Here is a 360743-nt window from a genome sequence, read left to right on the forward strand (position 1 = left end):
ACTCTGCCTGTACTTGCTCGCGATTCTTGAGAGTACTCAAGTCGACATTCAGCCCATCCCACGTCACATAGACGCGGCGCTCACTGATGAACTTATCCTCAAACTCCCCTGCAGACCCTGCCCGGACCAGCCATACGGCCATTGGTGTTTCTCCTTGTTTGTTGTTCAGAGCCACTATCGAGCTGGTTCTTGCTAGCGCAACTAACCGATACGTATGTGCTCTTTCAGTCATCTAACTCGGCGGATGACCTTTGGTGCGTAGAGCTGATACCCGACGATTGGACCAAGTGCAAGGATTGGATGGCGTTTCGTTGTCGCTCAATGGCGATTCCTCGGTTTGACTCAACTCGACTGGCACAAGGTCATTGCCCAATGCACAACTCCTTGTAAGGCTAACCCCTTCCATCCCCCCCGAACACGATATCGACACCCAGCGCATTTGTTTGGCCTTGGCCGCGCATAGCGCTGAAACATCGATCCTCAATAGCCTGAAAGACACCGTGCCTACATCCGTAGGTCATCACTCCATGTTCAGTGTCCGCCCCGGCATCAATGCCGAAGAAGCGTTGGTGCATGTGTCGTTGCTGCTGGACTGTGCGGTACAGGTCAGCGATGAAATCACCGAGCACGCCAGCAGTGTGGAGCGTGGTTTGATTTGGTCGATGATTCATTCGGTGGAGATGGCTAGAGCGGTGGTGGATTCGTTGCTGGATGCCAATAGACCGGCAGAAAACATTCAGCAAATCTGAGGAAGGAGAAAACGGGGTAAGACATGACTTACCCCGTTGCCATCTGACTGAAGCGCTAAACAGCTTGCGACTAAAACTCAGTAACCGGCTTCTTTCTGGTGCCGAAAGGCAAGTAGGTAAACAGCATCATCCGCACGCTCATGCCGATAAAGTGCGACATAACCCGAATCACCGAACTCGATGATCAGCTCGCGCAGCTCCGGCAGTTCTGGAAAGGGATGATCGATTTCTGGGTCTTCCTCCAGTCGAGCGATTTGACGCTCAATCACTTGGGCAGCTCGTTGAGCGATCAGCGGGCCTTTCTCGACTAGAAACTGGCGACAACGCTCCAACCCTTGCGCAGCACCTTCGGTGAGAATCAATCGTGGCACTTAGGCAGCTCCGCCTCAGCCTCGGTACCCCAGGTATTGAGCCAGGCCCGAGTTTCTTCGCCGGTCAGATGCCGACCCGTTTCCTGATACGCCGCCCACGACGCCAAGGCTTCTTGTTTGAAGCCCTCACGGGCTTCCTCGCGCTCGACGTACTGCGCTATTGCTTCGCGCATAATCCAGTGGGACGAACGTTGACGCAGTCCCGCCAGATGCTGAATGCGTTTTTTCAGCTCGTCATCAATCTTGATAGAAGTGGCCATAGCCGAACCCTTGTTATCTAAAGGTATTACCTTTCGATAAGGTATCAGGCACGCAACGCAGCTGTCCATGCGCCGAAGGCGCGGATAATGTCACGCAGCACTGGCCTGGGAGGACACGTGGGGAGACAGATATGGACTTTAAAATAAGCCTGATTTACCCCGTCCCCCTCTAACTTCTGCTGCTCGCAAGAACAGGCTGTTCGATGATCAGGCGCTTGATAAAGCGCTCAATCGCCTAACCACCAGCAGCTTCAGCCTTGAACTGGTTACCTATTAAATAGAGCTCAGGCGGTCTTGCGGCCGCCTTCGCTGGCAAGCCAGCTCCTACACGGGCTGGCGTCAACCGATGACTGTGCGGTGTCACCGCACATTCCGATAAAGCATCAACCGCGCCCCCTCATGCATCCCCCGGGTCAACTCCAGCAACCGTTCAAACTCCTGCGGATGCTCCTGCGCCACGTCCTCTCGCGGGGTGCTCGACGCTAAATCATGCAAAGTCGCGCCACTGCCGTCGTGTTGCATCTGCAACAAAAAGTCCTTGGTCACGCCGCCAATCACCGGAAAGGTCCCTTCCCTCAATACCAGCGGCACCACCCGCTCCCCCTCTGGCGCAGGCTGTTGAATGTCCCGCCCCATGGCGCCATTGGTGAAGGGCATCCCAGCCATGCCGGCTACGGTGGGCAGCAGATCGGCGAGGCCGACGGCTTCTTCGATCACTCTGGGCTGCAACATCCCCGGGGCATGGATCAGCAGCGGTACGTTGTTGCTTTCCAGCCCTAGCTGTTCAAACGCGGGGGCCATGTGGGGGATCTGGCTGATGCGGGTGTTGTGGTCGCCGAAGAATACGAAAATCGTGTTGTCGTAATAGCCCCCCGCTTTGGCGATCTCCATTAGGCGGCCGATGTTGAAGTCCAGCAGGCGCACGGCGTTGTATTGCTCCAGGCTGCGGGAACCGGCGGCCTGGACCTGTTCCAGGGGCAGGTCCTGGGCTTGAAAGCCGTCGTTGTCCTTGGGAATGGTGAACGGGCGGTGGTTGCCGGAGGTTTGCAGGTAGGCGAAGAACGGTTGGTCCTGGGGGATGGCGCGCAGCAGGCGGTCGCTTTCCTTGAACAGGTCGAGGTCGGAGATGCCCCAGACGTCCACCTGGGGCGATTGCCAGTGGCTTTCGTCGTACAGGCGCACGTTGTCGATGCTCTGGCGGATCAGGCCGTTGATGTTGGCCCAGCCGGCGTTGCCGCCGATCAGGTAGAGCTTGTGGTAGTCGCTGAAGGCGTTGATCAGGCTGTGTTGGCGGGTGATCAGGGGCTGGCGGGTGGCGGTCTCTTGGCGGGTGACGTCGGGCACGCCGGTGATGCTGGCCCACACGGTCTTGGCGGTGCCGGTGACCGGGACGTAGAAGTGTTTGAAGAACCAGCTCTGGCGGGCCAGGCGGTCGAGGTTGGGGGTGGGGTTGAGCGGGTTGCCGTAGGCGCCCACGGCGCTGGTGCCGAGGGATTCGAGCATGACGAAGATGACGTTGGGCGGCCGGGGGCGGTCGATGCGGTACGGCTGCACGCCTTGCTGGCGGGTGAAGTTCAGGCGCTGCGGGTCGGGGTTGTCGACGCCGAGATAGCGGGCCAGGGCCGGGTAGTGTTGGCGCACTTGGGCTTCGTCGTACTGGGCCTCGCCGGCCTTGAGGGTGTCGTAGAAGAACAGCACGGGGTTCAGGCCCAGGGCGGCGATCTGGCTGTTGCCGGAGAAGTAGGCATCGCTCCAGCGCAAGGGCACGGGGTTTTCCAGGTTGAGGTTTTCTACCCGGCCCAGCAGGGCGAGGAACACGGCGGCGATGCCCAGGGCGCTGACGCAGGCCAAGGACCAGCGGCCCAGGGGTTGCGCCGGGCGGTCGAGGGTCCGGCGTTCCAGGCGCAGCAAGGCGTAGCACCACAGGGCCAGGGCGCAGCCCCAGGCGAGGACGATCCACAGCACCGGGTAGCTTTCCCAGAGCATTTGCCGGGAGATCTGTGCGTCGTCCAGGTAGCGCAGCACCGTGGCGTTGATGCGCACGCCGAGGTAGGCGTAGTGGCCGAAGTCGATGATGTACAGCAGCCCTACCCCGCCCAGCACCAGCAGCAGGTAGGCCCGGGCCAGCCAGCGCAGGGCTGGCAGGCGCAGCAGGTTCCAGCGCGGCAGCCAGGCCAGCAGGGCCAGGGGCAGCAGTAGCAGCAGGGTCAGGCGCAGGTCGAAGCGCAGACCGATGCCGAGGGTCTGCAGAATGGCCTCGCGCTGGTCGGCGGCGCTCAGGTCCACCCCGGAAAAACCCACGGCGAACAGCAGCCGCAGCAGTGCCAGCAAGCCGAATACCAGCCCGATTGCGCCCACGCCGTAGCGCAGGCGGCGTGATTGCAACCCGCCCATCATTGACCTCTGTGTGGTGTTGTCGAAGGCCGCGGCGCGGCCTGTTGGTTTACCCGGCAAGGGGCTGCCCGCGGCTGCGCTGGGCAAAGCGGCGCCACAGCCACAGCAGCAGACCGCCGCTGCCGGCGATCAGGCAGTAGCCCGCCAGCAGCGGGTCCAGCAGGTAGTCCCAGTAGTTTTCCGAAGGCTTCAGACGCAAGGCAAAGGCCAGGGTCCCGGCTGCCAGCATCAGTACCCCCAGCAGGTTGCGCTGCCACAGCAGCACCAGCGCCGCCAGGCCCATCAGCACGATCATCGGCCGTGGGTTGTAGCCCCAGCGGTAGGGGTCGAGGTAAGTCAGGCCCAGGGTCGCGGGGTACAGGCTCAGGGTCAGGCCGATAAACAGCAGCAGGACCTGCACCCGGTGTTTGGCTGGCAAGGGCGCAATCACCCCCAAGTGCCGCAGGCTGACCCAGCCCAGCAGCACCAGAGTGCTGATGGCCAGATCATCGGTGAAGCTGCGCACATAGGCCGCCAGCGGCAGCTGGTTCAGTGGAATAAAGCTGACCAGCGCCAGCACGGGCAGCAGCCAGGGCCGCCAGGGCGCGGTCAGGCGCAGGCTGCCAAGCAGCACAAAGCCCAGGAGGATAAAACTCAGATGGGCTTGCCATAGCGACATCATCACAAGCGCTCCGCCAGCCACGCCGCGTTGAAGCTGACGTGCTTGATAAAGGTGTTGTTCCAGGAATAGACCAGGTGGTACAGGCCGTCCGTCCCGCGGCTGAAGTAGGGGTATTCGTATTCGAAGTCGCAGCCCTGAGGCTTGCACACCCGGTAGTCGAGGTTGCTCAGAAAGCGCTGTTCCAGGGGCAGGCGCCGGGCGCCGCTGGAGGCGCGGAAGCCTTCACCGATGATGTCCTTGTAGGCCTCGTGGGAAAACGGCTGGCCCAGGGGATCGGGGGACTGGTCCAGTTCCACCAGCGGGCGCCATTGGCTGAGGCCGGCGTCGGTGCCGTACAGGCTGAGTTTGAAGCGCCCGTCCTGCAGGTCGTTGAGTGCCACCAGCAGGCCCTGGTCGTCGGTGCCCACCGCCGCCAGCGATGAGTTGGGGTTGGACGGTTGCAACGGATAGGGCTCGCTCCAGGTCTGCCCGGCGTCTTCGGTGCGGCTGGCCAGGACCTTGTGGTGGGTGTCGCCGGCGTAGCGCAGCATGGCCACGGCGCGGCGTTCGTCCAGGGGCACGATGGTCGGTTGCAGGGAGTGCTTGCCACGGCTGATGCGAAATTTGTCGATCACCGCGCCGTCGGCGCTCAGGTACAGGTACTCGGCGAACTTGCCCATGAACTCGTGGTACACCGGCAGGCCGATCGCGCCATCGGCATGGAACACCGGCGCGGCGCGCACCAGGGTGCTGATGTTGAAGAACGGCGAGGTCACCAGTTGTCGCGGCGCCGACCAGCTGCGCCCGAGGTCGTCGGAGACCATCAGGTTGATGGCGCTGGTGGCCCAGCCGCCCACCGACACCGAAACGTAAAACATCCACAGGCGCTGGTCCGGGCCCAGGGCGATCACCGGGTTGCCGAGCTTGCGGATATAGCGCCCGGTGCCGACGCGGGTCGATTCCCGGGTGGCCAGCACCTGCTCGGCGCCCCACTCGCCGCTCTGGGCGTCAAAGCGTGCGCTGCGCACCTGGACGTCGGCGGCGCCTTCCCGGGAGCCGGCGAACCACACGGCCATCAGGTCGCCGCCGGGCAAGGCGGTCACCGAGGAGGAATGCACGAAGTCATCCAGGTCCGAGGAGACGAAGCGGCTGCTGTATTGCGGCGTGCTGTTGGCTTTAGCCGCATCGCTGCCGACAACGGCCTGGGCGAACGGCGCCAGTTGGTGAGGCGGATGGCTGCGCCAGGCGGCGATAAAGACGACGGCCAACAGCAGGCTGCCGCAGAGGAAGATCAGGCGAAAGGACAGCGCACGCATACAGGAGCCCGTGGCAAATACAGGGTGGGAACAAGGGAAAAACCATTAGCGCTTAGTACTGCCCGGCAAGGGCCGACGGCGGCCGGTGAGCATCGACAACGGCAGGTTGTCGCGCACCTGCAGGCTTTCAAAAATCGCCGCACACAGGTGCAACAGCACCAGCCCCAGCAGCACATCGGCGCTGGTCTCATGCACTTGCAGCGGCCAGTCGGCGCCCCACAGGGCATCGATCTCTTCCATCAGGAAACCGCTGATGCCGATCAGCAACAGGGCCAGCAGCATCAGCAGCATCACCAAAGCCCCGAGGGGCGAATGCCCCAGGCGATGCTCGGGACGCCCGGCCAGCAACGAGCGCAGGTGCCGCGCCAGCCGGGCCCGGGTCGGCCAGAAGTCGGACCAGCGCGCACTGCGCGGCCCGACAAATCCCCAGGCTGTGCGCAACAGCAGCCAGGCCATGGCGTAGTAGCCGAGCCAGACGTGCCAGTCATCACCGGCTTCATTGAAGAAGTAGTTGCCGATAAAGACCCCGGCGATGGACAGGTGAAACAGTCGCACCAGCGGGTCCCAGAGCCGCAGGGAAGCCTCTGGCATCAGCCTTTGATCTCGGTCTTCACCGCTTTGCCGGTGACCGGGTCGTGGTAGATCTCGACCTTGCGCTTGTCCTTGTCGAAGCCGTAGATCTCGTAGCAGTTGCCGTCGGTGACCTTGAACTTGCTGATCTGGTAGCCCTGGGCCTTGAGCTGTTCCTGGAAGGCCTTCTGATCCTGCCATTGCGAGCGTTCGGCGGTGGTGCATTGCGGGCCGGCGAGGGCCAGGGGGCTGGCGAGAACCAGGGACAGCAGGAGGATCTTGCGCATGGAAAACGCTCCGGTGATGGGGGAGATTCCACTGTGCAAAACCAAGCTTAGTGAAAGCTTAGTTGGCAACGCGCGGTAACATTTTCCCCGCTAAAAACCCCTGCCGACGGACCCTGGCCGGCGTCATCATGCGCCCCTTCCCTGCCCCCTCGCCCTACCGAGAACCGCCCATGCGCCTGCTGCTTGTCGAAGATGATCGTGCCCTCGGCCAGGGCATTCGCGTGGCGCTGAGCGCCGAAGGCTACACCCTGGACTGGCTGCAGGACGGCGCCAGCGCCCTGCACGCTCTGCGCACCGAAAGCTTCGACCTGTTGCTGCTGGACCTGGGCCTGCCGCGGCTCGATGGCCTGGAACTGCTGCAGCAATTGCGCGCCGCCCAGCAGGACCTGCCGGTGCTGATTCTCACCGCCCGCGACGGCACCGCCGAGCGCATCGCCGGGCTGGATGCCGGGGCCGACGACTACCTGGTCAAGCCCTTCGACGTCGAGGAATTCAAGGCCCGGGTCCGCGCCCTGCTGCGCCGCAGCCAGGGTCGTGCCCAGCCGCTGCTGGAACACGCCGGCATCCGCCTCGACCCGGCCAACCAGCAGGTGCATTACCAAGACAACGAAGTGGTGCTGACGCCCATGGAATACCAGTTGCTGCACCAGCTGATGGTGCGCCCGGGCAAGGTGGTGACCCGCGAGCGCCTGTCCCGGGCGCTGTACGGCTGGCAGGACCGGGTCGAGAGCAACACCCTGGAAGTACTGATCCATAACCTGCGCAAGAAGCTCTGCAGCGAGCTGATCCGCACCGTGCGCGGCGTCGGTTACGTGCTGGCGCTCAAGCCATGAACTCGGTGCGCACGCGGATTCTGCTGCCGGTCCTGGTGCTGGTGCTGCTGGGGGACCTGCTGATCAGCTGGCTGGTGCTGCGCGACAGCCACCACGAAATCGAAGAGGTCTACGACGCCCAGCTGGCCCAGAGCGCGCGGCTGTTGCAAGGGGTGCTGCGCCAGCGCGACCCGGCTCAAAAGCCGGACGCGGCGGACTGGGAGCGCCTGCACCAGGCCTTCGACCAGGCCATGAGCCGGGTCGGCGTGGCAGGCGCGGCCCACCCTTATGAAACCCGCCTGACCTTCCAGGTCTGGCGCGATGACGGCCAGTTGCTGATGCGCTCCGCCGAGGCCCCGCTGCTGGAGGCGCCGCCCACCACCCTGGGGGCCCACGACATCCTGGAAAACGGCAAGGACTGGTGCGCCTTTCTTCTGGCCGACCCGCAGCAGGGCTTGCTGATCTGGGTCGGCGAGCGCGATGACATCCGCCAGGACCTGATCCAGCGCATCGTGCGCCATACCCTGTGGCCGACCCTGATCGGCGTGCCGCTGCTGGCGTTGCTGATCTGGCTGACCATCGGCTGGGGCCTGGCGCCGCTGCGGGCCATGGCCCGGGCCATTCGCGGGCGCAGCAGCGACACCTTGCAGCCGCTCGGGCTCAAGCCCCTGCCCCAGGACCTGGAGCCGATGCAGACCGCCCTCAACCAGTTGTTGGCCCAGATCGACAGCCTGCTGGAGCGCGAGCGACGCTTTATCGCCGACGCCGCCCATGAACTGCGCACGCCCCTGGCGATCCTGCGGATTCATGCGCAGAACGCCCAGAGTGCCGGCAACCCGGAGCAGCGCCGGGAAGCCCTGGATTTTCTGGTGAGCGGCGTCGACCGCGCCACCCGCATCGGCAGCCAGTTGCTGACCATGGCCCGCATCGAACCGCAGCTGAACAGCCCGCGCCTGAGCCGCATCGACCTCAGCGCCCTGGTGCGCGAAGAGCTGGCGGAACTGACGCCCCTGGCCCTGGAGAAAGACGTCGAACTGGTGCTGGAAGGCGACGAAGGCTGCCTGATCGCTACCGACCCGGTGGCCCTGGCCATCGCCCTGCAGAACCTGGTGACCAATGCCCTGAACTTTGCCCCAGCGGGCAGCGAGGTACGGGTCGGCCTGCGGCCCCAGGCGGACGGCGCGATGCACCTGTGTGTGGAAGATGCGGGGCCGGGTATCGACGAGCAGCAGCGCGAGCGTTTGCTGGAGCGCTTCTACAGCCAGGGCAACGCCAATGGCGCCGGGCTGGGGCTGGCGATTGTGCAGATGATCGTCAGCAAGATCGGCGGTCGCCTGGAGTTGCGCAATCGGCCTGAGGGCGGGCTGTGTGCATTGTTGTTGCTGGGGCCGGCGCTTTAGTCGGCGGCGCGAAGGGCCTATCCTGTGCGCCGCTCGGGAATGGGGGCGGCCTTGCGGGCGTATTCGCTGGCAAGCCAGCTTCTACACAAGCACGCCCCCGTAGGAGTCGGCTTGCCGGTGAAAGCGTCCGTAAGATCGCCTTCGTCGGCAGCCGACTCCTACAAACGAAATGACAATCAGGGAGACACCCATGGCCATGCCGGAACGGCTGAAACCAACACCCGCGACGCCAAAAATACGGGCGTTGATGAAGGCCTTGCTCAAGCAGATCCTCGATCAGATCTGGGACAACCAGGAACGGGAAAGCCCCGAGATCAGTGCGCTGATCCAGCAGTGGAACAGCCACGCCGGCCGACCTTTCGAGTTCCACGAATTTCGCGATATGCACAGCCATACCAGCGCGGCGAACTTTCTGCGCACGGCCTTTCATCAGGAACGCTACGTTGACGACCTGAGCTTCGCCGAGGCCTGCGCCGTGGCGGATTTCATCTGCCAGTGCGAAGGCACGGAGTCTGATACGGACTACGCCCTGAACCTGCTGGAAACCAACTTCCCCGAGGCCAATGCCTCGGACCTGATCTTCTGGCCCAACGAGTGGTTTGGCGATCAAGACCTGTTGCATATCGAGCTGAGCTCGGCGCAGATCATCGGTTATCTGATGGCGCAGTCTTCGCGGCAACTGCAGGATGCACCGCCGATCACCTTGCCCTACCCCATTCCACCGCAGCCATAGAGGCCCTCGGGCTGGCCAGCTGCATAAGCACCGCCGTGGCCAGCCACGGGTAAGGGCGTCCAGTTCGCCCCTCGTTCAGCCCTGATCGCCGCCGCCCACCGGCAGCACCGTGCCGGTGATGTAGGAGGCTTCGTCGGAGGCCAGGAACAGGATCGCCGCTGCCTGCTCGTCAACGCTGCCGTAGCGGTGCATCAGGCTGCTATCCAGGGTCTGGTCGACGATCTGCTGGTACCAGGCCTGCTCTTCGGTACTGGGCTCGGCGCTGTTGCGCGGAATGCGCCGCGGCGGGGCTTCGGTGCCGCCGGGAGCGGTGGCGTTGACCCGCACGCCGCGGCCGGCGGTTTCAAAGGCCAGGCACGCAGTGAGTGCGTTGATGCCGCCCTTGGCCGCACCGTAAGGCACGCGATTGAGGCTGCGGGTGGCGATGGACGAGACGTTGACGATGGCCCCGCTGCCCTGCTCCAGCATCTGCGGCAAGGCGGCGTGGCAGCACCACAGGGTGGGGAACAATGAGCGACGGACTTCGGCTTCGATCTGCGCGGGCTCGTAGTGTTCGAAGGGCTTGGCCCAGATGGTGCCGCCGACGTTGTTGATGAGGATGTCGAGACGGCCGAAGTGGGCGATGGCCGCCGCCATGATCCGGCTGCATTCGCTGTACTGCTCCAGGTCGGCGGTGAGGGCCAGGATCGGGTAGCGGGGGGTGAGTTCGGCGGCCAGTTCGAAGACCAGTTCGGAGCGGTCCACCAGCACCACGCGGGCGCCCTCCTCGGCCAGGCGTTCGGCAACGCGACGGCCGATGCCCTGGGCGGCGCCGGTGACCAGGGCGACTTGGTTGTGGAAACGGTTCATGCAGACCTCGTGAATGCAAAAAGATGGGGAGAACGCCACCCGACGCAGGAGCCGGCTTGCCGGCGAAGAGGCCCTCGAGCCTTGCAGCACCCTGGTGGACGCCTTCGCTGGCAAGCCAGCGCCTACAGCGGCGAGGCGCTCTTCAGGCGGCGCTGGCGGCGAACTTCTCGTAGTAGAAATTCGCCGGGGCGATGCCCTGTTCGCGGATGAACTGGCTTACCGCCTCCACCATCGGCGGCGGCCCGCACAGGTAAATGTCCACATCGCCCTGGTTGAGGTGCGCCGGTTCGATGTGCTGGGTCACGTAGCCCTTGCGCGGGTACTGGCTCTCGGGGTTGGCCACGCAGGCGCTGAAGCTGAACTGCGGGATACGCGCGGCAAAGTCTTCCAGGCGCTCCAGTTCCACCAGGTCGAAATCGTTGGTCACGCCGTAGATCAGATGCAACGGGTGCTCGCTGCCCTGCTCGGCGATTTTCTCCAGCATGGCGGTGAACGGCGCCAGCCCGGTGCCACCGGCCAGCAACAGCAAGGGCCGGCGGATGTCCCGCAGGTAGAAGCTGCCCAGGGGCCCGGCCAGGGTCATGCTGTCGCCGGCTTTGGCGAGACTGGTGAGGAAGCTGCTCATCAGGCCGCCGGGCACATTGCGGATCAGGAAACTGACTTCGCCATCGCGCTGCAGGGAGCTGAAGGAATAGGCGCGGGTCTGCTCGCTGCCAGGCACGCCAAGGTTGACGTACTGCCCCGGCAGGAACGCCAGCTGGTTCAGGGCCTCGCCCTTGATCGACAGGGCGATGGTGCTGGCGGACAACTGGCGCACCGCGCTGATGCTGGCCTGGAAGGTGGCCTGCCCGGCCCGGCAGACCCGGGACGAGGCCGGCACCCGTACCACGCAATCACCGAGGGCGCGCATCTGGCAGGTGAGGACAAAACCCTGCTCGGCCTCGTCGGCGCTCAGGGCGTCTTCGATGTAGTCCTCCCCCAGCTCGTAGAGCCCCGCCTCGGCAAAACACTTGCAGGTGCCGCAGGCGCCGTCGCGGCAGTCCAGGGGAATATTGATGCCCTGGCGGTAGGCGGCGTCAGCCACGGTTTCGCCCGGGTTGGCGTTGACGAAACGGGTCACGCCGTCTTCGAAATTGAGTGCGATTTGATGGCTCATGGCAGTCGCCTCAGAGGTGGTAGATATCGACGACCTGGCGAACGTAGTCGTTCTTCAGGATGACTTTCTTGGCCAGGATCAGCGGGTTTTCGCCGCGCAGGTCGAGGGTGTAGAAGCTGCAACCGAAGTAGCTGTCCACGGTCTTGTAGCGAAAGCTCAGGGTGTGCCAGTTGAAGCGCAGCTTGCACTGGCCGTCGCCCTGCTCCAGCAGCTCGATATTGCTCAGGTTGTGGGAGGTGCGGGTGTCGGGAATGCTGGCGCTGGAGCGCTCGGTCTTGATGCGGAACACCCGGTCTTCCAGGCCGCTGCGGTTGCCGTACCAGATCAGCGAGATTTCCCGCTGCGGGTCTTCGGTCAACTGGTCGCTGTCGTCCCAGGAGGGCATCCAGAAGGTCGCGTCCGGGGCGTAGAGTTCCAGCCAGCTGTCCCAGTCCTTGTCGTCCAGGTAGCGGGCTTCGCGATACAGGAAATCGCGCACGGCATCGTAGGAAATGGTCATTGCACGGCCTCCACGTCGATCTGGCGCGAGGCTTCAAGCTCCAGGGCCGCGAGCATGGTTTGCTGCCAGTACTTGTGCTGCATCACGAACAAGCCTTCGTCCTCGGTGCGCACCCCGCTGAGGATCGGTTGCAGGTCGATTTCTTTCGCTGCGTCGTCCGCCCCCTGGACCCAATGCTCGGCGCCGCGGGACATGTCGTTCCAGGCCGTGGTGCTGCCCTGGTAGCCGAGCTGGCAGGAGCGGAATTCCTCCAGGTCGTCGGGGGTGGCCATGCCGCTGACGTTGAAGAAGTCTTCGTACTGGCGGATGCGTCGGGCCCGGGCTTCGTCGCTCTCGCCCTTGGGGGCGATGCAGTAGATGGTGATTTCGGTGCGGTCCACGGAGATCGGCCGGGCGATGCGGATCTGCGAGCTGAACTGGTCCATCAGGTAGAGGTTCGGATACAGGCACAGGTTGCGCGAGTTCTCGATCATCCAGTCGGCGCGGGCCTGGCCAAAGTCCCGGGCCAGTTCGTCGCGGCGCTCGTAGAGCGGGCGGTCCTCGGGGTTGGACCAGCGGGTCCAGAGCAGCATGTGGCCCTTGTCGAACGAGTAGAAACCGCCGCCCTGCTTGGCCCAGGTGCCGGCGCTCATGGTGCGGATGTCTTCCCCGGCCTCGCGCTGCTTGCGCTGGTTCTGGGTGGCGGCGTAGTTCCAGTGCACCGAGCTGACGTGGTAGCCGTCGGCGCCGTTCTCGGCGGTGAGCTTCCAGTTGCCTTCGTAGATATAGCTGGAAGAGCCGCGCAGCACTTCCAGGCCGTCGGCGGACTGGTCGACGATCATGTCGATGATCTTCGCCGACTCCCCCAGGTGTTCCACCAGGGGCAGCACGTCGGGGTTGAGGCTGCCGAACAGGAAGCCACGGTAGGACTCGAAGCGCGCGACGCGGGTCAGGTCGTGGGAGCCTTCGCAGTTGAAGCTGGCCGGGTAGCCGGCGGCGGCCGGGTCCTTGACCTTGAGCAGCTTGCCGGTGTTGTTGAAGGTCCAGCCGTGGAACGGGCAGGTGAAGGAGGCCTTGTTGCCGGTCTTGTGCCGGCAGAGCATGGCGCCGCGATGGCTGCAGGCGTTGATAAAGGCATTGAGCTCGCCGTTCTTGTTGCGCGCGATGAACACCGGCTGCCGGCCCATGGTGGTGCTGTAGTAGTCGTTGGGGTTGGGGATCTGGCTTTCGTGGGCCAGGTACAGCCAGTTGCCTTCGAAGATGTGCTGCATCTCCAGGTCGAACAGCCGGGGGTCGGTGAACATCTCCCGCTTGCAGCGGTAGACGCCCTGGTCGGGGTCTTCTTCAAGCAGGGAATGCAGGTATTCGGGTCGCAGGGACATGGCCGCCGCCTCCATTGTTTTTATTCAGGCAGGGCCATGCTAGGGCGGGCTTGGAACGGGCAATAGCCAATGCGTGCACACCTGTATCCGTTTTCTGCAAAAGCGCCGACGTGGCCTGTGTAGGAGCCGGCTTGCCGGCGAAAAGGCCCTTGGATGGGGTGCTGAGCCTGCAGGCCTCTTCGCTGGCAAGCCAGCTCCTACAAGAGGCCGATGCCAGAGGATCAGTGCCGACGCTTGAGGGTGTCGGAGGGCAGTTCGCCGTATTGCTGGCGGTAGCTTTGGGCAAAACGCCCAAGGTGCAGGAAGCCGAAATCCAGGGCCAGTTCGGTGACGTTGCGCACCGGGCTGTGCGGGTCGCTGAGGCAGGCGTGCACCCGTTGCAGTTTCTGCTGGCGGATGTAGTTCTTCGGCGTGGTGCGGGCGTTGCGCTCGAACAGCGCGTACAGCGAGCGCAGGCTCATGCGCGCCTGTTGCGCCAGTTCTTCGCAGCCGATGTCGTGCTTGAGGTTGCGTTCGATGTAGTCGGCAATCCGTTCGAAGGTCGCCGCCGAGGCGCCCAGGGCACCGCGCTGCACGTTGGTCTGCATCAGCCCCAGCAGTTTGCCCACCAGGATGTGCGCGTAGTGCTCCTGGACCTTGGGCATGCTTTCCAGGGCTTCGGCTTCCTGGCACAGCAGGCTCAGCAAGGGCACGAAGCCTTCCAGTTCCTGCAGTTGGTAGCGCTGGCGCAGAAAGCGCACGCCCTGCCCCGGGTACTGCCAGCGCTGTTCCTGGCAGGCGTTTTCCAGCAGGCGGGTGGGAATCTTGATGATGAATTTTTCGCAGTCGTCGGAATAGGTCAGGTCCACCGGGTCGTCGGGGTTGATCAGCAGCAGTTCCCCCGGGGCGAAGTAGTGCTCCTGGCCCGGGCCACGCCACCGGCAGTGGCCCCGCAGCAGTACTTGCAAGTGGTAGATGCTTTCCAGGGCCGGCGAGGTGACGCGCACACTGGCGCCGTAGCTGATGCTGCACAAATCCAGGCTGGCCAGGGCCCGGTGCTGCAGGCTGGCCTGGGGATGGCCGGCCCGGGGCAGGCGGATGCAGTGGCTGCCCACGTGCTGATTGACGTAACCGGATACGGCATAGGGATCGGCTTGAACAAACACGCTGCTGCGCTCACTCAACAGATGCATCTGCATGATCGGGTCACTCTGATGGTTCTTATTGGGTCTGCGCTTCAGGCACGCAGCGCAGTCTCGTCAGGCCCGGCATAACGGCAAAAGCCACGGGCACCTGGGTCGGTGCTCCGTGGCCGGGCCAGGCACGGTCGGCGCTTCAGTCCTCCAGGGCGCGGACCCGCTCGTGGCGCTGCTGCTCTTGCGGCTGGGCCGAAGACTGCAGGGTGAAGTCGAACTCGATCTCGGCAAAGCGCCCGCTGACCCCCAGGGCCTTGGCCCGGGCCTGGTCTTCGCTGAAGGTGATCTGGGCGATCAGCTCGTCGCGGGTGGCGTAGGCGAAGTCGTCGTGCAGGTACTGGTCGCCATCCAGGTTGATCTGGGTGGTCAGGTGGCGATGGTCATCGGCCGAGATGAAGAAGTGGATGTGCGCCGGGCGCTGGCCGTGACGCCCCAGTTGATCCAGCAGTTGCTGGGTCGGGCCATCCGGTGGGCAGCCGTAGCCGGACGGCACGATGCTGCGAAAACGGTAGCGACCCTCGGCGTCGGTGACGATGCGCCGGCGCAGGTTGAATTCCGACTGGCTGCCGTCGAAGTAGGAATAGGTGCCGCCGGTGTTGGCGTGCCAGACATCGACGATGGCCCCGGCCAGTGGCTCGCCGGCGGTGTTGCGAACCTGCCCCTGCATAAACAGCACCACCCCCGGGTCGACACCGTCGTCCAGGCGCGCTTCGCCCTGGCTCAGCGGTGCACCGGCCACGTACAGCGGGCCTTCGATGGTGCGCGGGGTGCCGCCGGTCTTGCCCACCTGTTCGTCGGCGGCGTCCATCAGCAGGTCCAGGTAATGCTCCAGGCCCAGGCCCGCGGCCAGTAGCCCGGCTTCCTGGCGGGCGCCGAGAACGTTGAGGTAGTTGACGGCCTTCCAGAACTCTTCCGGGGTGATCTCCAGGTCTTCGATGATGTTCACCGAATCCCGCAGGATGCGGTAGATGATGGCCTTGGCCCGGGGGTTGCCGCCCTCGGTGAACTGGCCGCTGGCTTCTTCAAGAAACTGCTGGGCGCTGGCAGTGTGGGAAATTCTGACGTTCATGATTAATCCTCATCTTGTATTTATTAGAGTGGTGAACGGGCTGGCACGGGCTCAGCGGTCATCCTCATGAATGGACGAAGGATGCCTGCACATGGCGTCAACTTCGATGGCCATATAGGGGTACAGCGGCAATTGCATCAGGGTGTCGTGCAATTCCTGCACGCTGTCGACGTCGAACACGCTGTAGTTGGCGTACAGCCCGGCGATGCGCCACAGGTGGCGCCACTTGCCTTCGGCCTGCAGGCGTTGGGCCAGGGCCTTTTCGTCGGCTTTCAGCTGCGCGGCGCGCTCGGGGTTCATGTCGACCGGCAGGTTCACGGTCATTTTCACGTGGAATAGCATGCAGCCCTCCTCAGGTGTGATTCAGCACGGGGGTGGTTTTGTCGCGACGGAAGAACGCCAGGCGCTCTTCGTCCAGGCTCAGGCCAAGGCCCGGTGCCTTTGAGACATGCAGGTGGAAATCCCGGTACACCGGCGGCTCGGCGAGGATGTCCTCGGTCAGCAGCAGCGGGCCGAACAGTTCGGTGTCCCAGCTCAGTTTGTTCAGGGTCAGGAAGGCGTGGGCCGAGGCCAGGGTGCCGATGCCGCCCTCGAGCATGGTGCCGCCGTACAGGCCGATGCCCGCCGCCTCGGCAATCGCCGCGGTGCGCAGGGTGGCGCGAGGGCCGCCGTTCTTGGCGATCTTCAGGGCGAACACCGAAGCCGCCCCTTCCCGGGCCAGGTTGAAGGCGTCTTCCACGCACTCGATGGATTCGTCGGCCATGATCGGCGCCGGGCTGCTGGCATTCAGGCGCACCATGCCGGCGCGGTTGTTGCGCGAAATCGGTTGTTCGATCAGGTCGATGCCATTGCCGCCGAGGATGCGGCAGGCGCGCAGGGCCACGGCTTCGTCCCAGGCCTGGTTGACGTCGACCCGCACGCTGGCGCTGTCGCCCAGGGCCTTCTTGATGGCGATCACGTGGGCCAGGTCGCGGTCCACTTCACCGGCGCCGATCTTCAGCTTGAAGATGCGGTGGCGGCGCAGGTCGAGCATCTTCTGCGCTTCGGCGATGTCCTTGGCGGTGTCGCCGCTGGCCAGGGTCCAGGCCACCGGCAGCGCATCGCGCACCCGGCCGCCCAGCAGTTCGCTGACCGGCAGCCCGAGGCGCTTGCCCTGGGCGTCGAGCAAGGCGCTTTCGATACCGGATTTGGCGAAGGTGTTGCCGCGGATGCTCTGCTCCAGGCGCAGCATGGCGGCGTTGATGTTGCTGGCGTCCTGGCCGATCAGCAGCGGCGCGACGAAACGGTCGATATTGGTCTTGATGCTGTCCGGGCTTTCATTGCCATAGGCCAGGCCACCGATGGTGGTGGATTCCCCCAGGCCTTCGATGCCGTCGGCGCAGCGCAGGCGGATCAGCACCAGGGTCTGGTTCTGCATGGTGTGCATGGCCAGCTTGTGGGGGCGGATGGTCGGCAGATCGACGATGATCGTCTCGATCGATTCAATGGCAAAAGCGTGCATTTCCATACCCATCAGGTTCTTGAAGTTCTGCCAGCGATTCTGTCCCGGCTTTTTCCGGGGTTCCAATATAGAATTGGTCTGGCTTGATACCTTTAAGGTATGCACTTCACCACTGGGGAGCTGTCATGGAACTGCGTCATCTGCGCTATTTCCAGGTGCTGGGGGAAACCCTCAATTTCACCCGCGCCGCCGAGCGCCTGCACATCGCCCAGCCGCCGTTGAGCCGGCAGATCCAGCAACTGGAAGACGAGTTAGGGGTGCTGCTGCTGGAGCGTGGCCGACCGCTGCGCCTGACCGCCGCCGGGCGGTTTTTCTACGAGCACTCCAACCGGGTACTGGAGCAGTTGGGCAAGGTCTGCGACAACACCCGGCGCATCGGCCTGGGGCACAAGACCTGGCTGGGCATCGGCTTTGCCCCCTCGACCCTGTACGGCGTGCTGCCGCAACTGATCCGCCGCCTGCGCAGCAACGGCACCCTGGAACTGGAACTGGGCCTGTCGGAGATGACTACCCTGCAGCAGGTGGAAGCCTTGAAGGCCGGGCGCATCGACATCGGCTTCGGGCGTATCCATATCGACGACCCGGCCATCGTGCAGAAGGTGCTGACCGAAGACCGCCTGGTGGTCGCCCTGCCCGCCGGCCACCCGCTGCTGGGGCAACCGGTGAGCCTGGCGCAACTGGCGGACGAGCCTTTCGTGCTGTACCCGGCCAACCCGCGCCCGAGCTACGCCGACCATGTGATCGCGCTGTTCAACGCCCGCGGCCTGAACCTGAAGATCGCCCAGTGGACCAACGAATTGCAGACCGCCATCGGCCTGGTGGGCGCCGGCATCGGCATTACCCTGGTACCGGCCTCGGTGCAGGTGCTGCACCGTGACGACATCGGCTTCTGCCCGCTACTGGAGGCCGAGGCCACCTCGCCGATCATCCTCAGCCGCCGCATCGGCGAGCCCTCGCCGGGCCTCACCCACTGCCTGCACCTGATCGCCCAGTTGCGCAGCGAGATCGGCCGCGAACACCCCATCGTCAGTTGAAAGCACAACCGCCGGCCCCATCGAAAGACGGGCACCGGCGGCTCTCATGCAGCTTGAAACGGGCGGCTGCCCTTAGAAGGTCAGGCCCACCTTGAAGCCATACTCGTTACGCTTGAGCTTGGTGTTGTCAGCCACAGGCGTATCTTCGTCCAGCTTGTACTCGGTGCGGGTGTAATAGACCCCGGCCATGACCGGCAGCGAGCCGTTCTGGTTCATCAAGAAATTCACCTCGGCGTAAGGGTTGGTGCGGTCCTTGAGGTCCACGGTGTCGCTGCCGACGTCATCCACCTTGAGCCGCGCCTTGCCGTTGATGGTGTGGCGCGCACCCAGCTCGACGCGCATGGTCAGGTCGTCGAACTGGTGGTTGTAGCCCAGGGCAGCCTTGGCGAAGGGCGACTTGTTGGTGAGCTTCATGTCGTAGTCGCCAGTGTCCGGCTCGTAGCGGGTCCAGGTGTAGCCACCCCCCACCAGCACATCGACAAAGTTGCGTGCATCCAGGGCGGCGCGCCAGCCCAGGTCGAGGTCGGCCTGGCCTTCCTTGAGCTTGTTGTCGTGCTTCTTGCCGAACTTGGCCTCGACCCCGGCCTGGTAGATCAGGCCCGATTCGGCGGTCATCTTGTTGCCGAAGTTGTAGAACACACCCCCTTCACCCAGGTGCTCCTTGTCGCTTTCACTACCGCCTTCGAGCTTGAAGTCGTTGTAGCTACCGAGGATACCCAGGGTGGAAATCGGCCCGGTGGCCGGGGCGGCCATGGCGCTGCTGGAAAGGGCCAGCAAGGTGGCTGCAGAGGTGCTGGCCAGAAGGGTTGCGAATACCTTTGACATCGTGTGTAGATCTCCCTGTTTGAATAAGGCAAATGCTGCAGGAGCCTTTTCGAGGGAAGTCGAAAGCAAAAGGTTCTAATTATTTTTCACGTTTTTTTCACATCCCTGTGAAGCCTCGCCCCCGCAGGGGCTTTAGGCCTTACAATAGCGCGCTCAATACAGGGCGTAGTCTTTGGGGCAGTGCATGGAAGTATCGAGAGCCGGCCTGATCATCCGGCGCATTCTGGCTTATCTGGTCGACGGCCTGCTGGTACTGCTGCTGTGGTTTGTCCTGTGCCGACTGGCCGAACGCCTCCAATACCCGGATATGGAGCAATTTTCCACCTGGTGCCTGCTGGCCACCTGGTGCCTGTATTTTCCCCTCAACGAATACCTGTGGCGTGGCTACACCGCCGGCAAGGCCCTTTGCGGCCTGCAAGTGATCAATGGCATCGGCCAGCCCCCCTCGCTGTTGCAGATATTGATCCGCTCGGCGACCCGTCCCTTCGAAGCGGCCATCAGCCCGGTGACCCTGCTGATCTGCTGCGAATCAAGCCGCGGCCAGCGCATCGGCGACCGGCTGGCGCGCACCTATGTCATCCCGTGCAAGGATCTGGCGCGGCTGCGTGGCTTGATGACCGCTCAGCCGAACCTGCCTTGAGCATCCGGCCGTAACCCATTCAGTCTTGCGCCCTGGCGTGGCGCTTTTTCCGGGAGTCTTCATGGCAATCGATCAACACCCGCATGAACAGGCCTTGGTCACGTTCCTCGAACAGCGCCCCGAGCTGCGCGAACAGCTGGACAACCTCAACCCCCTGGAAGCCCGGGCCCGGGGCGAAACCCCGGCGCAGTATCGCGCCGAGCGCCTGCATGAAGCCTTCGAGGCCGAAGCCGAACGCCTTGGGCTGTTCGCCTGGGAACTGAGCCTGCAACTGACCGCTGCCAGCCCCGAGGAATTCCACGTCCAGCGCCTTGAGGTGCACCGGGAAGTGGCGGAGATGGCCGGCATGCCGTGGGACGAGTACTGCACCCTGCACCACCTTGACCCTCGGCCTTGACCCGCACGCGCCCCTCGCAGTCCCTGTTCAGGAGAACCGACGATGTTGCCTTCGACTTCCACGCAATCGGCCAGCGCAGCCCTGCAGCACACGCAGAAATGGCGCGGACGGGTCGGCCTCGGGCTGGCGGCCTGCCTTTCGGTGCTGGCGGGGATGACCGACGCAATCGGCTTCATGGCCACCGGGGATTTCGTTTCCTTCATGAGCGGCAACACCACGCGCATGGCCGTAGCCATCAGCGATGGCGAACCGGGCCTGGTGCTGCGCCTGCTGCTCCTGGTGGCCACCTTTATCGTCGGTAACGCCCTGGGCGTGGTGGTCAGCCGCCTTGCCGGGCACCGTGCCCTGCCCTTGCTGCTGAGCATCGGCGCGTTGCTCTGCGCCTCTGCCGCCTGGCCTTTCGAGCAGCAACTGCCGGCCCTGCTGGCGGCCATCATTGCCATGGGCATGCTCAACGCCGCGGTGGAGGAAGTGAACGGCCTGCCCATCGGCCTGACCTACGTCACCGGCGCCCTCTCACGCTTTGGCCGCGGCCTGGGGCGCTGGATGCTCGGCGACCGGCGCAACGGCTGGCGGGTGCAACTGGTGCCCTGGAGCGGCATGTTCGCCGGGGCGGTGCTGGGCGCCTTGCTGGAACAGCACCTGGGGCTCAAGGCACTGTATGTCAGCGGGTTGTTTGCCGTGCTGCTGGGTGTGGCGTCATTGAAGATCCCCCGCCGCTGGCAACTGGGCTACAAGAACCGCTGACATTGAGCACGGCTATCAGCTGAACAGGCCGCCGCTGTCGGTATCGATCACGATCGACGACAGGCTGATATGCCGCGGCCGGGTCAGGGCGAAGATCACGGCCTCCACCACATCACGGTTGGTGCCCTGCTCGCCCTTCTGCCGCGCCGGAATCTGCTGCCAGGCCTCATCCAGCGGCGAGACATCTTCCAGGTACGGCGGGTGCACGCACAGCGAGCGCACCGGCGTGCCCCGGAGCATTTGCCGCAAGCCATCGGCCAGGGCCAGTTGCCCGTGCTTGGCTGCGTAGAACGGCAGCGACACGCTATGCAGCGGAGCATTGGGCAAGCCGCTGATGGAGCCGATGGTGACGATGTCCGGGCGCTTGGAAGCCTTGAGCACCGGCAGCAGGCCCTGGGTCAGGAGGAAGGTGCCGCTCAGTGCGGCGTCGATCACCCCGGTGACTTCAGCGGCGCTGTGGGGCTGCTCGCTGGCCTCCAGCCACATGGCGCCGTTGTTGATCAGGATGTCCACTTGCGGGTGGCGGACGTGGATCTCAGCCAGGGCGGCCTTGACGCTGTCGCTGCTGGCCAGGTCCACCACCACCTGATCGGCGGGGCTGCCGGTACGCGACTCGATGGCCGCGCTGACCTGCGCCAGGGCCTCGGGGTTGCGCCCACAGAGAATCAGCTTGCAGCCCTGGTCCGCCAGGCTGATGGCCAGCGCGGCTCCCAAGCCCCTTCCGGCCCCCGTGACCACTACCACCGCCGAATTCAGATCCATTATCCCTTGCTCCTTGTCCCCGGTTGAATGAAGGCGCGAGTCTATCCCTCGCTTCGCGGTTTGGGGCCGGGCAAAGCTTTACCCGATATGTCCTGCATGCCTGGAACCAGAGCCCCAGGGGCGAAACGGGTTTAGCCGATGTTCGGAGAAAGCTTTATCATGGCCGCAGTTTTATCCATCGAGTCCGTCATGAAGTTCGCCATCGCCCTGTTCTCTGCCGCCCACACGCCTTCCTCGCGCCGCGCCCTGCTGTTCGCCCAGGCGGCGCTGGCGGGCGGGCATGAAATTGTCCGGCTGTTTTTCTACCAGGACGGCGTCTACAACGCCGCCAACAGCATCGTCACGCCCCAGGACGAACAGGACCTGCCTCGGGAATGGCGCGAGTTTGTCGGCCAGCATCAACTGGACAGCGTGGTGTGCATCGCCGCAGCCCTGCGCCGGGGTGTGTTGAATGCTGACGAAGCCCAGCGCTATCAGCGCACGTCGGTGAGCGTCGAAGCCCCCTGGGAGCTCTCGGGGCTCGGGCAATTGCATGACGCGGTACAGGCCGCCGACCGCCTGATCTGTTTTGGAGGGGCGTGACATGGCCAAATCCCTGTTGTTGATCAGCCGTCAGGCGCCGTGGTCCGGCCCTGGCGCCCGGGAAGCGCTGGATATCGTCCTGGCCGGCGGCGCCTTCGACCTGCCCATCGGCCTGCTGTTTCTCGATGATGGCGTGCTGCAACTGGCGCCCGGGCAACAGGCCTCGCTGCTGCGCCAGAAAGACCTGAGCGCCAACCTGCAGGCGCTGTCGCTGTTCGGCGTCGACGAACTGTTTGCCTGCAATGCCAGCATCGCTGCTCGCGGCCTCGACCCGGCGGCTTTGAGCCTTGACGCTGTACAGCTGCTGGACGCCCCGGAGCTGGCCGGGATCATCGACCGTTTTGACCAGGTGATTACCCTCTGATGTCGACCTTGCATGTGTTGTCCCACTCGCCCTTCACCGACACCCGCCTGAGCAGTTGCCTGCGCCTGCTGGGCAGCGCCGACAGCCTGCTGCTGTGCGGCGACGCCGCCTATGCCCTGCAACCGGGCAGCGCCATTTGCAGCGAACTGAGCACCCGTAGCGGCTTGAATCTGTACGTGCTGGAAGAAGACCTGAACGCCCGCGGCCTGGCCCTGCCGGCCTGGGCCCGCGCGGTGGATTACCCGGGCTTCGTCGAGCTGTCCCTTCAGCATGACAAGGTCAACACCTGGCTATGAGTACCTTGACCGTGGGCGTTCGCGCCATCGAACTGGACAAGGACGGCTACCTGGTCAACCTCGACGACTGGTCCGCCGACGTGGCGCAAGCCCTGGCCGCCAACGAAGAGCTTGAGCTGAGCGCGGAACACTGGGAAATCCTCGAACTGCTCCAGAGCTTCTACAGGGAATTCCAGCTGTCCCCGGCCACCCGCCCGCTGATCAAGTACACCGCCCTCAAGCTGGGCCCGGACAAGGGCAACAGCCTGCACCTGAACCGTCTGTTCAAAGGCACTCCCGCCAAACTTGCCGCCAAGCTGGCGGGCCTGCCCAAGCCGACCAATTGCCTATGAACGATTTCGCCCCCCTGCTCACCCAAACCCCGGAAGAACACCCTTTCGCCCAATTCGTGCGGATTCTCGGCAAGGGCAAGCGCGGCGCGCGCAACCTGACTCGCGAGGAAGCCCGGGAAGCCATGGGCATGCTGCTGGACGGCAAGGTCGAGGACACCCAACTGGGCGCCTTCCTCATGCTGCTGCGGCACAAGGAGGAAAGCCCGCAAGAGCTGGCGGGCTTCACCGAAGCCTTGCGCGAACGCCTGAACGCCCCGGCGATTGCCCTGGACCTCGACTGGCCGACCTACGCCGGCAAGAAGCGCCACCTGCCCTGGTACCTGCTGGCGGCCAAGTGCCTGGCACAGAACGGCGTGCGCATCCTGCTCCACGGTGGCGGCGCCCACACCGCCGGGCGCTTGTACACCGAACAATTGCTGGAACCCCTGGGGATTCCCCTGTGCCGTGACTGGCAGGCGGTCGGCCAGGCACTGGACCAGGGCAACCTGGCCTTCATGCCCCTGGGGGACTGGGCGCCGCAACTGCAGCGCATGATCGACTTGCGCAACATCCTCGGCCTGCGCTCACCGATCCATTCCCTGGCGCGAATCCTCAACCCCCTGGGCGCCCGCTGCGGCCTGCAGAGCATCTTCCACCCCGGCTACCAGGCAGTGCACCGCGATGCCAGCGGCCTGCTGGGGGACAACGTCATCGTGATCAAGGGCGATGGCGGCGAGATCGAGATCAACCCGGACAGCGCCAGCCATCTGTACGGCAGCACCGGTGGCGTCAGTTGGGACGAGGAATGGCCGGCACTGTCGGCACAACGCCATGTGAAACCTGCGAGCCTGGAACCCGAGCACCTCAAGGCGCTGTGGCGCGGCGATGTAGAAGACAGCTACCCGCAACTGGCCCTGCTGGCCACCATGGCCCTGGCCTTGCGTGGCCTGGGCACGCCCCGGGAGCAAGCCTTCGCCCTGGCCCAGCAGTACTGGGATGCCCGGGACAGATCGATTTAATCGATCAAAACCGCCCATGCTTTGCGCTTTTTGTTCGAACCCAGGGGCATAGACTGCACTCCAACGCAAAACAGCCGAGGAGCATTTCATGGGTCTGCTGATCGAAGGGCGCTGGCATGACCAGTGGTACGAAAGCGGCAAGGACGGCGCCTTCCAACGGGAACAGGCGCAACGTCGCAACTGGGTCACTGCCGATGGCCGCCCCGGCCCCAGCGGTGAAGGCGGCTTCGCCGCCGAGGCCGGGCGCTACTACCTCTATGTCTCCCTGGCCTGCCCCTGGGCCCACCGCACGCTGATCCTGCGCAAGCTCAAGGGTCTGGAAAAGCTGATCGACGTCTCGGTGGTCAGCTGGCTGATGCGCGAGAACGGCTGGACCTTCGACACCGCCTACGGCTCCAGCGGCGACCCCCTGGACCACTTCGACTTCATGCACCAGCGCTACACTGCCGACACCGCGGACTACACCGGCCGCGTCACCGTACCGGTGCTGTGGGACAAACAGCGCCAATGCATCGTCAGCAACGAATCGGCGGAAATCATCCGCATGTTCAACAGCGCCTTCGACGGTTTGACGGGCAATACCCTGGACTTCTATCCGCAACCCTTGCGCAGCAGGGTCGATGAGCTCAACGGGCGCATCTATCCGGCACTGAACAACGGCGTGTACCGCGCCGGGTTCGCCACCTCGCAAAAGGCTTATGAGACGGCGTTCGATGATGTCTTCGCCGAACTGGATGCGCTGGAGGCCCTGCTCGACACGCAGCGCTACCTGGCCGGCGAGTACCTGACCGAAGCCGACGTGCGGCTGTTCACCACCCTGATCCGCTTCGATGCGGTGTACTACAGCCACTTCAAGTGCAACCTGCGGCGGATTGCCGATTACCCGAACCTGTCCAACTGGCTGCGGGAGCTGTACCAGTGGCCGGGGATTGCCCAGACCGTGGACTTTACCCACATCAAGGGGCACTACTACGCCAGCCACACCACCATCAATCCGACAGGCATTGTGCCCAAGGGGCCGTTACAGGACTTCAGCCGCGCACATGATCGGCAGCGGTTGAGTGGGCAAGGGGTTTGGTGCAGGGGTTGAGGACGCTTTCGCCGGCAAGCCGGCTCCTACAACAGCGGGATGTGTAGGAGCCGGCTTGCCGGCGAAGCTTTTCAGACCTCGGACTGAGCGCCTTCGAACCAGGCCAGCTTCTCGCGTAGCTGGACCACTTCGCCGACGATCACCAGGGTTGGCGCGTGCACTTCGTGCTCGGCCACCAGCGCAGGCAGGTTGCCCAGGGTGCCGGTGAAGACACGCTGGTTGCTGGTGGTGCCCTGCTGAACCAGGGCCGCCGGGGTGTCGGCGCCGCGACCGTGCTTGATCAGTTGCTCGCAGATGGTCGGCAAGCCCACCAGGCCCATGTAGAACACCAGGGTCTGGGCCGGCGCCACCAGGTCGCTCCAGGGCAGGTTGCTGGTGCCGTCCTTGAGATGGCCGGTGACGAAGCGCACCGACTGGGCGTAGTCACGGTGAGTCAGGGGAATCCCGGCATAGGCCGAGCAACCACTGGCCGCGGTAATCCCCGGCACCACCTGGAACGGAATGCCGTGGGCCGCCAGCTCTTCGATCTCTTCGCCACCCCGTCCAAAGATGAACGGATCACCACCCTTCAGGCGCACCACCCGCTTGCCTTGCTGGGCCAGGGTCACCAGTTGCTGGTTGATCTGTTCCTGGGGCACGGCGTGATCGGCGCGACGCTTGCCGACGTAGATGCGTTCGGCGTCGCGGCGGCACAGCTCGAGAATCGCCGGCGCCACCAGGCGGTCGTAGAGCACCACATCGGCCTGCTGCATCAGGCGCAGGGCGCGGAAGGTCAGCAGGTCCGGATCACCCGGGCCTGCGCCCACCAGATACACCTCGCCCGGCGCATGAGGCGCCTTGCCCGCAATCTTGGCCTGCAACAGACGTTCGGCTTCCGCCCCCTGCCCCGCCAGCTGACGATCGGCAATGGGCCCTTGGAACACGTCCTCCCAGAACGCCCGGCGTTGCTGCACATCCGGAAACAGGCCTTTGACCTGGGCCCGGAAACGCGCCGCCAACCCGGCCAGTTGGCCGTAGGTGGAAGGAATCCAGGTTTCCAGCTTGGCCCGGATCAGCCGCGCCAGCACTGGCGCATCGCCGCCACTGGAGACTGCGATGACCAGCGGCGAACGGTCGACGATGGCCGGGAAGATCACGCTGCACAGGGCCGGCGCGTCCACCACATTGACCGGCACGCAACGCCGATGGGCATCGGCGGAGACCTGGGCATTCAGGGATTCGTCGTCGGTGGCGGCGATGATCAGGGTGCAGCCGTCGAGGTCGGCCTCGACATACCCGCGCAACAGGGACTCACCGCCGCTGGCGACGATCAGTTCCTGCAATTGCGCTTCTATTTCAGGTGCGACCACTCGCAGCTGCGCACCGGCATCGGCCAGCAGACGGGATTTGCGCAAGGCAATCTCCCCTCCGCCGACCACCAACACACGACTGCCGCGAAGGTTGTGAAACAGCGGCAGATATTCCATTTAGCCGATGACCTCAAGGCCACCCATGTACGGCTTCAGCACATCCGGCACACGGATCGAACCGTCGGCCTGCTGGTAGTTCTCCAGCACCGCCACCAGGGTGCGGCCCACGGCCAGGCCGGAACCGTTGAGGGTGTGCACCAGCTCAGGCTTGCCGGTTTCCGGGTTGCGAAAGCGCGCCTGCATGCGGCGGGCCTGGAAGTCGCCACAGTTGGAGCACGAGGAGATCTCGCGGTACTTGTCCTGGCTCGGTACCCAGACTTCCAGGTCGTAGGTCTTGACCGCACTGAAGCCCATGTCGCCGGTGCACAGGGCCAGTACGCGGTACGGCAGTTGCAGCAGTTGCAGGACTTTCTCGGCGTTGGCGGTCAGGCCTTCCAGGGCTTCCATGGAGGTCGACGGCTCGACCACCTGGACCATCTCGACCTTGTCGAACTGGTGCTGGCGGATCATGCCGCGGGTATCGCGACCCGAAGCACCGGCTTCACTACGGAAGCACGGCGTGTGGGCGACGAACTTCAGCGGCAGTTGCTTGGCGTCGAGAATCTCGCCAGCGACGATGTTGGTCAGCGACACTTCAGCGGTCGGGATCAGGTACAGATCGGCTTCGCCTTCGCGAGTGATCTTGAACAGGTCTTCCTCGAACTTCGGCAACTGGCTGGTGCCCACCAGCGCCGGAGCCTGCACCAGGTACGGGGTGTAGGCCTCTTCGTAGCCGTGCTCGCCGGTGTGCAGGTTGATCATGAACTGCGCCAGGGCGCGGTGCAGACGGGCGATCGGGCCGCGCAACAGGGCAAAACGCGCGCCGGACAGCTTGGCCGCGGTTTCAAAGTCCAGCCAGCCGTGGGTTTCGCCCAGGGCCACGTGGTCCTTGATCGGGAAATCGAAGGCGGTCGGGGTGCCCCAGCGGCGCACTTCGACGTTGCCGTCTTCATCTTCGCCCACCGGCACCGACTCGTGGGGCAGGTTGGGAATGCCGAACAGGATCGAATCCAGTTCGCTCTGGATGTTTTCCAGCTCCGCCTTGCCGGAGCTCAGCTCGTTCCCCATGCGCTCAACGTCGGCCATCAGCGGGGCGATGTCTTCGCCGCGTTGCTTGGCCTGGCCGATGGACTTGGAGCGCGCGTTACGTTCAGCCTGCAGTTGCTCGGTGCGGGTCTGCACGGTCTTGCGCTGTTCTTCCAGCGCTTCGATGCGTGCCACATCCAGGGCAAAGCCGCGGGATGCCAGACGATCCGCTACGTCCTGGAGGTTGCTACGTAACAGTTTGGAATCGAGCATGTCGTTCTCTCGTTTATCAAAGTTTGGTCAAGGACAGGCCGGCCCAGGTAGCAAGCAGCCCGCCGAATACACTCAGTGCCGCATAGCCCAGGGCCAGCGCCACTTGTCCGCTTTCCAGCAGACGCACGGTATCCAGTGAAAAGGATGAAAAAGTCGTCAGGCCACCGAGGAAGCCCACTATCAATCCGGCACGCACTTCGATCGGCACTTCCGGACGGACCAGGAACAGCCCGTACAACACGCCGATCAGCAGGCAGCCCACGATATTAACGGCCAGCGTCGCGGTATAGAAGTGCCGCGGCCAATTGGCGTTGATCCAGTTGCCCGTGGTGAAACGCAACAGGGTACCGGCCACGCCACCGGCGGAGACTGCGAGGATCAGGGGGATCACGGTTTTCTCCGCTGCAAGGGGCTGGCCCGGTCCAGGGCGGCCAGGTGCTTGAGCTTCTCGCCGATCTTCAGTTCCAGGCCACGGGGCACCGGTTGATAGAGCGGCAAGGGTTCGAGTTCTTCGGGGAAATAGTCTTCACCGGCGGCGTAGGCATCCGGCTCGTCATGGGCGTAGCGGTATTCGTCGCCGTAGCCCAGCTGCTTCATCAGCTTGGTCGGGGCATTGCGCAAGTGGATCGGCACTTCCAGCGAGCCGTGCTCGGCAGCAGCGCGCATGGCGGCCTTGAAACCCATGTACACGGCGTTGCTCTTCGGCGCACAGGCCAGGTAGGTGATGGCCTGGGCCACTGCCAGCTCGCCTTCGGGGCTGCCCAGGCGCTCCTGCACATCCCAGGCCGCCAGGCACAGGCTCAGGGCCCGCGGGTCGGCGTTGCCAATGTCTTCGCTGGCCATGCGCACCACGCGCCGGGCCAGGTACAGCGGGTCGCAGCCACCATCGAGCATGCGCGCGAACCAGTACAGGGCCCCGTCGGGATTGGAGCCGCGCACCGATTTGTGCAACGCGGAAATCTGGTCGTAGAAGGCTTCGCCGCCCTTGTCGAAACGCCGGCGGGTGTCACCCAGCAGGCTTTGCAACAGATCGACACTGATCTCGCCACCGTCTTCCGCCAGGTCCGAGGCGTTTTCCAGCAGGTTGAGCATGCGCCGGCCATCGCCATCGGCGGCCGACAGCAGCATCTGGAAGCCTTCATCGCTGAGGCTCAGCTGGCGCTTGCCCAGCCCCCGCTCCTCGGTCAGGGCGCGCTGTACCAGGGTGCCCAGGGCCGCTTCATCCAGGCTCTTGAGCACATAGACCCGCGCTCGGGAGAGCAAGGCGTTGTTGAGCTCGAAGGAGGGGTTTTCCGTGGTGGCGCCGATAAAGATCAGCGTGCCGTCTTCCACGTAAGGCAGGAAGGCATCCTGCTGCGATTTGTTGAAGCGGTGCACTTCGTCGACAAACAGAATGGTTCGCCGACCGTATTGCCCGGCCTGCTGCTTGGCGACTTCCACCGCCTGGCGGATCTCCTTGACCCCGGCCAGCACCGCCGAGACGGTTTCGAAGTGGGCATCCGAGACTTCCGCCAACAGCCGCGCCAGGGTGGTCTTGCCGACCCCGGGCGGGCCCCAGAAGATCATCGAATGCAGCGCGCCCTGCTCCAGGGCCTCGCGCAGCGGCTTGCCCCGGGCCAACAGGTGCTGCTGGCCAACGTACTCGTCCAGGTTGGTCGCACGCAGGCGTGCGGCCAGTGGCTGGGCAATCGGGGCACTACGAAACAGGTCCATGGACTACCTTCGAAACCTTGCGGTTGCGGCTGCTTACTCTTGGATCACATCGGCACCCTTGGGGATGTCGAACTTGAACTTGGACGCCGGGATGGCTTCGTTGGCCTTGACCCCGGTGAACAGGATATTGGTGCGCTGGCCAACGCTGTCGATCAACTGCATGTCGTTGATCATGCCGTTGCGAAACGACAGGCGCAGGCTGTCGAACAGGGTGTCGCGGGTTTTCGGCTTGAGGGTGAAGTCCATCACGCCGCCGGCTTCCTTGGAGGTGATGTCGAAGCTTTCGCTGATTTTCGACACGTCACCGGAGAGCAACAGGGCCGGGGTCTGGGTCAGGCGCTGGTCAAGCTTCTTGATGGTCACCTGCTCCAGGTCCGGGTCCCACAGGGAGACTTTCTGGCCGTCGGAGACCATCAGCTGTTCTTGTGGCGCATCGGTGTGCCAGTAGAACAGGCCCGGGCGCTGCAGGGACATCTCGCCGGCGGTTTCCTGCAACTGGGTGCCGCTGCCGTCCAGGGTCAGTTGGGAGAAACGCGCGGTCAGGGTCTGGGACTTTTCCAGCAACTGGGTCAGGCGCGCCACGTCTTTCGGGTCGGCGTGGGCCGATAAGGTGGTCACAGCCAATACCGGCAGCAGCAACATGCGAATCAGGCGCATGGAATTCCTCATTAATTGGATGGGTATACGAGCGGCGTGATTTCACGCCGCTGCAAGCGAAACAAGGATCAGTCGCGCGTCGGGCCCGGCGCCAGCACTTCGCGGGAGCCGTTGGTGTTCATCGCCGTCACCACCCCGGCCATTTCCATGGCTTCGATCATCCGGGCGGCGCGGTTGTAGCCAATCTTCAGCTTGCGCTGTACCGCCGAGATCGAGGCCCGGCGGCTTTCCAGGACGAACTGCACGGCTTCGTCGTAGAGCGCGTCGGCTTCCGGATCATCGCCGTCCCCCCCGCCGCTGCTGCCTTCGAAACCACTGCCCGCCTCTTCGACACCGTTGAGGATGTCGTCGTTGTATTCCGGCGCACCGCGCAGCTTCCAGGCCTCCACCACGCGGTGCACTTCATCATCGGAAACGAAGGCGCCGTGGACGCGGATCGGCAGGCTGGTGCCCGGCGGCATATAGAGCATGTCACCGTGGCCCAGCAATTGTTCGGCACCGCCCTGGTCGATGATGGTCCGCGAGTCGATCTTGCTCGACACCTGGAACGCCATGCGGGTCGGGATGTTGGCCTTGATCAGGCCGGTGATCACGTCCACCGATGGGCGCTGGGTGGCGAGGATCAGGTGGATACCGGCGGCACGGGCTTTCTGGGCGATACGGGCGATCAGTTCTTCAACCTTCTTGCCGACGATCATCATCATGTCGGCGAATTCGTCCACCACCACCACGATGGTCGGCAGCTTGGTCAGCAGCGGCGCTTCGTCGTGGATGCTTTCGCGGTTGTACAGCGGGTCGGCCAGCGGGGTACCTGCTTCAATCGCTTCCTTGACCTTGGCGTTGAAGCCCGAGAGGTTGCGCACGCCCATCTTGGCCATGAGCTTGTAGCGCCGCTCCATCTCCGCCACGCTCCAGCGCAGGGCGTTGGCCGCGTCCTTCATGTCGGTCACCACCGGGCACAGCAGATGCGGAATGCCCTCGTAGATCGACAGTTCGAGCATCTTCGGGTCGATCATGATCAGCTTGGCGTCTTCCGGGCCGGACTTGAACAGGATCGACAGGATCATCGCGTTGACCCCCACCGACTTACCGGAACCGGTGGTACCGGCCACCAGCAGGTGAGGCATTTTTGCAAGGTCGGTGATGATCGGCTTGCCGCCGATATCGTGGCCCAGGGCCAGGGTGACCGGGGATTTGAAGTTGTCGTATTCCGGGGTCGAGAGCACTTCGGAGAAGCGCACGATCTGCCGGTCTTCGTTGGGAATCTCGATGCCCACGGTGGTCTTGCCGGGAATCACTTCCACTACGCGAACACTGGTCACGGCCAGGGAACGCGCCAGGTCCTTGGCCAGGTTGGCGATCCGGCTGACTTTCACCCCTGCCGCCGGCTGGATTTCGTAACGGGTAATCACCGGCCCCGGGTGGATCGAATCCACCGAGACTTCGACGCCGAACTCCTTGAGCTTGATTTCCAGCAGGTGGCCAACCGCCGCCAGGGATTCGGGGGAATAGTTCAGCTGTTTCTTTTCTGCCGGGTCGAGGATCGAGATCGGTGGCAAGGTGCCTTCCACCGCGCTGTCGACGAACAGCGGCACCTGTTTCTCTTTCTGCACGCGCTTGCTGGGCTCCGGCGCCTTGGTGGCGATCGGTGTGATCACTGGCGGCACCTGCTTTTCGCGCTCGGACATGTGCTTGCTCAGGGCCTGCTCGCGCTCGATAAGGCGCTCCTTGACCTTGGCCTGCTCGCGCTTGTCGGCCACGTTCGGGGCCACGACTTCATCGACCCGGGCATCCACTTCGCGCAATTGCGCCACCAGTTGCTTGCGCTCCACGCGCGCATCCCACCAGCGGTTGGCGGCGCCCTGGAACAGTTCGAACAGGTCGAGGGTGATCTTGCCGGTCACGTCCATCACCTTGAACCACGACAGGTCGGTGAACACCGTCAGGCCGAACAGGAACAGGGCAATGAACATCAGGGTGCTGCCCTGCACGTTCAGGGCGTTCTTGGCCAGGTCGCCCAGGCTTTCGCCCAGGGCGCCACCGGCACCGGCCGGCAGGCCCGTGGCGGCATGGAAATGGATATGGGCCAGCGCGGCGCCCGACAGCACCAGGAACACCAGGCCGATCAGCCGCCAGGAAAACAGCCAGCCGCTCCACTGCCAGGGCTCATGGCGCTGGCGGAAGATCTGGTAGGTCTTGATCGCCAACAGCAGCGGGAAGATATAGGCGAAGTAACCCAACACCATAAACAGGATATCGGCGCTGTAGGAACCGGCCGGGCCACCGAAGTTCTGCACGTCTTCAATCTTGCTGTTATGACTCCAGCCCGGATCATCTTTCCCATAGGTCAGAAGTGCCATCATCAAGAACAGGCACAGGGCGCCAATGGCGATCAACGCACCTTCCTTGAGCCGGTAGTGCAATTGTTGACGCCAGAGCGGAACAACAGGTTTAGGTGCTGCGGTGGATTTCTTCAAAACGCGTCTTTTCCTGCGCCAAGGGCGCGTCCAACGGGTGATTGACTACAAGATACTGCTCAATCCGAGCAGGTAAATAAAGTTGACCGGCGTAACTGGGGCTACTTTTAACACTCTGCCCCTTGCTTCTGAAACAGTGCAATTCTGAATAAACCCGGTACAGCGTCGTATTGTACGGGTTTGTTCACGCCATGCCACGTCGGAACCCTCCGACCAGCATAGTCAACGGCCTGTTACGCACTGTTCAATTGGAGCATGCATTCTCTTTTGTGACAAAGGCTTATGAGGTGTTTTTATGAACGATGCGAAGCATTCACGCCTGATCATTCTGGGCTCTGGCCCTGCCGGTTACAGCGCTGCCGTCTATGCCGCTCGGGCCAACCTCAAACCGACGGTGATCACCGGTTTGCAAGCCGGCGGCCAACTGACCACCACCACCGAAGTCGACAACTGGCCCGGCGATGTCGAAGGCTTGACCGGCCCGGTGCTGATGGAGCGGATGCAGAGACACGCCGAACGCTTCGACACCGAGATCGTCTATGACCACATCCACACCGCACAGTTGCAGCAGCGGCCGTTTATCCTCATCGGCGACAGCGGCACCTACAGTTGCGACGCGCTGATCATCGCCACTGGCGCCTCGGCGCAATACCTGGGCCTACCCTCCGAAGAGGCCTTTGCCGGCAAGGGGGTTTCCGCCTGCGCCACCTGCGATGGCTTCTTCTACCGCAATCAGGTGGTGGCCGTGGTGGGCGGCGGCAACACCGCCGTGGAGGAAGCACTGTACCTGTCGAACATCGCCAAAGAAGTGCACCTGGTGCATCGCCGCGACAAGCTGCGGGCCGAGAAGATTCTCCAGGACAAGCTGTTCGACAAGGCCGCCAATGGCAATATCCGCCTGCACTGGAACCAGCACCTGGAGGAAGTGCTGGGCGATGCCAGCGGCGTGACCGGCGCCCGCCTCAAGGACAGCCACAGCGGAGAAACCAAGGATCTGGCACTGGCCGGGGTGTTTATCGCCATCGGCCACAAGCCCAATACCGATCTGTTCCAGGGCCAGCTGGAGATGCGCGACGGCTACCTGCTGGTGCGTGGCGGCAGCGAAGGCAATGCCACGGCCACCGGCATCCAGGGGGTATTTGCCGCCGGCGACGTGGCCGACCACGTCTATCGCCAGGCCATCACTTCGGCCGGCGCCGGCTGCATGGCAGCGCTGGATGCGGAAAAATTCCTCGACGACAACTAAGCCCTCGCCCTACGCTTGTGGCGGGCCCGCAATGGCTCGCCACCGCCCTCCCCTGCCGCAAGTCTGGATACCATGCTGACCTGGTTACAACGCAACACACTCGACTTCCCGCCGCTGGAAAAGGCCATGCGCGAGCCCAATGGCTTGCTGGCCGCGGGCGGAGACTTGTCTGCCGACCGCCTGATCCAGGCCTATCGTCACGGCTGCTTTCCCTGGTTTTCCGAGGGCCAGCCGATTCTCTGGTGGTCCCCCGATCCGCGCACGGTGTTATTCCCGGACGAACTGCATGTCTCCCGCAGCCTGGGCAAACTGTTGCGCAAACAACGCTATCAGGTGACCTTCGATCAGGACTTTGCCGCAGTCATCAGCGCCTGTGCAGCGCCTCGCGCCTATGCCGACGGCACCTGGATCAGCGAAGCGATGCAACGCGCCTACCTGCAACTGCATCAACGCGGCTACGCCCATTCGGTGGAAGTCTGGGATCAGGGAGTGCTGGTGGGCGGCTTGTATGGGCTGGCCATGGGGCAGCTGTTTTTCGGCGAGTCGATGTTCAGCCGCGCCGACAATGCCTCGAAATTCGGCTTTGCCACTCTGGTGGAACGCTTGAAGGCGTGGGGATTTGTGCTGATCGACTGCCAGATGCCCACCGAACACCTGCACAGCCTCGGCGCCCGATCCATTTCCCGGCCAGAGTTCGCGAATTACCTGAAACACCACCTGGACCTGCCGAGCCGCGCCATATGGGTTTCCTAGGCGGGTTTGCCGGGGGTGGCTTACACTTAATTGCAAAGCTTATTCCGAGGGTTGACTCATGACCGAGTTGGCGCGCCTGAAGTTCTATGCCACCCAACCCCACTCTTGCAGCTACCTGCCCGACGAACAGGCGACCACTCTGTTCCTCGATCCCAGCCAGCCCATGGACGTGCATGTCTACGCGGATCTGTCGGAAATGGGCTTTCGGCGCAGCGGCGATCATCTGTATCGCCCCCACTGCCAGAACTGCAACGCCTGCGTGCCGGCGCGCATTCCTGCTACACAGTTCCTGCCCAGCCGCCAGCAAAAGCGCATTCTCAAACGCAACAGCGACCTGACCGTACACGCGGCCAAACCCTGCTTCAGCGAAGAGTATTTCGACCTCTACCAGCGCTACATCGAGCAACGCCACGCCGATGGCGACATGTTCCCCCCCAGCCGCGACCAGTTCTCGACCTTTCTGGTTCGAGACCTGCCCTTCTCGCGCTTCTACGAGTTCCGCCTGGACGGCCGCCTGCTGGCCGTGGCGGTCACCGACCTGCTGCCCAATGGCCTGTCAGCGGTCTACACCTTCTATGAACCCGACGAAGAGCGCCGCAGCCTCGGGCGCTTTGCGATCCTTTGGCAAATCGGCGAAACCCTGCGCCTGGGGCTGGATGCGGTGTACCTCGGCTACTGGATCAAGAACTGCAAAAAGATGAACTACAAGACCCAATATCGCCCCATAGAGCTGCTGGTTAACCAGAGATGGGTGATCCTCAACTAGAAGGTCTTGGCTTAAACCCCACTTTTCGGGCACAATGCACGCCGCTTTTGCCTGGCGCAGTTGCACCGGGCCATTCATTGGACACCGAGGGCTTTACTGCATGTCGAAAGAAGACAGCTTCGAAATGGAAGGCACTGTCGTCGACACCCTGCCCAACACCATGTTTCGTGTGGAGTTGGAAAATGGGCACGTCGTAACCGCGCATATTTCCGGCAAGATGCGCAAGAACTACATTCGTATTCTTACCGGTGACAAAGTGCGCGTCGAGCTGACGCCCTATGACTTGAGCAAAGGGCGCATCACTTACCGCGCTCGCTAAGCAAGTCAATACAAGACGCCCGGTTATGCCGGGCGTTTTTGTTCGTCTGCAAAAAACGTTTCAAACGCCAGATAGCACAAAGGCACCTCCCGGTGCCTTTGGCTGTACTGCTGCGTTATGCGGCGATCAAGCCATTTCCGCCGTGGTCTCGAAATCGAAGGTCAGCTCGCCATCCTTGATGTCGATGTGGACCACACCGCCATGGTCGGACAACTCGCCAAACAGGATCTCCTCGGCCAGGGGACGCTTGATCTTGTCCTGGATCAAGCGCGCCATCGGACGGGCGCCCATGGTCACGTCGTAACCACCGGCGGCCAGCCAGCTGCGAGCGGCATCGGTCACTTCCAGCTGCACGCGCTTGTCTTCCAGCTGCGCCTGAAGCTCGGTAAGGAACTTGTCCACCACGCTCTTGATCACTTCGTGGCTCAGGCGACCGAACTGGATAATGGTGTCCAGACGGTTGCGGAACTCCGGCGTGAAGCTCTTCTTGATCACTTCCATGGCATCGGAAGAGTGATCCTGATGCGTGAAGCCGATGGAGGCTCGCGCCGCGGTTTCAGCACCGGCGTTGGTGGTCATGATGACGATCACATTGCGGAAATCGGCCTTGCGCCCGTTGTTGTCGGTCAGGGTCCCGTGATCCATCACCTGCAGCAGCAGGTTGAAGACTTCCGGGTGGGCCTTCTCGATTTCATCGAGCAGCAATACGCAATGCGGCTGCTTGGTGATGGCCTCGGTCAGCAAGCCGCCCTGGTCGAAACCGACATAACCGGGAGGCGCACCAATCAAGCGCGAGACGGTGTGCCGCTCCATGTACTCGGACATGTCGAAGCGTACCAGCTCGATCCCCATGGCCTTGGCCAACTGCCGCGCCGCTTCGGTCTTGCCGACACCGGTAGGACCGGCGAACAGGAAGGAACCGACCGGTTTGTCCGGCGATTTCAGGCCTGCACGGGACAGCTTGATCGCGGTGGACAGCGAATCGATCGCCGCATCCTGGCCAAACACCGTCAGCTTGAGATCGCGCTCAAGATTGCGCAGCAGCTCTTTATCGGAACTGGTGACGTGTTTTGGTGGAATCCGCGCGATTTTCGCCACGATGTCTTCGACCTGGGCCACTTCGATGCGCTTCACGCGCTTCTCCGCCGGCTGCAGGCGCTGATAGGCACCTGCCTCGTCGATGACGTCGATGGCCTTGTCCGGCATATGCCGGTCATTGATATAGCGCGAGGCCAATTCTGCAGCGGCACGCAGGGCTTCATCACTGTATTCGATACTGTGATGCTGCTCGAAACGCCCCTTGAGGCCGCGCAGGATGCCAATGGTGTCTTCAACCGAGGGCTCGGACACATCGACCTTCTGGAAGCGCCGCGCCAAGGCCCGGTCCTTCTCGAAAATGCCACGGAACTCCTGGAAGGTAGTCGAGCCGATGCAACGGATATCACCCGAGGACAGCAGCGGCTTGAGCAGGTTCGAGGCGTCCATCACCCCACCGGAGGCCGCACCGGCACCGATGATGGTGTGGATTTCGTCGATGAACAGGATCGCCTGAGGGCGTTTTTTCAGTTCGCCCAGCAGCGCCTTGAAGCGCTTCTCGAAATCGCCGCGGTATTTGGTACCGGCCAGCAACGCCCCGAGATCCAGCGAGTAGACGACGCTGTTGACCAGCAGGTCCGGCACTTGATTGTCGACGATGCGCTTGGCCAGGCCCTCGGCAATCGCGGTCTTGCCCACGCCTGCCTCACCCACCAGCAGCGGGTTGTTCTTGCGCCGGCGCGCCAGGATCTGCGCTACGCGCTCGACTTCCTGCTCGCGCCCCACCAACGGATCAATGCGCCCCTGACGGGCCAGTTCATTGAGGTTGCTGGCATAGGCATCCAGAGGATTGCCCGAAGAAGACGACTCACCACCCTCTTCGTCCTGCATATCCTGTTCACCTTCAGAATGATCGCCATGCCCGGGCACCTTGGAGATGCCATGGGCGATGTAGTTGACCACGTCGATACGGGCAACGCTCTGCTGTTTCAGCAGGAACACCGCCTGGCTCTCTTGCTCACTGAAGATTGCCACCAGCACATTGGCACCGGTGACTTCACGCTTGCCCGAGCTCTGTACGTGAAAGACAGCACGTTGCAATACACGCTGGAAACCCAGGGTTGGCTGAGTTTCGCGATCCTCGTCGTGCACGGGAATCAGCGGCGTGGTGGAGTCGATGAACTCCTGCAGGTCGTGCTTGAGTTTGTCGAGGTTTGCTCCGCAGGCACGTAAAACGGTGGCGGCGGCCTCATTATCCAAAAGAGCCAACAGGAGATGCTCGACGGTCATGAACTCATGACGCTTCGAACGGGCCTCCTTGAAGGCGAGATTGAGGGTGACTTCGAGCTCGCGGTTTAACATAGCTTCACCTCATACCCAAGTGGTCGGCGTTAACCGTCCTTCTCGATTTCACAGAGTAGCGGATGCTGGCTTTCCCGGGCGTACTGGTTGACCTGCATGGCCTTGGTCTCGGCGATGTCGCGGGTAAACAATCCACACACTGCCCGCCCTTCGGTATGGACGGCCAGCATGACCTTGGTCGCCAGCTCGCGATTCAGGTTAAAAAACATCTCGAGCACTTCGACGACGAAATCCATCGGCGTGTAGTCATCGTTGAACAAAACCACCTTGTACATCGGCGGCGCCTGGAGAGCAGGCTTAGCCTCCTGTACTGCCAAGCCAGCGGAATCGTCGTCGTGCAAGTCCGGGCGATCCTGATTGAATGTTAGTCGAATCTGGCTGATTGCATGCATGGAAAGAAAGGTTCGTCAGTTATGCAAATACAGTGGTGGGGGCGCCCTGGAAGGATTTCAACTCCGACCGCCGGGTCAACTTGACTATCGGCAAAACGGTGTTACAACCAATAGGGCCCACATTGGGTAATAAACGTCCGCGGCGTCAACCTTTTTACCAAGCTTGGCGGCGGATGAACTGGATGATACTCCAGTGATGGAGTCTGTTGCAGAGGGATATGAGTATGGCTAGCGGTAAGGTCAAGTGGTTCAACAACGCCAAGGGTTATGGCTTTATTAATGAGGAGGGCAAGACTGACGATCTGTTTGCCCATTACTCGGCCATCGATATGGATGGCTACAAGACCTTGAAAGCCGGACAGGCTGTGAGCTTCGAGATCATCCAAGGGCCCAAGGGCCTGCATGCGATCAAAATCAGCGCGTTGAAGGTGCCCGGCGAAATCGTCACCGCCGAGGCCCAGCCCGAAAGTGCCCTGAGCTGATCCAACCAACATCCAGTCATGAAAAAACCGGCCGACTCAAGGGATTGAGTCGGCCGGTTTGCTTTGGGCGCCGTACAGCTTACATGTGCGAGATCAGCGCATCGCCGAAGGCCGAGGAAGACAGGAGGGTTGCACCGTCCATCAGGCGTTCGAAGTCATAGGTCACGGTCTTGGCCGAGATTGCGCCATTGGTGCCCTTGATGATCAGGTCGGCCGCTTCGGTCCAGCCCATGTGGCGCAACATCATCTCTGCGGAGAGGATCAGCGAACCCGGGTTGACCTGGTCCTTGCCGGCATACTTGGGCGCGGTACCGTGGGTGGCTTCGAACATGGCCACGGTATCGGACAGGTTGGCGCCTGGTGCAATGCCGATGCCGCCCACTTCCGCCGCCAGGGCGTCGGACAGGTAGTCACCGTTGAGGTTGAGGGTCGCGATCACATCGTATTCGGCCGGGCGCAGCAGGATCTGCTGGAGCATGGCGTCGGCGATGGCATCCTTGACGATGACGTTCTTGCCGGTTTTCGGGTTCTTGAACTGCATCCAGGGGCCACCGTCCAGCAGGGTCGCGCCGAACTCTTCGGCCGCCACTTCATAGGCCCATTCCTTGAAGGCACCTTCGGTGAACTTCATGATGTTGCCTTTGTGCACGATGGTCAGCGAGTCGCGGTCGTTATCCACTACATATTGCAGCGCCTTGCGCGCCAGACGCTTGGTGCCCTGCAGGGAAACCGGCTTGACGCCGATGCCGCAGTTTTCGTCGAAACGGATCTTGGTGACACCCATTTCCTCCTTGAGGAACTTGATGACCTTGGTGGCTTCTGCCGAGCCGGCTTTCCACTCGATGCCGGCATAAATGTCTTCGGAGTTTTCACGGAAGATGGTCATGTCCACGTCACCCGGCTTTTTCACCGGGCTGGGCACGCCTTCGAACCAGCGCACAGGGCGCAGGCATACATAAAGATCGAGTTGCTGACGCAGGGCCACGTTCAGGGAACGGATGCCACCACCGACCGGAGTGGTCAGCGGGCCCTTGATGGAAACCACGTAATCCTTCACTGCGTCCAGGGTTTCCTGAGGAAGCCAGGTGTCCTGGTCGTACACTTGAGTCGCTTTTTCCCCGGCATACACTTCCATCCAGGAAATCTTGCGTTCGCCGCCGTAAGCCTTCTTAACCGCAGCATCGACAACCTTGATCATGACCGGGCTGATATCAACACCAATACCGTCGCCTTCGATGAAAGGAATAATCGGGTTGTTAGGAACATTGAGAGAATGGTCTGCGTTGACGGTGATTTTGTCGCCGACTGCTGGAACCTGAATCTTCTTGTATCCCATGCTGAACTCCGTTGTGTGGATTGAACATCTGGCTGCGTTCGAGCGTACCCCAGTTGAATCTGGACGGGAACCTCATGTTCCACCCATATGCCGTGAAAGCTGCACAGTTCGCGGCCTACAAGCCTGAAAGCAAAGGGAAAAGTGCCAAAGTAAAGCACCCCGAGCGACTCTACGCCTGCACCCTGCCTGCGACCTTTAGACCAATGGACGAGAACGGGCGCCTATGAAGCATCGGCGTTTTGCTAGCTACCTATGTATAATGCCGCCGCTGACCACAGAGTCACGACGGCCGAACGCTCTGCTACCGACAAAACAAGCCGAGAATGGCCGCCCAAAGCCGGGTTGTTACCGCAGCCCACCCGCTTGACGCTCGACTGATGCACCCAACATCACCGCGAAGAAACCTCGACATTCGGCTCATGGATGACCTTTGAACGAAAGCGCTTACCCGGCGCACCTCGAGTTTCTGCGCACGCTTTAGCAAAGAAGAGAGTTAATCCGAATATGCCCACCCGCTCGAAGATCATCTACACCTTCACCGACGAAGCCCCGGCCCTCGCCACCTATTCCCTGCTGCCTATCGTAGAAGCCTTCACCGCTTCGGCTGATATCGCCGTGGAAACCCGCGACATCTCCCTGGCCGGCCGCATCCTCGCCAGCTTCCCTGAGCAGTTGGGTGCCAAAGCGGTACCGGACCACCTCGCCGAACTGGGCGAACTGGCGGTCACCCCGGAAGCCAACATCATCAAGCTGCCGAACATCAGCGCCTCGGTACCGCAACTGCAAGCCGCGATCAAAGAGCTGCAGGCCCTGGGCTATGCCCTGCCGGACTATCCCGAGACCGTCACCAGCGACGCCGACAAAGACGCCAAGGCCCGTTACGACAAGGTCAAGGGCAGCGCCGTGAACCCGGTCCTGCGTGAAGGCAACTCCGACCGCCGCGCTCCGCTGTCGGTGAAGAACTATGCGCGCAAGCACCCGCACAAGATGGGCGCCTGGGCCAAGGACTCCAAGTCCCACGTCGCCCACATGAGCAACGGCGACTTCTATGGCAGCGAAAAAGCGGCCCTGATCGAAGCAGCCGACAGCGTCAAGATCGAACTGATCGCCCAGGACGGCACTGCCACCGTCCTGAAGGAAAAGACCGCCGTGCAAGCCGGCGAGATCCTCGACTGCGCCGTAATGAGCAAAAAGGCCCTGCGCGCCTTCATCGCCGCTGAAATCGAAGACGCCAAGAAGCAAGGCGTACTGCTCTCGGTACACCTCAAGGCCACCATGATGAAGGTCTCCGACCCGATCATGTTCGGCCAGATCGTTGCCGAGTTCTATCAGGATGCCCTGAGCAAGCACGCCACCGTGCTGCAGGAAATCGGCTTCAACCTGAACAACGGCATCGGCGACCTGTACGCCCGCATCAAGGCGCTGCCTGCCGATCAGCAAGCCGCCATCGAAGCCGACATTCAGGCCGTCTACGCTGCCCGCCCTGCCCTGGCCATGGTCAACTCCGACAAAGGCATCACCAACCTGCACGTGCCGAGCGACGTGATCGTCGACGCCTCGATGCCTGCCATGATCCGTGACTCCGGCAAGATGTGGGGCACCGACGGCCAGCTGCACGACACCAAGGCCGTGATCCCGGACCGTTGCTACGCCACCATCTACCAGGCCGTGATCGAAGACTGCAAAGCCAATGGCGCGTTCGATCCGACCACCATGGGCAGCGTGCCGAACGTTGGCCTGATGGCGAAAAAAGCCGAAGAATACGGTTCCCACGACAAGACTTTCGAAATCAAGGCTGACGGCGTGGTTCGCGTCACCGACAGCAAAGGCAGCCTGCTGCTGGAGCAGAAAGTCGAAGCCGGCGACATCTTCCGCATGTGCCAGACCAAAGACGCGCCGATCCAGGACTGGGTCAAACTGGCGGTCAACCGTGCTCGTGCCAGCAGCACTCCGGCCATTTTCTGGCTGGACCCGATGCGTGCCCACGACGGCGTGATGATCGAGAAAGTTCAGGCCTACCTGAAGGATCACGACACCAGCGACCTGGACATCCGCATCATGTCCCCGGTCGAAGCCATGAAGTTCACCCTGGCACGCACCCGCGACGGCAAGGACACCATCTCGGTAACCGGCAACGTACTGCGCGACTACCTGACCGACCTGTTCCCGATCATGGAACTGGGCACCAGCGCGAAGATGCTGTCGATCGTGCCGCTGATGAACGGTGGCGGCCTGTTCGAAACCGGCGCCGGCGGTTCGGCTCCCAAGCACGTACAGCAGCTGCTGGAAGAGAACTTCCTGCGCTGGGACTCCCTGGGTGAGTTCCTGGCCCTGGCCGCCTCCCTGGAGCACCTGGGCAACACCTACAACAACCCGAAAGCCCTGGTGCTGGCCAAGACCCTGGACCAGGCGACCGGCCAGTTCCTCGACAACAACAAGTCGCCATCGCGCAAGGTCGGCAACATCGACAACCGCGGCAGCCACTTCTACCTGGCGCTGTACTGGGCTCAAGCCCTGGCCGCCCAGACCGAGGACGCTGCCCTGCAAGCGCAATTCAGCACCCTGGCCAAGACCCTGACCGAGAACGAAGCGACCATCGTCGCCGAGCTCAACGCCGTACAGGGCAAGCCCGTGGACATCGGTGGCTACTACAGCGCCAACCCCGAGCTGGTGAGCCAGGCCATGCGCCCGAGCGCCACCCTCAACGCAGCCATCGCTGCGCTGGTGTAAGCACGAGCGAACACACAAACCCCGGCCCCGCGCCGGGGTTTGTGCTTCTGGCGCCCGCAGCAACCGGCCTGTCGGCGAAACAGCCAGCGCTCGCTTCGCCGGCGAGCCGGCTCCTACAATGCTCACCCTTTATAAAGGAGTGCCTTTATGGAATGGCAACCGCATATTACTGTCGCCACCATCGTCGAGGACCAGGGCCGCTTCCTGTTCGTCGAGGAGTACCAGGGCGAACAAGCCGTGCTCAACCAGCCCGCCGGGCACCTGGATGCCAATGAAAGCCTGCTCCAGGCGGCCGTACGCGAAACCCTGGAGGAAACCGGCTGGGATGTGGAGTTGACCGGCGTGGTCGGCATCTACCTCTACACCGCCCCCAGCAACGGCGTGACCTACCAGCGCGTGTGCTTTGCCGCCAAGCCACTGCGCCATCATCCGGACTATCAGTTGGATGACGGCATCATCGGCCCGCGCTGGCTGAGCCGCGAGCAACTGCTGGAGCAACGGGCCAACTGGCGCAGCGAGCTGATCCTGCAGTGCCTGGACGATTACCTGGATGGCCAGTCGCACAGCCTGGCACTGATCCGACCAATGCTTTAACCGCAGTTTTAGCCTTGCAGGCCTCAGCCTGTTAGAATCGCGTCCTTTTTCAAGACACCCGTTGAATTCCTATGCGTGATCCAGCCCCTTCTGATAACCAAAAGAAGCGCGTCATTGTCGGCATGTCCGGCGGCGTGGATTCTTCCGTTTCCGCCCTCCTGCTGATGGAGCAGGGTTACCAGGTGGAAGGCCTGTTCATGAAGAACTGGGAGGAAGACGACGGAACCGAATACTGCACCGCCATGGACGACCTGGCCGACGCCCAGGCCGTGTGCGACAAGATTGGCATCAAGCTGCACACTGCCAACTTCGCCGCCGAATACTGGGACAACGTGTTCGAGCACTTCCTGGCCGAATACAAGGCCGGCCGCACGCCGAACCCGGATATCCTCTGCAACCGCGAAATCAAGTTCAAGGCCTTCCTCGACTACGCCATGATGCTCGGCGCCGACCTGATCGCCACCGGCCACTATGTGCGCCGCCGCGACATCGATGGCCGCACCGAACTGCTCAAGGGCCTGGACCCGAACAAGGACCAGAGCTACTTCCTCCACGCCGTTGGCGGCGAGCAGATCGCCAAGACCCTGTTCCCGGTAGGCGAGCTGGAAAAGCCCGAAGTGCGCGCCATTGCCGAAAAACACGACCTGGCCACGGCGAAGAAGAAAGACTCCACCGGCATCTGCTTTATCGGTGAGCGGCGCTTCAGCGACTTCCTCAAGCAATACCTGCCGGCCCAGCCCGGCGAGATCAAGACCACCGAAGGTGAAGTCATCGGCCGCCATCACGGCTTGATGTACCACACCATCGGCCAGCGTCAGGGCCTGGGCATCGGCGGCCTGAAAGACGCCGGCGAAGAGCCGTGGTACGTGCTGATCAAGGACCTGGAGCACAACGAGCTGATCGTGGGCCAGGGCAATGATCACCCCTGGCTGTTCTCCCGCGCCCTGCTGGCCTCCGACATCTATTGGGTCAACCCCATCGACCTGAGCCAGCCGCGACGCCTGACCGCCAAGGTGCGCTACCGCCAGAGCGACCAGCCCTGCACCCTGGAAAAGACCGCCAACGGCTACCGCGCCACCTTCAACGACCCACAGCGCGCCGTCACTCCCGGCCAGTCCGTGGTGTTCTACGACGGCGAGATCTGCCTCGGTGGCGGCGTGATCGAAGTGGCCGAACCCTGGAGCAGCAAGGACGCCCGTCCATGAGCCCGATTCAGGAACAACTGACGGCGCTGGGCGGTGTATTCCTGGCCGCCGTACTGGTGGACCGGATCGCCAAGACCGGCCAGGTCAGCGAGGCGGCCTTGAGCTGCATGCTCGGCAGCCTGCTGATCCGCGACCCGAAAGACACCCTGGAAGTCTACGGCGGCGACGACATCAACCTGCGCGAGGGTTACCGGGCCCTGATTGGCGCCCTGGAGCGCGACCCCAGCACCCTGCAGCGCGAACCGCTGCGCTACGCTTTGTCGATGCTCGGCCTGGAGCGCCAGCTGGCCAAGCGCGACGACCTGCTGGAGACCATCGGCAAACGCCTGCCGCAGATCCAGTCCCAGGTAGAACATTTCGGTCCAGCCCACGAAAACGTCATCGCCGCGTGCGGCGGGCTGTACCAGGACACCCTGAGCACCCTGCGCCAGCGCATTCAGGTGCACGGCGACATGCGCAACCTGCAGCAGCCCAGCAATGCCTCGAAGATCCGCGCCCTGCTGCTGGCCGGCATCCGCTCGGCACGCCTGTGGCGACAGCTGGGCGGCCATCGCTGGCAACTGGTGATCAGCCGGCGCAAATTGCTCAAAGAGCTTTATCCGTTGATGCGCAGCAGCTGAGCTGCGCCTGATTTTTCAAGAGCTGCGCGTAAGACGCTGGTCAGTTGGCAACGGACCGGCGGATATTTTCATGTATGATACGCGCCCCATTTCGTTGCCCGACTGTCCGAGAACACCCCATGCAGCTCTCTTCGCTCACTGCGGTTTCCCCTGTTGACGGCCGCTACGCCGGCAAAACCCAGGCCCTGCGCCCCATTTTCAGCGAATACGGCCTGATCCGTGCTCGCGTCCTCGTTGAAGTGCGCTGGCTCCAGCGCCTGGCCGCCCATAGCGCCATCAGCGAAGTGCCGGCGTTCTCCGCCGAAGCCAACGCCGTCCTCAATGCCCTGGCAGAGAACTTCTCGCTGGAGCACGCCGAGCGCGTCAAAGAGATCGAGCGCACCACCAACCACGACGTCAAGGCCATCGAGTACCTGCTCAAGGAGCAAGCTGCCAAGCTGCCTGAACTGGCCAACGTCAGTGAGTTCATCCACTTCGCCTGCACCAGCGAGGACATCAACAACCTGTCCCACGCCCTGATGCTGCGCGAAGGCCGTGATGAAGTGATGCTGCCGCTGATGCGCCAGACCGCCAACGCCATCCGCGAGCTGGCGATCCGTTTCGCCGAAGTGCCGATGCTCTCGCGCACCCACGGCCAGCCGGCCTCGCCGACCACCCTGGGCAAGGAGCTGGCCAACGTCGTTTACCGCCTGGAACGCCAGATCGCCCAGGTCGCTACCGTGCCGCTGCTGGGCAAGATCAACGGCGCCGTGGGCAACTACAACGCCCACCTCTCGGCCTACCCGGACATCGACTGGGAAGCCAACGCCCGCGCCTTCATCGAAGACGAACTGGGCCTGGCCTTCAACCCCTACACCACGCAGATCGAGCCGCACGACTACATCGCCGAGCTGTTCGACGCTATTGCGCGCTTCAACACCATCCTGATCGACTTCGATCGCGATATCTGGGGCTACATCTCCCTGGGCTACTTCAAGCAGCGCACCATTGCCGGCGAAATCGGTTCCTCGACCATGCCGCACAAGGTCAACCCGATCGACTTCGAAAACTCCGAAGGCAACCTGGGCATCGCCAACGCCCTGTTCCAGCACCTGGCGAGCAAGCTGCCGATCTCCCGCTGGCAGCGCGACCTGACTGACTCCACCGTATTGCGCAACCTGGGCGTGGGCTTTGCTCACAGCGTGATTGCCTACGAGGCCAGCCTCAAGGGCATCAGCAAACTGGAGCTCAACGCCCAGAAAATCGCCGAAGACCTGGACGCCTGCTGGGAAGTCCTGGCCGAGCCGATCCAGACCGTGATGCGCCGCTACAACATCGAAAACCCCTACGAAAAGCTCAAGGAACTGACGCGCGGCAAGGGCATCAGCCCAGAAGCGCTGCAGACTTTCATCGACGGGCTGGACATGCCCGCCGCGGCCAAGGCCGAGCTGAAACAGCTCACCCCGGCCAGCTACATCGGTAATGCCGCAGCCCAGGCCAAGCGCATCTGACCGATTGCTCGACCTTTTGACGCCCGGCCGCGCCGGGCGTTTTTATTCCTGCTAGAAAAGTACACTTTTTCAATAGGTTACACATGAATCCTGATATTCCTCTTCAACTTCTGGGCGGCATCACTGCACGGGAATTTCTGCGTGACTACTGGCAGAAGAAACCCCTGCTGATCCGTCAGGCCCTGCCTGACTTCGAAAGCCCGATCGAACCTGACGAACTGGCCGGCCTGGCCCTGGAAGAAGAAGTCGAATCGCGCCTGGTGATCGAAAACGGCGAGCGCCCATGGGAACTGCGCCGCGGGCCCTTCGCCGAAGACGAGTTCAGCAAGCTGCCGGAACGCGACTGGACCCTGCTGGTCCAGGCCGTGGACCAGTTCGTCCCGGAAGTCGCCGAGCTGCTGGAGCACTTCCGCTTCCTGCCGAGCTGGCGCATCGATGACGTGATGATCAGCTTCGCCGCACCTGGCGGTAACGTCGGCCCGCACTTCGACAACTACGACGTGTTCCTGCTGCAAGGCTTTGGTAAGCGCAACTGGAAGATCGGCCAGATGTGCGACTCCGAAAGCCCGCTGCTGCAGCACGCGGACCTGCGCATCCTCGCCGAGTTCGAAGAAACCGAAAGCTGGGTCCTGGAGCCCGGCGACATGCTCTATCTGCCACCGCGCCTGGCCCACTATGGCGTTGCGGTGAACGATTGCATGACCTATTCGGTCGGTTTCCGCGCCCCGAGCGCCGCCGAAGTCCTGACCCACTTCACCGACTTCCTCGGCCAGTTCCTGCCGGACGAAGACCGCTACACCGACGCCGACGTGCAGCCGGCCAGCGACCCGCACCAGATCCAGCAGGACGCCCTCGACCGGCTCAAGGGCCTGCTGGCCGAGCACATGAGCGACGAGCGCCTGCTGCTGACCTGGTTCGGCCAGTTCATGACCGAACCACGCTACCCGGAACTGGTGACCGGACCCGAACTGGAAGAAGAAGACCTGCTGGGCAGCCTGGAACAGGGCGCGATCCTGATCCGCAACCCGAGCGCGCGCCTGGCCTGGTCGGAAGTGGATGAAGACCTGCTACTGTTCGCCAGCGGCCAAAGCCGCCTGCTTCCCGGTAAGCTGCGCGAACTGCTGAAAATGATTTGCGCCGCCGATGCCTTGCATATCGACAACCTCGGCCAGTGGCTGGCGGATGACGATGGGCGCGGCCTGTTGTGTGAACTGGTCAAGCAAGGGAGCCTGGGGTTTGCCGATGAATAAGATTCACGTACGTGTCGCAGACTGGCAAAAGGACAACGCCGAGATCCGGCGCATCCGTGAAGCCGTATTCATTGCCGAGCAATCGGTGCCGCCCGAACTGGAGTGGGATGCCGACGACGACAGCGCCGTGCACTTCCTGGCCTTCGAGGGCGACTTCCCCATCGGCACCGCGCGCCTGCTGCCCGACGGCCATGTGGGCCGGGTTTCGGTGCTCAAGGACTGGCGCGGCCTGAAGGTTGGCGACGCGCTGATGCGCGCGGTGATCGATGAAGCCGAAAAGCGCGGCCTGAAGCAACAGATGCTCAGCGCCCAGGTCCAGGCCACGGCATTCTATGAGCGCCTGGGCTTCTCCATCGTCAGCGAGGAATTCCTCGAAGCGGGCATTCCCCACGTCGACATGGTTCGCGGCGCCTGACCGACACGCCGCTCGCGGCAACGGCCAGCCAAAACGCCCCGCCATCCCTCCTCCGGCAACTAAGCTGGAGACCAGGATGCCGGGGCGTTTTGCCGTGCGCGATTCAACTTGCCCCACCCAAAGCCGACAAAGTGTCAAACTCAAGGCTTTACGCCAGCTACTCGCGGAGATAACGGATATGTCCCTACGCACCCTGCTCACGACGCTGCTGCTGACCTTCAGCTGTTCGGTCATGGCCGCCACCGAGATCGTGCCCCTCAACAACCGCACCAGTGCCGACCTGCTGCCGGTGGCGCAGAACTTCCTCGGCAAGGACGGCAAGGTCAGCGCCTATGGCAACCAGCTGATCGTCAACGCCGAGCCGGACAAGATTGCCGAACTGCGAGCCTTTATCGCCCAACTGGACACCGCGGCCAAACGCCTGCTGATCACCGTCGATACCAATGAAAACAACTTCCAGGACAATCAGGGCTATTCGGTCAACGGCGCGCCCCAGACCCGAATCATCAACCGCAGCACCGAGAGCCGCGACGGCGGTATCCAGCAGATCCAGGCCAGCGAAGGCGTGCCAGCACTGATCCAGGTCGGCCAGAGCGTGCCGTTGACCACCACCCAGACCGACCCCTACGGGCGCCTGCAGAACCAGACCCAGTACCGCAACGTCACTCAGGGCTTCTATGTCACCGCCAGCGTTACCGGTGAAACCGTGCACCTGAGCATCAGCACCAACCGTGACCGCATGAGCCAGGAACGTCCCGATGTAGTGAACGTGCAAAGCACCGACACAACTGTCAGTGGGCGCCTGGGCGAATGGATCACCCTGGCCGGAGTCAATCGCCAGACCCAGGCCGATAAACAGGGCCCGGGCCGCAGCTACTCGACTCAAGGCCGGGACGACATGACCTTGCGGGTCAAGGTCGATGCCTTGGACTAAAGCACCAAAAACTGACTGATTAGTCGTATTAGACCAAAGATGTAGTGCCACAAAAAAAGCACTACAAAACATTTGACGAGCCAAAAAACCGCGGGCATGATGGCCTCGCTCCCGCTAATCAGGGGCCCTGGCAAGGGCCTTCGGATCGCCGCTCTAACCTACCCACCTGAGCCGATTCGTGTCTGTACCGCCCACAAGGTGTGTTTGACGAGATTGCGACTGGAACGAAGTTGTCCCGAGGGACGGAAGCGTAATTAGGTAGATCGGCAACACACTGATGGAACGCACCAAGGCCCACGACGCCGGCATGCGCCCCGCAGCTCGCCTTCACCTGCTCACTTTCCCCTCGAGCCCATCGTTCACCCGTCGCCATCCCCGCCAGACCCGACTTGACCGCCATAAGCTTCCTGGTCAGCGAGCAGCCTTTTACGCAGCGTTATGACGCGTGATCGGCGGAGCCGGAACTCTCCAACCAAGAACGACTTTTTACACAAGACGCGACGAGGTTTATCTCCATGGCACTGACACGCGAACAGCAAATTGCAGCCCTTGAAAAAGACTGGGCTGAAAACCCGCGCTGGAAAGGCGTGACTCGCACCTACTCCGCTGCCGACGTGGTCCGTCTGCGTGGCTCGGTTCAACCCGAGCACACCCTGGCACGCATGGGCGCCGAGAAGCTCTGGAACCTGGTCACCCAAGGTGCCAAGCCGTCCTTCCGTCCTGATAAAGATTTCGTCAACTGCATGGGCGCCCTGACCGGCGGCCAGGCTGTACAACAGGTTAAAGCCGGTATCCAGGCGATCTACCTGTCGGGCTGGCAAGTGGCTGCGGACAACAACTCCGCCGAATCCATGTACCCCGACCAGTCGCTGTACCCGGTGGACTCGGTTCCAACCGTGGTCAAGCGCATCAACAACTCGTTCCGTCGCGCCGACCAGATCCAGTGGAAAGCCGGCAAGAACCCGGGCGACGACGGCTACATCGACTACTTCGCACCGATCGTGGCCGACGCCGAAGCCGGTTTCGGCGGCGTACTGAACGCCTACGAGCTGATGAAGAGCATGATCGAAGCAGGCGCCGCCGGCGTTCACTTCGAAGACCAGCTGGCTTCCGTGAAGAAGTGCGGCCACATGGGCGGCAAGGTACTGGTGCCAACCCAGGAAGCCGTACAGAAGCTGACCGCTGCCCGTCTGGCGGCCGACGTTGCCGGTGTACCGACCATCATCCTGGCCCGTACCGACGCCAACGCTGCCGACCTGTTGACTTCCGACTGCGACCCGTACGACCAGCCATTCGTGACTGGCACCCGCACCCAGGAAGGCTTCTACAAAGTGAAAGCCGGCCTGGACCAGGCAATCGCCCGCGGCCTGGCTTACGCTCCGTACGCCGACCTGATCTGGTGCGAAACCGCCAAGCCGGACCTGGACGAAGCCCGTCGCTTCGCCGAGGCGATCAAGAAGGAATACCCGGACCAGATCCTGTCGTACAACTGCTCGCCTTCCTTCAACTGGAAGAAGAACCTGGACGACGCGACCATCGCCAAGTTCCAGCGCGAACTGTCCGCCATGGGCTACAAGCACCAGTTCATCACCCTGGCCGGCATCCACAACATGTGGCACAGCATGTTCAACCTGGCGCACGACTACGCCCGCAACGACATGACCGCCTACGTGAAACTGCAAGAGCAAGAGTTCGCTGACGCCGCCAAGGGCTACACCTTCGTGGCTCACCAGCAGGAAGTGGGCACCGGCTACTTCGACGACATGACCACCGTGATCCAGGGTGGCTCGTCCTCGGTAACCGCGCTGACCGGCTCCACCGAAGAAGAACAGTTCCACTGATTTAGGCCTCACGGCTTGATCGAGCGGCCAATGCAGACCCGGTAAAAACAACTGCATTGCTGTACAGCTGACGCCCCGACTGGTTCGGGGCGTTTTTTTTGCCCCCCCCCTCCTGTAGGAGCTGGCTTGCCGGCGAACCTCTACCCTGCGCGCCCTCCTCAAAAGCCTCGCCATGCCCACCCCTGCAAAAAAGCTGGCCAAACATTGATCCAGGGCGGTGTTAGCAAGGGCGAAAGAGGTTAAAAGGTGCGCCCCTGCTACTTGCAGTAACAGGGATATAACAAGCAACTTTCCCACTCCCCGAAGGAAAGCAGATTAAAACAGCCTACAAACAATATTGATTATCATTTAGCAGTTGTAACTTTCGTTACAGCAGCTACAAAACATAATTAACAAAACCTCCCCTAATGCCCGCAGGCCGCGGCTTACGGGGCTACCGGGGTGAGCTATGTCCTTATTACGATAAACAATTTCGCTTTAGAAATTTTACTTGCCCGGTGTTTAGCCATAAAATCAGCGCGATTGATTGCGCTGCGACATATCGTCACTGCTTTATTTCTTTATCAAGCTCAGAGACTCTTGCTCTCTGTTAAGGATTACCAGCATGCCCGAAGCGACAGGACTCATGGCCCACAACTGGGGCTTTGCCATTTTCCTTCTGGGCGTTGTCGGCCTTTGCGCCTTCATGCTCGGCGTCTCCAGCCTCCTCGGGTCAAAAGCCTGGGGCCGCAGCAAAAACGAACCGTTCGAGTCCGGCATGCTACCTACCGGTGGCGCCCGCTTGCGGCTCTCAGCCAAATTCTATCTGGTCGCGATGCTCTTCGTGATCTTCGATATCGAAGCCCTCTTTCTCTTTGCCTGGTCTGTGTCCGTCCGCGAAAGCGGCTGGACCGGATTCGTCGAAGCTCTCGTTTTCATAGCAATTCTGTTGGCAGGTCTTGTCTACCTTTGGCGGGTGGGGGCTCTTGACTGGGCTCCGGAAGGTCGTCGTAAGCGGCAGGCGAAGCTAAAACAATGAGGCTTTGGCGATGCAATACAATCTCACCCGGATCGACCCCGATGCTCCTAACGATCAGTATCCGATCGGCGAACGGGAAACCGTTTCCGATCCGTTAGAGGATCAGGTCCACAAAAACATCTTCATGGGCAAGCTCGAAGACGTGCTGAGCGGCGCGGTCAACTGGGGGCGTAAGAACTCCCTGTGGCCGTACAACTTCGGCCTTTCCTGCTGCTACGTGGAAATGACCACCGCCTTCACGGCGCCCCACGACATCGCGCGCTTTGGCGCCGAGGTTATCCGGGCATCGCCGCGTCAGGCGGACTTCATGGTTATCGCCGGGACCTGCTTCATCAAGATGGCGCCGATCATCCAGCGTCTCTATGAGCAAATGCTCGAGCCGAAATGGGTTATCTCCATGGGTTCGTGCGCCAACTCCGGCGGCATGTACGACATCTACTCGGTAGTCCAGGGGGTGGACAAGTTCCTGCCCGTGGACGTCTACGTACCTGGCTGCCCGCCCCGCCCCGAAGCGTTCCTGCAAGGCCTGATGCTCTTGCAGGAATCCATTGGCCAGGAGCGTCGCCCACTTTCCTGGGTCGTCGGCGACCAAGGCGTGTATCGCGCCGAGATGCCGTCGCAAAAGGAACAGCGCCGCGAACAGCGTATACAGGTCACCAACCTGCGCAGCCCTGACGAAGTCTGATCCAGTTCTGTTCTTACAAAGAAACGAACCTGGCTTCACTCTTTACGTTGACCGAAAGCGATAAAAAACCATGACTACAGGCAGTGCTCTGTACATCCCGCCTTATAAGGCTGACGACCAGGATGTGGTCGTCGAACTCAATAACCGTTTTGGCCCTGAGGCATTCACCGCCCAGGCCACCCGCACCGGCATGCCGGTGCTGTGGGTTACCCGCTCCAAGCTCGTTGAAGTCCTGACCTTCCTGCGCAACCTGCCCAAGCCGTACGTCATGCTGTATGACCTGCACGGCGTGGACGAGCGCCTGCGCACCAAGCGCCAGGGCCTGCCAGGTGCCGACTTCAGCGTGTTCTACCACTTGCTGTCGATCGAACGTAACAGCGACGTGATGATCAAGGTCGCCCTGTCCGAAAGCGACCTCAGCGTACCGACCGTGACCGGTATCTGGCCGAACGCCAACTGGTACGAGCGTGAAGTCTGGGACATGTTCGGCATTGATTTCCCGGGCCACCCGCACCTGTCGCGGATCATGATGCCGCCGACCTGGGAAGGTCACCCGCTGCGCAAGGACTTCCCGGCCCGCGCCACCGAATTCGACCCGTTCAGCCTGAGCCTGGCCAAGCAGCAACTGGAAGAGGAAGCCGCACGCTTCCGTCCGGAAGACTGGGGCATGAAGCGTTCCGGGGCCAACGAGGACTACATGTTCCTCAACCTCGGCCCGAACCACCCTTCGGCCCACGGTGCCTTCCGCATCATCCTGCAACTGGACGGTGAAGAGATCGTCGACTGCGTTCCGGACATCGGCTACCACCACCGTGGTGCCGAGAAGATGGCCGAACGTCAGTCCTGGCACAGCTTCATCCCGTACACCGACCGTATCGACTACCTCGGCGGGGTGATGAACAACCTGCCGTACGTGCTCTCGGTCGAGAAGCTGGCCGGCATCAAGGTGCCAGAGAAGGTCGACGTCATCCGCATCATGATGGCCGAGTTCTTCCGCATCACCAGCCACCTGCTGTTCCTGGGCACCTACATCCAGGACGTGGGCGCGATGACCCCGGTGTTCTTCACCTTCACCGACCGCCAGAAGGCCTACACGGTGATCGAAGCCATCACCGGTTTCCGTCTGCACCCGGCCTGGTACCGCATCGGTGGTGTTGCCCACGACCTGCCCCGCGGCTGGGAAAAGCTGGTCAAGGACTTCGTCGAATGGTTGCCCAAGCGCCTGGACGAATACACCAAGGCCGCCCTGCAGAACAGCATCCTCAAAGGCCGGACCATCGGTGTCGCCGCCTACAACACCAAGGAAGCCCTGGAATGGGGCGTCACCGGTGCCGGCCTGCGTTCCACCGGTTGCGATTTCGACCTGCGTAAAGCGCGCCCTTACTCCGGCTACGAGAACTTCGAGTTCGAAGTCCCGCTGGCCGCCAACGGCGACGCCTATGACCGCTGCATGGTTCGCGTCGAGGAAATGCGCCAGAGCATCAAGATCATCGACCAGTGCCTGCGCAACATGCCGGAAGGCCCGTACAAAGCGGATCACCCGCTGACCACGCCGCCGCCGAAAGAGCGCACCCTGCAGCACATCGAAACCTTGATCACGCACTTCCTGCAAGTTTCGTGGGGCCCGGTGATGCCGGCCAACGAATCCTTCCAGATGATCGAAGCGACCAAGGGCATCAACAGTTATTACCTGACGAGCGATGGCGGCACCATGAGCTACCGCACCCGGATTCGCACCCCAAGCTACCCGCACCTGCAGCAGATCCCTTCGGTGATCCGCGGCAGCATGGTCGCGGACTTGATCGCGTACCTGGGTAGTATCGACTTCGTTATGGCCGACGTGGACCGCTAAGCATGAACAGCACGCTTATCCAGACAGACCGTTTCGCCCTGAGCGAAACCGAGCGCTCGGCCATCGAGCACGAGATGCATCACTACGAGGACCCGCGCGCGGCGTCCATCGAAGCCCTGAAGATCGTCCAGGAGGAACGTGGCTGGGTGCCTGACGGCGCGGTCTACGCCATCGGCGAGATCCTCGGCATTCCTGCCAGCGACGTTGAAGGCGTGGCGACGTTCTACAGCCAGATCTTCCGCCAGCCAGTGGGCCGCCACATCATTCGCGTCTGCGACAGCATGGTCTGCTACATCGGCGGCCACGAGTCCGTGGTCAGCCAGATCCAGAGCGAGCTGGGCATCGGCCTCGGCCAGACCACCGCCGACGGCCGCTTCACCCTGCTGCCGGTGTGCTGCCTGGGCAACTGCGACAAGGCACCGGCGCTGATGATCGACGACGACACTTTCGGCGACGTGCAGCCTGCTGGCGTGGCCAAACTGTTGGAGGGCTACGTATGACCCTGACCTCTTTCGGTCCTGCGAACCGCATTGCGCGCACCGCAGAAACCCATCCCCTGACCTGGCGCCTGCGCGACGACGGCGAGCCGGTCTGGTTCGACGAGTACCAGGCCAAGAACGGTTACGCGGCGGCCCGCAAGGCCTTCGCCGACCTGTCCCAGGACGACATCGTGCAGACCGTCAAGGATGCCGGCCTCAAGGGTCGCGGCGGTGCGGGCTTCCCCACCGGCGTGAAGTGGGGCCTGATGCCCAAAGACGAATCCATGAACATCCGCTACCTGCTGTGCAACGCGGACGAAATGGAGCCCAACACCTGGAAAGACCGCATGCTGATGGAGCAACTGCCCCATCTGCTGATCGAAGGCATGCTGATCAGTGCTCGCGCACTCAAGACCTACCGCGGCTACATCTTCCTGCGCGGCGAGTACACCACCGCCGCCAAGCACCTGCGTCGTGCCGTGGAAGAAGCCAAGGCCGCAGGCCTTCTGGGCAAGAACATCCTGGGCAGCGGTTTCGATTTCGAGCTGTTCGTCCACACCGGCGCCGGGCGTTACATCTGCGGTGAAGAAACCGCACTGATCAACTCCCTGGAAGGCCGTCGCGCCAACCCGCGCTCCAAGCCGCCCTTCCCTGCCGCCGTGGGCGTGTGGGGCAAGCCGACCTGCGTGAACAACGTCGAGACCCTGTGCAACGTGCCGGCGATCATCGGCGACGGCGTGGAATGGTACAAATCCCTGGCCCGCGAAGGCAGCGAAGACCACGGCACCAAGCTGATGGGCTTTTCCGGCAAAGTGAAGAACCCCGGCCTGTGGGAGCTGCCCTTCGGCGTGACCGCCCGCGAGCTGTTCGAAGACTACGCCGGCGGCATGCGCGACGGCTTCAAGCTCAAATGCTGGCAGCCAGGCGGCGCCGGTACCGGCTTCCTGTTGCCCGAGCACCTGGACGCCCAGATGTATGCCGGCGGCATCGCCAAAGTGGGCACCCGCATGGGTACCGGCCTGGCCATGGCGGTGGACGACAGCATCAACATGGTGTCCCTGCTGCGCAACATGGAGCAGTTCTTCGCCCGCGAGTCCTGCGGCTTCTGCACACCGTGCCGCGACGGCCTGCCCTGGAGCGTCAAGCTGCTGATGGCCCTGGAAAAAGGCCAGGGCCAGCAAGGGGACATCGAGACCCTGCTGGGCCTGGTGGGTTTCCTCGGCCCGGGCAAGACCTTCTGTGCTCACGCACCGGGTGCCGTGGAGCCTTTGGGCAGCGCCATCAAGTATTTCCGTCCAGAGTTCGAAGCCGGCATCGCGCCCACCAGCGCCGCCGTCCCGCCTCTGGCCCGACCGATCGTAGTCGGCGCGTAACGCTTAAATGAGGGCGCCGGGTCCGTGCCCTGCGCTCGACGTGCGATGACGCCGTGAACGGCTGTGTTGATTCGCACGCATAACAAGATTCCATTAGCCACGCCCGCTGACACCGGGCCAACGAAGAACTTTGAACCATGGCCACTATCCACGTAGACGGCAAAGCGCTCGAAGTCGATGGGGCGGACAACCTGTTACAGGCTTGTCTGTCACTAGGCCTCGACATCCCTTATTTCTGCTGGCACCCCGCTCTCGGTAGCGTCGGTGCCTGTCGCCAGTGCGCGGTCAAGCAGTACACCGACGAGAACGACACCCGTGGTCGTATCGTCATGTCCTGCATGACCCCGGCCACCGACAACACCTGGATCTCCATCGACGATGAAGAATCCAAGGCGTTCCGCGCCAGTGTCGTCGAGTGGCTGATGACCAACCATCCCCACGACTGCCCGGTCTGTGAGGAAGGCGGTCACTGCCACCTGCAGGACATGACGGTGATGACCGGCCACAACGAGCGCCGTTATCGCTTCACCAAGCGTACCCACCAGAACCAGGACCTCGGCCCGTTCATTTCCCACGAGATGAACCGCTGCATCGCCTGCTATCGCTGCGTGCGCTTCTACAAGGACTACGCCGGCGGCACCGACCTGGGCGTCTACGGCGCCCACGACAACGTGTACTTCGGTCGCGTTGAAGACGGCACCCTGGAAAGCGAGTTCTCCGGCAACCTCACCGAGGTCTGCCCGACCGGTGTGTTCACCGACAAGACTCACTCCGAGCGCTACAACCGCAAGTGGGACATGCAGTTCTCGCCGAGCATCTGCCATGGCTGCTCCAGCGGTTGCAACATCTCCCCGGGCGAGCGCTACGGCGAGCTGCGCCGCATCGAGAACCGCTACAACGGTTCGGTGAACCAGTACTTCCTCTGCGACCGTGGCCGCTTCGGCTATGGCTACGTCAACCGCAAGGACCGTCCACGCCAGCCACGCCTGGCCGATGGCACCAAGCTGACCCTGGACCAGGCACTGGATCAGGCCGCAGACCTGCTGCGCGGCCGTAACATCGTCGGTATCGGTTCGCCCCGCGCCAGCCTGGAAAGCAACTACGCGTTGCAGGAACTGGTCGGTGCCGAGCACTTCTACTCCGGTATCGAAGCCTCCGAGCTGGAGCGCATCCGCCTGGTTCTGCAGGTCCTGAACGACAGCCCGCTGCCGGTTCCGAACATGCGCGACATCGAAGACCACGACGCCGTCTTCGTCCTCGGTGAAGACCTGACCCAGACCGCCGCACGCATGGCCCTGGCCCTGCGCCAGTCGGTCAAGGGCAAGGCCGAGGAAATGGCCGATGCCATGCGCGTCCAGCCTTGGCTCGACGCGGCAGTGAAGAACATCGGCCAGCACGCGCTGAACCCGCTGTTCATCGCCAGCCTGGCTGAAACCAAGCTCGACGACGTGGCCGAGGAGTGTGTACACGCCGCTCCAGACGACCTGGCGCGCATCGGTTTTGCCGTGGCCCATGCCATCGACGCCAGCGCCCCTGCCGTGGAAGGCCTGGACAGCGAAGCCCTGGAACTGGCCAAGCGCATCGCCGATGCCCTGCTGGCAGCCAAGCGTCCACTGATCATTTCCGGTACATCCCTGGGTTCCAAGGCACTGATCGAAGCGGCGGCGAACATCGCCAAAGCCTTGAAGCTGCGCGAGAAAGCCGGCTCCATCAGTCTGATCGTGCCAGAGGCCAACAGCCTCGGCCTGGCCATGCTTGGTGGCGAATCCGTGGACGCGGCCCTGCAGGCGGTGATCGACGGTAAGGCCGACGCTATCGTGGTGCTGGAAAACGACCTGTACACCCGCACCGATGCAGCCAAGGTGGATGCCGCACTGAACGCAGCGAAGGTGGTGATCGTTGCCGATCATCAACAAACCGCGACCGTCGAGCGCGCGCACCTGGTGCTGTCGGCGGCGAGCTTTGCCGAAGGCGACGGTACCCTGGTCAGCCAGGAAGGTCGCGCCCAGCGCTTCTTCCAGGTCTTCGATCCGACCTACCTGGACGCCAGCATCATGGTCCACGAAGGCTGGCGCTGGTTGCACGCCCTGCGCAGCACCCTGCTGAACAAGCCGGTGGACTGGACCCAACTGGACCACGTGACCGCCGCCTGCGCCGCGAGCACGGCGCAACTGGCCAGCATCGTCGATGCCGCACCTTCCGCGGCGTTCCGCATCAAGGGCCTGAAACTGGCGCGCGAACCGCTGCGCTATAGTGGCCGTACCGCCATGCGCGCCAACCAGAGCGTGCACGAGCCACGTACCCCGCAAGATCCGGATACCGCCTTCGCCTACTCCATGGAAGGTTACTCGGGCTCCGCCGAACCGCGCTCGCAAGTGCCGTTCGCCTGGTCGCCGGGCTGGAACTCGCCACAAGCCTGGAACAAGTTCCAGGACGAAGTCGGCGGCCACCTGCGCGCCGGTGACCCGGGCACTCGCCTGATCGAAACCCAGGGCGACCGCCTCAACTGGTTCGCCAGCGTGCCGCGAGCCTTCTCCCCGGCCCCGGGCACCTGGCAGGCCGTGCCGTTCTACCACCTGTTCGGCAGCGAGGAAAACTCTTCGAAAGCCGCTCCGGTGCAGGAGCGCATCCCGGCTCCGTACGTTGCTCTGGCCAAATCCGAAGCGGATCGCCTGGGTGTCAACGACGGTGCCCTGCTCGCGGTGAACGTGGCTGGCCAGACCCTGCGTCTGCCGCTGCGCATCAACGAAGAGCTGGGTGCTGGCCTGGTGGGTCTGCCTGCCGGCCTGGCGGGTATTCCTCCGGCAATCGCTGGCATTTCCGTTGATGGTCTGCAGGAGGCGGCACAATGAGTTGGTTTACCCCTGAAGTGATCGACGTGATCCTGACGGTCGTCAAGGCCATCGTCATCCTGCTGGCCGTAGTGATCGCCGGGGCGCTGCTGAGCTTTGTCGAACGTCGCCTGCTGGGCTGGTGGCAGGACCGTTACGGTCCGAACCGTGTTGGCCCGTTCGGCATGTTCCAGATCGCAGCCGACATGCTGAAGATGTTCTTCAAGGAAGACTGGACTCCGCCGTTTGCCGACAAGGTGATCTTCACCCTGGCACCGGTGGTGGCCATGTCCGCCCTGCTGATCGCCTTCGCGATCATCCCGATCACCCCGACCTGGGGCGTGGCGGATCTGAACATCGGCCTGCTGTTCTTCTTCGCCATGGCCGGTCTGTCGGTCTACGCGGTACTGTTCGCCGGCTGGTCGAGCAACAACAAGTTCGCCCTGCTCGGCAGCTTGCGTGCCTCGGCGCAGACCGTGTCCTACGAAGTGTTCATGGGCCTGGCCCTGATGGGCATCGTGGTACAGGTCGGCTCGTTCAACATGCGCGACATCGTCGAGTACCAGGCGCAGAACCTGTGGTTCATCATTCCGCAGTTCTTCGGCTTCTGTACCTTCTTCATCGCTGGCGTGGCCGTGACTCACCGTCACCCCTTCGACCAGCCGGAAGCGGAGCAGGAACTGGCCGACGGCTACCACATCGAATACGCCGGTATGAAATGGGGCATGTTCTTCGTCGGTGAATACATCGGCATCATCCTGATCTCGGCGCTGCTGGTCACCCTGTTCTTCGGTGGCTGGCACGGTCCGTTCGGCATCCTGCCGCAACTGTCCTTCGTCTGGTTCGCACTGAAGACCGCGTTCTTCATCATGCTGTTCATCCTGCTGCGCGCTTCCATCCCGCGTCCGCGTTATGACCAGGTGATGGACTTCAGCTGGAAATTCTGCCTGCCACTGACCCTGATCAATTTGCTGATAACCGCTGCGGTTGTGTTGTGGAACACACCTGCGGTTGCGGTTCAGTGAGGATTTGACCCATGTTCAAATATATTGGCGACATCGTTAAGGGTACTGGTACCCAGTTGCGCAGCCTGGTCATGGTCTTCGGCCATGGCTTTCGCAAGCGCGACACCTTGCAATACCCGGAAGAGCCGGTCTACCTGCCTCCACGCTACCGTGGCCGCATCGTGCTGACTCGCGACCCCGACGGCGAAGAGCGTTGCGTAGCCTGCAACCTGTGCGCCGTGGCCTGCCCCGTGGGTTGCATCTCGCTGCAGAAAGCTGAAACCGAAGACGGTCGCTGGTACCCGGACTTCTTCCGCATCAACTTCTCGCGCTGCATTTTCTGTGGCCTCTGCGAGGAAGCCTGCCCGACCACCGCGATCCAGCTGACACCGGATTTCGAGATGGCCGAGTTCAAACGTCAGGACCTGGTTTACGAGAAAGAAGATCTGCTGATCTCCGGTCCCGGAAAGAACCCTGATTACAACTTCTATCGTGTTGCAGGTATGGCCATTGCCGGTAAGCCAAAAGGCTCCGCGCAGAATGAAGCCGAGCCGATCAACGTGAAGAGCTTGCTGCCTTAAGGAAGAAAGATGGAATTCGCTTTCTATTTCGCGTCAGGTGTTGCGGTTGTCTCCACACTCCGTGTGGTCACCAATACCAACCCTGTGCACGCCCTGCTCTACCTGATCATTTCGCTGATCGCCGTGGCCATGACCTTCTTCAGCCTTGGCGCGCCGTTCGCCGGTGCCCTGGAAGTGATCGCCTACGCCGGTGCCATCATGGTGCTGTTCGTGTTCGTGGTGATGATGCTGAACCTCGGCCCGGCCGCGGCTCAGCAAGAGCGCATCTGGCTCACGCCCGGCATCTGGATCGGCCCGGTCATCCTGGCCGCGCTGCTGCTGGCTGAACTGCTGTACGTACTGTTCAGCCATCAGAGCGGTGCCGGTATCGGTCAAACCACCGTCAGCGCCAAGGCCGTGGGCATCAGCCTGTTCGGCCCTTACCTGCTGGTGGTCGAACTCGCCTCGATGCTGCTGCTTGCCGCGGCCGTCACGGCGTTCCACTTGGGCCGCAACGAGGCGAAGGAGTAATACGATGCCTACTATCTCTCTCGGTACTATCCCGATGGAACATGGCCTGGCGGTTGCCGGCATCCTGTTCTGCCTCGGTCTGGTCGGCCTGATGGTCCGCCGTAACATCCTCTTCGTGTTGATGAGCCTGGAAGTGATGATGAACGCCTCTGCACTGGCCTTCATCGTTGCGGGCGCCCGCTGGGCGCAGCCGGATGGACAAGTGATGTTCATCCTGGTGATCAGCCTGGCAGCCGCCGAGGCCAGTATCGGCCTGGCGATCCTGCTGCAGCTGTACCGCCGCTTCCACACTCTCGATATCGATGCAGCCAGCGAGATGCGCGGATGAACCTTCTCTTTCTGACTTTCGTATTCCCCCTGATCGGTTTCCTGCTGCTGTCGTTCTCCCGTGGACGCCTCTCGGAAAACCTCTCGGCCCTGATCGGTGTCGGCTCCATTGGCCTGTCGGCCATCGTTGCTGCCTACGTGATCTGGCAATTCAACGTCGCACCGCCCGAGGGTGGCCACTACACCCAGGTGCTGTGGCAATGGATGTCGGTGGACGGTTTCGCGCCGAACTTCGCCCTGTACCTGGATGGTCTGTCCGTGACCATGCTGGGCGTGGTGGTGGGCGTGGGCTTTTTGATCCACTTGTTCGCGTCCTGGTACATGCGTGGTGAAGCCGGCTACTCGCGCTTCTTCGCCTACACCAACCTGTTTATCGCCAGCATGCTGTTCCTGGTACTGGGCGATAACCTGCTGTTCCTGTACTTCGGCTGGGAAGGCGTGGGCCTGTGCTCCTACCTGTTGATCGGTTTCTACTACAGCAACCGCAACAACGGTAACGCCGCACTCAAGGCCTTCATCGTCACCCGTATCGGCGACGTGTTCATGGCCATCGGCCTGTTCATCCTGTTCCAACAGGTGGGCACGCTGAACGTCCAGGAACTGCTGGTGCTGGCCCCGCAGAAATTCCAGGCCGGCGACTTCTGGATCACCCTGGCAACCCTGATGCTGCTGGGTGGCGCCGTGGGTAAATCTGCCCAGTTGCCACTGCAGACCTGGCTGGCGGACGCGATGGCCGGCCCGACCCCGGTTTCGGCACTGATCCACGCCGCAACCATGGTCACCGCCGGCGTCTACCTGATCGCCCGTACCCACGGCCTGTTCACCCTGGCGCCGGAAATCCTGCACCTGGTGGGCCTGGTCGGCGGCGTGACCCTGGTACTGGCCGGTTTCGCCGCGCTGGTGCAGACCGACATCAAGCGGATCCTCGCCTACTCCACCATGAGCCAGATCGGCTACATGTTCCTGGCCCTGGGCGTTGGCGCCTGGGACGGCGCGATCTTCCACCTGATGACCCACGCCTTCTTCAAGGCCCTGCTGTTCCTTGCTTCCGGTGCGGTGATCGTTGCCTGCCACCACGAGCAGAACATCTTCAAGATGGGCGGCCTGTGGAAGAAACTGCCTCTGGCCTACGCCAGCTTCATCGTCGGCGGCGCGGCCCTGGCGGCCCTGCCTCTGGTGACCGCAGGCTTCTACTCCAAGGACGAGATCCTCTGGGAAGCCTTCGCCAGCGGCAACCATGGCCTGCTGTACGCCGGCCTGGTGGGTGCGTTCATGACCTCGCTGTACACCTTCCGCCTGATCTTCATCACCTTCCACGGTGAAGCCAAGACCGAAGCCCACGCCGGCCACGGGATCTCCCACTGGCTGCCGCTGGTGGTACTGATCGTGCTGTCCACTGCGATCGGCGCGATGATCACCCCGCCCCTGCATGGCGTGCTGCCGCAAAGCGTCGGCCATGCCGGTGGCGAAGCCAAGCACAGCCTGGAAATCGCCTCGGGCGCCATCGCCCTGGCCGGTATCCTGCTGGCCGCCCTGTTGTTCCTTGGCAAGCGTCGCGTTGTGACCGCCATCGCCAACAGCGGCATCGGGCGTCTGCTCTCGGCCTGGTGGTTCGCCGCCTGGGGCTTCGACTGGATCTACGACAAACTGTTCGTCAAGCCATACCTGGCCATCAGCCACGTACTGCGCAAGGACCCGCTCGATCAGACCATCGGTTTGATACCGCGTATGGCCAAAGGGGGTCACACCTCCCTGAGCCGTACCGAGACCGGTCAACTGCGTTGGTACGCCGCCTCGATGGCAGCCGGTGCCGTGCTGGTCATCGGCGCCATTGTGCTGGTAGCGGTCTGATATGAACCTTGCGAACTTGCGAAAGGAATTGAGCCCGTCATGATTCTGCCTTGGCTAATCCTGATCCCCTTCATCGGCGGCCTGCTGTGCTGGCTGGGTGAGCGCTTCGGCGCCACCCTCCCCCGCTGGATTGCGCTGTTGACCATGACCCTGGAACTCGCCCTCGGCCTCTGGCTGTGGGCCCACGGTAACTATTCATTTGCTCCGGCGCCTGGCGCCGATCCAACTTGGGCCATCGAGTTCAAGCATGTCTGGATCGAGCGCTTCGGCATCAACGTGCACCTGGCGCTGGACGGCCTGTCGCTGTTGATGATCCTGCTGACCGGCCTGCTGGGTATCCTCTCGGTACTCTGCTCCTGGAAAGAGATCCAGCGCCACGTGGGCTTCTTCCACCTGAACCTGATGTGGATCCTGGGCGGTGTGGTCGGCGTGTTCCTGGCGCTGGACCTGTTCATGTTCTTCTTCTTCTGGGAAATGATGCTGGTGCCGATGTACTTCCTCATCGCGCTCTGGGGTCACAGCTCGGCAGACGGCAAGAAAACCCGGATCTACGCAGCGACCAAGTTCTTCATCTTCACTCAGGCTTCCGGCCTGATCATGCTGGTGGCGATCCTGGGCCTGGTGCTGGTGAACTTCAACAACACCGGGGTCATCACCTTCGATTACGCCCAGTTGCTGAAGACCAAGATGTCCACCGCCACCGAGTACATCCTGATGCTCGGCTTCTTCATCGCCTTCGCGGTGAAGCTGCCCGTGGTGCCATTCCACTCCTGGCTGCCTGACGCTCACGCCCAGGCACCGACCGCCGGTTCCGTGGACCTGGCGGGCATCCTGCTGAAGACGGCGGCCTACGGCCTGCTGCGTTTCGCCCTGCCACTGTTCCCCAACGCCTCGGCAGAGTTCGCACCGATCGCCATGACCCTGGGTCTGGTCGGGATCTTCTACGGTGCCTTCCTGGCCTTCGCCCAGACCGACATCAAGCGCCTGATCGCCTTCTCCAGCGTTTCCCACATGGGCTTCGTGCTGATCGGGATCTACTCCGGCAGCCAGCAGGCCCTGCAGGGCGCGGTGATCCAGATGCTGGCCCACGGTGTTTCGGCAGCCGCGCTGTTTATCCTCAGCGGCCAGCTGTACGAGCGCACCCATACCCGCGACATGCGTGAAATGGGCGGCCTGTGGTCGCGTATCGCCTACCTGCCGGCCATCAGCCTGTTCTTCGCAGCCGCCTCCCTGGGCCTGCCGGGCACCGGCAACTTCGTCGGCGAGTTCCTGATCCTGATCGGCACCTTCGTCAGCGCTCCATGGATCACCGCGATCGCGACTTCGGGCCTGGTGTTCGGCTCGGTCTACTCGCTGATCATGATCCACCGTGCCTACTTCGGCCCGTCCAAGTCGGACGCGGTGCTGCACGGCATGGATGCTCGCGAACTGATCATGGTGCTGGGGCTGGCGGTACTGCTGATCTACATCGGCGTGTACCCGCAACCGTTCCTCGATACCTCTGCCGCCACCATGCATGGCGTGCAGCAATGGCTCAGCACCGCCTTCACTCAACTCGCTTCGGCCCGGTAAGAGCGCTATGGACTTTACGATTCAACACTTTATAGCCCTGGCGCCGCTGCTGATCACCAGCGCCACCCTTGTGGTGGTGATGCTGGCGATCGCCTGGCGGCGCAACCACGCCCAGACCTTCCTGCTGTCGGTGGCCGGTCTGAACCTGGCATTGCTGTCGATCTTCCCGGTGCTGAAAGTGGCACCGCTGGCGGTCACCCCGCTGTTGCAGATCGACCAGTTCGCCTGCCTCTACATGGCCCTGATCCTGGTGGCCACCCTGGCCTGCGTCACCCTGGCCCACGCCTACCTGGGCGATGGCAGTAGCGGTTACCCGGGCAACCGTGAAGAGCTGTACCTGCTGATCCTGCTGGCCGCCGCTGGTGGCCTGGTATTGGTCAGCGCGCAGAACCTGGCCGGCCTGTTCATCGGCCTGGAACTGCTCTCGGTACCGGTCTACGGCCTGGTGGCCTATGCCTTCTTCAACAAGCGCTCCCTGGAAGCCGGCATCAAGTACATGGTGCTGTCGGCCGCCGGTTCGGGCTTCCTGTTGTTCGGCATGGCCTTGCTCTACGCAGAAGCCGGCAGCCTGAGCTTCAGCGGTATCGGTCAAGCCCTGGCCGCCACTGGGCTGCCAAGCCCGCTGGCGCAACTGGGCCTGGGCATGATGCTGATCGGCCTGGCCTTCAAACTGTCGCTGGTGCCTTTCCACCTGTGGACTCCGGACGTCTACGAAGGCGCCCCGGCCCCGGTCGCCGCCTTCCTGGCCACCGCCAGCAAGGTGGCGGTGTTCGCGGTACTGGTGCGTCTGTTCCAGCTCTCGCCAGTGGCCAGCAGCGGTGTCCTGAGCAACGTGCTGACCGTGATCGCCATCGCCTCGATCCTGGTGGGCAACCTGTTGGCGCTGACCCAGAGCAACCTCAAGCGTCTGCTGGGTTACTCGTCCATCGCCCACTTCGGTTACCTGCTGATCGCCCTGGTGGCGAGCAAGGGCCTGGCCATGGAAGCCATCGGCGTGTACCTGGTCACCTACGTGATCACCAGCCTTGGCGCCTTCGGTGTGATCACCCTGATGTCTTCGCCGTACAAAGGCCGTGATGCCGACGCCCTGTACGAGTACCGCGGCCTGTTCTGGCGCCGTCCGTACCTGACCGCCGTCCTCACCGTGATGATGCTGTCCCTGGCCGGTATCCCGCTGACCGCAGGCTTCATCGGCAAGTTCTACATCATCGCTACCGGTGTCGAAGCGCACCAATGGTGGCTGGTCGGTTCCCTGGTCATGGGCAGCGCCATCGGCGTCTTCTACTACCTGCGAGTGATGGTCACCCTGTATCTGATCGAGCCGAACCTGCGTCGCGTCGATGCCCAACTGCACTGGGAACAGAAAGCCGGTGGCGTCATGCTGCTGGCCATCGCGGTCCTGGCGTTCTTCCTCGGCGTATACCCACAGCCGCTGCTGACCCTGGTCCAGCACTCCGGCCTGGCGGGTTGATCGCTTAGGTTTCAACGCAACAAACAGAACGGCACCTTCGGGTGCCGTTTTGCATTTCAGGGCCCTGCCCTCCCCTCTTCCCAGCGAAACTCGGAATCGCCCTTCCTGTCACGTCGGCCCGGTCCGACATTCAGCCCACTGCCGCAGACATAGACTGTTGCCAGATCAAACGCGGCGCTCAGCGGGCCTTGACCAAAGCTCCAGCGTCATCCAGTCTATACGCAGGAAGCGTATGAAATGAATGCTCTGTTTATTGAACTACCGGCATTTGCGCGATACCGAAAGGACTTCCTTGACGACGAGTTGTTCTGCGAACTGCAGATCGAGTTGCTGCGTCACCCGCACGCGGGTGTTCTGATTCAGGGCACTGGCGGCTTGCGCAAGATGCGTTTCATCGATGAGCGACGCAACAAGGGCAGGCGTGGCGGGCTGAGGGTGATTTATTACTGGTGGTCCGGAGGAGCACAGTTCTGGCTCTTCACCCTGTTCGACAAGGAGCAGATGGACGACCTGCTACCGCAGCAGCGACAACAGCTCAAACAACTGCTGGAACGTGAAATCGAGGCCAGAAGACATGACCAAACGTGACATCTTTTCCGAACTGGTTGAAGGCATCGACGCCCTCACCCAGGAACGCCAGGGCAAGATCACCCTGCGCAGCCATAAAGTGAAACTCGACAAGCTGCCCCCCATCACCGCCGCCGAGGTGATGAACATCCGCCAGCAACTCAACCTCTCGCGCTCGGTATTCGCCATGTACCTGCGCACCAACACCCGCACCCTGGAGAACTGGGAACAGGGCCGCGCCATACCCAACGCCCAGGCCACGACCTTGATACGCCTGGTGGAACGCTACCCCGATACAGTGGAGCGCCTCGCCTCGCTGGCCTGATCCGGCACTGTTCGAAGGGCAACAAAAAACCCGCACCAGGCGGGTTTCTTGTTGCAGCGAACGCAGGCTCAGTCAGCCAGGCGCCAGGTCGTACCGCCCTTGCCGTCTTCCAGGATCACGCCCATGGCGGTGATCTGGTCGCGGATCCGATCGGACTCTGCCCAATCCTTGTTGGCACGGGCCGCCAGGCGGGCCTGGATCAGCGCCTCGACTTCTGCCGCATCGACCCGACCTTCGGCACCGGCCTGCAGGAAGTCGTCGGCCTCCAGTTGCAGCACGCCCAGCACACTGGCCAGCTCCTTCAAGCGGGCTGCCAGACCGGCCGCCGCATCGATATCGCTCTCACGCAGGCGGTTGATCTCGCGCACCATCTCGAACAGCACGGCACAGGCTTCCGGAGTACCGAAGTCGTCGTTCATCACCTGGGTGAAACGCTCGACGAAGGCTTCGCCACCGGCCGGCGCCACTTTCGGCAGGCCCTTGAGTGCATGGTAGAAACGCTCCAGGGCGCCCTTGGCGTCCTTGAGGTTGTCTTCCGAGTAGTTGATGGCGCTGCGGTAGTGGCTGGCCACCAGCAGGTAACGCACCACTTCCGGATGGTACTTGTCGAGCACGTCGCGAATGGTGAAGAAGTTGTTCAAGGACTTGGACATCTTCTCGCCATTGATGCGGATCATGCCGCAGTGCATCCAGGCGTTGGCGTAGGTCTTGCCGGTAGCCGCCTCGCTCTGGGCGATCTCGTTCTCGTGGTGCGGGAACTCCAAGTCGCTGCCGCCGCCATGAATGTCGAAGGTCTCGCCCAGGCAGCAGGTGGACATCACCGAGCACTCGATGTGCCAGCCCGGACGACCGTCACCCCAAGGCGATGGCCAGCTCGGCTCACCCGGCTTGGCGGCTTTCCACAAGACGAAGTCCAGCGGGTCCTGTTTCGACTCGTCGACTTCGATCCGCGCGCCGATGCGCAGGTCTTCGATCTTCTTGCGCGACAGCTTGCCGTAGCCCATGAACTTGCCGACGCGGTAGTACACGTCGCCATTGCCCGGAGCGTAGGCGTAGCCCTTGTCGATCAGGGTCTGGATCATCGCGTGCATGCCGGGGATATGGTCGGTGGCGCGCGGTTCCATGTCCGGCTTCTTGATGTTCAGCCGCGCCTCGTCCTCGTGCATCGCCGCGATCATGCGCTCGGTCAGGGCCTCGAAGGCCTCGCCGTTCTCATTGGCACGATTGATGATTTTGTCGTCGATATCGGTGATGTTGCGCACATAGGTCAAGTCATACCCGCTGAAACGCAGCCAGCGGGTAATCAGGTCGAAGGCCACCATGCTGCGGCCATGGCCCAGGTGGCAGTAGTCGTACACGGTCATGCCGCACACGTACATGCGCACCTTGTTGCCGTCCAGGGGCTTGAAGACTTCTTTGCTCTTGGTGAGCGTGTTGTAGATCGTTAGCACGTTAGTTCCTTGACTGAATCACTGACCCCAGGAGTCGCGCAGGGTCACGGTACGGTTGAATACCGGAGCACCTGGTTTCGAGTCCTTGATATCCGCGCAGAAGTAGCCTTCGCGCTCGAACTGGAAACGGTCTTCCGGCTGTGCGTTGCCCAACGAGGGTTCAGCACGACAACCAGTGAGCACTTGCAGGGAGTCAGGGTTGATGTTGTCCAGGAAACTCGCGCTGTCTTCGGCCTTCTCCGGGTTCGGAGAGCGGAACAGGCGATCGTACAGGCGCACTTCGCACTCGACGCTGGCGGCAGCCGGCACCCAGTGAACCACGCCCTTGACCTTGCGGCCTTCAGGGTTCTTGCCCAGGGTGTCCGGATCGTAGGAGCAACGCAGCTCGACGATGTTGCCCTCGGCGTCCTTGATCGCTTCATCGGCACGGATCACGTAGCTGCCACGCAGGCGCACTTCGCCGTTAGGCTCCAGGCGCTTGTAGCCTTTGGGCGGCTCTTCCATGAAGTCGTCATGGTCGATGTAGATTTCACGGGCGAACGGCAGCTGGCGCATGCCGAGTTCTTCTTTCTGCGGATGACGCGGCAGTTCGAGGTTCTCGACCTGGTCTTCCGGGTAGTTGGTAATCACGACTTTCAACGGACGCAGCACGCACATGGCGCGGGGTGCGTTCTGGTCCAGATCCTGACGGATGCTGAATTCCAGCATGCCGTAATCAACCACGCCGTCGGAGCGGTTGGTGCCAACCATCTCGCAGAAATTGCGGATCGACGCCGGGGTGTAGCCGCGGCGGCGGAAGCCCGACAGGGTCGACATGCGCGGGTCGTCCCAACCATTCACGTGCTTCTCGTCCACCAGTTGCTTGAGCTTGCGCTTGCTGGTGATGGTGTAGTTCAGGTTCAGGCGGCTGAACTCGTACTGGCGCGGGTGCGCGGGCACCGGCAGGTGCTCGAGGAACCACTCGTACAGCGGACGGTGGCTTTCGAACTCCAGGGTGCAGATCGAGTGGGTGATGCCTTCGATGGCGTCCGACTGGCCGTGGGTGAAGTCGTAGTTGGGGTAGATGCACCACTTGTCACCAGTCTGATGGTGATGGGCGTGGCGAATGCGATACATGATCGGGTCGCGCAGGTTCATGTTCGGCGAGGCCATGTCGATCTTGGCCCGCAGTACCCGTGCACCATCCGGGAACTCACCGGCGCGCATGCGAGCGAACCAGTCCAGGTTCTCTTCTACCGAACGCTCGCGGAACGGGCTGTTCTTGCCTGGCTCGGTGAGGCTGCCGCGGTATTCCTTGGCCTGGTCAGGGGTCAGGTCGCAGACATAGGCCTTGCCCGCCTTGATCAGTTCCACGGCCCAGTCGTGCAACTGGTCGAAGTACTGCGAGGCATAACGCACTTCGCCGGACCACTCAAAGCCCAGCCACTTGACGTCGCTTTCAATGGCGTCGATGTATTCCTGGTCTTCCTTGGCCGGGTTGGTGTCGTCGAAACGCAGGTGCGTGACGCCACCGAATTCCTGGGCCAGACCGAAGTTCACGCAGATCGACTTGGCGTGACCGATGTGCAGGTAACCATTGGGCTCCGGAGGGAAGCGGGTCACGATCTGTGTGTGCTTACCCGAGTCCAGGTCCGCCTGGATGATCGGGCGCAGGAAGTTGACCGGTACGGCCGGTCCAGTCTTGGAATTCGAGGTAGGGTCGACAGTGGGCTTGCTCATAGGATCCTTGAACGTACAAGTGCGCGGCCAGGTGCGGCCTGATAAATCAAAACGGATATCATAGCCGATGCTGTCAAGTGCCTGACAGAGCGCAGCTTTAAAACTGCGGCTATTAATGGCACCCAAGTGAAAAAACAGCCTCGAAATTCGTGGCGGTCACGCTAAACTGCGCTCCTTGGCTGCAGGATGGCCAAATCGGTGCGGACCCCATGCGTGCCCCGCCACCCAGGATTTTCTTGAAAACGCTTCTCCTTATAAAGAGTACCGACCATGACCCAAGTCAAACTGACCACCAACCACGGCGAGATCGTGCTGGAACTGAACGCCGAGAAAGCCCCGTTGACCGTGGCCAACTTCGTCGAATACGTGAAAGCCGGTCACTATGAAAACACCGTTTTTCACCGCGTCATCGGTAACTTCATGATCCAGGGCGGCGGCTTCGAACCTGGCATGAAAGAAAAGAAAGACAAGCGTCCAAGCATCCAGAACGAAGCTGACAACGGCCTTTCCAACGACAAGTACACCGTGGCCATGGCCCGCACCATGGAGCCGCATTCGGCTTCCGCGCAGTTCTTCATCAACGTTGCCGACAACAGCTTCCTCAACCACAGCGGCAAGACCGTGCAGGGCTGGGGCTACGCCGTATTCGGCAAAGTGATCGCCGGCACCGAAGTGGTCGACAAGATCAAGGGCGTGGCTACCACCATGAAGTCCGGCCACCAGGACGTACCCGCAGACGACGTGATCATCGAGAAAGCCGAGATCATTGAGTGATACTGCTGATTTCAGATCTGCATCTGGAAGAGGAGCGCCCGGACATCACCCGGGCGTTTCTGGATTTACTCGGTGGACGCGCCCGCGCCGCCGAGGCGCTGTACATCCTCGGGGACTTTTTCGAGGTATGGATCGGCGACGATGCCATGACCCCCTACCAGCTTTCCATTTGCCAGGCATTGCGCGAGCTCAGCGACAGCGGCACGCAGATTTTCCTGATGCACGGCAATCGCGACTTCATGCTCGGCAAGGCCTTCTGCAAGGCGGCCGGCGCCACCCTGCTCAAGGATCCCAGCGTCGTCGACTTCTACGGCGAGCCTGTATTGCTGATGCACGGTGACAGCCTGTGCACCCGTGACGAAGCCTACATGCGTATGCGCCGCTACCTGCGCAACCCGCTGAGCCTGTGGATTCTGCGCCACCTGCCCCTGGGCACCCGGCGCAAGCTGGCGCGTAAGCTGCGCAACGAAAGCCGAGCCCAGACCCGCATGAAGGCCAACGACATTGTCGATGTGACCCCGGACCAGGTACCGCAGGTCATGCAGGAACACGGGGTGCGCACCCTGGTTCACGGCCACACCCATCGCCCGGCGATCCACAAGCTGCAGATCGGCGAACAAGCCGCCAAGCGCATTGTGTTGGGGGACTGGGACCGTCAGGGCTGGGCGCTGCAGGTGGATGAGCAGGGTTTCCAACTGGCGGCGTTCGATTTCGTACCGACGCAACTGGCGCTGCCCGGTTCGACCTGAACGGACGCCCTCGCTGCCGTAGGAGCCGGCTTGCCGGCGAAGGGAACAGCAAGCCTTGCATGGCCCTGTCGGGCGCCTTCCCTGTCAAGCCCGCTCCTACAACAGATGCCCTACCGTAGGAGCCGGCTTGCCGGCGAAGGGGCCAGCAAGCCTTGCATGACCCTTTCGGACGCCAGCGCCTGCGACGAAAGGCATCAATGCCCCGCCGCGGCTGGGCCGGCCTTGGCAGCGAATGGCGGCTTGGCCAGCCAGACCAGCAGAATCAGGCCCATGAAGCCCCAGCCCAGCAAGGTGAAGTAGTCCACGGTCGAGAGCATGTATGCCTGGCTGGTCAGGACTTGATCCAGCTGCGCGTAAGCCTTGGTGCTCGCGCCTCCGAGATTGCTCAGCGCATCCCGGGTGACCGGGTCGAAGATGCTCATGCTTTCGCTCATGTAAGCGTGATGCTGGTCTGCCCGGCGAATCCAGATCCAGGTGGTCAGCGACGCCGCAAAACTGCCCCCCAGAGTCCGCAGGAAGGTTGCCAGGCCAGCGCCGTCGGCGATCTGGTGCGGGGGCAGGTCGGACATCAGGATGCTCAGGGTCGGCATGAAGAACAGCGCCACGCCGATGCCCATGAACAGTTGCACCAGGGCGATGTGCTGGAAGTCCACTTCATTGGTGAAACCGGCACGCATGAAGCAGCTCAGGCCAATGGCCAGGAATGCCAGCCCAGCCAGCAGGCGCAGGTCGAACTTGTTCGCGTACTTGCCGACAAAGGGTGACAACAGCACCGGCAGGATGCCGATCGGTGCCACCGCCAGCCCCGCCCATGTCGCGGTGTAGCCCATCTGGGTCTGCAACCATTGCGGCAGGATCAGGTTAATACCGAAGAATCCGGCGTAGCCCAGCACCAGCACTATCGTGCCAATGCGGAAGTTGCGGTGCGCGAACAGCCGCAGGTTGACCACCGGATGCTGGTCGGTCATTTCCCAGATGATGAACACCGCCAGCGCGATCACCGAAATCGCCGCACCGATGATGATGAAGTTCGACTCGAACCAGTCCAGGTCATTGCCCTTGTCGAGGATCACCTGCAACGCGCCGACGCCAATGACCAGCGAAATCAGCCCCACGTAGTCCATCGGCTGACGGCTGGTGACCACCGGGCGCTTGGCCAGCTGCGAACGCACCACCATCACCGCAAAAATGCCGATCGGAACGTTGATGAAGAAAATCCACGGCCAGCTGTAACTGTCGGTGATCCAGCCGCCAAGAATGGGACCAGCAATCGGCGCCACCACCGTGACCATTGCCAGCAATGCCAGGGCCATGCCGCGCCTGGCGGGTGGATAAACGGCGATCAACAGGGTTTGCGTCATCGGGTACAACGGCCCGGCCACCAGGCCTTGCAGCACACGAAAGCCGATCAGCTCAGGCATCGAGGTCGAGATGCCGCAGAGAAACGAGGCCAGCACAAACAGCATCGTCGCCCAGAGAAACAGTTTCACCTCGCCAAAGCGCCGGCTGAGCCAGCCGGTCAGCGGCAACGCGATCGCGTTGCTCACGGCGAACGAGGTAATCACCCACGTGCCCTGCTCCGAACTCACACCAAGGTTGCCGGAAATCGTCGGCAACGCCACGTTGGCGATGGTGGTGTCGAGCACCTGCATGAAGGTCGCCAGCGACAGGCCGATGGTGCTGAGCAACAGGCTGGGCGGCGTGAAAGAAGCGTTATTGCTCATCGCGAATCCTTTGGAACCGGGGTGGCGCTGCGCCCCTTTGGGGCGAGCATGCTCGCACCCACAGGGTCAGTGGCGAATCAGCGTTGCGCGGTTTTGCTGACCACAGCGCTGTTGTCATGGATCAGCTGAGCGATCATCGCATCGGCTTCGGCCAACTGCCGGTCGTAGACGTTGGTGCTGAACGAGGCCTTTTGCTGCGGTTGCTGCGCCAGTACCGGGCCGCTCTGGTCATGCAGGTTCACTTCAACATTGGTCGACAGCCCAACCCGCAGTGGGTGCTTGGCCAGCTCTTCGGCATTGATGTGAATCCGTACCGGCACACGCTGCACGATCTTGATCCAGTTGCCGGTGGCGTTCTGAGCGGGCAACAGAGCAAACGCGCTGCCGGTGCCGGCGCCGAGGCTGTCGACGGTGCCACTGTATTTCACGCTGCTGCCGTAGATGTCGGACTCGATGTCCACGGGCTGGCCGATGCGCATATCACGCAGTTGGGTTTCCTTGAAGTTGGCATCGATCCACAGTTGATCCAGCGGGATCACCGCCATCAACGCCGTACCCGGTTGCACTCGCTGGCCGAGCTGCACGGTGCGTTTGGCAACGTAACCGGTGACCGGCGCGATCAGGGTGCTGCGCGCATTGGTCAGGTAGGCCTGGCGCAGATCCGCAGCCGCCGACATCACGTCCGGGTGCGACGAGACCACGGTGTCATCGACCAGCGCACTGGTGGTTTTCAACTGCTGCTTGGCGTTGGCCAGGGCGTTTTGCGCCGAGGTCAGGTCGTCGCGGGCGTGGGACAGTTCTTCCTGGGAAATCGCGCCGCCAGCGGCAAGGTTTTTCCGGCGGTTGAAGTTGTCCTGAGCCTTCTGCACTTCGGCCTGTTGCGCGTTGACCTGGGCTTTCATGCCGTCGACATTGCTGTACAAGCCGCGAACCTGACGCACGGTACGCGCCAGTTTCGCCTGGGCACTTTGCAGACCGACTTCGGCATCGTTGGGGTCGAAGTTGATCAGCACCTGACCTTCGTGGACCAGGTCACCATCGTCGGCGCCGATGCTGACCACGGTACCGGTCACCAGCGGAGTGATTTCAACGACGTTGCCGTTGACGTAGGCGTCATCGGTGCTCTCATTCCAGCGCCCGATGAATTCGTGATAAGCCCAGACACCGGCAGCGGTGAGGGCTACAACGATGGCCAGCACCAGCAGCATCACTTTGCGCTTGCGCGGATTGCCGGTGTCTTGCGAGTTGTCTTGAGCTTGGGTGTTTTCGGCAGTGGCCATGACAAATACCTGAATTAGTTGTGCGGCGTGGCTGGAATGGCGTTGGCTGCGCTCAGGGTCTCGCCCTGAAAGCCCCCGCCCAGCGCTTGCATCAGTTGAATCGACAGATCGATCTGCTCGGCATTGAGGTTGGCCAACTGACGTTGGGCCTGCAGCAGTTGCTGCTCGATGCTGAGCACGTCCAGGTAGTTGCCGATGCCGGAACCGTAACGCTGGACCACGGTGTTATAGGAATCCTGAGCAATATCGGTGGCGTGCTGTTGCGCGCCGATTTGCCGGCCGATGTCACGCAACTGGTTGATCGTGTCGCTGACATCACCCAGCGCTTTCACCAGGCTTTTGTTGTACTGCGCCACCGCCAGATCGTAATCGGCGTCACGTGAATCGAGGTTGGCGCGCAGGCGCCCGCCATCGAAGATCGGCAGCGAAATGGTCGGGGCGATGCTGAAGAAGCGACTGGCCGAACCAAACATTGCGTCACCCAACAAGGATTCGGCACCGGCGGAAGCCGTAAGGTTCAGGTTGGGATAGAAGCGGGTTTTCGCCGAATCGATGTCTTTGCTCGCGGCCTCTACACGCCAGCGGGCGGCGACCAGGTCCGGGCGGCGGCCAAGCAGCTCTGCCGGAAGAACCGAGGGCACAGCCACGGCGCTGGCTTGCAATACTTTGGGCCGGGCGATTTCACTGCCGCGATCCGGGCCTTTGCCGAGCAGCACGGCCAGGGCGATTTTCGCACTGCTCAGGCGTTTTTCGGCGTCGATCAGGCTGGCTTCGGAACTGGCTTCCAGACTCTGGGTTTGCTGGAGCTGGTACTGGCTGTCGATCCCGGCGCTCAAGCGACGCTGGCTCAGATCGAGCATTTGCCTGGTGCGCTTGAGGTCATCGCTGGCCAGGTCATAGACGATGTGCGCCTGCCCCAGATCGCTGTAGGCCCGGGCCACATCGGCGGCGAGGGTCAATTGCGCGGCCTGACGGTCGACTTCAGCAGCACGAGCCTGGCCGAGTGCGGCTTCCCAGGCATCACGCTGGCCGCCCCACAGGTCGAAGTTGTAATTGAAGCCGGCGCTGATGTTACGCACGGTGGCGTAGGCATCGCCCTGCCCCAGCGGATCCTGATCCTTGGCCAGGCGCGAACGGCTGATGCCGGCGCTGGCGTCGAGGGTCGGATAGCGTTCGGCATCGGCGGCATACGCGGCGGCGCTGGCTTGATGGGCGCGGGCGGCGGCGATCTGCATGTCCGGGCTGTCGCGCAGGGCTTCGCGGATCAGACCGTCGAGCTGTGGATCGCCAAGGCTGGTCCACCAGTCGCTTTTCGGCCATGCCGCAGGCGACAGGGTCACACCGTTGAGGGATTGGCCGGCCTTCAGGCTTTTCGCGTCGAGATTTTTGCCTTGGGTATCGAGGCCGCTGTAATTGGCGCATCCGGCAAGGATCATCGCCGACAGCACCAGCGTCAGGCTGCTGCGCAAGGTTTTACTGCTCATTGTGTTCACCTAAGCGCTGGATGGTGATCGGGTCACCGGCGGCCAGCAGGATTTTCTTGAGGATGTATTCCAGGGTCTTCAACTCGTCCGGGGAGATCGCGCCAGCCAGTTCATTCATCGCGTCGGCGCCGATCTGCGGCAGCCGATCCGTCAGCTGCTGGCCCTGTTCGGTCAGGGTCAGTTGCACTTGGCGGCGATCACCTTCGCTGCGTTGGCGAGCCAGGAAGCCCTTCTGCTCCAGACGATCGAGCATGCGTGTCATCGAACCGCTGTCCAGCGACAGGTGCCGGCACAGCTCGGCCGGGGTATCGACGCCGAACTGGGCCATGATGATCAACACTTTGAACTGCGCGGCAGTGATGCCGTGGGGTTCCATGTGGGTGTCGATGATCCGGTCCTTGAGCAATGCGGCGCGGCCCAGCAACAGGCCGAGATGGCAGGTTTTGAATTCGTCCGGGGTGAAATGCTTCATGTGCTCACCTAATAACTGCCTAGGCAGTGAATATATGTCGAGATGTTACTGCCTAGGCAGCGAATGTCAACGCAATAGTTAGGTTGCTTTGCAATTAGTTGACCAATGGACTGGGTCTTTATGCTGAACAGGCGGGCGTCATCACCAACCCGCTGACGATTAGTAGTCTTCATGCCTCTGCCTGCCGCCTGTGAATCAACGGGATTGCCCTATTCCACGATGACTTCAACAAAGGCCATGGCTCGCACGTGCACCCGGCATCCCCCCCTTCAGCGAGTTGAAGATCGACCGCATACAGGTGCACGACTGCAGCGCCAACGAGGAACTGACGCAGGCGCCGACCTGCATTGCCAGGCTCGGTCCCCCGTTGGTCTAACGGTGGTGACGGGAAGCTTGGAGACCGCGCAAGAACTTGATCTGTTGCGTAAAATCGACTGCACTCAGATTCAGGGTTTCCTGATCTTTCACGCCATATCTTCGGATCAATTCCAGCCGTTGCTGTCCCATGACGGGCCGACAAACGCGTATGGATTGGCAAGCGGGTGTCGAGGCCCGTCACTTGCCATCGAAGTCACTGTGTCCAACGGCTCTCTCATCACTGCTACCCAGGTCCTCTAATGCCACATCCCAATGCCCTTCTGGAGAAACTCGCCAGCAGTTCCTCGCGCCTGAACAAGAGCCTGCTGGTGCTCGGAGCCCTGTTGTTGCTGTTGCTGGGCATCAGCTATGTGGGGGTGACGCGCATGATCGAAGAGCGGCGCGAAACCTTGCAGTTTCACTTCGCCCGGCTGATGGAGAATGTCCACGAACAGGAAGTGTTCCTGCAGGATATCGCCCGGGAAAGCGTCAAGAGCGAACGGCTGCCCAGTCTCATGTTGCCACCCTACTCACAAAAACCCCTGCCCGATGAAGGGCCGAATATTTACGAGGGCCGCGGCCTGCCGTTTTCGCTGCCCTATAGCTTGAAGATCAATACGGACAGGATTGCCCCCAGCCAATACCCGAAGATCTTTGCGCTAGGTACCCATTTGGCGGCCTATTACAGTGCATTCTGGTCGGCCTCGCACTATCAGTCGCCCCAAGTCGCCCTGATCAATGGCCCCGACAATTTTGACCTTGCCGTACCCTCCACCGGGCGTTTGCGCGGTCCGGGACGGGTACCAATGCCTATGGGCGATCTGATCAATGCGATGACCCGCTTGAACAAGCGCCTGCGCGGGCAGAACTCGCCATTGCCAGATTTTCAGGTGCACTGGGAACCCTATGTCTCTTCCAATGACGACAAGAGCGCCCCCACCCTGCTGGCGTACGTGAGTATCAACCTGGCGAAAACCGCATTGACCGTCGAGGGCGCCGATACCTGGGTGGTGCTGGGCTCGCTGATGAACCTGTCTCAGGTCAACAACATCGAGCGGTTGATGCAGTGGTCGATCTACGATGACTTCACCTTGATCACCCCTCGTGGCGTGGTATTGACCGGAGCTCTGAAACCCGGCGAGGTGCTGGATGAAGGGGTGAACTTCAACCGCGACGGCCTGGTGTTCAAACTGAGCAGCCCCGGGGAGCATCACTGGACGGCGATCTACTTCATCAGCCTGCGCAGCTTCCTCGATTACGCGCTGTGGCCATTGCTTGGCCTGGTCGCGCTGGTGCTTGCGCTGCTCGGTTGCAGTCGGGCGATCAATCGCTGGTACCAGGCCCGGGTCATCCTGCCCGCGCAGAGCGCCCACGCCAGCATCGCTGAAAGCGAGGCGTTCAGCCGCACGGTGATCGATACGGCGCCGACCGGCCTGTGCGTGATTCGCCGCAGCGATCACCAGGTGCTGCTGGAAAACCAGCGCGCCCAGCAATGGCACCACAACGGCCAACTGATGAGCTTGCTCACGCCCCTTACGGGCCCCGGTCACGCCGATCTTGAAATCAATGGGCGCCACCTGCACGTCGCCTTTGTGCCCACCCGCTATCAGGGCCAGGACGCCTGGTTATGTGCGTTGCATGACGTGACCCGGCATGTCGAAGATGCAGCGGCGCTGGAAGAAGCGCGCCAGGCCGCCGACTCGGCAAACCAGGCCAAAAGCCGTTTCCTCGCCACCATGAGCCACGAGATCCGTACTCCCCTGTACGGCGTGCTGGGAACTCTGGAGCTGCTTGGCCTGACCTCGCTCGCCCCGCGCCAGCAGGATTACCTGCACACCATCCAGCGCTCCTCCGCCACGTTGTTCCAACTGGTCAGCGATGTACTGGATGTGTCGAAAATCGAAGCCGGACAGATGACCCTCGAACTTGAGGATTTCTGCCCGCTGGAGCTGACCGAAGACACCGTGCGCACCTACAGCGCCTTCGCCCGATCCAAGGGCCTGCTGCTCTATGCCTGCATCGACCCGGCGCTGCCGGACCGGTTGCGCGGTGACCCGATACGGATTCGCCAGATCCTCAACAACTTGCTGAGCAACGCCATCAAGTTCACCGATAACGGTCGCGTGGTGCTGCGGGTTCAGTTGCTGGAAAGCGACGACGGCCGTGCCCATGTGCAATGGCAAGTCAGCGATTCGGGAAAGGGGATTACCCAGGCGCAACAACAGCAACTGTTCGACCCTTTCTATCAGGTCAACGACGCCAACGCGCAAGCCGGTGCCGGATTGGGACTGGCCATTTGCAAATGGCTGTGCGAGTTGATGGCGGGCCAGTTGAACGTGGTCAGCGAGCCCGGGCTCGGCAGCAGTTTCATCCTTCAACTCTCGCTGGAACACGCACCCGGTGAGCTGGCCGATTGCCCTGTGTTCGGCCCCGGCAGCGCCGCCGTCTATGTGCGTGCAAAGGTCGCTGAACAGGCCCAACACCTGATGGCCTGGCTCAAGCGTTTTGGCCTCGACTGCCACCCGCTGACGGCCGGTACACCAGTGTCATCGGCACTGCTGGTAGAGCTTTGCTCGCTGGCCAATACCGCGGCCTGGCCGGGTCCGAAGGTCGTCGCCACGGCGGATGGCCCCAACCCTTCGCAATTACGCGGTACCGTCCGAGAAGTCGACGCCCATGATGTCCGCGCGATCGCCTGGGCGATTTACCAGGCCCAGCACGGCGCCAGCACCGACAGCCAACCTTCGTCGCCGGATACCCCCCGGCAGTTGAATCTGCAAGTGCTGGTGGCGGAAGACAATGTGATCAACTCGGCGATCATCAAGGAGCAACTGGAAGTGCTGGGCTGCTCGGTGGTCGTCGCGGCCAATGGCGAGCTTGCCCTGGCGCAGTGGTCGCCCGGACGCTTCGATCTGCTGCTGACCGACGTCAATATGCCGGTCATGAACGGCTACCAATTGACCACGGCGTTGCGACAACTGGATCAGGCCTTGCCGATTATCGGCGTCACCGCCAACGCCTTGCGCGAAGAAGGCGAGCGCTGCACTAGCGTCGGCATGAACGCCTGGATGGTCAAGCCACTGAACCTCGCCACCCTGCGCGCGCACCTGGAAAGACATTGCAAAATCGCCCTACCAGCGACCAGCGTTGCGCCTCTAAAGCTGTCACCGAACATGCGCGAACTCTTTGTCACGACGCTACGCCAGGACATGCAGGTCACGCTGACGGCACTGGACAACGCCGATGCCAATCGCGTGGCGCAACAGCTGCACAGCATGGCCGGTGCATTGGGTGCGGTACAGCTCGAGGAACTGGCCACAACCTTCGTCGAGCTGGAGTGTCGCTTGAACGGCATGAGCGTGACCAGCGCCCTGGACCTGGAGGTGCGCCAGAATCTGGCTCGATTGAAAGACCTGCTGGACACCCTTGAATAATTTCAATGCGGATAATCAGCCATGGAAACCCTCAAGGTTGCCATTGCCAATGACCACCCCATCGTCCTGGGGGGGGTACGAGAGCTGGTTGAGCGTGGCCAATGCTTGCGCGCTGATGGAATACCTGACGCGGCACTTCCCCAACGTGCTGGTGCTGACGATGATTTCCAACCCGCTGATCCTGACGCGCCTGCAAGAGATCGTGGCAAGCCGGTGCGCAGCAGTGCCGAGCGTTTTACTCACATGTTGCTAAAGGAACATAAAATAGTGCGTTGATTTGTTCCGGGAGTGGGAGTCAGCAACGATTGACTTAAGAGCGCAAAGATAACAAGCATTCAAAAAAATTCTCGCCACGAGCAAACTTGACGCCAACAGCAACCATACACTTCTGGATTACTAACATAACTAGAAAAACTCAAACTAACAGACAACTACATTCCAGCTGCAATTAACTTCTAGGAATCGTCTGATGTACCACCAAAAAATCGCGTTATATCGTGTTGTTGTTTTAAACCTAACCACTGGAAAACAACATGAAAAAGCTAACTCGCGCACTTCTCGCCCTTTCAATCATCGCCGCCGCTGGCAACGCCCTGGCAGATGACCCCGTCCAGGCCGGTAGTGGCACTATCAACTTCACCGGCACCATCAACAACGATGCCTGCTCCGTTGAAGGCGCTGGCAAGGGTAAAACCATAGCGGTCGACATGGGCGAAGTGTCGATCAAAGACATGGGCACTCCCAGCGCGCCTAAAGGCAACGGCACCCTGAACGTCGAAAACTTCAGCATGAAGATCAACTGCAACGCCGGTACTAAGGTCGCAATGATCTTCCGACCAACCTCGGGCGCAGGTTCGGGTCTTGTGCCCGGTACCAACGTGCTTCGTCTGATCGACGGCCTGGGGGCTGCGAAAGGTATCGGCATTGCGCTGCTTGATTCCAATGGCGCCGTGATCGACCTCAGCTCGCCTAGCACCGCAAAGATCGAAAACACTCTGCAAGACAGCAACACCACCCTCAAATTCTCCGCAGCCTACGTAACCACCGTCGCTCCGGCACAGGCTGTTGCCGGTCGTGGCGACGCCACCCTACCGTTCACGCTGCAATACGAATAATCCGCGCGAACACACAAGCCCGGTGCGGGGCCGGTCGGCCCCGCATCCTCATTCACTTGCGCGGTAGCCCTCATGTTTTATCGTCACTCACTATCCTTTTGTGCAGGCCTGCTGAGCCTGTTCGTGGTCAATCAGGCCATGGCCGGAATTTCCTTGAGCAGCACCCGGCTGATTTTCGACGGCCAGCACAAGGAGGCCGGAATCACCGTGCGCAACAGCGGTGAAGACGTGTTGATCCAGTCGTGGATCGACACCGACTCCAGCGAAACCGCAGCCGTACCCTTTGCTGTGACGCCGCCCCTGGTGCGCGTCAGCGGCGACGAACAGCAAATATTGCGGGTGATCTACGAAGGCGCGGGCATGCCGACCGACCGCGAGTCGGTGGTGTGGCTCAATGTGCAAGAGATCCCTCGAGCGGCGAAATCCGAGAACACGTTGCAACTGGCCGTGCGCCAGCGCATCAAGGTGTTCTTCCGCCCGGCAGGCCTGAAAAACAACGCCTATCTGGCACCGAGCGAACTGACTTGGCGGCTGACAGAACAAGCCGGCAAGAGCTTGTTGGTGGTGAATAACCCAGGCCGGTATCACGTGTCGATTGCAGATATCACACTTCAATCCGGCACCATCAGTGAACACCCCTTTGATTCGATGATGATTGCCCCCGGCGAACAAAAAAGCTTCACCCTTAAACAACTTCACAACGCCAATACAGCCCGTCTTTTATTCAAAAGCATTAATGATTATGGCGCACAAGATCGTTATGGAGCACAAATTTCGAACAGTGCCGATACCCGAGCCAGTTTGAATAAACAAACCCCATAACTTAAGCGCCGCTGTGACGGCTGAACTTCCACTGTATTTCTCTTCGCTCCGTTAGTTCGTATCGGAGGTGATATGGGGTTCCTGCATGTTTTTACTCAAGCGCGACAGATGGGCGCCATTTTCGATTGTTCTGTTATTCAGCACCACCTGCGTGGCCGATGACGATGAACAGTTCAATACCTCGTTTCTCCTAGGCGCACCATCTTCTGTGGATCTGCAACCATTGCTCGCCAGCAGTCGTGTGCTGCCCGGCATCTATCGGGTGGACCTGTACGGCAACGAAACGCTGGTCGGCCGCCGCGACATCGATTTTCGTCGCCCTCCCGGCACGAGCAAGGTCGAGGCCTGTCTGACTCTGGAAATAGTGCAGCAACTGGGGGTCGACATCGGCAAGCTGCAAGCCAGCGGCAAACTGAGCAGCGATGATCCCGATGCCTGCCTGGACTTGCCCGCCTTGATCGATCACGCCAGCGTGCGTTACGACGTACCCCGTCTGCGCTTGATCGTCAGTGTTCCGCAACGCGCCATGGTGCGTGGCCGACGTGGTTATGTCGACTCGGCCCTATGGGACGAAGGCGTTCCCGCCGCATTCATCAACTATCAGTTGAGCAGCAGCCGCAACGGCACTCGGGGTGAAAATACCCTGTCCAACAACATCGGCCTGCGCAACGGCATCAACCTCGGCGCCTGGCGCTTGCGTAACGAATCGAACTTTAGCAGCAGCACCGGCCGCCCCAGCACATTCAAAAGTAACCGCAGCTATCTGCAACATGACGTGACTGCCCTGAAGGGCCAGTTCAGCGCCGGGGATATTTTTTCAGATGCCGACCTGTTCGACAGCGTGCGCTATCGCGGCCTGAAACTGGCGTCCGACGACGGCATGCGTGCCGACAGCGAGCGCGGTTATGCGCCAATCATTCGCGGCATTGCGCAGTCCAGCGCCACCGTGGAGATTCGCCAGGACAGCTACCTCCTCTACACCGCCAACGTGCCGCCGGGGCCATTCGAGATCAGCGATATCTACCCCAGCGGCTCCAACGGCGACCTGGAAGTGACGATTATCGAAGCCGATGGCCGCCGCCGGGTGACGGTGCACGCATTTTCCAGCCTGCCGATCATGGTCCGTGAGGGCCAGTTGAAGTACAGCGTCTCGGCCGGCCGGTACAACAGCAACAGCGTTGACCAGAAGTCACCGCAATTTGTCAGCAGCACCCTGGCATACGGCATCAGCAGTAACTTGTCCGGGATCGTCGGGGTGCAGGCCTCGGAAAACTTCAAGGCGCTGTCCGTGGGAGCTGGCCGCAATACAACTATCGGTGCCGTCTCGCTGGACTTGACCCACTCCATGAGCAGCACTTTCGGCAAAACCATCACCGGCAACAGCCTGCGCGCGCTGTATGCGAAGACGTTCACCGGCACCGACACCAACTTCACCCTCGCCGCCTATCGCTACTCGACCGAGGGCTATCGCACCCTCACCGAGCACGTCGAGGAACTGAGCAACGACGGTCAGAAGCGTATCGGCAACTCGAAAACCCGTACCGACCTGACCGTCAACCAGAGCCTGGGCCGAAACCAGCGATACGGCAGCGCCTACATCAACGCCAGCGACCAGCGTTACTGGGGACGCGGGGGCTCGCAAAGCCTGTCGGCGGGTTACAGCAACTATTGGGGCGATGTGAGCTACAACCTCGGCGCCACCTACTCCAAGGATGTCGGCAACTACGGGCCGGCGAACAATGACACACTGGTGAACCTGTCCATATCGTTCCCGCTGGGCTCCAAGCCTCGTGCACCCCGCGCCTTCGTCTCGGCCAGCACGCAGAAATCCAGCGATACCACGCAAATGGGCATCAACGGCTATCTGGCGCAAGACAGCGACACCTATTACTCAGTGCAAGCCGGCAACAGCAGCAACGGCGGCAGCTCCGGCTCAGTCAACCTCAGCACCCGCACCTCATTTATGGATATCAGCGCCGGTTACAGCCAGGGGCGCGGTTACAACGCGCAAAACCTTAACCTGTCGGGTTCGATCGTCGGCCATGCCGGCGGAATCAACCTGGGACAAACCGTGGGCGAAACGTTCGCGCTGGCGCAAGTCGAAGGCGCAGAAGGGGTGAAAGGGGTGAAAATCGGCAGCTTCTCCGGAGCCAGGACCGGCAGCAACGGCTTCGCCGTGATCCCCAATGCGCAGCCCTATCGCGTGAACTGGATCAACCTCGACACTCGAGACCTGGGCGCCGATATCGAGATCGACAGTGGGACCCGGCAAGTGGTGCCACGTCGTGGTGCCGTGGTGCTGGCGCGTTACACCAGCAAGACCGGACGGCGGGTGCAGTTTGCGCTGTTCGACGCCAAGCACCAGCCGATTCCGTTTGGCGCGTCGCTCGAGGACAGCACTGGCAAACAGTTGGCGATCTCTGACCCTGGTGGCAAGGCTCTGGCACTGGTTGAAGCCGACACCGGTACCCTGACTATCCACTGGCAGGGCCAGAGGTGTGAAGCGCCTTATGCCTTGCCCGAACGCGACAAGGCGCTGAACTATGAGCGGGCGAACCTGGTGTGCCGCCCCTGATTCCTCAGAAATCGCGCTTGTAAAAGATATCCAGGGAGCTGGCGAAACCGCTCGCCGCTTCCAGATAGACCTTCTTGCTCAGCTTGTAACGCAGAGCGATGGTACTGGCTGGCTCAAAGACCCCGACGCCATAGCGCAGGCTGAGCCTTTCGGAAATGGCGCCGCTGGCCACCACGCTGGTGTTGTTGCCGCTGCCCTGGGTATCGAGTTGGAAGTCCTGAATGCCCAGGTTCTTGGCAATGCCGCCGGTCAGTTCCGAGCTGCCCATCAGCCCCAGCCCGAGAGCCGCCTGGGCCAGCATGTTGTTGTCTTCACCGGTGGACGTCAGCGGGCGCCCCAGGACCAGATAGGACAGCGCCTGTTCCTGGCTCATGGCCGGCTCCGAGAAGATCTGCGTCGCCGGTTGCTCGGCGCTGCCACTCAGGCGGATGCCGGCAATCACGTCGTCAGTCTGGCGCACGGCCTCAATGTCCAGGTAAGGCTGGTCGATGGGGCCGGCAAACAGCAGCCGCGCACGACGCACGGTCAAGCGCTGGCCGTAGGCCCGATAGCGGCCGTCGTTGAGCCACAGCTCACCGCGGGTATCCATGTTGTCACCAATGTGCACGTGCCCCTGCAGGTTGGCAGTCAGGCCGAAACCGCTGAAGGCCAGCTTGTCCTGGCCCACCTCCACATCGATGTTCATGGCCATGGCCATGGGCTTTTTGCCGTCGTCGGTCTGCTGGCCGACGATCACCGTGTCGTCGGAGACCTTGACCGTCGAGGGCGGCAATTCGCGCACGGTGATCTGGCCCTTGGGGATCAGCACCTTGCCAGCAATCGCCAGCTTTTCCTCCTGCAGCGAGATCTTCAGGTCCGGCGCCACCTCCAGCGCTGCATAGGGCTCCACCGTCACCGGCAGTTGGGTGCCCTTGAGGCTCAGGTCCACCAATAGCGCCCGGCCCCAAGTGATGTTGCCATTGAGGCTGCCCTGCCCGGCCTTGCCGCTTTTCCAGCCGCCGTTGAGCTGCACGCTCTCGCCAGCGATCTGCGCGCTCAGTTGCAGGTCTTCAAGGCTGATGGGCAACTCGGAGCCGGACACCTCGCCCCCGGACAACTGCACGTTGCCGTTGACCTGAGGCGCCAGCAGGCCGCCAGACAAACGACCGCTGCCATTGAGGCTGCCGCTGAGCTTTTCCACCATGGGCACGAACGGCCGCGCCACGGACAGATCCAGCCCACTGAGGCGGAAATCACCGGACAGCGGTTTGCTTTTCGGCAACGGATTGATCTGCGCCTGGAGCATCAGCTCACCCAGTTTGCCGCCGTCGAACTGCAACTGCGTGTCGATGCGCCGCGGGGTGAGTCGGGTATTGAGCTTCAACGCCTGATAGGGGAAATCCAGCCACTGGTCCTTTTCCTTGACCCGCAAGGTGCCGCCGCTGGCGTCCAGCATGATCTGGCCCTGGGGCCCGCTGGCCGGCAAGTCCAGTTGCACATCGGCATTGAGCATGCCCTTCCAGGCGAAATCCTTGGGCAGCCACTGCGCCAGGCTGTCGAGGGGAAAACGCTTGAGGTGATAACGCAGTTTCGGGTCCGGCATCAGCCGCTGGTCTTCACCGCACAGGCTGGCATCGCCGCTGGCCCAGCAGTGGGCAGCGAAGTTCAGCGTGCCGTTGGCCAGCCGCTCAAGCCGGGCCGGGTTCTGCAGCTTCCAATCCTGGCCGCCGGTCTGTACATCGCCGCTGGCCAGGCGCCCGCGCCAGTTGCCCTGGTCCAGGGCGCCATCCAGGCCCAGGGCCAGTTTCAACAGCGGCCCTTGCAGGTCCAGTTGCAGTTTCTGTTTCTTGATGTCGCCCTGGCCGGCCAGGGTCAGGGTCCCCAACTGCGTGTCGCCCAGCTGAATCCCGCTGCCCTTGAGGTCCACCTGGGCCTTTTGCGCACCATCCAGAGTGGCGTCCAACTTGAGGTTCTGCAGGCGGTTTTCGGCAAAGGCCAGTTGCTGCCCGGCCAGGTCCAGCTTGCCCTGTGGCGCCTTGAGGGTGCCGGCCAGGTCCAGCCGACCGTTGAGCTGCCCACGCAACTCGGGCCAGAGCTGACCCAGGCGCGGCATCTTGATCTCCAGCTGGCCGGCGATCTTCTGTTGCAGGCTGCCGGAGCCGTTGATCCGGTTGTCTCCCAGGCGGATGTCCAGCGCGCCCAGGGTCCATTGCTCGCCCGCTCCGTCGGCCTTGGCCTGGAGAACCGCCGGCTGTCCGCGCAAGCGTCCCTTGAGGTCGAGGTTGGCATTGAGCTTGAGTTGCTGGTTCTTCATTTCGCCCTGGCTGCGCAGGGGGCCGGCCAGGGTTCCGGGCAGCTCCGCCACCCAGTACGCGGGGTTGATGGCCGACAGATCCAGGGCGGTATCCCAGGCAATGCCGTCGGCGAACTGCAGGTTCAGGTGGCCCTCGGCCTTGCCCTGGCCCGCCGCCAGCTTGAACTGCGGCAGATAGATTTTCGTCAGGTCGCCGCTGAACGGGCTGCTCAGGCTGAACGCGCCTGCCGGGCCGTCCAGGTCGCCCTTGAAGTTGCCCAGGTAGTTACCGTCACGGTAAGCCACTTCGGCATCAAAACTGCGGACCCGCACCGCCGGCTCGTCAATCAGCGGATACAGGCGGTGCCAGGGGAAGTCCAGCCAGGCCAGCTTGGCCTCGGCGGCGAAACCTTCGCTCCAGTCCAGTTGCCCACTGAGCTTGAGGTGTTGCTTGTCGTTGGCGCTCAGGTCCAGGGCGGCAATCTGTGCGCCCTTGGCGTCGACCTTGCCTTGCAGCAACAGGGCCACCGGGCCCTGCTCCGCCGGCAGGCTGGCCTTGCCGGCGAGCTGGTAGCCGCTTTTCAGGTCGCCCTGGCCAGTCAGCTCCAGCTGATCCAGTTGCAGGGTGTCCGGCAGATCGGCGCTGGCCTTGAACCCATCGGCAGTGATGCGCACCTGGGCCGGCAGGTTCTCCACCAGGGGCTGCACCTGGCCGCTCAATTGCCCTTGCAGGTAGCCACGGCTGTCGGCATTGAGCCGCAGAGTCTTGAGCAGGTCGCCTTCAACCTTCAACGCCAGGGACCAGGGGCCACCACCGGGAGCGGGCAAGCCGAGGTTGCCCTGGGCGGTCAGGGGCCAGTCGCCACTGGGTTGCAGCAGCCCGGAAAGGTCCAGACTCAGTTCATCGCGCTTTAGGTGCAAAGAGTCGATCTGCAGGCCTTGGGCAGTCCAGTGCGCCGCCAGTTGCAGAGTCTTGAGTTCTTCACTGCCATTGAACAGCAGGCTGCCCACACGCACTTGCCCCAACTCGATGGCCAACGGCAGCTTCAATTCCGGCAGGCTGATGGGCTCCGAACTGGTTTCGGTTTCGCCGCTCGGAGGGAACAGCAGGCTGACCTGATCGGCTTCCAACTGCTCGATGCACAGGGTCATGCGCAGCAGGCAGCCGGGCGACCAGGTGAACTGCACGGCGTTGAGCTCGACCCGGTTGCCCTCCTGTTGCCAGAGCAAATGATCGGCGCTCCAGTGCCCGCCAAGGCGGCCCTCGAAATTGTCCAGGGTCAGCCCCGGCACTCGCGCCAGGGCCCAGCGGCTGCCAGCCTGGGTTCCGAGTACGCTGGCCACGGCCAGAATGATCAGGATCACCAGCGCAAGAATCGCCAGCAGCGTTATCTTCAAACCACGCTTCAAAGCTCTGGCCCCATGGAAAAGTGCAAACGAATATCGCCGTCGTCATTCATCGCGTGGGCCAGGTCGACCCGAATCGGTCCCACTGGCGAAACCCAGCGTACGCCGACGCCCACCCCGGTCTTGAGGTTAGGCAGCTCCAGCTTGTTGAAAGAGTTGCCCTGGTCGACAAAGGTCGCGATCCGCCATTTCTCGGCGATCGAATACTGGTACTCGACGCTACCGGCCACCATGTAGCGGCCGCCGATGCGATCGCCTTCGGAGTTTTCCGGTGACAGGGTCTGATAGTCGTAGCCCCGAACGCTCTGGTCGCCACCGGCAAAGAAGCGCAAGGACGGCGGAATCGACTTGTAGCCATTGGTGGCACTGCCACCGAACTGCACTCGCCCGAGAAAGCGGTGGTTGTCCCAGACCGTGGTCAGGCCCTTGAGCAGCACCGTGCCATACAGCAGGTTGGTGTCGGAACCGACCCCTTCCTTGGCCAGCTTGGTGTCGAACTGAATGCGATAGCCGTTATGCGGGTCGATGCGATTGTCGCTGCGCAGGTAGGAATAAGTCAGGCCAGGCATCAGCAGATTACTCAGGCCCGAGTCGTCCCCGAGGCGATATTCCTCTCGCTGATACTTCAGCGACAGCACCCGCTGCCAGCCGCTGGGCAACTTGCTGTGCCACTCGGGACCGATGGTGAGCAACTTACTCAGGGTATCGGTGCCGGCAATCTCTTCATTCTGGTAACCACCGGCGAACCGCAGCTTGTCGGTCAGAGGCGGGTCCAGGGGAATGTCGTACCACAGGCCGACGTTCTGCCGCGGGGCAGAAACTTCCGCCTCCCAGCCGTAACTGTGGCCCTGGGGGTTGACCCAGTGCCGGGTCCAGTTGGCCTTGACCCGCGGCCCTACGTCGGTGGAATAGCCGAGGCCGAGGCCCATGGTCCGGGGCTTGCGGGTTTCCAGCTGGACCGCCACCGGAATCACCTCGTGCTCGGCGGCAGTAGGCGCGGCGTCCACCCGCACGCCCTCGAAGTAGCCGCTCGACTGCAGGGCCTGGTTGAGTTCGGCAATCAATTCGGAGTCATAGGGCGCGCCGGCCTTGAACGGCACCATGCGCCGCAACAGGTCTTCATCGAACAGGGAGTCGCCGCTAAAGCTGACCTTGCCCAGCGCGTAGCGCGGGCCGCTGTCATAGACCAGGTCGATGTCCGCGACACCTGCCTGGGGGTCCACCGACAGTTTCTGCTGGGTAAAGCGCCCGCTGAAAAAGCCATAGCGCGAAGCCTGGTTCTGGATCAGGCGCTTGGCGTCTTCGTAATGGCCATGATTGAGCACGGCTCCAGGCTTGAGCTGGTCGCCGTCGGGAAGGCGAAACGACTTGAGGGAGGCCGCCGGGCCTTCGACCCGGACTGTCACGTTGCGCAGGTGCACCGGTTCGCCGGGGTCGATCCGCAACGTCAGGCGCGGTTTGTCACCGCCACGCACCTCACTCTGGATATGCGGTTGGTAGTAGCCCAGGGCCTGGGCGGCTTTCTTCGCCTGCTCCTCGGCGCCCCGGCTGAACCGCAGCAAGGCTTCTTCATCGCGATCGCCGACACTGCCAATGTAACCCTCCACATTGGCCTTCAACTCGTCATTGGCGGGCTTGACCCTGACATCCAATTCGCTCTGCGCCAGCGCCGCACAGCTTGTGAACAACAGCAAAAAGCCGCTGGTAAATCTTCCTGGAAACTTCATAGGCGCGGATGCTATCACGAGCTTGGGAGGGCGATAGAGCGCTCAGGTGCACGGAAAGTTCTATATCAGGCTGTTGCTCTTTGTAAGTGCTGCGGGTTGGGGTGAAAAAATACGTGCTCACGCACCGGCCCCACCGCAATCTCACCGATCTCTTCATAGCCCTGACGCTTGTAGAACTCCAGGTAACGCGGATTGCCGGTGTCCAGCACCACACCCTGGGAATGTTCGTCCACGGCGCACCAGTTGTGCACCGCCGCCAGCAATTGCTCGCCGAAATGCTGGCCCTGAAACTGCGGATGTACCCCCAGCAGCGGCAGCACATGCACTGCATCATTGGGCAGGCAGGCCTGCACCGCCTGGTGATACTCCAGATAGCGCTGGGTGCAGCGAAACCCGGTGCTGAGCACCATACGCAGGCGCCAGGCCCAACTTTCGGTGATGCCCAGGCGCCGTTGCGGCGGCGCGATCAGGGCGATACCGATCAGCCGGTCATTGACCAGCAGGCCGATGGCCGGCAGGTCCTGAAGAAAATGCTGCTTCACCAATTCGCGCACTGTGGCTCGTACCCGCTGTTCGTAGCCGGGGCGATCGGCTTCGAAAATGAAGCCGAAGGTCGGCTCATGGCGGTAGGCCTGGTACAGCAGCGACCGCGCTTCGCGGGAATAGCCGCTGTCGAGCTGGTGAATATCGGCGATGACATTGGAGGAATCAGGCATGACGGTCACTCTCCCCTGGACCCGGCTCAAATGGCCGCGTTCTTGTTAGTACGAGCCCTGCGCGCCGCTGATCGTTCCCGCGCCCCTGGGACATTAGCAGCGCATCCGCCACGCCGCCACGCTGGCCGGCCCGGGCGTTGTCAGCTAGCATCGCTGTTTTGCCAGGACCGCCGACCATGAAAATCGTCTCGTTCAATATCAACGGGCTGCGTGCCCGCCCCCATCAGCTGGCGGCGCTGATCGACAAACACCAGCCGGACGTGATCGGCCTGCAGGAAACCAAGGTCGCCGACGAACAGTTCCCCCTTGCCGACATCCAGGCCCTGGGCTACCACGTGCATTACCACGGCCAGAAAGGCCATTACGGCGTAGCCCTGCTCTCGCGCCAGGCACCGTTGGCCCTGCATAAAGGCTTTGAAGGTGACGACGAAGACGCCCAGCGGCGCTTTATCTGGGGCACCTTCGCCGATGCCAACGGCACCCCGGTAACCATCATGAACGGCTACTTCCCCCAGGGCGAAAGCCGCGACCACCCCACCAAATTCCCGGCCAAAGAGCGCTTCTACCAGGATCTGCAGCACCTGCTGGAAAGCCGTTTCAGCAATGACCAGCCCCTGGTGGTGATGGGCGATGTGAACATTTCCCCGGAAGATTGCGACATTGGCATCGGCGCCGAGAACGCCAAGCGCTGGCTGAAGACCGGCAAGTGCAGCTTCCTGCCGGAAGAGCGCGAGTGGATGGCCCGCCTGAAGAACTGGGGCCTGGTGGACAGCTTTCGTCACCTGAACCCCGAGGTGAACGACCGCTTCAGCTGGTTCGACTACCGCAGCCGCGGCTTCGAGGATGAACCCAAGCGCGGCCTGCGCATCGACCTGATCATGGCCTCCCAGGGGTTGTTGCCACGGGTCAAGGACGCTGGGGTCGACTATGAACTGCGGGGCATGGAAAAACCTTCGGACCATGCGCCGATCTGGCTCGAACTGGGCTGATCGACAGGCACAAAAAAGCCCATCTGCCGATGGGCTTTTTTTTTGCGGTTACAGCTGTATGTGCTCGACCCGCTCCGTGGTACCGGCACTGGCGATAGCGCTGATGGCGCTCTCGAGGGTGGCTTCCGAATCGTACAAGTGGCTGACCAGAATCACTTCCTTACCGGACTTGAGCTTGAAAAAAGGTTTGCCGCCCGACGAAATTTTCTTGACGTAGCGTTCCGGGGAAGCGCAGTGTGCGCGGAACAGGCCGAGAGCCGCCTCGGCACTGTCCCGGCAAGGGTAGCGGTCGCTTTGAAGCATGGTCTGCGCCTCCTTTGTCTTCAGCAAGAATCTGCATGCACCACTGCCATACTGCTTCAGCTCGAACCAGGCACTCATTTGTAACTCCTTTGCACACTACGAAATAGCAGCTCAACACTGCCGAGGCATCCGCGGGGGATGACGCGTTGGCAGTCGCCCCAATCCCCGCCAGACAAAGTTGCCCACTCTACGCACCGTTCCGGGGTTGGTCTTTAGGACAAATCTCAAAAAATCTAGAGAAAACAGCTATTTATGATGTAAGACTTTCGCCATTTCTTCGCAAATAGCCCCGTCCGTCACATCCCTGTCACCTCCCTGACTTAATGTCCCCAGCACTTACCTCCTCCCTCTATATAGAAGGCCAGTGCCGCCATGCCCCGCGCTTCCACCGTCAGTGAACGAGATATCTGGTGCCGGACCATCAGCCTGTTTCTGATCGGTTTCGTTTGCTACGCCCTGCCCTGGTCGGTATTCGCCGCCCTGCCCCCAGCCCCGGACAATGCGCCCGTCCTGCGCATCCAAGGCTCCAATACCATCGGCGCCCGGCTGGGCCCGGCCCTGGTCAAGGGCCTGATGGAAGAACAGGGCCTGCGCGATATCAGGATCACCGCCAGTGGCAAAGACAATGAACAACAGGTGGTGGGGCAAACCGCCCAGGGCCGAGCGGTGCGGGTGGAAGTGGCCGCCCACGGTTCGAGTACCGGCTTTGCCGCTCTGAAAACCGCTCGGGCCGACCTGGCCGCCGCTTCACGGCCGATCAAGGACAGCGAGCTGGTGGACCTTGAAAGCCTGGGAGACCTGAAAAGCCCCAGCGCCGAACAGGTGATCGCCATCGACGGGCTGGCAATCATCCTGCATCCGCACAACCCGCTGAACCAACTGAACACCGAGCAACTGGCCCGGCTGTTCAGCGGCGAAGCCAAGACCTGGGAAGAACTGGGTGGCATTGGCGGCGCGGTACATCTCTATGCCCGGGATGACCAGTCCGGCACCTACGACACCTTCAAGGAACTGGTACTCAGCCGTCGCGGCAAGGCCCTGAGCCCCGGCGCAAAACGTTTTGAATCCAGCGAGCAGTTGTCCGACGCAGTCAGCCATGACCCCCAGGGCATAGGTTTCATCGGTCTGCCCTATGTGCGCCAGGCCAAGGCGGTGGCCATTATCGACGGCGACTCACAGCCGATGCTGCCGCTCAACAGCCTGATCGCCACCGAGGATTACCCGCTGTCACGGCGCCTGTACCTGTACCTGCCGCCCAATGGGCAGAACCCCTGGGCCGATGCCCTGGTGAGCTTTGCCCAGGGCAGCAAGGGCCAGGCCATCGTCGCCGCCAACGGCTTTATCGCCCAGACCGTGCAGGCCATGCGCGTCGCTCCCGGCCCGCAGATGCCGGAGGCTTATCAGGCGCTCACCCGCCAGGCACAGCGCCTGACGGTCAACTTTCGTTTTGAGGAAGGCAGCGCCAGCCTGGACAACAAGGCCCGCCAGGACCTCAATCGGGTACTGGATTACCTGCGCCAGCACGGCAAGATGAACCGCCAGGTGACCCTGGCCGGCTTCGGTGACGCCAAGAACGATCCGGCCCGCGCGGCCCTGCTGTCCAAACTGCGGGCCATGGCTGTGCGTCGGGAACTGGTGAAGAGCGGCGTGGTGTTTCGCGAGATTCGCGGCTTTGGCGCCGAGCTGCCGGTAGCGGCCAACAGTGCCGACGAAGGACGGATCAAGAACCGCCGCGTGGAGGTCTGGGTGTACTGAACTCACAGCGACCGGCCTTTCGACAGGCCGGACGCATCGCCCTCAATGCCCGCTGCGCATCAGCTCTTTGGGTACATACTTGCCGATTTCATACTTGCCGATCGCCGCGCGGTGCACCTCATCCGGGCCGTCGGCCAGGCGCAAGGTGCGCTGCATCGCATACATGTAGGCCAGCGGGAAGTCGTTGGAGACCCCGGCCCCGCCGTGGATCTGGATCGCCCGGTCGATCACCCGCAGGGCCACGTTCGGCGCCACGACCTTGATCTGGGCAATCTCGCTCTTGGCCACCTTGTTGCCCACGGTGTCCATCATGTACGCGGCCTTCAGCGTCAGCAGCCGGGCCATGTCGATCTCCATTCGCGAGTCGGCGATCTTGTCGATGTTGCCTCCCAGGCGCGCCAGCGGCTTGCCAAAGGCAGTACGGTTCACCGAACGCTTGCACATCAGTTCCAGCGCCCGCTCCGCCATGCCGATGGAACGCATGCAGTGGTGGATCCGGCCCGGGCCAAGGCGGCCCTGGGCAATCTCGAAACCACGGCCCTCACCCAGCAGCACGTTCTCGTAAGGCACCCGGACATTGTCGAACAGCACTTCGGCGTGGCCATGGGGCGCGTCGTCGTAGCCGAACACCGGCAACGGGCGAACAATCTTCACCCCGGGGGTATCCACCGGCACCAGGATCATCGAGTGCTGTTGATGGCGCGGCGCATCCGGGTTGCTCAGGCCCATGAACACCAGGATCTTGCAGCGTGGGTCGCAGGCGCCCGAGGTCCACCATTTCTTGCCGTTGATCAGCCACTGGTCGCCGTCGCGTACCGCACGGGCCGCCATGTTGGTGGCATCGGAGGACGCCACGTCCGGCTCGGTCATGGCGAACGCGGAACGGATCTCGCCGCGCAGCAATGGCTCCAGCCAGCGCTGTTTCTGCTCTTCGTTGGCGTAGCGCACCAGCACTTCCATGTTGCCGGTATCCGGTGCCGAGCAGTTGAAGGGTTCCGGGCCCAACAACGACCGCCCCATGATTTCCGCCAGCGGCGCGTACTCAAGGTTGGTCAGGCCTGCCCCCAACTCCGACTCAGGCAGAAACAAATTCCATAGCCCGGCCTCCTTGGCCTTGAGTTTCAGCTCTTCCATGATGGCGGTCGGCTGCCAGCGATCGCCTTCGGCAACCTGACGCTCGAAGACCGCTTCAGCCGGATAAACATAGGCATCCATGAACGCGGTGACACGCTCACGCAGTTCCTGAACCTTGGGGGAATAGGCGAATTCCATGGGCAGCTCTACCTTTGTGACGATCGGGTGTTGGAGGACTGAAATCGATGCTAGATCAGCTACGAAAATTTACCTAGCCTATTCTCGGCGTGTATTAACATTCATCACCGATATATGATCGGCTGATCCGACAGGCTTCCGAGCCCTCCCACAGGCCCTAACAATAAGAGTGCAGCGCAATGAATCTGAGCAAGGTCGATCTCAACCTCTTCATCGTTTTCGATGCGATCTACACCGAAGCCAACCTGACCCGCGCAGGGCAGATCGTCGGCATCACCCAACCGGCGGTATCCAACGCCCTGGCACGCCTGCGCGAGACCTTCAACGACCCGCTCTTCGTGCGTTCCGCCCAGGGCATGGTGCCCACGCCCATGGCGCAGAACATCATCGGGCCGGTGCGCAATGCCCTGTCGCTGCTGCGGGTTTCGGTCCAGGAAAGTCGCATTTTCAACCCCCTGCAAGCGGTCAAGACCTACCGCATCAGCATGACCGACCTCACTGAAGCGGTGATCCTGCCACCGCTGTTCCAGCGCCTGCGGCGCCTGGCGCCGGCGGTGATCATCGAAAGCTTTCTCTCCAAGCGCCGGGAAACCACCAAGGAGCTGGCAGCCGGGCGCCTGGACTTTGCCGTTGACGCACCGCTCAATACCGACCCCCAGGTGCGTCACGTCAAGCTGATGGAAGACCGCTATGTGTGCGCCATGCGCAAGGGCCACCCGCTGGCGGGCAAGGAAAAATTCAGCCTGGACGATTACCTGTCCCTGACCCACATCCATATCTCCAGCCGCCGCAGCGGCCTCGGACATGTCGACCTGGCCCTGGGCAAGATGGGTATCCAGCGCAAGATCGCCCTGCGCTCCCAGCACTACCTGATGGCTTCCCAGGTGCTGCAGCAGACCGACATGGTGATGACCGTACCGGAGCGCTTTGCCCGTCGCCATGAACTGCATGCGTTCAACCTGCCGGTCAATGATGTCCCGCCGGTGGAAACCCACCTGTACTGGCACGAGAGCACCGACCAGGACCCGGCCAACCGCTGGATGCGCGAGCAGATGATCGAGCTCTGCCAGCAGGTCACGGCCTACGAAAAGAAGCTCGACCAGCAGACCGCCTGAGCCCTTTCGCCGGCAAGCCCTCACTGCAGGAGCCGGCTTGCCGGCGAACGGGATCGGCTCGGACTGCTTGACGTATACGTCAACCTGCCTTTAGCTTAGCGCCAAGCCCCCTCTTGAGCGCCTCCATGAGCAGCCAGACCTACAGCATTTCCGACCTCGCCCGCGAGCTCGACATCACCACCCGGGCCATCCGCTTCTATGAAGAGCAGGGCCTGCTGGCTCCCGAACGCCGTGGCCAGGAGCGCATCTATTCGCCCCGGGACAAGGTCAGCCTGAAACTTATCCTGCGGGGCAAGCGCATCGGCTTTTCCCTGGCCGAGTGCCGCGAACTGATCGAGCTCTACGACCCGAGCAGCGGCAACCTGAAGCAGCTGCACAGCATGCTGGCGAAAATCGCCGAGCGTCGCGAACAGCTCGAACAGCAATTGCTCGACATCGAACAGATGAAGCTGGAACTGGACACCGCCGAAGAGCGCTGCACCCAGGCGCTGGAGCAGACCATCCTGAACCAGAAAAGCACCGCCCGATAATCATCGGCACACCTGCGCCCGGGCGCCGGTATCCGCCACTCCCTATAAGAAGGTGAACCTGAATGTCACTCCCCAGCCATGTACGCCTGATCGAAGTCGGCCCCCGCGACGGCCTGCAGAACGAAGCCCAGCCCATCAGCGTCGAAGACAAGGTGCAATTGGTCGATGCCCTCACCGCCGCCGGCCTGGGCTACATAGAAGTCGGTAGTTTCGTGTCACCCAAATGGGTGCCGCAGATGGCCGGTTCAGCCGAGGTCTTCGCCCGTATCCAGCGCAAGCCCGGGGTTGTCTATGGCGCACTGGCGCCCAACCTGCGGGGTTTCGAAGATGCCCTGGCGGCGGGGGTCAAGGAAGTGGCGGTGTTCGCCGCGGCCTCGCAAGCCTTCTCCCAGCGCAACATCAACTGCTCCATCAGCGAAAGCCTGGAGCGTTTCGTGCCGATCATGGACGCCGCCAAGCAGCACGGCATCAGCGTACGCGGTTACGTGTCGTGCGTGCTGGGCTGCCCTTATGAAGGTGAAGTGGCCCCGGAACAGGTGGCCATGGTCGCCCGCGAGCTGCATGACATGGGCTGCTACGAGGTCTCTCTGGGCGACACCATTGGTACCGGCACCGCCGGTGCCACCCGGCGCATGTTCGAGGTGGTGGGCGCTCAGGTACCACGGGAAAAACTCGCCGGGCACTTCCACGACACCTACGGCCAGGCCCTGGCCAATGTCTACGCCAGCCTGCTGGAAGGCATCGCGGTGTTCGACAGCTCCATCGCCGGCCTCGGCGGCTGCCCCTATGCCAAGGGCGCCAGCGGAAACGTCGCCACCGAAGACGTGCTCTACCTGCTCAATGGCCTGGGCATCCATACCGGTATCGACATGGACCGCCTGATCGACGCCGGCCGGCAAATCTGTAACGTGCTGGGGCGCCCCACTGGCTCCCGCGTGGCCAAGGCGCGTAACCCCAGCTGAGGCATTGTGCGGCCGGGTGTTACCGGCCACTCCGATCTGGGGCCGGAACGAGTAACACGGAAACAGTTTGTCGAATTTGTTGCGGTACAGATTGTCCTACAAAATTGTCAAACCATTGATTTTAAAGGACTTTAAAAAGTTGGCACGGCTTCTGCTATCTCTATGGCATAACAAGAATAAAAAGCAGCAAACCTAATAAAAATAAGACGTAACGACTCTGAGATAACAAAAACAACACGGCAGAGACGCAGCTAACAGATTTTTTTGGAGAGGATGCACTGTGCAGGAGGGCTTGCAAGAGCCACCCGCAACCGGTCAGAGAACAATAAAACTACCCTGAGGTAGCTCCCAAACTGGTTGGATCGCCCTGGCGACACATTGAATCAGCGCTCAAAAAAATACGTTTGCTCTTGATCCCGGATGGGGATCGCCAAAAACAGCAGTAAAGGGCAACGGTTGCCAAAAACAACAATAGACCGCCCCTCAATAATAAAAAAAGAGCACGCAACGACAAAATTAAAGGGGAGCTTCGGCTCCCCTTTGTGCTTTCTGCGATCCCTCTTTGCTGCCCATAAAGCGTGCACCGGCGCCGATGCACGCTCCATCCGGGTTCACCCCTTGTTCATGCGCTCACGCAGCTCCTCGATGCTGATTTCGCGCATGCGGAACTTCTGGATCTTACCGGTCACGGTCATGGGAAACTCTTCAACGAACTTGAAGTAACGCGGCGTCTTGAAGTGCGCGATACGCTCCTTGCACCAGGTCTGCAGCTCCAGCTCATTGGCCGAATGGCCGGGGTGGAACTTGATCCAGGCGACGATCTCCTCGCCGTACCTGTCGCAGGGGATGCCGATTACCTGCACATCGGCCACCGCAGGATGGGTGAAGAAGAACTCTTCCAGCTCTCGCGGATAAATGTTCTCGCCACCGCGAATGATCATGTCCTTGTTGCGCCCGGCAATGCACACATAACCCTGCTGGTTCATGGTGGCCAGGTCACCGGTGTGCATCCAGCCGGCCTGATCGATGGACTCGCGGGTGCCCTCAGGGTTGTTCCAGTAACCGAGCATGACGCTGTAGCCCCGGGTGCACAGCTCACCGATGGTGCCGCGGGGCACCACATTGCCGGCCTCGTCGATGATCTTGCTCTCCAGGTGCGGCTGGGTCCGGCCCACGGTGGTCACCCGCAGTTCCAGGTCGTCGTCCGGCCCGGTCTGCAGCGACACCGGGCTGGTTTCGGTCATGCCGTAGGCGATCTGCACTTCGTTCATGTGCATTTCGCTGATCACCCGGCGCATCACCTCGATCGGGCAGGTGGCCCCGGCCATGATCCCGGTCCGCAGGCTCGACAGGTCGAACTCGCTGCGTCGGGGCTGATCGAGCACAGCGATAAACATCGTGGGTACGCCGTACAGGCCGGTGGCGCGCTCTTCGGCCACCGCGGTCAAGGTCAGCAGCGGGTCAAAGGCGTCATTGGGATAGATCATGGTGGTGCCGTGGGTGATGCACCCCAGGTTGCCCATGACCATGCCGAAGCAGTGGTACAGCGGCACCGGGATCACCAGCCGGTCGGCAGCAGTCAGGCCCAGGCTCTCCCCCACCATGTAACCGTTGTTGAGGATGTTGTAGTGGCTCAGGGTCGCGCCCTTGGGGAAACCGGTGGTGCCGGAGGTGTACTGGATATTCACCGGCTGGTCGAAATCCAGGCTGTCCTGGCGCGCCTGCAACTGCTCGGCCGTGGCCCCCGCCCCCAGCGCCGATAGCTGCGACCAGGGCAGGAAACCCGACGGCGGCTGCGCATCCAGGCTGATCACCCCGCGCAGCTCGGGTAACCGCTCGCTGTGCAATTGGCCGATGGACTGTTGCGCCAGCTCGGGCACCAGGCCCTGGAGCATGCCGTGGTAATCGGACGTCTTGAAGGCTCCGGCGCAGATCAGCCACTGGCAGCCGGACTGCCTGAGCACATACTCCAGCTCGGAACTGCGGTAGGCCGGATTGATGTTCACCAGAATCGCGCCGATCTTGGCGCTGGCGAACTGGGCGATGCACCACTGGGCGCAGTTGGGGGCCCAGATCCCCAGGCGATCGCCGGTCTTGAGCCCCAGGGCCAGCAGCGCCCGGGCATGCAGGTCGACCGCTTCGCGCAGTTGCTGCCAGGTGTAGCGCAGCTGCTGGTGGCGCACTACCAGAGCCTCGCCCTGGGGATAGGCGGCGACGGTGTTATCGAAAGCCTGGCCGATGGTCAACGCCAGCAGCGGCTGGTCTTGCGTACCACGGGTGTAACTGCGATCCGGCTGGAAACCCGAGTGTTCCATGACGACCCCTATTGTCTTTATTAGTGGGTGTGCAGGAGCCAGGCGAAAGGTGCAAAACAGCCTGGCTCCAATCGAAAGCCTCGCTACTCTGGCGCAAGTTGACGTTTACGTAAAGGGCGATTGACAGCCACCGGTCGCAGGTTTACGTTAACGTAAAGGTGAGAGCCAGGCTGCGCCGCTCTCGACATCCTGTTCCCTCAATAAAAACAAGTTTGAAGGTGCCCCGCCATGAGTTACCCGACCCTGAACTTCGCCCTCGGTGAAACCATCGACATGCTGCGCCAACAGGTCCAGGCCTTCGTCAAGGCGGAGCTGGCACCCCGGGCAGCGCAGATCGATGTCGACAACCTGTTCCCCGCCGACATGTGGCGCAAATTCGGCGACATGGGCCTCTTGGGCATCACCGTAGCGGAAGAATACGGTGGCGCCGGCCTGGGTTACCTGGCGCATGTGGTGGCCATGGAGGAGATCAGCCGCGGCTCGGCCTCGGTGGCGCTGTCCTACGGCGCGCACTCCAACCTCTGCGTGAACCAGATCAACCGCAACGGCAACCACGAACAGAAGAGCAAATACCTGCCCAAGCTGATCAGCGGCGAACACATCGGCGCCCTGGCCATGAGCGAACCCAATGCCGGCTCCGACGTGGTGTCGATGAAGCTGCGGGCCGACAAACGCGGCGACCATTTCGTGCTCAACGGCAGCAAGACCTGGATCACCAACGGCCCCGACGCCAACACCTATGTGATCTACGCCAAGACCGACCTGGAGAAAGGCCCCCACGGCATCACCGCCTTCATCGTCGAGCGCGACTGGAAAGGCTTCAGCCGCAGCAACAAGTTCGACAAGCTGGGCATGCGCGGCTCCAACACCTGCGAGCTGTTCTTCGATGACGTGGAAGTGCCGGAGGAAAACATCCTCGGCGTGCTCAATGGTGGCGTCAAAGTGCTGATGAGCGGCCTCGACTACGAGCGCGTGGTGCTCTCCGGCGGCCCCACCGGGATCATGCAGGCCTGCATGGACCTCGTGGTGCCCTACATCCACGACCGCAAGCAGTTCGGCCAGAGCATCGGCGAATTCCAGCTGATCCAGGGCAAGATCGCCGACATGTACACCCAGCTCAACGCCAGCCGCGCCTACCTGTATGCGGTGGCCCAAGCCTGCGAGCGCGGCGAAACCACCCGCAAGGATGCCGCCGGAGTGATCCTCTACAGCGCCGAGCGCGCGACCCAGATGGCCCTCGACGCAATCCAGATCCTCGGCGGCAACGGCTACATCAATGAATTCCCCGCCGGCCGCCTGCTGCGCGACGCCAAGCTCTACGAGATCGGCGCCGGCACCAGCGAGATCCGCCGCATGCTGATCGGTCGCGAACTGTTCAACGAAACCCGCTAACGGAGCTGTCCATGGCTATCTTGCATACCCAGCTCAACCCGCGCTCGGCGGAGTTCGTGGCCAACAGCGAGGCGATGCTGGCCCAGGTCGACGCCTTGCACAGCCTGCTCGCCCAGGTCCAGCAAGGCGGCGGCGCCAAGGCCCAGGAGCGCCACACTTCGCGGGGCAAGCTGCTGCCCCGCGAGCGCATCAACCGCCTGCTCGACCCCGGCTCGCCGTTCCTGGAAATCAGCGCCCTGGCCGCCTATGAGGTCTACGGCGAAGACGTACCCGCCGCAGGCGTGATTGCCGGTATCGGCCGGGTGGAAGGCGTCGAATGCATGATCGTGGCCAACGACGCCACGGTGAAAGGCGGTTCCTATTACCCGCTGACGGTGAAAAAGCACCTGCGGGCGCAGACCATCGCCCAGCAGAACCGCCTGCCGTGCATCTACCTGGTGGACTCCGGCGGCGCCAACCTGCCGCGCCAGGATGAAGTGTTCCCGGACCGCGAGCACTTCGGGCGGATCTTCTTCAACCAGGCCAACATGAGCGCCCAGGGCATCCCGCAGATCGCCGTGGTGATGGGCTCCTGCACCGCCGGGGGTGCCTATGTTCCGGCCATGGCCGACGAAGCCATCATGGTCCGTGAACAAGCCACTATCTTTCTCGCCGGCCCACCCCTGGTGAAAGCCGCTACCGGCGAAGTGGTAAGTGCCGAGGACCTGGGCGGCGCCGATGTGCATTGCAAGATTTCCGGGGTCGCCGACCACTATGCCGAGAGCGACGAACACGCCCTGGCCCTGGCCCGGCGCAGCGTGGCCAACCTCAACTGGCATAAACAGGGCCAATTGCAACAACGCACGCCGATCGCTCCGCTGTATGCCCGCGACGAACTCTATGGCGTGGTCCCGGCCGATCCCAAGCAGCCGTTCGATGTACGTGAAGTCATCGCCCGGCTGGTGGACGGTTCGGTATTCGATGAGTTCAAGGCCCTGTTCGGCACCACCCTGGTCTGCGGCTTCGCCCACCTGCACGGCTACCCGGTGGCCATCCTCGCCAACAACGGCATCCTCTTCGCCGAAGCCGCGCAAAAAGGCGCGCACTTCATCGAACTGGCCTGCCAGCGCGGGATTCCGCTGCTGTTCCTGCAGAACATCACCGGTTTCATGGTGGGGCAGAAATATGAGGCTGGCGGCATCGCCAAGCACGGCGCCAAGCTGGTGACCGCAGTGGCCTGCGCCCAGGTACCGAAGTTCACGGTGATCATCGGCGGCAGTTTCGGTGCCGGCAACTACGGCATGTGCGGCCGGGCCTATGACCCGCGCTTCCTGTGGATGTGGCCCAACGCGCGCATCGGCGTGATGGGGGCCGAGCAGGCCGCCGGAGTACTGGTGCAGGTCAAGCGCGAACAGGCCGAGCGCGGCGGGCAAAGCTTCGACGCCGCCCAGGAAGCCCAGATCAAGCAGCCGATCCTCGACCAGTACGAGCATCAGGGGCACCCCTACTACTCCAGCGCACGGCTCTGGGATGACGGCGTCATCGACCCGGCGCAAACCCGTGACGTACTGGCCCTGGCCCTGTCTGCGGCCCTCAACGCCCCCATCGAACAGAGCCGCTTCGGCGTGTTCCGCATGTAATCCTGCGCGAGAAGAACATGAGCGACTTCAATACCCTGGAACTGCTGCGTGACCCTCGAGGCTTCGCCACCCTGTGGCTCAGCCGCGAAGACAAGAACAACGCCTTCAACGCCGAAATGATCCGTGAACTGATCCTCGCCCTGGATCAGGTGCAGGGCGACCCGAGCCTGCGCTTCCTGCTGCTGCGCGGGCGCGGCCGGCATTTCAGCGCCGGCGCCGACCTGGCCTGGATGCAGCAATCGGCCGAGCTCGACTACCACACCAACCTCGACGACGCCCGGGAACTGGCGGAGCTGATGTACAACCTGGCCAAGCTGAAGATCCCGACCCTGGCGGTGGTGCAAGGCGCGGCCTTTGGCGGGGCCCTGGGCCTGATCAGTTGCTGCGACATGGCCATTGGCAGTGACGAGGCGCAATTCTGCCTCTCCGAAGTGCGCATCGGCCTGGCACCAGCGGTCATCAGCCCGTTCGTGGTCCAGGCCATCGGCGAACGCGCTGCCCGCCGCTATGCCCTCACCGCCGAACGCTTTGGCGGCCAGCGGGCGCGGGAAATCGGTCTCCTGGCAGAAAGCTATCCCGCCGCAGAGCTGGATCAACAGGTCCAGCAGTGGGTCGACAATCTGCTGCTCAACAGTCCCCAGGCGATGCGCGCCAGCAAGGACCTGCTGCGGGAAGTGGGCAACGGCGCGTTGACCACCGCCCTGCGTCGCTATTGCGAAAACGCCATCGCCCGCATCCGGGTCAGCGCCGAAGGCCAGGAAGGCCTGCGGGCATTCCTGGAAAAACGCCCGCCCAGCTGGCAGTCCGAGACCACGTCCAAGGAGTCCCGTTGATGAGCGCCCCTGTTCTAGACACCCTGCTGGTGGCCAACCGCGGCGAGATCGCCTGCCGGGTGATGCGCACCGCCAAGGCCCTGGGCCTGACCACCGTGGCCGTGCACAGCGCTACCGACCGCGACGCCCGGCACAGCCGTGAAGCGGATATCCGCGTGGACCTGGGCGGCAGCAAGGCTGCCGACAGCTACCTGCAGATCGACAAGCTGATTGCCGCCGCCCGGGCCAGCGGCGCCCAGGCCATCCATCCCGGGTATGGGTTTCTCTCGGAGAACGCCGGTTTTGCCCGAGCCATCGAAGCCGCCGGGCTGATTTTCCTCGGCCCGCCTGCCGCGGCCATCGACGCCATGGGCAGCAAGTCGGCAGCCAAGGCGCTGATGGAAACCGCCGGGGTGCCCCTGGTTCCGGGTTACCACGGTGAAGCCCAGGACCTGGAAACCTTCCGCAATGCCGCCGAACGCATCGGCTACCCGGTGCTGCTCAAGGCCACCGCGGGCGGTGGCGGCAAGGGCATGAAAGTCGTCGAGGACGTCAGCCAACTGTCCGAAGCCCTGGCCTCGGCCCAGCGCGAAGCCCAGTCGTCCTTCGGCGATTCGCGGATGCTGGTGGAAAAGTACCTACTCAAGCCACGGCACGTGGAGATCCAGGTGTTTGCCGACCAGCACGGCAACTGCCTGTACCTCAACGAACGCGACTGTTCGATCCAGCGCCGCCACCAGAAAGTGGTCGAGGAAGCTCCGGCCCCGGGCCTCAGCCCCGAACTGCGCAAGGCCATGGGCCAAGCCGCGGTGCGCGCGGCCCAGGCCATTGGCTATGTGGGCGCCGGCACCGTGGAGTTTCTCCTGGATGCCCGTGGCGAGTTCTTCTTCATGGAGATGAACACCCGATTGCAGGTGGAACACCCGGTCACCGAGGCCATCACTGGCCTGGACCTGGTGGCCTGGCAGATCCGCGTGGCCCGCGGCGAAACCCTGCCCATCAGCCAGGAGCAGGTGCCACTGCGCGGGCATGCGATCGAAGTACGGCTGTATGCCGAAGACCCGGCCAACGACTTTCTTCCGGCCACCGGGCGCCTGGAGCTGTACCGCGAATCGGTTGCAGGCCCCGGTCGGCGGGTGGACAGCGGTGTCGAGGAAGGCGACAGCGTTTCGCCCTTCTACGACCCGATGCTGGGCAAGCTCATTGCCTGGGGCGAAGACCGCGAGCAGGCGCGCCTGCGGTTGCTGAGCATGCTCGACGAGTTCGTCATCGGTGGCCTGAAGACCAACCTGGCGTTTCTGCGGCGCATCATTGCCCACCCGGCCTTTGCCGAAGCGCAGCTGGATACCGGCTTTATCCCTCGCTATCAGGAGCAGTTGCTGCCAGCCGCAGGCGAGCTGAGTGCAGACTTCTGGCAAGCGGCCGCCCACGCCTTCAGCCAGAGCCAGCCGCCACGCACACGAAGCGATGATCCCGACTCGCCATGGTCCGCCATCAACGGCTGGCGCAACGGCCTGCCAGCGCAAACCAGCCTGCACCTGAGCTGCGCCGGCCAGGATCAGGCCATCAGCCTTGGCGCTCGCACTGCGGCCTTTGAGCTGCAGGGCGAGCACCTATGGACAGAGCAACAGGGACTGCGCCGCGAGCACCGGGCCATCCGTCGCGGCGACACCCTGTACCTGAACTGGCAGGGCGAAACACATGCCGTCAGCGCCTATGACCCGATTGCCGCGGCCGAAGCCAGCCATAGCCAGCAAGGCGGGCTGACTGCGCCGATGAATGGCAGCATCGTTCGGATATTGGTCAGCCCGGGGCAAAGCGTCGAGGCCGGTGCACAACTGGTAGTGCTGGAAGCCATGAAGATGGAACACAGCATTCGTGCCCCCCAGGCCGGGGTCATCAAGGCGCTGTATTGCCAGGAAGGCGAAATGGTCAGCGAAGGCAGTGCATTGGTGGAGTTGGAATAACTCCCAAGTAAGAAAGCCCCTTCCTGTTTGCAGGAAGGGGCTTCTAGGGAAAGTTAAAACTTCGCAGTAGCTTGTACGACTACACCAATAATCCGGCACTTGTCGCTGTAGAGCATCTTCGGATAAGTAGGATTGAGCGGAACCAGGTAACGCAAACCACCCTCTTGCACCAACTTGCGGAAGATCGCCTCGTCACTACCAGGACACTGTACAACCACCAACTTCCCGGGTTCGGCGCCAATCGCCGGGTCCACCAGGATCAGCATGTCCTGGCTGATGCTCAGACCGCTGGGAGCGATCATCGCGTCGCCGACCACCACCAGCCAGAATGCCGCGCCCCGGGCCTGATAGTCGGAAAGCTCGTAGCGCTCCGGCACGTAAGCAGGCTGCCCGTCTTCGCGAACCTCGCCGGCCACCCGCCAATCGCTCACCGGGTAACGGAAGTACGGGTTGTACTTGTTGAGCAGCGCAGGCCCGTCTGCCAGGGGCTCGCCATCGTCTCCTAGCAAGGGTTTCTCGCGGACCACCAGGGCCACTTCGAGAAAGCCCATGCCGATCTCTTCCAGCACCCGGTTCATGTCTTCGATCTTCGGTTGGCGGCGCTTGCTCAACCAGTGACCGATACCCCCTTGAGACATGCCCAGGCGCTCGGCGAGCTTTTCCTGTGTGACCTTGCGGCCTTTCATGTTGGCTTTGACCAACTCGATCCATTTGTCCATGGGCCGAACAATACGTTGTGTATTTCCAGCCTCAACACACAACTTGTAGTATTTGAAATCCCGTCACAATTACAATGTGTATTAACATCGACCTACCCCTATTTCCTTTCTCAGACAGGGCAGAACACTTCATGAACACAAGCAGCAAGGACGTGCCGGAACTCGATACAGAGACCACATTAAGCTCACTCAAGGACAGCCAGGCTGCCCGACGCGCAATGGACTATTACTTGAAGCCGGCCATTACCGAGTCAGACAAGGAAGAGAAGTTCTTCGAAATCAGGCGCAGCCTGAGCAGCGAGGAAGCCATGATCCACGCTTCCGACCTGCTGCGCTGTGCAGCGGCCACCGCCTACGATGCAGCGGACAATCTGCGGGGAGCCAATCGCGACCTGGCGTTTTCAGTGGTGCACATGATCGATCTGGCCAAGGCCCTGGTGGACAAATCACTGGAAAGCCAGCGCGTTGAATCGAACTGAAGCCCTGCGTACGGCTGGACGTGAAGCCAGCGACGGGAAAAAATGGAAGTGGAAAAATATTTTCCGGAAGGCGGGGAAAAACATTTGACTTGCAAATGATAATGATTATTATTGCAAGCAACTGGTCGCGAGATCAGTCGATAGCCCAAAGGACCTTAGGTCGGACCTTTGGATTATCTCCTCATCAGGCTAATCACGGTTTTTGACCCGGCTTTTTGCCGGGTCTTTTTTTTTGCCAGTTTTTCTGGCTTGGCTTCAGGCTAATGAAGACTGTAGGTGTCGCAAAAAATAATGGCGGCGATGATAGCAAAAGAATGTCCTTTTGCAAGCAAACGCCCGTCGTAAAAGCCTCGCAAATCAAAAAGTAGCGCTTGAGAATCAATCGCATAGCCACTAAGCTTCGTCTGCGTCAAGGACGACGCCCCCCTTCTTTTACCCCCCCTTCTGTGTAGAGTAGCGCTCATAACAATCCTGATAAGGAATCGATTATGACCGTGGGCAATCACACTTCTTTTGATATTTGCGCTGATTTCGACAGTGGCAACATCGACGTACTGGATATCAGCAACCCGTTGCAGGCACTGCTGGCCATCCGCCCGGATACCCGCAGCCCGCACTTCCAGTGGTTTCATTTCAAGGTCAGCGGCCTGCATGTCGGCCAGGAACACTGGTTTCGCCTGACCAACGCCAGCCAGTCCTCCTACAACAAAGCCTGGACCGGCTACCAGGCAGTGGCCTCCTACGACCATGTGAACTGGTTTCGCGTACCGACGATCTTCGAAGGCGACGCCTTGCGCTTCAACCTGGAAGCCACCCAGACCCATGCCTGGTTCGCCTACTTCGAACCCTACAGCCGTGGCCGCCACGACTGGCTGATCGACCAGGCCCTGACCAAGGCCGGCACCGAGTTGCTGGCCGTGGGTAAAAGCGTCGAAGGCCGGGACATCCAGTTGCTGCGCAAAGGCAGCGGCGCGCAAGGCCAACGCAAGATCTGGATCATCGCCCAGCAGCATCCCGGTGAGCACATGGCCGAATGGTTCATGGAGGGCGTGATCGAGCGCCTGTTCCGTCACGATGATGCGGAGCTCAACGCGCTACTGGCCAAGGCCGACCTGTACCTGGTGCCGAACATGAACCCCGACGGCGCATTCCACGGCCACTTGCGCACCAACGCCCAGGGCCAGGACCTGAACCGTGCCTGGCAGACCGCCAGCCAGGAACTCAGCCCGGAAGTGCTGTTCGTCCAGCAGCAGATGGAACAATACGGCGTCGACCTGTTTCTCGATGTGCACGGCGATGAAGAGATTCCCCACGTGTTCACCGCCGGCTGCGAAGGCAACCCGGGCTATACCCCGCGACTGGAGAAGCTCGAGGAGCATTTCCGCAGCCACCTGAAACGCCAGACCCGGGACTTCCAGACCACCCACGGCTACACCCGGGACAAACCCGGCCAGGCCAACATGGCCCTGGCCTGCAATGCCGTCGGGGAAAAGTACGACTGCCTGGCCCTGACCCTGGAAATGCCCTTCAAGGACCACGATGACAACCCCAACCCGCTCACCGGCTGGTCGGGCAAACGCTCCATGCAACTGGGCAAGGATGTGTTGAGCACCCTGGCCGACCTGGTGGATCACCTGCGCTGAACCCGACTCAGGGCTGCGCCCCCCGTTGCGCAGCCCTCAGTCACCCTCCCCGACCGGCACCCGCCGGCAATCCTCCGGCCCCAGCAAGCGCCCGTCCGCCGAGCGCAGTTCCAGCGCGCGCAACGGCTGCCCGGTCTGCCGGTCGACCATCCGTGAATGCGCTTCCCCTTCCTGGTAGAAAAACGCTTCGCCCCATTGGCGCAAGCCGATGATCAGGGGAAACAGCCCCCTGCCCTTTTCCGTCAGCACGTACTCCTGGTAGGCACTGCCATCGGACGCCGGGACAACCTCGAACACCCCATGTTCCACCAGGGTCCGCAGGCGTGTGGCCAGGATGTTCTTGGCCATGCCGAGGTTGCGCTGGAACTCGCCAAAACGGCGGATTCCGTCAAAGGCATCCCGCACGATCAGCAGCGACCACCAGTCGCCAATGGCGTCCAGTGAGCGGGCAACCGGGCACTCGGCATCTTGCAGGCTGGTGCGCTTGACCATGTAGGGCATTCTCCGATCAGGCCAAAGGAAAGTGGTTGCAATATAAAACCACGATCTTTACCGTACAACTGGTTTCATTATGAAACCAAAACTCGGAGCCCAACATGTCAGCCAATTCTTCCCCTCATGCCTCGCCTGCTCTTTCCACCAAAGTGGTGCTGCTGTTCGCCATCGCCTGCGGTCTGGCGGTGGGTAACGTCTACTACGCCCAGCCACTGCTGGATGCCATGGCTCATACCTTCGACCTGGCGCCGGCCACCGTGGGCATCGTCATCACCCTGACCCAGGTCGGCTATGGCCTGGGCCTGCTGTTGCTGGTGCCCCTGGGGGACCTGTACAACCGGCGACGGCTGATCGTGACCCAGACCCTGCTCTCGGTGCTGGCCCTGCTCACCGTGGCCCTGGCCCCGAGCAGCGCCTGGCTGCTGCTGGGCATGGCCTGCATCGGCCTGCTGGCGGTGGTAACCCAGGTACTGGTGGCCTACGCCGCCAACCTGGCCCCGGCAGAGCAACGCGGCCGAACCGTGGGCATGGTCACCAGCGGCGTGGTGGTTGGCATCCTGCTGGCCCGTACCGTGGCCGGGACCATGGCCGACCTGGCGGGCTGGCGTTCGGTCTATCTGTTATCCGCCGGGCTGACCCTGGTGGTGGCCCTGGCCCTGTGGAAAACCCTGCCTACCCGCGAGCAACCCAAGGCCACCCAGGGTTACGGGCAATTGCTCGGTTCGCTGCTGCAACTGTTCAGGGAGGAAAAAGTGCTGCGGGACCGGGCGGTGCTGGCGATGCTGATCTTCGCCGCCGGCACCGTGCTGTGGACGCCATTGGTGTTGCCATTGAGTGCCCCGCCACTGTCCTTGTCCCACACCGAGATCGGCCTGTTCGGCCTCGCTGGCGCGGCAGGCGCCCTGGGCGCGGCACGGGCCGGGCACCTGGCCGACCGCGGCCTGGCGCAGTGGACCAGCGGCCTGGCACTGGGCCTGATGCTGCTGTCCTGGCTGCCCATTGCCTTCACTCAATCGTCCCTGTGGGCCCTGCTGTTCGGGGTAATCAGCTTCGACCTGGGCCTGCAGGCCGTGCACGTCACCAGCCAGAGCCTGATCTACAGCGTGCGCCCCGAGGCGCAGAGCCGACTGGCCGCCGGCTACATGCTGTTCTATTCCCTGGGCAGCGCCGCAGGCTCCATCGCCGCCACCGCCACCTATGCCTGGGCCGGCTGGACCGGGGTCTGCCTGCTGGGGGCCGGGATCAACGGCGTGGCGCTGATCTACTGGCTGTGGAGCCTGGCCCCGGGCAAAGCCGCGGCCAGGGTTCGTTGCGCCACTTGAGCCCGGCGCCGCCGGGTTCAATCAACCGCGGCCGCGCAACATGCTCTGCAGCACACCATCGCGACGTACCCAGCCATGGAACAGCGCCGCGGCCAGATGCAGCAGCACGGTGAAAAACAGCAGGTACGCCAGATAACCATGGGCCTTGCGCAACACCGCAAACAGCTGGGCATTGGCCGGCAGGATCGCCGGCAGTTGCAGCGAACTGCCGAGCATCACCGGGTCGCCGGCCGCCGAGATCATGCCCCAGCCCAGCAGCGGCAGGCTCAGCATCAAGGCGTACAGCAGCACATGGGAGGCCTTGGCCGCCAGCACCTGCCAGCCCGGCAGGTCTGCCGGCAACGGCGGTTGTCGGGTGTAGAAACGCACCCATAGGCGCACCAGCACCAACAGCAGGATGGCGATCCCCAGGGGCTTGTGCAGGTGGATCAGCCATTCATGACGCGCGGAAACCGAGGCCACCATGCCGGCGCCGATGAACAGCATGGCGATGATCAGCAACGCCATCAGCCAGTGCAGCAGGCGCGCCAGGGGAGCGAAATGTCGAGGTTGGCTATTCATGGACGTGGCTCCTGGGCGCCGGGCAATTGGCTGACTTCGCTGGTGCGACGCAGGTAGGAACTGGCGTAGGCCGCAGAGCGCGCTGCCAGCAGGGGGTCGTCGGACGCCTGGATGCCGCTGGGCAGGATCAGCGGGTCGTAATTGATGTCCCGACACTCGCCGCTGTTCTGCGACTGGGTGCTTTGCAGCACCAGGGTCCCGGCGTTGATTACCGGCCGCTGCGCCGGCCAGGCCTTGCTGGCGTCATCCGTGGGGTCACCGGGCGCCGCCAGGGTGATCTGCAAGCGCCAGCGCAGCGGCCCTTGGGCCAGGCGCCGAACCAGGTCCTGCTCCAGGTAGTCGGCGCCTTGCGGGGCACTGCCTGCATCAGGCCCATCCCGGGTCTCGGGCACTACCCCCCAGCGCACTGCCTGGCGCTTGCCGCTGCCATCCACCAGGTAGAAGGCATTGATCCCGTTGTAGCTTTCACTGGCATAGCTGGCCGAAGGTTTGGCGCCCTTGACCCATTGCAGGAACGGCGTCGCCTCGGGATGGCTGGCGAAGAATGCCGGCACTTTGCTCGGGTCCGGCTTGCCCGTGGCCGGATCGGGGGAGCCGGCCTGTTGCAACTGATAGAAGGCTTCGGGAGTGCCCACCGGGAACACCGGCATGCTGTTCATCCCGGTCCGCCACTGCTGGCCGTTGGCCTGGAGGAAACGCAGCGCCAGGCTGCGGATCGGCACGCTGCTGTCCGGCGCATAGGGGTTGCCACTGGGCAGGGCAAAGCGCCCCACCACCGGCGTGCGTGCCTCATTGAACACCTGCGCCGTGGAGTAGGCCCGGGCCTCGCCGCTGCTTTCGAAGTAGCCGATGACGCACACCCCTTTGGCGTGATTGCGGCGATACCCCGGGTGCACGCCATTGTTGGTTTCCAGCACATCCACCAGGGCCTTGGGGGTCAGGCGACCGGGATCGAGGCTGCCATGCACATAGGCCAGAGCCGCCGCAGCGACGGCCACCACCAGGGCGATTGCCCCCAGGCGCAGGGTCAGGCTGACGGGCCCCAGGGGTGGGCGGTCGGGCTTTGATGAAGGATCAACCATGGGACATCTCCAATACGCATAGCCATGAGGGCAAGGACCTGTCAGACGCAGCTCGCCCAGGGTTATTCCACGACCGGTATTTATTTTCCTGCGGCTGGAATAACCTGCTGTGCGGCGCGTCTTCCTAGCCTCAAGCCTAGTGACTGGCCCAGCATCCGCAGGATTTCATGAACGATCTCGACCAACAGCTACGCCCGCTGATTCCAAGGCTGCGCCGCTTTGCCCTGTCCCTGACGCGCCAGCCCAGCAGCGCCGACGATCTGGTGCAGGCCTGCCTGGAACGCGCCCTCGCCGGATGGACCGAGAAACGCCCCGAAGGCGACCTGCGGGCCTGGCTGTTCGCCATCCTCTACCGGCAGTTCCTCGATGCCCACCGGCGTTCCCGACGCTACGCGCGGATGCTGGAGTTCTTCACCGGCCGTGACGACAGCCAGCCCTCGGTGGAGCGCACGGTGATGGCGCAATCGACCCTGGAAGCCTTCGACCGCCTGAATGCCGAACAGCGCGCCCTGCTGCTCTGGGTGTCGGTGGAAGGCTTGAGCTACAAGGAGATCGCCGAGATTCTCCAGGTGCCCACCGGCACCGTGATGTCGCGCCTGTCCCGGGCCCGCCAGGCCCTGCGCCAACTCAGCGACGGCGAAATCAGCAGCCCTTCTCTACGGATACTCAAATGATCAGCCTGCCCCCCAGCGACAGCGACTTGCACGCTTATGTCGATCACCAACTCAGTGAGCAGGACCGCCGGCTGCTGGAGCACTACCTGGCCAGCCACCCGCAGGTGGCGGCCCGGGTCCAGGCCTGGCAGCAGGACGCCCAGCACCTGCGGGCGGCCCTGGGTGGTGCCCTGCTGCAGCCGGCCAACCCGGCGCTGGACCCGGTGCAGATCCGCGCGCGCCTGAAGCAACGTAGCCTGCGCCGCCTGGCCAGTGCCGCGGTGCTCCTGGTGGCGGTGGGCGTGGGCGGCCTGAGCGGCTGGCAGGCGCGGGAACTGACCCTGGCCGGCAGCAGCGTGCTGCCCATGACCGACGCCCTGCAGGCCTATCGTCTGTTTGCCGAGCAGGGCATGCTCCCCGCGGACTTCAAGGTACAGGGCAATCAGAGCATGCAGGCCTGGCTGGACCGCTACTTCACCCAGGCCAGCCCATTGCCGGATCTGCAGGGGGCCGGGTTCAGGGCCGTCAGCGGGCGCCTGCTGAGCACCGAGCAAGGCCCGGCGGCCATGGTGCTGTACGAGGATCGCGAGGGGCGCAAGGTCAGCTTCTACATCCGCCCGCCAGGGCCGCAGAACAAGCTGCTGCCCCCGGGCAGCCGCCGCGAGGGCCCGTTGCAGGCGCAGTACTGGTCCGGCCAGGGCTACAACTACGCCATGGTCGGCCCGGCGGAAATTCCCCTGTAGCCCTCAGAAGCCCACGTCCAGCACCACGTTGTCGATATAGGTGCCGGCCGGCGGGGTGCTCTGGTCGGTGTAGATCCTGGCGTTGTAGTTGAAGATCTGGCTGCCGGTGCCCAGGCCGTTGCCGGGGTTCACCTCGGCATCGGTGCTGGAGCGCCGGGCACTGCCGACACTGCCCCAGCGGGTGCTACCGGCACTCTTGAAGATGTCGTAGGCCAGGTAGTTGCTGCCGGAAATCATCTGCCTGCGCCCCCCCGCACTCACCGGGTGCTGGCCGTCGCTCAGGCCCACGGTGTAGGCACTGCCCTTGGTGCAGGCCAGGTTGATGGTCTGCCCGGTCACCGTCGCGAAGGCGCTGATCACCGGCGCGCTGCCGAAACTGATGTTCGGCGCAGTGATCACGCAATCGTTGGACACCGTCATGTTCACGGTCAGGCTCTGGGTACCGCTGCCGACATCCCGGCCCAGACAGATCCCCAAGGCGCCGATTCCGGAGCAATAGTTCCAGCTCCAGAGAATGCTCAGGTTCTCGGTATAGACCCCCGCCGCAACGTTGCTGCCGGTGAGCGTACCCAGGTAGATGGGCACCGTCTTGGCCACGGTCGGGCTGCCCAGCAGGCCCAGCAGATCGATGATGGAATTGCGGGCGAAGTCGAACTGCACCCCGCGGGTGATCGGATAGCTGGTGCTGTTGTTGGCGTACAGGGTGTAGCTGATGACGTCGCCGGTAGGTCCCACCATGCCGCTGGTGGTGGAGGTGATGGTGGCGTAGAAATGATCGTTGCTGGCCAGAATGCTCAGCAGCGAGCCGGTACAGCTCAGCCCGGCATTGGTGGTGGAGGCCGGCTGCGAGGTGGTGCGCACCAGGATCGAGCTGACGGTACCGAAGCCTGCCGGCGCGGTCGGGACCGTTGTGCACAGTGCCTGGGCCGTGCACGACAGCACGCTCGCCAGCAGCCCCAGTATTGCCTGTCGCCATCCCTTGCCCGCATTCACACGCCACGCTCCTTGATCCGGTGATACCGCCGTTACTGACAGACCAGCGGGCCAATCAACGGCACCTGCTGCTGTTGCATGTCGATGTCGAACTGCGCCCGGCAGGTCTTGCCGTCGGCCAGTTCCACGTGCAGGGTGTTTTGGGGCGCGAGGTTTTCCAGATAGACCAGCCCATCCCAGCCGACCACCGTCCGCGCCCCGCTCTGCTCATGGGTGACGTTGCTGCCCAGGGGCAGCTCGCGCTGCTGGGCGTCCACCAGCACCACGCTGGCGGCAATGATCCGGGTCAGCGGAAACTCCAGCAGGTAGCCGCTGCCACGCCGCACCGCCACCCGCTGCTCGACATTCGGGCTCTGCACGTTGGCCGGCAGGTTCAGCGGATCGATCTCGTACTTGCCGCGGTAATAGGCGCTGCTCCAGGGCACCAGCAGATGGCCGTTCTTGTCGGTCTGGCCCACCAGCTGGTTTTCATAGCGCACCGGGATGTCCTTGTAGCCGTCGGTACTGACCACCACGAAGGCGTCGTCGATCTGGTTGGCGGCGAACACCTGGCGGTCCATCCACACCAGTGAACCGCTGGCATCGGCCCAGCGGGTCTCGGCATCGCTGGTGCCATAGACCCCGCCCTGCAGGCGCACCGACTGCAGGCGCCAGGTCACATCGGCCTGGCGATAGTCGGCGCCACTGCCGGTGGCGTAGCCAAGGTTGTAGCCAACCCCGCCTTCGATCGGCACCGAGCGGCTGAAGTTGACCCGCTGGCGGTTTTCCCCGGTCTTGCTGCGCTCGTTGCTCAGGCTCAGGCTGCCGTGCAGGTCGAAGGGGACCACCAGTTGTGCCTGCATGGCCCAGTGGCTGTCGCCGATCTCGCGGTTGGCCGACAGGTAGAAGCTGCTGCTGTGCCACAGCGGCTTGCTCCAGGTCAGGTTCAACAGCCGGGTACGGGTCGAGTCGGCGGCGCGCACGTCGAAATAACCGGCGCCCAGGCTGCCGAAGCGCTCCAGGTTGAGGCTCAGGGTCAGTTGCTCGCTACGCTGGCTGAGGCTGGTGTAGGGGCTGTCGACCACCGTCAGGTCGGCGTACTGATCACGCCGCTGCACCCGCTGGTAGGCGACGCTGTAGCGCTGGCTGCTGTACTGATAGCCAAGGCTCAACTGCTGGCCGCCGTCGCCGTCGAAACGGCTCTGGCTGACGGCGGTATTGATCACCCCGAACTGCCCCAGCCGCAGGTTGCCGCCGACCCCGCCCAGGGTCAGGGAGTCCGAGGCTTCGGCATGGCCTTCCAGGGTCAGGCTGTCGCTCAGGCCGTAGCGCAGGCTGCCGGAAGTCACCCCCGGGCCATAGCCGAAGTCGCGCAGGGTGTAGTCCCGGCGCAAGGTACCCGCGGCCACCGAGAAGTCCGTCAGGCCCTTTTGCAGCAAGGTGCTGGTGACGTAGAACGGCACCGTGGTAGACACCTGCCGGCCAAGGGCATCGGTGGTGACCACCACCGCTTCGCCGGCGCCGTTGATGAAGGGAATGTTGGTCAGGGTGTAGGGGCCGGGCTGCAGGTCGGCGCTGCTGGATTTGTAGCCGTTGATGAACAGGTCCACCGAGGACGGCACCGCTGCTTCCCCGGCGAACTGCGGCAAGGGATAGGTCACCAGGTCCGGACGCACCGAGAAATCCCGGGACAGTTGCACCCCGCCCAGGCGCACCGAGTTGCTCCAAGGCAAGGCGCCACTGATCAGGTCACCGGCCTCGTAGGTCAGCAGGCGTTCATCGTCGGAAAAACGCCAGGTGGTGTCATAGCGTCGGTAACCGTTGTTCAGGGAGCTGTTCCCACCCCCCGACAGGGTCTGGCGGTACTGCCCGGTGTTGGACAGCGTGCCCCAGGAGTCGAACAGCCGCACCTCGTTCCAGGCCGCCAGGTAGGTGCCGCCGTCATCGGTGTCGTTGAGGTACAGGTCGTAGTTGAGCAACCCGCCGAAGCTGCTCAGGGCCGGGGTCCGTGGGTAGGCCTGGCGGCTGCCGATGAATTGCTCCGGCAGCCAGTCGGGCGGCACATCCAGCAGCAGCCGCTGGCCCTGGCTGTCGTAGTCGCTGTGTAGGCCCGGCAGGCTGTCCAGGTCGACCTCGGCGCCCAGCCCCTCGGGCAGCTTGATCCCGGTTTCACGCAGGGTCTGCGCCGGCAGAAACAGCCGGCCGGAGCGCTGCTCCACCGCCACCACCTTCCCTGTGCTCATCTGATTGATCACCAGTTCCAGAAACAGCTGTGCATCGGCCATCGACTCCAGGCTGCTGGGCGGCGGCGGCAGTTCGCCCGCCGGCACCCCTGCGGCCAGCATCAGGCTACACAGGCCGGTCACCAGCCCTTGCCACCTGCGAAAACGCCGAGCCGGGTCCTGGCTCATTGCGGGCTCAAGTCCATCTATGGACATCTCCATCCCGGGGCGGATGCGCCACCGCGCTCACATCCGTCCGTACCTCTCCCCACCGGCCTTCCGACTGGCGGCCGCGTTGCGCCCGAGGCTCAGTGCGTAGGCGCCAGGTCCTGTACCTGCGGTGCTCCATTGACCCGCAGTTGCAGGGTCGACTCGGCCGCCAGGGTTTCCGGCACCGGCCAGCGCATCACCGCCCCGGGCAACACATAGCCCAGCAGCCCAGGCGCCACGGGCCGGGCCTGCCCGCCCTGCTTGAAGGCCACATCGGTCAGGCGGGCGTGCACCGCGCCCTGGTTGCGCAGCTCGAAAAACGTCTTGCCGTCCACTGCCACCTTACGCCAGCTCAGGTCCGGCACGCCGGCCCCCTTGGGATCGCGTGGACGGGAGGTGTCTTCCTTGCTCCACAGCCCGGCGCCATAGGCGAACAAAGGCACCGAGTAGCGCATCTGGAAGCGGATCGCTGCCGCACTCTTGGCATCCCCTTCCGGGGTGATGGGCTTGGCCGAGGGAATCTCGTCGATGATGATCCGGTACGCCAGCTCCTGCCCCGGTGGCACCTCGCGGGTGCGGGTCAGGCGTACCAGTTGCTTCTGCCCCGGCTCGATGTTCGCCACCGGCGGGCTGCCGATGACATCGCGCTGGTTCTGGTACTGGTCGGCAAAGCCGCTCTGGCTCCAGGCAAACACCCGGATCTGCAGGTTGGCGGTCTCGGTACCGCGGTTCTCCAGCCACAGCGCGCTGGCCTGCTGATCGGCCTCCAGTACCGGGTCGATCGGCCAGATCAGCACCGAACTGGCGGCCTGGACCCTGGGTACAACTGCCAACAGCCCCGCCAGGATCAGATAACCGGTCCCCCGCATGCCCTGCAAAGGTAAATGCATACTGCTACTCCTTGTCCGCCTGCCGGCTGGTTATGAATGCGCCCCATCACCACGACAGCTGCACCTGCAGCACATCGCTGTACGTCCCCCCAGGCTGATTGCCCGGCAACTGCACCTGCCCGTAGATCGGCAGGCTGATGTTATTGGCATCGCTGTAGGCCACGGCCACGCTCTGGCCTATCCCCAGGCTCTGGCTGTAGCCCGCATCGCGAAACAACTGATAGGCCACCCGCGCACTGCCGCTATTGAGCTGCATGTGCCGGCCGCTGCTGTTGTACTGACCTCCGTCCACCGTCATGTTCAGGGTCACCCCCGGCGTGCACTGCAACTGCACGCCCCCGGTGAGCGCCACTCTGACCGTGCTGGTGGACAGCGCCGACTGGCTGCCGAAGGCCAGGCTGCCGTAGTTGCTGACGCCCCCCACCACCAGGCACCCGGCGGTGATGGTGGCGCTGACCTGGAAGCTCTGGCTGGTGGCCGCAGCGATCCACCCCGGCCAGGCACTCGCGCAGGCCAGGAGCAGCAGCGCACAAGCGTGGCTGGCCATGGCATCAGAAGGTCAGTTGCACGGACACCGTATCGGTGTAGGTGCCGGCCGGTAGCCCCGCCTTGCCCACCGCCTGGCCATAGAGGTTCACGGTTTGCGCCACCCCGGTGCTTGGCGCCAGGTTGATCACGCCGTTGATCGCGACGATCTGCGAATGCCCGGAGTCGGTGTACAGGTCATAGGGCACATAGTTGGCCACCCCGTCGAACAGGGCCCGGGTGCCACCGGTGGACTTGCCGTCATTGGCGCCGCCCTGGATGGTCAGGGTCGGCGTGGTGCCGGTGGAGCAGAGGATCGACAGCGCGCCGCCACCGCCGCCCAGCACCTGGCCGGTGGCCGTGGTGAACAGGCTGTTGGTGGTGCCGAAGTTCAGGGCACCGAAGTTCAGCCCGGTGCTGCCGCCGACGCCGTTGACCTGGCAACTGCTGGTGAGGATCAGGGTCGAACTGATCTGCCCGGTGACCGTGGTGGCGGCATTGGCCGTTGAAGCCATGACCAGCCCCAACAGAGGCCAGCCGATTCTGGATACAAGCGCGTGCATGATGTGTGTCCTCTCATGGTTTACCAATCCAGCGTGATGGTCAGGGTGTCGGTGTAGAGCCCTGCCGGAACCGCGCGGGTATTCGCGACCACAGAGCCGAACACCGGGATGGGAATCCGTCTGCCGCTGCTCACTGCGAAATTGCGCTGCTGGCCGATGCTGTAGCTGTCGCTACCGGATGCATCGACGAACAATCGATAGGGGATGGTCTGGCGGCCATTGCTCAAGCGCCGGGTCGTGCCGTCGCCGTTGAGGCCGCCATTGATGGTCACGGTGAAGCCGGTGACCGAGGAGTTGCAGGCCACCTGCAGTTGGCCCTCGGCGCTGTTGGTGAGGCTGGCCTTGATCGGCGCGACCCAGGTCGGGCCCTGCTGGCCGAAGTTGAGCATGCCCGGGTCGCCGATCGGGCTGGCAGACGGATCGCCGCCGCTGCTGACCTGGCAGGCAGCGGTAATCACCAGGCGTGCCTGGATCTGCCCGCTGATTGCCGCCTGGGCGTCGTCCGCCAACAGGCACAACGAACCCAGGGCGACAATCGTCCAGGTCCTGCCTTTCATTGCAGCCATCCCAGTTCCATCAGGACTCCCACATGGGCCGTTCACCATGAACAGCCCTCCCTGCTCTGCCCCGTTACTCGTGGCAGCATTCATGCCCCGGCCCTACCAGGTCAGGGTCACTTTCAATACATCGGAATAACCGCCGGCCCGGGGGATCTCGGCCAAAGGTTCGATACGCCCGTACAAGGGCAGGTCCACCGTGCCGGAATCCGGCACCCGGCCACTGACCGGTACATTCACCGGCAGCGGAATCCGCCGGGCCGGGTCCTGGTAGAGGCGATAAGGAATGGGTTTGCCGGCCCGGGTGTTGCTGGCCAGGTAGCGCACTTCGCCGACACCACCGTGCAGGCCGCCGTCGATGCGCATCTGATAGGGGGTATCGGGGTTGCATTCCAGGCGCGGCTGGCGGCTGCCCGGCAGTGCCGCCGACAAGGGCCCGGCCGGGTCGTCCAGGCGTGCGGTGCTGCCGAAGTCCAGGGTACCGAGCTGTTCGATCCCCGCTTCGCGCTGCTGGCCGACCAACTGGCAGCCACGCAGCACATCGACCCGGACCTGCACCTGCAAGTCCGCGGCCCCTGCTGTCGCGCTGAGCAATGCGCTCATCACTGCCACACCCTTATATCCATTCAAGGCCTCAATCCTTATGAGGAGCATTCGCTGAAGTCAGGTTAGCAACCCGCGGGGAAACCGCCAGTTAGCGTATTAATTGCTCACGGCATGAGCGCTGCGCCGGCACGGCTGTAGCCATGCCTTTTCGAGATGACTGGCCGGGGCATTTTCTATTGGTTAAATTGGCGCGCCGCTCTTAAGGTGAGCGGCCTGGAACCATCGGGGTAATCAACATTGGCCGCTTTACCGCCAAAACATGCACAGACTCGATCTCCCTGGCGTCGCCTGTTCGCCAGGCCCGCCCGCCGCCCGAGCGCCGCTGGCGCGCTGATCCATGACTACTTTCGCCATAAGGCCCTGGACCTGGGCTACACCCTGAGCCATGGCCAGTTGCAGGTGATCGAGCGCATGGGGCAACTGGCCGACGCCCTGGAGCAGGCCACCCCGCAGGCGCCGAGCCTGTACCTGTATGGCGCCGTGGGGCGGGGCAAGAGCTGGCTGCTGGACGGCTTCTTCCGTGCCCTGCCCATCGACGAGAAACAGCGCCTGCATTTCCATGACTTCTTCGCCCAACTGCACCAGGGCATGTTTCGCCACCAGCAGCAGGCCGATGCCCTGGAAACCACTCTGGACGAGCTGCTCCGCCAGTGCCGGGTACTGTGTTTCGATGAGTTCCATGTCCACGACATCGGCGACGCCATGCTCATCACCCGGCTGTTCAAGGCCCTGTTCAAGCGCGGCATCGTGCTGCTGGTGACCTCCAACTACGCCCCCGAAGGCCTGCTGCCCAACCCGCTGTACCATGCCCGCTTCAAACCGGTGATCGAACTGATCAACGCGCGCATGCAGGTCATGGAAGTCGGCGGTGCCGAGGATTACCGGACCCACGCGCAAACCCACGAACAACAGGCCTTTACCCGGGGGCAGTATCTCTGGCCCGGCACCGCGGCCCAGCGCCAGGCGCTCAAGCTGCCCGAACGCCATGCCCCGGCAACGCTGCTGCAGGTCGGCAGCCGCCAGCTGACCACCCGCCAGCGCCAGCAGCGCAGCATCCGCTTCGAATTCAACGACCTGTGCCAGCAGCCCACGGCAGTCATGGACTACCTGGAACTGAGCCGCCAGTTCGACACCTGGATCATCGATGAACTGCCGCCACTGGCGGAGTGCTCGATCGCCGCCCAGCAGCGCTTCATCAATCTGATCGACGTGCTCTACGACCAGGACAAGCGCCTGCTGCTGATCGGCCAGCGCCCGCTGGCCGAAAGCCTGGGCGGCCACGCCATCGACCTGGCCCGCACCCGCAGCCGCCTCGGGCAATTGCAGGAAATCGGCCCCGAGCACCCGCTTGAGCAGGTAGCCACATGAGTTCGATCAGCTTTTGCGAGCTGGTGTGCCTGCACCTGCAAGATTCAACCCTCAAGCACTCCCGGCTATTTGGTCTGGAGAGTTTCTCGGCAGCCGAACTGGCGGCCAAAGGCTATGAGCGGGTCGGCGAGCCCCAGGACTTTCACCAGTATGAAAAACGCTGCACGACGCGCTACCACCAGCGAACCCTGGAGGTGCTGTTCAAGTGCTACTTCCTTGACCGGCAACGGGTCGGCAGTGGCTTCAACCTGGCCCCCGGGGCCCGCCTTACGTCCGTGCTCAAGTACAGGAAACGCCTTGCGGCCCAGCAAAACCTGCCCCCTTCGCAGTTGGCTTTCCATTTCTCGGACGACAAGCAGGAAGGCGCGGTGATTCTGGATGACCGGCACGTCATGCGTTTCAACCAATGGAGCCGCCAGGGCGCCTACCTGCTTGCAACCCTGGAGAGCGACTTCGACCTGGAAAGCCCGCTGGGCAGAGCCGCCACCGGATCGGTAAAAAATACCCTGGAGCACCACAGCCTGGAGTCGATGCTGGCTGAAGCCGGGAACTCCAGGCAACCCGCGGCATTTCGCCGGCTGGCTGGAGCACTGCAAGATGCAAGCATTTGACCGCCAAGAGATTTACCGACTGGCAGAGGCACTCTTGCGCGCCATTGAACATGCCCAGCCGACGGCATTGGCGGCAGTTGGCGTGAGCCCGGCCATTTATGCAGAAATCCTCGAAGAGCTGGACAGCTCGGGAGAACAGGCCGGCGACCTGGCCCTTGCGCCCTATGACCGGGTATTCCAACCAGACCGCAGCGGCCGGGTCGCCCTGGACCTTTACCCGCTGGGCACCGAGCCATCGACCATGAGAGTGGCCTGCCAGCTGTGGTCCAAAGGCCGCAAGACCGACCTGACCCTGATTGCCGACTACGTTCAAGGAGCGGGCGCGTTGGCCTTCAGGCTGCTGGAAACCCAATAGCCCCCATCCCATGGCCGCCCAGGCAGCAAAAACCGCCGAACTGCTTTATTCTGCCCGCCTTTTTCTTCTTTCGAGTGTTGACGCTGTTCATGGATACCCTTGCCCAACTGCGGGCTGGCCAACTGGCCGGCATCAAGCGCCTGGACCTGTCCTGCGGGCTGACTGAGTTCCCCCGGGAAATCTTCGATCTGGCCGACTCCCTGGAGATCCTCAACCTCAGTGGCAACGCCCTGAGCAGCCTGCCCGAGGACCTGCACCGGCTCACTCGCCTGCGCATCCTGTTCTGCTCGGACAACTGGTTCAGTGAAGTACCGGCCTGCCTCGGCCAATGCCTGCAACTGAGCATGATCGGCTTCAAGGCCAACCGCATCGAGCGGGTGCCGGCCGCCGCCCTGCCACCGCAGCTGCGCTGGCTGATCCTCACCGATAACCGCATCGCTGAGCTGCCGGAAGAACTGGGCCAGCGCCCGCTGCTGCAAAAACTCATGCTCGCCGGCAACCGCCTGACCCGCCTGCCCGAAAGCCTGGGCCAGTGCCACCGCCTGGAACTGCTGCGGATTGCCGCCAACCGCCTGACCGAGCTGCCGCCGTTCCTCCTGGCCCTGCCGCGCCTGACCTGGCTGGCCTATGCCGGCAACCCGCTGGAGTCGGAAGCCGATGCCACGGCCCTGGAATCCACTCCGACCATCCCCTGGAGCGAACTGACCCTGGAACAGCGCCTGGGCGAAGGCGCCTCGGGGGTGATTCACCAGGCGCAGTGGCAGCCCGCCGGGCAACCGCCGCGAGCGGTGGCGGTCAAGCTGTACAAGGGCGAGATGACCAGCGACGGCTCGCCGTTGCACGAAATGAACGCCTGCATCAGCGCCGGGCTGCACCCGAACCTGATCTGCGTCGAAGGCCGCATCCTCGACCACCCCCAGGGCCAGAACGGCCTGGTGATGCAGTTGATCGACAAAAGTTTTGCCAACCTTGCAGCGCTGCCCAGCCTGGATTCCTGCTCCCGGGACATCTACCCGGACGACGCCCGCTTCAACGCCGACGTAACCCTGGGCATCGCCCGCGGCATCGCTTCGGTGGGCGCCCACCTGCATGCCCAGGGCATCACCCATGGCGACCTCTATGGCCACAACACCTTGTGGAACGCCCAAGGCGACTGCCTGCTGGGGGATTTTGGCGCAGCGTCCTTCCATGCCCAGGACGACACCGTGCAAAGCCGGGCGCTGCAACGCCTGGAAGTGCGGGCCTTCGGTATCTTGCTGGAGGAATTGCTGGAGCGCGGGGATGGCTCGCTGAGCCTGGGGCAACAGCAGAAACTGGCGGCGCTGGTGCAGCGCTGCTGCCAGCCGGAGGTACTGGCGCGACCGGGCTTTACCCAGGTCTGCGAGGAATTGGCGGGGCTTTAAAACAGCTTCGCCGGCCAGCCGGCTCCTACAAAGGTATGCAGGAGCGGGCTGGCCGGCGAATCGCCTTAGCCTGCCAGGCCGACGAACATGTCCTGCACGTCGTCATGGTTGTCCAGGCCTTCGAGGAACGCCTCGACTTCAGCCATCTGCTCATCGCTCAGGCCGCTGACCGGGTTCTTCGGCTGGTAGCCAAGCTTGGCCGAAAGCACGGTGAAACCTTGCTCGGGCAGGGCTTTCTGTACCGCATCCAGGTCCGCAGGCTCGGTCAGGAACAGGGTCGCGCCCTCTTCGCCCGGCTCGAAGTCCTGGGCACCGGCCTCGATGGCGGCCAGTTCCGGATCGGCGTCCGGGCTGTCCGGCGAGGCCTCGATCATGCCCACGTGGTTGAAATCCCAGGACACCGAACCCGAAGCGCCCAGTTGGCCCTTGCGGAACGCCACGCGGATTTCCGCCACGGTACGGTTGATGTTGTCGGTCACGCATTCAACGATCAGGGGTACCTGGTGCGGGGCAAAACCTTCGTAGGTCACGCGGTGGTACTGCACGGTCTCGCCCAGCTGGCCCGAGCCTTTCTTGATGGCACGCTCCAGGGTCTCGCGGGGCATCGAAGCCTTTTTCGCCTGTTCCACCACCAGCCGCAGGTGGGCGTTGGTGGCGGTGTCGGCGCCGTTACGTGCGGCGATGGTGATCTCTTTGACCAGCTTGCCGAAAATCTTGCCCTTGGCATTGGCTGCCGCTTCTTTGTGTTTAACCTTCCACTGTGCGCCCATTACTCACTCTCTTGATCTATGGCGTCGAGTTGGATTTGGCCGACGCGATGGGCAAGTTTATACGTCCTCAAGGCCCTGATCGACCAAAAAGTCAGTGGCTGGCAGGCTTCAGCCCTTGTCGGCCTTGCCGGCCGCCGCAGCGAAACGCGCCAGGCGCACATCCAGGTGCCGCGGCCGGCGCCCGTGGTCCTCGGCCCGTTCCTTGCGGCGGATGGCGTTGCGCACCACCAGCGAACCCAGGTAGCGGATCGGCTCCGGCGGGAAGTAGCCCAGGGGGCCATTGACCAGCGGCGAGCGAGTCCAGGGGTTGTCCAGCCCCTGCACCAGGGAGGCGAGGATCTGCCCGCCCATATGGCAGGGGCCGACGCCGCTGCCGGAATACCCGAAACCGTAGAACACATTGCCCGCGCGGCTCATCTGGCCGAAGAACGGCAAGCCGGTCACCGAGCGATCCGACGGGCCATTCCAGGTGGCCGCCACCGGCACGTCGGCAAAGGCCGGGAAGAACTGCCCCAGGCTGCGCTTGAGCAAGCCGGCGTAGGGCGACGGCTGGTCGAACACCGGCAGCATCCGCCCGCCATAGGCGAAGGTGTTGCCGCCCTTGCCGAGCATGATCCGACCGTCCGGGGTGTTGTGGTAGTAGTGCACGAAGATCCGCGAATCCAGCACCGTCACGCCGCTGGTCAGGCCGATCTGCTGCAGCAGTTGGGGCCGCGGCTCGGTGATCAGCATGTCGCTGGAAACAATCGCCACGCTGCGTTCGAATTGCGGGAAGGCCCGGGCCATCCAGGCATTCATCGCCAGTACCACGCGCTCGGCGCGGATCTGCCCCAGGGGCGTGCGCAACAGCGCCGGGCGCCCCTCCTCCAGCCCGGTCATGGCGGTGTTCTCGTGAATCCTCACGCCCAGTTGCAGGGCCACCCGGCGCAGCCCGCGCACCAGCAGGCCCGGCTGTACGCTGGCCGCCGCCGGCGAATACCAGCCCTCCAGATGCTGGCTGGAACCGGCCATGCGCTGCACGTCGGCCAGGGGTCGCTTGTCGAAGGAGTTGATGCCGCGGCGCTCCAGCGCAGCGATCACGCCGTCGGTGGAGCCGACCTGGGCCGGGTTGGTGGCCGTGTACAAAGTGCCGTCGAGGCGGTACTGGGCATCCACCCCGTAGCGCTCGCAGAAGGCGCCGATGGCATAGATGCTCTGCTCGGATTCCTTGACCAGGCGCACGGCCTCCTCGACACCGAACAGCCGCTCCAGGGTGAAGTACTTGGCCGACCAGGACAGCGCGCAGCCGCCGTTGCGCCCACTGGCACCGGCGCCGCAGATATCCGCCTCGATCAGCAGCACGTCCAGCCCGGGGTTCTGCTCCTTGAGCATGATGGCGGTCCACAGCCCGGTGTAGCCGCCGCCGACAATCGCCACCTGGCAGGTGGTATCGCCCGACAGTGGCGGGCACGCCGGTGAGGGTTGCTGTTGCAGGGCCTGTTCCAGCCAGAAAGGTCGCATGGTGAGTCTCCAGGTAAAAAACGGCGAGTGGGTTCGCTGGCAAGCCTGCTCCTACAAGCCTTCGTAGGAGCCGGTTTGCCGGCGAAGAGGCCCGAAAGTCAGGTACGCAGCGGTTTGATCAGCAAAGGTCCATTGGGAACGAGTGCGCGCACCGGATCGAGCCCTTGGGGCCGGCTGTTCCAGTACGGCACCAGCACCAGGGCCGAGACCAGGGCGCAGGCGGCAAACACGATGAACACCGTGACCGTGTCGAAGTAACCCGGCAGCAGGCCACCCAGCACCGCGCCCACCGAGCCGCAGCCATTGACGAAACCGGCCGCGGTGGCCCCGGCCTTGGCCGAGCCGAAGTCGATGGCTGCAGCGCCACAGATCATCGAGTCCGGCCCATACAGGGTCAGGCCCATGAAAAACAGCAGGGCCATCACCAGCACGACGCTGCCGGTATGCAGAGCGCCCATGAACAGCGCCAGGGACAGGGTCAGCGCCAGCAGGCTGATGACACAGGCCGGCATGCGCCGGGCGCCGAACAGCTTGTCCGAGGCCAGGCCGATCATCACCGGCCCCAGCAGCCCGGCCAGCTCGAAGCTGGTGGGCACGATCGCCGCCCCCACCTTGCCCACCGACGGCATCTGTTCGTAGACGATCACCGGCCCCCACAGCAGGATCGCGTAGCGCGCCGGCTTGAGCAGGAAGTACGACAGCCCGAGGATCAGCACCGTGCGGTTGCGCAGGATCTCGCGCAGCGGTTCCCAGACGCTCATGCGCCGTTCGGCGGCGTCTTCTTCGGCGCTCTGCGGGGGCAATGGCTCCACGGCCGGCAGGCCCACGTCCTCCGGGGTATTGCGCTGGAAGATGAAGAACAGCACCGCGGTCAGGCCCACCACCACCGCACTGGAAATGAACGCCGCGTGCCAGGTGCCGATCAGCGTATAGGCCCACCAGCCGGCAAAGGGCGAGGCCACCAGGCCGCCGAAGGCGTAGCAGGAACTCCACAGCCCCAGCACCCTGCCGCGCTGCCCGGCGGGAAAGAAACTGCCGATGTTCTTGCACAGCCCCGACCAGCCCGTGGACTGCGCCAGCCCCTGGACCAGCATGCAGGTGGCGAACACCGGCAAGGTGGCGAAGCTGCCCATCACCAGCGCCGCAGCGGCGGAAATCAGCAAGCCGCCCAGCACCACCACCCGCGGGCCGAAGCGGTCGGCGAAGATGCCCCAGGTGAACTGCCCCACGGCGTAGGCCGCCAGGTAGATGGCGTCGAGGTTGGCCATGGCCATCTTGTCGAGGGTGAAGTCGGGATCGTCGGCGATCCCGAGCTTGGCGACGGAAAAGGCTTTGCGGGTGAAGTAGAACGCCGCGTAGGCGATCCAGGTGATGGCGAAAATCTGCACGCGCCAACGTTTGATGGTGCCGATCTGCTTGTTCATTGTGGTTCTGACCTCAGGGTGAGTGTGCCGGCAGGATGCGAAGCAAACGCCTGTGTTTTTTATTCTTGAGCACTGCAGCAGGGCCCTCGCGGCGGGCGCTGCTGGTCAGATGAGTCCTGTTGCCGGCCCGTTTCGGGGACCGAAGCTGCACGCACAGGCCTCAGGGCCCGGTGCCGGTCGACCGACCGGTCACTGGGCTTGCAGGGATGGAAGCAATTACTGACTAATAAATGAAATCGATTTATCGTATTTCAAATATAAGCTCAGCTTGTAAGAGGTTTGGCCCATGTCGGTTTCCCACGCCCAATTGAAAGCCTTCCACGCCGTGGCGGTGCACGGCAGCTTCACCCGGGCGGCCGAACGCCTGTACCTGACGCAGCCGGCGATTTCCGACCAGGTGCGCAAGCTCGAAGAGCGCTTCGGGGTGCTGTTGTTTCATCGCAACAAGCGCTCGGTGCGCCTGACCGACCTGGGCGAGCGCCTGCTGGCCATCACCCAGCGCCTGTTCGTGGTGGAAGCCGAAGCCAAGGAGCTGCTGCAGGAGTCCCGGGCCTTGCAGACCGGCAGCCTGGTACTGGCGGTGGATGCCCCGGTGCATGTGCTGCCGCAGATCGCCCGGTTCTGCGAGCTGTACCCCGGGATCAATGTGAAGATCGAAACCGGCAACACCGATGAATCGCTGCTGCGCCTGTTCAATTACCAGGCCGACCTGGCTCTGCTGGGGCGGGCCGTGGACGACGAGCGCCTGCTGTCTCTGACCCTGCGCAACGACCCGATGGTGGCGTTCGTCTCCCGTCACCACCCCTGGGCCGGCCGCCAGTCCATCTGCCTCGCCGACCTGGACGACACGCCCCTGGTGCTGCGGGAGGTCGGCTCGGTAACCCGCCAGACCCTGGAAGAGGAAATGAACCGCGCCGGCCTGCGCATCCGCCCGACCATCCAGGTGGAAGGTCGCGAAGCCGCGCGCGAAGCAGTGGTGGTGGGCATTGGCGTGGGGGTGGTCTCGGCGGCAGAGTTCGGCGCCGACGCCCGGGTCTGCGCCCTGCCGATCGTCGACTGCCAGCGGCGCCTGACCGAAACCCTGGTGTGCCTGCGCGAACAGAGTTCGCGACGGATCGTCGCCACCTTCCTCGACCTGGTACGCGAAAGCCTGGCCTCCCCCACCGCCCTGTAGGAGCCGGCTTACCGGCGAAGGTGATCTCCAGGCACCACTACCGTAGGAGCCGGCTTGCCGGCGAAAGCGATCCCCCAGACACCGCTACCGCAGGAGCCTGGCTTGCCGGCGAAGGCGATCTTTCGGGCCTCTTCGCCGGCAAGCCAGCTCCTACAAGAGTGGAGGTGGGCTCAGGCTGGAGCCAGGGCGAAAAACGCCTGAATCAGGCGCAGGTCCCGGCGCCGCTCCACGCAGCCGATCATGTGCCGGTTGACCAGCCCCGCACCGCGGATCGGCACCGTGCGCACCCGCGGGTCGTGGCCAACCTCCACCGAACTGACAATGCCCACCCCCAGGTGCGCCGCCACCGCCTCGGTCACCGCTTCGCGGCTGTCCAGCTCCAGCAGCACCCGGGGCTGGACCTGGGCCAGCCCACAGGCCTCATCGAACGTCCGGCGGGTGATCGAACCCGGTTCGCGCAGCACCATGATCACCTGGTCCAACTGCTCGATGGCGACGCCCTCGGCCAGTTCCAGCCAAGGGTGCCCATCGGGCACCAAGGCACAGATCCGCGACTCGCCCAGGCTTTGCAGGTGCAGGCCCTTGCGCGGCTCGACTTCGGTCAGCACCGCCACGTCGGCATGCTCGGACAACAGCGCCGCCAGGGTTTCCTGGGCATTGCCCAGGCGCAGGTTGACCGTCACCCCCGGGTAGCGCGCCCGCAAGCTGGCCAGCATCGGCATGACCAGATGGGGGCCGTCCGCTGCCACTTCCAGGCGCCCGGTGAGCAATTGCCGGTTGGCCTCGAGCATGGCCTGGGCCTCTTCCGCCAGGCCGAACATGGCCCGGGTAATGGCCGCCAGCTTGATGCCCTCTTCGGTCAGTTCCACCCGGCGCGCAGTGCGCCGCAGCAAGGTGATCTGGTAATGCTCTTCCAGGGCCTTGATATGCCCGGTAACCGCCGGCTGGCTGATGAACAGCCGCCCGGCGGCCCGGGTAAAGCTGCCTTCCCGGGCCACGGCGTCGAATGCGCGGAGTTGAAACAGGTTCATAGCTATCGGCCTCACTGATGGCTGGCATAACAACAAACAATTTGATTGATGACAAGGCAAACTGCAATTTAGTCCCCGTAGCGTCATCCCCACCTTTTCGAGGACACAGCATGAGCATCGCCGAGCCAATCCTGCTTACCCCCGGCCCCCTGACCACCTCCGCCCGCACCCGCCAGGCAATGCTAGTGGACTGGGGTTCGTGGGATGACCGCTTCAACCAGCTGACCGCCAGCCTGTGCCAACAGCTGCTGGCCATCATCCAGGGCGCCGACAGCCATCACTGCGTGCCCCTGCAAGGCAGTGGCACCTTCGCCGTGGAAGCGGCCATCGGCACCCTGGTGCCCCGCGACGGCAAGGTCCTGGTGCTGATCAACGGTGCCTACGGCAAGCGCCTGGCGAAGATCTGCGAAGTGCTCGGCCGGGATTTCAGCACCTTCGAAACCGCCGAGGACCAGCCCACCACGGCCGCGGATGTCGAGCGCCTGCTCCAGGCCGACAGCAGCATCAGCCACGTGGCGCTGATCCACTGCGAAACCAGCACCGGCATCCTCAACCCGCTGCCGGAAATCGCCCAGGTGGTGGCCAGCCATGGCAAGCGCCTGATCATCGACGCCATGAGTTCCTTCGGCGCCCTGCCCATCGATGCCCGGGAGATCCCCTTCGATGCGCTGATCGCCGCCTCCGGCAAATGCCTGGAAGGCGTGCCCGGCATGGGTTTTGTCTTCGCTGCCAAGGCCTCCCTGACCCAGGCCGGCGGCAATGCCCATTCCCTGGCCATGGACCTGCACGACCAGCACAGCTACATGGCCAAGACCGGCCAGTGGCGCTTCACCCCGCCGACCCACGTGGTCGCCGCGCTGCACGAAGCCCTGCTGCAATACGCCGAGGAAGGTGGCCTGCCGGCGCGCCATGCCCGCTACGCCGACAACTGCCAGACACTGCTCGATGGCATGGGCGAGTTGGGCCTGCGCAGTTTTCTGCCGGAAGCGATCCAGGCACCGATCATCGTCACCTTCCACGCCCCGAAAGATCCCCGCTACCAGTTCAAGGATTTCTACGAGCGGGTCAAGGCCAAGGGTTTCATCCTCTACCCGGGCAAGCTGACCCAGGTCGAAACCTTCCGCGTGGGCTGCATCGGCCATGTCGACCGCCGCGGCATGCAGGCTGCCGTCACCGCCATCGCCGAAGTGCTGCAAGAGATGGAAGTCCTCGACATCTGACTCCCCACCGAGCCTGTAGGAGCGAGCTTTCTCGCGAATCAGGCGACGCGATACAGAACCTTTTTTGCGAGCAAGCTCGCTCCTACACAGGCATCGAAACCATGAACTACAGCAACCCTTCTCAGCTGCAAGCGGCGATCCTCGACTGGGCCGGCACCGTGGTCGACTTCGGCTCCTTTGCCCCGACCCAGATCTTTGTCGAAGCCTTCGCCGAGTTCGATGTGCAGGTGTCCATCGAAGAGGCCCGCGGCCCCATGGGCATGGGCAAGTGGGATCACATCCGCACCTTGTGCGACCTGCCGGAGGTGGCCGAGCGCTATCGCAAGGTCTTCGGCCGCACGCCGACTGACGCCGATGTGACCGCTATCTACGAACGCTTCATGCCGTTGCAGATCGAGAAGATCGCCGAGCACTCGGCGCTGATCCCCGGCGCCCTGGAGGTGATCGCCAAGCTGCGTGAACAGGGGATCAAGATCGGCTCCTGCTCCGGCTACCCCAAGCAGGTGATGGACAAGGTGGTAGCCCTGGCCGCCACCAACGGCTACACCGCCGACCACGTGGTGGCCACCGACGAAGTGCCCAACGGCCGCCCATGGCCAGCCCAGGCCCTGGCCAACGTGATCGCCCTGGGCATCGACGACGTGGCCGCCTGCGTGAAGATCGACGACACCGTACCGGGCATTCTCGAAGGCCGCCGCGCCGGCATGTGGACCGTGGCGCTGACCTGCTCGGGCAATGCCCTGGGCCTGACCTACGAAGGCTACCGGGCCCTGGCCAGCGACACCCTGGCCAGCGAGCGCAAGCGCATCCACAAGCTGTTCGAGGCTTCGCGCCCGCACTACCTGATCGACACCATCGCCGACCTGCCCCAGGTGATCGCCGACATCAACCAGCGCCTGGCCCAGGGGGAAATGCCCCAGGGCAACTGATTCAGGCACGGGGCAATATTAAAAAACGGCGGTGCCTTCGGGGCCGCCGTTTTTTTATACCCGCCCACCGCCCCGACGCTGCACAGGGGGGCGATAAAAGCCGCTACAGCTCCAGGCAGACCGGCATAAAGCGGATTACAGTTAAAGCACTCCGTCGCTCAAGAACGGAGGCTTCAGACCTGATGACCGAGGATGTCCCGTATGCCCTGGAAAAACACTGAGTCTCGCTACAGCACCATGACGATCGCCCTGCACTGGTTGATGCTGGTGCTACTGGCCGTGGTTTACGCCTGTATCGAATTTCGCGGCATCTTCCCCAAAGGCAGCGGTGGTCGCACGCTGATTGTCGAAGCCCACTTCATGCTCGGCCTGACAGTGTTTGCGCTGGTCTGGCTGCGCCTGTTCGCTCGCGCCCAGGGCGTAGCGCCGAAGATCCTGCCCACCCCGCCCCACTGGCAACGGCTGCTGTCGATCCTGATGCACTGGGCGCTGTACCTGTTCATGATCGCCATGCCGATCCTCGGCTGGCTGACCACCAGCGCCAAGGGCCATCAGGTGATGTTCTACGGCCTCGACCTGCCGCTGCTGCTGGCCGAGAACAAGCCACTGGCCAAGCAGCTCCAGGGCTGGCACGAACTGCTGGGTACGGTCGGCTACTGGCTGATCGGGCTGCACGCCCTGGCCGGGCTCTACCACCACTACGTGATGCGCGACAACACTCTGCAACGCATGTGGCGCAAGCGCGGTCAGGCCTGAGCCAACAGCCCGCGGCGGCCCTGCAGGCCGCCGGTATGCACAAAGATCAACCGGCAACCCGGGGAGAAACGCCCGGCCTGGACCTGTTCCTGCAACGCCAGCAGGGCCTTGCCGGTGTACAAGGGTTCAAGCGGTAGAGCGCATTGTTGTTCTGTGAGCCGGATAAACCCGCTTAACACTTCATCGACCTTGGCAAAACCGCCGCGGCTGCTGTCCAGCAGTTGATAACCGCCGCGGCCCTGCCCGGCCTCTTGCAAGATCCCCTCGACCTGCTGCGCCACCCCGTGATCCTCGGGGACCGCCAGGGCGCCGTAGACCGGATGCGCTCCGGCCTCCGCCAGCACCAGCCCGGCCAGGGTAGTGCCCGTGCCGGCGGCCAGCCACCAGCCGTGGTAGTCGCTCCAGCCCAGGCTCGGCAACTGCCGCCGCACCTGATCGCGCAGGGTCATGCAGCCCGCTGCGCCGGCCAGGCCACCGCCGCCTTCGGGCACCGGGTACAACTCTGGGTACCGGGCCTGCCAGGGCGTCCAGAAACCCGCCTCGTGGCGCGCGCGATAACCGCCATAGCCCAGCCAGTGCAGGTGCATGCCGAAGGCTTGCAGGTCGAGCACCGTCGGTGTGTCCCGTGGATGGCCACGCAACAGACCCACGGTGGGAAAGGCAAAACGCCGGCCAGCAGCGGCCAGCGCATGCAGATGATTGGAATGGGCGCCCCCCAGGCTGATGATGCCGTGGGCACCGGCGGTACGTGCCGCCGCCAGGTGTTCGGTCAGCTTGAACCACTTGTTGCCGCTGATCAGCGGGTCGATCAGGTCCAGGCGCAGCACCGCCACCTCGACCCCGGCCCGCGACAGCCAGTCCAGCTCCAGCCGTTGCAGCGGGGCGTGGGGTAACCAGTCGAAGGATTCGGGGAAGGACATCGGCAGCGGGGGTTCGGGGAAGAAGCTGCGCAGTCTATCAGCTCCAGGCCCAGGCTCATCCTTGTAGCCGCTGCCGCAGGCTGCGAACGGGTTCGCAGAACCCGCAAGACAGGCAACCGCGCTCGCTGGTTGCAGCGCGATTGCCCGCTGGGCGAGTCCTGCGGCCTCGTGCCCAGCCTACGGCAGCGGCTACAGGACGGCAGGCCGTTACAGCTCGGCCGCCAGACGCGAACCCTGGTTGATGGCGCGCTTGGCGTCCAGTTCGGCGGCCACATCGGCACCACCGATCAGGTGCACGTTCTGCCCTGCCGCCACCAGGCCGTCCTGCAGTTCACGCAGCGGATCCTGGCCGGCACAGATGACGATGTTGTCCACCGGCAGCACCTGGGGTTCGCCGGCCTCACCGATACGGATATGCAAGCCGGCATCGTCGATCTTCAGGTACTCGACGCTGTTGAGCATCTGCACCTGCTTGTTCTTCAGACCGGTGCGATGGATCCAGCCGGTGGTCTTGCCCAGGCCGTCGCCGACCTTGGTCTTCTTGCGCTGCAAGAGGAACACCTGCCGCGCTGGTGCATGGGGCTCGGGCTTGATCCCGGCCACGCCGCCACGGGCCTGGAGCTGGGTGTCGATGCCCCATTCCTTCCAGAACGCCTGGCGATCCTGGCTGGTGGCCACACCCTGGTGCACGAGGAATTCGGAAACATCGAAGCCGATGCCGCCGGCACCGATCACCGCCACGCTCTTGCCCACCGGCTTGCGCTCGAGCAGTACGTCCAGGTAACTGAGGACCTTGGCGTGCTCCACCCCGGGAATCGCCGGCACGCGAGGGGCAATGCCGGTGGCCAGGATGATTTCGTCAAAGCCGCCGGCCACCAGTTGCTGTACATCGACGCGGGTGTTGAGGCACAGCTCGACATGGCTGGTCTGCAACTTGCGCTTGAAGTAGCGCAGGGTCTCGAAGAACTCTTCCTTGCCCGGCACGCGCTTGGCGATGTTGAACTGGCCGCCGATCTCGCTGGCGGAATCGAACAGGGTCACCTGATGCCCACGCTCGGCAGCCACGGTAGCGGCGGACAGGCCCGCCGGGCCGGCACCGACCACGGCGATCTTCTTGATCTGCTTGACCGGCAGGTAGTTCAGCTCGGTCTCGTGGCAGGCGCGCGGGTTGACCAGGCAACTGGTGAGCTTGCCGCCGAACGTGTGGTCCAGGCACGCCTGGTTGCAGCCGATGCAGGTATTGATTTCGTCGGCGCGGCCTTCGGCGGCCTTGTTGACGAAGTCCGGGTCGGCCAGGAATGGCCGCGCCATGGAGACCATGTCGGCATCGCCCTCGGCGAGGATCTGCTCGGCGACTTCCGGGGTGTTGATGCGGTTGGTGGTGATCAGCGGAATGCTCACCGAACCGCGCAGCTTGGCCGTCACCTTGCTGAATGCGGCACGCGGCACCTTGGTGGCGATGGTGGGGATCCGCGCTTCGTGCCAGCCGATCCCGGTGTTGATCAGGGTGGCGCCGGCCTGCTCGATGGCCTGGGCCAGTTGCACGATCTCTTCCCAGGTGCTGCCGCCTTCCACCAGGTCGAGCATCGACAGGCGGAAGATGATGATGAAGTTCGGGCCCACCGCCTCACGTACCCGACGGACGATTTCCACCGGCAGGCGCATGCGGTTTTCATAGCTGCCGCCCCAACGATCGGTGCGGTGGTTGGTGTGGGCGGCCAGGAACTGGTTAATGAAATAACCTTCCGAGCCCATGATCTCGACACCGTCGTATTCGGCCTTCTGGGCCAGGGTCGAGCAGGTGACGAAATCGCGAATCTGCTTCTCGATGCCTTCCTCGTCCAGCTCCTTTGGCTTGAACGGGTTGATCGGTGCCTGGATGGCGCTGGGAGCCACCTGCTTGGGGCTGTAGGCATAACGCCCGGCATGAAGGATCTGCATGCAGATCTTGCCGCCGGCCTCGTGCACCGCACGGGTCACGATCTGGTGCTTGAGTGCCTCTTCTTCGGTGGTCAGCTTGGCGGCGCCGGAATACACCCCGCCCTCATCGTTGGGGCCGATGCCGCCGGTGACCATCAGGCCCACGCCGCCCCGGGCACGCTCGGCAAAGTACGCCGCCATGCGCTCGAAGCCGCCGGGCTTTTCTTCCAGACCGGTGTGCATCGACCCCATCAGGGTGCGGTTGCGCAGGGTGGTGAAACCCAGGTCGAGGGGGGCCAGCAAATGCGGGTAAGGTGCTCCAGCCATGGTGTCACTCCAGATCGGGCAATCACGGAAAAATGCGGAAGCTCTGCGGCTTCCATCAGTAGTGCTGCACAGACTAAGAGCAGAACATCGGGCACTCAATGACCGTAACTGACAACTTAATGATCAGAACGCACACCCTTTTTCCATTCCCCCTTCCACTTAAAGTGCCGCGTAGGCCAGCGCGGCCAGTTGCTGCGGACGGGGATCGATCATGGTGTGCCGGCCCGAGGTGGTGGTGACAAAGCCGAAGCTCACCTCGCGTTCGGGGTCGGCAAAACTGATCGGGCCGCCCAGGCCGATATGACCGAAAGTCTCGGGCCCCATGCCGAGGGAGGCAGCCGGATCGGCCGGTTGCTCCATCATGCAGCCCAGGCCATAGCGCATGGGACGTCGCCAGATGCGATCCATGTCATTGCTGTGCTCGCGGGTGAACTCACTCAACAGGTCGGGCCCGATCAGGCGGCCCCCCAGCAATGCACTGTAAAAGCCGGCCAGGCCATGGGCGGTGCTGTGGCCGTTGACCCCCGGCTGCCGATAGGCCCACCAGCGGGGGTCGCAGGTGCGCCGGGGGACCATGCCCGGGTTGGTAAAGGCCAGGGTCGCGACATGCTCCGGCTCGGCAATGATCACCTTGCGCAGGTCCTCCGAGTAGTAGTCGCCCACCCGCCCCTCGGCGGCATCGAAATGCGCGATACGCTCAAAATCCTGTTCCTCGACCCCCAGGTAAACCTCCAGGTCATGGGGCCGGGTGATCCGCTCGTGGATGAAGGTGCAAGGCTCTCGACCGTCGACCCGGCGAATCAACTCACCGATGACCCAGCCAAAGATAGTGGTGGCATACCCCAACCCGGTTCCTGGCTGCCACCACAATGGCTCGGCAGCCAGGATCTCAACCATGTGCTCCCAGTCATACATCATGGCGTTGTGATTGGGCCCGCGCAGCGCCGGTATGCCGGAGGTGTGGGTCATGACCTGGCGCACGGTGACCCGCCCCTTGCAGCCCTGGGCAAACTCGGGCCAGTAGCGAGCCACCGGCGCGTCGAGCTCCAGCTTGCCCTCCTCCACCAGCATCAGGGCAGCCACTGCGGCCAAGGGCTTGATGGTGCAGAAGGTATTGGCCAGGGTGCCGTGGTGCCACGGCTTGTTGCCCTCCAGGTCCGCCACGCCGGCCCACAGGTCGACCACGGTCTGGCCGCCGACCTGCACACAGAGCCCGGCGCCGCGCTCCTGGGGATCATCGAACATTGCCTCGAAGGCGTGCAGCACGGCTTCGAAACCCTTCGCACATGTTCCTTGCGCTTCCATTCTCAAAACTCCCATCCATCGTCATGCCGCCCTGGCGAGACTCGGCCAGGGTCAGCATGAGTTAAAAACCGAAACCAAGAGGCCGGTTGCATTCGTCAATGGCAATGCAAACCTGTGATAACAAGAACAATAGAGGTGCAAAAGACCTTCAGCCTCTGGACTGAAAGTGGACCGTATCCAACTTGAAACGATTTGCGCGCTTGTAGGTACCGAAGTCATTGAAACGAACTCCGGCCTTCGCCATGACTTCATGGGCATAGGGCGCCGTCATCTGTCGAAGATAAAAAGGATCTTTCACGACAAAATGATGAATACTGTGAGTACTGCCAAAGTTGAAACAGAACAACTGGAACGGCCACAGCAGCCAATGGTTCATTACTTGGGTTTGTTGTAGAGCATTGCGTGGCGCAACATCACCGTAATAATGCATATTGGAACTGATGAAATACAGGCAGAACTGTCGAATCATATTCGGCGCAACAACAATGACCACTGCACAATCGATCACGTTCATCACTTGCAGCACTAACGGCGAACTTGGTGGCGGCACTCCTGCCAGGCCGCCCAGCCAGGTAGACAAGTGATAACCCAGGAACACATACCAGCTGCCCCAGTACAGGAGCCCGAAAGGGGTATTGAGGCGAATGATCCTGGCCAGCAGTTTCATTTTCTGCCGCCAGCCCGGTGCGCAGACCGCATTCACAAAGCCGAACAGGAAGCCATCCATCAGCTTCAGCAGCCTGAGAATGCCCCAGGGGTTGCCGCTGGTGGTGATCCAGGCCTCGACATCGGTGGCGGTTCCGGATTCCTTGTGATGATGAAAGTGCAGGCCGCGCCTGAGCCAGGGGCTGGGCATTCCCGGGCGCGTCAGCCAGCACAGCAGCATCATGAAGTTATGGGCCAGAGGCTGTTTCCGGAAATACAGACGGTGAATCAGGTCATGTTCAAGTTCATGAATGATCGAGGTCGACAGCGCGTTTACCAAGATGCACAACCACGCGGGCATGATGCCCTTCACATACAACACACCAGTCACCACCATAACTGTCACCGAAACAGCCATGGCACTTGCACCCAGGGCGTTCTGATAGTTCAGGACAGGATAGCGTCTGCGTAGTTCGTTACCATGCTCGGTAATTTGGCGGGTGACTTCTTCGATCTTTTGCTGGTCAGTTACGGAGCGACCGCAATCAAGTTCCTTTTCTATGGAGTTCATCACTTCATCCTTTGAAGAAAATGAGTGGAGGCGAACTTCAATAGAAAGACATACTTCGATAGCAAAACAACCAATTGGGCCGAAACGGCGGCTACAACTGATAAGTGGCCCCCTGGACCGCTGGTTTTTTTAACAACTGTTATGAATGACCCAGCAGTCCACTTTGGAACTATTAGTTCGCCACTACTGAGCCTCTTTGGGTAAGTCCTGAAGAACTTTCAAGATCGCTTCATTGTCGAACAACCCATCAACGTGCAAAACCTCAAACTTCGACGAAAGTAGGGGCAACTGCACTAAACCTGACTCGCTCGACGCAGGACCGCAGCACCCTGCCAGCCTTCTCCCCCCTGAGGCGACATCGCAGGCGCAGCCCAGGGAAAAGCCCGAGACGCTACGGAAAATGACCCATTTCATGCAAAAAACCGCTCTAACACACTGTTTTCCTGTACCTTTGGTCCAAATTTCCGAGAAATGTCACGATCCAGCACACGGCCGCTGACTGTTTTCCCATGCGCAAACTTCTCTACATCACCCTCACCCTGGCCCTGCTTGCCGCCATCACCAGCTACGCCATCTGGACCCGTGATCGTCCAGGGGCGCACTACCTGTCGGACCTGCGTATCCAGCTCGCGGTGGACCAGGGTGTGCCTGCCGACCACGGCAACCTGCTGGCAATCCAGCCCGAGCTGTTCCCCACCGACTACCAGAGCATCGAGCGCCTGCATCGCAAGCTTGCGGCCTACATGCAGCAAGCCCGTGACAAGGGCCTGGTCAATGACAAGACCATCGTCGTGCTGCCCGAGCATGTCGGCACCTGGCTGATGGTCAGTGGTGAAAAGAATGAGCTGTATCAGGCCACCTCTCTGAAAGAGGCAATGAACTGGCTGGCGGTGAGCAACCCGCTGCCGTTTCTCAAGGCGCTGATCAGCGCCAGGGGTGACAGCCGCCTGGACGATGCGTACCTGCGCATGAAGGCCAAGAGGATGGCTCAGGACTATCAGTCGTTGTTCGGCGGCCTGGCCAAGGAGTTTCATGTGACCCTGGTGGCCGGCAGCATCATTCTTCCAGAACCCAGTGTCAGCCAGGGCAACCTGCAGATCGGCAGCGGCGCCCTGTACAACAGCAGCCTGGTGTTTGGCAGCGATGGCCTGCCCATGGGCCAGCCCCAGCGGCAGATCTACCCGACCTATGCCGAAAGCGGCTACGTGAAGGGCGATGCCGACAAAGCGCTGGAGGTTATCGACACCCCGGCCGGGCGCCTCGGTGTGCTGATCGGCAGCGACAGCTGGTACCCCGACAACTACCGCAAGCTCAATGACCAGCACGCCCAACTGGTGGCGGTCCCGGCCTTTGTCATGGGCCGTGATGGCTGGGACAAACCCTGGCGCGGATACAAGAGCATCGCCACCCCCAGCGAAGTCAGCCTCAAGCCCGAGGAAGTCAGCGAGGGTGAGGCCTGGCATCGCCTGACACTGACTGCGCGCGCACCCAGCAGCCTGGCCAGCGCCGGGGTCAGCGTGTTCCTGCGCGGCCAATTCTGGGACCAACGCAGCAGTGGCCAGAGTTTCATCAACAGCAACGGCCAGACCTTTGCCGACGACGGCAACCGCGGCGCCCGCCTGCTGAACATCTGGTTGTAGGCCAATGAAAACCCCACCGATGCGCCTGGGCGACTTGTCGGTGGGCTTCGTCCATAGCCTGGTGGACGCGGTCCTCAGCTACGGGCAGGACCCCACCCCCCTGCTGGAACAGTACGCCCTGGACGCCGCACGCCTGGCCGAAGCCGGAGCGCGGCTGTCAATCCCGCGCTACATGCGCCTGGGCCACGGGGCGATCCAGCTGACCGGAGACCCGGCCCTGGGCTTGCGCATGGGCCGCCTGAGCCGGCTGAGCCAGGCCGGCCTGGCCGGAGTGACCGCAGCCCAGGCCCCCACCGTGCGCGAAGCAGCCCGCTGCCTGACCCGCTTCGAAGCTCTGTATGGCTCCAACTATCGCGGCCAGTCGAGCTTTCACGAGGATGCCAGCGGCGCCTGGCTGTGCTTCTACTCCATCAGCCCGTACAACGCCTACAACCGCTTCGTGGTGGACTCGATCATCTCCGGCTGGCTGCAGCAGTTGTCCAGCGTCGCCGACCAGGCGATCCACGCCGAACAGATCGATATCGAATTCCAGCGCCCGGACTACCACGAGGCCTATGCGGTGCTCGGCCCCACGCCTATCCAGTTCGGCGCCGAACAGAACCAGCTGCGCCTGAGCCAGGCCAGCCTGGGCCTGCGCAACCCGCAGCATTGCCCGAGCACCTGGCGGCATCTGGTGCAGTTGTGCGTGAGAGAACTGGAACAACTGACCCGCACCCGCAGCCTGCGCGAACGCATCATTCAGATGCTGGGGCCTTTGCTCAATGGCGGTCGCGAGCCGGGCCTGGAAGAAGTGGCGATGCGCCTGAAGCTGCCGACCTGGACCCTGCGGCGCAAGCTGGCGGAAGAAGGGACGCAGTTCCGGGCAATTCTCAATGACACCCGCCGCGACCTGGCCATGACCTACATTCGCGATACTGAACTGGCGTTCGGGGAGATTGCCTATCTGCTGGGCTTTGCCTCAGCCGAGGCGTTTCAACGGGCCTTCAAGCGCTGGAATGGCCAGACCCCCGGGGATTTTCGCCGCAGCCACCGACAATTCGGCTAGAGAAACGGTAAAAAAAACGCCACCGGCGTTACAGCTCGGTGGCGTCTTCTGCAGGTTCCAGAGGATCCAGCTCGAAAGCCTGATACTCCAGCAGTTCCTCTTGGTATTCGTCCATGGCGGACTCCTTTTTCCGTTGTTGAAAGACCTTGTTCAATAGCCCTGTGCCTAATGACCATCGGGATCAGCATAAAGTGCCGGGATGACAGAAAAAATACTACCCCCCAGGTCAGGATTTCTATCATTAAAACGTAACAGCCCGTGAGGAATTTAACCCTCGAACACAGATGCAACTGCAACGATTGCAATTGCAATCATATTTGCCAATCCGTTAGGGTAGCCGCTCTCCCCCCTTGCGGACGGCGCCGAGCATGAACCCATCCTCACTTTTCCCCACTCGCCACAAGGCCCTCGCGCAACAGGCGGCCCAGGCCTGCCTGGACCTGCTCAGGAGCGCCCGCCCCCCTGGCGGTTCGCCACTCAACACCGTGCTGGAGATGGCCAATACCCTGGAGCTGGACCGGCGCACCGCACGCCAGTCCTTTGTGGTGCGCAGCCACAGCGCACCACAAAGGAGTACCCGGATCAGCGCCTGGCCATTGTGGTTCTCCACCGACAGCGCGGAAAAACCCCTGCTCTATCTGCACCGCTGCAGTTCTTCGGCGCAGTTGTGCGCGGTCAGCGCCGAGACCGCGGCGCGGGGCATCCTGTGCAACGACAGTGAGACCCAAACCTCCCCATGGCCCAAGGGTGCCGACCCGTCACTGGCGTTGTGGCTGGCCCACAACCCGCACTGCCTGCCATTCGACCCGGCCACTGGCGCGGAGGCCGAGGCGATTATCCTGGAGGCCCTGCAACGCCTGTATATCGAGGGCCAGCCAGGCTTCTACTACCTGGCCCTGCATGACCATGAGCTGCAACTGGAACTGACGCCCGAGCAACGGCAAGCCGCATTGCAGGGGATGTACAAGGTGACGGACACCACTGCCCACCCAGCGGCGGGGCGCGTGCGACTGCTGGGCGCCGGCCGGGCGTTTGCCCAGGTCAGGGCCGCGGCGGATCTGCTGCAGCGTGATTGGAAGGTGGCCAGCCAGCTCTGGAGTTGCCCCAGCTACACCCGCCTGGCGCGGGAAGCGGCTGCGGCGCAGCATTGGAATCGCCTGCATCCTGGGCAGGAGAAGCGCGGCTCACACCTGCAGCGCTGCCTGGCGGATGACTCGGCGCCCGTGATTGCAGTGACTGGCTACGGCCAGGCGGTGGCCGAACAGCTACGCCCTCACCTCAAGGCCGAGCTGGTGGCCCTGGGCACCGACTCCTTCGATGCCGCCCGCGACCCGCGACGCGGCCGCTGCCCCGAGGCTCGCTGGATCGCCGTGCTGGCGCTCAAGAGCCTGGCAGACGCTGGGCAATTGCCCATGCAATGCGTGGAACAGGCCATGGCGACCTATGGCCTGCCCTGACGGTACCGGGCTCAGCTTTTGGAGCCTGTGTCGCCACCGTTGGCCGCCGCCCGGGCCAGGGTCGCGGTGCGTTCCAGGGCATCGGCAAAGGCGTGTTTCTGCTCGCTGTCCAGTTGCGAAAGAAACAGCTCGGCCACTGTCGCCTCGTAGATTTTCCACATCTTCTTGCGCAGCTTTCGGCCTTCGTCGGTGATGCTGACAAAGGCCGCGCGACCATCGCCCTCACAGCGCGAGCGCTGCACCAGGCCGTCTTTTTCCAGGCGGTCCACCAGGCGTGTGAGGTTGTAGCGCTCAATGGCCAGCACATCTGCCAATTCGTGCATGCGCCGGGTACCTTCGGCGCCGCTTTCCAGGCCCCAGAGGGCGTCGTACCAGGCATACGCCGGCAAGCCGGCCTGGGCCAGGCGGCGCTCGATTTCGCGAATCACCGTCCGGTGAGCCCTGACAAAACGGAACCAGACATCGGGCTCTTTTGAAGACATGCCACACCATCCGAAGGTTTGAAGAAGGGTTGCAATAGTAGCGCATGCCGGGATAGATTCGGCCATGTAGTTGCAATTGCAATTACTTTTCCCGGCGCCGAATACCCTCCGATTCCACAAGAATCCGCGCGCTGGAACCCCGCCCAACACGGAGCCAGGTATGACCCAGAACAACAGTGCAACCCTCGATAACGATCCCCAGGAAACCCGCGAGTGGCTCGACTCTCTGGAGTCGGTGCTGACGGTGGAAGGTCGCCCGCGGGCCCATTACCTGATCGACCAGTTGCTGGATTTCGACGTGGCACGCCACGGCGACTTCCATGGCCGGGTGACCACGCCCTACATCAACACCATTGCCCCCGATCGGCAGCTGCCCTACCCCGGCGACCTGGAGACCGAGCGCAAGCTCAACGCGATGATCCGCTGGAACGCCATGGCCATGGTGCTGCGCGCCGGCAAGCATTCGGGCGTGGGCGGCCACATCGCCACCTATGCTTCGGCAGCCGTGCTCTACGACGTGGGTTTCGATCATTTCTTCCGCGGCCGCAGCGACAGCTTCGACGGTGACATGGTGTACATCCAGGGCCACTCCTCCCCAGGCATCTACGGCCGCGCCTACCTGGAAGGCCGGATCAGCGCCGCCCAGCTCGACAACTTCCGCCGCGAGGCCGATGGCCAGGGCATTTCCTCCTATCCGCACCCCAGGCTGATGCCGGACTTCTGGCAGTTCCCCACTGTATCCATGGGCCTGGGGCCGATCACCGCGGCCTATCAGGCGCGTTTCATGCGCTACCTGGAACTGCGCGGGCTCAAGCAGCACCAGGGGCGCAAGGTCTGGGCCTTCCTCGGCGACGGCGAAATGGACCAGCCCGAATCCCTGGCGGCGATTTCCCTGGCCGGGCGGGAGAAACTCGACAACCTGATCTTCGTCGTCAACTGCAACCTGCAACGCCTCGATGGCCCGGTACGGGGCAACGCCAAGGTCATCCAGGAGTTCGAAAGCCTGTATCGCGCCGCCGGCTGGAACGTGATCAAGGTGATCTGGGGCAGCGGCTGGGACGCGCTGCTGGAGAAGGACCGCAGCGGCCTGCTGCGCCAGCGCATGATGGAGTGCGTGGATGGCGACTATCAGAACTACAAGTCGCAGAACGGCGCCTATGTGCGCGAGCATTTCTTCGGCAAGTACCCGCAATTGCTGGAGCTGGTGGCCGATCTCTCGGACGAGCAGATCTGGAAGCTCTCCCGGGGCGGCCACGACCCGATCAAGGTCTACAACGCCTATGCCGCCGCAGTACGCCACAGCGGCCGTCCCACGGTGATCCTGGCGAAAACCGTCAAGGGCTTCGGCATGGGCGAGGCCGGCGAAGGCCAGAACATCAACCACCAGTTGAAGAAGATGGGGGCCGAGGCAGTGAAGGCCTTCCGTGATCGCTTCGAACTGCCGGTCAGCGATGAGCAACTGGCTGAAATGCCCTACCTCAAGCCCACGGCGGACAGCACGGAAGGCCGTTACTTCGCAGCCTGTCGCAGCCGCCTGGGGGGCTATGTGCCGGCTCGCTACAACGACTGCGCACCGCTGCAGATCCCGGCCCTGGAAGCCTTCGCCACCCAGCTCAAGGACACCGGCGACCGGGCGATCTCCACCACCATGGCCTTCGTGCGCATCCTCGGCACCCTGCTCAAGGACCCGCAGATCGGCAAGCGGGTGGTGCCGATCGTGCCTGACGAGTCGCGCACCTTCGGCATGGAAAGCCTGTTCCGCCAGATCGGCATCCACTCGGCGGTGGGCCAGCTCTATACCCCACAGGATGCCGGGCAACTGAGCTACTACAAGGAGAGCAAGGACGGCCAGATCATGCAGGAGGGCCTGAACGAATCCGGGGCGATTTCCTCATGGATCGCCGCCAGTACCTCCTACAGCAACCACCAGGTCATGACCCTGCCCTTCTACATCTTCTATTCGATGTTCGGCTTCCAAAGGATCGGTGACCTGGCCTGGGCCGCCGGCGATGCGCGGGCCCGGGGCTTCCTGCTGGGCGCCACGTCCGGGCGCACCACGCTGATGGGCGAAGGCCTGCAGCACGACGACGGCCACAGCCATATCCTCGCCTCGGTGATCCCCTGCTGCATCTCCTACGACCCGACCTTCGCCTATGAACTGGCGGTGATCATCCATAAAGGCATGCAGCGCATGTATGTGCAGCAGGAGGATGTGTATTACTACATCACCCTGCTCAACGAAAACTACCCGCAACCGGCCATGCCCGAAGGTGCTCGCGAAGGCATTCTCAGGGGCTTGTACCGCTTCAGCTCAAGCACCGCCCAGGGCGCCAAAGCCCCGCGGGTGCAACTGATGGGCAGCGGCTCGATCCTGCGCGAGGTGATCGCCGCCGGGCAGCTGCTGGAGAAGGACTTCGGGGTGCAGAGCGACATCTGGAGTGCCACCAGCCTCACCGAACTGCGCCGCCAGGGCCTGGCGGCGGAGCGCTGGAACGTGCTGCATCCGCAGCAGCCTCGGCGAGCGGCCTATGTCGAGCAATGCCTGGAAGGCCATCAAGGCCCGCTGGTGGTGGCCACCGACTACATGAAACTGTTCGCCGACCAGATCCGCCCCTTCGTCGAGGGTCGGCGCTTCGTGGCCCTGGGCACCGACGGCTTCGGCCAGTCCGACACCCGGGAAAACCTGCGGCAGTTGTTCGAGGTGGACCGGCATTTCATCGCCCTGGCGGCGTTGAAAGCCCTGGCCGATGACGGGGAGATACCCTACAGCCAGGTCGGCGAAGCCTTGAGCCGCTATCGGATCGACGCTGAAAAAGTCGACCCGAGCTCGGTCTAGGTGCCTTAGTGCCCGCTGCTCGGCAGGGCCGGAATCGGCTCGCTGGGCGGCGGCAGGTTGCTGGCCGGTGGCGGCGTGACGGTTTGTGTGGCGGGCGCTGGCTCGCTGCTGGCTGCCGGCACTATCGGCGCCGCCTCGGCCGGAGGAGCCAGGGGTTGCGAGACCGCAGGCTCAGGCTCGGTGGCGGGTGCCGGCGCGGCCACAGGGGCAGGCTCGACCACTGGCTGCGCCTTGGGCTCGGGCTTGGCTGGCGCCTCGGGCTTGTTCTCGGGAACCCCGAGGTCGGCCTTGGGTTTCTCTTCGATATGCGCCGCCTTCTTCGCTTCCTGGGGCAGGAACAACTCCACCAGGGCGAAATAGCGGTCATAGAACTTGGCCGAGGACACGGTTTCGCTGGCCACCTTGACCATCGAATCATCGGTAGAGCCGATCGGCATCGACACCGAGCCCAGCACGCCCACGCCGAGGCTGGCCGAGTTGTTGACCTTCTTCAGCGCATAGCGATCCTGCAGGGCGTTGGCGAACATCGTCGAACGCTGGTCGCCGCTGCCGTCCTGGGCACAAACCACGTTGAAGCTGATTTCCAGGTGGGTCTCGCCGGTCTGCTGGAAGCTCTTGTGGCCGCTGACCAGCTTCGGATCGTTGCTGGTGATGATGTAGCCCTGGCTGAGCAGGGCACGCCGCGCGGCCTCACAAGAGGCGGCATCGCTCACCGGGTAATTGCGCGAAAACGTGCCGGAATCATCGAAGCTTTCGTGCTCGTAGATGGCGGTCTTGTGCGACGAACAGCCGGCCACCGCAGACAGCAGCAACACCCCGGCCGTGGCGCGCAGATGAAATGATTTAAACATCGAGAATCCTGAGGAAAACGCTCCGGCGCGTATTGTGCAACAGATCAGCGTCCCGCAGCGCGGGTAATTGGTGCCTTAAATTTCTCATCAGTTTACTGACCACTGTTTGCCGGAAAAAGTCGCTCGCTCAAGTGCTCGATCAACACCCGCAGCTTGGCCGCTGCATGCCGGCTCGAGGGCCACAACACCCAGAAGGCGCCGTTGTGCTCCAGGTATGGGTCGAGCACGGTTTGCAACTCGCCACGGCGCACCGCGGCCTGGACCATGAAGTCCGGCAGGCAGGCAATGCCCAGCCCGCTGCGCGCCGCGTGCTCCACCGCCTCGATGGAGCTGCTGGTCAGGCGAGTGGGCAGCACCGGCTCCGGCGCATCCGCTTGAACCTTGAAGGGCCAGGCCTCGAGCTTGCCGGTGTGGTGAAAGGTATGCCGCAGGCAGGAGTGACTGCGCAATTCCTGCGGGGTCTGCGGCACGCCGCGCTGCTGGAAATAGCCGGGGCTGCCCACCAGCACCATGCGAAAGCGCCCCAGCTGCCGGGCCAGCAACCGCGAGTCCTTGGGGTTGCCGGTGCGCACTACCAGGTCGAAACCCTCTTCCACCACATCCACCATGCGATCGGAGAGGTCGATATCCAGCTCGATCTGCGGATAGCGTTGCATGAACTCGGCCAGTACCGGCATCAACAACCCATGGACCTGCGGCGCGCTGACCCGCAGCTTGCCCACCGGCGCGCTGGAAGAGTCACATAGCTGGAACTCCGCCGCCTCGACTTCGGCGGCGATCCTGCGGCAGCGTTCGAGGAATCCGGCGCCTTCGGCGGTGAGGCTGATGCTGCGGGTGGTGCGATGAAACAGACGAGTCTCCAGGCGCTCCTCCAGACGGGCAATACTTTTGCCAACCGCCGAGGAAGAGACTCCCAGAAGGCGCCCCGCTTCGGTGAAGCTGCGGGTTTCCGCCACCTGCATAAACACCGGGATACTGCCGAGCCAGTCCATCGCGTCGCTCCGAAATTAAGGACACCTGTGTCCGATAAGTTCGGAACCTTAGCCTATTTTTCCGCCATGAACAGCGCCCTACCCTAGGCCCCTCACTTCCGAACCCACCCATCGGGGCCTTTCCATGAGCAATTGCGTCAATGCCTGCGAACCCTTGCAAGTACCTGCCACAACCCACGAACGCCTGCCTGTCGGCGGCCTGCTGGCCCTGGCCACTGCCGGGTTCATCACCCTGATGACCGAAACCCTGCCCGCCGGCCTGCTACCGCAGATGAGTGCCGACCTGGGCGTGTCTGCAGCGCTGATCGGCCAACTGGTGACCGTCTACGCCCTGGGCTCACTGCTGGCGGCCATTCCGCTGATCCTCCTCACCCAGGGCTGGCGGCGCCGGCCCCTGCTGCTGATCGCCATCGGCGGTTTCGCCGTGGTCAACAGCATCACGGCCCTCTCCACCGAATACAGCCTGATCCTGGTGGCGCGCTTCTTTGCCGGAGTCTTCGCCGGCTTGCTCTGGGCCCTAGTGGCAGGTTATGCCAGCCGCATGGTGGCGCCACACTTGCAGGGCCGGGCGATTACCCTGGCCATGCTCGGCGCGCCGCTGGCGCTGTCGGTGGGCATGCCCGCCGGGACCTGGCTGGGCGCCCTGCTGGGCTGGCGCATGAGTTTCGCCGTGATGACTGTGCTGACCCTGGGCCTGATCGGCTGGGTACTGGTGCAAGTGCCGGACTTCCCCGGGCTGCGGGCGCAGAAGCGGCTGTCGCTGAGTCGTGTCCTGACCCTGCCGGGGATCCGGCCGGTGCTGTTCGTGACCTTCGCCTATGTGCTGGGCCACAACATTCTCTACACCTACATCGCGCCTTTTCTTGAGCCGGCCGGGCTTGGCGGGGAAATCGAGCGGGTGTTGCTGGTGTTCGGCCTGGCCGCCTTGCTGAGCATCTGGCTGGTGGGCGTGCTAATCGACCGCTGGCTGCGTGAGCTGGTACTGGCCAGCTGTCTGCTGTTTATCGGCTCGACCCTGCTGCTGGGCCTGCTCGGCGACCGGCCACTGGCAATCTATGGGGCAATCGCTATCTGGGGGCTGTCCTTTGGCGGCATGGCCACCTTGCTGCAGACTGCGCTGGCCAAGGCCGCCGGCGAGCACGCCGATACTGCGCAGTCGATGCTGGTGACCCTGTGGAACCTGGCAATCGCCGGTGGCGGCCTGGGCGGCGCGTTGCTGCTGCAGGGGCCGGGCGTGGCCACCTTCCCCTGGGTGATTGCCGCCCTGTTGCTGGTGACCTTGCTGGTGGCGATGAACGCCCGGCGCCAGGGCTTCCCTGCCCGAGCTTAAAATCCGGCGCCCGGCTCGGGTGGCCGGGGCTCCAGCACCAGGGCTCGTGAAAGAATGCCTAGCCTTGCGAAGCAGGGTTCGCCGGCAAGGCGCCCTCTACCTTCGCCCCTGCACTGGAGCGGGCTTTACGGCTGCGTACCAGCGGCCAGAACAACTCTTGCGTCCAGCTCACGGGTGCCAAGTGTTCGATGCCATAGGCAACGGGCCGGCGCCGAGTGATCTTCGCCGTACCAAACAGCACATCCCAGAGGAACAGCAGGTTGCCGAAGTTGCCCTTGTAATGGGTCACACCATCCTCGGCGCTCAGGCCGTGGTGCGCCGAATGGGTGGACGGCGTAGAAAAGACCCGCTCCAGCAACCACATCAGCGGCCGCAGAAAACCGATGCGGTACAGCTTGTCATCCCAGGCCACACTGCTGTGAGCGGCGAAGATCACCGTCATCTTGAGAATCAGGTAACCGTAGTAGACCGGCGCCAGCCCCAGATAAATCAACACTCCCGAGAACCAGATGCCGGGCATCAGCAGGTAATAGAAGCTGTTGTTGCGGTAGACGATGCGAATGCTCATGTAGGGCGCCGAATGGTGCGCGCGATGCAACGCGTACAGCGCCGGTACGCGGTGGGTCAAGCGGTGCCACCAGTACTGGGTCATGTCATCGAAGACCAGGAACAGCAGCAGGCCGAGTACCCAGGGGATCTGTGCCAGTGCTCCCTTTGCTTCGGGCAGCGATAGCTGCATGAGCGCGCCGCTGGCCCACATCACCAGGGGAAAGGTCACACCGAGCAACAGGCTTGAGCCCACTGCCTCGATCAACACATCACGGCGCTGGCCGCGAGGTTGGCCAAAGGCCGAACAGGCGATTTCCAGGAGGATGAAAAACACAAAGATCGCCGAAACGATCAGCAGCGGGTTGTTGGTCAGCAGGTCGTGGTTCATGGCATTCTCGCTCTTATCCTTGTGGGCATCGCCCCACCATTAGAGATCAGCAAGGCAGCCCGCTCTATGCGCGAACTGGACAGAATTCCGCGAGATCCGGCCAAGGGCATGACCCCGCGCTTCCATCGCGGGCGCCTGGGTGAAGTCCTGCAACGCTTTCTCGATGACCAGAACACCGGCCCTCAGCAGGACTACAACCTGCTGCAGCTGGAGCAGCTGTGGCGCGCCGCGGCAGCGCTGGAGCCGGCCATCGGCCTCAAGCTGTTCGAACGCTTCACCCCCCAGGACTGGCACGTGATCGCCCACGCCAGCCTGTACTGTCCGGATGTCGCCGCATCCATGGCGTTCTGGGTGCGCTACGCGCCCTTGGGTTCGGATACCGACCGGGTACAGCTGGTGACGGATACCCGGGGGGCCGGTGTCGAGGTTGATATCGACACATCGGCGCAACTCGGCCGCTACCTGATCGAGCACTATGGCGTCATGTCCATCACTCAGTTGCGCCGTGGCACCGGCCTTGCAGTGCAGCCGGTACTGGCCTGCTTCAGCCATCCGCGCCCGGCCTATCACGCGCAGTACCATCACTGGTTCGGCGAGCGGATCGAATTCGATTGCCCGGCCAACCGTTTCTACTTCGACCCGCAAACCCTGCAACTGCCGCTGCAAACCCGCCACGCCGGCATGCTGGAACTGCTGAGCGAGGAGCTGGATCGACGGGTGGCCCTGCACCGGCGACAGAGCGGTTGGGCCGCCAAGGTGGCAGCGGCTTGTCGCCAGGCCCTGGCCGCCGGCCACTCACCAACCCTGGAAAGCCTTTGCGCGCAACTGCATCAAACCCCGCGAACGCTGCGGCGACGCCTGGACGAACAGGGGTTGAGCTTTCGCGAATTGCTCGACCAGACCCGCGCCGAGCTGGAAATGCACCTGCAACTGCAAGGCGAATCCCGGGCCCAGATTGCCCTGCAGTTGGGCTACAACGATCAGGCGGCCTACCTGCATGCACGCAAACGCTGGAAGAACGCCCTTGGCTGAGGTTTTTTCCAGCCCAAAAAAAGACCCCGGCATTGCGGCCGGGGTCTTTTCAACACTGTGGGTCAGGCATCAGTAACGCTTGATGTCCGCCTGGTTTTCCAGCTGCTTGCGGTAGGCGGCAAAGTCTTGCTGCCCTACCCGCGAGGCCAGGAAGCGACGGTATTGAGCCTTCTCTTCCTCGGTCGGCGCAGCGGCTTCGTTGATACCATTGAGCTGCAGCACCAACAGGTTGCCATTAGACAGGGTCACGCTGGTGAAGGTCGGTTTGTCCTTGGACTCAGGCTTGGTCATGCGGAACAGCGCCTGCAGCACGGTCGGATCGATCCCTTCCTGGCCACGGGTCACGGCATGCGCGACTTTCCAGTCCTGGCCATCCACCGGCTTGTTCAGCGCGGTCTTGCCGTCGCGCAGGCTGGCGATCAGCTCTTCAGCCTTGGTCTTGGCCGCGGCACTGGCGTGCTCTTTGGCCAATTGCGTGCGAATGGCACTGGCAACGCTTTCCAGTGGCAGTTGCTCAGGTTTGCGGTGTTCCTTGGCACGCAGCACTACCACGGTTTCCGGGTCCAGTTCGATGGCGGTGCTATTGGCACCCTCATCGAGGACTTCGGTGCTGAACGCCGCTTGTATCACGGCGCGGTTGGCTGCGATGCCGTCACCACCTTCACGGCCGAATGGCGCGGAGGTGTGGACAGTCAGCTTCAGGTCCTGGGCCGGTTGTGCCAGATCGGACGCTTCGAACGACGAGTCTTCCAGTTGCTTGGTGGCCTCGACGAAACGCTGCTCGACCTGCTGGGTCTTCAGATCCCGGGTCAGCTTGCCCTTGAGGCTGGCGAAGCTCGGCACTTCCGGCGCTTCGACACCCAGCAGCTTGATCAGGTGGAAACCGAAGCCGGTACGTACCGGCGCCGATACCTGGTCCTTGTTCAAGGCGTACAGGGCTTTCTCGAAGGTTGGGTCATAGACGCCAGGACCTGCGAAACCCAGGTCGCCGCCGTTGCTGGCCGAACCCGGGTCCTGGGAGAACTCCTTGGCCAATGCCTCGAAGCTTTCGCCCTTGGCCAGACGTGCCTGGATCTCTTCGATCTTGGCCTTGGCCTGGGCCTCATTCACCTTGTCATTGACTTCGATGAGGATGTGCGCGGCGCGGCGTTGCTCGGACAGGTTGGCAATTTCCTTCTGATACAGCGCTTGCAGGTCCTCGTCCTTGACGCTGACCTGATCGAAGAAGGCGGCCTTCTTCAATTCGATGTAATCAATCACCACCTGGTCCGGCGTCATGAACTCCTTGGCGTGCTGGTCGTAGTACGCCTTGACCTCGTCGTCGGTCAGCTTGACCGCTGCCGGGTCGGCCTTGATGGTCAGGGAAGCGAAATCACGGGTCTGCTTTTCCAGACGGGCGAATGCCAGCACCTGGGCGTCGGTGACAAAACCGCTGCCTGCCAGACCGGCGCGTACCTGGCCGATCAGCATTTCCTGAGTCAGCATCTGGCGAAATTGCAGGCGGGTGTAACCCAGTTGACGGATCACCTGGTCGAAACGCTCGGGGCTGAACTTGCCATCAACCTGGAACTCCGGCGTTTGCAGAATGACCTGGTCCAGCGCACCCTCGGAGAACGCGAACTTGGAATCCTGCGCACCTTGCAGCAACAGCTTGCGGTCGATCAGCCCTTTGAGAGCAGCTTCGCGCAGCATCTTCTCGTCCAACAGGGAGGCATCGAAGTCTTTGCCCAGCTGCTGCATCAACTGACGACGTTGCATGTCGACGGCCTGGCTCAACTCGTTCTGAGTGATTTCCTCACCGTTGACCTTGGCCGCGTCCTGATTGTGGGTAGTGGCCTTGAAAATGGCATCGAATCCCGTCAACGCCAACAGCGCGACGATAACCCCGATGATGGTTTTGGCAATCCAGCCTTGTGAATTGTCCCTGATATTCTGCAGCATGCGTCCCCCAGAAACGGTTGTACTTCAATTTGAGCAACCGTGGAGCGTGGGTAGAGTCCGGATAGAAGAAAGGCGCATCCGAGGATGCGCCTTCTCGTAACTGGCGGAGCGGACGAAGGTTAAACCCGCGACCCTCGGCGTGAACCGGTGGTAGACCGGTTGACTAGCGCCCCGCTGCCAGATCAGGCATGACCCCGACCCGGATGGGCAAAGACCCTGAAGAAACTTAGTTAACGGCTTCTTTCAGTGCTTTACCGGCTTTGAAACCTGGCTTTTTAGCAGCAGCGATTTCCAGAGTCTTACCGGTCTGTGGGTTACGACCGATACGCGCTGGACGATCAGTTACGGAGAAAGTACCGAAACCAACCAGCACCACAGAGTCACCGGCCTTCAGAGCGCCAGTAACGGATTCGATTACTGCGTCCAGCGCACGGCCAGCAGCAGCTTTCGGGAGATCAGCAGATGCAGCGATAGCATCAATCAGTTCCGACTTGTTCACTCTAAGTCCCCTTATATATCTATGAGTATGATTCTAAGTTTTTTGGTGAAAGCAAAAACGAGTGCTGAATGGCCTACAGACACTTAAGAGCCGCTTTATAACAAGGGCTCTAAAAAGCTGTCAAGGAAGCCCCCCAGGCTAATGCGTACTAATGCGTGCTAATTCTTTCCTTAGAGTCAGACTCGCGTTTTTCGTCCTTTGCGACTATCTCGGGAGCCACATCCGGCAAGGGCTCCGGCGCGTATTGCAGCGCAATTTGCAGGACTTCGTCAATCCATTTAACCGGTTTAATCTGCAGATCCTGCTTGATATTGTCAGGAATTTCTTTCAAATCGCGAACATTCTCTTCCGGAATGATCACTGTCTTGATTCCACCCCGATGAGCGGCGAGTAATTTCTCTTTCAACCCGCCGATAGCCAATACCTGACCACGCAGAGTGATCTCGCCCGTCATTGCCACATCAGCCCGCACCGGAATGCCGGTCAGCGCCGAAACCAGCGCCGTGCACATGCCTACACCCGCGCTGGGGCCGTCTTTCGGGGTCGCCCCTTCAGGCATGTGGATGTGGGTGTCGCGCTTCTCGTGGAAGTCCAGGGGAATGCCCAGGCTCTTGGCCCGGCTGCGCACCACGGTCAGTGCTGCAGTGATCGACTCGACCATCACATCGCCCAGGGAACCGGTCTTGATCAACTGGCCCTTGCCCGGAACCACAGCGGCTTCGATGGTCAGCAGTTCACCGCCCACTTGAGTCCATGCCAACCCGGTCACCTGACCGATCTGGTCTTGCTGCTCGGCCAGGCCGTAGCGGAATTTGCGCACGCCGAGGAAGTGCTCCAGCAGGTCGGAAGTGACCTTCACCGAGAAGCGCTTTTCCATCGCATGCTCTTTCACCGCCTTGCGGCAGACCTTGGCAATCTGCCGCTCCAGGCCGCGTACACCGGCCTCGCGGGTGTAGTAGCGAATGATGTCGCGGATCGCATCCGGCTCGAATTCCAGCTCGCCCTTCTTCAGGCCGTTGGCCTGAATCTGCTTGGGCGAGAGGTACTTGACCGCGATGTTGATCTTCTCGTCCTCGGTGTAGCCAGGCAGACGAATCACCTCCATCCGGTCCAGCAAGGCCGGCGGAATATTCATCGAGTTGGAGGTGCAGAGGAACATCACATCGGACAAGTCGTAATCGACTTCCAGGTAGTGATCGTTGAAATTATGGTTCTGCTCGGGGTCCAGCACCTCGAGCAATGCCGAGGCCGGATCACCGCGCATATCGCTGCCCATCTTGTCGATTTCGTCGAGCAAGAACAGTGGGTTGCGCACCCCCACCTTTGTCATCTTTTGAATCAATCTTCCTGGCATCGAACCGATGTAAGTCCGACGATGCCCACGAATCTCCGCCTCGTCACGCACGCCACCCAGGGCCATGCGTACGAACTTGCGGTTGGTAGCGTTGGCGATCGACTCCGCCAGGGAGGTTTTACCCACCCCAGGAGGCCCCACCAGGCACAGTACCGGGCCACGAATCTTTTTCACCCGCTTCTGTACGGCGAGGTATTCGAGAATCCGTTCCTTGACCTCTTCCAGGCCATAGTGGTCGGCATCGAGAATATCTTCGGCACGTGCCAGATCGAGACGAACCTTGCTCTGTGCCTTCCACGGCACCTGAACCAACCAGTCGATATAAGAGCGGACCACAGTCGCCTCGGCAGACATCGGCGACATCTGCTTGAGCTTGTTCAGTTCGGCCTGAGCCTTGGTCATGGCGTCTTTTGGCAGGCCTGCGGCATCGATACGCTTTTTCAGCTCCTCGATTTCGTTGTGCCCTTCGTCGCCATCACCCAGTTCTTTCTGAATGGCCTTCATCTGCTCATTCAGGTAGTACTCGCGCTGGCTGCGCTCCATTTGCTTCTTGACGCGACCACGGATGCGCTTTTCCACTTGCAGCAGATCGATCTCGGCGTCCAGCAATGCCAGGACATGCTCGACCCGAGCGGACAGATCGATGATCTCGAGGATTTCCTGCTTCTGCTCGATCTTCAACGCCATGTGCGCAGCCATGGTATCCACCAGGCGGCTTGGCTCATCGATGCTATTGAGGGACGACAGCACCTCGGCAGGGACTTTCTTGCCCAGTTGCACGTACTGCTCGAACTGGGACAGCAGACTGCGAACAAACACTTCCGACTCACGGTCAGGAGCATCGACTTCGTCAATCAGGGAGACTTCGGCACGGCAATGGCCATCAACTTCGCTGAAGCGCTCAACAGCACCACGCTGTTCGCCTTCAACCAATACCTTGACGGTGCCATCAGGCAATTTGAGCAACTGCAAGACAGTCGCAATGGTACCTACGCGATAGAGTGCATCTTCACCGGGATCGTCATCAGCAGGGTTTCTCTGCGCCAGCAAGAGAATCTGCTTGTCGCCCGTCATCGCTGCCTCGAGGGCTTCGATCGACTTCTCGCGCCCCACGAACAGCGGGATAACCATGTGCGGATAAACCACAACATCACGCAATGGCAGGAGAGGCAATTCGATGGTTGTCTTCATGATTTCGCCTCTACGGCGGCCGTAAGGCCGTAAACAGATGGAAGTAAGCTTGAAACCAAGATGGGGGCTGCCTGGAAAAAAAACAAGCTCAAAGACAGCACTTTAAGGCGCTAAAAACAAAGGGGCCCGAAGGCCCCTTCTTTCATTCCAACAGCGCGACGCTTACGCGTCTGGCGCTGCCTTGGCCGTCGGCTCACTGTTCTCATAGATGTACAGTGGCTGGGACTTGCCTTCAATAACGCTTTCGTCGATCACTACTTTACTCACCTCGGACTGCGAGGGGATTTCATACATAGTGTCGAGCAGAACACCTTCAAGAATGGAGCGCAGACCACGAGCACCAGTCTTGCGTTCTAGGGCTCGCTTGGCGACGGACTTCAAGGCATCGGTACGGAACTCCAGGTCAACACCTTCCATCTCGAACAACTTGGCGTACTGCTTGGTCAAGGCGTTCTTCGGTTCGGTGAGGATCTGAATCAATGCCGCTTCGTCCAACTCATCCAAGGTCGCCAGGACTGGCAAACGACCGACGAATTCCGGGATCAGACCGAACTTGACCAGATCGTCAGGCTCGACTTCACGCAGGGATTCACCGACTTTCTTGCCTTCTTCCTTGCTGCGAACTTCTGCGTTGAAACCGATGCCGCCCTTGGTGGAACGGTTTTGAATAACCTTTTCCAGACCCGAGAACGCACCACCACAGATGAACAGGATGTTACGGGTATCGACCTGCAGGAATTCCTGCTGCGGATGCTTGCGACCACCTTGCGGCGGAACAGAGGCAACCGTGCCTTCAATCAACTTCAACAGGGCTTGCTGAACGCCTTCGCCGGAAACATCCCGGGTAATCGAAGGGTTGTCAGACTTGCGGGAAATCTTGTCGATCTCATCGATGTAGACAATGCCCATCTGGGCCTTCTCTACGTCGTAGTCGCACTTCTGCAGCAACTTCTGAATGATGTTCTCGACGTCTTCCCCCACATAACCGGCTTCGGTCAGGGTAGTGGCATCGGCGATGGTGAAAGGTACATTCAACAGGCGAGCCAGGGTTTCGGCCAACAGCGTCTTACCCGAACCTGTAGGGCCGATCAGCAAGATGTTGCTCTTGCCAAGTTCGACGTCGTCACTCTTCTTGTCACGCTGGTTCAGACGCTTGTAGTGGTTGTACACCGCTACTGCTAGAACCTTTTTTGCACGCTCCTGACCAATCACATACTGATCAAGGATGCCGCTGATTTCTTTAGGCGAAGGCAATTTATGCGCGCTGCTCTCGGCCTGTGCTTCCTGCACCTCCTCACGGATGATGTCATTGCACAGGTCGACGCACTCGTCGCAGATAAAGACCGAGGGGCCGGCAATCAATTTGCGCACTTCATGCTGGCTTTTGCCACAGAAGGAGCAATAAAGCAGTTTGCCGTTGTCCTCGCCGTTGCGGGTGTCAGTCATTCGTTCGATCCAAATCCGATAGGCTTGCAACACAAGATGAAGGCTATTGCGGGCTTTTTCAAGCCCGCCACTGATCGGAACAACCAACCATGCCTATTTTGAGCTGCTTATTTTAAGCGGGGCGCTGGTTGATGACTTCGTCGATCAACCCGTACTCACGCGCAGCTTCGGCGCTCATGAAGTTATCGCGATTGGTATCGCGCTCGATTTCTTCCAGGGTGCGCCCGCTATGCTTGGCCATCAGCGTGTTGAGACGCTCACGGATAAAGAGGATTTCCTTGGCATGGATTTCAATATCCGATGCCTGGCCCTGGAAACCGCCCAGTGGCTGGTGAATCATCACTCGGGAGTTTGGCAGGCAGAAACGCTTGCCTGGAGCACCGGCTGTCAGCAAGAACGCGCCCATGCTGCATGCTTGGCCAATACACGTGGTTGAAACGTTAGGCTTGATGAACTGCATGGTGTCGTAGATCGACATGCCGGCTGTCACCGAACCGCCCGGGGAGTTGATATAGAGATGGATGTCCTTGTCCGGGTTTTCCGCTTCAAGGAACAGCAGTTGCGCACAGATCAGGTTGGCCATGTAGTCCTCTACAGGGCCCACCAGAAAGATCACTCGCTCCTTGAGGAGGCGCGAGTAGATGTCGTAGGCGCGCTCGCCACGAGCGGACTGCTCGACAACCATCGGGACCAGGCCGCCTGCGGCCTGGATATCAGAGTTCTGCTGAATATACGAATTACGGAACATGCTCTGCAGTCACTCCCAAATAGTCACGTCTTGAATACGCATAAGCCAGCGCGAAGGCTGGCTTATGGTGTGTGCTTCGAACGAGAAGAAAATCAGTCGGCTTGAGGTGCTTCTACCGGCTTGACCGCTTCTTCGTAGGAGACCGATTTGTCGGTCACGCTAGCTTTCTGCAGAACAGTATCCACAACTTGTTCTTCCAGCACAACCGAACGAACTTCGTTCAATTGCTGCTCGTTCTTGTAGTACCAGGACACGACCTGCTCAGGTTCCTGATAAGCCGAAGCCATTTCCTGGATCAGCTCGCGAACGCGGTCCTCATCAGGCTTCAGATCGAACTGCTTAACAACCTCGGCAACGATCAGACCCAGTACCACGCGACGCTTGGCCTGCTCTTCGAACAGCTCGGCTGGCAGTTGATCCGGCTTGATGTTGCCACCAAATTGCTGGACAGCTTGAACGCGCAGACGGTTAACTTCGTTGTCCAGCAGCGCCTTCGGCACTTCGATCGGGTTGGAGGCCAGCAGACCGTCCATGACCTGATTCTTCACTTTGGACTTGATGGCCTGACGCAGCTCGCGCTCCATGTTCTTGCGAACTTCGGCGCGGAAGCCTTCCAGACCCGCTTCCTTGATACCGAACTGAGCGAAGAACTCCTCGGTCAGCTCTGGCAGCTTAGGCTCGGAAACGCTGTTGACAGTCACAGTGAACTCGGCGGCCTTGTTGGCCAGATCCAGGTTCTGATAGTTCTCAGGGAAGGTCAGATTCAAGACGCGCTCTTCACCCGCCTTGGCGCCTACCAGGCCTTCTTCGAAGCCAGGAATCATGCGACCCGAGCCCAGCACCAGCTGGGTACCCTTGGCCGAACCACCGGCGAAGACTTCACCGTCGACCTTGCCAACGAAATCGATGTTCAGTTGATCGTCGTTCTGCGCAGCACGATCGGCCACTTCAAAACGCACGTTCTGCTTGCGCAGGATTTCCAGCATGTTATCCAGGTCGGCATCAGCCACATCAGCGCTCAGGCGCTCAACGGCGATGCTTTCGAAGCCGGCAACAGTGAACTCTGGGAACACTTCAAAAGTGGCAACGTACTCCAGGTCCTTGCCCTTCTCCAGCACTTTAGGCTCGACCGAAGGAGCGCCGGCAGGGTTCAGTTTCTGCTCGACAACGGCTTCATAGAAGGAAGCCTGGATCACATCACCTACTGCTTCTTGACGCGCATCAGCCTCATAACGCTGACGGATCACGCTCATTGGAACCTTGCCAGGACGGAAGCCTGGAATCTTGGCCTTTTGGGCAGTCTGCTGCAGACGCTTGTTGACCTGGCTCTCGATGCGCTCAGCCGGCACGGTGATGCTCATGCGGCGCTCAAGAGCAGAAGTATTTTCAACAGAAACTTGCATGGATATTCCTCGTTGCACAGACGTTAGCCGGCCGTTTTCCGACCCCAGAATCAAGGGCATGCATTCTAGAGGGTCAAACTCAAGAAGTCACCCTACTGAAAACGGGTAAAAAACCGCCGGCAATGTGAAGGCGGGGACAAAGGATTGAGCCTCGCCATGAGAGCAAATATTGCGAACCAAACCAGGGCCTCTACTTCAACCCTTCTATATATAGAAGGAGTCGTTCAGCACACCCCTGAAAAACGCCAGCCAATAGCTGAAACCCGGAACCTTCAACGACCAAAGGACAACATTCTGCCACTCAACCGGCTCATCGGATGCAGCCACTTAGAGGTATCGAATCCAGAAACGAAAACGGCGCAGCCCTTTTCAGGTGCTGCGCCGTTATCTGCTATTAACTAGCTACTTTATTGGTGCGGACGAAGAGACTCGAACTCTTACACCTTGCGGCGCTGGAACCTAAATCCAGTGTGTCTACCAATTCCACCACGTCCGCGTAACAAGCTTTTAAAGCAAAGGCGCCAGACTATTAATCTGGCGCCTTCTTCGAATATGGGGTGGACGATGGGGATCGAACCCACGACAACAGGAGTCACAATCCTGTGCTCTACCAACTGAGCTACGCCCACCATATTGCGTTACTTGTGCCAAAGCTGCCTAATGGCGCACCCGGCAGGACTCGAACCTGCGACCATCCGCTTAGAAGGCGGATGCTCTATCCAGCTGAGCTACGGGCGCCTTATTAATCTGTATTCTTTAACGATTACAAACTAATTGCTTTCAGTCGTTACGAGTTAAACATCAACTCTGCCCGACCTTCTTAACCAGTGCTAGGCTGTGCCCGACAAGTGCGACGAATGTTATAGACGGTCCGTTAGGTCGTCAACTCTTTTTTGAAAAAAATTCATTTAATTAAAGGGCTTAGGGGAATTTGCAGACCAAGCGCCTTTGCCCTCACGTTCCGACATGCGAGAATGCGTTCTCTTTTTCTCACCCTCTCGATGGTTAATCACGCGTCATGACTGCACAACTAATCGACGGCAAGGCGATCGCCGCTAGCCTGCGCCAGCAGATCGCCAAACGCGTCGCCGAGCGTCGCCAGCAAGGCCTGCGTACTCCAGGCCTCGCGGTGATTCTGGTCGGCAGCGACCCGGCCTCTCAAGTTTATGTCTCGCACAAGCGTAAAGACTGCGAAGAGGTCGGCTTCCTTTCCCAAGCCTATGACTTGCCCGCCAACACCACTCAAGAGGACCTGGCCGGCTTGATCGACCGCCTCAACGATGACCCGAACATCGATGGCGTCCTGCTGCAGTTGCCGCTTCCCGAGCACCTGGACGCTTCTCTATTACTGGAGCGTATTCGCCCGGACAAAGACGTGGACGGTTTCCATCCTTATAACGTCGGTCGCCTGGCCCAGCGCATTCCACTGCTGCGCCCTTGCACCCCCAAGGGCATCATGACCCTTCTGGAAAGCACCGGTGCCGATCTGTACGGCATGGATGCAGTGGTTGTCGGCGCTTCCAATATCGTTGGTCGCCCGATGGCCATGGAGTTGCTGCTGGCCGGTTGCACCGTGACCGTGACCCACCGCTTCACCAAGGATCTGGCTGGTCATGTCGGCCGTGCCGACCTGGTAGTCGTAGCTGCCGGCAAGCCGGGCCTGGTCAAGGGCGAGTGGATCAAGGAAGGCGCAATCGTCATCGACGTTGGCATCAATCGCCAGGACGACGGCAAGCTGGTGGGTGACGTGGTGTATGAAACCGCCCTGCCCCGCGCCGGCTGGATCACCCCAGTACCTGGTGGCGTCGGCCCCATGACCCGCGCCTGCCTGCTGGAAAACACGCTGTACGCAGCCGAATCGCTGCACAGCTGAGTTTGCTGCCCCGCAACAGAAAACCCGCCAATGGCGGGTTTTTTTATTCTGAAATTAAAGGCCGCCCGGAGTCTTTATCACCCCTGACTCTTAGCCCACGCCCATTGCTGCGCAAAGCCCTACCGTTCAGGAAAAAAACGTGTTTTTTCTTTATTTTTAAGGGCTTTCGGCTGACCGTGGAAGAACAATCGACAGTTCTTCAGCCATACTCATAAAATGTAACGTTTTTCCCAGAAAGCCCGTTAGCCAACGGCATATCCATTCTTTATCGAGTCCGCCCGCGTGAAAATTCGTCTCTCCATTCTCAGCTTGTTGTTTGCTGTGTCCGGCACACTGATCGCGCACAGCGTCGACGCCAGCGAAACCACCGCGGCGCCAAGAGACACTTCACAATTGCATATCGCGTCCGGCAGCGCCCTGCTGCTGGATCTGCAGACCAACAAAGTCATCTATTCCAGCAACCCGGACGTGATAGTCCCCATCGCCTCGGTGACCAAGCTGATGACCGCCATGGTGGTCCTGGACGCCAAGCTGCCCCTGGACGAATACATCTCCATGAACATCAGCGATACCCCGGAAATGAAAGGGGTGTTCTCCCGGGTCAAGCTCAACAGTGAGCTGAGCCGCCGGGACACCCTGCTGATCGCCCTGATGTCTTCGGAAAACCGTGCTGCCGCCAGCCTGGCCCATCACTACCCGGGCGGCTACGCGGCGTTCATCGCAACAATGAACGCCAAGGCCAAGTCCCTGGGCATGACCCACACCCGCTACGTGGAACCTACAGGCCTGTCGATCCACAACGTTTCCACCGCCCGTGACCTGAGCAAGTTGCTGGTGGCTTCGCGCAAGTACCCGCTGCTCAGCGAACTGAGTACCACCAAGGAAAAGACCGTAGCCTTTCGCAAGCCCAACTACACCCTGGGCTTCCGTAATACCGACCATCTGGTGAACAAGGAAAAATGGGACATCAAGATCACCAAGACCGGCTTTACCAACCAGGCCGGCCACTGCCTGGTGCTGGTCACCAGCATGGGTAATCGCCCGGTAGCGCTGGTGATTCTCGATGCCTTCGGCAAATACACCCACTTCGCCGATGCCAGCCGCATCCGCAATTGGGTCGAAACCGGTAGGAGCGGCTCGGTACCGGACGTCGCCCTGCGCTACAAAGCGGACAAGAACCTGAAGAACCGTCAGGTCGCCGCTCCCCAGGCCTCACACTGATACCCGGCAAAAAACAACGGCGCCCTCAGGCGCCGTTGTTGTCTGTAGCACACTCAATGACTGTCCAGTGCCTTGCTCGCCCGGGCTGCCGCCTGCTCCTGGCCGGCCTGGGCCAATTCATTGACGGCTTTCAACCAACGCTGGCGATCCACCTTGGCCGGCAACTGGTTGGGGGCCTGGATCAATACAGCAAAGCTGCCGGCACTCTTCCAGGATGACTCAAACTCGCTGAAGCTCATCAGTTGCCGACGGCTTTTCGCCCCACGCAACAGCACTGTCTGCTTGTCGCGGTTGTAGCCGGCCAGTACGGCATAGCGCGGCTCAGCCCAGAATGTCGAACCCTCGGTAAAGCGCACCAGCACCGGGTAACCCGCCGCCACCTGCGTCAGCAACGCCGACAATTGGTTATCCAGGGGATAGACGACCATGCCGTATTCACGCGCCAGGTTCTGCATGTTCTGCTGCAACTGCGCCTCGGCACCCGGCAGATGCAATGGCTTGTCCAGCAGACCGGGCGTGATCACCACGCCCTGCTGCGACAGCATGCTGGCCAGTGCACCTGGGCCGCTCTGGTACATCTGGCCACGGAAAGACGGCACGCTGTTGAGTTCGACACGTTCCGGCAGGCGCTGGATGTCAGGCTGCACGCTACCGGCACAACCGGCCAGGGCCAAGACACAGGCGCTGGCCAGCAGCGCCACTCGAAACCGAGGAAATACCCGCACCATCTTTGCTCTCTATTCAGACACCGGGCGACCCGCCTCCGGCTGGGGCCCTGATAATAGGGCGCCCGCGGGCAAGGGTATAGCGTTAGGCGCCAGTTAATTGAAAACCATAGAGCGAAGTGTTCGAAGACTCTCGACTATTGGTCAATAGCTTGAAACACATAGGCTACTAGACTGTCGATTGTTAAGAGTGTGTGCCCCGCACGGGGCATAAAGGAGGCACTTATGAGCCTGACAACGACCATCCTGATGCTGATCCTCGGCTGGCTGGCGGTAGCCGCCGCTATGCTCTGGGGCGTGCTGCGCATCACCCGCCGCCACCACCATCAGCCCCCGCAAGCAGCCCCCGCCATCAAGGCTGGAAAGAGCGCCCGGCGTCCTGCCGCTGCCCACTGATCAAGGTTTCCCCTACCCCTGAAACAAAGCGGCCGCCTGACTCCAAGGAGTACAGGCGGCCGCCAGTCATGGCTGCGGATCAAGCGTCGCTACGGGCCGCCTGACGCTTCTGCCGGGCCCGGCGGGCCAGCATGTTGAGACTCTCAATGGCCGCCGAGAAGGCCATCGCCGCATACACATAGCCCTTGGGCACATGGGCGCCGAAACCTTCGGCGATCAGGGTCATGCCGATCATGATCAAGAAGCCCAGGGCCAGCATCACCACGGTCGGGTTGTCATTGATGAACTTGGCCAGCGGTTCGGCCGCCAGCAGCATCACCAGCACCGACACCACCACGGCAATGATCATGATCGGCAAATGCTCGGTCATGCCGACTGCAGTAATGATGCTGTCGATGGAGAACACCATGTCCAGCAACAGGATCTGACCGATCGCTGCGGCAAAGCCGATAGCCACGCCCGGAGTCTCGTTCTTGGCCTGCTCAGGTTCAGGGTCCATGCTGTGGTGGATTTCCGTGGTGGCTTTCCACACCAGGAACAGGCCACCGGCAATCAGGATCATGTCCTTCCAGGAGAAACTCTGCCCCATCACTTCAATCACCGGCTCAGTGAGCTGGACGATGAACGCAATGGTACTGAGCAGCGCCAGGCGCAGGATCAAGGCCATGCCGATACCGATGCGCCGTGCCTTGGCCCGGTGCTTTTGCGGCAACTTGTTGGTGAGGATGGAGATAAAGATCAGGTTATCGATGCCAAGCACGATCTCCATCACCACCAGGGTGGCCAGGGCGACCCAGGCGGTGGGGCTTGCAGCGAGCTGTAAAAGGTAATCCATGGGTCAATCCTGACTCGGTTGTATGAAAGATCAGATTTCCTGGGACGCAGGCGCTGGTTTCTTCTCGCTGTCGTCCTCTGGCTTTTCCTTGCCGGTCACGCTCTGAGTCGCATCGCTGAGCGCCTGTTCTGCCGCTTTGTGGGTATCGTCGATGGCCTGCTTGGCCGACTCCGCCGCCTTGCCCAGCATCTGCTGCGCACTTTTTTCCGCCTGGTCACAACCCGCCAGGGTCAGCATAGACAGGGCCAGCAGCGACGCTGCGCCCAAGGTTTTGAAAGACATGCCGTATTCCTCGATAGAACGGACGGGACCAAGTAGGGCCCCGGCGATAGCGAGGCATTCTAAGGAGAGTGATACTTCAGGAAAATTCGTTTTTTTAGCAGTTATACTTCGCTTTTTACGAACTGAATGTGCCCATGCTCAACTACCGCCAGCTGCATTATTTCTGGGTTGTGGCCAAGACCGGCAGCATCGTCCGCGCCTGCGACCAGTTGAACCTGACCCCGCAAACCATCAGCGGCCAGATCAGCCTGCTGGAACAGACTTACGGCATCGAATTGTTTCGCCGGGTTGGCCGCCAGTTGGAGCTGACCGAAGCCGGACGCCAGGCCCTGCCCTACGCCGAGCAGATGTTCCAGCTCGGGGGCGAGCTGGAAGCCATGCTCCGCGCCCGCCCCGACGAACAGCAGATCCAGTTCCGGGTCGGCGTGGCGGATGTGGTGCCCAAGTCCATCGTCTATCGCCTGATCGCCCCGACCATGGAGCTCAGCGAGCCGATCCGCCTGACCTGTCGCGAAGACAAGCTCGAACGCCTGCTGGCGGACCTGGCCATCCAGCGCCTGGACCTGGTGATTTCCGACAGCCCGATGCCCTCGCACCTGGACATCAAGGGCTACAGCCAGAAGCTAGGGGAATGCGGCATCAGTTTCTTCGCCACCGAGGAGCTGGCGCGGCGGCACGGCGCTGACTTCCCCCGGGGCCTGCACGGCGCGCCACTGCTGATTCCCGGGCAGGAAACCGTGGTCCGCAGCCGCCTGCTGCGCTGGTTCGCCGAGCAACAGTTGCAGCCACGGATCATCGGTGAATTCGACGACAGCGCCCTGATGCAGGCCTTTGGCCAATCCGGCAGTGGAATCTTCATCGCCCCCAGCGTGATTGCCGACGAGGTCATGCAACAGTACGGAGTGCAACTGATTGGCCAGACCGATGCCGTGGCCGAGTCGTTCTACGCCATTTCCGTGGAGCGCAAGGTCAAGCACCCCGGCATCGTGGCCATTACCGAAGGGGCGCGACGAGAATTGTTCACGCCCCTCAATCTCTGATCAGGAAACGCAGGCACTCGGCGCTTTGAGCTTCATCAGCAGCAGCGCCAGGGCGATCGACAGCAGAATGAAACCCGAGGCCGCGAACCCCAGGCTGCCCAGGCCCAGGGTATCGATCACCCGGCCGCCGACCATTGCCCCCAGGCCAATGCCCAGGTTGGCCCCGGCAATGTTCAACGAAGCGGCGAAGGCCGGCGCCTGGGGAGCCGCCTTGATCAAGCGCACATGGCTCACCAGGAACATCGCCGCCTGGGTCACGCCCCAGATGGCCATGGCCGCTGCCAACCCCAGGGTCGAATGAATGCTCGGCACCAGGGCTACCATGCCGCCAATCATCAGTGCGCAGAACACCATGGAGGCGATCAACGGGTGACGGTCCACCGCCCGGCCGCCCAGGGAATTGCCGATCAGGCCCACCGCGCCAAAGCCCATCAGGCACCAGCCCACCAGCGCACCGTCGAACCCGGCCAGGCGCTCGAGTATGTCCGCCAGGTAGGTGTAGGCAGTGAACATGCCGCTAAATACCAGGATCGACAGCAGCACATGCCCTTGCATCAGCGGGCTGCGCAGGATGCGAAACTGCGCCCGCAGGCTCACCTGCTCGTTGTGCTGGCGGGTTTGCGGCAGGTAGATAAACAGCAACAGGGCCTTGGCGAACGCCACCACCGCCAGGATGCCGAAGGCGCTGCGCCAGCCGAACGCATCGGCAATCAGGGTGCCCACGGGAATCCCGAACACCGTGGCGCAGACAATGCCGAAGCCGATCTTGGCAATCGCCCGCCCGGCGTAGTCCGGGCCGACGATGTCCACCGCCGTCTCGCTGGCCAGGGCCCAGAACACCGGCAACCCCAGGGCCGGCACCAGCCGCGCCAGGGACATCACCCAGATGTTCGGCGCCAGCGCCGCCAGGGTATTGGCCAGGCCGAACATCACCAGCACGCTGATAAACAGCTTCTTGCGGGGAAAACGCGCGAAGTAGGCGGTCAGAAATGGCCCGAAGGCAGCCACGGTAAAGGCGAACAGGGTCACTAGCAGCCCGGCCTGGGACACGCTGACCTGCAGGTCGCGGGCAATCGACGGCAACAGGCCGACGATGATGAACTCCGTGGTCAGCACGGTAAAACCGGCGGCCGACAACAGCAGGATGGGCAACAGCATGCAGAACTCCAGAAACAGCGACAGCAGCGACAGCCCGAAGGGCCCGCTGACTGGATAGAAAAAGGGGATGGCGAATCTTAACAGAGTGCGCCCGGCTCCGGGCAACCACCGCGTGCACGGCTCTGCAAGGGGCAAGTGGCAGATCGTCACATCGACGCGGTAACCCCGGCCTCCTGTGATAAAGTCCGCCCCCTGCTGAAAACAGGCCCTGTCGAGTTCGTCTACCCTTCAAACGTCTCGATCGCCCGTCGCCTTTTCAGACTGCGTCTGTGCCTGGCGGTTCAACCACCGGCGCTGGCGACCGGCAGGCTCCGCACATTAAAAAAAACAGAGATACCGCTATGAGCGCTTCACCCCCTTCCTTTCTGCATTCCCTCAAACGCCTGAGCCTGGTCACGCAGATCGTTATCGGCCTGATCGCCGGTATCGCCCTGGCACTGCTGGCACCGGAGGTGGCGAAATCCACCACCTTTATCGGCAAGGTATTCGTCTCGGCGCTCAAGGCCGTGGCCCCGATCCTGGTGTTCGTGCTGGTGATGGCCTCCATCGCCAACCACAAGCACGGCCAGGAAACCCATATCCGGCCGATCCTGGTGCTCTACCTGCTGGGCACCTTCGCCGCCGCCGTGGTGGCGGTGATCGCCAGCAGCCTGTTTCCTTCCGCCCTGGTGCTGTCCACCCACGACGTGGCCATCAGCGCGCCCGGCGGGATCACCGAAGTGCTGCAAAGCCTGCTGCTGAGCGTGGTGGACAACCCGGTCAGCGCCCTGATGAACGCCAACTTCATCGGCATCCTGGCCTGGGCCATTGGCATGGGCGTGGCCATCCGCCATGCCGGCGAGACCACCCGCACCGTGCTCGATGACCTGTCCAACGGGGTCACTGTCATCGTGCGCGTGGTGATCCGCTTCGCGCCCCTGGGGATCTTCGGCCTGGTGGCCTCGACCCTGGCCACCTCGGGCTTCAACGCCCTGCTCGGCTACCTGCACCTGCTGGCGGTCCTGATCGGCTGCATGCTGTTCGTGGCCCTGGTGATGAACCCGCTGATCGTGTTCTGGAAGATCCGCCGCAACCCCTTCCCGCTGGTGCTGACCTGCCTGCGCGAAAGTGGCATCACCGCCTTCTTCACCCGCAGCTCGGCGGCCAACATTCCAGTCAACCTGGAACTGAGCAAGCGCCTGGGCCTGCATGAAGACACCTACTCGGTGTCGATCCCGCTGGGCGCCACCATCAACATGGCCGGCGCGGCAATCACCATTACCGTGCTGACCCTGGCCGCCGTGCACACCCTCGGTATCGCCGTCGACCTGCCCACCGCCGTGCTGCTCAGCGTGGTCGCGGCCATCTGCGCCTGCGGTGCTTCCGGCGTGGCCGGCGGCTCGCTGCTGCTGATTCCCCTGGCCTGCAGCCTGTTCGGCATTCCCAGCGAAATCGCCATGCAGGTGGTGGCCGTAGGCTTCATCATCGGCGTGCTGCAGGATTCGGCGGAAACCGCGCTGAATTCCTCCACCGACGTACTCTTCACCGCCGCCGCGTGCATGGCCCAGGAAGACAAGGCGCAAGCCTCGGCCTGATGCGCACATCCCGGATCGGCATGGCCCTGTAGCCACTGCCGAACCCGCTCCCTGCGGACCGTTCGCAGCCTGCGGCAGCAGCCACAAAAAAGCCCGGCCAGGGTCAACCTGGCCGGGCTTTTTTGTGCGCTACGAGAACCTCGTAGCCAAACGCCTTAGAACGCGCCCATGTAGTCGCGCTTGCCCACTTCCACACCGTTGTGACGCAGGATTGCGTAGGTGGTGGTGACGTGGAAGAAGAACTGCGGCAGGCCGTAGGTCAGCAGGTAGGACTGGCCACTGAAGCGCTTCTCTTTCGGGGTGCCCGGACGGGTCACGATCTCGATGCCTTCCTTGCCATCGATCTGCGCCGGTTGGATGCCGTCGATAAAGGCCAGGACCTTGGCGATCAGCGCCTGCAGGTCGGCGAAGGTGGTTTCAGTGTCGTCGTACTTGGGCAGCTCGACTTCGGCCAGGCGCGCCGATACGCCCTTGGCGAAGTCCACGGCGATCTGCACCTGGCGCACCAGCGGGAACATGTCCGGGTACAGGCGCGCCTGCAGCAGGGCGTTGGGCTCGATGTTCTTCGCCGTGGCGTGGGCTTCGGCCTTGTGCAGCACGTCGCTCAAGGCATTGAGCATTTGCTTGAAGACAGGAACGGAAGCGGCGTACAGGGAAATAGTCATGACAGTCTCGACAGGGAATGGCGGGAATACAGCGAGCAGCGATTATAGCCACAGCACGCCAGCACGGGGCCTTTATCCGCAGCGCTCCTGGCGATACACGCTGGGGGCCACGCCGAACCAGCGCTTGAAGCTCTGGGAAAAACTCGACAGGTCACTGAAGCCAAGCCTTTCGGCCACCTGGGACAGGCTCAGCCGCGGATTGCCCAGCAACTCCAGGGCCCGGGCGCCTCGATGCCCGGCCAGTACCTGCCGATAGCAGGTGCCCTCCTCCTGCAAGCGTCGCTTCAAGGTCCGCACGCTGGTGCACAGCAGCCGGGCCATGGCCGGCAAGTCCGGTACGCTTGCCGCCGGCAGGGCATCCAGGTGCTGGCGGACCAGCGCGGCAACCCCCTGATGGGTCTGTCGCCGCTCCAGCAACTGCGCGCACATCTGCTCGCACATGGCCACCGTCAGCGGGTTGGCCTGGGGCAAGGGCCGATGCAGGAAACGCCGGTCGAAGGCCAGGGTATTGGCGTCGGCCCGATAGTCGGCGGGCACCCCGAGAATCTGCGCCGGCTCGTCCCCTTCCAGCTCAGGGCTGACACTGCGACCGAAACGCAGCAGGCGAAAATCCGCACCGACTATTTCCTGCATCAGCGTCGCGGCGGCCGCCATGTCCCGCTGTAACAGGAACTGCGCCAACAAGGGGTCCGCCACCCGAGGCTCGGCAAAGGTCAGCACCCCGAGCCCCGGTTCCAGCCGGTAGCCGATCTCGGCAAAGGCATAGGTCAGCGGCAGGAAGCGCAAGGCCAGGGCCAGGGCATCCGCCGGGGTGGCGCTGCTGATCAGGCCGTAGCCGAACAGGCCATAGGTGGAGAAGTGATAACGCGCCCCCACTGCATACCCCAGGCCCCGGGGCTGGCCGAGCAGCGCCAGCAGGTTACTGGCCAGGCGCAACTCCTGGGCCGCCGACAGCAGGCTGTTGGGGTTTTGCAACTGCTCCCGGGACAGCCCGCAACCGGCCAGCAACCGCGCTGGCGCCAAGCCCTTTTCGCAGCCGAAACCGAGCAGCAGCAAGGCGCTGGACGGTCCCCGGGTGAACGACTGAGTGCTCATGGGCGCGGCTCGTGAAGAAAGGTGTTGGCCCAAATACTAAAGCACTTGTCCCGTTACAGCATGGGGTCCACGGTTTATTCCCCGCATGCTTCACTGATCGGGGCTGCACCGCAGAAACAAGGAAGTGGCCCCGGGAGCATCAACCCTGCGCCGCACAACAATAACAACGAGGTCGTCATGCGCGAATTCGCACCTGCTACACACCCCGCCCCCGACTCGGCCACACCGCTGGAGGCCATCATCATCGGCAGCGGCTTTGGCGGCCTGGGCATGGCCATCGCCCTGCGCAAGGCGGGCGTGCACCGTTTCGTCATTCTTGAAAAAGGCCAGGACGTGGGCGGCGTCTGGCGCGACAACAGCTATCCCGGCGCTGCCTGCGACGTGCCCTCGCACCTGTATTCGTTTTCCTTCGAACCCAACCCGCACTGGTCCCGGGTGTTCGCGCCCCAGGCAGAAATCCATGGTTACCTGCAACATTGTGCCGGCGTCTATGAGCTCAAACCCCATATCCGCTTCGGCGCCGAGGTGCGCCATGCCGAATTCGATACCGCCAATGCCTGCTGGCATGTCACCTGCGCCGATGGCCAGCGCCATGCCGCCCGCCTGCTGATCAGCGCCACCGGCCAGTTGAGCCGCCCGGCCCTGCCCGACCTGCCGGGCATGGCCAGCTTCCGCGGCCGGGTCTTCCACTCCGCCCACTGGGATCATGACTATCCCCTGGCGGGCAAGCGGGTGGCGGTGATCGGCACCGGCGCCTCGGCCATCCAGTTCGTCCCGGAGGTTGCCAGGCAGGTGGCCGAACTCAAGGTCTTCCAACGCTCACCGGCCTACATCATGCCCAAGGCCGACCGCCCCTACAGTGCCGAGGAAAAGCAGCGCTTCCTGCGCCAACCCTGGAAGATGAAGCTGGTGCGTGCGGCCCACTACCTGCACTTCGAATCCCGGGCTTTGGGCTTCACGCGCCTGCAGGGCCTGACCAAGTGGGTGGTCGGTGGCCCGTTCAAGAAGCTGCTGCACACCTCGGTCGCCAGCCCCGAACTGCGCCGCCAGATGACCCCGGACTACCCCATCGGCTGCAAGCGCATCCTGCTGTCCAACGACTACCTCAAGACCTTCGACCAGCCCCATGTGCACCTGCTGACCCGAGGCATCCGGCAGATCACCGAGCACGGCATCGAAACCCTGGACGGCGAGGAACACGCCGTGGACGCGATCATCTATGGCACCGGTTTCGCCGCCACCGAGTTCCTCTCGCCCATGCGCATCACCGGATGCGACGGGCTCGACCTGAACCAGGCCTGGCAAGGTGGCGCGGCGGCCTACCTGGGCATCAGCGTGCCGGGTTTTCCCAACTTCTTCATGCTCTACGGGCCCAACACCAACCTGGGCCACAACTCCATCATCCATATGCTGGAAAGCCAGATTTCCCACGTCATGCAGGCCCGCCTGGCCCTGCTGGACAGCGGCGCCAGCCATGTGGAAGTGGACGAGCAGCGCCACCAGCGCTTTCAACTGGGCATCCAGCGCCGCCTGGCCACTTCGGTGTGGAGCGGCTGCAAGAGCTGGTATGTCGACGAACGGGGGCACAACAGCACCAACTGGCCAGGCTTCACCTGGTCCTACCGCTGGCTGGCGCGCTATGCCGGGCTGGCGGCCTATCGCCTGTCCAGCCCGCTGGACACCCAATCCCCAGCCTGCGAAGGGCAACGCATAGCCGCCCCCCGGGACTGGTTGGAGCGGGCCAACGCAGCCTTCCTGCGGGTTTTTCTGCGGGTCAGTTTCAGGGCCTTGATCGGCCCGCCCCGAGCCCTGGCCAGCCAGCGCAAGATCGTCGACCTGTTGTCATGGCTGATGCCCGGCTGCCTGGGCGTGAACCGCCGGAGCATGCAGCTGGACGGGCTCTCGTTGCAGATTGTCGAACCCGGAACCAGGGCGCCCAAGGGGGTGATTCTCTACCTGCACGGTGGCGCCTTCTGCCTGGGCAGCCCGCGCTCTCACTACAGCGTCACCAGCCGCCTGGCCAGGGACAGCGGCTGCGCGGTGTGGGTGCCGGACTACCGGCTGGCCCCGGAACACCCCTACCCCGCCGCGCTGGAGGATTGCCTGGCCTGCTATGACGCAATCCGCGCCCAGCTTTGCCCGGCGGACAAGCTGCTGATTGCCGGCGATTCCGCCGGCGGCGCCCTGGTGCTGGCCCTGGCCCTGGCCCTGAAGGAGCGTGGTAACGGGATTGCCGCCGGGCTGATGCTGCTGTCGCCGGTCACCGATCCGGACCTGGGCGGCGCCAGCATGCAATCGCGCCAGGAGGCCGACCCGATGATCCGCCGCGACTGGCTGGAGCAAGCCCTCAAGGCCTACGCGGCGCCCGTTCAAGCACTAAGCCACCGCCCCCTGGAAGCAGACCTGCGCGGCCTGCCACCGATGCTGATCCAGGTAGGCGACCAGGAACTGCTGCTGTCCGACTCCACGCGCCTGGCCGAGCGCGCCAGGCAGTCGGGGGTGGCTTGCCAGTTGGAAATCCACCAGGGCCGCTGGCACGTGTTCCAGTTGCAGGCGTTCTACCTGCGCTCGGCGAGAAACGCCCTGCTGGGCCTCGCCCGGTTTGCCCGCCAGTGCCTGGAGACCGCGGGCCAAACCCCGCAGGCAGCCGACTCACCCCGTACGACACAGCCTGCAACAGATCCGCAACCCAGCTGAACCGGCCGCCCTCGCCCAAAACATGGTGGCGGGGGCGCCCCGGTCAACCGGTGCCGGCGCGGGCCGCGCCAAGTTCTGATGGCAAGATCCGGGTTCTGGAGGTAAAACAGAGCCCCTCGAAAGTGGCCGACCCGGCCACGCAGAAACCCCGGACGCTGTTCCAGCGCCCGGTGGCGTTTTTTTCACAATCCATCCATCAGTGACCAAGGGACCAGCACTTATGAGCAGCGAGCACGACACACCCGGTGAAGCACTGCGCTTGAGCAGTACCGATATCCGCATCCTGGGTTCGTTGATCGAAAAGCAGGCCACCAGCCCGGAAACCTATCCCCTGACCCTCAACGCCCTGGTGATTGCCTGCAATCAGAAAACCAGCCGCGAACCGGTGATGAACCTGACCCAGGGCCAGGTCGGGCAAAGCCTGCGTGCCCTCGAAGCCCAGGGCTTCACCCGCCTGGTGATGGGCAGCCGCGCCGACCGCTGGGAACAGCGCCTGGACAAGGCCCTGGAACTGGTACCGGCGCAACTGATCCTGTGCGGCCTGATGTTCCTGCGTGGCCCGCAGACGGTCAACGAACTGCTGACCCGTAGCGGGCGCATGCATGATTTCGAAGACAGCGAACAGGTCCTGCACCAGCTCGAACGCCTGATTGCCCGGGGCCTGGCCCTGCACATTCCGCGGCAGGCCGGCCAGCGCGAAGACCGTTATACCCACGCCCTGGGTGACCCGGCGGACATCGAGGCAATCCTCGCCGCCCGCAGCAACCCGGTTGAGCGCAGCGCCGGCGGCGCGGTTTCAGTGGAACGCATCGAAGAACTGGAAGCGCGGATCGCTGCCCTGGAAGAGCGCCTGGCCCAACTCGAAGGCTGAACCCCGGAGCCGCTGCCGCAGGCTGCGATCGACCTCGAAGGGGGCTTCAGGGCCTTGCTGGCCTTGTCGCGGCCTGCGGCAGCGGTGACAGGGCTTCGGACTCAGGGGCGGGCGAAGGCCACGGCCTTCTGGAACTGCTCTTCGCTCGGGCGCACCCCGGTATAAAGCACGAACTGCTCCAGCGCCTGGATGGCAATCACTTCCAGCCCGGTGATGACCTGCTTACCCTCGGCCCGGGCCCGCAGGATCAACGGCGTCTCCGGCGGCACCGCCACCACATCGAACACCGTCTGCGCCGCCGTTATCGCCTCGGCGTCGAACGCCAGCTGCTGCGCCTCTGGCCCGCCGCTCATGCCGATCGGGGTGACGTTGATCAGCATCTGCGGCCGCAGGCTGCCCAACTCGGCCTGCCACTCATAACCCAGGGAGCTGGCCAGGGCGCGCCCGGCCACTTCGTTGCGGGCCACGATCACCCCGTTGGCATAACCACCATCACGCAAGGCACTGGCCACGGCCTTGGCCATGCCGCCGCTGCCGCGCAGGGCAAAGCTCGACTCTCGAGGCACCCCGTGGCCCGCCAGCAATTGCGCCACGGCGATGTAGTCGGTGTTGTAGGCCTTGAGATGGCCGTTGGTGTTGACGATGGTATTGATTGAGGCAATGGCCCGGGCCGAGGCATCCAGCTCATCCACCAGGGCGATGCAGTCTTCCTTGAACGGCATGGACACCCCGCAACCGCGGATGCCCAGCGCCCGGATCCCGGCGACGGCGCCGGGCAGGTCCTGGCTGCTGAAGGCCTTGTAGTAGAAATTGAGACCCAACTGCTCATACAGGTGGTTGTGAAAACGCAGGCCGAAATTCCCCGGGCGCCCGGACAAGGACATGCACAACTGAGTGTCTTTGTTGGGGTTCATTTGCATATCGGTTTCCTCGCTCGGCACTTTCAGATGGACGGGATTGGTCTGGCGCGCCGCTTGGCCTGATCATATCGGCGCGTGTTCACCGGCCTTCGCCACCGCCCAGGGATGACGGTAAAGAGACCGGTACAGACCTTACACAATATTTACTCAGCGGCTGTGCAGATTTCGCAGGAACCGCTGTCTTAGAAGTATCCCCCGCGTCAGTTCTTGAGTCTGGTGCAGACCATAAACGCTGGGGTTGAACCGAGGAATGACCATGATCTCCAAAATCCCCAAGATAGCCTTGCTCATTGGTGCACTCGCTGTCGCAGGCCAGGCTTCAGCCCACGGTGGTGGTGGCTGGGTCGGGCCCGCCGCCTTGGGTGCTGTTGTCGGCGCTGCCGTAGTGGGTTCGGTGATCGCCAACCAGGATCGCCCGGTCTATGTGCAGCAAGCGCCGGTGTATGTCCAACCGCAGCCGGTCTATGCCGCACCGCCACCACCGGTCTACTACCAGCCGGCACCGGTCTATGTGCAGCAACCGGTCTACTACCGCCCGGCACCGGTGTACTACGGGCCACCTCGCGGTTACTACGGCCACCCGCATTACTATTACGGCCCGGGTCCCGGCCGCTGGTAAGCACTGGCAGAATCAAACAACAGGCCCCGCCCCCAAAGCGGGGCTTGTTGCATTTTGCCACTATCCGAATGTCTGAATAATTCTCAAGCATGTCGTGACTGGAACAGTATTTGCGTTTAAATCCGGCAATAGTGTACTGATCCCACGGCTGCGGTGAGCGACATGCGACTGTCATGTTTGTGTCATTCAAGGACGACAAGATCGACACAGTCCGCTCGCCACAGGCCCATAACAACAAGGACGAATCCATGCCCACGCAAAACCCGCACCGCGTCGCCGGCCTCTGCACCTCCAGCCGGGTGTACGACGCCCTGACCGAACTCAAGCACCTGGAAGGCCACCGCAGCGCCAAGTTCCTCTCGCTGCTGGCCCAGAACCTGGTGCGCAAGGGCCTGCTCAACGAGCAGGAAGTGCTGCACATGCTCGACCAGGTGGTGGACTGAACTGCCGGCTGCGGTAGCACCGGCATCAATGTCCACTATCAGATTGGGTGATTTTTCGTAGCACTTCGGGCTTTGTAAGGTAACCCCCCTCAGATCGAGGAGGTTGTCATGCCCAAGGTTCAGATCATGTCCGTCATTGGCAGCGCGGTCCCCGCATCGCTCAGGGAACTGGGGTTGCTGGCTTGCTGGTACCTGGTGCGCGACGGCGAGATGGTCAGCGGCCCGCTGACCTCCCTGCCCGCCGCCCAGACCCTGTCCCGGCAACTGGCGCTGCGCATCGTCCAGCCCTAGGGCAACTGCACCCGGGGCCGGGTCTCGACGAACAGGGCCCAGCTGGACATGAACAGCGCGGCAATCAGGGGCCCGATGACAAAGCCGTTGAGGCCGAAGATCGCCAGCCCTCCCAGGGTCGAGATCAGGATCAGGTAGTCCGGCATCTTGGTGTCCTTGCCCACCAGGATCGGCCGCAGCAGGTTGTCCACCAGGCCGATCACGAACACCCCGAACAGCCCCAGCACCACCCCTTGCCAGATCGCTCCGCTGATCAGGAAGTAGGCCGCCACCGGCCCCCAGACAATCCCCGCCCCCACGGCCGGCAACAGTGACAGGAACGCCATCAGCACCGCCCAGAGCAAGGCGCTGGGAATGTCGAGGAACCAGAAGATCAAGCCCCCCAGGGCGCCCTGGGTCACCGCCACCAGCACATTGCCCTTGACCGTGGCCCGCACCACTCGGTTGAACTTCAATTGCAGGCGGCGCTTCTGGTATTCCGCCAGGGGCACGGCGGTGCGGATCTTGCGCACCAGCTCCGGGCCGTCGCGCAGAAAGAAGAACAGCAGGTAGAGCATGATGAAGAAGCTCACCACGAACTCGAAGGTGCCCTGGCCGAAGCTGAAAGCCTGGGTCGCCAGGTACTGGCTGCCCTGCATCGCGCTCTTGACCACCTTCTCCTGCAGCCCCTTGAGTTCGCCCAGGCCGAAGCGGTCCAGCAGGTGCTGGAAGTACGGCGGCAGGCTGTGCTTGAACTGAGCCAGGTAGGCGGCGATATCCAGCTGGCCGCTTTCGATTTTCTTGTACAGCTCGGCCCCCTCCTGCACCAGCAGCACGCTGGTGATGATCACCGGCAGAATCGCGATCACCAGGCAGATCAACAGGGTGCACAGGGACGTCAAGTTGCGCTGCCAGCCGAAGCGGGCCTGCAGCCGACGCTGCAAGGGGGCGAAGACAATGCCCAGGATCACTGCCCAGAACAGCGCACCGTAGAACGGCAGCAGAATCCAGATAAAGGCCAGGGTCACCAGTGCCAGCAACAGCAGCAGGCTTTTGTTTTGCAGGTTGGTTTGGTTCATCTACAGGTCCAGGTCTGTCACGCGGAAAATCAGCGTCCTGAGGCTTAGTCCCCGGCCGCGGCGCCGAGTGCCGTTTTTTCTGCTGTCGGCATAGATCCAGATCAATGAATACCCTAGCGCACTGGCTTACCCTCGCGACCTTTTGCGACCGACAGCCCCATGACGCCCCTCGCCAAACCCGAACTCCTGGCCCCCGCCGGCACCCTGAAGAACATGCGCTACGCCTTCGCCTACGGCGCCGACGCGGTGTACGCCGGCCAGCCGCGCTACAGCCTGCGGGTACGCAACAACGAATTCGACCATGCCAACCTGGCCCTCGGCATCCGCGAGGCCCAGGCCCAGGGCAAGCGCTTCTACGTGGTGGTCAACATCGCCCCACACAATGCCAAGCTCAAGACCTTCCTCAAGGACCTGGCGCCGGTGATCGAGATGGCTCCGGATGCGCTGATCATGTCCGACCCGGGGCTGATCATGCTGGTACGCCGGCACTTCCCGCAGATGCCGATCCACCTCTCGGTGCAGGCCAACACGGTGAACTGGGCCAGCGTCGAGTTCTGGCTGCAGCAGGGCCTGACCCGGATCATCCTGTCCCGGGAACTGTCCCTGGAGGAGATCGAGGAAATCCGCCAGCAGGTGCCGGGCATGGAGCTGGAAGTCTTCGTCCACGGGGCGCTGTGCATGGCCTACTCCGGGCGTTGCCTGCTGTCGGGCTACATGAACAAGCGCGATGCCAACCAGGGCACCTGCACCAATGCCTGCCGCTGGAAATACAGCGCCCAGACGGCCACCGAGAATGCCGTGGGCGACATCGTGCAGAGCTACCAGCCGGAGCCGACCCTGGGCCTGGGCGCCCCCACCGACCAGGTGTTCCTGCTGCAGGAAGCCAATCGCCCGGGCGAGCTGATGCCGGCCTTCGAAGACGAGCACGGCACCTACATCATGAACGCCAAGGACCTGCGGGCGGTGCAGCACGTGGAGCGCCTGACCCGCATGGGCGTGCACTCGCTGAAGATCGAGGGGCGCACCAAGTCGCACTTCTATTGCGCACGCACCACCCAGGTCTATCGCCGGGCCATCGACGATGCCGCCGCTGGCCGCGAGTTCGACCGCCAGTTGATGAGCGATCTGGAGTCCCTGGCCCAGCGCGGCTACACCGAGGGTTTCCTGCGCCGGCATGTGCATGACGAGTATCAGAACTACCAGAACGGCAGCTCGGTGTCGGAGCGCCAGCAGTTCGTCGGTGAACTGACCGGCGAACGCCGCGACCGCCTGGCCGAAGTGAAGGTGAAAAACCGTTTCGCCCTGGGCGATCACATGGAACTGATGACCCCTCGGGGCAACTTCCACTTCGACCTGCACCAGTTGCAGAACGCCAAGGGCGAAGCCATCGAAGTGGCGCCAGGTGACGGCCATACGGTGTACCTGCCGATCCCTGATCAGGTGGACCTGCGTTTTGGCCTGCTGATGCGCGATATCAGCGCCTGAGCCGTGCAGGTAACACCCTGATGTAGCTGCTGACGGGGGCGGTGGGACCTTCTGATGGGCTGCCTAAAGACCGCCACGCAAGGCCCTTCGGGCCTTTTCGCAGCCTCGCAGGCTTGGCAGCGGCTACACCAGCCACCGGCGCCCCGCCCTCAGATACGGAATTGTCCCACCAGCCGCCCCAGGCGCTGACCCAGGTCCGCCAGGCTGCGGGAAGTCTGGGCGCCGCGCTGGGTTTCATCGGCCACACTGTCCACCGCCACGGCGATCTGATGCACGCTGCGATTGATCTCTTCGGCCACCGCAGTCTGTTCTTCCGCCGCACTGGCAATCTGCGCGTTCATCGAATTGATGGTGCCGATCAACTGGGCCATGGTGTCCAGCGACGCCCCGGCTTCGTTGGCCTTCACCGAGGTGCCGTCGCCGGCATCGCTGGAACGGCGCATGGCGTCCACCGCCACCCGGGTGCCCTGCTGCAGGCGGTCGATCATGCCCTGGATTTCCTGAGTGCTCTGCTGGGTGCGGCTGGCCAGGGCCCGTACTTCGTCGGCCACCACCGCAAAACCGCGCCCGGCCTCCCCGGCCCGAGCCGCTTCGATGGCGGCGTTCAGGGCCAGCAGGTTGGTCTGCTCGGCGATCGAGCGGATCACGTCCAGCACGCTGACAATCGACGTCACGTCCTGCTGCAGGCTGTCCAGGGAAGTACCGCTGTTGCGGATATCGCTGACCAGCGCATGGATCTGCTGAATACTGCCATCCACCACGCGCTTGGCCGCCTGGCCCTCTTCATCGGTCTGCTGGGCGGCAACGGCTGCGCCCTGGGCACTGCGGGCCACCTCATGGGCTGCGGAAGACATTTCGTTGATCGCCGTGGCCACCTGATCGGTCTCGTGGCGCTGGCGCTCCATGGCCTGTTCCGAACGCTGGGCCTGATCCGAGACCTGGGTCACCAGCTCGGTGAGCTGGCCGGTCATCTCGGTGATCTGCCGTACCAGGCCGTGGATCTTGTCGACAAAGCGGTTGAACGAGCCGGCCAACTGCCCCAGTTCGTCCTGGCTGGTAATGGCCAGGCGCCGGGTCAGGTCGCCCTCGCCGGCGGCGATATCGTCGAGGTTGGCTTTCATCAGGTTCAGCGGGCGCAGCATGGTGTTGGCCACCAGCATGCCCAGGGCGGCGATCACCACCAGCACCACCGCGGCGATCCCGAGGATGCTCAGGACCATGCCTTCCATGCGCTGGTTGACGCTGCTCTGCACTGCGGCGACCTGGGCGTCGATGCCATCGAGGTTGACCGAGGTGCCCAGCACCATGTCCCACTTGGGCAGGTACTCGGTGTAGCCCAGCTTGGGCACCAGCACGTCGCTGCCCGGCTGGGTCGAGCTGTATTGCACATAGTGGCTGCCGTCCTTGCCGACCCGCACCAGCTCGCGGTTGACGTACACCCCATTGGGGTCGCGGTTGTCCTTGAAGCTCTTGCCCACGCCGTCCGGGCTGTTGCCCTTGAACAGGCGCACAGTCTCGGAGTCGTAGCCGAAGAAGTAGCCGTCCTTGCCATAGCTGATATTGGACAGCAGCTTGACCACTTCGGCCCGGGCGGCCTGATCGCCCTGCGCCGCCGCATCGTAGAGCGGCTTGACGGTAGTCAGCGCGACTTCCACATAACTCTGCAGGGTGGCCTTGGCTTCAGTCAGCAGCCGGTTGCGGGTTTCCTCGACTTCCTTCTGTGCCTGCTGGCGCAGCATGAGCACGGTGCTCAGGCTGATCACCAGGGCGAACAGCAGTACCGGGAGTACTGCCAGGGACAGGACTTTGGCCTTCAGGCTCAAGCGCATAGGGGGCTCACTCATGGTTTTTTATTGGCGTGATATGCCGTTAACGGCACGCCAAAAAAAAAGTTGAGCCTGAACCCCTAGGAGCCGGCTTGCCGGCGAAGGGGCCCTCGAGCCTTGCACCGACCTTGCCGATGCCTTCGCTGGCAAGCCAGCTCTTACGACAACCCCCGGCTTCTACGAGAGCGAGATGATCAGAGGACCATGGCCGCCACCCAGCCGAAGGCCAGCAGCGGCAGGTTGTAGTGCAGGAAGGTCGGAACCACGGTGTCCCAGATGTGGTGGTGCTGGCCGTCGATATTCAGGCCCGAGGTCGGTCCCAGGGTCGAGTCCGAGGCCGGCGAACCGGCATCGCCCAGGGCACCGGCGGTGCCGACGATGCAGACGATGGCCAGCGGACTGAAGCCCAGTTGCACACACAAAGGCACGAAGATCGCCGCGAGGATCGGCACTGTGGAGAACGACGAGCCGATGCCCATGGTCACCAGCAGGCCCACCAGCAGCATCAGCAAGGCGCCCACGCCCTTGCTGTGGCCGATCCAGGCCGCCGAAGCCTGGACCAGGGAATTGACCTCGCCGGTGGCCTTCATCACTTCGGCGAACCCCGAGGCGGCGATCATGATGAAGCCGATCATGGCCATCATCTTCATGCCTTCGGTGAACAGGTCGTCGGTCTCGCGCCAGCGCACGATGCCCGACACCGAGAAAATCAGAAAACCGCACAAGGCACCGATAATCATCGAGTCCAGCAGCAGCTGGATCACGAACGCCGCGACTATGGCCGCCGCGGCCACCAGCAGGGTCCGCGGGTTGTACTGCACCGCCACCTGCTCGACCTTCTCGATGCGGTCCAGGTCATAGACGCGCTTCTTGCGGTAGCTGAAGAACGCCAGCAGCAAGCCGCAAAGCATGCCCAGGGCGGGAATGCCCATGGCGTGGGTGACGTTGACCTGGCTGATATCGACGCCGCTGCGGGCCACGTTGGCCAGGAGGATTTCGTTGAGGAAGATGTTGCCGAAACCCACCGGCAGGAACATGTAGGGGGTGATCAGGCCGAAGGTGATCACACAGGCGATCAGCCGGCGATCCAGTTGCAGCTTGGTCAGCACATACAGCAGCGGCGGCACCAGCAGCGGAATGAAGGCAATGTGGATCGGCAGGATGTTCTGCGAGGCAATCGCCACCACCCACAGCAGGCCGATCAGCAGCCACTTGACCTGGCCGCCGCCGTTGGCGTCCTGCCGGTCCACCAGCAGCAGGATCTTGTCCGCCAACGCGTGGGCCAGCCCGGATTTGGCAATCGCCACGGCGAAAGCACCGAGCAAGGCGTAGGACATGGCCACGGTGGCACCGCCCCCCAGGCCGCTATTGAAGGCCTTGAGCGTGGCCTCGATGCCCAGGCCGCCGGCCAGGCCGCCCACCAGGGCGCCAATGATCAGGGCGATCACTACATGCACGCGGGACAGGCTGAGCACCAGCATTACGCCAACCGCGGCAATTACTGCGTTAATCATCGTTACCTCATTACTGCGCCGCTAAAAATGGCGCAAAAGCCTGTGACCGACCGGAAGGCAGCGGGCTGCCGACATCGAAATGAAAGAGGTTCTTATTAGGGGGGCGCACTTTGCAGCAGCCGACCCGGCTTGTCAAAACCCCGCACCCCGCCGCCCGCAGGAGCGAGCTTGCTCGTAAAGCCCCCAAGACCAACCCCGTACCCGTGGCGAGGGAGCTTGCTCGCACTGGGCTGCACAGCAGCCCCAGCGCCTCGCGGTTTATTTCGAACAAGCGTTTAAAGAACGCCATTGGTCGGCCGCTACAGTGCAAAGTCTCAGATATTTATCGAATAAAGGACGTCTCCATGTCGCTCAGACAACTTTCCATCCAATGGAAAATCACCTTGCTGGCCGGACTCTGCCTGTTGGGCATCGTGTCGCTGTTGGTGGGGCTTTCGCTGTATCGCATGGAGCACAGCTCCGAGCTGGTGAAGGCCTCGAGCATGGAGATGCTCAACGAAGCCGCCCAGGCGCGGATCGAGGCCCAGGGTGAAGTCCAGGCACTGGGCATTCGCCAGCAATTCATGGACGCCTATCAATACGGCCACGGCTTCTCGCGCCAGGTGCTGTTCCTGCGGGAACAGGCCGAGAAACGCTTCCTCGACGCCTTCGACCTGCGCGAGGACCTGACCCGCCAGGTCAAGTCGGCGCTGCAGGCCAACCCCGACTTGCTGGGCCTGTCCCTGGTGTTCGAAGCCAACGCCCTGGACGGCAAGGACGAGTTGTTCGGCGGCCAGAGCGAACTGGGCAGCAACGAAAAGGGCCGCTTCGCCCTGTACTGGTCCCAACCCACCCCGGGCAAGCTGACCTCCATGTCACTGCCCGAAAGCGACATGAGCGACACCCGCACCGGCCCCAGCGGCCAGCCGGCCAACGCCTGGTTCACCTGCCCGCGCAGCACCCTCAAGCCCTGCGTGATCGAACCCTACTTCTATGACATCGACGGCCAGAAGGTGCTGATGACCAGCATCGTCTTCCCGCTGATGGTGGACGGCAAAGTCATCGCTTCGCTGTCGGTGGACATCAACCTCAACAGCCTCCAGGCCATCAGCCAGAGCGCCAGCAAGCGCCTCTATGCCGGCCAGACCAACGTCAGCATCCTGAGCCCGGCGGGCCTGCTGGCCGGCTACAGCCCGGACGCCAGCAAGCTCAGCCAGCGCCTGGACAGCGTCGACACCACCAACGGCGCCGAGCTGATCCGCCTGCTGGCCAACAGCACCCAGACCCAGAGCCTGCACAGCAACCGTGAACTCAAGGTGCTGGCGCCCTTCACCCCGATCCCCGGTGGCAAGGCCTGGGGCGTACTGCTGGATGTGCCGGAAAAAGTCCTGGTAGGCCCGGCCGAAGCCCTGAAAAGCGAGCTGGATGCGCGCAACAACAGCGGCACCCTGATCGAGCTCGGCCTGGGCCTGCTGGCGGCGGTGGTGGGCCTGTTGCTGGTGTGGCTGATGGCCCGCAGCGTGACCCGGCCGATCCTCGGCGTGGCCCACATGCTAGAAGACATCGCCAGCGGCGAAGGCGACCTGACCCGGCGCCTGGCCTACGACAAGCAGGACGAACTGGGCCAGCTGGCCGGCTGGTTCAACCGCTTCCTGGACAAGCTGCAGCCGATCATCGCCGAGGTAAAACGCTCGGTGCAGGACGCTCGCGGCACCGCCGACCAGTCCTCGGCCATCGCCACCCAGACCAGCGCCGGCATGGAGCAGCAGTATCGCCAGGTGGACCAGGTGGCCACCGCTTCCCATGAAATGAGCGCCACCGCCCAGGACGTGGCCCGCAGCGCGGCCCAGGCCGCCCAGGCCGCGCGGGATGCCGACCAGGCCACCCGCCAGGGCCTGAACGTTATCGACCACACCACCCGCAGCATCGACTTGCTGGCCGCCGACATGAGCGCCGCCATGACCCAGGTCGAAGGCCTGGCTGCCAACAGCGAGCAGATCGGCACGGTACTGGAAGTGATCCGCTCGATTGCCGAGCAGACCAACCTGCTGGCCTTGAACGCGGCCATCGAAGCCGCTCGCGCCGGGGAAGCCGGCCGCGGCTTCGCGGTGGTGGCCGATGAGGTGCGCAACCTGGCCCAGCGCACCCAGGAGTCGGTGGAAGAAACCCGCCAGGTGATCGAGCAACTGCAGAACGGCACGCGGGAGGTGGTGGGTTCGATGAACAACAGCCATCGCCAGGCCCAGGGCAGCGTCGAACAAGTGGGCCAGGCGGTCACCGCCCTGCGCCAGATCGGCGATGCGGTAACCGTGATCAGCGACATGAACCTGCAGATCGCCAGCGCCGCCGAACAGCAGAGCGCGGTGGCCGAAGAGATCAACAGCAACGTGGCGACCATTCGCGATGTCACCGAATCGCTGTCGGAGCAGGCCAATGAATCGGCGCGGGTCAGCCAGTCGCTCAACAGCCTGGCCAACCAGCAACAGAGCCTGATGGACCAGTTCCGCGTCTGACCCCGCTGCCGCAGGCTGCGATAGCCGCCCTTGAGGACGCCAAAGGCCCTTCGGGCCTTGTCGCAGCCTTGCCATGGCTCGGCAGCGGCTACAGGTCGGGGCGGAGCCGGTGGGTGTAGCCGCTACCGCAGGCTGCGAACGGTCTTTCCGGCACTGCGTCGCAGGGACGCAACGCTTCAGAGAGCGCCAGGGTTCGACGCTTGATCGACAGCCGCCACGGGCGCCGAACCTGGCGCCCGGCAAGTTCAGCGCCTGGGCAGTTCGATCTCTACCCGCAAGCCGCCCCACTCGCTTTCCCCCAGGTTCAGGGTTCCACCGCAGGCGTCGACGATGTCGCGCACGATGCCCAGGCCCAGCCCGTGGCCGTGGGTCTGTTCATCCAGGCGCGTGCCCCGGCCGAATACCTCATCGCGCCGCGCTTCGGGAATGCCCGGACCGTCGTCGTCCACCGCCAGGCAGAAGCCCTGCGGCCGCTCTTCCACGCTCAGGCGCACCTGGGCATCCGCCCATTTGCAGGCGTTGTCCAGCAGGTTGCCCAAGAGCTCCAGCAGGTCTTCCCGGTCCCAGGGCAGGCGCAGCCCCGGTGGCGCCTGGTAGCTCAGTTCCAGGTGCTGGCCATGGATCATGTTCAAGGTCGCCAGGAGCCCCGGCAGCTCGGCATCGCACTCGAACAGCACCCCGGGCAGCGCATCCCCCGCCAGCCGCGCGCGGTTGAGTTCGCGATTGAGGCGCTGCTGCACCTGCTCCAACTGTTCCTGGAGCATCCTGCGCACCTCGGGGTGGCCGTCGAGCCTGGGGCTCGACGCCAGGCTCAGGAGCACCGCCAGCGGGGTCTTCAAGGCATGGCCCAGGTTGCCCAGGGCATTGCGGGAACGGTTGAGGCTGTCTTCGGTATGGGCCAGCAAGTGGTTGATCTGCGCCACCAGGGGCTCCAGTTCCACCGGCACCTGGGCATCCAGTTGCGAACGCTGGCCCTGTTGCAACTGGGCGATCTGCTCGCGGGCGGTTTCCAGCGGGCGCAGGGCGCGGCGCACGGTCAGGCGTTGCAGCAGCAGGATCAGCAGCAGCCCGGCCAGCCCCAGCCCGAGGCCGATCTGGCGCATGCGCTGGAAGCTTTCACGCACCGGGGTGTAGTCCTGGGCCACGCTGATGGAGATCGACTGCCCGAGGCGCTTGTAGTCGCTGCGCAGCACCAGCAGTTGCTGGCCCTCCGGCCCCAGTTGCAGGTTGCCCTGCAGGCCGGCGCGCTCCAGTTGCGGCAGTTCCTGGTCCCACAGCGAGCGCGAGCGCCAGTGCACATCGGCAAAATCGATACGGAAATAGTGCCCGGAAAACGGCCGCTGGTAGGCCGGCGACAGACGCCGTTCATCCAGCTGCAGCCCCTGAGGACCGCGCACCAGGGCCAGCAGCAGGCTCTCGCTGTCGTTGCGCAGGCCGGCTTCCAGGTAGCGTTGCAGGCCCACCTCGAACAGCCAGAGGCTGGTCTGCGCCAGCACCAGCCCGACCACCACCATCACCGTGATCAGGCCCAGGCTCAGGCGGCGCTGGATCGATCTCACGAAGTGGTTCCGCCGAACAGATAACCCTGGCCGCGGCGGGTTTCGATCACACTGCGGCCCAGCTTGCGCCGCAGGTGGTTGACGTGAACTTCGAGGACGTTGGAGTCGCGCTCGGTTTCACCGTCGTAGAGGTGTTCGGCCAGGTGGCTTTTGGAAAGGATCTGCTGCGGGTGCAGCATGAAATAGCGCAACAGGCGGAACTCCGCGGCGGTCAGCAAGACATCCTGGCCGTCGCGGACCACACATTGCCGGCCCTCGTCCAGGTGCAGGCCGGCGGCCTGCAGGGTCTGCTGGTTGGCCTGGCCATGGGAGCGGCGCAGCAGGGCCTGGACCCGCAGGTGCAGCTCTTCGGGATGGAACGGTTTGCTCAGGTAATCGTCGGCGCCGGCCTTGAGCCCCTCGATGCGCTCGGCCCAGGAGCCGCGGGCGGTGAGGATCAGCACCGGCGTTGCCAGGCCATCGGCGCGCCACTTTCGCAGCACCTCCAGGCCCGGCACCCCGGGCAGGCCGAGGTCGAGGATGATCAGGTCATAGGGTTCGCTGGCGCCCTGGTACAGCGCGTCGCGGCCGTCGGCCAGCCAGTCCACGGCGTAGCCCTGGCGGTTCAGGCCTTCAAGCAGTTCATCGGCCAGGGATACGTGGTCTTCCACCACAAGCAGGCGCATCAGTCGTCTTCCTCATCTTTCAACAAACGCCCGGTGGCGGCTTCCAGGTCCAGCTCGCGAACCACCCCGTCCACAGTCAACAGCTCGACTTCATAGATGTACACATCGTGCTTTTCTTCCAGCTCGGCCTCCAGCAGCTTGGCCCCGGGGTAACGGTCCATGGCCTGCTTGAGCAGTTGCTCCAGGGGCAGGATCACCCCTTGCTGGCGCAGGCGCAGGGCCTCGTCCTGGTCCAGGTCGCGGGCCATGGCCAGGGAGCAGAACAGCAGCAGCGCCAGGGCTGCACGGCTGCCGGCGGTGCGCAGAGTGCGGTTCATTAGGTGTCCTGATGATCCTTGAGTACCTGGCCGCTCACGGCGTCCAGTTCCAGGTCCCATTCCAGCCCCTGCGGGTCGCGCAGTTCAACCTGGTAGATGTACTTGCCGTACTCTTCTTCCAGCTCGGTTTCACTGATGCTCGCCCCAGGATGCCGGGACAGGGCCGTGGCATTGAGTTTTTCAAAGGACACAATGGTACCAGCGTCGCGCAGTCTCAGGGCTTCGTCCGGCCCCAGGTCGCGGGCGTGGGCCAGGCTGGCGGTCAGGGCGACAAGGCTGGCGCCGAACAGCGCGGCAAGGGTCTTCATGGCAGTTCTCCAAAGTCGGTGGCCAAAGGCCGATGCCGCAGACCATACCCAAGGCAACTTAATTGAAACTGAATGGCCAGCATGGGCCTGACACAGGTTTCACTCGGCCCGCAGCCCCAGGTGTCTCTATACTCGGCGGCTGATTCAAGAGTGAGCCCGGTATGACCGCCATCCATATCAAGTTTCCCGCCCTGACCCTCAAGGCCGGCCCCCGCGCCCTGGCCCGCATCCGCCAGCAAGGCCTGCACCCCCGTGAAGTCGGCACCTTGCCCGGCGCCGCCGGCGGCCCCAAGGCCCTGGGCATCCAGGGCCTGGACCTGGCGCTGTTCGGTGAATGGCTGCCATCGGCGCCCCGGGAACGCTCGCTGATCGGCGCCTCGGTGGGTTCCTGGCGCTTCGCCAGCGCCTGCCTGCCGGACGCCGCCGAAGGCATCCGCCGCCTCGGCCAGTTGTACAACGCCCAGAGCTTTGCCAAGGGCGTGACCATGGCGCAGATCAGCCAGAGCTCCCGGCGCATGCTCGAGGACCTGCTGGAGGGCCGCGACGCCTCGATCCTCGACAACCCTCACTACCGGCTGAACATCATGGTGGTCAAAAGCCACGGCCTGCTCGCCGACGACCATCGCGGGCGCCTCGGCCTGGGGCTGTCCTCGGTGATCGCCGACAATCTGCGGGGCCGCGCGCGCCTGGCCCGGCACTTCGAGCGCCTGGTACTGCACGACCCGCGCCTGGCCCCGCCCTTGCACACCCTGGAAGACTTCCCTTCGCGCTTCGTGCCCCTGGACCGCGGCAACCTGCGCCAGGCGCTGCTGGCCTCGGGCTCGATCCCCATGGTCATGCAGGGCGTGCGCGATCTGCCCGGCGCCGGGGCCGGCACCTTCCGCGACGGCGGCCTGCTGGACTACCACCTGGACCTGCCCTACAGCGGCAGCGACATCGTGCTCTACCCGCACTTCACCGACCGGGTGATCCCCGGCTGGTTCGACAAGACCCTGCCCTGGCGCCGGGCCAGCCCGGAGCGCCTGCGGGACGTCTTGCTGCTGGCGCCGTCGAAGGAATACCTGGCGCGCCTGCCCTACGGCAAGCTGCCGGACCGCAACGACTTCAAGCGCTTCATGGGCGATGACGCCGGCCGGCAAAAATACTGGCGCAGCGCCATGGACGAAAGCCGGCGCCTGGGCGACGAATTCCTCGAACTGGCGGCGCAGAATCGCCTGGGCGAACGCCTGCAAAGCCTGTGAGGCTGCCCCAGGCCGCGCACTGACCCTTTAGTCAGGGTTTTTCCGCAAGCGCCGGGGCAAGCTGATAAACTCGCCGCCTGCCTCAACTCGCCCCCGGGCGATAGCCATCTGACAGAGCTGACCGACACTGTGGAAATCTTCAAAGAATTTACCTTCGAATCCGCCCACCGCCTGCCTTTCGTGCCCGAGGGCCACAAGTGCGGCCGCCTCCATGGCCACTCGTTCAAGGTGGCGATCCACCTCAGTGGCGAGGTCGACGCACACACCGGCTGGATCCGCGACTTCTCGGAAATCAAGGCGATCTTCAAGCCGCTGTACGAGCGCCTGGACCACAACTACCTGAACGACATTCCCGGCCTGGAAAACCCCACCAGCGAAGTCCTGGCCAAATGGATCTGGAATGAGCTCAAGCCCCTGCTGCCGGAGCTGAGTGCGATCCGCATCCACGAAACCTGCACCAGCGGCTGCATCTACCGCGGCGAATAAGCCCGCCGAAGAAACCACCCCACGGGGTGGTTTTTTTATGCCTATGATTGCCCCACCCCGCCGTTACCCGAGCACTTGCGCCCATGCCGCCGACCATTCGCCCCGCTGCCCTGCCCGACCTCGCCGCCATCGAAGGCATCGCCAAGCGCGCCTATGCGCCCTATATCGCGCGGATCGGCCGGGAACCGGCGCCCATGCTCGAAGACTATTCGTGCCTGGTGCTGGCCCGGCAGGTCTGGGTCCTGGAGGAGCAGCAGGCAATCGCCGGTTTCGTTGTCCTGCTGGACGCCCATCAAGCCCTGCTGCTGGACAACCTGGCGGTCCACCCCGAGGCCCAGGGCCGGGGCCATGGCCGGCAACTGCTGGCCTTTGCCGAACAACAGGCCGTGGCCGCCGGTCACAGTTGCGTGCGCCTGTACACCAACGCAGCCATGAGCGAGAACATCGCCCTGTACAGCCGCCACGGCTACGTGGAAACCCACCGCGCCGTGGAACACGGCCTGCACCGGGTGTACATGAGCAAGCCACTGGACTGAACCCAGGAGCCCTCTCCATGCCTCCACGTATCTACCTCGCCGGCTTCGATGTGTTTCGCGCCGACGCCCCGGCCCATGGCGAATACCTCAAGCAACTGTGCAGCGCCCAGGGCCTGCACGGCCTGTTTCCCCTGGATAACCAGGCGCCACCTCGCCTCACGCCAGAAGCCACCGCACAGTGGATCTACCGGCAGAACCTGCAGATGATCCGCGGCTGCGATGCATTGCTGGCCAACCTGAATGACTTTCGCGGCCTCGAGCCGGATTCCGGCACCGCCTTCGAAGTGGGCGCGGCGGTCGCCCTGGGCAAACCGGTGTGGGCCTACTTCGAAGGCCCCGCCACCCTGCGCCGGCAGGTGCCCCACGATCACGCCGGGCGCGACGCCCAGGGCTTTGCGGTGGAGGACTTCAACCTGCCGCGCAACCTGATGCTGGCCTGCAGCTGGAGCGGCCGCAGCAGCAGTGTGGAAGCCGCCATCTTCGACCTCGGGTGCTGGCTGAGCGCTTCCCCTCCATCGGGCTGAGATAGCCGGCAACGTCACTTTCTGCCGAAAACGACCACCCCGGACAAAAGCCTTGTGTTGTCGCGAAAGCCGATGTTATGTTTCTAACACGAGATACAATAATGAAACACAAATAACATTTCCAGCGAACGCCCGGCGAGATGGTCATGGACAAGAACAGTTTCCAAGTCACCCTGGAACAGCAGTTTGCAAGCCTGACCCCCACCGGCAAGCGCATCGCCACCTACCTGCTGGCCAACCTCCAGCAGTTGCCCTTCGAGACCGCCGACAGCATCGCCCAGCAAGCCGGCACCACGGGGATTTCCGTGGGGCGCTTCCTGCGCTCGCTGGGCTATCGCAACCTGGATGACGTCAAGCAAGGCCTGCGCGGCGATGCCCCGGCCTCCTGGCTGATCACCGATCGGCTCGGCGCCTTTCGCAGCGAAGCCCATCAGGACGATGCCCTGGAGCGCTCGATGCATCGCGAGATCGAGGCCATCCAGCATGTCTATGGCCTGGCCCGCAGCCAGCCCTTCGCCGCCATCGTGCAACAGATCGTCGAGGCCGATGCGGTGTTCATCATCGGCATCCAGTCGACCCGGGGCATCCTCAACGCCTTCCACAGCCACCTGGAATACATCCGGCCCAAGGTCTACTACGTGGACGGGCTTTCAGGCATCTACGCCGAGACCCTGAACTCCGGCTTTGCCAAGCCCTACGCGATCATCTCCGACTTTCGCGCCTACTCCAGCATCACCCAGACCTTCTGCGAAGTGGCCAATGCCAACGCCCTGCCCCTGGCCCTGGTCACCGACCTGCAGTGCCCCTGGGCCCGGGACTACCCGCTGGACCTGCTGCAACTGAAAACCGATGTCGGCCAGTTCTGGGATTCCCTCGCGCCCCTGACCTGCCTGTTCAACCTGATGGTGTCCGCCGTGGCCGAGGGCTATGGCGAGCGCCTGGACCAGCGCCTGGCCAAGAACCGACAGTTGCAGGAAGCCTTCGGCCAGTTCGAGTCCTGACCTTCAAGCGTTAACCCAGATGGAGTGAGTGAGTGAACAACAGCCCCCTTGTCGAAATCGACGCCCAGCGCCATCAGCTTCAGATCGACCTGATCTACGCCAGCGCCGACAACCTGGCCGGCCAGGTGATCTATCGCAACGCCCGCTGCCTGCTGCACAAGGACGCCGCCGCCTGCCTGTACAAGGCCAGCCAGCTGGCGCGCATGGCCGGCCTGGGCCTGCGCATCTACGACGCCTACCGCCCGGCCTACGCCCAGCACCTGCTGTGGCAGGCCCTGCCCAACCCGGACTACGTGCGCGACCCGCGCCTGGGCTCGCACCACACCCGGGGCGTGGCCGTGGACCTGACCCTGGTGGATGAAACCGGCGAGCCGCTGGACATGGGCACCGCCTTCGACGCCATGGAGCCCAAGTCGCACCAGTTCTACAGCGACCTGCCGCCCCAGGTGCAGCGCAACCGCCTGATGCTGCTGGGGATCATGCTCAGCGCCGGCTTCGAGGCGATCCCCACCGAGTGGTGGCACTACGAGCTGCCCAACGCCGAGGACTTTCCCCTGATCCAGGAGCACGACCAGCCCTTCGAACACTGATTTCCCGCTCCCCACCGGCCACAACAACAGGCAGCTAACTGCCCCAAGCCGGACCTACTGCAACACTGCTTCAGCAACAACTGCCCGGTTATAGCTTTTATAAAAAACCTGACGAACTTCCCAACATCGAATGATCAAGGAAACCGGCATGACCCCTAACCGCAATCACCCTGATGTGCGTCTGTCCACCCGTGTCGCCCTGTCCCTGCTGTGCGCCGCCCTGAGCCTGGGCGCGTGGCAGGCAGCCAGCGCCGCCGCGCCCAAGGACACCCTGATGATCGGCAAGGCCGCCGACCCGCAGACCCTCGACCCCGCCGTGACCATCGACAACAACGACTGGGCCGTGACCTACCCGGCCTACCAGAAGCTGGTGACCTACAAGGTCGAGAACGGCAAGGGCAGCACCGAAGTCCAGGGCGACCTGGCCGAGAGCTGGAGCACCTCCGCCGACAACCTGACCTGGGATTTCAAGCTCAAGCCGGGCAACAAGTTCGACGACGGCAAGCCGGTGGACGCCGCCGCGGTGAAGTTCTCCTTCGACCGCCTGATGCAGCTCAAGCAAGGCCCGTCCGGCGCCTTCCCGGATGACATGAGCGTGGCCGTGGTCGACCCGCTGACCGTGCGCTTCACCCTGAAGAAACCCTACGCGCCCTTCCTCTACACCCTGGCCCACAACGGCGGCGGCATCATCAACCCGGACGTGGCCAACAAGGGCGAGGATGTCAACGCCTACCTCTCGACCCACACCGCCGGCTCCGGGGCCTTCCGCCTGAGCAACTGGCAGAAGGGCCAGGCGCTGACGCTGGAACCCAACAGCTATTACGCCGGCCCCAAGCCGAGCCTGAACAAGGTGGTGATCAAGATCATCAGCGAGGCCTCGGTGCGCCGCCTGCAACTGGAACGCGGCGACCTGGACATCATCGAGGACATGCCCGAAGACCAGCTCGGCACCCTGGCCGGCAAGCCAGGCATCGTGATCCAGACCTTCCCCTCGCTGCGGGTCAACTACCTGTACCTGAACAACCAGCGTGCGCCCCTGGACAACGTCGAAGCGCGCCAGGCACTGGTCCAGGCCATCGACTACAAGGGCATCGTCGACGGCATCCTCAAGGGCCAGGCCAAGCTGATGAACGGGCCGATCCCCGACGGCATGTGGGCCCACGACCCGAGCCTGCCGCTGATGCAGCAGAACCTCGACGGCGCCAAGGCCAGCCTGGCCAAGGTCCCGCAGAAAATCAGCAACCTGACCTACCTCTACTCGGACAAGGACGCCAACTGGGAGTCCATCGGCCTGACCCTGCAAGCGGGCCTGGCGCCCCTGGGCATCAACCTGAAGATGGAGAAGCTGGCCAACGCCACCATGCGTGAACGGGTGGGCAAGGGCGACTACGACGTGGCCATCGGCTCCTGGAGCCCGGACTTCGCCGACCCCTACATGTTCATGAACTTCTGGTTCGACTCCAGCCTGCAGGGCTTGCCGGGCAACCGCTCGTTCTACAGCAACCCCGAGGTGGACAGCCTGATCCGCGAGGCGGCGGCCACCAACGACACCGCCAAGCGCATCGAGCTGTACCAGAAGGCGCAGAAGATCGTCCTCAAGGACAACGTCTACGCCTACCTGTACCAGAAGAACTACAGCCTGCCGATGCGCGATTCGGTGAAGGGCTACGTGTTCCACCCGATGCTGGAACAGGTGTTCAACATCGCTGAAATCAGCAAGTAGGACCGGCCCTGCGTTCCCCGTCGCCGGCCCCTGAAACGGGGTGGCGCCGGGTTGCCGTGTCCCCGGCGAGGGGCCGTCGTGCCCCCTGCCGTTCGTCAAGCGTTAACGAGGTTGCCTCATGGCCTTCCTGAATATGTTGCGCAAACGCCTGCTCGGCCTGTTGCTGGTCGTGGTCGGGGTTTCGCTGATTACCTTCACCATCTCGCACCTGATTCCCGGTGACCCGGCGCGGCTGATCGCCGGCGACCGGGCCAGCGATGCCATCGTGCAGAACATCCGCCACCAGCTGGGCCTGGACCTGCCGCTGTACCAGCAGTACGGGCGCTACATGCTCGACCTGCTGCACGGCGACCTGGGCACCTCGATCCGCACCAGCCGCCCGGTGCTGGAGGACCTGCAGAGCTTCTTCCCGGCAACCCTGGAGCTGGCCCTGGCCGCCCTGCTGCTGTCGGTGCTGGTGGGGGTGCCGCTGGGGGTGCTGTCGGCGGTCTATCACAACCGCTTCATCGACCAGATCGCCCGCACCCTGGCGGTCACCGGCATTTCCACCCCGGCGTTCTGGCTGGGGCTGGGGCTGATCGTGCTGTTCTACGGCCACCTCGGCTGGCTGCCCGGCAGCGGGCGCCTGGACGAAGGCCTGGAGCCGCCGCCCACGGTCAGCGGCTTCTACCTGATCGACTCGCTGCTGGCCGGGGACATCCCGCTGTTCCTCAATGCCCTGCAGCACCTGATCCTGCCGGCGGTGACCCTGGGCTTCGTCAACCTTGGGGTGGTGGCGCGGCAGATCCGCTCGGCCATGCTCGACCAACTGGGCGAAGACTACATCCGCACCGCCCGGGCCTACGGCCTGTCGCGCTGGGCGGTGATCCTGCGCCACGCCCTGCCCAACGCCCTGATCCCCTCGGTGACGGTGCTCGGCCTGACCCTGGGCGATTTGCTGTACGGCGCGGTACTGACCGAGACGGTGTTCGCCTGGCCGGGCATGGGCGCCTACGTGGTGAAGTCGATCCAGGCCCTGGATTTCCCGGCGGTGATGGGCTTCGCGATCCTGGTGTCGTTCATTTATGTGCTGCTGAACATGGCGATCGACCTGCTGTACCGGGTGATCGATCCGCGCATTGGCGAGGTAAGTTGAGATGTCCGCTCCCTTGAACATTCCCCTGCCACAACCCACCGCCCAGGCCAGCGGCTGGCGCACCCGCCTGGCCTACCTGGGCTACCGCGTGCGGCAAAGCCCGCTGACCATCGCCGGGCTGTGCATGACCCTGCTGGTGCTGCTGTGCATGGCCTTTGCCCCCTGGCTGTCGAGCCATGACCCCAACGCCCTGAACCTGGCCCAACGCCTGGCCGCTCCCAGCGCCGCCCATTGGTTCGGCACCGACGAAGTGGGCCGCGACCTGTTCAGCCGGGTGCTCCATGGCAGCCGCCAGTCGGTGGGCGTGGGCCTGTTCGTGGCCTTCGCCTCGTGCCTGGCCGGGGGCCTGTTGGGCTGCCTGTCGGGGATCATCGGCGGGCGCTTCGACAGCCTGATCATGCGCCTGATGGACATCATGCTCTCGGTGCCATCGCTGGTGCTGATCATGGCCCTGGCCGCCGCCCTGGGCCCGAGCCTGTTCAACGCCATGCTGGCGATCACCCTGGTGCGCATTCCGTTCTATGTGCGCCTGGCCCGGGGCCAGGCCCTGAGCATCCGCCAGATGGGCTACGTCAAGGCGGCGCAGACCTACGGCGCCGGGCGCTGGCACATCGTCAGCTGGCACGTGGGGCGCAACGCCATGCCGCCGCTGCTGGTGCAACTGAGCCTGGACATCGGCAGCGCCATCCTCATGGCCTCGGCCCTGGGCTTCATTGGCCTGGGTGCGCAGCAGCCCACCGCCGAATGGGGGGCGATGGTGGCCACCGGGCGCAACTTCATCCTCGACAACTGGTGGTACTCGACCTTTCCCGGGCTGGCGATCCTGTTCACCGCCACCGGTTTCAACTTGCTGGGTGACGGCATCCGTGACCTGCTCGATCCACGGCAACAGGGGAAATGACCATGAGCTCATCCGCCGTTCTCAACATCGACAACCTGAGCCTGGAATTCCCCGCCTACCGCAGCAATGTGCAGGCCCTCAACGGCGTGTCGCTGCACGTCAACCCGGGGGAAATCGTCGGCGTGGTCGGCGAATCCGGCTCGGGCAAGTCGGTGACCGCCATGCTCAGCCTGCGGCTGCTGCCCGAGCGCAGCTACCACATCACCTCCGGCAGCCTGAGCCTGCTGGGCCGCGACATGCTCGCCACCCCGGAAAAACAGCTGCTGCAGATCCGCGGCCGCGATGCGGCGATGATCTTCCAGGAGCCGATGACCGCCCTCAACCCGACCCGGCGCATCGGCCGGCAGATGCTCGACGTGATCATCCATCACCAGCGCCTGAGCCAGGACGAGGCCCGGGCCAAGGCCATCGACCTGCTGCGCGACATGCACATCGCCGACCCCGAGCAGGTGCTGCAGGCCTACCCCTTCGAGCTGTCCGGCGGCATGCGCCAGCGGGTGATGATCGCCCTGGCGTTTTCCTGCGACCCGCAGTTGCTGATCGCCGATGAACCCACCACCGCCCTGGACGTCACCGTGCAGCGCCAGGTCCTGCTGTTGCTGCGCGAGAAGGCCCGGCAACGGGGCACCGCGATCCTCCTGATCACCCACGACATGGCGGTGGTCTCGCAGTTCTGCGACCGGGTCTATGTGATGTACACCGGCGCCGTGGTGGAGCAAGGCAGTACTGCCCAGGTCATGCTCGACCCGAAACACCCTTACACCCGCGGCCTGCTCAGCGGCCTGCCGGAGCAAGTGCGCCCCGGCGAGCCGCTGCTGACCATTCCCGGGCAAGTGCCGAACCTCGCCCATCTGCCCGGCGGCTGCACCTTCCGCGAGCGCTGCAGCCAGGCCATGGCGGTGTGTGCCCAGCGGCCGCCGCTGCATTCGATCAACGCCAGCCAGCAGCACAAGAGCGCCTGCTGGCTGGCTGCCCCGGAGTCCGCCCAATGAATGCTTCGCAACCCCGGGCCGGCAGCGAGCCGCTGCTGCGCCTCAACGATGTACAGGTGCGCTTTCCCCTGAGCAACGACTGGCTGGGCCGGCCCCGGGCCTTTGCCCACGCCCTCAACGGCATCGACCTGGAACTGCGCCCCGGGGAAACCCTGGGCATCGTCGGCGAATCCGGCTGCGGCAAGAGCACCCTGGCGCAACTGCTCATGGGCCTGGTCAAGCCCAGCAGCGGCGACCTGCGCTGGGCCTACGCCAGCGACCGCGAGCGCCACAGCCACGTGCAGATCGTGTTCCAGGACCCGCAGTCGTCCCTCGACCCGCGCCTGCCGATCTGGAAGATCATCACCGAGCCGCTGTTCGCCCTGGGCAACACCCCGGTGGCACAGATGCGTGAGATCGCCGCCAAGGTGGCGCAGCAGGTAGGCATCCGCGGCGAATACCTGGAGCGCTACCCGCACCAGTTCTCCGGCGGCCAACGCCAGCGCATCGCCATTGCCCGGGCCCTGGCGTCGAACCCGGACATCATCGTCCTCGACGAGCCGACCTCGGCCCTGGACATCTCGGTGCAGGCGCAGATCCTCAACCTGCTGGCGGACCTGCAACGCAGCCGCGGCCTGACCTTCGTGCTGATCTCCCACAACGTCTCGGTGGTCCGGCACATGGCCGACCGGGTGGCAGTGATGTACCTGGGGCAGATCGTCGAACTGGGCAGCGCCGAACAGGTGCTGGAGCGCCCGCGCCACCCTTACACCCAACTGCTGCTGGAGGCGGTGCCGCGCCTCGGTGCGCCCCTGGCGGACAGCCAGCTCTCGGCGCCCACCGAACTGCCGGGCAACCGCAAGCTGCCCGCCGGCTGTTTCTTCTTCGACCGCTGCAGCCGCCGCGGCCCGGGCTGCGAGCTGCCGCAACAGCTGCTGGGGGATGCCACCCGGCAAGTGCGCTGCCACCGGCAAAGCGCCGGCGGCTGATGTTCCGGCGCCACGCCGCCGACCACGGCGTGGTGCTTGCTCCCTGCGCGCCAAGGGCTTAAAACAAGCGCTTCTCTCTGACGTTGCAGGAACCTCTCTCATGGAAAGCAGCTGGCTGACCCACGCCAAACGCCTGCAAGCCATCGCCTCCACCGGCCTGCATTTTTGCCGCGACGTGCATGATCGCGAGCGCTACCAGGAAGTCGCCGAGATCGCCCACGACATGCTCGCGCAACTGGGCAACGTGCCCCTGGAGCGAATCAACGAACTGGTCTCGGACTTCGCCCAGCGCTACTCGACGCCGATGGTGGAAGTGCGCGGCGCGCTGATCGAGGACGGCAAGATCCTCCTGGTGCGCGAGCAGCACGACGGCCTCTGGGCCCTGCCCGGGGGCTACGCCGATGTGGGCCTGTCGGCGGCGCAGAACATCATCAAGGAAATCCACGAAGAAGCCGGGCTGCAGGTTTCGGTGCGCCAGCTGTACGGCCTGCGGCACAAGGCCAAGGGGCCCTACAAGCCCGACCACCGGGACTTCTACAAGCTCTACTTCCTCTGCGAACGGCAAGACGCCGAGGCCCCGATGGCCGGCAGCGAAACCAGCGACGCGGCGTTCTTCGCCCCGGACCAGTTGCCGCCGCTGTCCCTGGGACGCACCGTGGAACGGGATATCCAGGAGGCCTTCGACTTCCACGAAGGCCGGCGCAGCGTGGCCCTCTTCGACTGAGCGTGACGGCGCCGATGTAAAGCACCCTTGACATGAAAAAGCGCCCCGCCTAATGTAAAGGACACTTTACTAAAAGGAGATCGCCCATGGGCACCAAACGCTATTTCAGGGAATTCGGCCTGGCCTTGCTGGCCTACATCGCCTGCGTGCTGCTGAGCAGCCACTGGCTGGCGGACATGAACCCGGGCCCGGGCAAGATCGCCCTGGCCCTGGTGCCGGTGATCCCCATGGTGGCCATGGCCCTGGCGGTGGTGCGCCAGTTGCGACGCATGGACGAACTGGCCCGGCGCATCCAGCTCGAAGCCCTGGGCCTGTCCTTTGTCTGCACCGCGCTGATCACCTTCAGCTACGGCTTCCTGGAAACCGCCGGCCTGCCCCGGCTCTCGATGTTCTACGTATGGCCCGTGATGGGCCTGGTCTGGGCCCTGGCCACGGTGGCCGGCGTGCGGCGCTACCGATGAACAACCAACTGCGCGAACTGCGCACCCGGCAAGGCTGGTCCCAGGCCGAACTGGCCACCCGCCTCGAGGTGTCACGGCAGACGGTGAATGCCATCGAGACCGGGCGCTACGACCCCAGCCTGCCCCTGGCGTTCAAGATTGCCCGGGCCTTCCAGCTGCCCATCGAAAGCATTTTCAGCCCCGACGAGGACTGAACCGCCGGTGAACCAATCTGGCCCAAGGGTGCACCGCTTTCGCCCCCGGGCCACAGGCACCCGGTGCAGGGGCACGGGCATCGGCTATAACTGCTGGGGCGCCCGGCCCTGCCGTCAAGGATTGGCACGGCGCCTGCAACAGCGTGGCATCACTGCGACCAGGGACAGGCCCATGACCCAGCACGAACCCGGCAACGACTACCCCTTGAGCGAAGTTCCGCAGCACGCCCGCAAGGGCCTGGCCTCCATGGCCATGGTGCTGCTGGGCTTCACCTTCTTCACTGCCACCATGTTCGCCGGCGGCAAGCTGGGGGTGGCCTTCGACTTCACCACCCTGCTGGTGGTGATCCTCGTCGGCAACCTGCTGCTGGGTATCTACGCCGCCAGCCTCGGCTACATCGCCTTCAAGAGCGGGCTGAACACGGTGCTGATGGGGCGCTTCTGCTTCGGCGAACGGGGCAGCAAGCTCAGCGACCTGATCCTGGGTTTCACCCAGATCGGCTGGTACGCCTGGGGCACCGCCACCGCCGCGGTGGTGCTGGGCAAGTATTTCCAGCTGGATCCGGGTGCGGTACTGGGGCTGATGCTGCTGTTCGGCATGGCCTTCTGCGCCACCGCCTACATCGGTTATCGCGGCCTGGAGATCCTGTCCTGGATCGCGGTGCCGGCCATGGGCCTGCTGTTGCTGCTGTCGATGTGGGTGGCCACCCGGCAGATCGGCGGCCTCGACGGTTTGCTGGGGGTCACGCCTAGCGACAGCCTGGACCTCTCCAGCGCCATCACCCTGGTGTTCGGCACCTTCGTCAGCGGCGCCACCCAGGCCACCAACTGGACCCGATTTTCCCGCTCGGCGCGGGTGGCGGTGAGCGCCAGCCTGATCGGCTTCTTTATCGGCAACGGCCTGATGGTGCTGATCGGTGCCTACGGCGCCATCGTCTACCAGCAGCCGGACGTGGTCGAAGTGCTGCTGCTCCAGGGTTTTGCCATGGCGGCCATGGCCATGCTGCTGTTGAACATCTGGAGCACCCAGGACAACACCATCTACAACTTCGCCGTGGCCGGCTGCAACCTGTTGCGCACCGACCGGCGCAAGACCGTGACCCTGGTGGGCGCGCTGATCGGCACCCTGCTGGCGATGCTCGGCATGTACGACCTGCTGGTGCCCTACCTGATACTGTTGGGCACGGTGATTCCGCCGATTGGCGGGGTGATCATGGCGGACTTCTTCTACCGCTGGCGCGGCCGCTACCCGCGCCTGGCCGACAGCCAGTTGCCGGCCTGGAACTGGCCGGGCCTGGCCGCCTATGGCCTGGGCACCCTGGCGGCCTTCTGCTCGCCCTGGGTCGCGCCGTTGGTGGGCATCGGCGTAGCAAGCCTGAGCTATGTCCTGCTCAGCGCCTGGCTCGGCGCCCGCACCAGCGCCACCCTCGACGCCCGGGCCTGAACCCGGGCCTTGCCCTCCCGGCGCGTTCCGGGTCTATCATGACCCGCCCCGAACCACCTGCCTGCTTCGACCGGTACCGGTTGAAGCACAGCCCAATGACCGAGGGACAAGGGCCGCCGCCCGGATCCCACGGCTGAACCGCTGATTGCCCGACCCGAGGAACCGCTCCGATGCTGATCACCAACGCCCGCCTGCGCCACCGTGAAGGCCTGCACCAACTGCACCTGGAAAACGGCCGCATCGCCCGCATCGTCCAGCAGGGCCCGGACGCCCCCACCGCCGCGCCGGCCTTCGGCCCCGAGCACCTGGATGCCGGTGGCAACCTGGTGGTGCCGCCCTTCGTCGAACCGCACATTCACCTGGACGCCACCCTCACCGCGGGCGAGCCGCGCTGGAACATGAGCGGCACCCTGTTCGAAGGCATCGAGTGCTGGGGCGAACGCAAGGCCACCATCACCGCCGAAGACACCCGCGCCCGCGCCCACAAGACCATCCGCGCCCTGGCCGCCCACGGCATCCAGCATGTACGCACCCATGTCGACGTCACCGACCCGGACCTCACCGCCCTCAAGGCCATGCTCGAAGTGCGCGAGCAAAGCGCGCACCTGATCGACCTGCAGATCGTCGCCTTCCCCCAGGAAGGCATCGAATCGTTCCGCAACGGCCGCGAGCTGATGGAAGAGGCCATTGGCCTGGGCGCCGATGTGGTGGGCGGTATTCCGCACTTCGAATACACCCGGGACCAGGGCGTGAGCTCGGTGAAGTTCCTCATGGACCTGGCCGAACGCAGCGGGTGCCTGGTGGACGTGCACTGCGACGAAACCGATGACCCGCATTCGCGCTTTCTTGAAGTGCTGGCCGAAGAAGCGCGCAGCCGGGGCATGGGCTCCCGGGTCACCGCCAGCCACACCACCGCCATGGGCTCTTACGACAACGCCTACTGCGCCAAGCTGTTCCGCCTGCTGGGGCATTCGGGCATCAGCTTCGTCTCCTGCCCCACCGAAAGCATCCACCTGCAGGGGCGCTTCGACAGCTTCCCGAAACGCCGCGGCGTGACCCGGGTCAATGAGCTGCTGGAGGCCGGGATGAACGTGTGCTTCGGCCAGGACTCGATTGTCGACCCCTGGTACCCCCTGGGTAACGGCAACATCCTGCGGGTACTGGAAGCCGGCCTGCACATCTGCCACATGCTCGGCTACCGCAACTTGCAGAACGCCCTCGACCTGGTCACCGACAACAGCGCCAAGGCCCTGGCCCTGGGCGAGCGCTACGGCATCGAAGAAGGTCGCCCGGCGAACCTGCTGATCCTGTCTGCCGACAGCGATTACGAAATGATCCGCAGCCAGGGCCTGGCGCTGTACTCCATCCGCCACGGCAAAGTGCTGATGCAACGGCAGATGGCCCAGGTGCAACTGGCCGGCGACTGACCCGTGGCGATGCTTACTTGACCCGAAACGGCTGGGCCCCCATGAACGCCAGCGGCAACAGCGGCAGGGCGAGGATCGTCAATACACCGTCTGCGGTGAGGGTAACCGGCGTCAGCAACACCTGGCCGACCTTGCTCTTCTCCCGGTACGCCGAGAAATTCAGGGTGTAGGTGCTGTTCAACGCGTTGGCCGGATAGGCGCTGATATCCCGCTTGGACTCAAAGCGGCTGCCGCGAATGGCATAGCGGTGCAACAGGGCGTTTTGCGACCTTGCAACAACGAAGCCCAAAGCCTGGGCTGCATCGATCTGCTGGGCGTCGAGCTGGTCCAGCCCGGGTATCCTCAGGACCAGCTCACCCTCCAGGTTCTGCCACGCATTGACGAGGATCTGCGAAAACTCGGCCTGCATTTTCCCATGCAGGTCCGACTTGATGGCCTTCAGCAACTCAGGATCGACCATCACGAAGTAGTGATACTGCTTGCCAAGAATGACGAAGCTCTTCGCGTCCGCCGTGATGTAGAACTGGCTGACGGTTTCCGTATAGACCTCATTGCTGGCCCGGCTTTCGTACAGCCTGCTGGTCAGACAGCCGCCAAGGCTGCCAGCGACCGCAGCCCCCAGGGCCATAACCGTGCCTTTGAGCAAAGCTCGGCGAGGCGTTCTTTTTTGCATGTCGAGTCCTTTCGGTAAATGTGGGCTGTATCGAGCGACCAGCCGCAACTGCCGCCACGCTATAGAAACTCCAGCCGTTTTGCACTCCGCCACCGCGACTCCGGCGTCCTCACTCAGCCAGTGCCAGCGCCGTGCCGAACAGGCTCACCCGGGTTAACACCCCGTCGGTCTCTTGCAACATCAACGGCGCAGTGCCGCCCGGCATCAGTACTTCGACCCGCCCGGCCTGGACCCAGCCAACCCGCCAGGCCGCGCAAGCCACGGCGCTGGCACTGGTGCCCGAGGACGCAGTCGGCCCCTCTCCTCGTTCGAACACCCGGGCAACGATGCGCTGCGCCGACTGCCGCGCCGCCCATTGCAGGTTGACCCCCGCCGGGCACGGCTCGCCGTGGCCCAGGGGCAGGGCAAAGGCGATGGCGGTCAACCCCTCGGCCAGGGGCGCCTGGAGCATCTGCGGGTTGTCCGGCAAGGCATCGGCATCCTCCACCAGGGTCACGCAGTGAGGATTGCCGATGCGCACGAACTGGCTGTGTTCCCACAGCGGATTCAGCGCCTGCAAGGGCGCCACCCGGCTTAGCTCGCAGCCGTCGAGGGTCACCGCCTCGACCCCCATCGCCGCCACCGCCTCGGGGCCGAACGAGGGCTGGCCCAGGTCCAGCCAGAAGCCCGCCTGCCCCGCCACTTGTGCCGGCTCCACCACCGTGGCCACCGGGGACACGCCCGCACCCTGGTCATGGTGCACCTGCAGGCGTGTCGATCCTTCAGGCGCCAGCAGCCCTTGCTCGGTCAGGGCCTGGGAAAAGATCGTCAGGCCATTGCCACTGCGCTCGGCCAGGGTGCCGTCGGTGTTGACGATCAGCAGATCGAAAGGCGCCGCGTCCTGGAACGGCCCCACCAGCAAACCATCGCTGCGGTGGGCCTTGGCCCCGGGCGGGCGAGTGCCCGGGGCCCAGTCGCACAAGGCGGCGATGGCCTGTTCGGTCCACAGGCGCCGGTCCCGGGCCGCCTGGGCCGCGGTGGTGGGCAAGGCGACCCCCAGGCGGCGCAACGCCGCGGGAGCCACCACGCCATACAGATTGCCTCGTGCATCGTAGAACGCCGCCATCACACCGCCTCCAGAAAAAACCGAGCCGCTGACATTACGGAGAATGCAGCGGCTCGGCCAGAGGGCAATGCCGGTTCAGGGGGCCAGGGCGGCAATCGCCTCGATTTCGAACAGCATGCCGTCCAGGGCCAGCCGCGGCACCGGGATCAGGGTGCAGACCGGGGTCGGTGCCGGCCCCCACAGTGCCTTCAGCTGGTTGCCAAAGATCGCCAGGCGCTCATGGCTGTGGTCGACGATCAGCACCGTGAGCTTGGCCACCTGGCCAACCTCGGCACCGGCGCTGGCCAGGGCGACCTGCAGGTTGGCCAGGGCCTGGCGCACCTGGCTGGCAAAATCCGCCGACAACTGGCCGTCAGCGGTCTCGCCGCCCTGCCCGGCGACAAACACCAGCCGTGCACCGGCGGCCACTTGGGCCACATGGGAGTAGCCATTGGTGCTGGGGTCATACAGCCCGGCCGGGTTGGACAGTGCCAGGACGGGGGTGGAAGAAGGTTGGGTGGACATGCTGAGCTCCTGAAGAAAACCCCTCCGCCAGGTCAGCGGATGGGCAAGGCCATGGGGCGGATCGGCGCCGCATCCGCGCCCCGCAGTTTGAGTGAAGCGCCGATAAAAGCGAACTGGTAGACCTGGTCCCGGGCCAGCCCTTCCAGGTTCACCAGTTCCAGGATCGGCGCGCCCTGCATCGCCAGCAGGTAGGTGTGCAGCGGCAGGTAGTTGCCCTGCACCTCGGAGGGGAAGGTTTCAAAGCTCAGGTTGTCGGCCCCCACCACCATGGCGCCGCCCTCTTCCACCAGGAACTTCGCTGCGTCCAGGCTCAGGCCCGGCGGGTTGGCCATGTAGCGCTGGGCATTGTCGTAGTCGCGCATGCGCCCGGTGCGGATCAGCACCACGTCGCCCTTCTCCAGGGCCACTTTCTGCCGGGCCAGGGCCTGCTGCAGGTCGGCGCGGGTGACCCGGTAGCTGTCCGCCAGTTGCTCCAGGCCCTTGGCCGCGGCGACGTCGATCAGCACCCCGCGGGCAATGATCGGCGGCAGTTTTTCCGCCCCCGTGACGTTCCAGCCGCGGTCCCCCAGGTGCTGGTCGGCGCGGTAGCCGTTCCAGATCTTGCCGTTGAGGCCGAAGTGGTTCAGGGCATCGATATGGGTGCCCATGTGGGCGTACATCGACACAGCCGAACCGCTGTAGCTGACGTGCTGGTTCATCGGTTCGCCGACCTGCATCGGGTCGGCGATCACGTTGCCGTGGGGGGTGTGGGTCATCCACATCTGGTACGGCGGGTCGCCGGCGGCCTGCCAGCTGGGCATGCCGACGAAATAGTCCACCGCCAGGTCGTAGGCCTGCTCGCCACTGACCCGGGCCATGATCGCCGCCCGCGACTGGGGGGTGATCAGGTTCAGGCGGCCGATCTCGTCCCTGGGCCCCCAGGGGCTGATACCCACCTCGGGCCGGGCCGCCGTGGCGGCGTGGCACAAGCCACTGAGCAGGGACAGGGCCAGCGCCCCGGAAGCCATCTTCAACATTGCGCGATGAGCCATGACAACACTCCAGTGAAATGAAGTGGCCATGGTATTGAGTGGCAGATCAGAGATAATCAGCCATTTCGTGGATACATATTCAACCCGGGAGAAACAATATGGATGTGTTGTTGGCCATGCGCACATTTCGCCGGGTGGCGGAACGCTCCAGTTTCAGCCAGGCCGCCGCCGACCTAGGGCAATCCACGGCGGCGGTGAGCAAACAGGTGCGCCAGCTGGAAGAACGCCTGGGCAGCCTGTTGATCCTGCGCACCACCCGGCGCATGAGCCTGTCGGAAGCCGGGCAGCGCTACTTCAGCGAATGCTGCCACCTGCTGGACGAACTGGACGCCCTGGAGCGGGCCACCCAGGCCGGCCTGCACGAACCCGGCGGGCGCCTGCGGGTGAATGCGCCGTTGTCTTTCGGGCTCAAGGTGCTGTCGCCGATCCTGGTGGCCTTCATGCAGCGCTACCCGCAGTTGCAGGTGGACCTGACCCTCAACGACCAGGTGCTGGATGTGGTGGGCGAAGGCTTCGACGTGTCACTGCGGATTCGCCGGCAACTGCAGGATTCGTCGCTGATCGCCCGCCAGCTGGGCCAGGTGGAACAGGTCATCTGCGCCGCGCCGGCCTACCTGCAGGCCGCGGGCACACCGACCAGCATCGCCGACCTGCATCAGCATCGCTGCCTGGCCTACCGGCTGGCGGAACACCCGGGGCGCTGGCAGTTGCAAGGCCCGGAAGGCCAGACCCGGCTGGAGTTGCCGGTGCATTTCTCCGCGGACAACAGCCTGCTGCTGGCCGACATGCTGGTGGCCGGCCTGGGCATCGGTGCCCTACCCGGCTTCCTCGCCCAGCCGTTGCTGGACAGCGGCCAACTGCTGCGGGTGCTGCCGGACCAGCACCTGCCCGGGCGCCAGATCTATGCGCTGTACCCCAGCCAGCGCCACCTGTCGCAGAAGGTCCGGGTGTTCGTGGACTTCCTGATGGAGGCGCTGCAGGCGCCCTGAGCCTCAGCCGGCCGTGGGCACTTCCAGGCCGACCTTGACCCGGTTCATCGCCACCAGGGTCTTGAAGCGCTTGACGTTGGGGTTGTCGAAGAACAGTTCGCGGGTCAGCTGGGTGTACTGGGCCATGTTGCGCACGCAGAAAATCAGCACGAAATCGCACTCGCCGGCCACGTAGTAGCACTGCTGGACCTGGGGGCAGGCCTGGAAGTTGCGCTTGAGGGCGTCGATCTGGTCGATGCGCTCACTCTCCACTTCCACCTCGACGATGATGCTCAGTTCGTGCCCCAGGGCATCCGGCGCGACGATGGCGCTGTAGCGCTCGATCACCCCCTCGTCGCAGAGGCGCTTGAGCCGCCGGTTGACCGCCGCGGTGGACAGGTTGACCCGCAGCCCCAGCTCGCTTTGCGCGGTGCTGGCGTCACGTTGCAGCTCGGCGAGCAGCTTCAGGTCGTAGGCGTCGAGGCTGGCATTCATGGGCAGGAAAACTCCGGGAAGGAACGGCACGCACTGCAACGTTTTTGTGCACAGCCGCCGATTATGCGAAACAAACCGCCGGCCTGCGCAAATTTATTTCACCCGCAACCCGCTGCAGAAGCACTGCGCTGCGGATTTCTGCAACCTTCGAGGGCCAGATTTGTCACAATCCCCACCCGGCCGCCATCACGCCATGGGGGCATCAGGCGGCCGGCAGCGAGTTCGATCGCCAAGGATTTTTATGACTGCCAGCAACACCCACTTCCAGGCCACCCCCGGCCGCCTCGAACAGATGTCCACGCGCATCGCCTTTTTCATCGCCGGCTTCGGCATTGCCGCCTGGGCCCCGCTGGTGCCCTACGCCAAGGCCCGGGCCGGGCTCGACGAAGGCACCCTGGGCCTGTTGCTGCTGTGCCTGGGGGTGGGTTCGATCCTTGCGATGCCGATTGCCGGCGCCCTGGCCGGGCGCTTCGGCTGCCGCAAAGTGATGGCCGGCGGCACCCTGCTGATCTGCCTGGCCCTGCCCTTGCTGGCCACCCTGACCTCGATTCCGCTGCTGATGGCCGCGCTGTTCATGTTCGGCGCCGGGCTGGGCGGCGTGGATTCCACGGTCAACCTGCAAGCGGTGATTGTCGAGCGGGCCAGCGGCAAGACCATGATGTCGGGCTTTCACGGGCTGTTCAGCCTGGGCGGGATCGTCGGCGCCGCGGGGGTCAGCGCCCTGCTCGGCCTGGGCCTGTCGCCACTGGGCGCGACCCTGGTGGTGATCGCCCTGATGCTGCTGGCGCTGCTCAAGGCCGCGCCGCACATGCTGCCCTATGGCAGCCAGAGCTCGGGCCCGGCCTTTGCCGTGCCCCATGGTGTGGTGCTGTTCATCGGCTGCCTGTGCTTCGTGGTGTTCCTCGCCGAAGGCGCGGTGCTGGACTGGAGCGCGGTCTTCCTCACCGCCGAGCGCGACCTGGATGCCGCCTACGCCGGCCTGGGCTACGCCGCCTTCGCCCTGACCATGACCCTGGGCCGCCTGACGGGCGATGCCATCGTCCATCGCCTGGGCGCGCGCCGGGTGATCATCATCGGCGGCACCACCGCCGCCGCTGGCCTGTTGCTGGCGACCCTGGCCCCGGCCTGGGAGGCGGCGCTGGTGGGTTATGCCCTGGTGGGCGCGGGTTGCTCGAACATAGTGCCGGTGCTCTACACCGCCGTGGGCAAGCAGAACGTCATGCCCGAAAGCATCGCCGTGCCGGCCATCACCACCCTGGGTTACGCCGGCATCCTGGCCGGGCCGGCGGTGATCGGCTTCATTGCCCATGGCAGCAGCCTGAGCGCGGCCTTCGGCCTGATCGCCGTCCTGCTGCTGGCGGTGGCCGCCAGCGGCAAGGTGCTCAAGGTCTGAGCCACTAAAGCACAGCATTGCGCCAGGGATTCGCCGCCCTCCATGCAGGAGCTGGCTTGCCAGCGAAGGGGCCGCCAGCCATGACCCATCCTCCAGAACCTGCGCCGCTCTGGGGATTCGCCGGCAAGCCGGCGCCTGTTGCGGGGGTCAGAAGCCGACGCTGGCCTGGACAAAGAAGGTCCGGGGCGCGCCCACGTAGATCCCCGAGTTGTTGTCGCTGGAACGGGTGAAGTACTGGCGGTCGAAGACGTTCTTCACGCCGGCCCCCAGCTTCAGGTTCGACAACTGCGGCCCGAAGTCATAGCCACCACGGATGTTCCACAGCACATAGCCCGGCATGTCGCCGTACCGGCCATCGGCGCTGCCATCGGTGATGTAGTTGCCGTTGAAGCTGCCGTTGGCGTTCACCCCGGTGCCCGGCGAGTGCTGCTTGGACTGGGCGAAGGCGTCGATGTTGTAGGTCCAGCGGTCAATGTCGTAGCGCAGGCCGACAGTGGCCACCTGGCGCGAGTAGAACGGCAGGTCGCGGCCCTTGAAGCCGGGGATCTCGCCTTCATAGCTGGCGCGGGTGTAGGTGAAGCCGGCGTTGGCGGTCAGGCCGTCAAGGCGTGGGTCCAGGGCTGCCAGGTCGTAATGCATCGAGGCTTCCAGGCCCTGGTGCTTGGTGGCCCCCAGGTTGGTCCAGCCCACGTCGTTGCTGATGTATTGCAGCTCGTCGTCGAAGTCGATGTAGAACAGCGTCACTTCACCGCCCCACACATCATCGTTGTAGCGGGTGCCGATCTCGTAGGTCTTGGCCTTCTCCGGGCTCAGGCCGTTGGCCGTCTGGTCGCCCTTGCCGCCCTGACCCAGCTGGAAGTACTGCAGGCTGCCAAAGGAAGTCTCGTAGTTGGCGAACAGCTTCCAGGCATCGGACAGGTGATACATCACGCTCAGGGCCGGCAGCGGTTCGTTGCTGTCGATGCTGCGGCGCTTCTCCTGCACTCGCACGCCGTTGGTGCCCGGGACCGGCCGGTCGTGCCAGTGGGTGCTGATGTCCTCGAAGCGGATGCCCGGGGTGATGGTCCAGTTGCCGACGTCGATCTTGTCGTCGATGTAGTAGGCATTGGCCTCGGTGCCGCCGGTACGGTCCTGGTAGACATGGCCGTCGGAATCCGCGGTGAGCACCGGCTGGTTGTTCACCAGGGCCACGCGGCTGGCCTGTTCATGCATGCCTTCCTTGAGGTAGCGATAACCCACGCTGACTTCCTGGGTGGTGGGCCCCAGGTCGAACACATGGGACACCCGTGGCTCGATGCCGAAGGTGTAGTAGGTGCGCGGGTAGGAAACCAGGGTCTTCTGGTCGCTGGCGGCAATGTTGCTGCCGCGGAAGCTGTCGGAGTAGTAGGTCAGCACTTCGAACTGGGTGCGGTCGTCGACCTGACGCTGGTACTTGAAGGACACATCCTTGCGCCGGCCGCTGAAGTTGTCCCAGTCGCGATCGGAGTCGTAGGGCTTGGCGTCGTACTGCTTCTGGGTCAGGCCGCCGGGCATGTCGGCGGTGGCGTCGTAGTAATGCAGGTTGAACCAGAACTCGTCCTGCTCGGTGGGTGCCCAGTGGGTCTTGAGGATCACGTCGTCGATGTCGTTGCCGTTGTTGCCCTCGCGGTAGCCATTGCCGTTGACCCCGGAATACAGCAGCGCCACCCCCAGGCCGTTGTCCGCAGTGCCGCCGAGGAAAGCCGTGTCGATGTGCTTCCAGCCGCCCTGCCGGGAGGTTTCCAGGGTGGTGCCGATTTCCCCGGTGGCCTTTTCCGGAATCGCCCGGGTCACGAAGTTGATCACCCCGCCGACGTTCTGCGGCCCGTAGCGTACGGAACCGGCGCCGCGCACCACATCGATGCTGTCCAGGTTGCCGGAGGAAATCGGCGCCATGGACAACTGCGGCTGGCCATAGGGTGCAAAGGCCGCCGGCACGCCGTCGATCAGCACCGTGGAGCGCGGCGACAGGCGCGAGGTCAGGCCGCGCACGCCGACGTTCAGGGAAATATCGCTGCCACCGGTGCCGTTGGCATCCTGGACCTGCACCCCGGGCACCCGGCGCAGCACGTCGCCGACGTTCATCGCGCCCTGCTCCACCATGGCCTCACGGCGGATCACTGTGCGTGCACCGGGGTGGTTCTGGACCTTTTGCACATCGGCATCGCCCAGCCAGTCGCCCACCACGCTGATGCTGCTGGTGCCCAGTTCCAGGGCACCGCCCGTGGCTGCCGGAGCCGGGCTCAGGGTCACCGAACCACCGTCGATCTGGTATTGCAGGCCACTGCCCTGGAGCAACTGGCCCAGGGCCTGTTCCGGGGACAGGTTGCCGTCCACCGCCGGGGCCTGCTTGCCGGCCACCAGCTCGGGGCTGAAGAACACCTGCAACGAGGTCTGCAGGCCCAACTGGCTCAGGGCCTGGCCCAGCGGCTGGGCCTGGATGTGAATGGCGGCGGCTTGCCCGGCCTGGGCCTGGGGCAAGGCCGCACTGACCGCCAGGGCCAGGGCCAGGGGCAGCCAGCGGCGCGCGGGCAACGGGGATACGGCGGGAGAAACGGCTATTTTTTTCACGTCGGCGGCAGTCCTGTCGATCACACTAAGGTGCGTCTGTTAATGCAAACCAGTTGCAGTTGGACAAGAAGACGATGAACTGAAAAAAAACCTGAATCTAACGTGAAAAAATTTCCTGGCTACCGTCGGCAAGGGTCCGCACCTCCACCGGCAGGATGCTCGGCAGGGCCTTGAGCAGGGCCTGGGTGTCGTCGGACTTGAACACGCTGGTCAGGCGCAGCTCACCCACTGCGGCGCTGGCCACCCGCAGGGGCTGTTCGCGATAACGCGAGACTTCGGCCACCACCTCGGCCAGGGAGGCGTTGTTGAATACCAGCTTGCCGCTGCGCCAGGCCGTGAGCGCCTCGGGGTTCACCGCGTAGGCCTGAGCCACCTTGCCGTGCTCATCGACATGGGTGCCCTGGCCCGGGGTCAGGGCAATGAAATCATCCGCTGCGGCGTCGCGCCCCTGCACCTTGACCCGGCCCTGCTCCACCGCCACCCGGGTCTGGCGCTCATCGCGGCGCACATCGAAGCGGGTGCCGGTGACCGTGACCTTGCCCGCTCCCGCCGCCACCACGAAGGGCCGATCCGTGTCGTGCTCGACGTTGAACAGGGCTTCGCCTTCCACCAGCTCGATCAGCCGCTGGTTCCGGGCATAACGCACCTGCAGGTGGCTGCGGCTGTTCAGGTCGATCTGCGAGCCATCGGGCAAGGCCACATGGCGGCGCTCGCCCAGGGCGGTCACGAATTGCGCACTGTAGGAAACCGGCTGGTTGAGGCCACTGAACAGCCCCAGGCCCACGGCCAGCGTCGCCACCCCGGCAGCCAGGGCAAAGCGCAGCAGCGGGCGCCGCCGGGCCTTGGCCGGCGGGGTGGCGCACAGCGCTTGCAGGCGCGCCCTGGGCACCAGGTCGGTGGCCGCCCACAGGGCTTCGAGCAACTGGAACTCGTGCCGGTGCTGCGGATCCTCGGCCAGCCACTGCTGGAACTGCAGTTGCTGCTCCGGGCTCACCTCGGGCTCCTGCAGCCGCGTGAACCAGGCCGCCGCCTCGTCACGAATCCTGGCCTGCGCGCTGGCGCAATCGCGGCTGTCCATCATGCAAATTCCTGTTTGGCAGAGGGTGAGAAATCGCCACGACTGATCATGGGGCCGACCCGTCCAGACGGTCGCGCAGATGCCGCAGGGTGCGGATCATATACTTTTCCACCATGTTCTTTGACAGCCCCAGGCGCTCGGCGATCTCGGCCTGGGTCAGGCCCTCGATCTTCTGCCAGACAAACACCTTGCGACAGTTGACCGGTAACTCGCCAAGCGCCCGTTCGATGGAATCGGCCAACTGGATCGCGTGCATGAAATGCTCCGGGTCGCCGCTGGGCGACACGCTGAGGTGGACCCCCTGTTCTTCCAGGGCACCACGCCGGTCTTCTCGGCGAAAGGCATCCACGGCGATATTGCGCGCGGTCTGATGCAGGTAGGCGCGCGGCTGCTGCACCGTGGCGGCATCGGATTCCAGCACCCGGACAAAGGTGTCGTGGGCCAGGTCCTCGGCCTGCTGGCGATTGCGCAAGCGCCGGGTCCAGGTGCCGATCAACTCTTCGTAGTGCTCGAAAAAGCCTGGTCTGCGGGGCGGCTTGGCTGTCATCGCGGGGCGCTGGGGAAGTGGGGCGTGAATAGTAATGCTTCGCATTAATGCAGGCAATGGATTCACCGCCCACCTCGCGCCGGCGGTCGGCCCTAGCGGCTGTACCAGCGCGGCGACTCGACAAACAGGTGAGTCTGCCCCGCCACCAGCCAGTCCCCCAGGCACTGTTGCAGGTGGGCCAGGCAATGCACGGCCAGGTAGATTTCGTGGTACGGAATGACCATCAGGCGCAGGCTCAGGCCCATGGGCCCGCCTTGTACAATCGGTTCATCTCGGCGCCCTTGTTTTATTTATACCGAACAATTAACCGATATAATGAACGGCGAAATTTATCTGCGTCAAGAGAATCAAGGATGATTTAATAGAGATATGAATGATAAAACGAACGACCCAACCTCCCTGTCGCCCATCGGCCTGCTGGCCATGGCCATCAAGCGCGAGCGCCTGAACGCTGGTTTCTCCGTTTCGGAACTGGCCAAGCGGGCTGCGGTGGCCAAGTCCACCCTGTCCCAACTGGAAGCCGGGCTGGGCAACCCGAGCATCGAGACCCTGTGGGCCCTGGCCCAGGCCATGGGCTTGCAGGTGACGCGGTTTTTCCAGCAACCGGCGTATCAGCTGAAAGTCATCCGTGCCCACGAAGGCACCACCGCCCATGCCGAGGATGCCCACTACGCGGCGACCCTGCTCGATGACTGCCCGCCGGGGGCGCAGCGCGACCTGTATCGCCTGAAGGCGCAACCCGGCCAGGCGCGCCAGTCCAAGGCCCACCTGCCGGGCACCGTGGAACACCTGGTGATCTGCAGCGGGCGGGCCCTGGCCGGGCCTGCGGACAGCCCGGTGAGCCTGGAGGCCGGCGACTACATCCGCTACAGCGCCGACCTGCCCCACGTGTTCGAAGCCCTGGAGGCCGACACCACGGCGATCCTGGTCATCGAACATCGCTAGAGCCCGGGCATTTATCTGCAGGGCCAAGTCTGGAATCATGGCCCCCCGCCTCAACAGGAGTGAGCATCAATGCCGTATTTCTCCCGCCGCGCGCCCCTCCTCGGCCTGCTGCTGGCCAGCCTTGCCGCCCAGGCCGCCCCCAAGCAGGACCAGGACCTTCACATCTACTACAGCATGGTGCCCGGCCAGTTCATGCTGATCGGCAAGGAGCCCGATGGCGGGCCGACCTATTCGGGCACCGCAGTGATCCGCTACGAGAACCAGGCCCTGACCCTGGTCAAGACCATCGACGGCAAGACCACCACCGCCACCGGCAAAGTGGAACGGGCCACCATGGCCGAGGCCGATGTGCTGCGTTTCAACTGGCCGGGGCACAACGCCACCTGCCTGGTGCGCGGCGACCTGGACAACTACTCACGCTTGAGCTGCTACTGGACCCGGGACGGGGTGGACCACAAGGAGCCGGGGCTGGAGGCCTATTTCCCCACCGAAACCTGGCCCGGCCATCAGGACTGAAACCCGCCCTTCTGTGCTCCCACACTTTAGCGAGCCACGCCATGATCCAGATCGTCGAATACAGCAACCCCCACCATCGCCAGCCCGTGATCGACCTGTGGAACCGCAGCTTCGGCTACGACACGGCCCACAACACCCCGAGCCTGGCCATCGACCGCAAGCTCGCGGTGGATGACGCTCTGTTCTTCGTCGCCCTGGACCAAGGACAGGTCATAGGCACCCTGATGGCCGGCTATGACGGCCACCGCGGCTGGCTCTACGCCCTGGCGGTGGACCCGCAACAGCGCCGGCTCGGCACTGGCCGGGCCCTGGTGCGCCATGGCGAACAAGCCCTGCAGGGCCGCGGCTGCCTGAAGATCAACCTGCAGATCCTCAGCAGCAACGCCGCCGTGCAAAGCTTCTACCAGGCCCTGGGCTATCAGGTCGAACCGCGGATCAGCATGGGCAAGGTGATCAGCGCCAACCTCCCCGAACACCTGCGTGGCTAGGGGCCGCCGCCCCACCCTCACCAGTTGTGCCGGTTGCTGCGCGGTGGCGCCAGCAGTTGCTGGGCCAGGCTGGCGGCCGCCAGCGGCGAGGCACTGTGCAACAGCGGATAACCCCAGAACTTTTCATAGGTATCGGCAAAGGCCTCGACCCCGGCCTGGGCCTCGGGCTCCGGGGCGATGACGATCATGGCCTTGATCCAGCGACGGATCGCCGCCTTGTTGCGTTTCATCCATAACGCCCCCTGCTTGAGCAATGCCTTGCTCTGCTCGGTGTTGCGCTGCGCAGGATCGGGCATGGCATCGCTCATCAGGACGAAGGCCTGACCGCGCTGCATCAACGCCTCCAACTGCTGGAACGGCTCGACTCCCGGCTGCCCGGCGCCTTTGGCGGGGCGCATCCAGACCAGGGGAAAATGCTGATGATCGAAGTACATGGGAACACCTCAAGAAAGCCGACAAACAAGAATGGTTATCATCTTCCCGTATGGACCTGTCCGCATCAGTCGAGATTGACAAATTATTGATCAATCCGGCCAAACGACCACAGTGATGGAGGTGGCCGTGGCGGTTTTGCAGGCGCTGGTGTGGGTCAAGCAAGGCCCTGCGAGCCTTTGCGCAGCCTCGCGGGCTCGGCGGCTACAGGGGTAGGTCGTGTTCCAGGGCCTGGCGGCGTTCGGCAAAGAAGCGCCCCGGCGGCTGGCCGACGGCTTTCTTGAACATGCGGATAAAGGCGCTGGCGCTGTCATAGCCCAGGGTCAGCGCGACCCGTTCCACCGAGTCGCCCCGGCCCAATTGCTTGAGCCCCAGAAGAATGTGCAACTGGCGCTGCCAGCGGCCGAAGCTCAGGCCGGTCTCGGCCACAATCAGACGGCTCAGGCTGCGTTCGCTGAGGCCGATCTGCTCGGCCCATTGCCCAAGGCTCAGGCGGCGTTCCGGCTGTTCAAGGATCTGCCCGGCCAGGCGCCGCAACTGTTCATGCCGGGGCATGGGCAGGTGGATCTGCTCCCGGGGCGCCGCCGCCAGCTCGTCCAGGGCCACGGCCATCAGCCGCCCCTCGGCACCCTGCTGGTCATAGAGATAGGGCAATTGCGCGCAGCGTTGCAGCAGCTCCTGCAATAGGGGCGATACTGCCAGGGTGCAACAGGCCTGCGGCAGTGAGCGGGCATGCTCGGGTTCGACGAACAGGCAATAGCCCAGGGCGTTCTCCAACCCCTGGACCCGATGGTCGGTGGCGCTGGGGATCCATACCGCGCATTGCGGCGGGGCCAGCCACAGGCCCTCGGCGCTCTCGCAACTGAGCACGCCGGACAATGGGAACAGCAGCTGGGCCTTGCGATGGCTGTGCCACGGCCGCTCCCAGCGCTGTTCCTGAGTCGAGATGCGCAAGGCGCACACCGGGCGCGCAATCGCATCCGGATCCTGGGGCTGATCCTGTTCGTTCAAGACGGGCATCCACCTTCCTCCACGGCATCGGGCCATGCCCGCCATCCGTCTGACGGCCAGGCAAGCCCTGCAAGGTCGAGGATTGTGCCGGGCCCCTGGGGGTTAGCCAAGAACCGCGGGGCACACCGCTATTCATCCCAGTGCCCTAGCGGTAATAGCCATAGCGATAGCAGCAGCCGTGGTAGTGCCCGGGGTAAACCACGCAACCGCCCAGGGAGAGCATGGTGGCCATGACAATCAGCAGTGCAATGCGACGGGACATGGTGAATTCCTCATGGGTTCAGTGATACGACCGGCAAGCGCCGCTGGCGACCATCGCCAGCCGTGGCTGCACGGTTACTGATTCAACGGCGCAGCGCGCAGAGATCCGTCGCCGCCCCTGCACAAATATTTCCAGCCGCCGCTGCCCGCGCCCTGCCCCCGCCAGCTGAACCCGGGTTGAACCGGGCGCGGATAAAAATTTCATTTGCCCGCGACGGATTCCCAGCCCATCTATCGTTGAACCCATCAGCTGCGTTCATCAGCGAACGCAGGCCTGAAGGAGTCATCATGAAGCTTGTCCGTTCCCTGCTGCGTCTGCGCACATTGCTGCTGATCCCCCTGGCACTTGGTGCGCTGGCAAGCACGCCCTCCTATGCCGAAACCATCATCATCCAGCAGGCACCACCGCCCATGCGCTATGAGCCGATGCCGGTGGCCCGCCCCGGCTACGCCTGGGACCGAGGCAACTGGCGCTGGCGCGGGCACGGCTACGTCTGGGTGCCCGGCCACTGGCAACCGGTGATGCAGCGCGGGCGCTGGATGCCCGGCCATTGGCAGGCCCATGGGCCGCGCTGGTACTGGGTCGAAGGCCGCTGGGTGCGCTGATGCTGTGATGCCCTGGACTACCCCGTTAGCGCACCGAGACTTGCCCACTTGAACGAAACCGACCCGGATCTGGAGTTGCTTAAACGCATCGGCAACAACGACGCGCAGGCCGTGAAGGAAATGGTCACGCGCAAGCTGCCGCGCCTGCTGGCCCTGGCCAGCCGGCTGCTGGGGGATGCCGACGAAGCCCGGGACATCGCCCAGGAGAGCTTCCTGCGGATCTGGAAACAGGCCGCCAGTTGGCGCAGCGAACAGGCACGGTTCGACACCTGGTTGCACCGGGTGGCGCTGAACCTGTGCTACGACCGCCTGCGCCGGCGCAAGGAACATGTGCCGGTCGATAGCGAGCACGCCTGCGAGGCCCTGGACACCCGCCCGGCGCCCGATGAACAACTGGAGGCCAGCGCGCAGAGCCGGCGCATGGCCCAGGCCCTGGACCAGCTGCCGGATCGCCAGCGCGAGGCGATCGTCCTGCAGTACTACCAGGAACTGTCCAACACCGAGGCCGCGGCGCTGATGCAGATCAGCGTCGAAGCCCTGGAAAGCCTGCTGTCGCGGGCCCGGCGCAACCTGCGCAGCCACCTCGCCGAGGCCCCCGGCGCGGACCTCTCAGGAAGGAGAAAACCATGACCCCCGAACGCTTCGTGCACCTGGCCGACGCCTATGGCGCCGACCTGCAACGCTGGCCCAGCGCTGAACGCGCCGCCGCCCAGGCCCTGCTCGACTGCAGTGATGCCCAGGCCGTTGCAGCCCTGCGCCAGGCGCACTGGCTCGACAGCCAGCTGGACCGCTACCAGGTGCCCGCACCGAGCCCGGCCCTGGCCCAGCGCATCATCGCCGCCGCGCAGCAGCCCGGCGCGCCGTTCTGGAGCCGCTACGCCGGCTGGCTGGCCTCCCTGGGCTGGGTCGGGGTCGGCCTTACCGGAGTCGCCGCCGGCATGCTTGCGGTGGCCCTGAGCCTGCCGCTGTCGACCTCCGCCGAGGCCCTGCCCAGCGTGTTCGACCAGAGCGATGCGGAATTCGTCCTGAGCATCAATGCCGAGGAGGCCGAACAGTGAGCCTGTCCATGCGTGCGCTGAAAACCTGCCTGGTGCTGTCGCTGCTGATCAACGTGTTCCTGATCGGCGGCGTGGCCGGCGGCCTCTATCAGTGGCTTGGCCACCCCAAGCCGGCCCAGGCCCTGGCGGTACCCCAGCACGGCCTGCGCCAGGCCATGGCGCAGATGCCGGAAGAGCGCCGGCGCCAGTTGCGCCAGTTGCTGCGCCAGACTCGCATCGATAGCCAGCCGCTGATCATCGCCGGGCGCGAGGCGCGCCAGGCGGTGGTGCGTGAACTGGGGGCCGAACCACTGGACCGCAATGCCCTGGATGCCCAACTGGGCAAATCCCGGGATGCCGACATCGCCCTGCGGGCCCGGGTCGACGAGGTCCTGGCCGACTTTGCCGGCAGCCTGTCGCTCAAGGAGCGCCAGCAACTGGTGGACGCCATGTACCTGCGGGGCCCGGGGAAAAACCGCGCAGCCAATAGAGATTGAAGGCCCGGCGACGGATTTCGCCCCGAGGCACGTTCAACCCTCAACCGCCCGCGATGGCCGCGGGCCCACAGCCCCCTCAGGAAACCGCCCATGCTTCGTACGATCCAAAGCATTCTCATCGCCACCTTGCTTGGCACCACCCTGGCAGGCTGCGTGGTGGCCCCGGCCCATCCTCGCCGGCCGCCACCGCCGCCGCCCATTGTCGAGGTGATTCCGATGGCGCCGGCGCCGAGCTATCACTGGGTTGCCGGGCATTACCGCTGGCACGCCGGCCAGTGGGTCTGGACACCGGGGCATTGGCGCTATTGATGGCTAGCCGGCCACCGCTTCCAGCAGCCAGGCCTTGAACGCGCCCATGGCCGGGGTTTCGGCCCGGGATTGCAGGCGGGTCAGCCAGTAGCTGCCGGTGACAATGCCGATGTCGAAGGGCTGCACCACCGCGCCACTGGCCAACTGGCGCTGGAACATCAAGGGCGGCGCCAGGGCCACGCCCAGGCCTTGCAGCGCCGCTTCGAGCATGCCCAGGGACGAGTCGAAGACCACGCTCTGGGGCAACAGGCTGTTGGCCCCCAGCCCCGCCGCCTGGAACCACTGCGGCCATTCGTCGGTGCGGTAGGAGCGCAGCAAGGTCTGCCCCAGCAGGTCCGCCGGGCTGTGCAACTGGCGGGCAAGTTCCGGCACGCACAAGACCGACAGTGGCGCCTGCAACAACGCCAGCGCCTCGATGCCGTGCCAGGCCCCGGTGCCAAAGCGGATGGCATAGTCCAGGCCCTCCGCCGCCACGTCCACCCGGTTATTGTTGGTGCTCAGGCGCAGGTCGACATAGGGATGGCGTGCCTGGAAGTCCTCCAGCCGCGGCAGCAGCCAGCCCACGGCGAAGGTGCCCACCGCGCCCACCGTCAGCACTTCACGATAGTGCCCACCCTCGAATCGTCCCAGGGTCTGGGCGATGCGGTCGAAGCATTCGCGCAGCACCGGCAGCAGGGTCTCGCCTTCGCTGGTGAGCATCAGGCCCCTGGGCAGGCGCTTGAACAGGGTGACGTTGAGCTGGGCCTCCAGGCTCTTGACCTGGTGGCTGACCGCCGCCTGGGTCACGCACAGCTCGATGGCCGCACGGGTGAAACTCAAGTGCCGCGCCGAGGCTTCGAAAGCCCGCAGCGCATTCAGGGGCAGATGGGGACGGAGCATGGGCATTCCCTAGTTTTTCTAATGGCTCGTGCGAAATATGGTCGTTTGTCGATGCGCCGTAAACTGCCTACATTGGCCTCGCTCGCGCAGCACCGGCCACGCCCTCCTGAGCCAGGAAGGCTTCGCGGGCAGGCCGCCCGGAGCGTTCCCGCGAAGAACGCCGGGGCCGCAAAGCCGCTGGGACAAACGCGGCGTACATAACCAGAACCCAGGGAAACCAACCAATCATGCGGCACACAACCTTGACCGGACAAAGCGTCATCAGCGCCTGCGCACTGCTACTGGGCGCCTCCAGCGCCTTCGCCGAGACCACCGCGGACAGCGCTCTGAAAACCACCGTGGACGCCACCATCCGCCCGCTGATGCACCAGCAGGGCATTCCCGGCATGGCGGTGGCGATCATCGCCAACGGCAAGCGACATTACTTTAACTACGGGGTTGCCTCCAAGGACAATCAACAGCCGGTGGACAACGACACCCTGTTCGAGGTGGGTTCGGTGAGCAAGACCTACACCGCCACCCTCGCCGGCTACGCCCAGGCCAGCGGCAAGCTGGCCCTTGAGGACCACGCCAGCCAGTACCTGCCGGCCCTGCGCGGCAGTGCCTTCGACGGCATCAGCCTGCTGCAGCTGGGCACCTACACCGCCGGTGGCCTGCCCTTGCAGTTCCCCGACGAGGTGCAGGGTGAAGACAAGACCCTGGACTACTACAACACCTGGAAACCCACCTTCAGCCCCGGCACCCAGCGCCAGTATTCCAACCCCAGCATCGGCCTGCTCGGCTACCTGGCCGCCCGCAGCCTGGGCCAGCCCTTCGACCGGCTGATGGAGCAGACGCTGTTTCCCAAATTCGGCCTCAAGCACAGCTACATCCATCTGCCCAAGGACCAGCTGGGGCACTACGCCCAGGGCTACGACAAGCAGAACCGGCCGATCCGCCTCAGCCCCGGGCCGCTGGACGCCGAAGCCTACGGGGTCAAGACCAGCGCCCCGGACCTGCTGCAATTCATTGCCGGCAACCTGCAACCGGGCCAGTTCGACCGCCCCCTGCAACAAGCCATGGTGGCGACCCAGAGCGGCTACTACCAGGTCGGCGACATGACCCAGGGCCTGGGCTGGGAGCGCTACGCCTACCCGGTGCCCCTGGCGCGCCTGCTGGCGGGCAACTCATCGGCCATGGCCCTTGAGCCGCACCCGGTGCAATGGCTGACCCCGGCCGCAGCCCCCAAGGCCGACGCGCTGTACAACAAGACCGGTTCCACCAGCGGTTTCGGCGCCTATGTAGTGTTCGTGCCGAGCCAGCAGATCGGCATTGTCCTGCTGGCCAACAAGAACTACCCCAACGAGGAACGGATCAAGGCCGCCCACGCCATCCTCACGGCCCTGGAGACCGGGAAGTAATCAACCCGGCAGCCCCTCCGGTGCCTGCGCCTGCCCCCAACGCCACCTGATCTTCGGTCACGTGGCGTTTTTCCTGTTGCCTCGTCCAGAGTGGCGCCTAGACTCAAACCAGCCCCCTCGACCGCGCACTCGGGCCAGGCCAGCCACTGGCCCGGCGCTTGCAGCGCCGGGCCTGATTCAAGGTTCGCGCTGAACCTTCTGCCAGGCTTTCCGGTCGATAACTGCAACCTGGCCAGGCTTGCCGGCGCTGCTGCGCCGGACATCGCCCGGGCACCACAGCCGCTGGAGAAACGTCCGTGATATCGACCCTGCAGATCGCCAGAATCAAAGCCTGGGGCGCCCATGGCTTCACCGCCACCGGGGTGGTCAGTGCCTTGCTCGCCACCCTGGCACTGTTCGACAACCAGCCCAAGGCCTGCCTGCTATGGCTGGGGGTGGCGCTGCTGGTGGATGGCGTCGACGGCTCCCTGGCGCGCAAGGTCAAGACCAGCTCGGTGCTGCCCAACATCGACGGCTCCGTGCTGGACCTGGTGATCGACTACCTGACCTATGTGTTCATCCCGGCGCTGTTCATCTACCGCTACATTCCCCTGCCGGAATACAGCGCGCTGCTGGCCACCTCGCTGATCCTGCTGTCGTCGCTGCTGTGTTTCTGCAACGTCAACATGAAGAGCCACGACAACTACTTCCAGGGCTTTCCCGCGGCCTGGAACGTGGTCGCCCTGTGCTTCTATCTGATCGAGCCCGGCCCCTGGCTGAGCCTGCTGAGCATCTTCGCCCTGGCCCTGCTGACCGCCACCCGGGTGCAGTTCCTGCATCCGTTCCGGGTACGCAAGTGGATGGGGCTGAACATCATCGTGACCTTCGTCTGGCTGCTCAGCGGCGCATTGCTGATCCTCAGCCACCCGCTGCACAGCCCGCCGATCATGGGCTTGTGGCTGGCAGCCTCGGCCTACTTTCTCGGCGTGTGCCTGTGGCGTTCGGCCCAGGAATGGTTCAGCAAGGCCAGCTGAACCAGTGCCCCGCGAACCATTGCCGGGGCCCGGCAAGCATGCAAGACTCCTGCGCCCAAGCCTCTGCAGCAGAGGCTTGGCGACTATTTGCCCGCCGCCCGCCGCGGATGAGTACCAGGCCAGCCCCCCATGACCCACCTTCCCTTGATCGACCTCTACCCCATCAGCGACAGCCCTCCGGATGAGCGGGAACGGCTGTATCACGAGGCCGCGCTGAAGAACAACTGGCCAACCCGGCCCTTGCGCGTGCAACAGACCGTGCGTAACGCCAGGGACTTTGTGCTGCACACCCTGGGCCACTACGTCGGTTCGGGCGTGGTCAACGAATTCCGCCGCCAACTCCAAGTGCACCCCCAGCTCAGGCAAGCCAAGGCGGCCATGCCCTACCTCAAGGATTCCGCACCGCTCAAGGAGTATCAAAGAGCATCTGGCAAGTTCACTGCGGACACCTTGAATACCGAGGTCAGGCACTTCGGACGGTTTATCGCCCCCGGCCAGGTGCTGTTCCACGGTGGTTCCTGCCGCCCGAGCGAAGTAGCAACCTTCGTCACCAACAAACCGCTCTCGACCTCTTTGTGCCCTCAAATTGCCGCCTGGCATGCGTACAACGACCTGCTCCCGGCCCCCAACCCAGCCCCGGCGATCTGGATCCTCAGCGCGCCCTACGGCAACCGCAAGGCCGTGGTCTATCGCAAAGGCGGCGCCGGCATGGAACATGAACAGGAAGTGCTGATCGAAGCAGGCTCCACCATCAGCCCCACGCGTTGCTTCAACGTGCGCACCGCCAGCGCCAATGTCCTGGTGATCGAAGCCAGCCTGAGTTGAAACGGGTGCCTACGGCACCTCGGGCTGGCCGATCGCCGCGCTCAGGGCCAGGGCCAGTTCCGCCACCGAGTAGGGCTTTTGCAGGAACACGAATTCCCGGGTCTGGCCCTGGGCCAGGGCCGGGCTGTAGCCGCTGGTGAGGATGACCGGCAACCGCGGGTAGTCGCAACGGATCCGGCTGGCCAGTTCGATACCGCTCATGCCCGGCATCACCACATCGGAAAACACCGCCTGGAATCGGGTCCGCTCCTCGCCCAGGCGGCGCAGGGCCTCCGCCGCGCTGGTGGCCCATTCGGTCTGGTAGCCCAGCTCGTTCAGGGACTGGGCCAGCAGCACGCCGACTTCGGGATTGTCCTCCACCACCAGCAGGGTCATGCCCTGGCCGTCGATCATGGGCACCACCGCCTGGGTTGGCGTCGGCAAGCCGGCCAGGGCCTCCGCGCGCGGCAGGTACAGGGTAAAGCACGTGCCCTGCCCCGGCTGGCTGTGCACCGCCAGGCCGCCGCCCGATTGCTGGGCGAAACCGAACACCTGGGACAAGCCCAGGCCGGTGCCCTTGCCCACCTCCTTGGTGGTGAAGAAGGGTTCGAAGATCCGTTCGATCTGCTGGGGGTCGATGCCGGCGCCGGTATCAGTCAGGGAGACCGCGACAAAGTCCCCGGCCTGGGCACCCTGGCTGGCACTGGGGGGAATCTGCGCCACCCGCTCCACAGCCACCACCAGCAAGCCTTCGCCCTGCATGGCATCCCGGGCATTGACCGCCATATTGATCAGCGCCGTGTCGAACTGGCCGGCATCGGCGTGGATGTAGCAAGGCTGCTGCGGCAACTCGATACGCAGTTCGATGCAGGCGCCGATCAGTGGATTGATCATCTGCGCCAGCAACTGCACGCTGGCGCCGACGTCGAAGGTCTCCGGGCGCAGGTTCTGCTGGCGGGCATACGCCAGGAGCTGGCCGGTGAGCTTGCTGGCGCGGTCGACGGTGTCGGAAATCGCCTTGATGTACAGCTGCCGGCGCTCTTCGCTGAGGTTGCGGCGCAACAGGTCGGTGGAAGAACGGATCACCGTCAGCAGGTTGTTGAAGTCGTGGGCCACGCCACCGGTCAGTTGCCCCACCGCCTCCATCTTCTGCGCCTGGCGCAGGATGTCCTCGGTCTTGCGCAGCGCCTGGGCGGCCTCGCGCTCGGCCTGCATGTCACGGCCCACGGCGTGAATGTGGTGCGGGTCCGGCACGGCGCTCCAGGCCATCCAGCGATAGGAACCGTCGCGGTGGCGAAAGCGGTTCTCGAAGCGCGAAAAGCTCTCGCCCCGTGACAGATCGGCCGCCGCCCCCGCTGCGGCCAGGCTGTCCTGGGGGTGGATGAAATCGTAGAAACTGCTGCCTTCCAGTTCCTCGCGCTGCCAGCCCAGGAGCTGGGTCCAGGCCGGGTTGACGGCGACGATGCGGCCATTGAAGTCCGCCACCAGCATCAGGTCCGTGGACAGCTGCCAGATCCGGTCGCGCTCCTGGGTACGCTCCTGGACCCGCTGCTCCAGAGACTCATTGAGCCGCCGCAGTTCCTCCTGCGCCTCGCGGGTGGCGCTGATGTCCCGGGAAATGCAGAGGATCTTCTCCGGCTGGCCGGCCGCGTCGAGCATCGGCGTAACCTGCACATCCCACCATTTGGTGCGCCCCTGGAGGGTATCGGCGGCACCCTGGAACCGCGCCGAGCGGCCCTGGCGCGCGGCAGCAATGGCATCCCGGGCCTCCTGGTGGCCCTGGCCCTGCCAGAAGTCCGGCCAGGGACAGCCCCGCACCGCATTGAAATCACTGACCTCCATGACCCGCAGGCCACCTTCGCTCATGAACGACAGCTGGCCATCGAGGTCCAGCACCTTGATGCAGTCGTTGCTGGCGGCCAGCACCCGGGTATTGAGCTCGCGGGTTTCGCGCAGGTGCGCCTCGGTCTGCCGGGCGTGCCGGGCCAGCAGCACGCGATCGGTGGTCTCCACGGTGTGGCACAGCACTCCGAGCACCTGTTCGTCGTCCTCGTCATACACCGGGCTCATGGAGAACGACCACCAGGTCAGCTCTTCGCCAGGGTAGCGCTGCATGTTCACCGGCAGGTCTTCGTGGCGGCAGGAGTAACCGAGAAACGCCTGCTCCACCATCGGCTGGACATCCGGCCAGGCATCGGCCCAGAGGGTCTGGATGGTCTGCCCCAGGGCATTGGCCAGGCGCGGGCCGAGGACCGGGCGGTAGGCATCGTTGAAGAAGAACTGCATCTGCGGCCCCCACAGCAGGTACAGGCTCTCCGGGGACTCGAGCATCTGGCTCAAGGTACTGCGCAGCAGGCCGGGCCAGCCTTCACGGGGGCCCACCGCGGTCTGCGACCAGTCGAAGCGACGGATTGCAGCACCGATCTCGCCGCCGCGGGAGGTCTTGGGCGCTGCACCACGAGGTGGGGAAGTAGTCATGAACACATCACAGAAAAGGAAAAAGGCAACACTGCCATCCAATGGCCAGCGCAGGATAACTGACCCCGTGGATCCGCAGAAGTTGGCAAACGGCAACGCTGATTCGACAACGGCGGCCAAAGTGCCCGGCGAATGCCTTTAAACCCGCGCCAGCCTGAGGCATTCTGCACCGGCATTGCCACCTGCCCGCCGAGAACCGCGCGATGAATACCACCACCTTGCTGCTCTACACCTCCAGCTGTTTTATCGGCGCCCTGATTCCCGGGCCGACCTCACTCCTGGCCATGGCCAACGGCACCTCGCGCAATCGCCAGCTGGTGGCGGTGGGCATGGCCGGTGCGGCGCTCTCGGATGTGCTGATCATCGCTGCCGTGGGCCTCGGGCTGGGGGCCATGCTGATGGCCTCGCAGCAGTTGTTCATGGCCTTGAAATGGCTCGGGGTGTGCTACCTGGCCTGGCTCGGCATCCAGCTCTGGCGCAGTGCGCCCCAGGCCCTCGGAGCCCAGCAGGTACAGGCCGAGTCACGGCGCGCAGAGGTGTTCCGGCGCAGCTTCTCGGTGGCCATGACCAACCCCAAGGTGCTGCTGTTCTTCACCGCGTTCCTGCCGCAGTTCGTCGACCCCGCCCAGCCGGTCCTCATCCAGTACGCCACTCTGGCGCTGGTCACTGCGGTGGTGGAGGTGCTGGTGATGGGGCTGTACGCCGCGGGTGGCGTGCAGGCGGCGAAGTTCCTGACCGCCAGCGGCATGCGCCGGCTCAATCAATGCTGCGGTGCGGCGATGCTGGCGCTGGCGGGGTTTCTGGCGCTGTATCGGCGCAGCTGAAACGCCGCGCCAGGTTTCAGAAGGCCAGCTTGTAACCAATGGAAAACAGCATGACCGCCAGGCACGGGCGCAGGATCTCGTCGGAAATGCGCCCGGTCATGTGGCTGCCGATCCAGATCCCGGGCAACGAGCCCATCAGCAGGAAACCCAGCAGGTGCCAGTCCATGTTGCCCATGCTGGCGTGGCCCAGGCCTGCCACCAGGGTCAGGGGTACGGCGTGGGCGATTTCAGTGCCCACCAGGCGCTTGGTGGCCAGGAACGGATAGAGGATGAACAGCGCCACGGTGCCCAGTGCACCGGCGCCGATGGAGGTCAAGGCAACCATGGTGCCCAGGATCACCCCGGTGACCACGGTCAGGCCATTGAGCCCGCCGGGGCTGGGCTGGTAGTCGCTGCCATGGCGCTGGGCGAAGGCCATGAGTTTCTTCTTGAAGACAATGGCCAGGGCCGTGAGCAGCAGGACGAACCCCAGACCCTGCTTGATCACCGCGTTCAGGGCCTGGGGGTCGGTGTCGAGATTCTTCAGGAACCACAGGGTCAGCGCCACCGCCGGCACGCTGCCCAGGGTCAGCCAGCCGGTGATGCGCCAGTCGATGTTGCGGTTCTTCTGGTGCACCAGCACCCCACCGGATTTGGTGATGGCCGCGTACAGCAGGTCGGTGCCCACGGCCGTGGCCGGGTTGATGCCGAACCAGAGCAGGATCGGGGTCATCAGCGAACCGCCCCCCACACCCGTCATGCCTACGATGAAACCCACTACCAGGCCCGCGACTACAAAACCGAAGTTACCCACATCCATCAATAAAGCCCTACAAATCACGCGGCCAGGTCAAAAACTGGCGGCAGCATAGCGGCTAAAGCTTATGTCCATTTATATGAATAAAATCTAACGTTATAACCAGGCCCATTTTTCTCATGCACAAGGCGCATGGCAGCCCCTGCGCAATTGCAGCCGCCACATGCCACGGCGCCCCTGGCACGCGGCTAAAAAAAACACTTGCCGACAGACGCCGAACGCTCTGCGCTGCACATCAGGGCCGCGGCATCCGGTATTCTGCCTGACGCTTGCCGGGGCACCCGGCCTGGCACTCCCCCTGGCTCGTGCCCCACACCCGATTCCAAGGAAGGCCCATGACCTCTGCCGACACCTCGTACCAGATCGAGCACCAACGCATCCGCTTCAGGCGCCAGAGCCTGCAACAGGAAGCCCCCGAAACCGGCGCACCCGGCCGGGGCAACTGGGGGCTGGCACTGTCCGGTGGCGGCATTCGCAGTGCAACCTTCGGCCTTGGGGTGCTGCAGGCCATGGCCCGGGCTCCGGCCCCCGTCGTGGCGCAACCACAGCCTGCGGCCGCGCGCGAACACAGCTTGCTGTCGCGCATCGACTACCTGTCCACGGTCAGCGGCGGTGGCTATATCGGCAGTTTCTTCAGCAGCCTGTTCCTCCCCGGGCGCCTGCAGCCGCAGGCTCCCCAGGACCCGGTGGCCCATGCCGCCCACAGCGCCTACCAGGCCCTGCGCTTCGAGCCGCCGGGGCGCATCAGCACCGGCGTCGACTACGCCACCCGGCCACCGGGCCAGGGCCCCGCGGCCTGGCTGCGGGAAAACGGCCGCTACCTGACCCCCACCGGCTCCGGTGACATGCTCTACGCCCTGGCCATGACCTGGCGCAACTGGCTGTCGCTGCAGGCCATGATCGGCCTGCCCATCGTGCTGCTGCTCAGCCTGCTGAGCCTGTTCCAGGTCCTGAGCCAGGCCAGCCTGCTGCTCTGGCCGCTGATGGCCGGTGTGCTGTTCGCCCTGCCCTGCGCCGTGGCGTACTGGCTGGTCATTCCCCAGGGCGACCTGGACCGGCCGCCGAGCATGGGCAACGCGGCGTACCGGATCATGCTCGGCATAGTCATCGGCCTGTGGCTCAGCGGCGCCTTGGCCTACTGGCTGGCCCAGTGGCAGGCAGTGGGCGCCCTGACCCTGGGCTGTGCCCTGGTGGGCAGCTGCGCCTTGCTGATCACCCGGCAACTGGTGCGGCGCCTGGCCGACAACCGCGACCCGGCCAAGGACAACGCCTGCGCCAACAGCGTGCGCAACTATCGAGTGCAGATCACCCGCGCCCTGGGCCGGGCGATGGCCGCGGTGGCGGTGCTGGGTTTTCTCGCCCTGCTGGTGACTGCGGCCCAGGCGCTGTACAGCTACCTGCACGACCTGAGGGCCCTGGGCAGCCTACTGTTGCTGGTGGGCCTGGTGTGGCTGGTGCGGCGCCTGGCCCTGCTCAAGGATGAAAAACGCCTGCCGGGCTGGATGCACAAGCTGCCGCTGGACGTGCTCGCGCTGATTGCCGGCGGCCTGCTGCTGAGCCTGCTGTGCCTGTGCTGGGGCTTGCTGGTGCAGTGGATCGCCCACGACGGCGGGGTGGTGTCCGGCGACCACGCGGTGGCCTGGCGGCTGGCGGCGCTGAGCCTGCTGGCGGCCGTGCTGACCCACATCAGCGGGCGCTTCATCGGCTTCCTCAATACCTCATCGCTGCAGGCCTTCTACTCGGCGCGGCTGATCCGCGCCTACCTGGGCGCCTCCAATGGCCGACGCTTCAACGGCCCGGCCGCACAGCGCCGCACCTACATGAGCGTGGCCGAGCCCATGTCCAGCGACGACCTGTCGCTGCAGCAGTACTACGCCAGCCCCAGTGCCGGCCCGGTGCACTTGATCAACGTCACCATGAACCTGACCGTCGACCCGGCCGAACAACTGGTGCAGCGCGACCGCAAGGGCAAGCCGCTGTGCATCGCGCCGAACTGGGCACCCGACAGCCCGGCCCCCAGCGCCGAATGCCCGGCAGAACGCTACATTCTCGATGGCACGGCCTATCGTCGCGACCTCGACCATGGCCCGGCCTCGGAGATCATGAGCCCGCTGACCCTGGGCCAGTGGATCGGCGTCTCCGGCGCCGCCTTCAGCACCGGCCTGGGTCGCGCCACCAGCCTCGGCATGTCGCTGGTGCTGGGGCTGGCCAACGTGCGCCTGGGCATCTGGTGGCCCAGCCACTTCCTCGACCCCGGGCAACAGCACTGGGTGCCCCGGGACCTCAAGCCCTGGACCCGCTACGGCACCCAGGCCTACCTGTTCTATGAACTGACCGCGCGCTTTCACGGCTACCGCCGCGACTACCAGTACCTGTCAGACGGCGGGCACTTCGAAAACACCGGTACCTACGAACTGCTGCGCAAGGAGCGCAAGGTGGAATTGATCGTCACCTGCGACGCCGGCTGCGACCCCGACTACCAGTTCGACGACCTGGCCAACCTGGTGCGCCTGGCGCGCATCGACCAGGCGCTGGAGATCCGCGAAGACCCGGGGGTTCTGAGCCATCCGCAGCTCAAGACGGTGTTTGCCAGCCTTGAGGAATTCCGCCAGCCACCGAGCGCCGAGAACCAGAAATGCGCCCTGCTGCTCAACGTCCATGCCCACTCCCCGGGCAATGACGATGACCTGTGCCAGACGCCCCACTGCCGGATCCTGGTGCTCAAGCCCCGGCTGATCGCCGGACTGACGCCGGACGTGCTGAACTACGCCCGGACCAATCCGGGCTTTCCCAACCAGAGCACCGTGGATCAGTTTTTCGACGAGGCGCAGTTCGAGAGTTACCGGCAACTGGGCCTGAGCATTGGCCAGGCAGTCTTCGGCACCCAGTGCCAGCCCAGCGAGATTGCCCAGGCGTTGTGGCGGTATCTGCAATAGCCCCGGCAGCGCCGGGGCCTGCCGGTCAAGGGGTCTTGTGCCGCTTCACCGCTTCCAGCCATTGCGCTTCAAGGCGTTCCTGGTGCGGGTCGATGCCATGCTCGGCCAGCAGCGCCAGATGCCGCTCCACCTCACCGTGCATCTGCCCGTGGGCGCTGGAGTTGGCGTCCAGCTGGTGCATCTGGATCAGCCCCAGGTGATAGAAGCGCAGCAGCTTGAGGGCCGCAGGATCACCCGCCGCCACCCCGGCGGTGACCTGGTGCATGACGTTGGTCACCCGCATCAGGCTGCGCTTGAGGCGCCAGCCATAGACCGCCGCCGCCATCCACGGCTTGCTCCAGAACACACTGCGCAACAACGCCGCGCTGATCAGCAGGCCGGTGAACACACCTGCCGCGTTCCACAGCAGGTTGTCCCCGCCGGGCTGGCCGAACAGCGCCACCGCCGCGCTGGAAAACAGCATGGCCAGGGCAATGAACACCAGCGCGATGATCAAGGTGCTGCGCCGGGTTTGCCGACGGTAAGTCTCAGGGTCCTGCGGGGTGATGACGAACATGGGCGCGACGGGCTCCAATGGCTGAACGTGAGTGGCTGGCGCGCATTATCACCGCTGGACCGGCCGCCGGTGGGTTAAACGGGAAAAATATCCCATTAGGCTGATCCAGGTCGGTGTATTCCCCTGCCCCCGCGTCAACGCCGCTGCAACGACCGCCCCAGGCGCCGCCAGCCCAGCACCACCCCGCTGGCGCTGACCAGCAAACCTCCGGCGCTGAAGGCGATCATCCACAGATCCCACAACGGCCGGTTGGCCAGCAGCGGCAGCCAGTCCCAACTGTGCAGCAGGGCGAACAGCCAGCGCGAGGCGCGGCGCGGCTGGTCCAGTTGGCCGACGATGGCGCCGGTGTGCAGGTCCAGGTGCAGCCAGGTGTGCGCCGGGTCGTCGAAACGCACCCGCAGCACCGGCAGGCGCTGCTGCAGGTGGCCCATCATGCTTTGCGGTTCCCGGGCGTAGTAATAGAAGTCGTAGGCGGCAAGTTGTTCGACGAGCATCGGTTGCCCTGGCCGGATGGCCCAGGCCGCCTGCTGCAAGGTGCCGGGGTGGAACCGGCGCTGGACCCGATCCCCGGCCATGTCAAAGATCCGCGTACGCCCGGCGCCGTCATAGCCAATCACATACCCCTTGCCGGCGATCATCCGCCACTCCAGTTCCCGGGCCTGCAGGCCGTCATCGGCAAAGCGTTGCAGGACCTGCCCGGCATTCAGCGGGAAGGCCAGGGCGCCCAGTGGACCACCCTGGTACGCCGCCACCGACAAGGGCTGGGCGCTGCTGAAGAGCTTCCACGGGTTCATCGACATCAGGCCACTGAAGATCCAGGTGATCAGCAGCACGCCGAACAGCATGCCCCCCAGGTGATGCCAGCGGGCAAAACCCTGGTACGGCGAGTGCGAGCCGTTGCGGTAGGTGCGCTTGAAGCGCCAGCGCAGCACGCCCACCGCCAGGCCGAGCACCGCCATCAGGGTGGCGGCCAGGGACAGGTAGGTGACGATCGGCCCCCAGGCGCCATCGATGCCGATGCCCCGCAACGGGTACAGCCAGTGCAGCCAGGCGCCGATCCAGTTCCAGCCGCGTTCGCTGGCGGTAGCGTCACGCACCACCTCGCCGGTGGTGCCGGAGATATACAGCAGGCGCCGCTCGGCATCGGCAATGGCCACCCGGTGCAGCGGCCGGTCGGCATCCAGGGCCCGGGACAGGCTCCACATGTCTTCCTGCACGACGCCACGATCACGCGCCACCGCTTCGGGGGCGAACTGCCGGGCCGCGGCCAGGGCTTCGACCCTATCGGGGGGCGCCGCCGGCAGGCCGCTGTTGGAGTCGACCGCCACCTTGCGCGACCCGGGGTATTCAAGGATGTAGCGCGGCTGCCCCGCCACCGTGGTCAGGCGGATGCGGGTGGGCGGCTGGTGCGGATCGGCGGCGTGCAGCACCTGCCCCAGGTCGGCAGGGGCAGGCTCCAGTTGCAGCACCGGCAGGTGGGCCAGGTGCTCGGCCGGGGTCAGCTTGGGGTAGCCGACATACAGCATCACCACCCCGGAGATAAACCACAGGGCCATGAACAGGCAGGCAACGATGCCCAGCCAACGGTGCCAGAGGTACAGGTAACGCTTCATCACGGGTAACTCGCAGATGCGCGGGGCGCCACCGGGCGCCCCGCTGACTCAGGTTAAAAGCGCGTTTGCAGCGCCAGTTCGAAGGTCCGCGGCGCCCCCAGGTACAGCTGGCTCGGTGCGGTGGTGCGGGCGTAGACCTGATCGGTGAGGTTGCGCACCCGCCCGGTGATCCGCGTATCGGCGTTCACCTGATAGCCGACAAAGGCACCGAAGATCGTGTAGGCCGGCGCGTAGCGGCTGTTGGCCGCATTGGCGTACATCGAAGACACGTAGCGGGCGTCGCTGCCCACCTGCCAGGACGGCGCCAGGTCATAGGTCAGCCACAGGTTGCCGACCTTGTCCGGAATGTTGGTAGGCCTGTTGCCCTTGCGCGATACCGGGCGCCCGCCGACGTTTTCATAGAACTCGTCGTATTGGGCATCGACGTAGGCGAAGTTGCCTTCGGCCAGCAGCCTGGGCGTCACCCGCAGCGATGCCGCCAGTTCCACGCCCCGGGAAGACTGCTGCCCCACCGGCTGGCTGCTGCCGGGGTTGCTCGGGTCGGCGGTGGACAGGTTCTTGCGCTCGATGCGGTAGGCGGCCAGGGTCGCCGAGCCGCGGCCGTCGAGGAAATCGAACTTGCTGCCGACCTCCCACTGGTTGCCGGTGCTCAGGTCGAAGTCGCGCACCTGGCCATAGCTGGCGGTGGTCAGGATGCCCGCCGGCGGGTCGGCGGCGGTGCTGTATTGCACGTACACGTTGGCCGCCGGGGTCAGCTCGTAGACCAGCCCCAGGCGCCCGGTGGTCGGGCGGTACTTACGCTGGAAAAACGCCGGGTTGGCCTCGGTGACGGCGCGGTAGTTGGTCACTTGCAGGTCGATCTGGTCGTGGCGCAGGCCGCTGAGCAGGGACAGGCGCTCGCTCAGTTGCAGGCGGTTTTCCAGGAACAGGGCCCAGGTGTCCACCTGGTTGCGGCGGTTCTTGTCGAAGCCGCGCTGCATGCCGGGCAAGTCCCAGAAGCTGCCCGGGTCGAAATCGCCCGGATCAACGCCGGGCAGTGAGCCCGACACCGAGCGCGGGAAGTTGCTCATCACGTTGTGGCTGTAGTCGATGCCCGCCGACCATTGGCTGTCCAGGCCGAACAGCGTGTTGTGATGCAGCAGCTCGAAGCGGTTGCCGTTGAGCTCCTGGGCGTGGCGCTGGAGCAGGATGCCGGAACGCACCACCTGGCTGTTGTCGCTGTTGTAGGCGTAGGTCTCCAGGTTGCGGTATTCGCGGTCGGCGTTGTAGTGGTACAGGGTGTTGCGCAGCGAAGTACGGTCATCGACCTGATAGTCGATGATCGAGCGCAACCACTGCACCCGCTGTTCGTAACGGCCATCACGGACGTTGTAGTTCTCGAAGCGCCGGCTCTTGTCCACCTCCATCTTGCCCCCCAACGGGTTCAGCGCCGGGGTGCCCCAGTAGGGGCTGTCGACGCGCTCGTCCTGGTACTCGTAGGCCAGGGTGTGGGACAGCTGGTCGTTGAAGTCCGTCAGCAGGGAGAAGGCCGTGGTCCAGGCGTCGCGCTGTTCACGGTCGACATAACCGTTGCTGGTGGTGTGGCTGAGGTCCAGGCGCGCGTAATGCCGCGGGCCGGCCCCCTCGTTCAGCGCGTGGTTGAAGCCGAAGGAGGTTTCAGTGCTGTCGTAGGAGCCGTAGCTGACCCGCCCTTCATTGAACGATTCGGTGCGCGACGGCAGCTTGGTGATGTAGTTGATCGAACCGCCCACCGCGCCGGCGCCGTAGAGAAAGCTCGACGGGCCGCCGACGGCCTCGACCCGGTCGTAGATCCAGCTGTCCACCGGGCGCGCGGCGATGGAGTCGTACTGCACGCTGATGCCATTGAACAATTGGGTGATCTGCGCCCCGGAGAAGCCGCGATAGGACACGAAGCCCGGCACCCCGGGGGACGAGGCCGCGTTCATCCCCGGCACGCTGGCCAGGATGTCCTGGGTATTGGCGGCGCCACGCTGCTCGATCTGCTGGCGGTTGACCACACTGACCGAAGCCGGGGTTTCCCGGGGCGTCAGGCCCAGGCGCGAACCGGTGCTGCCCTGGGTATCGAGTTGCAGGCCGATCTTGCGTTCTTCGTCGGTGCTGATGCGCATCTGCGGCAACTCCAGCGGGGAGTCGGCCAGGGCATTGAACGACAGGGCGCAGCACAGCGCCGCGCAGTGGGGGGAGCGATTGAGGTGTTTCATGGACTCGGACTCGAAAAAAAATCATCGAACAGCGTCCGGCAACAGTCGCCGGAGCGACCGTGCAGCTAGTGCCGGAGGACGAGAAAGCGCGACCGCCGATGACGGTCGCCGGAGCGAGTCAGCCCAGAGGAGGTGCCCGGGGATTGAGCGCAGGCCAGCAAGAACGCGGCGGCGCCTTGCTGCGCTGCTCGCCCCCCAGCCGTGGCGGGCGTTGGCGGCGCAGCATCCAGCCCAGGCAAAACAGCAGCGCGATGCCCAGGCTCACGGCCGAGCACAATGGGCACATGAACGTGCTCAACCCACCGGCGACGGCCTGATCGCTGAAGTCGCCGTCCAGGGCCGGGCCCGGGTTGCCCATGGCGGAACAGAATTGCCCGCCGACGCCATTGAGCTCCAGCCCGGCCATCTGCCCGTGGCCCAGGCCACAGACGAACACGTTGAACAGCACGCAGAAATACAGCGTCCAGGCAATGTGGGGGCGATGGGGGGAGGCATGGGTCATGGCGGCAAGATTAACAGTGAAAAAAGCGGCGGAAAATCACCCATGCAGGGCAAGCGAGACTCATGGGCCTGCCAGCGGTGAGGTTGTGGCGAGCTTTATAGCCGACTCCCGAAGAGTGCAGTGTCGGACCAGAACTAAAAAGAAGGCGCATCGCCTCACCTTCAAAGCAGCTCCCAGCCCATACGGTCCCTGTAGCCGCCGCAGGCTGCGAACGACTGCGAAGCAGGCGCCGCTCTTGAGAGCGCTGAAGGTCCTGCGGCCCTTGTCGCAGCCTCGCAAGCTCGGCAGCGGCTACAAGCAGCGTCACCCTTCATCCTTATCGCCAGGCTATGTGCCCCAGCGCACAGACAACCCTCGCCTCTGCCCGGCAACCTCAAGGTTGCAGATTTTTGCCTGACACGCTCGTCGCGACGGTGCCTCGATTTGACCGCACGCCCCGCTCCCGGCCCTCCCTCGCACCCCGTGCCGAGGGACGGCTCTGTTATGCCAAGGAAAACATGGACAGTCATTGGACCCACGCATTCCTGAGGTTCTGGCGGCTGCCCGCCGCCCGATACGGCCAATGGAAGGCCTCGCGCAACAGCGTCGAATACCAGGCGCCGCTGCGCTCGGAGCTGTTCAGCACTGAACAGATGGCCCGCCACGGCACCCTGCTGGCGCAACAGCATCGCCTGAGCCCGAGCCGCACCCCGGACTGGCTGCTGGCCCGCCTGGCGGACAACGCCAGCGCCCTGGCCAGTTGCTGCAAGAGCCTGACCGCCGCCACCCACGCCTCCCCCCGGGCCACCCCCGCCGCGGAATGGCTGCTGGACAACTACTACCTGCTGGAAGAACAGATCCGCATCACCCGCACCCACCTGCCCCGGGGCTACAGCCGGCAGTTGCCGCGCCTGGCCAACGGCCAGTCGGCGGGCCTGCCGCGGGTCTATGACATCGCCCTGGAAACCATTTCCCACGGCGACGGCCGGGTCGACACCGACAGCCTGGGGCGCTTCGTCGACAGCTACCAGAGCGTCACCCCGCTGATGCTCGGCGAGCTATGGGCAATCCCCATCATGCTGCGCCTGGCCCTGATCGAGAACCTGCGCCGGGTGGCCTTCCGGGTCATGGCCAACTGGAGCGAACGCAACCTGGCCAACGACTGGGCCGACCGCCTGATGGAAACCGCCGAGCAGGACGCCAAGAGCGTGGTGCTGGCGGTGGCCGACATGGCCCGCTCGGCACCGCCCATGACCGCCGCCTTCGTCGCCGAGCTGGCGCGTCGCCTGCAAGGACAGAACGCGGCCCTGGTGCTGCCCCTGGCCTGGATCGAGCAACTGCTGGGGGAAACCGGGCTGAACATCGAGCGCCTGGTGCAGCTCGACGCCCAGCAGCAGGCCGCCGACCAGGTCTCCATCAGCAACAGCATCTCCAGCTTGCGCCTGCTCTCGGCCAGCAACTGGCGCGAGTTCGTCGAGCTGATGAGCCGGGTCGAACAGGTACTGGAACAGGACCCCGCGGGGGTCTACCGACGCATGGATTTCGCCACCCGCGACCATTACCGCCATGTGCTCGAACGCCTGGCCCGGCACTGCCGCCACAGTGAAGAACAGGTGGCCCGCCAGTGCATCGAGCTGGCCCGCGCCCAGTACCGCGCCGAGGCGCCGGAAGCCGTGGCCGGCCACGTCGGTCACTACCTGATCGGCGCTGGCCGGCGCACCCTGGAACAGCAGATCGGCGCCCGAGTCCCCCTGGCTGAACGTGGCCGCCGCCTGCTGACCCAGGCGCCCCTGGGCTTTTTCCTGGTGCCGGTGATCCTGCTCTCGGCCCTGTTCGCCTGGCCCTTCCTCAGTGCCCTGTATCAGGAAGCGACTTCCGGCCACTACTGGCTGGGGCTGTTGGCGGTGCCGGCGCTGCTGCTCGCCAGCCGGCTGGCCATCGGCCTGATCAACGGCCTGGTGACCCTGACCGTGGCCCCCGGCATCCTGCCGCGCCTGGACTACAGCGAAGGCATTGCTCCCCGAGCCCGGACCCTGGTGGCAGTGCCCTGCCTGATCGGCTGCACGGCGGATGTCGAGGAGCTGGTGGAAGGGCTGGAAGTGCGCTTCCTGGCAAACCGCGACGCCCAGCTGTATTTCGCCCTGCTCAGCGACTTTCTCGACGCCCCCAGCGAAACCCTGGACGCCGATGCCGGCCTGCTGATGCTGGCCCGGCAACGGATCGAGGCGCTGAACCTGAAGTACCCCGAAGAAGCCGTGGAGCGCTTCTACCTGCTGCACCGGCCACGCCTGTGGAACCCGGCGGAACATTGCTGGATGGGCCACGAACGCAAGCGCGGCAAGCTCGAAGACCTCAATGCCCTGCTGCGCGGCCGGGGTCGGGAGCGTTTTTCGCTGATCGTCGGCGATATCCAGGCACTGCCTGAAATCACCTACGTGATCACCCTGGACAGCGACACCCAGTTGCCCCGGGACGTGGCCCAGCAATGCGTGGGGGCCATGGACCACCCCCTGAACCGGCCCCTGGCCGACCCGTTGAGCGGGCGCATCGTCAGCGGCTACGGGATTCTCCAGCCGCGGGTCGGCATCAGCCTGTCGAGCACCGCCCGTTCGGCCTATGCCCGGCTGTTCGCCAGCGACGCCGGGATCGACCCCTATACCCGCGCCGTATCGGACGTCTATCAGGACCTGTTCCAGGAAGGCTCCTTCGTCGGCAAGGGCATCTATGCCGTAGACACCTTCGAGCAGACCCTGGGCGGGCGCTTCGCCGACAACCGGATCCTCAGCCATGACCTGATCGAGGGCTGCTACGCCCGCTCCGGGCTGCTCAGCGATGTGCAGCTGTTCGAGGAATACCCGGCCCGCTACAGCGCCGACGTCAAGCGCCGCCAGCGCTGGATCCGCGGTGACTGGCAACTGCTGCCGTGGCTCCTGCCCTGGTCGCCCAAGGCCGGTGGAGGCCTGGAAAGCAATCGCCTGAGCCCCCTGGCGCGCTGGAAGATCCTCGACAACCTGCGCCGCAGCCTGGAGCCCATGGCCCTGCTGGGCATGCTGCTGTGGGGCTGGCTGGGGGCCACCCACCCCGTGGCCTGGACCCTGGCGGTGCTGATTCTGCTGCTGGTGCTGCCGCTGTCGGCGGCCTTTCGCGAGCTGCTGGAAAAGACCCCGGATGTGCCCCTGCAACAACACCTGGTGGCCGCCTTGGGCACAGCCGGCCAGCACCTGTCCCGGGCGCTGCTGCCCCTGGCCTGGCTGCCCCATGAGGTGGCCTACAGCCTGGGTGCCCTGGGCCGCGCGCTATGGCGCATGAGCATCAGCAAGGAGTATCGCCTGCAATGGCAACCGTCCCGGGAAGCCGAACGCGGCCCCGATGACAGCCTGCTGGAGCTCTACCGGCGGATGTGGGTCGGCCCGGCCCTGGCGTTGCTCCTGGCCGGGCTGTCGTGGCCGCGCCCACAGTTGCTGGTGGCCGTGCCCCTGCTGCTGGCCTGGCTGGCCGGCCCGGCCCTGGCCTGGTGGCTGAGCCGCCCCGCCAGCCAGGTGGCCTTCGTGCCCAACACGGGCCAGCGGCGTTTCCTGCAGAGCCTGGCCCGCCGCACCTGGGCCTTTTTCGACCAGTACGTCGGCCCCCAGGACAACTGGCTGGCCCCGGACAACCTGCAGGAGCAACCCCAGCAGCGGGTAGCCCATCGCACGTCCCCCACCAACCTGGGCCTGGCCCTGCTGGCGCACCTGGCGGCCCATGACTTCGGCTACCTGAGCAGCAGCCGGCTGCTGCAGCGCCTGGAACGGATGCTCGCCAGCATGGGCCGGCTGGAGCGCTATCGCGGGCACTTCTACAACTGGTACGACACCCAGAGCCTGGAGCCCTTGCCACCGCGCTATGTGTCCACGGTGGACAGCGGCAACCTGGCCGGGATGCTGCTGACCCTGCGCCCGGGCTTGCAGGGCCTGATGGACAGCCCGCCGTCCCCGGTGCAGATCGCCAACGGCCTGCTGGACTGCCTCGACGTGCTCCAGGACGCCCTCACCGCAGCGGGTCAGGACACCGCGGCCGTGCTGCGCTGGCGCCTGGAAACCCGCGCCGTGCATGAACACCTGAGCCTGCATGCCGGGGTCAGCGCCGAGGGCCTGCTGGGCCTGTTGCAACGCATTGGCGAGAGCGCCGCCGACTCCCACGGCGAGGCATCCGATGACAGCGCCTTCTGGCACCAGGCGCTGACCGCGCAATGTCGCGACCTGCATGACGAATTGCTCTGGCGCACCCCACCGCCCATGGCCGACGGTCGCCGCTTCGGCCTCCTCAGTTGGCGCCAGCTGGCCGAGCTGGACACCGACTATTGGCTGCCCCGTCACCATGGGCGGATCGCCGCGCTACGGAAACTGGCGCTGGAACGCTGCACCGCGGTGAACCAGTTGCTGGAGCAGGTGACCGGCATGGCGCAGATGGATTTCGGCTTCCTCTACGACACCCGGCGCCATCTGCTGGTGATCGGCTACAACGCCGACGAGCACCGCCTGGATGCCGGCTACTACGACCTCTTGGCCTCGGAAGTGCGCCTGACCCATTTTGTCGCCATCGCCCAGGGGCAGTTGCCCCAGGAAAGCTGGTTTGCCCTCGGCCGCCTGCTCACCAGCAGCGCCGGTACCCCGGTGCTGCTGTCCTGGACCGGTTCGATGTTCGAATACCTGATGCCGATGCTGGTGATGCCCAGTTACCAGGGCACCCTGCTGGACCAGACCTGCCACGCCGCCGTGGCCCTGCAGATCGAGCACGGCCAGCAACTGGGCCTGCCCTGGGGCGTGTCCGAGTCGGGCTACAACACCCTCGACAGCCAGTTCAACTACCAGTACCGGGCGTTCGGCGTGCCGGGGCTGGGGCTCAAGCGTGGCCTCGGCGCGGAACGGGTGGTGGCGCCCTACGCCAGCGTCCTGGCGCTGATGGTGGCGCCCCAGGCAGCCTGCCAGAACCTGCAGCGCCTGGCCCAGCTGGGCCTGCAGGGCCGCTTCGGCCTCTATGAAGCCGTGGACTACACCGAGTCGCGCCTGCCCCGGGGCCAGAACCATGCCGTGGTGCAATCGTTCATGGCCCACCACCAGGGCATGAGCCTGCTGTCCCTGGCGTGGCTGCTGCTGGACCAGCCCATGCAGCGACGCTTCGAATCCGACCCGCAGTTCCAGGCCATCGCCCTGCTGTTGCAGGAACGAGTGCCGAAAACCGCCGCCCAGTACCTGCATGCCGCCGGTGCCCCGGCGGCCGACGAAGCCGCCCGGGCCCACGAGAACAAACTGCGGGTGTTCGCCGACCCGGACCGCAAGCGCCCGGCGGTGCAACTGCTTTCCAACGGCCACTACCACGTCATGCTCAGCAGCGCCGGCGGCGGCTACAGCCGCTGCAACGAGCTGGCGGTGACCCGCTGGCACGAAGACCCGACCCGCGATCACTGGGGCCAGTTCTGCTACCTGCGGGACGTGGCCAGCGGCACGTTCTGGTCCGCCGCCTACCAGCCGACCCGAGGCCGCCCTTCAAGCTTCGAGGCGATCTTCACCGACGCCCGGGCCGAATTCCGCGTGCGTGAACAGGTCTTCGACAGCCACACGGAAATCGTCGTGTCCCCCGAAGACCCCATCGAGCTGCGCCGCCTGCACATCTGCAACCGCGCCCGGGTACGCCGCAGCATCGAGCTCACCAGCTACGCCGAAGTGGTGCTGGCCCCGGCTCCAAGCGATGCCGCCCACCCGGCCTTCAGCAACCTGTTCATCGAGACCGAGCTGCTGCCCGATTGGCAGGCCATCGTCTGCAGCCGCCGGCCACGTTCCCAGGAGCAGCCGGTGCCCTGGATGTGCCACCTGCTGGCGGCCCACGGCGTGGACATCGACGCGATTTCCTATGAAACCGACCGCGCGCGCTTTATCGGCCGTGGCCGCGACCTGGCCGCGCCCCAGGCCCTGGACCCGCAGACCGAACGGCTCTCGGGCAGCGCCGGGCCGGTGCTCGACCCGATCGTGGCGATCCGCTGCCGGATCACCCTCGACCCCGGCCAGAGCGCCACCATCGACCTGGTGACCGGGGTCGCCGAAAGCCGTGAACACTGCCTGCAACTGATCCACAAATACCGCGACCGGCACCTGGCGGACCGGGTCTTCGACCTGGCCTGGACCCACAGCCAGGTGCTGTTGCGCCAGCTCAACGCATCCCTGGCCGAGGCCCGGCTGTTCCAGCAGATGGCGGCCTCGCTGCTCTACGCCAACGCCACCCTGCGCGCCGACAACAGCCTGCTGCAGGCCAACCGGCGCAGCCAGTCCGGGCTCTGGGGCCAGGGCATTTCCGGCGACCTGCCGATCGTCCTGCTGCAAGTGGGCGACCTGGCCAACATTGCCCTGGTGCAGCAGTTGATCAAGGCCCACGCCTACTGGCGGCAAAAAGGCCTGGCGGTGGACCTGGTGATCTGGAACGAGGACCAGGCGGGTTACCGCCAGCAGCTCCAGGACCTGATCATGGGCCTGGTGACCTCCGGCAGCGAAGCCAGCCTGATCGACCGCCCGGGGGGCATCTTCGTGCGCCCGGCCCAGCAACTGTCCGGCGAGGACCGCACGCTGATGCTGGCGGTGGCGCGCCTGGTGGTCAGCGACAGCCGCGGCAGCCTCGCCGAGCAAGTCCACCGGCGCCGCGCCGACCCTTCGCTGCCGCGCCTGGAAGCGCCCCTGGTACGCCTGCCACCACCCGCCAGCCGAGCCAGTACCGCTGCAGCGCCAGAGCTGATCCTGGAAACCCCCTACGGCGGTTTCAGCAGCGACGGCCGTGAATACCTGATCACCCTCAACCCCGGGCAGCCGACGCCCGCGCCCTGGGCCAACGTGCTCGCCAACCCGCTGTTCGGCACGGTGATTTCGGAAACCGGCGGCGCCTACAGCTGGCGTGAGAACGCCCACGAATACCGCCTCAGCCCGTGGCACGACGACCCGGTCAGTGACCCCAGCGGCGAGGCCCTGTACCTGCGCGACGAAGACAGCGGGCGGGTCTGGTCGCCCACTCCCCAGCCCTGCCCCGGAAGCGGCAGCTACCGCACCCGCCACGGCTTCGGCTACAGCGTCTTCGAGCATGAAGAGGACGGCATCCACAGCGAGCTCACGGTTTATGTGGCGCTGCAGGCGCCGATCAAGTTCTCGCGGCTGAAGATCCGCAACCTCAGCGGTCGGCCACGGCGCTTGTCGGCCACCTGCTATGTGGAATGGGTGCTGGGAGAGTCCCGCAGCCGCTCGGCCATGCACGTGGTCAGCGAAAGCGACCCGGTGAGCGGCGCACTGTTCGCCCGCAACCCCTACAACATGGAGTTTTCCGGGCACGTGGCGTTTCTCGATACGGACGCCGAGGTCAGCAGCTTCACCGGCGATCGCAGTGAGTTCATCGGCCGCAACGGCAGCCTCGCGGCGCCGGCAGCGTTGACTCGGGGGCGCCTGTCCGGGCGCTCCGGTGCCGGTTTCGACCCCTGCGCGGCGATGCAGGTGAGCCTGGAACTGGAGGACGGCCAGAGCCGGGAGGTGCTGTTCCGCCTGGGGGCCGAAGTGGATGCCAAGGCCGCCACCCGCCGGGTCCTGCAGTACCGCGGCAGCCAGATGGCGCAGGCCGAGCTTGCGGCCGTGCACCAGCATTGGCAGCGCAGCCTCGGCGCGGTACAGGTGCGCACACCGGACCCGGCCATCGACGTCATGGCCAACGGCTGGCTGATGTACCAGACCATTGCCTGCCGCTTCTGGGCCCGCAGCGGTTTCTACCAGTCCGGCGGTGCCATCGGCTTTCGCGACCAGTTGCAGGACAGCATGGCGATGATCCACGCCGAGCCGGCCCTGGCCCGCGAGCACCTGTTGCTGTGCGCCGCCCACCAGTATCCCGAGGGCGACGTCCAGCACTGGTGGCACCCGCCACAGAATCGCGGGGTGCGCACCGGCTGCTCCGATGATTTCCTGTGGCTGCCCCTGGCCACCAGCCGCTATGTACAGATCACCGGCGACCACAGCGTGCTGGAGGTCGAAGTGGGTTACCTGGAAGGCCGCCTGCTCAATTCCGGGGAAGAGTCCTACTACGACCTGCCCCAGGCCAGCGGGCTGCGGGAAAGCCTCTACCTGCACTGCCGGCGCGCCATCGAGCACGGCCAGCGGCGCGGGGTCCACGGCTTGCCGCTAATGGGCACCGGGGACTGGAACGACGGCATGAACCGGGTCGGTGAACACGGCCTGGGGGAAAGCGTGTGGCTGGGCTTCTTCGGCCATGAAGTGCTGCAACGCTTTGCCGTCACCGCCGAGCAGCACCAGGACCCGGACTTCGCCCGGGAGTGCCGCGCCCAGGCCCTGGCCTTGCGCGCCGCCCTCGACAGCCAGGCCTGGGACGGCCAGTGGTATCGCCGCGCCTGGTTCGACGATGGCCAGATCCTGGGCAGCGCCAGCAACCAGGAGTGCCGCATCGACTCCATCGCCCAGAGCTGGTCGGTGCTGTCCGGCGCCGCCAGCGATGCCCGCCAGCACCAGGCCATGGCCTCCCTGGACCAGCACCTGGTGCGTCGCGACAGCGGCGTGGTGCTGCTGCTCGACCCACCGTTCGCCCACAGCCCCCTAGACCCGGGCTACATCAAGGGCTACGTGCCCGGGGTGCGGGAAAATGGCGGCCAGTACACTCATGCCGCGGTCTGGGCCAGCATGGCCTTCGCCCGCCTGGGGGACAGTGCCCGGGCCTGGGAGCTGCTGCACATGATCAACCCGGTAAGCCGGCGCAGTGCCGAACAGGTCGCCACCTACCGGGTCGAGCCCTACGTGATGGCCGCCGACGTCTATGGCGTGGCGCCCCACACCGGGCGCGGCGGCTGGAGCTGGTACACCGGTTCGGCGGGCTGGACTTACCGGCTGATCGTCGAGTCGCTGCTGGGCCTGCGCCGCGAAGGCCAGAGCCTGTACATCGAACCGGTGATCCCGGCGCATTGGCCGGGCTACAGCCTGGACTATCGGTTCGGCGAGACGCTCTACCGTATTGAAGTGCGGCAGAACCCCGGCGCCACCCTCAGCCTGAGCCTGGACGGCCGGCCGCTGGTGGGGCTGGCCATACCGCTGCTGGATGACGGCAGTACGCGCCGGGTGCTGCTCACCTGGCCCGCGGCCCTGCCCGCGCAGGCCGGGCATACCCCGACAGCGACCCATACGGAGCCGGCACCATGACAGACACCCGGCCACACCCTGGACTACCCTGAGTGAGCGCTGACGCCTTGCCATCCGGTGGTTCTGAGATGTTCGACAACCTTGGGCACGGGCCCAATCACTTGCTCAATGCACTGCCGGCGGCGGTGCAGGAGCGCCTGCTGCCCCACCTCAAGCCGGTGGCCCTGAGCCTGGGCCAGGTGCTCTACGAGTCCGGGGACATACCGCGCCACGTGTACTTCCCCACCGATGCAGTGGTGTCGTTGCTGTACCTGATGGAAAACGGCGCCTCGGCGGAAATCGCCGTGGTGGGCAACGAAGGGCTGGTGGGGGTGGCCCTGGTCATGGGCGGCGAAAGCACCACCAGCCGGGCCATCGTGCAGAGCGCCGGGCACGCCTTGCGCCTGCCCGGCCAGCGCCTCAAGGACGAGTTCAACCGCCACGGCGAAATGCTCCTGCTGATGCTGCGCTACACCCAGTCGCTGATCACCCAGATGGCCCAGACCGCGGTGTGCAACCGCCACCACTCCATCGACCAGCAACTGTGCCGCTGGCTGCTGCTGTCTTTGGACCGGCTGCCGGGCAACCAGCTGGTGATGACCCAGGAACTGATCGCCAACATGCTCGGGGTGCGTCGCGAAGGCGTGACCGAAGCCGCGGGCAAACTGCAGCGCCAGGGCATCATCGAATACAGCCGCGGCCGGATCAATGTGCTTGACCGGCCGCGGCTGGAGCAGCACAGCTGCGAGTGCTATGGGGTGGTGCGCAAGGAAACCGAGCGCTTGCTGCCGTACCTGCCTGGCAGCAAGCGCGCCGATCCGGACTGAAACGGGCGTGGGTGTCAGGCCGCGCCAGACGCCTTCACCGCCAGGATGCTCCCCGGCATCGAGTACAAGGCGCGTTCGGTGGTGCTGCCGATCAAGCGGCCAAAGCCGGTGCGGTGCACCGTGCCCATCACCACCACGTCCACCAGGTATTCGTCGACGAACTGGGCGATGCCCGGCACCGGCGGGCCCATGATGAAGTGGCGGAATTCCTGGGGCACGTTGTGCTCATCCCCCAGGCGTTCGAATTCCTTGTGCAGGGAGTCGCGCAACTCGTCCAGGCAGTTGACGCTCCAGGCGGTGGACGCCACCGGCGCCACGCCATCGAGCATCGGCATCAGGTCGTAGGCGTACAGCAGGTGCAACTGGGCGTCGCATTGCAGGGCCAGGGCGTGGGCGGTCTGGATGATCTGCGTATTGAGCCCGCGGATCTGGGTGTCGGACTGGGCCGGGTCCACCGCGGCGACAATCCGCCGGGGCAGCTTGTGCGGCGCGTCGTTGACCAGGTGCACCGGCACCGGCGCCTCGCGCAGCAGGTGGCAATCCAGCGGGGTGACGAACACGCGCTTGAGGGCCGACTCCAGGGTCACGTCCTTGATCAGCAGGTCAGGCCGGAACTCGTCGATGTAGGCGAGCATGTCCTTGAGCACCTGGGTGCTCCAGATCACCTGGGTGGTGACCTGCACGCCCTCCTCGGCCATCCACTGCGCTTCCACCTGCAACCAGCGCTCGTGGCGCTGCAGGTAGGCTTCGCGCTCGCTGTCTTCCAGGTGTTCTTCCCATAGGTAGGTGCGCGCCGGCGGTTCGACGAACACCAGGGCGTGCAGCGCCGCGCCGCTGGCCCGGGCCAGGGCAACGGCACGGCGCGCCGCGGGGGATTGGTGCTGCTGTGGATCGGCGATCAGCAACAGACGCTGGTACTGGCTCATGGTGCTCCTCCTTGGGCGATACGTGAGCTTGAGTGTGGAATGCCGTGCTACCGGGCGCCTTGATCGGTATCAAGGGCGCCCGGTGGCACGGGTCATGGGGTGATGGCGATCTTCATCACGCCGTCGCGCTGGCTGGCGAACAGCTCGTAGGCGGCCTCGATATCGTCGAGCTTGAAGCGGTGGGTCACCAGCGGCTTGAGGTCCACCTGGCCATTGGCGACCACCTCCATCAGCCGGCGCATGCGTTCCTTGCCGCCCGGGCACAGGGTGCTGAGGATGCTCAGGTCGCCCAGGCCGGCGGCATAGGCATCCAGGGGAATGCGCAGGTCGCTGGAATAGACCCCAAGGCTCGACAGCTTGCCCCCCGGGCGCAGCACCCGCAGCGCCGACTCGAAGGTGCCCTGGGTGCCCAGGGCCTCGATCGACACATCGACCCCGCGACCGTCGGTGAGGTCCATGATCTGCTTGACCACGTCGCCCTGCTTGAAGTCCACCACATGGGTCGCCCCCAGCCCGCGCGCCACGCTCATGCGCGCGGCCACGGTGTCGACGCCAATGATGGTGGTGGCACCCTTGAGCCTGGCTCCGGCCACCGCGCACAGGCCGATGGGGCCCAGGGCGAACACCGCCACGCTGTCGCCGATGTTCACCTCGGCACGCTCGGCGCCGGAGAAACCGGTGGACATGATGTCCGGGCACATCAGCACTTCTTCATCGCTCAGGCCGTCGGGGATCGGGCACAGGTTGGCCAGGGCGTCCGGCACACGCACGTATTCGGCCTGGCAGCCATCGATGGTGTTGCCGAACTTCCAGCCGCCCGTGGCGCGGAAGCCGTGGCGGGTGTCCGGGCCGTCCTGGGAACCGCAGCCGCAGAGGCAGGCGTAGCTCTGGCCGCTGGGGGTGATGGCCCCGGCGATCACTCGCTGGCCCTCGTGGAAGCCGCGCACCTGGGAGCCCAGGCGCTCGATCACCCCCACCGGCTCGTGGCCGATGGTCAGGCCCTTGGCCACCGGGTATTCACCCCGCAGGATGTGCACGTCGGTGCCGCAGATGGTGGTGGTGGTGATCCGCACCAGGGCGTCCAGCGGACCGATTTCGGGGATGTCCTTGTCTTCCAGCACGATGCGGTTCTTCTCCACGAATACCGCTGCTTTCATCTTGGCCATGTTGCCGATCTCCATTGCCGGGAAGGGGTCTGCGCGAATCCGCAGGTCTGCTGACAGACTGCGCGGATACCCCGGGGAAGGGCTTGATCATGGTCAAACAATGGCCCCTTGGCGGCCGCTGGGGCGACCGTGTGTCGCAAACTCGCCCTTCAGCCCTGCTGCCGGCGCCGCACCAGGCACAACAACAGCGCCGCAACCCCGCACAGGCCCAGGGTCGGCCCCAGGGCCTGGCCCCAGCCCACCAGCAGCAACCCGGCGCCAATCAGCAGGTAGTAGAACAGGCCGAACCCGGCCCCGGCGCTGCCCAGCCGGTCGCTGTAGGCCGCCAGCGCCGAGCCGAGGATATTGGGGATGGCCAGGCCGAAGCCCAGCACCACGCCGAGCATGGGCAGCAGCAACCACAGGCTGTGCCCAAGCGCTGTCACCCCGAGCCCCCCCAGGGTCACCGCCAGGGCCGCCAGCCGCAGCAGGGTGTCACCGGACCAGCCCCGCCCCAGCAGCCGACGATTGAGCCAGGCCCCCAGCCCCGAAGCCAGGGCCAGGCCCGCACCGCTGTAACCAAAGCCCTGCTCGCCCCACCCCAGGTCGCGAAACAGGAACGGCCCGAGGCTGTAGTAGCTGAGCAAGGCCACATTGAACAGCGCCACCAGCAGCGCCGAGCGCCAGATGCCCGGGTCCCTGAGCATGTGCCACAAGGTCCCGGCCAGAGGCGCCAGGTGCGGCGCCGGCGCACGGGTTTCCGGCAAGGCCCGGGCGCACCAGCCGAGCAAGGCCAGGGCCAGCACCAGCAACCCGGCCAGCGCGCCCTGGTAGCCCCAGGCCCGCACCAGCCCGGCCCCACTGAACAGGCCAATGGCCGGGCTGGCCGCCAGGAACATGCCCACCAGGGAAAACACCCGCACCAGTTCACTGCCGCGAAACAGGTCGCGCAGCAGGGTCTGGGTCACCACCGAGCCCGCCGCCACACCCAGGGCGGCGAGGGCCTGGCACAGCAACAGCGCGGTAAAACTCTGCACCTGCAATTGCAGCCCGATGGCCAGGACGTACAGCGTCAGGCCACCCAGCAAGGCCGGGCGCCGGCCCCAAAGATCGCTCAAGCGCCCCCACAGCAGCACCCCCGGGGCAAACCCCAGGACAAACACCGAAAGGCTCTGGGCCGCTTGCGCGGGGGCCACGCCAAAGGCCCGGCCAAGATCGGCCAGGGCTGGGCTGTAGAGGGTCTGGGCGAGCTGCGGGAACATCAGCAGGGCCAGGGCCAGGGGCAACAGGGAACGGGGATTCATCAGGCAGTGCTCGGCAAAAAAAACATGCCGGCGATTCTAGGCAGCGGCGCCTGGCGTATTATCGCAACCCTGCCAACAAACATCGGAAGTACGCCAATCATGGCCTGGCTCGAACCACAGGCACTCTTCGACCCCGACCGCTTCGACGCCCCCCTGCTGGGCATCGCCGCGACCCTCGGCGACCACGACTCCGGCCTGCACCGCCACCGCCGCGGGCAATTGCTGTACACCCGCCAGGGCTGCACGCGGATCACCCTGGACCATCGCCTGTGCCTGCTGCCGCCCTCGCGGGCGGCGTGGATTCCCCCGGGCGTCACGCACCGCGCGCAAATGCAGCAGAGCGTGGACTACCGTTCGCTGTACTTCAGCGCCGAACTAAGCCAGCGCCTGCCGGCCGAAGTGGCGGTGATCGAGGTCAGCCCGCTGCTCCAGGCCGTGCTGGAACCCATGGCCCAGGCCGCCTTCGACTGCGACTGGAGCCAGGGCCGCTACCCGCACCTGCTGGGCCTGTGCATCGAGGAAATCCGCCAGGCCCTGCACCAGCCCCTGTCGCTGCCCCTGCCCCGGGACAAACGCCTGCAACCGCTGCTGGCGGACCTGGAGCAACTGCCGCCGCAATTGCAGGTACTGGCCACCCAGGTCGGCGCCAGCAGCCGTACCATCGGCCGGATCTTCCAGCGTGAAACCGGCCTGAGCTACCAGCAATGGCGCCAGCAGTGGCGGCTGATGCGCGCCATCGAACTGCTCGCCACAGGCCGCGGCATCGGCTACAGCGCCTGCGCACTGGGCTTTGCCAGCGACAGCATCTTCATCGCCTTCTTCAAGGCCATGACCGGCACCACGCCGCGGGCGTATTTCAAGTAAGCCCGCACCTTTCATTCCTGGGGGATGTGGCGAAAGCCCACCGCTACAGCACGGGTCGAGGTGGGGCTACGTTACGTGCCGCGCGCACCCAGGCCCATGACCGCTATCGGGGAACTTGAGGAGACCAATGCCGTCGCGGCCCAGCGCCTTGGCGAGGCATGGCGGGAGATCGCCAGGCAAGGCCCTTCGGGCTTTGCGCAGCTTCGCAGGCTCAGCAGCGGCTACAGGGCCAGTGCCGTTCGGCGACTTTTGTAGCCGCTGCCGCAGGCTGCGAACGGCTGCGCGCAGACGCGGCGATGTCAGGGACATTGTCAGGCCAGGGCCGGGCCGGGGCTTGGGGTGGCCGGCGCCTCAGGTGCGGCTGCGCAGCCATTGCAGGAAACCCTTCCTGGGCACTGGCTTGGGCGCAGCCTGGGACAGGGTCTGGGCCATGTGCCGGCGAAAATCCAGGAGGTTCTTCATGGCCTCGTTGATGTCGTGGCGCGCATCCAGGCAGGGCTTGAGGAACTCGTTGTCGATGCGGTAGAGGCTGCAGAAGGTCTTGGCCGCAAACTGCGCCACTGTGGCTTGATCGGCCACCACGCCGGCTTCGCCGATGACCTCCCCCGGCCCCATGCGCCCGGCCTCGAAGGGCTTGCCGTCGCGTTGCATGGTCACCGAAACCACCCCGGATTCGATGATGAACAGGTGATCGCTGACCTCGCCCTGGGCCAGGATGGTCTCGCCGGCACGGTAGGTCTGCAGGTGCATGTTCTGGCTGAAGGTGTCCTTCTCATCCTGGCGCAGGGTGGAAAAGATGCTCGAGGCGTCCAGCAGTGCCCGGGGCCGCGACAGGGTCGCCGCCTGGACGGGCTCGGCGGCGGACAGCAGGCCGATGCCGCTGGCCTGCAAATGGCGGAAGGCCAGGTCGAACAGTTGGTTGCGCACCTCGCGCTTGTGCCCCATGTCGGCGACAAAACCGCTGATCTCGTATTCCGCGCCACTGCTGCTGGTGCTCTTCATCGCCACGCTGGCCGCCGGGGTGCTCAACAGCAGGCGGCAGCCCAGGGTGGCCCGTTCCAGGGCCTCGATGACTTTCTGCGGGCGCGCGTGGGGGCTGACCTGCACGCTCACCGACAGGCCATGAACATCCACCGGCCGGCTGAAATTGGTGATCTTGGCCTTGGACGCCAGGGAGTTGGGGATCACCACCATGCTGCCTTGGGAGGTCTGCAGCCGGGTGGCGCGCCAGTCGATGTCCAGCACCCGCCCCTCGGTGCCGTCGATGGCGATCCAGTCATCGATCTGGTAGGGCTTGGTGGTGTTGAGGACGATCCCGGAAAACAGGTCGCTGAGGGTGCTTTGCAGCGCCAGGCCGACGATGATCGCCAAGGCCCCGGAGGTGGCCAGCACGCCCTTGACCGGCAGTTCCAGCACATAGGCCAGGGCGGCGATGATGGCGATGAGGAAGATCACCGCGCCCATCAGGTCCTGCAGCAGGCGCCCGGTATGCCCCACCCGCTGCATCATCAGGGTGCCCAGCAACACCGTCAGGGTCCGCGCGCCAAACAGCCACCAGCCAATTTCCAGGCCGGTGGCGGCCAGGTGCAGGGGCACGTCGTCGGGCCAGGGCGCGGCCTGCATCGGGTTCATGCCCTGGTTGAACAGCATCAGGCTGTAGAGGGAAAAGATCAGCACCCGTACCGCCAGCTTCCAGTAGTCGCCACGGCTGCCGATCAGGCGCCAGAGCAGCATATCCAGGAACAGCAGGAACAGCGCGGCCAACAACGGATGATCGCTGAACAGGGAAGACATCGAGGCACTCCGGCATGACGAAGACGGCACGATCGCACGAAAGACGCAGGAGCAGGTATAGCTGGAAAAGCCCGGGGCGTGCGCCCCGGGCCGGGATCGGGCGACGGGCGCAGGGCCCGCCGCGACTCAGGGATTACTGGCCCTGGGTCAGGGTGTTGTAGCTGGTCATCAGGTTGCGGTAGTCGGGGATGTGGTTGGAGAACAGGGTGCCCAGGCCCTCGATGTCGTTGCGCCAGTCGCGGTGCAGCTCGCAGGCCAGGCCGAACCAGGTCATCAACTGGGCGCCGGCATTGGACATGCGGTTCCAGGCCGAATCGCGAGTCAGGGCATTGAAGGTGCCGGAAGCGTCGGTAACCACGAACACTTCAAAGCCTTCTTCCAGGGCCGAGAGCGCCGGGAACGCCACGCACACTTCGGTTACCACGCCGGCGATGATCAGTTGCTTCTTGCCGGTGGCCTTGATCGCCTTGACGAAGTCCTCGTTGTCCCAGGCATTGATCTGGCCCGGGCGGGCGATGTACGGCGCATCGGGGAACAGCGCCTTGAGCTCCGGCACCAGGGGGCCGTTGGGGCCGGTTTCGAAGCTGGTGGTGAGGATGGTCGGCAACTTGAAGTACTTGGCCAGGTCGGCCAGGGCCAGCACGTTGTTCTTGAAACGATCGGGCTCGATATCACGGACTAGCGACAGCAGGCCGGCCTGGTGGTCTACCAGCAGAACGGCGGCGTTATCCTTGTCCAGACGCTTGTATGCAGTAGTCATGTAAAGTCCTCGCTAATGATCGATGCCGGAAGACCCGGCTTGGATGAAACCCGTGGCACGCTCCGCCGGGGTAACGGCGGGCGCCGGGGAGTTGCGCGCGACTGGCAAAGCCTAGTTGCCGATGCCCGCCGCGCCAGTGCAACCGGTCAGTGACCGGTTGCGTCCATCTGGCCGAAGCGTCCCGATTGGAAGTCGACGAAGGCCTGATGAATCTCTTCTTCGCTGTTCATCACGAACGGGCCGTGGCCGACGATGGGTTCGTCGATGGGCTCGCCGCTGAGCAACAGCGCGATCGCGTCGTTGTTGGCCTCCAGGCTGATGTCCTGGCCGTCACGCTCCAGCAGCGCCAGCTGACCTTCGCGCACCAGCTCCTGGCCATTGACCTGCACCGTGCCGCGCAATACCACCAGGGCGCTGTTACGCCCCGAATGCAGAGGCAGGTCCAGGTGCTTGCCGGCTTGCAGGCGGATGTCCCAGACGTCGATCGGGGTGAAGGTCCGTGCAGGGCCCCGGTGGCCATCGAACTCGCCGGCGATCAGGCGCAGGCTGCCGGCATTGCCCGGCAGCGGGACCTGCGGGATGTCCGCCGCAACGATGGTCTGGTAACCGGGCGCCGCGAGCTTGTCCTTCGCCGGCAGGTTGACCCACAACTGGACCATTTCCAGGTTGCCGCCACGCCGGGCGAAGTCCGTGGAATGGAACTCCTCATGGAGGATCCCCGAGGCCGCGGTCATCCACTGCACATCGCCAGGGCCGATCTTGCCGCCGCTGCCGGTGGAATCCCGGTGTTCCACCTCGCCGTCATAGACGATGGTTACGGTTTCGAAACCGCGATGGGGGTGCTGGCCGACGCCGCGTCGGGCGCTGGTGGGGCTGAACTGCGCGGGGCCGGCGTGATCCAGCAGCAGGAACGGGCTGATGTGCTGGCCCAGGTTGTCGTAGGAAAACAGGGTACGGACCGGGAAGCCGTCACCGACCCAATGGGGCCGTGGACTGGTGTAGATGCCGATGATGTTTTTCATGTCGTCCTCCAGAACTATCTGATGGACACACCTTAAAACTCAGACCTTTGCCGCGCTAGACTGCAAAAATCACCCTTAGCGTTCTATCTGGAGAACGATCTTGGAAGATCTGAACACCCTCTACTACTTCACCCAGGTGGTGGAGCACCGTGGCTTTGCCGCCGCGGGACGGGCCCTGGACATGCCCAAGTCCAAGCTCAGCCGACGGATTTCCCAGTTGGAGGAACGCCTTGGAGTGCGCCTGATCCATCGCACCAGCCGCCACTGTTCGCTGACCGAGATCGGCCAGGAGTACTACCAGCGCTGCCTGGCCATGCGGGTGGAAGCCGAGGGCGCGGCGGAAGTCATAGAACGCAACCGCTCCGAACCCCAGGGTCTGGTACGCGTGGCTTGCCCCACGGCCCTGCTCAATTCCTGGGTGGGGCCGATGCTTACCCGCTTCATGCTCAAGTACCCCCTGGTGGAACTGTTCATCGAGAGCACCAACCGCCGGGTCGACCTGATCCACGAGGGCTTCGACATCGCCCTGCGGGTGCGCTTCCCGCCCCTGGAAAACACCGACCTGGTGATGAAGGTGCTGGGCAACAGCACCCAGTGCCTGGTGGGCCACCCGGATTTTCTCCAGCGCCTGTCGGGCCCGGCAACACCGGCCGACCTCAGCGGTTTGCCGAGCGTGCACTGGGGGGCGGCGCAACGTGAATATCAATGGCAATTGCTGGGCCCGGACGGCGCCGAGGCACTGATCCGCCACCGACCGCGGATGGTCACCGACGACCTGCTGGCGCTGCGCCATGCAGTGCTGGCGGGCATCGGCATCGCCCACCTGCCCAAGGTGGTGGTGCGTGAAGACCTGGAGGCCGGGCGACTGCTGGAACTGGTGCCCGACTGGGCGCCAAGGTGCGGCATCGTGCATGCGATCTTCCCCTCGCGCCGAGGGCTGCTGCCTTCGGTACGCAGCCTGATCGACTTTCTCGGGGAGGAATTCAGCCACAGCGACATGGCCTGAGGCTCAGAAGCAAGCGCCTGGAGCGGCCAGGCGGTGGCGGTTGGGCAGCCTCCCTGTGGGGTTCGTGCCTGGGTTGCGCGATTCGCCGGCAAGCGGGTTCCTACAGGGGCAGGTGGATTCGTGAACGCGGGGCAATATTCCTTTGTGCCGGCGGCGGTTTTTCTCAGCGATGCAGGTACGGATACTGCCGGCCAATCCCACTGCAATGCCCGGAGTGACCCATGTCTGTACCCGCCTTTGGCCTCGGCACCTTCCGCCTTCAGGGCCAGGTGCTCATCGATTCCCTGAGCAGCGCCCTGGAACTGGGCTATCGCGCCATCGATACTGCGCAGATCTACGACAACGAAGCCGATGTCGGCGCCGCGGTGGCCGCCAGCGGCATTCCCCGCGACCAGCTGTTCATCACCAGCAAGATCTGGATCGCCAACCTGTCCCGGGAGCGCCTGATCCCCAGCCTCAAGGAAAGCCTGCACAAGCTGCGCACCGATTACCTGGACCTGACCCTGATCCACTGGCCCTCGCCAGACAACCAGGTGCCGGTGGCGGAGTTCATGCAGGCCCTGCTGGAAGCCAAGACCCAGGGCCTGACCCGGCAGATCGGCGTGTCCAACTTCAGCAATGCCTTGCTGCAGCAAGCCATTGATGCCGTCGGGGCCGAGCAGATCGCCAGCCACCAGGTGGAATTGCACCCCTACCTGCAGAACCGCAAGGTGGTGGAGTTCGCCCGCAGCCAGGGCATTCACATCACCTCCTACATGACCCTGGCCTATGGCGAAGTGCTCAAGGACCCACTGATCCTGCAGATCGCCCAGGCACGCCAGGCCACGCCGGCCCAGGTGGTGCTGGCCTGGGCCATGCAGTCGGGCTATGCGGTGATCCCCTCCTCCACCCGCCGGGCCAACCTGCAAGGCAACCTCGCCGCCTGCGCCTTGACCCTGAGCAGCGCGGAGCTTGAGAGCATCGCCGGCCTGGAGCGCGGCCAACGCCTGACCAGCCCGGCAGGCATTGCCCCGCAGTGGGACTGAAGCGCGAACGGCGCTGACAATAACGCCAAACGGCATCCCTCGGGATGCCGTTTGGCGTGGGGTGCGCAAACCTCGGTCAGTTCGGGCTGCCCCAATGGCCATGCAATTGCGCCAGCCGCTGCCGGGAAGGCACGGCGGCATCGGGCAATGGCGGGTCCACCCACAGCATCAGGCGCTTGATCGCCGCGCTGTCCGGCCATTCGGCCGGGCTGACATGCACCTTGCACCGCCGGCTGCCGGAAGTGGCGACAAGATGCTGGCTGCCGTAGATCAGGGCTTGATCGATATGCGGGTGGTCCAGGCAGAAAGCCAGCAGGTCGAAATCGCTGCGGACAGCCAGGTTGGCGTTGATGATCAGCAGGTCGAACGACTCGCAGGAATACTCCACCAGCGTCAGCAGTTCCTCCAGCCTGTGCACCGGGGCCACTCGGTAATAGTTCAGTTGATTCAGGGCTCTTTCGATCTGCATGCGACGAAAGTGCTGATCATCGGCAATCAATATGCGCAATGCTCTGTTGGACATTTTTCTGATCCTGCTGACAAGACTTCGGCACTGCGAATACCGGCCCTACTCCCGGGCCGCTGGAAGGCTAAGCCAGTGGGTGGAGGTTGGCTCTAGGAACAACCTGAAAGTCGCTGCCAAGGGCGCCCCGCCGGACGGCGCTCTACCCCGCCCGCCTGGCGCTCGCGGCTCGCCCTCCGGCCCCGCTGTGCAACCGTGCCCTACCCTAACCACCCGCCACGGCTTTTAGCAGGGGTCAGGCCCTTGAAAGGTCTTGTTGTCAGGTAAGCCCCTTCCGAGAGAAACCGAGCCGTATCTCATGCCTCCCCTGGGCGGAGGCGAAAAATGCTCATTCGGTGGTGCTCGGGCTCCAGAACGCCTGCTGCACCCAGGGCGATGTGGACAGCCGGGCCACCAGCGCATCCAGTTCGTCACCGTCCACCGAGGTGGTCGCCAGGGTCGCCTCGATCTCCACATCCTCCGTACCGAAGGCGTGCACATCAACGTCGCTGGCGGGGTAGTTGCAGCGCGCCAGCTCCGCTTCCAGCAGGGCGAACACTGCCTTCTGCTTCGAGCGGTGGGCGATCACGTAGACGATATTGGTGACCTCGGCGGACACCACGTCCAGGGGCTGGCGGTTGATGTTGTTGACGATGGGCCGCAGCAGGGTATTGGCGGCCAGCACGAACAGGGTGCCCAGCAGTGCCTCGAGGATCAGGTCGGCACCGGCGCAGGCCCCCACCGCCGCCGAGGCCCAGAGGGTGGCGGCGGTATTCAGCCCACGGACGTTACCCTCCTCGCGCATGATCACCCCGGCGCCGAGAAAGCCGATGCCGGAGACCACGTAGGCCACCACCCGCACCGCCCCTTCGGCGCCCCCCAGGCGGTTGGCCATGTCGACGAAGATCGCGGCCCCCACCGCCACCAGCACATTGGTGCGCAAACCCGCGGTGCGCTGGCGGTACTGGCGTTCGAAGCCGATCAGGCCCCCGAGGATAAAGGCGGCGCTGAGGCTGACCAGGGTATCGATCAGCGAGTCCAGGTTGATGTTGTGCAGGGCTTGCATGGCGACTGTCCTTGAGCGAAGGGCATGAATGGCACCAGAGGACTCTAGCAGCGGTCCATGAACGTCTCATGGCCTGCCGTGGATGCACGGCTGACCGTAGGAGCCGGCTTGCCAGCGAAGAGGCCCGTGAGGACGCCTTCGCCCGCCGGGGAGCTTTCGCTGGCAAGACAGCCTTCGCCAGCGAGCTGGCTCCTACAGGGCAGCATTACTGCCAGCCGAAGCGCCGCACGTAGAAGCCCTTCACCGCCTGGGTCAGGGCCATGTAGGCCAGCAGGATCAGCGGCAGGAACACGAAGTACAGCGACGGCAGCGCCTGCAGCTTGAAGTAGTGCGCCAGCGGGCCCATCGGCAGGAAGATCCCCACCGCCATGATGACGCCGGTCATCACCATCAACGGCATGGCCGCGCGGCTCTGCAAAAACGGAATCTTCGGCGTGCGGATCATGTGCACGATCAGGGTCTGGGTCAGCAGCCCCACCACGAACCAGCCGGACTGGAACAGCGTCTGGTGGTCCGGGGTATTGGCGTCGAACACGTACCACATCAGGGCAAAGGTGGTGATGTCGAAGATCGAGCTGATAGGCCCGAAGAACAGCATGAACCGCCCCACATCCGCCGGCTGCCAGCGCTGGGGTTTTTTCAGCATTTCCTCATCGACGTTATCGAAGGGAATGGCGATCTGGGAAATGTCGTACAGCAGGTTCTGCACCAGCAGGTGCATCGGCAGCATCGGCAGGAACGGAATGAAGGCACTGGCCACCAGCACCGAGAACACGTTGCCGAAGTTCGAGCTGGCGGTCATCTTGATGTACTTGAGCATGTTGGCGAAGGTCCGGCGCCCTTCCAGCACGCCCTCCTCCAGCACCATCAGGCTCTTTTCCAGGAGGATGATGTCCGCCGCTTCCTTGGCGATGTCCACCGCGCTGTCCACGGAAATGCCGATGTCGGCGGTGCGCAGCGCCGGGGCATCGTTGATGCCGTCGCCCATGAAGCCCACCACGTGGCCGTTGGCCTTGAGCAGGCGGACAATGCGCTCCTTGTGGGTCGGGGTCAGCTTGGCGAACACGTTGGTGGTTTCCACCGCCTGGGCCAGTTGCTCGTCGCTCATGCGCTCGATGTCGTTGCCCATCAGCAGGCCCTGCTGCTCCAGGCCCACTTCGCGGCAGATCTTCGCCGTCACCAGTTCGTTGTCACCGGTCAGCACTTTCACCGCCACGCCATGTTCGGCCAGGGCCTTGAGGGCCGGCGCAGTGCTTTCCTTGGGCGGGTCGAGGAACGCCACGTAGCCGATCAGGGTCAGTTCGCGCTCATCCGCCAGGCTGTAGGTGTCGCGACCTTCAAGCATCGGCCGCGCAGCCACCGCCACCACCCGCAGGCCCTCTTCGTTGAGATCGGCAGTGACCTGGCGAATCCGCGCCAGCAGGCTCTCGGTCAGGGCTTCCTCGGCTTCGCCATGACGTACGTTGCGGCACACCGCCAGCACTTCCTCCACCGCCCCCTTGCAGATCAGCAGGTGCGGCCGGTCCTGTTCCGCCACCACTACCGACATGCGCCGACGGGTGAAATCGAAGGGGATTTCATCGACCTTCTGGAATGCCGTGCCGACCTTGAGCTCGCGGTGCACTTCGACGTGCTCCAGTACCGCCACGTCCAGCAGGTTCTTCAGCCCGGTCTGGTAGTAGCTGTTGAGGTAGGCCATTTCCAGCACGTCGTCGGAATCCTCGCCCCAGACGTCCACGTGCCGCGCCAGGAAGATCTTGTCCTGGGTCAGGGTGCCGGTCTTGTCGGTGCACAGCACGTCCATGGCGCCGAAGTTCTGGATCGCGTCCAGGCGCTTGACGATGACCTTCTTGCGCGACAGGAACACCGCGCCCTTGGCCAGGGTCGAGGTGACGATCATCGGCAGCATTTCCGGGGTCAGGCCGACGGCGATCGACAGCGCGAACAGCAGCGCCTCCATCCAGTCGCCCTTGGTGAAGCCGTTGATGAACAGCACCAGGGGCGCCATGACGAACATGAAGCGGATCAGCAGCCAGCTGACCTTGTTGACCCCGCTCTGGAACGAGGTGGGCGCGCGGTCGGTGGCGCTGACACGCTGGGCCAGGGCGCCGAAATAGGTGCTGTTGCCGGTGGTCAGGATCACTGCCGTGGCGGAACCGGAGACCACGTTGGTGCCCATGAACAGGATGTTGTCCAGGTCCAGGGGGTTGCTGGTGTCGGCGTCCTGCTGGCGGGGGAATTTCTCCACCGGCATGGATTCGCCGGTCATGGCCGCCTGGCTGACGAACAAGTCCTTGGCGCTGAGCACCCGGCAGTCGGCGGGAATCATGTCGCCGGCCGAGAGCACGATCAGGTCGCCGGGCACCAGTTGCTTGATCGGCAATTCGATGCGCTGAGCGCCCTTGACCTCGGCGGCGGCCCCCAGCAGGCGGCCGAGCATCGGCGCGGCCTGGGGCGCCGACCCTGGGCGCATGACCGTGGCGGTGTTGCTGACCATGGCCTTGAGGGCATCGGCGGCCTTGTTCGACTTGGCCTCCTGCCAGAAGCGCAGCAGGGTCGAAAGCACCACCATGGAGAAGATCACCGTGGCCGCCTTCATGTCTTCGGTCAGCCAGGAAATCACCGCCAGCAGGGTCAGCAGCAGGTTGAAGGGGTTCTTGTAGCAGTGCCACAGGTGGGTCCACCAGGGCAGCGCCTGCTCGTGCTCGACCTCGTTGAGGCCGTGACGCTCACGCAGGGCATCGGCCTCCTCGGTGCTCAGGCCGTCGGTGTGGCTGCCGAGCTGGTCCAGCAGTTGCGCGGCATCGCTGTTGGCCGCCACCACCAGGGTTTGCGCCAGGGTCGGCGGCACGTCGCGGCTGACGCTGGCATCGCTGAAACTTTCCAGCAGTGCCAGGCGGCGGAAGTGCCGGGCGAAATGCCGGGTCCGCAGGAAGCCGGCAAAGAACTCTTTCAACAGGGTGAGCTTCATGGTGATGACTCCTGCAGCAACGGCGTAGAGAAAACCGCAGGCAGGTACGATCGGGCGTTGCCGGAGGGTAATCCTCCATGCATGCCTGATCCGCAGGTCCTGGACCTGCGCGTCGATGCCACCACAACACGGCAGCCGGCCGGGTCGAAGGGGAAATAGAAGTCGCCAGGAAGTGGCGTCGGGAAGCGAACCACAGAAGTTCGCGATCGGGATGCCGCATCTCGCTGGACGGCGAGACAGCGGCAGGAAAAAGGCTGCGCGCTATCTTGCCGGGACTGCGCCGGTTACTGAAACCGGCCGACTCCTGTCACTCGAACAAGTACCCACACTGGGCCTCCACTGATTGAAAACGCGCGCAGCTTACGCCGCACTATTTGCAGAGTAAACCGGAGGGAAACCCTGGCAGAGGGAATCGAAAAGTTCTTCAGCCAAGGTTCAGGAATGCCTTCGCCGGCAAGCCGGCTCCTACGGCTCCCCACACTGTCACTGACAACCGTAGGAGCTGGCTTGCCAGCGAAAGGGCCCGATAGATCGCCTTCGCCGGCAAGAACGGAGGCGCCGCCGATCAGCTGGCGGTGGCCAGCAGCATGTCACGCACCGAACGGCTGTGACCGCGGCTCTTGCCGTGTTCGTAGAGCGAATCGGCAATCTCCTGGGCACGGATCGGCAGCACCGACAGCAAGGTGTCGCTCAGGCCATGGCTCGCCTGGCTGAAGCCCTGCATGTAGACGCCGGCCTTGCAGCGCTCGTCGGTAATCACGCGATAGTGCCGATCCACTTCAAAATCACCCAGGTACTCCTGGAGCGGTGCCAGCAATTGACGGTGCATCTGGCGCTCATAGCCAGTGGCGAGCACTACCGCGTCATAGTGTTCAGTGGTGCAGGCCCCGGTGGCGCTATTGCGCAGTACCAGCTCGATGCCGTGATCGGTAGCGACGGCTTTTTCCACCAGGGTCAGGGTACGGAACGCGTGGCGGGCGATACCCGAAACCTTCTGGCGATAGAAGATTCCGTAGATGCGCTCGATCAAGTCGATGTCCACCACCGAGTAATTGGTGTTGTGATACTCGTTGACCAGGCGCTCACGCTCGCTGCTCGCTTGCTGGAACACCAGGTCGGTGAATTCCGGCGAGAACACTTCGTTGACGAAGGGACTGTCGTCTGCGGGCTTGAGTGCCGAACCACGGATAATCAAGTCCACCTGTACCGAAGGGAAGCTGTCATTCAGGTCAATGAAGGCTTCTGCTGCACTCTGGCCACCACCAATGATCGCGACCTTCATCTTCTTGCCGGCCACACAGGGTTGTTCAGCCATGCGCTCCAGATACTGGGAATGATGGAAGACCCGACGATCGCCCTTGAGCGCCTTGAAGGTATCGGGAATCCGCGGGGTGCCACCGGCACTGACCACCACCGAGCGGGTGCTGCGGGCGAACTCTTCCCCCTGGGAATTACGCGAAATGACCCGCAGCGCCTCGACCTGCTGGTTGTGCAACAGCGGCTCGATAGCCAGGACCTCTTCGTCGTAGCGGCTCTGATCCTTGAATTGAGCGGCTACCCAGCGCAGATAATCGTTGAACTCCATTCGGCACGGGTAGAAGGTCCCGAGGTTGATGAAGTCGACCAGGCGCCCATGGTGCTTGAGGTAGTTGACGAAGGAATAGGGGCTGGTGGGGTTGCGCAGGGTGACCAGGTCCTTGAGGAAGGAAATCTGCAACTCGCTCTGGGCCACCAGGGTATTGCCGTGCCAGCGATAATCGGCCTGTTTGTCGAGAAATAGCACGTCCAGAGGACCCTGAACCTGGCCGCGCTCCTCCAGCGCAATGGCCAGCGCCAGGTTAGAGGGGCCAAAACCGATACCAATCAAATCGTGAACGATGGCCGATGCCATTGCCTGTGTCATGTCCAGTGTCCTCTGGAGAAGCCCCTCAACGTGGGGAATTACGCCGGTGACCTCGCCGGCCCATGCAGGCCAGCAGGTCGTCTGTTGAGTAGGAACGAGGACGATGAAAAAAAATTTAACCGCCTGGTGGTGTTGCCTTCAGACAAAAGCAAGCTGCCGGTACGTCAGATTCAGTGCAGGGCTCTGCCCGGTTGACGAACACCGCTCGTCACTGAGCATCCCACTGGCGCAGGCGCGACCGACAATGCTTCATGGCATTGACGATGTGTTTCTCCACCAGGCTGCGGGAAATCCCCAGCTGTTCGGCGATCTGCGGGTGGGACAGGCCTTCGAGCTTGCGCAGCAGGAAGCTCTCACGACACAGCCGGGGCAGCTCGGCCAGGGCCCGTTGCAGCATTTCCAGGCGCTGGCCGTGATCCAGGCTGGTCTGCGGCGAAGGGTTGAAGTAACGCTCTTCGTTGTCCAGCACCTCCAGGGGCTCGGACTGGCGCAAGGCATTGCGCCGATGGCCGTCGATCACCAGGTTCAGGGCCGTGCGATAGAGAAACGCCCGCGGCTGCTCGATGGGGGTATCGCTGGAGCGCTCCAGGACCCGCACATAAGCGTCATGCACCACATCCTCGGCCACCTGGCGATTGCCCAGCTTGGCGTTGAGGAAGCACATCAGCTCGCGATAGTAGTTTTCCAACAGGGCTCCCGAGCGCCCACTGGGGCGGTTCTGTCCTTGAGCAAGTCCGGCCATGGCCGATTGCACCCGGTAATTCGTGATGGCTGTTTAGTAGCGGCGTAATTTATAGTAATTCTCATATAGATTTAAAGTAGCGCAGCACCGCGGTGGGTTTATTTTCAGTGTTCCGACAGCTGTAACGCCATGTGTCGGCAGTTAAATTCCCCCCCCGGCATCTCGTTTACCTGACAGCTCCCCGTCTCTGCCGTTCCTGCGGCAGCCGCAAGCCTGGCTGCCCCTTGTGCAGCTGGCCGTTGTGACGGGCCGATATCCCCTGGCCGGAACCCTGCATGAAACGTCCTCGCCCTACCCGACGCGCCCTGCTTGCCGCACTGTGTGTGATCCCCGTTGTTGCCATCGCTGCCTGGAAGTTCATCCCGGCAGGCCGTGACCAGTTCACCACCGTGCAAGTGAGCCGCGGCGATATAGAAAGCAGCGTCACCGCCCTGGGCACCTTGCAGCCACGACGCTACGTGGATGTGGGCGCCCAGGCGTCCGGGCAGATCCGCAAGATCCACGTCGAATCCGGTGATCAGGTCAAGGAAGGCCAGTTGCTGGTGGAGATCGACCCCTCCACCCAACAGGCAAAACTCGACGCCAGCCGTTTCTCCATCGAGAACCTGCAGGCCCAGTTGCAGGAGCAGTACGCCCAGAACCAGCTGGCCCGGCAGAAGTACCAGCGCCAGCAGAATCTGGCGGCCGGCGGCGCCACCCGCGAGGAAGACGTACAGACCGCCCAGGCCGAACTCAAGGCCACCCAGGCGCGGATCGACATGTACAAGGCGCAGATCCGCCAGGCCCAGGCCAGCCTGCGCAGCGACCAGGCCGAACTGGGCTACACGCGCATCTATGCGCCCATGTCCGGCACCGTGGTCGCGGTGGACGCCCGCGAAGGCCAGACCCTCAACGCCCAGCAGCAGACCCCGTTGATCCTGCGCATCGCCAAGCTCTCGCCCATGACCGTCTGGGCCGAAGTCTCGGAAGCCGATATCGGCCACGTCAAACCCGGCATGCACGCCTACTTCACCACCCTGAGCGGCGGCAACCGACGCTGGACCAGCACTGTGCGGCAGATCCTGCCGATCCCGCCCAAGCCCCTCAACGAATCCAGCCAGGGCAGCGGCAGCCCCAACAGCACCAGCAAGAGCGGCAGCGGCCGGGTGGTGCTCTACACCGTGCTGCTGGACGTGGACAACGCCGACAACGCCCTGATGGCGGAAATGACCACCCAGGTGTTCTTCGTCGCCAATCAGGCAAAAAATGTGCTCACTGCCCCCATCGCCGCCCTGCACGGCAGTACCGAGCCGGACCTGCAGATGGCTCGGGTAGTGGCCAAGAACGGCTCGATCGACGAACGCAAGGTCCGAGTCGGCATCAGCGACCGCCTGCGCATCCAGATCCTCGACGGCTTGAACGAAGGTGATCATCTGCTGATCGGCCCGGCCAACAGCAGCGGGGGTTGAATGCAGACGCCTCTGATCGACCTCAGGAACATCCGCAAATCCTACGGCGGCGGCGACAGCCCGCAGGTCGATGTCCTGCGGGGCATCGACCTGTCGATCCACGCCGGCGAGTTCGTCGCCATCGTCGGCGCCTCGGGCTCCGGCAAGTCGACGCTGATGAACATCCTCGGCTGCCTGGATCGCCCGACCTCGGGCGAGTACCTGTTCGCCGGGGAGAACGTGGCTCACCTGGACAGCGACGAACTGGCCTGGCTGCGCCGCGAGGCCTTCGGCTTCGTGTTCCAGGGCTACCACCTGATCCCTTCCGGCTCGGCCCAGGAAAACGTCGAGATGCCGGCCATCTACGCCGGCACCCCGGCCGCCGAACGCCACGCCCGCGCCGCCGCCCTGCTGGAGCGCCTGGGCCTGGCCAGCCGCAGCGGCAACCGCCCGCATCAATTGTCCGGCGGCCAGCAGCAGCGAGTGTCCATCGCCCGCGCCCTGATGAACGGCGGCCACATCATCCTCGCCGACGAACCTACCGGCGCCCTGGACAGCCACAGCGGCGCCGAAGTCATGGCCCTGCTGGACGAACTGGCCAGCCAGGGCCACGTGGTGATCCTCATCACCCACGACCGCGAAGTGGCGGCACGGGCCAAGCGCATCATCGAGATCCGCGACGGCGAGATCATCAGCGACACCGCCACCAGCGATCCCTCGGTACAACTGAGCGCCAACGCCGGCGCCCTGCAAGCCGTGGACCTGCGCCAGCGCCTGGCCGACGGCAGCGAGCCCACCGGTGCCTGGAAAGGCGAACTGCTGGAAGCCATACAGGCCGCCTGGCGGGTGATGTGGATCAACCGCTTCCGCACCGCCCTGACCCTACTGGGGATCATCATCGGCGTGGCCTCGGTGGTGGTGATGCTGGCGGTGGGCGAAGGCAGCAAGCGCCAGGTGATGGCGCAGATGGGGGCGTTTGGCTCGAACATCATTTACCTGAGCGGACACGCGCCCAACCCGCGCGCGCCGCAAGGCATCATCAGCCTCGACGACGTCGCCGCCGTGGCCACCCTGCCCCAGGTCAAGCGCATCATGCCGGTCAATGGATCGGAAGCCGTAGTGCGCTTCGGCAATGCCGATCACATGAGCTATGTCGGCGGCAACGACACCAACTTCCCGCATATCTTCAACTGGCCGGTAGTGGAAGGCAGCTACTTCACGGAGGCCGACGAACATGCCGGCGCCGCAGTGGCAGTGATCGGCAAGAAGGTCCGGGAGAAACTGCTAAAAGATGTCGCCAACCCCATCGGCCAGTACATCCTGATCGAAAACGCGCCCTTCCAGGTGGTCGGCGTGCTGATGGGCAAAGGTGCAAGCTCCGGCGACCAGGACAGCGACGACCGTATCGCCGTGCCCTATTCCGCCGCCAGCACTCGCCTGTTTGGCAGTCGCAACCCGGAATACGTGGCCATCGCCGCCGCCGATGCCGGCAAGGTCAAGGAAGCCGAACAAGCCATCGACCAACTGATGCTGCGCCTGCACAACGGCAAGCGCGACTATGAACTGACCAACAACGCCGCGATGATCCAGGCCGAGGCCCGGACCCAGAACACCCTGTCGCTGATGCTCGGCGCCATCGCCGCGATCTCGCTGCTGGTGGGCGGCATCGGGGTGATGAACATCATGCTCATGACCGTGCGCGAACGCACCCGGGAAATCGGTATCCGCATGGCCACCGGTGCCCGCCAGCGCGACATCCTGCGCCAGTTCCTCACCGAAGCAGTGATGCTTTCGGTGGTCGGCGGCCTGACCGGCATCGGCGTGGCCCTGATCATCGGCGGCATCCTGATCCTCAGCGAAGTGGCGGTGGCCTTCTCCCTGGCCGCAGTGCTCGGCGCCTTCGCCTGCGCCCTGGTCACCGGCGTCATCTTCGGCTTCATGCCGGCCCGCAAAGCTGCCCGGCTCGACCCGGTCACGGCCCTTACCAGTGAATGATCGATCTATGAAAGTGCACCTGACCCTCCTGACCGCCAGCGTCTTGCTGGCGGCCTGCAGCAGCCCGGCGCCGCGCCCGGAAAGCGGCCTGCAAGCACCGGCGTCCTGGCACTCTCCCGCCAGCCAGGGCGACCGGCAGCAAGACCTGCGCTGGTGGACCCGTTTCGGCAGCCCGGAGCTGGACCAACTGATCGCCGAAGCCCGGGCCGGCAGCCATGACCTGGCCGCCGCCATGGCCCGGGTCCGCCAGGCCCAGGCCAGTGCCATCGTCGCCGGGGCTCCGCTGCTGCCCAGCGTCAATGGCACCTTCAACGCCAGCCGCAGAAAACAGTTGCGCGGCAACAACTCCAGCCAGCTCGATTCCAGCAGCAACAGCACGGTCACGAACTCGTTCGACGCGGGCCTGAGCGCCACCTATGAAGTCGACTTCTGGGGCGGTCGCCGCGCCGCCTACGACAGCGCCCTGCTCGGAGTCCAGGCCAGCGAGTTCGACCAGGCCACCGTTGAGCTGACCCTGCTCAGCGGCGTGGCCAACAGCTATGCCCAGGTCCTGTCGTTGCGGGAACAGAGCCGCATCGCCGAACTCAACCTGGCCAATGCGCAGAACGTGCTGCAACTGGTGCAGACCCGCTATGACTCCGGCTCGGCCACCGCCCTGGAGCTGGCCCAGCAGAAAAGCCTGGTGGCCGCCCAGCAACGCCAGGTGCCCCTGGTGCAACAGCAGGCCGAAGAAGCGCAGATCACCCTCGCCACCCTGCTGGGCCGGCCGGTACAGAGCCTGAAATTGAGTGACCAACCCTTTGCCCAATTGAGCTGGCCGACCATCGACGCCGGCGTACCCAGCGAACTGCTGACCCGCCGTCCCGATATCGCCGGTGCCGAGGCCCGGCTGGCGGCGGCCCAGGCCGATGTCAAAGTGGCGCGGGCGGCCATGCTGCCGACCCTGACCCTGACCGCCAACCTGGGCACGGGCTCCGACAAGATGGGCGAGGTCTTGCGCAATCCCTTCTACAACCTCGCCTCCGGGCTGGTGGCGCCGATCTTCAACAACGGGCGCCTGGGCGCCGAACGGGACAGGGCCACAGCGCGCCAGCAAGAGCTGCTGGAGACTTATCGCGGGGCGATCATCAATGGTTTTGCCGATGTGGAGAAAGCCCTCAACAGCATTCGCGGCCTGGACCAGCAGCGCCAGTGGCAGAGCGAAGAACTGAACCAGGCGCAGCGCGCCTTCGAGATCGCCCAGAGCCGCTATCAGGCCGGCGCCGAAGACCTGCTGACCGTCCTGGAAACCCAGCGCACCCTGTACACCGCCCAGGACCAGAACGTGCAACTGCGGCTGTCGCGCCTGCAGTCGAGCATTGCCCTGTACAAGGCCCTGGGGGGCGGCTGGAATCAATGAATCACCAAAGGCTCGCATGGCCAGCGTTATCACCACTGGCCATCGTCGCAGCGACGGCCAGGGCGCTGATGACCTAGAATCGTCCGACCACCCACAGACGCGAGCAACGCCCCCACCATGCCCCTTGGAACCGAGCTGGACGCCGCCCTGGCAGACGTGCTGTCGATGCTGAAAAGAGCATTCCCGAACGGAGTCAGCACAACCGATTACCGCCCTCTTCTGGCAGCGCTATATGAACATCTGTCAGATCGAAACCTGGCGAATGTCATTTCACAGCTCACTCACAAGGACCCGGATCTGGTCCTCAACGAGATCTACGAGGCCATGACCTGCAAGAAACCGAAAGCTCAGGAGATAGCATCGCTAACTCGGCTCCTGAACCATCACGGGGCGCCTGAAACCCTGGCCGACAACTGATCTTTCGAGCCTCGAGAAGACCTGGACAATGAACTTCAGTGAATTTGAACAACTGCTGAATGCCAAGAAGAACCTCCATCCGATCTGGTTTGAGCTCCCTTCGGACAGCGCCGCCACCGAGGAGGACATCACCGAGGCTCAAAATGACCTGGCGCTGCGACTTCCTGTCGAGTACCGCCAGTTCCTGCTGAAGCATGGGGGCGGCTACTTTGCCTTGGGAATCGTCTACTCACTGGACAGAGACAGCGATTTCAACCTGGCCAGAATCAATCGACAACACCCACTGATTGGCAAGTGTCATCTGTTGTTTTCAGAGAACGGCTGCGGCGACTTCTACGGCTTCCGGATTGAAAATAACCAATGCCTGGCAGAGGTGTGCTTTTTTGATCATGAAACCCAAGCATGGCAGCAGACCGGATACCCAGAACTGTTCAGCTTCCTGGCCGAAGTGGCCCTTTCGATCTGAACACCCCTAGCAACGACCTCCAGACTCGAAGTTCGCGATCAGTCCGGCGCCACTACAGCAGCCGCTGCCTGACCTTCAAATGCCGCGCATACCAGGGCCGGCGCGGCACCTTGCGCAGCAGATCGGCCAACTGCTTTTCATCCTCGATAAAGGTGATGCGCAGGGCCAGCTTCATGGTTTCCGGGTCCATCTCCACGGTCTTGCCGGTCTGCAATCCGGGGATGGTGCTGCAACCGTGGGTCACCGGCCCCAGCCAGGGGTCGCCGGCCTCGACCCAGCGCCCCGGGGCGAACCAGGGCACGCCATTGACTTCCAGGCGCTTGAGCTCGCCGGGATGGAAACGCTCGTGGGCGCGGAACCAGTCCTCCAGGCGGTCGTCGATCCAGCCATGGAAACGCCAGAACACCGGGCTGACATGGGAAGAAAACGGGTCGCCGAGAAAGTCGTTTTCCGGCTGGTACCAGCGCGGGGAAAAGTCCGCCGGATCGCGGGCCATGGGCACCGGCGCACCACTGGAAGGATCACGCGGCACCGAGGCCCAGCGCATGTGCAGCCAGTCGTGCAGGCCCAGTTCGATTTCCGAGCCGAACTGGCCCAGGGTCAGCTTCGCCAGGTAGCGCGGGTTACGGTACTGCGACTCCCAGACCTGGAAGTTGCTGTGGTAGGTCTCGCCGGCCTTGATGTCGCTGACCCACTGGCTGTAGTCGTCATCGTCATCGGCCAGCCACGCCGGCGGCAGGGAACCGCCGTCATGGTTGTCGAAATAGCGGGCGAAACCCAGGCGATCCCGCAGCAGTTCCGGCTGCGGCAGGGGGAAATGCTGCCAGGACGGCAGGTCCTGCATGGAACGCGCCGTGCCGAGCATGTGCCGGTGCATGAAGAAGAAATCGATACCCGAGCCATTGCGATCTTTTTTCGGACCGCGAGCATCGCGCTCCTGCCCCCGCGGGCCGGGCTGCCAACCGATGCCACGCAGGGCGTCACGCTTCTCTTCGGAAAGCCGGTGCCACTTGTCCCGGGTCGCGTGCCACAGCTGGTGGAACAAACGATGCTCGGGCGACACCAGCCAGGCCTGCAGCGTCGGGTTCAGGCCGATACGCTGGCGGGCTTCGGGAAACATCTGCTTGGTGGCGACAAAGCGGTTGTCCAGGGCAGGCAACGCCAGAGGCCGGTCCAGGCGCTCGACCCGGCCGCTCAGGGTGCCGCTGCCGGCATTGGCGAAACCGGCCCAGACCTCATCCAGGCTCATCTTGAATTCATAGGCGGCGGCACCGTCCAGCGCATTGGCCGGAATCAACCGCCAGTACATTTCACCCGGCTGCGGGCTCACCAGGTCGGCAACGATCCGGTAGCGCGGCTCGGCGTCGCCGCGCAGGCCCTCGGCGCTATCCAGGTAACCGCGCAGGCCGCGCCCGCGCTGGGCGATATCCAGAAACAGCTCCAGGTTCTGGCGCGGCAGGCCATCGAGCCCGGCATCGGCGCCTTCGAAGCGAATGCTCCAGATGCCTCGCAACTGGTCCGCCAGCCGTTGCCCGGCGGTGTCCGCCAGGTCCACCGTGGCTTCACCCGGGGTGATGGGAAACGCTTCCTCACGCGTCAACTCGCGATGCACATAAAACGCCGCCGGCACTGCAGCGCCAGTCAGCGCCAAGCCCGCCATGAACCCTCGTCGAGAAATCGTCATTGCCCTACCTGTGTCAGCCCTGATGCAGGCTTTATCCAAGCTAGAACGTTTATTGCCCCAGGAAATTTACCGCCCGCGCAGGGGGCTTAAATTTCCTCGTCACTGGCTCGTTCTTCCCAGATAGCAAAGGCCCCTGTGCCTGCACCTTGACGGCGAAACCGACTGAGATGGCAATGACAAAACCACGTTCGAAGAAGGCTCTTTACATCGGCCTGCCACTGGCCCTGGCGATTGGCGCCGGCGCCGGCTTCCTGGCCTGGGACTACTGGTTCAGGGACAACCCCGGCTACCCGGTCAAGGTGATGAAGCAGGCAGAGGAACTGCAGGAGCGCATCCTCTCCTTCGACAGCCACATTACCGTGCCCCTGGATTTCGGCAGTGCCGGCAACGAGGCCGACAAGGACGGCAGCGGCCAGTTCGACCTGGCCAAGGCCGGACGCGGGCGCCTGTCCGGCGCAGCCCTGACGATCTTTGGCTGGCCGGAAATCTGGAACGGCCCAAATGCCCCTCATCGCCCAACGGCGGGCTTTGTCGACGCCGCGCGTAATGAACAGGAAGCGCGCTACAAGATTCTCACCGGCATGGTCCGCGATTTCCCCAACCAGGTGGCCATCGCCCACACCCCGGAAGAGTTCCGCCGCCTCAATGGTGAAGGCAAGTTCGCGGTGTTCCTCAGCATGCTCAACGCCTACCCACTGGGCACCGATCTCAACCAGCTCGATCTCTGGACTGCCCGTGGCATGCGCATGTTCGGTTTCAGCTATGTAGGCAACAACGCCTGGTCCGATTCCTCGCGGCCACTGCCGTTCTTCAACGACACCCCGGATGCCCTGGGCGGGCTTTCCGACCTGGGCCAGCAGGCCGTGCGCCGGCTCAACGATTTGGGGGTGATCATCGACGTGTCGCAGATGTCGAGCAAGGCCCTGGAGCAAGTCAGCCAGCTCAGCCGCGCGCCCTTCGTCGCTTCGCACTCGGCGCCCCGGGCCCTGGTGGATATCCCGCGCAACCTCAGCGACAAGGAAATGCAGTTGATCAAGGACAGCGGCGGCGTGGTGCAGATCGTCGGTTTTCCCACCTATATCCGCCCCCTGAGCCAAGCGACCCGGGACAAGCTCAACGCCCTGCGCGCCCGCTTCGACCTGCAACCCTTGACCGGGCTGGAAATGGCCCTGATGCCCGGCGACGCCATCATCACCGTGTGGCCCGAGCAGCGTTTCGGCGAGTACGCCGGCGAGCTGTACAGCATCGTCGAAGCAGAACCCAAGGCCACCCTCAAGGACTTCGGCGACGCCATCGACTACGCGGTGAAGAAGATCGGCATCGACCACGTCGGTATCAGCTCGGACTTCAACGACGGCGGCGGCCTGGACGGTTGGAAGGACGTCAGCGAGGGCCGCAACATCACCGCCGAACTGCTGCAGCGCGGCTACAGCGAAGCAGATATCGCCAAGCTCTGGGGCGGCAACTTCCTGCGAGTCTGGGAGCAGGTGCAGAAGTCCGCCAAGCCCCTGGCCAACCACTGATCCTCCCCTTTTGCCAACCAGTGAAATGAGCTCATGACCGATCGCCGTACATTTCTCAAACAGGCCGGCATCCTCGCCGCCGGCCTGCCTCTGGGCGCCGGTGCCCTGGCAGCGTCCGGCACTAGCGCTAGCGCCCCGGCGCCCACGCCCAAGGACCCATGGGCGCAACTGCGCCTGCTGTTCGATCAGGACCCGAACTACCTGCACTTCTCCAATTTCCTGGTGACCTCGCACCCAAGGCCCGTGCGTGAAGCCATCGAACGGCATCGCGCCAACATCGATCGCAACCCCGGGCTGACCATGGACTGGGACCTGCAGGAACCCTGGAAACGCGAAGCCGAAGTCCGCCAGTGGGCAGGCCGCTATCTGCAAGCCAAGCCCGGCCAGATCGCCCTCACCGGCAGCACCAGCGAAGGCCTGGCGATGATCTATGGCGGTATTCACGTAAGGCCCGAGCAGGAAATCCTGACCACGGTGCACGAGCACTACGCCACCGAGTACAGCCTGGAATACCGGGTACGCAAACAGGGTACCCAAGTGCGCAAGATCAGCCTGTTCAAGGACCCGCACCGGGTCTCCAGCGATGAAATCCTGGATTCGATCAAGCGCAGCATCCGCCCCAATACCCGGGTCCTGGGCATGACCTGGGTGCAGTCGGGCAGCGGCGTGAAACTGCCAATCGGCGAGATTGGCAAACTGGTGGAGGAACTCAATCGCCAGCGTGATGAACCGCAGCAGATCCTCTACGTGGTCGATGGGGTCCACGGTTTTGGCGTGGAGGACTTGAGCTTTCCCGACATGCACTGCGACTTCTTCATCGCCGGCACCCACAAGTGGATGTTCGGCCCCCGCGGTACCGGGATCATCTGTGCCCGCTCCGAGGAGCTCAAGAACGTCACTCCCAGCGTGCCGACCTTTTCCGAGGACAACAATTTCGGCACCAGCATGACCCCCGGCGGCTACCACGCCTTTGAACATCGCTGGGCCCTGGATGAGGCCTTCAAGCTGCACCTGCAACTGGGCAAGGCCGAGGTCCAGGCGCGCATCCACGCCCTCAACAGCTACCTCAAGCAGCGTCTGCAGGAGCTGCCCCAAGTGGAGCTGGTCACTCCCCTGAGCCCCGAGCTGTCGGCGGGTTTCACCTTCTTCCGGGTCAAGAATCAGGACTGCGACAAGGTCGCCGCCTACCTGATGGCCAATCGGGTGGTGGTCGATGCCGTGGACCGCGATGTGGGCCCAGTGATCCGTACCGCGCCTGGCCTGCTCAACGACGAACAACAGATCGATCGCCTCATGGACCTGTTGCGCAAAAAGGTTTGAAACCGCCCCTCCTTGCGCCCTGTGTCACTTTTAAAAAGAGAGTCATGATGAAACAGCATTCACTGAGTACCGCCCACCGCCCGGCCCTGGCCAGCCTCTCGCTGGCCCTGCTGCTGAGCCTGTTCCTGCCGACCGCCGCCCAGGCCGCCGCCTCGCCCCAGCCGGGCAAGGTGTTCAAGGACTGCAAGGACTGCCCGGAAATGGTGGTGCTGCCCGCTGGCACCTTCACCATGGGCACCCCCGCTGACGAGGTCGGCCGCCAGGAGGATGAGGGTCCGATGCATGAAGTGACCTTCGCCAAACCTTTCGCCATCGGGCGTTTCCAGGTCCTGGCCGGCGAATGGGCGACCTACCTGCGGGAAACCGGCTACCGCATGCCCGACGGCGACACGCGCCCCGGCCGTGAATGCAAGGCCGGCAAACCCCGCTACGAAGTCGGCCCGCGCCAACCGGCGGTGTGCATGGACTTCAACGAAGCCCAGGCCTACACCGCCTGGCTGTCCAAGCGCACCGGCCAGCATTACTTCATCGTCAGCGAAGCCATGCGCGAATTTGCGGCCCGCGCCGGCAGCACCGGTCCCTTCCCCTTCCCTTTCGACGAGGGCAAGGAGTACAGCATCGCCAAGCACGCCAACACCTACGGCCCGGAAGACGGCTTCAGCTTCACCTCGCCAGCCGGTTCCTTCCCCCCCAACGCCTTCGGCGTCTACGACATGCACGGCAATGTCTACGAGTTCACCCCCGACTGCTGGCATGAGAACTATGTCGGCGCCCCCACCGACGGCAGCGCCTGGACCGAGCCCAACTGCAGCGTCCTGCAGATGCGCGGCAACGATTGGACCGAAGCGCCGATTTTTTCCCGCTCAGGCAACCGCAACAACATCTACCCCACCGATCGTGGTGACTGGCTGGGGTTCCGGGTTGCCCGCGACCTTTGACCCTTCCCCTCATCGACTGACGGAGACACACAATGAAAGCAGCTTTGTTCACCCTGTCGCTGAGCGACGGTTCCACCGCCAGTGTGCATGACGCCGAAGAGAATCAGGGCAGCCTGCACACCGAGGGCTTCGCGGCACTGACCTTTCGCAGCGATGGCGAACTGATCGAGATCAGCGGCGAGATTGCGCCCAACTATCCGGCCAGCGCGCTGCTGGCCCTGCTCGGCGGGCATTTCTGCTACAAGAAAAAGTCCGCTCAGGTGCGGGTTCGCCTGCGTGCCAGCCGCGACTTTGCCGTGTCGGCCATCCGCCAGGGGGTCTTTGACACCTTGCTCGCCGCCGACGCCCATCAAGTGGAACTGCAGTGCCGGCGCAGCACCTTCTGGCAGCACCCGCTGCCCTGGCTCAGTGCTCCGGCCAGCGCTCACACCGCGCCCTTCTACCAGTTCAGCGGCGAGAAACGTCACCCACAACGCCCGCCGCTACCTCAGGGCGAGGTGTACCGCCGCCGATTGCCGGGGCTGAACACCGAATTCAGCCTGCGCACCATCGACCCGGATCGTGACCTGCAAGCCTTCAACCGCTGGATGAACCTGGAGCAGGTGGCGTTCTTCTGGGAGCAAGCGGGAAGCCTCGACGAGCATGCCGCCTACTTGCAAGACATGCTGGCAGACCCACGCGTCCACCCGCTGATCGGCTGCTACGACGACGAGCCTTTCGCCTACTTCGAAGTCTACTGGTGCAAGGAAGACCGCATCGCCCCTTACTACGACGTGCAGGACCACGACCGCGGCTGGCACGTGGTGGTGGGCGAGAACAAGCACCAGGGCATCGGCAAGCTCAAGGGCTGGTTCAATTCGCTGATGCACTACATGTTCCTGGATGACCCACGCACCCAGCGCATCCTCGGCGAACCGCGCATCGACCATGACCGGCAGATCGACTTCCTCAAGTCCCAGGGCTTCGGTCACTTGAAGGACATCCAGCTGGCCCACAAGAAGGCTGCGCTGCTGCGCCTGGAGCGCGAGTTCTTCTTCGATCGGCCACTTTGACCTGATCGCACGGTCGCTGCAGCCACCCTGCAGCGACCGGCGCATGGCCCAACGCATGGCCTGCGCTAAATCCCCCCAGCGCCACTTCGTCTTCTCTGCAACGGTCTTGAGTCAAGCCCCGCCCCGAGCGCGACAGCCTCCTCAAGCCTGGCACTGAAGCAATTAGCACTGCACGCCGCGCAGCGCTGTGCACCCCGGACCATTGCCCGTATTTCGATCTATTCCAGAGGAAGCGCACCAGATGAACCCGACGGCTGCACCCCGCCCCCCATGCACCACCAACGCCAACCGCCTCTCACACGCACTTATCCGTGCTTGAACCAGGAGTCATCATGAACAGCCCTCCGCGTAGCCGCAGCGCCATCCGTGACCTGCTGGGCCTGCTCAAACCTTTCTGGCCCACAGTGGCCCTCTCGATCGTGCTGGGCATCATCGGTGGCCTGAGCATCACTGTCCTGCTGGCGACCATCAATCAGGCCCTGAACGGCGCCGACGGCCTCAGCCGCGGCGTGGTCCTGACCTTCGCCGGGCTGTGCCTGCTGGCGCTGCTGTGTTCGATTCTGTCGGACATCGGCAGCAACTACGTCGGCCAGCACATCATCAGCAAGCTGCGCAAAGACCTGGGGGAGAAAGTCCTGAGCGCGCCCATCGAGCAGATCGAACGCTATCGCAGCCATCGCCTGATCCCGGTACTGACCCACGACATCGACACCATCAGCGACTTCGCCTTCGCCTTCGCGCCACTGGCCATTTCCCTGACCGTGACCCTGGGCTGCCTGGGTTACCTGGCCTTACTCTCATGGCCGATGTTCCTGCTGATGCTGGTGGCCATCGTGATTGGCTGCAGCGTGCAGTTTGTCGCGCAGACCAAGGGCATCAAGGGGTTCATGGACGCCCGGGATGAAGAGGACAACCTGCAAAAGCACTACAACGCCATTGCCGACGGCGCCAAGGAGCTGCGCATCCACCGGCCGCGACGCAACCGCATGTTCAACCAGAGGATCAAGCACAGCGCCGAGCACATCTGCAACAAACAGATCGAGTCGGTGAACATTTTCATTGTCGCCAAGACCTTCGGCTCCATGCTTTTTTTCGTGGTCATCGGCCTGGCCCTGGCCCTGCAGTCCTTCTGGCCCAACAACGACCGCGCGGTGATGAGCGGTTTCGTCCTGGTGCTGCTGTACATGAAGGGCCCCCTGGAATTGCTGATCGGCAACCTGCCGATCGTCAGCCGGGCACAGGTGGCCTTCCGCCGCATCGCCGAGCTGTCGGAGCGCTTCTCCTCGCCCGAACCGCACCTGCTGCTCAGTGAAACCGCGACCCAGCCCCAGGTGGTGCACAGCCTGGAACTGCACGATGTGCGCTATGCCTTTCCTGCCGTGGAAGGCAGTGCGCCCTTTGCCCTGGGCCCGGTGAACCTGCGGATCAACCAGGGCGACATCGTGTTCATCGTCGGCGAAAACGGCTGCGGCAAGACCACTCTGATCAAGCTGCTGCTGGGCCTGTACCGACCCCAGGAAGGCGAGATCCGGCTTAACGGCGGCGCGGTCACCGCCGAGACTCGCGACGACTATCGACAACTGTTCACCACCATCTTTGCCGACTACTACCTGTTCGATGACCTAGTCCAGGGTGGCGAACAACTGCCCGAAGATGCCGAGCAGTATCTGCGGCGCCTGGAGATCGGGCACAAGGTGAGCATCCGCGACGGGGCTTTCACCACCACCGACCTGTCCACCGGGCAACGCAAGCGACTGGCACTGGTCAACGCCTGGATCGAGGAGCGCCCGGTGCTGGTGTTCGACGAATGGGCTGCTGACCAGGACCCGACCTTCCGGCGCATTTTCTACACCGAGCTGCTGCCGGATCTCAAGCGCATGGGCAAGACCATCATCGTTATCTCCCACGACGATCGCTATTTCGACATTGCCGACCAGTTGGTTCGAATGGAGGCAGGCAAGGTCAGTTGCGAACTCGAACCCGCCTGATTTTTTACGTATCGGCTTTCCGGTTTTCGGGAAGTCGAACGTCTCATAGTAAGTTTGAGAAACATTCACATTTAAAATGAATTCCCATTGCCGCTTTAATAAGAGCAAATGAACATGCCAGCACCTCTTGGACTCACCCCCCTTAAAAAAGCCCTGCTCATGCGTCATGCGCTGCGGCCGAACTTGCGGTCGTATCTGCTTGGGGCCGTACTGGCGCTGCCTTGTGCCGCCCAGGTACAAGCCCAGCAAGCCAACTTCGATATTCCTGCACAGTCCCTGGGTAACGCCCTGCAGACGTTCGGCCAGCAAGCCGACCTGCAGGTGCTCTACAACCAGGACAGCGTTCAGGGCAAGCGCAGCACGGCAATCAAGGGCTCGTTGCAACCCGACCAGGCCCTGACACAGCTGCTACAGGGAACCGGGGTGACCTACCAGCGGCAAGGCAACACAGTGACCCTGGGGCAAAGCGGCGGGTCCGTGCAGTTGGGGACCACGAACATTTCCACTCAAGGGCTGGGGAGCACCACCGAGGGGACCGGTTCCTACACCACAGGGCAAAGCAATTCGGCCACTCGTCTGGACCTTTCGCTGCGCGAAACGCCACAGTCGGTGAGCGTCATCACCCGCCAGCAAATGGATGATCAAGGGCTGACCGAACTGGCGCAAGTCATGCAACAGACCCCCGGTATCACGGTTAACCGCGAGAGTTCCGAAGGCTACGTGTATTACTCGCGGGGCTTTGAAATCCAGAACTTCCAGTACGACGGCATTCCCAGCCTGGGCACCGACGGCGGCAACATCCGCGACAACTACAGCATCGGCAATACCCTGATCTACGACCGCATCGAAGTGCTCAAGGGTGCCACCGGCCTGGTCAACGGCATCGGTTATCCGTCCGGGGTGATCAACATGGTGCGCAAGCGCCCAACCCGGGAATTCCAGGGCCACATCGCCGCAGGCGCTGGCTCCTGGGACCGCTATACCAGCGAAGTGGATGTCTCCGGCCCCCTGGTAGAAGGTGGTGCGATACGCGGGCGGATGGTGGCCGGGACCGGCAAGCGCAACAGTTTCATCGACTATCAGAAAGGTGAGCAGAACGTCTTCTACGGCATTCTCGAAGGCGACCTGAGCGATTCCACCACCCTCAGCGTCGGCTACGACTACCAGAAGAACAACAACGACGCCACGACCAACACCAGCTTGCCGGTGTTTTACAAGAACGGGAATCGGATCAAGTTTTCCCGTTCCACCAACCCGGCTGACAAGTACGCCTACCGCAACCAGGAAACCCAGCACGCCTTTGTCGGCCTCGATCACCAGTTCGACAATGACTGGACCTTCAAGGCGACGGTCAATGCGCGCAAATACACCTCGCGGGAAATCATCGCCGGCATGTCCAGCGAGCACGTCAACCTAGACAACAGCCAGGACTATGGCTACCTGCCTCCGGGCGGCGTGACCAACTTCGACTCCAACAGCGACGAGAAGTCCTTCGATGCCTATGCCAAGGGTCCGTTCGCGCTGTTTGGCAGGACCCACGAACTGGTGTTCGGCTACAACTACTCCCATGCCACCACCATGTCCAAACGTACCGATGGCACCAGCTCCAGTACCATTGACAACGTACTGAACTGGGATAACAGCGAACCCTATCCAACCGACTGGGCCTGGTGGTCGACCTTCGACGTGAAAAGCACACAGAAGGTTTCCTACGCGGCGGTCATTCTCAAGCCCACCGATGCCCTCAACTTCATTCTCGGCGCCCGGGTCAACGACTACGACTGGCAGATCGATCGGGTCAACGCCCTTCGCCAACTGCCACGAATCTCCACCACCAATTCCGGGGAAGTCATTCCCTATGCCGGCGTCACCTATGACCTGGACGACCACCACACGGTCTATGCCAGCTACACCGACATTTTCAAGCCGCAGCCCTACAACCTGGGAGCAGACGGCAAGCCCCTGGACCCGCTGACCGGGCAGAGCTACGAGGTGGGGATCAAGGGTGAATACTTCGACCGTCGCCTGAACGCCAGCATGGCATTGTTCCAACTCAAGCAGGACAACCTTGCCGAGAGCAGTGGCGTCATAGGTGTCGACGGCTTCGAGGCCATGCGTGCGATCAAGGGCGCTACCACCAATGGCGTTGAACTGGAAATGGCAGGTGAAGTGCTGCCGGACTGGAACGTCAACGCCGGCTACGTTTATCAGGAGTCCTACGACGCCAAGAACAAGCGTGTGGCGACCACCCAGCCACAGCATCTGTTCAAAGTCGCCACCACCTATCGCCTGCCTGCCGAGCTGAACAAGGTCACCGTGGGCGGCAACATGCAATGGCAGAGCGCGACCTCGTTCGTCGACGACACCTTCACCGATGCCGCCTACAATCCGCTGCCCAGCCACAAGTTCACCCGCTCAAGCTACGCGGTTGTGGGCCTGATGAGCAGCTATGACTTCAACCAGAACCTCAAGGCCACGGTCAACCTGAACAACGTCTTCGACCGGACCTATTACAGCGGTATCGGCACCTACAATTCGATCTACTACGGTGACCCGCGCAACGTCATGTTCAACGTCAAATACAGCTTCTGATTCGCCCCAGTTGAACCCCTCCCTGCTCCGGTCACCGGGGCGGGGATTTTTTTGTCCGCAGCGCCAGCATCGACCTGATGTTTCGCCCTCGGTCTTCGGCATACGCATTGGTATTGGATTTTCGTAGGAGCCGGCTTGCCGGCGAAGAGGCCCGCAAGCCATGCAGCGTCTGGGCTGACGCCTTCGCTGGCAAGCCAGCTCGAGGAGCGCGAACGCCAGTAGTGTGTGTGTGAGCCACAACAGGATTACGTCGCGCTCTGGTAGACGGCCAGTCACGGATACTACGCGGATCAGGTGTTTGAATTGTCCAGGGCGAAGGGATGTTGCTCAGGGGACGGATGCAGTCATGGGGCTCTCTACCAGGATTGGTGACGAATCGCGAACGATCCTGAGAAGAGTTGGCAGCGGACCTCCTGAATAGCTTACAGGCCCGCGTGCCGTGGTGTTCACGGAAAATTATGCAAGGGGGTGAATGGTTACGGCTTTTGGCGAATGGAGATCCTCACGTTGTGAAACAGGTGCCCCGCGTGAAGAGCACTTGCGGCCGGCCACCTGTAACAAGCAGTCCGCCCGGGAAGGCTTCCCAGCTTAGGGTCAGATGCCTCTTCACTTTGCCCCTCCGTTTCCTGAAAATAAATGAGAATCAGTAGCAATAAAATTATGCACAAGTGCATGTTTTATTGCGCAAAGCACTGGCTATACGTACAGTTATTTTGTGCCTTGGTAGCGCATCCAGCTCGAAATGAGTAAAGGCGCTGCAGCACATAACTTCGGAGCGCCCTGTAGGGATGTCTCTGGAACAAATTAATGCCAACGAGCCATGTGATTTAGCATGAGGCAGTTAGCGGCGCAGGTATGTATATATGTCAGGGTCAGCTTTCGAACTAGAGTTCACGATTCATCCAGATAGGCAACAAAACTATGGAGTTGGCGGCGGTGGTGGTTATGGTGAAGGCTTACGCCGAGGAAGGACCTCGACTACAGGAATCGACCTAGCGGACAGATTACGTGATGAGTCGGAAGGATGGCCAAGCATGGACAGCTATAAAGATCTTTCTCTCAACGTTTGGAAAATTGTTCCACTTCAACTCACAGAAGCATTTTACGATATAAAATTTAGTGCGAGAGAAAACAAAGAAGGCATTGAAGACAAAGTTAGATCTGAGATCGCTGCAGAGGGCGGCACCCCCATCCCAGGCAATGAGAATTCATTTGACAAATCGATAGCTACAATCAACAAACTCATCAAAAAAAGACAAGAAGCTCTAGAAGACAATCAATATATCTTATCCACGCTACCGCCGAGAAAATACACCTCAATCTCTATCGAAGAAATAATGAATGAAATCGATCTAGCAACTCGCAGCGATGACGATGCTTTTAAAGAGATCCTAGACCAGATGATTGATGGCCTCACAGCAGATCTCAACATTGAGCTTCACTCCTTAGCCATTGAAGCACTTGAAAAGAAATTGGCCGAGGCAATTAAAGAGAAGGCTAAGATTACAACCGTCCCTCCAGCTCCGGTCGGCGTTCTAATAGACGAAAACCTCAAGGAGGCTAAAGAACGGTATAAGTTCTTCAATGGAGCCAATGCATTTCTTTTAGGTTGGTTTTATACGAAGGTAAAAAATAAAGGAGACTGGGACTACAAACAACGTGGCAGTCAATACCAAGAGTTTGGAAATTTCAATTATGGTGCCACTGGAGAGGCTGCTGGTATCTCCACAGAAATACTGCTGAGGGCAGCGGGAGCTGCGCAATCAGTAGCTGGTACTTCCAGCGAAGAGTTTGGAAAATGGTGGGAAAGCGCGCCTTATGGCGATGACCCGATGGATCAAGAATGGATCAAAGCTGGGATTGAGTATGCAAAATCAAAAGGCTACTAAGTGGCTGGTAGGAGTACTGATTATTATTTGCCTTGGGCAAGCCCTGTATATATACGGCTCTACTCAAAACTCTCCGGAGCCAACAAAGCTTGTATCCACTACATTAATAGGAGAGCGAGGGGCAATATACGAGATACTTTCTGACAATGGAGGGGCGACCGTACCGCTAACCTATAACTACTACCTCATGAACGTACAAATTGATGATAGTACAGCATTAGTTAAAGCAAAAGACTCGCACCCGTTTCTAACCACAAAAAGCTCAGGCGCCATTCAAGAAGTCCTTCCTGGAAAAGTCAAGCTGAAGACTACCGATACAGTATTCAACTACAGCAGTATTGGATACTATAAAGTTGACGAAAAGATCAACATTATCAATTTCGAAATTGAAGCCACCATGCCATAAAAAATGGCGACATAACAACACCGGCTTAGGCCGGTATTGTTTAGTCAGTTATGACTTCACCTATCGCTGATATCTAGCACCCAAGACATCCCCATTAATCACCCTGAGCTACTGCAGGTTTTTTTGTAGCCGACCGCTGTGTATCCATGCCTTTGCACCACGATTGCTGCACGTAGAACGGCTGCACTTCAATGATACCAAATGCATCTAAATAACTGACTTGCAGAGCCTCGGTTACCGACTCGACCACTTTGCCTTCCCACTTAAAGTAGTTCATTGGGGCAAGTTCCCCTTAGAAGCTTGGTTGCTGCGAACCGAAACCGGGAATGATTACCTGGGCCGGAGTTTCACCGGCCTCTAATTACAGCGCTGCAAGCGCCGGTTGAAAAACGGCACGAATACTCGCTGTTGCTCTGGAAATATGTAGAGCTCATAGACCGTCAGGCCGAGGCCATTAGGGATCGAAACCCAATGGGTGGAGACGGGGCGGCTCAATGCGCCGCACGAAAGCCCGACCCGCAGCACAGTGTAGGGACGCGCCCTGGCTATAGCTCTTTAATTGGCCCTGAGCTTGGCCAACCCTGGCATACCATTTCGCCTGCGTAAATTCCGGAGTTCGTCAATTGGCGCACCCATGCGTTCCGACTAGGCGACCAGTTGAAAGCGTTGCGCTTGAGCAGATCACGAACATTCTGTTCAGGCTTGCCATCAAACTCGAACATAACCCGGTTTTCCTCCACATCCTCGCGGTACGTGTAGCCCTCAGTTTCGACCTCGACCGCCCACGGCTGCGGCACGCCTCCAGCTCCGCGATGCACTTTTTAAAAGCGAAAGAACAGTCACCTGCCCTCCCGCCCTTCATTCCAGTCTCCTGAGCCTAAGCCCCCACCCGCACCTCCCGCTGAGACCGAGTCCCACCCAGCTGCGCCAACACCTGCGCCAGCGAGCGCGCCGGCGAACCCTCTGCCAACACCCCAAGCAACTGCACCAGTTGCAGGTTCACCCCCTGCACCGCCGCCTCGCTAAAGGCAGCAAGACGATGGTCATAGTGGAACTGCAACTGCCCCTTGAGCTCGACATACAAGGTCAGAGCCGAGCTGGTCTGCTCGAAACTGTGCATGCTCTCCAGGCGCAAATCACCGACATCCCCACCCGCCGACGCCGCACTGACCGGATAGTTCTCGAACACGATCACCGTGTCGCTCAACTCCCCACCCGGCAACCCGGCCCAGCGCTCGATATCACTCAAGGCACTGTAGCCATGCTCACGCATCAGCAAGTTGCGCCCTTGCAGTGCCTGCAGCCAGTCACCCACGCTCTGCTCTGACTCGATACTGGCCACCAGCGGCACGTCGTTGATGTACAGGCCCAATTGCTGCTCGATGCCCTTGAGCTGGGGCGGGCGCCCGGCGATGGTCGCGCCGCAGGCCACCGTGGACTGACCGCAATGCACATGCAGGAGCAACAGCCAGGCGGCCTGCACCAGAGTATTGGCGGTAACCTTCTGTTGCCGGGCGAAACGGGTCAGTTGCTCGGTCTGTGCCTCGTCGAAGTGGAAGTAGTGCTGACGATGTCCGCCCCGCTGTGGGTCCCCCTGGGCAATCGCGCAATCACTGAGCAAGCTCGGCACCTTCAGGGGGGCGAGCTGTTCACGCCAGAAGCGCTCGTCCGCCTGCTGGTCACGGGCCTGCAGCCAGGCAATGTAGTCATGGTAGCCACCCGGCCGGTGACTTATGGCCTGCCCGGTGTAGGCCGCCAGCACATCATTGAACAACTGGAAGCCGCTCCAGCCATCCAACAGGATGTGATGGTTGGTACAGATCAGCCGGTAGCGTCCCTCGCCCAGCTGGATCGCTTGCAGGCGCAGCATCGGCGCCTGGGCCAGGTCGAAGCCCTTGAGTCGTTCGGCCAGGGCCAGACGCTCCAGCTCATCACTGCTCATCGCCATGCCGTCTAGCACCTGGAACGGCACCTCGACCTGCTTGTGAACCACCTGCAGCGGCTGCGCCAGGGACCCGCCCCAGACAAAACGGCTGCGCAGGATTTCATGGGTATCCATGGCCTGCTGCCAAGCCTGACGTAGTCGCTGCGGGTCGACACCTTGCACGTCCATGCACATCTGGTTGACGAAATCCCCCGCCTCATGGTCGTGCAACTCATGCTGCAACAAGGCCTGCTGCATCGGCGCCAATGGGTAGATGTCCTCGATCTGCGCCGGCACCAGCGTCAGGGCGTCGAGCTGTTCCTGGGTCAGCCGCGCCAGCGGGAAGTCCGATGGCGTGACGCCGCCGCGGGCCTGGCAGCAATGCTCCACCAGGGCCTGCAGCGCCTGGACATAGTCCCGGGCCAGCGACTCGATCTGCGCACTGTCGAACATGCGCCGGCTGAAGCTCCAGTCCAGGCGCAACTGCCCCTCGTAGACCTTACCGCTGATGGACAGCCAGTTGCCCAGGGGCGCATCGAGACTGGCATCCGCGCCATGGGCCTCTGGCGCTGGAATGAACAGCGCCTGGGGATCGTCGAAACTGCCATCGAACTGGCCCAGGTAGTTGAAGGTGATCCGAGGTTGGGCGAGCCCCTGCAACGCCTCGCGACTGGCGGTGTCGCCCAGGTAACGCAGGGCACCGTAGCCGATCCCCTTGTTGGGAATCGCCCGCAGCTGTTCCTTGATCCGCTTGATCGAAGACTCGGCGCTGTCCGCGGCGCTCAGGCGCACCGGGAACACCGAGGTGAACCAGCCCACGGTGCGGCTCAGGTCCAGATCCTCGAAGAGCTGCTCACGCCCGTGGCCTTCCAGCTGGATCAGGGTCGAGGACTGTCCGGTCCACTGCCCCATGACCTGGGCCAGGGCCGCCAGCAACAGGTCGTTGACCTGGGTCCGGTAGGCGGCCGGAGCCCGTTGCAGCAAGCGTTGGGTGGTCGCGGCATCGAGCTGGACCTGCACACTGCCAGCGTCGCGGCTCAAGGCCTGGGTGCCAGGTTCAACCCCAGGTAACGATGCCTGTGCGCCTTCCAGCTGCGCGCGCCAGTAGGCCAGTTCGGCCCGTGCCTCGGGCCCACGGGCATACGCTTGCAGGCGTCGCCCCCAGGCCTGATAAGAACTGCTCTTGGCGGGCAGCTGCACAGCTTGCCCGGCCAACGCCTGGGTGTAGGCACTTTGCAGGTCCTCGAACAACAGGCGCCAGGACACGCCATCCACCACCAGGTGGTGAGCTACCAGCAACAAGCGCTGGGTAGAGTCTGCCAGGGTCACCAGCAGCGCCCGCAACAAAGGCCCGCGCTGCAGATCAAGACTGCACTGGACCTTCTCGCAGAGCTGCTCCAGCTCAGCGGCGTTGGCAGCTTCGGCCTGCCACAACAGGTCCGGGCCGGGCCCGGCCTGATCCAGCGGACCATGGCTGGCACTCCAGCCTGTGCTTCCCTGCTGAAACTGCAGGCGCAATGCGTCGTGATGCCCAAACAAGGCCCGCAAACCCTGCTCCAAGGCCGCCGGGTTCAATGGCATGGCTGGAATCAGCAGCACTGACTGATTGAAATGGTGCCGCTGGGGAATCGGTTCGGCAAAGAACAGGCGCTGGACCGGCAGCAGCGGCATGTCGCCGCTCACCGGTCCCTGGTCGATGTCGTCCTGTTCCCCACACTGCGCCACCGCAGCCAGCCCCTGGATGGTCTGTTGCTCGAAGAGATCCTTAGGGGTAAAGCGGATCAAGGCCTGACGAGCACGACTGACCAGTTGCAGGGAGATGATCGAGTCCCCGCCCAGCTCGAAGAAGTTGTCGGTCAGGCCGACCTGCTTGAGCTTCAGCACGTCCTGCCAGATGAGTGCAAGGCGCTTCTCCAGATCGCTGCGCGGTGCCACATAGGCGTGGCTGGCCTGGGCCATTTCCGGCATGGGCAGCGCCTTGCGATCCAGCTTGCCATTGGGCGACAGCGGCAAGCGTTCTAGGAATAGCCAATAGGACGGCACCATGTAGTCGGGCAGGCAGGCTTTCAGAGCCTGGCGCAGGGCTTCACGCAGCCTTTCCTGGCCTTGCTCGTCCTCACGCGCGGTCGCGGCCGTCACCAGATAAGCCACCAGACGCCGGCCATGGGCGGTGTCCTGGGCCAGGACCACCGCCTCGCTGACCTGCTCATGGGCCATCAGCCGCGCTTCGATTTCACCCAGCTCGATGCGAAAGCCACGGATCTTCACCTGGTTGTCGATACGCCCCAGGTATTCGAACACCCCGTCACTGCCCTGGCGCACCACATCCCCGGTGCGATACAGACGTCCCCCCAAGGGGCTGTAGGGATCGGGAACAAAGCGCTCGGCGGTCTGCGCGAAACGCTTCAGATAACCTCGCGCCAAGCCATTGCCGCCGATGTACAGCTCCCCTGCGACCCCCACTGGCAAGGGATTGAGATCGGCATCCAGGACATAGGCACTGCGCTCGCCGACGCAATGGCCGATGGGCGCATAAGCAGCCGTACAGGGTTCACCGGCAGCGGTTTTCCATACCAGCGGCGTGACCACGGTTTCGGTGGGACCGTAACCGTTGATCATGTACTGAGGGCGCAACACCTGCTGGACCAGCTCGAAGCTGGCCTGAGGCATGGCATCGCCGCCAAAGCTGTAGAGGCGCATGGGCGGCGGATTGCCGACCCGCTGCACATGTTCCGCCAACTGATGCAGGTACGCCGGCGGGAAGCCGGCCATGGTCACGCCATGGCTGCGAATCGCTTCACAGGTCTGCTCCGGGGTCCACAGGCTGTCGTCACGCAGCAGCAGGCTGGCACCGCAGACAAAGGCGGTCAGCCAGCGTTCATGGGCGCCGTCGAAGGAAAACGAGAGGAAATGCAGTTCACAGTCATCAGGCGTCATGCCATAGCGTTCGCCGGTGGTGCGACAGTGCATCGCCAGCGGACCATGGGCCACGGTGACACCCTTGGGTTGCCCGGTGGAGCCCGAGGTGTAGATCACATACGCCAGACTCTCTGGCGCCACCGTCACCGCAGGCGCGGTCAGCGGATGCTGCCCGACCTCCAGGCGTGACAGATCGAGCACCGCCAGATCGGCGGCCGAAGGCAGGCGCTGCAACGACTCGCTGTCACTGAGCAACAGGGCCATGCCGGAATCCGCCATGAGGTAGGCCAGGCGGTCGGCGGGGTAGCTCAGGTCCAGCGGCACGAAGGCGCCGCCGGCCTTGAGCACCGCCAGCAAGGCCACCAGCAGCCCCTCGCCCCGGGGCAGGGCCACGCCGACCCGGACCTCCTGGCCGACCCCACGGGCCACCAGTTCATGGGCCAGGCGGTTGGCCCGCTGGTCCAGTTCACCGTAGGTGAAGCGCTGCCCGGCAAACAGCACCGCCTGGCGCTCCGGCCAGCGTTGTGCCAGGGCACCGATGCTCTCGTGTACCGCCGGCTCGATCCCCGGCGCGACGGGCGCTACGCATTGGCTCGCCGTCTCGGCCGGGGTCAGCAGCTCGATGGCGCCCAGTTGCAACTGGGGGTTATCAATCAACTGCGCCAGCAGGTGCAGCAGATGGCCGTTGAGGCGCTCGATCACCGCCGCGCTGAAGGCCTCCCGGGCATAGCCGTAGCTGATGCTCAGACGCTGCTCCAGCGCCACCGCCACCGACAATGGATAGTTGGTGCGTTCACGACTCTGCACGGCACCGAAGCGCACGCTGGAAGCCTCCTCCTGCTCCAGGGCCTGGGCCACCGGGTAGTTGTCGAAGACCAGCAGGGTATCGAACAGCGCGTCACCGCTGCTGCCGGCCCAGCGCTGAATATCGTTGAGCGGCGTATGTTCGTATTCGCGCAGTTGCAGATTGTGCACCTGAACCTGTTGCAGCCACTGCGCCACGCTCATCTGCGCATCGGGGGTGGCGATCACCGGCAAGGTATTGATGAACAGACCGATCTGCTGCTCGATCCCCGGCAGCTCCGAAGGACGCCCCGCCACCGTCGCGCCAAAGGCCACGGTGCTCTGTCCGGTATAGCGCTGCAACAGCAGGAGCCAGGCCGCCTGCAACAGAGTGTTGGCGGTGATTTTCTGCTGCCGGGCGAAGGCCACCAGGCGCTCGGTCCACGGCTGGGTCCAATCATGGTGGAACTCGCCATGGCCGGCATCCGCGCCCGGGTTTTCCAGGGCGATGCTGCCCGCCAGGCGGGTCGGGGTCGACAAACGCCCCAGTTGCTCGCGCCAGAAACCTTCACAGGCCTCCAGATCCTGGCGTTGCAGCCACTGGATGTAGTCGCGATAACGCCCCGGAGCCTGTGGCGGCACCACCCCGGCGTAGCGTTGCAGGACCTCGCTCATCAACTGCGAACTGCTCCAGCCATCCATCAGGATGTGGTGGTTGGTGTAGAACAGTTGATAGTCCTGGGCCGTGGTCTGCACCAGGCACAGGCGCAACAGCGGTGCACGATCGAAATGCGCGCACAGGCTGCGCTCTTCGCCGGCCAGCGCTTCAAGAGCCGGCTCGCTGGCCTGCCCGGTCGACCAATCGAGCACCCGGAAGGGCAGCGCCAACTGACGCTGGACAATCTGCACCGGTTGCTCGAGCTCCGCTTGCCAGTGAAAAGAGGTGCGCAGAATGTCATGGGCCTGCAGGGCATCCTCCCAGGCCCGACGGAAACGCTGTACGTCCAAGCCCTGGACCGACACCCGGACCTGATTGACGTAATCGTCGCTGGCCTGCTCGTAGAGGGTGTGGAACAACATGCCCTGCTGCATCGGCGACAAGGGGTACAGGTCGACGATGGTTCGTGGGGGCACCGGCAGCGCATCCAGCTGAGCCTGGTTCAACCCGGCCAGGGGGAAGTCCGACGGCGAGACACCAGCCGAGGTGTCCAGGGTGCAATGCTCGATCAGCGCCTGCAGTTCCAGAAGGTAATCATCAGCCAGGCGCTGAACCGTCTGCGGCTTGAACAACCGATCGCTGAAGCTCCAGCTCAGGGACAGTTCGCCCCCATAGACCTGACTGTTGACCGTCAACCAGTTACTCAGTGGCGCCTCGCTGTGACGTTCGTCACCGGCTGCTTCCGCGGCCGGCGCAAAAAGTGACTGCGAGTCGAAGCTCTGGTCGAACTGCCCCAGGTAGTTGAAGGTGATCCGCGGCTGCGCAAGCCCCTGCAAGCGTTCGCGGACCGCGTCCTGCCCCAGGTAACGCAACGCGCCATAACCCAGGCCATTGGCCGGCACCCGGCGCAAGTCCTCCTTGACCGCCTTGATCGAATCCGCGAGTGGCTGCGCCGGAGTCAGGCACAACGGATAGAGGCTGGTGAACCAGCCCACCGAACGCGACAGGTCGACATCGGCAAACAGTTCCTCGCGTCCGTGACCTTCCAACTGCACCAGCATCTGCGAATGCCCGGTCCAACGGCAGATCACGCGCGCCAGGGCGGCCAGCAACAAGTCGTTGATCTGTGTGCGGTAGGCCTTGGGGGCTTCCTGCAACAACTGGGTGGTCAGTTCCCGAGGCAGCCGGGCATTGATCGCCATGCCATGGCACGCCAGGTTCGCCCCGGCGGGATAGTCCAGGGGCAGGCCCTGAGGCGCCTGCTCCAGTTGCCGGCACCAGTAATCCAGTTCGTCGGTGTGCCCAAGGCGCTGCGCCCAGTCTTGCAGGTGCACGGCCCAATCCTGGAAAGCACTGGTCTTGGAAGGCAGGACCGCTGCTGCACCCTCGGCCAACTGCCGATAGAGGCTTTGCAGGTCTTCAAGCAGAATCCGCCAGGACACGCCGTCCACCACCAGGTGATGGATGACCAGCAGCAAACGCTGGCTGCCATCGTCCAGGTCCATCAGCACCGCGCGCAACAGCGGCCCCTGTTCCAGGTCGAGGCTGCTCTGGGCTTGTTGTCCCAGTGCCTGAATCGCCTCGGCATCCGCCACCTGCTGCCGCCAGAGGCTGACCGGCTCGGGATGATCCTGGTGTTCGGCCTGCCAGAGGCCGGCGCTCTGCCGATACCTCAGGCGCAACGCATCATGCTGCACCTGCAGCTGGTTCAGGGCTAGCTCCAACAGCGGTACCTGCAGCGGCTCGCGCGGAGTCAGCAGCAGCGACTGATTCCAGTGATGGCGCTGGGGAATGTCGCTGGCAAAGAACACTTGCTGGATCGGCGTCAACGGCATCGTGCCACGCACCGGTCCCTGATCGATGCGCAAGGCCGTGCCCTGCTTGGCCACCGCCGCCAGTTCAAGAATGGTCTGGCAACGGAATACGTCCCTGGAGGAAATCTGCAAGCCAGCCTGACGGGCCCGGCTGACCATCTGGATGGCAATGATCGAGTCACCACCCAGTTCGAAGAAATTATCGTTGATACCGATCCGCGGCTGGTTCAGGACCTCCTGCCAGATACCCACCAGGGTCTGCTGCACTGGGTTCTGTGGAGCACGGTAGAGGTCCTGCGCAGGGCCCTGCTCAGGGCGCGGCAGGGCCTGGCGATCGAGCTTGCCGTTGGGGCTGAGAGGGAGCGCCGGCAGCAACAGCAGATGGCTGGGAACCTGATGCGCCGACAGGCGCGCGTTCATATGCTGCTTGAGGACATCCTTGCAGTGTTCTGGATCGAGCCCAGGCTGACATACAAGATAGGCCACCAGTTGCTTGCCCTGGGGTCCATCCAGCGCCAGTACCGCACACTCGCGAATCCAGGGATGGCTGTGCAGGCAGGCCTGGATTTCTCCCGGCTCGACGCGGAAGCCACGAATCTTGATCTGCTGATCGATGCGGCCACAGAACTCGATGCTGCCGTCGCGGCGGTAGCGCACCTGATCGCCAGTGCGGTACAGCCGGGCGCCGCCCTGCAGGTCGAAAGGATCGGGGATGAAGCTGGCAGCGGTCAGCTCAGGGCGCCGATGGTAATCACGGGCCAGCCCGGCACCGGCCAGATACAGTTCGCCCAGGCTACCGATGGCCGCCGGCTGGCCTTCGCTGTCCAGCACATAGGCACGGACATTGGTCAGCGGCCGGCCCATGGGAATCGACGCGGCCTGGGACCAGTCACCGTCCACGGCCTGGGTCAGGGCGCCCACGGTGCTTTCAGTCGGCCCGTAGTGGTTGACGATCCGGCACTGCGGCGCCAGGCGCTGGATGCGCTCCACCAGGCTCACCGGGCAGGCTTCGCCACCCAATACCAGGCATTGACGAGGCAGCACCGCAGCATTGTCCTCACCCAGCAGGGCCGCCAGGTGCGAAGGGACAATTTTCAACACATCGATCTGTTGCTGTTGCAGGTACTGGCCCAGGCCCGCACCGTCCACCGCCAGATCGGCGCTGATCACGTGCAGCGCCTGGCCGCCGCACAGGGCACCGAACAGCACCGTGTGCCCAAGGTCCGCCGCCGGCGTGGACACCAGCGCCATGCTACGGGCCGACGCCAGCGGCAGGCGCTGGTGAATGGCCGCCACGTAGTTGGCCAGGGCGCCGTGACTGATGGTCACCCCTTTGGCCCGGCCCGTGGAGCCGGAGGTGAAGATCACATACGCCAGGTGCCCGGGGGCCGTAAGCGGGTCGAGGTTGTCGGCACTCAGGGCCTGGCGCACCGGCGAATCCTCGAGGGGCTCGACACAGAGCCCGGGAAGATCGGCAAAACGCGCGATCAACTGCTCTTGGGCCAGCAACTGGGTAATGCCGCTGTCCTCAATCATGCCGTTGAGGCGTTCCTGCGGGTATTCGGGGTCCAGAGGCACGTAGGCGCCGCCAGCCTTGAGCACAGCCAACAGGCCCACGATCATCTCGATCGAACGATGCGCGGCGATACCCACCAGCACATCCGGCCCCACTCCGCGCCCACGCAGCTGACGGGCCAGACGATTGGCCTGCGCATTGAGCTGTTGATACGTCAGCTGCCGCCCGGCGCAGACCACGGCCAGCGCATCCGGGCTGCGCATTGCATGCGCCTCGACGCAGGCCGGTACCGACAAGGGTGGACGCTCGAAGGCGGTGCCGACATTCCAGTGTTCCAATATCTGTTCGCGCTCCGCCGCATCCAGCATGGGCAGTTCGCCCAGGCGACGCTGCGGCTCGCGAACTACAGCTTGCAACAGGTTGTGCCAATGCCGGGCCATCTGCTCGATGGTCTGCGGATCGAACAGGTCACTGGCGTAGACCAGCGCCCCATGCAGACGCCCGCCTTCTTCATGGGTATTGAAGGTCAGGTCGAACCGCACGGATTCGCTATCGCTGGCCAGGGCCTCGATTCGCAGCCCTGGAATCTCCACCCGCGCCCCTTCGTTGTCCCCCGCCAAGTGGTTATACAGCACCTGGAACAACGGGCTCTGGTTCAAGCTGCGCTCAGGCTGCAGCGCATCGACCAGTTGCTCGAACGGCAAATCCTGATGAGCCTGGGCCTCCAGCACCCGGGTCTTGACCTGGGCCAGCAAGGCGCTGAATGACTGCTGCGGGTCGATCTCGGCCTGCAACACCTGGGTGTTGACGAAAAAGCCGATCAGCCCCTCGACTTCAGCCCGGGTGCGGTTGGCCACAGGCGTGCCCACGCGAATGCTGCGGGCACCGCTGTAGCGCTGCAGCAGCACCTGCAGGGAGGCCAGCAGCACCATGAACAGCGTGCAGCCGGCACTCGCGGCCAGTTCCCGCAAACCACGGTCCAGGTCCTGCTCGAAGACCAGGGTGTGACGTCCGCCCCGGGCACTGCGCACGGGCGGCCGCGGCCGGTCCAGGGGCAGTTCCAGGGTCAAGGGTTCACTGCCCAGGCGCTCACGCCAGTACTGCAACTGCCGCTCGGCTTCACCGGCTTCCAGCCACAGGCGCTGCCAAACGGCGAAATCGGCGTACTGCACCGCCAGCGGCGCCAGCTCCGGCGCACGCTGGTATTGGCGCCAGTGCTCATAGGCGCTGGTCACCTCGCCCACCAGGATCGGCAGCGACCAGGCATCACTGATGATGTGATGGGTGCAGAACAGCAGCACATGCTCCTGGGGCCCGAGCTTGATCAGGGTCGCCCGCAACAGCAGGTCATGTTCCAAATCGAAGGGATGTTCGCCCTGCTCCGCCACCTGTTCGGACACCTGCGGGCCGGCGTCCTCAAGGTGGCTGTAATCCAGGCGTTGCAGGAGGAATTCACGCCGGGTATGAATCACCTGCATCACTTGCTGACCGTGCAGGCTGAAGGTGCTGCGCAGCACTTCATGGCGATCGATCAGGTACTGGATACTGCGTTGCAGATCAGCATCCTGCAGGTCGCCCTGCAAGCGCAGCACCGCCAATTGGTTATAGGCGCTGGAGGTCGGCTCCAGCTGCCAGAGAAACCACAGGCGCTGCTGTGCATAGGAAGCGCACATCAGCGTCTGGGCCTCACTGCGCCCAGGGATCGGCAACAGGTCCAGGGACAGCCCCTGCTCGATCATCTTGCGCTGCAAGGCGCTACGCTCCTGGGGGCTGAACGCGGCGAACCGCTTGGACAGCGCCAGCATGCGCTCAGGTAACGGATTCATCACTCCTGGGCCTCCGCAAACAGGGCTTCCAAGGCATCGACCTTGTCCCCTGTCACCCCGGAATCACGATGCAGCTCGACCTGCCTGGCCAGCAGTTCCACCGTCTCGCCTTCGAAGAACACCCGCAGCGGCAAGGACAGGTTGAGCTCGCTCTGAACCTTGGAGCGAATGCGCGTGGCCAGCAGCGAGTGGCCGCCCAGTGCGAAGAAGTTGTCATGCACACCCACCCGCTCCAGTTGCAGAGCCTCTTGCCAGATGGCGGCCAGGGTGGCCTCCAGCTCGTTGCGCGGCGCCACGTAGGCGCTGCCTTGCAACTCCAGGGCACTGAGGGCATTGCGATCCAGCTTGCCGTTGGGGGTCAGCGGGAAACGCTCCAGGACACTGAGGAAAGACGGCACCATGTACTCGGGCAATTGTTCGCGCAGTTGGGCCAGCAATGCCTGTTCCTGGGCCTCGCGATCGTCGGCCCGGGCCAGCACCACATACGCCACCAACTGTTTGCCGGCGGCCGTGTCCCGCGCCACTACAGCGGCTTCGCGCACATTGGCGGCTTGTCCCAGCAGGCTCTCGATTTCACCGAGCTCGATGCGGAAGCCGCGGATCTTCAGTTGGAAGTCTATCCGTCCGAGATAATCGAGCTCCCCTTGGGGCAGGCTGCTGACCCGGTCCCCGGTACGATACAGACGAGCGCCCGGCGTAGTGGCGAACGGGTCCGGGAGGAAGCGGCTGGCAGTCAGGGCCGGACGCTTGAGGTAGCCACGGGCCAGGCCCGGACCACCGATGAACAACTCGCCCTCGCGACCGATACCGGCCAGTTCGGCCTCTTCATCCAGCACCCGCAGGCGCGTACCGGCGATAGCACCACCGATGGCCACCCGCTCATCCACAGGCGGCTGCTCCACGGCGAACGCCGAACACCAGACCGCACTTTCCGAAGGGCCGTATTCATTGACCAGCAAGGTCTCGGGCAGCAATTCTCGGTGCCGCAGAGCCAGCTCCACCGGACAAGCCTCACCGGCCACGATTACGCAGCGCAGTTGCGGTTGCTGCAGGGCTTCGAGGATCTGCGCGTAGAACGACGGCAGGGCCAGGAAGTGCGAAATCTGTTGCGCACATATGAGTTCGGCGACCTGCTGCGGGTCCTTGTGCTGCTCTTCGCTAGGCAGGTACAAGGTAGCGCCCTGGCTCAAGGTCCAGAAAATCCCCGCCACGGAACTGTCGAAGGAGAACGAGGACAGCATCAGGAAACGCTCCAGGGGCGCCTGGTAGAAGGCGCTCCGGGCCAGAGTCGAGGTGCTGGCATTGGCATGGGACACCATCACACCCTTGGGTTTGCCGGTGGAACCCGAGGTGTAGATGACATATGCCAGGTTATCGGCACTGCTGCCGCTCTGCAGCGCGTCGATATTACCGCTCAACATCTCCCGATTCAGAGTGACCTGAGGCAGATTGGCCGGCAGGAGGATATCCGGGTGCAAAGGCTGCAGAGTGATCAGGCAACGTACCTCTGCGTCCTCGAGCATGAAGGACAGTCTCTCGCTGGGATAGGCCGGGTCCAGTGGCAGGTAGGCTCCACCGGCCTTGAGAATGCCCAGCAGGGCCACCACGATCTCGATGGAACGAGCACCATAGACCCCGACGATGGCGTCGCTGGCAACCCCTTGCTGGCGCAGCCTGTGGGCCAACTGATTGGCCTGGCGATCGAGCTCGCCGTAAGTGACTTCTTGGCCATCGACATGAATCGCGACACGCTCGGGGAAAGCCCGGGCCGCCTCTTCGAACAACTGGTGCAGCAGCGGTGCATCGGCGGCGACCAGCTGCGCGCTGCGGTCGAAGTCGCGCAGCAGGCGCTGAGCCTGATCGTGACCGACCAGCGGCAGTTGCTCGAGTGGCAGGTCGCTGTGCGCGGCGGCCGATTTCAGCCACTGGGCAAACTGTTCGAGCCAGGCAGCCGGCATACCTTCAGGCAGTAAATGAGGCTGCCAGCTCAACTGCAGCGTCAGCTGGTCAGCATCGGCCCGAGCCTGCAGGTGCAGCTTCTCGAAGTAGGCTTGATCGAGAATCAGGTCCTGTTCCTCGGCGCCCTCGGTGTAGGAACACCCTAGGTCCAGGGGGCGTGGCTCCTCGGCGCCGAACACCTCCAACTCGTTCAGGCAGTCCTGCCAGGAGCGGCTCAGTTCCAACTGATGACGAAACGCCTGCAGGTTGTCCTGCAAGGTGGCTTGAGGTTGCAGAGCAACGGCCACTGGCAGGCGTCGACTGAAATGCCCCAGGGTCTGTTGCAACTGGTCGCTGCGACCGTCAACAGTCAGAGCCACCAGCAGCGAGTCCTGCTGACCCAGCCCTGCAAGAAAGCCCGCCCAGAGGAACAACAGGGCTTGCTCGACGCTCAGCTCGGCATCCTTGGCCACCTGGCGCAACGCAGGCGCCAGGTCGGTGTCCAGACGGCATTCCTGCACCTGCGCTGCAAAGTCCAGCCGCCGCTCGAAGGGCAGGCGCACGCCCTTCTGCTGCTCGGCATACAGGGTGCGCCAGAACTGCAGGCCCTCGCGCCCGATCGCCTCCTCTCCCAGCTCGCTCTGCCACGCGGCGTAATCGGCGTACTGCAGGCTGTCGAACGGTGGCAACTGCACCCCCGCACAGAGCTGCTGCAGTTCGGTCACCAGCAATGCCAGAGCCTGCCGATCACAACTGGCCAAGGCCACGCTGATCAGCAACTGACGATCCAGCAGCGATGCCACCAGGGGCACTTCGGCCAGGGCCAGACGATCCTCGGCACGGGCCTGTTGCAGGCTACGCCCCGGCTCCATCGACAGGCGCATACGAACCTGCGCGGCGATGTCCTGCACCGGCTGCTTGAACCCGGGCATCTGGCGGTAGCTAGTGCGCAGAATTTCGTGGCGCTGACACAGTTCGCCTAGCGCGGCTTCCAACTCGGCACGCGCGGGAGGCGTGTCGAAAGACAAGATCGCCTGGGCAGCCAGGGGGCGACCAAGGTACTGCTGCTGGGAAAGAATCGCGGCCTGCTGGGCCGAAATCTGAAAAGTCTCTACTGGGGAAAAGTCGGTCATGCTGATGTCCTTAACCAATGGCCACGTCGGTGCTTTTCAGCGGGATGGCCATGGCTGTGAGTATTTTGCGCGGGCCTGAATATTCGTTGCGGGCATGCAGGGTGAGGATGTTGTCGAGCATCACGACGTCGCCCTTCTCCCAGGGAAACTCCACCATCACCTCGCGATAGAGCTGTTGCAGATGGGTGATGTAGTCATCGGGGATCGGGCTGCCATCGCCAAAGAAGGTGTTTTGCGGCAGGTCCTCGGGGGCGAACTCCGCCAGCAGGCTGTCGCGGATGCTTTCTGGCAGGGTCAGGGCATTGAAGAAAGTCGCGTGGTTGAACCACACGCTCTCCCCCGTACGCGGATGCCGGACCATGGCCGGGCCCTGTTGCCGAGTGCGCAAGCGGTTGCCGGATTTCCACTCCGGGGCCACTCCGATCTTCGCGCAATAGGCCTCGACCTCGGCGCGGTCTTCGGTCTGAAACACGGTCTGCCAGGGCAGCCCCATGCCGTCACCGTAGTTGCGCACATAGAGCACGCGCTTGCGCTGGAATTCCTCGCGCACTTGCGGATCGATTCGTGCCAGCAAATGCCGGGTGTCGCCGAATGGCGTCTCGCCGCCGGTGGTCGATGGCACATCGCAGTAGAAATACAGATGCAACGGAAACACCGGGGAATAAGAATGCTCGTTGTGGGGGAAGATCTTTTCCACGGCCGGGTAGTCGGTGGAGCTGTAGACATTCAGCTTCTTGGTGATCTGGGTCCGCGGCGAAGCCCGGAACAGGTACTCCAGGGCACCACCGGAAATCGAATCGACGCACTGGTTGAATTCGTTGATGTCCTGCACCGCGAAACCGCGGAACAACAACGTCGCGTGCCGATCGAGCTTTTCCTGGAGCAGCTCGCGGTTTTCCCCCGCCCACTGCGCCAGGCCCACGCCGGGAACGTTCGGCGTACATAACAGAGGAATCGAGCTGTTCTCGAACAGCGGCGTGAACGTCACCAGGCTGGATTGGTCCAGGCTCAAGCTCTTGCGCCGTCCTTTGCCCAATGCCGGTATGGCTTGAGACTCGAATTTCGACATTACCCACCTCCGATTCGCGGTATCAGGCGCGGCGATCGCACGCGCCTGCATGACTCTTCAATAACTGGCTTCACTCGACCGGCACGCGCCCTGGACGGCGGCGCTGGATCGGGTGCTGTTGCTTGAGCAAGGCCTGGCGCTGCTGCAACTGGTCCCGCTCACGCAGGTATTGGATATCCCGTGCCTTGCTCAGCAACGCCGCCAACGGCGCCTGGGTATCGACCACCATCAGCTCGAACACCGCCTGCAACTGCTCGAACAGGCACGCCATGTCTGCCGCGGTATAGAGCCCTGCATCGCACTTCAGGCCGAGGTAGATGCCCTGTGGCGCATTGACGAACTCGGCCACCAGGTCCAGCTCCGCCGCGGCCCTGCCGGCAGCCACCGGCTGCACGTCCAGGCCGTCGATCGACAACGGCTGGTCAAGGCTTTCCTGATAGATGAACTTGATGCTGAACAACGGCGAACGACCGGCACGCCGGACCACCCGGAGCGCCTCCACCAGGCGCTCGAAAGGCAGGTCCTGGTGATCCGAGGCACCGATGACCGTGCTCCGTGTCACCTGTAGCAGATCGCTGACGCACTGTTGTTCCTCGACACTTACCTGCAATACCAGTTGGTTAACGAAGAAGCCCACCAGATCTTCAACGCCGGCGTGATTGCGGTTGGCGATATCGGTCCCCAGACGAACCCGTGAACTGTCACTGCGCTGGCCCACTACCAAGGCAAAACCTGCCAGCAACAGCATGTACAGAGTCACTCCCTGGGCACTGGCAAAGGCGCGCAGCGCCTCGCTCTGGGCAGCCGAAAAATGGAATTCGTGGAGATCGCACAAGGGTGAAGGCGCCTGCCCGGGCTGCACCGTGGCACTGGCGGGCAAGCGCGTAAGGTGATGGTCATCGCCCAGGACCTCACGCCAGTAATCGAGCTGGCGCTGCAGTTCACCGCCTTCGAGCCATTTGCGCTGCCAAACGGCGAAATCCACGTATTGCAGCGCCGGCTCCGGCAACGGACTGGCAATGGCGGTTCGATGAGCGTGGTACAGGCTCACGAACTCGGCCGGCAGAATGCCGAACGACCAATGGTCGGCGACGATGTGATGCACAGTCATGAGCAGCAGGTAGCGTTGCGGCTCCAGCCGCAGCAGGCGTATACGCATCGGCGGACCGGCGATCAGGTCAAAAGGCTCCCCGGCCTGTTGCTGCAACTGCCGTTGGGCCATGGCCTCGCGCTCGGCCAATGGCAAGGCGCACAGGTCATCGAACGCGAACGATAGCGGCAGGTGGCGATGGACGTGCTGCCAGCTCTCGCCTTCGACCTCGCTGTAGGTAGTACGCAATACCGAATGCCGCTGCATCAGCGAATCAAAAGCTTGCCGCACCGCGTCGATATCCAGCTCTCCACGCAGCTCCAGGGCCCGGGCAATGTTGTACATCGAACTCTGCGGCTCCAGCTGCCAGAGGAACCACAAGCGCTGCTGGGCAAAGGACAACGGCTGCGGTCGCGAGTCATCCACCCGCAGCAGGGCCGGAGCCGCTGCTGGAGCATCGCCGGCGCTCAGGGCAGCGACAAAGGCCTGCAGCTCCGGCGCGTCGAACAAGGTCCGCAGCGCGGCCTGCAGGCCCAGTTCATGCCGCACCCGGCTGATGACCTGAGTGGCCAGCAGCGAATGCCCGCCCAAAGCGAAGAAGTTGTCCTGCAAGCCGACTTGCTCAACCTCGAGCACGTTCTGCCAGATAGCCGCCACTTGCTGCTGCAGCTTGCTGCGGGGGGCCACATACGCTTGTTGCAGGGCACTCAAATCAGGCTTGGGCAAGGCCTTGCGGTCCAGCTTGCCGTTCGGGTTGAGGGGCAGGCGCAGCAACAGCAGAACGTGGTTCGGCAACATGTAATCCGGCAGCTTTTCCTTGAGCCCGGCCTTGATCAGCGCGCAACGCTCGGCCTGTGCCTGAGCATCGCCCAGGCCGTCGTTGGTATCTCCAGGCAACGCAGAGGGCACCACATAGGCCACCAGTTGCATACCGTTGTTGGCCGGCACGGCCAACACCACCGCCTCACGCACATCCGGCCGAGCCGACAGGCGCGCCTCGATTTCCCCCAGCTCGATACGGAAGCCGCGGATCTTCACCTGATGATCGATGCGGCCGATGTACTCGATCGCCCCTTGTGGGTTGTAACGCGCCAGGTCGCCACTGCGATACAGCCGGGCGCCGGGCTGACGGGCAAAGGGGTCGGGGATGAAGCGTTCGGCAGTCAGTCCCGGCCGGTCAAAATAGCCCTGGGCCAGGCTCGACGCAGAACCGATGCACAGCTCCCCGGTGCCGCCTTCGGGCAGCGGATTGAGGTCGCCGTCGATGATCCGCAGGGCGCGGCCGATGATCGGCTGGCCGATCGGGATGCCGTAGACCTCGCTGGCATCCTGTTCCCGGCAGTCGTGGACACTGGAGACCACCGTGGCCTCGGTCGGGCCGTAGGTATTGAGCAGGCGCACGGCCCCGAGGCCTGCGGCGTGCCACAGGCGCAAGCCCTCCACCGACATCGCCTCGCCGCCAACATGCACCTGGCGCAGGCGCCCCAGGCTGCGGATACCGTCAGCCATGCATTGCTTGGCCAGCAAGTGCCAGTAAGCCGCCGGCAGGTCGGCCAGGGTCACGCCCTGGCTGACGATCACCGCCGCCAGTTGCTCGACGGCCCAGGGCTCGTCACCGCGCATTACCAGTGCCGCGCCGAGGCACAAGGCCGGGTAACACTGCTCGACGAAACCGTCGAAGCTGAATGTTGCGAACTGCAGCACCTTGTCAGTGGCGGTGAGCGCCGAGTAATCCGCCGCCGCCTCGCAGAACGCCGACAAGGCCCGGTGATCGATCGCCACGCCCTTGGGGACCCCGGTGGAGCCCGAGGTGTAGATCACGTAGGCCAGGTCTTGCGGGCAGGCCCTGTTCTGCGGATCGGCGCTAGAGCACTGGCTCAATCGTTGCGCAAGGCTCGGCAGGTCCCAGTGCAGCACGCTGTCGGGCAACAGATTCGCGGCCCAGGAACCGGTATCGCTGAGCAGCAGGCTCAGGCGGCTGTCGGCGATCATGAACGCCAGGCGCTCTTGCGGGTATTGCGGGTCCAGCGGCACATAGGCCGCGCCACTCTTGAGCACTGCCAACAAGCTGACGATCAGTTGCGGCCCGCGCTTGAGCGCCAGGCCGACCCGATCCCCCGGGCCAATCCCCTGGGCCTGCAGGCAATGAGCCAGGCGGTTGGCCTGGGCGTTCAACTGTCCGTAGTCCAGACGTTCGGCATCGACCACCAGTGCCAGCGCCTCGGGCGTGGCCGCAGCCTGCGCCGCGATCCTCTGGTGCACCAGCAAGGCCTGCGAGCCCATCAGCTCGACCACTTCGCTGCGCTGCAGCAGGTCCTGGCGTACCGGCTCGGTGAGCAATTGCAGCGCCCCCAGCGCCATGCCGGGATCATCCATGAACTGCTCCAGCAAATGCCGCAACTGGGCACAAAAGCCCTGGACCTGATCCGCGCTGAAACGACTGCGCTCATAGCTGAAGTCCAGGCTGAGGCACTCGCTCAACTCAATGCCCAGGGTCAGCGGATAACTGGTCTGCTCGTGGTTGGCCAGGCCGGAAAACTTCAGACCTGCTGGCGCCCCCTCCTTCAGCGCCTGGGCGACCGGGAAGTTCTCGAACACCAACAGACTGTCGAACAACGGCGTGCCTTGCTGCCCGGCCCAGCCCTGGACCTCGTAAAGCGGCACATGCTCGTATTCTCGCAGGCCCAGATTGATTTCCTGCATCTGCTCCAGCCATTGCCCCACGCTGCACTCCGAGCGGGGCTGGCAAATGATCGGCAAGGTGTTGATGAACAGCCCCAACTGCTGTTCGATACCCGGTAGCGGCGCCGAACGCCCCGCCACGGTGGCCCCGAAGATCACGCACCGCTGCGCGCAGTAACGCTGCAGCAACAACGCCCAGGCGGCCTGCAGCAAGGTGTTGAGGGTGACCTTCTGCTGCCGGGCGAAGCTTGCCAGGCGCTGCGTCATGGCTTGATCGAAGCCTTCCAGATACTGTCCATAGTCACTGCCCGATACCGGCTTGCGCACCCCGTCGGCCAGCAAGGTCGGCGAGTCCATCGCTTGCAGCCGCTGGCTCCAGAACTGTTGCGCAGCCTGGGCCGGCTGCTTCTGCAACCAGCCCAGATAGTCACGATAGCGACCCGGGGCAACCGGCAACTGCGCGCCGGCGTACAACTGGATCACTTCGGCCAGCAGGCTGGCGTTGCTCCAGCCATCCAACAGCAGGTGATGGCAGGTGTAGATCAGGTGCCAGCTGTTATCTCCAAGTGGCACCAGCAACAGGCGTAGCAGCGGCGCCCGGTGCAGCTCGAATCCCTGGCGGCGCTGTTGCTCGGCCAACAGGTCGAGATCCACCGGAGCCGCCTGCAGTATCTGCAACGGTACCTTGACCTGGCTTCTGACCAATTGATGAGCCGTGTCCAGCCCTTCCCAGTGCACGCTGCTGCGCAGGATCGGGTGGCGGTCCAAAGCGCCCTGCCAGGCATCGGCAAAGCGCTGCGGATCAAGGCCATGGATGTCCAGGCGCAACTGGTTGATGTACGCCTGCTCCTGGGGTTCGTAGAGGGTATGAAAGAGCATGCCCTGCTGCATTGGCGTCAGCGGGTAAAGGTCCTCGATCGCGGCGGCGGGCACCGGCAGCTCGTCGAGCTGCTGCTGGGAAATCCGCGCCAGCGGGAAGTCCGAGGGCGTAGCCTGGGCCTGGGCCACGCCGCAGCAGTGCTCGATCAGCGAATGCAGCTCGGCAAGGTAGTCATCAGCCAGTCGCTGTACGCTGGCGTCGCTGAACATCTCCTGGCTGTAGCCCCATTGCAAAGCCAATTCGCCACCAAAGACCTGCCCCTCCAGGGTCAGCCAGTTGGCCAGAGGAGCCTGTGGGTCCTGGGCCTGGCCGCTGCTTTGGCTGGCCGGTGTCCATAGCGCATGCTCGTCGAACTGGCGATCGAACTGGCCCAGGTAGTTGAAGGTGATCCGTGGCTCCGGCAAAGACGCCAGAGCCTGACGCTGGGCCGGAGTGCCCAGGTAGCGCAGCAAGCCGTAGCCCAGCCCTTTGCCGGGAATCGCGCGCAATTGTTCCTTGATGCCCTTGATCGCAGTTCCGGCCTGCTCTGCAGGCTGCAAGCGCACCGGGTACAGGCTGGTGAACCAGCCCAGGGTGCGGGTCAGGTCCAGCTCATCAAACAGGTCTTCGCGCCCATGCCCCTCCAGCTGGATCAGCGCCGAAGGCTGTCCGGTCCAGCGGCACAATACGCGAGCCAGGGCCGTCAACAGCAGGTCGTTGACTTGAGTGCGATAGGCGCTCGAGGCCTGCTGCAGCAGTTGTCGGGTCAACTGCGCCGGCAGGCGCGACTCGATCTTGCGCCCATGACGATTCTGCAATCCGCCCGCCGGGTTATCGCAGGGCAAGTCACCCGCCCCGGCCTGCTGCGCCATCCAGTACGACAGCTCGGCTTCGCGCCGTGGCGCATGTTCCTGCAAACGACGGGCCCATGCCTGATAGGCGCTGGTCTTGGGCGGCAGTTGCAGTGGCCGAGCCTCTGCCAACTGCCGGTAGGCCTGTTGCAGGTCTTCCAGCAGCACACGCCAGGACACGCCATCCACCACCAAGTGATGGATCACCAACAGCAGTTGCTGGCGGCCGGACTCGTGCGCAAGCAGAACTGCGCGCATCAGGGGGCCAGCCTGTAGGTCCAGGCTGCGCTGGGCCTCATCGCACAACGCCGCCAGAGCCTGATCATCCGCCACCCGGCGCTGCCACAGGTCGAAATGGCCAGCGGGCTCGGCGTACGCCTGCTGCCAGCCAGGCGGCGAGAAAGCAAAACGCAGGCGCAATGCATCGTGATGATTGACTAGGTGCAGCAGCGCCGCCTGCAACAGCTGCGGCTGCAGGTGCTGACGCGGATCGAGCAGCAACGACTGGTTCCAGTGCCCGGGTCGAGGCACCTCCTGGGCCAAGAACCAGTGCTGTACCGGGGTCAACGGGACCTCGCCGGCCACCGGCCCCTGGTCGATCTGCGGCAGATCGTCGAGGACCGCAACCTGAGCCAGACTACGCACGCTCTGGTACTGGAACAGGTCCCGGGGGGCCAGGCGAATCCCAGCCTGACGGGCGCGGCTGACCACCTGAATCGAGATGATCGAATCACCGCCGAGCTCGAAAAAGTTGTCGTCCAGGCCCACCTGGTCCAGCCCCAGGACATCGCGCCAGACTCCCGCCAAGGCCTTCTGCATGGTGTTTTCCGGAGCCACGTAGGTCAGCTGCGGTGCCGCCTCTGGCAGCGGCAAGGCTCTGCGGTCGAGCTTGCCATTGGCGGTCACCGGCAGGCGCTCCAGGGCCAGCAGATGATGGGGCACCATGTACTCCGGCAAGCTGCCGGCCAGCCATGCCTTGAGCTCGTCGCGCCACGCCTCGGCAAGCCCTGCCTCTTGTAACACCAGATACGCCACCAGGTGCTTGGCGTTCTGCACCAGCACCACAGCCTCGCGTACACCGGGGTGCTGCATCAGCCGGGCCTCGATTTCACCCAGTTCTATACGCAGTCCACGCAGCTTGACCTGATGGTCCAGACGCCCCAGGTACTCGATCACGCCGTCAGCACGCTGGCGCACTCGGTCACCGGTGCGGTACAGCCGCGCCCCCTGATGAAAAGGGCAAGGCACAAAGCGCTCGGCAGTCAGAGCCGGACGTCGGTGGTAGCAGCGCGCCAGACCAATGCCTCCCAGATACAGCTCGCCAGCGACACCCGCCGGAACCGGCTGTAGCTGGGCATCCAATACATGGGTGCGCAGGTTGGCGATCGGCCGGCCGATGGGCACGCTGCTGGCGCCCTCATCGACGCAGGTCCAATGGGTGACGTCGATCGCCGCCTCGGTCGGGCCATAGAGGTTGTACAAGCCAGCGTTCGGCAGCCGGGCAAACACCTGCTGCTGGGCATCCAGGGGCAGCGCCTCGCCGCTGCAGACAATGCGCTTGAGGCTGGTGCAGGCGGTCACGCTACTGTCGTGGATAAACGCCTGGAGCATCGACGGCACAAAATGCAGGGTACTGATCTGCTGCTCGGTGATGACCTGGATCAGCCGCTCCGGCTCACGATGGGCGCCCGGGGCGGCCACCACTAGACGGGCGCCGGTCATCAGCGGCCAGAAGAACTCCCACACCGAGACGTCGAAGCTGAACGGGGTTTTCTGCAACACCGCGTCGCTGGCGTCCAGGCCATAGGCCTGTTGCATCCAGCACAGGCGGTTGACCAGCGCCGCATGGCTGTTGCCGGCGCCCTTGGGCTTGCCGGTGGAACCCGAGGTGTAGATCACGTACGCCAGGTTCAGCGGATCGAGTGGCAGTTGCAAGGGGCTGTCGCTGTAGGCATCCAGCCAGTTCTGCTCCTGGTCCAGGGTGATGACCTTGAGCCCCTGGGCCTGAGCACCAGGAACCGCCAGCAACGGCTCCAGCGAACTCTGGGTCAGCAACAGGCGGATGCCGCTGTCCTCGATCATGTAGGCCAAGCGGTCCTGGGGGTATTCCGGGTCCAGCGGCACATAGGCGCCACCGGCCTTGTGGATCGCCAGCAGGCCCACGACCATCTCGATGGAGCGCTCGATGCAGATCCCCACCAGCCCATCCGCCGCCACGCCCTGTTCACGCAGCAGACGCGCCAGCTGGTTGGCCCGGGCATCCAGTTCGCCATAGCTCAGCTGCCGTTCGCCGAACACCAGGGCGCAGGCCGCGGGGGTGCGCCGGGCCTGGGCTTCGATCAGTTGGTGCATGCACTGCCCGGTGGGGTAAGCGACCCGGGTGGCATTCCACTCGTGCACCAGGGTCTGCTGCTCCTCGGCATCGAGCAACGGCAACTCGCCAATGCGCTGTTCAGCATCGCCCAACATGCCTTGCAGCAGCGCGGTCCAATGGCGCGCCATGCGGGCGATGGTGGCGGCGTCGAACAAGTCGCTGGCATAGGTCAGGGCAGCATGCAGCTTGCCGGACTTCTCGTAGGTGTCCAGGGTCAGGTCGAACTGGGTGGTGCGGCTCTGCCATTCCACTACCCCTAGCTCCAGCCCGGAGGCGGTCTGCACGGTACTGATGTCCGCCACTTGCGGCTGATGGTTGTACATCACCTGGAACAGCGGCGTATGGCTCAGGCTGCGCTCCAGCTTGAAGGCTTCCACCAATTGCTCGAACGGCAGGTCCTGGTGGGCCTGGGCACCCAGGGCGGCTTCCTTGACCGCCTGCAACAACTCGCCGACCCGGGTCTGGCCGCCAAGCTCGGTGCGCAGTACCTGGGTGTTGACGAAGAAGCCGATCAGCCCCTCGACTTCCGCGCGATTGCGGTTGGCAATGGGTACGCCGACACGGATATCACCCTGGCCGGTATAGCGGTGCAGCAGCACGTTGAAGGCGCCGAGCAACAGCATGAACAGGGTCACGTTGTGCTGTTTTGCCAGGGCCCGCAGCTGTTCGGCCAACTGCGGCTCTATCGCGAAGTCATAACGGGTGCCGCGGTAGCTGGGCATCGCCGGGCGCGGATGATCAATGGGCAGTTCCAGCACCGGATGCTCCTCCCCCAGGCGTGCCTGCCAGTATTCAAGCTGCCGCGCCTGCTCACCGGCCTCCAGCCAGCGACGCTGCCACAGGGCGTAGTCGCGGTACTGGATCGGCAACGGCGGCAGTTGCGGTGTCTCACCTCGTTCGAAGGCGTCGTAGCAGCGGATGAACTCATCGATCAGCACGTTCATCGACCAGCCATCAGAGACGATGTGGTGCAGGGTCAGCAACAGTACGTGCTCCTCGGTGCCGAGCTTGAGCAACTTGACCCGCAGCAGCGGCCCGCTGCCCAGATCGAACGGCAGCAGCGACTGGCGCTGGGCCTCGGCCGCCACGGCCTGCTCGCGCCCGGGCGCATCGAGATCACTCAGATCCAGGAACTCCACAGGCAGAGAAATATCCGCAGGCGCCTGCTCCAGGCTGTCGTCGGCATGACGCTTGAACACCGTGCGCAGGGTTTCGTGACGGGCAACAAGGCTGGCAAAGGCCTGCTCCAGCGCCGAGCGATTCAACACGCCGGTGAGGCGCACCGCCCCGGGCAGGTTGTAGGCGCCGCTCTGCGGATCCAGCTGCCAGAGGAACCACATGCGCCGCTGGGCGTAGGACAGCGCGTGACGGTCCTCGACCAACACGTCGGCGGGGATCGGAAACAGCGAAAAGTCGATGTTTTCCGCTCGCAGTCCGTCGAGGAACAACCGCCGTTTCTCCAGCGGCAGCTCGATAAACCGGCGAGCAAGTTTCAGGGACTTTTCAGCGTTCATCTGGGTTCATCCGTACATGTTGGGTATCGAGCTTTGGCTCGGCTATCCCTACGAAACGGATGGGCCAGGGGAAAAATTAACCGTGGGCGCAGCACTGCGGCGCCGCTGCGATCGGTAAATTCCAGGGCTTGCGGCTCGTCAAATCAGGACCTTCTCTTTAATAAGGTCGCGATCATGTCCTCAGCCACTTCACTGGCCAGCTCACTGGCAAATGGCTTGCGCAAGCTGGTAGGCGCCGGCGCCCAGCAACCCCGCAGCTACCGGATAATCAACGTCGAGCTCAAGCAGCGCATCCACCTCAGCCCGTCCATGGCCCGCCTGGTGTTCACCGGCGAGGACATCGCCCAGGCGCGTACCCTGGCACCGGACCAGCGCATCAAGCTGCTGTTTCCCGGGGCCGATGGCACGCCCTCGCAACTGCCGGTGGAAGGCGACTGGCAGGCGGCCCGGCGCAAGCTGCCGGCCGAGCAGCAACCGCCAATGCGCACCTACACCATTCGCGCCCTGCGCCTGCACCCTGCGCAAATGGATGTGGATTTCGTCCTGCACGGGGTCAACGGCCCGGCCTCCGCCTGGGCCACCCATGCCCAGCCCGGCGACCGCCTGCAGATGGTGGTGCCGAACAAGGCCTACAGCGGCGACCCCGGTGGTTATGAATGGCTGCCGCCGGCGGGGATCCGCAAGGTGCTGTTGATGGGCGATGAAACCGCGCTGCCGGCGATTGCCGGCATTCTGGAAGAACTGCAGGGTTATCCGGACCATCCGGATGTGCAGGCGTTTATCGAAGTGCCCTATGAAAGCGATTGCATCGACCTGCGCTGCCACCCGCTGGCGCGGATCAACTGGTTGCCCCGGGACCTGCTGGGCGCACGCCATGGCGAAACCCTGATCCATGCCGCCCGGGAGCTGGCCGAACTGCCGCCGGCCAACAGCCAGCGCCGGCCGATCAAGGTTTCCGAACGCAACGACGAACAACGCCTCTGGGAAACCGCCCAACCGGCGGACAACGATTTCTACGCCTGGGTGGCCGGCGAGTCGGCCACGGTGATGAACATTCGCCGCCACCTGATCAACGAGCGCGGCCAGGAGCGTCGCAACCTGACCCTGATGGGCTACTGGCGCCTGGGCAGCTCCCTGGGTTGAGCCCCACCAACCGCCCCACCCTCTTCCCTGTAGCCGCTGCCGAGCCCGCGAAGCTGCACAAAGGCCCGCCGGGCCTTGCTTGGCGATCGCCAGCCGAACCCCTGGCGAACCCGGGATTTTTGCGCCCCTGCGGGCCGTGCGCAGCCTGCGCCAGCGGCTACAGCAAGCAAGTGTGTAGCCGCTAGGAAACCGCGGCTACCGGTTGCAGGTGGCGGCGGCGATGCACCTCCAGATGGCCCTTGAGCAGGCTCAGCACCTTGGCCTCGTGCTCGTGGATGAAGAAGTGCCCGCCCGCCAGCATGTCCACCGAAAAACTGCCGTGGGTTTCCTTGCTCCAGCCAATCAGTTGCTCGGTGGTGGCGCGATCCGTCTTGCCGCCCAGCACATGCACCGGGCAATTGAGCAGTGGCCGTTGCACCGGGCGAAAGCGCCCGCACAAGAGAAAGTCGGCCCGCAGGATCGGCAAGGTCAGGCTCATCAGTTCCTGGTTGGCCAGCACTTCTTCACTGGTGCCGTTGAGGGTGCGCAACTGTTCGATCAGTTGCTCATCGGTCTTGGGCTCGGCAAACCCCCGGTCGTATTCGGTGCGCAGGGTCGGCGCAGCAGTGCCCGAGGCAAACAGCGCCACCGGCTCCGGGCACCCCAGGACGCGCAGGGCATGGGCCAGTTCGCAGGCCAGCAAGGCGCCCAGGCTGTGGCCGAACAGGGCGTAAGGGGTGCGCAGCGTGCCCCGGATTTCCAGGGCAAGCTGCCGCGCCAGCTCGCGCATGTCGGTGTGCAGCGGCTCGGCATAACGGGCGCCACGCCCGGGCAGCTCCAGCGGTTGCAGGTGCAGCCACTGCGGCAGCTTGCGGCGCCAGCGGCTGTAGACCATGGCGCTGGCGCCGGAATACGGCAGGCACAGCAGGTTCAACTGAGTCACGGTTATTCCCTCGACGGATGGACGCTAAAGAAACGCAGCACGAGGGGAACAAATTAGTCCACCGATCACCTCAGCGCATGCGCCGATAGCTCTGCAACGCCGCCCCCAGTACCACCGCGCCGCCCGCCAGGGCCAGCCAGAAGCCGCTGCGGGCGCCGAACTGGTCCACCAGCGCTCCGGACCCCGCGGCCCCCAGGGCCACGCCGATGCTCAGGCCGGTGACCAGCCAGGTCAGGCCCTCGGTGAGCTTGGCCGGCGGCACGCTGCGTTCCACCAGGGCCATCGCGACGATCAGGGTCGGCGAGAAAAACAGCCCGGCAACGAACACCGCCAGGGACAGGCCGAGGATGTTGCTCGCCAGCAGCAGCGGCAAGGTGGTCAGCGCCGTGGCGATGCCGCCGTACATGAACAGCCGGGGCAAGGGCGTGGCCAGTTTCAGGGCGCCAAAGGCGATGCCCGCCAGGCATGAGCCGATGGCGTACACCGAGAGCACAATGCTCGCTGCCGCCGGCTGCCCCTGTTGCTGGGCGAAGGCCACGCTGACCACGTCCACCACCCCGACGATGGTGCCCATGGCGGTCATCAGCAACAGCAGCAGGCGGATTTCCACCGAACGAATGATCGAGCCAGCGTGCCCTTCCTCATGGGGATGGACCGGCGGCTCGGTGCTCTTCTGCATGACGAACACACTGACCCCCAGCACCAGCATCAGCAGCGCCGCCAGGGGCCCGGCTTCGGGAAACAGGCCGACGCTGAGGCCCACCGACAAGGGCGGGCCGACGATGAAGCAGACCTCATCGAGCACCGACTCCAGGGCATAGGCGGTCTGCAGTTGCGGCTGGCCGCGGTACAGCTCGGTCCAGCGGGCACGGACCATGGCCGACATGCTGGGCATGCAGCCGGCCAGGGCGGCGCAGAGGAACAGGGTCCAGTGCGGGGCCTGCAAGCGGGTGCACAGCAGCAGGGCCAGCAGCGCCCCGCCCCCCAGGCCGGCGGCCAGGGGCAATATCCGGCTCTGGCCGTAACGGTCCACCAGGCGCGATACCTGGGGCGCGCAGAACGCCGTGGCCAGGGCGAACGTCGCCGCCACCGAGCCGGCCAGGGCGTACCCGCCGTGCAGTTGAGCCAGCATGGTGATCAGGCCGATGCCGGTCATGGAGATCGGCATGCGCGCGATCATCCCGGCCAGCACAAAGGCCCGGCTGCCGGGGGCCTTGAACAGTTCGCGGTAGGGGTTTGCCATTTACAACGACTCCTTGGGGGGCTGCAACTTGCCACAAAGGGCAGGCACAGTAGAAACACATACGCCTCGTATGTTAAAAATCATGTAAACATACGCCTCGTATGTCAACCCGCCATTTGTTGGAGAACTGTGTCCATGAGCAGCCGCCCACGCGCCGCGATGATCGAGCAAACCCGCGCCAGGCTGATTGCCAGCGCGCGCCAGGCCTTTGCCCGCCTGGGCTACGCCAAGACCTCGATGGACGACCTGACCGCCGAAGCCGGGCTGACCCGGGGCGCGCTGTATCACCACTTCGGTGACAAGCAGGGGTTGCTGGCGGCGGTGGTGGAGCAGATCGACAGTGAAATGGATGAGCGCCTGGAGGCCATTTCCGAAGCGGCCAGTGATCCCTGGCAAGGCTTTGCCCAGCGCTGCCGGGCCTACCTGGAAATGGCCCAGGAAGCCGAAATCCGCCGCATCGTCCTGCAGGATGCCCGGGCCGTACTGGGGCAACGGCAGCCAGCCGAGGAACACTGCATCGACTCCCTCAGCCGCCGCCTGCAAGCGCTGGTCGAAGCCGGGCTGATCACGCCCGCGCCGAGCCAGGCCCTGGCGCGCCTGATCAACGGCAGCCTGGTGGACGCGGCGCTGTGGATCGCCGCCGCCGAGCAGCCCGGGCAACGCCTGCAACAAGCCCTGCAAGCGCTTGAGCTGCTACTGCGCGGGCTGCAACCACCGCGCTGAACTGAACTCCTGAACCGCGTCCGGGGTCAGCACAACAGGGGCCACTGATGCGTTGCGTGTCGCATGGGCGCATCAGCCCCGGCCTTCGACAGCGGCGACAGGAGTGCAGTGCATGCAGATATCCCTCGACCAGCAGGTAGCCCTGGTCACTGGCGCCAGCTCCGGCATTGGCGCCGCCACCGCAATCGCCCTGGCGGCGGCCGGTGCCAGCGTGGTGCTCAACTACAACTCCCAGGCCGCGCCGGCCGAGCAGTTGGCCGCGCGGATCAATGCCGAAGGCGGCCGGGCCATTGCCATTGGCGCCGATGTGGCCGATGAGGCCCAGGTCGAGGCGCTGTTCGCCCAGGCCATCGAGGCCTTTGGTTTTCTCGACATCCTGGTGGCCAATTCCGGCCTGCAAAAGGATGGGCCGGCCGCCAGCCTGAGCCTGGACGACTGGAACCGGGTGATCGGCGTCAATCTCACCGGGCAGTTCCTCTGTGCTCGCGCGGCGCTGAACATCTTCCAGCGCCAGGGGGTGCGCGCCGGGGTGTCCAAGGCGGCGGGCAAGATCATCCACATGAGTTCGGTGCACCAGTTGATTCCCTGGGCCGGGCACGTGAATTACGCGGCTTCCAAGGGCGGCGTGGACATGCTGATGCGCACCCTGGCCCAGGAAGTCAGCCAGCAGCGGATCCGCATCAACGGCATCGCCCCGGGGGCGATCCGCACCGCCATCAACCGCACCGCCACCGAGGGCGCGGCAGAGCAGGAACTGCTCAAGCTGATTCCCTACGGCCGGGTCGGCGACCCCGAGGATGTGGCCAATGCCGCGCTATGGCTGGCCTCGGACGCCTCCGACTATGTGGTCGGCAGCACCCTGTTCATCGACGGCGGCATGAGCCTCTATCCGGAGTTTCGCGGCAATGGCTGACCAGCATCCCACGGCACAACGCCCCATCGACGCCCACGGCATCATCGGCGACATGCGCAGCGCCGCCCTGGTCAACGACCAGGGCAGCATCGATTTCTTCTGCTGGCCGGAGTTCGACAGCCCGAGCATCTTCTGCTCGCTGCTGGACTCCCCCGCCGCCGGGATCTTCGAACTGGCACCGGTGCTGGCCGACGCCCGGCGCCAGCAGATCTACCTGCCCGACAGCAACGTCCTGCAGACCCGCTGGCTGGGAACCGAGGCGGTGGTGGAAGTCACCGACCTGCTGACCATCGACGACGACCCCGAGCAGCTGCCGCTGCTGATCCGCCGGGTACGGGTGGTCAGCGGCCAGGCCACCCTGCGCCTGCACTGCGCGCCGCGCCTGGACTATGGGCGGGCCGCCACCGGGGCACGACAGGAAGGCGACTCGGTGTGCTTCGAAGCCCCCGGGCAGCCCGGGCTGCGCCTGCTGGGCGACCAGCCGCTGCACCTTGAACGGGACTCGGCGCGGGCCGAGTTCGTGCTGCAACAGGGCCAGGGCGCTGAATTCATCCTCGGTGGCGTCGACGATCTGCGGGTGCGGCACGGCGATAGCGAGCTGCACCTTACGCGCACCCTGAAGTTCTGGCGCGACTGGATCGGCCAGTCCAACTACCGCGGCCGCTGGCGCGAGATGGTCAACCGTTCGGCCCTGGCGCTGAAACTGCTGACCTCCAGGCGCCATGGCGCGATCCTCGCGGCGGCCACCTTCGGCCTGCCGGAAAGCCCCGGCGGCGAACGCAACTGGGACTACCGCTACACCTGGGTACGCGACGCCTCGTTCACCGTCTACGCCTTCATGCGCCTGGGTTTCGTCGAGGAGGCCAACGCCTACATGGGCTGGCTGCGGGGCCGGGTCAGCGACTGCCATGGGCAACCGATGAAGCTCAATATCCTGTACGGCATCGACGGCCGCCAGGAGTTGCCGGAGACCGAGCTTGGGCACCTCTCCGGGCACGGCGGCGCGCAACCGGTGCGCATCGGCAACCAGGCCTACGACCAGGTGCAGCTGGATATCTTCGGCGAGCTGCTGGATGCGGTGTACCTGGTGAACAAGTACGGCGAGGCCATCTCCCACGAAGGCTGGAAACACACGGTACAGGTGGTGGACCAGGTCTGTGACAGCTGGCAGAGCAAGGATGTGGGCATCTGGGAGATGCGCGGCGAGCAGCACCACTTCCTGCACTCGCGGCTGATGTGCTGGGTGGCTGTGGACCGCGCCATCCGCCTGGCCTCCAAGCGTTCGCTGCCGGCTCCCTTCGCCCGCTGGGACCAGACCCGGCAAGCCATCTACGACGATATCTGGAGCCGGTTCTGGAACCAGGAGCACGGGCATTTCGTCCAGCACATCGGCAGTACCGCCCTGGACGGTTCGATGCTGCTGATGCCCCTGGTGCGCTTTGTCAGCGCCAAGGACCCGCGCTGGCTGGCGACCCTGGATGCCATCGAAAAGAGCCTGGTGCGTGACGGCATGGTCTACCGCTACCGCAATGACGACAGCCAGATCGACGGCCTGGCCGGCACCGAAGGCGCCTTCGCCGCCTGTTCGTTCTGGTACGTCGAATGCCTGGCCCGGGCCGGGCGCCTGGAGCAGGCGCACCTGGAGTTCGAGCAACTGCTGCGCTACGCCAACCCCCTGGGCCTGTACGCCGAGGAGTTCGACAGCCACGGCCGCCACCTGGGCAACACGCCCCAGGCCCTGACCCACCTGGCGCTGATCAGCGCGGCAAGTTTTCTCGACCGGCGCTTGAGTGGCGACAAGAGCGTCTGGCAACCTTGAGCCCGGCCCCGGTGCTGAGACCGGGGCGCTCTTCCCTTGGTGCCCGACAGAAATGGAACTCGCCCCATGCCCGACTCGCCGATCATCGCCGTGATGATCCATGCCGCCGACTGGCGTGCCGCCACCCATTGGTACGCCCAGGCCTTTCCCCAGGCCCGCCGGGTGCTGCACGAGCCGGATGATTTCGGCCATTTGCAGCTCGCGGGCCTGTCCCTGGAAATCGTCCCCTGCGACGCCAAGGTCGGCCAGGGGCCGGCGGGCACGGTGGTGTACTGGCAGGTCGCCGATCTGCCCGGCCAGGTGCAGCGCCTGACCGGGCTGGGTGGGCGCCTGTATCGCGGGCCCATGGTCATTGAAGGCGGCGACTCGATCTGCCAGGTGCAGGACCCCTGGGGCAACTGCATCGGCCTGCGCCAGCCGGCCCGTTTGGGGCAGGCGTCATGAACCAGGTGCTGCTGATCATCGACGTGCAACCCTGCTTCAACCCTCCGCAGTGGCTGGTGGACGGCATCAACCGCCTGCTCGGGCGCATGCCCTCGGTGGCCACGGTGGAGCGCCATGATGAAAGCCGCACGCCCTTCGCCCGGCAACTGGGCTGGCAGCCGGCGGTGGATGACCAGAGCCTGGTGGCCGCCGACAAGGTCTTCATCAAGCACGGCTACGGGCCGACGACGGAGATTCTCGAGCACCTCAAAAGCCTCGCCCCCGAGCGTGTGCTGGTGTGCGGTATCCAGACCGACACCTGCGTGCTGGCCGCAGGTTTTGCCCTGTTCGATGCCGGCTTGCAGCCGACCCTGCTCACCGACCTGACCGTGGGTTCGTCCCTGGACCGCAGCGGCGGCCTGGGCATCGACCTGTGGCGGCATCACTTCAAGCACCTGGCCCGCAGCGACGAACTCTAGGGGCCGGCTTGCGGGCCCCTTCGCTGGCAAGCCAGCTCCTACAGCCCTCAGGTGGCAGCGCCGTTGCGTAGGTGCCGGCTTGCCGGCGAAGGCAATCTTGCGGGCCACACAGCGCTAGGGTCCGCATTCGCGCTCCCTCACCAGGCCCCTCATGAGCTTCACCGCCGGCCTGCGCTGCTACGTGCACATCAAGGGCCCCGAACCGTAGGGCCACAGTTCCCTGGAAGACATCCGCCGGCTGCTGGCGCGACGCCCACGGGCTGCATGCCGCTGCGGCTTGAGGACAGCACGCAAGTTTTGCGCTAGCTTTTCCCGGCCCACCGGATCCGGAGTCGTCATGCCCAGCCCAGCCTCCCTGCACCAGGTCAGCACCCCCAACCTGCATATCGCCTATGAGGAACATGGCCCGCGCAACGGCGAGCCGGTGATCCTGCTCCACGGGTTTCCCTACGACGTGCGGGCCTACGACGAGATCGCCCCGCCCCTGGCCGAGCGCGGCTATCGGGTCATCGTTCCCTACCTGCGGGGTTACGGCCCGACGCGCTTTGCCAGCGAACAGGTGATGCGCTCCGGGCAGCAGGCGGCCCTGGCCCGGGACCTGCTGGAGCTGATGGACGCCCTGTACCTGCCCCAGGCCACCCTCGCCGGCTACGACTGGGGTGGGCGCGCCGCGTGCATCGTCGCAGCGCTGTGGCCGCAGCGGGTCAAGGGCCTGATGAGCGCCGACGGCTACAACATCCAGGACATTCCCCGGGCCATCGAGCCCCGGGCGCCGGAGACCGAGCTGCGGCTGTGGTACCAGTACTACTTCAATACCCAGCGCGGGGTGGACGGCCTGACGGCCAACCGCCGGGAATTCTGCGAGCTGTTGTGGCGCCTGTGGTCGCCAACCTGGAAACAAGGGCCCGGGCTCTATGGCCTGAGCGCGCCCTCCTTCGACAACCCGGACTTCGTCGCGGTGGTGATCCATTCCTACCGTCATCGCTTCGGCTACGTACCCGGCGACCCCAGCCTGGAAAGCATCGAGCAGGCGTTGCAGGCACAACCGCCCATCCAGGTGCCGACCATCGCCCTGTGCGGCGCTGACGACGGCGTCGGCCCGGCCACCGAGCCGGATCCCGATGTCGGCCTGTTCAGTGGGCCCTATCAGCGGCGGATCCTCCCGGGGATCGGCCACAACCTGCCCCAGGAAGCGCCGCAAGCCACCCTCGACGCGCTGCTGGAATTGCTCGGCAAGCCCTGAGATGGGCACCGGCGCACGCCATGGGGCGGAAAAAATCGGTACACTTCGCGGCCTCGATCCCCCCACAGGACATGGAATGTTATCCGTCGCCGCTTCTCCCCGACCCGGCCTGCGCCGGGCCCTGGTGCTCTGGCTGTATGCCGTCGGCGCCGGCCACCTGCTGGCCGGGCTGCTGCTGACCTGGGCCGGCCACAGTGGCCTGTTCAACGATTACCTTGCGGGCATCGAACAGGCCTTCTGGGGCGCCGCCGCGCCGGCACCGGCCCGGGCCCAGCAGATCTGGTGGCTGGGGCTGTTCGGCGCCACCCTGCAAAGCTATTCGCTGTTCCTGCTGGGGCTGGTGCACCTGGGCAACCGCCTGCGGGCCCCTGCCGCCTGGGCCTGGCTGATGGCCGGGATTGTGCTGTGGGCGCCCCAGGACATGTGGCTGTCCTGGCAGATGAACATGACCGCCCACCTGTGGATCGACAGCTTCGCCCTGCTGGTGCTGCTGCCGCCGTTACTGTGGCTGCAGCGCCACGACCGCCGTACCTCTCGTCTTCCCTCGTAAAAGGACTTCACCATCGTGGCTGATTTGCCAATCCTGCAGTGGGCTATCGCCCTGTTGCTCGCCCAGGGCGTGCTCGGCGCCCTGGATACTCTCTACCATCACGAACTCACCGTGGCCCTGCCGCAGCGTCACAGCGCCCGCAAGGAACTGAGCATCCATGCCCTGCGCTCGTGCTTCTACGGCGTGCTGTTCATGGGCATCGCCCACCTGGCGTTCCAGGGCATCTGGGCCCTGGTGATCGCCCTGCTGTTCGCCCTGGAAATCGGCCTGACCCTGTGGGACTTCGTGGTCGAGGATCGCAGCCGCAAGCTGCCGGCCATCGAACGCATCATGCACACCGTGCTGGCGATCAACGCCGGGGCCTTCTTCGCCCTGTACGGCCTGCAACTGCTGGAATGGTCACGCCTGCCCAGTGCCTTGAATCCCATCGACCTGGGCTGGCAGGGCTGGGCCCTGAGCCTGTTCGCCGTGGGCGTCACCGCCTCGGGCATCCGCGACGGCCTGGCGGCGCTGCGCCTGCAACGCCAGGGCCAGGGCGCCAACCCCTTTGCCGGTGGCAGCGGCAAGCGGGTGCTGGTCACCGGTGGCACCGGTTTTATCGGCGAGACCCTGGTCAACCAACTGCTGGATGCCGGGCACACGGTCAGCGTGCTGGCCCGGGACCCGCTGCGCGCCGCCTACCTGTTCGACGGTCGTGCCCGTTGCCTGCGCTCGCTGAGCAAGCTGGGCCACGGCGAAGCCTTCGACGTGATCATCAACCTGGCCGGTGCCCCGGTGGCCGGGCCGCGCTGGTCGGCCAAGCGCCAGGCGCAACTGCTGGCCAGCCGGGTCGGCACCACCGAAGCCCTGCTCAACTGGCTGCAACACGCCCAGCACAAGCCGGAGCTGTGGATCCAGGCTTCGGCCATCGGCTTCTATGGCGTGCGCGACGCCAGCCAGAGCCTGGATGAAAACGCCGAGCGCGGCGAAGGCTTCATGGCCGACCTGTGCGCGCGCTGGGAATCCTCCGCCGAACCGGCTACCCGCTTCGGCGTGCGCCAGGTGGTGCTGCGCCTGGGGATCGTCTTCGGTCCCGGCGGCGCCCTGAAGCCATTGCTGATGCCCTTCCATTTCGGCTTTGGCGGACGCATGGGCGATGGCCGGCAGATCATGAGCTGGGTGCACCGCGACGACGTGTTGCAGGTGATGGCCCGGGCCATGAACGACCCGTCCCTGTCCGGCACCTACAACATGGTGGCGCCGGAAGCGGTGAGCCAGGGCACCTTCGCCACTACTGTCGGCAAGGTGCTCAAGCGCCCGGTGTGGCTGCACGTGCCGGCTGCGCCGGTACGGGCCCTGGCCGGGGAGATGGCCGAGCTGTTCTTCGATGGCCAGAAGGTAGTGCCGGCGCGCCTGCTGCAGGCCGGCTACCGCTTCCGTTACCCGACCCTGGACGCCGCCCTGCGCGACCTGACCTGAGCTGAGGAATGCCCATGAGCAAGCCCCTGTTGTACCTGCTGGCGGGCAATGGCAGCGCCGCCGACTGGTGGGACGATGCCCTGCCGCACTTCCAGCGCTATCAGGTGCAGCCCCTGGAGCTGCCGGGGTTTGGCGACAACCCGCTGCCGCCCTGCCAGGACCTGGGTGAATACGCCGAGGCCCTGCTGGGCATGACCGAGCCGGGCCAGGGGATTGTCGCGGTGGGGGTCAGCGCGCTGATCGTGCTGCACGCCTTGCAGCGCCGCCCGGGGCACTTCTGCCGCAGTGTGCTGTTGTCGCCCGTGGGGGCCTTTCTCTGGCAACGGCGCTTGCCGGCGCTGATGTCGCCGCTGCCCGCGCGCTTGCTGATTCACGGCTTGCTCAGCCATAAACCGACGTGGTTTGCCGGCAAGTTCTCGCGCCAGCCGTGGAGCCAGGAGCAGTACCGGCGCATGGGCGCCGGCTATGGTCGGTGCCGGGCCTTCGTACCGCTGTGGGAGCAACTGCGGGCCGATACCGCGCTGCCGCTGCTGGAGTGGATCAAGGACCCGGTGCAACTGGTCTGGGGCGACCAGGACCGGCTGCTGGGGATTGCCCAGGCCGCAGCCTGGTCGGCCATCCTGGCCCGGGCCGACCTGCGGGTCAGCCTGCGGCCGGGCTGGGGCCATTACCCCTGGATCGACCACCCCGCCGAGTTCGTCGCCTGGCTGGAATCCGCCGACAACGGCTTCGTCGCCCACACCAAGGGCGGCCGCCTGCGCCTGGCGGAGCTGGCCGGCCAGCCGGTGCCCAGCGCCCTGTCCCTGGACAGCGCCAGCGACCCGCAGCTGCCGGCCCTGCTCGCCAGCCAGCCTGCGGCGCTGTGGGCGGTGCGTTCCTCCAGCTACGGCGAGGACCAGGCCGACTCGGCCAATGCCGGCTTGAGCACCACTTACCTGCGGGTGCCCAGCGAGCAAGTGCCCGGGCGCATCGGCGAACTGCGCGATGCCGGGGTCGAGGAAGTGGTGGTGCAGCGCTTTATCCAGCCGACCCTGTCAGGGATTGCCTTCGTCCGTCACCTGGCGGTGGAACTGGAGTGGGTCGAGGGCCATCTGGAAAGCCTTGCCGACGGTCAGGTCAGCCCGCAGCGGGCGATCCTTTCACGCCTGGGCGCAGCCTGGGAAAGCGGCCATTTCGCCACCACCCGGGGCCTGAGCGCCAGCGCCCTGTGGGATTTCCTGCAAGGGGTGCTCAAGACCTTCCACTACGTGCCCGGTGATGTGGAATGGGCCTGGGACGGCCAGCAACTGTGGCTGCTGCAGTACCGCCCCATCAGCGACTACGGCTGGCGCCGGCACCTGACCGCGGCCAATATCGCCGAGATCCTGCCACCGCAACCCAGCCGTTTCGTCGAGTACGGCCAGCGCCGGGCGGCGGCGAGCATTCCGGCGATCATGGCGCGCTGGGACGCCCGTGTACTGCAGGACAATGAGCCCTTCACCGCAGTGTTCGGCGGTGCTTCCTATATCAACAATGACCTGTTCCTGGCGCGGCTGGCCGACTGGGGCCTGCCCTCCTCCAGCTATGCCGGCGAGGTGGGCGGCGCCACCCCGCAGCTGCCCTTGCGGCCCCTGCGCCTGTTGCGCTCGCTGCCACGGTTCCTGCGCATGCAGCACATCGCCCGCGGCCACCTGCTGAGCCTGGAGCCGGGCCTGCGGCGCTTCGACCGGGAGCTGGCGCAGTTGCGCGCCGCCGGGGCCGACGGCCAGCAACTGGCAGACTGGTTCAGCCGCTTCTATGTGTTCGTGGTGCAGGGCAACCTGTGCATCGCCACCGCCCTGGCCAGCAGTGGCGGCGCGCTGCTGGGGCGTCCGCCCACCGCCTACGACAACCTGGACAACAGCCCCCATCGCCTGCCCTGGGAAACCGACCCAGGCACCCCGCGTCCGCAGTGCGCCGAGTTGCCGTTGCAAGCCTTCCCGCACTGGAGCCCGGCCATCACCCTGGCCCACCGCCTGGGCTTGCCGGGCATGCGCGGCTATTACCTGCAAGTGCGCGAGTGGTACCGGGACAACCTGATGCGGATCTTCTTCCGCCTGCACCACGCCGTGCCCGAGGCTGATCGCGGCTACTGGTTCGCCCCCCATGAGCAGGTGCGCAACCGTGGCGGCAGCTTCTGGCAGGACGGCCGCGAAGGCAGCGAGCAGGCGGCTGGGTTCATGATCTACCCGGGCCAGGTCCAGGGCGTGCTGGGGGTCGACATTCTGCTGGAGGACACCCTCGACCCCGGGCGCCATGCCCACTATCAGCAGGCCCGGGCAGTGATCGCACGCATGGGCGGGCGCCTGTCCCACGGTTCGACCCTGTTGCGCGAACTGCGCAAGCCCTCGGCGGTACTGCCCCAGGTAGACCCGGCCTGGATCGGCCGCGAAGTGCTGTATGCCGACGGCCAACTGAGCCTGGTAGAAGGCTGAAACCCGCGCTCAAGGCTGCGCAATGCTGGCGAAGCGTTCGCGGTAGGCCTGGGGCGTCACGCCCAGGGCCCGCAGCACGCTGCGACGCAGGGTTTCCTCGCTACCGAAACCGCACTGGGCGGCGATGCGCTTGATCGGCAGGGTGCTGTCGGCCAGCAGGCGCCGGGCGCTTTCCACACGGATCAGTTCAATGGCCCGGGCCGGGGTCTGGCCGGTGTCGGCGCGGTAGTGACGGACGAAACTGCGCTCGCTCATTCCCGCCTGCTCGGCCAACACCGGCACCGTCAGTTCGCGGTCCAGGTGCTCGGCGATCCAGGCGTGCAGCCGGTCGAAACGCCCACCCTGGTTCTGCAGCGACAGGGTTACGCTGAACTGCGATTGGCCCCCCGGGCGCTTGAGAAACACCACCAGTTGCCGCGCCACTTCCAGCGCCACTGCGCGCCCCAGGTCGGCCTCCACCAGGGCCAGGGCCAGATCGATGCCGGCGGTGACCCCGGCCGAGGTCCACACCGGGCCATCGTTGATGAAGATCGGATTGGCCTCCACCTGCAGTTGCGGATACTGCTCGGCCAACTGCTCGCAGCGGGTCCAGTGGGTGACCACCCGGCGCCCGTCCAGCCAGCCGCTGGCGGCCAGCAGAAAGGCCCCGGTGCAGACCGACGCCACCCGCCGTGACGCCGCAGCCCGGGCCGCCACCCAGGCCACCAGTTCAGGATCACGGGCCGCCTCGTAGACGCCCCAGCCACCGGCAACGATCAGGGTGTCGCAGGGCTCTTGCGGCAGCGGCAGCGGCTCGGCCAGCAGCGCCAGCCCCGAGGAGCTCAGGGTCGCCCCGCCCGGGCTGGCAATCACCCGCGGGTGGTAGGGCAAGGGCAGGCCCAGGCCGCGCGCCCGGTCATTGGCCGAGGCGAATACCTGCAGCGGCCCGCTGACATCCAGCAACTGGGCATTGGCGAAGGCCAGGACAAACACGTTTTTCGGCGCAGTGGGCATGGTTGGCGTAAATCGAGGGCTGGTTGGCGTATGCGCCAAATCCTAGAGCGCTAGAGTCAAGCCGTCCACTTCATCGACACAAGGAACAGGCAATGGCAGTGCAGATAGGTTTTCTGTTGTTCCCCGAGGTCCAGCAACTGGATCTGACCGGCCCCCATGACGTACTGGCCTCGCTGCCGGATGTGCAGGTGCACCTGATCTGGAAGGAGCCGGGGCCGGTGGTGGCCAGCTCGGGGCTGGTGCTGCAGGCCACCACAAGCTTCGCCGACTGCCCGCCGCTGGATGTGATCTGCATCCCCGGCGGTACCGGGGTCGGGGCGCTGATGGAAGACCCGCAGGCCCTGGCGTTCATCCGCCAGCAGGCCGCCCGGGCGCGCTACGTGACCTCGGTGTGCACCGGCTCCCTGGTGCTCGGCGCCGCGGGCCTGCTCCAGGGCAAGCGCGCCACCACCCACTGGGCCTACCACGAACTGCTGGCGCCGCTGGGGGCGATACCGGTGCATGAGCGGGTGGTGCGTGACGGCAACCTGCTGACCGGCGGCGGTATCACCGCCGGCATCGACTTCGCCCTGACCCTGGCCGCCGAAATGTTCGACGCCGCCACCGCGCAGCGGGTACAGCTGCAACTGGAGTACGCCCCGGCGCCACCGTTCAATGCCGGCAGCCCGGACACGGCCCCCGCCAGCGTGGTGCAGCAGGCCCGCCAACGCGCCGCGGATTCGCTGCACAAGCGCCGGGAAATCACCCTGCGCGCGGCCGCGCGGCTGGCAGCCGGCTGAGCCTTCAGGCACGGCGTACCGGGCCCTGGCGGGCATTGCCCAACAACTGGGTGATGGCGCCATCGCCATAGGTGCGCTCGACCCTGGAAATCACCACCTGATAACCGGCGTACCAGCGCCGGTACTGGCGCTTGGCTTCGATGTGCCTGGGGTGGCTGGCAAAGGCCTGGATCGAGGCTTCGTCCTCCCAGTAATAGCTGGCGTTGATCAGCCCCTGGTCGGCGCTGGTCCAGGATTGGGCGCCGACGAAGCCCGGCAGGCTGATGGCAATTTCGTCGATCAGCGCACTGAGGCGGTGGAACTCCTCGTCGCGCTGGCCCGGCTGGTAGATAAAGGCGGCGATGTACATGGTCAAACTCCATTGGCTGATGAATCAGAGCGGACGCGCCAGCAGCGCCAGGCGCAGGGCCAGGGCCAGCAGCACCGCCGCCAGCAGCCAGGATTGCCAGCGGGCCAGCCGCGAATCGCTGCCGGGCAAGCCACGGCGCAAGGCCGCGCCGAAGATCCCCAGGCTGGTATGGAAGACCCCGCTGACCAGGGTCAGCAGCAAGCCCAGGACCACCAGTTGCACAGCGATGCTGCCGTGCTCGGGGCGCACGAACTGCGGCAGGAACACCATGAAGAACAGCAGCGCCTTGGGGTTCAGCAGGCTGTTGCACAGGGCCCGGACAAACACCGTGGCCAGCGGCACCCGGGGTGTATCGGCAAGGTCCAGGCCCCCCCGCTGGCCCAGGGCCTTCCAGGCCAGCCACAACAGGTAGGCAACCCCGGCATAGCGGATCAGGTCGAACGCCGGCGGCCAGCTGGCCACCACGGCGGTGACGCCCGTGGCCGTGAGCAGGGTCAGGCCGATATCCGCTGCGCCGATCCCCAGCCCCGATGCCACCCCACCGCGCCAGCCATAGGCTGCGCCGTGGCTGATGACGAAGGCCATGTTGGGTCCCGGCGACAGCAGCAACAGCAGCACGGCGCCGAGGAAAATCGACAGGGTGGAAAGGTCCGGCATGTGAGCGCTCCTGCGCAAAAGCCGCTAGATTAGGCGCCCTATCTGATACAAACAAAAAAGTGTTCTAGATACACAAGGTGGCCGAGCATGCGCCGTACCCGTTACAAAACCATCGTCGATCACTTCGCCCAGCGCATCCGCGCCGGCCAGCTGTGCCCGGGCACTCAGCTACCGACGGTGCGGGCGCTGATGGCCAGCGAGCAGGTGGCGCTGGCCACGGCGCTGCGGGTGTATCACGAGCTGGAAGCCATCGGCCTGGTGGTGGGCGAGCCCGGGCGCGGTACCTTTGTCCGCGACACCAGCCTGCCCCGGGGCATGGGCCTGGAACAGCACCCGGCCAGCGCCGCCTCGGTGGACCTGGCGTTCAACTACCCGTCCCTGCCCGGCCAGGCGGAAAGCCTGCGCGAGGGGCTGCGGGCGATAGCCGCCTCCGGCGACCTGGATGCCCTGCTGCATTCCGCGCCCCAGGGCGGCCGCCCCCATGAACGCCAGACCGCAGCGCGGCACCTGCGCAACCGCGAGATCCGCGTCGCCGCCGAGCAGGTTCTGATCGTCAACGGCGCCCAGCAGGGGCTGGCGGTGAGCCTGCTGGCGCTACTCCAGCCCGGGGACATCCTGGCAGTGGACGCCCTGACCTACCCCGGCCTCAAGACCCTGGCCCAGGTCCATCGCCTGGACCTCGAAGCGCTGCCCCAGCACAACGGCCAGATGGACCTCGACGCCCTGCAGGCCCTGTGCCGCCGGCGCCCGGTGCGGGCGCTGTACTGCATGCCGACCCTGCACAACCCCCTGGGCACGGTGATGCCCCTGGCCGAACGCCGGCGCCTGGCGCAACTGGCCCGCGAGCATGACCTGCTGCTGATCGAGGACGGCGCCTACGCCTTCCTCGCCGAACCGGCCCCGCCGCCGCTGCAGACCCTGGCCCCGGAGCGCACGCTGTATATTTCCGGGCTGTCGAAAAGCGTCGCCTCGGGCTTGCGCCTGGGGTTTATCGTCGCGCCCCTGGAGATGATCCCGGCCCTGGAACGGGCGATCCGCGTGTCCACCTGGAGCACCCCGTCGCTGACCGTGACCCTGGGCTGCCGCTGGATCGAGTCGGGGCTGGTGGACAGCCTGGAAGAACAGAAGCGCAACGATGCCCGCAGCCGCCAGCAACTGGCCCGGAGGGTGCTCAAGGGCTGCGATTACCAGGCCTATGGCTCATCGTATTTTCTCTGGCTGAAACTGCCGGAAGGACGGCGGGCCGATGCCGTGGTGGCGGCCCTGGAACATCAGGGGGTAACGGTGACCTCGGCCGAGCCCTTCGCCACCACCGCCCATGTGCCCCAGGCCTTGCGCCTGGCCCTGGGCTCCATCGGCCTGCCGCTGCTGGAGCAGGCCCTGGAAAAGGTCCGCAACGAAATCACTCGTTGACCACACCTGCAGGAGCCGGCTTGCCGGCGAAGAGCGCCTGCTCACCGGCGTCAATGGCCGGGGGCATCATCCGTGGCCGGCGGCTCGCACGCCTCACGGCCATTCGGATCACGCCAGCGCCGCCAGACCGACTTGATCTTCCGGCCAATCATCCACAGTGCGCCAAGTATATTGGCCAGGACAAAGGCCCCCAGGAAAAATGCCAGCATCGTCAGAATGCCGGGGCAATCCGGCCCTTGGCACGACATTCCCCCCCAGCTCAAGGTGGGCAGCAGCGCCGCACCCACTACAACGATCTGCCGCAACCACGGCCATTTGCACAGAAGCCCGCGCTTAGCGTCGGGCTGAAAAAAACCTGCCACGTTCATGTTCCACTGCGTGAAGTATCAAAGCGGCCACCGCACCCAGGCTGCAGGCACGAAATGCCGGACGAAAAAAAACCCGCCGAAGCGGGTTTTTTCCAAGACCATTATGACTTCCTGTCTGCAGCATCCGTGCTAATGGTCGACCTTCCCTGATCCTGAGCGCTTCCTGCGCTGCAGTTGTGGGAAAGAAGATTAAACACAAAGCCCGGTGCGCAGAAGGCGCATTGAATTACAGCGCGTGTAGGAAATTCGCTATACCGCACTTACGCAAACCCCTAGTTCACCCCTCCAGTGCCTGGGCGGCCAAAGCCGCGAGCTTGAGCTGGTGCTGCGCCCCGGGCTGATGATCGTCCTGGAGAAACCAGGCAGCGGACAAACCACTGAAGGCCAGCACCCACTGCACCAGCCGGCGCGGCTCCAGCTGCGCCGCCCGGGCAATCACCTGCACCTGGCGGGCAAAGCGCACAGGGTCGGTGGCGCTGGGCAGGTCCGGGTTGCAGATCAGGTTGGCGAAATCGAAGGTGCGCTCGCCATGGACCCGCTTGGGGTCGATCACCCGCCAGCCGCGCTCGGCGAAGTCCAGCACATTGTCGTGGTGTATATCGCCATGCAGCACCACCAGCTCCCGGGGCGTGGCCAACAGGTGCTCGGCTTCGGCCAGGCAGCGCAGGAACAACCCGCCCTGCTGCGGCGCCGCCTCGCGCAGGTCGGCAAACCAGCGGTCCAGCGACACCAGCGGCGGCCGCGGTTGTGCCCGTGGCCGGTGCAACTGTTGCAGGGTGGCGCAGACGATATGGCTGACCTCATCGTGCTGGCCCGCCAGGGCCATGCGCATCAGCGAACCCTTGCCCATGGCGCGCTCCATCAGCAGGGCATCGCCTTGCTGGGCATGAACCCGCGCCGCCCCCTCCCCGGCCCACCAGGCCATCAGCCGGTTGCCGGCCTGCTCGTGTTCATCCAGGGCAATCTTCAACATGGCCGGCGCACCGTCTTGCAGACGCACCGGCAACAGGCGGCTGCCCGGGGTGACGATGGGATCGCCATCGGGCGTCAGGCGCCAGCGTTTCATATAGGTTTCGAACAAGGGGCTGCTCCAGACGGGAAGCGGCCAGTTTCAGGCGACAGGCCTGGCTCTGCAACGTGCCGCTTGCAACTGCCTGTTTCAACCCTGCTGCAGGTAGTTCTCGATATTGCTCATCTGCTCGTCCCAGCCCCGGCTGTTCATGCGAAAGGCCTTGAGCCGGCGCTCGGCGGGAATGCCGTCGAAGCCCGACTCGGTAACCCGCAGCAAGGTACCACCGGCGTGCTCTTCCAGTTCGAACCGGACCAGGGTGCTGGGCTCTGCCGAATAGTCCTGAGCGGGATCGATGGCGTAGGGGTGCCAGCGGAAGGAGAACAGCTCCAGGGGCAGCATCTGCTCCACCAGGACATCCCAGGTCAGGTGCTCATAGCCTGGGTAGGTCACCGCGCCCCGGGCCCGCTGGCCGGGTATGAACTGCTGGCCGGCCAGGGCCACGCCAAACCAGCGGCCGAAGCGTTCGGCCTCGCTCAGCGCCTGCCAGACCTGGGCCGGGTCGGCCTTGAGCAGGATCTTGCGTTCGATGCGATCTGAAGAATTCATGGGCCACCTCCAGTGATGAACACTAGACCTCTCTGAATCGAGCGCAACCTTTATCTGGCCGAAGGACCCACTGATTGCCCGGAACGAAAAATGCTACTGTCGCCGGCGCCAATACCTCTGCAAAGGACCTGCCATGCCCCTCACCCTCACCGACCGTTACCGTGGCAGCCTGCTGGGCCTGGCCTGTGGCGATGCCCTGGGCACCAGTGTGGAATTCAAGCCACGGGGCAGTTTCCCCCCGGTCACCGATCTCTTGGGCGGTGGCCCGTTCAACCTCAAGGCCGGACAGTGGACCGACGATACCTCCATGGCCCTGTGCCTGGGGGAAAGCCTGTTGCGCAAGGACGGTTTCGACCCCGCCGACCAGATGGGCCGCTACCTCAACTGGTGGCAATGGGGCTACCTGAGCGCCACCGGCGAATGCTTCGATATCGGCATGACGGTGCGCCAGGCCCTGGCCGACTATCAGGAACACGGCCAGCCCTTGGCGGGTTCCAGCGACCCGCAGACCGCCGGCAATGGCTCGCTGATGCGCCTGGCGCCGGTGGTGCTGTTCCATTACCCCGACCTGGCCCAGGTCCGCGAGTCTGCCGGGGCCAGTTCGCGTACCACCCACGGCGCCGCCGAAGCCATCGAATGCTGCCAGCTGTTGGCCGGGCTGATCGCCAAGGCCCTGGACGGTGCCAGCAAGCAGCAACTGCAACGGCCCGACGCCCAGGGCTTTCGCGAGAGCAAGGTCGCGGCCCTGGCCCAGGGCAATTACCTGGATAAAACCCGCGACCAGATTCGCGGCAACGGCTATTGCGTCGACTCCCTGGAGGCCGCGCTCTGGTGCTTCCAGCACAGCGACAGCTATGCCGAAGCAGTGCTGGCCGCCGCCAACCTGGGGGACGACGCCGACACCACCGCCGCCATCGTCGGCCAGTTGGCCGGAGCCTTCTACGGGGCCCAGGGCATACCGCCGCACTGGCTGGCCAAGCTGCACATGGGCGAGGAGATCCAGGCCATGGCCGACGACCTGCTGGCCGCCGCCCGGCGTCGCGCGCCTGCCCGGCCGCTGCATGGCAGTTGCCTGTGCAAGGCGGTGCAATACCGGGTCGACCGCCTGGACATGCCCATCGGCCACTGCCATTGCCAGACCTGCCGCAAGGCCCACGCCGCGGCCTTTGCCTCGACCGCCGGAGTCATGCGCGAACACTTCCAGTGGACCCAGGGCCAGGAACGCCTGAGCACCTACGAATCGTCCCCGGGCAAGCTGCGGCACTTCTGCTCGGTCTGCGGTTCTCACCTGCTGGCGGAGCGCCCGGGGCAGCCCCACGTGATCCTGCGGGTGGCGACCCTGGACGATGATCCGGGGCAGACGCCACAGGTGCATATCTGGACCTCCCACGATGTGCCCTGGCTGGCCGACGAAGCGCTGCAACGCTGGCCCGAGTGGCAACCCAGCCGCGGCTAGACTGTTTCTTCCTCATTGACCGATTGCGAGACTTTCCATGCGTCCGATCCTGTTGCTGGCCCTTGCGCCGCTGCTGCTTGCTCCACTGGCCCAGGCCTATGAGTGCAACAACACCACCCAGACCGATATGAGCCTGTGCGCCAACGTCCAGCACAAGGCCGCGGACAAGGAGCTGAACGCCCTTTACCAACAGATCAACCAGCGCCTGAAAGACCAGCCACACAGCAAAAAGCTGCTGGTCAGCGCCCAGCGCGCCTGGGTGGCGTTCCGCGATGCCGAGTGCAGTTTTTCCACCTCGGGCGTGGAAGGTGGCAGCCTGTATCCGGTGGCCTACAGCAACTGCATCACGGCCTTGACCAAGACCCGCGTGGAGAGTTTCAAACAGTACCTGCAGTGCAAGGAAGGCGACTTGAGCTGCCCGGTCCCCGCACGGTAGGAGCGGGCTTGCCCGCGAAGGCGTCGGTGAGGGCCCTGCACGGCTTGCCGGCCTGTTCGCCGGCAAGCCGGCTGCTACAGGAGCCGGTGGCTGGGGGCGGGGTCAGCGGACGAAGATCTGCGCCGTGGTGATGGCCATGTCGCCGCCCGGCAGGGTGATCTTGCCGATCTGCTTCATGCTCTGCACATCGAAGATCGCCACGTCGTTGAAGGTCCCCGCCAGGTAGATCTTGGTCCCGGCCCGGTTGAACGAGATGCAGTAGTAGGAGTGTTCCAGGGTCGCGGCCTGGAGCAGTTTCTTCTGCTTGATGTCGTACTTGGCCAGGCGGTTGAGCACGCCGAACATCAGGTTGGGGTCCGTGGGCGAGCGCATGCCGCTGAAGTAGATCTCGGTCAGCGGGCCGAAGTCGGTGGTCTCGGTCTTGCCGGTCGCAAGATCGACGCTGAACAGCCCGTACAGCGGCTCGGCGGTAGCCGGGTCCTGCTTCTTGTCCTTGAACTTCGCCGCGGTGTAGAGCAGCGAAAAGTCATGGCGGAAGGTCTGCTGGTTCCACACGTAGAGCACGTCCGGCGCGCTGTAGTTGGGGCGTTTCCAGTGGCGGCTGGGGATCAGTACCTCGAACTTGCCGGTCTTGACGTCGACCTTGTACAGGTCCGGCCCGGCCACATACAGGGTGCCGTCGTCGCCGCTCTGCATGATGGTCAGCTGGCGCGGCGCGGGGAAACTGCGCAGCGGCTTGGCGTCGAGCCCGGCATCGGTGGCGTAGACATCCAGCCGCGGCTCCTTGACCTCATAGCGGTCATTGAGCAACAGGGTCGGGTTGGCCACGGTGTACAGCTCCTTGCCGTCGTGGCTGACGGTGAAGGCGAACATCGAGCGCGCCTTCTCCCCCGGATGCTGGGTGATGCTGGCGTGGAACACCTGCTTGCAGCTGTCGAGCTCGACGCCGTAGACATCCGCATAGTGGTTGTTCAGCACGTAGGCGATCTTGCGGTCCGGCGACAGTTGCACGGTGCCGGGGCCGAAGGCGTCGGGCATCTTGCAGGTCTTGTACAGGCTGTCGCTGGCCAGATCGAGAACGTGCAGGTTGTTCGGGTAATTGGTGGTCACCATGTACTCGTGACCGCTGTTGAGGGCCAGGCCCTCGTCGGCCAGGGCGGTGAAAGAACAGGCGCTGAGAACCGCGCCGGCGGCCAGGCCGCACACTGTGATAGCTCGCATGCTGGAATCCTTGTGCTGTCCGGTTACTTGTCTTTGGGGAAGACGGTGCCGAGGTTGCGCCAGTTGTCGTTGGAGGCCTGGGCGTCCTTGTTCCAGTCGGGGTAGGTGCTCATCATGTCCGGCACCTGGGCCGGCCACCAGCAAGGGTCGGAGCAGCCGTAGAGGTCGGCCTCCATCGGCTGGCACAGTGACGAGACGCCGCCAAAGGCATCGATTTCCCAGCCCGGGTCGGTGGTCGAGGCGCAGCCGGCCACGGAGTTCATCGCCAGCACTTCTTCGATACGGTCCTGGGCCGCGGCCTCGGTCAGTTTCTGAGCTTTGTTGTTGATCGGCTTGAGATGTTTCATGTCAGTGAGCCTTGCGCGGAGTGATGTAGCTGCTGATGAACGCAGGGTTGTGCGCCATGATCCGGCTGTAGACTTCGATGCCGAAATCCACCCAATCACGCATCAGTTCGCAATAGTGATAAGTCGGATGCGCCGGGTCGCCGTAGCGGGCATAGCTCTCGTGGTAGCAGCCGCCGGAACACAGGTTGCGGATGCGGCAGCTGTCGCAGCCGGTGTTGGTGCGGTCCAGGCGCTGAGACAGGAAGTCATTGAGCTCCATCTGCTTGACCCCACCGTCATGCACATTGCCGAAGGTCGGCAGGGATGAGCCGGTGAAGCGGTGGCACAGGTTCAGCTCGCCCTTGTGGTCCACCGCCAGCATCTTCAGCCCGGCGCCGCAGGGCAGCGCCTTCTTGTGGCCCTCGTGGATATCGGTGATCAGCTGGTGCAGGTTGGAGAAGCCGATATTGCGGTGCTCCAGTGCCGCCGCCAGGTAACGCCGGCCCAGGCGCTTCATGCTGGCGAAGACTTCGATCAGCTCCTCGCTGCTGAGGTTGAAGCTGCTGATGTCCCCCGAGGTCACCGGGGCGAACCCCACTTCGGCGAACCCCAGCTCGTTGAACAGGTGATCCCAGATGGTCTCAAGGTCGGTGACCCCGGTGGTCAGGGTCACCCGCGCCCCCACCGGCCGGCTGTCGTAGCGTTCCAGAAGCATCTGCGCCTTGCGCCGCACCACGTCATAGGTGCCCTGCCCGCCCACGGTGATGCGGTTGCGGTCGTGCACGGTCTTGGGCCCGTCGATGCTCACCGAAAGCCCGAAGCGGTGGGCGTTGAGGTAGTCCACCACCTCTTCGGTGAGCAGGGTGGCGTTGGTGGTCATGACGAACTCGACGAACTTGCCGGCGGCGGCAAAGCGCTGTTCGCAGTAGTCCACCATGGCCTCGATCAGCGGCCGGTTGCTCAAGGGTTCGCCGCCGAAGAACACCACGGTGTAGCGCTCCTCGTCCGGGGACTCCTGGAGCAGCATTTCCACCGAGGCAATGGCCGTGTCCAGGCCCATCTTCTTGCCCGCCGAGGGCTTGTCCAGGTCTTCCTTGTAGCAGTAGGTGCAGCTCAGGTTGCAGCCGGTATTGACGTTGAGCACCACGGTATTGATCGCCGTGCGTTCGACCCGTTTGACGCCGATTTCCGGGGTCAGGGGCGAGCCGTCGCTGACCAGTTCCAGGGCCATCAGCTCACGCAGGGTGTCGCTGACGTCGGCACCGTCATAGGCGCCGGCCAGACGCTGGATCAAGTCTTCCGGGGTACAGCCCGGGCCGCGCAGCGCATCGATGATGCTGCCGGTCAAGGCATCGCTGGCAAACAGCGAACTGCTGGGGATATGGAACAGCATGCGGTTGGCGTCCACCTGCACTTCATGCAGGTTGCGCTCCACCAGATTCAGAATTGCGCCCATTACAACCTCCTGTGCCTGCCCCGCGTTCGGGGCCTGCGGTCATTGCCTGAAAGTGTCTGTCGGTATCGCTCGACGCCCCTCAGGGAATGGGTGGATTGTTCCAGCGTTGCACGGTGACGATCAGTTGGCCTTCACCGGTCAGGGCCTTGCCCCCCTCCTCCACCGCAGCGATCACCTTGAGGTTGCCGGCGTTGTTGGTGGACATCTTGCGCAGCGGGTTGGGCCCGGCGTCCCCGGGGGTGAACACGCCGCTGTCGGCCTGCATGCTGCCGGCGTACTTGACGTCTTCATCCTTGGCCGCCTGGGCGTCGAAGGCCTCGACCTTCCACTGCGCCGGCATCACGCCGATGCGGTAGGCCTTGCCGTCGGCCCCCTTGCCCCAGGCTTCGGCATCGAAGCGGCCCTGTACCTTGGGCGTCGAGCCGCCGCCGTCACCGATCCGCGCCACGGCAAATGCCGGCACCACCTTGACCTCGGCGATGCGCTGGTACACCGCCAGCGTCGCGCCCTTGAGGCTGCCGACGCTGACTTCCCGCAGCCCCGGCTGGGCGCTGGCCGCCGCCTTGAGCCTGACGCGGATGCGTTCGGGGCTCTGCTCCAGCACCTGCACGACCTCCACCCCTTTGCCGAAGCTCGGAGTGCCCGCAAGGCCCGCGCCCACCAGGGTCACCTCGGCCTCCTCACCGGCCTTCAGGTAACCCGGCTGCACCGCCAGCAACCGCTGGCTGCCTTGCCGGGCGGCGATGAAGTCCAGGCCGCGCTCGTCGTGCTCAGCCTCGAACATCCGCCCTTGCAGTGCATTGCCCTGTGCCGCCAGCACCTGGCGCATGACCACGCCATCCACGGTGACATTGCCGCGCCATTCATAGCCGTTGTAGAGGATCGCGCTGCCCTCGCCATTGAACGGGCTGCCATCGGCGTACTGGCCCTTGACGCTGAGCTTGAACTGATCGCCTTCCCCGGCGCTGACGCTCATCACCCCGGCCAGTTCGCCCTTGCCCGGCAGGTGGCCGCTGAAGCTCCAGTCCCCCGCCAGCGCCGTCGCTTGCGGGCGGGCCTGTTGCCAGGCTGTCCAGGCGGGATTGTCGAGGGGATAACGCTTGGCCAGCAGCGGCACCATTTCCTTGAGGGCGGTGGGCAGCCATTCCCGGTCCCGGGACAGCGCCTGGTACTCCAGGGATGGCCATTGCCCAAGGTGGAAATTCACCAGGCGCTCCCATTCCTGGGCCGGCCGGCGCTGCAGGGCGATCCGCGCGCCGGAGTGGCAGCGGGCGCACATCTGGGTGGTCTGTTCGTCGAAATGCTCGACGGTGTTCAGCCGTCGCTCCAGGGCGTAGCGCACGCCGTCGGTCTCGCTGGGCGCCAGGCCCTGGGTATCGGCCAGGTACTTGACCAGGGTGCGGCGGTCGTCATCGCTGATTTGCAGCCCGTGCATGGTCTGCATGCGGGCAATGCTCATCAGCCAGCCTTCCGGGGTCTTGCGCTGGTGGCTGATGCGGCTCAGGGCTTCCCCGGCCTCGGGGGTGTGGCAACCCTGGCAGGTTTCCTTGAGGATGCTCTGCGCATCCCGCGCGGCGAAACTCGAAGGGGCATGCAAGGCGGTACAGGTGGCAATGGCCAGCAGGCTGGCACTGAGCCTCAGGCGCAGTCTTCTCTTCATCAACGTCAAACCTCCCACGGTGCTTTCTTATTTTTAGCGAGTCGTTTTTATGGTTTCTGCCATGCCCGGCACGCCCGGTCATGGAGGCAAGAGAAACGTCTGCTGATATGCAATACACGGAGCGTGCCAGCTTATAAAAGAACCCGGAATCAACGACTTGGGCGAAGACGCCGATCCCTGGCGGGCTTGCGGGTGTTACCCGACGTTCAATTTCGAGACAAACGTCTCAGTCTGAGACAGCGATTAGCCAGCGCCAGAACAGCTCTCAAGGCCGGCGACGAGGCTGTACCGCTGGTTTTCTTTGCAATTGGATCTTGCATTTATCCGGCGGCGCCGCAGAATCACCCCCGCTTTGCCTGCCCCGTCCCATGGGGTGTGCCGCACCTCCCCTCTTACAAGGAACCTGAAGTTCATGGATAGAAGCGCCTGTGCCCGTCTCGGCTCGCTGATCCTCTCGTTGTCTGCCCTGACCCTGGTCGGATGCAAGGAAGAAACCAGTCCCAAGACTGCAGCCGTCGCTGCGGCCCCCGCTCCGGCGGCCATGGTCATGCCGATCTGCGCCAATGGCGAATGCGCGGTGCTGGACCAGGACGGCAAGGTGCTGGTCAGCGCCGACAACGACTACGACGCCGTGGTCGCCCTGCCCCTGGACAAGACCTTCCTGTTCGCCAAGGACGGTACCTGGAACCTCAGCAGCGCCGATGGCAAGCAGACCCTCAAGGCCGCCTTCACCGATGACCTGCGGCTGCTGACCCCGGGCTACTTCGGCTTCGGCCAGGACGGCAAGCTGGGCATCATCGACCAGAGCGGCAAACAGATTCAGCCACCGCGCTTCGACGATCTGTACGTGGGCGGCAACGACGACTTCATCGTCTACGAGATCGGCGGCAAGCGCGGCATTCTCAGTGCCAAGGGCGAGGTGGTGACCGAAGCCCTGTATGACAGCAGCATGGTCCGCGATGACTTCGCCAAGCGCGGCTGGTGGATGATCGCCGAACGCGGCAACGACAAGTGGGCGCTGAACCTCAAGACCGGCGAGCAGAAGAAGATCGACTTCGACAGCATCGACTACTTTGCCAACCAGCATCTGGTGGTCAGCACCGAACAGGGCAAGGCCCTGGCCGATGCCCAGGCCCAGTTGATCAGCGCCGCCACCTACAACTGGATGGGCGAACCGGGTGACGGCCTGGTGGCCTTCCGGGAAAAATACGACAGCCCCTGCGGCTACATGGATTTCCAGGGCAAGACCGTGATCCAGGCCCAGTTCGGCACCTGCCAGGTATTCGGCAAGCAGGGCGCGCTGGTCACCGCCAAGAACGCCGACGGCAGCTCCGGCAAGGCCGGGCTGATCGACCGCCAGGGCCAATGGAAGGTGCAGCCGGTCTACGACTCGGCGGACCCGGCCGGCTTCAGCCCCCTGGGAATGTTCCGGCAGGTACCGGGGCTGAACCAGGTCGCGGTGCTGCAGAACGTGTTCAGCGCCACCTTCGGTATCTTCGATGTGGACAAGGGCGTCGAGCTGTTCAAGCCCACCTACGCCCAGATCGGCGCGATCAATGCCGACCTGTTCGTCTTCAGCACCGCCAACAGCCCGACCAAGCAGGCCACCCTGTTCGGCCAGGCCACCCAGGTGCGTACCGTGGGCCTGATGGACGCCAGCGGCAAGGTGCTGCTGGAGCCGGGCCAGTACGTCGACATCCACCTGGACAACAGCGGCCACTACCTGCTGGCCACCGACGACACCTCGGCCCTGGCCACCTCGGCGCTGTACGACCTCAAGGGCAAGCGGCTGATCCCCGGCAAGTGGCAGGAACTGGTGGTGGACGAAACCCGCGGCGCCATCTTCGGCTATGCCGTGGAAGGCATGGGCGACGACCAGTCCCGCAGCCTCAAGGCCCTGTATCGCCTGGACGGCACTCCGAGCTTCCAGGTCAGCCAGGTCGATTGCGGCGCCGAACAGGTGCACGACGGCCATGACCAGGTGCTGTGGCCGGCCAACCCCCAGGACTACTGCCCGCAGCCTGACGAAGTGGAAGACCAGGGCGAAGGCGACAACGCACAGGGCTGAGGCCCCGAGCGAACCGGTCACGGTTGGGATCAAGCCTGCTAGGATGCGGGCTTGATCGATTCAGCCAACCGGCCCGGATGGGGCCCGACAGGAACTGTCCCATGCTCAATGCTCTGCTCTTCGACCTTGATGGCACCCTGACCGACACCGACGCCCTGCACCTGCTGGCCCTGCAGCAACTGCTGCTGGAAGAGGATGGCCGGACCTTCACCCAGGAAGAATTCGAAGCCCATGTCAGCGGCCAGGCCAATGCCAACATGTGCCGCTACCTGTTCCCCGAGCGCAGCGTGGCGGAACATGAAGCCTTTGCCGAGCGCAAGGAAGTGCGCTTTCGCCAACTCTCCCCGCAACTGATGCCCATGCCCGGCCTGCTGCGCCTGCTGGATTTTGCCCAGGAGCACGGCATCGGCGTGTGCGTGGTCACCAACGCGCCCCGGGCCAATGCCGAGCACATGCTCGAGGTGCTGGGCCTGCGGCAGCGCTTCCAGACGGTGCTGGTGGCCGAGGAGTTGCCTCGGGCCAAGCCCGATCCCCTGCCCTACTTGAGCGGCCTGGAATGCCTGCAGGCCACCGCCGACCAGGCCCTGGCCTTCGAAGACTCGGTACCCGGGCTGACAGCCGCGGTAAAAGCCGGGATCTGCACGTTCGGCCTGGCCACCAGCCAGCGCCCGCAAACCCTGCTGGATGCCGGCGCCCACCGCGTGATCAACGACTTCGACGACCCGCAACTGTGGGCCGAGATCCGGCGCCGGCTCGATCTGCCCTGAAGGGAATGGGATGAGGATATTGGCCAGGCCAAGCGGGAAGGAAACAGCCAGGGAGAAAGAAACGGCAGGAGGGAAAAAGGTGCTCGCCCATCACTTCGGCAGTGGCATCCAGACCGAAGTACCCCCTTTGGCTGGGCGAGCAGGAGGGAATATACGCGGGCTCCAGGGGCAGTAATATCGGACATATCCGAAAACACCCTACGACTTGGGCAAAGATGCTGGAGGTTTATCCCTGCACGACTTTTTTTTCACGGTGCTTTCACCTCGCCGCCCCTATATTGCCAATCACTCCTTAACGAATCCCATTTGGCCCGCGCTACAGCGGGCTTTTTTTTGCCCGGGCTCCAGCGGCCGGCCCCTGGGGCGCCGACTGCTGGTGCGGGTCACTCAGGGAGCCGCCCGCTCCGCAAGCGATGCCTGGGTGGGGACGAATGCCGGCGCCTGCTCGGGATAAAACCGCGCCGCGGCATTGATCACGGCCTGCACCGAGGCGGTGACGATATTGGCGTGACAGCCGGCGCCAAAACGTGACCCGGCAACGCCCGGCCACACCGCTTCGACAATTGCCAGCGCCTGCGCATCGGCCCCCGCCCCCAGGTTGCGCTCTTCAAAACTGTCGATGCGCAGCGGCAAGCCCAGGGCGGCCAGGGCCGCCGCGACAGGTCCGTTGCCCACGCCATGCAAGCACGCCTCCTGGTTCCCGGGGGTGGCGACCCGCAGCTCGATCCCCTGCCCCTCGGGGGCATCGAACAACCGATGGGCGAGATACCGCAGGCCGGCCGTGCCCTCTGCGCACGCCAGATAGGTGCGCTGAAACACCTCCCATAAAGCGTCGCTGCTCAACTCGGCGTCACTGGCATCAGCCAGCTTCTGCACAATGGCGCTGAACTCGATCTGCATGCGCCGGGGCATGACGATGCCGTGGTCACGCTGCAGCAGGAAAGCGATCCCGCCTTTGCCGGACTGGCTGTTGACCCGCACGATGCTGTCGTAGGTCCGCCCCAGGTCCTGCGGATCGATGGGCAGGTAGGGTACCTCCCAGAAACCGTCGGCCGCCTGGGCGGCAAAGCCCTTGGCGATGGCGTCCTGGTGCGAGCCGGAAAAGGCGGTGAACACCAGGTCGCCGACATAGGGATGGCGCGGATGGATCGGCAGCGCCGTGCATTCCTCGGCAACCCGGGCCACTGCCGCGATATCGGAGAAATCCAGCCCGGGGCTGATGCCCTGGGTATAGAGATTCAGGGCCAGGGTCACCAGGTCCAGGTTGCCACTGCGCTCGCCATTGCCGAACAGGCAGCCCTCCACCCGCTGGGCGCCCGCCAGCAACGCCTGTTCGGCACAGGCCACGCCGGTGCCCCGGTCGTTGTGGGGGTGCACTGACAGCGTGACCTGGTCGCGGCGCTCCAGGCGCTTGTGCATCCATTCGATCTGGTCGGCAAAGACGTTGGCGGTGGCCACCTCGACGGTGGTCGGCAGGTTGATGATGATCGGGCGCCCCGGGCCGGCGTCCCAGGTACGGATCGCGGTGTTGCACATGCGCAGGGACACCTCGAGCTCCGCCATGCAGAAGGTTTCGGGGGAGTACTGCAACACCCATTCGGTTTCCGGGTGCTGGTCGGTCAACTCGCGCAACAGCCTTACATGGCGCTCCACCAGGGACTCGACCTCGTCCACCGAAAACCCGAACACCACGCGCCGCCAGACTGGGGCGATGGCGTTGTACAGGTGGACGATGACCCGGCGCGCACCCTGCACACTGCGTACGGTTTCGCGGATCAGGTCCTCGCGCAGTTGGGTCATCACCATGGGGGTGACGTCGGCGGGAATCCGCTGCTGTTCCACAAGCTCGCGGACCACCTCGAAATCGGTACGCGAGGCGGCGGGGAATCCCACTTCGATTTCCTTGAAGCCCAGACGCACCAGTTCCTCGAACAGGCGCAGCTTGCGCTCGCGGTTCATCGGCTCGAACAGCGCCTGGTTGCCATCGCGCAGGTCGGTGGACAGCCAGATCGGAGCCTGGGTGATGGTACGTGACGGCCACTGGCGCGAGGCCAGGTCCACGGGAGCAAAGGCACGATATTTGGTATGGGGATGGGCGAGCATACTGACCTCGAAAGCACAATGGAGAACGCGATGGATCTCCCCTGCTTTCATCATGGAAAGCGCTTCGAGGCCGGAGTCTGAGGGAGATCAGCCTGGGTGCCAGGTTCCTGGCAGCACCGGCAGACCCCGGCCGTAAGGCAGGGGTAGCGCTAGTAGCAGGGTCAGGAACAGGGGGTTCATGGGCGGTTGCAACCGTCGGCGGGCAAGGAGTGATCTGTAGTCTAGGTAGCGATCTTCTGAATGTAATGCGCTAAACACCCTTTGATTATCGCAAAATGGACATTTCCACCTATGATAAGCGCCCCATGATCCCTTCCGGGGCGGAGGCGCTGCGCTGCATGTCCGATCTGCTTGTTGTCTCGTCCATCGACTGCCTGTCCATGCCGGTTACCAGCATCGCCGTGGATTACCCCAACGGCCATGAAATACCTGCCCACAGCCATCCACGCTCGCAGCTGGCCTATGCCATCGAGGGCGTGCTGGTGATCGACACCGAGTCCGGCCGCTGGGTGGTGCCGCCCAGCCGCGGGGTGTGGTTGCAGGCCGGCGTCGAGCACCGGGTACGCATGCGCGGCGCGGTGCGCATGCGCAGCCTGTTCATCAATGTCGATGCCATTGCCGGCCTGCCCGAGCATGACTGCGTGATCGAGGTCTCGCCGTTGCTGCGCGAGCTGATCCTGGCCGCCGCCCAGGTCGGCACGCACTATTCGCCGGACAGCCGCGACGGCCGCCTGATGCGCCTGATCCTCGATGAGATGCGCTCGCTGCCGGTGCTGCCGTTCAGCCTGCCCTGGCCCCATGAGCCGCGCATGCTGCGGGTGTGCCAGGCGCTGGCGGACGACCCTTCGGACAACCGCACGGCCGAACAATGGGGCGACTGCCTGGCCATGAGCGCCAAGACCTTCCATCGCCAGTTCCAGCGCCACACCGGCATCACCTTTGGCCGTTGGCGCCAGCAGGCGCGGTTGCTGATGTCCCTGGAGTGCCTGGCCGAAGGCATGCCGGTGGTGCAAGTGGCGCTGCAGCACGGCTACGACAGCCAGAGCGCCTTCGCCGCCGCCTTCAAGCGCCAGTTCGGCACGCCGCCTTCGGAGTTCTACCGCTGAGGGCTCAGGCCCGGCGCAGCAGCACACCGGCCACCACGCACAACAGCATGGCCAGCCCCGCCAGCAAGAAGGCATCGCTGTAGGCCAGCAGCAGGGCGTCGCGGTGCAGCACCTTGTCCACCATGCCCAGGGCTTGCTGGCGCAGGGGCGCCAGCGCCGCCGAATGCAGGGCCGTTGCGTACTCCACCGGTGCCTGGGCCAGCAGGCGCACCAGTTCCACCAGGCGCTCCTCGGTGGCCTGGGCGAACAGGCTGACGGATTCGCCAATGCGCTGGGCGTGGAGTTTCTCGCGCTCCACCACGATCTGGCTGGACAGCGCGATACCGATGGCCCCGCCGACGTTACGCACCATGGAGAACAGTCCGGAGGCCGAGCCCACCTGGTCCTTTTCCAGCCCCTGGATCGCCATCACCCCCAGCGCCACCACCACCAGCGACTGGCCGATACCACGCACCACCAGCGAGGGCACGATGACGTTCACCGAGGCATCGGGGTTGAGGTGGATGTTCATCAGGCAGCCGATGCCAGTGATGGCGAACCCGGCAATGATGATGGTGCGGGCGCTGGTCCAGCGCATCAGCCGCGGGGTGGCGAACGACATGACGAACTGGATCAGGCCGTAGGGAATCATCATCAGGCCGATCTGCCGGGCGTTGTAGCCGTGGATCTGGGCAAAGTAGTTGGGCACCAGGAACACCACGCCGAACACCACCGCACCGAAGGTGAATTGCATCAGGCTGGCAATGCCGAAGTTGTAGCGCCCCAAGAGGCGCAGGTTGATCAACGGCTGCTCGCGACGCAGTTCGATGGCCACGAAGGCCAGCAGGCCGACCGTGGCCAGGATCGCGCAATGGCTGATGAAGCTTGAGGCGAACCAGTCGTAACGGCCACCCTCCTCCAGCATGATCTGCAACGCCGAGAGGCCCACGGCCATGCTGGCGATGCCGCCCCAGTCACCCTGGCGCAGTTTTGCCAGGACCATGGGCTGGGGCCGCACCGACCAGCCGATGGCCGCCAGCAGCAACAGCCCCGGCGGCACTTGCAGGTAGAAGATCCAGCGCCACGAATAGGCATCGGTGAGCCAGCCGCCCAGGGACGGTCCCGCGGCCTGGGCGACATTGTTGGCCACGGCGAACAGGGCCATGCCCATGGGATGCCGGGCCGCCGGCAGCTCGGTGACAATCAGCTGGAACGACAGGGGAATCAGCACCCCGCCAAAGGCCCCTTGCAGCACCCGGGCGAAGATCAGGCTGTGGATGTTCGGCGCCAGGGAACAGGCGATCGAAAACAGCACGAAACCGGCGGTGCCGACCATCAGCACCCGGCGCATGGAAAACACCGAAACCAGCCAGCCGGTCATGGGAATGATGATGATCTCCGCCACCAGGTAGGCGGTGGTGATCCACGACCCCTCCTCGAAAGTCGCCCCCAGGGAGCCACGCACGTCCGGCAGGGAAGCGTTGGTCACGTGCACGTTCATCCCGGCCATGAAGCAGCCCACCACGCTGCCCAGCACCGCCACCCAGGTGCGCAGGGAGATTGCCTGTGCGGCGGCCTCGCCGGTGCCTTCCGATACGGCCTGGGCACTAGTCATGACGGGTGTCCACGGTCACCACCACCGACATCCCGGGGCGCAGCTGCGCCTGTCGCGGCTGCCCCGGATCGAGGCGGATGCGCACCGGCATGCGCTGCACGATCTTGGTGAAGTTGCCGGTGGCGTTGTCCGCCGGCAGCAGGGCGAATTCGGCGCCGGAAGCCGGGGCGAAACTCTCCACCCGTCCCTCCAGTACATGGCCGCCCAAGGCGTCGACCTCGACCCGCGCCGCTTGCCCGGGGCGCATGCCGTCGACCTGGGTTTCCTTGTAGTTGGCCACCACATAGGCGTCCTCAGGCACCACCGCCAACAGCGGCGCACCGACTTCGACGTACTGCCCCAGGCGCAGGCGCCGCTGGCCGGCGATACCGTCCACCGGGCTGCGGATCAAGGTGCGAGCCAGATCGATGCGGGCCAGTTGCCGCTGGGCCGTGACCCGGGCCACGCCCGCTTCGAGCTTGTCCAGTTGCGCCCGAGCGCTTTGCTGTTCGGTATCGAGCACCTGTACCTGTTGGCGCCGCGCGGCCAGGCTGGCGCGGGCCGCGCCCAGGGCGGCATCGGCCTGACGGGCCAGGGCGGCGGCGTTTTCCAGTTGCTGCACGCTGCTGACTTGCTGGCTGGCCAGGTGTTGCTGCCGCCGCCCTTCCTGGCCGGCCCGTTGTGCCTCGGCCTCGGCGGCGCCGACCCGGGCCTGGGCTTCGGCGATCAGGCTCTGCTGCTGTTGCTGGCGGGCGGCCAGATTGGCCAGCCGCGCCTGCCCGGCACGCTGTTCGGCCTGGGCCTCGCGCAGCGCCGCTTCCGCCTGTTCGACCCGAGCCCGGTAGTCGCTGTCGTCGATCCGCGCCAGCAGGTCGCCAGCCTTGAGCGGCTGGTTGTCCCGGACCTCGACCGCCACCAGGTAGCCGGCGACCCGGGGCGCGATGGTGACGATGTCCGAGCGCAGGTAGGCATCGTCGGTCTCCACCAGGAAACGCCCGTTGAACCACCAGCGCAGGCCCCAGGCGAGAACCAGCAGCAACACCAGCGCCAGCCCGGCATAACCGAGTAAGCGACGGCGGGTGACGGCTTGCGCCGGGAAAGCGGGAACAGGGGTCTGGGTCATTGCAAAGGCTCGTTGGGGGTTCGCGGGAAAGGGTTGGCCGCAGCCCGGCTCGGCTGCGGCAGGACAATCGGCGGCGCGCTGCGCCAGCCGCCGCCCAGGGCCTTGAACACCAGCACCTGGGTATCGATGACGGCGGCATCGGCCTGCGCTGCCGCGGCCCGGGTACGTACATCGGTGCGCTGGGCATCGAGGTAATCCAGGGCCGTGGAGGCACCGGCGGCCCTGGCTAGCCCGGCCAGGCGCAAGGCCTGGTGGTCACGTTCGGCTGCCAGGTGCAGGGCTTGCTGGCGCTGCAACGCGGCCTGGTAGTCGCTCAGGGCCTGTTGCTGCTCCTTCAGGGCCGCCAGGATGCTGCGGTCGAAATCCGCCAGCGCCGCGCTTTCTCCGGCGCTGGCCTGGGCGATGCGGGCGCGGGCGGCATTGAGGTTGGGCAAGCTCCAGGACAACAGCGGCCCCAGTTGCCAGACCGACGCGTCGCGGTCATCGAAACCTGCGGGGTGGTGCGCCGACGTGAAGACCCCGGCCCCCAGGCTGACCCTTGGATAGAGGTCGGCCCGGGCCACGCCGATGCGCGCCGTGGCCGCCGCCAGCCGGCGCTCGGCCTGGCTCACGTCGGGGCGCCGACGCAACATGGCCAGGGCATCGCTCTGGGGCATGGGCGACCCCAGGGTCGGGGCCTGGCGACAAGCCTGGGCCGCCGCCGGTGCATCACCCGGGGGGCGCCCCAGCAAGACGGCCAGTTCGGCCAGGGCCCGTTGCCGTCCGGCCTGCAGCGGCGGCAGGCTGGCCTGCACCTGGCCCACCAGGCCTTCGGCGCGCACCACATCCAGGGTCACCGCGGCGCCGGCCCGATACAGCCGGGCGCTCAGGGTGCGGCCCTGCTCCACCAGCGCCAGGGACTCGCCCGCCACCTGCAGGCGCTGGCCGTAGCTGCAAGCCTGCAACCAGGCGCGGGTGGTTTCTGCGGCCACCACCACCCGCAGGCCATCTTCGGCGGCCCGGGCCGCCTCGGCATCGGCCCGGGCGGCATCGGCCAGGCCGTGCAGGCGGCCGAACAGGTCGGCCTCCCACTGCACATCCAGGCCGACCCCATAGCGGCTGCCGGTGCGGATGTGCTGGCTGTCCTGCAAGGCGGCTTCCAGCTGGTCGTCGGCGGTACTGCCGTAGCCGGCGCGGGCCGTCACCTGGGTGGAAGGCTGGCGCAGGGTATCGGTTTCGCGCAGCAGCGCCCGGGCTTGCAGCAGGTTGGCCGCGGCCATCCGCAAGTCGCGGTTCTGGCTCAGGGCTTCCTGTACCGCGGCATTGAGCCCAGGGTCACGGTAGAGCTGCCACCACTGGTCGAGCCCCTGCTCGGCCATTGCGTCCGGGTGGCTCACGGGCAGGGGCACAGTGCTGCCGGGCGGCCGTTCCGGCCCCAGGGTGCAACCGGCCAACAGGGCGCACAGGGCGCACAGGGCCCATGCAGGCCTCGGGTAAATGGGCATGGGAAGTACTCACGGATTCGAAGCGCCTACTTTAGAAAGGCCAGCTGGCGACCGTCTAACGAGAACTTCTTTTCGATTATCGCGAAATGGTCAACCTTGATCCCAAGCGCGGCCCTTCCGGCCTGCGCCCACAGCCCCAGGCTGTCGGCCAGCTGAACGAACTCACACTGGCCCTGCTGGCGCCAGTGGCCATGGATACAATTTGAAACACCCCCTACCCAGCCGATCGGATCGCCATGACCGAAGAATTCGATGTGCCCAGCCCCCACGAAAAGCACCTGGAACACGTGAGCGAACATGCCCACGCGCGCAGTGACCGCTTCGCCAGCAAGATCGCGGTGATGACGGCGATCATGGCCACCCTGGGAGCACTCCTGAGCTATCAGGCCGGCTCCTCGGAAAGCCTGGCGGCGATGGACAAGAACAATGCCGCGATGAAAAAGACCGAAGCCGCCAACCAGTGGAGCTACTACCAGGCCAAATCCAGCCGGCAGAACCTGGCGGAGCTGGCGACCCACATTCCCGGAGTCGATGCCGCGCACTACGGCATCGAAGCCCAGCGCTACCAGAAGGAAAAGGAAGCGGTGCGCCTCAAGGCCGAGGCCCTGGAAGCCGAGGCCCGGGACTGGGACGAACAATCGGAAGCCGCGCTGCACCAGCACCATCGCTGGGCCCAGGCGATGATGGCGATCCAGATCGCCATTTCGATGGCGGCCATCACCCTGCTGACCCGCAAGGAATGGCTGAAGAAGCTCGCCTACGGCGCGGCCGGCGGCAGCGTGCTACTGGGCACCCTGGCCTGGCTGCACATCTAGAGCACCCTGCCGGCCCCCGGAACCTGCCAGCCGATGCGTCTCTTGAATCTCACCGGGCTGTCGCAGTTTGCGAAAAACTGCCGCCGCGCAAGCCCCGGTGCTGCGCCCCAGGCCCCGCCATAGCGGGGCCGCGGCGCCTGGGTGGAACTGGCACAGCCATTGCGAAAGCCCCTGCCTCACCTACAACAAGAGGCTTCGCCATGGCTATTGCCCCACTGCTCGCCGCTACCACGGCCTTTATCCAGCGCGCCCCGCGCATGCTGATCGGTGCCCACTGGACCGAGGCCGGCGACGGCCAGACCATGCCCCTGCGCAACCCCGCCACCGGCGAACAGCTGTGCCTGGTGCCCCGGGCCACGGTGGACGATGTGGACCGCGCAGTGCTCGCCGCACGCCAGGCCTTCGACGATTCGCCCTGGACCCGCACCCGCCCCCGGGAGCGGCAGAACCTGCTGTGGAAACTCGCCGACCTGATGCAGCGCGACGCCGAACTGCTGGCCCAGCTGGAATGCCTGAACAACGGCAAGAGCGCCGCCGTGGCCCAGGCCATGGACGTGCAACTGTCCATCGATTTCTTGCGCTACATGGCCGGCTGGGCGACCAAGATCGAGGGTTCAAGCGTCGAGGTCTCGCTGCCCCTGATGCCTGACGATCAGTTCCACAGCTTCATCCGCCGCGAAGCCGTGGGCGTGGTCGGCGCCATCGTCGCCTGGAACTTCCCGCTGCTGCTGGCCTGCTGGAAACTCGGCCCGGCCCTGGCCACCGGTTGCACCCTGGTGCTCAAGCCCGCCGATGAAACGCCACTCAGCGCCCTGAAACTGGCCGAGCTGGTGCAGGAAGCCGGCTACCCCGACGGCGTGTTCAACGTAGTCACCGGCACCGGCATCACCGCCGGCAGCGCCCTGACCCGCAACCCCCTGGTGGACAAGCTGACCTTCACCGGCTCCACCGCCGTGGGCAAGGAAATCGGCAAGATCGCCATGGACTCCATGACCCGGGTAACCCTGGAACTGGGGGGCAAGTCGCCAACCATCGTCATGGCCGACGCCGATCTGGCCAGCGCCGCGGCCGGGGCTGCCAGCGCGATCTTCTTCAACCAGGGCCAGGTGTGCTGCGCCGGTTCCCGGCTGTATGTGCAGCGCAAGCATTTCGACAAGGTGGTAGCCGACATCGCCGGCATCGCCAATGCCATGAAGCTGGGCAATGGCCTGGACGCCAGCGTCGAGATGGGCCCGCTGATTTCCGCGCGCCAGCAGGAGCGGGTCTATCGCTACATCGAGATGGGCCGCGAAAGCGGCGCCACCATCGCCTGCGGCGGCGAACAGTTCGGCCCGGGGTATTTCGTCAAGCCGACGGTGATAGTGGATGTGGACCAGAAGCATTCGCTGGTGCAGGAAGAGATCTTCGGCCCGGTGCTGGTGGCCATTCCTTTCGACGATGAGGCCGACGCCCTGCGCATGGCCAACGACAGCCCCTACGGCCTGGGCGCGAGCATCTGGTCCAACGACCTGGCGGCGGTGCACCGGATGATTCCGCGGATCAAGTCCGGTTCGGTGTGGGTCAACTGCCACAGTGCCCTGGACCCGGCACTGCCGTTTGGCGGCTACAAGATGTCCGGGCTTGGCCGGGAAATGGGCCACGCGGCCATCGAGCACTACACCGAGTTGAAATCAGTGCTGATCAAGCTCTGATCCGCCCCGCGCCAACCGCCCCACCCGGGGCGCCGGAGGTGGTCCGGCGCCCCCCGACGACCGCCCTGTTCGCCGTGCAAAGCACTGCTACGCTCAGCCCGAGCCGGCTGGCCACCTCGTTTGAAGAGCCTGGGCTCATCCCCCCACAACGCCTCATCACCACCGAAAACCCGAGGAAAGCATCATGGGATCAAATGGAAATGATCACGATTACATCCAGTGCGGCTGCCACAACCCCGTCTGGGAAGCCTTGAAAGACACCCTCGACCCCGCCAGCTATATCGCCAGCCACCCCAACGCAGCACAGGGCCCGGCCAGGGACGCGAACGGCGAGTCCCTGGTGTTTCATGACGGCATCATCTACCCCTTGCGCGACGGCAACATGGATGAGCGGGTCGAAGCCCTGGGCATCCATGCCGGCGACGTGGTCGCCGCGGGCACCCTGGCCGCCGTCGAAGCCCGCATGCAGGCCCTGGGCATCGACTACAAGAAGCAGTCGCTGCACGGCAAGACCCTGCTGCCCGGCCTGGTCGAACCCCACGCCCACATCGTGCAGAGCTGCGCCATGGATGGCTGGCTGAACCTGGGCGCCATCGAGCCCGACGACGGCGATAGCCAGCAGGCGCCAGAGAAAAACAGCCAGCGCCTGCGGCCGCTCTATACCTGGGGCTGGCTGAAGGAAACCATCCAGAACAACCTCCCCGACGACAGCACGAGCTGGGTCCTCGGGCACCTGGTCGATCCGGCGCTGATGCCGTTCAAGGTGGTGCCGGGCGGCCTGAACCAACTCATGACCCTGCAATGTGGCGACACGCCCGAAGAGGGCTACCTGGACACCATCGAGGCCAAGCGGCCGATGCTGCTGATCAGTGCCTCCATGCACACCGCCTACATGAACACGGCGGCCCGGGATCTGGTGCATGAAAGAACCGGGGTCATGGTGGAGAACGGCGTGCTGCAGGAAACCCAGATAGTGGCCGGGATCCTGTCGATTCCCGCCAGGCAGAAGCTTGCAATGCTGAAGATCTTCGAGCGCCTGGACACCTTCTTCGCCACCGCGGCCAGCCGCGGGATCACCCTGCTGTACGACGCGATGATGGACCCCTTGTCGAAGCTGGTATTGAACGCCTACTTCCTGTCCCACCCCAGAACGCTGCGGATCGGCTACGCCGCCGCCTGCAACAACTCGCTCGAAGCCCTCAAGCTGCTGCCGGACTATCGGCCGGCCACGCGGGAAGAGGCCAGGCACATGTATCAGAGCTCGATCAAGGTGATCTCGGACGGGTCCAACCAGGGGTTGACCGGCTATCAGGTCGCGCCCTACTGCTGCGAGACCGCCCGCCCGGTGGGCAACTTCAATCTGTGCGACGAGGGCGAGGACACCCCGAAAACACTCCCGGTCAAATACCAGGAATTTATCCACGCGGCGGTGAAAAAAGGCTGGCCGCTGATGATCCATGCCAACGGCGACCTGGCCATCGAATTCACTCTGCAGGCCTATGACCTGGCCCTGCAGGGCCAGAGCGGCCTGGACAAGCGCCATCGCATCGAACACTGCTCGCTGCTGAGCAAAAGCACCCTGGAAACCATGCAGCGCCTGGGCCTGTCACCGAGCTTTTTGATTGGCCATGTCGGCTACTGGGGCTACGCCTTCGATAAAGCCATTTTCGAAAAGAAGGCACACAACATGCTCGACCTCTGCAAGTCGGCCCTGGACCACGAGCTGCGGATTTCCCTGCACAGCGACTATTCCGTGACCCCACTGGGCCCCCTGCGTTCGATGGAGCAGGCGGTGACCCGCAAGATGGAAGGCATCCGCAATCATGACAACCAGTTCGTCCATGACCCGCGCCTGCAACCCATCCTCAATGAGGGCCAGTGCCTGACCCGCAAGCAGGCGCTGAAAGCCATCACCTACGACGCTGCCTGGCAGTGCCATGCCGAGGCCTGGACCGGCTCCCTGCAGGACCAGAACTTCGCCGACTTCGTGATCCTCGAGCAGGACCCACTGGACGAGAAGTTCCCGGCCACCCGGATTCGCGACATCAAGGTCTGCGAAACCTGGAAAGGCGGCCAGCGGGTGTACCTCAACCCCCGTAGCTGACTGCGGCCAGTGCAAGCCCGGGGGCTGCGCCAGCTCCCGGTGCCCCCTGTAGGAGCCGGCTTGCCGGCGAAAAAGACCGCAGGTTCACTCCGGTGGATGGCCGCTGCGCGGTTCGCGAGCAAGCTCGCTCCTACGATCCCCGTTCAGGGGCGGTAGCCTTGGGCCAGCAACCAGCTGCGTATCAGCCGATTCTGGTCCGGGCTCAGTTGCGCCAGGGCCTGGGCCGCCCCCTGGCTGCGCAAACGGCGCAACAGCGGCGCCAGTTCCACGCCCTGTACATGCCAGATGCCCAGGGGCTGGTCCGGGGTGATCACCACTTCGGCTTCATCCACCAGGCCGTCGCGCAGCACCGGGGCGCGCTCGATGCGCAAGGCCGAAAAGTCCACGGCACGGTGCGCCGGCTGGCAATCCGGCCACTGCCGGCGGGCCTGCCAGAACGGCTGCTCGGGCCAGCGTTGCTCGTCGGCGTAGAAGTCCCGGCCGATGCGCGCAAAACGCAGGAACAACTGTTCCACCCGCTGCCCGTGAAAACGCTGCGCCAGCGCTGCACGTTGCGGCTGCTGCAGCAAGGTGTTGATCACCGCCGGGGCCTGCAACGCCGAGGACAGGGATTGGAAAATGCCGTTGCCGGATAAAGGGTCCACGGCCATGGCCGCATCGCCGACCCGCAGCCAGTTCGCGCCACAGGCCTGGGGGTTGAGGATCGCCGTGCTGCTGCGGGCATGCAGGTGCAATTGCTGCTCCTGGCCACCGGCAAAGAATTCCCGGGCCATGGCCGAGCCCAGGCGGCGCTGGCGACAGTACTCCAGCAACTGCGCCTTGCCCGGCAGCCCGGCGCTCTCCACATCCAGGGTCAGCTGCCAGTAGCACTGGCCGTCCTCACGCCGGGCCATCCAGGCCCAGCCGTCCTCCAGGCTGTGCACCGCGCTGGCGGCGCTGCCGCCAGGGCCCTGCCAGCGGTTGAGCAGGCTGACGGTTTCCGGGCCGCGCAGGCCCTTGCCGCCCCCCTGGCGCAAGGCTTTGTCCAGCACCGGCGCCTGCCGGCCACGGGCCTCCACCAGGAACTCGCCGCGCACCTCGCCCTGCCCTTGCACCTGGACCCGATGCCCGGCCTCGCTGGACTGCACCCCCAGCACCCGGCCCTCGATCAGCTTGACCTGCACTTCGCGCAAGGCCTCCCGCAGGCCGCGGTCGAAGGCCGGGCGATCCAGCAGGTATTCGATATTCTGCGCATGTTCTGCACCGTTCCATGCCACCTGCCGCTGGGACGGTTGCAGGGCCTGGGCCAGCGCCTGTTCCAGGCCGGCACCGCGCAAGGCTTCAAGCACCCGCAGCGAGACCCCTTCCAGGGCCGGAAAGCGTCGCCAGTCGCTGACCAGGGTCACCGGGTAGCCGAGGCGGCGCAGCCCCAGGGCCACTGCGGCCCCGGCCGGCCCCGCGCCGAGGATCAGGATGGTGTGCATGGCTGTTGCCGGCGTTCCGGCCCCTGGTAGTGGGCGTTGTCCTGCAGCCACTGCCGGACCTGGGCCTTGTCGGCTTGCGGGTGGGCACCCAGGTAGGCCGCGATATGCCCGCTCAGGGCCGCGCACCCCAGGCTGGCGCCGGATTGCCCCGGGCTGCTGCCGCGCACGCAGGCGGCGAAATCAGCCTGGGCGGTGTTCAGCCATGACCACTGCTGCGCGCTGCATCGCGCATCGCCGGTGACGCGCAGCACCCCGGGGTAACTGGCCGGAAACACCGCCTCGCCCTGGGCCGGGCTGGATGCGCACAACAGCACCCCGCGGGCCTCGGCCGCGGCACAGGCCTGGCGCAGCAGGTCGCGATCCTGGCGCAGGCCCAGGCTCAGGTTGATCAGGCGCACGTCCTGCGCAAGCAACCAGTGCAGCGCGGCGCTGACTTGCGCGGCGCTGGTGACTGCGCGCCGGTCGAACACCTGGGCCACATAGACCTGCGCCGTCGGCGCGCGCTGGCCGATGGCCTCGATGATCGCGCTGCCATGGCCCAGGGCGTCTTCCTGCAAGGGGCCCTGGCCTATCCCTTCGGGCTGCAGGAAGAAGCGTCGTCCGCCCGCCACCCGCTGATGGGCGGCATGGCCGCTGTCGATCACGCCGATGCGCAGCTCAGGCTTCATGGGCCACCTCCAGCGCATGCAGTACGCCATCGCGCAATTCGAAGCGCAGTTCGGCATCGGCCAGGGTCGAGGGTCGGTGGCTGATGAGGATCCGCGTGCGCCCGGCGAACAGGTGGTCGATGGCCTCGATCACCTCGCGCTCGGTGGCCTCGTCCACCGCCGAAGTGGCTTCGTCCAGCACCAGGATCATCGGGTCCTGGAGCAGGGCCCGGGCAATGGCGATGCGTTGTTTCTGCCCGCCGGACAATTGCTGGCCGCGCTCCCCCAGGGGGCTGTCCAGGCCTTCGGGCAGGGACTCGATCAGCCCTTGCAACTGCGCCAGCCGCGCCACCTCGGCCACGGCTTCGCGGCTGGCATCGGGCACGCTGTAGGCCAGGTTGTCCGCCAGGCTGCCGCGAAACAGCACGATATCCTGGCTGACCACCGCCACCCGCCGGCGCAACTGCGCCAGGTCCAGCTGGCGCAGGTCGACGCCGCCCAGCAGCACCTGCCCGGACTGCGGGTCGTGATGGCGCTGCAACAGGTCGATGAGCGTGCTTTTGCCTGCGCCCGAGGTGCCGCTGAGGGCCACTTTGCGGCCGTAGGGAATACGCGCCTCGATGCCCTGCAGGGTCGAGGCGCGGCCCGGGTGGCAAAAGTGCACTGCGTGAAAATGCAGCTCGCCCTGCTCCGGCACCGGCAGCGGCGCCTCGGGGTTGCTGATGCCCGGTTCCTCGCCACGCAGCTCCATGACCCGGCCCAGGCTCACGGTCATGCGCTGGATCGCCACATACAGGCCCAACAGGCTCTGCACCGGGCCCACCGCCATGCCCAGGTAGGTGGAAAAGGCAATCAGCGCCCCCAGTTGCCAGGTGCCCTGTACCACCCAGTAGCCGCCGATCAGGAAGGCGCAGGCCCGGGACAACGAGGTCAGGGTACCGGGCACCGCCTGGGTGAAGAACTCGGTGACTTGCAGTTTCAGCAGCTGTTGCAGGTAGCCCTGGCCAAGGCCATCCAGGCGCCGGGCCTCGCGCTGCTGCTGGCCGGCGCTCTGGATGAACTTCATCACCGGCAGGGTTTCCACCATGAACGAGGACATGTCCGCCGAACGCTCGCGCAACTGGCGCACATCGCGCTCCACCTTGCGCCGCATCCAGCGCAGCCAGAGCACATCCAGGGGGATCAGCACCAGGGCCAGCAGCGACAGTTGCCAGGACAGGGTCAGGAGCATGGCCAGCGCCACCACCAGGCCGATCACGCTGGACACGGCGGAGAACAATGAGTCCACGGCAAAGCGCTGGATCTCCGCCACATCGCCATCCAGGCGCGACATCAGGTCGCCGATCCGCCGCTGGCCGTAGAAGCTCGGCGACAGGCGCTGCAGATGCCGATAGAGGTCGTCGCGCAGGGCGAACAGGATGCGCCCGGACAAGCGCGTGTGCAGGTAGCGGTTGACCCCGGAGAGCACGGTGCCCAGCAGCCCGGCACCGATCATCAGCGCGGCGATCAGCACCAGCCGCGGGAAGTCCCGGGCCAGCAGGCCGTCGTCGATCAGCAGCTTGGTCAGCCAGGGCTGCACCAGCACCAGCAGGGAGGCGCACACCGACAGCCCCAGCAGGCCGCCGATGGCCAGCCGATGGGGCCGCACGAAACTGTAGAGCCAGCCCAGGGCGGCACTCAGGGCCTGGGGGTCGCGGCTGTCCACCAGCCGGGTGATCAGGCGCCGCATCAGGCACGCAACTGTTTGAGCTTGCGGTACAGGGTCGCGCGGCTGATGCCCAGGGCGTCCGCTGCCGCCGAGACATTGCCCTGGTGGTTGTCCAGGGCACTGCGGATCAGCTCCAGCTCATTCTCGCGGATGCTCCCGGTCTGCGGTCGGGCACTGGCATTGAGGTCGTCGAGCATGCTGTCGGGCAGGTGCTCCAGGCCGATGTGGCACTCACCGTCTTCGCGCAGGGCCAGGGCGGTGCGCAGGACCATCTCCAGCTGGCGGATATTGCCCGGCCAGTGGTAGTCCGCCAGCAGCCGACGCAGCTCATCGCTGAGGCTCACCTGGGCGCCACCGAGCTTGGCCAGCAAGCTGTCCACCAGGGGCTGCAGGTCTTCGCGTTCGCGCAGGGCCGGCAACAGCACGCTGATGCCGTTGACCCGGTAGAACAGGTCTTCGCGAAAAGCCTTGTCCTGCACCTGCTGCTTGAGGTCGCGGTGGGTGGCGCAGATCAGGGCGATGTCGATGTCCTGTTCTTCGCCGGCCCCCAGGGGCGCCACCTTGCGGTCCTGCAGCACGCGCAGCAGGCGGGCTTGCAGGGCCAGTGGCATGTCGCCGATCTCATCGAGGAACAGGGTGCCACCGTGGGCCTGTTGCAGGCGCCCGATCATGCCGCCACGACGCGAGCCGGTGAAGGCGCCTTCGCGATAGCCGAACAGTTCCGACTCGATCAGGCCTTCGGGGATCGCCGCGCAGTTGACCGCGACAAAGGGTTTCTCGGCGCGGCTGCCGGCGCGGTGCAGGGCCCGAGCCAGGACTTCCTTGCCGGTGCCGGTTTCGCCCAGTAGCAACACCGGCAGGTCATTGGCCAGGCCCTGACGGGCCATGCGCAAGGTGCGGGCGTAACGGCTGTTGCCCCCGGCCAGGGCTTCCAGGTCCTGGGGCATGGCTGCGGCTTTCGGAGCGCTGCGTGGCGCGCGGTGCAGGTTGAGCGCTGGCTGCGGCGCCCGCAGGGCCTTGTAGAACAGCTCGCCCTTGGCGGTTTGCAGGCTACCCACGGCGCCCTGTTGCAGGCGTGCGAGCAGTTGCAGGCCATCGACCCCGAGGAACTCTTCGCAGCGCCGGCCCACCAGGGCTGCGCGCGAGGTGTTGAGCAACTGGCAGGCCTGGCCGCTGACCGCGAGGATCTGCCCGCCCAGGCTCAGGGCCAGCAGCCCCTGCCACGGTGATTCGAGGTATTGCCGGCGGCTGTGGAAGGCCAGGACGATCTGCTCCGGGTAGGTGGCATGGAACACCCGGGCTTCGATCTGGCTGACCGCCATGGCCAGCAGCGCGGTGCTGTCCTGGGCCCGGCCCAGGGGACCTTCGCGGGTCAGGTCGAGCACGCCCAGAATCTCGCCCTGGGGGCACTGGATGGGCACCGAGGTGCAAGAGAAATGGCTGAGACGGTCCAGGTAGTGCTCGCCGCAGTCGATCAGGGTCGGCCGGGCCTCCACCAGGGCCGTGCCCAGGGCGTTGGTGCCGCGGGTGGCTTCGCTCCAGCAGGCGCCAAGGGTGATGTCCTGCACGCCGCTGTCCTTGAGACGGTCGGCGCGGCCTTCGATGGCCAGGATGGTGGCGTCGGCATTGGCCAGGATGATCATCCCGTCCTTGCCCTGATGCTGGCTCAGGTAGTCGATGGCCGGGATCGCCGCGTCCAGCAACAGGCGGTTGCTGGCCAGCAGCACTTCGAGGCTGGCGCTGGATTCCAGGGTCAGTTGGTGCTGGCTGCCAAAGTGCACGCCATGGCTGAGGCTGCGCCGCCATGAGGCATCGATTTCCGCACGCAGAACCCCGTCGGGGATCTGGCCTTCCAGGTGCAGCCGTTCCCGGGCCAGCCGGGCTTCGTGTTGCTGCTCACCCTTTATTGTTTTTATAAGAGTCATCAAGCGCTCCGAATCGGTCCGCCCGCTGCATCCCGCTCCACTCCCTTGGATTGCGCGAAGCACGCAAGCCGTGGTCAATGTCTACACCGGGTTCAGGGGGCAGTAAAGGGGCTTTGCCCGAATCATCGGGCAGCCCTGAATTGCTTACCCTGTCATTGGAGATCAAGCAAAACCTGCGCCAGTGGTACGGGCGCCCGAGCATCTTGACGTTAACGTAAAGCAAATGGCAAGTACCGCACGCCCCTCCCGTTGGCACTGGCCTGCCAGCGAAGAAGGCCCCGAGACGAGCGCAGGACTTGAGACCCCTTAGCCGGCAGGCCGGCTCCTAAGACGAATGCATGCCAGCTTGTGCAGGAGCTGGTGGTGCCTACAGGGCCCAGGCGCCAGAGTCTGCGAAGAAGGCGCGGGCGTTGTCTTCCAGGCTTTCCAGGTGATAGCCGCCTTCCTGGACGATCAGGCACGGCAGGCCCAGGCTGCGGATTCGCTGGCCAAGGATGGCGAAGCCGTCCCGGGTCACTGCCACCTTGCTCTGCGGGTCGAGTTCATAGATATCGAACCCCAAAGACAGCACCAGCACCTCGGCATCGAACGCCTTCACCGCCACCAGGGCCTGTTCCAGACGGGCGAGGAAATCCCCTTCGCTGGCGCCATGGGCCATCGGCAGGTTGAGGTTGTAGCCCTCCCCCGCCCCGGCGCCACGCTCCTCGGCGAACCCGGCCACCCCCGGGTAGAAGTTGGTCGGGTCGCCGTGCACCGAGACATACAGCACATCGGCGCGCTCGTAGAAGATTTCCTGGATGCCCTGGCCGTGGTGCATGTCGGTGTCCAGCACCGCCACCCGGGCGTATTTGTCCCGCAGGACCTGGGCGGCGATCGCCGCATTGTTCAGGTAGCAGAAGCCCCCGGCCGCCTCGGACCGGGCGTGGTGGCCCGGCGGGCGGCACAAGGCGTAGGCCGCCGGCTCACCGTCGAGCAACGCCTGGGCCCCGGCGACGGCACTTTGCGCCGACCAGTAGGCTGCACGCCAAGTCGACTCACCCACCGGGCAACTACCGTCGGCCAGGTAGCACGCGGCCTGGGCCAGGACCCCGCGCAGGGCATTGGGCTCACGCACGAAGATGTTGGACATCACCTCATCACCCCAGTCTTCGGGGATGTCCTTCCAGCCCTGGTGCGCATCCTGCAGGAACGCCAAGTACGGCGCGCCGTGTACCGCCAGCAACGGTGCCATCCCGGCATCCCGTGGCTGCTCGACGGCAAAACCCAGGGAGTGTGCGGCCTGCACCAGGCGCTGGGCGCGCTCCGGCACCTCCTGGGGTATGCGCATCTGGCCGCGCGAGTAGTAGCTGCGTGGATGGTGGAGCAACTGTTCGGGGTGGAAAAAACTGCGCATGACCTTCTCCTTATTCAACCTGGCCGGCACGGGCCAGCACGGCGTTAAGCAATACATCGGCGCCCTGGCGCACGTCCTCGGGCAACACGTCTTCGGCTTCGTTGTGGCTCAGGCCACCGACACAGGGAATGAACACCATGGCCGTCGGGCAATAGCGGGCCAGCAAGATGGCGTCGTGGCCGGCGCCGCTGACGATGGACTGCTGAGGGTAGCCCAGGCCATCCACCGCCTGCTGCACCGCCGCCACGCACTCGGCATCAAATGGCGTGGCCGGGCTGACCCAGTGCCGGCTGATACTGACCTTGAGCCCGCGCTGGCCGGCGATGGCCTGCAGGCGTTCCTCGACCTGCTGCTCCATGGCGGCGATCTGCCGATCCTGGTGGTGGCGCAGGTCGACGGTGAAGCTCAACAGGCCGGGAATGGTATTGCGCGACGACTTGGCGATGCTCAGCTCACCCACGGTAGTCAGACCCTGGGGGGCAAAATCCGCTGCCAACTGCTCCACTGCAAGAATCATCTGCGCCGCGCCGTACAGCGCATCCTTGCGTAGCGGCATCGGCGTGGTACCGGCGTGGGCCGCCAGGCCTTCGACCTGCACATTGAGCCAGCAGATGGCCTGGCCGCCGCTGACCACGCCGATGCTCTTGGCGTTATCTTCAAGGATCGGGCCCTGTTCGATATGGGCTTCGAAGTAGGCATCCACCGCTGCGCCCAGGGGCCGGCTGCCGGCATAACCGGTGCGCTGCAGGGCCTGGGCGACGCTAATGCCATCGGCGTCACGCACCGCCAGGGCGGCGTCCAGGGCCATGACCCCGGTGAACACCGCCGAGCCGAACATCGCCGGGGTGAAACGCGCGCCCTCCTCGTTGGTCCAGACCGCCACTTCCAGGGGTTTGCGGGTCTGGATCCCGAGGTCATTGAGCGTGCGTACTACTTCCAATCCGGCCAGCACACCGTAGACCCCATCAAAGCGCCCGCCTTCGGGCTGGGTGTCCAGGTGGCTGCCCATCATCACCGGGGCAGCGTCCGGGTCGCTACCTGGGCGCCGGGCAAACAGGTTGCCAATGGGGTCGACACTCAGGCTCATGCCGGCCTCGGTGCACCAGTGGGCAAACAGTTCGCGACCGGCCCGGTCTTCATCGCTCAAGGCCAGGCGGCAGCTGCCGCCACGGGCCGTGGCACCGATTTCGGCCATGGCCATCAGGCTCGCCCAGAGGCGCTGGCCATTGATTTTCAACATCATCAGATTCTCCAGACAATCAGGCGTGGGATGCCATTTCCAGGCGATGGGCGTGAGCGTGCCGGCGTGCCAGGGCTAGCACGCAGATCAGCGAAACGGCAGCGATCAGGCTGTAGAACACCGCCATCGGCCACCATTGGCCAATAAACCGATGGGCCAGCCAGGTGCCGATCAGCGGGGTCAGGCCGCCGGCCAGGGCACCGCAGACCTGATAGGCCAGGGAGATCGCGGTGTAGCGCACCCGGGTCTCGAACATGCCGCTGACGTAACCGGCGATCACCGCATAGAAGGAAGCCATGCACACCACCGCCAGGGCGATGCCGAGGATCATCAGCGGCGCCTGCCCGGAACTCACCAGCACGAACATCGGATAGGGCGAGGCCATGGCCAACAGCGACACCAGGCAGAGAAAGCGCGTGGCGCCGATTTTCTCGGCGGTCCAGGCCGCCAGGGGCTGGATGCAGAACTGGATGATCGCCACCACGAACAGGCATTCGAGAATCAGCGAACGGGGAATCTCCAGTTGCTGGGTGGTGTAGGCAATCATGAAGGTGTTGGTGAAATACACCCCGGCGATTCCCAGGGTATTGGCGCCGATGCACAGCAGCAGCGGGCGCCAGGCCGTGCGCAGCACTTCCATCACCGGTGCCTGTTCCTTGCGCACCGATTTGGCCGCCTGCTCGCGGCTGGCGAGAAACTCCGGTGACTCGTTGACCCCCAGGCGAATCGCCAGGCCTACCAGCAGCAGCAACGCACTGGCGAGGAACGGCAGGCGCCAGCCCCAACTCATCAACGCGTCCTCGGGCAGGCGGGTCACGGCGCTGAAGGCCAGTAGCGAGAGGATCAATCCCGCCGGGCTGCCCAATTGGGCGAAGGAGGCGAAGAAGTTGCGCCGGCCCTTGGGCGCATGTTCACCGGCCATCAGCACCGCACCGCCCCACTCGCCTCCCACGGCAATGCCCTGGACGATGCGCAGCAGGATCAACAGCACCGGGGCCAGGGCGCCGATCTGTGCATAAGTCGGCAGCAAGCCGATGCAGACCGTGACCACGCCCATCATCAGCAGGGTGATGACCAGGGATTTCTTGCGGCCGATGCGGTCGCCGATATGGCCAAAGATGATGCCCCCCAAAGGTCGGGCGAAGAAGCCCACGGCAAAGGTGCCGAAGGCGGCCATGGTGCTGAACAGCTTGTCGTCGGAGGGGAAGAACAAGGCACCGAACACCAGCGCCGCGGCGGTGGCGTAGATGTAGAAGTCGTACCATTCGATCATGGTGCCGATAAAGGCGGCGGCCGCAGCCCGGCGAGGCTGAGGCGAAGCGGAAGGCTTCATGGTTGGCTCCCTTGATTATTTTTTTGGCAGGAGGAAGGGTCGGGCGCAGGGGCTTCTGCTGGCACCTGTCTGGGGTGGATTTATCCGTTCCGGGGGATAATTAGTCAATTTTCTATTGGTTATCTCGATTATTATCCTGGCTTATTATTCAGCTACCGCCCGCACCAGAGCCCCTGCCATGTCCGACCGCGATGCCCGCCGCCTGCTCAACGACCGCCTCGACTGGAACCTGTTGCGCACCTTTCGGGTGATTGGCCAGGAGCTGAGCATCAGCCGTGCAGCGGCGCGCCTGCACCTGACCCAGCCGGCGGTCAGCCAGGCCCTCAAGCGCCTGGAAGAACAACTGGGCCGGCAGTTGATCGCCCGGCGCGGCCCACGCTTTGCCCTGACCGAAGTGGGTGAGCAGATCTTCGCACTGGCCGGAGAGATCTACGGCCAGATGTCCCAGGTCAGCAGCATGCTGGAACAGCCCGCCGACGAAGTGATCGGCAAAGTGCGGCTGTTGATCATCAGCCGGATCTTCAGCGAACGCTTCGATGACTTCCTGGCCGACTTCCATCGTCAGCACCCGCGGGTCGATCTGGAGGTGGAAGTGATGCGCAGCTCGGACATCGTCAGCGCCCTGCAGGAAAAGACCGCGACCCTGGGCTTGAGCCTTAACCGCCGGCCACAGCCGCGCCTGGAACAGCGGCTGTTCCTGCGTCAGCGCTATGCGTTTTTCTGCGGCAAGCACCACCCGCTGTTCGGCCGCGGGGATGTGGCCGAGGGCGATCTGCAACGGGAGAACTTCGTCAGTTTCACCAGCGACCAGATCGGCGGCATGCTCTCGCCGCTGACCATCTTTCGCGATCAGCAGGACTTTAGCGGGCGCATCGTCGCCTCCTCGCCGAGCCTGGAGGAAGTACGGCGCCTGGTGATCGCCGGGTTTGGCATCGGCTGCCTGCCGGAGCATGTGGTGGCGGCCGATACCGAAGCCGGGCTGCTGTGGCGCCTGCCGCCACACGAAGGCATTGCCGATGTCGACATTCACCTGCTGTGGAACCGCGAGCAGCGCATGAGCCGGGCCGAGGTACTGTTTCTGCAGAGCATCCAGCACATGCTCAGTCAGCATGAGCCGGTGCCGGGTAGCCTGATGTTGAAATGATTCAGACGTGGGGATCGCCAGGGGCCTTGGCCGGGGCGGCGTACTGCGGCTTGAGGTGGCCGTTCTGGTCCAGTAGCCAGGCGTCCATGATCTGCCGCACCACGGGGCCGGCCACCCGACCACCGGCTTCGCCGTTCTCGATCATCACCGAAATCACGATCTGTGGATGCTCCGCCGGGGCGAAGCCCACGAACAGGGCGTTGTCACGGTTGCGCTCGCGGGTCTTGAGACGGTCATAGCGCTCGCCCTGCTTGATCGCCACCACCTGGGCCGTACCACTCTTGCCGGCGATGCGGTACTGCGCCCCGGCTGCCGCGGCGCGGGCGATACCGCGGGGATCGTGCATCACCATCTGCATGCCGTGGTTGACCTGATCCCAGTCACGGGGATTCTTCAGCAGGATGTTGGGCATCGGATGCTCGTCCACCGGGGCCACGCCGTCGATGGTCTTGGCCAGGTGCGGACGGTTCCACACGCCCTTGTTGGCAATCAGCGCGGTGGCCTGGGCCAGTTGCAGCGGCGTGACTTGCATATAGCCCTGGCCGATGCCGAGGATCACGGTTTCCCCCGGGAACCATGGCTGGCGACGGGTGGCGCGTTTCCAGGCCTGGGAGGGCATCAGGCCGGGAGACTCTTCGAACATGTCCAGAGAGACCTTCTCGCCCAGACCGAACATCGCCATGTAGTCGTGCAGGCGGTCGATGCCGAGCTTGTGCGCCAGGTCATAGAAGTAGGTGTCGTTGGAACGCATGATCGCTGCGTCCATGTCCACCCAGCCATCGCCGCTGTGGTTCCAGTTGCGGTACTTGTGGTCGAAGTCCGGCAGTTGGTAATAGCCCGGATCGAAGACCCGGGTCGAAGCGGTAACCACGCCGCTATCGAGGCCGGCAATCGCCACTTCCGGCTTGATGGTGGAGCCCGGCGCGTAGAGGCCCCGCAGCACTCGGTTGAACAGGGGCCGGTCGATGGAGTCGTGCAGCGCAGCGTATTCCTTGAAGCTGATGCCGGTGACGAACAGGTTGGGGTCGAAACTTGGCTTGCTGACCATGGCCAGGACTTCGCCGGTGGCCGGGTCCAGGGCCACCACGGAACCACGGCGATCGCCCAGGGCCTCCTCAGCGGCTTCCTGGAGCTTGATGTCCAGGCTCAGGACGATGCTCTTCCCGGGGATCGGATCGGTGTGCTTGAGCACTCGCATCACCCGGCCCTGGGCGTTGGTTTCTACTTCCTCATAGCCGACATGACCGTGCAGTTCGGCTTCGTAGAATTTCTCGATGCCGGTCTTGCCAATGGATTGGGTGCCACGGTACGCCACCGAATCCAGGGTCTTGGCTTCTTTCTCGTTGATCCGCCCGACGTAACCGATGGAGTGGGCAAAGTGTGCGCCTAGGGGATAGTGGCGGACGAACTGGGCTTCCACGTCCAGGCCGGGCAACCGGTATTCGTTGACCGCGAGCACGGCGATCTGCTCTTCGGTGAGCTCATAGAACAGGGTCACGGGGACGAAGGGATGACGGGCCTGCTTCATCTCCTTGTCGAACAGCGTGCGGTCTTCCGGGGGCAAGTGCAGCAGATCGACCACGGTGTCCAGTTCGCCCTTGAGGTCGGTGGTGCGCTCGCGGGTGATCGTCAGGTTGAAGCTGGGGCGGTTGTCCGCCAGGACCACGCCGTTGCGATCGTAGATCAGCCCCCGGGTGGGAGTGATCGGCAGCACATGGACGCGGTTGTTCTCGGAAACGGTGGAGTGGTAGTCGAACTCCACCACTTGCAGAAAATACATCCGCGCCACCAGGGCGCAGGTGATGGCCACCACCAATACGGCACAGGCCAGCAGCCGTTTGTTGACCAGGCGGCTTTCTTTCTCGTGGTCCTTGATCGGAATCGCTTCGGGCATTGCTACAGCTTCTCGGTGAATAGAGGTCGACGCTGTTCCGTGCGGATGAACTCAAGTCCTTTAAAAAGAGCCGCACCATACCAAAAACCACCCACGGACTTTGAGGGGATTTCCATCGCGGCTGATCAATGGCGCCTTGGCGGCTACTTGGATAGCGCAAGTTTTTCCACGCGCAAAAACAAAACCCCAACTGCATGCGCAGTTGGGGTTTCGGAATTTAATCTTGACGATGACCTACTCTCACATGGGGAAACCCCACACTACCATCGGCGATGCATCGTTTCACTTCTGAGTTCGGGATGGGATCAGGTGGTTCCAACGCTCTATGGTCGTCAAGAAATTCGGTAGCCAGTCCGTTGCTTGTGCAACGTGCCAGCGAATGGGTATGTAATAGATTTGTGTGTTCGCAAACTTTCGGTTTGTATCG

The 360743-nt window shown here is 64.0% G+C and carries 302 protein-coding genes, 3 tRNA genes, 1 rRNA gene and 4 pseudogenes (1 of these 310 only partly in view); 162 read left to right on the forward strand and 148 right to left on the reverse strand.

All coding sequences use genetic code 11. The features are described from left to right. Positions 1 to 142: the 5' end (the start) of a restriction endonuclease gene (locus tag A9971_RS05360; protein ID WP_047305282.1), read on the reverse strand. 902 nt of this gene lie to the left of the window's left edge; only the first 142 of its 1044 coding nucleotides appear in the window; it begins with the start codon at positions 140 to 142; its stop codon lies off the left edge, out of view. 223 nt (positions 143 to 365) lie between these two features. Between A9971_RS05360 and A9971_RS05365 the strand changes: the two genes are divergently transcribed. Beyond that, complete coding sequence (locus A9971_RS05365; RefSeq protein WP_183000981.1) at positions 366 to 749, forward strand: DUF6124 family protein; 384 nt, start codon at positions 366 to 368, stop codon at positions 747 to 749. A 77-nt stretch (positions 750 to 826) separates the two neighbouring features. Here A9971_RS05365 and A9971_RS05370 read toward each other — a convergent pair whose 3' ends face one another. The 7 genes from A9971_RS05370 to A9971_RS05400 form a co-directional block, all read right to left on the reverse strand. Continuing rightward, a complete protein-coding gene (locus A9971_RS05370) occupies positions 827 to 1120 on the reverse strand; it encodes a type II toxin-antitoxin system RelE/ParE family toxin (protein ID WP_073698916.1) in 294 nt (97 codons plus the stop codon). Further along, positions 1108 to 1380, reverse strand: coding sequence for a CopG family ribbon-helix-helix protein (locus tag A9971_RS05375; RefSeq protein ID WP_102864761.1), 273 nt, complete (start codon positions 1378 to 1380; stop codon positions 1108 to 1110). Before A9971_RS05375 ends, A9971_RS05370 begins: the two co-directional genes overlap by 13 nt. Positions 1381 to 1740: 360 nt before the next feature. Beyond that, positions 1741 to 3774 (reverse strand): LTA synthase family protein, encoded by a 2034-nt coding sequence (locus A9971_RS05380; RefSeq protein ID WP_183000982.1) that lies wholly within the window; start codon positions 3772 to 3774, stop codon positions 1741 to 1743. 49 nt (positions 3775 to 3823) lie between these two features. Next, complete coding sequence (locus A9971_RS05385; protein ID WP_072452766.1) at positions 3824 to 4435, reverse strand: hypothetical protein; 612 nt, start codon at positions 4433 to 4435, stop codon at positions 3824 to 3826. Then, positions 4435 to 5730 carry an exo-alpha-sialidase gene (locus A9971_RS05390; protein WP_183000983.1) on the reverse strand — a complete coding sequence of 432 codons (1296 nt, stop codon included), beginning with the start codon at positions 5728 to 5730 and terminating at the stop codon, positions 4435 to 4437. The genes A9971_RS05385 and A9971_RS05390 overlap by 1 nt, the downstream gene beginning before the upstream one ends. A gap of 45 nt (positions 5731 to 5775) precedes the next feature. Beyond that, the gene (locus tag A9971_RS05395) at positions 5776 to 6321 is read right to left on the reverse strand and encodes a cytochrome b/b6 domain-containing protein (RefSeq protein WP_183000984.1); all 546 of its coding nucleotides are present in this window, start codon (positions 6319 to 6321) and stop codon (positions 5776 to 5778) included. Next, positions 6321 to 6587 (reverse strand): PepSY domain-containing protein, encoded by a 267-nt coding sequence (locus A9971_RS05400; RefSeq protein WP_041752407.1) that lies wholly within the window; start codon positions 6585 to 6587, stop codon positions 6321 to 6323. Before A9971_RS05400 ends, A9971_RS05395 begins: the two co-directional genes overlap by 1 nt. A 170-nt stretch (positions 6588 to 6757) precedes the next feature. Here A9971_RS05400 and A9971_RS05405 point away from each other — a divergent pair, with 170 nt between their 5' ends. The 3 genes from A9971_RS05405 (at position 6758) to A9971_RS05415 (ending at position 9532) form a co-directional block, all read left to right on the forward strand. Beyond that, on the forward strand, positions 6758 to 7420 hold the full coding sequence (locus tag A9971_RS05405) for a response regulator (protein WP_019092959.1): 663 nt from the start codon (positions 6758 to 6760) through the stop codon (positions 7418 to 7420). Next, on the forward strand, positions 7417 to 8799 hold the full coding sequence (locus A9971_RS05410; protein ID WP_015636265.1) for an ATP-binding protein: 1383 nt from the start codon (positions 7417 to 7419) through the stop codon (positions 8797 to 8799). Before A9971_RS05405 ends, A9971_RS05410 begins: the two co-directional genes overlap by 4 nt. Positions 8800 to 8989: 190 nt before the next feature. After that, positions 8990 to 9532 carry a hypothetical protein gene (locus A9971_RS05415; RefSeq protein ID WP_183000985.1) on the forward strand — a complete coding sequence of 181 codons (543 nt, stop codon included), beginning with the start codon at positions 8990 to 8992 and terminating at the stop codon, positions 9530 to 9532. Between the two features lie 75 nt (positions 9533 to 9607). Here the strand turns inward: A9971_RS05415 and A9971_RS05420 are convergent, their stop codons facing one another. From A9971_RS05420 to A9971_RS05455, 8 genes are all read right to left on the reverse strand, one after another. Next, the gene (locus A9971_RS05420) at positions 9608 to 10381 is read right to left on the reverse strand and encodes a 1,6-dihydroxycyclohexa-2,4-diene-1-carboxylate dehydrogenase (RefSeq protein ID WP_183000986.1); all 774 of its coding nucleotides are present in this window, start codon (positions 10379 to 10381) and stop codon (positions 9608 to 9610) included. 142 nt (positions 10382 to 10523) lie between these two features. Then, positions 10524 to 11537 (reverse strand): benzoate 1,2-dioxygenase electron transfer component BenC, encoded by a 1014-nt coding sequence (benC, locus tag A9971_RS05425; RefSeq protein ID WP_183000987.1) that lies wholly within the window; start codon positions 11535 to 11537, stop codon positions 10524 to 10526. A gap of 10 nt (positions 11538 to 11547) precedes the next feature. Beyond that, a complete protein-coding gene (gene benB / locus A9971_RS05430; protein ID WP_011062145.1) occupies positions 11548 to 12036 on the reverse strand; it encodes a benzoate 1,2-dioxygenase small subunit in 489 nt (162 codons plus the stop codon). Then, entirely contained in the window at positions 12033 to 13397 is a 1365-nt protein-coding gene (gene benA / locus A9971_RS05435) for a benzoate 1,2-dioxygenase large subunit (protein ID WP_174395912.1), read from the reverse strand. The genes benB and benA overlap by 4 nt, the downstream gene beginning before the upstream one ends. A gap of 221 nt (positions 13398 to 13618) precedes the next feature. Then, positions 13619 to 14575, reverse strand: coding sequence for an AraC family transcriptional regulator (locus A9971_RS05440; protein ID WP_015636271.1), 957 nt, complete (start codon positions 14573 to 14575; stop codon positions 13619 to 13621). Between the two features lie 136 nt (positions 14576 to 14711). Then, positions 14712 to 15641 carry a catechol 1,2-dioxygenase gene (gene catA / locus A9971_RS05445; RefSeq protein WP_011062148.1) on the reverse strand — a complete coding sequence of 310 codons (930 nt, stop codon included), beginning with the start codon at positions 15639 to 15641 and terminating at the stop codon, positions 14712 to 14714. A 51-nt stretch (positions 15642 to 15692) separates the two neighbouring features. Beyond that, positions 15693 to 15983 carry a muconolactone Delta-isomerase gene (gene catC, locus A9971_RS05450; RefSeq protein WP_011062149.1) on the reverse strand — a complete coding sequence of 97 codons (291 nt, stop codon included), beginning with the start codon at positions 15981 to 15983 and terminating at the stop codon, positions 15693 to 15695. Between the two features lie 10 nt (positions 15984 to 15993). Then, on the reverse strand, positions 15994 to 17142 hold the full coding sequence (locus tag A9971_RS05455; protein WP_174395923.1) for a muconate cycloisomerase family protein: 1149 nt from the start codon (positions 17140 to 17142) through the stop codon (positions 15994 to 15996). 125 nt (positions 17143 to 17267) lie between these two features. On the opposite strand from A9971_RS05455, the gene A9971_RS05460 reads away from it, so the two are divergent. Beyond that, positions 17268 to 18176 carry a LysR family transcriptional regulator gene (locus A9971_RS05460; RefSeq protein WP_072452748.1) on the forward strand — a complete coding sequence of 303 codons (909 nt, stop codon included), beginning with the start codon at positions 17268 to 17270 and terminating at the stop codon, positions 18174 to 18176. A gap of 72 nt (positions 18177 to 18248) precedes the next feature. On the opposite strand, the gene A9971_RS05465 is transcribed toward A9971_RS05460, so the two are convergent. Then, complete coding sequence (locus A9971_RS05465; protein ID WP_011062152.1) at positions 18249 to 19001, reverse strand: outer membrane beta-barrel protein; 753 nt, start codon at positions 18999 to 19001, stop codon at positions 18249 to 18251. A 184-nt stretch (positions 19002 to 19185) separates the two neighbouring features. Between A9971_RS05465 and A9971_RS05470 the strand changes: the two genes are divergently transcribed. From A9971_RS05470 to A9971_RS05480, 3 genes are all read left to right on the forward strand, one after another. Beyond that, the gene (locus A9971_RS05470; RefSeq protein ID WP_077934483.1) at positions 19186 to 19641 is read left to right on the forward strand and encodes an RDD family protein; all 456 of its coding nucleotides are present in this window, start codon (positions 19186 to 19188) and stop codon (positions 19639 to 19641) included. A 61-nt stretch (positions 19642 to 19702) separates the two neighbouring features. After that, entirely contained in the window at positions 19703 to 20038 is a 336-nt protein-coding gene (locus A9971_RS05475; RefSeq protein WP_015636275.1) for a DUF6388 family protein, read from the forward strand. Positions 20039 to 20080: 42 nt separating this feature from the next. Next, positions 20081 to 20785 carry a YoaK family protein gene (locus tag A9971_RS05480; RefSeq protein WP_183000988.1) on the forward strand — a complete coding sequence of 235 codons (705 nt, stop codon included), beginning with the start codon at positions 20081 to 20083 and terminating at the stop codon, positions 20783 to 20785. 15 nt (positions 20786 to 20800) lie between these two features. Here the strand turns inward: A9971_RS05480 and A9971_RS05485 are convergent, their stop codons facing one another. Continuing rightward, on the reverse strand, positions 20801 to 21547 hold the full coding sequence (locus tag A9971_RS05485) for an SDR family oxidoreductase (protein ID WP_220803054.1): 747 nt from the start codon (positions 21545 to 21547) through the stop codon (positions 20801 to 20803). Positions 21548 to 21736: 189 nt separating this feature from the next. Here A9971_RS05485 and tusD point away from each other — a divergent pair, with 189 nt between their 5' ends. The 6 genes from tusD (at position 21737) to A9971_RS05515 (ending at position 25209) form a co-directional block, all read left to right on the forward strand. After that, complete coding sequence (gene tusD / locus A9971_RS05490) at positions 21737 to 22129, forward strand: sulfurtransferase complex subunit TusD (protein WP_183001027.1); 393 nt, start codon at positions 21737 to 21739, stop codon at positions 22127 to 22129. Position 22130: 1 nt separating this feature from the next. Next, complete coding sequence (tusC, locus tag A9971_RS05495; RefSeq protein ID WP_058434612.1) at positions 22131 to 22493, forward strand: sulfurtransferase complex subunit TusC; 363 nt, start codon at positions 22131 to 22133, stop codon at positions 22491 to 22493. Next, the gene (gene tusB, locus A9971_RS05500) at positions 22493 to 22789 is read left to right on the forward strand and encodes a sulfurtransferase complex subunit TusB (protein ID WP_183000989.1); all 297 of its coding nucleotides are present in this window, start codon (positions 22493 to 22495) and stop codon (positions 22787 to 22789) included. The genes tusC and tusB overlap by 1 nt, the downstream gene beginning before the upstream one ends. Further along, positions 22786 to 23121 carry a TusE/DsrC/DsvC family sulfur relay protein gene (locus A9971_RS05505; RefSeq protein WP_183000990.1) on the forward strand — a complete coding sequence of 112 codons (336 nt, stop codon included), beginning with the start codon at positions 22786 to 22788 and terminating at the stop codon, positions 23119 to 23121. The genes tusB and A9971_RS05505 overlap by 4 nt, the downstream gene beginning before the upstream one ends. Beyond that, positions 23118 to 24119: a glycosyl transferase family protein gene (locus A9971_RS05510; RefSeq protein WP_053152671.1), complete on the forward strand. Its 1002-nt coding sequence runs from the start codon at positions 23118 to 23120 to the stop codon at positions 24117 to 24119. The genes A9971_RS05505 and A9971_RS05510 overlap by 4 nt, the downstream gene beginning before the upstream one ends. 88 nt (positions 24120 to 24207) lie before the next feature. After that, positions 24208 to 25209, forward strand: coding sequence for a glutathione S-transferase family protein (locus tag A9971_RS05515; RefSeq protein ID WP_183000991.1), 1002 nt, complete (start codon positions 24208 to 24210; stop codon positions 25207 to 25209). A gap of 71 nt (positions 25210 to 25280) precedes the next feature. Here the strand turns inward: A9971_RS05515 and cysG are convergent, their stop codons facing one another. The 6 genes from cysG to A9971_RS05545 form a co-directional block, all read right to left on the reverse strand. Then, on the reverse strand, positions 25281 to 26675 hold the full coding sequence (gene cysG, locus A9971_RS05520; protein ID WP_011062163.1) for a siroheme synthase CysG: 1395 nt from the start codon (positions 26673 to 26675) through the stop codon (positions 25281 to 25283). Then, positions 26676 to 27956 (reverse strand): serine--tRNA ligase, encoded by a 1281-nt coding sequence (serS, locus tag A9971_RS05525; protein ID WP_011062164.1) that lies wholly within the window; start codon positions 27954 to 27956, stop codon positions 26676 to 26678. A 16-nt stretch (positions 27957 to 27972) separates the two neighbouring features. After that, entirely contained in the window at positions 27973 to 28347 is a 375-nt protein-coding gene (crcB, locus tag A9971_RS05530) for a fluoride efflux transporter CrcB (RefSeq protein WP_041119048.1), read from the reverse strand. After that, positions 28344 to 29669 carry a replication-associated recombination protein A gene (locus tag A9971_RS05535; protein ID WP_015636284.1) on the reverse strand — a complete coding sequence of 442 codons (1326 nt, stop codon included), beginning with the start codon at positions 29667 to 29669 and terminating at the stop codon, positions 28344 to 28346. The genes crcB and A9971_RS05535 overlap by 4 nt, the downstream gene beginning before the upstream one ends. 33 nt (positions 29670 to 29702) lie before the next feature. Then, on the reverse strand, positions 29703 to 30326 hold the full coding sequence (gene lolA, locus A9971_RS05540) for an outer membrane lipoprotein chaperone LolA (protein ID WP_011062167.1): 624 nt from the start codon (positions 30324 to 30326) through the stop codon (positions 29703 to 29705). Between the two features lie 68 nt (positions 30327 to 30394). Further along, the gene (locus tag A9971_RS05545; RefSeq protein ID WP_011062168.1) at positions 30395 to 32803 is read right to left on the reverse strand and encodes a DNA translocase FtsK; all 2409 of its coding nucleotides are present in this window, start codon (positions 32801 to 32803) and stop codon (positions 30395 to 30397) included. A 295-nt stretch (positions 32804 to 33098) separates the two neighbouring features. Between A9971_RS05545 and trxB the strand changes: the two genes are divergently transcribed. The 4 genes from trxB to infA all read left to right on the forward strand — a co-directional run bounded on the left by trxB (position 33099) and on the right by infA (position 35887). Then, the gene (gene trxB, locus A9971_RS05550; protein ID WP_015636286.1) at positions 33099 to 34049 is read left to right on the forward strand and encodes a thioredoxin-disulfide reductase; all 951 of its coding nucleotides are present in this window, start codon (positions 33099 to 33101) and stop codon (positions 34047 to 34049) included. Between the two features lie 72 nt (positions 34050 to 34121). Further along, positions 34122 to 34802, forward strand: coding sequence for a leucyl/phenylalanyl-tRNA--protein transferase (gene aat, locus A9971_RS05555; protein WP_015636287.1), 681 nt, complete (start codon positions 34122 to 34124; stop codon positions 34800 to 34802). A gap of 58 nt (positions 34803 to 34860) precedes the next feature. Next, complete coding sequence (locus A9971_RS05560; RefSeq protein ID WP_015636288.1) at positions 34861 to 35568, forward strand: arginyltransferase; 708 nt, start codon at positions 34861 to 34863, stop codon at positions 35566 to 35568. A gap of 100 nt (positions 35569 to 35668) precedes the next feature. Next, positions 35669 to 35887 carry a translation initiation factor IF-1 gene (gene infA / locus A9971_RS05565; RefSeq protein ID WP_002553999.1) on the forward strand — a complete coding sequence of 73 codons (219 nt, stop codon included), beginning with the start codon at positions 35669 to 35671 and terminating at the stop codon, positions 35885 to 35887. Positions 35888 to 36013: 126 nt separating this feature from the next. Here the strand turns inward: infA and clpA are convergent, their stop codons facing one another. Together clpA and clpS are read right to left on the reverse strand one after the other, a co-directional pair. Continuing rightward, entirely contained in the window at positions 36014 to 38284 is a 2271-nt protein-coding gene (gene clpA, locus A9971_RS05570) for an ATP-dependent Clp protease ATP-binding subunit ClpA (RefSeq protein WP_011062172.1), read from the reverse strand. A 29-nt stretch (positions 38285 to 38313) separates the two neighbouring features. Beyond that, positions 38314 to 38676 carry an ATP-dependent Clp protease adapter ClpS gene (clpS, locus tag A9971_RS05575; RefSeq protein WP_011062173.1) on the reverse strand — a complete coding sequence of 121 codons (363 nt, stop codon included), beginning with the start codon at positions 38674 to 38676 and terminating at the stop codon, positions 38314 to 38316. Between the two features lie 218 nt (positions 38677 to 38894). Here clpS and cspD point away from each other — a divergent pair, with 218 nt between their 5' ends. Further along, complete coding sequence (gene cspD / locus A9971_RS05580; protein WP_019092905.1) at positions 38895 to 39158, forward strand: cold shock domain-containing protein CspD; 264 nt, start codon at positions 38895 to 38897, stop codon at positions 39156 to 39158. Between the two features lie 79 nt (positions 39159 to 39237). On the opposite strand, the gene icd is transcribed toward cspD, so the two are convergent. Further along, entirely contained in the window at positions 39238 to 40494 is a 1257-nt protein-coding gene (icd, locus tag A9971_RS05585) for an NADP-dependent isocitrate dehydrogenase (RefSeq protein WP_011062175.1), read from the reverse strand. 504 nt (positions 40495 to 40998) lie between these two features. Here icd and A9971_RS05590 point away from each other — a divergent pair. From A9971_RS05590 to A9971_RS05705, 24 genes are all read left to right on the forward strand, one after another. Beyond that, positions 40999 to 43224 carry an NADP-dependent isocitrate dehydrogenase gene (locus A9971_RS05590; protein WP_183000992.1) on the forward strand — a complete coding sequence of 742 codons (2226 nt, stop codon included), beginning with the start codon at positions 40999 to 41001 and terminating at the stop codon, positions 43222 to 43224. 147 nt (positions 43225 to 43371) lie between these two features. Beyond that, entirely contained in the window at positions 43372 to 43818 is a 447-nt protein-coding gene (locus A9971_RS05595; RefSeq protein ID WP_183000993.1) for an NUDIX hydrolase, read from the forward strand. Between the two features lie 71 nt (positions 43819 to 43889). Beyond that, positions 43890 to 45023, forward strand: a complete 1134-nt coding sequence (gene mnmA, locus A9971_RS05600) for a tRNA 2-thiouridine(34) synthase MnmA (RefSeq protein WP_183000994.1) — start codon at positions 43890 to 43892, stop codon at positions 45021 to 45023. Then, positions 45020 to 45643 carry a high frequency lysogenization protein HflD gene (hflD, locus tag A9971_RS05605; protein ID WP_011062179.1) on the forward strand — a complete coding sequence of 208 codons (624 nt, stop codon included), beginning with the start codon at positions 45020 to 45022 and terminating at the stop codon, positions 45641 to 45643. The genes mnmA and hflD overlap by 4 nt, the downstream gene beginning before the upstream one ends. 119 nt (positions 45644 to 45762) lie before the next feature. Continuing rightward, positions 45763 to 47133: an adenylosuccinate lyase gene (gene purB / locus A9971_RS05610; protein WP_125062750.1), complete on the forward strand. Its 1371-nt coding sequence runs from the start codon at positions 45763 to 45765 to the stop codon at positions 47131 to 47133. Positions 47134 to 47216: 83 nt separating this feature from the next. Continuing rightward, a complete protein-coding gene (locus A9971_RS05615) occupies positions 47217 to 48383 on the forward strand; it encodes a cupin domain-containing protein (RefSeq protein ID WP_015636294.1) in 1167 nt (388 codons plus the stop codon). Further along, the gene (locus A9971_RS05620) at positions 48376 to 48798 is read left to right on the forward strand and encodes a GNAT family N-acetyltransferase (RefSeq protein WP_011062182.1); all 423 of its coding nucleotides are present in this window, start codon (positions 48376 to 48378) and stop codon (positions 48796 to 48798) included. The genes A9971_RS05615 and A9971_RS05620 overlap by 8 nt, the downstream gene beginning before the upstream one ends. A gap of 178 nt (positions 48799 to 48976) precedes the next feature. Further along, the gene (locus A9971_RS05625) at positions 48977 to 49732 is read left to right on the forward strand and encodes a secretin N-terminal domain-containing protein (protein WP_125062751.1); all 756 of its coding nucleotides are present in this window, start codon (positions 48977 to 48979) and stop codon (positions 49730 to 49732) included. 515 nt (positions 49733 to 50247) lie between these two features. Next, on the forward strand, positions 50248 to 51573 hold the full coding sequence (gene aceA / locus A9971_RS05630; RefSeq protein ID WP_011062184.1) for an isocitrate lyase: 1326 nt from the start codon (positions 50248 to 50250) through the stop codon (positions 51571 to 51573). A 604-nt stretch (positions 51574 to 52177) separates the two neighbouring features. Then, the gene (locus tag A9971_RS05635; protein ID WP_011062185.1) at positions 52178 to 52591 is read left to right on the forward strand and encodes an NADH-quinone oxidoreductase subunit A; all 414 of its coding nucleotides are present in this window, start codon (positions 52178 to 52180) and stop codon (positions 52589 to 52591) included. A 10-nt stretch (positions 52592 to 52601) separates the two neighbouring features. Next, positions 52602 to 53276 carry an NADH-quinone oxidoreductase subunit B family protein gene (locus A9971_RS05640; RefSeq protein ID WP_011062186.1) on the forward strand — a complete coding sequence of 225 codons (675 nt, stop codon included), beginning with the start codon at positions 52602 to 52604 and terminating at the stop codon, positions 53274 to 53276. A 70-nt stretch (positions 53277 to 53346) separates the two neighbouring features. Further along, positions 53347 to 55128, forward strand: a complete 1782-nt coding sequence (gene nuoC, locus A9971_RS05645) for an NADH-quinone oxidoreductase subunit C/D (RefSeq protein WP_183000995.1) — start codon at positions 53347 to 53349, stop codon at positions 55126 to 55128. A 2-nt stretch (positions 55129 to 55130) separates the two neighbouring features. Next, complete coding sequence (nuoE, locus tag A9971_RS05650) at positions 55131 to 55628, forward strand: NADH-quinone oxidoreductase subunit NuoE (protein WP_183000996.1); 498 nt, start codon at positions 55131 to 55133, stop codon at positions 55626 to 55628. Next, positions 55625 to 56980 (forward strand): NADH-quinone oxidoreductase subunit NuoF, encoded by a 1356-nt coding sequence (nuoF, locus tag A9971_RS05655; RefSeq protein ID WP_011062189.1) that lies wholly within the window; start codon positions 55625 to 55627, stop codon positions 56978 to 56980. Before nuoE ends, nuoF begins: the two co-directional genes overlap by 4 nt. 137 nt (positions 56981 to 57117) lie before the next feature. Next, positions 57118 to 59832 carry an NADH-quinone oxidoreductase subunit NuoG gene (nuoG, locus tag A9971_RS05660; protein WP_174395735.1) on the forward strand — a complete coding sequence of 905 codons (2715 nt, stop codon included), beginning with the start codon at positions 57118 to 57120 and terminating at the stop codon, positions 59830 to 59832. Then, complete coding sequence (gene nuoH, locus A9971_RS05665; RefSeq protein ID WP_011062191.1) at positions 59829 to 60836, forward strand: NADH-quinone oxidoreductase subunit NuoH; 1008 nt, start codon at positions 59829 to 59831, stop codon at positions 60834 to 60836. Before nuoG ends, nuoH begins: the two co-directional genes overlap by 4 nt. Before the next feature lie 11 nt (positions 60837 to 60847). Beyond that, the gene (gene nuoI / locus A9971_RS05670) at positions 60848 to 61396 is read left to right on the forward strand and encodes an NADH-quinone oxidoreductase subunit NuoI (protein WP_003223795.1); all 549 of its coding nucleotides are present in this window, start codon (positions 60848 to 60850) and stop codon (positions 61394 to 61396) included. Between the two features lie 9 nt (positions 61397 to 61405). Next, complete coding sequence (nuoJ, locus tag A9971_RS05675; protein WP_011062192.1) at positions 61406 to 61906, forward strand: NADH-quinone oxidoreductase subunit J; 501 nt, start codon at positions 61406 to 61408, stop codon at positions 61904 to 61906. 4 nt (positions 61907 to 61910) lie between these two features. After that, complete coding sequence (gene nuoK, locus A9971_RS05680; RefSeq protein ID WP_011062193.1) at positions 61911 to 62234, forward strand: NADH-quinone oxidoreductase subunit NuoK; 324 nt, start codon at positions 61911 to 61913, stop codon at positions 62232 to 62234. Then, positions 62231 to 64084, forward strand: coding sequence for an NADH-quinone oxidoreductase subunit L (gene nuoL, locus A9971_RS05685; protein ID WP_011062194.1), 1854 nt, complete (start codon positions 62231 to 62233; stop codon positions 64082 to 64084). The genes nuoK and nuoL overlap by 4 nt, the downstream gene beginning before the upstream one ends. A 39-nt stretch (positions 64085 to 64123) precedes the next feature. Further along, positions 64124 to 65656: an NADH-quinone oxidoreductase subunit M gene (gene nuoM / locus A9971_RS05690; protein WP_015636298.1), complete on the forward strand. Its 1533-nt coding sequence runs from the start codon at positions 64124 to 64126 to the stop codon at positions 65654 to 65656. Positions 65657 to 65663: 7 nt separating this feature from the next. Beyond that, entirely contained in the window at positions 65664 to 67127 is a 1464-nt protein-coding gene (gene nuoN / locus A9971_RS05695; protein WP_015636299.1) for an NADH-quinone oxidoreductase subunit NuoN, read from the forward strand. 237 nt (positions 67128 to 67364) lie between these two features. Next, positions 67365 to 67715 carry a toxin gene (locus A9971_RS05700; protein ID WP_183000997.1) on the forward strand — a complete coding sequence of 117 codons (351 nt, stop codon included), beginning with the start codon at positions 67365 to 67367 and terminating at the stop codon, positions 67713 to 67715. Further along, complete coding sequence (locus A9971_RS05705) at positions 67702 to 68019, forward strand: DNA-binding transcriptional regulator (protein WP_053152691.1); 318 nt, start codon at positions 67702 to 67704, stop codon at positions 68017 to 68019. Before A9971_RS05700 ends, A9971_RS05705 begins: the two co-directional genes overlap by 14 nt. Positions 68020 to 68087: 68 nt before the next feature. On the opposite strand, the gene cysS is transcribed toward A9971_RS05705, so the two are convergent. Both cysS and A9971_RS05715 read right to left on the reverse strand, forming a co-directional pair. Continuing rightward, a complete protein-coding gene (gene cysS, locus A9971_RS05710) occupies positions 68088 to 69470 on the reverse strand; it encodes a cysteine--tRNA ligase (RefSeq protein WP_053159449.1) in 1383 nt (460 codons plus the stop codon). Between the two features lie 18 nt (positions 69471 to 69488). Further along, entirely contained in the window at positions 69489 to 71189 is a 1701-nt protein-coding gene (locus A9971_RS05715; protein WP_174395733.1) for a glutamine--tRNA ligase/YqeY domain fusion protein, read from the reverse strand. Between the two features lie 270 nt (positions 71190 to 71459). On the opposite strand from A9971_RS05715, the gene A9971_RS05720 reads away from it, so the two are divergent. Together A9971_RS05720 and lpxH are read left to right on the forward strand one after the other, a co-directional pair. After that, entirely contained in the window at positions 71460 to 71963 is a 504-nt protein-coding gene (locus tag A9971_RS05720) for a peptidylprolyl isomerase (protein ID WP_011062201.1), read from the forward strand. After that, positions 71960 to 72712, forward strand: coding sequence for a UDP-2,3-diacylglucosamine diphosphatase (gene lpxH / locus A9971_RS05725; protein ID WP_183000998.1), 753 nt, complete (start codon positions 71960 to 71962; stop codon positions 72710 to 72712). The genes A9971_RS05720 and lpxH overlap by 4 nt, the downstream gene beginning before the upstream one ends. Before the next feature lie 194 nt (positions 72713 to 72906). On the opposite strand, the gene A9971_RS05730 is transcribed toward lpxH, so the two are convergent. The 4 genes from A9971_RS05730 to A9971_RS05745 form a co-directional block, all read right to left on the reverse strand. Continuing rightward, positions 72907 to 74436 (reverse strand): DHA2 family efflux MFS transporter permease subunit, encoded by a 1530-nt coding sequence (locus A9971_RS05730; RefSeq protein WP_011062203.1) that lies wholly within the window; start codon positions 74434 to 74436, stop codon positions 72907 to 72909. Positions 74437 to 74513: 77 nt separating this feature from the next. Continuing rightward, positions 74514 to 75716 carry an efflux RND transporter periplasmic adaptor subunit gene (locus tag A9971_RS05735; protein ID WP_077934493.1) on the reverse strand — a complete coding sequence of 401 codons (1203 nt, stop codon included), beginning with the start codon at positions 75714 to 75716 and terminating at the stop codon, positions 74514 to 74516. Between the two features lie 14 nt (positions 75717 to 75730). Continuing rightward, on the reverse strand, positions 75731 to 77200 hold the full coding sequence (locus tag A9971_RS05740; RefSeq protein ID WP_011062205.1) for an efflux transporter outer membrane subunit: 1470 nt from the start codon (positions 77198 to 77200) through the stop codon (positions 75731 to 75733). Continuing rightward, positions 77190 to 77672, reverse strand: a complete 483-nt coding sequence (locus A9971_RS05745; RefSeq protein WP_011062206.1) for a MarR family winged helix-turn-helix transcriptional regulator — start codon at positions 77670 to 77672, stop codon at positions 77190 to 77192. The genes A9971_RS05740 and A9971_RS05745 overlap by 11 nt, the downstream gene beginning before the upstream one ends. Before the next feature lie 617 nt (positions 77673 to 78289). Between A9971_RS05745 and A9971_RS05750 the strand changes: the two genes are divergently transcribed. The 5 genes and pseudogenes from A9971_RS05750 (at position 78290) to A9971_RS05770 (ending at position 85975) form a co-directional block, all read left to right on the forward strand. Further along, entirely contained in the window at positions 78290 to 81463 is a 3174-nt protein-coding gene (locus A9971_RS05750; RefSeq protein WP_183000999.1) for a hybrid sensor histidine kinase/response regulator, read from the forward strand. 21 nt (positions 81464 to 81484) lie between these two features. Beyond that, positions 81485 to 81665 (forward strand): annotated as a pseudogene (locus A9971_RS05755) (DNA-binding response regulator); the annotation flags it as partial. 331 nt (positions 81666 to 81996) lie between these two features. Beyond that, positions 81997 to 82578, forward strand: a complete 582-nt coding sequence (locus A9971_RS05760) for a fimbrial protein (protein WP_183001000.1) — start codon at positions 81997 to 81999, stop codon at positions 82576 to 82578. A gap of 72 nt (positions 82579 to 82650) precedes the next feature. Next, positions 82651 to 83400 (forward strand): molecular chaperone, encoded by a 750-nt coding sequence (locus tag A9971_RS05765; protein ID WP_183001001.1) that lies wholly within the window; start codon positions 82651 to 82653, stop codon positions 83398 to 83400. Between the two features lie 85 nt (positions 83401 to 83485). Beyond that, positions 83486 to 85975: a fimbria/pilus outer membrane usher protein gene (locus A9971_RS05770; protein WP_183001002.1), complete on the forward strand. Its 2490-nt coding sequence runs from the start codon at positions 83486 to 83488 to the stop codon at positions 85973 to 85975. A gap of 4 nt (positions 85976 to 85979) precedes the next feature. Here A9971_RS05770 and A9971_RS05775 read toward each other — a convergent pair whose 3' ends face one another. The 3 genes from A9971_RS05775 to A9971_RS05785 form a co-directional block, all read right to left on the reverse strand. Next, positions 85980 to 89657 carry a translocation/assembly module TamB domain-containing protein gene (locus A9971_RS05775; protein WP_183001003.1) on the reverse strand — a complete coding sequence of 1226 codons (3678 nt, stop codon included), beginning with the start codon at positions 89655 to 89657 and terminating at the stop codon, positions 85980 to 85982. Next, entirely contained in the window at positions 89654 to 91381 is a 1728-nt protein-coding gene (locus tag A9971_RS05780; protein ID WP_183001004.1) for an autotransporter assembly complex family protein, read from the reverse strand. The genes A9971_RS05775 and A9971_RS05780 overlap by 4 nt, the downstream gene beginning before the upstream one ends. Before the next feature lie 65 nt (positions 91382 to 91446). Further along, on the reverse strand, positions 91447 to 92097 hold the full coding sequence (locus A9971_RS05785; RefSeq protein ID WP_011062214.1) for an N-acetyltransferase: 651 nt from the start codon (positions 92095 to 92097) through the stop codon (positions 91447 to 91449). A gap of 176 nt (positions 92098 to 92273) precedes the next feature. On the opposite strand from A9971_RS05785, the gene xthA reads away from it, so the two are divergent. Further along, positions 92274 to 93086: an exodeoxyribonuclease III gene (xthA, locus tag A9971_RS05790; RefSeq protein ID WP_011062215.1), complete on the forward strand. Its 813-nt coding sequence runs from the start codon at positions 92274 to 92276 to the stop codon at positions 93084 to 93086. Positions 93087 to 93134: 48 nt separating this feature from the next. On the opposite strand, the gene A9971_RS05795 is transcribed toward xthA, so the two are convergent. Beyond that, on the reverse strand, positions 93135 to 93467 hold the full coding sequence (locus A9971_RS05795; RefSeq protein WP_011062216.1) for a YegP family protein: 333 nt from the start codon (positions 93465 to 93467) through the stop codon (positions 93135 to 93137). Positions 93468 to 93761: 294 nt separating this feature from the next. Here A9971_RS05795 and A9971_RS05800 point away from each other — a divergent pair, with 294 nt between their 5' ends. Next, on the forward strand, positions 93762 to 95144 hold the full coding sequence (locus A9971_RS05800) for a substrate-binding domain-containing protein (RefSeq protein ID WP_015636312.1): 1383 nt from the start codon (positions 93762 to 93764) through the stop codon (positions 95142 to 95144). Positions 95145 to 95186: 42 nt separating this feature from the next. On the opposite strand, the gene A9971_RS05805 is transcribed toward A9971_RS05800, so the two are convergent. After that, a complete protein-coding gene (locus A9971_RS05805; protein WP_015636313.1) occupies positions 95187 to 96416 on the reverse strand; it encodes an acyl-CoA dehydrogenase in 1230 nt (409 codons plus the stop codon). Positions 96417 to 96595: 179 nt separating this feature from the next. Here A9971_RS05805 and A9971_RS05810 point away from each other — a divergent pair, with 179 nt between their 5' ends. The 3 genes from A9971_RS05810 (at position 96596) to A9971_RS05820 (ending at position 99023) form a co-directional block, all read left to right on the forward strand. Beyond that, complete coding sequence (locus A9971_RS05810; protein ID WP_183001005.1) at positions 96596 to 97531, forward strand: LysR family transcriptional regulator; 936 nt, start codon at positions 96596 to 96598, stop codon at positions 97529 to 97531. A 125-nt stretch (positions 97532 to 97656) separates the two neighbouring features. Then, entirely contained in the window at positions 97657 to 98061 is a 405-nt protein-coding gene (locus A9971_RS05815; protein ID WP_011062220.1) for a MerR family DNA-binding transcriptional regulator, read from the forward strand. Positions 98062 to 98123: 62 nt separating this feature from the next. After that, positions 98124 to 99023, forward strand: coding sequence for a hydroxymethylglutaryl-CoA lyase (locus A9971_RS05820; RefSeq protein ID WP_015636314.1), 900 nt, complete (start codon positions 98124 to 98126; stop codon positions 99021 to 99023). Between the two features lie 383 nt (positions 99024 to 99406). Here the strand turns inward: A9971_RS05820 and A9971_RS05825 are convergent, their stop codons facing one another. Continuing rightward, a complete protein-coding gene (locus A9971_RS05825) occupies positions 99407 to 99628 on the reverse strand; it encodes a hypothetical protein (protein ID WP_125062762.1) in 222 nt (73 codons plus the stop codon). 6 nt (positions 99629 to 99634) lie between these two features. After that, the gene (locus A9971_RS05830) at positions 99635 to 101338 is read right to left on the reverse strand and encodes an AMP-binding protein (RefSeq protein ID WP_183001006.1); all 1704 of its coding nucleotides are present in this window, start codon (positions 101336 to 101338) and stop codon (positions 99635 to 99637) included. Between the two features lie 228 nt (positions 101339 to 101566). Here A9971_RS05830 and A9971_RS05835 point away from each other — a divergent pair, with 228 nt between their 5' ends. From A9971_RS05835 to A9971_RS05850, 4 genes are read left to right on the forward strand one after another with little or no spacing between them, the layout of a single operon-like run. Then, positions 101567 to 102730, forward strand: a complete 1164-nt coding sequence (locus A9971_RS05835) for an isovaleryl-CoA dehydrogenase (RefSeq protein ID WP_015636316.1) — start codon at positions 101567 to 101569, stop codon at positions 102728 to 102730. An 11-nt stretch (positions 102731 to 102741) separates the two neighbouring features. Next, positions 102742 to 104349: a carboxyl transferase domain-containing protein gene (locus A9971_RS05840; RefSeq protein ID WP_015636317.1), complete on the forward strand. Its 1608-nt coding sequence runs from the start codon at positions 102742 to 102744 to the stop codon at positions 104347 to 104349. 17 nt (positions 104350 to 104366) lie between these two features. Further along, complete coding sequence (locus A9971_RS05845; protein ID WP_011062225.1) at positions 104367 to 105182, forward strand: gamma-carboxygeranoyl-CoA hydratase; 816 nt, start codon at positions 104367 to 104369, stop codon at positions 105180 to 105182. Next, positions 105182 to 107128 carry an acetyl/propionyl/methylcrotonyl-CoA carboxylase subunit alpha gene (locus tag A9971_RS05850; RefSeq protein ID WP_183001007.1) on the forward strand — a complete coding sequence of 649 codons (1947 nt, stop codon included), beginning with the start codon at positions 105182 to 105184 and terminating at the stop codon, positions 107126 to 107128. Before A9971_RS05845 ends, A9971_RS05850 begins: the two co-directional genes overlap by 1 nt. 53 nt (positions 107129 to 107181) lie before the next feature. Here the strand turns inward: A9971_RS05850 and A9971_RS05855 are convergent, their stop codons facing one another. Further along, positions 107182 to 107847 carry a LexA family transcriptional regulator gene (locus A9971_RS05855; protein ID WP_011062227.1) on the reverse strand — a complete coding sequence of 222 codons (666 nt, stop codon included), beginning with the start codon at positions 107845 to 107847 and terminating at the stop codon, positions 107182 to 107184. Between the two features lie 131 nt (positions 107848 to 107978). Here A9971_RS05855 and A9971_RS05860 point away from each other — a divergent pair, with 131 nt between their 5' ends. After that, complete coding sequence (locus A9971_RS05860) at positions 107979 to 108326, forward strand: DUF6124 family protein (RefSeq protein WP_015636319.1); 348 nt, start codon at positions 107979 to 107981, stop codon at positions 108324 to 108326. Between the two features lie 488 nt (positions 108327 to 108814). Next, positions 108815 to 109969, forward strand: coding sequence for a M14-type cytosolic carboxypeptidase (locus A9971_RS05865; protein ID WP_077934503.1), 1155 nt, complete (start codon positions 108815 to 108817; stop codon positions 109967 to 109969). 36 nt (positions 109970 to 110005) lie between these two features. Here the strand turns inward: A9971_RS05865 and A9971_RS05870 are convergent, their stop codons facing one another. Next, entirely contained in the window at positions 110006 to 110461 is a 456-nt protein-coding gene (locus A9971_RS05870) for a helix-turn-helix domain-containing protein (protein ID WP_011062230.1), read from the reverse strand. A gap of 104 nt (positions 110462 to 110565) precedes the next feature. On the opposite strand from A9971_RS05870, the gene A9971_RS05875 reads away from it, so the two are divergent. Next, positions 110566 to 111786, forward strand: coding sequence for an MFS transporter (locus tag A9971_RS05875; RefSeq protein WP_053152715.1), 1221 nt, complete (start codon positions 110566 to 110568; stop codon positions 111784 to 111786). A gap of 21 nt (positions 111787 to 111807) precedes the next feature. Here A9971_RS05875 and A9971_RS05880 read toward each other — a convergent pair whose 3' ends face one another. Then, a complete protein-coding gene (locus tag A9971_RS05880; RefSeq protein ID WP_011062232.1) occupies positions 111808 to 112347 on the reverse strand; it encodes a cytochrome b in 540 nt (179 codons plus the stop codon). Next, positions 112344 to 113429 (reverse strand): catalase family peroxidase, encoded by a 1086-nt coding sequence (locus tag A9971_RS05885; protein WP_183001008.1) that lies wholly within the window; start codon positions 113427 to 113429, stop codon positions 112344 to 112346. The genes A9971_RS05880 and A9971_RS05885 overlap by 4 nt, the downstream gene beginning before the upstream one ends. A gap of 167 nt (positions 113430 to 113596) precedes the next feature. Between A9971_RS05885 and A9971_RS05890 the strand changes: the two genes are divergently transcribed. Next, positions 113597 to 114103: an RNA polymerase sigma factor gene (locus tag A9971_RS05890; protein ID WP_011062234.1), complete on the forward strand. Its 507-nt coding sequence runs from the start codon at positions 113597 to 113599 to the stop codon at positions 114101 to 114103. Continuing rightward, entirely contained in the window at positions 114100 to 114825 is a 726-nt protein-coding gene (locus A9971_RS05895) for an anti-sigma factor (protein ID WP_019095137.1), read from the forward strand. The genes A9971_RS05890 and A9971_RS05895 overlap by 4 nt, the downstream gene beginning before the upstream one ends. A gap of 3 nt (positions 114826 to 114828) precedes the next feature. On the opposite strand, the gene A9971_RS05900 is transcribed toward A9971_RS05895, so the two are convergent. The 7 genes from A9971_RS05900 to A9971_RS05930 all read right to left on the reverse strand — a co-directional run bounded on the left by A9971_RS05900 (position 114829) and on the right by A9971_RS05930 (position 121367). Next, positions 114829 to 115818, reverse strand: a complete 990-nt coding sequence (locus A9971_RS05900) for a spore coat U domain-containing protein (protein ID WP_011062236.1) — start codon at positions 115816 to 115818, stop codon at positions 114829 to 114831. A gap of 32 nt (positions 115819 to 115850) precedes the next feature. Beyond that, a complete protein-coding gene (locus A9971_RS05905) occupies positions 115851 to 118208 on the reverse strand; it encodes a fimbria/pilus outer membrane usher protein (RefSeq protein WP_183001009.1) in 2358 nt (785 codons plus the stop codon). A gap of 119 nt (positions 118209 to 118327) precedes the next feature. Next, on the reverse strand, positions 118328 to 119119 hold the full coding sequence (locus A9971_RS05910) for a molecular chaperone (protein ID WP_183001010.1): 792 nt from the start codon (positions 119117 to 119119) through the stop codon (positions 118328 to 118330). 46 nt (positions 119120 to 119165) lie between these two features. Continuing rightward, positions 119166 to 119666 (reverse strand): spore coat U domain-containing protein, encoded by a 501-nt coding sequence (locus A9971_RS05915; RefSeq protein ID WP_015636326.1) that lies wholly within the window; start codon positions 119664 to 119666, stop codon positions 119166 to 119168. Between the two features lie 4 nt (positions 119667 to 119670). Next, positions 119671 to 120207, reverse strand: a complete 537-nt coding sequence (locus A9971_RS05920) for a spore coat protein U domain-containing protein (protein ID WP_015636327.1) — start codon at positions 120205 to 120207, stop codon at positions 119671 to 119673. A 20-nt stretch (positions 120208 to 120227) separates the two neighbouring features. After that, a complete protein-coding gene (locus A9971_RS05925) occupies positions 120228 to 120764 on the reverse strand; it encodes a spore coat U domain-containing protein (protein ID WP_011062241.1) in 537 nt (178 codons plus the stop codon). A gap of 102 nt (positions 120765 to 120866) precedes the next feature. Next, the gene (locus A9971_RS05930) at positions 120867 to 121367 is read right to left on the reverse strand and encodes a spore coat U domain-containing protein (RefSeq protein WP_015636329.1); all 501 of its coding nucleotides are present in this window, start codon (positions 121365 to 121367) and stop codon (positions 120867 to 120869) included. Between the two features lie 240 nt (positions 121368 to 121607). On the opposite strand from A9971_RS05930, the gene zapE reads away from it, so the two are divergent. From zapE to A9971_RS05950, 4 genes are all read left to right on the forward strand, one after another. Then, positions 121608 to 122738 (forward strand): cell division protein ZapE, encoded by a 1131-nt coding sequence (gene zapE / locus A9971_RS05935; RefSeq protein ID WP_015636330.1) that lies wholly within the window; start codon positions 121608 to 121610, stop codon positions 122736 to 122738. Next, positions 122735 to 123349, forward strand: coding sequence for a hypothetical protein (locus A9971_RS05940; RefSeq protein ID WP_015636331.1), 615 nt, complete (start codon positions 122735 to 122737; stop codon positions 123347 to 123349). The genes zapE and A9971_RS05940 overlap by 4 nt, the downstream gene beginning before the upstream one ends. After that, positions 123336 to 123704: a hypothetical protein gene (locus A9971_RS05945; RefSeq protein WP_015636332.1), complete on the forward strand. Its 369-nt coding sequence runs from the start codon at positions 123336 to 123338 to the stop codon at positions 123702 to 123704. Before A9971_RS05940 ends, A9971_RS05945 begins: the two co-directional genes overlap by 14 nt. Before the next feature lie 89 nt (positions 123705 to 123793). Beyond that, positions 123794 to 125107: a leucine-rich repeat-containing protein kinase family protein gene (locus A9971_RS05950; RefSeq protein ID WP_183001011.1), complete on the forward strand. Its 1314-nt coding sequence runs from the start codon at positions 123794 to 123796 to the stop codon at positions 125105 to 125107. A 65-nt stretch (positions 125108 to 125172) separates the two neighbouring features. Here A9971_RS05950 and A9971_RS05955 read toward each other — a convergent pair whose 3' ends face one another. The 3 genes from A9971_RS05955 to A9971_RS05965 form a co-directional block, all read right to left on the reverse strand. Then, a complete protein-coding gene (locus tag A9971_RS05955; RefSeq protein ID WP_011062247.1) occupies positions 125173 to 125877 on the reverse strand; it encodes a YebC/PmpR family DNA-binding transcriptional regulator in 705 nt (234 codons plus the stop codon). Between the two features lie 108 nt (positions 125878 to 125985). Continuing rightward, positions 125986 to 127377, reverse strand: a complete 1392-nt coding sequence (locus A9971_RS05960) for an FAD-dependent oxidoreductase (RefSeq protein WP_011062248.1) — start codon at positions 127375 to 127377, stop codon at positions 125986 to 125988. 98 nt (positions 127378 to 127475) lie between these two features. Next, positions 127476 to 128801 carry an MFS transporter gene (locus tag A9971_RS05965; RefSeq protein ID WP_015636334.1) on the reverse strand — a complete coding sequence of 442 codons (1326 nt, stop codon included), beginning with the start codon at positions 128799 to 128801 and terminating at the stop codon, positions 127476 to 127478. Between the two features lie 286 nt (positions 128802 to 129087). On the opposite strand from A9971_RS05965, the gene A9971_RS05970 reads away from it, so the two are divergent. Then, positions 129088 to 129975 carry a LysR substrate-binding domain-containing protein gene (locus tag A9971_RS05970; protein WP_011062250.1) on the forward strand — a complete coding sequence of 296 codons (888 nt, stop codon included), beginning with the start codon at positions 129088 to 129090 and terminating at the stop codon, positions 129973 to 129975. Positions 129976 to 130145: 170 nt separating this feature from the next. On the opposite strand, the gene A9971_RS05975 is transcribed toward A9971_RS05970, so the two are convergent. Next, on the reverse strand, positions 130146 to 131006 hold the full coding sequence (locus tag A9971_RS05975) for a LysR substrate-binding domain-containing protein (protein ID WP_011062251.1): 861 nt from the start codon (positions 131004 to 131006) through the stop codon (positions 130146 to 130148). A gap of 110 nt (positions 131007 to 131116) precedes the next feature. Here A9971_RS05975 and A9971_RS05980 point away from each other — a divergent pair, with 110 nt between their 5' ends. The 3 genes from A9971_RS05980 (at position 131117) to A9971_RS05990 (ending at position 133911) form a co-directional block, all read left to right on the forward strand. Continuing rightward, complete coding sequence (locus A9971_RS05980) at positions 131117 to 132226, forward strand: 2-aminoethylphosphonate--pyruvate transaminase (RefSeq protein ID WP_152686314.1); 1110 nt, start codon at positions 131117 to 131119, stop codon at positions 132224 to 132226. Between the two features lie 101 nt (positions 132227 to 132327). Continuing rightward, the gene (phnX, locus tag A9971_RS05985; protein ID WP_183001012.1) at positions 132328 to 133155 is read left to right on the forward strand and encodes a phosphonoacetaldehyde hydrolase; all 828 of its coding nucleotides are present in this window, start codon (positions 132328 to 132330) and stop codon (positions 133153 to 133155) included. Between the two features lie 201 nt (positions 133156 to 133356). Then, complete coding sequence (locus tag A9971_RS05990; protein ID WP_183001013.1) at positions 133357 to 133911, forward strand: cytochrome b; 555 nt, start codon at positions 133357 to 133359, stop codon at positions 133909 to 133911. Here A9971_RS05990 and A9971_RS05995 read toward each other — a convergent pair. The 4 genes from A9971_RS05995 to A9971_RS06010 form a co-directional block, all read right to left on the reverse strand. Next, complete coding sequence (locus A9971_RS05995; RefSeq protein ID WP_183001014.1) at positions 133902 to 134831, reverse strand: 1-aminocyclopropane-1-carboxylate deaminase/D-cysteine desulfhydrase; 930 nt, start codon at positions 134829 to 134831, stop codon at positions 133902 to 133904. The two genes, A9971_RS05990 and A9971_RS05995, sit on opposite strands and share 10 nt — an antisense overlap. Before the next feature lie 207 nt (positions 134832 to 135038). Next, positions 135039 to 137078: an NADPH-dependent 2,4-dienoyl-CoA reductase gene (locus A9971_RS06000; RefSeq protein WP_011062256.1), complete on the reverse strand. Its 2040-nt coding sequence runs from the start codon at positions 137076 to 137078 to the stop codon at positions 135039 to 135041. 159 nt (positions 137079 to 137237) lie between these two features. Further along, positions 137238 to 138383 (reverse strand): serine hydrolase domain-containing protein, encoded by a 1146-nt coding sequence (locus A9971_RS06005; RefSeq protein ID WP_183001015.1) that lies wholly within the window; start codon positions 138381 to 138383, stop codon positions 137238 to 137240. Positions 138384 to 138531: 148 nt separating this feature from the next. Continuing rightward, complete coding sequence (locus A9971_RS06010; RefSeq protein WP_077934512.1) at positions 138532 to 139599, reverse strand: fatty acid desaturase; 1068 nt, start codon at positions 139597 to 139599, stop codon at positions 138532 to 138534. A gap of 509 nt (positions 139600 to 140108) precedes the next feature. Between A9971_RS06010 and A9971_RS06015 the strand changes: the two genes are divergently transcribed. After that, positions 140109 to 141239: a carbon-nitrogen hydrolase family protein gene (locus A9971_RS06015; RefSeq protein ID WP_183001016.1), complete on the forward strand. Its 1131-nt coding sequence runs from the start codon at positions 140109 to 140111 to the stop codon at positions 141237 to 141239. 4 nt (positions 141240 to 141243) lie between these two features. Then, complete coding sequence (locus A9971_RS06020; protein ID WP_183001017.1) at positions 141244 to 142284, forward strand: AraC family transcriptional regulator; 1041 nt, start codon at positions 141244 to 141246, stop codon at positions 142282 to 142284. Positions 142285 to 142312: 28 nt separating this feature from the next. On the opposite strand, the gene A9971_RS32845 is transcribed toward A9971_RS06020, so the two are convergent. After that, the gene (locus tag A9971_RS32845; protein ID WP_011062261.1) at positions 142313 to 142438 is read right to left on the reverse strand and encodes a hypothetical protein; all 126 of its coding nucleotides are present in this window, start codon (positions 142436 to 142438) and stop codon (positions 142313 to 142315) included. Positions 142439 to 142652: 214 nt separating this feature from the next. Between A9971_RS32845 and A9971_RS06025 the strand changes: the two genes are divergently transcribed. Then, positions 142653 to 143741: a transketolase-like TK C-terminal-containing protein gene (locus tag A9971_RS06025; protein WP_065363211.1), complete on the forward strand. Its 1089-nt coding sequence runs from the start codon at positions 142653 to 142655 to the stop codon at positions 143739 to 143741. 11 nt (positions 143742 to 143752) lie between these two features. On the opposite strand, the gene A9971_RS06030 is transcribed toward A9971_RS06025, so the two are convergent. Further along, positions 143753 to 144223, reverse strand: coding sequence for a MarR family winged helix-turn-helix transcriptional regulator (locus tag A9971_RS06030; protein WP_011062263.1), 471 nt, complete (start codon positions 144221 to 144223; stop codon positions 143753 to 143755). A 160-nt stretch (positions 144224 to 144383) separates the two neighbouring features. Here A9971_RS06030 and aceE point away from each other — a divergent pair, with 160 nt between their 5' ends. After that, positions 144384 to 147059: a pyruvate dehydrogenase (acetyl-transferring), homodimeric type gene (gene aceE / locus A9971_RS06035; RefSeq protein WP_183001018.1), complete on the forward strand. Its 2676-nt coding sequence runs from the start codon at positions 144384 to 144386 to the stop codon at positions 147057 to 147059. 5 nt (positions 147060 to 147064) lie between these two features. Here the strand turns inward: aceE and A9971_RS06040 are convergent, their stop codons facing one another. Both A9971_RS06040 and A9971_RS06045 read right to left on the reverse strand, forming a co-directional pair. Further along, positions 147065 to 147910, reverse strand: a complete 846-nt coding sequence (locus A9971_RS06040) for a DUF2242 domain-containing protein (RefSeq protein WP_011062265.1) — start codon at positions 147908 to 147910, stop codon at positions 147065 to 147067. 92 nt (positions 147911 to 148002) lie between these two features. Further along, positions 148003 to 148902: a LysR family transcriptional regulator gene (locus tag A9971_RS06045; protein WP_011062266.1), complete on the reverse strand. Its 900-nt coding sequence runs from the start codon at positions 148900 to 148902 to the stop codon at positions 148003 to 148005. 124 nt (positions 148903 to 149026) lie between these two features. Between A9971_RS06045 and A9971_RS06050 the strand changes: the two genes are divergently transcribed. Then, positions 149027 to 150232 carry an MFS transporter gene (locus A9971_RS06050; protein WP_053159505.1) on the forward strand — a complete coding sequence of 402 codons (1206 nt, stop codon included), beginning with the start codon at positions 149027 to 149029 and terminating at the stop codon, positions 150230 to 150232. A 58-nt stretch (positions 150233 to 150290) separates the two neighbouring features. Here the strand turns inward: A9971_RS06050 and A9971_RS06055 are convergent, their stop codons facing one another. Further along, positions 150291 to 151169: a sterol desaturase family protein gene (locus A9971_RS06055; RefSeq protein WP_019093765.1), complete on the reverse strand. Its 879-nt coding sequence runs from the start codon at positions 151167 to 151169 to the stop codon at positions 150291 to 150293. Positions 151170 to 151235: 66 nt separating this feature from the next. Between A9971_RS06055 and A9971_RS06060 the strand changes: the two genes are divergently transcribed. Then, positions 151236 to 152201: an AraC family transcriptional regulator ligand-binding domain-containing protein gene (locus tag A9971_RS06060; RefSeq protein WP_065363209.1), complete on the forward strand. Its 966-nt coding sequence runs from the start codon at positions 151236 to 151238 to the stop codon at positions 152199 to 152201. 69 nt (positions 152202 to 152270) lie between these two features. Here A9971_RS06060 and A9971_RS06065 read toward each other — a convergent pair whose 3' ends face one another. The 9 genes from A9971_RS06065 to A9971_RS06105 form a co-directional block, all read right to left on the reverse strand. Next, positions 152271 to 154142, reverse strand: a complete 1872-nt coding sequence (locus A9971_RS06065; protein ID WP_183001019.1) for a SurA N-terminal domain-containing protein — start codon at positions 154140 to 154142, stop codon at positions 152271 to 152273. A 226-nt stretch (positions 154143 to 154368) separates the two neighbouring features. After that, positions 154369 to 154641 carry an HU family DNA-binding protein gene (locus A9971_RS06070; protein WP_011062271.1) on the reverse strand — a complete coding sequence of 91 codons (273 nt, stop codon included), beginning with the start codon at positions 154639 to 154641 and terminating at the stop codon, positions 154369 to 154371. Positions 154642 to 154789: 148 nt separating this feature from the next. Continuing rightward, positions 154790 to 157186, reverse strand: coding sequence for an endopeptidase La (lon, locus tag A9971_RS06075; RefSeq protein ID WP_011062272.1), 2397 nt, complete (start codon positions 157184 to 157186; stop codon positions 154790 to 154792). Between the two features lie 162 nt (positions 157187 to 157348). Then, entirely contained in the window at positions 157349 to 158632 is a 1284-nt protein-coding gene (clpX, locus tag A9971_RS06080) for an ATP-dependent Clp protease ATP-binding subunit ClpX (protein ID WP_011062273.1), read from the reverse strand. Positions 158633 to 158744: 112 nt separating this feature from the next. After that, entirely contained in the window at positions 158745 to 159380 is a 636-nt protein-coding gene (clpP, locus tag A9971_RS06085; protein ID WP_011062274.1) for an ATP-dependent Clp endopeptidase proteolytic subunit ClpP, read from the reverse strand. Positions 159381 to 159472: 92 nt separating this feature from the next. Then, positions 159473 to 160783 (reverse strand): trigger factor, encoded by a 1311-nt coding sequence (gene tig, locus A9971_RS06090; protein ID WP_169893241.1) that lies wholly within the window; start codon positions 160781 to 160783, stop codon positions 159473 to 159475. Between the two features lie 411 nt (positions 160784 to 161194). Continuing rightward, positions 161195 to 161279: transfer RNA gene (locus A9971_RS06095), tRNA-Leu, on the reverse strand. Between the two features lie 57 nt (positions 161280 to 161336). Next, positions 161337 to 161412 (reverse strand) — tRNA-His (locus A9971_RS06100). A gap of 32 nt (positions 161413 to 161444) precedes the next feature. Further along, positions 161445 to 161521, reverse strand: a tRNA-Arg gene (locus A9971_RS06105). Positions 161522 to 161801: 280 nt separating this feature from the next. On the opposite strand from A9971_RS06105, the gene folD reads away from it, so the two are divergent. Next, positions 161802 to 162656 carry a bifunctional methylenetetrahydrofolate dehydrogenase/methenyltetrahydrofolate cyclohydrolase FolD gene (folD, locus tag A9971_RS06110; RefSeq protein WP_011062276.1) on the forward strand — a complete coding sequence of 285 codons (855 nt, stop codon included), beginning with the start codon at positions 161802 to 161804 and terminating at the stop codon, positions 162654 to 162656. Between the two features lie 282 nt (positions 162657 to 162938). Continuing rightward, positions 162939 to 163877, forward strand: coding sequence for a D-alanyl-D-alanine endopeptidase (gene pbpG / locus A9971_RS06115; RefSeq protein WP_183001692.1), 939 nt, complete (start codon positions 162939 to 162941; stop codon positions 163875 to 163877). Between the two features lie 53 nt (positions 163878 to 163930). Here pbpG and A9971_RS06120 read toward each other — a convergent pair whose 3' ends face one another. Continuing rightward, the gene (locus tag A9971_RS06120; protein WP_011062278.1) at positions 163931 to 164605 is read right to left on the reverse strand and encodes a peptidase C39 family protein; all 675 of its coding nucleotides are present in this window, start codon (positions 164603 to 164605) and stop codon (positions 163931 to 163933) included. 222 nt (positions 164606 to 164827) lie between these two features. On the opposite strand from A9971_RS06120, the gene A9971_RS06125 reads away from it, so the two are divergent. Beyond that, on the forward strand, positions 164828 to 164998 hold the full coding sequence (locus tag A9971_RS06125; RefSeq protein ID WP_015636351.1) for a hypothetical protein: 171 nt from the start codon (positions 164828 to 164830) through the stop codon (positions 164996 to 164998). Between the two features lie 79 nt (positions 164999 to 165077). Here A9971_RS06125 and A9971_RS06130 read toward each other — a convergent pair whose 3' ends face one another. Continuing rightward, on the reverse strand, positions 165078 to 165833 hold the full coding sequence (locus A9971_RS06130; RefSeq protein ID WP_015636352.1) for a TerC family protein: 756 nt from the start codon (positions 165831 to 165833) through the stop codon (positions 165078 to 165080). A 30-nt stretch (positions 165834 to 165863) separates the two neighbouring features. Then, on the reverse strand, positions 165864 to 166115 hold the full coding sequence (locus A9971_RS06135; protein WP_011062281.1) for a hypothetical protein: 252 nt from the start codon (positions 166113 to 166115) through the stop codon (positions 165864 to 165866). 134 nt (positions 166116 to 166249) lie between these two features. Here A9971_RS06135 and nhaR point away from each other — a divergent pair, with 134 nt between their 5' ends. Then, a complete protein-coding gene (gene nhaR / locus A9971_RS06140; protein ID WP_019092849.1) occupies positions 166250 to 167155 on the forward strand; it encodes a transcriptional activator NhaR in 906 nt (301 codons plus the stop codon). Here the strand turns inward: nhaR and A9971_RS06145 are convergent, their stop codons facing one another. Further along, positions 167156 to 168313: an MFS transporter gene (locus A9971_RS06145; RefSeq protein WP_053152765.1), complete on the reverse strand. Its 1158-nt coding sequence runs from the start codon at positions 168311 to 168313 to the stop codon at positions 167156 to 167158. It lies immediately after the preceding gene. A gap of 341 nt (positions 168314 to 168654) precedes the next feature. On the opposite strand from A9971_RS06145, the gene sstT reads away from it, so the two are divergent. Further along, complete coding sequence (gene sstT / locus A9971_RS06150) at positions 168655 to 169887, forward strand: serine/threonine transporter SstT (RefSeq protein ID WP_015636354.1); 1233 nt, start codon at positions 168655 to 168657, stop codon at positions 169885 to 169887. Between the two features lie 155 nt (positions 169888 to 170042). Here sstT and A9971_RS06155 read toward each other — a convergent pair whose 3' ends face one another. After that, the gene (locus A9971_RS06155; protein WP_011062285.1) at positions 170043 to 170552 is read right to left on the reverse strand and encodes a DUF1993 family protein; all 510 of its coding nucleotides are present in this window, start codon (positions 170550 to 170552) and stop codon (positions 170043 to 170045) included. Positions 170553 to 170624: 72 nt separating this feature from the next. Then, entirely contained in the window at positions 170625 to 171647 is a 1023-nt protein-coding gene (locus A9971_RS06160) for an AraC family transcriptional regulator (protein ID WP_183001693.1), read from the reverse strand. Between the two features lie 177 nt (positions 171648 to 171824). Between A9971_RS06160 and A9971_RS06165 the strand changes: the two genes are divergently transcribed. Further along, positions 171825 to 174344, forward strand: a complete 2520-nt coding sequence (locus A9971_RS06165) for an alpha/beta hydrolase fold domain-containing protein (protein WP_183001694.1) — start codon at positions 171825 to 171827, stop codon at positions 174342 to 174344. A 220-nt stretch (positions 174345 to 174564) separates the two neighbouring features. Next, the gene (locus A9971_RS06170) at positions 174565 to 175215 is read left to right on the forward strand and encodes a YceH family protein (protein ID WP_019092845.1); all 651 of its coding nucleotides are present in this window, start codon (positions 174565 to 174567) and stop codon (positions 175213 to 175215) included. Positions 175216 to 175316: 101 nt separating this feature from the next. On the opposite strand, the gene A9971_RS06175 is transcribed toward A9971_RS06170, so the two are convergent. Then, positions 175317 to 176135 (reverse strand): shikimate 5-dehydrogenase, encoded by an 819-nt coding sequence (locus A9971_RS06175; RefSeq protein WP_053152769.1) that lies wholly within the window; start codon positions 176133 to 176135, stop codon positions 175317 to 175319. 250 nt (positions 176136 to 176385) lie between these two features. Here A9971_RS06175 and A9971_RS06180 point away from each other — a divergent pair, with 250 nt between their 5' ends. From A9971_RS06180 to A9971_RS06190, 3 genes are all read left to right on the forward strand, one after another. Next, a complete protein-coding gene (locus A9971_RS06180; protein WP_015636359.1) occupies positions 176386 to 176754 on the forward strand; it encodes a hypothetical protein in 369 nt (122 codons plus the stop codon). Positions 176755 to 177002: 248 nt separating this feature from the next. Continuing rightward, the gene (locus A9971_RS06185; RefSeq protein ID WP_011062291.1) at positions 177003 to 177197 is read left to right on the forward strand and encodes a hypothetical protein; all 195 of its coding nucleotides are present in this window, start codon (positions 177003 to 177005) and stop codon (positions 177195 to 177197) included. 108 nt (positions 177198 to 177305) lie between these two features. Beyond that, complete coding sequence (locus tag A9971_RS06190; protein ID WP_053152771.1) at positions 177306 to 177488, forward strand: hypothetical protein; 183 nt, start codon at positions 177306 to 177308, stop codon at positions 177486 to 177488. Here A9971_RS06190 and A9971_RS06195 read toward each other — a convergent pair. Next, the gene (locus tag A9971_RS06195) at positions 177485 to 178546 is read right to left on the reverse strand and encodes an AI-2E family transporter (protein ID WP_011062293.1); all 1062 of its coding nucleotides are present in this window, start codon (positions 178544 to 178546) and stop codon (positions 177485 to 177487) included. The genes A9971_RS06190 and A9971_RS06195 overlap by 4 nt on opposite strands. A 159-nt stretch (positions 178547 to 178705) precedes the next feature. Between A9971_RS06195 and yegQ the strand changes: the two genes are divergently transcribed. Continuing rightward, complete coding sequence (yegQ, locus tag A9971_RS06200) at positions 178706 to 180031, forward strand: tRNA 5-hydroxyuridine modification protein YegQ (protein WP_183001695.1); 1326 nt, start codon at positions 178706 to 178708, stop codon at positions 180029 to 180031. Positions 180032 to 180180: 149 nt separating this feature from the next. On the opposite strand, the gene A9971_RS33100 is transcribed toward yegQ, so the two are convergent. The 3 genes and pseudogenes from A9971_RS33100 to A9971_RS06210 all read right to left on the reverse strand — a co-directional run bounded on the left by A9971_RS33100 (position 180181) and on the right by A9971_RS06210 (position 183368). Then, positions 180181 to 181002: a methyl-accepting chemotaxis protein gene (locus A9971_RS33100; RefSeq protein ID WP_370509004.1), complete on the reverse strand. Its 822-nt coding sequence runs from the start codon at positions 181000 to 181002 to the stop codon at positions 180181 to 180183. Between the two features lie 36 nt (positions 181003 to 181038). Next, positions 181039 to 181875: pseudogene (locus tag A9971_RS33105) on the reverse strand (cache domain-containing protein); the annotation flags it as partial. 176 nt (positions 181876 to 182051) lie between these two features. Beyond that, positions 182052 to 183368 (reverse strand): Na+/H+ antiporter family protein, encoded by a 1317-nt coding sequence (locus tag A9971_RS06210; protein WP_161466524.1) that lies wholly within the window; start codon positions 183366 to 183368, stop codon positions 182052 to 182054. Between the two features lie 566 nt (positions 183369 to 183934). On the opposite strand from A9971_RS06210, the pseudogene A9971_RS33110 reads away from it, so the two are divergent. Continuing rightward, positions 183935 to 185005: pseudogene (locus tag A9971_RS33110) on the forward strand (HAMP domain-containing protein); the annotation flags it as partial. A 102-nt stretch (positions 185006 to 185107) separates the two neighbouring features. Further along, complete coding sequence (locus A9971_RS33115; protein WP_373870541.1) at positions 185108 to 185863, forward strand: methyl-accepting chemotaxis protein; 756 nt, start codon at positions 185108 to 185110, stop codon at positions 185861 to 185863. A gap of 245 nt (positions 185864 to 186108) precedes the next feature. Here the strand turns inward: A9971_RS33115 and A9971_RS06220 are convergent, their stop codons facing one another. From A9971_RS06220 to A9971_RS06235, 4 genes are read right to left on the reverse strand one after another with little or no spacing between them, the layout of a single operon-like run. Then, positions 186109 to 187422, reverse strand: a complete 1314-nt coding sequence (locus A9971_RS06220) for a sensor histidine kinase (protein WP_011062298.1) — start codon at positions 187420 to 187422, stop codon at positions 186109 to 186111. Next, positions 187419 to 188087 (reverse strand): response regulator transcription factor, encoded by a 669-nt coding sequence (locus tag A9971_RS06225; protein WP_015636364.1) that lies wholly within the window; start codon positions 188085 to 188087, stop codon positions 187419 to 187421. The genes A9971_RS06220 and A9971_RS06225 overlap by 4 nt, the downstream gene beginning before the upstream one ends. Continuing rightward, complete coding sequence (locus A9971_RS06230) at positions 188087 to 188404, reverse strand: PepSY domain-containing protein (RefSeq protein WP_011062300.1); 318 nt, start codon at positions 188402 to 188404, stop codon at positions 188087 to 188089. The genes A9971_RS06225 and A9971_RS06230 overlap by 1 nt, the downstream gene beginning before the upstream one ends. Continuing rightward, positions 188404 to 188712, reverse strand: coding sequence for a PepSY domain-containing protein (locus A9971_RS06235; RefSeq protein ID WP_011062301.1), 309 nt, complete (start codon positions 188710 to 188712; stop codon positions 188404 to 188406). The genes A9971_RS06230 and A9971_RS06235 overlap by 1 nt, the downstream gene beginning before the upstream one ends. Before the next feature lie 161 nt (positions 188713 to 188873). Here A9971_RS06235 and A9971_RS06240 point away from each other — a divergent pair, with 161 nt between their 5' ends. From A9971_RS06240 to codA, 16 genes are all read left to right on the forward strand, one after another. Beyond that, positions 188874 to 189953: a patatin-like phospholipase family protein gene (locus tag A9971_RS06240; RefSeq protein ID WP_019092936.1), complete on the forward strand. Its 1080-nt coding sequence runs from the start codon at positions 188874 to 188876 to the stop codon at positions 189951 to 189953. Between the two features lie 129 nt (positions 189954 to 190082). Then, the gene (queD, locus tag A9971_RS06245) at positions 190083 to 190439 is read left to right on the forward strand and encodes a 6-carboxytetrahydropterin synthase QueD (protein ID WP_011062303.1); all 357 of its coding nucleotides are present in this window, start codon (positions 190083 to 190085) and stop codon (positions 190437 to 190439) included. Between the two features lie 83 nt (positions 190440 to 190522). Continuing rightward, positions 190523 to 190975 (forward strand): GNAT family N-acetyltransferase, encoded by a 453-nt coding sequence (locus A9971_RS06250; protein ID WP_015636367.1) that lies wholly within the window; start codon positions 190523 to 190525, stop codon positions 190973 to 190975. Between the two features lie 17 nt (positions 190976 to 190992). Continuing rightward, positions 190993 to 191499: a nucleoside 2-deoxyribosyltransferase gene (locus A9971_RS06255; protein ID WP_011062305.1), complete on the forward strand. Its 507-nt coding sequence runs from the start codon at positions 190993 to 190995 to the stop codon at positions 191497 to 191499. Between the two features lie 140 nt (positions 191500 to 191639). Then, positions 191640 to 192500, forward strand: a complete 861-nt coding sequence (locus tag A9971_RS06260; RefSeq protein WP_015636369.1) for a MurR/RpiR family transcriptional regulator — start codon at positions 191640 to 191642, stop codon at positions 192498 to 192500. A gap of 32 nt (positions 192501 to 192532) precedes the next feature. Next, positions 192533 to 193090, forward strand: a complete 558-nt coding sequence (gene ddpX, locus A9971_RS06265) for a D-alanyl-D-alanine dipeptidase (RefSeq protein ID WP_015636370.1) — start codon at positions 192533 to 192535, stop codon at positions 193088 to 193090. A gap of 148 nt (positions 193091 to 193238) precedes the next feature. Beyond that, positions 193239 to 194813: an ABC transporter substrate-binding protein gene (locus A9971_RS06270; protein WP_183001696.1), complete on the forward strand. Its 1575-nt coding sequence runs from the start codon at positions 193239 to 193241 to the stop codon at positions 194811 to 194813. 118 nt (positions 194814 to 194931) lie between these two features. Then, positions 194932 to 195948: an ABC transporter permease gene (locus A9971_RS06275; RefSeq protein WP_011062309.1), complete on the forward strand. Its 1017-nt coding sequence runs from the start codon at positions 194932 to 194934 to the stop codon at positions 195946 to 195948. Between the two features lies 1 nt (position 195949). Beyond that, positions 195950 to 196849 (forward strand): D,D-dipeptide ABC transporter permease, encoded by a 900-nt coding sequence (gene ddpC / locus A9971_RS06280; protein ID WP_015636372.1) that lies wholly within the window; start codon positions 195950 to 195952, stop codon positions 196847 to 196849. Continuing rightward, positions 196846 to 197841 carry an ABC transporter ATP-binding protein gene (locus A9971_RS06285; protein ID WP_041119177.1) on the forward strand — a complete coding sequence of 332 codons (996 nt, stop codon included), beginning with the start codon at positions 196846 to 196848 and terminating at the stop codon, positions 197839 to 197841. Before ddpC ends, A9971_RS06285 begins: the two co-directional genes overlap by 4 nt. Beyond that, positions 197838 to 198809, forward strand: coding sequence for an oligopeptide/dipeptide ABC transporter ATP-binding protein (locus A9971_RS06290; RefSeq protein WP_183001697.1), 972 nt, complete (start codon positions 197838 to 197840; stop codon positions 198807 to 198809). The genes A9971_RS06285 and A9971_RS06290 overlap by 4 nt, the downstream gene beginning before the upstream one ends. A 100-nt stretch (positions 198810 to 198909) precedes the next feature. Next, positions 198910 to 199533, forward strand: coding sequence for an NUDIX hydrolase (locus tag A9971_RS06295; protein ID WP_053159526.1), 624 nt, complete (start codon positions 198910 to 198912; stop codon positions 199531 to 199533). Positions 199534 to 199619: 86 nt separating this feature from the next. After that, the gene (locus A9971_RS06300; RefSeq protein ID WP_011062314.1) at positions 199620 to 199994 is read left to right on the forward strand and encodes a hypothetical protein; all 375 of its coding nucleotides are present in this window, start codon (positions 199620 to 199622) and stop codon (positions 199992 to 199994) included. Beyond that, on the forward strand, positions 199991 to 200188 hold the full coding sequence (locus tag A9971_RS06305) for a helix-turn-helix transcriptional regulator (RefSeq protein WP_015636377.1): 198 nt from the start codon (positions 199991 to 199993) through the stop codon (positions 200186 to 200188). The genes A9971_RS06300 and A9971_RS06305 overlap by 4 nt, the downstream gene beginning before the upstream one ends. 172 nt (positions 200189 to 200360) lie before the next feature. Continuing rightward, complete coding sequence (gene codB / locus A9971_RS06310) at positions 200361 to 201632, forward strand: cytosine permease (RefSeq protein ID WP_053159528.1); 1272 nt, start codon at positions 200361 to 200363, stop codon at positions 201630 to 201632. Positions 201633 to 201802: 170 nt separating this feature from the next. Beyond that, a complete protein-coding gene (gene codA / locus A9971_RS06315) occupies positions 201803 to 203059 on the forward strand; it encodes a cytosine deaminase (RefSeq protein WP_053152795.1) in 1257 nt (418 codons plus the stop codon). Between the two features lie 13 nt (positions 203060 to 203072). Here the strand turns inward: codA and A9971_RS06320 are convergent, their stop codons facing one another. From A9971_RS06320 to A9971_RS06335, 4 genes are all read right to left on the reverse strand, one after another. Beyond that, on the reverse strand, positions 203073 to 203687 hold the full coding sequence (locus A9971_RS06320; protein ID WP_041752426.1) for a hypothetical protein: 615 nt from the start codon (positions 203685 to 203687) through the stop codon (positions 203073 to 203075). Between the two features lie 154 nt (positions 203688 to 203841). Continuing rightward, positions 203842 to 204837, reverse strand: a complete 996-nt coding sequence (locus A9971_RS06325; RefSeq protein ID WP_041119191.1) for a DeoR family transcriptional regulator — start codon at positions 204835 to 204837, stop codon at positions 203842 to 203844. 75 nt (positions 204838 to 204912) lie between these two features. After that, complete coding sequence (locus A9971_RS06330) at positions 204913 to 205341, reverse strand: RidA family protein (RefSeq protein WP_041119193.1); 429 nt, start codon at positions 205339 to 205341, stop codon at positions 204913 to 204915. Between the two features lie 32 nt (positions 205342 to 205373). Continuing rightward, a complete protein-coding gene (locus A9971_RS06335) occupies positions 205374 to 206372 on the reverse strand; it encodes a cyclase family protein (protein WP_041119195.1) in 999 nt (332 codons plus the stop codon). A gap of 98 nt (positions 206373 to 206470) precedes the next feature. Between A9971_RS06335 and A9971_RS06340 the strand changes: the two genes are divergently transcribed. Continuing rightward, positions 206471 to 207361: a LysR family transcriptional regulator gene (locus A9971_RS06340; protein ID WP_183001698.1), complete on the forward strand. Its 891-nt coding sequence runs from the start codon at positions 206471 to 206473 to the stop codon at positions 207359 to 207361. Between the two features lie 3 nt (positions 207362 to 207364). On the opposite strand, the gene A9971_RS06345 is transcribed toward A9971_RS06340, so the two are convergent. Then, positions 207365 to 207835, reverse strand: a complete 471-nt coding sequence (locus A9971_RS06345) for an Lrp/AsnC family transcriptional regulator (RefSeq protein ID WP_015636382.1) — start codon at positions 207833 to 207835, stop codon at positions 207365 to 207367. A 241-nt stretch (positions 207836 to 208076) separates the two neighbouring features. Here A9971_RS06345 and A9971_RS06350 point away from each other — a divergent pair, with 241 nt between their 5' ends. Then, positions 208077 to 209228 (forward strand): MFS transporter, encoded by a 1152-nt coding sequence (locus tag A9971_RS06350; RefSeq protein WP_011062322.1) that lies wholly within the window; start codon positions 208077 to 208079, stop codon positions 209226 to 209228. 147 nt (positions 209229 to 209375) lie between these two features. Here A9971_RS06350 and A9971_RS06355 read toward each other — a convergent pair whose 3' ends face one another. From A9971_RS06355 to A9971_RS06370, 4 genes are all read right to left on the reverse strand, one after another. Then, complete coding sequence (locus tag A9971_RS06355; RefSeq protein ID WP_183001699.1) at positions 209376 to 211817, reverse strand: TonB-dependent receptor; 2442 nt, start codon at positions 211815 to 211817, stop codon at positions 209376 to 209378. A gap of 97 nt (positions 211818 to 211914) precedes the next feature. Further along, on the reverse strand, positions 211915 to 212898 hold the full coding sequence (locus A9971_RS06360) for a FecR family protein (RefSeq protein ID WP_077934524.1): 984 nt from the start codon (positions 212896 to 212898) through the stop codon (positions 211915 to 211917). 43 nt (positions 212899 to 212941) lie between these two features. After that, positions 212942 to 213442 carry a sigma-70 family RNA polymerase sigma factor gene (locus A9971_RS06365; protein WP_011062325.1) on the reverse strand — a complete coding sequence of 167 codons (501 nt, stop codon included), beginning with the start codon at positions 213440 to 213442 and terminating at the stop codon, positions 212942 to 212944. A 92-nt stretch (positions 213443 to 213534) separates the two neighbouring features. Further along, on the reverse strand, positions 213535 to 213687 hold the full coding sequence (locus A9971_RS06370) for a hypothetical protein (protein WP_011062326.1): 153 nt from the start codon (positions 213685 to 213687) through the stop codon (positions 213535 to 213537). Between the two features lie 124 nt (positions 213688 to 213811). Here A9971_RS06370 and A9971_RS33020 point away from each other — a divergent pair, with 124 nt between their 5' ends. The 3 genes from A9971_RS33020 to A9971_RS06385 all read left to right on the forward strand — a co-directional run bounded on the left by A9971_RS33020 (position 213812) and on the right by A9971_RS06385 (position 215391). Then, complete coding sequence (locus A9971_RS33020; RefSeq protein WP_183001700.1) at positions 213812 to 214387, forward strand: helix-turn-helix domain-containing protein; 576 nt, start codon at positions 213812 to 213814, stop codon at positions 214385 to 214387. 69 nt (positions 214388 to 214456) lie between these two features. Further along, entirely contained in the window at positions 214457 to 214903 is a 447-nt protein-coding gene (locus A9971_RS06380) for a hypothetical protein (protein WP_093409480.1), read from the forward strand. 41 nt (positions 214904 to 214944) lie between these two features. Further along, positions 214945 to 215391, forward strand: coding sequence for a GNAT family acetyltransferase (locus tag A9971_RS06385; RefSeq protein WP_011062328.1), 447 nt, complete (start codon positions 214945 to 214947; stop codon positions 215389 to 215391). A 17-nt stretch (positions 215392 to 215408) separates the two neighbouring features. Here A9971_RS06385 and A9971_RS06390 read toward each other — a convergent pair whose 3' ends face one another. Further along, complete coding sequence (locus tag A9971_RS06390; RefSeq protein ID WP_011062329.1) at positions 215409 to 215825, reverse strand: hypothetical protein; 417 nt, start codon at positions 215823 to 215825, stop codon at positions 215409 to 215411. A gap of 202 nt (positions 215826 to 216027) precedes the next feature. Further along, positions 216028 to 216843, reverse strand: a complete 816-nt coding sequence (locus tag A9971_RS06395) for a helix-turn-helix domain-containing protein (protein WP_011062330.1) — start codon at positions 216841 to 216843, stop codon at positions 216028 to 216030. 540 nt (positions 216844 to 217383) lie between these two features. On the opposite strand from A9971_RS06395, the gene A9971_RS06400 reads away from it, so the two are divergent. The 5 genes from A9971_RS06400 to A9971_RS06420 all read left to right on the forward strand — a co-directional run bounded on the left by A9971_RS06400 (position 217384) and on the right by A9971_RS06420 (position 219544). Further along, the gene (locus A9971_RS06400) at positions 217384 to 217701 is read left to right on the forward strand and encodes a YXWGXW repeat-containing protein (RefSeq protein ID WP_041119210.1); all 318 of its coding nucleotides are present in this window, start codon (positions 217384 to 217386) and stop codon (positions 217699 to 217701) included. Between the two features lie 48 nt (positions 217702 to 217749). Continuing rightward, positions 217750 to 218331 carry an RNA polymerase sigma factor gene (locus A9971_RS06405; RefSeq protein WP_015636390.1) on the forward strand — a complete coding sequence of 194 codons (582 nt, stop codon included), beginning with the start codon at positions 217750 to 217752 and terminating at the stop codon, positions 218329 to 218331. Then, positions 218328 to 218759 (forward strand): hypothetical protein, encoded by a 432-nt coding sequence (locus A9971_RS06410; protein ID WP_123472790.1) that lies wholly within the window; start codon positions 218328 to 218330, stop codon positions 218757 to 218759. Before A9971_RS06405 ends, A9971_RS06410 begins: the two co-directional genes overlap by 4 nt. A gap of 8 nt (positions 218760 to 218767) precedes the next feature. Then, positions 218768 to 219235: a periplasmic heavy metal sensor gene (locus tag A9971_RS06415; RefSeq protein ID WP_011062334.1), complete on the forward strand. Its 468-nt coding sequence runs from the start codon at positions 218768 to 218770 to the stop codon at positions 219233 to 219235. Between the two features lie 90 nt (positions 219236 to 219325). Next, the gene (locus A9971_RS06420; RefSeq protein ID WP_011062335.1) at positions 219326 to 219544 is read left to right on the forward strand and encodes a YXWGXW repeat-containing protein; all 219 of its coding nucleotides are present in this window, start codon (positions 219326 to 219328) and stop codon (positions 219542 to 219544) included. A gap of 3 nt (positions 219545 to 219547) precedes the next feature. On the opposite strand, the gene gcvA is transcribed toward A9971_RS06420, so the two are convergent. Continuing rightward, positions 219548 to 220423 (reverse strand): transcriptional regulator GcvA, encoded by an 876-nt coding sequence (gene gcvA, locus A9971_RS06425; RefSeq protein WP_011062336.1) that lies wholly within the window; start codon positions 220421 to 220423, stop codon positions 219548 to 219550. Between the two features lie 227 nt (positions 220424 to 220650). On the opposite strand from gcvA, the gene ampC reads away from it, so the two are divergent. From ampC to A9971_RS06440, 3 genes are all read left to right on the forward strand, one after another. Then, complete coding sequence (gene ampC / locus A9971_RS06430) at positions 220651 to 221823, forward strand: class C beta-lactamase (protein ID WP_183001701.1); 1173 nt, start codon at positions 220651 to 220653, stop codon at positions 221821 to 221823. Positions 221824 to 222119: 296 nt separating this feature from the next. Next, complete coding sequence (pcsA, locus tag A9971_RS06435; RefSeq protein ID WP_011062338.1) at positions 222120 to 222836, forward strand: phosphatidylcholine synthase; 717 nt, start codon at positions 222120 to 222122, stop codon at positions 222834 to 222836. Between the two features lie 129 nt (positions 222837 to 222965). Then, on the forward strand, positions 222966 to 223661 hold the full coding sequence (locus A9971_RS06440) for a hypothetical protein (RefSeq protein ID WP_011062339.1): 696 nt from the start codon (positions 222966 to 222968) through the stop codon (positions 223659 to 223661). A gap of 9 nt (positions 223662 to 223670) precedes the next feature. Here A9971_RS06440 and A9971_RS06445 read toward each other — a convergent pair whose 3' ends face one another. Next, positions 223671 to 226118 (reverse strand): PAS domain-containing protein, encoded by a 2448-nt coding sequence (locus A9971_RS06445; protein ID WP_015636392.1) that lies wholly within the window; start codon positions 226116 to 226118, stop codon positions 223671 to 223673. A 203-nt stretch (positions 226119 to 226321) separates the two neighbouring features. Between A9971_RS06445 and A9971_RS06450 the strand changes: the two genes are divergently transcribed. Further along, entirely contained in the window at positions 226322 to 226942 is a 621-nt protein-coding gene (locus tag A9971_RS06450; RefSeq protein WP_183001702.1) for a LysE family translocator, read from the forward strand. Positions 226943 to 226958: 16 nt separating this feature from the next. On the opposite strand, the gene A9971_RS06455 is transcribed toward A9971_RS06450, so the two are convergent. Continuing rightward, positions 226959 to 227741: a sulfite exporter TauE/SafE family protein gene (locus tag A9971_RS06455; protein ID WP_011062341.1), complete on the reverse strand. Its 783-nt coding sequence runs from the start codon at positions 227739 to 227741 to the stop codon at positions 226959 to 226961. A gap of 332 nt (positions 227742 to 228073) precedes the next feature. Between A9971_RS06455 and A9971_RS06460 the strand changes: the two genes are divergently transcribed. After that, a complete protein-coding gene (locus A9971_RS06460) occupies positions 228074 to 230674 on the forward strand; it encodes a hypothetical protein (protein WP_183001703.1) in 2601 nt (866 codons plus the stop codon). Positions 230675 to 230699: 25 nt separating this feature from the next. On the opposite strand, the gene A9971_RS06465 is transcribed toward A9971_RS06460, so the two are convergent. From A9971_RS06465 to A9971_RS06480, 4 genes are all read right to left on the reverse strand, one after another. Continuing rightward, on the reverse strand, positions 230700 to 231230 hold the full coding sequence (locus tag A9971_RS06465; protein WP_011062343.1) for a DUF3087 domain-containing protein: 531 nt from the start codon (positions 231228 to 231230) through the stop codon (positions 230700 to 230702). Between the two features lie 134 nt (positions 231231 to 231364). Continuing rightward, a complete protein-coding gene (locus A9971_RS06470; RefSeq protein ID WP_183001704.1) occupies positions 231365 to 232843 on the reverse strand; it encodes a PepSY domain-containing protein in 1479 nt (492 codons plus the stop codon). Between the two features lie 53 nt (positions 232844 to 232896). Then, positions 232897 to 235065 carry a TonB-dependent siderophore receptor gene (locus tag A9971_RS06475; protein ID WP_103290767.1) on the reverse strand — a complete coding sequence of 723 codons (2169 nt, stop codon included), beginning with the start codon at positions 235063 to 235065 and terminating at the stop codon, positions 232897 to 232899. Between the two features lie 118 nt (positions 235066 to 235183). Beyond that, entirely contained in the window at positions 235184 to 235567 is a 384-nt protein-coding gene (locus tag A9971_RS06480; RefSeq protein ID WP_015636398.1) for a DUF2946 family protein, read from the reverse strand. A 497-nt stretch (positions 235568 to 236064) separates the two neighbouring features. Here A9971_RS06480 and A9971_RS06485 point away from each other — a divergent pair, with 497 nt between their 5' ends. After that, positions 236065 to 244752, forward strand: a complete 8688-nt coding sequence (locus A9971_RS06485; RefSeq protein ID WP_183001966.1) for a glycoside hydrolase family 94 protein — start codon at positions 236065 to 236067, stop codon at positions 244750 to 244752. Between the two features lie 68 nt (positions 244753 to 244820). Then, positions 244821 to 245558 (forward strand): Crp/Fnr family transcriptional regulator, encoded by a 738-nt coding sequence (locus A9971_RS06490; RefSeq protein WP_011062348.1) that lies wholly within the window; start codon positions 244821 to 244823, stop codon positions 245556 to 245558. A 14-nt stretch (positions 245559 to 245572) separates the two neighbouring features. On the opposite strand, the gene A9971_RS06495 is transcribed toward A9971_RS06490, so the two are convergent. From A9971_RS06495 to A9971_RS06505, 3 genes are all read right to left on the reverse strand, one after another. Continuing rightward, positions 245573 to 246484, reverse strand: coding sequence for a universal stress protein (locus A9971_RS06495; protein ID WP_011062349.1), 912 nt, complete (start codon positions 246482 to 246484; stop codon positions 245573 to 245575). Positions 246485 to 246576: 92 nt separating this feature from the next. Continuing rightward, on the reverse strand, positions 246577 to 247650 hold the full coding sequence (locus A9971_RS06500; RefSeq protein ID WP_174395605.1) for an NAD(P)-dependent alcohol dehydrogenase: 1074 nt from the start codon (positions 247648 to 247650) through the stop codon (positions 246577 to 246579). Positions 247651 to 247799: 149 nt separating this feature from the next. Next, positions 247800 to 248933 (reverse strand): MFS transporter, encoded by a 1134-nt coding sequence (locus A9971_RS06505; protein ID WP_072444605.1) that lies wholly within the window; start codon positions 248931 to 248933, stop codon positions 247800 to 247802. Positions 248934 to 249032: 99 nt separating this feature from the next. On the opposite strand from A9971_RS06505, the gene A9971_RS06510 reads away from it, so the two are divergent. Beyond that, positions 249033 to 249797, forward strand: a complete 765-nt coding sequence (locus A9971_RS06510) for a helix-turn-helix transcriptional regulator (protein ID WP_183001496.1) — start codon at positions 249033 to 249035, stop codon at positions 249795 to 249797. A gap of 351 nt (positions 249798 to 250148) precedes the next feature. Here A9971_RS06510 and A9971_RS06515 read toward each other — a convergent pair whose 3' ends face one another. From A9971_RS06515 to A9971_RS06525, 3 genes are all read right to left on the reverse strand, one after another. Continuing rightward, positions 250149 to 251591, reverse strand: a complete 1443-nt coding sequence (locus A9971_RS06515) for a mechanosensitive ion channel family protein (RefSeq protein WP_011062353.1) — start codon at positions 251589 to 251591, stop codon at positions 250149 to 250151. 133 nt (positions 251592 to 251724) lie between these two features. After that, a complete protein-coding gene (ycaC, locus tag A9971_RS06520) occupies positions 251725 to 252351 on the reverse strand; it encodes an isochorismate family cysteine hydrolase YcaC (protein ID WP_011062354.1) in 627 nt (208 codons plus the stop codon). A 146-nt stretch (positions 252352 to 252497) separates the two neighbouring features. Then, the gene (locus A9971_RS06525; protein WP_183001497.1) at positions 252498 to 253373 is read right to left on the reverse strand and encodes a pirin family protein; all 876 of its coding nucleotides are present in this window, start codon (positions 253371 to 253373) and stop codon (positions 252498 to 252500) included. Between the two features lie 97 nt (positions 253374 to 253470). Here A9971_RS06525 and A9971_RS06530 point away from each other — a divergent pair, with 97 nt between their 5' ends. After that, positions 253471 to 254379, forward strand: coding sequence for a LysR substrate-binding domain-containing protein (locus A9971_RS06530; protein WP_026020155.1), 909 nt, complete (start codon positions 253471 to 253473; stop codon positions 254377 to 254379). Between the two features lie 221 nt (positions 254380 to 254600). Next, a complete protein-coding gene (gene dkgB, locus A9971_RS06535) occupies positions 254601 to 255404 on the forward strand; it encodes a 2,5-didehydrogluconate reductase DkgB (RefSeq protein WP_072444609.1) in 804 nt (267 codons plus the stop codon). A 76-nt stretch (positions 255405 to 255480) separates the two neighbouring features. On the opposite strand, the gene A9971_RS06540 is transcribed toward dkgB, so the two are convergent. From A9971_RS06540 to A9971_RS06560, 5 genes are all read right to left on the reverse strand, one after another. Beyond that, entirely contained in the window at positions 255481 to 255927 is a 447-nt protein-coding gene (locus tag A9971_RS06540; protein ID WP_183001498.1) for a response regulator, read from the reverse strand. A gap of 328 nt (positions 255928 to 256255) precedes the next feature. Continuing rightward, entirely contained in the window at positions 256256 to 256972 is a 717-nt protein-coding gene (locus tag A9971_RS06545; RefSeq protein ID WP_015636409.1) for an MgtC/SapB family protein, read from the reverse strand. 205 nt (positions 256973 to 257177) lie between these two features. Then, positions 257178 to 259943, reverse strand: a complete 2766-nt coding sequence (gene mgtA, locus A9971_RS06550; RefSeq protein ID WP_183001499.1) for a magnesium-translocating P-type ATPase — start codon at positions 259941 to 259943, stop codon at positions 257178 to 257180. A 565-nt stretch (positions 259944 to 260508) separates the two neighbouring features. Beyond that, positions 260509 to 261846: a lysine N(6)-hydroxylase/L-ornithine N(5)-oxygenase family protein gene (locus A9971_RS06555; RefSeq protein ID WP_123397507.1), complete on the reverse strand. Its 1338-nt coding sequence runs from the start codon at positions 261844 to 261846 to the stop codon at positions 260509 to 260511. Positions 261847 to 262054: 208 nt separating this feature from the next. Further along, a complete protein-coding gene (locus tag A9971_RS06560; RefSeq protein WP_026020154.1) occupies positions 262055 to 262537 on the reverse strand; it encodes a sigma-70 family RNA polymerase sigma factor in 483 nt (160 codons plus the stop codon). Between the two features lie 326 nt (positions 262538 to 262863). On the opposite strand from A9971_RS06560, the gene A9971_RS06565 reads away from it, so the two are divergent. The 5 genes from A9971_RS06565 (at position 262864) to A9971_RS06585 (ending at position 268292) form a co-directional block, all read left to right on the forward strand. Next, the gene (locus A9971_RS06565; RefSeq protein ID WP_015636412.1) at positions 262864 to 264036 is read left to right on the forward strand and encodes an efflux RND transporter periplasmic adaptor subunit; all 1173 of its coding nucleotides are present in this window, start codon (positions 262864 to 262866) and stop codon (positions 264034 to 264036) included. Further along, positions 264037 to 266010: a MacB family efflux pump subunit gene (locus tag A9971_RS06570; RefSeq protein ID WP_183001500.1), complete on the forward strand. Its 1974-nt coding sequence runs from the start codon at positions 264037 to 264039 to the stop codon at positions 266008 to 266010. Between the two features lie 7 nt (positions 266011 to 266017). Further along, the gene (locus tag A9971_RS06575) at positions 266018 to 267409 is read left to right on the forward strand and encodes an efflux transporter outer membrane subunit (protein ID WP_183001501.1); all 1392 of its coding nucleotides are present in this window, start codon (positions 266018 to 266020) and stop codon (positions 267407 to 267409) included. A 117-nt stretch (positions 267410 to 267526) separates the two neighbouring features. Beyond that, the gene (locus tag A9971_RS06580; RefSeq protein WP_183001502.1) at positions 267527 to 267826 is read left to right on the forward strand and encodes a DUF3349 domain-containing protein; all 300 of its coding nucleotides are present in this window, start codon (positions 267527 to 267529) and stop codon (positions 267824 to 267826) included. A 28-nt stretch (positions 267827 to 267854) separates the two neighbouring features. Continuing rightward, a complete protein-coding gene (locus A9971_RS06585; protein ID WP_183001503.1) occupies positions 267855 to 268292 on the forward strand; it encodes an SMI1/KNR4 family protein in 438 nt (145 codons plus the stop codon). A gap of 52 nt (positions 268293 to 268344) precedes the next feature. Here A9971_RS06585 and A9971_RS06590 read toward each other — a convergent pair whose 3' ends face one another. Then, positions 268345 to 269976, reverse strand: a complete 1632-nt coding sequence (locus A9971_RS06590; protein ID WP_053152863.1) for a hypothetical protein — start codon at positions 269974 to 269976, stop codon at positions 268345 to 268347. 173 nt (positions 269977 to 270149) lie between these two features. Here A9971_RS06590 and pvdM point away from each other — a divergent pair, with 173 nt between their 5' ends. From pvdM to A9971_RS06630, 8 genes are all read left to right on the forward strand, one after another. Further along, on the forward strand, positions 270150 to 271499 hold the full coding sequence (gene pvdM, locus A9971_RS06595) for a pyoverdine-tailoring dipeptidase-like protein PvdM (protein WP_123397513.1): 1350 nt from the start codon (positions 270150 to 270152) through the stop codon (positions 271497 to 271499). A 33-nt stretch (positions 271500 to 271532) separates the two neighbouring features. Next, positions 271533 to 272819, forward strand: coding sequence for an aminotransferase class V-fold PLP-dependent enzyme (locus tag A9971_RS06600; protein WP_053152869.1), 1287 nt, complete (start codon positions 271533 to 271535; stop codon positions 272817 to 272819). 47 nt (positions 272820 to 272866) lie between these two features. Beyond that, the gene (locus tag A9971_RS06605; protein ID WP_053152873.1) at positions 272867 to 273757 is read left to right on the forward strand and encodes a formylglycine-generating enzyme family protein; all 891 of its coding nucleotides are present in this window, start codon (positions 272867 to 272869) and stop codon (positions 273755 to 273757) included. Positions 273758 to 273789: 32 nt separating this feature from the next. Next, complete coding sequence (locus tag A9971_RS06610; protein ID WP_183001504.1) at positions 273790 to 274809, forward strand: GNAT family N-acetyltransferase; 1020 nt, start codon at positions 273790 to 273792, stop codon at positions 274807 to 274809. Positions 274810 to 275141: 332 nt separating this feature from the next. Then, positions 275142 to 276797, forward strand: coding sequence for a cyclic peptide export ABC transporter (locus tag A9971_RS06615; protein WP_053152879.1), 1656 nt, complete (start codon positions 275142 to 275144; stop codon positions 276795 to 276797). 159 nt (positions 276798 to 276956) lie between these two features. Beyond that, complete coding sequence (locus A9971_RS06620; protein ID WP_183001505.1) at positions 276957 to 279389, forward strand: TonB-dependent siderophore receptor; 2433 nt, start codon at positions 276957 to 276959, stop codon at positions 279387 to 279389. 1034 nt (positions 279390 to 280423) lie between these two features. Then, positions 280424 to 281278, forward strand: a complete 855-nt coding sequence (locus A9971_RS32855; protein WP_259652368.1) for a polymorphic toxin type 44 domain-containing protein — start codon at positions 280424 to 280426, stop codon at positions 281276 to 281278. Next, positions 281256 to 281684, forward strand: coding sequence for a hypothetical protein (locus tag A9971_RS06630; protein ID WP_183001506.1), 429 nt, complete (start codon positions 281256 to 281258; stop codon positions 281682 to 281684). The genes A9971_RS32855 and A9971_RS06630 overlap by 23 nt, the downstream gene beginning before the upstream one ends. Positions 281685 to 281778: 94 nt before the next feature. Here the strand turns inward: A9971_RS06630 and A9971_RS06635 are convergent, their stop codons facing one another. From A9971_RS06635 to A9971_RS06655, 5 genes are all read right to left on the reverse strand, one after another. Further along, complete coding sequence (locus tag A9971_RS06635; RefSeq protein ID WP_081007157.1) at positions 281779 to 281961, reverse strand: hypothetical protein; 183 nt, start codon at positions 281959 to 281961, stop codon at positions 281779 to 281781. Positions 281962 to 282561: 600 nt separating this feature from the next. Beyond that, the gene (locus tag A9971_RS06640; protein ID WP_183001507.1) at positions 282562 to 293124 is read right to left on the reverse strand and encodes a non-ribosomal peptide synthetase; all 10563 of its coding nucleotides are present in this window, start codon (positions 293122 to 293124) and stop codon (positions 282562 to 282564) included. Beyond that, a complete protein-coding gene (locus A9971_RS06645; RefSeq protein ID WP_183001508.1) occupies positions 293124 to 296195 on the reverse strand; it encodes a non-ribosomal peptide synthetase in 3072 nt (1023 codons plus the stop codon). Before A9971_RS06645 ends, A9971_RS06640 begins: the two co-directional genes overlap by 1 nt. A 10-nt stretch (positions 296196 to 296205) precedes the next feature. Continuing rightward, positions 296206 to 297264 (reverse strand): TauD/TfdA family dioxygenase, encoded by a 1059-nt coding sequence (locus A9971_RS06650; RefSeq protein WP_183001509.1) that lies wholly within the window; start codon positions 297262 to 297264, stop codon positions 296206 to 296208. Positions 297265 to 297334: 70 nt separating this feature from the next. Then, positions 297335 to 306634, reverse strand: a complete 9300-nt coding sequence (locus tag A9971_RS06655) for a non-ribosomal peptide synthetase (RefSeq protein ID WP_183001510.1) — start codon at positions 306632 to 306634, stop codon at positions 297335 to 297337. A gap of 174 nt (positions 306635 to 306808) precedes the next feature. On the opposite strand from A9971_RS06655, the gene A9971_RS06660 reads away from it, so the two are divergent. Continuing rightward, entirely contained in the window at positions 306809 to 307777 is a 969-nt protein-coding gene (locus A9971_RS06660) for a siderophore-interacting protein (RefSeq protein ID WP_183001511.1), read from the forward strand. 181 nt (positions 307778 to 307958) lie between these two features. Here the strand turns inward: A9971_RS06660 and A9971_RS06665 are convergent, their stop codons facing one another. Next, positions 307959 to 308699 (reverse strand): thioesterase II family protein, encoded by a 741-nt coding sequence (locus tag A9971_RS06665; protein WP_183001512.1) that lies wholly within the window; start codon positions 308697 to 308699, stop codon positions 307959 to 307961. A gap of 70 nt (positions 308700 to 308769) precedes the next feature. Beyond that, on the reverse strand, positions 308770 to 309942 hold the full coding sequence (locus A9971_RS06670; RefSeq protein ID WP_011062379.1) for an MFS transporter: 1173 nt from the start codon (positions 309940 to 309942) through the stop codon (positions 308770 to 308772). Positions 309943 to 310077: 135 nt separating this feature from the next. Here A9971_RS06670 and A9971_RS06675 point away from each other — a divergent pair, with 135 nt between their 5' ends. The 9 genes from A9971_RS06675 to A9971_RS06715 all read left to right on the forward strand — a co-directional run bounded on the left by A9971_RS06675 (position 310078) and on the right by A9971_RS06715 (position 320003). Next, positions 310078 to 310665: a TetR/AcrR family transcriptional regulator gene (locus tag A9971_RS06675; RefSeq protein WP_183001513.1), complete on the forward strand. Its 588-nt coding sequence runs from the start codon at positions 310078 to 310080 to the stop codon at positions 310663 to 310665. 112 nt (positions 310666 to 310777) lie between these two features. Next, on the forward strand, positions 310778 to 311578 hold the full coding sequence (locus A9971_RS06680) for a glucose 1-dehydrogenase (protein WP_011062381.1): 801 nt from the start codon (positions 310778 to 310780) through the stop codon (positions 311576 to 311578). Further along, the gene (locus tag A9971_RS06685; protein ID WP_183001514.1) at positions 311571 to 313397 is read left to right on the forward strand and encodes a glycoside hydrolase family 15 protein; all 1827 of its coding nucleotides are present in this window, start codon (positions 311571 to 311573) and stop codon (positions 313395 to 313397) included. Before A9971_RS06680 ends, A9971_RS06685 begins: the two co-directional genes overlap by 8 nt. A gap of 66 nt (positions 313398 to 313463) precedes the next feature. After that, on the forward strand, positions 313464 to 313841 hold the full coding sequence (locus A9971_RS06690; protein WP_011062383.1) for a VOC family protein: 378 nt from the start codon (positions 313464 to 313466) through the stop codon (positions 313839 to 313841). Continuing rightward, positions 313838 to 314299, forward strand: a complete 462-nt coding sequence (locus tag A9971_RS06695) for a cysteine hydrolase family protein (RefSeq protein ID WP_011062384.1) — start codon at positions 313838 to 313840, stop codon at positions 314297 to 314299. The genes A9971_RS06690 and A9971_RS06695 overlap by 4 nt, the downstream gene beginning before the upstream one ends. Positions 314300 to 314636: 337 nt before the next feature. Beyond that, on the forward strand, positions 314637 to 315542 hold the full coding sequence (locus tag A9971_RS06700) for an alpha/beta fold hydrolase (RefSeq protein ID WP_183001515.1): 906 nt from the start codon (positions 314637 to 314639) through the stop codon (positions 315540 to 315542). A gap of 76 nt (positions 315543 to 315618) precedes the next feature. Beyond that, on the forward strand, positions 315619 to 316092 hold the full coding sequence (locus tag A9971_RS06705; RefSeq protein ID WP_015636431.1) for a hypothetical protein: 474 nt from the start codon (positions 315619 to 315621) through the stop codon (positions 316090 to 316092). 15 nt (positions 316093 to 316107) lie between these two features. Continuing rightward, a complete protein-coding gene (locus A9971_RS06710) occupies positions 316108 to 317550 on the forward strand; it encodes a TIGR01777 family oxidoreductase (protein WP_011062387.1) in 1443 nt (480 codons plus the stop codon). Positions 317551 to 317564: 14 nt separating this feature from the next. Continuing rightward, complete coding sequence (locus tag A9971_RS06715) at positions 317565 to 320003, forward strand: alpha/beta fold hydrolase (RefSeq protein ID WP_053159586.1); 2439 nt, start codon at positions 317565 to 317567, stop codon at positions 320001 to 320003. 9 nt (positions 320004 to 320012) lie between these two features. Here A9971_RS06715 and A9971_RS06720 read toward each other — a convergent pair whose 3' ends face one another. Next, positions 320013 to 320996, reverse strand: coding sequence for a GlxA family transcriptional regulator (locus A9971_RS06720; RefSeq protein WP_019094099.1), 984 nt, complete (start codon positions 320994 to 320996; stop codon positions 320013 to 320015). 92 nt (positions 320997 to 321088) lie between these two features. On the opposite strand from A9971_RS06720, the gene inhA reads away from it, so the two are divergent. Beyond that, positions 321089 to 321775, forward strand: a complete 687-nt coding sequence (inhA, locus tag A9971_RS06725; protein WP_183001516.1) for an isonitrile hydratase — start codon at positions 321089 to 321091, stop codon at positions 321773 to 321775. A 4-nt stretch (positions 321776 to 321779) separates the two neighbouring features. Here inhA and A9971_RS06730 read toward each other — a convergent pair whose 3' ends face one another. Together A9971_RS06730 and A9971_RS06735 are read right to left on the reverse strand one after the other, a co-directional pair. Beyond that, a complete protein-coding gene (locus A9971_RS06730; RefSeq protein ID WP_011062391.1) occupies positions 321780 to 322124 on the reverse strand; it encodes an antibiotic biosynthesis monooxygenase in 345 nt (114 codons plus the stop codon). Between the two features lie 24 nt (positions 322125 to 322148). Further along, positions 322149 to 322781: a LysE family translocator gene (locus tag A9971_RS06735; RefSeq protein ID WP_011062392.1), complete on the reverse strand. Its 633-nt coding sequence runs from the start codon at positions 322779 to 322781 to the stop codon at positions 322149 to 322151. Between the two features lie 87 nt (positions 322782 to 322868). On the opposite strand from A9971_RS06735, the gene A9971_RS06740 reads away from it, so the two are divergent. Beyond that, entirely contained in the window at positions 322869 to 324194 is a 1326-nt protein-coding gene (locus tag A9971_RS06740) for a PLP-dependent aminotransferase family protein (protein ID WP_015636436.1), read from the forward strand. 50 nt (positions 324195 to 324244) lie between these two features. On the opposite strand, the gene A9971_RS06745 is transcribed toward A9971_RS06740, so the two are convergent. From A9971_RS06745 to A9971_RS06755, 3 genes are all read right to left on the reverse strand, one after another. Beyond that, the gene (locus A9971_RS06745; RefSeq protein ID WP_053152913.1) at positions 324245 to 324562 is read right to left on the reverse strand and encodes a hypothetical protein; all 318 of its coding nucleotides are present in this window, start codon (positions 324560 to 324562) and stop codon (positions 324245 to 324247) included. A gap of 277 nt (positions 324563 to 324839) precedes the next feature. After that, positions 324840 to 325643, reverse strand: coding sequence for an aminoglycoside phosphotransferase family protein (locus A9971_RS06750; RefSeq protein WP_053152916.1), 804 nt, complete (start codon positions 325641 to 325643; stop codon positions 324840 to 324842). A 78-nt stretch (positions 325644 to 325721) separates the two neighbouring features. Next, entirely contained in the window at positions 325722 to 326180 is a 459-nt protein-coding gene (locus tag A9971_RS06755) for an SRPBCC family protein (protein ID WP_183001517.1), read from the reverse strand. A gap of 133 nt (positions 326181 to 326313) precedes the next feature. Between A9971_RS06755 and A9971_RS06760 the strand changes: the two are divergent. From A9971_RS06760 to A9971_RS06765, 3 genes and pseudogenes are all read left to right on the forward strand, one after another. Next, positions 326314 to 327213 (forward strand): annotated as a pseudogene (locus A9971_RS06760) (ADP-ribosylglycohydrolase family protein); the annotation flags it as partial. Then, positions 327187 to 327636 carry a GFA family protein gene (locus A9971_RS32860; RefSeq protein ID WP_225368814.1) on the forward strand — a complete coding sequence of 150 codons (450 nt, stop codon included), beginning with the start codon at positions 327187 to 327189 and terminating at the stop codon, positions 327634 to 327636. The pseudogene A9971_RS06760 and the gene A9971_RS32860, both read left to right, overlap by 27 nt. Positions 327637 to 327673: 37 nt before the next feature. Continuing rightward, positions 327674 to 328072, forward strand: coding sequence for a lysozyme inhibitor LprI family protein (locus A9971_RS06765; RefSeq protein WP_072453073.1), 399 nt, complete (start codon positions 327674 to 327676; stop codon positions 328070 to 328072). Between the two features lie 102 nt (positions 328073 to 328174). On the opposite strand, the gene peaD is transcribed toward A9971_RS06765, so the two are convergent. From peaD to peaA, 4 genes are all read right to left on the reverse strand, one after another. Then, complete coding sequence (gene peaD, locus A9971_RS06770; RefSeq protein WP_015636439.1) at positions 328175 to 329293, reverse strand: quinohemoprotein amine dehydrogenase subunit beta; 1119 nt, start codon at positions 329291 to 329293, stop codon at positions 328175 to 328177. 23 nt (positions 329294 to 329316) lie between these two features. Then, complete coding sequence (qhpC, locus tag A9971_RS06775) at positions 329317 to 329640, reverse strand: quinohemoprotein amine dehydrogenase subunit gamma (protein WP_011062399.1); 324 nt, start codon at positions 329638 to 329640, stop codon at positions 329317 to 329319. 1 nt (position 329641) lies between these two features. Further along, positions 329642 to 331075 carry a quinohemoprotein amine dehydrogenase maturation protein gene (peaB, locus tag A9971_RS06780; RefSeq protein WP_015636440.1) on the reverse strand — a complete coding sequence of 478 codons (1434 nt, stop codon included), beginning with the start codon at positions 331073 to 331075 and terminating at the stop codon, positions 329642 to 329644. Positions 331076 to 331154: 79 nt separating this feature from the next. Continuing rightward, positions 331155 to 332735: a quinohemoprotein amine dehydrogenase subunit alpha gene (gene peaA / locus A9971_RS06785; protein WP_183001519.1), complete on the reverse strand. Its 1581-nt coding sequence runs from the start codon at positions 332733 to 332735 to the stop codon at positions 331155 to 331157. 412 nt (positions 332736 to 333147) lie between these two features. Here peaA and A9971_RS06790 point away from each other — a divergent pair, with 412 nt between their 5' ends. Beyond that, positions 333148 to 334803 (forward strand): WG repeat-containing protein, encoded by a 1656-nt coding sequence (locus A9971_RS06790; RefSeq protein ID WP_041774387.1) that lies wholly within the window; start codon positions 333148 to 333150, stop codon positions 334801 to 334803. 101 nt (positions 334804 to 334904) lie between these two features. Further along, positions 334905 to 335570, forward strand: a complete 666-nt coding sequence (locus A9971_RS06795) for an HAD family phosphatase (RefSeq protein WP_015636443.1) — start codon at positions 334905 to 334907, stop codon at positions 335568 to 335570. A gap of 387 nt (positions 335571 to 335957) precedes the next feature. Here A9971_RS06795 and A9971_RS06800 read toward each other — a convergent pair whose 3' ends face one another. Further along, on the reverse strand, positions 335958 to 337673 hold the full coding sequence (locus tag A9971_RS06800) for a 2-isopropylmalate synthase (RefSeq protein ID WP_183001520.1): 1716 nt from the start codon (positions 337671 to 337673) through the stop codon (positions 335958 to 335960). Between the two features lie 275 nt (positions 337674 to 337948). Here A9971_RS06800 and A9971_RS06805 point away from each other — a divergent pair, with 275 nt between their 5' ends. Beyond that, positions 337949 to 338779 carry a helix-turn-helix transcriptional regulator gene (locus tag A9971_RS06805; protein WP_183001521.1) on the forward strand — a complete coding sequence of 277 codons (831 nt, stop codon included), beginning with the start codon at positions 337949 to 337951 and terminating at the stop codon, positions 338777 to 338779. A gap of 4 nt (positions 338780 to 338783) precedes the next feature. On the opposite strand, the gene A9971_RS06810 is transcribed toward A9971_RS06805, so the two are convergent. Genes A9971_RS06810 through A9971_RS06820 form a run of 3 tightly spaced genes read right to left on the reverse strand, consistent with a single transcriptional unit; the run spans position 338784 to position 342959 of the window. Beyond that, positions 338784 to 340373: a DHA2 family efflux MFS transporter permease subunit gene (locus tag A9971_RS06810; protein ID WP_093410209.1), complete on the reverse strand. Its 1590-nt coding sequence runs from the start codon at positions 340371 to 340373 to the stop codon at positions 338784 to 338786. Continuing rightward, positions 340366 to 341475, reverse strand: a complete 1110-nt coding sequence (locus tag A9971_RS06815) for an HlyD family secretion protein (RefSeq protein WP_015636447.1) — start codon at positions 341473 to 341475, stop codon at positions 340366 to 340368. The genes A9971_RS06810 and A9971_RS06815 overlap by 8 nt, the downstream gene beginning before the upstream one ends. Further along, positions 341472 to 342959 (reverse strand): efflux transporter outer membrane subunit, encoded by a 1488-nt coding sequence (locus tag A9971_RS06820; RefSeq protein WP_183001522.1) that lies wholly within the window; start codon positions 342957 to 342959, stop codon positions 341472 to 341474. The genes A9971_RS06815 and A9971_RS06820 overlap by 4 nt, the downstream gene beginning before the upstream one ends. Before the next feature lie 236 nt (positions 342960 to 343195). Between A9971_RS06820 and A9971_RS06825 the strand changes: the two genes are divergently transcribed. The 3 genes from A9971_RS06825 to A9971_RS06835 all read left to right on the forward strand — a co-directional run bounded on the left by A9971_RS06825 (position 343196) and on the right by A9971_RS06835 (position 347569). Next, positions 343196 to 343774 carry a DUF4337 domain-containing protein gene (locus A9971_RS06825; RefSeq protein WP_047288088.1) on the forward strand — a complete coding sequence of 193 codons (579 nt, stop codon included), beginning with the start codon at positions 343196 to 343198 and terminating at the stop codon, positions 343772 to 343774. Positions 343775 to 343974: 200 nt separating this feature from the next. Continuing rightward, positions 343975 to 345465 (forward strand): aldehyde dehydrogenase, encoded by a 1491-nt coding sequence (locus tag A9971_RS06830; RefSeq protein WP_015636451.1) that lies wholly within the window; start codon positions 343975 to 343977, stop codon positions 345463 to 345465. A 184-nt stretch (positions 345466 to 345649) separates the two neighbouring features. Continuing rightward, positions 345650 to 347569 carry an amidohydrolase gene (locus A9971_RS06835; RefSeq protein WP_183001523.1) on the forward strand — a complete coding sequence of 640 codons (1920 nt, stop codon included), beginning with the start codon at positions 345650 to 345652 and terminating at the stop codon, positions 347567 to 347569. Positions 347570 to 347712: 143 nt separating this feature from the next. Here the strand turns inward: A9971_RS06835 and A9971_RS06840 are convergent, their stop codons facing one another. The 7 genes from A9971_RS06840 to A9971_RS06870 all read right to left on the reverse strand — a co-directional run bounded on the left by A9971_RS06840 (position 347713) and on the right by A9971_RS06870 (position 357278). Then, positions 347713 to 349032: an NAD(P)/FAD-dependent oxidoreductase gene (locus A9971_RS06840; protein ID WP_183001524.1), complete on the reverse strand. Its 1320-nt coding sequence runs from the start codon at positions 349030 to 349032 to the stop codon at positions 347713 to 347715. Beyond that, a complete protein-coding gene (locus A9971_RS06845; RefSeq protein ID WP_019094087.1) occupies positions 349017 to 349700 on the reverse strand; it encodes a S8 family serine peptidase in 684 nt (227 codons plus the stop codon). The genes A9971_RS06840 and A9971_RS06845 overlap by 16 nt, the downstream gene beginning before the upstream one ends. Further along, a complete protein-coding gene (locus A9971_RS06850) occupies positions 349690 to 351408 on the reverse strand; it encodes an ABC transporter ATP-binding protein (protein ID WP_183001525.1) in 1719 nt (572 codons plus the stop codon). The genes A9971_RS06845 and A9971_RS06850 overlap by 11 nt, the downstream gene beginning before the upstream one ends. Continuing rightward, positions 351408 to 353312, reverse strand: coding sequence for a sigma-54-dependent Fis family transcriptional regulator (locus A9971_RS06855; protein WP_053152959.1), 1905 nt, complete (start codon positions 353310 to 353312; stop codon positions 351408 to 351410). Before A9971_RS06855 ends, A9971_RS06850 begins: the two co-directional genes overlap by 1 nt. 367 nt (positions 353313 to 353679) lie before the next feature. After that, on the reverse strand, positions 353680 to 354705 hold the full coding sequence (locus A9971_RS06860; RefSeq protein ID WP_015636457.1) for a histone deacetylase family protein: 1026 nt from the start codon (positions 354703 to 354705) through the stop codon (positions 353680 to 353682). A 10-nt stretch (positions 354706 to 354715) separates the two neighbouring features. Continuing rightward, complete coding sequence (locus A9971_RS06865) at positions 354716 to 355945, reverse strand: Zn-dependent hydrolase (RefSeq protein ID WP_123472824.1); 1230 nt, start codon at positions 355943 to 355945, stop codon at positions 354716 to 354718. A 19-nt stretch (positions 355946 to 355964) separates the two neighbouring features. Further along, on the reverse strand, positions 355965 to 357278 hold the full coding sequence (locus A9971_RS06870; protein WP_183001526.1) for an MFS transporter: 1314 nt from the start codon (positions 357276 to 357278) through the stop codon (positions 355965 to 355967). A 178-nt stretch (positions 357279 to 357456) separates the two neighbouring features. On the opposite strand from A9971_RS06870, the gene A9971_RS06875 reads away from it, so the two are divergent. Beyond that, a complete protein-coding gene (locus tag A9971_RS06875) occupies positions 357457 to 358422 on the forward strand; it encodes a LysR family transcriptional regulator (protein WP_183001527.1) in 966 nt (321 codons plus the stop codon). A gap of 1 nt (position 358423) precedes the next feature. Here A9971_RS06875 and mrdA read toward each other — a convergent pair whose 3' ends face one another. Together mrdA and rrf are read right to left on the reverse strand one after the other, a co-directional pair. After that, entirely contained in the window at positions 358424 to 360316 is a 1893-nt protein-coding gene (mrdA, locus tag A9971_RS06880; protein ID WP_183001528.1) for a penicillin-binding protein 2, read from the reverse strand. Positions 360317 to 360537: 221 nt separating this feature from the next. After that, positions 360538 to 360653, reverse strand: a 5S ribosomal RNA gene (gene rrf, locus A9971_RS06885). Positions 360654 to 360743 lie beyond the last annotated feature (90 nt).

The organism is Pseudomonas sp. UME65, from assembly GCF_014170225.1.
Classification (GTDB): Bacteria; Pseudomonadota; Gammaproteobacteria; order Pseudomonadales; family Pseudomonadaceae; genus Aquipseudomonas; species Aquipseudomonas protegens.

What these genes read in the sequence shown, in the direction of transcription:
- A9971_RS06645 (WP_183001508.1), bottom strand. Translation starts at nt 296,195, where the DNA reads ATGACCGACTTTTCCCCAGTAGAGACTTTTCAGATTTCGGCCCAGCAG.
- folD (WP_011062276.1), top strand. Translation starts at nt 161,802, where the DNA reads ATGACTGCACAACTAATCGACGGCAAGGCGATCGCCGCTAGCCTGCGC.
- A9971_RS05415 (WP_183000985.1), top strand. Translation starts at nt 8,990, where the DNA reads ATGGCCATGCCGGAACGGCTGAAACCAACACCCGCGACGCCAAAAATA.
- A9971_RS05910 (WP_183001010.1), bottom strand. Translation starts at nt 119,119, where the DNA reads ATGCATTTACCTTTGCAGGGCATGCGGGGGACCGGTTATCTGATCCTG.
- inhA (WP_183001516.1), top strand. Translation starts at nt 321,089, where the DNA reads ATGGCAGTGCAGATAGGTTTTCTGTTGTTCCCCGAGGTCCAGCAACTG.
- tig (WP_169893241.1), bottom strand. Translation starts at nt 160,783, where the DNA reads ATGCAAGTTTCTGTTGAAAATACTTCTGCTCTTGAGCGCCGCATGAGC.
- A9971_RS06685 (WP_183001514.1), top strand. Translation starts at nt 311,571, where the DNA reads ATGGCTGACCAGCATCCCACGGCACAACGCCCCATCGACGCCCACGGC.
- A9971_RS06515 (WP_011062353.1), bottom strand. Translation starts at nt 251,591, where the DNA reads ATGTCTTCCCTGTTCAGCGATCATCCGTTGTTGGCCGCGCTGTTCCTG.
- A9971_RS06055 (WP_019093765.1), bottom strand. Translation starts at nt 151,169, where the DNA reads ATGAACCACGACCTGCTGACCAACAACCCGCTGCTGATCGTTTCGGCG.
- A9971_RS06615 (WP_053152879.1), top strand. Translation starts at nt 275,142, where the DNA reads ATGAACAGCCCTCCGCGTAGCCGCAGCGCCATCCGTGACCTGCTGGGC.
- A9971_RS06860 (WP_015636457.1), bottom strand. Translation starts at nt 354,705, where the DNA reads ATGCGCAGTTTTTTCCACCCCGAACAGTTGCTCCACCATCCACGCAGC.
- cspD (WP_019092905.1), top strand. Translation starts at nt 38,895, where the DNA reads ATGAGTATGGCTAGCGGTAAGGTCAAGTGGTTCAACAACGCCAAGGGT.
- A9971_RS06020 (WP_183001017.1), top strand. Translation starts at nt 141,244, where the DNA reads ATGAAAACCCCACCGATGCGCCTGGGCGACTTGTCGGTGGGCTTCGTC.
- ycaC (WP_011062354.1), bottom strand. Translation starts at nt 252,351, where the DNA reads ATGACTACTGCATACAAGCGTCTGGACAAGGATAACGCCGCCGTTCTG.
- A9971_RS06680 (WP_011062381.1), top strand. Translation starts at nt 310,778, where the DNA reads ATGCAGATATCCCTCGACCAGCAGGTAGCCCTGGTCACTGGCGCCAGC.
- A9971_RS06125 (WP_015636351.1), top strand. Translation starts at nt 164,828, where the DNA reads ATGAGCCTGACAACGACCATCCTGATGCTGATCCTCGGCTGGCTGGCG.
- A9971_RS06865 (WP_123472824.1), bottom strand. Translation starts at nt 355,945, where the DNA reads ATGTTGAAAATCAATGGCCAGCGCCTCTGGGCGAGCCTGATGGCCATG.
- A9971_RS06675 (WP_183001513.1), top strand. Translation starts at nt 310,078, where the DNA reads ATGAGCAGCCGCCCACGCGCCGCGATGATCGAGCAAACCCGCGCCAGG.
- A9971_RS06475 (WP_103290767.1), bottom strand. Translation starts at nt 235,065, where the DNA reads ATGAAACACCTCAATCGCTCCCCCCACTGCGCGGCGCTGTGCTGCGCC.
- A9971_RS06450 (WP_183001702.1), top strand. Translation starts at nt 226,322, where the DNA reads ATGAATACCACCACCTTGCTGCTCTACACCTCCAGCTGTTTTATCGGC.
- A9971_RS05980 (WP_152686314.1), top strand. Translation starts at nt 131,117, where the DNA reads ATGAGCATCGCCGAGCCAATCCTGCTTACCCCCGGCCCCCTGACCACC.
- A9971_RS06260 (WP_015636369.1), top strand. Translation starts at nt 191,640, where the DNA reads ATGGTCATGGACAAGAACAGTTTCCAAGTCACCCTGGAACAGCAGTTT.
- A9971_RS05800 (WP_015636312.1), top strand. Translation starts at nt 93,762, where the DNA reads ATGCCCCGCGCTTCCACCGTCAGTGAACGAGATATCTGGTGCCGGACC.
- pvdM (WP_123397513.1), top strand. Translation starts at nt 270,150, where the DNA reads ATGACAAAACCACGTTCGAAGAAGGCTCTTTACATCGGCCTGCCACTG.
- catA (WP_011062148.1), bottom strand. Translation starts at nt 15,641, where the DNA reads ATGAACGTCAGAATTTCCCACACTGCCAGCGCCCAGCAGTTTCTTGAA.
- A9971_RS05375 (WP_102864761.1), bottom strand. Translation starts at nt 1,380, where the DNA reads ATGGCCACTTCTATCAAGATTGATGACGAGCTGAAAAAACGCATTCAG.
- A9971_RS05700 (WP_183000997.1), top strand. Translation starts at nt 67,365, where the DNA reads ATGAATGCTCTGTTTATTGAACTACCGGCATTTGCGCGATACCGAAAG.
- nuoH (WP_011062191.1), top strand. Translation starts at nt 59,829, where the DNA reads ATGAGTTGGTTTACCCCTGAAGTGATCGACGTGATCCTGACGGTCGTC.
- benB (WP_011062145.1), bottom strand. Translation starts at nt 12,036, where the DNA reads ATGACCATTTCCTACGATGCCGTGCGCGATTTCCTGTATCGCGAAGCC.
- A9971_RS05410 (WP_015636265.1), top strand. Translation starts at nt 7,417, where the DNA reads ATGAACTCGGTGCGCACGCGGATTCTGCTGCCGGTCCTGGTGCTGGTG.
- A9971_RS05955 (WP_011062247.1), bottom strand. Translation starts at nt 125,877, where the DNA reads ATGGGCGCACAGTGGAAGGTTAAACACAAAGAAGCGGCAGCCAATGCC.
- A9971_RS06445 (WP_015636392.1), bottom strand. Translation starts at nt 226,118, where the DNA reads ATGACTACTTCCCCACCTCGTGGTGCAGCGCCCAAGACCTCCCGCGGC.
- A9971_RS05380 (WP_183000982.1), bottom strand. Translation starts at nt 3,774, where the DNA reads ATGGGCGGGTTGCAATCACGCCGCCTGCGCTACGGCGTGGGCGCAATC.
- A9971_RS05590 (WP_183000992.1), top strand. Translation starts at nt 40,999, where the DNA reads ATGCCCACCCGCTCGAAGATCATCTACACCTTCACCGACGAAGCCCCG.
- A9971_RS06370 (WP_011062326.1), bottom strand. Translation starts at nt 213,687, where the DNA reads ATGGGCCTGAGCCTGCGCCTGATGGTCATTCCGTACCACGAAATCTAC.
- nuoK (WP_011062193.1), top strand. Translation starts at nt 61,911, where the DNA reads ATGCCTACTATCTCTCTCGGTACTATCCCGATGGAACATGGCCTGGCG.
- yegQ (WP_183001695.1), top strand. Translation starts at nt 178,706, where the DNA reads ATGACGCCCCTCGCCAAACCCGAACTCCTGGCCCCCGCCGGCACCCTG.
- A9971_RS06455 (WP_011062341.1), bottom strand. Translation starts at nt 227,741, where the DNA reads ATGGATGTGGGTAACTTCGGTTTTGTAGTCGCGGGCCTGGTAGTGGGT.
- A9971_RS06065 (WP_183001019.1), bottom strand. Translation starts at nt 154,142, where the DNA reads ATGCTGCAGAATATCAGGGACAATTCACAAGGCTGGATTGCCAAAACC.
- A9971_RS06350 (WP_011062322.1), top strand. Translation starts at nt 208,077, where the DNA reads ATGACTGCCAGCAACACCCACTTCCAGGCCACCCCCGGCCGCCTCGAA.
- A9971_RS05455 (WP_174395923.1), bottom strand. Translation starts at nt 17,142, where the DNA reads ATGCACGCTTTTGCCATTGAATCGATCGAGACGATCATCGTCGATCTG.
- tusC (WP_058434612.1), top strand. Translation starts at nt 22,131, where the DNA reads ATGGCCAAATCCCTGTTGTTGATCAGCCGTCAGGCGCCGTGGTCCGGC.
- A9971_RS06465 (WP_011062343.1), bottom strand. Translation starts at nt 231,230, where the DNA reads ATGTTCGTCATCACCCCGCAGGACCCTGAGACTTACCGTCGGCAAACC.
- A9971_RS06570 (WP_183001500.1), top strand. Translation starts at nt 264,037, where the DNA reads ATGCAGACGCCTCTGATCGACCTCAGGAACATCCGCAAATCCTACGGC.
- A9971_RS06135 (WP_011062281.1), bottom strand. Translation starts at nt 166,115, where the DNA reads ATGTCTTTCAAAACCTTGGGCGCAGCGTCGCTGCTGGCCCTGTCTATG.
- A9971_RS06555 (WP_123397507.1), bottom strand. Translation starts at nt 261,846, where the DNA reads ATGACACAGGCAATGGCATCGGCCATCGTTCACGATTTGATTGGTATC.
- A9971_RS05940 (WP_015636331.1), top strand. Translation starts at nt 122,735, where the DNA reads ATGAGTTCGATCAGCTTTTGCGAGCTGGTGTGCCTGCACCTGCAAGAT.
- peaB (WP_015636440.1), bottom strand. Translation starts at nt 331,075, where the DNA reads ATGGGCGCAATTCTGAATCTGGTGGAGCGCAACCTGCATGAAGTGCAG.
- A9971_RS06400 (WP_041119210.1), top strand. Translation starts at nt 217,384, where the DNA reads ATGAAGCTTGTCCGTTCCCTGCTGCGTCTGCGCACATTGCTGCTGATC.
- A9971_RS06845 (WP_019094087.1), bottom strand. Translation starts at nt 349,700, where the DNA reads ATGAAGCCTGAGCTGCGCATCGGCGTGATCGACAGCGGCCATGCCGCC.
- A9971_RS06525 (WP_183001497.1), bottom strand. Translation starts at nt 253,373, where the DNA reads ATGAAAAACATCATCGGCATCTACACCAGTCCACGGCCCCATTGGGTC.
- A9971_RS06510 (WP_183001496.1), top strand. Translation starts at nt 249,033, where the DNA reads ATGGCCTGGCTCGAACCACAGGCACTCTTCGACCCCGACCGCTTCGAC.
- A9971_RS05830 (WP_183001006.1), bottom strand. Translation starts at nt 101,338, where the DNA reads ATGGAACACTCGGGTTTCCAGCCGGATCGCAGTTACACCCGTGGTACG.
- trxB (WP_015636286.1), top strand. Translation starts at nt 33,099, where the DNA reads ATGAACGATGCGAAGCATTCACGCCTGATCATTCTGGGCTCTGGCCCT.
- A9971_RS05880 (WP_011062232.1), bottom strand. Translation starts at nt 112,347, where the DNA reads ATGAATAGCCAACCTCGACATTTCGCTCCCCTGGCGCGCCTGCTGCAC.
- A9971_RS06330 (WP_041119193.1), bottom strand. Translation starts at nt 205,341, where the DNA reads ATGTCCACCCAACCTTCTTCCACCCCCGTCCTGGCACTGTCCAACCCG.
- A9971_RS05625 (WP_125062751.1), top strand. Translation starts at nt 48,977, where the DNA reads ATGTCCCTACGCACCCTGCTCACGACGCTGCTGCTGACCTTCAGCTGT.
- infA (WP_002553999.1), top strand. Translation starts at nt 35,669, where the DNA reads ATGTCGAAAGAAGACAGCTTCGAAATGGAAGGCACTGTCGTCGACACC.
- A9971_RS06185 (WP_011062291.1), top strand. Translation starts at nt 177,003, where the DNA reads ATGCCCACGCAAAACCCGCACCGCGTCGCCGGCCTCTGCACCTCCAGC.
- A9971_RS06225 (WP_015636364.1), bottom strand. Translation starts at nt 188,087, where the DNA reads ATGCGCCTGCTTGTGGTGGAAGACCACGTATCCCTGGCCGATGAACTG.
- A9971_RS05895 (WP_019095137.1), top strand. Translation starts at nt 114,100, where the DNA reads ATGATCAGCCTGCCCCCCAGCGACAGCGACTTGCACGCTTATGTCGAT.
- A9971_RS06500 (WP_174395605.1), bottom strand. Translation starts at nt 247,650, where the DNA reads ATGGCCAAGATGAAAGCAGCGGTATTCGTGGAGAAGAACCGCATCGTG.
- nuoJ (WP_011062192.1), top strand. Translation starts at nt 61,406, where the DNA reads ATGGAATTCGCTTTCTATTTCGCGTCAGGTGTTGCGGTTGTCTCCACA.
- A9971_RS05400 (WP_041752407.1), bottom strand. Translation starts at nt 6,587, where the DNA reads ATGCGCAAGATCCTCCTGCTGTCCCTGGTTCTCGCCAGCCCCCTGGCC.
- A9971_RS06145 (WP_053152765.1), bottom strand. Translation starts at nt 168,313, where the DNA reads ATGCTGTTGCCCATCCTGCTGTTGTCGGCCGCCGGTTTTACCGTGCTG.
- nuoC (WP_183000995.1), top strand. Translation starts at nt 53,347, where the DNA reads ATGACTACAGGCAGTGCTCTGTACATCCCGCCTTATAAGGCTGACGAC.
- mnmA (WP_183000994.1), top strand. Translation starts at nt 43,890, where the DNA reads ATGCGTGATCCAGCCCCTTCTGATAACCAAAAGAAGCGCGTCATTGTC.
- A9971_RS06565 (WP_015636412.1), top strand. Translation starts at nt 262,864, where the DNA reads ATGAAACGTCCTCGCCCTACCCGACGCGCCCTGCTTGCCGCACTGTGT.
- A9971_RS05965 (WP_015636334.1), bottom strand. Translation starts at nt 128,801, where the DNA reads ATGAACAAGCAGATCGGCACCATCAAACGTTGGCGCGTGCAGATTTTC.
- A9971_RS06835 (WP_183001523.1), top strand. Translation starts at nt 345,650, where the DNA reads ATGGGATCAAATGGAAATGATCACGATTACATCCAGTGCGGCTGCCAC.
- A9971_RS05640 (WP_011062186.1), top strand. Translation starts at nt 52,602, where the DNA reads ATGCAATACAATCTCACCCGGATCGACCCCGATGCTCCTAACGATCAG.
- A9971_RS05925 (WP_011062241.1), bottom strand. Translation starts at nt 120,764, where the DNA reads ATGAAAGGCAGGACCTGGACGATTGTCGCCCTGGGTTCGTTGTGCCTG.
- icd (WP_011062175.1), bottom strand. Translation starts at nt 40,494, where the DNA reads ATGGGATACAAGAAGATTCAGGTTCCAGCAGTCGGCGACAAAATCACC.
- A9971_RS05960 (WP_011062248.1), bottom strand. Translation starts at nt 127,377, where the DNA reads ATGCGACCTTTCTGGCTGGAACAGGCCCTGCAACAGCAACCCTCACCG.
- A9971_RS05875 (WP_053152715.1), top strand. Translation starts at nt 110,566, where the DNA reads ATGTCAGCCAATTCTTCCCCTCATGCCTCGCCTGCTCTTTCCACCAAA.
- mrdA (WP_183001528.1), bottom strand. Translation starts at nt 360,316, where the DNA reads ATGCCCGAAGCGATTCCGATCAAGGACCACGAGAAAGAAAGCCGCCTG.
- A9971_RS06650 (WP_183001509.1), bottom strand. Translation starts at nt 297,264, where the DNA reads ATGTCGAAATTCGAGTCTCAAGCCATACCGGCATTGGGCAAAGGACGG.
- A9971_RS06810 (WP_093410209.1), bottom strand. Translation starts at nt 340,373, where the DNA reads ATGACTAGTGCCCAGGCCGTATCGGAAGGCACCGGCGAGGCCGCCGCA.
- A9971_RS06165 (WP_183001694.1), top strand. Translation starts at nt 171,825, where the DNA reads ATGCGCGAATTCGCACCTGCTACACACCCCGCCCCCGACTCGGCCACA.
- codA (WP_053152795.1), top strand. Translation starts at nt 201,803, where the DNA reads ATGCTGATCACCAACGCCCGCCTGCGCCACCGTGAAGGCCTGCACCAA.
- A9971_RS06605 (WP_053152873.1), top strand. Translation starts at nt 272,867, where the DNA reads ATGAAACAGCATTCACTGAGTACCGCCCACCGCCCGGCCCTGGCCAGC.
- A9971_RS05440 (WP_015636271.1), bottom strand. Translation starts at nt 14,575, where the DNA reads ATGCAGATGCATCTGTTGAGTGAGCGCAGCAGCGTGTTTGTTCAAGCC.
- A9971_RS06700 (WP_183001515.1), top strand. Translation starts at nt 314,637, where the DNA reads ATGCCCAGCCCAGCCTCCCTGCACCAGGTCAGCACCCCCAACCTGCAT.
- A9971_RS06715 (WP_053159586.1), top strand. Translation starts at nt 317,565, where the DNA reads ATGAGCAAGCCCCTGTTGTACCTGCTGGCGGGCAATGGCAGCGCCGCC.
- A9971_RS06610 (WP_183001504.1), top strand. Translation starts at nt 273,790, where the DNA reads ATGAAAGCAGCTTTGTTCACCCTGTCGCTGAGCGACGGTTCCACCGCC.
- A9971_RS06745 (WP_053152913.1), bottom strand. Translation starts at nt 324,562, where the DNA reads ATGAACGTGGCAGGTTTTTTTCAGCCCGACGCTAAGCGCGGGCTTCTG.
- A9971_RS06195 (WP_011062293.1), bottom strand. Translation starts at nt 178,546, where the DNA reads ATGAACCAAACCAACCTGCAAAACAAAAGCCTGCTGCTGTTGCTGGCA.
- A9971_RS06840 (WP_183001524.1), bottom strand. Translation starts at nt 349,032, where the DNA reads ATGCACACCATCCTGATCCTCGGCGCGGGGCCGGCCGGGGCCGCAGTG.
- A9971_RS06870 (WP_183001526.1), bottom strand. Translation starts at nt 357,278, where the DNA reads ATGAAGCCTTCCGCTTCGCCTCAGCCTCGCCGGGCTGCGGCCGCCGCC.
- A9971_RS05615 (WP_015636294.1), top strand. Translation starts at nt 47,217, where the DNA reads ATGAATCCTGATATTCCTCTTCAACTTCTGGGCGGCATCACTGCACGG.
- A9971_RS06050 (WP_053159505.1), top strand. Translation starts at nt 149,027, where the DNA reads ATGAGCAATTGCGTCAATGCCTGCGAACCCTTGCAAGTACCTGCCACA.
- nuoG (WP_174395735.1), top strand. Translation starts at nt 57,118, where the DNA reads ATGGCCACTATCCACGTAGACGGCAAAGCGCTCGAAGTCGATGGGGCG.
- A9971_RS06010 (WP_077934512.1), bottom strand. Translation starts at nt 139,599, where the DNA reads ATGAACTCCATAGAAAAGGAACTTGATTGCGGTCGCTCCGTAACTGAC.
- A9971_RS05390 (WP_183000983.1), bottom strand. Translation starts at nt 5,730, where the DNA reads ATGCGTGCGCTGTCCTTTCGCCTGATCTTCCTCTGCGGCAGCCTGCTG.
- A9971_RS33020 (WP_183001700.1), top strand. Translation starts at nt 213,812, where the DNA reads ATGAATGATAAAACGAACGACCCAACCTCCCTGTCGCCCATCGGCCTG.
- A9971_RS06805 (WP_183001521.1), top strand. Translation starts at nt 337,949, where the DNA reads ATGGACATTTCCACCTATGATAAGCGCCCCATGATCCCTTCCGGGGCG.
- A9971_RS06875 (WP_183001527.1), top strand. Translation starts at nt 357,457, where the DNA reads ATGTCCGACCGCGATGCCCGCCGCCTGCTCAACGACCGCCTCGACTGG.
- A9971_RS06690 (WP_011062383.1), top strand. Translation starts at nt 313,464, where the DNA reads ATGCCCGACTCGCCGATCATCGCCGTGATGATCCATGCCGCCGACTGG.
- A9971_RS06640 (WP_183001507.1), bottom strand. Translation starts at nt 293,124, where the DNA reads ATGAATCCGTTACCTGAGCGCATGCTGGCGCTGTCCAAGCGGTTCGCC.
- A9971_RS05920 (WP_015636327.1), bottom strand. Translation starts at nt 120,207, where the DNA reads ATGCACGCGCTTGTATCCAGAATCGGCTGGCCTCTGTTGGGGCTGGTC.
- A9971_RS05870 (WP_011062230.1), bottom strand. Translation starts at nt 110,461, where the DNA reads ATGGTCAAGCGCACCAGCCTGCAAGATGCCGAGTGCCCGGTTGCCCGC.
- ampC (WP_183001701.1), top strand. Translation starts at nt 220,651, where the DNA reads ATGCGGCACACAACCTTGACCGGACAAAGCGTCATCAGCGCCTGCGCA.
- A9971_RS06365 (WP_011062325.1), bottom strand. Translation starts at nt 213,442, where the DNA reads ATGACAGCCAAGCCGCCCCGCAGACCAGGCTTTTTCGAGCACTACGAA.
- A9971_RS06325 (WP_041119191.1), bottom strand. Translation starts at nt 204,837, where the DNA reads ATGGCGGCGTTCTACGATGCACGAGGCAATCTGTATGGCGTGGTGGCT.
- A9971_RS06585 (WP_183001503.1), top strand. Translation starts at nt 267,855, where the DNA reads ATGAACTTCAGTGAATTTGAACAACTGCTGAATGCCAAGAAGAACCTC.
- xthA (WP_011062215.1), top strand. Translation starts at nt 92,274, where the DNA reads ATGAAAATCGTCTCGTTCAATATCAACGGGCTGCGTGCCCGCCCCCAT.
- A9971_RS32860 (WP_225368814.1), top strand. Translation starts at nt 327,187, where the DNA reads ATGGCCGACGACCTGCTGGCCGCCGCCCGGCGTCGCGCGCCTGCCCGG.
- A9971_RS05810 (WP_183001005.1), top strand. Translation starts at nt 96,596, where the DNA reads ATGAATCTGAGCAAGGTCGATCTCAACCTCTTCATCGTTTTCGATGCG.
- A9971_RS06505 (WP_072444605.1), bottom strand. Translation starts at nt 248,933, where the DNA reads ATGAATCCCCGTTCCCTGTTGCCCCTGGCCCTGGCCCTGCTGATGTTC.
- aceE (WP_183001018.1), top strand. Translation starts at nt 144,384, where the DNA reads ATGACCCAGAACAACAGTGCAACCCTCGATAACGATCCCCAGGAAACC.
- A9971_RS06170 (WP_019092845.1), top strand. Translation starts at nt 174,565, where the DNA reads ATGAGCAGCGAGCACGACACACCCGGTGAAGCACTGCGCTTGAGCAGT.
- dkgB (WP_072444609.1), top strand. Translation starts at nt 254,601, where the DNA reads ATGTCTGTACCCGCCTTTGGCCTCGGCACCTTCCGCCTTCAGGGCCAG.
- A9971_RS05890 (WP_011062234.1), top strand. Translation starts at nt 113,597, where the DNA reads ATGAACGATCTCGACCAACAGCTACGCCCGCTGATTCCAAGGCTGCGC.
- A9971_RS06580 (WP_183001502.1), top strand. Translation starts at nt 267,527, where the DNA reads ATGCCCCTTGGAACCGAGCTGGACGCCGCCCTGGCAGACGTGCTGTCG.
- A9971_RS06320 (WP_041752426.1), bottom strand. Translation starts at nt 203,687, where the DNA reads ATGGCCCTGGGGGCTGCGGTCGCTGGCAGCCTTGGCGGCTGTCTGACC.
- A9971_RS05515 (WP_183000991.1), top strand. Translation starts at nt 24,208, where the DNA reads ATGGGTCTGCTGATCGAAGGGCGCTGGCATGACCAGTGGTACGAAAGC.
- A9971_RS05820 (WP_015636314.1), top strand. Translation starts at nt 98,124, where the DNA reads ATGTCACTCCCCAGCCATGTACGCCTGATCGAAGTCGGCCCCCGCGAC.
- A9971_RS06480 (WP_015636398.1), bottom strand. Translation starts at nt 235,567, where the DNA reads ATGACCCATGCCTCCCCCCATCGCCCCCACATTGCCTGGACGCTGTAT.
- nuoE (WP_183000996.1), top strand. Translation starts at nt 55,131, where the DNA reads ATGAACAGCACGCTTATCCAGACAGACCGTTTCGCCCTGAGCGAAACC.
- A9971_RS06235 (WP_011062301.1), bottom strand. Translation starts at nt 188,712, where the DNA reads ATGAAGACCCTTGCCGCGCTGTTCGGCGCCAGCCTTGTCGCCCTGACC.
- A9971_RS05835 (WP_015636316.1), top strand. Translation starts at nt 101,567, where the DNA reads ATGAGTTACCCGACCCTGAACTTCGCCCTCGGTGAAACCATCGACATG.
- A9971_RS06765 (WP_072453073.1), top strand. Translation starts at nt 327,674, where the DNA reads ATGCGTCCGATCCTGTTGCTGGCCCTTGCGCCGCTGCTGCTTGCTCCA.
- tusB (WP_183000989.1), top strand. Translation starts at nt 22,493, where the DNA reads ATGTCGACCTTGCATGTGTTGTCCCACTCGCCCTTCACCGACACCCGC.
- A9971_RS05860 (WP_015636319.1), top strand. Translation starts at nt 107,979, where the DNA reads ATGAACACAAGCAGCAAGGACGTGCCGGAACTCGATACAGAGACCACA.
- A9971_RS05795 (WP_011062216.1), bottom strand. Translation starts at nt 93,467, where the DNA reads ATGAGTGCCTGGTTCGAGCTGAAGCAGTATGGCAGTGGTGCATGCAGA.
- A9971_RS06800 (WP_183001520.1), bottom strand. Translation starts at nt 337,673, where the DNA reads ATGCTCGCCCATCCCCATACCAAATATCGTGCCTTTGCTCCCGTGGAC.
- A9971_RS05480 (WP_183000988.1), top strand. Translation starts at nt 20,081, where the DNA reads ATGTTGCCTTCGACTTCCACGCAATCGGCCAGCGCAGCCCTGCAGCAC.
- gcvA (WP_011062336.1), bottom strand. Translation starts at nt 220,423, where the DNA reads ATGCTCCGTCCCCATCTGCCCCTGAATGCGCTGCGGGCTTTCGAAGCC.
- A9971_RS06620 (WP_183001505.1), top strand. Translation starts at nt 276,957, where the DNA reads ATGCGTCATGCGCTGCGGCCGAACTTGCGGTCGTATCTGCTTGGGGCC.
- A9971_RS06410 (WP_123472790.1), top strand. Translation starts at nt 218,328, where the DNA reads ATGACCCCCGAACGCTTCGTGCACCTGGCCGACGCCTATGGCGCCGAC.
- clpX (WP_011062273.1), bottom strand. Translation starts at nt 158,632, where the DNA reads ATGACTGACACCCGCAACGGCGAGGACAACGGCAAACTGCTTTATTGC.
- codB (WP_053159528.1), top strand. Translation starts at nt 200,361, where the DNA reads ATGACCCAGCACGAACCCGGCAACGACTACCCCTTGAGCGAAGTTCCG.
- A9971_RS05770 (WP_183001002.1), top strand. Translation starts at nt 83,486, where the DNA reads ATGTTTTTACTCAAGCGCGACAGATGGGCGCCATTTTCGATTGTTCTG.
- phnX (WP_183001012.1), top strand. Translation starts at nt 132,328, where the DNA reads ATGAACTACAGCAACCCTTCTCAGCTGCAAGCGGCGATCCTCGACTGG.
- A9971_RS06060 (WP_065363209.1), top strand. Translation starts at nt 151,236, where the DNA reads ATGCGCGAACTGGACAGAATTCCGCGAGATCCGGCCAAGGGCATGACC.
- A9971_RS05535 (WP_015636284.1), bottom strand. Translation starts at nt 29,669, where the DNA reads ATGGACCTGTTTCGTAGTGCCCCGATTGCCCAGCCACTGGCCGCACGC.
- A9971_RS05385 (WP_072452766.1), bottom strand. Translation starts at nt 4,435, where the DNA reads ATGATGTCGCTATGGCAAGCCCATCTGAGTTTTATCCTCCTGGGCTTT.
- nuoL (WP_011062194.1), top strand. Translation starts at nt 62,231, where the DNA reads ATGAACCTTCTCTTTCTGACTTTCGTATTCCCCCTGATCGGTTTCCTG.
- A9971_RS06190 (WP_053152771.1), top strand. Translation starts at nt 177,306, where the DNA reads ATGCCCAAGGTTCAGATCATGTCCGTCATTGGCAGCGCGGTCCCCGCA.
- peaD (WP_015636439.1), bottom strand. Translation starts at nt 329,293, where the DNA reads ATGCGAGCTATCACAGTGTGCGGCCTGGCCGCCGGCGCGGTTCTCAGC.
- A9971_RS05995 (WP_183001014.1), bottom strand. Translation starts at nt 134,831, where the DNA reads ATGTCCTTCCCCGAATCCTTCGACTGGTTACCCCACGCCCCGCTGCAA.
- sstT (WP_015636354.1), top strand. Translation starts at nt 168,655, where the DNA reads ATGAGCGCTTCACCCCCTTCCTTTCTGCATTCCCTCAAACGCCTGAGC.
- cysG (WP_011062163.1), bottom strand. Translation starts at nt 26,675, where the DNA reads ATGGAATATCTGCCGCTGTTTCACAACCTTCGCGGCAGTCGTGTGTTG.
- A9971_RS06575 (WP_183001501.1), top strand. Translation starts at nt 266,018, where the DNA reads ATGAAAGTGCACCTGACCCTCCTGACCGCCAGCGTCTTGCTGGCGGCC.
- A9971_RS06415 (WP_011062334.1), top strand. Translation starts at nt 218,768, where the DNA reads ATGCGTGCGCTGAAAACCTGCCTGGTGCTGTCGCTGCTGATCAACGTG.
- A9971_RS06000 (WP_011062256.1), bottom strand. Translation starts at nt 137,078, where the DNA reads ATGGCTGGAGCACCTTACCCGCATTTGCTGGCCCCCCTCGACCTGGGT.
- A9971_RS05735 (WP_077934493.1), bottom strand. Translation starts at nt 75,716, where the DNA reads ATGGCCACTGCCGAAAACACCCAAGCTCAAGACAACTCGCAAGACACC.
- A9971_RS05740 (WP_011062205.1), bottom strand. Translation starts at nt 77,200, where the DNA reads ATGAGCAGTAAAACCTTGCGCAGCAGCCTGACGCTGGTGCTGTCGGCG.
- serS (WP_011062164.1), bottom strand. Translation starts at nt 27,956, where the DNA reads ATGCTCGATTCCAAACTGTTACGTAGCAACCTCCAGGACGTAGCGGAT.
- purB (WP_125062750.1), top strand. Translation starts at nt 45,763, where the DNA reads ATGCAGCTCTCTTCGCTCACTGCGGTTTCCCCTGTTGACGGCCGCTAC.
- A9971_RS05395 (WP_183000984.1), bottom strand. Translation starts at nt 6,321, where the DNA reads ATGCCAGAGGCTTCCCTGCGGCTCTGGGACCCGCTGGTGCGACTGTTT.
- A9971_RS05465 (WP_011062152.1), bottom strand. Translation starts at nt 19,001, where the DNA reads ATGTCAAAGGTATTCGCAACCCTTCTGGCCAGCACCTCTGCAGCCACC.
- A9971_RS06790 (WP_041774387.1), top strand. Translation starts at nt 333,148, where the DNA reads ATGGATAGAAGCGCCTGTGCCCGTCTCGGCTCGCTGATCCTCTCGTTG.
- A9971_RS06015 (WP_183001016.1), top strand. Translation starts at nt 140,109, where the DNA reads ATGCGCAAACTTCTCTACATCACCCTCACCCTGGCCCTGCTTGCCGCC.
- A9971_RS05730 (WP_011062203.1), bottom strand. Translation starts at nt 74,436, where the DNA reads ATGAGCAATAACGCTTCTTTCACGCCGCCCAGCCTGTTGCTCAGCACC.
- hflD (WP_011062179.1), top strand. Translation starts at nt 45,020, where the DNA reads ATGAGCCCGATTCAGGAACAACTGACGGCGCTGGGCGGTGTATTCCTG.
- A9971_RS06440 (WP_011062339.1), top strand. Translation starts at nt 222,966, where the DNA reads ATGACCCACCTTCCCTTGATCGACCTCTACCCCATCAGCGACAGCCCT.
- A9971_RS06490 (WP_011062348.1), top strand. Translation starts at nt 244,821, where the DNA reads ATGTTCGACAACCTTGGGCACGGGCCCAATCACTTGCTCAATGCACTG.
- A9971_RS05840 (WP_015636317.1), top strand. Translation starts at nt 102,742, where the DNA reads ATGGCTATCTTGCATACCCAGCTCAACCCGCGCTCGGCGGAGTTCGTG.
- A9971_RS05990 (WP_183001013.1), top strand. Translation starts at nt 133,357, where the DNA reads ATGCCCTGGAAAAACACTGAGTCTCGCTACAGCACCATGACGATCGCC.
- A9971_RS06590 (WP_053152863.1), bottom strand. Translation starts at nt 269,976, where the DNA reads ATGACGATTTCTCGACGAGGGTTCATGGCGGGCTTGGCGCTGACTGGC.
- A9971_RS06005 (WP_183001015.1), bottom strand. Translation starts at nt 138,383, where the DNA reads ATGGAAGCGCAAGGAACATGTGCGAAGGGTTTCGAAGCCGTGCTGCAC.
- A9971_RS06335 (WP_041119195.1), bottom strand. Translation starts at nt 206,372, where the DNA reads ATGGCTCATCGCGCAATGTTGAAGATGGCTTCCGGGGCGCTGGCCCTG.
- clpA (WP_011062172.1), bottom strand. Translation starts at nt 38,284, where the DNA reads ATGTTAAACCGCGAGCTCGAAGTCACCCTCAATCTCGCCTTCAAGGAG.
- A9971_RS06270 (WP_183001696.1), top strand. Translation starts at nt 193,239, where the DNA reads ATGACCCCTAACCGCAATCACCCTGATGTGCGTCTGTCCACCCGTGTC.
- A9971_RS06815 (WP_015636447.1), bottom strand. Translation starts at nt 341,475, where the DNA reads ATGACCCAGACCCCTGTTCCCGCTTTCCCGGCGCAAGCCGTCACCCGC.
- A9971_RS06025 (WP_065363211.1), top strand. Translation starts at nt 142,653, where the DNA reads ATGAACCCATCCTCACTTTTCCCCACTCGCCACAAGGCCCTCGCGCAA.
- A9971_RS06390 (WP_011062329.1), bottom strand. Translation starts at nt 215,825, where the DNA reads ATGTACTTCGATCATCAGCATTTTCCCCTGGTCTGGATGCGCCCCGCC.
- A9971_RS05635 (WP_011062185.1), top strand. Translation starts at nt 52,178, where the DNA reads ATGCCCGAAGCGACAGGACTCATGGCCCACAACTGGGGCTTTGCCATT.
- A9971_RS05825 (WP_125062762.1), bottom strand. Translation starts at nt 99,628, where the DNA reads ATGGAGCGTGCATCGGCGCCGGTGCACGCTTTATGGGCAGCAAAGAGG.
- A9971_RS06705 (WP_015636431.1), top strand. Translation starts at nt 315,619, where the DNA reads ATGTTATCCGTCGCCGCTTCTCCCCGACCCGGCCTGCGCCGGGCCCTG.
- A9971_RS05885 (WP_183001008.1), bottom strand. Translation starts at nt 113,429, where the DNA reads ATGGTTGATCCTTCATCAAAGCCCGACCGCCCACCCCTGGGGCCCGTC.
- A9971_RS05715 (WP_174395733.1), bottom strand. Translation starts at nt 71,189, where the DNA reads ATGAGCAAGCCCACTGTCGACCCTACCTCGAATTCCAAGACTGGACCG.
- A9971_RS06180 (WP_015636359.1), top strand. Translation starts at nt 176,386, where the DNA reads ATGACCATGATCTCCAAAATCCCCAAGATAGCCTTGCTCATTGGTGCA.
- A9971_RS05720 (WP_011062201.1), top strand. Translation starts at nt 71,460, where the DNA reads ATGACCCAAGTCAAACTGACCACCAACCACGGCGAGATCGTGCTGGAA.
- A9971_RS06695 (WP_011062384.1), top strand. Translation starts at nt 313,838, where the DNA reads ATGAACCAGGTGCTGCTGATCATCGACGTGCAACCCTGCTTCAACCCT.
- A9971_RS06630 (WP_183001506.1), top strand. Translation starts at nt 281,256, where the DNA reads ATGCAAAATCAAAAGGCTACTAAGTGGCTGGTAGGAGTACTGATTATT.
- A9971_RS06040 (WP_011062265.1), bottom strand. Translation starts at nt 147,910, where the DNA reads ATGTTTAAATCATTTCATCTGCGCGCCACGGCCGGGGTGTTGCTGCTG.
- A9971_RS05805 (WP_015636313.1), bottom strand. Translation starts at nt 96,416, where the DNA reads ATGGAATTCGCCTATTCCCCCAAGGTTCAGGAACTGCGTGAGCGTGTC.
- A9971_RS06740 (WP_015636436.1), top strand. Translation starts at nt 322,869, where the DNA reads ATGCGCCGTACCCGTTACAAAACCATCGTCGATCACTTCGCCCAGCGC.
- A9971_RS06850 (WP_183001525.1), bottom strand. Translation starts at nt 351,408, where the DNA reads ATGCGGCGCCTGATCACCCGGCTGGTGGACAGCCGCGACCCCCAGGCC.
- A9971_RS05560 (WP_015636288.1), top strand. Translation starts at nt 34,861, where the DNA reads ATGACCGAGTTGGCGCGCCTGAAGTTCTATGCCACCCAACCCCACTCT.
- A9971_RS06460 (WP_183001703.1), top strand. Translation starts at nt 228,074, where the DNA reads ATGACCTCTGCCGACACCTCGTACCAGATCGAGCACCAACGCATCCGC.
- benA (WP_174395912.1), bottom strand. Translation starts at nt 13,397, where the DNA reads ATGTCCCTGCGACCCGAATACCTGCATTCCCTGCTTGAAGAAGACCCC.
- A9971_RS06285 (WP_041119177.1), top strand. Translation starts at nt 196,846, where the DNA reads ATGACCATGAGCTCATCCGCCGTTCTCAACATCGACAACCTGAGCCTG.
- A9971_RS06360 (WP_077934524.1), bottom strand. Translation starts at nt 212,898, where the DNA reads ATGATGGACAGCCGCGATTGCGCCAGCGCGCAGGCCAGGATTCGTGAC.
- A9971_RS06730 (WP_011062391.1), bottom strand. Translation starts at nt 322,124, where the DNA reads ATGTACATCGCCGCCTTTATCTACCAGCCGGGCCAGCGCGACGAGGAG.
- A9971_RS05975 (WP_011062251.1), bottom strand. Translation starts at nt 131,006, where the DNA reads ATGAACCTGTTTCAACTCCGCGCATTCGACGCCGTGGCCCGGGAAGGC.
- A9971_RS05785 (WP_011062214.1), bottom strand. Translation starts at nt 92,097, where the DNA reads ATGCCTGATTCCTCCAATGTCATCGCCGATATTCACCAGCTCGACAGC.
- lolA (WP_011062167.1), bottom strand. Translation starts at nt 30,326, where the DNA reads ATGCGCCTGATTCGCATGTTGCTGCTGCCGGTATTGGCTGTGACCACC.
- A9971_RS06655 (WP_183001510.1), bottom strand. Translation starts at nt 306,634, where the DNA reads ATGAACGCTGAAAAGTCCCTGAAACTTGCTCGCCGGTTTATCGAGCTG.
- A9971_RS05915 (WP_015636326.1), bottom strand. Translation starts at nt 119,666, where the DNA reads ATGGCCAGCCACGCTTGTGCGCTGCTGCTCCTGGCCTGCGCGAGTGCC.
- A9971_RS05405 (WP_019092959.1), top strand. Translation starts at nt 6,758, where the DNA reads ATGCGCCTGCTGCTTGTCGAAGATGATCGTGCCCTCGGCCAGGGCATT.
- A9971_RS06290 (WP_183001697.1), top strand. Translation starts at nt 197,838, where the DNA reads ATGAATGCTTCGCAACCCCGGGCCGGCAGCGAGCCGCTGCTGCGCCTC.
- tusD (WP_183001027.1), top strand. Translation starts at nt 21,737, where the DNA reads ATGAAGTTCGCCATCGCCCTGTTCTCTGCCGCCCACACGCCTTCCTCG.
- A9971_RS06540 (WP_183001498.1), bottom strand. Translation starts at nt 255,927, where the DNA reads ATGTCCAACAGAGCATTGCGCATATTGATTGCCGATGATCAGCACTTT.
- nuoF (WP_011062189.1), top strand. Translation starts at nt 55,625, where the DNA reads ATGACCCTGACCTCTTTCGGTCCTGCGAACCGCATTGCGCGCACCGCA.
- clpP (WP_011062274.1), bottom strand. Translation starts at nt 159,380, where the DNA reads ATGTTCCGTAATTCGTATATTCAGCAGAACTCTGATATCCAGGCCGCA.
- peaA (WP_183001519.1), bottom strand. Translation starts at nt 332,735, where the DNA reads ATGAAGAGAAGACTGCGCCTGAGGCTCAGTGCCAGCCTGCTGGCCATT.
- A9971_RS05460 (WP_072452748.1), top strand. Translation starts at nt 17,268, where the DNA reads ATGGAACTGCGTCATCTGCGCTATTTCCAGGTGCTGGGGGAAACCCTC.
- A9971_RS33115 (WP_373870541.1), top strand. Translation starts at nt 185,108, where the DNA reads ATGGAGCAGCAGTATCGCCAGGTGGACCAGGTGGCCACCGCTTCCCAT.
- A9971_RS06240 (WP_019092936.1), top strand. Translation starts at nt 188,874, where the DNA reads ATGACCGCCATCCATATCAAGTTTCCCGCCCTGACCCTCAAGGCCGGC.
- A9971_RS05475 (WP_015636275.1), top strand. Translation starts at nt 19,703, where the DNA reads ATGGCAATCGATCAACACCCGCATGAACAGGCCTTGGTCACGTTCCTC.
- A9971_RS06120 (WP_011062278.1), bottom strand. Translation starts at nt 164,605, where the DNA reads ATGGTGCGGGTATTTCCTCGGTTTCGAGTGGCGCTGCTGGCCAGCGCC.
- nuoN (WP_015636299.1), top strand. Translation starts at nt 65,664, where the DNA reads ATGGACTTTACGATTCAACACTTTATAGCCCTGGCGCCGCTGCTGATC.
- benC (WP_183000987.1), bottom strand. Translation starts at nt 11,537, where the DNA reads ATGAGCCATCAAATCGCACTCAATTTCGAAGACGGCGTGACCCGTTTC.
- A9971_RS05945 (WP_015636332.1), top strand. Translation starts at nt 123,336, where the DNA reads ATGCAAGCATTTGACCGCCAAGAGATTTACCGACTGGCAGAGGCACTC.
- A9971_RS05865 (WP_077934503.1), top strand. Translation starts at nt 108,815, where the DNA reads ATGACCGTGGGCAATCACACTTCTTTTGATATTTGCGCTGATTTCGAC.
- A9971_RS06130 (WP_015636352.1), bottom strand. Translation starts at nt 165,833, where the DNA reads ATGGATTACCTTTTACAGCTCGCTGCAAGCCCCACCGCCTGGGTCGCC.
- A9971_RS06855 (WP_053152959.1), bottom strand. Translation starts at nt 353,312, where the DNA reads ATGACTCTTATAAAAACAATAAAGGGTGAGCAGCAACACGAAGCCCGG.
- A9971_RS05780 (WP_183001004.1), bottom strand. Translation starts at nt 91,381, where the DNA reads ATGAAGTTTCCAGGAAGATTTACCAGCGGCTTTTTGCTGTTGTTCACA.
- A9971_RS05765 (WP_183001001.1), top strand. Translation starts at nt 82,651, where the DNA reads ATGTTTTATCGTCACTCACTATCCTTTTGTGCAGGCCTGCTGAGCCTG.
- A9971_RS06495 (WP_011062349.1), bottom strand. Translation starts at nt 246,484, where the DNA reads ATGAGCCAGTACCAGCGTCTGTTGCTGATCGCCGATCCACAGCAGCAC.
- A9971_RS06825 (WP_047288088.1), top strand. Translation starts at nt 343,196, where the DNA reads ATGACCGAAGAATTCGATGTGCCCAGCCCCCACGAAAAGCACCTGGAA.
- A9971_RS06380 (WP_093409480.1), top strand. Translation starts at nt 214,457, where the DNA reads ATGCCGTATTTCTCCCGCCGCGCGCCCCTCCTCGGCCTGCTGCTGGCC.
- A9971_RS05485 (WP_220803054.1), bottom strand. Translation starts at nt 21,547, where the DNA reads ATGGATCTGAATTCGGCGGTGGTAGTGGTCACGGGGGCCGGAAGGGGC.
- A9971_RS06340 (WP_183001698.1), top strand. Translation starts at nt 206,471, where the DNA reads ATGGATGTGTTGTTGGCCATGCGCACATTTCGCCGGGTGGCGGAACGC.
- A9971_RS05930 (WP_015636329.1), bottom strand. Translation starts at nt 121,367, where the DNA reads ATGAGCGCATTGCTCAGCGCGACAGCAGGGGCCGCGGACTTGCAGGTG.
- A9971_RS06420 (WP_011062335.1), top strand. Translation starts at nt 219,326, where the DNA reads ATGCTTCGTACGATCCAAAGCATTCTCATCGCCACCTTGCTTGGCACC.
- A9971_RS05510 (WP_053152671.1), top strand. Translation starts at nt 23,118, where the DNA reads ATGAACGATTTCGCCCCCCTGCTCACCCAAACCCCGGAAGAACACCCT.
- A9971_RS06345 (WP_015636382.1), bottom strand. Translation starts at nt 207,835, where the DNA reads ATGAATGCCAGCCTCGACGCCTACGACCTGAAGCTGCTCGCCGAGCTG.
- A9971_RS33100 (WP_370509004.1), bottom strand. Translation starts at nt 181,002, where the DNA reads ATGACCGGCCAGCTCACCGAGCTGGTGACCCAGGTCTCGGATCAGGCC.
- A9971_RS05950 (WP_183001011.1), top strand. Translation starts at nt 123,794, where the DNA reads ATGGATACCCTTGCCCAACTGCGGGCTGGCCAACTGGCCGGCATCAAG.
- A9971_RS05815 (WP_011062220.1), top strand. Translation starts at nt 97,657, where the DNA reads ATGAGCAGCCAGACCTACAGCATTTCCGACCTCGCCCGCGAGCTCGAC.
- nuoM (WP_015636298.1), top strand. Translation starts at nt 64,124, where the DNA reads ATGATTCTGCCTTGGCTAATCCTGATCCCCTTCATCGGCGGCCTGCTG.
- A9971_RS06795 (WP_015636443.1), top strand. Translation starts at nt 334,905, where the DNA reads ATGCTCAATGCTCTGCTCTTCGACCTTGATGGCACCCTGACCGACACC.
- A9971_RS06295 (WP_053159526.1), top strand. Translation starts at nt 198,910, where the DNA reads ATGGAAAGCAGCTGGCTGACCCACGCCAAACGCCTGCAAGCCATCGCC.
- A9971_RS32855 (WP_259652368.1), top strand. Translation starts at nt 280,424, where the DNA reads ATGGACAGCTATAAAGATCTTTCTCTCAACGTTTGGAAAATTGTTCCA.
- clpS (WP_011062173.1), bottom strand. Translation starts at nt 38,676, where the DNA reads ATGCATGCAATCAGCCAGATTCGACTAACATTCAATCAGGATCGCCCG.
- A9971_RS05745 (WP_011062206.1), bottom strand. Translation starts at nt 77,672, where the DNA reads ATGAAGCATTTCACCCCGGACGAATTCAAAACCTGCCATCTCGGCCTG.
- A9971_RS06155 (WP_011062285.1), bottom strand. Translation starts at nt 170,552, where the DNA reads ATGACTATTTCCCTGTACGCCGCTTCCGTTCCTGTCTTCAAGCAAATG.
- A9971_RS06485 (WP_183001966.1), top strand. Translation starts at nt 236,065, where the DNA reads ATGGACAGTCATTGGACCCACGCATTCCTGAGGTTCTGGCGGCTGCCC.
- A9971_RS05970 (WP_011062250.1), top strand. Translation starts at nt 129,088, where the DNA reads ATGTCGGTTTCCCACGCCCAATTGAAAGCCTTCCACGCCGTGGCGGTG.
- A9971_RS05750 (WP_183000999.1), top strand. Translation starts at nt 78,290, where the DNA reads ATGCCACATCCCAATGCCCTTCTGGAGAAACTCGCCAGCAGTTCCTCG.
- nuoI (WP_003223795.1), top strand. Translation starts at nt 60,848, where the DNA reads ATGTTCAAATATATTGGCGACATCGTTAAGGGTACTGGTACCCAGTTG.
- A9971_RS06230 (WP_011062300.1), bottom strand. Translation starts at nt 188,404, where the DNA reads ATGAACCGCACTCTGCGCACCGCCGGCAGCCGTGCAGCCCTGGCGCTG.
- A9971_RS06175 (WP_053152769.1), bottom strand. Translation starts at nt 176,135, where the DNA reads ATGCAAATGAACCCCAACAAAGACACTCAGTTGTGCATGTCCTTGTCC.
- A9971_RS06300 (WP_011062314.1), top strand. Translation starts at nt 199,620, where the DNA reads ATGGGCACCAAACGCTATTTCAGGGAATTCGGCCTGGCCTTGCTGGCC.
- A9971_RS06830 (WP_015636451.1), top strand. Translation starts at nt 343,975, where the DNA reads ATGGCTATTGCCCCACTGCTCGCCGCTACCACGGCCTTTATCCAGCGC.
- A9971_RS05855 (WP_011062227.1), bottom strand. Translation starts at nt 107,847, where the DNA reads ATGGACAAATGGATCGAGTTGGTCAAAGCCAACATGAAAGGCCGCAAG.
- A9971_RS06250 (WP_015636367.1), top strand. Translation starts at nt 190,523, where the DNA reads ATGCCGCCGACCATTCGCCCCGCTGCCCTGCCCGACCTCGCCGCCATC.
- A9971_RS06720 (WP_019094099.1), bottom strand. Translation starts at nt 320,996, where the DNA reads ATGCCCACTGCGCCGAAAAACGTGTTTGTCCTGGCCTTCGCCAATGCC.
- A9971_RS05420 (WP_183000986.1), bottom strand. Translation starts at nt 10,381, where the DNA reads ATGAACCGTTTCCACAACCAAGTCGCCCTGGTCACCGGCGCCGCCCAG.
- A9971_RS06305 (WP_015636377.1), top strand. Translation starts at nt 199,991, where the DNA reads ATGAACAACCAACTGCGCGAACTGCGCACCCGGCAAGGCTGGTCCCAG.
- qhpC (WP_011062399.1), bottom strand. Translation starts at nt 329,640, where the DNA reads ATGAAACATCTCAAGCCGATCAACAACAAAGCTCAGAAACTGACCGAG.
- A9971_RS06255 (WP_011062305.1), top strand. Translation starts at nt 190,993, where the DNA reads ATGCCTCCACGTATCTACCTCGCCGGCTTCGATGTGTTTCGCGCCGAC.
- catC (WP_011062149.1), bottom strand. Translation starts at nt 15,983, where the DNA reads ATGCTATTCCACGTGAAAATGACCGTGAACCTGCCGGTCGACATGAAC.
- A9971_RS05905 (WP_183001009.1), bottom strand. Translation starts at nt 118,208, where the DNA reads ATGAGCCAGGACCCGGCTCGGCGTTTTCGCAGGTGGCAAGGGCTGGTG.
- A9971_RS05620 (WP_011062182.1), top strand. Translation starts at nt 48,376, where the DNA reads ATGAATAAGATTCACGTACGTGTCGCAGACTGGCAAAAGGACAACGCC.
- aat (WP_015636287.1), top strand. Translation starts at nt 34,122, where the DNA reads ATGCTGACCTGGTTACAACGCAACACACTCGACTTCCCGCCGCTGGAA.
- A9971_RS05505 (WP_183000990.1), top strand. Translation starts at nt 22,786, where the DNA reads ATGAGTACCTTGACCGTGGGCGTTCGCGCCATCGAACTGGACAAGGAC.
- A9971_RS05760 (WP_183001000.1), top strand. Translation starts at nt 81,997, where the DNA reads ATGAAAAAGCTAACTCGCGCACTTCTCGCCCTTTCAATCATCGCCGCC.
- aceA (WP_011062184.1), top strand. Translation starts at nt 50,248, where the DNA reads ATGGCACTGACACGCGAACAGCAAATTGCAGCCCTTGAAAAAGACTGG.
- A9971_RS06470 (WP_183001704.1), bottom strand. Translation starts at nt 232,843, where the DNA reads ATGAAGCGTTACCTGTACCTCTGGCACCGTTGGCTGGGCATCGTTGCC.
- A9971_RS06600 (WP_053152869.1), top strand. Translation starts at nt 271,533, where the DNA reads ATGACCGATCGCCGTACATTTCTCAAACAGGCCGGCATCCTCGCCGCC.
- A9971_RS06635 (WP_081007157.1), bottom strand. Translation starts at nt 281,961, where the DNA reads ATGAACTACTTTAAGTGGGAAGGCAAAGTGGTCGAGTCGGTAACCGAG.
- A9971_RS06045 (WP_011062266.1), bottom strand. Translation starts at nt 148,902, where the DNA reads ATGGACTGGCTCGGCAGTATCCCGGTGTTTATGCAGGTGGCGGAAACC.
- A9971_RS06275 (WP_011062309.1), top strand. Translation starts at nt 194,932, where the DNA reads ATGGCCTTCCTGAATATGTTGCGCAAACGCCTGCTCGGCCTGTTGCTG.
- nhaR (WP_019092849.1), top strand. Translation starts at nt 166,250, where the DNA reads ATGCTCAACTACCGCCAGCTGCATTATTTCTGGGTTGTGGCCAAGACC.
- A9971_RS06660 (WP_183001511.1), top strand. Translation starts at nt 306,809, where the DNA reads ATGTCCTCAGCCACTTCACTGGCCAGCTCACTGGCAAATGGCTTGCGC.
- A9971_RS05850 (WP_183001007.1), top strand. Translation starts at nt 105,182, where the DNA reads ATGAGCGCCCCTGTTCTAGACACCCTGCTGGTGGCCAACCGCGGCGAG.
- A9971_RS05470 (WP_077934483.1), top strand. Translation starts at nt 19,186, where the DNA reads ATGGAAGTATCGAGAGCCGGCCTGATCATCCGGCGCATTCTGGCTTAT.
- A9971_RS06735 (WP_011062392.1), bottom strand. Translation starts at nt 322,781, where the DNA reads ATGCCGGACCTTTCCACCCTGTCGATTTTCCTCGGCGCCGTGCTGCTG.
- A9971_RS06395 (WP_011062330.1), bottom strand. Translation starts at nt 216,843, where the DNA reads ATGCCCGTCTTGAACGAACAGGATCAGCCCCAGGATCCGGATGCGATT.
- ddpC (WP_015636372.1), top strand. Translation starts at nt 195,950, where the DNA reads ATGTCCGCTCCCTTGAACATTCCCCTGCCACAACCCACCGCCCAGGCC.
- lon (WP_011062272.1), bottom strand. Translation starts at nt 157,186, where the DNA reads ATGAAGACAACCATCGAATTGCCTCTCCTGCCATTGCGTGATGTTGTG.
- mgtA (WP_183001499.1), bottom strand. Translation starts at nt 259,943, where the DNA reads ATGAAGCTCACCCTGTTGAAAGAGTTCTTTGCCGGCTTCCTGCGGACC.
- A9971_RS06030 (WP_011062263.1), bottom strand. Translation starts at nt 144,223, where the DNA reads ATGTCTTCAAAAGAGCCCGATGTCTGGTTCCGTTTTGTCAGGGCTCAC.
- A9971_RS06755 (WP_183001517.1), bottom strand. Translation starts at nt 326,180, where the DNA reads ATGAATTCTTCAGATCGCATCGAACGCAAGATCCTGCTCAAGGCCGAC.
- A9971_RS06385 (WP_011062328.1), top strand. Translation starts at nt 214,945, where the DNA reads ATGATCCAGATCGTCGAATACAGCAACCCCCACCATCGCCAGCCCGTG.
- A9971_RS05595 (WP_183000993.1), top strand. Translation starts at nt 43,372, where the DNA reads ATGGAATGGCAACCGCATATTACTGTCGCCACCATCGTCGAGGACCAG.
- A9971_RS06545 (WP_015636409.1), bottom strand. Translation starts at nt 256,972, where the DNA reads ATGCAAGCCCTGCACAACATCAACCTGGACTCGCTGATCGATACCCTG.
- A9971_RS05845 (WP_011062225.1), top strand. Translation starts at nt 104,367, where the DNA reads ATGAGCGACTTCAATACCCTGGAACTGCTGCGTGACCCTCGAGGCTTC.
- A9971_RS06820 (WP_183001522.1), bottom strand. Translation starts at nt 342,959, where the DNA reads ATGCCCATTTACCCGAGGCCTGCATGGGCCCTGTGCGCCCTGTGCGCC.
- A9971_RS06160 (WP_183001693.1), bottom strand. Translation starts at nt 171,647, where the DNA reads ATGAGCACTCAGTCGTTCACCCGGGGACCGTCCAGCGCCTTGCTGCTG.
- A9971_RS05705 (WP_053152691.1), top strand. Translation starts at nt 67,702, where the DNA reads ATGACCAAACGTGACATCTTTTCCGAACTGGTTGAAGGCATCGACGCC.
- A9971_RS06670 (WP_011062379.1), bottom strand. Translation starts at nt 309,942, where the DNA reads ATGGCAAACCCCTACCGCGAACTGTTCAAGGCCCCCGGCAGCCGGGCC.